The sequence below is a fragment of the Sneathiella sp. P13V-1 genome (assembly GCF_015143595.1).
GTDB lineage: Bacteria > Pseudomonadota > Alphaproteobacteria > Sneathiellales > Sneathiellaceae > Sneathiella.
Genome location: NZ_WYEU01000003.1, coordinates 1 through 461,373 on the forward strand (window position 1 = coordinate 1; position 461,373 = coordinate 461,373).

Here is a 461,373-nt window from a genome sequence, read left to right on the forward strand (position 1 = left end):
CCCTCCGAAACCCTCTCAGATCCTCGCTCGTAAGCGCTTCCAAGTGACCCCGTCCGGCGGTGTGGAGCGGTTTATAGGCCCATCATCCCAAACCGTCAAACCCTTTTTTGATCTTTTTTACATAATTCTGCAATTTTTCTGACACATCCATTTCGCATTCGCAAAAAAGGTCAGCAAAACTGCCATTTAACCAGTTCTGTTGACCTTTTGATAATGTGCAAATTAATTGGAAACTAGTAAGATCTAGGCAGTTCCAACTCATGTTCGGCAATAAAAGACAGGATCAAATTCGTTGAGATAGGTGCAATCTGGTAAAGACGAGTCTCTCTGAACTTTCTTTCCACATCATATTCCTCTGCGAAACCGAATCCGCCATGAGATTGCAAGCATGCCTCGCCTGCCGCCCATGAAGCTTCGGATGCCAACATCTTACACATGTTCGCTTCTGCACCACAGGCTTGCCCCTCGTCATATAGGCTATAGGCCTTCTCAACCATTAACTTGGCGGCTTGCATCTGAGCATATGATCGTGCGATTGGAAATTGCACCCCTTGATTCTGACCGATAGGACGGCCGAACACATTTCTATCACGCACATAGTTAGAGGCCGTTTCAATAAACCAGCGAGCGTCTCCAATACATTCAGAAGCAATCAGGATACGTTCAGCGTTCATACCGGTAAGAATATATTTAAAGCCTTTACCCTCTTCCCCGATTAAGCTGTCCGCAGGAATTCTGAGATTATCAAAGAAGACTTCTGTGGTTGCATGGTTAATCATGGTGCGTATGGGGCGGATCTCCATCCCATTACCAACAGCCTTTCTCATATCAACCAAAAACACAGACAGCCCTTCAGAGCGCTTTTTCACCTTATCTTTAGCGGTCGTCCGCGCAAGCAAGATCATCAGGTCAGAATATTCTGCACGAGACGTCCAGACTTTTTGCCCGTTAATGACATACTCATCCCCATCTCGAACCGCCATTGTAGATATACTGGAAGTATCTGTGCCAGCAGTAGGTTCAGTCACACCGAAAGCCTGAAGACGAAGTTCACCTGTCGCGATCTTGGGAAGATATTCTTTTCTCTGTTCTTCACTACCGTGACGCAGCAATGTTCCCATGGTGTACATTTGCGCATGACATGCTGCACCATTACAGCCCGCCGCATGTATTTCTTCCAAAATAGCGGAAGCCACAGAAAGAGGCAGACCCGCGCCGCCATATTCTTCCGGGATGAGCGAAGCAAGCAGTCCCGCCTCAGTCAGGGCATTTACAAATTCAGTTGGATACGCCCGCTCCCTGTCTTTTTCCTGCCAGTAATTTCCCGGAAACTTTTCACATAGCTGCCGAACTGTCTGGCTTATTTGATCAATGACTTCTTTGTCCATTTTCTAGATCCATTTGTTACTTTATTCGTTAGTCGGAGAAACCATGGAATTCTACGAATTCCTCAAGGTAAGCTCTTTCGCTTTGAAGATTATTAATTATGGCCTCTTCATCCATATATCCAAGCGCCATACCGCAAAACACCATCTCATCATCGGGGACATTCAGGAATTCAGCTGTTGTTTTCGGCCACTGAGCCCACGCTTCCTGAGGACAGGTATGAAGCCCCTTCTCCCTCGCCATAAGCATGATATTTTGCACAAAGATGCCAAGATCGACATATTGGCCAATTTCCATTTGCCGGTCCATCACAAAGAATAAGCCGACCGGTGCTCCGAAAAATTCAAAATTTTTGGCCAACTGGCGAAATTTTCCCGGGGTATCCTCTCTTGGGACACCGATGAGATCATATAAAGCCTGTCCCACAACACGCCGACGTGTCCGGTACGGATCCTTTAGCTCTGGTGGGTAGACATTATATTCTGGACTTTCCATCTGCCCCTTTGCCAGCTTACCTTGAACATTCCGAACTAGGTCAGACAAAGGCTCGCCCGTAAGCACCTTCACCTTCCAAGGTTGCAGATTACCACCTGATGCGGCCCACTTTGCAATTTCAAGAATATCTCGGACGGTTTGCCCATCGACGGGCTTAGATGAAAATTGACGTACTGATTTGCGGCTTCTAATGGCCTCTTCAACCTGCACAGGCTTACTCCTTTACTGTAGAAGGAAGGAGGCAGGCGAACCTGCCTCCCGTAATTTACTCTACAATAGCACGCCCATTGTTAAGAACAACAACATCGCGTTCTTTGACCTTTGCCCTAAACGAGATTTCGGAACCATCTTTCCACATTTCGGTTACGATTGTCTCACCCGGATATACAGGAGAGGTAAATCGTAGCTTAAGTGATTTAAAACGAGATGGATCGTAATCACATGTTTCTTTTAAGAGAGCGTGACCCGCTACACCTAGTGTTGCCAAGCCATGCAATATCGGTTTTTCAAAACCGGCAGCAGTTGCCACCCTTGGATCAGCATGCAGTGGATTGAAATCCCCACTCAAGCGATAGATCAATGCCGCTTGAGGCAGTGTTGGCATTTCCACTGAAGTATCCGGTGCGCGATCTGGCAAAGTGTGTGGTTTTGGCGCTTCTACCGCCGGCCCACCAAACCCTCCGTCACCACGAGCAAATGTCGTGGACGTCAATGTAGCCAGTAAGTCACCGGTCGACTTCTCATAGACTTTACGTTCTGAGAAAAGAAGCGCTCCCCGCCCTTCACCTTTATCAATGATTTCGGTGAAGCGATTCTCGCCAATTACCTTTGCTGCGGCGGGGAGCTGTTTGTGAATCTCAATCCCCTGTTCCCCATGCAACACTTTCACCCAATCCACACCGAACTGCGGGTCTTTCAGGAAAAAGCCCGGATAGGCGAGAACCACCGCCATGGTCGGTAATGCCAGCTGATCTTCTTCATAAGTAAACCGAAGCTGATCCATATCTAAAGGGTCGGCGGAAAGGCCCACTCCAAGAGCATATAGAATACTGTCTTTTGACGTATATTCACTTTCAACTGAATCAAACTTCCAGTTCATTAATTTATCATAGTCAATCGCCATGCTGCCGTTCCTTATACTGGATCCCAGCAGAATACATCACCGGAGCGCTCGAGCGGCACCAGGGATGATTCAACGGCAGGGCCAAAGCGCGCGGCAACTGTTTCCGGTGTCCAACCTTCTGATGTCTGAATGTTGCGAATTGGGCGGGGCTGGCTCATCAGGCAAATTTCATTGTTACGCACAACAAAGATCTGGCCCGTAATTGCAGAAGCCTGATCGCTTAAAAGGTAAACCGTCAGGGGAGCAATTTTTTCAGGTGTCATTTGTTGAATTTTCTTCACACGTTCACGCTCTGCATCTGTGCCTTGAGGGATGGTGCCGATCAGGCGGGACCACGCAAATGGAGAAACGCAGTTTGAACGCACGTTGAAACGAGACATATCCAGCGCGATAGAGCGAGACAGACCGGCAATACCCAATTTAGCCGCAGCATAGTTTGCCTGACCAAAGTTACCGATCAATCCAGATGTTGATGTCATATGAACCATAGAACCGCTTTGCTGCTCTTTCAAATAAGGCGCAGCGGCACGAGCGACATTAAAGCTGCCTTTCAAGTGAACATCGATGACAAGATCAAATTCTTCTTCGCTCATTTTATGGAAGATACGATCCCGCAAAATACCCGCATTATTAACAATGCAGTCAATACGACCGAAGTTCTTACGGGCATCTTCAATCATTTCACCCGCAGCATCCGGATCGGCGACACTGCCAAAGTTGGCGATGGCTTCACCACCAGCATCTTCGATAGATTTTACAACTTCCAATGCAGGAATCTGATCAGCGCCTTCGCCCTGCTCTGTACCGCCCAAGTCATTGACCACAACCTTCGCACCCTGCGATGCAGCCATCATGGCAATGCCACGACCAATACCCCGACCCGCGCCAGTTACGACAACAACCTTACCTTCCAACATATTGCCCTGGGACATCTTTCGCCTCTTTCTTTCTTATTTCTTATTGGGACCACCATGATTGGTGAATGTGGTCATATAATCATATAAAGACAGGCCTTGCAAAAATTTAATGAGCTTGCGTATCAAATTCGCCGTGATGGGGATTTAAACAAAAAGCCCACCACATTTCTGGGGCGGGCTTTTGTACAAAGATGCATATTGAGTTCAGTATCCACTGCTTCTATCAACTGCTCCTGGGACCTCCCCTGTTTTTCTATAGGAGGCGATATTATCAGCCACGATAGAGCTTGCAGAATTGATGTCTGACGGAGCCGAAATATGCGGAAGCACAGTCACCGACGGATGAGACCAATAGGGATCCGTTTCGGGCAACGGCTCAACTGCGAATACATCAAGCACTGCGTGAGCGATATGCCCTGTATCAAGTAGCATTATGAGATCTTCATCAACAATAATCGGTCCGCGCGCAAAATTGATGAGGTTAGCCCCTGATTTCAATTGAGAAAGGCGTTCCTTACTTAAAAGTCCACGTGTCTGCGCAGTAAGGGGCAATAGAGAGACCAAAATATCGGTTTTCCCCAATACCTCTGTTAGGCCATCAGTTCCACAATGGCAGGATATGCCGTCTATTTCTTTCAGGTTTCGAGACCATCCGTTAACTTGAAAGCCTGCTTCTTTAAGACGTCTCGCGGCCTCCATCCCCAATGCACCAAGCCCAAGTAAGGTGACATTTACCTCCCAAGGATATTTATAGGCATGCTGTATCCACGCTTTATTCTTCTGTCCGTCTCTGTATTTGGGCATGTCGCGCTGCAGATAATAAGTCCACGCCAGCACCGCTTCCCCCATAACCCGGGAAAGCTCTGGGTCTACAAGGCGGACGATCGGGACATCAAGATGAGATAGTTCTGCCATCATACGTTCCACCCCTGCCCAGACGCTATGTATCCATTTCAAGTTGGGCAACGCTTCCAGTTTCGCAGGCTCTGGGTTGGCAACGACAGCAATCTCTATTTCATGCTTGTCGGCTTCGCTTAGATCTTCAAAAGCGCGGATGGTCTCTCCGGGGAGCAAGTCAGAAAGTCTTTTGATCCAATCATCACGTTCATCTTCCGGGACTTGCCCCACAAAGGAAATTGCCATGTATCAGTTATCCTTAGCCAAACTCAGAATAGACGAAGACGCAACGACCTGACGGTCATTGATATAGGCTTCGTGATTTCTCTCAATATCTTTCAGGCTATAGTAATAATTCACCAATAGACCTGCTGACTGCTTCATACCATTTTCTGAAATATCACCAAGCCAGTTTATGCGCTCCAGCCGCGCTCCATTCCCAAGGTGGAAACGGGACACAGGATCCAGTGGTCGATTTCGCGACTTTTCGTTCACGAGATAATGGGCGACAAGTTGCTCCAACGGCTCTTTGATCTTGGAAGATACTTCTTCTTTGTTGAACCAGTCTTTATCAAGCATTTCTTTTTTTACGTTGTCGATTTCGTCCTTCGATAGGCGGCCGGTCCGGCCTTCAAATTCGGCAAACCACTTCATAAAGCCAGGGATCGGCGAAAGGGTGGAGAAATGCTTCAAATTTGGAAGCTCCGCGGAAAGTTCTGACACTACCTGCTTAATCAGGAAGTTACCGAAACTAATCCCTTTCAAACCTTCCTGGCAGTTGCTGATCGAATAGAAAATTGCTGTGTCTGCCTTAGTAGGATCCAACCTTTCCCCTTCGAGATCCAGCAACGGCTGCACCGCCGCAGCCAGCCCCTTTACCAGAGCCACTTCAACAAAAATTAGAGGCTCTTCTGGCAGGGCAGGATGGAAAAAGGCGAAGCAGCGACGATCCTGATCCAAGCGGCGGCGCAGGTCGTCCCAACCCGTAATTTCATGCACCGCCTCATATTTGATCAGTTTTTCCAGAACAACAGCGGGTGTTTTCCAGTTTATTTCTTCAATTTCCAGAAAGCCTCTATTGAACCAGCTTACAAGCAAATGCTGCATATCGGCATCAACTGCTCTTAACTCCGGCTTTTTGCGAAGATAAGAGACAAGAAACTTACGCATATCAACAATGGCGGCGGTCCCACCTGGCGCAAAATTGATACGGCGCATCAATTCCTGACGCGGAGCCTCTAGCGCGGCGGCTAGCGCTCTTCTGTTTTCAAATGATTTGTCACTTTCATACGCCTTAACAGCCTCATCCACTTTTTCGGAATCGAGGCTGACCTCTTTCAACAGAAATTCCATAAAAGCCAGCCGCTGATCATCTTCAGCTTTATGCCACAGGCCAACAACTTCCCGTGCCAGTGCCATACCGGACGCTTCACCCTTTTGTGTCATCAGGTCCCGGCAGACACCTTCAATAGTGTGACTGCGTGATTTTCCTGCGCCGCGGTCAAGCAACTCACGCCCCGCATCAGCAATAGAATTAAAAAACTGGCCGACAAGTGTCTGTTTCATTTTGCGCACCTTTTGTTAAACACCCTACTACCGGACATAATAATTTTCTGGTCCAGTTTAAGCATCCTTCACAAAATTTATATGACAGTCAAAATTTTTGTATACAAGAATTGATTTTACGCACACAAAAGTGCATTTTTCTTTCAAACTTATAGTCAAGAAACCTCAGGCGGCTCTATAGTTGCCTGAAAATCAAATTCCGCCACGGACAATACAAAATGAGCAAAAACAACCTGTACCACTTGTTTGAACAGCAATTCACTGGACACTCCGGTAAAACAGCCTTCTCTACACCGGCCGGGAATGAGTTCACTTACCAACAGGTGATGGATATTAGCAGCCGGATCGCAAACTTGCTTGTGTCGAAAGGTGGAAAACCCGGAGACAGGGTTGCGGTTCAGGTTGATAAGACAGTTGAAGCTGTTCTTTTGTATCTTGGATGCCTCAAAGCGGGACTTGTCTACCTTCCTCTCAACACCGCATACAAATCGTCTGAAGTTGACTATTTCCTCTCTGATGCCACCCCTATCTTTCTGGTTTGCGCACCAGAGAAGCACACAGATCTTGCGGACATTGCAACTGCTGCCGGTGTAAAAGAGATATTTACACTGGATAGTAAAGGATGCGGTTCACTGATGGATGCTTCCAGCAGCCAAAGTGAAGAATTTCAGACAATACCGCGTAAAAGCGACGATCTTGCTGCCATTCTTTATACTTCAGGGACAACCGGACGCTCTAAAGGTGCCATGTTGACCCACGAAAATCTGGCAAGCAATGCGCAAACCCTTGTAAAATACTGGGCCTTTGAAGAAAATGACGTCCTTCTTCACGCCCTACCGATCTTCCATGTTCATGGTCTTTTCGTGGCCCTTCACTGCGCTTTCCTGAAAGCTAATAAAGTCATCTTCCTGGACAAGTTCGACCCAGCAGCTGTAATGGAAAACCTGCCTGAAGCAACAGTGTTTATGGGCGTTCCTACTTTCTATGTCAGACTGTTAGACAATCACGAATTTGGCAAAGAGCATTGCCAAAACATGCGCCTATTTACCGCGGGCTCAGCTCCGCTTTTGGAAGAAACGTTTAATCAATTCACGGATCTGACAGGCCACGTCATTTTGGAACGTTACGGCATGTCCGAAGCAGGCATGATCACATCCAACCCCTATGACGGGAAACGGATCGCAGGGTCTGTAGGCTTTCCACTGGATAATGAAGTCAGGATCGCAGACGAAGACGGCAACATCCTGACCGATGGGGAAATCGGCATTCTGGAAATCAAGGGTCCGAATGTCTTCAAAGGCTACTGGAAAATGCCGGAAAAAACTGCGTCAGAATTTCGGCCTGATGGCTTTTTCATCACAGGAGATATGACCGTCAAAGGTGAAGATGGATACTATCGCATTGTCGGTCGATCCAAAGACCTGATCATTTCCGGTGGCTACAATGTCTATCCAAAAGAAATTGAAAGTTATCTGGATGAAATGGAAGGCGTCCTTGAAAGTGCCGTAGTCGGTCGCCCTGACCCTGACTTTGGAGAAGCCGTTGTCGCCTTTATCGTAAAAGATGGCAGCACTGATCTTGGTGATGTTGATGTCATCAGATTTGCAAAAGACAAACTCGCCAATTTCAAGGCTCCTAAGGAAGTTCATTTCCTCGACGAACTTCCCAGAAACACCATGGGCAAAGTTCAAAAAAATGAACTTCGAAATATCGCAGCCAAATAGTTTAAAAGCCGCCTCAAAGGGCGGCTTTTTTTAAGCTTCTTTTCGCTTCAGATAGGCGTTTACCTTAGCGCGATTTCCACATGTCGACATGGAGCACCAACGCCTGCGACCATTCCTGGACTGGTTTACAAAAAACAGCTCGCAGGTATCACTAGCACAGACACGCGCTTTTTCGACCTGATCAGACGCTAGAAACACAGCCATATCTTTTAAAATTGGATAAAGTAACTGCTCTGGCCCTTCCTCAACCAAGCTGTTTTTCACTTCATACCCACTGTCGGAGGGAACAAGTTCAATTTTTGTCTTGTAGGTAGCCAGCAAATCGTTGAGGTCTGCAACGAAATTGGGGTCAATCGGCCAGCCTTCCGAAGCTTGTTTCAGATTTTCTGAAAAGCGTATTCTCATGTCATGAAGCTTATCCATGACCTGCTGGCACCTCTCCGGGTTTTGGAAGATATACATGTGAAAAGCAGAGGCTTCATCTTCATGCAGCAATTCCTGCGATTTTAGGAAAGTCAGCAGATCCTCAAGTGAGGCAAGCCCTTCACCGTCACGATCAAATCTTTGAGCGGAATTAGCAAAATCAATGGCTGTGCGACCACCAACAACATAATACCCTTCGTTATTCACGACCCCGGCTTTCACCAGAGCTTTGAGCTTCGCCAAAGCTACTCTCCTACTGCGTAAAATTCTGTAACAAATTATTCATATCGGGCAAAATGCACTATTTTAAGGCAAGCGCAAGCCAAATCACTACACAAATTCCTATTAAAACACGATAACCGGTAAAATAAAATAATACCAGTTACAACTTATCTTATCAAAGGCTTTACCAAGGGGATATTAACCCCTTGTTTCAGCACATATTTCAATAAAAAAGCCTCCGACTTCATCGAAGGCTTTTCCTGAAATAATTCAAGTTCAAGAATTATTTTGGCTCCCAAAAACTCATGGATTCCATTTTCATAGCGCGTTTCTCTTCACCGGATGCTTTCCAGTTATACCCAAAAGATGCTCCCTCCCAAGATCCGTACATTGGATTTGGAATGGTGATCCATTTTGTGCTCCAGTTCGCAGCATATTTGTTCAGGATCTCATTCCGTTCTTCAAGGTTCGCTTTTTTGGCATCAACGAAGTCGCCCAGATTATCCCCCAACAACATGACGATGCGATAGTCTTGAGCAATATGTGCGCGACGCGTCCCTTTTTCAGATCCCCAGTTCTCACGCTCATTGCGGAGTAATACGGTGTCAATTTTTTCGTTCACAGGATAACCAAGAGCTTTCAGGTTCTTACGCGTACCTGCCTCACCTGGCGCTTTACGGTTTGAAACGTAGAAAATCTCTACACCTTTGGAGGCAGCGTATTTGATAAATTCCTTTGAGCCTGGAATTGCCTTGGAAATTGCTTCGTCAACATATGGCCCCCAAGTTTTGGAGCTGTAGTTCTTGCCTGCTTTGATCAACCAGGCTTCATACTCTGAATTGTCTAAAACTGTTTCATCGACATCCAGAATTACAGCAGGTGGCTTATTTTGATAATTGTCTCCCTGCTCTAGTGCTGCAGTCCAGTCTTTGTTCTCCAAAGCGCGATCCAGCATAATTTCAGCCAGTTTAAAGGCCGCAATGGCATTTGCTTTAAACTCAACAGAAGTTTGAGTCCACAAGGTCGCGTTCATCAAGTCATTTGGCTTCGATCCATGGCCATCAGCAAATGCAGTACCGACTGCAGTTGTTCCCATCATCAGACCAGCTACGAGTGCCAGAGATTTAGTACCCAGTTTCATTTACGTATCTCCCCGTTTTGAGATTCAATTCCTGATAATTGAACGGTAACTATTCGCTAATTACAAGCAAATTCAACAGTGAATTTGACTAAACGGTCAAAAACAAGCAACCAGCAGAAAGATAAAGAGTGCAATAAAGATTGTCTCAGACACAACAAGGATGACGACTGGCCAGCCAACTTTCGTAATTTCCTTCAATGACGTCTTCATACCTAGTCCCGCAATCGCAGTAACCAGACACATTCTGGAAAGATCGGTCATATGTTCAATTGCCATGGAAGGCAGATAGCTCATGCTGTTAAGAAAGACAAAGATCACAAAACCGATCAGAAAAGCGGGAGGCAATATCCCCAAGCTGCTTTCTTCACCTTTTTTCTTTCGGCTGGCACTAAAGATGAAGCTAAAAACGAGAACCACAGGCACCAATAGAGTAACACGTAAAAGCTTGACGACAGTACTGACATCACCGGCTTCTTCCGACACACTATACCCTGCACCAACAACTTGAGCCACATCATGGATGGTTCCGCCAAGGAACACGCCTGCCTCCACATGATCCATCGCGAAATATTCAGTAATCAACGGATACACGACCATAGCAACGGTGCTTAATGTGGTTACAGCAACAACAGTTACGATGGTATTTCGTTCGGTATATGGCGTTTTTGGCATGACTGCAGATAAGGCCAAAGCCGCCGAGGCGCCACAGATAGCTACGGCACCACCTGACAACAAACCCAGAGAAGGCTTTAACTTAAGAACTTGAGCAAGTATCCAGCCAAACAAAATTGTTAACACAAGGCCTGCTGCAACCCCGGCAATTGTAAGCCCACCAAGATCTGCGATCTGATCAAAAGTGATCCTGACACCGAGCAAAGCGACACCTATACGCAAGATCGTGCGCGCTGCAAATTCAATACCAGCTTTGCAGGCCCCCTCTTCAGACAAGAAATGAAAAGCCATTCCTAATAAGAGGGCAAAGAGCATTACCGGACCGCCATAGTGGTCACTTAAAAAACCAGAAGCCATTGCAATTGTTAGGCAAACCAACAATCCTGGGAAGATTGTTTTTGTCTCCCGCGCCATTTGTTCTGCTTGCCTCTTGAGCATTTTGCGTTTCCCCGCCACAACAATGTTTGAAATACAACAAAGGATTACCTACCATAAATCGAAAGGCTCTCGCAAAGTAATTCCTCTGAATTATACTGTAGAATTAGTCTGCTGCGTTAATTGGTTTTTATTGATTTTTCACTAGCTTTCAGTAAGGTGCATGTATTGGGGAGGCGTCTAAGAACTAATACGTGTTGACCAGCGCCTTATATACCATTTGGGTTAATCGTATGACAGCAGCCAAAAGGCTTATTATATCAATTATAGGGTTTAGTTTTCTGATTACTCTCGTCAGTACATCAGTGCAGCTATACATTGATTATAGAGCTGAACTTACGACGATTAATGACCGGTTCCAGGAAATTATCAGTACACGGCTACCAAACCTGACCCATAACGTTTGGGTGCTTGATGACGAACAGATAACACTCCACCTGATCAGTTTGGTAAATAGCCCTTATATTGAATATGCTGCCATCAGTACTGAAGGAAATGTGCGCTGGCTTCATGGTGACATTCAGTCCAAACAGACGCTGGAAAGATCCTATCCGTTGAATTTATCCAATGGGAAACAAACCTTTGATCTTGGAACGTTAAGGGTTGTGGCTGGTCTTAATCCAGTTTTCAGAAGCCTGAGTGAAAGAGCCTTGATTATCCTCGCGAGCAATGCTGTTGTGATATTCTTTATTGCCGGCTTCTTCCTGATTTTGTTCCAAATTCAGATTTCACGACACCTCATCACGCTTTCGCACTATGCACGATCATTGAAGTTAGATGGCATGACACCGGCACTTACACTGCAGCGCAAGCAACCTTCGGGAAATCCCGACGAGTTGGATGATGTGGTCTCCGCATTGAATTTCATGAAGAACAACATTGAAACCTCCTATCACGCGTTGCGCGAGAGTGAGCGTTATAACAGGATGTTGTTTGAACAGTCTCCTATTGGTCTGGCTTTATGCAAACCTGACGGCAAATTTACAGATATTAACCCGGCTTTCGCCTCGATCATCGGTCACCCTTCAACTGATCCCGAAGGCTTGGACCTTTGGCAAATTATCCCAACAGAAGAACTTGAACTTGAGCGTGAGCGCTTGAAAGACTTACGCCTTCATTCCCCAAGTCTACATATGGAAAAATCGGTAATAGACCTCAATGGCAATATTATTCCCGTGGATGTTTCCTATCACTTGCTTGATCGCGCTGGTGACACCTATATCGGGCTTAGTATTCAGGATATTTCAGAACGCAAAGCGTCTGAACTTGCGCTTGCAAAAAGTGAAGAGCAGCTTAGACAGTCAGAAAAAATGCGCGCGGTTGGTGAACTTACCGGCGGTGTTGCTCATGACTTTAACAACTTGCTTGCCGTCGTGATGGGCAACGCCGAAATCGTCAATGAAAGCCTGCCCGAAGAGAGTGATCAGCGGAAAAGAATGGAAATTCTTATCGCCGCCTGCTTACGAGGCGCTGATCTTACACAACAGCTTCTGGCTTATTCCAGAAAACAGGTCCTTAAACCCGTCTATACCGATATGTCCCATCTGGTAGACAAAACAGTGTCTATGTTGACACGTGTGATCGGAGAAGAGATCGAATTTCAATCAATCGTGGAGGATGAAATCTGGACCTGCCACGTGGATCAGAGCCTGTTCGAAAATGCGTTGCTCAACCTGATTATCAACGCAAGGGATGCCATTCTCGCATCCAGTAATCGTCCTGGAAAAATAATCCTGAATGTCAGCAATGCTTCTGTCGACAGGTCCATGGCAGAACTTCCAACTGACGCGTCGGAAGGGGATTACATCGTCGTTTCCATTCAGGATAATGGCACAGGGATGCCAAAAGAAATCCAGGACAAAATCTTTGAACCCTTCTTTACAACCAAGCCGGTTGGTGAAGGAACTGGGTTGGGTTTGAGTATGGCGTATGGGTTTGTTAAACAATCAGGTGGATTTGTGGTAGTATTCAGTAAAGAAAATTATGGTACTAATGTAAAACTTTATATACCAAGGCATAGTGGCTCCGCAGTCGGGAAAGAAGACAAAATGGTTGATCAGAAGCTGAAAACCGGGAATGAAAAAATTCTTGTTCTGGAAGATGATCCAGATGTACGAGAGCTGACAGTACTGCAACTAAAGAGCTTGGGTTATTCTGTTCTACAGGCGCATGACGGCAATTCCGCACTTGATGTTCTGGAAAAGGAAGGTCCTGTGGACCTTCTCCTATCAGATGTTGTCTTACCTGGAGGAATGCGCGGCCCTGAAGTGGCATTAAAAGCCAAGAAAGATCAACCGAACCTGAAAGTTCTATTTATGTCTGGGTATACCCAAAATGCGCTAGAGACGCATTCAGAGCTTGGCGAGACGGCGATGCTCCTCAATAAACCGTTTCGAAAAAAAGACCTTTCGGAGAAAATTCGCGAAGCTATTGAGCTGAACTGACAATCACCAGCTTTCTGACACCAACGGTTGGAGGCATTTTGCTTTAAGCAAAATCTCCTCTAGTGCGCCTCTCTCCTGAACTGCAGTAAACTTTTGCTTCAGCACATTCAACGAACGGGCGGAATATTTCATCGTATCCTGCTTGAAATCCCGCCCTTTTAAACAAACCGTAAACTCCGCTTTTTCTTGCTTTAAGGCATGCGCATTTTCAAGTGCCCAAGGAAAATAAAGTTCTGCGATTTGATTTGTAAGAATGGGCAACAAAGTCAACTCGAGCGTCCCCCATTCCTCCCATTCACCATTGCTCTCAGGCCTCAGCATCTGTTCGATCCACACTAATATTTCAGGGTATTCTTTTAGAATAGCGCGGGTTGTTGGTTGCTGTGTGCAGCCATATAGCTGGCCAAACAATCCAAAATCAGCAAGCGATGGTTTTCCCCCAAAAATAAACCGTCTCTTTGTCAGATGCTTTTCCAACAAATGAAGTAGATCATCCAAGGAGCGCTCGATGGTTTCCTTATTTTGTTCGTTAGATCCAACAAAGCTAAGTCTCGGCACCATTCTGGTCCTCAATTGCTCCGCAAACAGAGACTGCTCGTCAGGTGAGGCATTAGGGGCAATCGTAGAGGCCAACCCCTCCGAGACTTCAATCTGATCGGCCTCTCGCCACCAACGATAGTGGAACATTGGCTTGTTACCCCATTCATCTGCATATTCCTCAATCATCTGGGAGAGAAATTGCAGCTCCTGCGACACAGGATTTATGGAGTTTTCGGGAAACAACTGCTCCATTTTTTCAAGGATAGGGGTGCTGTCTTGGAGAACGTCTCCATTCGGACAGATAACAAGGGGGACAAGCGGCAGTTTGGCGTGCTTTTGGAAATCCTCTATATTCTCTTTTGTCCGAGGTCTCCATTCGTGAGGAATGTTTTTATACCTAAAATAGGATCTCACCTTCACCGAAAATGGTGAAAATTCAGATCCATAAATTATATAATGTTCATTTCCCATCGCCGCGCTCTTTCTTCTTCTTGGTGTCGAGCTTTATGTCACTTTCTTCAAGTATGTAAAAAAAATCCCACAACAGCAACTGTTTGAGATACAACAAGAGAGGACAAAGGGAGTCGCATAATGAATGTTATTGATAATTTTTCAGCTACCTATTTAGAAGCTCGAAACAAATTTCTAGACGCCTGTAAAGAAAGAGGAATTGTTGTAGAAAGCAACCTCAATGACAGAGCGAAAGGCGCACAAGGTGAAGACCTATATATGGATGTCGCGCGTATCGGACCAGAAGGCGCAAAGAAAGTCCTGATCATCAGCTCCGGCACCCATGGCGGGGAAGGCTTTTGCGGATCAGGCATCCAGATTAATCTTCTCCGCGGTGGTTTCTTTAAGGAACTTCCTGCCGATACGGCCGTTGTTCTCATCCACGCCATCAATCCATATGGCTTCTCTCACGTTCGCCGTGTGAACGAAGATAATATCGACCTCAACCGTAATTTCCGTGACTATTCACAACCACTTCCTGAAAACGAACCTTATCGTGAAGTACACGATATGATTGTTCCAATGGATTGGGATGGTGACGCCCGTGCAAAAGCGGAAGAAGAAATTGCTGCCTATATTGAAAAGAACGGCATGGCTCAGTTCCAAGCTGCGGTAACCGGCGGCCAGCACATTAAGGAAAACGGTATCTTCTTTGGCGGCAAGGAAGCCTCTTGGACAAATGACACGCTCCGTGCTGTTTCAAAGAAACACGCAGGTGACGCAGAACATCTTGCCTTCCTGGACATTCATACCGGCCTCGGCCCTTACGGATTTGGGGAACTTATCTACGTTGGTGATCTGGGAGGCCTATCACGCGCCAATGATTGGTATGACAATGAATGTACATCGCCAGAAGATGGCTCTTCAACCTCGGCACCAGTGACAGGTACAATAAACCTTGGTGTCTGTGAGATGGCGCCGAATGCCACAAACACTTGTGTAGCCATCGAATATGGCACCCTACCAATCATGGAAGTTCTTAACGCTTTGCGTGCTGATAACTGGTTATACGCATACGGTGATGTGAACAGCGAGCTTGGACGGAAAATTAAAAAAGATGTTCGCGACGCTTTTTACTGTGATGCAGATGACTGGAAAGAAATGGTCTGGGAACGTGGTCATTCTGTTGTAACCAAGGCGCTAGCTGGACTAGACAAGTCCTAGAACCCAAATAGACCAAAATAAAAGGGGCCTCAAAAGGCCCCTTTTATTTTGTCGGAAAAAGCGAAAACCTATCCTTCGACTTCCAATCCACGATGGGACAGCTTGTCCAATTTCGGCATCAGCGACAGAAGTTCCTGCGTATAAGGTGCTTGAGGGTCCTTAAACACATCTTCTGTTGCAGCAACTTCCACCAATTGCCCCATCTTCATCACACCGACACGATCGCACATTTGGCGGATCACTGGAAGGTCATGACTGATGAACAACATTGTCAGTCCCAGCTCTTCCTGAAGATCTTTCAGCAAGTTAAGGATCTGCGCCTGAATAGACACATCGAGCGCGGAAGTCGGCTCATCACAGATCAGAAAGCGCGGACGTGTTGCAAGCGCACGCGCAATGGAAATACGCTGACGCTGACCACCTGAGAACTCATGCGGGTAACGAAGCGCCGCCTGGCGGCCCAGTCCCACATGTTCCAGAAGATCTGTCACAATAGTTTCCGTCTCGTGGTTGCTGTTGGTCAGTTTATGGAACCGAATTGGCTCAGCCACGATATCCATTACCCGCATGCGTCCGTTCAATGATGAGAAAGGATCCTGGAAGATCATCTGCATCTGTTTACGGTAATAATCCATTTCTTTCTGTGATTTGATCTTTGTCAGATCATCGCCACCAAAGAAAATTGACCCGCTTGCAGGTGTGTAGAGGCCGGAAATCATACGGGCCACCGTTGACTTCCCTGAGCCACTTTCACCCACCAGACCGAATACTTCACCCTGTTTAATGTCGAAAGAAACATTATCTACAGCTGTGAACATCTTCCGGTTCTTCTTCAGGATTGCCGACTTTGCAATAAACTGCATAACCAGATTTTCGACAGCAACCAATGGTCCATCAACCGCGTCGAAGTCACGCGCCTGTCCTAACCAGTGAGTAGAGATATCGAAGTCCTGCTTACGGTCTTCTTCTTTCTCAATATAGTTCACCATAGGGAAACGTTTCAGACGCACATCTGGACGTGGCACAGCGCTGATCAGGCTCTTCGTATATGGATGATCAGGATCGCCAAGAATTTTCTCGGTCGTCCCCTCTTCCACCAAATCACCACGATACATCACCGCAACGCGATCGGTAATGTCAGCGATTACACCCATATCATGGGTAATAATCAACATACCAACTTGTTTTTCGCGGCAAAGTTTGCGCATCAAATCCAGGATTTGCGCCTGAATTGAAACGTCCAGAGCCGTTGTTGGCTCGTCCGCGATGATAACTTCGGGTTCCGCACACAGAGCGAGTGCAATAACCACGCGCTGACGCATACCACCAGAGAACTGGTGAGGGTAATGCTTGATCCGCTCTTCCGGGTTTGGAATACCAACCTGATCCAAAAGATCAATAGCACGTTCCAACGATTTCTTTTCACCAAGTTTCAGATGCAGATCAATTGTTTCAACAAGCTGTTGTTCAATTGTCTGAAGAGGATCCAATGATGTCAAAGGATCCTGGAAAATCATACCGATGCGACGGCCGCGAATTTTCCGCTTCTCTTCTGATGACAGCTCATCAATCTGCTCACCTTTCAGGTAAACTTTACCACCCGACACACGCCCTGGAGGTTCAAGCAACCCAATGACGGCATTACCAATTGTTGATTTACCTGCACCAGACTCACCGACAACACCCAGAACTTCGCCTGGTTGCACCGTCAAAGTAACATCCTTCACCGCTTTTACAGTACCACGGCGACTTGGGAACTCGATCTCGAGATTATTAATATTCAACAAATCCATCTCAGATCTCCTTAGCGCAGTTTCGGGTTCATGGCGTCACGTAGCCAGTCACCAAGTAAGTTCACTGCAAGCACCAGAATAACCAGTGCAGCGCCTGGGAAGATAGTAATCCACCATTCACCAGAGAAGAGATACTCATTGCCAATACGGATCAAAGTACCAAGAGATGGCGTGGTTGGCGGAACACCCACACCGAGGAAGGAAAGGGTCGCCTCAGTAATAACCGCAATCGCCAAGTGAATGGTTGCGATAACCATTACCGGCCCCATGACGTTTGGAAGAACGTGACGGCGCAAGATTGTACCCGGACGAATACCAATGACCTGAGCAGCCTGAACATATTCCTTGCCCTTCTCAACGAGAGTAGAGCCACGAACTGTACGGGCATATTGGACCCAACCGGAAATGCCAATGGCGAAGATCAGAACGTAGATCGCCAGCTCTTCATGCAATTCTTTTGGTACAAGACCACGGGCAACACCATCAACCAACAGGGCAATCAAAATCGCGGGGAATGAGAGCTGAATGTCAGCGACACGCATGATAAACGCATCCACACGACCACCAGCATAACCGCTGATCAAACCAAGTGTAATCCCAACTACCATCGAGAAAATAACTGAGGCGAAACCAACCAATAGGGAAATTCGCGCACCATATATAATGGTTGAGAAAATATCACGTCCCTGATCATCCGTTCCGAGAAGGAAGCGAGTTTCACCATCCTCCATCCACGCAGGTGGAAGGCTGGAATCCATCAGGTCAATTGAAGCGAGATCAAAAGGATTGTGCGGGGAAACCAACGGAGCAAAAACTGCTGCCAATAGGAAAATCACCGTAACTATGAACGCGATAATCGCAACGGGGCTCTTTTTGAAGCTGTGCCAGACATCGCCATCCAAGAAACGCTCAAGGCGCGTTGTTTCAACTGTTTTATCCATTTTCATCACCCGTCGCTAGAGCGTAGTCGTGGATCAACAGCGTAGTACAAAATATCCACAATCATATTGATCAAAACAAAAAAGAAAGCAATTAGAACAAGATAGGCCGCCATAATAGGAATATCCACGTCAGCAACCGCTTGAATAAAGAGAAGGCCCATACCAGGCCACTGGAACACACTTTCTGTAATGATCGCAAAAGCAATCAAAGAACCAAGCTGCAAACCAGTAATGGTAATAACAGGCACCAATGTATTTTTAAGGGCGTGTTTAAAATGAACAGAACGATCAGGCAGGCCGCGTGCGCGTGCAAATTTCACAAAATCTGTCCGAAGTACCTCAAGCATTTCAGCCCGAACGAGGCGCATAATCAAGGTCAACTGGAACAACGCCAATGTAAAAGATGGCAGGATCAGAGATTTCAGGCCGGAAGCGGTTAAGAAACCCGTGGTCCATGTTCCGATTTCAATGACGTCACCGCGACCAAATGTTGGCAGCCAACGAAGGACCACGCCAAACAGCAAAATCAGCAAAATACCTGTCAGGAAGGTCGGTAATGACACACCTACCAAAGAGGTCGTCATAATAAACTTGGAAATAATGCCGTTACGCTTCAACGCCGTATACACCCCAAGCGGGATACCCAACACCAGCGCTAAGATCGCTGAAACAAAAGCCAACTCCAGGGTAGCAGGCATACGCTCAAAAATGAGATCGCTTACAGGTGTTTTGTATTTGTAGGAAATTCCAAAATCCCCTTGGGCAGCGTTTAACGCAAACCGACCAAACTGGACGATAAATGGATCATTGAGACCCAAATTCTCGCGCAATTGTTCGCGCTCTTCCTGGGTCGTATCCTGACCCACCATGTTGTTAATCGGATCACCGACAAACTGGAACATGGCGAAGGCGATGAGAGCCACTGTAAACATCACAACGACGGATTGCAGCAGTCTCTTTAGCAAAAATGAAACCATGGCATATATTATAAAAAGAGAATAAAAAAAAATCAGGGCCCGCACATGCAGGCCCTGAGGAAAAGTCGTATTACTTGTTTACGACTACATAGCGGAAGTCCAGGCTGTTGTCTGGACGTTGAACAACAGACACACGGTCGCTCGCACCCCAAGACAGTGGCTGCTGGTGGATAGGCAAGTAACCAACTTCTTCCTGAACTGTCTTGAACACTTCAGCAATCATAGCGTTACGTTTTGCCTGATCTGTTTCAGAGCCAATTTTCGCGGAAAGTTCGTCAACTTTAGGGTTACAGTAGTTACCCAGATTGAACATACCTTTCTTTGTTTCTTTGTTCTGACACATCAGCAGTGAAGAAAGAACGTTTTCCGTGTCCATAGTACCTGGTGTCCAGCCGAGGAGGTAGAAGCTAGTGTCGTAGCCACCTGTCGCCAGAACTTTACCGAAGTATTTGGATTTTGGCTGTGCCAGCAGATCAACTTTAACACCTACTTTAGCCAGCATGGATACAACAGCCTGACAGATTTTCTCGTCATTTACATAACGGTTGTTCGGGCAGTCCATAGTAACTTCGAAACCATCAGCGTAGCCAGCAGCTGCCAGCAACTCTTTGGATTTTGCCGGATCGTAAGCGTATGGAGTGTTCAGCTCTTTGGACCAGCCATTAATCTGAGGCGCAACCATCAGACCTGATGGAGTTGCAGCGTTACGCATAACTTTCTTCTTGATCGCATCCAGATTCAAAGCGTGAGCAAATGCCTGACGAACACGAACATCTTTGAAAGGGTTTTTGCCTTTGATGTTGGAGTGCAGCAATTCATCACGGCCTTGGTCCATACCAAGGAAAATTGTACGTGCTTCTGGACCAGCAAGTGGCTTAACGCCTTGAGCTTCTTCCAGACGTTTCCAGTCTTGAACAGGAACTGGGTATACCAGATCAAGCTCACCGGAGATCAGAGCAGCAACACGTGTCGCAGCTTCTTTAATTGGAGTAAATTCAACGCGTGTAACGTTGGATTTCATGTTGCCCCAATAGTTGCCGTTACGCTCGTAAACAGTTTTAACGTCAGGCTTATGTTCTTTCACGATGAAAGGGCCAGTGCCGTTGGCGTTCAGGTTCGCGTAGTTAGCTGAGTTTGCATCTGACGCGCTTGTTGCTGTCACAGTTTTGTTCTTCTCGGACCATGTTTTGTCCATGATGAAGATGTAAACCAGATCAGATGTCAGAATTGGGTTTGGAGCTGGTGTTTCAACGATGATCGTGTGGTCATCAACAATTTCGATGCCTTTGATCTTTGAAGCACGTGCAATCTGGTCAGAACCTTCTGCCAGTGCGCGCTGCCAAGAGAAGACTACGTCTTCAGCAGTAAAGTCGCTGCCGTCATGGAATTTTACGCCTTTACGAAGGTTAAATTTCCATTTTGTTGGCTCAACTGTTTCCCAGGATTCAGCAAGACCAGGTGACGCAGCAAGGTTTTCATCATAAATGACGAGACCTTCATATACGTTATTCAAAGAACCAAGCAGGAATGTTTCGTTCAATGAATGCGGGTCCAAGGAACTGAGGTTACCCTGGAACGCAAATTTAAAAGTTTCGGCTTGAGCCAGCGGAGATACTGCCAAAGTGGCAGCCGCTGCTGCAGCCATAAGTCCATGACGCAATTTCATTTTATAGAATCTCCCTATGTTCATGGTTACTAATATCAAGTGGCAATCTAATTAAATAAACCGCCATTTTTGCCCTTACCTCTCCCAGTATCAGGGCAATCTACTAAAGACACTAAACAATAGTTATACATCTGTCTATGCCATCTGTACTGGCATATGAGTTAAGACAGTTCCTTAATAAGTTTCTTAAAGAAATCAACTGACTGATTTACTTGATCCAATTCAATATATTCATTTGGCTGATGCGCGATTCCAATTGAGCCAGGCCCACAGATGACGGTGGACATGCCTGCTTCCTGAAACTGCCCAGCTTCAGCAGCGTATGACACAAAAGTCGTACTATTTTTACCTGTCAGCGATTTACACAGCATTTCTGCTTCACCATTTTCTTCTGGTTGAAGCGCAGGTGTACCAGAGCGTAATGTTGTTTCGATGTTACAAACTGGTGAGACGGCTTTCATCGCCGGAAGAAGTTCTTCCTGACAATATTTTTCAAAGCGATCAATGTAATCTTGAGGATCTTCTCCCGCCACATACCGGATATCCCATACAAACTCACATTCGCGGGAAATAATATTCATGGCTGTGCCGCCATTTATCACCCCAACATGCAGTGTTGTGTAGTTTGGTGATGGAAGATACAGGCTATTAGGGTCAGCTTTTGCCTTATTTTCCGCCATCATGTCGCCAATGAAGTTCACCAGCTTCGCGGCAGTCATTACCGCACTCACCCCATCTTCAACAAGGCTGGAATGCGCTTCAAGGCCTGTGACTTTTGTCATCAATCCGACAATGCCTTTATGGGCGGTCACGATTTCCATCATTGTCGGCTCACCAACCACAACAGCACGTGGCTTTGGGTGTTTTTCGACAATCTGGTCAATCATACGAGGAGAGCCGAGGCAGCCGATTTCCTCGTCATAAGACAGTGCAAAATGCATCGGTTTCTTCAATCCGGCTTCCAACATTTCTGGAACCAGAGACAAACCGATGGCTGAGAAACTCTTCATATCCGCAGTTCCGCGGCCATAAAGTTTACCGTCTTTTTCTACAACAGTGAAAGGATCTGTATCCCAAGGCTGGCCGTCAACAGGCACAACATCTGTGTGCCCAGAGAGGACAATACCGCCTTCTACATTCGGTCCAACGGTTGCAAAGAGATTGGCTTTCGTTCCATCGTCGTTATAGATTTTCTCAGACGGGATGTCATATTCAGCCAGATAGTCAGCTACGAAGTCGATCAATTCCAAGTTAGAATTTCTTGAAACAGTGTCAAAGGACACCAATTTTTCGATCATTTCCACCGGGGTATATCGGGAAGCCAACAGTCTCTCCATTTGTTTGAACTCAACGTGGTTGCAAACATTAACAGCCTAAGTTGCCGAGTAAAGACAATTTGACGCACCCCACCCAAAAAGTGACCAGATTCTTACAACACTATGAAATTATTGCGTCAGAAGGGCAGAACAAGAAATAGTATTCCAACAGCGATCAACATGACCCCGGCGAACTCCACCAGAGTCGTTCTTTCCTTGAAGACGAAATAGGAGATGGCGAAGGTGAAAATCAATTCGATCTGTCCAACAGCACGAACATAGGCTGCATTTTGTAGTGTCATGGCCGTAAACCAACCAATAGAGCCCAGCAAGCTAAAAACACCTACCCAAATCGCAACGCGCCATGCTTTCAGCGATGCCATGAACTGTGCTCGTTCCACAATCAGGATATATGCTGTCATGATCAGTGATTGAAAGGACAAAACCCAGACAATCGAAGTTGCCGCCTGCATGATGGCCCCTTCACCACCAAGCGACAATCCAGCGCCACGGTAACAAACTGCGCACACGCCAAACAAGCCACCTGACAACAACCCGTATAATGCTGGCTTTCCTGTCCAACCGAGCATCACTTCTTTTAATGTGAGCTTCCCGCCCGAGACGGAGATCAGCATTATCCCAACAAAACTAACTGCAATGGCAATGATCGCTGGGATACTGAGGCTGTCCCCCAACAGCACCAGTCCGATAAATGCCGCCTGCACAGTTTCTGTCTTTGAATAAGTAGTTCCTACAGCAAAATTCCGAAGGCTGAATAATTTTACAAGAAAGGCGGTGGCCAGAATTTGGGTCGTTCCACCAATTATGACATAGGTAAAAAACTCCAGATTTGGCGTGTAAAACGGGAAGTTCCCAACTTCATGAAGACCGAAAATATAGATAAACGCAAAAGGAACACCGTATAGAAAGCGAATATAGGTAGCCCCGCCTGTCGTCAGGTTCTTGGCCAAATGCTTTTGAAGTGCGGTTCTGACATTTTGGAAAAATGCGGCCGCAATAGTGATCGGTATCCAGAGTTCCATATGACTTTCTTTATTTTTCTACGGGCCGCCAGTAGGGCGTCACATGGAAAATTAGTCAAATGCTGCTTTGGAATACCCCTTATGCATTCTACTGGATTTTAGTGTGATTTAGATATCAAGGCCGTAATGATAGATGTGAAACTCATCATCCATCACACCCCTCTGCAATGCCGCTCCATCTTCACTAATGAGATAGGTCGCTTCAGATCCATTAAGGTTCGTTGACAAAGAAACCGGATGACGCCAGAGACTGTAGAGATGTTCTAGGGTTTTTTCGGCATAATTCGCTTCCAGTTCCCGACCGTCATACTCATGCTCTAAATATAATGTGTTTGTTGAGCTCGTATTCATATCCGTAATAAATATACGTGGAATTGACCCCAGCCCTACAGAGTTCGCCAGCAAACCTCTTATTTCTTTCCACTCGTCATCACGGGCAATCTTTGTCACGATCCAATCGCTATCTTGGGGTTCGGCTACAAACAGATCCAACTTCTCCAGCGTTTCCCGATCCATAAAGCGCCTGATAAATGAAGCGTCTCGATCAACCTCACGAATTTCAAAGAGTTTTTCACGGACTTCAGGCGAGATAGGTTCTTCCGCGTGACGCCTTGCATAGCCCAGCTCTTTTTCTTCGATCCGGTCCCAAAGCGTCAGTCCAATATTATACGGGTTCAGGTCTCCCGGAATTGGCCTAACCACCTGATTATGTCTTACAAGAAATTCCAGATAAATTTCATCTGGCAAATCCAGACTGTTTAGAATTTCACGATGCCAAAAGCAGGCCCAGCCTTCATTGATGATCTTTGTTTCCATTTGCGGCTGGAAATATAGCGCTTCTTCATGGACGATTGTCAGGATGTCTTTTTCCCACTCCAACAATGCAGAGTTGTTGTCACGAATAAACATAAGGATGTTTTCGTCAGGCTCGACAACCAACTGCTCGTGCAACCTTCCAAGATCCTCATCTGTCAAAAGGCTGCTTTTGATTTTACGTTCTTTTTGCTCCTGCAATCCTAAACGCTTGATCTGTTGGTTCCGATTGCACTGAAAAGACAGAGCATGCGCTGCATCCAATATACGCTCCACCCCGGAAGCACCTATGGATGGATCCTCTACATATGACCTGATCCGATCCGCATGCGCTTTGAAACGGGCCACGACATGTTCCGCTTGGGTATGTGCAAATGTAATGTTGTTTTTGAAGAAATCGTTATGCCCATAGACATGGGCCATGGTCAAAATTTGCAGTGCAAGGGAGTTGTCACGCATCAAGCCTGCGATACAAGGATTACTATTTATAACCATTTCATATGGAATACCCTGCACCCCGTAATCATAAAGTGTTCTGGTTTTCTCAAACGATTTTCCAAAAGACCAGTGCGGGTAATGGGCTGGCATCCCGTGATATGTCATCATCCCGAGCATTTGAACGTGGTCACAGATTTCAAACTCCTGCGGATAACAATCCAGCTCGAACTCCGCCACCTGTTCAGAAACAAGCGCTTCCCACCTCTCAAGGTCTTTCAGGTCATAATGTATCGCCATCCTTACCCCTCCTCTAACTCAAGCGGTTCTCTTTCTTTTGATAAGAACGCTTTGAATTTGGGCCAGATATCGGATTTAGAGGTAATCTGTAACGTCACAAAATTGTCGGATGTCAGCTTTTCAAAGTTCTTGGACATGGAAACACCCCAGGATGTCACACCTCCGGGCTTTATTTCCCCATATCCAAAGAGGTTGGACTTCTTACACAGCTCTTCTGCCAATTTTAAAGTGAGCGGCACGTCTTCTGAGAAATTATCTCCATCAGAACAATGAAACGCGTAGATGTTCCAAAGAGTTGGATGGAACCTCTCTTCAATAATTTCGAGCGCCTTCTTGTATCCGGACGAGATTTTAGTCCCGCCAGCTTCCCCTTTGTGGAAGAAGCTGTCTTCATCAACCTCTTTAGCGATTGTATCGTGGGCCACAAAAACGATTTCTGTCTGGCGATATTTCAAGCGGACAAATTGGTAGAGAAGAAAGAAAAAGGATCTGGCCAGATACTTCTTCATCACCGTCATGGACCCAGACGTATCCATAATACAAAGCACAACGGCGTTTGACTGATATTTGATATCGGGTTTTCTGCGGTGGTATCTGAAGTCCCGTTTATCAAAAGAAAAGCTCTCCTCTTCCCCAGGATCGATTGGTGTTTCCTGCTGCCTATCCCGAATGAGTTTCCTGCGAAGCCTGTTCTTTGCGGTTTTCTTTTTATCAAGGTGCGCTCTCACCCCCGCTCTTTTGGTGCCTGCTCTTTTCCGTGCGCCTAATGTTTCCAAGACACGCAACGGCTTTTTCTCCAGATCTGGCAATTCTAAATCTTCAAACATGATCTCGACCAGCTCTTCTAAAGTCACATCAGTTTCGAAGTAATCTTCGCCAGGTTGATCACCCACAGGCCCTTCTTCTCCTTGTCCCTCTTTTTTGATCTTACCGACTTGATCGCCCGGTTCAGTATCACCATTGCCTTGTGCGACGCGTGGTTGGTTCTGACCATAAACAAACCGGTATTCTTTTATGCCTCGGATCGGGACTTTGACAATGCTGTCCGGGCCGCGACCAATGATGGACTGTTCGGAAATTACATCAGCGATATTTTCCTTTAAGGCCTCCCGCAGCTTTTCACGATGCCGCTGTCGATCACCGGAGGAGCGATCTGATTGCTGGCTATCTGACGGGGAATAAGGTCGGAAAATGGCACTCATTTCCCTCTCCTTTAATCCTTCCACAGATGGTTTGCTGCGTATTTAAGAACAACATCCGCGGAATACTCATTATATCCACGGTCCAGCATGTTGCTCACCAGATCCCCAAATTTTTGCCGCTGATCCTCATCACGGGTACGGGCTTTTGTAATGATGCGGCTGATATCCCGAACGGATTCCATCAGTTTCTTTTCAATAGCTTCGCGAAGTGGATCATAGCTTTTGTAATTCACTTTTTTCCCGCGGCGACCTATGGCCCAAAGATAAGAGATAACCTCCTGACGGAAGCCATCCACAGACGATCCAATAATCGCGATCTGCTCCTCGATATTTTTAAGGAAATCCTCATCGGGCTCCATGTCTTCGCTGCTATCGCGGTCTTTCAAAGTCGTTTTATTGACATAGGCTTCAGCGTGATCAAGGTAGTTATGGAACAGTGTTTCAGCCTGTTCTTCATAGGCATACACAAAGGCCTTGGTGATTTCTTTCTCCAAAATCTCCAGATATGCTTTATGAATCGTATCTTGCAGAAGTTCCAAATAGTATTTGCGAATATCATCCGCAAAATCCATTTCCTTCACCATACGGATCATCACATCACGAATATGGATAGGGGTAATGCCTTCCTGACTGTCCGTCAGAGCACTATCAATGGCTTTCATGATAAAGCGTGGTGAAATTCCACTCATACCTTCGAACGGCGCATCTTCTTTGAGCTCCATAAGGTCGATTTTCTTGGTGCGACCTTTCTCAACGACATCCTCACCGTTATAAAGTCGCATCTTGGTGATCACATCGCATTTAGGCGATTTATGCAGCCTGCTCATCACAGCAAACATGGCGGCGACCTTGAGGGTATGAGGCGCAATATGAGACTTAAACCCAGAGCGCCCTAGCATTTTCTCATAAATCTGGATTTCTTCATCAAGACGAAGATTATATGGCACCTTAACGGTGACAATACGGTCCAGAATGGCCTCATTTGTATGATCAGCCCTGAACCTTCGCCATTCCGCTTCATTTGAATGGGCCAGGATGACAGCATCCACATATATTGTCCCATGACGACCGGGGGCTGGGACAAATTTCTCCTGTGTTGCCGTGATAATGGAATGCAGATATTCCGTTTCGTTCTTGAACACCTCAATGAACTCAACAATACCGCGGTTACCAACATTGAAGGCACCGTTCAGGTCAAGAACCCTTGGATCCCCTTCGGAATATTTATCCAGTTTCGAAATATCTTCCGATCCAATCAGGACGGACGTATCCTGATTATTGGGATCAACTGGCGGGACCACCGCAATACCTCGGCGATGCACTCTTGAAAAAGTGCTGGTGGTTACCGGGAATTTCTCGTATTTCCCCTCAAATTCATGTTCTAACCGATGGCGGCAAACCGGACAAAGCTCTCCTTCGATTTGGACTTCCAACATTTCATTGAATTTCTCGCGAAGAGATCGCGGAACCAAATGCAATGGTTCTTCGCGGATAGGGCACCCGTCAATCACAAAAATTGGATCGGCTTCTGTTAGCTTGCGTTTTAGATGTTCGGAAATGGAACTTTTACCTGCCCCAACCGGACCCATGAGGTAGAGGACTTGGCGGCTCTCCTCTCCTTTCATGGCGGCGGCATGGAAGTAGCGGACGATTTTTTCCAATGCCGGCTCTATTCCAAAGAACTCCCCTTTGAAGAAATTGTAAACTCTAGGCGGTGTATCCCCCCAGAGCTTCAAGGATCTCGCTGAGTTATCCTTTTCCTCCTCAGGAATTTCTCCTGCTTGGCTGATTACTTCATACATGTGACGATGCGCCAATGCGAAAGTTTCCGGCTTTTCCCGGACAAGCTCCAGATAATCCAGAAACGTTCCGCTCCACACTTTACTCTGCTGTTCAGCCTGATCCTTCTCTATAATTTTTCGAAAATCATCATTTATTCTACTCATAAGCGAAGTCTCCATCTTGAATGCCGCCTTTCAAGCATCCGGAGTGAAAGGCCCTCTTATTCAAATTGGTCTTCTTCGCCCATACATCAAGAAAAAATAATATATATTTACACGTATAAATAAATAATAATCTATTGAATATAATAGCTTATTATTATTTCAAGAATATATGATTTTCTTAAAAGGGGCTGATCTGATATTCTATTTTCTAGCTATTGCCTGAACATCCTCTGGTAGTGTTTTGATGATCGATGCCAGAGTGTCCGCAGCTTGTTTCAGGTCCTCCTCATTATGCAGGTAAGAGACCTGGAATCTGACACGAGCCTCACCCTCTGGCACCACGGGGAAACCAAACCCCGTTACAAAGATCCCTTTCTCCAGCATCTTGCTGGCAACTTCGATCGCCGTGGCCGTTTGCCCTAAGATCACAGGAACAATCGCACTCTCACCAACGAGAGGCTTTAAGCCTAAATCCTGAAGGTAACTTCTGAACCAATTTGCTTTTTTCTGCAACACAGCGACTCTTTGTGGATCATCTTGCAATAATTGAATGGAAGTTGATCCAGCCGCCGCAACACTTGGTGGCAACGCATTCGAAAACAGGTGTGGTCTGGATTTTTGAATAAGTGTTTCACGTACAGATGAAGGACAGGCAACAAAACCACCTGTTCCGGCCCCAAGCGCCTTACCCAAGGTACCTGTGAAAATGTCAATCTGATCCAATACTCCGTAATGTTCAGCGACACCCAATCCGTGTTGACCCATTACCCCAAGACCATGAGAGTCATCCAAAACAATCAACGCATCATACTTGTCTGCAAGCTCAACGATCTGATCAAGTGGCGCAATATCACCTTCCATAGAGAAAACGCCATCAGTTACGATAATGCGCGCAGGTGCCAATATCGCCGCTTCAAGTTTTTCTTCCAGATCCGCCATGTCTGAATGTTTATAGACTTGCTTTTGAACACCTTTACCAGCCACACGAATGCCATCAATCAGGCTTGCGTGATTAAGTTCATCAGAAAGGATCACATCCCCTTCCCCGCATATAGCGGAAAAAAGACCCGTATTTGCAGCCCAGCACGAAGAATAGGTAAGCGCAGCCTCTGTCCCATGAAGACTTGCCAGATCTTTCTCCAGCTTTTCATGAACTGTTTGGGTACCGCAGATGAAGCGAACAGACGCCGTACTCGCACCGAAGTGATCCAGCGCCTGTTTTGCGGCGCTTACCACAATGGGATCATTTGCAAATCCTAAATAGTCGTTGGAACAAAAAAGAGTAACTTGCCCTTGTCCTTCCAGCTCAACACGGGCACCAATGGCGCTTTCTAACGATCGCAGGTGCTTATAGGTTCCGTTCTCTTCGGCTTTCTGCAACTGGCCAGCCAAACGCTCTAATAGCTTCTTGCTCATGCAACTTCTCCCAACGCACCGTGACCAAATTCCAAAACAACCTTCCCGCAGGCGCCTTCATCCATTAGATGAAACCCTTTTTCAAACTGCCGCGCGGGCAGACGGTGTGTGATCACCTTTTCTATGAGATCTGGGTTTTTCAGCATAAACGCCTCAACCTGAAACCAGGTTTCATACATACGGCGGCCTGTTACCCCGAGAAGCCGGATCCCTTTCATGACAACTTTACCGCCAAGATCCAATTCAACAGGTCCTCCCGGAATACCGAGGAGAGCAACAGTTGCGCCTGGCGCGGCAATATCCAACGCTGCATTTAGCGCTGCACCGTTACCGCTTACTTCGAGAACAGCATCTGGCCCCCGTCCATCCGTCAGATCCAGTATATCGGATTTACTGTTTTCATGACGCGGATTAACAACCAGATCCAAATCCAACTCAGACGCAATGGCTGCACGCGCCTGGTTAGGTTCCTGCAAGGTGACCGTGCGCGCGCCATGAGATTTCGCAATGGCCGCCGCAAACAACCCAATTGGGCCACCGCCAACAATCAAAACATTCTTTGCACGTACATCTGCGCTTGCAACCATGTGCATGGCATTGCCAACAGGGTCAAAGACAGCTGCATGGTGATCAGGAATGGCGTCAGGGACTTTCCAAAGGTTACTTGCCGGAATGATCGCTTTTTCGGCAAAAATGCCAGGACGATCTACACCGATAATTTCTGTTTTCTCACAAATATGGGCGTTACCGCTTCGGCAGAGGGCACAAGTTCCGCAGGCAATATGGCATTCGGCGGAGACACGCTCCCCGATCTCATAGCCCTCAACCCCATCACCGATCGCCGAAATCACGCCAACAAATTCATGACCGATCACCATAGGTGTTTTAATTCGCCCTGAAGACCACTGATCCCAACTGTAAATATGATAATCAGTTCCGCAGATCCCGGCCGCAATAACATCTACCATCACCATACCAGGCTCAGGCTTTTGTAGTTCTGGTTCGTCAACGGACCACACCCCCCGCTCAGCTTTTGATTTAGCAATGGCAAACATGTGTATTTCCTCTATCAATTGGAAAAAAGTTCGATATAATGGATCAATGTCGCGTACAATATATTGGATTTAATTCCTGTCAACTGAAAATATGAATAAGATCGCTTTGAAAACTCCGACCGTTGGAAAGACCGTAAATCGACTTCGCAAACAGAAACAACTGACGTTGGATCAGTTGGCGAACCAGTGCGGCATGTCAAAATCCATGTTATCTCAGATAGAGCGGAACGAGACCAACCCAACTCTCGCCATCGTATGGCGCCTTGCTGAGGCATTAGGGCAGAGTATTGATGATCTGGTGAGGGGGGAGGAAAACCCCGGCAGCCTTCAGGTGGTCCCCGCCAATTCCATCCCTGTGCTTCATGATCCGGACGGCAATTATACCTTAAAAATTTTGGGACCGGCCGATCTGGTCAATCAGATTGAATGGTATGAGCTAACCATTAATCCGGGCGCGTCTTTGGTTTCCGAACCTCATGAAAGAAGAACGATGGAGCACCTCACCATTTTGGAAGGGGAAGTAGAAATCGAAGCTGGTGACGAACATAACACCGCCAAAGCGGGTGAAACCGTTCGTTATGGGTCCGATCGTCCACACGCAATCCATAACCGCACCGGTAAAGAAGCACGGCTGATTATGGTCATGCTATTGGGCGGAGGTTAATTACAAGATCAGGATCGCCCTGAAATCATTAACATTTGTTCTTGTGGGGCCCGTTTTTACAAGATCCCCCAGCGCATCAAAGAAACTATAGGCATCATGTCGCGCCAGATATTCGGCTGCACTGATGCCTTTTTTATGGGCACGTGCGATTGTATCCGGTCGCATGATGGCACCCGCGTTATCTTCGGTCCCGTCAATTCCATCTGTATCCGCGGCAATGGCATAAACCCCTTCCATCCCATCCAACTCTTTGGTCAATGACAGCAGAAATTCTGCATTTCGTCCGCCACGCCCAGTCTCTCCAGCATCAGATTTGACGGTCACGGTTGTCTCCCCGCCTGAGATAATCAAACATGGTTTGGCCACAGGCAGATCACGTTCCTTCACATAGCGGGTAATTCCAGCCATTACACGGGCGACCTCTGCAGCCTCCCCTTCGATGCTATCCCCCAATGACACGACGGATAACCCTGCTTCTTCTGCTTTTTTAGTCACCGCAACAAGGGATTGATGAGGAGTGGCAATCATATGCACCGCCCCTGCCTTAAAAGCTGGATGGTCCACGTCAGGTGTTTCCGCAGCTGCCGTTTCAAGGAAAGTGCTTACATCTTCAGGCGGTGTGATCCCATATTTCAACAACACAGCTTTCGCATCAGCAGAGGTCGTCTCATCAGGAACGGTAGGCCCCGATGCAATCACCGACTGATCATCCCCCGGAACATCTGAAATAAGATATGTCATCATTTTAGCGGGCCATGCTGCGACGGCAAGACGACCACCTTTGACCGCAGACAGCTTTTTTCGAACCGTGTTAATCTCAGAAATGCTCGCCCCAGACTTTAGAAGCGATTTATTCACCGTCTGCTTGGATGATAGGGACACACCGTCTGCTGGTAAGGACAAAAGGGCGGATCCCCCGCCTGAAATCAAGCAAATAACTTGATCATCTTCTCCAAGAGAAGAAACCAGTTTTAAAATCTCCTCTGCGGCTTCTTTACCTGCGCTGTCAGGAACCGGATGTCCGGCTTCGATGACACGAATTTTCTTTAAATTCAGGCCGTGCTGATAACGGGTGATAACAATCCCACCAAGGTCTCCACCTTGCCAATTGTCTTCAACAACCTTCGCCATTGCAGCCGCGCCTTTTCCAGCACCAATGACAATAGTTTTCCCTTTGGCTGGCTCAGGAAGCGGCATGGCATCAATTGAAGGCATTGCTGCGGCAACAGCAACATCGAACAGGGAGGCAAGAAACTCAGATGGGTTATCTAACATGAAGATCTATTCTGAAATAAAGGACGATACGGCATTATCACAAAAATAAAGGGGCCTGACTAGATCAAGTCCACTCTATTTCGCGATATGAAAGACAGTTATTTTTTGCCAACATTGCCGCCGATTTCTTCAATATCGTCTTGGTCAACCAGATTCCAGCCGACACTTTTCTGCCTAAAGATACGTTTCTTCAGTCGGGTGTAATCCGCTATGTCATGCTCGTTGCGCTCCCCCACAACGATACAACGGAAAAGCACATCGCCAGTATTCTTTAAAGAATGGGATAAACCACCTTTGCGGTAGCCAATAAAATCTCCGGGACCTATTTCAAAGTTCTCCTCTCCCACATAGGCGGTAGCAGTCCCTTCCAGTACATAGACGCACTCATCTTCGTGATAATGCACGTGATGCTCCGTTGTCTCATCACCGGGTTGAACTTCAACAATATGAAATCCAAACCCGGTAAGGCCTGTCAAATCACCAAGCGATTTGTTGACCCTGATGGCTTTATCGTTCAGGAAATGAACTTTCTTCACGCCTTCAAATTCTGAAATCTGCTTCGCGGTAACGAGGTATTTATCTACGGACATTCGGCATCCTTTGCTTAATTGACACCCTCCACTTCTACACGCGCATCATTATAGCACGCTCCTTCACACAAGTCGGCTTTTGTCGTCGGAGCCAGAGCAGATACCGTCTGATCGTTATCTGTTGTCTTAAACCAGAAGCCTTTTGGTGAACAAAGAACGCCTGGGCGCACAGCTTCCGTCACCTCAAGTTCAAGGAATACTTCGCCTAGTTCGTTATGCACCCGTACCTTGTCACCAGACGACAATTCACGCGCCTTTGCATCCAACGGGTGCATTTCCAAGGTTGGCGCTGCATCATTTTGCTTCAATCCACCAAAAGTAGATGTAATGAGCTTATTTGAGGATGGGGAAATTAATGTCAGCGGATATTCACTCTTGAGAGGGTTATAGCTGATTTTTCTCTGCCCAAACTTCTCCCCCAATTCGTCGGACAGAAGTTCAATCTTGCCCGAAGGTGTTTTTGGAAAAACGTTTTTGAACAAAATCACTTCGCCCAATTCCTTTTCCATACTAATTGCAGTGCCCACCGGAATTTGGCTTGGGCGCACGCCCTCAAACCTTGGATCAGCGCCATCCAGCGCCTCATCCATCAACTCTTCATCTGTTGCTTTGAACGGCGCTTCGTTAAAGCCAAAACGATCCGCGAGACGCCTGAAAATCTCTGTGTTGGGCAACGATTGTCCAACAGGAGAAATCACGGCATCGGCCCGTTGCACATAGGGCTGCCCATAAGCGCAAAAGATATCATCATGTTCAAAATGCGTGGAAGCTGGCAGCACAATATCAGCGTAACGCATGCTGTCTGTCATCACCACGTCAGATCCAACGATAAACAGATCTTCCCGTGACAAAGCCCGTTTCATTTGGTTCTGGTCAGGCGCAACAATCACCGGATTGTGGTTATAGATAAACACCCCTTTGAGCGGAGTATCCAAATCATCTTCATCCAGATGCCGCCCCACGTCCAAGATATTGAGCGTGCGAGTTTCTTTCGGTAGGAGGTCAGGTCGGGTGAGCTTTTCAGATGTTTTAGGGAACAGATTTCCTGCCCCGCCAATAACACCACCGCCGCGCACACCAAACTTGCCCGCGATAGCAGGAAGCCCGAGAATGGCCCTGACCCCGTTTCCGCCATTTTGGTTCCGCTCCAACCCGTTGCCCATTGCAATAACGGCGGGATTGGTTGATGCATAAAGCTCAGCAACTGATTGAATATCTTGGACCGAAATTCCGCAAATGTCAGACGCTTCCTCTATAGTTAGCTCACGAGCTGCTGACAGATACTCATCCGCTCCTTTCACATGTTCAGCCATAAACGCTTCATCCAGCGCGCCTATCCGTTCAAGCTCCGCTGCAATCGCAAAGGCCAAAACAACGTCAGTGCCCGGTTTTACCGGAAGATACATATCGGCCTGATCCGCGATTTTGATCTTCTTTGGGTCCACGACGATCAGTTTGGCACCCTTTTTCTTTGCTTCCTTGATGAGGGGCGCAAGATGAAGGTTGGAAAAGGTGACGTTATTCCCCCAAACAATGATCAATTTTGAATGGACGATCTGCTCCGGCTGCATCGCCCCGACAGGTCCAAGCGTTGCCTTAAATGCTGTACTTTTAATCCCGCCGCACATGGCACTTCTATGAAGACGGCTCGCCCCCAACCTGTGGAAAAACCGCATATCCATGGACCCACCGGCCAACATGCCATGGGGTCCTGCGTAGTTAAGCGGTAATATGGCTTCGGAACCAAATTCATCGATGATATCGGTAAACCGTTCCCTCACTGCATCCAGCGCTTCATCCCACGTAATTTCGACAAATTCGCCTTTCCCGCGGGGACCAACACGCTTTAGAGGCGTCAGGATGCGGCCATCGCCATGAACAAATTCAGGATAAGAACGAGATACCTTATTACAAATGACACCACGCGTAATCGGGTTCGCAGTGGATCCGCGAACCTTAACAACCTTGTTATCTTCAACAGTTACGTCGAAGCTGCACGTATCTGGACAATCCAACGGGCAAACACTTGGAACGATAGTCATTTCTCTCTCCACTTTTAAAGTGGACTTATTTGAAACTCTGAATGAAAAAAGTAAAAGAACCAATTCCAAATTTACTATGGCATCAATTTACCAGTTAAACATTTTTTTAGACTTTCCGTACTTTAATAGATCAATGTATAGCGTATTTTGGGTGCCCCAGTGAATTACCTCCGAATCTTGTCCACAGTATTGGTACTTCTTTTGCCAGCTACTGTAGCGGCTGACTGCCTTAAGGTGCGAATATCTGGCCCCCCGCTTTGGCCCCCGTTTATCAATCAAGTAGATAAGGCAGGTCGTGAAGGTCCTGCATTTGATTTTTTGATTGATTTTATTCAATCAGAAGGGCTGCAAGCAGTTGTTGAGGATACAAAACCCTGGCCAAGGGTTTTAAGAGATCTCGAGATCGGGGAACTTGATTTCGTCGTTGCAATTCTGAAGACCGAAGAACGCGAACGAAAATATATTTATACAGACCGGTGGAATGTCGATAGATATGGTGTTGTGACACTGAAAGACAGTCAATTCGAGTTTTCGGATCTAAATAACCTGAGTGACAAAACCGGCGCTTTTTTTAGAGGAGTAGCCTTTCCGCCTCCCTACGCGGCTTTTATTAAATCGAACAAAAAGCTCACAGGGACCAGTAATGTTGCCTCTTTATACAGTCTCTTGAACAAAAAACGCGTTAATTACCTTCTCGTGTCTGTTGACTCGTTTTTAGCCCTTTTACCAAAAAAGCAGCGTGAGACCGATTATGCGATCATTGAAAGCTCTGTTGTGAATGTTCCCGTGTACATGGCCGCATCGAAACTGTCAGAATGCAAATATCTAGTTCCTAAATTAAACACCTACATTCAATCGCAACTCTATTCAAAATAATAGAATTTCAAAATCTATTTGCACGGTATGGCCACATTTCACGGCTGCCCATTTCGTCGTTCAGCATTTCTTTTACAAGGCGCGCTGTTGTAGGGCCAAGGGTCATTCCCAAATGCTGATGGCCAAACGCAAATATCACACGATTTGATTCTGGAGACGGCCCGATAATTGGCAGGGAATCCGGCAGCGACGGGCGATACCCTAACCACACATCCTGCTCGTCTGTTTTCAAGGATGGGAGCATTTTCTGTGCGTAAGGCAGTAATTTACGCACCCGCCGGAAATCTGGGCCTCGTTCCAAGCCAGCAAACTCCACCTGACTGGTGAGCCGGATGCCCCGCTCCATCGGCGCGAGAACAAAGGACTTCTCCCCATAAACAATCGGTCGCCCAATGCCTTTTTCTTCTACAGCAGGCATCATCAAATGATACCCGCGCTCAGTATCCAGCGGAATGTCAGCACCCAATTGTCTGGCTAACTTCTTGGACCACGCTCCAGTACACAGAACCAGTTTATCTGCACTTACATTGCCATGACTGCCTATGGCTGTAACGGCATTCTCTTCTGCTCTCAGTGTATGAATATCAGAAATGACAATATCGCCGCCTTCTTGCTTGAAAGCGTCGGCAATTCCGTGAACCACTTTCTCAGGGTTCAGCAAAAACCTTGATTTATTGTGATAAATTCCATGTTTGAAGATATGGCTAAGATTGGGTTCCAGATCCCTTAGATCGCCAATGCCAAGCACTTCAAATGGGCTGCCATGTCGCAACATAAGATCACGCATAGCATGTGTCTCTTGAAATCCTTCCTCACTATCATAAACCTTCAACCACCCCTCATCGCGGATGAGATGCTGGAGGCCCGTATTTTCCATCATCACCTGCCAATCAGATGACGCTGACGAGGTCAGTGCTCCCAAATACTTTGCATTATGCTCAACCCGCTCAGCGCGTGTTTCTTGCACGAAACGCAGTAGCCAAGGTGTTATTTTATGCAAATACGACCAGCGAATGGTGAGCGGGCCTGTTGGATCCAGCAACATGGATGGCACAGATTTTAAGATGCCCGGCAAGGCGTTGGGCACACAGCTATCTACAATGGCCCCGGCATTCCCATAGGAACTTCCAGCGCATGGCCCAATACGGTCGATCAAAGTAACCCGGTAACCTGCTTTTTGCAGCGTATATGCGGTACTTGTTCCAACAATACCTGCACCAACAACCAATACTGTTTGATCTGTATTTCCTGTCACATGTGCCTCCTCAATTATTAATTGGAGTGTGGGTATGAATGTCGGAAAAATCAATCCTGTTACACATAAAAAAGCCGCCTTTTCCAAGGCGGCTTCTAAATATACAGTAACGCTGAATTTAGTCTTGGAGTTGATCCCAAACTTCGCGGTCGCGCTCATCCGTCCAGATGCGCGGCCAATCAATGCCTTCAAACTCATCCCAGAGGCGCTGAACGTCAAATGGCAGACAATGTTCAAAAATTGGCCACATGCCAAATTTTGGCTCAAGATGTTCATGTGTTGCTTCAAACGCTTCTTTCAATGTTCCGCCGCGCTTGTGCACTTCACCCACTTTTTCGATCATGCCATTGAGGAAACCACGTGTCTGCTCAATCGCGGCATCCACTTCATCGCGGCCGCGTGCAACTGCACCGCGCCCCCCGATAAGAATTTCAGCGTTATAGGATTTCACTTTATCCAGCGTTTCAGACGCCCAATCGAAATGGAACGCATCGCCTGTGTAAAGGGCTGCCGCAGCTTCCACAAGATCACCTGCAAACAGGATCTTGTGCTTTGGCAACCATGCGATGATATCACCGGCGGTATGACCACGACCGCAATATTCAAGAACCAGATCGCCACGATCACCGCCGAGTGGAATTGTCAGGCGGTCATTGAAAGTAATGTCTGGATGGGTTAGACCCGGAATACCTTCCGGTTCACGGAACAGGCGCGGCATACGCCCATATTCGCTGTCCCAGTCCTGCTTGCCACGCTCTTCAATCAGAAACTTGGTTTTTTCATGTGTGATAATGCTTTCCGCATTGAAGGCACTGGCACCCAACACACGAACCGCATGGTAATGAGACAGGATCAGATATTTGACTGGCTTGTCAGTATGTTCCCGCAGTTTTTCGAGCCAGTCGTTGGCTGCTTTTGGTGTCGCGCGCGCTTCAAACGCAATGATGTAATCTTCCGCTTCGATCGCACCGACGTTCGGGTCACCTTCTGCTGTAAGGGCAAAAACGCCATCTGCCAGCACCTCTAAGGTTTCAAGTTTTTCTTCAGTGTCTGCAGAAGACGCAAAAGGTTTTTTCGCCATATTCATCACCTGTTTAATTAATACTTCACCCATTGGGTGGTCACCATATACCGGAATAGATAACACAACTAGTTTCAAAAGTAACTATTTATGTTGCGTTTTCAAGTCCGGGCAGGTAAGTTAATTTCATATGTAACTATCTACTGTCTGCGGCCTGCATGTTGCAACAGCTATCTGGTCAATAAGGGTAACTGGCGATGCTAAAAACATACACCAACCCGGAATATGATTATATTCCGTCCTCTGATCTCACCGCAAATAATCCGGTTCATCATCCTGTGATTATCATTGGCGCTGGCCCTTGTGGTTTGGCCGCAGCCCTTGACCTTGCTGTACAGGGTATCAAATCCGTTGTGCTGGACGACAACAACACGGTAAGTGTTGGATCACGCGCCATTTGTTTTTCAAAACGGACATTGGAAATTCTGGATCGTTATGGCTGCGCGGCACCGATGATTGAGAAAGGTGTCACCTGGAAGAAAGGTAAAGTCTTCTTCAAGGAAAAGCAGATCTATGATTTTGATTTGCTGGCAGAAGATGGTCATAAGTTGCCCGCCTTTATCAATCTGCAACAATACTATTTCGAAGAATATATGGTCGATCGTGCCATGGAGTTTTCCGAAATTGACCTTCGCTGGAAAAGTAAGGTGACTTCTGTAGAAACCAATGCAGATGTCACGATGATTGAGGTGGAAACACCCGACGGCAGCTATACTTTAACCTGCGACTACCTGCTGGTTGCAGATGGCGCCAACAGCAGTATTCGCACGATGCTGGGTCTGGAAAGCAAGGGACAGGAATTCCACGACCGCTTCCTCATTGCCGATGTAGTGATGAAGGCGGACTTCCCAACAGAACGTTGGTTCTGGTTCGACCCTCCTTTCCACCCAAATCAATCTGTTCTTCTGCACAAACAAGCCGATAATGTATGGCGCATTGACTTCCAGCTAGGCTGGGACGCGGATCCGGAAGAAGAGAAAAAAGAAGAGAATATCCGCCCACGCATTCAACAGATGCTGGGGGAAGATGTCGAGTTTGAACTGGAATGGGCCAGCGTCTACACCTTCAAATGCCGCCGAATGGATAACTTTATTCAAGATCGCGTGATCTTTATGGGTGACGCAGCTCATCAGGTATCCCCGTTTGGTGCCCGAGGTGCAAATGGCGGTATTCAGGCTGTAGAAAACCTCGCCTGGAAACTTGCGAGGGTTCTGAAAGACGAAGCTCCAGCTTCATTGCTTGAAACCTACAATACGGAACGTGTTCATGGCGCGGCTGAAAACATTCTGAACTCAACCCGTGCCACTGATTTCATCACGCCAAAGAACGATATTAGCCGGACTTTCCGCGATGAAACACTTCGCCTTGCGGAGAAATATCCATTTGCCCGTAGTTTGGTAAATAGTGGACGCTTAAGCCTGCCTTGCGATTACCTGACATCTGACCTGATCATTCATGCAGAAACAGATGGGGCTGCGCCGGGATTTGTCGCACCAGACGCCCCTGTTAAAGTGGATGGTAACGATACCTGGCTTATGGATATCTTGGGCAACCGCTTTGTGGCCCTTATCAATCCAGAAGGAATGACTGACGCACAAATCGACGCCTACAAGAACCTGTCCTCTGACATGGATGTTCTTGAGGTTCGAGGCAGTGCCACCGGCGATAACATCATCAATGATGAAAAAGGCTTTATGACCGATCGGTATGACCTGAAACCGGGTGCTGTTTATCTCATCCGCCCAGACCAATATATCGCCGCCTATTTTGTAAACCCTGAAGTATCAGAGCTTGAAGGTGCCCTCAAACATTCACTGGGTATTCAGTAGGAGAATAAGTCATGAGCACAGAATTTCTGAATACAGAACCAAATTTCGAAGATGCGGATGCTTTTTATGCGGCTCTGACCGAAGCCCACAGAACGCTGAATACGCAAGACAGTGAGCGGTTAAACGCACGGCTTGTTTTGCTATTGGCAAATCATATCGGTGACGGAAAAACCTTGTCGGAAGCCATCGAAATTGCTTCCGACCTGGAGAAACTCTAGATCAGTATCAAATAACCAACGAGTATCAAGGTGATGGATAATACTCTGGAATATATGAACGGTTTCGACAATGAGCACGAAACCGAGGCTTTGCCGGGCGCCCTTCCTGTAGGGCAGTTCAGCCCGCAAAAAGTGGCCTATGGATTATATGCTGAACAGTTCAGCAGCACCGCCTTTACGGCGCCAAGGGCCAAAAACCGGCGGACATGGATGTACCGGATCCGTCCTTCTGTCTCGCAAGGGGCGTATCAGCTTTACAATGGCAATGCCTCCATCCGGACGGCACCAATTACGGAGGCTGTTACTCCGCCAGATATGATGCGGTGGGATGCGCAAGATCTTCCCGAAGGGGATGTGGATTTTGTGGATGGTCTGGTTACCATTGCTGCAAATGGCAGCGCCGATGGGCAATCAGGTCTCGGTATTCATATCTATCGCGCCACTGCAAGCATGGGCAACCGACACTTCACGACAGCGGACGGAGAGCTTCTCATCATCCCGGAAATGGGATCCCTTGCTGTTAAGACCGAGTGCGGTCAGTTAAATATTCAATCTGGCGAAATCTGTGTCATTCCGCGCGGCATGAAATTCCGCGTTGATCTGCTTGATGGCCCTGCGCGTGGTTATGTTGCTGAGAATTACGGTGCACTGCTTGAGCTGCCAGAGCGTGGACCCGTTGGTGCAAATGGTTATGCAAATGATCGGGATTTCCAGTATCCGGTTGCAGCCTATGAAGATGCAGAAGGTGAGTATGAACTGATCACCAAGTTTGGTGGCAATCTATACAGTTGCGAACTGGATCATTCACCACTGGATGTAGTGGCGTGGGTGGGGAACTCCGCCCCTTACAAATATGATCTTTCCCGCTTCAATGTGATGAACACGGTGAGCTACGATCATCCGGATCCTTCAATCTTCACAGTGCTAACCTCTCCTTCAGGTGAGATTGGTGTTGCTAATCTGGATTTCGTGATCTTCCCACCGCGCTGGATGGTGGCTGAAGATACTTTCCGCCCACCTTATTACCATCGCAACGTGATGAGCGAATTCATGGGCCTCATTGAAGGCACATATGATGCGAAAGAAGAAGGTTTCGTCCCAGGTGGATGTAGTCTACACAATGCCATGTCCCCACACGGTCCTGAGGCAGCTGTTTTTGAAAAAGCAAGCAACGCAGAATTGGGCCCTGAGCGGTACAAGGACACCATGGCCTTTATGCTGGAATCCCGTTACGCCTATAAACTTTCTGAATATGCGCTTAATTCTGACACTCGCCAGCTTGGATATTCATCCTGTTGGGACGGCCTCAAAAAACACTTCAAACCATAGAAGATACCCAAAATGACACAAAGCACACTTAATGAAACTCACAACCCTTCATTAAAAAGTTGGGTACAATCTGCAAATGATGGAAAGACTGACTTTCCTATTCAAAACCTGCCTTTTGCCAGCTTCAACGAAACAACAGGTGGTAAAGGTTTCCGTGGCGGCGTCGCCATTGGTGATCAAATCGTTGACCTGAAAGCTGTCTCAGAAGCCGGCTTGTTTGACGGTTTGGCGAAAGACGCTGTTGATGCCGCTGCAAATGAAAAACTAAACACCTTCATGGCAATGGGTAAAGAAGCGTGGTCAGCCCTTCGCGCGGCATTGTCTGGCGCCTTGGCTGAAGGTTCGGAACAGCAAACCGCTATGGAAGCCTGTCTGGTGGCGCAAAGTGATGTTGAATATGGAAATCCGTGTCACATCCCTGACTACACAGATTTCTATGCGTCTGTTCACCACGCGACAAATATCGGCGCGCTATTCCGCCCGGACAATCCACTTCTTCCAAACTACAAATGGATCCCAATTGGATATCATGGTCGGTCGTCTTCCATTGGTGTATCCGGTCAATCATTCCCGCGTCCAAAAGGACAGACCAAAGCACCAGATGCTGCGGAACCGTCTTTTGGGCCATGTAAGCGCCTTGATTTCGAATTGGAAATGGGAGCTTTCGTCGGTAAAGGCAATGATATTGGTGAAAGTGTCAGCATTGAAGACGCAGAAGACCATGTATTCGGCATGTGCCTTTTCAATGACTGGTCCGCTCGCGACATCCAAGGTTGGGAATATCAGCCACTTGGACCGTTTCTTGCCAAAAACTTCGCCTCAACCATCTCACCTTGGATTGTGACAATGGAAGCGCTGGCACCCTATCGTGTTGCCTTCTCTCATCCTGCAGATGACCCACAACCATTGCCTTATCTGACATCAGATGAGAATTCTGCAAAAGGTGGCCTGGATATCGAGCTGGAAGTTCTTCTTCAAACCGAGAAAATGAGAAATGCAGGAGAAGCTGCGGTCTCTCTTGCCACCTCCAACATGAAATACAGCTACTGGACTATTGCGCAGATGATGACACACCACACAGTTGGTGGCTGCAACATGCAGGCGGGTGACTTGATGGCAACAGGTACAATGTCTGGCCCAGATGCAAGTGAAGCCTGCGCTATGATTGAACTTACAAGCGGCGGTAAAAACCCGATCACATTACCAAATGGCGAAACTCGCACTTTCCTCGAAGACGGTGACACGGTTGTTGTGAAGGGTTTCTGTAAATCTGATCAACCGGTTCGTATTGGCTTTGGTGAATGTGCAGGCACGGTTCTACCAGCGAAATAAATAACAAGGGTGCCTTTCGGGGCACCCTATTGATAAATGGGGATATTAATGGAACTTTTCACTTATTTTCGATCTTCCGCGGCTTATCGCGTCCGTATTGCACTGAACTTAAAAGAAATTCCCCATAAGCTGACAACAGTTAATCTGCTGAAGGCAGAGCATAAAAGTGATGCATACCTGAAGCTAAATCCCCAAGGATTGGTTCCTTCCCTAAAACTGGATGATGGACGGGTTATTAATCAATCTACTGCCATGCTGGAATATCTGGAAGCAACCAGTGACAGCTATCCGCTTCTCCCCTCTAATCCATATGATGCTGCAACCGTGCGTGAATGGTGCAATATCATTGGAAATGACATCCACCCTGTAGATAACCTCCGTATCTTGAAATATCTAACGGGTACTTTGGGCGTATCAGAAGACGAAAAGATGACATGGTATCATCATTGGATTCATGAAGGCTTTAAAGCTTTGGAATCGCAGGTAAAGGCCACCCCGTATTGTTTTGGCAACCAAATCACGCTTGCTGATTTATATCTGGTGCCGCAAGTTTATAATGCGCTGCGGTTTGATTTGGATATGGCTAACTACCCAAAGATCAGAAGCATATATGACGCCTGCAACAAGCTCGAAGCCTTCATAAATGCAGCCCCTGAAAATCAACCGCAAGAATAGCAATTAAAACTAATATATTTTTGACCGACGGTCATTTTTTACTTTCTAAGGTAGAAAGCTTTGGTTACCCTTTTTGTAACCGGTAGTGATTACCTGCAGAAATTAAAATAAGAACTGCGTCCAGTAATGCTCCCGGACCAATACTTGTATTGGAAAATAAGGGAGGAACATCATGTACGATTATATTGTCGTAGGGGGCGGATCTGGCGGATCCGTGGTAGCTAGTCGTCTATCGGAAAATCCAGACCACACCGTTTGTCTGCTTGAAGCGGGCGGACCTGACAAAAGCATTCTGATCCACGTCCCGTTGGGAATGGCAGCCATGCTTCCGAGAAAAATCAATAACTGGGCGTTTGAAACAGTCCCACAAAAAGGCCTAAACGGTCGCAAAGGATATCAACCCAGAGGGAAAACCCTAGGGGGGTCTAGTTCTATCAACGCCATGCTATATGTCCGTGGACATAAGTGGGATTATGATCATTGGGCCTCTCTTGGCAATGAAGGCTGGTCCTATGATGACGTCCTGCCTTTGTTCAAAAAGGCCGAAAATAACGAGCGCGGTGGGGATGATTTTCATGGATCAGGCGGCCCTTTGAATGTTGCAGACCTGCGATCACCTATGGGGATCAACAACACCTTTCTGGAAGCTGCGCGCCAGTTACAATTGCCCATGAACGATGATTTCAATGGTGCTACTCAGGAAGGCGTTGGATATTATCAAACGACGCAAAAAAATGGTGAAAGGTGGAGTGCCGCGAAAGGCTATCTAACTCCGAACCTTGATCGTCAAAACCTTGATGTCATTACCAAAGCACCTGCAACCAAAATCATTATAGAAGGCAAGCGAGCCGTTGGCATTCAATTCAAACATAATGGCAAAATAAAAGAGATCCGCGCACGTAAGGAAATCATTCTGGCGGGCGGTGCTTTTGCGACACCGCAACTCCTATTGCTCTCAGGTATCGGCGCAGCGAAAGACATCCAACCTCATGGCATTGAAGTTGTGCATGAACTGCCCGGTGTTGGGGAGAACTTGCAGGATCATATCGACTATGTATCTGCTTATCGCTCCCCTTCCAAAGAGACGATGGGGATTTCCCTCGGTGGTGCTGTCGACATATTCAAGGCAATCGGCCAATGGCGTAAAGAACGCACGGGTATGCTTACCTCAACCGCAGCGGAGACAGGGGCTTTTTTGAAATCTGACCCCAATCTGGAAATTCCAGACTATCAACTTCACTTTGTAATCGGCATGCTGGACGACCATGCGCGCAAAACCAATCTTGGATATGGCTTTAGCTGCCATGCTTGCGTACTTCGCCCAAAAAGCCGTGGTACGGTAAAACTCAATTCAGCCAATCCTTCGGATGCGCCGCGTATTGATCCAAATTTTCTGGATCATGAGGATGATGTTCAAGTTCTGCTAAAAGGCGTTAAAGAAATGGAACGCATTTTACGCGCCCCTGCTTTCGAAGGCATTCGTGGTAAAGCACTGTATGAGATGGATCTGGACTCAGATGAGGCCATTATCGAAATGCTCAGAAACCGTGCGGATACGGTATACCACCCGGTTGGCAGCTGTAAGATGGGAACTGATGAGATGGCCGTCGTCGATCCACAACTTAAGGTGCGGGGATTGGAAGGGCTTCGTATTGCAGACGCCTCCATTATGCCAACGCTTATTGGCGGCAATACAAACGCCCCAACTATTATGATCGGCGAAAAAGCCGCAGAAATGATTTCCACTGACGCGCAGCAACAACTTGAAATGGCTTAAAAAACAACGTGCCGGAAGGTTGACCTTCCGGCATTTTACCTATCTTATCAATGTAGAATAACCATCAAAGGCGCTTCTACATGCTCGTTCAACTCATTGCTGGAACTGCGATAATTATTCTGTGCGTAATTAATCACGCATTGTGTCTCGAGCTATTGCTTCGACGGTTAAAACAAAGCGGCCCCAGATGGGACCTCAAGTTCCCTAAGGTGGGACATGTTTTTATCATGATTGTTGTTGTGCTGGGTCTTTTTATGGCGCACACAATTGAAGCATGGATCTGGGCAATGTTCTTCTATCTGGCAGGTGAACATACTGAGTTTTCAGAAGCTGTTTATTTCTCTACAGTGACTTTTACAACCCTTGGCTATGGCGATGTTACCTTATCGGAAAAGTGGCGCCTAACTGCCGCCCTGCAAGCCGTGAGCGGCATTATGCTATTTGGCTGGAGCACAGCCTTCCTTGTTAATGTACGAGCGTTCTTCTGGCGCAAACATGGCATCATCCATACGCCCCCCCATTTTGACGAAGAGCATCAACCATAAAAAAAGGCCTCCATTGGGAGGCCTTTTCGTTCACTAAAACTGCAATTAGTCTTTGACCATTTGCACATGTGGATAAGGGATGCTGATCTTCTCTTTGTCGAACTCTTCCTTGAAGGCTTTCGTCAAATCGAACTTCACTCCCCAATAGTCGCCTGACTTACACCAAACGCGCACAGTGATGTTCACCGAACTGTCTCCCAACTCTGACACAACAACCACAGGAGCCGGGTCTTTAAGGCTACGCTCATCAGCTTCAACGAGACGGCGCAAAACCTCCATGGCTTTGTTGATGTCGTCGTTGTAGGAAATCCCCATCAGGAAATCTACGCGGCGTGTATCATGGAAGCTGAAGTTCTTGATCGCGCTTCCCCACACTGTGGCATTTGGAAGAATGATCTGAATATTATCGCCAGTGGCCATTTCAGTTGTGAACAGGTTGACGGCTTTTACAGTTCCCGCATGCCCCGCAACCTCCACGAAATCTCCTACGCGGATCGGACGGAAGAACAATAACATCACACCGCCCGCAACATTGGACAAAGTGCCCTGCAATGCCAAACCAATTGCCAAGCCCGCGGCACCAAGAACCGCAATCAAACTTGCTGTTTGAACACCGAACTGTGCAAGTACCAAAAGCAGCGTGATAATTAGAATTGTCATCTTGGTCAGAGATCCAAGGAAATTGACAACAGTTACGTCAACACCGCGTTTGTTGAGCATTTTAGTCAATGAATTCGGAATGATCTTGGAAATGATATTACCGATAATCAGGATGATGATGGCACCGACCACATCAAGACCATAGGTCGTCAGTACCGTCATCAGTTGTTGAGCAAGTTCCTCAACATTCAGGTTTTCCATAAAACCCATTTAAAGTCTCCCCAATAGCTGAGTGCGCATTTATGCATATGAATACTTGCCTAATATTTCAGGAACAACTTTGTTTGTCCATAAATTAGGCAAGTAAATATTATTTACTTCTCGTAGTCTGCTGCCACGCCGTAACGCGGGTCTTCAAGTACAGAGATCTCGACCATATTCCGCGCTTTATGCAATAGATCACGGCAATCTTTACTTAAGTGGCGAATATGAAGCTGCTTACCTGCATTGCTATATTTCTCAGCGAGACTGTCAATTGCCTGAAGGCCTGAATGATCCACAACACGAGAGTTTTGGAAGTCGATAATAATATCGTCCGGATCGTTTCGAAGATCAAAAATCTCCTGAAAGCTGGTGACCGATCCAAAGAATAACGGGCCTTCAATGTTGTAAACCTTAGAGCCCGTTTGGGTAATTTCAGTGCGCGCATGTATTTTCTTCGCACTTTCCCATGCGAAAACCAATGCGGACACAATAACACCCACAATAACAGCAATCGCCAAGTCACTAATAACCGTAACGCCAGATACAAGGATCAATACAAACGCGTCAGTCCGTGGGATTTTATTGAGGATACGTAAGCTGGACCAAGCAAAGGTTGCGATCACCACCATAAACATCACACCGACAAGCGCCGCAAGCGGGATCTGCTCAATAAGTGGAGCTCCAAACAGAATGAAAACCAGAAGGAACAGGGCTGCAGAAATACCAGAAAGGCGCTCGCGGCCACCAGAAGTCACGTTAATCATGCTTTGACCAATCATGGCGCAACCGCCCATACCACCAAAGAAACCGGTCACAGTATTGGCGACACCTTGCGCCACGCATTCTTTACTCGCACCGCCGCTTGTGTCAGTCATTTCACAAACAAGGTTCAGTGTCAGCAGGCTTTCAATCAAACCAATCGCCGCCAAGATCACGGCATAAGGCAAAATGATCCAAAGTGTTTCAAGATTTACAGGAACTGAAGGAATATGAAACTCCGGAAGGCCACCAGCGATCGAAGCCATATCTCCAACGGTTCTTGCATCAAGTCCCAGCCAGATCACTAATATGGAGACGACACCGATGCCCACCAACGGAGCTGGAATCGCTTTAGTTATTTTTGGAGTAATAAAAATGATGGCCATGGTAAGCGCAATCAAACCAAGCATCATATAAAGGCTGCTTCCCTGCATCCATTCCAGCGCACCATCTGTGCCCTGCACTTTAAACTGTCCGATTTGAGCAAGGAAAATAACGATCGCCAGACCGTTCACAAAGCCAAGCATCACAGGGTGTGGAACCATTCTGATAAACTTACCCAGTTTGAAAACGCCCGCCAGAATCTGCAAAATGCCCATCAAAACTACAGTAGCAAACAGATATTCAACACCATGAACAGCCACAAGGCTTACCATCACAACTGCAAGAGCACCTGTCGCACCTGAAATCATGCCTGGCCTACCACCAATTAACGCTGTGATTAAACCGACCAAAAAGGCGGCATATAGACCAACTAGAGGGTGAACACCTGCAACAAACGCAAATGCAACTGCTTCAGGGACCAGAGCTAGCGCTACTGTCAATCCTGACAACAGCTCGGTTTTTAGCCGCGTAGGTGTAAAACGATCTGCGACGGAACTGAGTGAGTTTGAATTTGCCTTCAAAAGTTTACCCTACCTACTTCAATGAAACACTTATTGTGCAATGCACCAATTTGGCTACTTACATGAATTTGACCAAATATTCCAGTTTTATTCATGGGAAGCAGCCCCGCGCCTAACGCATAGTTGCATAAGGTGGTTTTTATATTTTAATTTCAGCAAGTTAAAATATGCGCAACAAACAAGAAAAAACAAAACAGATTTCTCTATAAGGCCCGTGTTGCATCATGCTGCAATTGCGAATTCCGTTTACCACGAGAATTGCCAATTGAAACGAGTGCCAAAGCACGTCATCATTTCCTAATGACAAGAAGGTGAAATCGACATGGACAGTGATATCTCAGCCGTATTTGGAAAAATGCCGGAATTTGCAGCAAATAATCTGCTTAAAATCCGAGATTTGATCTTGCAAATCTCCGATGAGCAACCCTCAGTTGGAAAAATCACTGAATGCCTGAAATGGGGAGAGCCAAGTTATGTTACTCACTCCCCGAGAACCGGAACAACCGTCCGCCTTGCCTGGAAAGAAAAAGACCAGAAATATGGGATTTATGTTCCATGCCAAACCACACTCATTGAAGACTTTAAGGTCGCTCACGAAACTGACCTAACCTTTGACAAAAATAGAGGTATTCTTTTCAAAAAAGGCGAGAGTATTCCAATGGATCTAATTTCTTCTTTTCTATTTCACGCACTCACCTATCACGTTAAGAAGTAGTCCTACTATCTGAGCGACCCCAATTGGCGCCGCAATATGGAGCGCGCTTGCTGGACACGCTTTCTTGCATTGTCATTACTGATATTGAGCCTTTCTGCGATTACTTTGTAATCGTCCCCCTCTATTAATCTCATAACCAAGGGGGCTTGTAGGTTAGCAGGTAGCTTATCAATTGCGAGCAATATGGCTTTGCCAAGCTCGGTATTCATCAACTCCCCTTCCGGGGAAAGCTCCACATTCTCCAAGGGGCTGTTATCAATCTCAACAACCTCCTTCACTTTCTCCTTTAGCCGAAATCTACGCTTGTTGGATCGGTGCAAATCAATACAGATATTGTGAAGAAGCCTCGCAAACCAGGCACGCTCATTCTTTATGTTTTCAGCATGTTCTGCGTATTTCTCATGGGCTCGCAATGTTGCCAGACTTAAGGCATCCTCGGCATCCATATGACTTACATTCATCCACATCAGGCTTAACCGCCTCAAATAATCCCGATGCTCATTCCAAGCTGCCCAGAAAGCACGGCTTTGTTCTTTTTCAGATACAATCGCACGAATAGGAGCATTTTCATTTTCCGAAATAAACACATCTTGAGTTACAGATGTCTCCCGCTTAACGTTCCGCAATGTGCACCCTCCCGCAAACACCATATTGGCGTAATTAAAAATTCTATGTGTTATTTAGGTTGCATATTTCCCCTTTAAAGTGTTTTTTTATATTTTTCTTCTCTTAGTAGGATATATAAATCTCACTAGGAAGATTTCTAAATCTCATTTCCGTTACTTGGGCTCACTATCATAGTCGGATCGCCAGAACGTCCTTTATCTGTATTTTTTACAGGAATGAAGGACATCAAAATGCCTGATAAAAGCACAACTAAGTACACGGACCCGATTACGGAATCTGTTGTAAATGTAAATCAAATTGTTCTAGGAAGCGCTGCGGCGACGGCTATGGCCGCCATGTATGTCACTCTGGCCCAAGCTGCTGGCGTGGGTGCACAAAACTCTGTCACCTCGCAAAACCACCTCAATATACTGGGGAACGCCGCGATCGGTGCAGGCACAGGTAATCTGTTGTGGGAAGGCCTCAACAGGCAAGTTGAAAATCTCACGATGAATGACCGGTTAAAATACTGGGAACAGATGATGGCAATCAGCAAGGGGCAGCCTACGGAACAAACACCTGCTGCCGACACCACATCCCAGAATACATCTACTGACACACCGTCGGCTTAAAGATTGGATAGTGTATGAGCGATAAAAAAACACCAGACGCTGCACAAAACATGAAAGCTGCGATGGGAAATGTAGAAGAATCCCCTTCCTTTGCAATGGGCCTTTTATACCAGTTTGCTGCCCATTCTTCTGGACTCGCCTTAAACAACGCGACAGTAAATTCCAACGTTCTCAACAGCGTTAACAGCGCAAATGGAACTGTTCTCACAGCCCTCAAAAACGCTGAAGCAGCTGTCTTAAGCGCCCAGAAAACTACGATAGGCGAGAGTTACAACGCCCAAACAGCGACTATTACTGAAGCGTTAAACTCTCAGACAACCGCAGCGGTTACTGGTCTCAACTCTGTCACCAATGCCGGAGCGACTGCCCTCACCGCGCAAACCAGCCAGGAAATCGCCGGTATTACAGCAGATGCAATTGCTGCCACCGCTGTTGCCATGGACAGTATCGTGAAAAAAATGGGGGGTTAACCCAGTTCAAGTAACGATGATGGGCGCGCCTTTGGTGATGATCAACGTGTGCTCATATTGAGCAGACGGGGACCCATCCCAAGTCAGCAAAGTCCACCCATCATCGCTTTCTTTGTAGCGCCCAACCCCTTTGGTCAGAAATGGCTCAATGGTTATCACCAGTCCTTCTACCAAAGGAGAGCGCAGGTTGGGCATAAAACGATTATGAACATCTGGCGGCTCATGAATATTGCTGCCAACACCATGACCTACCAGCCCGTCAATAATCCGATAGCCCCGTTTGGTCGCTAGGCCCTCTACTGCCCGGCCAATCATGTTAAGAGCATTCCCAGCACGGGCTGCATTAATGCCTGCATCCAGTGCCTTCTTCGTCGCGTCACATAGATCTGTTAAGTGACTCGCAACACGCCCTACAGGCATGGATCGGCCGGAATCAGCCCAATACCCGCCTTTTTCAGCTGACACATCAATATTGACCAACTGTCCTTCTTCAAGAACGCGATCCCCGGGAATACCATGGGCGGCTTCATTGTGGACACTGATGCAGGTGTATCCCGGAAAGTCATAAGCAAGTTTCGGTGCGGACGTAGCCCCAAGATCAGAAAACATACGGCCGGCAATTTCGTCTAAATCGCGAGTTGTAATACCAGGACGAACAGCTTGTTCCATCTCGTCAAGGACCTGACGAATAATCCCACCGATTTCTTTCAAGCCTTCAATATCTTCGTCTGTTTTCGCAATCATCTCTTCTCACCCTGCACCGATTGAAGCCAACTGTATGTTTTTTATATGTTTTTTGTCAAATTTGTTCTGCGAAAAATGAGATGTTTCGCAAGACATAGATGGGATTCCCATCATTTTTTTTCACACAGTCTCAAAGGCTTCCGTCTTTCCGCTGTCGAATTGAACACATGATGATGTTCACTTTCATGAAAAGACGGAGGACCCCTATGGCAAAAGATACGCCGGTGAACAGTCAAATTACAGATGCGGTTACGCAATCCAATATGGCTGTGCTGGGCAATGCACCAGCCCAATCCATGGCAACGGCTTATCAGTTGCTGGCTCAATCAGTTGGTGTTTCCATGCAAAATGCTGTGGCCAATCAGCAGAACATGAACACGATCGATAGCGCCATTCTTTCCCAAGGGATCAGCCTTCTTTTTAATCTGGATGCGGCAGCTGATGCCAGTTCTGTGAAGGATATGCTCGTGGATGAGAGCAACAACGAAGTTCTTTCGACACTACAGGCGATTGTCAGTGAATTGAAATCGTCACAAGCAGAAGACAAGGATGATTAACCATCCTTCCCTAGCCCATAACGCTTATTAAGGAGTTACATTATGCCAGGCGATACCCCGGTAAATTCACAGATTACAGATTCAATCACACAAGCCAACGTCAGTAACCTGGCCGAGGCCCCTGCCGTTTCCATGGCCAATACCTATCAGGTATTTGGTCAGGTTGTCGGTGCCAGCATGCAAAATGCTGTTTCTAACCAGCAAAGTGCTGCCACCATTGATCTGGCAGTAGCTACACAAGGTACAAGTGTACTTTATAACCTGTCTGCATCAACAGCAGCGAAAGCCACATCGGAAGTTCTTTCTGGCAATCCGGTTGCTGAGTCCTTAAGCGCGCTGCAGGCAGCGGCAAACGGTTTTTAATCTAACAGCCTAACAGCACATTCTTCATTACATAAAGGAGGGCCATTATGGCTGAAAATACTTGGATGAACAGTCAGATCACTGACAGTGTGACACAATCAAACGTAAAAGTACTGGGTGATGCACCCGCAGAATCCATGGGTATGCTCTATCAGATGCTGGCACAAAGCACAGGTATGAGTATGCAGAATATGGTTGCTAACCAGCAGCATAAAAACTCAATCGACAGCGCGGTAGTCACAGGTGCTGTAACTGTACTTTACACATTGGATACTGCAACAACAGGAAAAGCGACACAGGAAATCCTGAGCGGTAATCCGATCGCAGAATCCATGGCCTCCCTAAAAGGTGTTATGGCAGCGTTCAACCGTGAAAATCCAAACACACCGCGCTTCGGCGGCTAAACCAAATATCCCCTGATTTGCCCGTCAGATCAGGGATACGCCTGAACCTCACACTTCCCCTGGGTAGCCCGTCTTTACCTGTGAGGTTCAGGTATTCAACCATTTCAAACGGAGTTAGAAATGACCAAAGACGACAGCAATAGTTATAAACAGGTGAAATCTGTTAACAGCCAAATCACGGATGCGGTTACGCAGTCAAATATGGTACTCACCGGTCTTGCACCTGCCCACTCCATGGGAACTTTGTATCAGACCATGGCGCACACGGTCGGTACCTCCTGGCAAAATGCTGTTTCTAACCAACAGAATGTCAACACCGTCAATCTGGCGGCTCTTGCCCAGAATTTGCAGCTCATTTTACAACCACAGCAGAGGCGCCGCGAAATCCAGCTACCACCAATAATTGTACAGCCGACAGTTGTCAAAACCGCAAGTCAGAACAGGGAAAGTGATGACGACACTTCGTCACGTCGTTCAAAAAGCAAATAACCAACTCGTTCCCACATCCATCTAAATGAGTCAGGAGCAACGGCATGTCCGAAGAATCCTATGTAAACAGCCAAATCACAGATGCCATAGCGCAGACCAGCATGAAGGTTATAGGCGAAGCCCCTGCGGAAGCTGTTGGCATCCTATACCAGCAAATGGCCCACAGCATAGGTCTGGCTCTGCAAAATGTGATTGCTCAACAGCAACACAGTTACACCATACATAACGCAGTTACTCTCGCGGCATCAAGACAGTTACTCACCACGGACCCAGCCGCAGCGGCTAAAGCCTCACAAGAGCTTATTGCGGGAAGTTCAATCACAGATAATTTAGTAGCATTGCAATCTGTTGTCTCCGAAATGGGAAAGAAGCCTGATAATCAATCTTAATGAACCGAGTAGTTGAGCACAAAGTGATATGGAAAAACGACACCACTCCAACGAAGAAATTGAAGAGATCCTTCAAGAACTGGAAAATGGGCTCACCATTGACGAAATTACCTTTGAATACGGGATTTCGCGTGCAACTCTTTACAGGTGGCGAAAGCGCGCCCGCAATTCCTTCGACCGGGATATCAACCGCCTTCGGCAAGCGGATGAAGAAAATGCGAGACTGAGAAACCTTCTGGCGGATGCAGTGTTGGAAATTCACGCTTTGAAGGAAAAACTGGAACAAATTGAAAAATAGAGTCTGCACGATTGCGGGATCAATAAGAACCGCTATAACTACGGTATGAGTGACACACCAAGACAAGTTCTTCAATCCATCTTTGGATACCCCGATTTCCGTGGCCATCAGGAAGATATTATAAACCACAGCCTAAGTGGTAGAGATGCCCTTGTCTTAATGCCAACTGGGGGTGGTAAATCCCTGTGCTATCAGATCCCTGCTTTGTGTATGGAGGGGACAACTGTTGTTATCTCCCCCCTTATTGCCTTGATGCAAAATCAGGTAGACGCTCTTCAAGCATTGGAGATCCCATCAGCAGCCCTAAATTCCAACTGCCCACCAGAAGAACAGGCCCAAATTTTCTCAGCGCTGAAAGAAGGACGCATCAAACTTCTATATATCGCCCCTGAACGTTTATCAGCCCCGGGTTTTATCGACTTTTTGACCACCCTGAATATAAGCCTGTTCGCGATTGATGAGGCCCATTGCGTATCACATTGGGGGCATGATTTCAGACCTGAATATCTTAAACTGGAACAGTTGAAAGAGAGATTTCCACGTGTTCCCCGCCTGGCGCTAACCGCCACAGCCGATGAGCGCACAGAAAAAGACATCATCCAGAGACTAGGGCTTCAATATGGTGCTGTGTTCAGGTCCAGTTTTGACCGCCCCAACATAGCTTACTATGTAAGCAGCAAATCCAATCCGATGACCCAATTGGTAGGTTTCATCAAAAGCAAACATAGCGGTGAAGCGGGAATTGTTTATTGCATGTCCCGAAAGCGGGTCGAGACGATTACCGCAAAACTCTGTGAGTTGGGTTTTGACGCCCTCCCCTATCACGCCGGGCTAACCTCTACAGAACGATCCAGAAACCAATCCCATTTCCTCAAAGAAGAAGGGGTGATTATGGTCGCCACTATTGCGTTCGGGATGGGCATTGATAAACCCAATGTGCGCTTTGTCGCCCATCTGGACCTTCCTAAAAATATGGAAGCCTATTATCAGGAAACAGGACGTGCAGGACGTGACGGCCTCCCGGCAAATGTCTGGATGATTTATGGGCAGCAGGATATTGTCCGCACAAGGATGTTGCTGAGCGAAAACCCCTCTTATGAGCAACGCATTCAAGATCTTCAGAAATTTGACGCCTTGCTCGGCTACTGCGAAGAACTCACATGCCGCCGACAGATATTGCTGTCTTATTTTAATGAACATTCTGAACCTTGCGGCAACTGCGATAACTGCCTAACCCCTCCCGATATTCAGGACGTCACAACGGATGTACAGCTCGCTCTATCAGGGATCTATAGAACCGGACAACGTTTTGGCGCCGGTCACATCATCAATGTTCTTATCGGAAACGAAAGCGATAAGGTCGTAGAATGTGGTCACGACCAATTGCCACTTTTTTCGAAAGGAAAACACCGCAGCCGTTCTGAATGGCAGCTCATCATTCGAAGCCTGCTTGCCAGAAACCTGATCCATCAGGATTTAGAAGGATATGGCGCGCTTTCGCTTAAAGAAGAATGCCGCCCTTACTTAAAAGGGGAGGTCAAATTCTCTATACGGATTGAAGATAAAAAGAGCGGGAAAGCACGCGTTTCACCTAAAATTCTTGAGAATGGAGATGATCAGAAGCTCTTTGATGAATTGAAGCGCGTCCGACTAGAACTGGCACGCGAGGCGGATGTTCCGCCCTACATTATCTTCTTTGATCGCACATTATTAGAAATGGTCCACAAGAAGCCTGATACAGTGTCAGCTCTTTCCAACATTTCAGGGATCGGCGCTACCAAACAAGAAAAATATGGCCCCCAGTTTTTAGAGGCCATTGGAAATTTCATCGCAAAACAAACAGTGGACTAACCGCTAAAAGCATCAATTGCACGAAGGACGGCAGGTCCAATCAACACGATAAATAGCGCTGGCAGGATAAAAACAATCATTGGCACTGTCATAATTGCAGGCAATCGCGCTGCTTTTTCTTCTGCTCTCATCAGACGCTCATCCCGCATTTCTGCAGATAAGACGCGAAGGGCAACAGCCAATGGCGTACCATATTTCTCTGTTTGAAGAAGCGTATTTACAAGGGTGTTCATCGCTTGAAAATCAACACGAGCTGACAAGTTCATCAAGGCTTCTTTACGATCTGCCAGAAAGCCCAACTCAATGGAAGTGAGACCAAACTCATCTGCAAGTTCAGGCGATGAATTTGAAATTTCACGGCAAACACGGTCCAATCCACTATCCAGATTGAGGCCAGCTTCGGTACAAATCACCAAAAGATCCAGTGCATCGGGCAGTGATTTCTGCATCTCTTTATATCGTTTGGAAATCTGATTTTTCACCAGAACTCCCGGAAGGGCATAGCCAACCACTGCCATACCAATAGCCCCGGCGATGCCACCTGCAAGAGGCCATTCAAACGGGTTTTGAACGATGAAATAGATAACACCGAACGTTCCCAGAAACAGCGGAAGTGAAATACGGGCAAAAAGGTAGGTCACCAAAGCATCTTTTGACCGCCACCCGGCCTGCGCCAAATGAGCGGAAATCTGCCGGGCTCCTTCACCCTTCATCAATCGCAGTTTCTTGACGATGCGGTGCATCAGTGTTTCATTGGCGATCAGAGCGCTTCGCTGCCGCTTCTCATTAACGATATCGTCTTTGAGTTTTGTACGGCGCTTTTCAAGGCTCTTAATGCGATCTGGTAAATTGTCTTTCACCAGCAATGCATTCCAAATCATCAAGAAGGACACCATGGCCGCGACACCAGCCACCATCGCCATAATATCTTCCGATTTCATCCAGTCGGGGAGAAGTGTTGTAATATCCATACCTCTTCTCCTTAAATCTCGAACCGGACCATCTTGAACATGACGGCTACCCCCGTCCCGATCATGAAGAGGCCTGCGCCAATCATATAGATACCGCGCGGATCATCGATGAGCATGGAGATATATTCATCATTAGCCAGCCAGAGAAGGAAGAACATGATGAACGGCAGGGATCCGATAATCCAGGCACTCGCGCGCGCCTCAGATGACATCGCCTTAATCTTCAACTTGATCTGACGGCGTTTACGCAACGTATTTGCAAGTCCCGCCAGTGTCTCAGCCAAATTACCACCTGTTTCTCGCTGAATGGAAATGGCGATAATCAGGAATTTAAAATCAGGCGGATCAATCCGCTTTGCAACATCCCAAAGCCCTTCTTCCACACCTTTACCAATGCGAATGGCATCAGCGACACCGCGAAACTCTGTTGCAATCGGCTCAGGCGCATCTTTTCCGATGGTGACAATGGCTTCACTGATCGGCAGACCCGCCCTGAGGCCGCGAACCAAAAGCTCAATGGCTTCCGGAAAATGCTTCATAAATTTATTAACGCGCCACTTGCCCATAAACCCAACTGTCCAATGGGGCAGCCACAACCCGGCAACGAGCCCCACAGAGATGGTCAACATCCAACCAAAGCCAAATGTGAAACGCATGACAACCCAGGCAAATGCGACAACTACCAGACACATTAGGGAATATTCACCAATGGTGATTTTCCGACCTGTCTTTTCAAGACGACTTCTCAGTTCAGCTGGCTTTGGAACCAGTTTGCGGACCAATGTATCTACTATTTTAATGCCGCTGGCATCATCCTGCCGACGGGCAGTATTTCGCTGAGTGGGTTTCGGGCCAACAGGACCGTGGCCACTACCAACTTCAGCAAGGCGTCTTTTGGTACTGGCAGTATTACTATCGCCGCCCACTAGCGCAAATCCGAGGATAAGTGTCACAAGAAGGGTTGCCCCTCCTACAACGAGTGCCAGAAGTAATTGATCGTCCATTACATCGCTCCCAATAACATCTTATCCAAACCAAAATAAGCAGCCCGCGGTGTAAAGTGCGGCCGTAATCCGGAAGACTTGAAGTCACCCAACAGGCGCCCCCCTTTGTCTTCCCCTTTATATTCGTACCAGAAGAGATCCTGCATGGTGATCACCTCTTCTTCCATGCCAACCACTTCGGAAATATAGGTAATTCGCCGCACACCATCGCGCATACGACTGACCTGAATAATCAGGTCAATAGCTGATGAAATCTGTTGGCGTACCGCTTTTGCAGGCAAATTCACACCGGACATACCCACCATATTTTCAAGCCTTGTCAACGCTTCACGGGGTCTGTTGGCGTGAATTGTAGACAAAGAACCATCGTGACCCGTGTTCATCGCCTGAAGCATATCAATGGCTTCTCCGCCACGGATCTCACCCAGAATAATACGATCAGGGCGCATACGTAGGGAGTTCTTCAACAAATCCCTCATGGTTATCTCACCGCCGCCTTCAAGATTGGCCGACCTGGTTTCAAGACGCACAACATGAGGCTGCTGCATCTGCAGTTCCGCCGCATCCTCAATGGTGACAATACGCTCGCCTGGATCAATCAATTGAGAGATCGCGTTCAGCATTGTCGTTTTACCAGAGCCCGTACCACCTGAAATCAGGATATTAAGTCGGCAACGGCCTGCAACCCTGAGAACGGTTGCCGCAGAAGGAGACAGGTTGCCTTGTCTTTCCATCACATCAAGGGTGATTTTCTGTTTGGCAAACTTACGAATTGAGATGCTTGGTCCGTCAATAGCAAGCGGTGGAATAATAATATTCACACGACTACCGTCCGCGAGGCGTGCATCCACCAACGGATTGGACTCGTCCACACGTCGGCCCACATGACTTACAATCCGGCTCGCAATGCTCATCACATGAGCGTCATCCCTGAACTGACATTCAGAAAGAACCAACTTACCTTTTTTCTCAACATAAACCTGCTTCGCACCATTGACCATGATATCGGTTACGGCTTCGTCCGCGAGCAAAGGCTCAAGTGGACCAAGGCCGAGCATATCATGCATAAGTCGCTCAATAAGCTCACGCTGCTCCCGTTGATTGAGCTGAATACGCTCTTCCATCAGGATGTCGCCTACGATATCCGAGATATCGCGGGCCAGATCCAAGCGATCCATGGACACGGCTGCGCTAATGTCAATCCGTTCAAGGAGGAGCGGCTGAACTTTTTCTTTGGTAACCTCAATCTGTGTCGCTGCGCGTGGCGTGTAACCTTCCGTTACAGGCTCCAGTTTGAACGCGTTGCTATTCTCTTCTGGCTCTGGTTCCGGTTTTTGTTCAGCGGCTTCCAGGCTATCGCTTGCAAGTGGGACAACAGGTTCTTCAAGAAATTCATCTTCTTCGGAAATCGTGGTTTCCTGAAGCGGAATACTCTCGGGAATTTCAAATTGCGCTTTCACCTCAACAGGAGCTTCAGCATCCATTCCAAAGACAGTCACGCCTTCCTCAATAATCTGAGTAACGCTTGGTGTCGTGGTTTCAGGAGGGAGATCAGTCGCATTTTGATGCACCGGTACATCTGGTGGTACATCCTGCAGCAGAAGTTCTATTTCGTTCCAAATGCGCGAGGCAACAGCTGTCGTCAGGTTACGCTGGTCCAGAACATTAAGATTAATCCGGTCTTCGCCAAGTTTTTCCCGAACAAATAACTTAACAGTTGTCAGAACATCAGAACGCCTGGCATCCCGATCAATCTCAGCCATAAGACGTTCTTTTGCCAGCGTAAAATAGCGCTCCTCCAGTTCCGAACTACCCTGCTGACCTGCAGCGTGAGAGGGATTGGTACTGTCAGAACGGCGATTTTTATCAGCACTTGATGAAGAACGCCACAAACTCACTCTCTACTATCCTTTCGACGCTTTCTTGGATCCCAGAACCAGCCCGAAAAGCCCCTTCTTCTTAGGAGGGTGATAATCCGACAAATCCGCAGCCATAGTCCGCAGAATTTTGGTCAGATTGCCTTTTTCTGATACGCTTGGAATTGATTTTCCGGCATTGGCGCAAACAGTCAGAGTTTTTGCATCTTCCGGCACAAAATAATCAACCGGCTCTTCCATTGCTTTTTGGAAGTCCGCTTTTGAAACCTGAGCCGCTCTTTCACCGCCGACACGGCTAACAACCCTTACAATACGCCCTTTTGTGGAAAGAGACGTCATGGCCTGCGTAATCCTATTGACGTCGCGAATACCTGCAAGCGTCTGATCTGAAACAAGAATAACCGTATCAGCCGCCGCAAGCAGGGCTCCTTGTGTTGGAAGTAAATGCCGTGGAAGATCGACCACGATTTGACTGTAATCCTGACTGATTTCTCCGATAAGGGCATCAATTGAATCAGGGTTTACGTCTACAAACTCTTCAATCGGCTCTTCAGTCCCCAGAATGACGAGCTTATCGCCAGCGCGGGTCATTGCACTATCAAGAAACAGTTTATCCAGACGATGCGGGTTCTCCAGTGCTTCGCGGAAACCACCCCCGCTTTCCACATCGAGCGACAAGGTTGAAGTTCCAAAATGTAGATCCAGATCCAGCAACGCCGTAGACAGATTCTCCTCATTCGCCATAATCCAGGCAAGGTTGGTCGCCAATGTAGATGCGCCTACGCCCCCACGAACACCGACGAGCACTGTTAATCGGCCTAATTGATTGGCACCTGCCGACTCAGATTGTTTATCCAATCCCGACAACGCATCGTCAAACAATTCAGGTGTTAAAGGTTTTACGAGATAGTCACTTGCTCCCAAGGAGACCATGCGCCGGTAAACACTCACATCATTTGAAGTTCCAAGTACAATAAGGGAATTAGAAGGACCCATTTTGCGAACCAAGCGTGTGATATCCCCTTCAGGGTCCAGACTATGGCTGATATCCGCAAGCACCACTTTCGGGCTGTGGCCTGTATCTATGCGCTGTAACGCCTGCGTGATACCGCCATCCTGCACTGCTTCTTGCGGCAAGCTGCGATCTGCGACCACCTCACGTGCCGCGGCGAGTGTTTGCTCATCGTCCACGAAAGCCATGAGTTCTTCACAGACTTGGGTGCCAAACAATGTACTCAGGTTTGATGCTGCATTTGCCATATCTTTAAACCCTATTACTCAAACGGAAATTAGTTTCCTTCGCTGGAAGAACCACCTGTAGAAGTCGTTCCCCGCTTGCGGTAGTTAGAGATGGAAAGCGCCGCGCGCTCACCGTCGGTACCGCGAATACCCTCGGGTTCAACCAAATCCTTCGGTTTCACCACCATACGTGCCAAAGCTGAGGCGGTTGCACATCCCATATGAGGAAGAGGCAGGTTTTCGAACCGATTTCCATCCGGCTCAGTCCAGTTTCCATTACAGGATGGATCAACCGTCGCCACATATTTAATGTGATAAACACGCAGGGAATTCTGAAGGCCGTCTTTCACCACTTTCGGTGTTACGACAAAACCCAGATCCTCCAGGAAAGCGCCGATAGCCCCATAGCGGGCTTCATTGACACGTTCCGGATCATCAAATTCAGGAAGCTCAACCTGCATTTCGGATCCATAAGGCGCTTTCTGGGCATCCATAAATCCCAGAATACGGCCTTTTTCCATATCGCTCAACTCACCCTGAGCCTGTTTGAAATTCACCACCAGAACGGGCGTCAAACGATCCACATGAATTTTTTTGGACATTTGGGAGTTATATGGGTTTGCCCGAAGACGTTCTTCACCAGTCTCTGGGTCAATCGCTCCACAACCGCTCAACGCCATTGCCGATGCAACAAGACCAATGCCTGCAAGATTTTGAGTATTTTTCCATAACTTCATCATGTCACTACTCCATAATAAATCCGGCAGGGCCAATCAGTTTAACCGCCTGATCTGGGGCTGGTTTTGCTGTATCTGTCGGCGCTGGCGTATTTTGCTGTCCGGTGGTTTCTTCTGTTGGACGGAAGGTATCACCGCTACCAAACAAATTTCTGTCGTTAGGTGGAACATAGCCGTCTGTTGGAAGGGCGATTTCAGAATTCACCGGCTTCACCAGATACGGCGTCACAATGATGATCAATTCCGTTTCGTTACGTTGGAACGCTGTTGAGCGGAACAAAGCACCAATAATCGGAAGTTCAGCCAAAAGTGGGGTGCGGGAAACGTTATTATCTGAATCGCTGTTCAGAAGGCCGCCAAGAACAAAACTCTGACCACTGGCTAGCTCAACCGTTGTATCCGCACGGCGTGTCAGCAAGGATTGAATAAAAATGCCGCCCACATTAATTGCAGAAGCAGATGAAAGCTGACTAACTTCTGGCCGTACTTTCAAGTTAATGCGGTTGTTGCCAACAAGTGTTGGTGTAAAATCAAGCGAAACACCAAATTCCTTATATTCAATACTGATGGCACCGTCTTCTTGTGGCACAGGAATTGGAAATTCACCACCAGCCAGGAAACTGGCGCTTTCTCCTGATAAGGCTGTCAAGTTTGGCTCAGCTAATACAGTAATCAGGCCATCGTCTTCTAACGCCTGAACCATACCATTAATACCGACATTGCCATCATTAAAGCCAAAGAACAGGCTCTTGACCGCACTATTGAAAAGAATGTTTCCGTCATCTGAGATGGTTTCTGGTCCGGCAAAGTTACCAACCGTAAACTTACCGAAATTTGAAATATTTTCCCAGTTCACACCAAGCTGTTTGGTAACCGAACGGGAAACCTCTGCGACACGTACGCGCAAATTAACCTGCTGCGCTCCCTCTACGACCATCCGATTGATGATGTTAGTTGCTGGTGCATATAACTCTGCGAGGCGGCGCGCGTCCTCAGCCATATTTGACGTGGGCACGCGCCCTGTCAGAATAATACCCTCTTTCATGGAGATGGCTTTAATTGTCCGTTTAGGATCAATATCCTGAAGGGCCTGCTGTAAAGACGCGATGTCATGCCGGATTGTTACCGGCGAATTTAACAACACCTGCCCATTTTTATCCAATGCAAACAGGTTTGTTTTGCCAGGTTTTTTGGCAAAAACATAGATCACTGTTGGGCTTTGAACCTGAACATCTGCAAGTTCAGGGTTACCCACAAACACTGAGTTTGCTGCGTCATCCAACCGGATCAACTTGCCTGAATTCAACGTAATGTCGATCGGATCACCAATATCATTAATGACCGTGGCCGCGCTAACAATGCCTGAGAACAGGAGACTGAAGCAAAGTCCAATACTTAAGATTATCTTTTTCATTTCAAACCCCTACTTGAACTCTTTACTCTGAGAGTCACCGCCGCGGATCACCATAACCTTATCCGCAGCTTTCCCGCTTGCTGCTGGTTTTGCGATCAACGAACTTGCATCACTGTCCCACGTAAACCCTCCGGTCTCGCCGCTATCTCCGCTCGTTGCGATACTGCGAAGAGACAGCGACAAACGTCCAAGTGCACGGGACACTGAAATTTTTTCGACTTGTTTTGGAGTAACTTCCAATGTTGCAATTCGACGAACAACAACCTGTTGCTCCTGATCGTCAGTGCTCTGATCCATTGCAACAACACGCACATTGCTCAGGATGGTCTCACTTGCGTGGCGCGGGCGGGAGCTTTCGGTATTTTCCTGAATGATCTCAAGCGTCAAGATCACATCCACGCGGTCACCTGGAAAAATAAATCCCGCAACGCCAGTTGTTTCATCAACTTGTATGGAAACAGCTCTTTTGCCAGGCTTCAACACAGCGGCAAGAAAACCCTGCTGACCCGGCTTCACCATACGACTATCTGTGATAGGTTCTCCTGCAGAAAGTCCGCTACGAACAACAGTACCATAGAACTCATCTACTGGTCGGGAGTTTTCAACCACATATTGCTCTTCCAGACCGTCAGTTTCAGGCCATTCCTGCCATTTCACATGATTTTCCCGAACCAGAGTACCGGCGGGAAGGTTTTGCGCAGCGACAAGGATTTTCTTAATTTCCCGTTTTTGGACGACCTGAGGCGCTTCCGCAGGTTGTTGCACAGCAACGTTACCTTGATTACCGGCCCAGTTTCTGACAAACCAGACAGTGGAACCTGCAATCAGCAGTGCGAATATGATCAATAGAAGCTTGCGTGCCATTGTAACTATCCAAATTTACGAATGATTCTTGTTTTAATACAGGGCGGATTAATTTGACGTTAATCTTATAAATTAACTAAAACTCTCGCTAAATTCTGCGTATCTATAGAAGATCACCAAACTTCCCAAAGCGATCGCTACACCGTATGGAACTGGTGTCTTCGCGCGAAGGGAGGCTTTCACTCTGGCGCGTACCGAAAGTTCTTTATCACCACGAATAACTTCCCGGATCAGAACAACAATCACCAAGCCGCCGCCAGCCAAAACCATGGCGACCATAAAAGGGACAATAAACTGACTTCCCGCCCATAAACTTAACGCGACAATAAGCTTCACATCCCCCCCGCCAAAACCACCAATGGCAAAGAGTATAAAGCCCACAACAAATGTCACACCCGCGACAATAAGCGAGTCGATCCATGAAATTTCAACGGGAGACAGCCAGAAAACGACAGGAAACAAAGCTATGAGAGCCAGACTGATATAGTTTGGAATTTTGTAGGATTTCCAGTCAGAGTATGCCGCCAACATAGTTAATAAGAAGGCCGCAAGAACAACCGCAAGGTACAAGTACTTTTCCCAGATCATATTTCGGGTAATCCTGCGTGTTCTAACTCTAGAAAGTACAGCTACCGCTGCCTGAAGTTGTCAGAGTAAAGCTACCGCCAACTGCGGTACAAAAATCTTCAGTAATATCTGCGAATGTCGCTGATATTGAATCGCCACTGGCCGTAAAAGCAATGATGCCCGCAAGAGCCACCAGCGCAGCGATCAGGCAATATTCCATCGCGGTTGCGCCATTTGTGTCTGATTTCAATTTATTTAGAACAAACAACAACATAACCACCTCCCGGAATACCCCTAAACGTGAAAGGGCCGCACCAGATGTGCGGCCCTCAATTTTCATACTACATTATGAGAATACACAAGAACCTGTGCCTGTAGTCGTAAGTGTGTAAGTACCGCCAGCGCCTTCACAGAGGGCTTCAGCGACTTCACTGAAGGATGATGAAATTGTGTCACCCAGAGCCGTAAAGGCAACAACACCAACCAGTGCGATCAAAGCTGCAATCAGACCGTACTCAATAGCTGTTGCACCAGATTCGTCTTTAACAAAAGCGCGGAACATTTTAATCATCTCAAATCTCCTAATCTCAAAGCGAAGGGCTGTCGCCCTTGGCATATGCTCTCAACCCCGAAAGCTTTTCTAAATGTGAACTCCTCACTCACAAGTTTAGAGAAGCTCTTAATCGATGAAGCTGCCAAAGTTTTACTTTCGCCTTGCTTCTGAGGATTAAATTGCCAGATAAAAATTAATCAATAGTTAAAAACACAACTTTTTTCCTGAATTAAAATATTGATAAATATATAAAATTTTATGTTTCCTATTTATATGGTTAACAAATCAATAATGATAAAATTTTTACTTTTTTTATTGTTTATTTTTACAATTCAATTTTGTTTATTTATTTAATAAGAGTGAAAACACCTAAGTATTCGCAAATATATTTTCAGTAACTTTAAATCAAATTGAATCTCCTTTTTTAGGTGATTTTAACGTTTGAATTTTAAATTAAAGGCAATGTTGAAATATTATTCTTATGAGGTGTGATATGTATTCACATACTCCATTGCACATTATTATTGGCAAATTTAAAGAACTGGCAGAAGACACCCGCGGAATTTCGGCGATTGTCCTCACTTTGCTGGCTATTCCTATTTTTGGTGCCATAGGCCTATCGATAGATCTGGCACGCGCTTATGTCTTGAAATCACAGCTTTCAACGGCACTGGACGCAGCTGGACTTGCGGCCGGTCGCGTTGTTTTCTCTGAAGAGGCAAAAGTGAAGGCAGATGCTCAGATGTTCTTTGATGCAAACATGCCTGCGGGATACATGGACGCCAATGTTTCTGCTTTGGATATTTCTTGGGATACATCACGCGAAAATATTGAACTGAAAGTTCACGCGGATTTTAAAACTACCTTTATGAATGTCCTTGGCAAGGACAAGATGACCGTAGGTGCCCGCACCGTCATTAATCGCGTTAATCGTGGCCTGGAATTGGTGATGGTACTGGATAACACCGGCTCCATGGCACGTGATGCAGATAACAACAGCTACAATCAAGGTGACAGCAACATGCGCATTGTTGCCTTGAAGGAAGCCGCGCACGATCTTGTCGATATTCTTTATGGTGAAAAAGAAACTCAGAAAAACCTTTGGGTCAGTATTGTGCCATACGTTACCCAGGTAAATGTAGGGTATAACAATATTGGTTTTCTTAAGACATCGCATCGCAACAATATCATTACCGGCAGTGGCGGCGGTCGCAGCAAATATTATGACGATACAGATTACAGAAAAAGCCTAGGCTTTGATGTTAATGGTGATTTAGCAACAGACACCAATTACGGTTGGAAAGGCTGTGTTGAAATGCGGGATCATCTTGACGGTGGCACCATTGATTTGACAGATAACCCGCCAAACAGTGATTTTGTTCCCTACCTTTATTACAACGGTCACCACGACTTCAGCAGTGATTACCGTGATGAAGACAACCGCTGGATCGGTAATAATGCTGGCTCTATCTATCATGTAGATGAGGCAGACGTTACTGACTGGAGGAGTTTCTACAACTCTGTTGGTCGTGGCCCAAATGCCGGGTGCCCTTCAGCCATCCTCCCTCTGACCAAAGAGAAAACCACCATCAAGGCGAAAATTGATGAACTTCGTCCTTGGTTCAGCGGTGGCACCATGGGTAACGTCGGTATGGTTTGGGGCTGGCGCGCTATTTCACCGCGTTGGCGTGGTTTGTGGGCAGGCATGGATCCAACTCTGCCAAAAGATTATGATGAACCACTGATCGACAAAGCGGTCATTATGATGACAGACGGTGAAAACACAATCTTCAGCCATGGCGGCAATCGATATTATTTCGATTACAACTCCTACTCCCGCCAGGAGAAAAGTAATTACTCAATTACCGGTGGCTCTAATAGCTGGGATTCTTATACCAACGCCGATGGCCGTTTGCGCTACACATCCACCAGTTATTACCGTGATCGCATTGATAGCAAGTTTTCGCAGGTTTGCTCAGCGATGAAGGCCAAAGGCATTATCGTTTATACGATTAAGTTTAAGGACGGTAATGAGAATCTCTATCGGAACTGCGCGACATCACCGAACCACTTCTTTAATTCACCGACAAAAGAAGCGCTCAAAGAAGCCTTCCGCACTATCGGCCAGGAGCTCAGTAACCTGCGCATTAAAGAATAAGAAGAAATCACTTCCAAATGATAAAGCCCACCATCCGGTGGGCTTTATTTTTGCCTCTCGTCATATCAATTCATCCATAAGACTTCAGCGTAGTAAAAAGCCCGCGGATAGCGGGCTATGCTCTTCTACAGGAATAGATGAGCTTTAGTTAAAGGTTGTCTGCTCTGACAGACGTGGACGGAAGAAGGCACGGCGATAAATGATCATATCCCCCAGAAACCCATCCAACAACCCGGAGCCGAGCGTCAGATATGGCTCATAGTCATAAAACACTTCTGCAACGATGAGACCTTCCCCATCTTGAAGCACTTGATCATTCGCATCCTTAAACACATCAGGAAGGGTAGCTGTACCGCCATTTGTCCCAATGACGCTTTCCACGTCCGGAATAGAACCACGGCTGCGCTGTCCAATGATCAAAGGTGCCTGATTTGCCCGGCCAACAATGGAGGAAATAACCACCATGCCACCAGTAGCAAAATCAAATGGCTGTGCGAGATGGTCTGTAGAATTAAAAAGGTTATCAACCTCATCCGCACTAAGCGCCTCTGCGCGCGCAGTAAGGTCCGCCATCGTCGCCGACACGCGATCCAACTTTTGTGTCAACAGCGCATAACGCGCTACTTCAAAGCTGCCCAGTGTCAAAACTGTCAACATCGGCAGGATCATGGCAAATTCAACCATTGCCACCGCCGAGCTGTCTTTTAACAGACTGGAAAATTGTTTTTTTGCCTTCTTAAGGCGATCAAGAACAAGTAGCTTCTTCATTTTACTAACCCCCTGCCCTTAGAATGGCTCGTTGCGAACAACCATAGAGGCGCTCAAGGGGATAATCCCCTTCAGAACGGGAACCAATTCTCCGCTCAGGAAATTCCAGTTATAGCGGATTGTGTAAAGAACGATCTCACCTGGGCCGCCAAGGCCCGCGACACCCATATCGTTATCCCAACCACCATTTCCGTTGATGTCATCAAAATCTTCGCCGGCGGTATATTCCCCGTCCCCGTTTTCATCTGTATAGGGCTCCGGCATCCCGATATCTCCAAAACTCGGATATACTTTTGAAGAAATGTCGGTCAGTTTCAGATCGACCAAACCAAGAGAGGCGTCATTCACAATATTGACAATTGTCTGCTCTCGGCTGATCCCATCCGTTTCAAGTCCGGTAAGACCAACCCGGGAAGCGTCACGCAAACCGCCTTCAATTACCGTGTTCACGAACATGGCAATGCTCATCTCAATAAGACCGAAAAGAATAACGATCAAAACAGGGGCGATTAACGCCACCTCAACGGCGGTCGTTCCATCCTGTTCTTTCCGCAAACGGCGGAATATCTTTAATGAAAGTCTACGCTTTGCCATACTCTGCACCTTCCGATTTGGTGCAAAGTTAGCAAAAAAGCCTTAAATCGCAGTTAAGTAATAGGCAGAATTTTTCACAAAATTCCGCCCAAACTTACTCTTTTCCGCCAAATTTCTCTTCCCATTCAGCGACCTGATCATCACTGATTTTACTGAAAAGAACGTCCGGAATTTCGAACGCGTGTCCTGCCTTCAATGTGGATAGTTCAGCAACCATGTCATCGCTGAGCCATGACCGCTCATTCAGATCAAGACCCAAGGCGTCGGATAGTGTTTTCGCCGCAGACGGGATTACAGGTGCGCTCAAAATCGCAAACACACGGATCAGATTAATGGCTGCGCGCAATGATACAGCCGCCGCAACAGGATCCGTCTTAAACGCCGTCCAAGGGGCTGCCTCTGTCAGGTATTCATTCCCCATCACCCAGATAGCCCGCAGCTCCTGCATGGCTTTACGGATCTGCAGTTCATCCATATGCGTATTGTAAGCCGCAACGCGTTTCGCCAGATCCTCTGCGAGTTTGGCTTCTGCCTCTCCATATTCGCCGCCTTCAGGCAAAGCGAGGCCAAATTTGGAGTTACAGAACTTCAAGGTACGGTTTACAAAGTTACCCAGCGTGTCCGCCAAGTCTTTATTCACAGTGCCGGAGAAACCATCCCAAGTGAAGCTGCTATCTGAGCTTTCTGGCGCATTGGCTAGCAGATAATAACGCCAATAATCCGCAGGCAGCATCTCAATCGCGTCGGACATAAAGATACCGCGCTGCTGACTGGTGGAGAATTTACCACCATAATAATTTAACCAGTTAAATCCCTTAATGAAGTCAACCATCTTCCATGGTTCACGACTACCAAGTTGGGTCCCCGGGAAAGTCACTGTATGGAAAGGGATATTATCCTTCGCCATAAATTCTGTATATCGGACATCTTCTGCTTCGTACCACCAGGACTTCCAATCACGGTTGTCAGGATCTTCATCCGCCCATTCCTTGGTAGCGCCGATATATTCAATAGGGGCATCAAACCAGACATAGTAGACTTTGTCTTCCATGCCTTCGCGCCCCACAGGAACACCCCATTTCAGATCACGGGTAATACCACGGTCATGCAGGCCTTCATCCAGCCATTTAAGCGCAATGGAGGACACCAGATTTGGCCAGTCTTTATGTTTGTTCACCCACTCGCGAATTTCATCTGCCAATTTGGATTGCAGCAGAAAGAGATGTTTGCTTTCACGCACCTCCAGATTGCTACTGCCAGAGATGGCAGAGCGCGGATCAACAAGATCTGTAGGGTCCAAAAGACGCGTACAGTTTTCACACTGATCACCACGTGCCTTGTCATATCCACAATGCGGACAGGTTCCTTCCACATACCGGTCCGGCAAGAAACGATCATCATCGATGGAGAAAACCTGCTTTGTCACACGTTCTTCGATAAACCCGTTTTCCAACAGCTTATTCCCAAAATGCTGGGTCAGCTCATGGTTCTGCTGAGATGAAGAACGGCCGAAATAGTCAAAAGACAAAGCGAAGGCGTCACCTAGACCTTTTTGAACCTCATGCTGTTCCGCACAGAAATCTTCAACCGCCTGGCCAGCGGCACGCGCTGCGAGCTCTGCCGGGGTGCCATGCTCATCTGTCGCGCAGATCAGAAGAACCTCTTCCCCACGTGCACGCAAATATCTTGCGTAGAGGTCGGACGGCAACATGGATCCCACCAGATTTCCCAAATGCTTGACGCCATTAATATATGGGAGGGCAGAAGTAATAAGATGTCTTGTCATCCGAAAATCTCTCTAGACGGCTTAATTATTGAAGTTGGCTGTACTTTTACAGGAATAACCTGACAGGATCAAAATAATCTTTAAGCCAACTTGACCCTAGAATTTATTGCGGCAACCAGCGTTGCGCCGGTGCTCTTCGCGCCAAATACTCTCCCACCCTTTATTGTGGGACGCATTGGGAACCATTCGAATAAAAGCGCAGTTCTCAGCGCCTTGTTTTGCAACAAAACTCTCAGCAATAACTGGCGGGACATTATCGTCTTTACCGCCCACCAGATGACGCTGGGGCATATGGCGAAGGTCGCGGACGTAATCAGCTGGGTTGAGCGAGCCATGGAGCTGCTTAACTTTGTGCAAATTGGAATGTTGAACAATATCCAGATTTCCTGCAACGGTTTTGAGGCTCAGGATATCATCGCGTTTTGCCGCCAAAAGGGTCGCAATTGCGCCGCCGCCGGAAAACCCTACCAGGTGATATCCTCCTACCCCTGCTTGTCTTTTTAAGTTATCCAAAACCGTCTCATAGGCTTCAACAATCTCTTTTGAATATCGATGAGAGGTCCAGTACTTACTTTGGCAGTTACCTTCCTTCTTTAAGTCTACATACTGACACGGACGCCCAAGGTAAATGACATCCGCGCTTTGATCGACCGCGGCCAACCGCAAGGCAACAGGATTTCGTGGTGTTGGGTTAAATGACGGCCGTCCGCTCACAAAAGCGAGCCCATCCCCTTCTATATAAACTGTGGGATATTCAGGCTGCGCCTGTAATCTCCAAAAGCCCTGCAACATAAATGATCTGGTTGCGACAACCAGAGGAGCTAGATTTCCCTCAGCAGCTATTTTGGATGCTTTTGCTCTTCGCTCATCAACAGAGAAAGACGAGCAACCCGTCAGGACCATCAATAGAGCAAAAACAGCTACGACATTTCGGAACATCATCTAATTCTCAATCAACAAACTATTTCTTAAGAAGAAGCCAAATTGAGCATCCAAATATGTCTTTAAAATGGTATCGATTTCCGGGCTATCAGCGGCCACGACATCCCCGTTTTTGTTCAAATTCAACTCACCGCTTGCAATGTGCTTTAAGAGTTCCTTCCGAATTCTCTCTGCATCATTTTTACCATCCAGATATTGAAGCAATATCCGTTGATCCACTTTCAGCTTTATCTGATCATGCTTTAAATTTGTCACCACATCCTGTTTTTCAGCTTGAAGGCGGGCATAAGAAAAAACCTCTGGTTTCTCATTAACTTCACTCGCGATCGGGGCGGCGTCTGCCCGCGCAGCGAGCAATCCGGAAAACAGAAAACGAACAACAAGATTGGACAAATCCCGTTCAATTTCTTCGCTGGATTTATCCAACTTCTTTTCAAGTCTGGAGAAAACCTGATCAAAAGACAGCATCTTGGGAAAGGCGTTTATTATCTCTTTGTAAGCCCCGACTGCGACCTCCCCAGAAATAGTCGCAATCAGCTCAGGCTCTTTCAAACGCTTAATGCGAAGCTCCTGATCATTTGGTTGATCGGGTGTTATACCGAACAATGGTATCAAGCAGAGTTTCTTCACAACTTCGCTGGAAATGGAGCGCTTAATTTCATGCCCTTTTCGGGTAAGCACCGTCATTCTGAAACGGCGGTTGGAGATAAAGTCCAGATACTGTTCCTGCTCTATCACGTTGGTCATGGGAGCGAGCGTTTTCTTCACCTTATCACTATGGTTCCCAAGGTACATGGACGGCAGCTCACTATCCCCTACATATGAAAGGCCCGCTTCATTGGCACGGCTCATAAACTCATGGAAATAACAAGGCTCGTTAATTGCTTCCAAATGATCGTGCAGCAGATAATTGTCATCTGCATTCTGAAGCGTTTTAACCTCTTGTTCTAAAAGTGTTTTATACGCTCCTGAAGAAGACCCAAGGTTATCAGCTACAAATTTCAGCATTTGCCGAGCTTCACGAACTTTTTTGGCAGGATCGGAAAACCTTTGTCCATGGTACAGCATCATATCCCGAACTGTTTTCACGGCATTCCAGCCGGGCAGAGTATTGTAACTGAGATAAGCAAGTCCATTATCGCTCAACCGCTCCCCGCATATTTTCAAGATCGCATCCTGAACAAATGACGGCACCCATGAAAAAACACCATGCGCCATGATGTAATCGTAAGTCTCGTGAGGAAATTCCACTTCATCAATCGAACCCGCGATAAAGGTGACGTTCGTGAGGTTCAATTTTGCAACCAGCGCATTCGCTTGAGCGATTTGATTTTCTGATAGGTCAACGCCAACAAATGTCGCATCTGGATATTGGACGGCCAGTGGAATGATATTCCCACCAGATGCACATCCTATCTCCAATACCGTTGCCTTCTCAATACCCGCTGGAGATAAACTAAATACCTGCCCGATTGCCGACATGGCAGAGGGTGTTGCCTGAGGGTATCCATAACTGGGATATGGGATGTCGTCATAGGTCGTCATATCATTATACCTTCTATAAAAAACCCCGGCACAAGACCGGGGTTTTTATCGAAAATCACTTATCGATTTAGAAATCGACGCGGGCCTCAAATCTTGCGGAATGACCGATGGATCCAGACTTCAATTCGGCATCGTAATTGAAGCCAACACGGAAGCCATCCATTTCATACCCCAAGCCAAACCCAAGGTTACCTGCAAACTGCTCCACATCCGCCCCATCGACCTTAAAGGCCGCGCCACCACCGGTGTAAGTGGCCGTTGCACTCGCTGTATCCCCAATAAGGTCATAGCTCACGCCACCCGTGATCGATGGCACCAGATAGGCTTCTTCCATCCGGATTTTGGAATGCAATTTAACATTTGCAGACGTGATAAAGACATTAATCGCATCTGGATCAACTGTCTGGCTAAACCCGCCGCCGCCATTTTCAGTATATTCTTCACCTTCAACATGGGTGTAGTTAAACCCAACAGACGGCGTAAAATAAGCCGTGCCGCGGAGATGAAGCGGAATACCAGCATTACCCGCAATCATGAACTGATGAGACACATAGTCGCCAGTTACGTCACGATCGAGACCACCAAAATTGATCACGCGCCGCGTTTCATTACTGTTATATGCATAACCCGCCATCAGATCCGCATAATACGCCTTCCCGGTAAAATCGGTATAGACCGTGAACTGATAACTATTGATATCGATATTGGATTTACCGGCACCATCACCTTCAACCTCTGTTTGGGAAACGGACAGAGACGCACCAATACGATACTGACGTTCCTTATCCATGAAGGTATCCACACCGCCTGAGAGGCCGTAAGTGGTTGCATCATATCCATCAACACCGCCGCTAGCATCCTGCGATAACCAGTTACCAAATGGCTGCAACCACATGCCGATCCCTTTGGAATCATAATCACCGGTGGCAAGGCCCTCATAAACAGTTTGACCATATTGCGCGCCAAAACGAAGGCTCGCCAAGCGGTTTGAGGCGACACTAAAGACTTGTGTTGAGGTTGCGATATTTGATGTTGTAACACCACCCAAGGCATCCGCCTGCACTGCAACCTGTTCTGCGGCAAGCGTCGCATCAGCTCCACCCGTGTTTAATGCTTCATTCAATGCAGCGGCACCGGTCGCATCAGCGGCATCCGCAGAAGCTACCGCTTGCGGCAACGCTGTGGCTACATCGACTGTAGATCCAAGTTCTGATGCTGTCTCCGCCGCAGTTCTTGCTGTTGCCGTAATTTCCACATCATTACCGTTTGCAGAAAGCGCGTATGTAATAAGGGCATTATCTGTAACAGAAAGATTTGCAATTTCCCCACTAACATCAACAGCACCATCAAACAGTACAATTTTTCCTGAATTAAAGGTAGCCGGTAGATTGACAGTAGTGGTGCCTGCTGAGGTTACCCCACCCACAATGAATGCGGTTTCTGTATCCTCAATTCCGTTTCCAAGCGTAATCACTGCACCGTCAGCTAAATCAAGATTTGTATCAACAGTGATCGTCTCTTCCACCCGGATTTCACCATCCAAATCAATGTTCTCGACTTTCGCAGTTTTTAGGAAAGCGCCTTTGAATGTGGCTCCAATAACGACATCACCAGCAAAATCGGTAATCGTTTCAGCAAAAATCACTTCAGCTTTGCTGTTTTCAACAAGAATGGCATCACCCGCCATACCTTCAATATCCAATGCGATATTTTGCTCGGTTGTACCGCTAAACTTAATATCACCGCCATTGGTATCAACTCCACCTGTCCCAGATGTCACGTCACCAGAAATATTCAGTGTTTTACCTGCGGCTAGCTGAATTCCATTTGCTTCAGTAATTGTGACATCGTGAACATTGATATCCCCCCCAAGATTCACAGTGCCACTTTTTGTATCTGCAATAAGTGCTTTGATTTCTTCGGTAGCGCCAATGTCACCCGACACGCTACCGGCATCGGCAATGTTCAATGTACCCACGACATCTGAATCATGCGTGTTATCTACGTCTTCCAGACTTTTACCCGCAGCCACAGTAACCGTACCATCTTGCGTGAAATTCACAGTACCTGTTACATCATCAGAAAAAGAAACGGTGCCTGTTCCATTGATGTTAATGTCTTGCGCATTCACGGTACCGGCAAATGTTGCAACTTTTCCTGCGCCTGGAATAACGGCTACAGACTTCAATTGCGCAACGCCAGAACCAATATCTCCAGTAACAAGAGTGATGTCATCAGTATTCGCGGTAAAGCCTACCTGACCCTGACCATCTGTGTCCGTTGTAATATCACCGTCCAATACCACGTCTGGGTTAAAAGTAACGGCCGCGTCTTCATCAAATAAAATACCTGTCCCGTTTGACGTATCTACATTGCCTGCAAATTGTACACCTCCATCACCTCGAACAACAATTTGATCAGCATTTACAGTATCGCCAAACAAGCCAATTGTTTTATCACCAGTTGTGATATCTATAGTTTTAAGAGAGTGAGTTTCACCAACTTTCCCGTTAATAAAAGTCGAAACAAGCGTTGTGTCTCCCATTTCATCCGCTTTGGAGAAGGTCAGCGTGCCAACACCATCACCACCGCTTTTGTTGTCCACAGTTCCTGTAATACGCTTATCTTCAGCGATCACAAGGGTTGCATCTGTGGAAAATTCAACAGCCCCTGTCACATTGCCAGCGACTTCAACCGTTTCTGTACCGCTAATTTCGATGGTTTTCGCTGATACGTTGCCGCCGAACTTAGCTGTACCGCCAGCATTTCCTGTATCCACTGTGATTTTATTCAAGGCGTTGAGGCCGCCCACCGCTCCAGATACAACGGTAACGTTCGCACCACCAATATCTTGAATATTTAGCGTACCTTGATCTGCAGCCGTTGTACTTATTGCGCCAGTGATCGATTTACCACCGACGAGATTAACAGTTCCATCAGCGGAGAAAGTAAGTGATGTAACAGTCACATCATCTTCGAACGTTACCGATTTTGTACTAAAGACTGCAATGTTGCCTGCATCAACAGTACCTTCAAACACTGCTGTTACAGGTCCACCTATGGAAATGGAATCAATTGCTTCGACAGAACCAATATTGCCAGCAAAGGTTATGACATTGTCATTTATGTTATCCGCATTGGCAAGCGCTAGAGTAACACTATCATCCTCACTTGCCGCATCAATATCCGCAGTGATGATTATATTTTCATTGTTGACGGTATTCACCTGCATCGTGGCTGTGGCTTTTGCAGTGTTACCGAGCGTAATGGCAACATTATCTGATCCATCAGGTTCTATGCTGCCTTGGAAAATCACGTTACCGCTGGTGACATTAATTTTCAAAGTATCGTTATTATCGTCCCCGTCATCAGCAACTAAAACGTCATCAGCGAATGTAACTGAAGTTGAATTCGTTGATGTGATCGTTACGGTCAGGTCTGCTTGACCTGCAGGGTTATCCACCGTTAAAGATGGTGTTGCATCAGCACCTATCGTGAAAGACCCGCCCGATGCGTCCAGAGTCACTCCAACAGCACCGGCTTCATTAGTCTCTGTCAAACCAGCAGCATCATCCGCTATAATTGTAGCGCCATCCACGATCTCGGCAGCCAACGAATATCCACTTACAGCCAACATGGATGTGAAGGCCATGATTGACATGCCTCCCATCAACGCTTTTTTAAACGAGCAATTTTTCTGTGCGACCAACATTCGCATACCCCTGCTATTGTCCAAGGTCTTAACCTGATAGATTTATTTGCACCAAAAGTAGCACTCAACCCATCCTTTTTTCCACCCAATATTTGGAAAATTGAAGATTGATTTCTCTATTTTTTATCCAAGAGCTGAGAAGGCCTTGGTAAAGCCAATAAGCGTGAGCTTCACAACCGTGACCTGCTGAGCGCCCCAACCGCGAAATCCGACGAGCATCTCGTTGCCCCCCAGCATTGCTTCCAAAAGCTGATCATCCACCTGAAAGGCAGCATCGCAGCCAGATTTAGTACATCTAAGGAAAGATCTTTTTTGCTGTTCCCCATCATCAATCCGGTAAATGAGACCAGGCCTCAAATCCACTCCCAGTGGCAATTGAAGACTGAGATGTGGGTGCCGCTCTCCTGTTTTTTTATCGGCCAGATAAATAATGGTGGCGCTCAAAATCTTGCCAGTTACCGTTTTGCCGTCTTTAGTTTTCTGCTGAACGTAGTGATTCTGCGTCATTCGGCAGCTTTGTGGATTGCTGTCATCCTGACAGATCACATTCCATTTTGGCGTTTCCTGCGCCGCAGGCGTTCCTGCCAAAAACATAAATGCAAATGCGGCTAACATTAACGATGGTAGATATCTCATAGCGCCCCTTTTCTGTTACGCGCAACAGTACAAAGTAAACCGCTCAATGGAAAGTACCCAGATATACTAGACTGCGGCGGCCAGATAACTTGCCTGTCCAATGGCACGTTTTGCATCCAGTTCCATCGCTTCAAAAGCCCCGCCAACCAAGGTGGCCTTTATCCCTTTTGCCAGCAATTGATCATACAGATCTCTCTTTGGCTCCTGCCCCGCACAGATAATAATCGTATCCACATCAAGACATTCAGGTTTGCCCGAGATTGTTAGATGAAGGCCTTCGTCGTCAATGCGGTGATATTCACACCCGTTTATCATTTTTACACCTCGGCGGTTCAGGGCAATGCGGTGCGTCCAGCCGGTGGTTTTTCCAAGTCCTCTTCCTACTGGCGTTGATTTGCGCTGTATCAGGTATATTTCACGCCCGGAAGTCTCCACTTTTGGCTCAACCCCGGTCACACCGCCGCGCGGATGATTTTCAAAATCAACACCCCACTCACGTGCAAAAATATCCTTATCCAAAGACGCAGATTTCCCTTTATGTGAAATCAGTTCGGCAACATCAAACCCGATACCTCCTGCGCCCATAATGGCCACCTTTTGCCCAACCGGAACTTTCCCCTTAATCACATCAATATAGCGGACGACTTTCTTGTGATCGATGCCGGGAATGTCTGGCGTTCTTGGCTCAATCCCTGTCGCAACAATAACTTCGTCAAAGCCCTCCTTCTCCAGCAATTCCTGGGTGACATAAGTGGACAGCTTCAATTTGATCCCTCGAACTTCAATCATGCGTTTGAAGTAACGTAACGTCTCATAAAACTCTTCTTTTCCGGGAATACGTTTTGCGAGATTGAACTGCCCGCCAATTTCATCCGCCGCATCATACAGCGTAACGTCATGACCTCGTTTTGATGCAATTTCTGCGTAAGCAAGGCCTGCGGGTCCCGCCCCAACAACGGCTATTTTCTTTACCGAGGAAGCCACTTCGTAATTCAGCAGCGTTTCATGGCAAGCCCTTGGGTTCACAAGGCAGCTTACCTCTTGTCCTGTGAAGGTATGATCCAGGCAGGCCTGATTACAGGCGATGCAAGTGTTAATCTCGTCCTCACGGCCTTCAATTGTTTTCTTCACAAGGTCGGGGTCCGCCAACATCGGGCGGGCCATCGAGACAATATCTGCCTCTCCCCTTGCCAAAACCGCCTCAGCAACATCGGGCATATTGATCCGGTTGCTGGTAATGGTCGGGATAGACAACTCCTTCCTCAATCGGCCGGTAACTCCTGTAAAGGCGGCTCTTGGAACCATTGTAGCGATTGTCGGGACGGTGGCCTCATGCCATGTAAAGTGTGTGCTGATTATATTCGCGCCGGCTTTTTCGATTGCCTTACCCAAAGTCACAACTTCGTCCCACGACATTCCGCCTTGAAGCATATCCATGGCGGCGATCCTGAAAATGACGAGGAACTCTGTGCCAACAGCTTCTCTAATTCGGCGAATACATTCTACCGGAAACCGCATTCTGTTTTCAAAAGAGCCACCCCATTTATCACTTCGCTGATTTGTTTTCTCCACTAGAAATGTGCTGAGCAAATACCCAGCAGAGCCGATGACTTCTACCCCGTCATATCCAGCAAGTTTCGCCATCTCGGCACAGTTGACCATATCGGAAAGCTGCTTCTCCACCCCCAACTCATCCAGTTCATTGGGCATATATCTGGCAATCCGAGACTTCACTGCAGATGGAGCGACCGCTTTTTCTGTATGCGCCAATGGACCCATGTGCAGGATCTGCATACAGATTTTTACCTCTTTATCTGCTGCGTGAACGGCATCTGTGATCAACTTGTGGCTCTTCGCTTCTTCTGGAGTAGATAACTTCGCTCCAAGTCCCCCTTCTTCATTTGGGGAAATACCGCCTGTGATAATCATACCCACACCGCCGGCCGCCCGCTCAGCAAAATAAGCTGCCATGCGTTCAAAGCCATCATCAGCTTCTTCAAGCCCTGTATGCATGGATCCCATCAGAACTCTGTTCTTCAGTTGGGTAAATCCAAGATCAAGCGGCGCGAATAAATTCGGGTATTTTTCTGAAGCTGACATTTCCCTGTCCCCTTTATTTTTTATTGAATGCTATCGGCGGTGTAAGAAAAACTCAACAAGGATGCTTGAATTGATATGAATAACTTTCAAAATTAATCTTTAGTTCAGCAATTTTTTCTAATATTTTAAGGATCTGGCAATTTGTTGGTCTACAGCGAATTGTCTCTTGGGTAATAGCAGTGTGTACTTAGTATAATGGCGGTCGTTTTGGGCATTCAAAACCGGAAGATCAAAGAGGCATCTGACATTGCGTCATTGATCCGTGATTTCTCTCACTGGGCAACTTCATGGCCACGGCCGGTTGAAGAAGGTGCCCGTATTGTTTCAAAAGTTATAGGCACTGATCAGTTGTGCATCGACATCAAGCCGGTCGATGACTTGCCTCAAACCTTTCACTACTGCCAAATTCCGGAAGCGCCTGCGATCAAAGGCAATGAAGATGAAGGCTTCCGAGATAGAATCTTAAATGACATTATCAATAGCGGTCATAATCTTGATATTAGACCGGTCGGATCCGGTTACTTGCTGTCGACATCCATCAACCTTCAAATGCCAAAAGGGTATTTCGTCCTTTCAGCAATGTTTGAAACAGAACCTCATTTAACGATCGAACAATCGACTTTCTTTCAGGTTGCTGCCCCCCAGCTTGCCCATGAAATCTCTCGGGATTACAGAAAAGTAACCGCAGTGGAACTTGCGGAAGAAGCAATTGAAGCGATTGAGGAAAGCATCATCATCTATGACAAAGACGATCGAGTGATGATCCACAACAGACAATACCGGGATCTGTTCCCATCGATCGCAAAAATGCTCCGACAAGGGGTTACTTATGAAGAATTGCTGAGAGAGCAGGCAAAACACAATCCTATATACCAAAAACATGGAACTCTTGAAGAGTGGATCAGTTACAGAAGGAAACAGCTCCATACACAAGGCCATCAGGAAGAACAAAGCTTCAAGACAGGTCAGACGCTACGACTTACAAACTACCAATTGAAATCTGGTGGTACAATTTCGATCCGAAATAACATCACTGAACTTGCGGAAGCTCGGAAACAAGCAGAAGAAAATGAAAAACTCTTCCGCACACTGCTTGAAAGTGCGCCAGTTGCACTCGCGATTACGGCTGGAGAACGGGTTCTGTTTGCCAATCAAATTCTACATGACCTGGTGAAAGCAGGTGAGGGAGAATTAATTGGAATTCATACAAGAGAATTCTTCTTCGACCAGGAGGAACATGACACAATTTCTCAAATATTAATCAAAAACGGAAAACTGCGTGATCATCTAATCAAGATAAAAGATGTTGATGGAAACCTGATAAAGGCCTCTCTTACGGGCACACCTATCATCTACAAAAACAAACCCGCTCTTTTTTACGCTGTCCTTGACGTGACTGAAAACCTCGCAAATCGTGAGGCACTGCAAAAAAGTGAACATCAGAACCGTTCAATACTGGAACTGATACCCGATGCTATTACAGTCCAATCAAAAGGCAAACTTGTCTACACGAACCCGAGCTTTCTGGAGATTTTTGGTACTAAAGATGCACAGAATATTCTCGGGACTAATAGCATTGATCTTATTGTAGAAGACCATAGAGAAGCAGTTTTGGCGCACCGCAACCGAGTACTCGAGACACACCAGGCTGCGTACATGCAGACACAACATCAACGTCAGAATGGGGAACGTTTTCACTCTGAGCTTTATACCTGCGCCATCAATTGGGACGGTATTCCTAGCACCCTCAACATCATCAAAGATGTGTCTCGTCGCCATCAGTATGAAGAACAGCTCAAACGAAATGAGCAGGAAATGACATTGGCGCAACATATCGGAAATTTTGGTCATTGGCGTCATAACCTAAAAGATGACACTGTTGTTTGGTCCAGAACTTTATATGACCTACACGGAATAGATCCAGCAACCGAAATTACGCCCGGCTTCTTTAAGGATATGATTTCAAGCGAAGATTTTGTTCAAATGAACAAAGCAGCGGAACACGCTATCGAAACGGGCGAAGTTACACCTTATGAAATTGTTGTTCATCACCCTGACAATTCTCAAATAACTATCTCAGGATCTCTTCTGGCCGAGTATGGTAACGATGGAAACGTTGTTTCGTTTTTTGGTGTATCGGAAGATGTTACTGAACGCCGGGAACTGGAACAAAAATTTAGACAGTCACAAAAAATGGAGGCCGTTGGCCAACTAACTGGTGGCGTTGCCCACGACTTCAACAACCTGTTGGCGATCATTCTTGGCAACAGTGAACTTCTGGAAGAAAATCTAAATAGCGATCAGAAAACGGAACATGCTTTCATCAACAACATAATTCGGGCTGCCACCCGAGGTGCCGATCTTGTTAACAGCATGCTGGCTTTCTCAAGAACGCAGGAGCTAAGACCTACCTACGCCTACCTGAAAGAGCCTGTAACCAATATCGCCGATGTTTTAAAACGGACCATCGAGGAGAACGTAAATATCAGTGTATCGGTCGCGGAAGATATTTGGCCCTGTACTGTTGATGTTGGGCAGGTAGAGAACGCTCTGTTGAATTTGTCTTTAAATGCCCGCGACGCCATGCCTGAAGGTGGAAGCCTCAGCATTGATCTTTCCAATGTCACTTTGGAAGCTGGTGAAGATACAATGGGTGAAGAATTTAAATCAGGCGACTATGTGAAACTATGCGTGTGTGACAGTGGCACAGGTATCCCACAAGATAAGATCCAACAAGTTTTTGATCCTTTCTACACGACCAAAGAAGTTGGAAAAGGAACAGGACTTGGACTATCGATGGTTTACGGATTTATCAAGCAGTCCAAAGGGCATGTGATCATTCACTCGACAATGGGCCTGGGCACGAAAGTCGAGCTCTATCTACCTAGAAGTATGTAAGGCCACGCTATATCGGCTTAAGCGGCTTCGTTTAAAGCCGCATCCAATTGGGACAGATAGTCCTCCACCGAGATGGCGGCTTCAGAAGTAATTTCAAGTTCTCTGTCTTCAAATACATCCCTGTCGGGATGCGCCATTTGCCATTTCTCTATTGCTTCATCTCGCTCTTTCAGCAATTGAATGATAAGAGGCTTGAACAAGATAAACATGGATGTGAGCCAAATATTCACGGGCCATGACGGCGGAACAAGGTCAATTTCGAAGCTATCCAGCATCTTTATCACATCATCCGCTGAATACCAGTTCTCTGCCGTTACCCATCTATTTGTAGTGAACAGGGATGTTGGAAATCCCTTGTTATCCATAGAAATTGCTATCAAATGAGAGAGTTTGTCTTCTCGTTCATCCATATAACTTTCGTGGCTCTGCTCCTCAATGGGGGTCATGTCCGCGGCCATTCCCGCTTCTCTCAGGAAGGTATGGAAATGCCCATGCTCTTCAGGCCCACGATGTGCATGATAGTAATACTGGCTGTGGCTCTCATTGTCGTAAATGTCCCCTTCCGGGTAGTGGTCCATCTCATAGAAAGTCTCCACACCTCGCAAGATCTCCCCAACGATATTATCGCCAGTTTTTCCCAGCACCCGATAACAGTTGAGAACTTGCTGCCCCGCCTCTGACATCTCTTGAAGTTCAGACTTGGAAAGTGCCTTCCAGTTAATCATATCGGCCCCTTAAGAACAGAAATCACGCGGCACAAGGAGCCGCGTGATTATTATATAATCAGTTAATTTCTATTCTCTAGAATTAGCTGGCTTTACAAGGGTTTTTCTTGGCAGCACATGGGTTGCATGGGTTTTTAGCCGCGCAAGGGTTGCAAGGGTTTTTCTTTGCTGCACATGGGTTTTTAGCGGCACAAGGGTTACATGGGTTTTTCTTTGCCGCACATGGATTACATGCGTTTGCAACGATAATCTGACCTTCTTTTTCAACAGCCTGTACAGCAGGAGTTGCAGCGATGGCTGCTACAGACAGCGCAGACAGACCCAGTGCAGTTGCTTTGATAGATTTTTTCAACATTTGATTTTCCCTTAAATTAAGTTGAGGAGAGATGAGATGGCTGGGCTTTTTTAAAAAGAGCCCAGCCGTTAATTTCACAAGCAGAGTTACCTGCGAACTTCTTCTGGGAGGAGGAGCAGGAAGTCCTGATCCTCGCCCACTGATGCATGACATTCTTTACAGAACACCATTCCTTCAGAATTCTTTCCATTTGTCTGGCCAAACACACTGCCGTTTGGCATGACCATCGTGTACTTCCAATCACCTCCATCAGGATCGAAACCAGCGGACATTTTCTCCATCAGGAACATAGGTCCTGGCGATACTTGCCCTTTGCCATTTACCTGAAAACTATCTTTGGCGATTACTGATCCAACGGGCATGGTGCCCAATTCTTCGTATTTCAGGTATCGGGCCTTTGCGATATCATTCGCCCAGTTGTTGACATATCGACCACCGTGGGTAGCCGCGTTATAGGGGCTGGTAGCCACGTTGGTCCAACTGGTGTAATCCTCCATTTCTGAAAGGTTAGCTTTCGCATAACCAGCTTTCAGCTTATCTTGAACACAATTGTAAGCAGCAAGTGCTTCCGCAGATGTCAATTCAGGTGTCTCTGCCGCTGCGCATGGATTACAAGGGTTACATGGGTTAGACGCTGCGCAGGGGTTCTTTGCTGCACAAGGGTTGCATGGATTTTTCGCAGCACATGGATTACACGGATTCTTTGCAGTGCACGGATTGCAAGGGTTTTTAGCCGCGCAAGGGTTACAAGGATTTGCGGACGCTATGCGTGGAATTTCACATCCCGCCACATATGCAGTTTTTCCACCAGCAGCACAAGGGTTACAGGGATTGCAAGGATTTGACGCTGCACAAGGATTACATGGGTTTTTAGCCGCGCAAGGGTTACATGGGTTCTTAGGCGCACATGGACTGCATGGATTTTTCTTCGCGGCGCAAGGGTTCTTCTTAGCGGCACACGGATTTTTAGCTGCGCATGGATTACATGCACTTGCAACCGCCAAATTCTCAGCTTTAGTTACAGCTGGCCTTGCCACTGCAGCTGGATTGGTTTTCGCCGCAGCAACTATTATCGTTGGCGCGGCAGCTGAAATGGTTACTCCACCCAAAGTAACAATTCCTGCACCAAACAATGCTGGCAGTATCGTTGAACAAAATAGGCGATGACGTAGCGTATTCATGGTCTGGACTCCCGTTAGTGATTTCTCTTGAATACTTGCCCTTTAACGAAATATGACAAATTAACGGGAAGCTCACTAATAACGTCCTTTCACATAATTGTGACGCTTCGAGAGTTTTTGAGAACACGCAAAATAAAAGGCGTGAGAAATACTCACACCTTTAAATGATCGATTAACTGAATACTTAAATTCACCCTTTTTCTACAATCAAATTGTAGTCCAACGTTGTATTCAAAGGGCAGGAGAACAGATATTCACCTTCTTTCAAAGTGACCTTATATTCTTTCACCTGCCCCTCATGAAGGCCACCTCCCGACACACTGATTTTGTTCAGTTTATGAAGTGGATTAGCCCAGTTGTAATCTTTTTCACGCAACCAAAATCCAAGCTCATAGGGTACGTTTTCGTTCTTAACACGGAAAATATATTCACCTGGTTTAAGCTTCATGGTTTTGGATTTTGCCAGTCGATCTGCCCCTGAAGTTTCATTAATGGCTTCACAATCTGCTTTCTTGGTGGACGTATATCCATGGTCCTTTTCAACATCCAAGAATTGACATGGCACCTGAGTAAGTTCAATGACCTGCGGTTCCGCATTCGCTTGTGATAGTGCTGCCAAAGAAACAGCACCAGCTGCTAATGCAACCAAACTTGATTTTCTAAGCAAATGTTGAGGTTTCATGATCGTCTCCTTTTGAAATAGCTTAGGCCTTTTGAAGGCCTCAGTTTTTAAGGTGAAAATATTTCCTGAGATGCATTCCAAGCCAGTTTCCTGGCAAGGCACATGCAATCCAGACCCATCCATGCAAACTTGTTGACGCTGCACCGCTCACGAAAGCACCTATGTTGCATCCATAAGCGAGACGAGCACCATACCCAAGCATCAGCCCGCCAAGGCAGGCGGCGGCTATGTGGCGTAAACTGATTGATTGTCGCTTTACTTTGCGGGTACAGGCCAGCATCGCAGTAAATGCACCAGCCATGATCCCGATATTCATTACAGAAGTGAGGTCTTCCCAGAACGGCGCTTGAAGGGCCTGATACTGAAATCCACTTGCCCAAAAACTGCTGCTGAGTTCATTCCATCCCAACAGATTGGCAACTTTAGCTCCCCACAGGGTAAACCCCCAGGTAATGGTCCAAGGGTGCCCAGCATTCACTAAGGTCGCGACGTTCAAAAGTGCGAGGATAAGTGCAGCAACACCCAGCTTCCACGGACCACGTAATATTCGCTGTACAATTGGAATATGCACAGTGCGTTCAACATCATCTGTCGCGCGGTCAATTAATTTCAGGAACAGATATATCAGGGCAAGAATTCCGAGCTGCAATGTAATTGCTGAACCCCAACCAAGTGTGTCCGCAAAGGTAATTACCCCTAGTGAGGGAAGTTCCTGCCACCACACCAAATCCAGACTGCCCCAGAAAGCCCCAGCGCAGAAGAAAATCAGGACAAGGATCATTCGAGGGTTGCCTGACCCCGCAGTATAAAGACTGCCCGACGCGCAAGCGCCTCCAAGTTGCATACCAATCCCGAACACAAAAGCGCCAAACACCAAACTTAAACCTACTGGCGCGACCGCTCCCGAAACAGAACCTATTCCTGAAACAGCTCCTGACAATAAAGGCGCAAACAGTAAAGTTGTTAAGCCCAAGAGGAGAATATGGCTTTGCACCCCGCTTGTCTCCCGGGTGCTAAAAAGCTTGCGGTAAGCCGCGCTAAAGCTGAATGAAGAATGATATAAGGTCACCCCCATAAGAAGCGCGATGAAAAATAGCAAAGCCATTTTTTGATCATGCAATTGTACAAGCGCAACACAAAGAAGTAGTGCTACAACTGACAATGCCAATCGCGGCTCTCTTACCACAGGTGTTCTTAAGTCTAGCGCCTTCATACCCTCATCCTCATCGGACTTAACAAGGTGAATGTAGAAGGTCTTCTGCTCACTTGCAGTTCAAATTGACGCGATAATTACGTGAGCAACAAAGGCGCCTCAGTATTTTCTGGGTGAGATATAAACATCGCGGTGAATATAAACACTGATGATCAGGCCAAAGCTGATGAGAAGGGTTAGCATGGAGGTTCCACCATAAGAAATCAGTGGAAGCGGAACACCAACAACAGGAACCAGACCCATGACCATCGCAATGTTAATAAAGAAATAGAGGAAAAAGACCCCTGTAAGGCCTATTGCCAACAATCTGCCAAACTGGTTACGAGAACGAATGGCGATGGCAAACCCATAAGCTATCAACATAAAATAAAGGGTGAATAAGGCCAGTCCACCGACCATACCAAATTCTTCAGCCAACATACTGAAAATAAAATCTGTCCGCATTTCGGGAAGATAGTTCAAATGGCTTTGCGTTCCCTGCACAAACCCTTTACCAAAAATCCCACCTGAGCCTAGTGCGATCTTGGACTGCATAATGTGATACCCGGAACCAAGTGGATCGGATTCAGGATTTAGGAAAATCAGAATTCGTTTCTTCTGGTAGTCATGCAGGAATTGGTATGCAAAAAATCCAGCCGGTATAGCGGCACCAATTACCAACGCAAATTTCCACAACCGAACACCAGCGGCAAAGAATACAATACCAGCACCCGCCACAAGCAACAATGTAGTGCCCAAATCGGGTTGGCGCAGAACCAGCCCTGCAGGCATGGCGATCAATATTAGAGGTGGAATAAGCCAGGGGATACGCCGGACTTCGTTCATATCCAGCCCATGAAAATACCGGGCCAGCGCCATGATCAGAGTAATTTTCATTACTTCCGAAGGCTGAACTTGAATAGGCCCAAGTTCCACCCAGCGCCGCGCGCCCATACCAATGACGCCCATCACTTCAACTGAACCAAGCATCAACAAAGCAATGGCATAAAAAGGGTAAGCGAGACGCAACCAAATCCGAATATCTGTCAGCGCCACAACAAACAGAATAAACATCCCCGCGGCGAAACGGATCATTTGCCGCGATGCCCACGGGTTAATATCACCGTTTGCGGCTGAATAGAGCATCAAAAAACCGACAGAGGCCGTTAAGCAGATGAGAAGAACCAGACCCCAGTTGAGATCCAATATTTTCTTTGTCAAAGTGAGATTAACTTCACGCGATCCAAGTTCTTTAAGCATCACGCCCCCTCACCGCAGAACTGTCTTTTTCTGCATCATTTTCGCGAGTTTGGGCGATCGGATCCAGTTTCATGGCTTCCATCAGTAGATCCCGGGCCATAGGAGCAGCCACTTTCGAAGCGCTTCCGCCATGTTCAACAATGACAGAAACAGCGTATTTTGGATTATCATAGGGGGCATATGCCACGAATAAGGCGTGATCCCGCTCCTCCCAAGGCCGCTCTTCTGCTTTCAAGACACCTGTCAGGCGCTCTTTTTTACTAATGCGCCGCACTTGAGCGGTTCCAGACTTACCCGCCATTTCACGTCCGTCTTCGTCAATACGGGCGCCAAACGCAGTTCCTTTCTTATCATTCACAACCTCGAACATACCTCTTAGAACATGTTGAAGCGCAGATTTACTCAGTCCTATTTCTTCGGCTTCTTGGACGGCTACAGCCTTTTCTCCATCATTCTGTATAGGGGCCTGATGACGTACAAGTCGGGGGAGCACTTTCTTCCCACCATTGGCAAGACGCGCCGTCATAACCGCAAGCTGCAACGGCGTTGTCAGGACATACCCCTGCCCGATACCCGCGTTGAAGGTATCCCCTACCTGCCAACGCTCACCGCGTACAGCCTGTTTCCATGAAGTCGTTGGGATAAGTCCCCGTTTTTCGCCATAAAGATCAAGGTCAAGTTTTTCACCCAGTCCGAAATGATTTGCCATTTCGGCAATTTTATCGATGCCCACTTTCCGCGCGATATCATAAAAATAAACGTCGCAGGATTGTGCGATGGACTCGGCCAAATTGAGTTTTCCGTGTCCTCCGCGTTTCCAGCAATGAAACTTATGCTTTCCAAGCATCGTATGCCCCCCGCAAAACACTTTGTAATCAGGGGAAATCACACCTGCTTCCAGTGCAGCCAACGCCACCACCATTTTAAAGGTGGATCCTGGTGGATATTGGCCGGTTATTGCTTTGTTAGATAAGGGGTTCTTGGGATTGGAACGCAATCCTTCCCATTCTTTGACGCTGATACCTGTTGTAAAGCTATTTGGATTAAAACTTGGAACAGACACCATGGACAGAATATCACCAGAATGGATATCAAGGACTACGGCTGCTGCACTCTCCTCTCCCATTCTTTCCACTGCGTAATCCTGTAAACGCACGTCAATGGTCAGCTCCAGATCCTCACCGGGCTCACCTTCCTGACGGCTAAGCTCCCGAATGACGCGACCATAAGCATTTGCTTCAACGCGGCTCGTCCCTGCGGTGCCGCGAAGTTTCATGTCATAGAATTTTTCGATCCCGCTTTTACCAATACGGAATCCTGGCAATTCAAGTAAGGGATCCGGCTCCAGGTTCCGGAGGTCACGTTCTGACACTGCTCCCACATACCCTACTGTATGTGAAAAGAGATGATTGTAGGGGTAGTGTCGCTTCTCTCCGACCTCTAGGTGAATGCCTGGAAGTTCCGGGCTGTGCACGTTAATTCTGGAGAACTCCTCCCAGGTCAGGTTCTCCATCACCGGTATCGGAACAAAGCCGCGCTTGCGCCGTGTCTCCTTCAGAACCTTCAAGCGGTCATCTTCCGACACTTCAACCAAGTCAGACAAACGGTCCAATGTCTTCTCAACATTTTCGGTCTGCTCTCTTACCAGAACCACTCGGAAGTTTTGTCTGTTACTAGCAATTTCCTGGCCTGTACGATCGAGAATACGCCCACGCAAAGGCGCCAAAAGCCGGATATTCATCCGATTTTCGTCTGCCATCATGGTGTATTCGTCCGATTGCATCACCTGCAGATAATAAAGCCGACCAGCAAGCACTGACATTAACGCAGCCTGCCCACTCCCAAGAAGCAATGCTCTTCGGTTAAATAGTCTGGATTTTTCTTTATCGCGCGTATTCGACATATCAGATGTGCTTGATCAAGCTACTTTGAACGAGGGCGAACACCCATGCGAGTAGCGGGAACATTAAAATAGTTAAACCCGACTGTACCATAACTGGTAAGACCGGGATAAGAGCCAATGAATAAATACAAGCGACCAACCAGGTCAGCAAAGAAATCCCCACATTCACGAGCATAAACCCCCACCATAACTGGATAAAGGGTTTCCCTACAAAAACCTGTCTTTGCGTCAAGGATATGGCATAGATGACCAGCATCATGAGCGAGGTGAGGCCAAACGGCACCCCGGTAATCATATCCTGCACAAGTCCCAGCAAGAACACCGCGATCGCTGGCATCAAGTAAGGGCGATGAATTGTCCAGTAGAAAACGGAAATCGCAAGAAAGGAAGGGGTTACAACATCAAATCCCGGCAACCGAAAGGGAATAACACTGACAAACACAAGGAGCAACGACAGGAAAAAGGGGATACTTCCCCTCAGAAACTGATTAACCTGATAAGAAAATGTAGGTGTCAAAAGACCCGTCCTTGATTAATTTCCGAGACGGCTTTCGCTCAGATCACCTGGATTGGTTTGCTGATCTGTAAGTCCTGGTAGATCGTACCGAAGCACACTGACATATTCCAGGCGCGCCCAATCAGCGTAAGCCTGTACATTAATCTGGCCATCCGTTACCGAACTGACAACCCCAACAGGCCAACCAGTAGGCAACATTCCACCATCACCCGAAGTTACCACCCGATCACCCGGCGACACTTTTGCATTATTCGGCAAATATTCGAGTTTCGGCGTACTTGAGTTATCACCGACCAAAATGCCTTTCTGGCGAGAGTTTTCGATAATAACTGGAATACGGGAGTTCAAATCCGTTAGCAGCAATATTCTGGCGGACTGATGTCCAACCTGAACCACGCGGCCAATCACACCATTAGGGCCCACCGCCGCCTGACCAGCACGCACGCCATCCAACCGACCGGCGTTTAACAGAAGCGTGCGAACGAATGGCCCGCCAGAGTCCCCGATAACTCGGGCGGTAATTGGTAACACCAATGGATCAGACAGAGCATTCAGAAGCTGACGGTAATAGTCATTTTCCTTCACCAATGCACGTGAGGCTGCTTGCCACTTTATCAATCGTTCATTCTCAAGTCGCAGGCGTTCATTTTCTTCAACGAGGCTTGCAAGCTCCTGAACGCGCTCAATGCCTTTGTTGATCGCATTCACTGGTTGAGAGAGTGTTCCAAGAACTGGTGAGAGGGCATCGGTGCTAATTGTTCTGGCGCGTTCCAGCAATACAAGGTCCGCTTTTCCCAGAACAAGAAGGGCAATGGAGAGACAAATCAGGGACAGGAAGGCAAATCGCTGAAAAAAAACTTTCAGCGGTATTGCTAATCTCCAGGCTGAACCCTGATCGAAAGCCATGTCAAATTACCCCTTCAACCCGGCGCGTTTACTCTTCGCCAGACAAAACGCCACGAAGCGCCTTAATTTCTTCCAGCGCGCGGCCAGTACCAATAGCCACACAGGAAAGCGGCTCGTCCGCGATAGAAACAGGAAGTCCAGTTGCGTGACGCAGAACATGGTCAAAGTTACCAAGCAATCCGCCGCCACCTGTCAGCACAATGCCCTTATCAACAATATCCGCAGCCAGTTCCGGCGCGGTGTGCTCAAGCGCTACTTTTACAGCTTCAACAATGGCCCCAACAGGCTCCGCGAGGCTTTCCGCAATTTGACGCTGGCTAATAACCAGTTCTTTAGGCACACCGTTCATCAAGTCACGGCCTTTAACCTCAATAGTTTCGCCATTTCCATCTTCAGGTGAACACGCTGAACCAATTGTCTTCTTGATGCGCTCAGCGGAACTTTCACCAATAAGAAGGTTATGATTGCGACGGATATAGGCGATAATCGCTTCATCCATTTTATCGCCGCCGACACGAACACTTTTCGAATAAACGATACCGCCCAAGGACAGAACCGCAACCTCAGTAGTACCGCCGCCAATATCAACCACCATGGAACCAGTAGGCTCTGTCACTGGAAGGCCTGCACCGATAGCGGCAGCCATTGGCTCTTCAATCAAGAAAACCTCACGTGCTCCCGCCGCCATAGCGGAGTCTCTAATCGCCTTACGCTCAACAGCAGTGGAGCCTGATGGCACACAGATAATGATCAATGGCCGCGCAAAGCTGCTGCGATTGTGCACTTTATGGATGAAGTGCTTGATCATTTCTTCGGCAATTTCAAAATCGGCGATCACGCCATCACGAAGCGGACGAATGGCTTCGATATTTCCTGGTGTACGGCCCAGCATCATTTTGGCTTCGTCACCAACGGCGAGGACTTGTTTCTTACCTTGGCGGTGAATAATGGCCACAACGGATGGCTCATTCAGGACGATCCCTCTCCCCTTGACATAGACCAGTGTATTCGCCGTACCAAGGTCGATGGCCATGTCTGCTGATAGCATCCCGAGCATTTTGGAAAACATTAAATTGCCTCACTCATTCCAATCAAGGGCAGCTCCTGCCCTTTGAAATCATTTCCCCAACCGTTTTACTTGACTGAGCAGTTAGTGGTTCCCCCATGGCCTGCCCTGCCTTTTCAGACTCGTAAATCAGATCAAGAAATATCTTAAAAAATCTGCATTTACCAGCATTTCATAAGAGTTATTAGAAGATGGTTAATTTTTCTGAATAACCCCATAACTCTAATACGCTGTTACAGTATAGGGAGCAATAGAATTGTGGCGGATTTAGGGGGGATCACCTTCTCGTCTTTGGGGGAAAACTTAGGACCTTAAGTAAGCAGCCCCTCCTCAGATATATTTCCTTCAAATCCGAGCAACCAATATCTGACTAGCTTTCTTTTTCTCAACCGATGTTTAATTCTTTGTAAAAGTTTTTCTAATATAAAATTGAGCATAATAGACAAATATTTAGATTTTACTCAGAGGCCCCCATGCTCGGAAGTATTAAAATTGGAGTTAAACTCCTTATTATCGCCATTGCGTCTTTAATAGGTATTGCTTTGATTGGTACGGTTGGCTCAATGTCAATCAGCACGACCTTATATCAAGATCGTGAGGAAACTCTCAGAAATATTATTGAAAGCAATTTGAGTATTGTAGCCCATTACCACAAGCTGGCGAGCTCTGGCGCATTAACAGAAGAGGATGCAAAAACAAGAGCACTTTCAAGCATTGAAGCAGTTAGATACAATGAAACTGATTACCTTTGGATCAATGATCTTGATGGCAAGATGTTGATGCATCCTATTGCAAAAAAATTGGTTGATACTATTGCTCTTGATCTGAAAGACACCAACGGAAAATTCATTTTTAAAGAAATTGTCCGCGTTGCGAAAGAAAGTGGCTCTGGGACCATAGACTATTACTGGCCAAAACCGGGTTCAGAAGAACCTGTGGAAAAGCTCTCTTATGTTCAGCTTTTCAAGCCTTGGGGTTGGGTACTTGGCACTGGTGTTTATATTGACGATCTAACAGAAGCCCGCAATGCCCATATTGTTCAAACAGTTATTACCGCAGGTGTGTTACTTGCAGTAATAGCCATTGTTTCACTGTTGTTCGCCCGGGATATCACAGCACCGTTAAACCGTATTACCGCGAACATAAAGAAACTAACTGATGGGGAGAGAGATTTCGCCGACAGTGACACAGATAGAAGTGATGAGCTTGGTGTTCTGGCAAACGCAGTATCTCAATTCCGTGAGAATGCCAAAAAAATGGATGCAATGGCGGAAGAGCAAGCTCAAATGAAATTGCGCCAGGCCGAGGAAGCCCAACGTCAAGCCGAAGAAAAAGAAAAAGCCAAACGGCGAGAAATTGAAAAAGAAGAAGAAGCACGAAGAGAAGCAGAAGCCGAACGCAAACAGGCAATGCTGGAGCTTGCAAATACTTTTGAAATCAACGTCCTTGGTATTGTTGACTCAGTTTCCACCTCATCCACTACGATGTGCAGTACAGCGGAAACCATGACTGGCAATGCAGATGACGCCAGCAACCGCTCCAATGTTGTTGCAAATGCTGCTGCTGGCGCCTCTACGAATGTTCAAGCTGTGGCTTCTGCAACAGAAGAACTCTCCAGCTCAATCGCAGAGATTTCTTCTCAAGTTAGCCGGTCGGCTAACATCTCAACACGTGCTGTTGAACAAGCAAACAAAACTGGTGACGCCATGTCCTCCCTTCAAGGGTCAACAGGTCGCATTGGTGAGGTTATTACCTTGATCAATGATATTGCCGGTCAAACCAACCTTCTGGCGCTCAACGCAACAATTGAAGCCGCCCGAGCAGGCGATGCAGGTAAAGGATTTGCAGTGGTTGCCAGTGAAGTAAAATCACTTGCCAATCAAACTGCAAAAGCAACTGAAGAGATTTCAAACCAGATTTCCAGTCTTCAGAGCGAAACTGAAAGCATGTCATCAGCAATTACGGAGATTTCTGAAACCATTCGGGAGATCAACGAAATCGGCACAGCGATCGCTTCCGCGGTGGAAGAGCAAGGCGCCGCAACAGCAGAAATCAGCAGAAACGCACAATCTGCCGCCCAATCCAGCAACGAAGTAACTCAAAACATCACTGTAGTTAAGCAATCATCCAGTGAAACTGGATCAGCGGCAAATGAGGTATTAACAGCCGCACAATTGCTCTCACAGCAATCGAACGAGCTTAGAGAACAAGTGTCGGCATTCCTGTCGAACATCAAGACCGGTTAAGTATCAGGGGGAGGCAACTCCTCCCCTAATTTTCAAGAAGCTTTGAAGCAGTCTCTTTAGCCAGCATTGCAGGTTCACTGCTTTTTGTGATGTGAGCGACCGCGGTTGCTCCTTCATGGAGCAAATTCATCTCTTCCGCAACATCAACAGGATTTTCACACCCATCAAGGCGCGCCATTTCTTCCAGAAAGGCAATGACCAATCGTTTATGTAACGTCGCCTCTTGCATGATCGCACAAGGCTCGGATCCGTATTCTCCAGCTGCACTGATAAAGGGACAACCAAAGAAAGAACTATCCTCAAACCACTTTTCAAGAAAGTCAAAGCTTAGAAGAAGTCTACTCTGGTCTCCGCTCGCGCGCCCTTCAACAAATTCACGCATTTCGTCACGATACTTCATGTCCAGTTTTTTCAAAACAGCGACGATCAGATCTTCTTTTGAAGGAAAGTGGCGATAGAGAGTGGTTTTCGCAATACCGGATTCCTCAATTACCCTATCAATACCAGCCGCGTGATATCCGTATTTATTGAACAGCTCGGAAGCCACCTCAATCAACTGTTCTCTTTTTGCGCTTCTGCTCATGATTCACAAAACCATACTAAACTGTTTCATTTTTGCGTCGATCTTTCGTGAAGTCAGGGTACTCACCCCCTCATCACATCAATATAAATAATTATTTATCAGCAGTTTATCAAATATCCAAAGAAAAATTTGACAAACGCTACAGATCTGTCTACTTACAGTACCGATCTGTAGCGTTAAGTAATTCACTTTCCCAAATTCCTGTCATTATTCTTGGAGATTTATGATGCGTAGATTTAAGTACCTAAAGTCAGTTCTCGTCTCAGGTGTTGTTTTAACAGCCGCCTGCTCCCCAACATCGGCACAGATGATGAAAGAGGAAGGGCGAGCGACATTCAACGCACAAGGGGAGACGACAATTCCGGAGGGTTTCCGCCTATGGCCATTTATTGGCGCCCCCCTCACGCCCAATGGTCTAAATGGTGGTGAAGCCGGTTTCCCTGAGTTTCATCACGTCTACATTGATCCAAAATCATTTGCTGAATATCGCAAAACAGGCAAATTCCCCGAAGGCACGACCATCGTTAAGGAATTGGTTTTATTGCAAAAAGGCGATTATGAAGATGGCTCCAAAGATGCGCCATCTGGTCGCGGCTTCTTTGCCTTTTCCTTTAATGGCATCGACATGATGGTCAAAGACACCAAACGCTTCTCCGAAACTCAAGGATGGGGCTTCTTTAACTTCGGTCACCACGCCCCTCCATATGCAAAAAAAGCGGCGGCGGCCCCAGCTGATGCCTGCGCAGCCTGTCACGAAGCCAATGCTGATGAAGATATGGTTTTCAAAAGTATGTACCCAATCCTCAACCAAAAGAAATAACTGACATTCAGTTTTTCTAGTTAGATGAAAGACAAAGACATGAAGAAGATTTTTAAAACTCTCGCAGTACTAATCTGTACACCTACAATCGCATTCTCTGCAAATGCAGCAGACAAAATGAATGACCTTGAAATTGCCCATGCCGCCTACACAGCGGGCGAATTGGATATCCGTTATGCCCATCTGGCTTTGGCTATTTCTGAAAATCCAGACGTTCATAATTTTGCAAAAACAATGCTGCGTGACCATGCCGCGGTAAACAGGCAAGCCGTAGCCTTAATCAAAGAACTCAACGTCACACCGGAAGACAATAACCTCAGTCGCGCCCTTGTCAAAGGGGCGGCCGATAAACGGGCTGAACTGATGAAGCTTAGCGGTAAGTCTTTTGACTGCGCTTACGCGACAAATGAATTTGGGTACCATCAGGTGGTCAACCAAACCGTAGAAGGGAAATTCATTCCGTCCGTGACAGTCCCACAGCTCAAAGATCTGTTGAGCGAAGCCTTGGTGACCTTCAAAGTTCACGAAGGTCATGCAGGGATGATGGTCAAGAAACTTCAATGCAGCTAAATCTGATTGTCAGAAAACGTGAGCTTGGAGGCCTGCTGGTGGCAGCAGCCTCCAGCCTTCTCTTTCCCAGCGCGAACAGTATCGCATCACCAAACGGTCAAGTGCATCAGGTGATGATCAAGAAATTCAAATTTGATCCGGCAACACTAGAAATCAAAGCTGGGGATACTGTCGAATGGATCAACCTGGATCTCGCCCCCCATACAGCAACGGATACCGATGATCGATGGGATTCTGACGATTTGAATAAAGGCATGTCTGCCCGCATCAAATTTGAAAAACAGGGAGACTTTTCCTACCTCTGCCGCTTCCACCCTTCCATGCGCGGCAAGGTAAAGGTTCTGCCGCACCGTTAGGCGGCAGAACCTTATCCAACAAAAAAAGCCGGCGAATAATCGCCGGCTTTTCTTTTGTTCGTTATAAACGAATTAGTTTTTGGATTTGTCCACGAGAGCTTTTTCACCGATCCAGGACATCATGCCACGAAGTTTTGCACCAACTTCTTCAATTTCGTGCGCATCGTTGAGCGCGCGTGTTGCTTTCAGGAATGGCTGGCGAACTTTGTTTTCCAGCATGAAGTCACGTGTAAACTTACCTGTCTGAATGTCTTCCAGAACGCGTTTCATTTCTGCTTTTGTTTCTGCAGTAATGATGCGTGGGCCTGTTACATACTCACCATATTCCGCTGTGTTTGAGATGGAGTAGTTCATGTTGGCGATACCGCCTTCGAACATCAGGTCAACGATCAGCTTCACTTCGTGCAAGCATTCAAAGTAAGCCATTTCTGGTGCGTAACCAGCTTCAACCAGTGTTTCAAAACCAGCGCGAACCAGCTCAACCAGACCACCACAAAGAACAGCCTGCTCACCGAACAGGTCAGTTTCACATTCTTCTTTAAATGTTGTCTCAATGATACCTGCACGGCCACCACCGTTTGCAGACGCGTATGACAGGGCAAGATCAAGCGCGTTACCTGTTGCGTCCTGATAAACAGCAACCAGAGTTGGAACACCGCCACCACGCAGATATTCAGAACGCACTGTGTGGCCTGGGCCTTTTGGTGCAACCATGAACACGTCCATGTCGGCACGTGGCTCAATCAGGTTAAAGTGAACGTTCAGGCCGTGAGCGAAAACAAGGGCAGAGCCTTCTTTCATGTTTGGCTCTAGATCGTTTTCATAAACGTCAGCCTGCAGTTCATCCGGTGTCAGGATCATGATCACGTCACCCCAAGCTGCAGCTTCTGCTGGTGACATAACTTTCAGGCCTGCGCCTTCGGCTTTTTTAACGGAAGCACTTGTTGGGCGAAGGGCCACAGCAATTTCTTTAACACCTGAGTCTTTCAGGTTGTTTGCGTGGGCGTGGCCCTGGCTACCGTAACCGACGATAACAACCTTCTTACCTTTGATCAGATTTACATCAGCATCGCTATCGTAATAAACGCGCATCTCTCATTTCCTTCTAGATAAATAATGCTTTGATATTCTATTTGGCGATCACCGTTAAATGGTGTCTTTGCCACGTTTCACTGCCACAACACCTGTGCGGCAAACTTCTGTCCGTCCGAGGGTTTCATACTGCGCAATAAACGCTTTTACTTTCCCACGGGCACCTGTCACTTCAAAAATCAGGCTATCTTCGGAGACGTCCACAGTGCGAGCGCGAAAAATATCCGCAACACGCATTGCTTCAACTCTCTTGTCACCCTTGCATTCAACCTTCACCAACGCCATTTCACGTTCAACGCTAGGACCTTCAACCGTCAGGTCCGCAATTTTGTGAACGGGCACAAGCCGCTCAAGCTGTGCTTTAATCTGAGCGATCACCATCTGGGTTCCCGTTGTCACGATTGTAATACGGGAGAGGTTCTCGTTGTCATCCACCTTCGCAACTGTCAGGCTTTCGATATTGTACCCACGGCCTGCGAACAAGCCGATTACACGGGCAAGCACACCGGATTCGTTGTCAACAAGAACTGCAATCGTATGACGATGAATTTCTGTCTGTTCCATCATTGTCCAAGCAACTTTCAATTCACCCTATTCTCTAGGGCATCAAATTCCGTTTCAGTTTCGAGCTTTGCCCGCCTTATACCAAAGTCATGCCCTGTGTCGTGACTTGCGGTCCATCACCTTCTTTGTCATCAGCCAGCAGCATTTCGTTATGCGCGGCCCCGGAAGGCACCATCGGGAACACATTTTCCTGCTTATCGACAATCATATCGACAACTACAGGGCCTTTGATATCAATCATTTCCTTGATTGTATCATCAACCTTGTCAGCTTCGGTACAGCGAAGGCCGGTAGATCCAAAGGCTTCGGCAACCTTCACGAAATCTGGCAAGCTTTCCATATAACTTTCAGAATAGCGGCCACCATGCAGAAGCTCCTGCCACTGACGGACCATGCCCATATATTCGTTATTCAGGATGAAAACCTTAACCGGCAAGCGATATTGCAGGATCGTTGAAAGCTCCTGAATATTCATCATCAAAGACGCTTCACCGGAAACGTCAACAACCAGGCTATCAGGGTGCGCAATCTGAACACCCATCGCAGCCGGAAGACCATATCCCATTGTACCCAGACCACCTGATGTCATCCAACGGTTTGGCTCATCAAATTCCAGATACTGGGCAGCCCACATCTGGTGCTGTCCAACCTCGGTTGTAAAGTAACGGTCCATACCCTTTGTCAGTTCATTCAAACGGCTAAGGGCATATTGTGGTTTAATCACCTGACCATTTTGCTGGAATTTCAGGCAATCGCGGTCGCGCCAGCCATCAATTTCTTTCCACCATTTGGTTAAGGCTTTTGCATCCGGTTTACAAACCTCAGATTTCCAGACCTTGACCATGTCTTCCAGAACATGTCCCACATCACCCACAATCGGCAGATCAACCTTGATATTCTTGTTGATAGAAGAAGGATCAATGTCGATATGGATTTTCTTGGAGTTGGGGGAGAAGGCATCCAGACGGCCTGTAATACGATCGTCAAAGCGGGCACCAACACAAACCATAACATCACAGTCGTGCATGGCATTATTGGCTTCGTATGTTCCGTGCATGCCCAGCATCCCAAGGAACTGCTTGTCCGATGCCGGATAAGCGCCAAGCCCCATCAACGTGCTTGTAATTGGATAGCCAGTCATCTGAACAAATTGCGTCAAAAGCTGTGATGCTTTTGGGCCGGAATTAATAACACCACCGCCACTATAGAAAATTGGCTTCTTGGCCCCGGCGATCATTTTCACCGCTTCTTTAATAGCGCGAAGATCGCCTTTCACCTGTGGTTTATAGCTTTTGTGCTGAACCATGGATGGCGGGATATATTGCCCTGGATTGAACTGGACATCTTTTGGCAGATCAATCACTACAGGGCCTGGGCGGCCTGTTGTTGCCACATGGAAGGCTTCATGCATTGTACGGGCAAGCGTGTTTGTATCTTTCACAAGATAGTTATGCTTCGTCACAGGGCGCGTAATACCGACGGTATCCGCTTCCTGGAAGGCATCATTGCCGATCAAGGCTGTTGCCACCTGCCCGGTCAGGCAGATCAGTGGAATACTGTCCATCATTGCATCTGCAAGTCCTGTCACAGCATTAGTTGCGCCCGGACCTGAAGTCACAAGCACCACACCGGGTTTTCCGGTGGAGCGCGCGTACCCTTCTGCCGCATGGACAGCGCCACCTTCCTGACGAACCAGGATGTGACGGATGCTGTTCTGTTTGAACAGTTCATCATAAATAGGGAGCACAGCACCACCAGGATACCCAAAAATCACCTCGACGCCTTGATCAATCAGCGCCTTGATAACGATTTCTGCACCTGTCATTTCCTGGTTTGCCATAAGGTTTCCCTAGTCTCTCTTCTAGAATTTGGCGAAATAAATTGTCTCTTACGAAAAAACCGCCCGGATTTAGGTCCGAGCGATACATCGGCTAGCACAGCATTTATAGTTAAAAATGACATTTGTGCCAACGGTTGGAAACTAGCCATTCATTTACCGTGGGTCAACAAAAATCGGCGAATAAATGGAAAGAATTCAGCTTCAAAACTTTCCAAATCTTGCGCGGATGACGTAATTGCGGCATTCATCTTATTCCGAACCCATGTCATTTGGCGCTTTGCATAGCGTCTGGTCATCATCTTGATTCTCTCTAGCATGGCTTCTTTGCTAAGGTTTCCGGCCAGATAATCAGCAATTTCCGGTACCCCAAGCGCTTTCATTGCCGGAAGGGCCGGATCCAGATCCCGCTTCAATATGTCGCGTACCTCCTCAATGGCACCACCTTCTTCAATCATCCAATCAAGACGACGATTACATCTGTCATATAGCCATTCTCGATCAGGCGTGAGCGCCAGATGTAAATAGGGTGTCTCCAATACAAGGCCTTCTGGGCTTTTCCGATGCCATTCCCCCAATGGCACGCCGGTCTGCTCCACAACTTCCAACGCACGAAGCAACCTTTGGGTATCTCCTAAATTTAATTTCTCAGCACTTTCAGGATCTTTCTCCTGTAAACGTTTGTAGATAACTTCGTTACCTTCGCGCTTCTGCAGGTCTCTCAGAAAACCACGCACCTCGTCAGTGATTTCAGGCACCTCTGCAATGCCTTTGGTCAGGATTTCAAAATAAAGCCCTGTTCCTCCCACCACAATGGGTAGCGTTCCTTCTTCGTGGCATTTATGGATTTCTGCGAGCGCCATATCGCGCCATCTGGCAGCACTACAAAAATCAGACGGGTCCAACACCCCATATAACCGATGGGGACATTGGGCCTCTTCCTCTTCGCTTGGCCTCGCAGTAATGACACGCAGACCGTCATAAACCTGCATTGAATCTCCGTTAATCACAACACCATTGAACTCTTTTGCAATACTGATCGCCAAAGCGGATTTGCCGCTGGCGGTTGGTCCTGCTAAAAGAATGCAAGCCTGCCCGTTTTGGGGTGTATGTTGATCAGGAGCCATGGCTTCAAATACCGGTAATCAAAATGAATTCAGTTTTAACACTTGTCGCAAACCCCGAAGATCTGCCTTCACTTTCTAGCACATTATCCACGGCAGAAGCCAGATTGCAGGAACTGGGTGCAACAGATATCACACGGACCTGGTTGAAGGATGGGTTTGCTGTAGACCTTGCGTTCACCGCTGAGCTCAATTCAATAGATATTGCAGCTGATTTGGAAGCTGTGGATTGGTGCCTGCAACCAGTAACAAACAGAAAGAAAAAGCTGTTACTTGCGGATATGGATAGCACCATTATCACTGTCGAGTGCATTGATGAGCTTGCCGATTTTGCAGGGTTAAAAGAGCAGGTTTCTGAAATCACTGAAAAAGCCATGCGGGGCGAACTTGAATTTGATGACGCCTTCAAATCCCGTGTCGCCATGCTAACCGGCCTAAAAGAAGAAGTCCTCGATAAGACCTTTGATGAGCGTGTGAAACTCACAGCCGGCGCGCGCACCCTTATTCAAACACTGAAGAAAGACGGCTGTTACAGCGCGTTGGTCTCCGGCGGTTTCACTTATTTCACCGGCCGGGTTCGGGATCTGGTTGGCTTTGATATGGATGACGCTAACGAGCTTTTATTTGAGAATGGCGCCCTCACAGGTAAAGCAGCGGAACCGATCCTCAATTCCTCGGCCAAGCTGGCGAACCTTAACCGCCTGTTGGAAGAAAAAGGCTTGGACCGCTCTCAAAGTGTTGCGATCGGTGACGGGGCAAACGATATCCCAATGATCGAAGCAGCAGGCCTAGGGGTTGCCTTCCACGCAAAACCGAAAGCGCAAGATGCGGCGGATGCCAGTATCCGATATGGCGATCTTACCACGCTCCTTTATTATCAGGGGTATAAAAGCATTGAATTTGTGGAGGATTAATCCGCTACACAGATTTCCTCATGGTGAAACTGGTAGGACGGTCATATCCTTCATGAGCGTCTTCACCCGTTTTAACAAAACCCATTTTCTTAAAAGCGGTTTGATTTTCAGTGAGCTCCACTCTTACCTGTAATTCGAGCGTGTCAAACCCCAATGCCTTTGCCCGAGCGGTTGCAAGCTCAATCAATTCTCTGGCAAGGCCTTGTCCTCTAACAGCTTCATCCACGGCAAGTTTCCCCACATATAGGCAGTCACTCTTAACGGTAAAAAAAATGCAGGCGACAGGCGGCTCCCCGATACACCAGACCTCTTCTTTTCTGCAATGATCGGAAATACTCTCCGGTGACAGTCGACGCATCGAAGAAGGAGGATCGATCCGCCCTTCCATAAATGCAAAAGACTTTTGAATAAGATTTAGAACAGCGGGAATGTGCTCTGACAAAGGATCCAGTTTATAGGTTACTAGGTTAGACATCAGATGCTCCTGTTTCACACAGATTCAAAAAGCCCCGCAAAATGCGGGGCTTTCGCTTACGCAAGAGGTATCTCCCCTCATTCTTTATCAAGGGCTAAAGCTACAAAGCGAGAGTTCGGTCCGCGGCGCACCAGCATCAGAACAGATTTTCTGTCGGTTTCGCGAATTTCACTTAGGGTCTTTTTCACTTCGCCAACCGTTTTTACTGGCTTGAGTTGAACCTCAAGAATGATATCACCCGGACGGATCTCTTTTTCAGCAGCTTCACTGTCGCGATCCACATCAACGACAACCACACCTTCTGCTTCATCGCTCAACTTTAAGCGTTGGCGAATTTCAGACGTAATGGTCGCAAGTTCCATTCCCATAACATTGCTGGTTTTTTCAGCTTCCGGCTCACTGTTACCGTTCAACTTGTCTTCCGCTTTTTCAAGCTGACCAAGTTTCACAGTTTTCGTGACCTTCTCACCATTGCGCCACAACTCAACCTGAACATTGGCGCCCACATCGGATTCCGCAACGGCCCGGGACAGTTCGCGAGTTTCACGTACTTTCTGACCATTGAATTTCAGAACCACATCACCTGCCTTGATTCCGGCTTTATAGGCCGGACCATCTTCAGGAACACCTGCGATCAATACACCTTCGGTATTATCAAGCCCAAGGCCATCAGCAAGTTCTTCTGTTACGTTCTGAATGACAACACCCAACCATCCACGACGTGTTTTACCGTATTTAACAAGCTGCCCTACAACACGTTTGGCAAGTTCAGAAGGAACAGCAAAGCCGATACCAACGCTGCCACCGGATTGAGAGAAGATCGCTGTGTTAATCCCGATAACCTGACCCTTCATGTTAAAGAGCGGGCCGCCGGAATTACCTTTGTTAATAGACGCATCCGTCTGGATATAGTCATCATAAGGACCAGAGCGAATATCACGACCGCGGGCGGAAATGATACCTGCGGTTACAGTGCCACCAAGGCCAAATGGGTTACCGATTGCCATAACCCAATCGCCAACACGGGCCTTATTACTGTTACCCCAATTCACTGCGGCCAGCTTTTTCTTTGTTGGATCAATCTTCAAAACTGCCACATCGATCTTTGGATCCGTTCCCACCAATTCAGCGGGAATTTTTTCACCATCCTGGAAGATCACGAAAATCTCGTCTGCGCCATCAATTACGTGGTTATTGGTGACAACCAGACCGTCTGCATCAATCACAAAGCCGGATCCAAGGGACGTTGCTTTGCGTTGTTTCTGCTCTTTGTCACCACGACCACCGAAATCTTTGAAGAAATCCTCAAAAGGGTGGCCTGGCGGGAACTGAGGGAAACCACCACCACGATTGTTATTTTTTACAATCTGCGTAGTGGAAATATTCACAACCGCGGGGGAGAGTTTCTCCGCTAGGTCAGCGAAGCTATCCGGTGCGCCTTTCGCAAAACTGTTCAGCGAGAAAAATACCACCAGAAGGAATGCAGTAACGCCCCAGACAACAGGCATTGCCATATCTTGGTTACGTGCACGGCTTCTGCTTATTTGTCTTGTTTGACGGACAGGCGCCGCCTTTTCTGAATTTTGATAAGGTGTATACAAGGTTATTTTCCTTCTATTTCCTGTAACGCCCTCTTTTCACATAGGACAAGAGTGGCAACATTCTACTTGGGTTTCAAGTGACCAACGGTTATTTGATCAAATCTCGAACATCCGTTCCAATGATAGGTGGCGGCTAATTATGGCATAATTGTGCAATTTGAATATTTGCAAAAATTTCTTTTAAAAAACTTTACAAATCGCGCTCAAATAACCACTAGCTGCGCAATAGCCAGGCAAAAAACACCCCAAGAATTGCCAAAACCAATCCTGAAGTGCGCAAATGCGCTGTTGGGGTCGCCAGAATAGCGATCATCATCTTCTTCATGCCATTCGGAAACAATGTATAGAGCGCGCCTTCGATAAAAAGCACCAAAGCCCCCGCTAAAAGCAAATCATCCAGCACAGCCAATTCCTTTGAAGAGAAACAAAAAGGCCTGCAAGGAACACCTTGCAGGCCTGATTTAAAGACCAGAAACCTTAGTTTCCAGCTTTACCTTGTGATCCGAAATACCGGAAGAAATCTGAGTCCGGTGACAAGATCATGGTTGTGTCATCATCAGAGATCGCTTCACGGTAGGCCTGCATAGAACGGTAGAATGCGAAGAAATCTGGATCTTGTCCAAATGCTGCGGCAAAAATACGGTTCTTTTCCGCATCACCTGTACCACGAAGAATTTCAGCATCCTTCTTTGCGTTCGCAATCAGAACAGTCCGTTCACGTTCAGCATTCGCGCGGATACGCTGAGCAATTTCGGCACCTTCCGCACGAAGCTGTTTGGCTTCCTGCTCACGTTCGGTCCGCATGCGGTCAAAAACTTTCTGACTGTTTTCGTTAGGTAGGTCAGCACGTACGATACGAACATCCACCACCTGAAGACCGCGGCGTTCGACTTCAACATTTACCTGATTCTTAATTTCATCCATCAGCCGTGAGCGTTCGCCAGACACGATATCCGTCAAGATCTGTGTTGCCAACACCTGACGCACACGGGAGCTTAGCAAAGTACCGATACGGGATGAAGCAACGCGCAAGTCACCGAATGATTGATAGAACAACAACGGATCAGAAATACGGAATCTGGAAAAAGCGTCGACAAGAAGACGTTTCTGATCTTTTGTCACCACTTCGCTACGTGATGCATTCACGGCCAAAACACGCTTTTCAACAAAAATCACATTTTGTACAAATGGAATTTTATACTGAAGCCCAGGTTCCGTAATAATCTTATCAACTTTACCAAAGCGCATTACCATCGCCTGTTGGCGTTCGTCGACAGTGAACAGAGAACTGGCACCGACAATACCAAGAGCCACAACGATGATGGCGAGAATAATGCTAATAGTCTTACCCATTATTTCGCTCCCTTATTTTGCAACTCGTTTAAAGGCAGGTACGGGACAACGCCTTGACCACCACCCGTTTGGCTATCGATAATGACTTTATTTTTACCTTTCAGAACCTCTTGAAGAGTTTCCAGATAAATACGTTGACGTGTCACTTCTGGGGCTTTGCGATATTCTTCATAGATAGAAATAAAGCGGGCGGCATCACCTTCTGCTTCCGCGATCACCTGTTGACGGTAACCTTCAGCTTCCTGACGCATTTTTTCAGCTTCACCACGGGCACGTGGAACAATGTCATTGGCATAAGCCAACGCTTCGTTCTGTGCACGCTCTTTGTCGGCCACAGCCGCCTGAACATCACGGAACGCGTCGATAACTTGTGGTGGTGGATCAGAATCTTCTAGTTTCACTTCTGAAATCTCGACACCCAAACCATAGACATCAACAATCTTCTGCAGTTTTTCCTGAACTTCAAGTTCGATAGCGGAACGACCATCAGTAATCGCATATCTAAGATCAGCACGGCCAATAACTTCACGCATGGCACTTTCTGCAACTGCTTTGATGGTCAATTCCTGTTGTGCAACATTAAACAGGAACTCACTAGCATCGCTGATGACCCAAAGAACCGTGAAGCCGATATTGATGATATTTTCATCACCTGTCAGCATCAGGCTTTCTGATGTTACAGTGCTGCTTCCGCTCGCGTTCTTGCGGAAACCAATTTCGATCTTGTTCACCTTCGTTACGTTCGGTGTCAAAACCGTTTCGATCGGGTATGGCAAGTGATAGTTCAAACCAGGTTTGGTAAGAGCCACTTTTTCGCCAAAGCGAAGAACAACACCTTGCTGGTTTGCTTCAACAGTATAGAATCCACTCGCGAGCCAGCCTGCAATTACAAGAAACAGGATAACAAGGATACCAAAGGCTCCACCGCCACCTCCTGGCAACGTGTCCCTTAATTTGTCCTGACCTTTCTTGATAATGTCTTCAAGGTTGGGAGGCTGCTGACCACTTGGTCCCTGCCCCCAAGGCCCGCGGTTCCCACCGCCTCCACCTTGCCAACCTCCACCATTACCACCTTGATTATTCCAAGGCATGGGATAACCTCTCCTCTGTTTTTCGCAGCACAATTGCTAACTCGTGTTACAAGGGTTATATGACACCCAGATAAATTGTGCAATGTAGGCACATTGCATTCTGTACCCATTTGATGATGAATACTGGAGTTTTCAAGTATGGCCGGCCTTTCGGAGCAAACAATCCTCGAACTTCTGTCCAAAATTCAGGATAAAAAGCGGGGTAAGGACATCGTCTCCCTTGGAATGGTCCAAGGATTGATCATAAAAGATGGCAATGTTGCTTTTGCACTGGCCATTGATCCTGCTGAAGCGGGTGAAATGGAAGTCCTTCGAAAAGAAACAGAACAGGCTGTGTTTGGAATGGATGGTGTTAAGTCGGTCAGTGTTGTTCTCACCGCCGAAAAACAAGGTGCTCAAACGACTGCACCACATGCTCCGCAACAACCGCAGCAAAAACCTGAAGTTCCTGGTGTGGCTTCCATCGTCGCAGTCGCCTCAGGCAAAGGCGGCGTGGGTAAGTCAACATGCTCTGTCAATCTGGCGCTCGGACTTGCTGCGCAAGGTCTTAATGTAGGGATTCTGGACGCTGATATTTATGGACCTTCCCTGCCTCGTATGCTGGGACTTTCCGGCAAACCCGACACCAAAGATGGCAAGAAACTCATCCCAATGGAAAAATGGGGTCTTAAAGTTATGTCCATGGGTTTCCTTGTAGAAGAAGACACACCCATGATTTGGCGTGGTCCGATGGTTATGAGCGCCTTACAACAAATGATCTTTGATGTAGAATGGGGGCAACTGGATGTTCTGGTCGTTGACATGCCGCCGGGCACTGGTGATGCGCAACTTACCATGGCACAACGGGTTCCTCTTACGGGATCTGTGATTGTCTCTACTCCTCAGGACATAGCTCTACTTGATGCCCGCAAAGGTCTCAATATGTTCCGTAAAACAGAAGTCCCTGTTTTCGGCATCATCGAAAATATGAGTTATTTCCTCTGCCCATCCTGCGGGGAGCGAAGCGATATTTTTGGTCATGGTGGCGCTGAAGAAACTGCCAAAGAGCTCGGCATTGATTTCCTCGGTGCGGTTCCCCTTCATATGGAAATCCGAGAAACTTCTGATGCAGGCACTCCAATCACCGCGACAAAACCGGATGGAGAGCATGCAAGTATCTACAAACAGCTTGCGGAGAAAATTCAGGATAAAATTGAAGCTGAGCTTGCCCAATCGGGCCCTGCCTTTGTGATTGAATAAACCGATAAGATCAGGGCGCCCCGTTTCTAATTTTCAAACGGGGCGTCTTTATAATGCGTTTTCATCACATCTTCGCGGAGCAGATATTTCCCGTCAAACATCCCTGCATCAGCAAGGTTTTTGAAAGCATGATTGAATTTTTCTAGAAGATCAGCCCTCGAATTATTGACCCAAAGAACAATTGGCTTGGTCACAAGCGGGGTGAAGGACAGTTTTCTATTGTTTCCCATGCGGTCCATGTACCACCTGAAATCATCAGATCCCCAAAGATTTGGCACACGACCTTTCAAAAACATGGAAACTGCCGTTTTGATATCTTTCGCCTTCGACAGGCGAATTTTATTTTCTTTAGCATTCTGATCCAGATTAGGCATAAAGAGATAAGGGGATTTCATACCGTTTACGACCAAGAGATGCTGATCGAACATATCTTCTTCTTTGCTTGGGGACTCCCGATAAGGGACGTAACTATAGACGCCGGCAGACCAGGGGGAGAACCATTTACTCGCCGTACAGCAATCCTTTAATTGTCCAAAGTCCAAAGTAATAAGTGCATCCGCCACCCCTTTCCTCACCATCTGATAGGCTCTGGACAACGGGACAACCTGCACCTCACACATGATCTCAGCATTTTCGCAGATAGCCAACACCGTTTCTCCAACTGTGCCAGAAAAACTCCCATCTTCTGCTATATGTAAAAGAGGTGGAATTGAGAAAGACGCCACCTTCAAAACTGGCCAGGTGGATGTATCTTTGGCCTGAGATACGGGTATGCCGAGGAAAAAAGCGAATGCGATAAACAATATTGAACAGGTTCGAGTTATGTATTTTATTGACAGTATGGGCATAACTAAAACTCTCTACAAAATGAGCAAACCCCCTATCCTCAAAGTTTATATACAAATTTACTAATTTTATTTTAAAGAAAAAAAAGGCCGGCATAAATACCGGCCTCTCCTTTAATTAGCCAAATGTTTTACGCCTCTGAAACACGGGTCATACCGAGGGCTGCCTGAGCAGCCGCAAGACGTGCAATCGGCACACGGTACGGAGAACAGGACACGTAATCCAGCCCAATTGTTTCACAGAAATCGATACTGGATGGGTCGCCGCCATGCTCACCGCAGATACCAAGTTTGATATCTTCACGTGTCACACGGCCACGTTCCGCAGCCAGTTTTACGAGCTCACCAACACCGTCTCGGTCCAAGGAGACAAACGGATCAGTGTCGTAAATACCTTGTGTAATATAGTCTTCAAGGAAAGACCCTGAATCGTCACGGCTGATACCGTAGGTTGTCTGAGTCAGGTCATTCGTCCCAAATGAGAAGAATTCAGCCTGATTGGCAATCTGCCCTGCCTGCAAGGCTGCACGTGGAAGCTCAATCATTGTACCAATAAGGTATTCCACAGAGGCACCGCTCTCTTCTTCGATTGTAGCTGCAACCGCCTCAATCTTCCCTTTCAGAATTTCCAGTTCTTTCTCTGTTGCAACAAGCGGGATCATGATCTCCGGGATCACAGTCTCTCCAAGCTCTTTACTCACTTCTGCGGCGGCTTCCAAAATGGCACGTGCCTGCATTTCATATATTTCCGGATAAGAAATACCTAATCGACAACCACGGTGTCCCAACATCGGATTAAACTCATGCAGTTGAAGTGCACGGTGACGAAGTTTTTTAGCATCCGCACCCAAGGCTTTAGCCAGGTCGTCAATTTCTTCATCAGTTTTTGGCAGGAATTCATGAAGTGGTGGATCCAGTAGACGAACTGTTACTGGCAGACCAGACATAATACGGAACAGCTCCACAAAATCTGCTTTCTGCACTGGCAGAAGTTTCGCTAAAGCCTCTTCCCGCTCATCCAGTGTATCTGCGAGGATCATCTGGCGAACAGCAACGATGCGGTCTGCGTCAAAAAACATGTGTTCTGTCCGGCAAAGACCAATGCCTTCCGCACCAAATTTACGGGCTGTTTCTGCATCAAGTGGTGTTTCCGCATTTGTACGGACACGAAGACGGCGAATTTCGTCCGCCCATGCCATCAAAGTACCGAATGTACCTGAAAGCTCTGGCAGGATCATATCAACAGATCCCAGCATGACTTCACCAGTACCGCCGTCAATTGTAATAATGTCACCCTTATTGAAGGTCTGACCAAGAACGGACATGGTCTCTTCGCGGTAATCAATGTTGATGGAACCAGCACCGGACACACAGGCACGGCCCATGCCACGGGCAACCACAGCAGCGTGTGAAGTCATACCACCACGGCTGGTTAGAATACCTTTTGCGGCGTGCATGCCATGAATATCTTCAGGACTGGTTTCAATCCGAACCAAAATAACTGATTTGCCTTCCGCAGCCAGTTTCTCGGCTTCATCACTGTTGAAAACAATTTCACCTGATGCAGCACCCGGGGATGCTGGCAAACCACGCGCGATAATGTTTCTTTCAGCATCTGGATCAAGTGTAGGGTGTAATAGCTGGTCCAGTGAAGAAGGCTCAATACGCTCAATTGCTTCTTCGCGGGTAATCATCCCCTCTTCCACCATGTCCACTGCGATCTTCAAGGCCGCTTTCGCTGTACGTTTACCTGAACGGGTTTGAAGCATCCAGAGCTTGCCCTGCTGGACAGTAAATTCAATGTCCTGCATATCGCGGTAGTGATCTTCCAGTTTGTGGTAAACCTCAACAAGCTGTGTAAAGACGGATGGGAACAACTCTTCCATGGAAGGTGCATCATCGCCTGCTTCTTCGCGCGCTTCCTTCGTCAGGTTCTGTGGGGTACGGATACCGGCCACAACATCTTCACCCTGCGCGTTTACAAGGAATTCACCGTAGAAGCGTTTTTCGCCAGTCGATGGGTTACGGGTAAAGGCAACACCAGTTGCACTATCATCGCCCATATTGCCAAACACCATGGCCTGAACATTAACGGCTGTACCCCATTCAGCAGGAATATCATGTAGACGGCGATATTTAATCGCACGTTGGTTCATCCAGGAACCAAACACAGCGGTAATAGCACCCCAAAGCTGATCATTTACATCTTGCGGGAACGGACGGCCCAGCTCTTCCTGAACTTTGGCTTTATACTGACCCACCAGATTTTCCCAATCATCTGCGGAAAGGTCCGTATCCAGAATGTAGCCATTTTCTTCTTTCAGAATTTCCAGCAATTCTTCAAAGTGGTGATGTTCAACACCCAACACAACATCTGAATACATCTGGATAAAACGACGGTAGCTGTCGTATGCAAAGCGTTTATCGCCAGATTGTACAGCAAGTCCAGCGACTGTGTCGTCGTTCAGACCAAGGTTCAAAACCGTGTCCATCATCCCCGGCATTGAAGCGCGAGCACCGGAACGAACAGAAACAAGAAGAGGTTGCTCTTTGTCACCAAAACGACCACCAACTGAATCTTCGATTTTATCTACCGCCGCTGATACTTGATCCGCCAGATCTTCTGGATACTTCTCATCATTATCGTAATAGGCAGTACAAACTTCCGTTGAAATGGTAAAGCCCGAAGGAACCGGCAAGCCCAGATTACTCATCTCGGCGAGGTTGGCACCTTTACCGCCGAGCAGGTTTCTCATATCAGCCTGTCCGTCTGCGGTTCCATCTCCAAAGGAATAAACCCACTTCGTCATCGTTCCGTTCACTTTCACTTGCTAGTAATTATTAGCCTTCGATTTTCGAAAGGTCCGCCAATTGGTCGAGCGCATTACGAATGCTCGACAACAGGCGAAGTCTGTTCACGCGGACGTTCGCATCATCCGCGTTCACAATCACATCATCAAAGAAGTCATCAACTGGTTTACGCAAAGTTGCCGCTGCTTTAAACGCAACATCAAATTCGTCATTCCCAAGTGCAGCGCCAAGCATAGGCAGTACTTCTTCAATACGATTAAATAGGGCAGTTTCCTGACTTTCCGCCATTAACGCGGCATCAGGCTGCTGATCATATGAGGCGTCATCCTTCTTCTCTTCGATTCGAAGAATGTTCGCCGCACGGCGATACGCCACCAAAAGGTTCGCACCATCATCTGAGTCCAAAAATGATGAAAGCGCATCCACCTGTGCCATCAGACGGACTAGATCGCTGGTTCCACCAAGTGCAAAGATTGCCGCCACATAATCGTGACGTACATTTTTTTCTTTCAGGTGAACCTTCAGGCGATCTGCAAAGAAATCAAGAAGCTCTTCAGCATTCAATTTCTCATCAATGATCTGCAATTCATCTGCTGTTTTGAAAATCTTTACAAGCGGCAGGCGCAATCCATTCTCAAGAACCAGACGGATAACACCCAACGCCGCACGGCGAAGCGCGTATGGATCCTTTGAACCTGTTGGTTTCTCATCCATTGCGAAGAAACCAACAAGCGTGTCGATCTTATCCGCCAAGGCAACCACAACACTTACTGGATCGGATGGGCACGTATCACTTGGCCCAAGCGGGGAGTAATGTTCCTGCAATGCTTTTGCGACGGATGGTTTTTCACCATCATGTTCCGCATAATAGCGGCCCATCAAACCCTGAAGGTCAGCAAACTCACCAACCATTTCCGTGGTCAGGTCAGCCTTACACAGCAGCGCTGCGCGTTTGCAATCCTCTACATCCGCACCGGCTACAAATGGCGCAATTGCTTCACTCAAAGCCACAATACGAGAGATCTTTTCCCGAACCGTTCCAAGGCGTGCGTGGAACACCACTTTATCAAGTGGGTCAAGACGATCTTCAAGGCGACCTTTACGGTCCTGATCCCAGAAAAATTTCGCATCGGATAAACGCGCGCTTAACACACGCTCATTACCGGCAGTGATTTTCTTGCCACCATCTTCAGCCCGCAAGTTAGCAACCGTAATAAAATACGGCGCCATTTTCCCGCTATCATCTGAAAGAGAGAAATACTTCTGATGACTACGCATCGCTGAAATAAGAGCTTCTTGTGGTACATCCATGAATTGCGGATCTACGCGCCCGATCAGACTTTCCGGCCATTCAACAAGACCGGCCACCTCTGCAAGCAGTCCCTGATCTTCGATGAGTTTAACGTCTTCAGACGCGGCAAGGCGTTCTGCATCTTTGGCGATGATGGATTTTCGCTCATCATGCTCAAGCACCACAAAGGCACTACGAAGTTTTGCTTTGTAATCGTCAAATCCTGTAACCGTGATGGCATCAGGTGCCATAAAGCGGTGACCAAATGTCTGATTGGAAGAGGTTAAGTGCTCCCAACTAAATGGCAGTGTCTCTCCGTCAAACAGGCACAGAATGGAATGCAAAGGCCGCACCCAACGTGCTGTATGGTCTGACCATTTCATTGGCTTTGGCCAAGGCAGGTTAGAGAGCGCCGCTGGCAGGATTTCAGCCAACACATCAGCCGTCTTTCCGCCTTTTGTTTCAATCACTGCGTAATAGAACGCGCCTTTTGGTGTTTCACGTTCTTCTAGTTGTTCTTGAGTGAGACCAGTGGAGCGCAGAAAACCTTCCAGCGCCTTTTCTGGTGCCCCAACACGTGGACCGCGGCGTTCTTCAGATTTATCAGGTTGCGCAACGGAAAGGTCATTGATCACCAGTGTCAAACGGCGCGGTGTGGAATGAGACGCTACTGCTCCAAATTCCAGACCTTTATCTTTCAGCGCTGATGTCACAAGACGTGCCAGATCATCAGCGGCTTTCACCTGCATCCGCGCAGGGATCTCTTCAGAGAAAAGCTCAAGCAGAAATTCAGCCATTATGCTTCCTCCTCATTCAGATGTCCGCGATTGCGCAACCACTGTTCGGCACAACCTTTGGCAAGCGCACGCACACGGCCAATATAGGCCGCACGTTCTGTCACACTGATAACGCCCCGCGCATCAAGCAAGTTGAATACATGGCTTGCTTTCATGCATTGGTCATAGGCTGGCAATGCCAAGCCAGCTTCCAAAACTTGTTGGCACTGTTTTTCGGCATCTGCAAAATGGCGGAACAGAATTTCCGGATCAGAATGCTCAAAGTTGTAGGCGGACATTTCCTGCTCGTTTTGCAAGAACACATCCCCGTAAGTCACACCCTCATTGTTCCACTTGAGGTCATACATACGATCCACACCTTGCACATACATGGCAAGACGCTCCAGTCCATATGTCAGCTCGCCAGATACGGGAGAGCAGTCAAAACCACCAACTTGCTGGAAGTAAGTGAACTGGCTGACTTCCATGCCGTCACACCAGACTTCCCAACCAAGACCCCACGCCCCCAGTGTTGGGCTTTCCCAGTCATCTTCCACAAAGCGGATATCATGGTTCTTTGGGTCGATACCCAGCGCATAAAGGCTTTGAAGATACAAATCCTGAATATTATCAGGTGACGGCTTCATAATGACCTGAAACTGGTAATAGTGCTGACCACGGTTCGGGTTTTCACCATAGCGACCATCGGTTGGACGGCGGGAAGGCTGCACATAGGCCGCATTCCATGGCTCAGGACCTAACGCACGTAAAGTTGTCGCAGGGTGAAATGTACCCGCGCCGACTTCCATGTCATAAGGCTGAAGAATAACGCATCCCTGATCTGCCCAGAAATGCTGCAAAGTCAGGATCAAGTCCTGAAAGGAGTTAGATGCCACCGGGGCCGAACTAGTCGACATTGAAGCTGACCATATGTTTTTTGTTAAAGCTAGTGCGCTGCAACATAATGGTCACGAAACGGTGGGTCAACAAAGCAAAGGCTGCTTTTCTAAATCATTTCTCACAAACATGATCTTCAATCGCGGCAACATAGGTCCCGCAGTCAGGGCATTTTTGCAGTTCTGTCGTCTGATCGGTCGTTTTTTCCTGCTTATTCGCGGAGATTTCACCGCTTTCGTCTTTTTTGCGAAATTGGCGGGCGATAATAAATACCGCTCCGACAACAACTGCCAATAATATGATTTTCAAAGGTGAGAGCATTTTACCCGCCTAGTCTTGCTATCAGAACGAATCAGAGGCCAAATCGTTGCCAACTTGCTTCTTCGCGAATCCCACCAATAGCCGCACCAACCGCAACACCTGGAAGAGATTGACTACCAAGGCCAAGAGTTTTCTGGATCCAACTCTTGCGGCCTTCATGAAGTTCAAGCTTCACGTCTTCACCGTATTTTTCGCGCATGAAAGATCTCATATCCGCAATACCATCAATCAGACCAAGCTCTTCCGCTTTCTTGCCTGTCCAAACGTCCCCTGAGAAGAGCTCTTTATCTTTGCGTTTTTTGAGGCGCTCACCACGGCGCTCTTTCACGTAACCCTTGAAGTTTTCATGAATTTCGGTTTGAACTTTCTTCAACCACTCAATGTCATCTTCTTTTTCCGGACTAAATGGATCAAGTTTGGATTTATTGTCGCCTGCCGCATAAATGCGCCGCTCCACCCCAAGCTTCTCCATCGCACCTGTAAAGCCAAAACCCGCTGAGATCACACCGATAGAGCCAACAATTGAGTTCTGATCTGCGTAGATCTCATCGGCACAAAGGCCGAGCCAATACCCACCGGACGCCATCACATCTTCGGCAAAAGCGTATACGGGAACTTCCTTCTCATCCGCCAACTGACGAATACGCTTCGCAATTAAGGCTGACTGAACCGGTGATCCGCCAGGTGAGTTGATTGACAAGGCAATCGCAGAAAGGTTCTTTGTTTCGAACGCCTCCTTAATAATCCCGGCAACTCCCATCAGGTTCAGATGTTCGCCGCGCAACTTCCCTCCCCCAGGTGCAATCACACCGTGAAGAGCAATAACAGCAACCACTGGATCTTTTTTCATCCAGCGCTTTAAAGGTGTTTTTTCAAGAAGAGATTTTATTTTCATGTATCTAAAAGTAATCGCTGATTTTAAAGGCGCAAGCCTTATTTGTAGATGTCTTCCAAACCGATACCTTCACGAAGTATTCGCTCACTTATTTCAGTGGGCTGCCCGTTCTTTTCATGGAGCACAAGGCCAGGAAGAATAATGTTTCCACTCTTATCTTCTTTGACGCCCTGGACGATAACCCGTTTGGCAGGTGTTTCCTTATTTGGCCACAACGGAATAACCGTCAACCTGCCGCACTGGCTTTCCAAGGTTTTCAATATATCTGTTAGGCGGTCGGTTCTATGGATAACTGAAATTTGCCCTCTGGGCTTTAACCGGGCGACACAGAATTTAAGCCAACTCTCAAGGTCAACCGCCCCTTCCACATGGGCTGTCGCTTTAATTTGATCAGGAGAAGATTGCGCTTTTCCATCCGCATAAAAGGGAGGGTTCGTTACAACATGATCAAAAACATCGTTCAAGAAAGGGCGATCATTTGGTCCTTCCATGCCATTGAATGCTGTACGATCTCCAATATCCACATTCAGAATATGAAAATCCTCGGCACAGTTATTTGCACGGGCATTTTCCAACGCCTGATCTGCCAGCACCTTCTGACATTCGATTCCATAAATACTGGCTTTTGGCATTCGATGTTTAATACAGATGCCAACAGTCCCAACACCTGTCCCCACATCCAATACCGAGACCTTAGCACTTCGGTTGACAGACGCGGCTAATAGGACAGCGTCTGATCCAGCACGAAACCCTTTTTTGGGTTGCCTAATTTGAATTTTGCCATCCAAAAACTTATCGTTGGTCCACTCCATAGGGTTATTCTTTTACCTCACCCGGCGCTAAATCCTCTACAATCACTTTTGCGCGCTCAAGATCTTCTTCTGCGACAACGACCCGACGCTGGATGGCACCAATACTGCCCTCCAGTATGGATGTATGCTCATCCAGAATAACGGCATCGATTCCCTCATCCTTCAGAACAGCTACCAGATAGGAAATCAAAACCGGATCATTTGCACGAATTAGCTCTTTCAAGGCTTAAACCCCCGTTGAATTTGCGTGAATTAAATTATAATTCAGGGTAAAGCTCAAGGATTAGTACTGTAGCTTGACCCTGCGGCATGTTCAGCTATGCTCTCGGCGGTTTTGCCTTAAGGCGTTTTAGGAAGTGTGAGGCGGTTTTGGAACTTTCACCAAATCTGGACAAAAACAGTAACAAATCCCAATTGAATGCGTCCTTGACGCCTTTGATGGACATTGTTGCCGATGATCTGAAAGATACGAACCAGATCATTCTGGATCGAATGCACAGCGACGTGGAACTGATCCCAGTTCTTGCCCGCCATTTGATTGCTGCAGGTGGCAAACGTCTACGCCCTGTTCTCACTCTTGGAGCTGCAAAACTCTGTGGTTATGAAGGTGATCGCGCGAAGAAGCTCGCGGCCTGCGTTGAATTTATTCATACCGCCACCCTTCTTCATGATGATGTTGTCGATGAAAGTGATCTTCGCCGCGGTAACGAAACTGCAAATGCCGTTTGGGGGAACCAGGCCAGCGTTCTGGTTGGGGACTTCCTTTTTAGCCGCTCCTTCCAATTGATGGTCGAAGATGGTTCACTGGAAGTTCTCCGTGTTCTGTCCAACGCATCAGCTGTCATTGCAGAGGGTGAAGTTCTGCAATTGATGAATGTCGGTGATATCAATGTTACCGAAGAAAGCTATTTCGAGGTTATCGCAGCCAAAACCGCTGCGCTTTTTGCTGCAGCAACTCGTGTTGGCGCCGTTGTCGCAAACCGGCCTGAAAATGAGGTTGATGCTTTGGAAGAGTTTGGCATGAACCTTGGCATCGCGTTTCAGCTTATCGATGATGCACTTGATTATTCTGCTGAACAGCAATCCTTGGGAAAAACCATTGGAGATGACTTCCGTGAAGGCAAAGTCACTATGCCTGTTCTTCTGGCCTACCGTGCCGGCGATGAAGAAGAAAAAGCGTTCTGGACCCGCGTGATTGAACAAGAACAAAATGACGGTGACTTGGATGAAGCAATGCGCCTCATAGAAAAACACCAAACCATCCGAGGTACTTTTGACACCGCACTGAAATATGGTGACATGGCGAAAGCGAACTTGGGATTGTTTGCTGATGGACCTGAAAAAGCGGCTCTTATCAGCGCTGTCGATTTTGCAATTGAGCGAGCTTACTAAAATTGTCGAGCATGTGACATTCATCTGGCTCTCATGTAATTTTTTCGCCCGACTACCGTTATAATTCTGGATGTTTCCCCTTCAAGCGTTAGGTAGATATAATACCTCTATCTGTGTTTTGGTATTCAAGGGCGATATCCATGATTAAGTCAGGCTGTTTGAGGATCGGTATTCTCGGGATCTTATTTTGCTTCGCCTCGCCAGCCTTCACCCAAGAATCAACACCTGTTCTCCAGACGATTGGGCAAGAGCCATATAGCTATCTAGTCGATGACAATAGATATGAAGGCTATCACTATGAAATCGCCAACAGCATTTTGAAACAGGCCGGGTACAAGGTTACCGCAGAACCACCCCCCCTTAAACGCCTCATTCATAATCTTAAAGAAGGTCATTCTGATTGCATTCTGGCTGCCAACTCGCCTTTTGCAAGAAAGCACTTCATAGCTGTCGAAGAGATTGGGCACAATTTGCAGGTCGGCATTTTGCCGCGTGAAGGGATAAACCCTTCAGAATATGAAGACTTGCAGGGGCTGGCAATTGCGGTTCCACAAGGCATGACCATCGGAGAGCCGTTTGACAGCGACACGTCGCTCATTAAAGTTTCCACTCCCGACTATAATCAAAGCTCTTTAATGCTAAAGCACAATAGGATTGACGCAATTATGGGGGCACTGGAAAGCATCCGCTTCAGCGCCTATAAAGTTCTTCCAAACGAACAACCGAGATATGGCACTCCATTGATAATACAATCCCTTCCTGTCGCGCTGATATGCAACAAGGACAAAATAGACACTGAGATTGTCAAACGGCTGAAGACCGCCACTCAGGAACTCAAAGCCAATGGCACAATTGAAAAGATTATTTCAAACTTCTTTGCCAATTTATTTGCTAGCTAACCGAGCATATGAGCTTTGGCAGCACCACCCAGAAGTAACACGCCGCCTAATTTAGTTAACTTTCATGTTACTTTTTGTCATTATACTAACAAGTTATAGTCAAGACTGACTTTGAATAGTCAGATATTTGTATTGGATAACAGCAATGTTTCGCTGCTTTGCCATGTTAATCTTACTATCAATTACCATGCCACTGCAGGCTTTTGCTGCGCCAGTGTGCAGCAGCATGAAGATTGCCTATTCCGAAAATTGGTATCCCCTTTCCTATGACACGCAGTCCTCAAAAGCGCTGGGAATTGCCCTTGATATTCACCGAAGCATTTTGAAAAAACTCAAAATTCAAGCTGAATTTCTGAGCGAGATACCTTGGAAACGACAATTATCAATGGTGCAAGATGGTGCGATTGATGCAATAGCGACCCTCAATTACAACGAAGACCGAGCAAGGACATACATTCTAACGGCTCCCATTCATCAGTTTAAGGTCCGCGCCTTCGCGAAAAAAGGAAAGGGCACAACTTTTGAAAATGTCAGTGATTTAAAAAATTTCCGCATCGCCTATTCAAGAGGCTCAAGTTATGGGAGGGTATTTAACGAACTCGCCGCTAACAGCCCCCTAATTCAACCCATAAACGGTACCAAAAAAATTATTGAACTATTGATTGCTGATCGCGTTGACTTCATTGTTCTTCCCCATCACTTGGGCGAGAAACTTATCGTGGACGCCGGGTATCAGAATGCGATTGAAGCAACGGGACCTGTGATATTTTATCAAAATGTCCACATGGCAATTTCCAAGAAATCACAGTGCTCAGATATCGTTGACAGTTATAACGAGGCATTAAAGGAAATAAGACAGCAGAAGGATATTTCTGGCTGATTAATAAATACTGTGCCCGAGGTACTTATCCTTGATCTTCCAGAGCAAGTCTCGATTTTGAGGTTTGGCAAATTCACCATCTAGCAACGCCAGAAACTCAGCCCCCCAAGAGACATTTGGATTCACCGCCAGAAAGAATGGTTTAGGACTCTGGCACCCGTTAATTCGGTAGCGAGCAGCGATATCAGTTCCTTTTTGATTATTTTGCTCAAGTTCCAAATACCATTTCACAATATTGATATCTTCCACAAGTGTATCAATGCGCCCCGCATTAAGAAGCTTCATTAAACGAACCAACCCTTCACTACCGGCCACACTTATCAAATGGCTTTTATTCTCAGGCTGGGAAATATACGTATCAGTGGGCTCTCCATAACCATAATTTGCAACATAGCCTAACTTGCCATTGAACGATCTCAAAGAGGAAGGACCGTCGTAATTCCAATTGTTCTGCGACAAAGAAATATAACATACCTGATATGTATCAATTGGAATTTTTGTCATTCTAAAATCAGGCGCTTCGGAGTAAACAGCGGTTAGAAGGCCGCTTATGTCATTATCATTTCGCGCCACTTCGATCGCCCTACTCCAAGGGTAAGAGCTTACGACCAGTTCAATACCATGTTTCCCTAATATAGTTTCAAGATATTCATGGACTATGCCTTTTACGCCGCCCTCATCACAGGCATACGGACACCAGTCTGTTGTTGCAAGTGCTACAGTCTTAGGGATATCGGCATTAACTGGCCGGGCCAAAAGAAGGCCAAATCCTAATAAACCAAGCATCTTTAAATACATAAAAATATGCGCCCTATTAAGTTATAATTTATTAATATATATCGATAAAACAATTTTGGAAATGTATCTTCTTTTGCAGCTTGTTAACCATATCTCTGATATGACAAAGAGAAGAACGAAAAACTTCGGCAGGCGCTAAAATATGAGATTATTACTTGTTGATCTTCACAGCAATGCATGTATGGCAAAGCTGCCTTCAAGACTGAAGTTCCTGGATGTCGAGTGTTTTGCTTTTGGCGAAAATGAAACCCTTTTGATGAAAAGCGGTTTGATTAAGCAAAAATATGGTGCGAAAAGGACCAACGGCAAAATGACTGAAAGAAGTTTTATGTCATCTTTGATTTTTGCCATCGACCATTGCAATCCTGATTTTATGGTGACCAATGACGAATTTATCATTCATTCACTCATGAAAATGAGCGCGAATTACAAATCCTCTGAAAAGGCACATCCTGATCCAATAAAAAAATTTATAAAACTTATTGATCGATCTTTTTTCGAAGATGTGAACGATGCTTTGCGGCCAAATTCCCTGGAAAAAGCAGAAGCCGCAGGTTTTCCAGTCCCACAGTTCGAGACAATTCAGAGCTCAGAAGCTTTGAATACCAGCCTCCAAACGACCCCTCGTCCCTTTTTTCTGAAAGAAAGCCTCTCAATCGGAAGGCAAGGCGTTTTGTATATTGAGGAAAGCACAAAGGATCTCTGGGTACGAAGCGCACTTGAGGCGGCAACTGCGCCTTCTCCGTCTCACCCATATGTGGCCCAGCAACCTGCGGATGGCACTGAAATGACGATTTCTTTCGCAGCCTATCAGGGACGATTGCTCGGCTACACCGTCGCCAAACCCCTAAAAACAATATTTAAAGGCGGACCGAGCACAGTGATCGAAGGCCAATATCGCCCTCAATGGCAGAAGGTAATTTCCAATTTTGTAACATTAACCGGTTATAATGGATTTGGCGGATTTGACGTAATCGATAGAGGAAAAGGTCTTCCTCAAGTCATCGAAGCAAATATGCGGCTCACCCATACGGTTCCATGTGCCCATAAACTTGGATCAAACCTTTTGGAATTATTCGTTAGTGCGGCAAAGGGAGAGATGCCTGAAGACGCTGAAGCTGTCCACAAAAAACATAAGCAGGCCTTTGCACTTTACCCTGAAGAACTTATGCGAGACATGGATAGCCCCCTGTTAGATGAACTCCCCCTGGACGGGCCTTGGTCTGACCCCAGGATTATTCGGCATATGACCCAATATATTCGAAATGATGTTCGCTATCCGTCAAATGACCTCGAAAGCAGATTTAACCAAAAACTGAGAAAGTAGAAAGATGCTCTTCAACAGTTTCCTGAACATAGGCCGAATTGCCACCACTGAAGACGGCAAATTTATTAAAGCCACAGAACTGCTCAACCGTATTCAAGACCGAAAAGGGCAGTTTGAAAAGGTTATGAAAGCCGGTGACATTGTTATGATATGTCACGGGGGTAGTGCTGAATTTGTGGTTGATTTACTGGCAAGCTGGTCGCTGGGGGCTGCGGCAGCTTGTGTAAATCCCGCTGCAACCGAAAATGAAATCAATAATCTGGTAGATTTTATCGAGCCCAGCCTGCTCATTCGGGATAGTGAAAACACTCCGGAGATATTGAAAGAAAGTAACGTAGCCTATCCTGCGTCTTTCAACCTCGACAACCCCGCTTTGTATCTATTTACGTCAGGAACTACAGGAACCCCAAAGGGGGTAGAGCATTCGTTTAGATCCCTACTCGCGCGATTTACGCTTAACCAAACTTATATTGGAAAAGAAAACTTTGAGCGCACGCTTTGTGCCCTTCCAACCCATTTTGGTCATGGATTAATTGGCAATCTATTAACCCCTCTTCTTGTGGGAGGCGATGTCGTCCTGCTCAGCGACAAATCTCCAATGGGATTGTCAAAACTGGGACAAATAATTGACGACTTTGACATCAATTTCCTGAGTTCCGTTCCTTCATTTTGGAAAATGGCGCTTCGCCTCTCCAAGCCTCCCCAAAAGGGCACCCTAAAAAGACTTCATGTCGGCTCTGCTCCTTTGTCCCTGGAACTCTGGCAAGAAATTGCTACCTGGGCCGGGACCGATAACGTCTACAACATGTATGGGATTACAGAAACCGCAAACTGGATTGGCGGCACATCGCTTCAAGAAGGCGCGGATGCTGATGGTCTTATTGGATCAGTGTGGGGTGGCAGCGCTTTGGTAAAAAATACTGAAAATGGCGAAATTTCAAAATCAGGTACCGGTGAACTCCTGATACAGAGTCCCTCCTTGATGAACGGTTATTTTAAACAACCTGAGTTAACCGCAGACGTCCTGAAAGAAGGATGGTTTCACACAGGTGATATTGGACAAATTGAAGAGGATGGGAGCATCAGGATTACCGGCCGCCAAAAATCCGAGATCAATAAAGCGGGCATGAAAATTCTTCCTGAGGAAATTGATCTGCTGCTTGAAAAGCACGAAAACATTCAGGAGGTGTGCACTTTTGGCCTGCCCGACCCAATAAGTGGCGAGCGTGTTGCCGCTGCAGTTGTAACCGATGGCTCTGAACTGAACGGCGCGACCTTATCAAAATGGATGACCCCCCTCATTCGCAAAGATGCCATCCCGGAAAAATGGTTTTTTGTCACCGAAATTCCAAAAACAGACCGGGGTAAAATCAACAGAGACAATGTGAGAAATGTCTGCCTTGAACAGGACACTAGCAAATGAACAAAACAAAAGGGCCTGACATAAATCTGGAGACGAAGAATTATGTTCTGCGATCCGTCAAGGACGGACACATTACCGACGCTGTCGTTTCTTGGTACTCCGATAAGGAAGTCATGCGCTTCATGAATGACAGAATGGATCTGTCACGTGAAAACCTGTGCAAGATGTTTAACCGATACGACAATAGGGATAATTACGCCGTTTTCATTCAGGACAAAGAAAATGGTAATCCTGTTGGCATCTTTCGCATCTATATAGACAGACGGCACAATCAGGCAACAACCAGTATCATGATCGGCAATAAGGAATATTGGGGGAAAAATGTTGTTCTTGAGGTTCGAAATATTTTCCTCGATACTCTGTTCAAGAAGGTGAAATTGCGTAAAGTCTGTGGATTTGTACGAGGGCGCAATTTCCCAGCTCATTTAAACTATATGAAGCAGGGTTTTACAAAAGAAGGTGTTCGCCGGCAGCATTTCCTAAATCGAGATAAAGAATATGAAGACATTGTAGAGTTTGGCCTGTTAAGCGAAGAATGGTTCGCGCGTGAAGATATACAAAAAGAAGGGCAAGGAAACTGAAATGTCGTCAATAGATGCTGCTAAATCTGTTTTGGCTGAAATCCTGGAGATCGAAACGTCGGAACTTACGGACGAAGATACTATCGAAAGTGTTGAAAGGTGGGACAGCCTCAATCACATGCGTATGATCATGCTGCTTGAAGAGAAACACAAAACCACTGTTGCCACCGATGATGCGATGGAGATGTTCACACTGCAGGCCATTGCTTCCTGGATAGAAAAGCAAACATAAAAAACACCCCTGATTACTTAGGGGCGTTTTTTTTGTTCTTACTTAGGCGCGCACTCGAGCAAGGAAGTTATTCACTTCCGCCTCAAGTTCCGTGACCTCCTTAGAGAGAGATGCAGAGACCAGTTTGACTTCACCGGCGGTTGCGCCTGTTGTCTGTGCTGCCTGATTTACCCCTTCAATATTGCGAGATACTTCCTGAGTACTTTGGGCCGCTTGCTGGACAGATCTGCTAATCTCGCCTGTCGCCGCGCCCTGCTCTTCCACTGCAGATGCAATGCTTGTCGCAATCTCGTTGATCTGTCCAATCGTGGAAGTAATACTTCCAATTGCTCCTACCGCACTGGATGTCTCATCCTGCACGGCTTTGATCTGGCTGGAGATTTCCTCTGTAGCCTTGGCTGTCTGACTTGCAAGGTTCTTAACCTCACTAGCCACAACTGCGAAGCCTTTACCTGCATCCCCCGCACGTGCGGCTTCAATGGTTGCGTTCAATGCCAGCAAGTTTGTTTGCCCTGCAATATCATTAATCAAACCAACGACGTCGCCAATTCGAGACGCCGCTTCGTTCAGGCTGGTCACCATCTGATTGGTACGCTCAGCTTCCGTTACAGCGCCATTTGCTATATTAGCAGCCTGACCAACCTGACGGCTGATTTCATTAATGGAAGAGGTGAGCTCCTCGGTCGCGGCTGCAACGCTATCCACACTTGCGCTGGCAACATCAGAGGCGGCAGAAACCGACCCGGAACGTTGTTCCGTGTCACTGGCAGCATTACTCATCACATCAGAACTTGCTTCCATTTGAGTGGTCGCTGAAGCGAAACTTTCAACCAGGTGCTTAACGCTGCCTTCAAAGTCATCAGCAAGTTTAGTAAGCTCGGCCTTACGTTGTACTTCGGCTTCCTGCTCAAGGCGTTCTTTTTCAGCACGGGCGCGTTCTTCAGCTTCACGCGCTTCCTGTTCCGCCTTATGTTCAGCCTCTTCGCGCTCTCGACGTTGTCGTTCACTTTCGACACGCATCTGCTCAGCTTCACGTGCATTATCACGGAAACCAACCAGAGCCGTTGCCATAGCTGTAATTTCATCACTTCCTGCAACAGCAACTTCTGTGTTCAAATCTCCGCCGGCAATTTGCGTCATGTCACGAACAAGGGCATTCAGGCGTTTCATCAAATTGCGACCAACATATAGCCACGCGATCAACACTGCAAAAACAAGACTTGCTATAGAAATTGTAGCTAGTATGACTTTTCCTTGCGTGATCTGCTCATCAGCTGCTTTGATTGCAGCTGCAGTGCCTGCTTTAATTTCTTCTGAGATTTTACCGACAACTTCAGACATAGCTTCTACGCCTTGCTTTAACCCAAAGCTGATCTGTTGAACCTCACCCAGAGTTTTAATATAAGCACGCCGGTTTTCGAGAATACCGCCTTCACGTCCGGCTGAGTCAGCGAGTTTCACCGCGAGGTCTGATAACTTGGCCTTCCCTTCAAAATCGGGAAGCAAAAGAGAAATTTTCAACCGAGTACTGTAAACCGTAAATTCGTCTTCAAGCTCTTTCAAAGTTGTGAGATCAGTTGCAACATTCATTCTGTTGAGAAGAGCTGCGCTCATATTCAGGTTGCTCATAAGATTTATGGCACGGCCATAAATTTCCACATCCTGTTCAATCAGCTTCACGACACCTTCTTGAACTTTCTCAAGATTATCTTCAAACGACAGATCCGTTGTTTCCGCTGACATGTTTTGACGCAGAATTTCGACATATGGTTCGATAATCGCGGTAATCTCTTTATGGCGCATCGTTGTGATTTCTGTAAAATCACGGGCTGCTGCCCCTTGATCCAAAAGTTTTTCGACACTTGACTTCAGATCATTGATGCCTGTCTCCAGTTCCGCAGCTTTTTCCTGAATTTGGCCAACCAGTTCGAAATCTATATCCTCACCATTCAGCGCAACAACATTTTCATCAAGAGCCGCAAGATGAGTGTTCGCAATTTCTGTTTGCACATCCAAATCTTTTCGGGAATCAGCTTTCAATATATTCGGCACTACTGATACCGCCGCTTCCGCGCTTTGGGAGAGTTTGTAGGCGAGCTCAATTGAGTTCGCAGACTTATTCGTTGTATCCTGAAGCGCTTGTCCCAAGTTATTGAACTGCGTCCAACCGACCAGTCCAGCAACCAGTGTTAAAAGAGCAATCGCCCCAAATGCTGCGTATAAACGCATCCGAATGCCTGATTTTGCCCCCGCACTATCGGCATTTTTTTTGCGCCCTAATTTGACCTTACGGAATTTTTCCGCGACGAAACTCATAACCTAGCCCCCTTAAAGCTTTGATTTGAGATAAAACAATCCAGTGGAGCTCTAAGGTAGTCAGGAATAGTTACTAATTGGTCAACGCAACGAGTAAGTCATAATAAAAAACGCCCGATAGGCTTATATCCTACCGGGCGTCTTAAAATACCTAAGTACTAATTTTTTAGTAGCTAATGCGCGATACTGATTTCCAACGTTGTCCGCTCACTTGGAACAATGTTGCGCTGTTACGTGGATCTGGACCTAAGTGATCTTCGGCTGAAAAACCAACTGTTGGTCCACCAAATGGTGATTCAAAGGATTTGATGGATTCCAGTGTTTCAGCAACTTTTTCAGCAGTAAGATCTCGACCCGCTTTTTTGAGTGCTTCACCAAAAAGACGCATCGCTTCATAGCCTGCAATTGACTGTAAAACGGCATCTTTGTTGAACATCTTCTTATAACGATCCATCCAATCTTTTACATGATCAGAAGCCTCATCATAATAGGGGATTGGGGTTTGACTTACACCATACATACCTTCGGTCGCACCTTTGGCCAGCATGATGTTCTCCGGAACGTAGCCTGCGGAACTCACCACAAATTTTGCATCGTAACCAACTTTGCGCGCTGTACCGACACTACCCAAAGTTTCCGCAATAATAGTACCCAGACAAATCAGATCCACATCTGCAGATTTCAGTTTTGCAATCTGTGATGAGAAATCTTTAGAGCCGCGCTTGAAGTTTGTTGCAACGACTTCCGGCAGGCCCATTTCTTTTGCTTGATCGGCACAACCACGCAGGACATTCTTACCAAAGTCATCATCCTGATACAGAACACCAACTTTTTTCGCGCCGCCATTTTCGACCAGGTACTTCACTGCCGCACGCATCTGATCATAATAAGGGGTTAAGTTGGAGAATTTGAGCTTATGAAGCGGCTCATACATTTCGCTCGCGGCTGTCAGTGGGAATACGTTTAGAACCCCTTGTTTAAGAGCACGTGGCATTGTCACCATATTCATCGGCGTGCCAAGCGCACCAACAAGCGCGAAAACTTTATCGCGTTTCAACAGCTTATCACCCGCTTGAGCGGCTTTATTTTGCTGATAGGCTGTATCTTCAACGATCAACTCAAGTTTACGGCCATTGATACCGCCAGCTGCGTTATATTCTTCCACCGCCATACGGATACCATTGGTCACCGGCACCCCCCACAGTGCAACTGGACCGGAAAGTGGCTGGTGAGAGCCCAACACAATCTTGTCGTCATGAACACCTTGCGTTGCTTGGGCAGTCCCTGTGAAAGTAGCCGCGGCTGCAAGCGCGGTCACCATCGTCAGGCCCAAACGGACAAAACTTCTTCTTTTCATTTTCTTCCTCCCATAGTTATATCTATTAAATATGCCCGCCTTAAGCGAAAACTCAAATAGATACCGCACCAATCAATACATGGTATCGATCAATTCCTTGTATTTCTTATTCACGAAAGACCGCTTCAATTTCATTGTCGGGGTCAGCTCATCATCTTCAGCCGTCAAAATCTCGTCGATGAGGCGGAATTTCTTGATTGTTTCCACCTGAGCGAAGTTCTTATTCACCTTTTCGACTTCCGACCAAATCAGTTCCTCAACCTCTTTTGCCTTACACAGGCTTTGGAAGTTGGTAAAAGGAACGTCTCTATCCTGCGCAAACTTTTCGACATTTTCCTGATCTATCATCACCAGACAGGTCAAATATTTACGCTTGTCACCAATCACAACGGCATCGGATACATAAGGGCTAAATTTAAGTTGGTTTTCAATCTCCGACGGGGTGATGTTTTTCCCGCCTGCCGTAATGATAATATCTTTCATACGATCAGTGATTTTGACAAATCCCTGATTATCGATATATCCAACATCCCCTGTGTGCAGCCAACCATCGACGATGGTTTCTGCTGTCTTCTCAGGTTTGTTGAGATACCCCATAAAGACATGCGGGCCTCTTAAAAGTATCTCTCCCTGCTCGGAGATGGAAACCTCTGTATTAGGGGCCGCCGCACCTACGGTTCCGATTTTGAACCGATCCGGCAGGTTGGAAGTTGCGAGGCCAACATTTTCGGTCTGCCCATAGACTTCATACATATCCAGCCCAAGGGAAAGATACCATTTAATCAGATCCGGAGAAATTGGAGCCGCGCCGGTTCCTAGGTAATGTGCCCGGTCTAGCCCTAAGAACCGTTTGAGGTTCTTCAAAACCAGATGATCCCCAATCCAGAATTTGATCCTGTCCACCGCACCTGGAGTTTTACCCTCCAGTTTGCAATCCGCAATTCGACCGCCGGCATCAATGGCCATTTTATAAGCCATTTTCTGCAATGTGGTTGCATCACTTAGTTGCAGCATAATTGCGGAATAGAATTTTTCCCAGATACGCGGTACTGCAAAGAAAATTGTCGGAGATACTTCGCGAATATTCTCCGGCACTGTGTCCAATCCCTCTACAAAATTCACAACCGATCCTGAAAACAGAGGCAGGAAAATTGTGAAGGCACGCTCGGCAATATGGCAAAGCGGCAAGAAAGACAACTGTTCATCATCAGGACCAAAGCCAACCAAAGGTGTCTGATTGGAAATCTGGAACATTAGATTACGATGCGCAATCATCGCGCCTTTTGGCGGCCCGGTTGTCCCTGACGTATAAATCAGAATAGCAAGATCAGAAGCCTGAGATTTCGCAATCTCCTCTTCCCAGAAGGAAGGTTGCTCCTTGTGATAGGCTTCACCCAACGCGTACAGGTCATCAACGCTGATCACCATATCGTCGGAAAAATCCCGAAGACCATCCATATCAAGAACAATTATTTTCCGAAGATCTGGCAAGTTGCCTCGAACCTCCAGGATTTTATCCAATTGTTCTTCATTTTCGGCCACAAAGTATTTTGTACTGCTATCAATACACAGATACTCAACCTGCTTGGCACTGTCGGTAGTGTAAACACCGTTGCTAACACCCCCAACACCCAGAATTCCCATATCGAAATAGAGCCATTCCGGATTATTTTCGCTGAGGATCGAGACCACTTCGCCTCGCTTCAAGCCAAGTGAAACCAATCCCAAGCCAACGGAGCGTGCCTTTCTGCCATACTCCGCCCAGGTAATGCTCCGCCAGATGCCAAGATCTTTCTCACGCATGGCAATTTTCTGGTCAAACTTCTGCACCCGATCCCAGAACAACTTGATGGTCGTATCATAACCGTCAATCAAGGTCGGTGGATAACTATGTGCGTTCATTTCTTCTCTCCCAACCTCTTAAATTAACGCCACGTTTTCCGCTTCTTCCAGCGACGTTTGCCTCGGACACCATGGTCCTGCATCCCAAGGTAAAACTCCTTGATATCGTCTTTTTCCAGAAGATTTGCGGTTGTGTCTTCCATTACGATACGTCCAACTTCCAACACATATCCGAAGTCGGCTGTGTGCAGGGCAATGTTGGCATTTTGCTCAACCAACAGCATGGTCATGCCCTGTTCAACATTGAGACGTTTAATGATACCGAAGATCTCTTTTACGAGGCGCGGGCTTAGGCCAAGACTTGGCTCATCCAGCAGCATGACTTTCGGTCGCGCCATTAACGCGCGACTGATCGCCAACATTTGTTGCTCACCACCGGAAAGTTGACCGGCGGGTTGCTCAGCACGTTCCTTCAGGATCGGGAAATAGTTGTGAACCAGTTCCATATCCTGTGCGATCTCGTCTTTGTTGCTGCGGGTATAAGCCCCCATCATCAGATTGTCATGAACACTCAGGAACGGAAACACTTCCCGCCCCTCAGGGACATGGCTCAACCCCTGACGCATAATCCAGTCAGGATCATTTTTTTGAATTTCCTGACCATCAAAGACAACGCTGCCTTTTTGGGGATCCATAACACCACTGATGGTTTTCAAAATCGTGGTCTTGCCGGCGCCATTGGCGCCAAGAACGGTTACGATCGTGCCTTCCTTTACATCCAGAGAAACGCCGCGGATCGCCATAATGGGACCGTAATAAGTTTCAATGTTCCGCACTTTCAAGATTGCTTCACTCATGTCATCCCCCCAGATACGCTTTGATCACTTCAGGATCATTTTGCACTTCCTGAGGCGTGCCATATGCCAGCATACGCCCATAGTTCAGAACCAGAACCCGATCAGAAACTTCCGAAACAAGTCCCATATCGTGCTCAACCATCAACACAGTGATGCCCAGATCTTTTTTGATGTCATCAATCCAGAAGGACATATCTTGCGTCTCTTCCACATTAAGACCCGAAGAAGGTTCGTCCAGCAGGATCAGTTTAGGTTCTGTACACAAAGCACGACCAAGTTCGACAACTTTGCGAACACCGTAAGGTAAGTTCATAATCAGGCTGTCACGGTAGTGTTGAAGATCAAGAAAATCGATAACCTCCTCAACCTTTTCACGATGAGCAAGCTCAGCCTTGCGCACAGAAGGGAAGAAGAGACCTTCTTTCCAAACAGAACGCTTGGTATGACAATGACGCCCCACGAGCAGGTTCTGCAGCACCGAAGCGTGCTCAAACAATTCAATATTCTGAAATGTCCGCGCAATCCCACGTCCCGCAATTTCGTGAGGAGGAACGGTTGTAATATCCTCCCCATCAAAAACCATCCGGCCTTCTGAGGCATCATAGATACGACTGATCAAGTTAAAGATCGTTGTCTTTCCTGCACCATTTGGCCCGATAATTGTGAAACATTCACCTTTTTCAATTTCAAAATTTACGCCATCCACGGCCTTCACGCCGCCAAAGTTGATGGCCAGATTTTCTGCAGTAAACAGGGTCATCTCAACCTCTCAGACTTCATGTAGGATTTCTGACGCTTGAACGTCGCTTTTTTGTAGAGCGGGAACATTTGGAAGTAGAGCTTGACCTTCAGCCAACGCCCATAAATTCCAAGCGGTTCAAACACCACAAAGAAGATCAAAATCAAACCAAAGATAAGAGGCTCAAAGCCCGGTTGTTCGGCAATGGAATGAGGCAGGTAGTCTTTCATAATGGCCAACGCTTGCGGCAATGCCAATACGAACATTGCCCCGAACACAGCTCCATGCAACGAGCCTAGCCCCCCCACAACAACAAGAACCAGCAGTTCAAGCGATTGCAGGACAGTGAAACTCTCTGGTGAAAGGAACCCGAGTTTGTGAGCAAAAAGCGCACCAGCCAAACCTGTGATACCCGCGCTTAACGCAAAGGCCAATGTTTTGGTTTGCGCAAGATTTACACCCATGCTTTGAGCAGAAATCTCACTATCACGAACCGCCATCATAGCCCGACCAGTTGCCGATCTCAGTAAGTTCAGGGAAAACAGGATCACTGCAACCAAGACCCCGAGACAGAGATAGTAGAATGGGGTTCCATCGGTGAGATCCAAATCTCCCACATAGATAGATTCCACCAGCAGTCCTGTATAACCGTTGGTCACACTTTCCCAGCGGGAGAGAACTTCCTCAATGATGATCGCAAAAGCAAAAGTTGCAATTGCAAGATAGATCCCCGTAAGGCGAAGCGCCGGAATACCAATCGCGATACCGGCGATCGCCGCCAGCACACCTGACATTGGGAAGGCAACAAAGAAGGAGAACACCAATGGTTCATCCATGAAGGGAAGTTGCAATCCATTGCCGGTTAAAACGGCTTCTGTATAGGCACCAATACCAAAGAAAGCAGCATGTCCCAGACTGATCAGCCCAGTATATCCTGACAACAGCATCAAACCGACACCCGCAATCGCCATGATGTAAAGCTGCGTCATCTGCCCGACATAGTAATCTTCCATAAAATGCGGGACTGCCAGCACCATTAAAAGAAGTGCCCCATAGGACCAGTAATAGCCAGAGTGTTTGGCAATATTGATGTCCTGCTCATAGCTTGTTTTGAACAAAAATCGCATGACTTACACCCTCTTCCCTGTTTTCTCGCCAAACAGACCTTGCGGGCGAACGACCAACACGACTAACAGCACCACATAGGCCGCAACGTTTTTAAAGCCAGGAGGAAGATAAAAGCCGGACAGAGTTTCAATGATCCCAATAAGGATACCACCGACAACAGCCCCCGGGATGGATCCAAACCCACCCAAAACAGCAGCCGGGAAGGCCTTCAAACCAATGAAGCCCATATTGCTGTCGATCAGGGTTGTTGGCGCCAGCAAAATACCGGCGGCGGCGGCCACGGCGGCACTGATCCCCCAAATCATCGAGAAGACAGACTTAACCGGGATACCCATATAATAAGACGCAAGCTGGTTCTGAGAAGACGCCTGCATTGCGACACCCAGTTTTGTATAGGTGAAGAAGAAATACAGGACGATACAAAACAGGATGGTTGCGACAATCACTGAAAGGTCAGTCTGAGCAATTACCAATGCCCCCATACTTTCAGGAATTATCTGCATTCCCTGCCCGGAAAATGGGGTATCAATGGCGTATGTCTCAGTACCCCAGCCTGGCATCATACCTGCGACACTGCGCGCCACATAGCCAAATCCGATGGTCACCATCACGATGGCAAACTGTGGCTGTCCCAACACGGGCCTAAGAACAACCCTATCAACCATGTTACCAACAAAAAACATACATACGATCGCGGCTGCGGCCCCGACCCAGTAATTCCAACCAAAGATTGAAATAAATGTATAAGCTAAAAATGCCCCGAGCATGAGAAGCTCACCCTGGGCAAAGTTTACGACTTCGGTCGCTTTATAGATCAACACAAAACCGAGTGCCACCAGCGCATAAATACAACCGATTGACACCCCGCCGATGACCAACTGCAAAAATTCTAACAGAACGGCCTCCCCTAATTGTCCGATACTTATTGTTTCTTTATGAGGGGCCGCATACTAATTCGGACAGATGCGACCCTTTATCAAAAACTATAGTGGGGACTATATTTTTTCGTCAACAGCATATCTTTACTTTTAAACAAATATTGAAGTCTTATTTTTAATAGAAAATTTTTTATTATTTATTCCAGAAGATATTTTTCTTTAAATTTTATTTTTTATTTTAATTTTTACTACTGTATAGCAAATATATATCGTTTTGCAATGCAGCAATTCATAATATTTACCAAACTTTCATACAAATTTAATACTAGTTATTTCGTGAATTACTGACGCCATATATGATTTTTTCATAAAATGTACTCCGCATCATAGTCTGCACGCTTGCCGTTATTAACATTTTACTGAAATAAATATTCCATCACTCCAAAATCTCTTCATGAAACAAATGTTGCATCTTGTTCCATCTCCACCCCTTCCAAAAATTTTCAAACATCTCTCGTAAAGAATCGTAACAACGGTTAATCTTTGGGGAAAAGTCCAAACCAAGATTCTGAAGGAACGAATATGGCCGCCTCCATCCCCTTTTCACGAGAGCTGGAATTTGAATATGGGAAAAGCAGCGAACTTAGCCCCCTGATACGTCGAGTGATCGCCCAAAACCCAAGCGCTTTTACATTCTACGGCACGGGTACTTACATTATCGGACGCGGCAACATCGCCGTCATTGATCCTGGCCCAGCCGATCCGGATCATATTGACGCCATTTTGGAAGCCACAAAAGGCGAAACCATTACCCATATCCTTATTACACATACCCACCACGATCATTCTCCAGGCGCCGCACTTCTGAAGCAGAAGATTAACGCTCCCACCTATGGTTTTGGGCCTCATGGTGGAGGCAAAGATGCCTGGAAAGCGGAAGAAGGCGGGGATATGGATTTTGTTCCAGATGTGAAAATCAATGACGGAGACCTTATTGATGGCAACGGCTGGACCATGCGCGCCATTCACACACCGGGGCACCTTTCCAATCATATCTGTTTTGAGTTGGTAGAGGAAAAGACCCTCTTCTCAGGTGATCACGTTATGGGCTGGTCGACAAGTGTTGTCTCCCCTCCCGATGGGAATATGACCCAATATCTAGCCAGTCTGGAAAAACTCCTGGATCATGATCATGAAAAATACTGGCCGACACATGGCCCATCCATCGACGATCCGCACCCTTTCGTGAAGGGACTTATTGAACATCGACATGATCGTATGAACCAAATCAGGGATTGCTTGGGCACTGGCCCTATGAAAATTGCTGAAATGGTGAAGAAGATGTATGCGGATGTACCTGAAAACCTGCACCCTGCGGCAGCCAGGTCCGTTTATTCCCACATCATCATGATGGTGGAAACCGGTGAGGTTACCTGTAATGGCGACTTGGAAGCCACCGACACATATAGCCTGAGCAGCTCATAAAAAAAGGGAGGCGATGCCTCCCTTAAATTTAGTCGCGGAAGTTTACATACTGAAGGGGCAACCCCACATCCAGCCCCTTACAAAAAGCAATGACTTCCTGAAGCTCATCCCTTTTCTTACCTGTCACACGAAGCTCATCCCCTTGGATAGCAACTTGCACTTTGATCTTGCTGCCCTTGATTTGCTTCACAAGTTTCTTCGCAAGTTCTTTGTCGATGCCTTCGCGGACGATCACCTGCTGACGCACACTTTGACCCGCTGCATTCACCGGTTCCTTATAGTCCAGAACACCTGCATCCACTTTGCGGCGCGTCAGGTGCCCTTGAAGCAGTTCATGCATTTGGCGCAACTTCAAATCATCATCCGCGTGAATGGTGAGAACACTTTCCGCACGTTCAATACTGCAATTACTGCCTTTAAAATCATAACGGGTTTCGATTTCCCGTGAGACATTGTTCAGCGCATTGTCGACTTCATTCAGATCCGTCTTGGACACAATATCAAATGATGGCATCTTGCAATCCCCCTTAAGTCAGTTGTTCTTTGGTTTTGTTGAACACAACCCCCGGCCAGTCTTTTTCTGCACGCTCCAGATGCCATGAATTACGGGCCATAAAGACGGGCGCTTCATCATGATCATCTGCAAGCGATGCCTGATTGGCATCCAGGAATTTCTTCAACTCATTATGGTCTTCATGCTCCACCCACCGGGCAGTATATAGCTCTGTTGCTTCAAAATTGACGGGGATATCATACTCCGTCCGAATTCGGTCTGCCAGCACTTCAAACTGCAGCGCACCAACAACCCCGACAACCCAGTCCGAGCCTAGCCGGGTTTTAAAGGCACGCGCTGCCCCTTCTTCTGCAATCTGAATAAGGGCGCGCCCAAGATGTTTGGCGCGCATGGGGTCAACCGGGCGCACTTTTTGAAGAAGTTCTGGCGCAAAGCTTGGAATACCGGTGAACTTAATATCTTCGCCTTCCGTCAGGGCATCCCCAATACGAAGATTTCCATGGTTTGGAATACCAATAATATCACCAGGCCACGCCTCTTCCGCCAGCTCCCGATCCTGCGCAAGGAACAGAACCGGATTATGGATCGCCATGGTTTTGCCAGAGCGGACATGTTTCAGCTTAGCGCCCCGCTTAAAATGGCCAGAGACAAGACGCATAAAGGCGATACGGTCACGGTGTTTTGGATCCATATTTGCCTGAATTTTAAAGATAAATCCGCTGACTTTCTTTTCAGTTGGCTCGACCTCACGTACCGCGGATGGTGCAGAACGGGGTGACGGTGCCATTTCCGCCATTCCGTTGAGCAGCATTTCAACACCAAAATTGTTGATGGCGCTACCGAAGTAAACAGGCGTCATTGTGCCATCGAGAAAGGCTTGCTTGTCAAAGGCTGGACATAATTCACGCACCATTTCAACATCTTCACGCAGTTTTTCAACGTAAGATTCCGGTAGCAGATCATCAATTTGCGGATCATCAACACCATTGCAGACAATCCCCTCATCCAAATGGTTGTCTTTATCCTTACTCACCAAAACAAGGCGGTCATTGAACAGATCATATACACCAAGGAAATTACGTCCCATGCCAATTGGCCAACTGGCAGGCACAACATCGAGTGCGAGCGTTTTCTCGATATCATCTAGAAGTTCAAACGGATCAAGCGCCTCACGGTCAAATTTGTTGATAAAGGTGGCAATCGGCATATCCCGAAGGCGACACACCTCAAACAATTTGCGGGTCTGACTTTCGATACCTTTCGCACCATCCAGAACCATGACGGCACTATCAACCGCGGTCAGCGTTCGGTATGTATCTTCACTGAAGTCTTCGTGGCCCGGTGTATCAAGCAAATTGAAGGTCTTGCCTTCGTAATCAAAAGTCATCACCGAGGAGGCAACAGAAATCCCGCGTTCACGCTCCACCTTCATCCAGTCAGAACGCGCGCGTCGTTGCTCACCACGTGATTTCACGGCACCGGCCAACTGAATAGCACCACCAAACAAAAGTAGTTTTTCGGTCAGCGTTGTCTTACCAGCATCTGGGTGAGCGATAATGGCAAATGTGCGCCGATTGGCCACACGATCTTCAAGTGTCGTCATAACAATCCCGGACTTGTTGCCTTGCCTGCAATTAGCAGCAACCAATAAAATAGCCAGCGCGACAAAACGAAGTCAGGTCTCGCTGGCTAAGGAATGGGATCTATTTATCTACAAAACTGCTGATTTTCAACAGTTTTGCAAAAATTGACATTTTAATCTTCTGAAACTTTCAGGACCAACTTACCAAAGTTTTCACCCGTAAAGAGCTTGAGGAAAGTGGACGGGAAGTTTTCGATACCTTCGTCAATATGCTCTTTCAGCTTCAACTTACCTTCGCTGTACCATTTGCCAAGCTGCATGCTGCCTTCGCCATATTGCTTAACGTAATCAAAGACAACAAAGCCTTCCATACGGGCGTGTTGCACAAGAAGATTCAGGTAATTAACCGGTCCCTGAACAGGTGTAGTGTTGTTGTACTGAGAAATAGCACCACAGATTACAACACGTGCATGACGGTTAAGACGTGCGAGGGCGATATCCAGAATATCACCACCTACATTGTCAAAATAAACGTCTACGCCAGACTTTAAAGGTTCTTTCAAATCGCTAAGGAAATTTGGTGATTTGTAGTCAATACAAGCATCGAAGCCGAGCTCTTCCACAACGTATTTGCACTTATCTGCACCACCTGCAAGACCTACAGCGCGTGCGCCTTTGATTTTTGCGATCTGCCCAACCATGGATCCAACTGCACCGGCGGCACCGGATACCAGAACCGTGTCCCCTTCTTTCACGGCACCAACATCGGTAAGGCCGAAATAAGCGGTAAGGCCTGGCATTCCCAAACCACCAATGTAGCTTTGCAAAGGTGCGAGGTTTGGATCCACTTTCACCAAATCTTTGCCGTCAGACTTACCGTATTGTTGCACCCCGTGATACCCCGTCACGCAGTCCCCTACACTAAATGCCGGATTATTACTTTCGATCACTTCACCCACAGTGCCTGCGCGCATAACTTCACCGAGGCCAACGGGAGGGATGTAGGATTTGGCATCATTCATCCATCCACGCATAGCGGGATCCAGAGAAACATAATGGACCTTAACCACCACTTCTCCGTCGCCTGCTGTTGGAATGTCTGAACTTGTAAATTCCCAGTCGGAGTCTTTGGGTGTACCAACTGGACGTGCTGCGAGTTTATATTGTTTGTTCTTTCCGCTCATCAGAATACCTTTTCTATAATGAATATCCCATAGAAACGGCTTTCACAGAAAAATTCAAGACTGATCGTTCAAAATAAAATACGAACAACAAAAAAGGCCAGCATTAGCTGGCCTTTCTTCGGTCTTTTAAAATGCAAACTACGCAGTTGGCAGTTTGTAGTCTTTATATTCTTCGCGAAGTTTGGTCTTCAGAAGTTTACCAGTTGCAGTGTGTGGAAGTTCGTCAACGAACACCACATCATCAGGCAACTGCCATTTCGCCAAAGAATTTTCCAAGTGATGAACCAGATCCTCTTTGGTAACCGCGTGACCTTTTTCTTTCACGGCGATCACAAGCGGGCGTTCATCCCATTTTGGATGAGGGACAGCGATCACGGCCGCTTCAACGATACCTGGGCAACCGACGGCTTCATTTTCAACATCGATAGATGAAATCCACTCACCACCAGATTTAATCACGTCTTTGGAGCGGTCGGTGATCTGCATATATCCATCCGGATCCAGTGTTGCCACGTCACCAGTATCGAACCAGCCATCTGCATCCACAACATCGCCGCCTTCGGCTTTGAAGTAGCCGCTGGTGATCCATGGACCACGAACCATCAAACGACCAAATGCGACACCATCGCGCGGTTGCTCGACACCTTCGTCATCCACAATCTTGAGCTCTACACCATAGACGATACGACCCTGCTTCTGACGAATATTGTATTTCTCTTCTTCAGAGAGATTTTCGTGCTTCTTAAGAAGGTTACCGGTTGTACCAAGTGGGCTCATCTCAGTCATGCCCCAGGCATGGCAAACTTCAACGCCATATTCACCCACGAAAGTCTCAATCATGGAGCGCGGCGCCGCGGAACCGCCAATAACTGTACGGTTCATGGAAGAGAAGCGAAGGTTGTTTTCTTTCACATAACCCAGCAGCATCAGCCAGACAGTCGGAACACCAGCAGACAAGGTCACCTGTTCCTGCTCCATCAATTCGTAAATGGATTTACCATCCATTTCAGAACCTGGCATGACCATTTTGGCACCAGCCATCGCAGCCGCATAAGGGATACCCCAAGCATTTGCGTGGAACATCGGCACCACTGGCAAAATGCTGTCACGGTTTCCAACACCGAGGCCATCAGCTGTACATACACAGAAGCTGTGAAGAACAGTAGAACGGTGCGCGTACAGAACACCTTTAGGGTTGCCTGTCGTACCAGAAGTGTAACAAAGGCTGGACGCTGTGTTCTCATCAAACACTGGCCATTCATAATTGCCATCTTCACCGTCGATCAATATCTCGTAACAATGGACATTTTTAAGGGAAGTTTCAGGCATATGAGCCTCATCCGTCATGATGATGAAACCTTTAACGCCTTCCAGATGATCTTGAACAGCTTCAAGCAAAGGAACAAATGTCAGGTCAACAAAGATGAACTGATCTTCGGCGTGGTTTGCAATGTAAGTGATCTGTTCAGGGAACAGACGAGGGTTGATTGTGTGACACACGCAACCCATGCTGGAGATACCAAAGTAAACTTCCAGATGGCGGTACCCGTTCCAAGCCAGTGTACCAATACGATCACCAAACTCTGCGCCGAGTTTGAAAAGAGCCTGCGCCATTTTCTTGGCACGCAAATTAACTTCTCGGTAGTTTGTCCGATGAATAGGACCTTCCACAGAACGAGACACAATTTCCACGTCGCCGTGGTTCAAGGCCGCATATTCAATGAGAGATGAAATGAGGAGGGGACGATCTTGAACGAGACCTAACATTATTTTCTTCCCTGATTTTTCTTTTTAACATTTGTGCGCGCAGGATACGAAAACTGTTCTGTTTCGTAAAGAAGGAAACGTGGGGCCTTGACATGCCAACTAAATTATTTTTCCTCACTCCCTATTGCACAACATAGGTTCGCAAGCTTGAATTTTATTTTGTCTTGTGCACAGTGGCGCGCATTAACTTTGAGATTTGTAACATCTCCACCAAAAAGCGTTAATTGATCAGCATATTCATCGCATCATTGACGCGCGCGAGCAGATCAGCATTTTTCTTATGCACCAAATGATAAAGGTGGCTACTAAACAGAGGAGCTTCAGACCGTCTGACATGCGTATGAAGTGTCAATTGTTTCACACCTTCACTCAATCCGACGACAACTTGAACCCGCCTAAGGTTTAACAATTCGAATAACTTGATGTAGTTTTCTGCGTAAAAGGTTTTTCGGGCTTTCACATTGCGTTCGGCATATAACTCACCACGCACGATGGCCACATCCATGTGCATCAAATCATCCCAACTTTCAACATTCACTTCTTTTCGCAAGCTATAAGCATACGCTTTAATGGTAATTATGGGTTTGTCCGTTTTGTTTAAAGTTGGGTATTTTGCAGGCGCTGAGGGTATACGCCCAACTTCTCCATCACAATGTCCAGCAGCAGCCAATTGCAGTGCTCGGCGGTTAGGGAAATCTTTGAACACAACTTTATATCCCAGCTGAGTATAGATTTTTTCAACTGTTTTACTGGCTTCTTTATGCACAAAATGATTTTCCGCACGGCAAATCACTTTTTGCTCCCCAGCTATTACCTGAGGTGAAAACAAAACCCCGATTAACGATACAATTCCGTAGATTAATTTCGGCATAGTTGATTTCCCCATATCCCTCCCACACAATTTCTAAGATATCGCACTCCCTGCCATATTCAACACATATATTAGTTTTTTCTTTTTTAATGATACCACAAACAAATTCGGAGGTATTTGTAGAACTGACGCTAAACAAATGAATACGTTACGTTATTTATTTTCTCGATAGTTAGTTCATCAATTTACTTGGAAATTGGATCCAGTTGACCTTAGTATTTCGAGATCACACTTAGACAATGGGGCTGGAAATACGTGGTTATTCCTCTGGAAATTCTAATACCTTCCGCGCTTGTGGCAGTCATTTTTCTGATAGCCTTTATACGCCTTCTTACAGGCCCAAAGTCGGCTACGCTCACAACAGAGATTTGCAAAGAGCACTTAACTGCTGAGGATCCAGAGTTTGGAAATTACACTCTAACTTTTGATACCGATCAGAAATACGCCTTGGCAACAGATACTGAAGGTAAACACAGATACCTACTTAGGGGGTTTGGAGATAGATTGGTGGTACAGAACCTTTCAGAACAGGATGTTTCCAAAAGTGATAAATCCGTCACCGTAAGACGACAGGACATCGCCCATTCAGCAGTGAAATTTACTTTGGAAACGGAAGGTGCGAGCTGATGACCCTGCCTGATCCAGTTACTTTTGCCATTCCCGTCTTCGTCATTCTCATAGTTATTGAGGCGTTTGCTGGAAAATTCAATCCGAAAAAGGCGGATTATGAAGCGAAAGATACGGCAACGTCCCTGTTTATGGGACTTGGGAATTTTACATTTGGTTTGATCAATTTCGGCATCGTCGCAAGTATTTCTGCATGGGTTTACGAATATCGATTATTTGAAATCGGATATGCTTGGTACGCATTTGTTCTTGTCTTCTTTGCAGAGGATTTCTGCTATTATTGGTTCCATCGCTGGAGCCACGAACATAGAATTTGGTGGGCTGCCCATATCAATCACCACTCCTCTCAGTATTACAACTTGTCAACAGCCCTCAGGCAGAGTTGGACAAGCGACATTGCCGGCACGTGGGCTCCCTGGCTACTACTATCGCTCATAGGTATTCCAACACCCCTGATTGTCTTCCAAAAAGGCATTAGCCTTGTTTATCAATTCTGGATCCATACAGAGGCGATTAACAAGATGTGGGCGCCGGTTGAGTGGTTTTTCAACACACCATCGCATCACCGGGTCCACCACGCAACGAACCCCAAATATCTGGATTCCAACTATGCGGGTATTCTGATTATTTGGGATCGGATGTTCGGATCCTTTGTTCCTGAAGATGAAGCTGAACCTTGCCGATACGGTATCGTCAAACAACTGGCGAGCTTCAATCCGCTAGTTGTCGCCTTTCACGAATGGATTGCCATTTTCAAGGACGTCTTTAGCGCGAAAAGCCTGAAGGGTGTTTTCTTTTATATCTTCGGACCTCCGGGCTGGAGTGAAGATGGCTCCCGCATGACGTCCAAAATGTTGAAAGAGCGGGAGCGCAGACTGCTGGAGAAATCAGCTATTAGCGATCACGTCCTCGACCCAGCCGAGTAGATCTGTCATAACTTCATCCCGGTTGGTCTCATTTAACAACTCATGACGACCATCCGGGTAGTATTTGAGCGTTACTTTGCCAAAGCCACGTTTCTTGTAGGCCTTAATCAGACGCTCTACCCCTTTTGTCTTTTCCCCGACAGGATCATCTGTGCCTGAGAACACATAAATGGGGAGTTCCTTATTCATTTTTGCAAGGGCGTCATCTGAAGCAATACGGGTCAGGGCATCCAGCAATCCAATCCATGTTGCAATGGAGCAGTCATAACCGCAGAGGGGGTCGTTCACATATTTGTCGACTTCCGCTTCGTCACGGCTTAACCAATCAAACTCTGTACGGTTTGGCGCAAACGCTTTGTTAAAAGCCTTAAAGGACATATTGGCAAGCAATGTGCTATGCCCCTCGTTTCCATTCCTGAGCTTCTCGATACGCGATACCAATTGAGCAAGTTTTCCCAGCGTACCGGGAGGGCCATTGGTCGCTGACAAAGCGGCACCAGCAAGTGTGTCACTGTATCTTGCCAAATAATCCTGTGTCATGAACGATCCCATGGAATGCCCCATCAGCATTATGGGTGTTTCTGGATGACGGGCGGCTATTTCCCGATTGATCAGGTGCAAGTCTTCAACCGCCTTTTCCCACCCCTTTTCATCCGCCATGTGACCAGGAATATTTCCCTCCGGGATCGTTTTTCCATGCCCGCGGTGATCATTGGCATAGACCGCAATCCCCGCTTCATTAAGAAACAGCGCCAAACGCTCGTATCGTGCGGCGTGTTCCGCCATCCCGTGGGCAATTTGCACCACCGCTTTTGGCGATCCATTTGGCAACCATTCATAGATATGAAGCGCCAACCCATCATTTGCTGTTAGTTTAAACGATCCCATAATCCCCCCGTTTTTCCTTTTCTTTATCTTAGGCAGAAAAATGTTTTCACCACAACAATCATCAGTGTTTGACGCGCAGACTTTCGGAAGCTAGCCTCACAGAAAACCATCAATAACTCATCCCCATTTCGGAGAGGTACTCATGAGCAGCCCAGATTTACGGCAAGGTAATTCCCTTGCCAGTCGCGATGTTAAAAACCTGATCCATTCTTACACAAATCTGTCCGTACATGAAAAAACCGGCCCCCTGATCATCGAAAAAGGTAAGGGCATTTATGTCTATGACGACAATGGGAAAGAGTATATTGAAGGCTTAGCAGGCCTGTGGTGCACTTCGTTTGGGTTTGGTGAACAGGAACTGATTGATGCGGCCACCAAACAGATGCAGAAACTGCCTTACTACCATTCCTTTGCCAGCAAATCGACCGAACCTGGTATTCTGTTGGCCGAAAAACTGATCGAGATTGCTCCCGCCGATTTTTCAAAGGTGTTTTTCGTCAACTCAGGTTCCGAGGCAAATGATACCGTTGTCAAACTGATCTGGTATTACAACAACGCTTTAGGACGCCGCCAGAAGAAGAAAATCATCAGCCGGCAAAAAGCCTACCACGGGGTTACTGTTGCGGCAGCTTCCCTGACAGGTCTGCCACCGCTTCACAATGATTTTGATCTGCCTATTGAAAACATTCTTCACACAAGCTGTCCTCATTATTACCGCTTTGGCAAAGACGGAGAGAGCGAAGAAGAATTCGCGACCCGCATGGCCGTTGAGCTGGAAGAGCTGATCTTGAAAGAAGGTCCTGACACCGTTGCGGCCTTTATCGCAGAGCCTGTCATGGGCGCAGGCGGGGTTATCGTTCCGCCAAAAGGATATTTCGAGAAAATTCAGGCTGTCCTCAAGAAGTATGATGTTCTGATGGTCGCAGATGAAGTAATCTGTGGCTTCGGTCGTACAGGCAATATGTGGGGAACAGAAACCTACGGTATAAAACCTGATATCTTAAGCTGTGCCAAGGCCCTTTCCAGCGCCTACCTTCCAATTGCTGCGGTTATGGTATCAGAAGAGATTTTCCGCGGCATGGTCAAGCAAAGCGAGACCCATGGTGCTTTCGCCCATGGCTATACCTATTCTGGCCACCCTGTGCCAGCAGCTGTGGCCTTGCGTACTCTTGAATTGATGGAAGAGCGAAATATGATCGCTCATGTTCAAAAAGTTGCGCCTGTTTTTGAAAAACGTTTTAAAGCGCTCGCAGATCATGAGTTGGTCGGAGAGGTTCGTGTCTCTGGTCTTGTGGGAGCGATTGAACTTGTTGCCGACAAAGAGACAAAACGCTCTTTTGCCCCTTCATGCGCCGTAGGTCCAACTGGGTATGGCTATATTCAAGAAGAAGGCGTCATCAGCCGTGCTGTGGCGGGTGATAATCTTGCACTTTGCCCGCCCCTCATCATTACGGAAGAACAGATCAATGAGATGTTTGACCGATTTGAGAGAGGCCTTGAGCGTCTCGCTCAGGACGTGAATGGCAATAACTGGCGGGATGCGAAATAAAACATAAAAAAAGGCCCCATTAATTGGGGCCTTTTTTGTTCGGATCCATTTAATCATCCAGCCTTAACGTTCGCGACAAAATCAGACACCTGACGTCTTAGATGTTCGGCTTGTTGAGAAAGTTCACTTGATGCTGACAGCACATCTTGTGAGGCTTGATCTGACTGCCTTGCCCCTTCTGTCACATTAACGATGGAAGAAGAAACTTCCTGTGTCCCGCTTGCCGCTTTTTGAACGCTGGAGGAAATCTCCTGAGTTGCTGCCCCCTGCTCCTCAATTGCGGAAGCAATAGCAGCTGCAATACCATCAACTTTCGTAATTGTATCAGAAATCCCTTGTATAGCACCGACAGCGTCACCTGTTGCGCTCTGGACTTTTGAAATCTGCTCTGAGATTTGTTCGGTTGCTTTCGCGGTTTGCGAGGCCAGATTTTTCACTTCTGACGCCACAACGGCAAAACCTTTACCAGCATCTCCTGCACGGGCAGCTTCAATAGTGGCATTAAGCGCCAACAAATTAGTCTGCTCCGCGATATCAGAGATCAAAGAGACAACTTCACCAATATTCTGTGCGCCTTCATCCAATCCCTGTATGAGTACATCAGCCTTACCTGCCTCTTCCACCGCTTGACTGGTCACCACAGAAGATTGCGCCACTTGTTGGCTGATTTCACGAATGGACGCAGACAACTGCTCTGCCGCCGAAGCAACAGCTTGCACACTGCTTGTCGCGCTTTCAGCCGCCATGGAAACAGAGTTGGCCTGAGTATTAGTCACTTCAGAGATATGGGTCATATTTTGGGCAGTTGACTGCATTTCAGTAGCCGCCGAGGCGACACCTTCCACGACACTGCCGACCGAGTGTTCAAACGATGCAACCATCGTAATAAGGGCTTGTTTTTTCTCTTGCTCGGCTTGCTGTTTCGCGGCTTCTTCCTTCTGAAGGTTTTCTGCACGCTCTTTTTCAACTTTGTCTCTTTGGCGGTCTGCCTCAGCTCTGGCTTGCTCCTGCTTCACCTGAAGCTGCTTATTCTGTAAGGCAGATTCTTTAAACACCTGAACAGCTTTCGCCATTCGCCCAATTTCGTCATCACGGTCAAGATGCGCAATTTCTATGTCCAGATTACCTTCAACAAGTTGCCCCATTTCGCCCGCCATGAGCTCTAGAGGAACCGTTAGTTTTCTGAATGACACAACGACAACAGAGGAGATTACCGCAACGACAACCAATGTCGCGAGAATGGCAGCCACGATTACAGAGAGGAGCTCACTACTTATCTGTGCATTCGACAGGTAAAGAACCAGAGTTCCCACTTTCTCGCTCTCTCCATCTTCAACGTGAACAATGTCTTTTTCCGCACTGGTAACGTCGAGACCTTGGGCAATCTCTCCTTGTGAGAATAATTGATCACCATTAGGTCCTTTGATTTCTGCGAACTGGAAGTCACGATCCTGTTCCAGATCCTTTAACAATTTTTGGGTTGTTTCATCATTGAGATCCCACATTGGGCCGACAAGTGCAGCGGCCTGAAGGTCTGCAATAATATTTGCCCTATTTTGCATCCGGGAATGTTGGTTTTGTTCATACACAACAAGTCCAACAGTGACGGCAACACCCAAAATTAATATGGTCAGCCCAATAACGGCTGCCAGAATTTTGGCTTGCAGTGACATATTCATCCCTTTGGATTTCGTGACGACTTCGGTCATGACAGTTCCAGTTCTGATATCAAATACTTAAGAAGATGGATTAATCGGAAACGTATTTCGCAATGATTTTGTCATATTCACCACTGGCCTTAATCTCTTTGAGGCCAGCGTTAAAATCATCACGTACCGCGGCATCTTTGAAAGCAACATGGTAGACAGTCGGACTGAAGATTTCGTGGTAGGTAACGTCTTTTAACTTCACTTGGGACGCGATTTGCTTGTTGTAGTATTTGAAGATACGGATATCGCCAACAACGGCATCTGTACGCCCCGTCATAAGCAACTTGTTCTGGGTACTTTGATCTCCAACTTCACGATAGTTCTTGTTTGCTTTTGCCATCTTAGCAAACTCATCTCCGAGATAGACATCAGCCTTTACAAAGGCAACGACCTTATAATTTCCAAGATCAGTGATAGAGCCAATTTTCTGCCCTTTCTCTTTCAAGGTAGTCGCAACATTCTGATAGGAAATATGGCTATCAGAATACTCCGCCTTAACTCCAGAACCCGGAGTGAGAGGCGTAGCCGCTGTTACCTTTCCGCCTTCAAACTCTTTACCCATCCGACCAAAAGGTACAAACCGGACGGAGAGCGTATGGCCTTTTTTAGCAAGGGCTGCCTTGATAATATCGACTTCAATACCAGAGTTGCTTTCCTTTATCCCATATGGAGGAAGGATGCCCTGTGCGAGTTTAACTTCCGCAGCATTTGCAGACGAAAACGCAACAGTGGCTAGCGTAGAAGCAAGAATGACGGGAGAGAGATTTTTGAGAACAGATACTTTCATTGCACCACCTATTACTAACAATTGTGACCTGATCATTAGTGTATTAGTGAAACAATTAATTTTAGTTAAATACCGATGATAAATTGTTGATCATCAAACTAGTCAACATAACAAATGCCTCAGTTTATTTGCGGACCAGTCGTATAATTTGAAATAATTATTTGATATTCTCCTGATGCGCGAATTTCTTGCAGCCCCATATTAAAGTCGTCTTTCAACTTCTCATCCTTGAATGCAACATGATAGGGGGTCGGGTCAAAGATATGATGAAACTCAACCTGCTTGAGAGATTGCTCTTTTGCCAATTGCTTATCGTAGTACTGAAAAATCCGAAAATCACCAATTGTGACATCAACTCTTTTTCTACGCAGTAAGCGGTTTTGGTTTATCTGATTTCCAACTTCACGATATCCGGTATTACCCACCGCCATTGCAGCAAATTCCGACCCAAGAAAAATCTTCGCATCCATAAATGCGGCTATTCTATATTTACTCAATGATTTGATATTTTCGATTTTTAAGCGGTTTTCGCGAAGGCTGACAGCTACATTCTCATAAACTAAATGACTGTCAGAATACTCCGCTATGATTCCGGATCTGGGATTCAGAGGGGAGCCTGCATCAGATTCACTCCGAGAAAAGTCAAGCGCCACCCTGCCAAAGGGAACATATCGTATATCTACGCTATGGTTTCTCTTCGCCAATGCTGCCCGAATAATATCAACTTCAATGCCTGAGTCACTTTCAGGCATAGCATATGGCGGGAGAATACCCTGAACCAATTGGATTTCGTCAGCAAAACCATCGAGAGAGGCCGCGAAAAAGAACATCAGGGAAATAGCAAAAAAATGAAACAAGCGACGCACAGATTATCTCACAATTAATCCGATCAACGGAATGAGTATCTGTATCAGAGGTATTAGACAAAAATTAATTTATGCTAAACAATCCTTACTTAGCGTATTCCATTTCCGGCAAAACTTATACGTGTTGCCCGCCATTTATGTGCACCTCTGCCCCTGTGACATAAGAAGAAGGCGCGTCGCACAGGAAATAAATGGTGGATGCCACTTCTTCCGGACGGCCAAGACGACGAAGAGGAATTTCTGTGATTAATTCCTCTGTCCCCGGCGACAAGATCGAGGTATCAATCTCCCCTGGGGCAATCGCGTTTACGCGGACACCATGGGGGCCAAAATCAGCAGCCATTTCTCTGGTCAATGCAGCAAGCGCCGCCTTGGAGGTACCGTAAGCCGATCCCGCAAACGGATGAACACGGCTGCCTGCAATAGACGTTACATTAACAATGGCACCTTTTGCCTCCACCAACTGGTCGAACAAGCCTTGGGCCAGCATCATAGGTGCAAAAAGATTGACATTGTACACATGCAGCCAGTCAGAATAGCTGGAATTTAGCGTATTGAAACGAGATCCATCTGGCCCTTTAGGGGAAATGCCCGCATTATTGACGAGCGCATGTAAAGGCTCGCCCCCGAGTTTTTCTTCAATTAAAGCAATGCTTTCTGGCAACTGTTCAACATCGGCAAGATCTAACTGAATGTGGTTTTCTTCACCACCTTCCCATGGGCAATATTCGGAAAATGCCTGACGCGAGACAGTCATAACACGCCAACCGGCGGCGCTAAATCTTTTTACGGTTGCATGTCCGATCCCTCGGCTTGCCCCAGTTAACAAAAGATTTTTCCTTGAATTGCTCATGACATACCCTGCCCATATTTACCGAAAATTAAGCTAATCTATCAGAAGATGTAAGTAATCCCCGCTGAGTATCTGTTTTACCATTAATTGTACGTCTGGGGCAGATTATTTTTTTGCTGAGGAACTAGGATATGAAGTCTGACCGAAAGGGTGAAGATAATCGACAATATCCACGGAATGATGTGCAACGCGTTATTGTCGTTATCAACAACAAACCTTATCTGGCGAAAGACTGGTCACCTGACGGTTTTGCCATCAAGTGTGATGACCAAAAACTACACCTAAATGAGATCGTCACCGGTGTCATTGATGTCTTCGATGTAGAAGACAAAGGTGAATTCAAAGCAAAAGTTGTAAGATTGGCGGCTGATAATCTGGTGGCATTCCAGTTTGCCGAAATCAGTGCGCACATTTTCATGAATTTATGTATCACCGTAAATCTGAATGAAAGCGGTGAAATTAAAGAAGGTGAGTTGGTAGAGCCCAACGTCTAGCGGTGATTTTTTAAGGGTAAAATTACGCGACATTTGGTCCCAATACCCAAATGACTTTCAATTTCAAACTCCCCCCCCTGCAGTTCGGTTAAAGATTTCACCAGCGGCAATCCAAGTCCCGTCCCTGCATATTTTCGGTTGAATGCATTTTCCACCTGACCAAACGGTTGCATAGCAAGCTCAATAGAGCCTTGATCCATGCCGATACCATCATCAATGACTTCGATAAAATACTTATCGTCTCCCAAAGTTCCACAACGGGCAATAACTTCACCGCCAGCGGGCGTAAATTTGATGGCATTTGAGATAAGGTTTAGCCCGATTTGACGTAGTGCATTTTCATCGGCTTCAATCGAAATTTCTGGATTTTGAATATCAAAAACCAAATCCACACGGGCGTCTTGAGCTTGATGTTCAAAGAAAGATCTCATTCCTTCTACCAAATCAGATGGAGAAAGTTTCTGAATGAAAAGCTGAAATTTACCGGCCTCTACTTTGGAGAGGTCGAGAAGATTGTTGATAAGCCGCAACAAATGAGAGCCACTTTCGTGAATATGTTCAGCATATTCACTGTAGTGTTCATTCTGCAAGGAGCCAAACACCTCCTTGGTCATCATTTCGGAAAAACCGATAATGGCATTCAGCGGTGTTCTCAGTTCATGGCTTACATTTGCAAGGAAATTGGTCTTACTAGCGCTTGCTTTCTCTGCCAGTTCTTTCGCCTGAAACAGTTCAGTTTCCCGTTTTTTCCGACCAGTAATATCGGTCAGGGTCAGGACAAACCCGCCTGTATCCAAATAGTTACCCACAAAATGGATGATCTTTCCATCATGACAGAAATGATCGTAGCTGAAATTCTCCGAGATTTCGGTCCAAGGGCAACCCATTCCTTCGAGGTTGGTCAAATCCCCTCTATGATACATCGCTTCGTACAGGTCGGAGATACTCTCAAATGAGCTAAAATTCTCTTCTGGAATACCTGTGATCTTCGAATTATTCCTATTGTATTGAACAATATTGCCCCGACGATCGAGCAACATGATGCCTTCATTCATATTTTCAAAGGTAAGTTGAAGGCTCTCAAGCGCTTTTGCGGATTTCTCCTGGGCGTATAGAGCACGAATGGTTTCGTGAGAATATGCCGCCAGGATCAGGACCAAATCCCTGTCTTCTCTTGAAAAATCATCACCGACTTTACCGTGAAGAGAAAAAACACCGATCAAGGATCCATCGCGTTCTCGCAAGGGATAAACCAGGACACTATCGCCCCTGTATCCATCCCAACCGCTGAGTTTACATTGGTTGATACTCTGCTGATCCATGAGGAGTAATGGTTCACCAGATTTTGAGACCTGTTCAAAAATACTTCCTTCTTCCAAGGGAAGGGTAATTGTTGCAGGTGCATGCCCAGGGTCAAGTGAGTGCACCTGTCGCAACTCATTTCCCTTTACAAGGTATAAGCTACCCCCGGTGGCCCCCAGTGCATCCCCGAGAGTTCTAAGGAGTCCACCGCATAATTCTTCAAGGCTTCGGCAAGTGGTCAAAAAAGTTGCTGCTTGAACGACTTTACGAATTTTGTTGTGAAGAACTTTGAGCCCCTTGCCCGCAGCTCGTCCGCTATCGGCATCAAAATCAGGGATATCAAACAGTGTATTAAGGCAGGTTTGTTCAATTTTGGTTACCAACTCAGATAAGTACTCTGTATGCAGTTCTGTATAATCACTGCACCCTGATTTCATGGCCTCAACTGCACGCGCAGTGGTCGGATACGGATCAAGTACTAAAATGGTAACTGAATTCTTCTGCTTCACCAGAAAATTAAGTTGTTGAAGAAAGTCGCGATACCCCTTTTCAGGAGCCACCGCTGAGATCACATCAAATTCGCGAAGTGCAAGAAGCGGGAGTTTATTGTTGCGAAATGTATGAAAAGTAGGTGTGACGACCGGATCACCCAGCAACGCCTCAATACGGCCTTCCATAACCGGATCATTTGACAAAACTGCCAGATTCACGGACGCCAGATTTCTTTGGGGTACTGCTACCATGACCATCCCTGCGACGCCAAAATTTCGCCGCCATCTACTCAGTCGACCCCCAACAAAAACCTTCTAATAACGGAACTCATCAACGCCGACGCAACAAGAATTTAATGGCTAACCCTAGAAGAAATAGTATTAAAACTAAGTTAAAAAACTTGTAAAAATTGCACTAAATACCCGTAAATACCCCTTTTTGAGTTGAACAAAATTCAATTTTACTAGTACGCTTTATCCAGCTCTTCCAATTCGCGAGAGATCTCTCCCGAGCGTTTGGTAAATCTTGCCAAAAGCAGATAAAACACAGGCACCACCCCAAGCGACAAAATAGTTGAAAACAACACGCCGCCCATGATCACAACCCCAATGGTCTCGCGGCTTTCTGCCCCTGCGCCGGTTGCCATTGCAAGTGGGACGGCCCCGAGTGCCGTAGAGATTGTAGTCATGAGCACAGGGCGAAGGCGCGTAACTGACGCTTCTATAATTGCTTCAAAGATTTCCATCCCCTCATCGCGGAGCTGATTAGCAAATTCAACGATCAAAATCGCGTTCTTAGCCGTCAAACCAATAAGCATGATCACACCGATCTGGCTATAGACGTTAAGGGTTACCCCCTGCATTAACATCGCCCCCAAAGCGCCTGTAACAGCCAATGGTACAGACGTCATAATCACAATTGGGTGAATAAAACTTTCAAATTGAGCTGCCAGCACTAGAAACACCACAAGAAACGCGGTGACAAATGTAAACAAAAGCGCCGCGTTGCTATCCTTAAAGGACCGGCTTAAGCCGCCGTATGATACGCGCGCCTGGTCGCCTGCCACTTCTTGCGCCAGACCTTCCAAATAGGTAAGGGCTTCAGCCATAGTATAATCTGGCCCAAGCGAAGCGGTTACCCGTACGGCGCGGAGCCGGTCCGTTCTTTTGAGTTCCGCGGCGCCAGCGGTTTCAGTAAGGGTAATAAAACTGGAAATCGGGATAAACTTACCGGAAGTTTCTGATCGAACATAAACCTTGTTCAAATCATTGCGTGTTTGCCGATCCTCTGCTTCCGCCCTCATGATCACATCATATTGCTTGCCACCTTTTTCAAACCGTCCAATGGTACGGCTTCCCATCAGCGACTCCAATGTACGCCCAATGGTTTCAATGGAAACACCCAGATCTGAGGCACGGTTTCTATCAATGGATACCCGAATTTGCGGCTGTTTCTCAGAATAGTCCTTATCAACATTCAGAAGTTTTGGGTTCTCACCAGCACGTTCGACAATCTCATCTGCCCACTTGTTAAGCACTTCATATGACGGTCCGCCCAGGATCAACTGGACCGGTGCTCCCCACCCCCGCTGACCAAGGCTAGCGGGATTGATTGCAAAGGCACGCACACCCGGCACAGACAGAAGCCCCGGAAAGATTGAGCGGACAATCTGTTGCTGTGATCTTTCTCGTTCTTCCCACGGCACCAACCGTGAAAACATAAAGGCTGTATTGACCGGACCTGGACGAGAGAAGCTCCCGACCAAGGCAAAGACGCTTTCCGCCTCTCCCTTTTCAACCAGCGGGTTCAGGATCTTTTCGATCTTACCAACACTGCGGTTGGTATATTCCATACTGGCCCCTTCAACAGCTTTCACAGGAATAAAGAAAATACCGCGATCTTCTGTCGGCGCGAACTCCTTTGGCAATGCCTGATAGAAGAAATATCCGACCGCGGAAATTCCAATTGCCATGGCGACAATAAGAATGGGAATGCGAAACGCGAACAGCAGACCCCAACGATAGATATTGGCAAGTCCTACAAAGATGGCCTCTGTTGACTTATAGAACCACCCCTCGCGCTTTTGCTCCACCAGCATTTTCGAACACAACATGGGAGTTAGACTGAGCGCCACGAAGCTGGAGAACATCACCGCCGCAGCAACCGCGATGCCAAATTCCCGAAATAGTCTGCCGGTTGTACCTTCAAGGAAGGAAATCGGTAGAAACACAGCAACCAGAACCAGAGTTGTCGCAATCACAGCGAACGCGACCTGTTTTGCCCCGCGGTTAGCTGCCAAAAGCGGTGGCTCTCCCATTTCAATACGCCGGTGAATATTCTCAAGCACCACAATCGCGTCATCCACCACCAATCCAATCGCAAGCACCAGTGCCAAAAGCGTCAGCACATTTACTGAATAATCCAGTGCCGCAAGCACCATGAGGGTTGCAATAATTGAAACCGGAATGGCTACTGCGGGGATAAATGTTGCGGGGACGGAACGGAGAAACAGGAAAATCACAGCAACGACCAATCCCATCGCAATCCCCAAGGCGATAAACACCTCCTTGATAGATTGACTGATAAATACGGATTGGTCATAGGAAACTTTAAGCTGCACCCCTTCAGGCAGTGTGTCCTGAATATTACGAACGACCTTTTTAACGCCCTCCGCAACCTGCAAAACATTCGCGCCGGATTGCCGTACGACTCCCAGCCCGACCGACACCTTACCATTCACTCTGAGGGCGGTGCGCTCGTTCTCAGCCCCGAGTTCAACACGTGCAACATCTGCAAGACGCACTATGCCGCTGTCATCATGACGAAGGATGATACGTCTGAATTCATCTGCAGTTTCCAAATTGGATCTTGTGCGAATATTAAATTCCCGCTCCGCTGATTCAACACGCCCGGACGGTAACTGGACATTTTGTGAGCGAATTGCCCGCTCAATGTCCTGAGCTGTCAGATTGTGAGCTGCCAGAGCATCGGTATCCGCCCAAACCCGCATCGCGTATCGACGCGCACCGCCAACACGAACATTTGCCACCCCATTGACGGTAGAAAGCAAATCTACAAGATTGCGTTCCGCAAAATCGGTGAGCTCCAAAGGTCCCATTCGCTCACTTCGAAGGGAAAGCCACATAATTGGACGAGCATCGCTTTCAGTTTTGGAAATACGGGGACTATCAGCTTCGTCAGGTAGGACCGAAAGGATACGCGATATCCGTGCCCTGACGTCATTGGTTGCAGCTTCGATATCCCGCTGCAGACTAAACTCAACATTAACGGAAGAACTTTCCTCACGACTTGTCGAATTGATACGCTCCACACCGGCAATACCCGCAACGGCATCCTCAACGATCTGAGTTATCTGGCTTTCAATAATATCGGCGGACGCCCCGCGATAAGTGGTGTTGATGGAAACATTCGGCTTATCAACGTTTGGATACTCCCGCACACTCAGCGCCTGATATGAAAACAAACCAAACAGTACCAGAACCAGCGAGAAGACGATCGCAAGAACAGGACGTTTGATTGAGATTTCAGATAATCTCACTGCCCCACTCCATTTTCTGCGTTGGCTTCTCTGTATTCAAGCTCTTCTATTGTTACCTTTAGCTTACTGCCATTTCGAATCTTCTGAAGTCCTTCAACAACCACCTTGTCACCGATGGAGATACCATCAACGACTTGCACCCAACCTCTTCTTCTTTGGCCAAGTATGATCTCCTGCATTTTTGCCGTACCGTCCTCAGTTGCAACAAACAAACTGCTGCCGGCCGGAGATACTATGATGGCGTGTTCCGGAACCATAAGGGCGGCTTTTTCAAAGCCTGTCTCCAACGAAACAGAGAGATACATACCGGGGCGAAGCGCACCGTCTGGATTTGAGAGGGTTCCTCGAATTTTTACAATTCGGGTAACCGGGTCTACGCGGCTCGCGATCGCCTGAACTTTCCCTTCAAACACACGCCCCTTATAGGCAACGCTCGTCGCTAAAAAGGACTGGCCCGGCTTCACTGTGGCGAGAAACGCCTCGGGCAGACCAAAATCCAGTTTAAGCGTATTCACATCATCCAGTGTCGTAATCATGTCACCAGGGCGAACCAATGAGCCAACACTCACTTCATGGAAGCCAACAGCACCATCAAATGGCGCTCGAATTTCATATTCATTAAGCCGTGCCTGATCTGCCTGAACCTTGGCTTCGGCCACCTTCATCTCAGACAGTTGCAAATCCACACGCGCCTTAGGGGCGTTCCCGCTTTTATATAGCTTGAGAGTACGTTCATACAATTTCCGGCTATTTTCCAATTCTGCCTGACTTTCGGCCATTTCAGCACGAACTTCCGTCGCATCAAGGGCCACAAGCAACTGTCCTTTTGAGACCTTCGCACCTTCTTTAAAAGCGAGGTTTTTGATAATCGCGGATATTTTACTCGTGAGGTTTACGGACTGATTAGCCTCCAGTGTTCCAACAGCCGTGATGGTGGATTTCAGATCCGCCGTCCCAACAGGTACAGCAATCACGGCCACAGGTCGACCTCCCCGTTTGCCACCTTTGCTATTGTCCGCAGCCTCTTCTGACAAAAAGGGAATTTGATCCTGATATTTCCAGCCAGCAAATGCCGCCGCGCCTATGGCGATCAGAATAATTAGTTGTGTTGTTATTTTCATATCTGGCTTTCCATCCGCGAAGACAAGGATGATAGTGACGGACAAAAATTGAAATCAACCTAAAAATCTGACAAAACGGGATCGTGATCTTAATTCCTGTTCTAGCATATACGGATATTTCTCATGACAGTTCATCTCTTTACACATCGTGATTGCCTTTTTCACGACAATGGAAAAGACCATCCAGAGAAAGCTGATCGTTTGAGAATGGTCTGGCATTACCTGGAAGAGGAAGGGTTTGAAGACATTATCAAACATGAGGCCTCTCTCGCGGAAGAGGATCTTCTAAAGCTCGCACATACACCTGACTACGTTCAGTATATTAAAAGTCATCGCCCCTCTTCCGGTATTGTGCAATTGGATCCAGATACTTTTATGTCTCCGGGCAGCTATGAGGCGGCCTTACGGGCTGTTGGCGCGGTGCGGGACGCCGTGGATTTTGTTATGGCGGGAAAAGGTAAGATCGCCTTTTGTGCCGCCCGCCCCCCGGGTCATCACGCCGAACAGAACAAGGCCATGGGTTTTTGTCTGTTTAATCAGGTAGCCATCGGGTCCATTTACGCACACCAGAAATATGACATTCCCAAAGTCGCGGTTATGGATTTTGACGTTCATCATGGAAATGGTACCCAAGCGATTTTTGAGCCGCACCCTCACCTATTCTATGCCTCAACCCATCAGGAAGCGCCTTTTTACCCCGGCACGGGGCATGCTCATGAGACGGGTTGTGGCAATATTGTAAACGCCCCCCTCCCCGAAGGAAGTAACGGCACCCTGTTCAGAAGTAAAATGGAGGAGATGATTCTTCCTGCACTCGATAAATTTGCGCCGGATCTTCTGTTTATCTCTGCCGGTTTTGATGCCCATCACGCTGACCCGTGTGCAGGCCTCAACTGGACTGAAGAAGATTATCAGTGGGCAACGGAAAAACTGCTCGAAATTGCAAAAAAACACTCACATGGCAGGATCATTTCCGTGATGGAAGGTGGTTATGATCTTGTAGGACTTGCACAAAGTGCGCAAATACATGTGAAGACGTTGCTTGACGCTTAATCCCGGAGTATAAGGAGCAAAAGGAGAGAGCATGTCCGAAGAAAACGAAATTCCAGCAGATATTCAGGAAATGTCCTTTGAATCTGCCATGCAGGAACTGGAGGCCATTGTTGAAAAACTGGATTCCGGAAATGTGGATCTAGATCAATCTATCGACATTTACACACGCGGCTCTCAACTGAAATCGCATTGCGAGCAAAAGCTTCGTGCTGCGCAGGAACGCGTGGATAAAATTGTTAATCAGAACGGCACTCTGAGCACCCAGCCTGCCAATGTAGAATAACCGAGATCGCGTTGCCGATCCGTTTCAATTGAGACCGTATATGAACGACGATTTTTCAACAGCACTCCGTCAAACCGCCGAACTTATGGATCGGGAATTGTCCGAGTTTCTTCCTGAATCTGACAATCCCGAGAAACAACTGCACAGTGCAATGCGCTATGCTGCATTATCTGGCGGCAAACGTCTTCGCGCGTTTCTGGTGATCCAGAGTGCGGATCTGTTCAATGTGTCGCGAGACTATTCAGTGCGTGTTGCTGCGGCACTGGAAATCATGCACACCTATTCTCTGGTTCATGATGATCTCCCATGCATGGACGATGACGATTTGCGCCGAGGTGTTCCAACCGTTCACAAGAAGTTTGACGAAACGATCGCTGTTCTCGCAGGTGACGCCCTACAGGCGATGGCTTTCGAAATCCTTGCAGACCCTTTGACACACCCTTCTGGAGATGTCCGTGCGTCTCTGGTTCGCAAGCTCGCGATGGCCGCAGGTGGACATGGAATGGTCGGCGGGCAAACCATGGATATCTATACAGAGCAGGATGATCTTTCTGTTGCAACCATTACCCGTCTGCAACAGATGAAAACGGGGGCGCTGATCACGTTTGCCTGTGAAGCGGGTGCTATTTTGGGGCATGCTGATCCTGCTAAACGCACCGCCCTTCGCGCCTATGCCCATGACCTTGGGCTGGCTTTCCAGATTACGGACGACATATTGGATGTTGAAGGCACAAGTGAAGAAATGGGCAAAGCAACGCGCAAAGATGTGGATGCTGGAAAAGCCACGTTTGTTTCATTACTAGGTCTGGAAAAAGCCAAAATTCACGCTGATATGTTGTCTGAACAAGCAATCAGCCATCTGGACGTATTTAATAGCAAGGCAGATCTTTTGCGGGACGCAGCTGAGTTTACTGTCAAACGCAATAAGTAGAATCGAGTATTATTGTGAGCACAAGACCACATACCCCGTTGCTGGATAAGGTAAAAGAACCCAAAGATATGCGGAATTTTACCATCGATCAGCTCAAACAATTGGCTGACGAGCTTCGTCAGGAAACCATTGATGCTGTTTCCGTAACGGGCGGCCACTTGGGTGCCGGGCTTGGTGTGGTTGAGCTAACGGTTGCTATACACCACGTGTTCAATACCCCCGAAGATCGCCTAATCTGGGATGTGGGGCATCAATGTTACCCGCATAAAATCCTGACAGGACGCCGTGATCGCATTCGGACACTTCGCCAAGCTGGCGGTTTGTCAGGCTTCACGAAACGATCTGAAAGTGAATATGACCCTTTCGGTGCAGCACATTCTTCCACATCAATTTCCGCGGGGCTTGGTATGGCTGTTGGTCGTGACCTTAAAGGCCGAACCAACAATGTTGTCTCTGTGATCGGCGATGGTTCCATGAGTGCCGGCATGGCATATGAAGCCATGAACAATGCCGGCGCTATGGACAGCCGGCAAATCGTCATTTTGAATGACAACGATATGTCCATCGCCCCTCCCGTTGGAGCCATGAGTGCTTATCTGTCAAGGCTTCTATCCGGACCTTCATATCGCAATATCCGTGAATTGATGAAGCAGATTGCATCGCGCCTTCCCGACCCACTGGAGCGGACAGCCAAACGTGCCGAAGAATTTGCCCGAGGCATGGTCACAGGTGGCACTTTATTTGAAGAACTTGGCTTCTATTATATTGGTCCGATTGACGGGCATAATATGGAACATCTGATCCCGGTCCTCAAAAATGCAAGGGATTCAGAAACCGGGCCTATCCTTATCCACTGCGTGACACAGAAGGGCAAGGGTTATGCTCCTGCCGAGGCCGCTGCTGATAAATATCATGGTGTTGCCAAGTTTGATGTTGTGACAGGTGCTCAGGACAAAGGCATCCCAAATGCCCCCTCCTACACCAAGGTGTTTGCGGATGCTTTGATGAAGGAAGCCATAAAAGACGAAAATATTGTTGCTGTCACTGCTGCAATGCCAGATGGCACAGGTCTTTCCAATTTTGCTAAAGAATTTCCAGACCGCTGCTTTGATGTAGGTATTGCTGAACAACATGCTGTAACTTTCGCAGCGGGGTTGGCGACCGAAGGCATCAAACCCTTTGTTGCTATCTATTCTACATTCCTACAGCGCGGTTATGATCAGGTTGTTCATGACGTGGATCTGCAAAATCTACCCGTAAGATTTGCCATCGACCGGGCAGGTCTTGTTGGCGCGGATGGTGCCACACATGCAGGTTCCTTTGACACGACTTATCTTGCTTGCCTCCCCAATATGGTTGTGATGGCTGCCGCTGACGAGGCGGAGCTTACCCATATGGTGGCCACTGCTGCGGCCTATGATGATGGCCCTATTTCATTCCGTTATCCACGCGGCGAGGGCGTTGGCGTTGACCTTCCTGAGGAAGGTGAAATTCTCGCAATCGGTAAAGGCCGTATCGTCAAAGAAGGAAGCAAAGTCGCCATTTTGTCTTTTGGCACCCGTCTGGAAGAAGCCATCAAAGCGGCTGAGGCTCTCGATAGCCTTGGTCTTTCTACGACTGTTGCCGATGCACGCTTCTGCAAACCACTGGATGAAGACCTCATTCGCAAACTGGTCGCAGAGCATAGTCTTCTTCTAACCGTCGAAGAAGGATCTGTAGGTGGTTTTGGAAGTCACGTCATGCAGTTCCTCGCCATGAATGGTCTTCTTGATGGGGACATTAAAGTCCGCCCTATGTGCATGAACGATACATATGTGGATCACGGAAAACCTGAAAAAATGTATGACGAAGCTGGCCTGAATGCTGCGCAGATGATCTCCGTTGCACTGGAGGCGCTCGACATTGAGTCAGACAGCTCCAAAAACATTTCCTCTCTCTAGGTAATGGTTTCCCAACGACTGGATATGGCGCTTGTATCGCAAGGACTTGCGCCAACCCGCGCCCGTGCGCAAAGTCTTATCCAGGAAGGGCTTGTTGAGATTGATGGAGAGCCAGCAAGAAAGCCCAGCCAGAAAGTGAGTGATAGTGCGCTGCTAACCTTGTCGTCAGATGAAAAACAATGGGTTGGTCGCGGTGCTTTGAAATTGATCAAGGCCCTCGATCACTTCCATATCGACCCCAAAGGAAAAGTGGCCGCGGATATTGGCGCATCAACCGGCGGATTTTGTGAAGTTCTGCTGGAACGGGATGTTCAGAAAATCTACGCTGTTGATGTGGGACATGATCAACTGCATCCCACGATTATGTCAGACCCGCGTGTGATTAATATGGAAGGGGTGAATGCTAAAACCCTCTCCGCTGACGTCATACCGGAACCACTGGATCTGATTGTCAGTGATGTCAGTTTTATTTCTTTGGAAAAAGCCTTGCCCGCTGCACTTTCTCTCTGTAAATCAGGCGCCTATCTTGCCGCTTTGATTAAACCGCAGTTTGAGGTTGGCCGTGAGAATATTGCGAAAGGTGGCATTGTAAAGAACCCGGAAATCGCCGCCGCCGCCGCAAAGCGAATTGAAGACTGGATTAATGGCCTGGAAGGCTGGTCAAGCCTTGGCGTAACACCCAGCCCCATTAAAGGGGGGGACGGCAATACTGAATTCCTGATAGGAGCCCGATATGAGCGATAAAGTTGAGATTGAATATATCGGGGTAGCCGGTGACGGTGTCGGTACATTGAACGGTAAAAGCTATTACGTGCCTTACACTGCGCCGGGCGATGTGGTGTCTATCCAAAACTCAGAACAACGCGGCCAGGGCAATGCGGCTGAAGTAGATGAGTTCCTGAAAAAATCAGAATTACACGTCCCTGCAGAGTGCAAACATTACGGCATTTGCGGGGGGTGTAATGTACAACATCTGACAAATGAGTTTGTTGAAAACTGGAAAAGCGAACTCATCACGTCAGCACTGGAAACAAAAGAGCTACCTTTACCAGAAATTAAACCGATTGAAACCAGCCCAATACACAGCCGCAGGCGGGTTGAGTTTGTCGCCGCGAAACGCAAAAAAGGGGTAATGATCGGGTATCACAGACCCAAATCTCATCAAATATTTGATGTAGGCGAATGCCCTTTGCTGGTTCCAGAATTGCTCGCCTTGGTGAAACCGCTTCGCATCCTGCTTCCTGAATTGATGGCGCGAAATAGTCAGGCCCGCCTTACCCTGACTATGACAAATAACGGGATTGATCTTGTTATTGCCACGGCACACAGTCTGGATTTGGAAGGCCGTGAAAAACTGGCGCGGTTTGCTCAAGATCACAAACTATGCCGCCTGACTTGGAATGATGATGTTGAGAAACTTCAGGATCAGATCGCTGCTGTCAGGCCCGCTGTCATTACTGTTGGCGATGTAGAGACCCAACTTCCTGCGGGAGGGTTTTTGCAAGCTACTGAACATGGTCAGGAAACACTTATCCGCCTTGTTTGCGCTGAACTTGGGTCAAAAGAAAAAGTCGTCGATTTGTTTGCAGGCTGCGGCACCTTTTCACTTCCTGCCGCCAAGCACGCCCGCGAAGTTTTAGCTGTAGAAGGCAACCCTTACCATACAGATAATATGAAAATTGCGGCGAACAGGCAGATGCTGCCTCTCCAAACGGAAACACGGGATCTGTTCAGACGCCCTCTCCTTGCGGATGAGTTCAAGCCATTTGATACGGTGATCATCGACCCACCGCGTGCTGGTGCCAAGGCGCAGGTAGAAGAAATTGCGCGATCAAAAATCACCAAAGTTTTGGCTATTTCCTGCAACCCGAAGAGCTTTGCAAGAGATGCTGAAGTACTTATTGATTACGGGTTTAAGATGGGCCCCATAACACCAGTGGATCAGTTCAGATGGTCAAATCATGTGGAGTTGTTCACCACATTCACCCGCTAGCCGATGCGTGATTTTCGCCCTAACGAAAAGGGCGATACAGGGGTTTCCTGAACTCGGCCGATAACGTCACCGCTTAAATAGTCTACGTTTATTTCAAACGCACGGCGTGCGATGTCATCACTTTCAACCCCCCGCCAAAAGGTCCTAAAGCCATGACTCTTGGCCCGTTCAATAAGAGGCTCAATCCATAACAGATCTTCTTCGTAATCCCCAAAGAAACTAATTCCGAAAACAGGAAGATCACTCACAGTGTCAAATTCATTCCAGTCAGGCCCCACCTCAAAAACAAACCCAAGAACAAGTGGGTTTAACGTAGTCAGAATTTGCCGAATACGACTGTTCAAAATACCATCAGGAATATTGGTAATGTTTATGACGAGATGCTTCAAAGTGTACGCAGGTAACTGTTTGATAATCCCTGCATATTCGTATCGCCGATAGGAGTTGGCCAAAGTATCGTAATCAACCGTGGCAAATACCAACGGCTTGTTTCCCAAGTTACCCAGTGACCTCATGGCAGCCTTGCTTTCATGAAGAAGGCTGTAATCAATTCCTGCTCTTTCCCGCTGACCATGCAAGGCGGCAAGTTCCGAATTTTCGATACGTTCTTTTCTTCCATCAACCAGTCTGCAAGGCAGCAGTTCAGTCATGGAAACCAGATTTTTCTGGCAATTAACAACAGAACGAAAGAGGACAGAATTTATTTCCTTCGCTTTGGAAGAGCCATTTTCCTGTTTTTCCTCTTCAACATCAGAAACAGCAAAATTCAGGTACTCAACCAGTTCGTCTGGTGAGTTAAATTCACTAATATGTTCGATCAGATTGACATCCAAAACTACTGTTTCGATAGAAACCACTTCCTGATCAGGTAGTTCCCCAAATAAGAGTTGCAGTAGCTCTTTAGCCAATTGATTGGCTTTTTTAAGGCCTTCCTCGTAAGTCGTATCAGCAAAAAGAAGAGCGAAACGGCTTTCCGCCATTTTCACAAACATGTCCTTTTTGCCGAGCTTTTTAGTGAAAAAAGCTTCCACCGCTTGATCAACACGCTTCTCCAGCTTCTCCCATTGCTGGGCATATTTCTCTTTGACCTGATCCAAGCCGACAATCTGAAGGCTACTGGCTAGAAGAGATTTGGTAGCCTGTTCCTTGCTACCGCCAAAATTGCGAAGAAACTGCCCGACTTGCCCGATTTCATGATGCTGCACGACCTTACTCCCCTTCGCATTGGAAGGAGGGGCCGAAGATTGAGCTCCACTTTTTGTAGTATCTTGCATCATTAGCATTCGAACAAAGTATTTACAGTTACCGAATCAGTCTCTGATTTTACCATTGGCAAATCGGCTTAATATCCCCAAAACTTGGTAAAAAATGGTTAACCTCAATCATCAAACCATTATTTTGTTTAGCCTTTTCTCATCAATTAAATTTGAATGCTTATTTAAACCTCCTGTTAACGCCACAGAGTCATCGTATTTCTGACAAAAGCCAAACCCATGATGGCGTTTAACTTTTAAAGAGGAGAGCAGGATGGTTGATCTGGATAATCTTGAAATTGGCGTTCCGATCGCAGCGACCAATCTGATCTACCCTCGATCTCTAGAACCTTTTCACGTTTCAACGGTGAAGCAACAATTTCAAAAACTGTCAGGAGCTGCCCATTGGTGCGGATACGCTTTCTTAAATTCCATACCCGCACAGCTCCGCCGAAATATTATGTGTCATACCGAAACTGAAAATGTCGGGGTGGTTATGTTTAGCGAAACGCCCAGTCAGAACAGGTTCATCATCCGTGACATTCACGATAATTTCAGACTTCTAAACCCAGACGGTCACACAATATTTATGGCAGAGCAGCTGGATGATGTGCTGGACAAGTTTTTGAAACGCGCCCTCAGCTGATTGCTTGATCCCCACTCGTTTGTGGCTATAGTTCCCTCAAGTATCACTGAAGGAATTGATTGTGCAGGAACACTCTCTTGACACCACAGGGTTAAGCTGTCCATTGCCGGTTTTAAAAGCAAAAAAACTGGCAAAAACACTTGAGATTGGGGACCTCCTGACAGTAACTGCGACAGATCCGGCCTCAAAGATTGACTTTGGCCATTTCTGCCATACAGACGGCCACACCCTTCTTTCTCAAGAAGAAAAAGAGGGTGTGTTCACCTATCATATTCAGATTGGCGTAAAGCCCGAGTAGTTCAGCCTTCGCCTTCATTTCCATGAGGTTGATTAGTTGAGACCTGAGTGCTTTTTCCAACTCCCTCGCTCGGTGGGACAAACGCTTCCGGAATATCGGCCCCTTCTTTTCCTCGATATATTGTCATGGACGGGAAGGCGAACCCGGTTCCCGCACCTTCTACGATCTGCTTGATGTTGTATGCAAAATCCTGCTTGATCGAGAGCCATTCACCCCAATTAGTCGTTTTGGTAAAGCAGTAGATCATGATGTCAATACTGCTCGCATTAAAGCTATCAGTGACGACAAATAAAGTAGCTTCCTCTGGTTGAGCGAAATCGGGGTTCCCAATCAGATAATCCTTTATTTGCTCCGTAATGGCCTGAAGCTGTTGAACTGATGTGGAATACTCAACACCAATTTTCCAGTAAATCCGGCGATAGGTCATTTCTGAAAAATTAGTGACAGCCTTATCAGCAAATACCGCATTTGGAACAATGGTCGGTGCCTTATCAAAACGGCGGATCATTGTGGAGCGGAACCCGATTTTCTCAACAGTTCCTTCAACAATGCCTTCAACAAGCACCCAGTCCCCCACATGGAAGCGTTTCTCTGCAAGAATAAGAAAACCACTGATCAGGTTTTTAAATAGATCCTGAGCACCCAAGGCAACGGCAACACCAACGAGTCCAAAACCCGCAATAATCGGACCTACTTGAATGCCCCATAATTCCAAAATAGTCGCAGCACCAAGGCAAACAACCAGTCCTTTCAGTACCTTGATCGTGAAAGAGACCATCTCTTCTGAAAATATCTGCTCCAGCTTGCTCATTAAAAAGCGAAGTGGATCTACAAGACAAAATAATCCCCAGAAAAGGTTAAATACGATGAGAGAACGGACGATATGATCAGACATGCCGTTCAAAACTTCTTTGTCTGCGAAACCGCTGATTTCAATAGCAGCATAAGCGCCGATGACAATAGGAACGAAGCGAATTGGCCCTTCCAGTGCATCAACAATCTGATCGTCAAAGCTGTTACGGGTGCGGCGGGTCAGACCTATAAGCCGGTTGACAACAAATCTTGTGAAGACCCCTCTGAGTGTCAGGGCAACGAGTAAAATAGCAAGCGCGGGAATTATGGCGTTAAATTCAATACCCATATATCCATCATTCCAGACATCCTTCAGGATCTCCCAGAATTTGACGATTGATGCTTCCAAAATATTCCCTCTTTAATAATTCCGCTCACGAGTATCTGAGTGAAGGTTGACTTAACCGCTGATTTTGACAACTTCAAGAAAACGATCTACTTCGCATTCTGTAGTATTCCACGACGTTACAAGTCTCACATTTCCTTCGCTCCGCTTCCCCATCACGTAGAAAAGAAAACCATCTTCTTCAAGATTTGTGATCATTTTTTCAGAAAGGGTTACAAAAAGAATATTCGCATCCACACTATGATCGATCACAATCGGATTTTCATTATTGGAAGCAAGTCCTGTCGCCAGACGGGTCGCCATCTGGTTGGCATGATCCGCCATTTCAAGCCAAAGACCGTCCTCCACATAGCGTTTCAGCTGCGCTGACAGGTATCTGGATTTTGAGAACAGGTGAGCCCCCCGCTTACGTCTAAACTCAAATTCCTTGGCTTTTTCCTGATTGAAAAAGACAACCGCTTCAACAGCCATGGCTCCGTTCTTTGTCGCTCCGAAAGAAAGGATATCAACGCCCCCTTTCCAGGTAATTTCCGAAGGATGACATCCAAGAGAGGCAACTGCATTGGCAAATCTCGCACCATCCATATGCAAGCCGAGATTATAGTCTTTTGCCACCTGACCGACAGCAGCCACCTCATCAGGTGTGTAAACAGTCCCACATTCAGTTGTCTGAGTAATGCTGATGGCCTTTGGCGGGACGTGATGCACATTTTCCGGATCAGTCCTGGATAAGGCGTCTTCCAAAACTTGAGGGTCAAGTTTCCCTGCATCTCCATCCAGCAAAACGAGTTTGGCCCCACCAGTGTAGAACTCTGGCGCCCCGCATTCATCCCCTTCAATATGGGCAAGTTTGTGACAATAAACCGAGCCGTAGGAAGGTGTCAGCACAGACAGAGAGAGTACATTTGCCGCTGTTCCTGTTGCCACGGGAAACGCACGCAAGTCGCAGCCGAACAAATCCTGAAGCTGTTTTTCCATCTGAATTGTTGTCTGGTCATTACCATAGCCCATTGCCGGCCCTTGATTTTCCTGCAGCAATGCATCCATCAACTCCGGGCAAACGGGAGCTGCGTTATCACTGGCAAAATTCTTGCGCGTAATGGCTGACATTAGCTCTATTTTCCTTCTATCTTCAATTCAGCTTTTTCAAACCCATCATCGGAAGATGGGTGAAAAGCAGCGATTTCAATTTTATTTGCATTATCAACAGAAGCGATCAGCCAAAAAAGATCTGGCTCGTAGATCATCTTCTCATCCGTCTTTGACGGTCTGGCATCCCCATCTGGGTGCGAGTGGAAGACACCTATAACCGCGCGACCGTCTTCACGGCACTGTTTTTCCGCCTTAATCCGAACCGTGGGATCAATTTCAAAAAACCGCTTTGGCTCACTGGCAATATTTTCTGACACAATAACCTGAGACACACATGCATCATTTCCGATGAGCAAAGCACAGGCTTCCTCAGGATAGCAACGTCTCCCCAAGTCCTTTAATTGTTTCATATGCTCAGATGTAATGCACAACTGCATGTCTGGCTCAAGGGTTCAGCAAAAGACGGCCAATCTCTTTTCCGGTTGCCGGACTAAACACCAGAATGAGTTCAGGTTTTTCAAATCGTTCATATGTAATCAACAGTAAGCCTTGATCCGCTTTAACAGATCCCACACTTAAGCCAGCGGGAACGTTGATGTTAACTTCGCCAAAACTTGAAATACTGCTGGTGACGATACCTGTTGGTAGCGGAATTTCCTGCACTGTTTCGGTTTCTGTCGTCTTCGTTGCGCGCTTATAAATCGTCACACCGATCAGGGATGCCACACCAATAATTAAAATTCCGAGAATAATCACAACGGATTTCAGAAAAGTGGTGTTTGGAACTTCTTCTTCTGTCATAAGATCTGCCAGTATAGTTTCTTTACGGATATCCACATATGCCATCACCTGAAGGTACACATCAAGTTGAAGTTTCGGCCGAAGACGTTGGAGAACGTCTGGACAGGTTTCTTGCGGAAAAATTAGGGGGCCTTTCCCGAAATCGTGTAAAACCTTTGGTTAAAGATGGCAAGGCAAGCCTTGCTGGTGAAGTTATCACGGATCCTTCACGCCGCGTTCGTGAAGGCGAAATTTATGAGATCACAATTCCGGAAGCCCGCGATCCCGATCCGATACCACAAGACATCCCCCTCGATATTGTATTTGAGGATGAACATCTGATTGTGGTCAACAAGCCCGCCCGTATGGTCGTTCACCCTGCGGCAGGAAATTGGAGCGGCACCCTTGTCAACGCATTGCTTTTTCACTGCGGCGATAGCCTTTCTGGGATTGGAGGGGTAAAACGCCCTGGCATTGTCCACCGTATTGACAAAGAAACCAGTGGTCTGATGGTAGTTGCAAAAACGGACGCTGCTCATCAGGGCCTGGCCACGCTATTTGAAAATCATGACATCGAAAGAACCTACCGCGCCATTGTCTGGGGCCGCGTTTATCCTCTATCCGGTACGATTGAGGGCAACATCGGGCGCGACCCCCATAATCGAAAGCGTATGGCAATCGTGACAAACGGCGGGAAAGAAGCGATTACCCATTATGAAGTTGAAGAAAACTTCGAAGACATCGCCTGTCTGGTAAAATGCAATTTAGAAACAGGTAGAACCCACCAGATCAGGGTGCATATGGCTAAAGAAGGTCATCCTTTAGTGGGCGATCCTGTCTATACGCGGCCCAAACTCAGCCGTACAAAATCACTTCCCGAAGCCCGGCAAAATGTCATACGCAAATTTCCAAGGCAGGCTTTACATGCACAAACCCTTGGTTTTGTGCACCCCATCACAAACAAACCCTTGAAATTTGAGGTAGAATTCCCATCTGACATGAAGAAACTGCTTCATGCATTTCGGGGGTAGGAGTGCGCTGATCGCGTAACGACAGTAAACCAATATCCCTTATACTACGTAGAAGTTTCATAAAAGCTGGCTAAGATAGCAGTGATCCGGAACTTGCTACATCAACAAGGAGAGGGTTTAAAACCAAATGAGCAATTCGTCTCTGCCAACCATCACACCTGAAGGTGGGTTGACGCGCTACCTTCAGGAAATTCGCAAATTCCCAATGCTGGATCCAGACGAGGAATACATGCTGGCAAAAGCCTGGAAGGAACGTGAGGATTCGGAAGCCGCTCACAAAATGGTGACGAGCCATCTACGTCTTGTGGCCAAGATTGCCATGGGTTACCGCGGATATGGCCTCCCCGTTGGAGAATTGATCGCCGAAGGCAATGTCGGCATGATGCAAGCCGTTAAACGATTTGAACCTGAAAAAGGGTTTCGACTGTCCACATATGCAATGTGGTGGATCAGGGCTGCCATTCAGGAATACATTCTTCGCACATGGTCCCTTGTGAAAATGGGGACAACGGCGGCGCAGAAGAAACTCTTCTTTAACCTCCGCAAAGTCAAAGGCCAAATACAAGCCATTGATGATGGCGACATGACACCAGAACAGGTGGAGACCATTTCCACAAAACTAGGCGTGTCCGAGGAAGAAGTTGTCAACATGAACCGCCGCCTTACTGCGCCGGATCATAGCCTGAACTCGCCAATGCGTGCTGATAGCGAAGGAGAGTGGATGGACTGGCTCGAAGATGACAGTCCAAATCAGGAAACCGTATATGCGGAAAGTGAAGAGCTGAAACGCCGTAAAGCAATGCTGGAAAGCGCAATGGATTGCCTGAACGACCGCGAGAAGCATATTCTCACTCATCGCCGCCTACGCGAAGACCCTTTGACACTTGAAGATCTGAGCCAGGAGTTCGGCATCAGCCGCGAACGGGTTCGTCAGATTGAAGTTCGCGCCTTCGAAAAGCTACAGAAGGCAGTAAAAGCCAAAGCGTTTGAAGAGCGTTTGAACTAAATGACCTTTTCAATATGAAAAAGCCGCTGTGGAGCGGCTTTTTTTGTGCGCATCTTCATTATGTTGCACTTGCGAGAAAAGCGACTATGATTGCTCGATAACCTATCAATCAGAAACAACCCACCCAACCAACAGGGGGCACGATATGAAACGTACCATTACGCTATCCGCAGCACTTATTGCCCTTGGCAGCACACCAGCTCTGGCCCACACCGGTCATGATGCAGGCGGCCTTATCTCTGGCCTTTCCCACCCACTTCTTGGACTGGATCACATCTTGGCAATGGTCGCTGTCGGCCTATTCGCAGTTCAAAGCGGCGGCAAAAGCAAATATACACTACCAGCACTTTTCGTCGTAGCTATGCTGGCAGGCGGTGCACTTGGCTTGACTGCCCTTAACGTTCCATTTGTTGAAGCCGGTATCGTTGGATCCGTTGTTCTGTTGGGTGCAGCAATTGCCTTTGGACGTAAAATCCCAACGGTCGTTTCCGCAACCATGATTGCAGTATTTGCCATGTTCCACGGTGTCGCACACGGTGCTGAAATTCCAGCGACAGCTTCAGTACTGACATTTGCGGCTGGCATGACTGTTTCAACAGCTGCCTTACATGTACTCGGCTTAGGGATCGGAACTGTTGCCCCTGCTGTACTGCGTATCGCTGGAGCAGCTATTGCTCTTAGTGGTCTTGCCCTGACAGCGATGTAAAAAAGCAGTCATTAAAAAACAAAAGGGCCCTCTCGGGCCCTTTTTTATTAGCGAGAGAAACCCGCCGCCGATTTCATAGGAACATATCCCATAGGCTTCATCGCCTTTTGAACCCGTTCATCCGGATCACCATATAAAGTACATGCTGTAGGTTTAAGTACACCCATAAACCGGCCTGCAAACTTGCTTCCAAAATTACCCATATGGACCATAGTTGCGTCAGAATCTGTGTAACGTTCAAAGATATGACAGACTTTTTCATCTTCGCTGAGAGACCACTCATAGTTTAGTGCACCAGGCTCATCGGCCTTGGTCGCTTCTGACATCTCTACCATCAGGCTTTTAAGTTCGTCCAGCTTGCCGTCTTTTACATCGGCTTCGATAATCCAATAGACATGGTTTGACATGGTTGTCCCCGTTTTGTTTGTTGCGTTACAGGAACTATATCAAAGCATTACACATTCATGTAGATTTTTTATTCTTTTGTATCGGATTCTTTCTTTTGGCTTTTGGCTGACCCAGGCACGCCTGTTTTGGAATCTTCAACAATCCGACCGCCCCACTCTTCGATCATCTTCATCCGTCTTTTTTCGAGCTTTCCAACTAAGTGCCTAGCTTGGACTTCATAAACGCCCTGCACAACAATGGGGACCCCCCAAAGGAGGAAAGCTGCTATCCCGGCGCCACCAAACATCAACAGCCACATGAACACATCCGTAAGTAACCGCATAGCCTGATCGATCGTGTGCCCTCTCTCCCACAGGAAACCAATAACAGGGACGACACCTGCCAGATTTAGTGCAGTCATCGCGGCGATACTACCTTTGACACGACTTGGATTTACAAAAGTCGCAACGATACTTGGGATCATGCCAACCGTCAGAACTATAATAGTCGGAGGTGCAACGACAGCCCCCACTCCTAAAAAAATGAGCAGTGGCAAGACACCTTTTGTCGCCTCTTTTGCTTGATCTGCACTCACTTTTTTACCTCAAAAAATACATGTAGGAGAGCCCCATACTCGTCATCAGAGCTGCGATTGAAATAATGGATGCTAGCCAATGGCCGTATTTCTGCGCTGCCAATTTGCGCGCCTCAGTACCGGCTTCCAACGCTCGCATCCCCTCAACAATTTTTATGAACACCTGTAGCGCCTGACGGTATTCACGGCCATCCCGGTTCATATTGTTCTGCAAATCAATGTCTTTTAAGATCCGATCGATATTTCCAGTTTCGACCGCTTTTGCAAGTTTTCTCAGTATGGTTTCCCGTCTGATATCCGAATTTATTGACTTGATGAAGGGTTTCAAAATTTTTGCGGCCCAAGCTGCCAAACCGGGTTTTGGAGAGGGGCTGATAAGCGTCTGCAACCTGGCGAACAAGGCCACCAAATGCAACGTATATTCGATGCCACCGGGTTGCATGCTGCTGAATTTCTGAAAATGCTTTGCCAGAGATTTATTTCTGGCAGCCAAAAAGGCGGCGATATGTCTGTCAAAAGGTTTGATATTGCCATCCGCTTTCAGCGCCCGTGCTTCCAAAACGTCCACTAATGTTTCAACGTCTTTCACAAAAGCCCCTTCAAACACTGACCCTAAACATGGCAACTGTGGATTTAGTTCATATAAACAGCGTTCTAAGCCAAAGCCGATAACGTCTCGCTTCTCCATATATTCAAAACACTCTGTCGCCAGATTAATTTTGAGCCAACTTTCCTTCTTCTTACCAGGTACAAGCCCTGTGGCCGCTGGCTTTGTTGAGACGTCAGAATAGATAACATCAAGCAAGGTCCCATTTTCCAGCAATTCGGCCATGGAGTTTTTTAACGCGCCTGCAACTCGAAAGGCACAGGCAAGTAAACTTGGAAATCCGCCTCTTGAAAAAGACACTTCGCGATACCAAAAAGCCCCGTCTCCATCCAGAATTGCACAGGCTTTTGAAACACTCTGGGTATCTCCCTGGCGCCCCCGTCCGCTGGCAATCCCCTTCAATGAGATTTCAGCCATGCGCGTTGCCGCATCTTTATCGCCCAAAGAATTGCGAACCCAGCTTTCCAGCTTGCCATTTTCCATCAATGTGAACGCTTGTGCGGGGCGTTGGGTCATTGCAAGAGATAACAAGCGAGGAGACACATATTCCTGTTCTTCAAAAACAATTGGACCTGGGGCCTGTCTGTCTCCAAAACCTGGTCTGGGTCTTTCATAAACGCCATCACGCCAGCGTTTTAAAACTTCAACATTCCACCTGCGTGTCGGATCATCATTGAGAAGGCCCGCAAGCAGAAATCCAACACGTGTTGATGCAGGAATTTTGGGTACCAGAACCGCGTAACTGCCGTGCTGTAGTTTGGCAGCGTACAATTCTTCTCGGCTTCGTCCTTCGCCCGGAAGAACACCGCCCAACATATGCACAATCGTGACACCCAAAGCGTAGATATCATACATGATATCACCGCGGCCCCGCCCTTCGGCAAGTGCGTTTGCACTTTCAACAGGCTCATACACAGCGGGTTGTAGCGAGCCGGCTGGTGTAGAAACACAATCACCCAGAACAACGCCTGACTCGCCAGGTTCCATATAAAACAGGTTATCAGCGCGGATCCCGCGGTGCGACAATTTCCGGTTGGAAAAATCGATCAGAAGATCAACAAGACGCGGGACAATTTTCCCAAGAAGAACATTTTCGCTGATTGCACCTCGGCCCTCAGCATAAACCGCCCCCCCCAATGGCTGTTCAAAAACGAAAACATACCGATAGTCCGTATCATCGAATTTCACAACACCATGGCTTTGTAGCGAGATCAGTCCTGGCGGGCTTTTCTTCATGAGATCTTGGACGAGTTCGTCTCGATACACCACGCCAGAATTCAGGATAATCGCAAAAAGATGACTTGTGCTGTCGCGCGTGTCCTCTACCTTACAAGCGCGGTTTTCGCCACTATCAAGATGTGATAGCGGTTGCGACATCTGAATACGATATCGCCCATGAAGCAGTCCAAGATTTTCATCCATCGTCATTTATTTTGCCTAAGGCCGAGCACAGAATGCTCAGCGAACCTACAACTTGCCCCAAAATGACGGAGTAGCGTTAAAATGACGTTAAGCTAAAAACTAAATCTAAAACAGAAAAGGCGGCTAAAAAGCCGCCTTTTTGCATATTAATACATTCGTAAATTACTCAGTAAAAGGATCTTTTACCAAAATTGTGTCATCCCGCTCAGGACTTGTAGACACAAGAGCAATGGGTGCCTCGATAAGCTCTTCGATGCGGCGGATGTATTTTACTGCCGTCGCGGGCAAGTCATCCCAACTACGCGCCCCAAAGGTGCTGTCCGACCATCCTTCAAGCGTTTCGTATATCGGCTTGACCGCTGCCTGATCTGCCATGTTGGATGGGAAGTAATCATATTCCTTGTCCCCAATACGATATCCAACACAGACTTTCAGTTCATCCATACCGTCCAGAACATCCAGCTTCGTCAGGGCAATACCTGTGATACCGCCTGTTTTAACAGCCTGGCGTACCATAACCGCATCAAACCAGCCACACCGGCGCTTACGCCCTGTGACAACACCAAATTCGTGACCGCGTTCACCAAGACCTTGTCCAACTTCATCAAACAGCTCTGTCGGGAAAGGTCCTTCTCCGACACGCGTTGTATAGGCTTTGGTGATGCCCAGTACATAATTAACAGAACCAGGTCCTACACCACTACCTACCGCTGCCTGACCAGCCAGAGTATTTGAAGAGGTGACAAATGGGTATGTACCATGGTCGTTATCCAGCATTGTTCCTTGTGCCCCTTCGAAAAGCACAAGTTTGCGGGCTTTACGGGCTTCATCCAGACGGCGCCAAACCACATCTGCAAATTCCAGGATCTTTGGTGCGATTTCCAGAAGCAGTTTAAGCAGATCCTCGCCATCAACAGCGTCAGCACCCAATCCCTTGCGAAGGGCATTGTGGTGCATCAGCAGGGTCGCGATTTTACTGCGCAGCAGGTCTTCATCCGCCAAATCGGAAACGCGGATCGCACGGCGGGCAACCTTGTCTTCATAGGCTGGACCAATGCCGCGGCGGGTCGTTCCAATCTTGACGGCAGATGTCGCATCCTCCCGGAGTGCATCCAACTCACCATGAAGTGGAAGGATCAGCGTTGCGTTTTCCGCGATTTTGAGATTGTCGGAATTGATCTCCACATCTTGACCGCGCAGTGTGTCGATTTCCTTCAAGAGCGCCCATGGATCAACCACAACGCCATTACCAATAATGGATTGCTTTCCACCACGAACAATACCTGACGGCAGGAGGCTCAGTTTATAAACTTTACCATCAATAACCAGCGTATGGCCCGCATTGTGGCCACCCTGAAAACGCACGACCACGTCGGCACGCTCTGACAGCCAGTCCACAATCTTGCCTTTGCCTTCATCCCCCCACTGGGAACCGATGACAGCTACATTTGCCATAACTTTAAGTCCTTAATTTACGAAACGTCAGGCGATTTCTTTTACGTCGCCGCTTATAAATACATGGGTACAGCCAAATTTCTTCGCCGCCCGTTCTTCATCTTCCACATCTTCAAGACCAACAATCGTGATCCATCCGCTTTCGCGAAGCTCCAATGCCTGTTGTCGCGATGTACCCTTTGGAAGAAAAACCTTAATTTCTGCCTTTTTGCGTGGGACTGCCCGCAGGAGACTATCCAGAAACAACGTAAAACCTGTCGCGCATTCTCCATCCAGAAGATGATATCGTCCGCCGCGCCCTAGCTCACCGCGCACATTCTTGGCAAAAAGCGTAAAGCTGATACCTGTTTGATATTCGAACCCGCGATATTCACCTGGATCAATGGTCAATATCAGCGAAGGCATTGCCGCCTGCAACAAAGTGACCAGTTCGCGCAATTGAGACACTTGCTCGGCCGCATTTGAAGGCAGCGTCAGTGCCTCCAGCCGATCCAAAGCACGGTCAGCAGGCCCAGCAGCTTCTAAAAGCGCTCCCAAAACAGGAGAAAGAGTCTCTCCAAAGGTGGAAAGAACAGCGGCATCTTTCTGATCCAGCGCATCCCGCGCCGCATCCGCCTGCTCTTTTTCAATCCCCATTTCCTCACAAATAGTAGGAAGAAGTGTGGGGAGTGTCAGATCAATTGAGAAACCTTTGATCCCAAGAGTATCCAACGCTTCAGCAGCCAACAGAATAAGTTCGGCGTCGGCAGAAATCTCCGACGATCCGATCAGCTCCACACCCGCCTGAGTAAACTGACGTTCGGGCCGTAACTGCCCCCCGTAAACACGTAGTACCTGACCTGAATAGGAAAGCCTGAGAGGGCGCGCGTCTTGCTTTAAGCGTGTTGTCGCGATCCGAGACACCTGCGGCGTAATATCTGTTCTGATCCCCATCATACGATGGGATACAGGATCCATCACACGGAACATCTTTGCAGCGAGCGCTTCGCCTGCACCTTCAAGCAAATGTTCTTCGAATTCAATGAGAGGCGGTTTAACACGACGGTAGCCGTTTAATTTGAAAACCCGCATAAGGTTTTCACTAACTTCGGCTTCTGCGGCGGCGGCGGGCGGTAGCATATCGGCCAATCCAGCCGGCAGCAGCCCTTTTTCAGAATAACTGTTCATCACATGCGCCTATAAAGCACATTTCGGCAATGAGTGCCAACAAGAAGAATAAAAAAGCGGCACTTTTTAGGTACCGCTTTCATTATTTCCAGAGTCTCAGCAGAGAAACTTAGAATTTTAGGTTTTTCACCTGCTCAACATGCGGCAGATTGCGAACTTTTTCGATGGTATCCGCGTCCAGTTCCGAATCTACTTCGACCAAGGCAATCGCCTCACCATCAGCTTCCTGACGCCCCAGGTGGAAGGTTGCGATATTTACCCCTTTTTCGCCGAGTAGGCTACCAAGTGCACCAATGAAACCTGGTTTATCCTGGTTCGTCACATAAAGCATGTGAGGACCAAGTTCTGCTTCCATGTTGATGCCTTTGATACTGACGATACGCGGGCGATTATCACCATAAAGTGTTCCGGCAATATCACGGCTGCGTTTTTCAGTGGTTACAGTGACGCGGATCAAAGTCTGATAATCCTCAGCACGCTCATTGATGCTTTCAGTAACGTCAATGCCACGCTCTTTTGCGACAACTGGTGCGTTCACCATATTCACACTATCCAGAAGTGGGCCAAGTAGACCTTGCAGGATAATGGATGTCAGCGGCTTGATGTTCAGGCTCGCTGCCTGTCCTTCATATTCCACAAGAACACGTTTAAGACCCGTTTCTGTAACCTGACCTGCAAAACCACCAAGCTGTTTCGCAAGATCCATATATGGTTTCAGTTTTGGTGCTTCTTCTGCTGTAACTGAAGGCATGTTGAGGGCATTAGTGACAGAACCAACCAGCAGGTAATCCGCCATTTGTTCTGCGACCTGAATGGCCACATTTACCTGCGCCTCGTTGGTTGAAGCCCCAAGGTGAGGAGTACAAACAACATTTTTCATACCGAAAAGAACATTTTCTGTAGCCGGTTCCTGCACGAACACATCAAGAGCGGCACCCGCAACATGGCCAGATTCCAGCGCTGCTTTCAGATCCTCTTCTACGACCAGACCACCACGGGCACAGTTGATGATGCGGACCCCTTCTTTCATCTTTGCAATATTGTCAGCGTTGATGATATTCCGGGTTCCATCCGTAATTGGCGTGTGCAGCGAAATGTAATCGGCGCGGGCCAGAAGGTCTTCCAGCTCCACCTTTTCAACGCCAATTTCGATAGCGCGCTCAGGAGACAGAAACGGATCATATGCGACAACCTTCATTTTGAGGCCAATTGCACGATCCGCAACGATAGATCCAATGTTACCGCACCCGATAATGCCGAGAACCTTGCCGTAGAGTTCTACACCCATGAAGGCAGACTTTTCCCATTTACCGGCATGTGTACTTTCAGAGGCTGCTGGAATGTGACGGGAAAGTGAGAACATCATCGCAACAGCATGTTCTGCAGTTGTGATTGCGTTACCAAAAGGTGTGTTCATGACGCAGATACCAGCCGCTGTTGCCGCAGGGATATCAACATTATCCACACCGATACCTGCGCGACCAATAACTTTAAGGTTGTCAGCTGCTTCAATAATTTCAGCAGTTGCTTTTGTCGCAGAGCGAACAGCAAGACCGTCATATTGACCGATACATGCTTTCAGCTCTTCAGGTGTCATACCTGTAATTTCGTCTACTTCGATGCCACGTTCGCGGAAAATTTCAGCCGCTTTCGGGCTCATCTTGTCAGAGATAAGGACTTTAACCATTTGAATGTTCCTTTGATCCAAGGAGAATTATTTGAAAGTGTTCTTCAGTTCGGCATATCCCCAGTCAAGCCAGGGCATCAAAGCAGCCAGATCGTCAGCTTCAACCGTAGATCCTGCCCAGATCCGAAGACCTGCGGGCGCATCACGATAAGCACCGATATCCAATGCGGCTTCTTCTTTTGCCAAAATGGAAACAAGTGATTTTGCAGCTTTCGCCTGATCTTCATCAGACAGATCCGTGAACCATTTATCTGTAATTTTTAAGCATACAGAAGTGGTGCTTCGGATTGCGGCATCGTCGGCCAAGAAATCCAGCCAGTCAGATGCTTCCACAAAATCAGAGATCACTTTCGTGTTGGCGTTGGCACGGTTTATTGTGCCTTCCAGTCCACCGATGCTTTTCACCCATTCAAGGGCGTCCAGAACATCTTCTACCGCCAACATAGACGGGGTGTTAATTGTCTCGCCGCGGAAAATGCCTTCGATCAGCTTACCGCCCTTCGTCATGCGGAAAACTTTTGGCATTGGCCAAGGTGGCGTGTAACTCTCAAGGCGTTCAACAGCACGCGGGCTTAGGACCAACATCCCGTGGGCAGCCTCACCACCCAGAACTTTCTGCCATGACCATGTCACAACATCCAGTTTTTCCCATGGGAGGTCCATGGCGAAAACGGCAGAAGTGGCATCACAAATGGCAAGACCTTCACGGTCGTCGGCAATCCAGTCACCGTTTGGAACACGAACACCAGATGTTGTCCCGTTCCATGTGAAAACCGTATCGCGCTTCCAATCCACGGAATTCAGGTCTGGCAGTTCGCCGTAACCCGCTGTCACAACTTCTGCATCATCCAGTTTCAGTTGCTTGACAACATCAGTTGCCCAACCTGAGCCGAAACTTTCCCATGCGAGAATTGTTGAGGGGCGCGCACCTAAAAGTGACCAAAGCGCCATTTCAACAGCACCTGTATCAGATCCCGGCACGATACCGATTTTATAATCTTCAGGGATACCCAGAATTGCCCGATGCTCGTCAATGACGGATTTCAGACGCGCTTTACCTTCCGCTGCACGGTGCGAGCGACCAAGGAATGCATTATTCAAGGTTTCAGGAGACCATCCGGGGCGCTTGGCGCATGGGCCGGATGAAAATAAAGGAGAGTTAGGGCGTCTCTCCGGACGCATTAAGTCTGTCATGTTATACTAAACCTTCCAGTCTAGAGCATCCCGGTGGGGGGATGTGGCCCACAGACGAAAATATGGAGAGATGCCGGTTTGTCAACGGACTTTTTTGCACTGCGACAAAAACGCCCAATTCAAACAGCAGATACACGTTTGCCAGCAAACAAATATTTATTTGCACGCTTACAGATCGAGGCCGCAGCCAAACATTTGCCTATCCCAAGGAACACAATGGGTTGAATTGATTTAGTTGCGCATTAATGGGATCAATGTTGAATTACTCTGTCATAACTTTGCAATACATATCTTTTTCTTTTCCTGGCTACCCATTTCCGGAGAGATCTGAGATGTGGCACCTCCCTGTTGTACGAATCCCGTTCAGTGAATTGTCTTTAAGACAATTATAGGCTGGCGAACAATCTTCCTTTTCAATAAGGTTTTTGGCATGCAAAATAGAGACAGATTATGATCGAATGCCAACGCCATTTATTTGATATTCCTGAGGAAGTTTCTTACTTCAATTGCGGGTATATGTCGCCGCTTTTGAAAGCCTCTACGGAGGCTGGGCAAAAAGCCTTACTTCGAAAATCAAATCCTTGGGAACTGACACCGAAGGACTTTTTCACCGATTCAGATCGGTTTCGGGAACTGGCTGCCGAACTCATCAACTCTGCACCGCAGGACATAGCGATCATACCGTCAGCCTCTTATGGACTTGCAATTGCCGCCGCCAATATACCGTTGACAAGAGGTGATGAAATTCTGGTTCTGGAAGATCAGTTTCCAAGCAACATCTACTGCTGGCAAAGGGCGGCGAAAGAAAGTGGCGCAACCATCATTACTGTTGCCCGGCCAGAGGACCGAAACTGGACGCAAGCCGTTCAGAAACATATCACCCCACGAACCGCCGTTGCCGCCCTTCCTCACAATCATTGGGCGGATGGAGGCCTAATCAATCTGATACAAGTCAGGCAACAACTTGATCAGTCAGATGCAAAACTGGTTCTGGACGTTACTCAGTCACTGGGAGCAATGCCGCTGGATGTACAGAAAGTACGTCCGGATTTCATGGCCGTCGCAGCCTATAAATGGCTGTTAGGTCCCTATAGCGTCGGCTTCATGTATGCGGCACCTGATTTCCAAAATGGTATCCCGCTGGAAGAAAACTGGTTAAATAGAGCTGGTTCAGAAGATTTCGCGGGTCTTGTGAACTATCAGGAAGATTATCAGCCGGGCGCTGTTAGATATGATATGGGAGAAAGAGCCAATTTTGCTCAACTTCCAATTATGATTGCAGCATTGGAACAATTGCTGGATTGGGGAACCGACAACATTCAAGCCACTCTCAGAGCCCGTAATCAAGCATTAGCCAATGAATTGATTGATATCGATCTTACTTCCGTTCCCACCGAATACCGTGCAGGTCATTTTCTTGGCCTTGAAAAAGAGGGCGGGTTTCCTGCGGATATTTTAAGCCGGCTAGCAGATGAAAAGATCTTCTTGTCACAGCGCGGAGATAGCTTACGTATAACCCCCCACCTGTTTAATTCCGATCAGGATTTTGACCGCCTGATTAGTTCTTTAAAACAACATCTTAAATGAGAGTGACATGACTTTGGACATTAAAAAATTACGTCAGGAAACACCAGGTACTCAGCATTCTATACATCTAAACAATGCTGGCTCCTCTCTCATGCCAAAACCGGTTTACGATGCTGTTGTTGAGCATCTGGATCTTGAAATGCAGATAGGTGGGTATGAAGCACATGCGCGCGCCATGCCAGCGTTTGAGCGCACCTATGATGCGGTCGCGCAAATGATCAATGCGGATAGAAGTGAAATTGCGCTTGTAGAAAATGCCACTTATGCCTGGCTAATGGCTTTCCACGGTCTCAATTGGCAGAAAGGTGACCGTATCCTGACAGCCGAAGCTGAATATGCCAGTAACGTGATTTCCTATCTGCAAATGGCAAAAAACAAAGGGGTTGTTATTGATGTTGTTCCCTCAGACGAGCACGGTCAGATTGATGTCGTCGCCCTTGAAGAGAAAATAGGACCGGATGTTAAACTCATTTCCATCAGTCATATCCCAACTAACGGCGGGTTGATTAATCCTGCAAAAGAGGTTGGAGCGGTCGCCAAGAAATACAATATCCCTTATCTTTTGGATGCCTGCCAGTCAGTTGGTCAGGTTCCTATTGATGTGGAAGAAATTGGCTGTGACATGTTGTCGGCAACTGGCCGTAAATACCTGCGCGGTCCACGGGGAACAGGATTTCTCTATGTGCGCAAAGGTTTCCTAGACAAGTTGGAACCTCCTTTTCTTGATCTGCATAGTGCAGAATGGGTCACCAAAGACAGCTACAAAATGCGCGAAGATGCTCGCCGCTTTGAGAACTGGGAAAACAGTGTTGCAAATCTGATCGGAATGGGAGTTGCTGCCGATTATTACATGGAAGTCGGAATGGCCGAAGCCTCCGATAGGCTATGCTCTCTTGCAGCAACTGCGCGTCAATCTCTCTCCCAAATTCCGGGTGTATCTGTTCACGATCTGGGACTTCATAAAGGGGGTATGGTCACCTTCGCCCATGAGAAAAGGGATGCTGTGGATATCAAGGCCGAGCTTTTCAAAGAGCATGTGAATGTCTCCACATCAACAACTAGTTCCACCCGTTATGATATGGAAAGGCGAGCACTGCCGACACTCGTGCGCGCCTCTTTTCATTACTACAATGACGAAAACGAGTTGGATAAATTGGTGGAACTGATCAAGAGAATGTGATTGAAATCCGCTGATTTCCTTGTATCTTACGCAAAATTTAATACATCCTTAATAATTAGAATGTAAAGATATTCATGTGTGCCAGAAGGCATACAAACGGCATAGAAATTCCGAAAGGCTTAATTATGTTTCCTGCATCCGTTGGTTTTGGTGGCGCGGCTGTTGCTCAGCACACCCCTGTCCACAAACCGGAAATTCCGGAACAACATTTCGACGCAGTTCAACAAGACGCTCCAGAGGCGCCAGCACCTGCCAATTCAGAAACTGCTGCAGCAGTTCCAGCGACAAACGGCGCGCCGATCTCTGTAGAAGCGGTAACGGCCCTACAGCAAGTTCAGGAAGAACAAGCAACAACTGCCCGAAATGAAGTGACTGCAAATACCAATGAACAGGCTGTTGTCGGTGCGATCACTGAAGATCAAGCAGAAGGCACTGCAAATGTTCAGAATGCTGAAGTTCAACGGCAAGAGAATGACGCTGAGCAAGCACGCGTTGACGCACGCGGTGAAGTTCCCGACGGCGAACAAACCGATACAGCTGGTCGCTCTCAGCGTAATCCGCTAGATCTGCAAATTTAACGAAAACCCTCTCAGGATTTTCGGATGCTCGCTTCGGTATCACTTGCACATAGCCCTGCAGTTATTTCAGCCAGTAACGTGGTCGGTAACCTGTCAGGGCTTTCTGCGTCTGAGGCCCCGCATCAAAACTCTCCGACAACTGAGGCAAGCCCGTCCGCTGCCAATCATGGTTACAATGCTGCACAGCTTTCCAAAGATGCTGTAACCGCTCTTCAAGAAGCTGGTAAGAGCGAAAACCAACTAGGCCTCACCGAGGAAGAGCAGGCGATTGTACAGCAGCTTAAAGCGCGGGACCGGGAAGTTCGAAATCATGAGCAAGCTCACGCTGCTGTTGGCGGGCAATATGCCGGATCTCCAACCTATACCTATCAAAGTGGCCCTGATAATCAGCGGTATGCTGTCGGCGGCGAAGTGAAAATTGACGCAAGCCCAGTTGCTGGTGATCCAGAAGCAACCATTCAGAAGATGGACACCGTCATTCGGGCTGCCCTCGCTCCGGCTGAGCCGTCAGCCCAAGACAGAAAAGTAGCTGCAACCGCTTCTGCACGCAAACTGGATGCACAGATTGAGTTAAATTCAATTCGGGACGCGGAGCGGCGCGGCGAAAACCCTGAAACAGGCGAAGTAATTGGATCAGATACCGGAGATCAACCGACAGGTCCCAGTCAGCCTAGTGGCGCAACACCTGATCCCTCAGCGATTATAAACCTGTTCGCTTAAAACGGGGCTATATTGTGACCGTGATCCAAGGGACCATGCCCTTTGCCCAGACCTGGCGCATTTTCAATAGCAAGCTCTACATAACGCAATGCCCTATCCACAGCACTTGGCATATCCAGCCCTTGACCCAAGCCTGTCGCAATGGAAGAGGATAATGTGCAGCCAGTGCCGTGGGTGTGAGGCGTTTCAACGCGGGGATGGTCATAGAGAATGTAGTCACCTGGAGTGACAAGAGTATCCACAACGACAGCCCCGTCCATATGCCCACCTTTCATCAAGACTGCATCCGGCCCCATTCCAAGCAATATTTCCGCCGCTTGTTTTACATCTTCCATATCATTGATCTTATGACCTGACAGTCTTTCTGCTTCCGGGACATTAGGTGTCAGAAGTGTTGTATGCGGACGGACAAGCCTTTCGATCATGGCTTCTTGGGCATCATCCTGAATTAACGCGGCACCGCCTTTTGCAATCATAACCGGATCCAAAACAATGGGTGGAAGCGATCCGCAACTATCGAAATAATCCGCAATTGCATTGACCACCTCAACACGATGAAGCATGCCAATTTTTATGGCGTCGAGGCCAATATCTTCATGAACAACCTTGATCTGGGCCACCACAAAATCTGGATCCACAGCCGCAATTGCTGAGACCCCTAAAGTGTTCTGTGCAGTAAGAGCCGTTAGAGCGGAGGCGGCATATCCCCCAAGGGCAGTAATTGCTTTTATGTCTGCTTGAATTCCTGCTCCGCCCCCTGAGTCTGATCCTGCTATCGTAAGAATTCTGCTTTTCATTTGATTGGTCTCGCTTTTATCCTGCTGCTTTTTGAACTTCTGCAACAATGTCATCCACAACTTGCTCAACAAGTTTTGGATCCTCCCCTTCTCCCATTACGCGGATGAGAGGCTCTGTTCCGGATTTACGAATAAGCAACCGTCCGCTTGAGGCAAGTTTCTCTTCACCTGCGCTGATCGCGGATTTTACGTTTTCGTCCTCCAGCGGCTGACCCGCTGAATAACGAACATTCTTCAAGATCTGTGGGTACGGCTCAAAGCATTTACAAATCTCACTAACGGGTCTTTCCTCTTTCACAATAACGGAAAGAACCTGCAAGGCGGCGATCAGGCCATCGCCTGTCGTTCCAAAATCACTCATGACCATGTGACCGGATTGCTCCCCGCCAAGGTTATAGCCTTGAGAGCGCATATGCTCGACCACATATCTATCCCCCACAGCGGTGCGAATGAGGGAAAGGCCATGGCCTTCCAAGTATTTCTCTAGACCCATGTTGGACATTACAGTCGCCACAAGACCGCCGCCATTCAGCAATCCGCGATCCGCCCAGCTTCTGGCGATCAACGCCATCAATTGATCGCCATCCACGATATTGCCTTTTTCATCACACATGATGAGACGGTCGGCATCACCATCGAGAGCAATACCTAGATCCGCCCCCTCTTCGACAACGCGGCGACACATGGCTTCCGTAGATGTAGAACCACAATCTTTATTGATATTAAAGCCATCGGGTTTATCCCCGATAGCAATGACCTCTGCCTCCAATTCCCAAAGAACCGTTGGCGCGACCTTGTAAGCCGCACCGTTGGCACAGTCGACCACAATCTTCAATTTGTTAAGAAGCTGATCCCTTGGGAAACTTCCTTTTGCAAACTCAATATACCGACCGCGCGCATCGTCCAAACGCGTTGCCCGTCCGAGCTTGTCAGGTGCCGCAAGGATGAGGTTTTCGGAATTGTCGATATCCGCTTCAATGGCCAACTCAACTTCATCGGAGAGTTTATACCCATCAGGTCCAAACAGCTTGATACCGTTATCCTGAAACGCATTGTGAGAAGCGGAAATCATCACACCAAGATCTGCCCGCAAAGATCGGGTGAGCATGGCAATCGCTGGCGTTGGCAGAGGACCAACAAGGATCACATCCATTCCAACGGAGATAAAACCTGCCGTAAGCGCTGGCTCAATCATATAGCCAGACAGACGTGTATCTTTACCAATAACGACCCGGTGCCGGTAATCACCGCGATTGGCAAATCTCACTCCTGCGGCTTTCCCCAGTTTAAGCGCAATTTCAGCGGTCATGGGATCTTTGTTTGCTGTCCCACGAATGCCGTCCGTTCCAAAATATTTGCGCGCCATAGTCCCCTCGGCTTTAGTCTAATTAAATGTGATTATTAAACGTTCAGAGACTGTTTAGCAATTCCTTGCCAAACAGCGATTGCCTGACGGCTTTCTGCAACGTCATGTACGCGGTACATCTGAACCCCTGCTTTAAGGCCATATAGAAGCCCAGCTAAAGATCCTGCCACACGTTCCTCCGCCGGGCCAATCCGATCCAGCTTTCCGATGAAGGCTTTGCGTGACAATCCAAGGAGAATATCACATCCAAGACCGTGGAAAAACCGCAAGCCTTTTAACAGGGTGAGATTATGCTCAACGGTTTTCCCAAATCCGATGCCAGGATCGAGAATAATATTTTCCGTCCTTATACCAACCTGAAGGCAGGCTTCTTTCCGATCTCGCAGATAATCTATCACATCAAATAGAACGTGATCGTAAGTTGGATTGTCCTGCATCACCTTTGGATCTGCGGAGCTGTGCATCAGGCAAACGGGCAGGTTTGATTTCAAGGCAACATTGATACTGCCCTCATCATATTCAAGCGCTGTCACGTCATTTATTAAATTGGCCCCGGCTTCTATGGCAGACGCCATAACAGCAGACTTACGCGTATCTATCGAGATGACTTTGCCAAGTCCCTGACATCCCTGAATAACAGGGACAACCCGATTTATTTCTTCATCGACTTCGACCCTATCCGCCCCGGGGCGGGTGCTTTCGCCGCCGATATCAAGGATATCTGCCCCGTCAGAGATAAGCTGTTTTGCGTGTGAAATAGCATGGGTTGGATCAAAAAATTTGCCGCCGTCAGAAAAACTGTCTGGCGTGACATTTACAATGCCCATGATGCGCGGGCAATAGTCGTCTTGCTTTTGCTGCTTCCAGAAACGCTCCAGAGCTTCTAATTGTTCAGCAATTCTGGCTGCATTCAGGTCCCCGCCGTCAATCCATTTTTGAAGACCACTGGAGGAAGTCCGGTAAAACCGCACAGTTCCTTGTTCGGAACGTACAGCGATATCCACGGCACCTTTTGTAAGCTCCTCTGAGGGGGCAAGGTAAAGGCGGTCAGATAAGGAAAGGCCCCGCAAAAATGCGGAGCCTTCTGTGTATTCAATCATTTCTGAGACCATTAGTTACCGGGTTGTGGCTCTGGCTCCATCCCGCCTTCTGGACCCGTATTTTTGGGACCGCTTGTCGTTGGAACAGATGAACTTGGGCCATGATCCACAGGATCTTCATCCTCTGGACGATTAAGATCCCCACCTTCCATCAAGATTTTGATCTCATCACCGTTCAGTGTTTCATACTCTAACAGGCCATTTGCAATACGATGCAGTTGATCTTCGTGATCTTCGAGAATCTTCCGAGCGGTTGCTTCACCTTCTTCAACAAAACGGCGAACCTCTTGATCAATAAGTTGTGCAGTTGCATCAGAGACATTCTTCTGCTGTGCCACAGAATGACCAAGAAAAACCTCTTCCTGGTTAGCGCTATACATCAGTGGTCCCAACTTCTCTGAGAGCCCCCATTCGGTAACCATTCGACGCGCCATATCTGTCGCCATTTTAATGTCACCGGATGCGCCAGTTGTTACCGCATCATGTCCAAAAATCATTTCTTCAGCGATACGGCCGCCCATTGCAACAGCGAGGTTTGCATAACACTGATCGCGACGCAGTGAATAACTGTCTTTCTCAGGAAGACGCATCACCATACCAAGAGCACGCCCACGTGGGATAATAGTGGCTTTATGGACTGGATCAGATGCTTTCATATGCATACCGACCAAAGCGTGGCCACCTTCGTGATAAGCGGTAAGTTTTTTCTCGTCTTCAGACATAACCATGGATCGACGTTCCGCGCCCATCATGACTTTGTCTTTCGCTTCTTCAAATTCCTGCTGCGTGACAAGTCGGCGGGATTTACGTGCTGCCAGCAAGGCTGCTTCGTTCACAAGGTTCGCAAGATCCGCACCTGAGAAACCTGGTGTACCACGGGCAATAGTCCGCGCATTTACATCGTTGGCCAAAGGCACTTTACGCATGTGAACTTTCAGGATCTTTTCACGACCGATGATGTCAGGATTTGGAACTACCACCTGACGGTCAAAACGACCCGGGCGCAGCAAAGCCGGATCCAGAACATCCGGACGGTTGGTTGCTGCAAGTAGGATCACGCCTTCGTTCGCTTCAAAACCATCCATTTCAACCAGCATCTGGTTGAGTGTCTGTTCGCGCTCATCATTACCACCACCAAGGCCGGCACCACGATGGCGACCAACGGCATCGATCTCATCAATAAAGATAATACAGGGGGCGTTTTTCTTACCTTGCTCAAACATGTCACGGACACGGCTTGCACCAACGCCGACAAACATTTCGACAAAGTCAGAACCCGAAATAGTGAAGAAAGGCACATTTGCTTCACCTGCAACAGAACGTGCCAGCAGTGTTTTACCAGTGCCCGGAGGACCCACAAGAAGAGCGCCTTTTGGAATTTTACCACCAAGACGTTGGTATTTCTGTGGGTTTTTCAGAAAATCAACGATCTCTTCCAGCTCTTCTTTTGCTTCTTCAATGCCTGCCACATCTTCAAAAGTCACACGCCCCTGACGTTCTGTCAGCAATTTGGCTTTTGATTTACCAAAGCCCATTGCTTTTCCGCCGCCGCCTTGCATCTGACGCATGAAGAAAATCCAGACGCCGATCAATAGAAGCATCGGGAACCAGGACAACAATGTGGCCATCAACAGGCTGCCTTCTTCTTCAGGCGCTGCGGTGATCTGAACGCCACGAGAATTCAGGCGTTCCACCAGCGTGTTGTCGTTCGGTGCATAAGTTGAGTATTTTTGACCATCGGCATTCCCGGTAATGTTCTGCCCCTGGATCGTCACACTTGTGATCTCACCACTGTCAACTTTTTCCAAAAATGTGGAATAAGCAAGGTTGGAACCAGCATTGCGAGGGGATGTGTCATTAAATACATTAAACAGGATGAGGGCCAATAAGCCGATTAACACCCAAAGCACTACATTCTTGCCAAAGAGATTCACGAAAGATCTTCCCATAAATGGATCTGGCGACTTGAACCAGATCCGATAAACCCACCCCTATCATCGGGGAAACATGTTAAATATAAGTCAATATAGACAAGTTCCAAGGGCAACCTGTCCACTAACTTCAATTTAGAACGATTTCAGAGTTGAATAGCATCTCAACCTGACCTTTTGCAATGCCTGAGCCTTTTATTTCAGGGCAAATCAGCGGGGCAGCAACAATTTCCCCCTCTTTACGGAGAACTGGCAGATTATATTTAATCACCGCGGGAAAGTTTTTAATCTCTTTGGGAATCACTTCACCGATTTCCTTAAAGCCTTCCAGCCCTATGGCCTCCACTAACAAACCTGCTGCATCGTTCTTGTTAGAGATCATTTTTACGTGAAATCGGTTATCCCAGATCACTTCACCATTTTCGGGGAATGGTGTAGACGGCAGACCCTTGCGTCCTGCCTCCCGACAAATAATCAGTTTATCTTTCTGGTTTAAAATCTGGCATCCAGCAAGTGTAGCCCCATTTTCGTTGATCAGAAGACCGTCGACTAATCTTTCTACTTCGGACAGTCTTTCAATATTTGAAAGGCCACTAACGGCACAAAGTCCTTTTTCCATTACCCGAATAAGAACTTCTGTACTGCCTTTGAGAAAAGACACTTTATCTATTTCACAAAATCCAAGAGGAGAGAGACAAACGCTCTGCTTTAAAAAGCCATTCACTTGTTCTTGCACGGCGTTCTCGGCGCGCATAAGTCTTACAATTGAACGACTGAGAGAAGATTGCCCACTCCCAGGGAGGTTTGAAATTTCTGCCCTGATTTTTCCGAGGGCCGTCCTTGTATATTGAGGATCTTCATTACTTGGGTCTTCAATCCAGTCAATTGAACGCTCAAGCAGGTAGTCCCTAATCTCTCGCCTCGGGATTGAAAGCATTGGTCGGTGCAGTGTGAGCTGACCGCGTATAGAGACAGGCCGCATGGCAGCCAAACCGGACAAACCGCTTCCCTTGGAAAAACGCATCAGGAAGGTTTCAATCTGGTCTTCTTCCTGATGTCCCAAAAACAGATCAGAAATACCATCAGCCAAGCAAGCCTCTTCCAGTAAGCCGTATCTTAAATCTCTAGCATACGCCTGAACACCATGTAGAGGTGGTGTGGTTTCTTTTCTAAGAATCTGGTGGGAAATCCCAATCTCCTTACACCACCGGGCGACCAGCTTTGCTTCATCGGTAGCTTCCACCCGAAGTCCATGATCCACTGTGAAGGCATTCAACACATACCCATGTTTTTCACACCATGTTTTCAGCAAGTAACAAAGCCCGACACTGTCTGACCCACCGGAGATGGCGATAGCAATGCGTCTGTTACTGTTTAGCCTGGATGCACACTCTTCCATGCCCCGCTCGAATTTTTCAAGCAAGGTATCAGTCATGGATAGAGAACCCAGTTAGTTGCATTCAAATTTGGTTTTCTCACGACCTGCGATGCGCTTTAGTCTTGCTGGCAGATTACTAAACTGTTTATCCAGTTGTTCAAACGTCGCGCAAGCCTCAACCTTTTGTTCCATCCGGCCAAGTGTCATGGCCAATTTCAAAAGATTATCAGCTGCTTTCCCGCTTTTCGGATAGTTTTGGTAGCCGCCTAGAAACGCGGATGCCGCATTCGGATAATCTCCCCGGACATAGTAGCTTTCACCTAGCCAGTACTGTGCGTTACCAGCCAGTGGATGTTCTGAATTTGCCTCCAAAAAGGTCCTGAATGCAACTTCAGCTCCGGCATAATCATCTTTGCGGATCATTGAAATCGCTTCGTTATACTGATCGGCGGGAGAGAGAGATGAGGTTACTGCTGCAACCGAAGAAGTATCATTTGCCGCTGATGTTGCAGGAGCGGTCGTGCCACTATTTACAATCGGATTACCTTGCTGATCAACTTTTAACGTCCCCAAAACCTTGCTACCTTTGGGAAGTGTAGGGTCAGTTTGCGTAGTTTGTGGTGCTGCAAGCGCCGTATCATTGGCTGTTCCCGCATCAGGTGCAGAAAACTGGTTGCTCACCGCAGGGTTTTGCTGCGCGCTACCGACAACCGGTTGACCGCCACCGCCGTTCAGGCGTGTTTCAATCTCAGTCAGGCGGTAATCTATATCAAGAACCAGTTTATCGAGTCGGGTTTTAATCTGTTCAATACGGAAATTGATCTCTTCATAACTTCCGGTAATGCGCCGTTGTTCTTCCTCCAACGCGTCAAGTCGGGATGAGAGCACGACAGCAGCTTCTGAACTTCCTGAAATATTGCCACCACCAGAAGCAGAAACATTTGGTGCTGGAACAGAAGCGCCCTGAAAGACCTTCCGCTGAACATTTGTAAGGTCTGCTTCCAGCCTATTCAAACGGTCAACCAATGTTTGAACATCACTTGACTGTGCCGTGGCAACACTAGACAAGCTGCCAAAAACGACGCATGAAACCAATGCTACTTTGATCAGAGATCGCTCAAACCGTCTCATCTTGATACCCTCAATTACCTGCCGGTCAGTTAACCTACTGACTGATCCAAGATATTTTACACTGCAAATTTAGTTTTTTAATGTGACCAAACAGGGGCAGTGTTTTGCAAATAAAAAGGCCCGCCACCATATCCAGTTTTCTGGTCAGGTAGCGGGCCTTTTAAGAGTTCATGTCACTTAGTTGACAGTCATTACACCACGACGGTTTTGTGACCATGCTTCTTCATTGTGACCAAGTGCAACTGGACGCTCTTTACCGTAAGAGATCGTTGCAACGCGGGAAGAAGAAACACCCAGTGTGACCAGGTAGTTTTTCACTGCAGTCGCACGGCGTTCACCGAGTGCCAAGTTGTATTCGCGCGTACCGCGTTCGTCAGCGTGACCTTCAATTGTCACAGTCACTGTTGGGTTCGCTTTCAACCATGCTGCCTGACGCTGTGCAGTTGAACGAGCTTCGGCTGTCAGATTGTATTTATCAAAACCGAAGAATACACGATCACCAACGTTCAGAACGAGGTCTTCCTGACTACCAGGCTGTACGCTTGTGGCTGTGCCGCCAGAAGTCGCGGAGCTACCGGAACCAGATGTGCTTGCTGATGTGGAAGCGCCCCCACCAGAGCTGTCACCGGAATCCTGCGGTGCCGTTTCACAGGCTGCGACCAATGTCAGTGCAGCAATCATACTCAAGAATTTAAGGCCAAGATTGAGCCGCATTTAATTAACTCCCATCCTCTGGAGATTATATTTATGGGTATCCCAAGTAAAACGTCGCTTTTATTTATTCGCGATGCCTGACACTGAAATATAGACCCCTTAACAGACTTACACTTTTAACTATACTTATCTACCATCCGGAATCAAGGGCGACCATGCAGGGTCAGACCCATCCCGCGGAGAAATAATTTCTCTTTCGTTATAACCCGTGAGATCAATAGACCACAAGCGAACTTTATCGGGATCTTTTTCGTTTTTGCCGGGTATTTGCCTGAAAAACACAAGAACACGGCCATTTGGCGCCCAGGACGGGCCCTCATTATGGAAACCTTCAGTTAGAATTCGTTCCTGAGAGCCGTTCGTACGCATGACACCAATGGAAAATTTTCCGCCCGTCAGTTTTGTAAAGGCGATCAAATCTCCGCGAGGTGACCATACCGGTGTGCCATAATTGCCGCGCCCAAAGCTGATACGTTTCTGATTACTGCCATCCACATTCATCACATAAAGCTGCTGGCGGCCACCACGATCAGATTCAAAAGTGATCTGCGAGCCATCTGGTGAGAAAGAAGGCGCGGTATCAATGCCCGGGTGTTTCGTCAGTCTTTTCACGGCTCTCGTACGCAAATCCATAATATAGATATCTGAATTACCATTATCAGCCATACTCATGACGACTTGATTACCAGAAGGTGAAAAGCGCGGGGCAAATGTCATGCCCGGGAATTCGCCAAGAACTTCCTGCTGCCCGGTATCAATATCCAGCAAATAAACCCGAGGGCGGTTATTAAAGTAGGAAAGATACGTAATGACTTGCTGACTCGGCGAGAACCGCGGCGTCAGCACCAGATTGCTGCCATCGGTCAGGAACTGATGGCGCGCACCATCCTGATCCATAATCGCCAGACGTTTTACACGACGATTGGCAGGTCCACTTTCAGAAACATAAACAACACGTGTATCGAAATAGCCGCTTTCCCCTGTCAGTCGCTCGTATATGTAATCAGCGACTTTGTGCCCGAGACGGCGCCAGTTGGTTGGTTGAGTGGAAAGCTTATGTCCAACCAGATATTGTTCTGAAACCACATCCCAAAGGCGGAATTGGATTTCCAGTCGCCCATCTGGCAAAGATGTCACGATACCATTGGTCAGGGCCTGCGCACTGATTTTTCTCCAGTTTGAGAATACTGGGATCGCCTGAATATCACTGATTTGTTGAAGAAACGCGTTTTTACTAATGATCTTGAAAAGACCAGACCGTTCCAGGTCAGCCCTGACAACATCTGCAATCCGCTGACCAATAATATTGGTTGTTTCAGATTGACCGGCAAAATCGGAAATCGCAATTGGAAGGGGTTTAACGTTGCCTTGCGTAATGTCGATAACCAACTCTGCCCGTGCCAGCGACGTCATCGCAAAGACCATTAAGATAATTGCGCCTATTTTCTTCGAAAGTGCGCTTAATCCCAATCCACCACTCATTGTCCAAACATCTCCCTTGGATCAAATTTCAACACAGTATCGCGCCAGCGTTCAAATTTGGCAATCGGCAGCTTATAAGGCTGACATTGCAATACTGCTCTCACGGCACTCTCAGCCGCAATTTTCTCAAACCTGTTTCCGTAAGATCCACTTCTTACGATTTCAGGGCGACCTTTCACGGTACCATCCTTGTTCAGTGAAATCTTCACTGTCACAATCAGGTCCTCCGCTTTCACGCTACCCGTAGGTGGATTCCAGCACTTTTCCACCTGACGACGGAACGCGTCTTTCTCACTAATACTAAGTGGAAGAGATCGATCTGCCCCCTTGCTCGAACTGCTCGTCACCTTTTCAGCAGATTGCGACTTTTTTGTGTCGCTTTCTTCTGTTTTCTGTGACGCTTTTTCCCGTTTCTTCTTATCAAGCAAAGCTGAAATCTGACTTAGATCAAATTTCTTTTCAGGTTTTTTCTCTTCTTTCTTCGTCTCAGCTTTTACCGTTTCAGGCTTTGGACGAACCCGTGGCTTTGGAACAGGAAGCGCTTGCTTCTCTTCCGGCTTCACCTCTTCTTTTGGCTCAGGTTTTGGTTCAGGCTTCGGAGTTGGCACAGGCTCAGGTTCCGGCTCGGGCGCGGGTTCAGGCTCCGGGACTGGTTCTGGTTTCGGTTCCGGTTTGGGTGGTTCAGGCTTCGGAGGCTCCGGCTTCGGCGCAGGTTTAGGAGGCTCTGGTTTTGGCTCTGGCTTCGGAGGCTCAGGCTTTGGGTCCGGTTTTTTCTCTGGTTTGGGTTCTGGCTTTGGCAAGTTGGTAATATCTGCAATCTCAACCAGATCTACCTCAATCACGCGTGGCTGCTCAAGGACTTCCGGGTCCTGGAACAGCGGCAACCCTGTATACATCACAATTAGAATGATCAGATGCAGGGCAGCGGATATGAGCGCCGATACTTTCATGCCAAAAACAACACCTAGCGCTTTTCAGTCTCGGTTTTTTCTTTAGATGGTCCTGCGGAAACCATGGCCACACGCGTAAATCCAGCGTCATGAATTTCGCCCATGACCTGAAGAACACGCCCATAATTTACGTCACGGTCGCCGCGCACAAAAATACGTTGATCCGCCTTTTCACCGGTTACAGCACGAAGTTTCTCAACGAGATTTTCGAGGCCAATTTCCAGATCTTCCAAGAAGACCCGCCCTTCACGATCAACGCTGATAACCAATGGCTCATCATTACCCTGGACTGTGGTAGACTTAGTCTCCGGCAGATCAAGCGGCACTCCAACTGTGAGCAACGGGGCAGTCACCATAAAGACAATCAGCAAAACCAACATCACATCCACAAAAGGCGTGACGTTAATTTCTGACATTGCCCGATGGCGACCCTTTCGTCCCTTTCCAGAGAAGGCGTCATATTGTCCACCGCCCATGCCCATCAGTTTTGCTCCAACTGACGAGAGAGGATCGCGGAAAACTCGCCTGCGAACCCTTCGAGGCGGGTGATGATTTTCTGAAGATCATTTGTAAATTTGTTGTAGGCCACAACAGCCGGGATCGCCGCAACCAGACCAAGAGCCGTCGCAAACAATGCTTCTGCAATACCCGGGGCTACAACAGCCAATGATGTATCTTTGGTCGCCGCGATGGCCTGGAAGCTGTTCATAATTCCCCATACGGTACCGAACAAGCCAATAAATGTGGCAGTTGAGCCAACGGTCGCAAGGAAACCCATGTATTTTTCAAGCCGTTCCACTTCACGATCAATGGCAACGCGCATCACCTGATGGATACGGGCCTGAAGTCCCGTGTGAACGTGAACATCAATACCTTTTTCGGTGGAACGCAGCCATTCGCGCATAGCTGTTGAGAACAGCATAGCAAGCGGACTGTCCGGATTGGAACCTACACGACGGTAAAGATCTTCTAGGTTTCCACCTGACCAGAAATCCTGCTCAAAATCATCAGATTGTTGGGTGACTTTTCTAAACCGCAAAACCTTGTCGATAATGATTGCCCAGCACCAGAAGGATGCTAGGATCAGAACGATCATCACAATTTTAACAACAATGTCCGCCTGTAAAAACAGATCAAACATGGACAGGTTGTGCGCTACACCACCTAATTCCTGCACCATTGTGGCTGCTTCATTTTCCATTACTTTTTCACGGCTCCCGACGGCTGATCATTAACGCGAACTTATCTTTGATTTGAGGCAAAAAACGGGCAGGCTTTCCAGTTTCTCCCAGACATGCCACACGCACCTCGCTTTTGATTAATAATTCTTCAGCGCAATAGATATTCTGATACATGCGCAATGTGGCCCCTTTAAGGTCACCCAACTGGGTTTTGACCATCAACAAATCGTCAAGTTTCGCCGATTTAAGATAATCGATGTGACATTCCCGAACGACGAAGTTCAGTCCGTCCTTTTCCAACATTTCCTGTTGATGAATGCCCAACAAGCGCAGCAAGTCTGTGCGGGCGCGTTCTGTAAATTTCAGGTAATTGGCGTAATAAACAATACCGCCAGCGTCCGTATCTTCCCAATACACAGGCAGCTCAAAATGATGTTCCTGACGACCGTCATCAAGATCGACAATACGCCCAAGCGCGGGTGCGTTACTCATCCCCGCCCTCACGGTCCATCAAATTCAGTTGTCTGGATATTTCTTTTGGGAAGCCAAGGCCCAAATGATCAAACGCCGCTTCTGTCAGTAAACGACCTCGCGGAGTTCTCTGAAGCAATCCCTGCTGAATAAGATACGGCTCAATAATGTCTTCAATAGCATCGCGGGGTTCAGACAACGCCGCAGACAAAGTCTCAACGCCGACAGGCCCCCCACCGAAATCTTCAGCAATCCGTCTTAGATAGCGCCGATCCATTGCGTCCAGTCCGCGTTTATCCACCTCAAGGCGTGATAGCGCCGCGTCCGCCACATCAGCCGTAACAACTTTATCCCCCGCAACTGCAGCAAAATCACGGACACGTCTTAAAAGGCGGCCCGCAACACGTGGTGTTCCCCGGCTTCGTTTGGCAATTTCTTCTGCGCCATCATCGCTGAGTTCAAATCCAAGAACCCGGGCCCCGCGCGAGACAATAAGCTGCAGCTCATCCGGTTCATAGAAATTCATTCGAAGCGGAATACCAAATCGTTCGCGAAGTGGAGTTGTAATCAAACCGGAACGTGTCGTTGCGCCCACCAACGTAAAGGGCGGCAAATCAATCCGAACGGACCTTGCAGCTGGACCTTCGCCAATGATGAGATCTAAATGAAAATCCTCCATGGCAGGATAAAGGATTTCTTCAACTGCGGGAGATAAGCGATGGATTTCGTCGATAAACAATACATCATTTTCTTCAAGATTTGTAAGCAGCGCCGCCAAATCTCCGGCCTTTGTGATCACAGGTCCCGCTGTCGCGCGGAAATTCACCCCTAGTTCACGCGCAACAATTTGGGAAAGTGTCGTTTTTCCAAGACCTGGAGGTCCAAAGAACATGACATGATCCAGCGCTTCACCACGGGAGCGGGCGGCTTGTATAAAGATGCTCAAATTTTCGCGAACCTGTTTTTGGCCAATAAAATCATCCAGGACCTGCGGCCTTAAATGACGTTCATTTTCATCCAAATCCAGTTTTCCGGAACTTACAAGACGATCATCGCTCATACAGCCAGCTCCTTAAGTCCCGCAGTTATCAACTGCTCAACCGTGGCATCTGGCCCCAGTTGCCGTCCTGCAGTTGCGACCGCGCCAAAAGCATCGCCTCGCGCATATCCGAGATTAACAAGCGCAGATACAGCATCACCAGCAGCCACAGGACCACCCGCGCCGCTGTCGACTGTCTTACTGGCTTTTTTATCGGTAGCTGCAGTTTGGAAAGCCGCCGCCCCCAAATCCATCTTTGCAACTTTGTCTTTCAGTTCCGAAGTGATGCGCCCGGCCACCTTTGGACCGATACCGCTTACACGCGTAAGAGCAGTTTTATCGGCTGCCGCAACAATTTGAGTAAGTTCATCCCCCCCAAATGTCGCCAAAATAGCTAACGCCACCTTCGCGCCCACACCCTGCACAGTTTGCAAGAGAGTGAACCACTGCTTTTCAGCCTGAGTTTGGAAACCATACAGGTGAATATGATCTTCGCGTACATGGGTTTCGATGAGCAGAGTTACATCCCCACCTTCGGTCGGCAGGTTGCGTAAAGTTCGGGCAGAACAAAAAGCCAAATAACCCACACCGTTCACATTAACGATGACCCAGTCTTCCCCAAAACTGTCGACTTTGCCGATCAATTTTGCAATCACGGCTTACCTCCTGCCATTTGTGTCGCCCGTTTCAGACTTTTTTTTGTGCCAGCATAATGAGCGTGACAGATCGCAACTGCCAGCGCATCAGCAGAGTGCTCATTTTGAATTTTACACCCGGGAAGAAGCATATTTACCATTGCGTGGATCTGTTCTTTCCCGGCATGACCAGCACCCACAACCGACTTCTTGATTTTATTGGGCGCGTATTCAGTTACCGGAACATTATGCAGTGCTGGCACCAGCAAAGAAATCCCCCTCGCCTGCCCCAGCTTCAAAGTAGACACCGGGTTCTTATTGACGAATGTCTCCTCAACGGCGGCTTCATCCGGCTGCCAATCACCGATCACTTTTTCAATACCGTCATATAATTGGACCAGGCGTCCTGCGAGATCCAAAGAACTGTCGGAGGAAATAGACCCATTCCCAAGATGGCGGAGCGAATTTCCCTCCGCCTCAATAATACCCCAGCCAGTATGCTGCAAACCCGGATCCAACCCAAGAAGGCGCATGGTCAAATCCCCCGTTAGTATTAACCGCCGAGCTTTTCCATGATCTCGTCAGGAATATCAAAGTTGGCGAAAACGTTCTGGACGTCATCATTGTCTTCCAGAACATCAATCAACTTCATGATGGAATTTGCTTTCTCCTCAGTCTCCAAAGGAGTGGAGTTATTTGGCTTCCAGATGATGCCGGCTTCTTGCGGCGTGCCAAATTTTTCTTCAAGAGCGCTTTGCACATCGTTGAAGTCTTCACGGGCGCACGTAATTTCATGGGCGTCGTCAGAGCTTTCAACATTTTCAGCACCGGCTTCCAGCGCGATTTCGAAAATTTCATCCGCGTCAATGCCTTCTGCCGCATATGTGATCTGCCCCACTTGATCAAACATAAACGAAACGGCACCAGTTTCACCGAGGGATCCACCGGATTTTGAGAAAGCCGCACGAACCTCTGCCGCTGTACGGTTACGGTTATCTGTCAAAGTTTCAACGATGACAGCTACGCCACCGGGACCATATCCCTCATACCGCATTTCTTCGTAATTATCGCCATCGGCGCCTTCAGAAGCACGTTTGATGGCACGATCAATATTGTCTTTCGGCATATTGTCCGCACGGGCCGCGGCGATAGCGGTACGTAGGCGTGGGTTCATTTCCGGATCTGGAAGCCCAGTTTTCGCAGCAACAGTCAGCTCACGAATATGTTTAGCAAAAATCTTTGCGCGTTTTTTATCCTGCGCACCTTTACGGTGCATGATGTTCTTAAACTTGGAATGTCCTGCCATAAATCTTCTCTTAAACTCGGGGGCGCTTCCCCATTTATCGCGTTTTAAGCCCTGAAAACGGTCTCTAATTGTCAAAAGACCACTATCAACCAGCATGCATGCTGTTTTTTTACCTCATGCAAGGCATGGACCCAAGCCCAGAATGAAAAAAAAGGAAATTTATTGAGACCAAGAATACTCGGACACTCAGGATTTCAGATCCATTCGGGTGTCTTCAAGCAATTTATAGAATTGTTGAAGCCGCGATTTCTCAACGGCCCCGCCTTTGGCGTGTTGCTGAATATGCATCAAAAACTTTTCTGCCATAATGGTTTTACGAGTGAACAGCTTGAACTCTGTCATGGTTTTGGGGCGTGGCATTTCCCCTTTAAATACGGTGCCCAACAACGCCATCCCGGCCATCAGCATATTTTCTGACTGCTCTACCATTTTTTCCATGATTTTTGTTTCCATCATGCCTTCATAGGCAAGATCATCCAAATCACTCAAAATACGCCTTTGAAAGAAATCAGGAAATCCTGTTTTACGGGTCTTACGTTGCAACGCGGACAAGCGACGAAGCGTTGCAAAACCTTTATCTATATCTTCTATAACGATGCCACGGTTATGGGCACTTTCCAATATGGGAACAATATAGTTTGCCAACGATCGTAAATTGACGGCCCCAACAAACCCGGCGGATGCATCCAACAGCCTTTCCACACGATCAAGCGGATGGTCCAACCCTTCCAGCAGGTTGCCAATCGTTGTACTTCCCGTCAGCTTTTCACATCTGTTTTTAAGGGCATCATAGGTTTCACTTTCACCGATATATTTCTCTCCGCCGAGGTGAAGCGCCTGGGCAATTTTTCGGTGATAAAGGATATTCTGAAGCAGACTTGTAGTATCAAATGACGCATTACCCGTCAGGCCGGTCGTCAGTTTGTGAACCAGCGTCTTCCGGCTAATTGACATTTTATTGTCAGCATACAGGCTATTTAGCTTATCGATGATGTAATGGCGATCCGCCCGCGGCCGCAATTGCCCGCGGATCAAATCAATCAAAGCCAACAACCCCTCGCCAAGATTTTCTTCTTCGCCAAGCAGTACCTTGACATTGGCGCTCCAAAGTAGATGATCCGCCAAATAGTGATCCAGGATATCCAGAATTTCCTCATCATCATACTTCTCAATAAATTCAAGCGTTTTTTCAAACTTGTCTGACAAGTTTGGCAAGCGATTGAAGTAATGACTTAGGGCAACAAAGAAATCTTTTCTTGGATCTTCATTGTCCGCTAAATGCTGCTTTAGCTTCTCAAGATCTTCATTCTGATCAATCCCAAGGTCACTTTTCTGGCGATGGGTTTTCAAATCCTGCAGGATCTCGTTGGTGAAGTTGTACAACTCCAACACACGTTCATTGACTTTTTGCCCTGTCTTTTGAATTTGGGCGATCGCAACCTTCTGCACAGCACCTTGCAAAATTTGACCGGTATCATTCAAGCGCTGAACATGCTCAGCGCAATAAAGCAGTTCAACAGGTGTTATTTTCCAACCTTCCAGAGGTTTTCTGAGAACGTTGAATATCTCTCTGCGCGAATTGGATAGGTACAGATCGCTTGCAGATTTACAGATAGGAAGTATTGGGGGAACGTCGCTGTGCTTTGACGCGACGGCTTTTTCCCCTGCAAAATAGACCTCTTTTTCGATGTAATTTTGCGCAGAAGTATCATAGGTAATTTTCATTACCTTCGCAGCGTCGAGTTTTAGCTCGCTGTGAAATTGCCGTGCATAATCAACAGCAGCCTTTTCACCATCGCAAACCTTCTGCAATGACCAACTACCGCTTCTTTGCCCCAAGACTTCAAAATGGGTTTCGCTGTTCTGCAAATTCGCCTCCAGCGCAGTACTTTATACTACAAATGTGCTTTAATACTGCAGGAGATATCAGAACATTATTAAGAAAACGGAAAAATAATTAAGCCTTAAGTCTGAATAAGGTGGCCGCCGATCCGAATAGGGCGAATGCTCTTTGCAAGACCTGTTGCATCATCACTTTCGATCAGAACCGCACATAAAGTTGCCTCACCGAGTGCAGGTGAAAAACGTCCTCCCGGGATTTTTTTGGTAAATCTCCGTAGAGGCTCTTCCTTCTCCATTCCAATCACTGAATGATAATCCCCACACATACCAGCATCTGTCTGATATCCAGTACCTTGAGGCAAGATCATCGCATCTGCCGTTGGAGTATGTTGATGGGTTCCAACAACTGCAGTAACACGCCCATCACAATGAAACCCCATAGCCATTTTTTCTGACGTTGCTTCTGCGTGGATATCAACAAAAATGAAATCATACTTTGACCCGAGCCGGCCCGTTTGAAGGATTTTATCCACAGCATGAAACGGGTTATCCAGCGGATCCATAAAGACCGTGCCCATTGCCTGCAGAACCAGAATGCTCTTCCCTTTTTTGGTTTTGAAGGCCGCCGCCCCGCGCCCCGGTGTTCCTTCGGGGTAGTTTAAGGGGCGGATCAGGCGAACATCGTTTGCCATGTATCCCATAATGTCTTTCTGGTCGAATGCGTGGTTCCCAAGAACAATGGAATCCACACCAGCGTCATAAAAAGACTGGCAGATTTTCTCAGTGATACCAAAGCCTGAGGCCGCATTTTCACCGTTCACCACAACAAAATCCAGATCCAGCTCTTTTCGAAGCTCAGGGACTTTTTCAATGACAATGTCACGCCCTGCACGACCCACCACATCACCGCAATAAAGTACTTTCAACGGAATTTCCTTACATATTTATCTGTGACCATCCAGTCCAGCGGCTGATCATGGGTGTCTGTGATCAGATGATCCACTTCCTGTTCAGCATAGGCATAGCCGACAGCGATCACATCTTTTTCTTTTCTCATTTTCTCGAGGGTTCTGTCATAAAACCCGCCGCCGTAACCAAGCCGCCCGCCTTTACCATCGAAAGCAAGCATCGGGACCAGCAGCAAATCCGGCTCAACAATGCTCTGCTCTTCTGTGGGAGTCGGAATGCCGTAAGCACCGGCATAAGTTACGTCGCCTGATTGCCACTTCCTGAATATTAACGGAGATGCTTTTGCATGAACAACAGGTAAGCTCGTCATGATACCTAGATCTGTCAGCTTTTCTATCAAAGGCAAGCAATTCAGCTCACTTCCATAAGGATAATAGCCGCCAACTCTTTTATCACGGTCTAAAGAAATCTCGGATAAAAACAGGTCTGCGGCACGCTGACCCGCCTTAGGATCATTTATCTGATCCCGCATAAGTTTCGCCTTTTCCCGCAGGCGTTTTTTTTCAACTTCACGGGACATCTTGAGGCCTGATCCAGAGTGCACGCACAAAATATGTGCCGCACCACCATAGCCGTCGATTGTATGAAATCTCTGTGGCCTGACAAGTCAGGTGGGAGCCGATTTAACAGGACCACGATCCAATCAGGGATTAGCCCCCCAGATTTCGTTATTGGCCCCAGGATTACTATAATCTGACGCACAAGGCAGTGCAGCAGGCGTTACTTAAGCCTTTTCAAGTCGTTCTGCAACCATCTCTAAACGGTTTGCCCAATTTTCCAGATCAACTTGTTGTGCGCTTCCCTCTTTTTCACCAGTGCTTTTCTGTTTCAGTTCGTCGATCGTTTCATAGGCCTGAGAGAGATCATCAGCAATCAATAAAGTTGCCATTAGAAGAAGTTGAGATTCAGTGGCACTGGCCGCCATATTGCTGAGATCACGGACTTTCTTATCAACATATTCAGATAAATAGACCAGATGATCCTCTTCCCCATCGCCGCAGATAATGGGATAGGAACGGCCATTCACTTTAACTGTTACACTCGCCATCTTAATGCTCCAGCAATTCGCTCACTTTTTCGATTGTATCATCTAACTTACCTGAAACATTTGTCGCCGCCTGTTTCAAGCCGTTATACGCTGCGGTAAGTTCCAACAGCTCTTGCCGAAGCAACTGGTTTTCAGAACGGAGTGTCTCAAGTTCATCTTTGATAGCTGGATCATCGCCCATTATAAAAGATGCCTGCTGGGGCATCTCTTGTGGTTTTTCGCTGAATCTCTCAATCCGCTCAATAGCGGCAATAATTCGCGATTCGATCTCTTCTTGATTCCCCATGACTTGCGGCCCTATCTTGCCCCTCAACCGGAGTATGGTACGACTACCGAACAATATGTCCAGCATCTTATACCCGTCAACTGAAATACATTTATCACTTTTTGTTGGGTTAAAACGAGTTGTGACAAACTAAGCTGTTGACGTTGAGGCCATTGAACGGCATCTTCCCCACGATTCCGAGACTGGTTGGTCCGGTGCGTATTTTCGCGTGCTTTAAATTTTTTGCCACCTAGGCATAGATCAGCCGGTTATAACATTGTTCAGTCCCGAAACGGGCACCTGCAGTTGTTGGAATTTGACCCGACCGAGTGTCGCTTCATGCAACGGGCCAAAAGAACCAACCAGTACAAAACCGCGGGTGGATAGCAAAGAGTCGAAAATGAACACAAACGGCGCCGATACTTCGCCTGCAAACTCCAAGCACAATGATATGGCTAACGCAATCCGTGCACTTTCCATGGATGCCGTGCAACAAGCCAATTCTGGACATCCCGGTATGCCAATGGGTATGGCCGATGTCGCAACAGTGCTTTTTTCCAAGTTTCTGAAATTTGATCCGGCGAAGCCGAACTGGCCTGATCGCGATCGCTTTGTCCTGTCCGCCGGCCACGGCTCCATGCTGCTTTACTCCCTGCTGTATCTCACAGGGTATAAAGATATGACACTGGACGAGATTAAAAATTTCCGCCAGCTAGGCGCAAAAACGGCAGGCCACCCTGAGTTTGGCCACGCAAGCGGCATCGAAACCACAACCGGTCCTCTAGGGCAGGGTCTTGCAACCGCCGTTGGTATGGCGCTTGGTGAAAAAATGATGGCTGCACGTTATCGCAATGTAGTTGATCACCACACATATGTCATTGCCGGTGACGGCTGCCTGATGGAAGGGATCAGCCACGAAGCTGCTTCATTTGCTGGTCATTTGGGACTTGGCAAACTGATCGTGCTTTGGGATGACAACGAAATCAGCATCGACGGCAAGACCGACATTGCCGTTGGCGACGACCAGCGTAAGCGTTTCGAAGCACTGGGTTGGGACACATTTTCTTGTGATGGTCACAATCCAGAAGACATTGAAAAAGCGATTGCAGCTGCACGGGAAACAAACAAACCATCCCTGATCGCGTGCAAAACGACCATTGGTTATGGCTCCCCTAACAAACAGGGCACATCTGGTGTTCACGGCGCACCTCTTGGTGAAGAAGAAATCGCGCTGACCCGTGCCGCTCTTGGTTGGGAACATGGCCCATTTCAAATTCCAGGAAAAATACTGGATCGCTGGCGCGCTGTAGGCACCAAAGGTGCCCGTCATTCTTGCGAGTGGAAAAAAACAGTAGACGAAATGCCTGCTGATGAAAAAGCGGCATTTGAATTTGCTCTCTCCGGTGAATTGCCAGCCGACTTCGATGAAGTTATGGCCAATTACAAACGCCAGCTCAGTGAAGAACAACCAGGTTGGGCGAGCCGTAAAGCAAGTCAGGAAGCTCTCAACATTATCAACGGTAATGTTCAAAACACCGTTGGTGGTTCTGCTGACCTCACAGGATCCAACCTGACAAAAACAGAACACACTGTTCCTGTAACACCAGAGGATTTCTCCGGTCGCTACGTCTATTATGGTGTGCGTGAGTTTGGCATGTCCGCCATTATGAACGGTCTGGCACTGCATCGCGGATTTATTCCATACGGCGGCACTTTTATGGTCTTCACTGACTATGCCCGCGCTGCCATTCGCTTGTCCGCTTTGATGGAACAGCGCGTTGTCTATGTTATGACGCACGACTCCATCGGTCTTGGCGAAGACGGCCCAACCCACCAGCCTGTTGAACATCTGGCATCGCTTCGCGCCATGCCTAATGTCAACGTTTTCCGCCCTGCGGATGCTGTTGAGACTGCTGAATGCTGGGAACTTTCACTGAAAGCAAAGAAAACACCTTCCGTTCTATCTCTTAGCCGTCAAGGCTTGCCAACAGTTCGCAAAGATTACTCTTCTGAAAATCTTTCAGCGCGCGGTGCCTATGAGCTATCTTCCGCATCTGAAGAGGCGAAAGTCACACTCTTTGCAACAGGATCAGAAGTGACCATTGCTCTGGATGCACAGAAAGCACTGGAAGCTGATGGCGTGAGCACACGTGTTGTCTCCGTCCCTTGTTGGGAACTATTTGCTCAACAAGATGCGGACTACCAGAAGGAAGTTTTGGGTGAAGGCACCGCTAAAGTGGCCATTGAAGCCGCATGTTCCTTCGGTTGGCAGAAATTTATCGGCAATGACGGTGTTTTTGTAGGTCTTGACAGCTTTGGTGCCTCCGCACCTGCTGATGCACTATACGAGCATTTTGGAATTACGAGTGAAGCCGTTGTAGCAGCGGCAAAAGGGCAGCTCTAACGAGCACTTAGGAAATGGGCGGCGGGCGTCGCCAAAGTCAGTCATAGGAGTTAAAAATGACAGTTCGCGTAGCGATTAACGGATTTGGTCGTATCGGCCGTAATGTTCTTCGGGCTATTTACGAGTCCGGTCGTACAGATGTTGAAGTTGTTGGCATCAACGACCTGGGTTCCGTTGCGGCAAATGCACACCTGCTGAAATATGACAGCGTTCACGGTCCTTTCCCGTTCAACATTGAAGTTAAAGACAACAGCATCTTTATCGAAGGTCGTGAAATCAAAGTAACTGCAGAACGCAACCCTGCAGATCTGCCATGGGGCGAATTGAACGTGGATATCGCTTACGAGTGTACAGGTATCTTCACTCATGCAGACAAAGCGAAAGCTCATATCGAAGCCGGCGCCAAGAAAGTTCTGATTTCTGCACCTGGTACAGAAGTTGACAAAACTGTTGTTTACGGTGTGAACCACGATCAGCTGACAGCAGATGACAAGATCGTGTCAAATGCTTCTTGTACAACAAACTGCCTTGCACCAGTTGCTCAGGTTCTGAACGAAACTGTTGGCCTGTCTCATGGTTTCATGACAACTGTTCACGCTTACACAGGTGACCAGCCAGTTCTGGATACACTTCACGGCGATCTTCGCCGCGCACGTGCAGCAGCAACATCCATGATCCCAACGTCTACTGGTGCTGCTAAAGCGGTTGGTCTGGTTCTACCTGAACTGGCAGGTAAGCTGGATGGTACTTCTGTTCGTGTTCCAACACCAAATGTGTCCATGATTGATCTGACATTTGTTGCCGGCCGCGCAACAACTCCAGAAGAAATCAACGACGCTATTCGCACCGCTTCCGAAGGTCGTCTGAAAGGTGTTCTGGGTGTATGTGATGAGCCACTGGTTTCCATTGACTTCAACCACAACCCAGCCAGCTCCACATTTGATGTCACTCAGACACAGGTTATCGAAGGCACTTTCGTTCGCGTCCTTAGCTGGTACGATAACGAATGGGGCTTCTCTAACCGCATGAATGACACAGCTGTTGTAATGGCTAACCTCGGCTAATCACCGATCAGGGAGAGTAATGGGCTATGGCCGCGTACAAGACATTGGATGGCATTGATGCCAAAGGAAAAACTGCTCTGGTCCGCGTTGACCTGAACGTCCCTATGCAGGACGGAAAAGTCAGCGACTACACACGCATTGAACGGGTTGCTCCGACAGTACGTGAATTAGCGGAAAAGGGTGCAAAAGTTGTGCTTCTTAGCCACTTTGGCCGCCCTAAAGGGCAAGTGGTTCCTGAAATGTCTCTCGCGGCTGTGGCAAATGTGATGGCTGATCATCTGAACTTGAACATTGCGTTTGGTTCAGACTGCATCGGTGATACGGCAGCGTCCGTTGTAAATGATATGACGGATGGTGATATCTCTCTCCTTGAAAATGTCCGCTTCCATGCGGGCGAAGAAAAAAATGACCCCGGCTTTGCAAGCGAACTGGCAAAGCTGGGTGACTTTTACGTCAATGATGCTTTCTCCTGCTCCCACCGTGCTCATGCGTCAACCGAAGCACTGGCTCGCGAGCTACCTGCCTATGCCGGTCGCAATATGGAAGCAGAACTCAAAGCTCTGTCCGCTGCACTGGAAGCGCCAAAACGACCTGTCATGGCAATTGTTGGCGGCGCGAAAATTTCAACCAAGCTGGACCTGCTATTCAATCTGATCGAGAAGGTGGATCACCTAGTGATTGGCGGCGGTATGGCGAACACATTCCTGAACGCCCAAGGTGTTGATGTTGGTGCCTCTCTTTGCGAGCACGACCTTGCAGAAACCGCATCCGAAATTCTGGCAAAAGCTGACAAAGTCGGCTGCAATGTTTTCCTGCAATCTGACGCTGCTCTCGCGCGCGAATTTAAGGCAAATGCCGAGAACCGCAACGCCTCTGTAAATGACGTGGCATCTGATGAAATGATGCTGGATATGGGCACAGGATCGACCGAAGAACTTAAGAAAGTTCTGGCTGACTGTAATACTCTTATCTGGAATGGCCCGCTTGGTGCATTTGAGATTGAACCATTTGACCGCGCGACATTCTCGGTGGCTGAGACAGCCGCTGCCCTTACCAAACAAGGAAAACTGGTTTCTGTCGCAGGTGGTGGTGATACGGTTTCCGCCCTTGGCAAAGCAGGAGTAAGTGATGATTTCACATATATCTCAACTGCTGGCGGTGCGTTCCTTGAATGGATGGAAGGTAAAGAATTGCCAGGAGTTAAAGCTCTCGGCGTATAAATAAAAAGGAAATACCAATGGCAAGTGTTTTGATGGAAGATATCGCAGCGATGCTTGTCGCTGACAAGAAAGGTATTCTTGCAGCCGATGAAAGCACAGGGACAATAGCAAAACGCCTTGCCTCAATTAGTGTCGAGTCAACCGAAGAAAATCGCCGTAAATACAGGGAATTACTTTTCACAACGGAAGGTCTTTCAGATTATATAAGCGGCGTCATCCTTTATGATGAAACCATCCGCCAATCCACATCTGATGGTCAGCCTTTCGCAGAATATCTGATGGATGAGGGGATTATTCCCGGCATCAAAGTGGATAAAGGTACCTCACTTCTTCCTTTCTCCGAAGGGGAGATGATCACAGAAGGTCTTGACGGTCTTCGAGAACGGCTCAATGAATATGTTGAACTTGGTGCAAAGTTTGCCAAATGGCGCGCTGTCATCCGAATTGGGCACGGTGCTCCAAGCCAATATGGCCTTGATACAAACGCTCATACTCTTGCCCGTTATGCCGCTCTGTGTCAGGAAGCTGGCCTTGTCCCTATTGTAGAACCCGAAGTGTTGATGGACGGTGAACATGACATAGATGAATGCTATGCAGTGACGGAAACTGTTTTGAAAACAGTTTTTGACGAACTGTACAAGCAACGTGTCGTTCTCGAGCAAATGTTGCTGAAGCCAAACATGGTTATCTCCGGTCTGGAATGCCCTGAACAGGCTGACGCTTACGAAGTTTCCACAAAAACCCTGTATTGTTTTGAGCAAACCGTGCCAGCTGCGGTGCAAGGCATCGTATTTTTATCTGGCGGTCAGGATGAACCGACGGCCTGTGCGAACCTGAACGCCATCAATGGCGGTGAAAAGAAAGCACCGTGGGAGCTCAGCTATTCATATGGTCGTGCACTGCAAGGGTCCGCGCTTGCCACATGGCAGGGAAAAGATGAGAACGTAACAACAGCTCAGGAAGCCTTGATTCGCCGGGCACGATTGGTAAGTGCAGCCCGCCAAGGTATTTACTCTGCCAACATGGAAAACTAAAGACGACACAAGTCAATCGGAGCTGGTCCCATAGAAGATTATCGCACAAGAATTTACCTGATTTCGCCTCCTGCTTTTGAGCTGGAAATTTTCGGTGAGCTAGCAAAAGGTGCTCTTGCAGGTGGAGATGTTGCCTGCTTTCAGTTGCGCCTGAAAGACCAACCAAAAGATCAGATACGCCGCGCGGCAGAATATCTAATTCCTGTTTTTCAGGACCACGGTGTTGCCTTTCTATTAAACGATGATCCTGTTCTAGCAAAGGAAATAGGCGCTGATGGTGTTCATGTGGGACAGGATGACACGCCTTACAAACAGGCCCGCGAAATTATCGGCGATGATGGCATCGTGGGTGTGACTTGCCACAACTCCCGCCATTTGGCCATGACGGCTGCAGAGCACGGCGCGGATTATGTGGCCTTTGGTGCCTTCCACCCCTCTTCCACCAAGGACGCAAAATTCAAAGCTGAACCCGAAATTCTGGAGTGGTGGTCAAGCCTTGCAGAAACACCATGTGTAGCGATAGGTGGGATAACAGTTGACAATGCTGCTCCACTAATTAAAAGCGGTGCTGACTTTCTGGCAATTTCAGGAGGCGTCTGGAGTAATCCAGAAGGCCCCGAAGCTGCTATACGCGAACTGAACAGGATGATTGATAACATATCTGCTTCCTGATAGGTTCCGCCAACAATATTCTGAAAATCAAATAGAAGATGGTTCGCCATGAAAATTAACGGCAATGCAATTCGTCCTGGCAACGTAATTGAGCATAAAGGTGGCCTTTGGGTCGCAGTTAAAATTCAACATACCCAGCCTGGTAAAGGCGGCGCGTACCTGCAGGTAGAGCTTAAAAACCTGCGCGATGGCACAAAACTGAATGAACGTTTCCGTTCTTCTGAAACTGTTGAACGTGCGCGTCTGGAACAAAAAGACCACCAATTCCTGTTTGCGGATGATGATTTCTTCACATTCATGAATGTTGAGGATTATGAACAGGTTACAATTGCTGCAGACCTTGTTGGTGATAAAGCTCAGTTCCTGCAAGATGGGATGCAGGTTGAAATCGAATTCTACGAAGATGAAGCCTTGAACGTTCTTCTTCCGGAAAATGTCACACTGGAAATCTCTGAAACTGAACCTACAGTAAAAGGTCAGACAGCAGCATCTTCCTACAAGCCTGCTATTTTGGAAAATGGCATGCGCATTATGGTTCCGCCTTTCTGTAACACAGGCGAGAAAATCGTCGTTAACACAGAAACAGCTGAATATTCTAAACGGGCGGACTAACCGCCCCTTTTCCCTCCCCCTTAAATTGTAAATCAGGTACCCAAAATGGCTCGTAAAACACCACTCATAACCGTAATGGAAAATGCCGCGCGCAAAGCCGCACGCAAACTACTCCGCGACTTCAACGAGGTGGAGAACCTGCAGGTATCTCGAAAGGGTCCAGCTGACTTTGTCAGTAACGCCGACGTTGGCGCGGAAAAACTCATTCGCGAAGAACTGGAATATGCACGTCCGGATTTCGGATTTAAGCTGGAAGAAGGGGGAGAAATTCCAGCTAAAGACGGAAAAAGCTATTGGGTTATTGATCCACTGGACGGAACAACCAACTTCCTGCATGGCATGCCACACTTCGCCATTTCCATCGCACTGATGGAAGGTAAAGAAATTCTGGCTGGTCTTATTCTGGATCCAGTGAAAGATGAACTTTTTTGGGCAGCAAAAGGTGAAGGCGCCTTTGTTAACAACCAGCGCCTTCGTGTATCCGGTCGCAACCGTATGGCCGATTGCGTTTTTGCAACAGGTATCCCTTTCCTCGGCAAACCGGGCCACGAAACATTTTTGCGAGAAGCTCATGAAATCATGGCTGTCTCTGCAGGTATTCGTCGCTTCGGTGCCGCTTCCCTTGATCTTGCCTATGTGGCAGCGGGTCGTTTCGATGGCTACTGGGAGCGCGGGCTTTCAGCATGGGACCTTGCCGCCGGTATCATCATCGTGCGTGAAGCTGGTGGGTTCGTCACCCAGATCGATGGCGGTGAAAGAATGTTGGAAAAAGGCGATATTCTTGCCTCCAACAGCGAGATTAATTCTCAAATGAGCGAAGCTCTTCGCCGCGCTCGCAAAAAGTAAGCAATATTAGCTGCGCGGGACAACCTCACTTAAAAGTTGTCCCGTGCGCACCGCTAAGTTATTGTTTCCCTCAGCATTCACGAGTGCCCTCAACTTGTCATAATCATAAAGTAGACAAGGGCACTTCATCGGAGCACGTGTTCGCGGCCATATGGTAGCGCGCGCAAGTAATTGTTCAGGGGGTGCCAGAAATGGCAAGCGGTAACAAAACTGCATTGGGAAAATTCAAGGCCACGTTGGTAATCACGACCGTTGCGGCCGCTTCCAGTTTATCTTTTTCAACATCAGTAAATGCGCAAACCGTCATTATTGGCGGCGGAAATGATCGTCCGGTGGTGGTCAACTACCCCCCGGCACCAGCTTCTCCTTATGGACAACCCGTCTATCCGTCTTCAGGAACTGCGACTGCGGGATCGGACTATTCAAAGGGCGCGCGCATTATATCAGGCGACGAGGTGATTGTTCTCACACCGCCAAGCGAGCAGAAAAAGAAAGCGAAGCGCGTCAAAAAGATCGCAAAAACAACTACACCTGAAAAAGTCACAGAACCTAAGAAAAAAGTAGCCGCTGCAAAACCGGCTCCAAAGAAAGTCACAGAACCGAAACAGAGCCCCCCGGTTCCGGCGCCAAAAGTCGCTGAAGTCAAGAAACCTGCGCCTACGCCAGTACCTGAACCGAAAAAAGTAGAAGCCACTGCCGCTAAAAAACTGGTGGAACCCTCTGAACCAGCAAAAAAAGAGATGGCGGAGGTAAAACCGGCAAAACCGAAGATAGAGACTAAACCAGAAGCGATAGCAGAAAAGCCCAAAGAGGTTGCCAAGGCACCTAAAACACCAGAGCCGGCAAAACCAGTTGAAGCCAAGCCCACCCCGAAAAAAATCGTACCTGTTCCTAAGTCTGAAGAAACACAGGTGGCCTCACTTGAAAAAGAAAGTGAAGTCAGCGCGAAAACGTCAAAGATTCCGGAGATTAAGCCTGAGGTAGACAAAGCTGCACACCAACTCATCTTTGAAGAAGGCAAAACCGATCTTCCAAGCAACGCGAATTCTCTTTTGAAGGAACTATCTTCAACTGTTGGTGGGACACAGGATCGTATTCAGCTGGTCGCCTATGCAAAGGCAAGCAGTATTGGTCGGGCACGCCGCATTTCGCTTGGTCGTGCTCTCGCCATTCGTGAAAAGCTGATGAATATGGGTATTCCAAATAATCGAATTGAAGTTCGCGCCCTTGGCGCACCAGAGGGCGATACACCGCCTGACAGGGTAGATCTTAAAATTATAACGAGATAGCGTATGAGCACATTATCCAGCTTTGGCTCAGCCCAGCAGACGGCGGCCCCGAAACTTAATCGTCCTCGGCGGCATCTGATCCGAATGGGTGTCTTCTTGGCAATTGTTATTGGCATTTCAGTTTTGCTTTTTGCCCCAGCAGCCGAAGCGTTTAATGCAAATCCTTACCTGAACGGTGTGATCCTTCTCACCTTGCTGTTTGGTATCGCTTACATGTTCCGTCAGGTCCTAATCTTGAACGGTGAAGTAACCTGGACAGAAGATCTTGCCCGGCTTGAAGGGGGCGGCATTTCTTTACAAAGCTCACCGACACTCTTGTCTCCTCTAGCCACAATTATCGGGGATAGCAATGGGCCGCTGCGAATGACGGCGGTTACCATGAATACCATTTTGGACAGTGTCAGCGCCCGTCTGGATGAAGGCCGTGATATTTCACGCTACCTGATTAATGTGCTTATCTTTCTTGGTCTGCTGGGAACTTTCTGGGGCCTTCTGGAAACTGTTGGATCCGTTGGAGATGCTATCTCAACCTTAAATGTCGGAGGGCAGGATTTCTCCAAGGTATTTGACGAACTTAAAATCGGCCTGGAGAAGCCATTGGCCGGAATGGCCATTGCCTTTTCATCTTCCTTATTCGGTCTCTCTGGGTCGCTAATCCTTGGCTTTCTGGATATGCAGGCAGGACAAGCCCAGAACCGCTTCTACATGGATCTGGAAGAGTGGCTGACAACAGTCACAAAATTTGCGCCTTCTGGTCCTGTAGGCCTATCTGAGGTCGCAGATCAGAGCGTTCCGGCTTATGTCAGTGCGTTGCTGGAGCAAACTGCTGAAAGCCTTGACGGGCTGCAACGCACTCTGGCACGTGGAGAAGACAAAAGAAGCCATGGAGATGCTGCCATGATCACGGTGAGTGAACGCCTTGCCGCCCTTACCGATCAGATGCGCGCAGAGCAAGACTTGATGGTCAAACTTGTGGAAGGACAGATGGAATTGAAGCCTGTCCTGCAGCGTATGGCTCAAGTTCAGGAACAGGGCGGCCTTGATCAGGCCAGCCGTAACCACCTTCGAAACCTGGATGTCTATATGGCGCGCCTCTTGGAAGAAATGGCTGATGGACGTAACCAGCTAAGCCAGGAAGTCAGAAGTGAAATCAAACTGCTCACACGGACCATCGCGGCTATCGCCGAAGAAGATCGTCGCAGCTAACGGCCGGGAGATAGGGCAGCATGGCGCGTAGGAAAAACGGACAAAGGGCCAATTATGAGATATGGCCGGGTTTTGTGGATGCTCTTACTACATTACTGCTTGTCATCATCTTCCTGCTGGTCGTTTTCGTTCTGGCACAATTTTTCCTGTCTCAAGCCCTATCTGGCAGGGATGCTGCACTTGAAAAGCTCAATCAGCAGGTTGCTGAACTTGCCGACCTTCTCGCCCTTGAAAAAGAGACAAATGTCTCCTTGAAGCAGGAAATTGCGGCCCTCAACATTACCCTGACCCAATCCAATCAGGATCGGGACAACGCCATCATCCAATTGGATACCATTACAGCGCGCGCGTTGGCGGCGGAGGAAGAGCGAGATGAACTGACCTTGCTTCTGCAAAAGCAGGAACAGAAAACGGCTGATACAGAGGCCGCTCTCAAAGAAGCGGAAGAGCGAATTAAACTTCGTGAAGATGAGATTGCCGCGAATCTGAAAGACATTGAAAGCCTGAAACGAGACATTTCTTCTCTTGAGGAACTTCGCAAGAAACTTGAAAGCGAAGTCGGTGCATTGGCTGCGAGGATCAAAGAAAAAGATACAGAAATTGGCGAAGTCCGCGATCGCAGTAAGGAACTGGAAGCAAAACTAGCAGATGAGCAAGAACGCACACTTCTGGCACAAAAAGATATTGAAGATCGCGAAACCAAGCTCGCTGAGTTACAGACTCTGTATCTGCAAACCCAAGACAACCTGACCGCGGAAGAGAAGATTTCTTCTGAAGCCCAAGCCCAGGTACAGCTGCTCAACGTGCAATTGTCTGCTTTGCGTGAACAATTGGCCCGCATTGAAAGCGCACTGGAAATTGCTGAGCAAAAAGACATAGAGCAAAAAGCGCAAATTGCGGATCTTGGCCGTCGCCTCAATCAGGCGCTCGCCCAAAAAGTTCAAGAATTACAACAGTACCGATCAGATTTCTTTGGTCGCTTAAGAGAAGTATTGAAGAACCGTCCAGGCGTTAGCGTCGTTGGTGATCGTTTTGTCTTCCAGTCCGAAGTTCTGTTCGGCCTGGGTGAGGCAGAATTGGGGGAGCAAGGCCGTCAAAGTATGCGCGCCTTTGCACAAACCCTGCTGGAGATTTCCTCCACCATTCCTGATGATATTGATTGGGTGTTGCGTGTCGACGGCCACACGGACAAACAACCCATCAGCACGGTGCGTTTCCCATCCAACTGGGAGCTTTCCATGGCCCGTGCGTTGTCTGTCACCAAGTACCTGGTAGCAAGGGGTGTCCCCCCTACCCGACTGGCCCCTACGGGCTTTGGACCTTATCAGCCGCTTGATCCACGAGATGATGAAATCGCGTTTTTGAGAAATCGCAGAATTGAATTGAAGCTGACGGAACGCTGATCTGCGTGTTCACGCGTCCAGCGCTTCCCGTCCTGTATCAAACTGAAGACGCGCTAGCTTGGCATATAAACCGCCTTCTTTCATCAACTGCTCATGTGTCCCCTGCGTCACTACATGCCCCTTATCCAGGACGATGATACGGTCCGCATTGAGAACAGTCGCCAACCTGTGGGCAATTACAAGTGTGGTACGCCCCTTCATCAAGTTCTCAAGAGCGCCTTGAACGAGGCTCTCACTTTCAGCATCCAACGCGCTTGTCGCTTCATCCAGCAATAGTATTGCCGGATCACGCAAAATCGCACGGGCAATGGCGATACGCTGTTTCTGACCACCAGAGATCTTGATACCTTTTTCACCAAATTCAGTATCAAACCCGTTCGGCATTTGCATGATGAAATCATAGGCTTCTGCGGCTTTCGCGGCGGCAATCATTTCTTCTTCCGTCGCGTCCGGGCGGCCATACATGATGTTGCTGCGGGCACTGCTTGCGAAGATCGCCGGCTCCTGCGGCACAAGTCCAGTAAGTGCACGCACCTCTCTTGGATCCGCATCCTTGATATCAATGCCGTTTACGCGGATCGCTCCTACTTCTGGATCATAGAAGCGCAGCAGCATCTGGAATACGGTTGTCTTACCGGCACCGCTTGGACCCACGATTGCAACTGTTTCGCCTTGTTTGATTTCGAGATTGAAATCATTAAGAGCTGCCATATTTTTGCGGGTCGGATAATGGAATGTCACGTGATCAAATACCACACCATGGGTCAGGTCGGCTGGAATAGGTGTTGGGTTTTCGGGGCTTTTGATCTCTGGTTCTTCCTGTAGAAGATCCATCAAACGCTCAGATGCGCCCGCGGCGCGCTGCAATTCCCCCCAGATCTCGCTGAGGGATCCCATGGATCCGGCAACGACAATCGCATAGAACACGAAGGAACCGAGCGTTCCCGCAGACATAACACCATTTACAACATCTGTTGCACCGCTCCACAACACAAAATCAATCGCACCAAAGACAAGTAAAATAACTAAAGCCGTCAGCCAGGCGCGGGCGCGGATACGTGCGACCGCTATTTTGAAGCTATCCTCGACCGCTCCACTAAATGTCAGTCGATCCAAATCTTCATGTGTATAGGCTTGGGATGTCTGAATGGCCTGCAGACTTTCATCTGCCTGAACACTGATGGTCGCAATGCTTTCCTGATTTTCACGGCTCAGCTTGCGGACTTTACGGCCAAATACAATAATTGGTACGACAATACATGGGACAACCAACAAAACCATGCCGGCAAGTTTCGGACTTGTGTAAATAAGCAGTGCCAGACCACCCACGAATGAAAGTACATTGCGAAGCGCCACGGAAATGGACGATCCAATAACTGTTTGAATAAGTGTGGTATCCGTAGTGAGACGTGAAAGAACTTCGCCGGTACGCGTAACTTCAAAGAAAGCGGGGCTGAGTTTCAGGATGTGACTGAAAACTGCGTTCCTGATATCTGCAACGACACGTTCTCCGATCCATGAGACCAGAAAGTATCTGGCGAAAGACGCAACGGCCAGACCGACAACAACAATCATTAATCCCAGGAAATACTGGCCAAGATCTTCTGAGCCCGCCGAGAAGCCATAGTCTAGCAGAAACTTGACTGCCTGACCAATCAGCAAGAGGGCCGCGGAGGCAAACACAAGCGCAACCAAAGCACCTGTAACCTGCCATTTATAGGGCTTTACGAATCGAATGAGATTCCGAAGTTGCGACACTGGGGCTTTACTCGTTTTCCCCTCGCTATCCGGGTCGGTTTGTACACTACTGCTATCAGTCACAATTTCTCTTTCCGAACTTGGTTTTCTGCCATCGGTTTTAAAGAATATCGTCGCTTCTACAAGAAAATTCGCAAAATAAATATATCTTTGCTTGCCATCCACGATAACCTTTTATATAAGGCCCGCTTAGTGAATTCCAGCATCCCCTTAAGGGTAGAGGCGATATGAAAGCAGATACACATCCAGATTACCACACCATTACTGTCGAAATGACTGATGGCACTACATTCGAAACCCGTTCTACATGGGGTAAAGAAGGCGATGTTATGAAACTGGACATCGACGTTAAATCTCACCCAGCATGGACTGGTGGACAGCAGCGTGTACGTGAAGACGGCCGTGTTGCTAAGTTCAACAAGCGTTTCTCTGGTTTCGGCCTGAAATAAAGCCAGCCAATCTAAAGAATGTAGATCAGGCGCCTGATTGCAGGCGCCTTTTTTGCGTTATACCTTGCTGTTCAAGCCGTTTTGTAGGCTTCCATAGCCTGCTGGTCCAATCGATCAATACGCCGGTAAAGTGATTCACTCCGCGCGAGGAGAGAAACCAGCCCATCAGGCAATTTCTGCATTAATTCATCATCAATTTCGGCAAGGCAGGTTTCCTGATATTGAAGATGACATTCTTCGGCCTGCGCCTCGTCTGGTGTGATCTCACCTTCAGACAAGGCTCTTTGAAACATCAGCCACGACATGCTTTCTGTAAGGCGTGTTGTAAGGCGAAGTGATTCTGTTGCGTAATGAAAACTTACATTACTAGGCATCTCTCGAACGGCCATCTTTCCCGGGCCCAGTAGATACTCACGCGCCTCAATCACAAGAGCCAACGCTTCATCATAGGTCCGGGTAAAAAAAATCGCGCCCGATATTGGTGATAATTCTCCGCCGCTCATATTGTCCCTTTGTTTTCTTTGGCGCAGTGTACACCCAAAATCATTAATATTCTCTCATCCGTCTTGAAAGCCTCAACCTATTTCATACATATGTTTTACGGACGCCGCTCAAGCGGGTTCGTGTGCGGCACGCCCTTTATGGGGTGCTCATATCATTATATTGCTCTGGAAGAGGATATTAACATGCGCAATTTAGATTTTTCGCCCTTAATGCGTTCAACAGTTGGTTATGACCGTATTAGTCAGCTTTTTGAAGGCATGGAACGTGCCACAAACGGTGACAAATACCCCCCTTACAATATCATTAAAAACGATCAGGACAGTTATTCTATCGTGATGGCCGTTGCCGGATTTTCCGAAGGTGATATCCGCATCACTGCAACGCATAACTCGCTAGAGGTTTCCGGTGAAACGAAGGACGAGCAAGAAGATGTAGAGTATCTACATCGCGGCATTGCCGGACGTGCGTTTACACAGACGTTTGAACTCGCAGATACAATAAAGGTTGTTGGCGCGGAAATGGAAAATGGCCTGCTAAAAATTGCCCTCCAAAGAGAGATCCCCGAGGCAATGAAACCCCGTACCATCAGCATCACTAAAGCGGATGATATCGCCGCTTAAGCCTGAAAGAATGTAGCTCCTATGAAGCAGCTGGAAATTGGCCTCCAGCTGCTTTTTTATTGGATAATTCCCGTCCCTTCAAAGCCAACCAGCAGATCCCGGATTTCATCTCCAACCCGTTCTGTCTTGTGGGTGGTCTGATTTGTATTCACCCAGATGATCTCGCCAGAAGCATATCTCTCGCTTTGGTCTTTATCAAAAATCTCCAACACAAAAACGATAGAGCTGTTTCCGATTTTCTGAGTACGGCATCCAACCTGAAACTCTGTATCAAACAAAAGGGGCCGCTCATAATTCACGAGAGACTTTACCAGATGAAAGTCCGCACCCGTTTTCTCCGGATATTGAGAGTAATCAAAATTCAAATCCCGAAAATATTCGGTAATTGCTACATCAAAATAGGTTAGATAGTGCGCATTAAAGACAACACCCTGACCATCAATCTCTGAGTAACGCACCCTGAAATCATGGAAAAACTTAAAATCTTCACGGGCCATTTTCTTATCCTTCTTGTTTTAGGGCCGCCTTCCAATCCGGCTGATCTATGCCAAAGATATTCTTGATCTTCGAACAATCCAACACAGAATTTGCAGGACGCTTCGCGGGGGTGGGATAGCCAGATGTTGGTATTGGCTTCACTGTAACGTCTGTTTTGCTCTTTAGGATTTCGGATGCGAATTGATACCAACTAACGCGTGGCTTGCCGCAATAGTGGTAAACCCCCCAATCGGAAAAATTTTCTTCCGTCACTATTTTCGCAATCTTCAGGAGGCTTTCTGCGATCGCTTTTGCTGGGGTGGGGCCACCAAACTGATCCTCCACAACGGATAGTTCAGTTCTATCTTCCGCAAGACGTTTCATGGTTTTTACAAAACTCATCGGGCCACCGAACACCCATGCGGTTCTCAGGATAATATGCTTTGCGTGGCTCGCACTAATTCTCTGCTCACCTTCCAGCTTACTCTTTCCGTATATGCTTAAGGGCCCAGTTGCATCTGTTTCCAGATAGGCCCCCGCCTTGCCCCCATCAAAAACGAAGTCAGTGGAAATATGAAGAAGGGGGCAGTCCATCTCGTCTGCTATTTTGGCCAAGTTCTCCGACCCATCCCGGTTAATAGCATATGCCAGCTCGATTTCTTCTTCTGCACGATCGACCGCCGTGTAAGCTGCTGCATTGATAATCACATCCGGGATGACAGACTTCACGCATTCTGATACGGATTTGTAATCCGTAATATCCAGTTGCTCACGGGAAGCAAGATACGCGTCCAGCCCTTCCTCCTGGATTAGAGTCGCTAGCGCTTGCCCAACCTGACCATTGGCGCCGGTTACCAGAATTTTCATGGTCAAGAACCCAAACCTCGGCGATCTTTCTCAGCGCCTTCACCAACAGCACGCACCCAATCCAGATTGTCTAAATACCAATCAACAGTCTTTGCCAGCCCCTCTTCCAGAGTGACTGTCTGAGACCAGCCAAGTTCTTTTTCAATTTTGCTGCAATCGACGGCATAGCGGGCATCATGTCCGGGACGGTCCGTAACATATTTAATCAAATTTTCATGGGGAGCTTTGTCAGGGAACTTTCTATCCATTGCAGAACAGATCGCTTTCACCATGTCAATATTGGTGCGCTCTGCCCGACCACCGATCATATATGTCTCGCCAACGCTACCACGCTCCACCACCAACCTAAGAGCAGCGGTATGGTCATGCACGTAAAGCCAATCTCGAATATTCAGTCCGTTACCGTAAACAGGTAGATCCCGCCCCTCCAGTGCATTAAGAATAATCACCGGCAATAGTTTTTCAGGGAACTGATAAGGCCCATAATTGTTGGAGCAGTTCGTTACAAGAACTGGCAATCCGTAGGTCCGCTGCCAGGCACGCGCCAAATGATCCGAGCCTGCCTTACTGGAAGAATAAGGAGAATTTGGCTCATATGGGCTGGCTTCGCTAAAGAGGCCTTCAGGGCCAAGTTCACCATAAACCTCATCTGTGGAGATATGAAGAAACCGGAAACTCGCCTGTTCTGAATCACCTAATTCACGCCAATATTCAAGTGCGGCTTGCAACATGGTAAATGTGCCGACCAAATTCGTCTGAATAAAAGCCGCAGGTCCATCAATGGATCTGTCCACATGGCTTTCGGCGGCCAAGTGATAAACTGTGGTTGGTTTATATTTATCGAACAAGGATTTAATCGCAGCCATGTCGCATATATCAACCTGCTCAAAGCTGTGATTATCTGCCCCTTCAATTTCTCTCAGGTTTTCAAGACTACCCGCATAGGTCAACTTATCGACTGTCACCACATGAGAAGCCCCGTCCTTCACCAGATCTCTGACCAGCGCCGAGCCGATAAAGCCTGCACCACCTGTAACCAAAATTGTCATGCGATCTCTCCGTATTCGAACAGTTTGTTCTGATCCTTCAATCTTGGAAGGATTTTGTCTTTATCTGATAAATGAACGCTTGATGGATCAACCTTCCAGTCAATTGCAAGATCCGGATCATTCCAGATAATTCCTGCCTCATCTTCAGGGCTGTATTTCCCGCTTACTTTATAAAGAAATTCAACATTTTCAGTCAGGGTACAATAGCCATGAGCAAAGCCTTTCGGAACCCAAAGCTGTTTCCAGTTGTCAGCCGATAATTCAACGGCAACATGTTGCCCAAAAGTTGGAGAGCCTTTCCGAATATCAGCGGCCACATCCAACACTGCTCCTCTTGTCACACGGACAAGTTTTCCCTGTGCATTTGGTGACAGCTGATAGTGAAGGCCCCGTATCGTGCCTTTCTCTGCACTAAAAGCGTGATTATCCTGAACAAACTGATCAGTAATTCCTGCACTCTGAAGGTTTACTTCATTCCAAACTTCAGAAAAGAACCCCCTGCTGTCGCCAAATCTACGTGGTGTGACAACAATCACATCTTTGATTGCCGTTGTTTCTATGTCCAATGTGCCTAACCCCTAGAAAAGCAGTGTTTTCATCTACTTAACGACCAATAGTTGATACGCTGTTAATTTGCTGAATTGAAAATTTGTTAAGGAATAGAATTTAAAATTAGAATAATATCCGTTTGCCAATTCGTACTGATTTAAGTGAACAATGTGTAGTGTATGTGTCAAAGTCATATCAGACCCTGATATGCTATCAGAAAGTAATCTTGAAAGTTACCGTGAAGTTGATAAGCGGTCACTTGTTGTTGCGTTCCTTCTGCTCCCCTTTATCCTGATCATTGCGCTCCTTCCCTGGATCCTGTTTCCAAAAGAGCCTCCTATCTGGCTCCTTGGCTTCTGTCTGATTTGGTGTAGCATCCTCGCCCTATTTCCCTATCACGCGCTCAGAAAATACGTCATCAGCAAAAAACAAAATTCCTGGATTTTAAAATGGTCCGAAAGCGGCATCTGGTGTCGCTTTAAAAAACAAGGCGGATGGTTCGATCACAATATCTCCCATAATATTGCAAAAATCCCTGCGGGAAATATTGACTGGATACGAATACTGGATCATTCAAGAGTTTCGGCATCTGAGGTAAGCGTTCACTACACAAAAAAGCACTCAAAGTTTCTTGAAATTGGCCTCAACAAACTGGATCTCTCGACGCTCAGGGAAGCCCTTAAAACCGAGGCAATCAGAAGGAATAACCAGCTGGGTTTTCATGAAACACCGTTGATGCTATCTGATGAAGGAACATTGCTGATCAGCCTTCAAAATCCAAATAATGTCATCACCAATCTTCAAAAACATTTTCGTGTTTTGGAGGCAAAAGTCACAAAACGAAAAAATCTAGCGGAAATGTCGAACGAGGAAAAACTGGGCCACATCAAAGGCCTTATCCAAAAAGGCGATAAAGTTGCGGCAGTACGCGCAACAAGCGAAGGCTTTAAATGTACGTTGACGGAAGCCAACCGCTTTGTGGATGAGTTAGGGGCTGGCAAGGCGAATATCAGTTATCCCGCCGGGTCACTCAAGTAAAGGAAAAGCCCGCCTATTGGCGGGCTTAATTGATTAACGACTAATTGGTTTGTATTTAATGCGGTGTGGTTCGACCGCCTGCGCCCCCAGACGACGCTTCTTATCCTCTTCATAGGCTTCGAAGTTACCTTCAAACCACTCAACGTGACTGTCACCTTCATAGGCCAGAATATGCGTTGCAATACGATCGAGGAACCAGCGATCGTGGCTGATGACCACAGCACAACCAGCAAAGTCCAACAAAGCTTCTTCCAGCGCGCGAAGTGTATCAACGTCAAGGTCGTTGGTTGGTTCGTCGAGCATGAGGAAGTTCGCGCCGGATTTCAGCATCTTGGCAAGGTTTACACGGTTTCTCTCACCGCCTGAAAGCTGCCCAACTTTTTTCTGCTGATCTGAACCCTTGAAGTTAAACCCGGAGACATAGGCGCGGCTGTTAATCTCGCGCTTGCCAAGATAGATAACTTCATTCCCTTCCGAGATTTCTTCCCAGACAGTTTTATTTGGATCCAGCGTATCACGGTCCTGATCCACGTAACCCAATTGTACTGTTGGACCAACACGGAAATCACCATTATCGGGCTTCTCAGCACCAGTAAGCATTTTAAAGAGTGTTGTTTTACCCGCGCCGTTAGGCCCGATAACACCAACAATCGCCCCTGGTGGCAGCTTGAAGTTCAAATCATCAATAAGTAGGCGGTCTTCAAAGCCTTTACTCACATGCTCGGCTTCTACGACAAGATCACCCAAACGTGGCCCAGGAGGGATGGTGATCTGCATTTCATCCACTTTCTTGGCCGTATCCTGGTTCAGCATATCTTCGTATGCTTGCAAGCGGGCCTTGGATTTGGATTGGCGGCCCTTCGCGCCTTGACGAACCCATTCAAGTTCATTTTTTAAGGTCTTGCGGCGGGCATCTTCAGCTTTGCCTTCCTGTTCAAGACGTTTTTCCTTCTGATCAAGCCAGCTGGAATAATTACCTTCCCAAGGAATACCGTGACCACGATCCAATTCAAGAATCCAACCTGCAACATTATCAAGGAAGTAACGATCGTGGGTTACTGCCACAACAGTGCCAGTATATTCGTGCAAGAAACGTTCAAGCCACGCGACACTTTCCGCGTCAAGATGGTTTGTTGGCTCGTCGAGGAGCAACATATCTGGCTTGGATAACAGCAAACGGCAAAGTGCAACACGGCGACGTTCGCCTCCAGACAGCTTTGTGACATCCGCATTGGAAGGCGGGCAACGCAGCGCGTCCATGGCGATTTCAACTTCGCGCTCCAGATCCCAAAGGTTCTGCGCGTCGATCTGCTCCTGCAGTTCCCCCTGCTCAGCAATAAGATCATTCATTTCATCATCGGTCAGATCTTCACCAAAACGGGCAGAAACTTCATTAAATTTATCAAGAAGTGCTTTCTTTTCACCAACGCCATCCATGACATTTCCAAGCACATCCTTCTCTGGGTCCAACTCTGGCTCCTGCGCAAGATAGCCAACTTTCACGCCGTCAGCCGCCCAGGCTTCGCCAGTGAACTCGGTTTCAATACCAGCCATGATTTTCAACAGTGTTGATTTACCGGCACCGTTGAGGCCAAGCACACCGATCTTTGCACCTGGGAAAAAGCTCAAGCGGATGTCACGAAGGACTTGTTTGCCGCCAGGATAGGTCTTGGATAGACCGTTCATCACATAAATATATTGGTAAGACGCCATTTTCCGTCATGTCTCCAGATATAGGTTCATTGCACCCTTTTTATCGCCTCAAAGCGCCGGGCGCAACGCAAGACCGTTACCCCTATGGGAATAAATCAGGTGGCAACATGCCTGTCGTGACAGCGTATAGAAGCCCACTAACGGTTACGATGGACGATACAGTCGAAATCAGAATGGTTGCTGAGGCGCGCTCAATCCAAACCCCATATTGCTGAGCAAGGACATATACATTTGTTGCCGTTGGAAGCGCCGCCAAAAGGACTGCAGTATAGAGCCAAATCGGATCAAAATTCCCAACCCAGCTCAAAACCACATACATCAGCAAAGGATGGATCACCAAATTCGCAGGAACGATGTATCCAAGCTCCGGAGGCACTCTTTTCAAGGGGCGGAGCGCGAGGCTCACCCCCATCGCAAATAGCGCGCAGGGAGCTGCGGCTTGCGCCAAGTACTGAATGAGTGCAGCAATTGGTTTGGGCGGCGAGAATTCGATAAAAGCAGCCCCAACCCCTATAATTGTTGCAATAATAAAGGGATGGAAAAACACCCTTTTCGCAATCTCCTTAATCAAATCACTGATCTTACGTTTTTCTTCACCCGAGATCGCCATACAAGTTGGGGCGATGACGAAATGCATCACATTTTCAAAACAGAAAATCAGTGCAACAGGTACCGCTGCCTTTTCACCGAACGCGAGGATTGCAATCGCAGGTCCCATATAACCGATATTACCATAGGCTGCGGCAAGACCTTGTATTGTTGCGGGGGGGATTTTTTCCCGCAGAACCAAAAGTCCGGTAAAAAAAACAAGAAGGAAAATGACGAAAGTCACTGACAAATTTGACAGGATGAAATCCCAACTTGCCAATTTTTCAACGGGTGTTGTTGACAGTAACTTGAAGAAAAGTGCCGGCAAGGCCGCATAAATAATAAAGGTGTTCAACCACCCCATTGCCTGTTCAGGCTGCTTTGTAATTCGGGCAATTAGATACCCAAGAAAAATAAGCCCAAAGAGAGGGAGAACAAGCGCAGCAATGTCTGACATAGATTAACCTGATTGGAGACGTTGGATACCAATTGGTAAAAGCAATCCCTAATCAGGTCAATCCCTATCAAATTTACCTTAGGCGTTTGAGTTCCCACCTGGGTCAAATGTAATCACAACCAAGATGACAATCATCATGGGGGCAACCACAAGAAGCGGCAAGATGATCGCGGGGTAACCGAATACATAAATGCACAAGACCCAGGTCATCACCACATTCAGTAGAAAATTGATTTTTGTTGAATCCGGGCCATCAATGGCCTCTTTCACGAACCATCCCAGAACTGGGACATAGCGTAAAACAGTTATAATCTTATCCATAATCCATCCATCACACATAAATACTCTGGCATGGATATAGAAAAACAAACGCCCCGGATCAACGGATCTCAGGGCGTCATATCGTCGCATGATTTTCGCAGTTTAGGCTGATTTTCTTTTTCGCCAACCAAAGAAGCCAAGTACAGCCAGCCCAACTGCATATAGAGGAAGAGCCGCAGGCAAAGGCACTGCTGTCAAACTATCTGGAGAATAATAAAGAGACATGTGAGACAAGTCCTTCCCTTTCCCTTGTCTATTGACGATCACACCCTCTGTTGTCCAAGTTCCTGATAGATTGGTTATATCAAGCAAATACGCTACAAAAGCGTTGCCTGCTTTCATTGTCAGCATCACACTTGAATACCCGTTGAAGCTATCTACTGACCAAGTTCCGCTGGTCACGTCATTTACAACGTCCTTCAAGATAATTTTGTGGTCACCGTCTGGACCGTCTGACTTATCGGCAAGTGTCCAATCTGTAATACCAAACGGGTCAACGCTCGAAATAAATGCCGTCGTGTCATTTGCACCGTCAAACACTTCGCACGCGGTTGACACTGTTACATCACTGAGCGAACACGTTGGGACAATAGGCATAGGTGCAGCGCTCACCGAAGCAGCAGAAAGAACCACAGCAACGATTACTCCACTCAATGCAGAAATAAATTTTCCAAGCCCAAGCATATAAACGCCTCCGAATTCATCAATCCATGAAAGATATCAGATTTTCTCTAAAAGAAACAATTTTACTGTTTTTGTAGGTAGTTTTAAACTCATAAAACCCCAAATAGATGTAATATAAATTATTATTTCTACTTTATGATGAAATTAACCAATATTGTTAATCTTATTTAGAATCAAAATGTTAAGGCGATATCATAATCAACATCGCCTTAACCTAAGGATTAACGCCCCTTAAACACAGGTGCTTTTTTCTCGACAAAGGCTTTGGCAGCACCTTTGTGATCTTCTGTGTCAAAGCAACTCATCATATGAACCGCTTCCCAATCAAGAACCTGCTCCAGATCATCAAAGAGGGCCTTGTTCAGGTTCTTTTTCATAAAACCAAGTGCAATTGTTGGCATGGAAGCAATCTGTGTCGCCATTTCCTTAACGGCCGCTTCATACTGATCCGCAGGCACAGCCTTGTTCACAATGCCTAGCTCTTCCGCTTCGGTTGCGGTCAGAACCTTACCTGTGAAATACAGCTCGCGTGCCTTCGCTGTTCCGACCAGTTTTGTCAGGAAGTAAGAACCACCAAAGTCCCCTGACAACCCAACCTTTGCAAAGGCTGTTGTCAGTTTTGCTGTATCAACCGCAATGCGCATGTCCGCAGCGAGAGCAATTGAAAGACCCGCACCTGCCGCTGGACCTGGAATAGCCGCAATCACAGGTTTAGGTGACTTGTGGATCAGTTCAGCAACCTGCATTCTAAAGCGCAAGCCATCCACTTTCTGATTAAAATCGTAGCCTGCTGGCCCGTCTCCATCTGCCGCAGCTGCGAAATTCTTTACATCACCGCCCGCACAAAACGCACCGCCTGCACCGGTGATGACAATCACCCGAACATCAGGGTCTGCACCAAGGCGCGGCAATGCTTCCATCAACACAGGGTACATTTCCTGTGTCAGAGCGTTGCGAGCTTCCGGACGGTTAAAGGTGAGTGTTGCAATACCGTTTTCAACGGATTCCAAAAGATCAGTCGTCATGTTTCCCTCTTTTTCTTATTATTTTTTACTGATGTGATTGTATCTAGCTTGCGCGAAATCACCAATTGAAATTTCGCGCAAGGTAACTGATTACTGAGCTGCTTGCCTGTCAGTGTCGCCTCTTCTGAACTTGGCAAAAAGGCTATCCCATTCCGCTTCGGCAGATTGCAGATGACGTTCTTTCACATGCCCATATCCACGGATATGTTCCGGAATTTCGGCAATCTCAATGGCAAGAGTTAGGTTGTCGGCGCTCAAGCCCTCAACCAATTCCTGAACGGTATCTTCGTAGCGCTTGATTAAGGCTTTCTCTTTCAGACGCTCTTCAGTTTTTCCAAATGGATCTAATGCTGTTCCGCGTAAGAAGCGCATTTTTGCCATCAAGCCAAACAGTTTGAACATCCATGGTCCAAATTCCCGTTTCTTTAAATGTCCTGTTTCCGGATCTTTCTTCGCAAGTAACGGCGGGGCCATATGGAATTTGAGCTTGAAGTCCCCTTCGAACTGTTGCTTCAACTTCTCTTCAAAGGCACCACTTGTATAAAGACGTGCAACTTCAAACTCATCTTTATAAGCCATGAGTTTGTAGAAATAGCGTGCTACTGCACTTGTAAGCGGTAAATCAGAACCTCCAAGCGCTGTTTCAGCGGCACGGACCTTATCGACAAGATTGAGGTAGCGTTTTGCATATCGTTTGCTTTGATAGCTGGTCAGCTCATCCTGACGGTTTGCAATCATTTCATCTAATGCCAGCGGTTTTTGAATGATCTCTGCACTTGTTGCGGGTCTGGCAATGGCTTCAACCGCCTCCAGATCACTCGCCGCCTTACGGCCCCACGCAAAACTACGCTTGTTCGCGTCGATCGCGACGCCGTTAAGTTCAATCGCCTGCTCGATGGAGGCTAGTGAAAGAGGGATAGTGCCCTTCTGGAAGGCATACCCAAGCAGGAAGAGGTTTGCTGCGATACTGTCACCCATGATCGCCGTGGCCAGTGTTGTACTATCAATGAAATCAGATTTTTCTCGGCCAATACTTTCGGCGACAAGTTCCGTCAACGTATCGCGGTCCATTGCCAGATCCGGTGCCAGTGTAAAGGCTGCAACCGGCACAACATGGTCATTGATAATGGCGCGTGTGCGGCCAAGGCCGTAGCTCGCCAACGCATCTGCACCCGCTGCCACAACAAGGTCACAGCCAACAACGAGATCTGTCTGACGATTTGGAATACGTGTCCCGGACAAATCACTGGCTTCCTTGGTGATACGCACGTGGCTCATCACCGCGCCATTTTTCTGAGCAAGGCCGGTTTGATCAAGGATCGTTGCACCCTTCCCTTCCAAATGAGCTGCCATTCCAAGTAAGGCACCAACAGTTACAACACCTGTACCACCAATACCGGTGACCAGAATGTTGTAGCTGTCATTAATAGTCGCTGGGGTTGGTTCGGAAAGGCCCGCAGCGGGGTTCTGAATATCAATATCACCAGAGCTGATTTCCGGTTTTTCTGGTTTACGGAGAGCGCCGCCTTCAACGGTTACAAAACTTGGGCAAAAGCCCTTAACGCAGGAGAAGTCTTTGTTGCAGCTTGATTGGTCGATGACGCGTTTACGGCCAAATTCGGTTTCAAGCGGTTTGACGGACACACAGTTGGACGCAACACCACAATCACCGCATCCTTCACATACAAGATCATTGATAAAGGCACGTTTATCCGGGTCCGGGAACGTTCCCCGTTTCCGGCGGCGACGTTTTTCAGCGGCGCAAGTTTGATCATAGATCAGTACTGTCACACCTTCAATTTCGCGCAGTTCGCGTTGAACAGCATCCAGTTCGTCGCGATGACGGATGGTGACCCCCGGTGCCCAATCTGCGCGCGCATCGTACTTTTCAGGCTCATCCGTTACGACGATGATTTTCTTTACGCCTTCAGAATGAACCTGATGGCTGATCTGCCAAGGGGATAATGGCCCATCAAACGGCTGGCCACCGGTCATGGCAACCGCATCATTAAACAGGATTTTGTAGGTAATGTTCACGTCCGCAGCGGCGGCGGCCCTAATGGCCATCAAGCCTGAATGATAATAGGTTCCATCACCCAAATTCTGGAAAATGTGTTTTTCGTTCGTGAACGGTGCCTGACCGATCCAGTTGGATCCTTCAGCGCCCATATGGGTGTAGGTCTGTGTTCGGCGGTTCGGCATATAAACAGCCATGGTATGACAACCAATACCCGCCATGGCCCGGCTACCCTCTGGCACATTGGTAGAGGAGTTATGTGGGCAACCTGAGCAAAACCAAGGGCTGCGAGTTACTGATGCGGGTGGACGGGCATTACCACTATCATTGGCCTCCGCAACTGCGATAGATTCTTTGATACCATTAGGCAGATCGCGAAGTTTAAGGCGCGCGGAAATCGCTTCTGCCACTTGTTTTGGGGTCAATTCACCGCTGGAAGAGAGCAGTTTCCGCCCCTGGTCATCTTTCTTACCAACAATTCGTGGACGATTAGGAAGGTCGTAGAGTATCCGCGCTGCCTGCTCTTCAATCAGGCTACGTTTTTCTTCCACAACCAGGATCTCATCCAGGCCTTCGGCGAATTTTCGTATACCTGTTGGCTCCAGTGGCCAAGTACAGCCAACCTTATATACGGTCAGACCAATTTGTTCGGCATATTCCCTGGAAATCCCCAAATCCGTAAGCGCTTGTTGCACATCCAGCCAGGATTTACCTGTGGTCACGATCCCAAATTTACGGGTTGAACTATCCTGCGTGATTTTATCCAGTTTATTGGCACGAACATAAGCCTCCACCATCGGGAGTTTGTGGCTTAAAATGCGCTCTTCCTGCCCAACAGCCGGATCAGGCCAGCGGAGGTGAACTCCCCCTGCAGGTGCCTCAATATCATCTGGTATTTTAATTTGAACACGGTCTGGTCCCACATGAACTGTTGCAGAACTTTCAACAGTGTCTGTCAGACACTTCATTGCCACCCAACAACCGCTATAGCGGCTCATAGCAATAGCGTGAAGACCGTAATCCAGATACTCCTGCACTGTAGCCGGATTAAATACGGGGATCATAGCCGCCGCCATCGCCTGCTCACTTTGATGGGCAACAGTAGATGATTTTGCCGTATGGTCATCTCCCATCAGAACAAGGACACCCCCATGTTCAGACGTGCCGGCCATATTGGCGTGCTTAAACACGTCACCAGAACGGTCCACACCCGGGCCCTTGCCATACCAAATGCCAAAGACACCATCATAATCAGATTGACCTGAAAGATGCAGCTGCTGTGTTCCCCAGATGCTGGTTGCAGCCAGATCCTCGTTCACACCCGGTTGGAAATGAATATCGTTATTCTTCAGAAACGGCTTTGCTTTCCAGAGGCTTTGGTCATAAAGCCCAAGCGGAGAGCCACGATATCCGGAAATGAAAGCACCCGTCTTCAATCCGGCCGCAGCGTCTCTTTGGCGTTGCATAATCGGCAGGCGAACCAACGCTTGCGTTCCCGTGATGAAGACTTGACCTTCCTCTAGGTCATATTTGTCATCCAACGTGACTTGCTTATTTTCCATCTCTAGCTCACCCGTTACTGATTATTGATTTATTACAAACAATAAGGGCGATGACAGCCCTTTGACAAGCCCGTCATCGCCCCACACAAGTCTAATGATAATGGTTAGACCTCGAGCCACTCCTTGCGGATCTGCTCGTTGGCCTTAAGTTCATCAGGCGTTCCCTCATACACCATGTGACCATGCCCCATTACATAGAGCCTGTGAGAAATCTTAAGCGCAATAGCAAGTTTCTGCTCAACGAGCAAAATTGAAACACCGCGCTTGGCAATTTCGGACAAAAGATCGCCAACCTGTTCAACAATTTTCGGAGCAAGCCCCTCGGTTGGTTCATCAATCATAATCAAATCCGGATCCCCCATAAGTGTCCGGCACATGGTCAACATTTGCTGCTCACCACCGGACAGAACACCCGCATTTACATCGGCACGACGCCCCAGATTTGGAAACATTTCAAACATGTCTTCCATTTTCCAGCGGCCCTGCTTTTTCATATCCTTGATGCCCAACAGAAGATTCTGACGGACCGTCAAGGTTGGAAACACATCCCTGTTTTCAGGAACATATCCCAAACCGCTATTGGCAATCTCATGCTCTTTAAGGCCAGCAATCTGCCGCCCTTTATACATGACGGAACCTTGTGGCTCCACTTCGCCCATAATGGCTTTGATAGTTGTAGATCGGCCCACGCCGTTCCTGCCCAGCAAGGAGACAATTTCGCCTTCATTTACTTTGAAGGTCACGCCTTGCAGGATATGACTTTTACCGTAGTAGGCATGCAAATCATTTACTTCAAGCATCTTCTGCCTCCGCCCCTAGATACGCTTCCTGCACCGCTTTGTTATTGCGGATATTCTCTGGTGTATCTGTGGCAATAATTTCACCGTAAACCAGTACGGAAATTCGATCCGCTAGATCAAAAACCACGCCCATGTCATGTTCCACCATTACAAGGGTTTTGCCTTCGGTAATGTTACGGATCAATTCAATGGCTTGATCCGTTTCAGAATGACTCATACCTGCGGTTGGCTCATCCAGCATAATCACATCAGCACCACCAGCCGAGGCGATCCCGATTTCCAAAGCCCGCTGTTCTGCATATGTCAAAACACCGGCAGGCACATGCTGACGACCAGTCAGACCAATTTCGGCGAGCACTTCCTGTGCGCGCTGATTGAGATCATCCTGTTTATCTACGATATGCCAGAAAGAATACTTGAACCCTTTTGACCACATTAGACCGCAACGAACATTTTCAAAAACGCTCATCATCGGGAAGATATTGGTCACCTGGAAACTACGGGACAGGCCTTTGCGGTAGATCTCGTAAGGAGGAAGGTTGCTAATCTCTTCTCCGTTAAGGCCAACAGATCCACTAGACAGGTTGTACCGGCCACTGATCAAGTGGAACAGGGTGGATTTACCGGCACCATTTGGGCCAATAATCGCATGGCGTTCCCCTTTTTCAATCTCCAGATTCACACCACGGATAATTTCAGTTGGTCCGAAACTTTTCCTGACATCCTGAAGGGAAATAGCGCTACTCATTATACTGACCCTCCTTCAGAATTCGACGGTGCATGGGCTTCCTCCCACGCTTCTTTTAATTGTGGTGCTTGAGATTTGGCGAAGTAGCCACCCACAAGAATCAAGGCACCAACAACAATCCATGGAATGAAAGTGTGCGTATCGAACTCAATGCCGATCAGGCTCATCATTGTCTGGTCAGCAGGTGCCGCCCGAAGATGGTGGACCATTTCCAAAGCTGACATCAAGCCGCCAACCAGCATAATGGTTGGAATACCCATGCGGATATATGGCACAACCAAACTGCTCATGCGCTTCATCCGGATAATCGGTAAGTGCATAGCCAGAATACCCGTCAACCCTTGCGGCGCATACATCACCGTTAAGACGAACAGGATGCCCACGTAAAGTTGCCAAATTTCTGTGTAGTTACTGAGAAGTGTCTGCAACAAGGTAAAGACAACAGCACCGATGATTGGCCCGATAAAGAAACCGACACCACCGATATATGCCATCAACAGGACAACACCGGATGTCAACGCATTGAGGTTTTCTTCTGTTACAATTTCAAAATTAATTGCGAACAGGCCACCTGCAATACCCGCAAAGAAACCGGAGGCGCAGAATGAGATGAAGCGAACTTTCCTCATGCTGTAACCGACAAATTCAGCGCGTTCTTCATTGTCCCTCACCGCATTTGCCATTCGGCCCATTGGCGTACGGGAGAACAGGTACATCAGCGCAATAGTAATAAACGCCCAAGCTGCGATCAGATAGTAAACCTCGATATCTTGTGCGAAATCAAAACCAAGAATATTTGGTCCCATTGTCCGGTCACCACTTACCCCTTCTTCACCACCAAAAAAGGCAACGAAGATCAGAGAAGAGGCTGCAATCAACTCACCAATACCCAGTGAAATCATCGCGAACACTGTCCCTGCACGGCGAGTAGAAAAACTACCCACAATAATTGCGAAGATCAGTCCGATAATACCGCCAAAAATGGGGACCAGGAACATCGGCAAGACGAACACTTCGTATTCGATATAGTTCATGAAGTGAACGGACATAAAACCGCCGAGGCCAAAATACACGGCATGACCAAAGGAGAGCATTCCCCCCTGCCCCAGCAACATATTATAGCTGAGCGCAAAGATGATGAAGATGCCCATCAGGTTCATTGTATAGACGGAAATTCCGCTACTGAAGATGAACGGCAGAACAATAAAAAGGACTGCCAGGAAAATCCACGCCCCAAACCTTTTAACAAAGGACGGGCTGGATGCGCTTGATTGTGTAGTAGACATTTCACTCATGATTCACGCTTCCCGAACAGACCCGTTGGACGGAAAATAAGGATCAGGACCAGCAACAGATATGGCAGGATCGGAGCGATTTGCGGCAAGGACAACGTCCATAGGTCGCGAAGAGCGCTTTCTGCATCTGTTGTGATGTTAAAGACCATCAGAAGATCGTTGACGGAATAATCCAGCGCGATCGCAAAGGTTTGCAACAGACCAATGATCAAAGAGGCGACAAACGCGCCCACCAGCGACCCGAGGCCACCAACAACAACAATCACAAATACAATGGACCCCAGGACAACCGCCATTCCCGGAAAAGTACCGAGTGCCGGACCTGCGATCACACCAGCCAGCCCCGCCAATGCAGAACCAACACCAAATACACCCATGAAAACAAGTGGCACATTGTGGCCAAGCATCGCCGTCATATTTGGATGAGTAATCGCCGCCTGAATTATCAGACCCACACGTGATTTCGTCAGGATCAGCAACAGAACAATGAAAATTGAAATCGAAACGACCAGCATAAAGGCCTTATAGGCCGGGAAATCCTGCCCAAAGAAATTAAACAGAGCAAATTGTAGGATTTCTGGTTCGTGATAAGCTTTCGTATCTTTACCCCAGATGAACTGAACGACCTCTTCGATGAGGAAGGCAAGGCCGAAGGTAAAGATCAACTCGGCAACATGTCCCCAGCGGTGAACATGACGAAGGCCATATCGTTCAACAAACGCACCGAACAAGCCAACAAGGATCGGAGCAATTATCAAACCCGGCCAGAAACCGATATAAGAGCTAATGGTATAGGCGAAATATGCACCCAGCATGTAGAAGCTGGCATGTGCAAAGTTCAAAACGCCCATCATGGAGAAGATAAGTGTCAGACCACTTGCCAGCATAAACAGCAAAAGGCCTGTCACCACTCCGTTGAGAAGGGAGAAAAATAGCAATTCAAACATTGGTTGAATCTCTTACGCACAGGATTTTAAAGAACGCAGATCTATTGCCTGCTTTGAAAAAAATGGACTGTCCGCAAAGCGGACAGTCCTTGAGACTGTAATAGAGATTATTTAGGGCGTCTCATCTTACATGTTGTTGGCAGTGCTGTGTCAGCAGCGGCAACAGACATCTCAGTTTTCAGGCCAAAGCCAGAGTTATCTGAGTCAAATGTAATACCCTCGTCTGTGTGAACAGAAATGTGGATCGGCTGGATCAACTGGTGGTCGTCTGGACGCATGACCAGTTTTTCACCATGCAGAGAAGTGAATTCCATGCCTTCAAGTTTTGCCGCAACATCAATCGGTTTCGCGCTCTTTGCTGCTTCCATCGCTGTTGCCAGCATCTGGATTGTGTTCGCAATACGGAACTGAGAGATGTCTTTTTCAGGGAACTTCGCTTTAAATGCTTTGTGGTAAGAAGTGTAAGCATCTGTGCTTGGTGGGTTCAAAGGACCCTCGTGAACCAGACGAATCTTATCTTTACCTGACGCACCAATGGTCTTGGTAATACCATCGTTCGCTGCGTAGTAAGTGTAGATCGGAACATCAAGACCGGTTTCACCGATGGCCTTACCAAGACCAACCATGTCTGCACCCCAGTTACCTGTGATCACAGCATCGGCACCAGAGGCACGAATTTTCGTTGCGTATGGTGTGAAGTCTTTCACTTTTCCGATTGGGTGCAGTTCATTACCCACGATCATGATGTCTGGGCGCTTCTGCTTAAGGAATTTAACCGCAGCAGACGCCACAGCCTTACCGAAGGAATAGTCCTGACCGATCAGATAAACTTTTTTGATATTGTCACGAACTTTAATAACCTCTGTCAACGCATTCATTTTGATGTCGGCATTGGCATCGAAACGGAAGTGCCAGTAGTTACATTTCTCATTAGTCAGTGCAGGGTCAACCGCAGAATAGTTCAGGAACAGAACACGGTTATCTGGGTTACGTTTGTTGTGTTTATTAATCGCGTCTGTCAGCGCGTTCGCAACGCCAGAGCTGTTACCTTGAACAATGTACTGCACCCCTTCACCGATAGCGCGTTTCAACTGAACAAGGCTTTCCTTGGGGCTGATTTTGTTATCGTAAGGTACAATTTCGAAATTCTTTCCGCCAAGAACGCCGCCTTTCTGGTTGACCAGTTGATCAACAGCGAACTGGAACTGAGCAAGACCATTTGTACCTGTTGAGGCAAATGGGCCTGAGAGGGGATCAATAAAGCCGATTTTAATAGTATCAGCGGCCTGCACAGAGAAGGCAGACATGGTGGCAAAAACTGCACCTGCGACAAATGTGGATTTAACTTTCAATTTTTCCTCCCATTGGGATTGTTTTCCAACACACTAGGCCTGGTTCTTTTTATTATTTTTCCGGAAATTCCAACCCGACCCAGAAATGATTGCCGTCACCTCTGAGTATGATTTTTATTTAGATTATACTTGTCTCCCCGGCTTTAGCTCCAAGCTATTATTAGTATAATTTTCAATCCAAAATAAATTCAAGCCCAAAATATAGAAAATTAATTCCGGCAAAAGCTCACCAAACGATCGTTTTGTCAATATAACTCAATTAGTTACTTACTAAATAGGCCTATTTGACAGTTGGTAATTTTTGTTGGGTGCCAAATTATTAGGCATTTCCTATCCCACTAATTCATTACATCGAATAGATTGCTCTTCGCTTGGAAGCTGACCAGAGATTTGCGAATGCGCGCTAAGATGATATTTCCATTGAACCGAGAGTGCCAAGACCATAGATTGATGGGGAAACAATAACCTCTGGGCCTACAAAGGCCGAATTTGCTGGAATCTTATGCGAAAACACACGAAGAAGATTGCGCTGTTGGCAACCGGCTGGTTTTTTGTTTTGCTGGGCGCTGTAGGCGTTGTTTTACCTGTTCTCCCCACAACTCCTTTCCTGCTTATTGCGCTTTGGGCCTTTTCCCAGTCATCTGAGAGATTCCATAGCTGGCTTTATCATCATAGGTATTTCGGCCCGCCCTTACAGGAATGGGAAAAATATGGAATTATCCCAAAACGGGCCAAAATAATTGCACTGACAACAATGGCAATCAGCGCAACATTGGTCATCCTTCTGACTGACACCCCTTGGTATGGGCTGGCAGGAATGCTGTCGCTCATGATGATTGGGGCGGTTTTTATCTTAACCCGCCCCAGCAAACGGCCAAAATTACAACCTGAAGCCGAGATCTAATAACTTCCCAGGCGCTCAAAAAGTAATTCAAAGAACCTGTCGTGGTCCAGGTCATCAAAAATGAGGGCATTTGGCTCTTTTTCCATGATATCCCACCAATCGGCGACTGTTTGTCCCATAGTCAGTTCGGAATGTGTTTCGATTTCCAAATGCACATGACGCCCTGAGAAAATCTCTGGCTCAATCAAATATGCAATGACACATGGGTCGTGCAAAGGTCCACCTTCAAAGCCGTAGCGGCTCATATCAAAGCGATTGAAGTAATCGAGCATTCCTCCGCAAATATCCCCGACCTTGGAATCGAAATCCTTAAATCGTTGCAAACGTTCTGGGGTTACAAGCGCTTTATGGGTCACATCAAGCGGCATCATGACAAAAGGTCGACCTGTATCCAGCACCACTTTTGCGGCTTGCGGATCCACATAGATGTTAAATTCCGCCGCAGGTGTTGTATTACCCATCTCCCGAACAGCACCGCCCATACAGACAATTTCTTTGATCTTGGGGATAATATCCGGCTCTTTCATGATGGCAAGCGCCACGTTAGTCATCGGACCAATTGGGCAAATGGTAATGCTGTCGTCTTCCGCCGCAAGACATGTCTCAACGATAAAATCGACAGCATGTAAAGCCTGTAATGGCATTTCTGGGTTGGGCAGGTCAGCACCGTCAATACCTGATTTGCCATGGATCCATTCCGCGGTAACCAGCTTTCTGAAAAGGGGGCCTTTTGCACCGGCAAAAACCTTAACATCGGACCGTCCTGCTGCCTCACAGATCTTCCGTGCATTCAACTCCGTCAAGCTGAGCGGGACATTCCCGGCAACGGTTGTGATACCGAGAAGGTCAATTTCTTTCTCTGACGCCAATGCGAGCAGAATGGCAACAGCATCATCCTGACCCGGATCGCAATCCAGAATAACTTTTCTTTGTTCCATGGAGGTAATCTCGAGCCAAGTCTGCTTTGTGTCAAGCCGCGTTCAACACTAGCTAATCAATTCACCTTCTGTCGCTTCTTCTAGAATTTCTTTGACAACATTTAGCGCCTGATAGAGCCGTTCCTCATCAGGTACTCCCATCAAACAAATCCGTACGAAATGATCATCTTGTTGACGATTAACCGCAAAACGGTCCCCACCAATAAGGATCACATCCCGCTCCCGCGCTCTTTCAACCATTTCTGTCAAAGCTAATTCCTGCGGTACAGGCACCCACAAGTGTGACAGGAAAGGTTTATTGTCGAGTTGGATATCCGGCAGCCAGGGTTTCAATATCTCACACGCCTTGGCATATCTGCGCTTTCCAGATTTGATGAGGTCTGCCTGATGTCTGGCAATGGTCCCATCACGCACCAACATATTCGCAAGGTCCAGCAATATTGGAGACGTCATCCAGCTCATTGCTGTCATTTGATCAGCAAGTCTTCGCATATATTTGGAAGACGCCGCAATATACCCAACACGAAGACTGGGATTAAAAACCTTTGAAAAACTGGTCAGATAGATCGCTTGTTCTGGATCCAACTCTCTATAGGTAGGTTCCTTCCCCTCATGGAACGGAGAATAAACGCCATCTTCTATCACTGGCAGATCATGACGTTTTGCCAGATCCAGAATGAGATGGCGGCGCAAAGCCGGGACTGTCACTCCAGTTGGGTTCTGGTTCGTTGGCACTGTGACAATTGCTGTGATATGTGACCGGGAAATGGCCTGATCCAGCGCCGTCGGGCACATGCCATCTTTATCCATCGCAATCGGAATGACTTTCAGCTTTAAAGCATGTGCCGCAGCTTTGATTCCCGGATAACCCAGACACTCAGTGGCAATAGCATCCCCCGGTTTAGTGAGCGCCCCCAAGGTAACAAAGAGTGCCGACTGAGCTCCCTGGGTCACCATGACCTCTTCCATCGAAACGGGTCCCGTCAGCTTAGTTAGCCATTCTGCACCGACAATTCGATCCTCGTCTCTGCCTTTACTGTCGATATAGGATTGATACCCAAATTGCGGCACTTTCAAAGAAAGGGAAGACAGCGCTTTTTGAATAATCCGCTGGGCTCCTGAGTGATAAAACCGGTTTACGGCCAAATCAATTTCAGGACTTTCCGCCTCCAACTGCAAAGTTGGAAGGATAAGATGCGCTGCCTCACTATTAGATTGTGGATCAAAAGGCGCTACATATGTACCCCTTCCCACCTGCCCAACAGTAATCCCGCGCCTTTCAAGTTCTGCATACCCACGACTGACCGTACCAATGCTGCATTTCAGATCCCAAGCAAGATCACGATGAGTTGGTAAGCGATCACCAGCTTTCAACGCCCCTTCACTGATTTGTTTCCGAATATGCTCAACAACATCTTCTGCCTTCATTTGATTATATTGTACTAGATACAATACTCCCTTTGACCGATACAATTTAGATACATATATCATTGTTCACACATTGTATCAAAGAAAGATATTCCCCCATGGAAACCATCCTCCTGCTCTTTTTATTTGCTGTCTCTATGGTTGGGTCACCCGGTCCGGCTAATATGCTGCTTATGGCCGCGGGAGCGCGTTTTGGTTACCGCAGAAGTTTTCCGTTACTGATAGGAACAATGACTGGCTTTTTCTTTGTCGGCATTGCCGTAGCAAGTGGCCTTGGCGCGTTGTTTAGCCTTTTCCCAGTATTGCGCTATACCTTCCTGGCGTTGTCAGCGGTTTACTTGCTCTATCTCGCTTATCGGATTGCTTTTGCGGCCCCAAACCTGCATCGCGCGGATGTCAAAACCGGTTTTCTGGCAGGTGTTCCCGTTCATCCCCTTAACCCAAAAGCCTGGGCGATGCTCATCGCAGCCTATTCCCAGTTCAAAAATCCGGGCTGGTCACCACTTGAGCAGTTTATCACCCTCCAAAGCGTATTCTTTGCCGTAGGAATTGTCACCAACTCAATGTGGTGCTGGGGTGGGGATCTTTTGACCAGACTTGTCCAAAATCCGAGAACGTTGGTGCTGATCAACCGAACACTTGCTGCAACGATGCTGGTAATTGTTGGAATTTCTGTATGGCAATCAGGGTTGCTATCCCTGACTTAGCTTGCTTTACGATTGTTGGCCCCAATGCGGTTGGCGGGGAAAGTCACAATACAGGTTGTCCCAACATCCACAACGCTTTGCAAATCAAACGTACCCTGGTGCATGGATACGATTAATTGCACCAAGGTAAGACCTATTCCAGTTCCTTCGTTGGACCGGGCATATGTGGACTGGACCTGACCGAAACGGGACAAGACCGTTGGAATATCTTTCTCTGCAATCCCGACCCCTGTATCGACAATTTTGATCTGCAAATCACCAACTGGGGTAATATTATATTTCACGGTCACTTTACCGCCGGGTCGTGTAAATTTAACGGCGTTAGAGATCAGATTGACAAATATCTGCTTCAATCTTGTCTCATCGCCATAAAGGCAAGGCATATCTTCCGGCAATTCGGAAAGCAGTTTAATTTCACCTTCATCCGCCCGAACGGACAGCATTCTGAAACAGCTATGCACGATATCATAAAGGCTGACTTCACGCTCATATAGCTGCAACTGACCGGCTTCAATCTTGGCCACATCCAGAATGTCATTAATCACCTTCAGAAGATGCTCACCAGCTGAGTGAATATCGTTGGCATAATCCTGATAATTATCATGCCCCAGAGGCCCGAACGCCTCAGTTTTCAGAATTTCTGAAAAGCCGATAACAGCGTTCAGCGGCGTTCGCAATTCATGGCTCATATTCGCCAAAAATTCGGATTTGGCACGATTTGCAAACTCAGCCTCTTCCTTGGCACGCCGCAGATTAATTTCCGCTTTCACGCGTTCATCTTCATTCGTAAAAGATCCCTCATAGAAAAGGATGTTTTTCTTATGATCATACACAGGATGGGCATTAATCTCCCCCCATATCAACTCACCATTCTTGCGCCGCCACCGATGAATTTCGCCAAGTAGCACCTGACCTTTTTCCAGAAGCGATAGATGCGTCTCCGCAACCCGCGAGTCTTCGTAAAGCTCTGCACTGAAAGTCTGACAATTGGTGATCATTTCCTCAGGGGTGTCATATCTCAACAATTGCGCCAAGGCAGGATTACAATTCATGAAGCACCCATCCTTGTCCAACTGGAAAATACCTTCCGTTGCATTTTCAAACAGGCGGCGGTAATTCAACTCACTTTTTTTGAGAGCCTTCAAATCCTGTTGCCGACGAAAAGCCACATACAAAAAGGCGAGGGAAGAAACCAGCGCAAAAACAAGCACAATCATCATGTGATTGTAAAAGCGGTCCAACCGGGTGATCTGGACTTTCACATCTGCGATGGAGACGTGATGATTATGTTCTCTCTCCAGACGGATTTTCTGTGCGATAAAGGTCATTTTGCGGGTAAGGCGCTCAACTAAAGCCTCTCGCTGTTGATGATATGCCTGCGCTTCAATATTTCGGATGAACTGAAGATCTTCTTCAATAAATTCCTTAATGGAAGCAAAGTCTTCCAGATGCACAATCGCATCGCCATCTTTTATTTCTGCAGCCTGAATTTCCTCAATTTCCATCCAGATATGAAGATAATCGTTTGCAATCTCTTGCACCAGATCACTCAGCTGCGCATCCGTCATTGGATGACTGCCTTCAAGCAGCAAAACATTTTCATTCAATTTATGGGTAGATTGTTCGAGAAATGCAGTGACACGCACTTCGGGCTCAGGGAGCGCCTTTTGGATTTCATCGGATGTTGTCTGCGCATAATAGTAGAGCCCCGCTACACAGAGCACCATAAAGACACCCAAACCCCAGAAAATTGCCAAACTGTGATCAATTTCTCTGTGTCGAATGGTGGTCGTTTCTCCATTTCTTGGCGCCATACACGCTACTCATCAATAAAATTGCCTACATAGACAATTTAACATCACCCCCACACATACTTAACCATGAGCAACATTTACTAATATTTTGTAAAAGATAGTATTTAAAGGCCAACCTTCTATAATATCTGAACAAGGTCCAATTGCTTCACACATACTAAACGGATGGTCTAGAAGTTGAAGTTACTCTTACTTCCCGGTTTAGATGGAACTGGCCATCTGTTCTCCGCCTTATTAGGTAATCTCTCAGTTTTCCAAAGAGAAACGATCGCTTTGCCCGCATCAGGGCCTCAAGACTATCCTCATCAACTTCAATATTTGGAAGAACAGTTGCCCGAAGAAGATTTCGTCTTACTGGCTGAATCTTTCTCAGGACCAACAGCGGCACTTCTCGCAGCAAAGCATCCAGCAAACTTGAAAGGGATTATCTTTGTCGCCACTTTCCTTCGTGCGCCTAACCCCATCATGGCGAAATTGGCCAGCTTAATCCCCGTTCCCAAACTGTTAAACGTGCCGGGTGCAAGAACACTTTTAAAGCACCAGTTTTTAAACTCACCCGAAGCGGGGATATCTGACACTCTTCTGCACGATACACTGCGTGGGCTGGATCATAAGATCATCGAGGCACGCTTGAAGGCGCTTGAGAATATCCCAGAATTTGAGTTTAAAAGCGAAATTCCGGCCATTTATCTACAAGCAGAAAAAGACACGATTGTCCCCGCGTCCTGTGCAGAAGATTTCAAAGCTGTTTTCTCAAACTTCGAGATTAAGCGTTTTCCCGCTTCGCACCTATTGTTGCAGTCCTATCCGGAAAGCACAGCGAAGATCATGGCAGACTTCCTATCTTCGCTGCAATAAAGCTAGTCCCTACTCAATGTCATTTCGAATGCTGGTATCCCATGGATAAAGCCTTGGAATAATGATGTTCAGAACCGTTGCAAATCCCACCGCCAGAACTGTGGCAACGGTGAAATAAACCCAGTCATCAGGCCTCAGTACCGCCAAAGACACAATCACAAACAAAATCGGCAAATCAAGAAAATGGGTAAACGACGCCAGTTGCTCTCCCCTCGCCTTCACAAGATCATCCGTCCACTTTCCCTCTACCATAGCTTCACTACTAAGGCGCCTGAGGCGGACAAAGAAAATGCGTGTAATTGTATTCCCTTCGATAAATTCAAACAGGAAAAGCCCAACCATACCAACAAGCCAAGGTTCTTCCAGAAAGGCCCAACCATCGTAATATTCCACGATCAACCACGTCCCACTTCCAAGTAACAGGAGCGCACCCGGAACCACAATCCCGTCATAGAACATGGAGATCATCAACACGAGTTGATTGAACAGTTTCAAGTCAGTGGTTTTGCGGGATCGCATATCACAAGCGAAGACGCCAATCAGTCCGCTTCCCATCAATGTTAGTCCAATGAAGTGGACAAATCTTAGAATTGAAAACTCATCCATGTTGTGCCCTCCTCACTTTCTTCCAAAGGGAGGGTTTGGCCACTGACAGGATAATGACACATATAATCAGTGCCAGATTAATGGGTCCGAAAATTGCCTCTTGTGCTTTTAAGCCCAAGAATTCCGGTGGCAAACTGCCTGCCTCTGCCGCCTGAGCGGCCAGAACACTCATGTCCTTGGCAATCGGAATAAGGTTCTTCACTGCATTGATCACAATCCCGGCAACCAATACCAGTTTTAAACGTAACCAAGGCGTTTTAAGCATGGCTCGATGTCGCAAGACAATCAGCCCACCAGAGATCACGGACATGGCAAGTCCTGCCGCTGTCAGGCCATATGTCAAAACGGCTTTCGTCTTATAAATAGCGACAAAACTCTCGCCTAGCGGCATCACTTGCGCGATCTCCCCCAGAATAATGTGGGAAGGAATGCTTCCGACAAAAACGCAGATTGCGACGATATGAAAGACTTTGAGAATTTTGAAAATCATAATTACTTCCTTTCAAGACTTTCTCGCAGATTGCGTATGGTTTGAAGGGTTGCTTCCAGTGATGGGAGTTCCTGGCCACCTGCAATATCGTTAGCCCAGACAGCCTGAATTTTATGAATTTCGGAGAAGCGTTTGCGCCCTTCTTCGGTAAGGGAGGCAAGTTTCGAAGATTTATGACGGGGATTGTCGATAAGATCGACCAACCCTTCTTTTACAAGGATATTGATCGTTTTCTGAACCCCCTGACGGGTTAATCCCATTTCTTTCGCGATATGAGGGACCGCGAGGGGTTCATCCGCAATCGCCCCCATCACCTGCCAACGAGAGCTGCTCAACCCAAGGTCCTCAGAAAGACGATCACCTTCGGCAAGTAAAATGCCATTAATTCGGAATATTTCCAGTACCAGTTCCGTAAAGGCGGCACCTTTAAGTGTATGCATCCTCAATCTCCAATTTGACAACTTGTTACCTTTTTGGAAACTAGTTGTCAAATGGGAAACTCTGGAGGAAATTCAAGAGCTTTATAAAATCAGGCTAGATATTCTCAAAATCCCCATGACGCCCTGCCCCATCGGCAAAGCGAGCAGCGCCATGCACACCTTCATTAACAATGGCAGTGACACCATTTGCCCATTCATGACGCAAGGCATCGCGAACCGACATTCCCCGTGTTTCAATGATGGAGGCGCGATCCGCGCGCACGGCTTCCTGTGGAAAACGCGCAATTTCATGGGCCATGGCTTCGGCCGCAGCGCGCGTCTCCCCTTCACCCACAACTTTCTCGCAAAGGCCAATCTGATAGCATTCTTCGGCCGGCACCTTGCGGCCTGTCATGGCAATTTCAAGTGCCTTCCCTTGCCCCACAAGGCGCGGCAAACGAACGGTTCCACCGTCCATCAACGTGATGCCCCAGCGGCGACAATACACACCTAAATAGGCTGTCTCCGCCATGACGCGAACGTCACACCACATGGCAAGCTCCATCCCGCCCGCGACCGCAGGCCCTTCAATGGCACCGATTACAGGCTTGGTCAGCTCCAACCGGGATGGGCCTAAAGGGCCGCGCGGAGCCGGGTTTGCCCCCATTGGGAAGGCCAGATCCTGCACGATTTCCTTTTGCATTTTTTCAGGATCACGCAACGTGGCCGCATATTTCAGATCCCATCCCGCGCAGAAGGCACCGCCTTCTCCCCAGAAAACAGCCACATAGGCATTCGGATCATTTTCAAATTCCATAAAGGCATCCACCAGATCCTGGGCGGATTGCGGGTCCATTCCGTTTCGCGCTTCGGGACGGGAATGGATGATTGTCCAGACATGGCCGTCTTTTTCTATTCTCACTGACATGGCTATAACTCCCTGTTGGTATCGTTGTTACTATAAATAACATTGTTATTTTAAGAGTCAAAAATTTTTTAGGAGAGGCGCCTAATCAATCCATTCAGATGCGTTTGCATAATCTTTTCCGGGGTGGTGCCAATAGACTCTGCCCGCCCCGTATGGGCCAATGATAACGCCCCCATCAGGCAGGAGAAAATCGCGTCCCTCTCCGCCAGCACCTCATCAGCGCTTAAAGTTTTCGCAAACTCACTTATGGTACGGGCAAAGATATCCAGTGTTTCAATAAGCGCCGCATTTAATCGCTCATCCCGATCCCGACCAAGGCTTCCGTGATTAAAACCAGAAAAAGAATGCATCCCAAGCTGCACTTCGAAAAGCCGGTCGATATAGTAATCAAAAAACGCCATGATAGAGGCACGGACCGCTTCTTCCGGGCTCTCTGCGGCCTCAGTTTTCTCTGCCACATATCTGTTCAGGCGCGATAAGGACTCATGCAGCAAGGCCGCATAGATATCCTCTTTCCCGTCGAACATAGTGTAGATGGCACCTGTGGTCATGCCCGCCGCCGCCGCGATTGCCCGCATGGACGCCTTGTCTGCACCTTTTTCCGCAAACTCCGCCGCCGCCGCATCCAAAATGGCCCGCCGCTTGAAATTGGCAAATTTCTCGTTCTTAAACCGCCCCACAGGAACTCCGAGTAAATAACACTGTTATGAGAGGTTTAGCATGTATGGAAAATGAATTCGACGGAATTAAATATGTGAAAAGGAACACATACATAGATTTAGACGGCGATTCTCACTGTCCACTCATGAAATAAACAAGTAGCAAACAAATTTTTGATGGATTAGCATACCCACACCATATAATTGCATCCCAACTCTACTGAGTATTGGCACAAATAATTTAGGATTTACTAAAGCGAATGAATTCCAAAAAACGTGAGTTTAGTGACTGTCTCAACATAGCTAGGTCGTTAATCAAATCTATGGACAAAAGTGTTGAAGAAAGCTCAACATCAGATATCTGGAGATACGCCGGATATAGAACGTATGCAAAAGAATATAATAAAATTGCCCACCACGTTAGTGCAATTTCAACTGACGCAGATATCGATTTATTTAACTTAGATAAACTCCCAGATTTTGGTGACACAATCCCAATCCAGCAGAAAGCGTATTATGATTCCGTTCACCTAAAAACCTCCGTTCTGATAGCATACCTAGAAAACAACATCGGCTACGCACAGGACCAAATTCTACAGCTTAGAGACTTCATCCAAGCAAATCTAAGACGTGCAACTCTAGAAACTCCAAAAATTGAAAAAGAAGTTCAAGACAATATCGAGAGAATTCTAATTGGTAGAGGATTACATAAAGGAAGTGACTATGATCGAGAGGTAGGTAGAGTGAAGATTGCTCATAAAGAGACCATACCAGACTTCATCTTCCCCCCTCTTAACTTAGCCATGGAAGTAAAACTTTCAAAAAACGAGACAAAAAGTAAAGTCATTGTTGATGAGATTAACGCTGATATTCAGGCCTATTCAAAGGGCTACGATTTCATATTATTTGTTATATATGACTTAGGAAGTATCAGGGACGTAGATGAGTTTTCGAGTGACATCCAACAAAACAAGGGTATCTTCGTCGAAATCATAAAGCACTAGAATAAATGGTGGGCCCGGCAGGACTCGAACCTGCGACCAGACCGTTATGAGCGGTCGGCTCTAACCAACTGAGCTACAGGCCCACTGAGACGAAAAGCGTGTCCAATAAGACGCCTTCGCGATGTGTATGTGACTTATTACCCTGTCCCGATCAAAGAAGCAATTCCCTTAAAAGCGGAAATTTATTTTTTGTCTTTTCTGTCCCCGTTCTGCTTATAGTAGAGGAAAATAAACAAGAAAAGGGGAAGCCATATGTCCGATGTCGACTTCAAACGTAAAACCGATGGTCATCCATATGCTGAAATAATCGAGAAATATTATGAGGCCTGTAATACCGGGAATGCAGACCTGTTTCTGGAAACCCTGCACCCCGACATGGTTCATTATTATGTGGATGCCAAGCCCACCGTGGGGCGCGACACTTTGATGTCACGCTGGCAGAAAAGTCATGATCTTCTAAAGGCCCACTGGACCATGGATCATATTCTCGTTCAGGGGAATGAAGCCGTGATCGAATGGAGCATGGTCTGGACGCCGCCAGATACCAAGAAAGAAGAAATTTTGCGGGGAACCGAGTGGTATATCTTCGAAGGAAATTTGATCCGGGAAATCCGGTCTTTCCACAACAACCACCGCCGCGCGAACCCTGCAAACCGGGAGTTGCAAGGCTATGATTACGAGGGGCGCGGCTATAAAATGTAGTTAAGCCCGTGGCCAGACGGAGGGGAATAAGGGATCTGAAAAACGATCCCCTTCCTTCATGTCAAATCCAGGCAGGATTTTCATAACCTTGGTATTTTCAATGAAAGTTCCGGGGCGGCTATCGAAAAGAGCATCATCACCTAAATACCGAAGGGCAAGCCCTCTCCGCCGTCCGGTTTTAGAAGCATTACCAGATGCATAATGCAAAGTGAGCGGATGATGTATCAGCACATCACCGGGGTCCAGCTCCCATGTCAGGATTTCATAGTCATCCCGATTGCCTTCAATATCGGGGAGAGGTTTTAGCCCCGCCTTCGCATAGATATCTCCAAAACCTGAGTCTTTCGCAAAAGTGGCCGGGGCATACATATCCCCCCATTTGTGGGAGCCTTTGACATAAACCACCACTCCGCTTTCTTCCGTCGCTTTGTCAAATGGGACCCAGATAGACAAAATATCCTGCCCCTTCACGGGCCAGTAGGATAAATCCTGATGCCAGGGTGTTGGCTCTGCCGTGTTAGGCTCTTTCACCAAAAGCTGGTCATAAAAGAAATTAAGGGCCTTACTTCCCATTACCTCCGCCGCCAGCTGTGGCATCGGACTGTCTTTCATAAAGCGTTCAAAATCATCACTTTGCCGCCAAAGGAAGAAATCCCCATAATAGCGGCCCGTTTTCCCCTCTGGAGTGTATTCCACTGACGCATCCCCGGGGGATTGGAGGATGGCTTCAATGGCGTCCCGCATAAAGTCGACCCACCCCATAGGCAGCACATCGCGGATAACAGCGGCGCCGTCTTCTTCGTACCGCTTAATTTCTTCCGTTGTGATATGGCGTTTCAATGTGCTGGGCAGGGTCATATCAAGATCCTTTCGCGTTGTCATGTCAACACGATGCAGATAATGAGTTGTCATGTCAACTCATTTCTTTTGCGCAGCCCTCCCCTATCGGCTATAACTTTTGTATGGATAAACGTTATTTTCTCGCCCCACCCACAGAGGGTGCTGATGGGCATTCCACATTGGACTTTGATAAAAGTCCAACGGTGCAGCTTGTTTTCGCCGCCAATAGATTCACCCGAAACTCTGCCCGCCTCTATCAGGAAAGCTTCGGTATTGGTGCCATGGATTGGCGCATGCTGGTCATGCTCACCAAAGAGCCGGAAAGCTCCGTCGCGAGATGCAGTGTGGTTATCGGGATTGATAAAGCGGCGGTTAGCCGCTCCCTCACCCGTCTTGAAAAAGAAGGGTTGGTGACCTCAACTGCCCCGCATTCTGATCCCCGCCGGAAAGTCTGGCGTCTCACACAAAGGGGACAAGATTTACACGGAGAAATTCTGGAAACATCCTTGAATGAACAGATGAAACTTCTGAAGGGTTTTTCCATGGAGGAAGTTAAGATGCTGACCACCCTCCTTGCCCGCCTGCAGGAAAATATGGAAAGCAGCGCAAAAAAATAAGGCGGCCCGAAGACCGCCTTACGTATCAAAACAAATTCAGTTTTATGTATCCAGGAAGCTACGCAGTTTCCGAGAGCGGCTTGGATGCTTCAATTTACGAAGCGCTTTCGCCTCAATCTGACGGATACGTTCACGTGTCACGGAGAATTGCTGACCAACCTCTTCCAGAGTGTGATCCGTATTCATGCCGATACCAAAGCGCATCCGCAGAACACGTTCCTCACGTGGTGTCAGAGACGCCAGAACGCGGGTTGTTGTTTCACGCAAGTTGGACTGGATCGCCGCATCAAGTGGCTGAACCGCATTTTCATCCTGAATGAAGTCGCCCAAGTGGCTGTCTTCCTCGTCACCGATCGGTGTTTCAAGACTGATCGGCTCTTTTGCGATCTTCATAACTTTACGCACTTTTTCAAGTGGCATACCCAGCTTGACCGCCAGTTCTTCCGGTGTTGGCTCACGGCCAATTTCGTGAAGCATCTGACGGGATGTCCGGACCAGTTTGTTGATCGTCTCAATCATATGCACTGGAATACGGATAGTACGGGCCTGATCCGCGATGGAGCGGGTAATGGCCTGACGGATCCACCATGTGGCGTAAGTTGAGAATTTATAACCGCGGCGATATTCGAATTTGTCCACTGCCTTCATCAGGCCGATGTTACCTTCCTGAATAAGATCCAGGAACTGAAGACCACGGTTTGTATATTTCTTCGCGATGGAAATCACGAGACGCAAGTTGGCCTCTACCATTTCCTTTTTCGCGCGGCTTGCTTCACGCTCGCCGGTTTGAACAGTGCTGACGATCCGGCGGAATTCAGTCATTGGCATCCCGAATTCGGAGGAGATCTTGATGATCTCTGTGCGCGTTTCGTCAATGTTTTCAATTTCTAGTTTGGTAAAGTCGGCCCAGCCTTTTGCTTTCAGCTTGGACACTTTTTCAACCCAGCCCGGGTCCAGCTCGGAACCGAAATAGTTCTCAAGGAAGCTGGCACGGGAGACTTTATGACGCTCCGCAAGGCGAAGAAGTTTACCTTCAAGACTCATCAAGCGACGATTAATACCGTAAAGCTGGTCGACCAAAGCCTCAATGCGGTTGTTGGTCAGGTGGACATCATCCATCAATTTAACCAATTCGCCTTTCAGCTTTTCGTATTTCTTTTCCTGCGCCTTAGGAATGACTTCATTTTCAAGGGCAGCCGTCAGACGGGCTTCCTGAAGTTTATGAAGTTTCTTGTATGTTTTTGCAATTTCATCGAAACGCTCAAACACTTGTGGCTTCAGTGTTTCTTCCAGCGCAGCGAGAGACATGGTGTTTTCTTCAATATCATCACCATCGTCATCATCGTCACGATTTACAGGATTGCCTTCTTCGTCATATTCCTGTTCTTCTTCGCTATCGTCATCACCGTCATCATCATCATCAAGCCCGGCAGCTGGTAGATCATCATCGCTTTCTTCATCGAAGCCTTCTTCCAGTGCTTTCTCGGCAGCCGCACCGGCACCATAAGTAGCATCCAGATCAATCACATCACGCAACAAGAGTTGTTCTTGCAGCATCAATTCACGCCAGTTCAGGATTGCACGGATGGTCAACGGGCTTTCGCAAATTGCGCCGATCATCTTGCCACGACCAGCCTCGATGCGTTTCGCGATCGCAATCTCGCCCTCACGGGAAAGAAGCTCCACAGTACCCATTTCACGAAGATACATGCGAACAGGATCGTCTGTACGATCGCCGGTTGTCGTTGCTTTTTCCGGCGTTTTCTCTGGCGCGCTTTCGTCTTCGTCGTCAGCATCATCTTCAGAACTGCTGGCGTCTTCGCCTGCTTCATCGTTCTCCACAACATTAATGCCCATTTCAGACAGCAAAGACATCGTGTCTTCAATCTGTTCTGATGACATCTGGTCTTGAGGCAGAACATCGTTCAGTTCATCAAATGTGACGAAACCTTTTTCCTTCGCCTTGGCCAGCATTTTCTTAACTGCTGCCTGTGAGGCATCAATCAGTGGGCTATCTGGAGCATCCTCTCCTTGATCGGGTGCTTCTGCAGCCTCTGCGCCTTTCATTGCCATATGGATATAATACTCCTAGGTTTTTTTCGCCTTCGCCTTCCCCGCGGAGGAAGGTGGGGTGAATTTCTAACTCAAAAACCGGTACTCCGGCCCGATGCAACACCAAAACCATCAAGATCCGCCTCATTGCCCTCCGCCTCAGCCAGGGCTTTCTGTGCTATTTTTAAGCGTTCGAGGTTTTCAGGTGTCAAATCTTCTCCTAATAACGTTTCTGCAATCTTGACTTCATCTTGCAACATTTTCCGTTTAAGACGGGCGACAAGATGCTTCCATCCGCTACGAGCATCGTCGAATGCCGCCTCTTTATCAGCGAACCAATCCAGATCTCCCTGCGCTGATTTTTCCAACCTATCTATTTGCTGTGCAAATCCCCGCTTAGATAAGTGGTGCTTCAACCCTTCTTCGTCAAGATCTGATTCGGAAGAAGCAATTTCTATGATTGCACTATGCAGCCTGTCAAGCATTGCAGAGGAAAGCTGAAGCGCGGCAAACTCATCAAAGTCAGATTCGAGGATTTTCGGGTGATTGAGCACTGTCAAAAGCAGTAATTCGCCGCCACGCCCCATCCCTGCATTCGGAACATTAGTCACTTGTAGACGTGTATTCTGTCCAGATTTGCGTTGATTCGCGAATCGTCCGAATCGTTTATCGCCAGCCCTTCCCTTATCAAAAGACTTTTTGCCACCACCTGAACTCCGCCCAAGCTCCCATAAACGGTTGCGAAAATGCTTTTGGTAATACCCTCGGACCGTCTGATCCTGAATCTGCTGCGTGACCTCTTCCAGCGCCGCTTCAAAGGCTGCTTTTTGCTCTGGCGTCTCCATCGACCGGCCGGCCAGCGTATTCTCCCAAAGCAGAGTAGATAATGGCTTCGCAGCTGCCAGAAGTTCCTGCATTGCCGCAGCCCCCCTCTGTTTAATCAGATCATCGGGATCAAGCCCTTCTGGCAACATGGCAAACTTTAAAGAATAGCCAGGCTTCAAAAGCGGGAGTACGCGCTCTGCGGCACGAACGGCAGCCCGAACACCCGCACTATCACCATCCAAACATAATGTTGGCTCAGGCGCCATTTTCCACAAGATACGTATCTGATCTTCCGTCACCGCTGTCCCGAGCGGTGCAACAGCATGTTCAAAACCTGCTTCGGCCAGAGCGATCACATCCATATACCCCTCGGCCACCAGAACTTCCCCCACATTGAATGCCTGGCTTCGCGCCTTCGCCATATTGTAAAGCACATGCCCTTTATGAAAGAGCGGCGTATCAGGAGAGTTCAGATATTTCGCAGGCGCATCGCCCAGGGCCCTTCCGCCGAAAGCGATCACGCGCCCCCGCGCATCAGTTATAGGAAACATCAAACGATCACGAAAACGGTCATAACTATCACGGCCATTATCCGGCTTAATGACAAGCCCCGCCTCAATCAGCAAATTCTCCGGAATTTTCCGCGCCAGCATGGCTTCTTTCATGGCTGTACGGCTATCTGGCGCGAATCCAATACGGAAAAGCTGTTGCGCAAGAGGGCTTACTTGACGTCTTTCCAAATATTCCCGAGCGATCAGTCCAGACTGTGTCGACATCTGGGCGGTGAACCATTGGGCAGCAACTTCCATTACATCGTGCAAGGTTGCCGACTTTTCACGCCTTACCCGCTCCTGCGGCCGTTCAACAGGCATCTGCATACCTGCCATATCTGCAAGACGCTCAATGGTTTCACGAAAGTTCAGACCCTCCGTTTGTTTAACAAACTCCACCTGATCACCGTGGGCACCACAGCCAAAACAGTGATAGAAGCCTTTTTCTTCATTTACCGTGAAAGAAGGGGTTTTTTCGTTATGAAACGGACATAGGCCTGAATACTCCCGTCCCTTTTTGACAAGTTTGGTCCGACGGCCAATGAGCTCGCTTAAGCTGACCCGGTTTCTAATCTCATCCAGAAATTGTGGCGGGAAAGCCATCATCACCCCTTATTGCTCGAGGCGGTTACCCGCCACCGAAAATGACAAATCAGCCGTTCAGCGCCGCTTTCACCATGCCACTTGCTTTGGCAAAGTCCATACGCCCTGTATATTTTTCTTTTAGTGCGCCCATGGTTTTTCCCATATCTTTCAAGCCTTCGGCACCAATATCAGTAATGGTCTCCTCAATTGCTTGCTTCATTTCAACTTCGTCAAACTGCTTTGGCAAAAACTCGGAGATGATTTCAATCTCTTCCTGCTCAGACGCGGCGAGATCATCCCGACCACCGTTCTTGTATGCAGCGATAGAATCTCTGCGCTGCCTTACCATCGTCGTCAACATCTGAAGAAGCTCGGAATCGCTGATTCCTTCATCAGACCCACCTTCTCGAGATGCAATATCACGGTCATGAAGGGTCGCAAGAATCAATCTCAAAGTGGAAATTTTCCGCTTATCCTTTGATTTCATTGCTTCTTTTAATGTGTCCTTTAGGCGGGTGCGTAGCATAGTCACTTTAATTCGTTGTGAAACAAAGGAGCCATACTAACTGAACGGGGGCCCGAAAGCAACGAAAATAAATTACGTAAGTCATTGATTTTAAAGGAAAATTTTTGAAACCAAACTCTTGACGCTTTGGCTTATATACCCTATTGTCGCGCCCCAACATTTAAATGGCGGAAGGAATGCGGCCCAGCGATTATCGCAAGGGGCCCCAATTGGCATGTCTAAATCAAACTTAGTATCACATATTCATGAACCAAGAACAGCCACCGCTGTATTGGTTTTAGCCGATGGATCTGTCTTTCACGGATTTGGTGTTGGACAGGAAGGCGAAACTGTCGGTGAGGTTTGCTTCAACACCTCCATGACTGGTTATCAGGAAAGCCTGACTGACCCCTCATTCGCAGGGCAGATGATCACCTTTACATTCCCTCATATCGGGAATGTTGGCTTTAACGATGAAGATATCGAAACCAGCGGCATTGCAGCCAACGGCCTTATTATTAAGGCGGATATCACTGATCAGGCAAACTGGCGCGCAGCCGGCCACCTTGATGAGTGGCTGAAGGAACGCGAACTGGTGGGAATTTCTGGAATCGACACCCGACGCTTGACACATGTCATCCGTGAGAGCGGTGCCCCTAACGGGATCATCGCCCACAATAAAGACGGCAAGTTTGATCTGGAAGATCTCAAAAAGAAGGCGGCTGAATGGCCGGGCCTTGAAGGAATGGATCTTGCGATCAAGGTTACCTGTAAAGAGCCTTACAAATGGTCCGAAACGAGCTGGAATATTAAAGAAGGCTTTGGGGAACAGACCGAACCTAAACGTCACATCGTTGCCGTAGATTACGGCGTAAAACGTAACATCCTTCGCTGCCTTGCTGATCATGGCTGTGATATCACGGTAGTGCCTGCAAATAGCAGCTTCGACGACATCATGTCTCACAATCCAGATGGTATTTTCCTGGCGAATGGCCCGGGCGATCCTGCGGCAACTGGTGAATATGCTGTACCAGTGATTAAGCAGTGCATTGAAAGTGGAGTTCCAACTTTCGGCATTTGCCTTGGTCATCAGATGCTGGCCCTCGCGGTTGGTGCTGAAACCATGAAAATGCAACAGGGTCACCGCGGTGCAAACCAACCTGTGAAAGACCTAACCACAGGCAGGGTTGAGATCACTTCACAGAACCATGGTTTTGTGGTGAAACGCGAAAGCCTGCCAGACGGTGTAACCGAAACACATAAATCCCTGTTTGATGGTGTAGTCGAAGGGATCGCACTGGACGGCAAACCGGTTTTCTCTGTTCAATATCACCCTGAGGCCAACCCTGGGCCTCAAGACAGTTACTATTTGTTCAAGCGCTTTGTAGATATGGTGGACGCAAATGCCTAAACGTACCGATATTCAGTCCATTATGATCATTGGTGCTGGCCCGATAATCATCGGCCAGGCCTGCGAATTTGACTATTCCGGAACTCAAGCCTGTAAAGCCCTAAAAGAAGAAGGCTACCGAGTTATTCTGGTAAACTCCAACCCAGCGACGATTATGACAGATCCGGAATTGGCCGATGCGACTTATATCGAGCCGATCACACCGGATGTTGTCGAGAGAATTCTTGAAAAAGAACGTCCCGATGCAGTTCTGCCAACAATGGGGGGCCAGACAGCGCTTAACACCGCATTGGCTCTGGCTGAGCGTGGTGCACTCGATCGTCTAGGCGTTCAGCTCATCGGTGCTAAAGAAGAAGCGATTGAAAAGGCAGAAGATCGCGACAAATTCCGCACAGCCATGCAGAAAATTGGCCTCGACATGCCGATCAGTGACGTGGCCCACACGATGGAAGAAGCCTGGAAGGTTCTGGAAACTGTTGGCCTACCTTGTATTATTCGCCCATCCTTCACATTGGGCGGAACCGGTGGTGGCCTTGCCTACAACCGAGAAGAATTTGAAGACATTGTGACTGGCGGTCTTGATGCTTCCCCAACAACAGAAGTGTTGATCGAGGAAAGCATCGTTGGCTGGAAAGAATATGAAATGGAAGTTGTTCGTGACAAAGCGGACAATTGCATCATTATCTGTTCTATCGAAAATGTGGACCCAATGGGCGTTCATACAGGTGATTCCATCACAGTGGCCCCTGCCCTTACATTGACGGATAAAGAATACCAGATCATGCGGAACGCTTCGATTGCAGTTCTCCGTGAAATTGGTGTTGAAACGGGCGGATCAAACGTTCAGTTTGCTGTAAATCCTGAAACGGGCCGTCTGATCGTCATCGAGATGAACCCGCGTGTGTCCCGCTCAAGTGCACTCGCCTCCAAAGCAACTGGTTTCCCAATTGCAAAAATCGCGGCAAAGCTGGCGGTCGGTTACACGTTGGATGAATTGGACAATGACATCACGGGCGTAACACCAGCCTCGTTCGAGCCAACAATTGACTATGTTGTCACGAAGATCCCTCGCTTCACGTTCGAAAAATTCCCAGGCGCAGAGCCTATGCTCGGCACAGCGATGAAATCTGTTGGCGAAGCAATGGCCGTTGGTCGTACATTTGCGGAATCCCTGCAAAAAGCACTTCGCTCTTTGGAAACAGGCCTAACCGGTCTCAACGAAACCAACATCGGTGATGACAAGCAAGGCATTCTAAGCACGCTGACAAAAAGCACACCGGATCGCCTTCTCAACATTGCACAAGCCTTCCGCGCAGGTCTGGAATTTGAAGAAATCCGCGCCGCAAGTAAGTTTGAGCCATGGTTCCTTCAACAGATCCAAGCGCTTGTTGCAGCAGAAGAAGCCGTTCGTGAAAAAGGTCTACCAACCCATAAGGGTGGCCTACTTTCCCTGAAACGCATGGGCTTCTCTGATGCACGTTTGTCTGAACTGAGCGGTCAGTCCGAAGCAGATATTCTTCGTATCCGCAATCAGCTGGATATCCATCCGGTCTACAAACTGATCGATACTTGCGCAGGCGAATTTACATCACAAACACCATACCTTTATTCCACTTACGAAGGGAATGAATGGGATGCGCCTGTCTGTGAAGCAAACCCGAGTGATCGCAAAAAAGTAGCCATCCTTGGAGGCGGCCCAAACCGTATTGGTCAAGGTATCGAATTTGACTATTGCTGCGTTCACGCAGCTTACGCTTTGGCAGAAGTCGGTTATGAGACCATTATGGTCAACTGTAACCCGGAAACTGTATCTACCGACTATGACACTTCTGATCGCCTGTATTTCGAACCGCTCACGGTTGAAGATACTCTTGAAATCCTCAAGAAAGAACAGAGCAACGGAACACTTCATGGTGTGATCGTCCAGTTTGGCGGTCAAACACCGTTGAAACTGGCTGCCGGTCTGGAAGCTGCAGGTATCCCTATTCTGGGAACATCTCCAGACGCCATCGACCTTGCAGAAGATCGCGAACGTTTCCAGCAATTGCTGCACAAATTAGACTTGATCCAACCTAAGAACGGTATTGCCCGGACTGTGGAAGAAGCCTTCGACGCAGCCGAGCAGATCGGTTATCCGGTTGTTGTGCGCCCATCCTATGTTTTGGGTGGCCGTGCCATGGAAATCGTCCGTGACGGCGAAGCACTTGACCGCTACATGCGCGAAGCAGTGCAGGTATCAGGTGACAATCCGGTTCTGGTTGATGGTTACCTTCAGAACGCCATTGAGGTTGACGTTGACTGCCTTTGTGATGGCGAGGAAGTTTACGTCGCCGGCATTATGGAGCATATTGAAGAGGCAGGTATTCACTCCGGTGACAGCGCTTGTTCATTGCCACCATATTCTCTGAAAGACAGCGTGATTGAAGAAATCACACGTCAATCTAAAGCATTGGCGCTTGAGCTTAACGTAATCGGTTTGATGAATGTTCAGTTCGCAGTGAAAGACGATGTTGTCTACATTCTTGAAGTGAACCCACGGGCCAGCCGTACAGTTCCGTTCGTTGCCAAAAGCATCAACTACCCGATTGCCAAAATCGCATCTCGCCTGATGGCTGGTGAGAAACTGGCAAGTTTTGGCCTTGAGAAACGTGAACTCGACCATATTACAGTAAAAGAAGCTGTCTTCCCGTTCACTCGCTTCCCAGGTGTTGACGTGGTTCTGGGTCCGGAAATGCGCTCCACCGGTGAAGTTATGGGCATTGACCGTGACTTTGCGTCAGCATTCCTGAAGTCCCAGATGGCTGCTGGTGTCACCCTGCCAACTGAAGGAAAGGTCTTTGTCTCCGTTAAGGATCTGGACAAAGCACTCCTTTTGGAAACGGCTGCCAAGCTCATTGAACTTGGGTTCGAGATTGTTTCTACTTCCGGTACTGCCCAGTATCTTTTGGACCAGGGCCTGAAAGTTGAAAAGGTCAACAAAGTGATGGAAGGACGTCCGAACATTGTTGATCTGATGAAAAATGGTGAAATCGCTATGGTGATCAATACGACCGAAGGGGCGCAAGCCCTGAAGGATAGTTATGACATCCGCCGTACGGCACTGATGATGAAAACACCATACTCAACTACCGTTGCGGGTGCACGTGCAACGGCATTGGCGATTGAAAAAATTAAAACAGGAACTCTTGAAGTATATCCACTTCAATCCTATTCTTAATCTTTTGGTTACGCCGAATAAGATAAAACAGCTTGCTCCGGGCTTGCCCGGAGTAGAACAATTTACCCTGACAGGGAACAGACAGAGATTTTAAATGGATAGACTACCGATTACCGCAAACGGCTTTGCGATGCTGGAAGCCGAATTGAAAAATTTGAAAACCAACGCACGCCCGAACGTTATTCAGGCCATTGCCACAGCGCGTGAACATGGTGATCTATCTGAAAATGCTGAATATCATGCAGCCAAAGAACAACAATCCCTTATTGAAGGTCGCATTGCTGAACTTGAAGACAAGCTCGGTCGATGCGAAGTGATTGATGTCACGGCTATGTCAGGCCGAACCATCAAGTTCGGCGCAACGGTTCTTCTTGTGGATGAAGACACAGACGAAGAAACCACTTACCAAATTGTTGGTGAAGACGAGAGCAACATCGAAGAAGGAAGGATTTCCATCTCAGCCCCTCTTGCACGCGCCCTTATCAACAAAGAACAAGGCGACAGCATCGAGGTGACTACACCAGGTGGATCAAAAGCCTATGAAGTATTGGACGTGAAGTTCGTCTAAGGCAAAGTCTAATCATAAAAAAGCCCCGGAAATACTCCGGGGCTTTTTTATTGCTTATTTTTCGTGGGGGTAACCAACTGCTTTCAAATCAGCTGTTATCTCATCCAGAATGGCTGGATCATCAATCGTTGCAGGGAAACGATACTCCTCCCCATCAGCGATCTTTCTCATGATGGCACGCAGGATTTTACCTGAGCGTGTCTTTGGGAGCCGTTTTACAACAAGAACATGCTTAAAGGCCGCAACGGGGCCGATCATTTCACGTACGCGCGCTACAATTTCCTTAGAAATCTCGCTACTATCACGGTTCACACCTGCATTCAGCACTACAAAGCCAAATGGAATTTGACCTTTCAGTTCATCCTGCACGCCGATAACAGCGCATTCAGCAACATCCTTATGACCAGCAACGACCTCTTCCATCCCACCAGTGGAAAGGCGATGGCCTGCCACGTTAATAATGTCATCGGTACGTGCCATGATGAACAGATACCCGTCTTCATCCACATATCCAGCATCACCGGTTTTGTAATAACCCGGCACATCTTCCATATAGGATTTTTTGAAACCTTCATCATTCTGCCAAAGTGTTGGCAATGTACCGGGAGGCAATGGCAACTTCACAGCAATAACACCGATTTCGCCTTGTGGCATTTCACGGCTTGGATCTTCCTCATCCATGATGCGGATATCATATCCTGGAACTGGAAGTGTTGGACTACCCAGCTTAACGGGCTTAATGCCATATCCGGTGCAGTTGGCCCCCATCGGCCAACCCGTTTCCGTCTGCCACCAGTGATCCAGAACGGGCACTTTTAATGTATTCTGAGCCCAAATAATTGTATCTGGATCCGCACGTTCGCCCGCCAAAAACAGCGTTTCAAAATGCGACAGATCATAATCCGCAATCAGTTTCGCCTCTGGATCATGCTGTTTAATCGCACGGAACGCTGTCGGTGCTGTAAAGAGTGCACGAACTTTATGATCTTGAATAACCCGCCAGAATGTTCCGGCATCAGGTGTACCAATTGGCTTTCCTTCAAATAGGATAGATGTGTTTCCATGGAGCAAGGGCGCATACACAATGTAAGAGTGACCAACGACCCATCCCACATCTGATGCCGCCCAGAAAACATCTCCGGGATCCATTCCATAGACACCCTTCATAGACCAGTGAAGAGCCACGGCATGACCACCATTATCACGAACAACACCTTTTGGAACACCAGTCGTACCAGATGTATAAAGGACATATAACGGGTCGGTTGCCGCAACGGGCACCGGATCAATTGGGTCTGCGGCTGCCACTTCTGACCAATCAAAGTCGCGACCATCGGTCATTGCAGCCGCACATTCTGGACGCTGCAAAACAACACATGTGTGCGGCTTATGAGTGGAAATCTCAATCGCCTCATCCAGAAGCGGCTTATATTCTACGACCCTGCCAGGTTCCAATCCACAGGAAGCCGCTATAATCGCTACAGGTTTCGCATCATCAATGCGGGTTGCAAGCTCATTAGCAGCGAAACCACCGAAAACAACCGAATGAATGGCGCCAATTCGTGAACAGGCCAACATAGCGATAGCAGCTTCTGGCACCATTGGCATATAGATGATCACCCGATCACCTTTGCGGATACCCTTAGCGTGCAGACCACCTGCAAACCGGGCGACCAGATCTGTCAACTCAGCATATGAGAATTTCTGAACCTGACCCGTCATCGGGCTATCATAAATCAGTGCAGTTTGATCCCCACGCCCTGCTTCCACATGGCGATCCAGGCAATTATAACAGGTGTTCAGTTCCCCACCTGAGAACCATTTGTTAAACGGGTTATTGCTGGCATCCAGCACCTTGTCCCATTTCTTGTACCAAGTAATACCTTCTGCGGCTTCACCCCAGAAACCTTCTGGATCGTTCAACGAGCGCGCGTAATCTTCTTCATACGTCGCCATAATGTACTCCTCCCGTACAGCAAGCTGTTAATTTAGCAATGACACAGACTGCTTTACTGCAGACTTTTTATTGTGGCTGTGGAGATAAAAAAGCCGCGAACGGATCGCGGCTTTATGTCGAAAGAAATGCTAGACCCAACCGATTAATCGTTGGATTTAAACAATTCCTCGAAATTCTTAACCGCTTCGGCTTTCGCCTTGGAAGCGTCTTCTTTTTCAGAAGATTTACTGCTTCCAAATACGGCTTCGGCTTCAGCCATTGGATCGTATTCCTCTTCTTGCTGCATTTCCTGCTTCTTACGTTCATATGGCGTAAGTGGAACAGATGCGGCATCCGCAGCAACAGCAGCAGCTACTTCTTCCATAAGCTTGTCTGTATTATCTTCATCACGCAGGTGAGCAGATTTTTTCACAACTTCGTCAAGTTCCATCTGCGTGCAGATACCAAGACTAACTGGATCTCGTGGCTTAATTGCTTGTGTGTTCCAATGTGTTTTGTCACGAACAGCATTAATTGTTGTTTTCGTTGTTCCGACCAGCTTACCGATCTGCGCGTCCGAAAGCTCCGGATGGAACTTCAGCAACCATGAAATGGCATCAGGGCGATCCCCCCGGCGAGATACGGGTGTGTAACGACCACCGCTGCGGCGTGGTTGAGGTACATCCCCTACAGGCTTACTCAACTGCAAAAGTGCTGCCGGATCTTTCTCACAACGGTCAATTTCCTCTTGCGTGAGCTGACCCGTTGCAAGCGGGCTCTGCCCAACAATTCCCATAGCCACTTCGCCATCAGCAATGCCCTGTACTTCCAAGGCATGTAGACCGCAAAATTCACCGATCTGACGGAATGTCAGGCCTGTATTATCAACCAGCCAAACGGCCGTTGCTTTTGGCATCAATGGTGTTGCCATTTTAACTCCTTAAAAGAGGGACGGCCTTATACCGTCCGACTCACAATTCTCTAACTGCATATATGGCGGAAAAACGCCCTCAAGTCTAGCTTGTAAACTCAAATACAGGCTTCAAACATTAAACCTCTAGAACGATTTTACCGATATGACCTGAATCATCAATTCTCTCATGAGCTTTATTTGCCTGATCCAGCGGAAAGACACTATCGATAATCGGCTTTACAGTCCCCGCATTCAGCAATGGCCATACTTTTTCTTCCAGACTTTTACCAATGGCAGCTTTTGCTTCAATTGACTGGGGCCGCAAAGTTGACCCAGTTATGGTAAGGCGTTTCAACATAACCGGTGCGAAATTCACATCGGCCTTTGGTCCGCCCAAAAACGCGATATAAACAAGGCGCCCTTCAACAGCCAAGGCTGAAATGTTTCGTTGGATATAAGACCCGCCAACCATGTCCAAGATCAGGTTTACACCCTCGCCACCGGTAAGCTCTTTCACAACTTCAACATAATCTTCACTTTTGTAATTAATCCCTCGCTCAGCACCCAAGGCTTCAATTTCACGGCATTTCTCATCGGTGGACGCCGTTGCGAAAACACGAGCCCCGAAAGATTTAGCCAACTGAATCGCAGTTGTACCAATACCGCTGGCACCACCATGAACAAGGAAACTTTCCCCGCCTGTTAGGCGGCCACGGTCAAACACATTTGTCCATACGGTGAAATATGTTTCCGGAACGGCGGCTGCTTTCACCATGTCATAACCGTTAGGAACCGCCAGACATTGTGCTTCTGGCGCGACGCAATATTCTGCGTATCCACCGCCTGCAACAAGCGCACAGAGAGTATCCCCAACCTTGAAACGAGTCACTCCGTCTCCTACGGCAACAACTTCACCTGCAACTTCAAGTCCTGGAATATCAGAAGCGCCTGGAGGCGGTGCGTATCCCCCCATTCTTTGCAAGACGTCCGGACGATTCACGCCCGCAGCGGCAACTTTGATTAGCACCTCTCCAAGGGCAGGTTCCGGAACCGGGCGAATTGTAGGCACGAGATTTTCAGGCCCACCGAATTCTTTAATTTCAATCGCTGTCATCTGCGAGGGGATTGTACTCATGATTTTGCTCCTGGGTTTCGTTCTTCTTATGTAATATCAGGGTAACCAGTAATCGGGTTGCGCCGAAACCAATACTGCAAGTCTGGGTAATCCAGCGCTACAAACATATTAAGGATCTACAAAATGGCAAGTGACGAGGAAGAATTTCCCATTTTATCCAGTGAGGGGAAAAAATTTGATGAAATGTCCATCTATGAACTTGAAGAATATCTGGAAGAGCTAGCTCAGGAGATTCGGAAAGTCGAAAAACTTATTGAAACCAAGAAGAAAGCACAGAACGCCGCTGAGAGTTTCTTTAAAAACTAAAGACGAAATTCATACCGCCCAAGTAATCATTCCAATAAAGAAAATGTATATTTTGTGGATTTTTTTATATACGTTAATTGTAATTTAATAAAATCCCCCTAAATTCACATGTATCAACCCGCGTCGGGTTGTCGATTGGAACCTATCCAATCTATTTGACGCCTCCCTGTTGACTTGAGCCGCCTTTTGGCGGCTCTTTTTTTGTTTGCCCATTTGTCAAGAAAACTTTTTCACTATTTGTTACTGCATTATTACAAACTGATCTTGACTCATGCCCGTTTTCAGAGTTTTATGCTGCCAACAGGTCAAGTTTGACAGGTTGAGGTATCAAAATAGAAGGGGGCGCTGGTATCTGGCAGCCCCCTCATTTGTTTCTAGATCCCCTCTTCGGTAATCCCATAAAAGTCATGTGAATTAAGCTGGACCTGCCAAGCCTCACAAGGTAGCTTGCAGCCAACTAATTAATACGTGCTGTGGGAGTTGCTGAATGGCCGATCCAAACTTTCTGAAATTTGACACCCTTAGTCTTCATGCGGGACAACGCCCTGACCCGGTAACCGGTGCACGAGCGGTCCCTATTTATCAGACAACCTCCTATGTGTTCCGCGATGCCGATCACGCCGCCTCTCTTTTCAATCTGGAAAGTACAGGTCACATCTACAGCCGCCTGTCCAACCCAACGACAGCAGTATTGGAAGAACGCCTTGCCAGCCTTGAAGGTGGCGTTGGGGCGATTTGCACAGCATCTGGTCACGCCGCCATGCATCTTGCCATCGTCACGTTGATGAGTGCAGGCAACCATATCGTCTGCTCCCAATCTGTCTATGGCGGCACATACAACTTCCTGAAACACACAATGCCGCGCTTTGGCATTGAAACAACATTTGTGAACCCGCAGGACCCGGAAAACTTCAAAGCAGCGATCAAAGAAGAAACGCGTCTTGTGATCTCAGAAACGCTGGGCAATCCTGGTCTCGAAGTAACCGACATTCCAAAAGTTGCGGATATTGCACATGCTGCGGGCATTCCGCTTTTGATCGACAATACCTTTGCCACCCCATATCTGTGCCGCCCACTGGATCTCGGCGCGGATCTTGTGATGCATTCTGCCACCAAGTTTCTGGGTGGCCACGGGATCGCCATGGGCGGTGCGCTGATCGATGGTGGGCGTTTCGATTGGGCGAAAAGCGGCAAATTCCCGACATTGACCGAGCCATATGAAGGCTATCACGGCATTCAATATGAAGAAGAGTTTGGACCACTTGCCTTCCTGATGCGCGCCCGGACAGAAGGTCTTCGCGATTTTGGCGCCTGTATCAGCCCAACAAATGCGTTTCAAATCTTGCAGGGTGTGGAAACTCTTTCCGTACGCATGGAAAAGCATGTTGCAAATGCCCGGAAAGTCATTGAGTTCCTGAATGCAAACGATGCTGTGGAAAGTGTTTCATCACCTGAACTTGAAAGCCATCCAGACCATGCACTTGCGAAAGAGCTTCTGCCAAAGGGGTGCGGTTCTATCTTCAGTTTCACTGTAAAAGGCGGCCGCGAGGCAGGTAAGGCCTTTATCGGCCAGCTGCAGGTGTTCTCTCACCTTGCCAATGTAGGGGATGCGAAAAGCCTGGTTATTCACCCAGCGTCAACCACTCATCAGCAAATGGATAAGGAAGCCCTTGAAAACGCAGGTATCTCAGAAGGCATGATCCGATTGTCTGTGGGTATCGAAGATGTCGACGATCTTATCAAGGATCTGAAAGGTGGCCTGCGGGCGGCTGCAAAAGTTGCTGAAAAAGCAGCAGCACAATAAGGGGGCGAAAATGTTTGTCACAGTAAATAACACCGAGATTTTCGCAGCAACTGGTGGTCAGAAATTTGACCCTGCCAAGCCAAACCTTATTTTCCTGCATGGCGCCGCCATGGATCACACCGCATGGGCCTTGCAAAGCCGTTACTTTGCCCATCACGGATATAATGTATTTGCGTTGGATCTTCCGGGACATGGCAAAAGCGGCGGCGACATTCCTGCAAGCATTGATGACATGGCGGATTGGGTTGTTGCCTTTATGGATGCGGCGGGTCTTGAAAATGCAGCCCTCACAGGGCACAGCATGGGCTCTTTGACGGCATTGTCATTGGCTGGTCGCTATCCTGACCGTGTGACTAAATTGGTAATGATCGGCACAGCTTTCCCAATGGTGGTTGGGGAGTTCTTCCTGAACAAAGCCAAAGAAAATGATCCCGCGGCTTTCCAGATGATGATCGACTGGTCACACGCCCGCCCCTCCCACATGGGCGCTTCAGAGGTTCCGGGACTGTGGATGATCGGAAACGCGCTACGTACGGTGGAGAATTCAGGTGATGGCACCCTGTTTAAGGGTCTATCCATGTGCAACGATTATAAAGGTGGCTTCGAAGCAGCCGAAGCACTCACCTGTCCTGTTCTATTTATTCTCGGTGACAATGACATGATGACAATGCCACGGGCTGCACAAAAGCTTATCGCGGCGATAGAGGGATCAACAACCGTGATGTTAAATGATTGTGGTCACATGCAAATGATTGAAAAGGCGGATGAAGTCCGCGCTTCTATGAAATCATTCCTTTAAAATATAGGATCGCCGCGCTATACACCAATGCGCGGCGGCCCGCCTTTTGCGGTCTGGCTTGGACCGAACGCCTTATCAAGCACTTGCGTGCTGTCCTGCGCCAGCTTAATTGCGTCTGTCAGCGCGTTCAGTATCAGCATATTATTATTCAGCACATGCTGTGCTTCTGGACGTACATCGTCAGTGATTTTTGTGCAGCGGAGAACGACATCCGCGCGCACTTTCATAAGAACGTCTTCAAGACGTTGACCGTTCGGGTTTTCCTCTGTGACCAGAAAATGTGTCATTTAGCTTCCCTTTGTTTGGGCCGTAATGACAACAGTTTGGGTGACCTTTGGTTAAAATAAAGCTAATTTACAGGTTCTTGGCCCGCTCACGTAGTACGAATTTCTGTACCTTCCCTGTGGACGTCTTCGGCAAGTCTTCAAAAACAACCGTTTTTGGACACTTGAAATGGGCCATGTTATCCCGGCAAAACGCAATAATTTCCGCTTCGGTAGGGGTTGCGCCTTCCCTGAGCTCAATGAAAGCACATGGGGTTTCGCCCCATTTGTCATCAGGCCTTGCAACCACAGCGGCCTCCATGACAGCAGGATGCTTATAGAGAACCCCCTCCACTTCAATGGTCGAGATATTCTCCCCCCCGGAAATAATGATGTCTTTTGATCGATCCCTGAGCTCCAGATATCCATCTTCATGAACAACACCCAGATCACCAGTGTGGAACCACCCATCTTTCAACGACTTTTCAGTAGTCGCAGGATTCTTTAAATACCCTTTCATGACCATGTTGCCGCGCATCATGACCTCACCCATGGTGTTGCCGTCACTGGGAACAGGGGTCATGGTCTCAGGATCCATAACTTCAAGACCACCAAGGGCATGATACCGCACCCCTTGACGGGCTTTAAGTGCGGCACGATCTTCAACAGATTTCGCATCCCATTCAGCTTGCCAATCGCAATAGACAGATGGGCCATAACATTCCGTCAAACCATAGACATGGGTTACATCAAAGCCCATACGATCCATCTCAGCCAGAACTGGTGCTGGCGGCGGTGCAGCTGCAACCATCACCTTCAAACCAGACGCTGCTTTGGACTTGTTTTCATCAGTTGTGTTGATCAGCATGGAAAGAACAATGGGCGCACCGCACATGTGGTCCACGCCATATTTTTCCATCGCATCATAAATGGGGGTTGCTTCAACTTTACGAAGACAGACATGGGTTCCCCCTACTGCTGTAATGGTCCAAGGAAAGCACCAGCCGTTGCAGTGGAACATGGGCAACGTCCAAAGGTAGGTCGGGTGTTTCCCCATCTGCCACGACATTGTATTACCGGTCGCTGCCAGATAAGCACCCCTGTGATGATAAACCACGCCCTTTGGGTCACCTGTTGTGCCTGATGTGTAGTTCAGCGCAATGGCCTGCCACTCATCATCTGGACCACCCCACTCATAATTTACATCCCCGACTTGCAGGAAGGCCTCATAATCCATGTCACCGATCAAATCTCCGCCGCCTGCAAGCGGGTCATCAATATCGATAACAATCGGCTCTACGCTGGCAATCTTAAGGGCTTTGGAGATAACATCTGAATGTTCGCGATCTGTGAACAGAAGTTTGCATTCACCATGATCAAGAATAAAGGCAATGGTTTCCGCATCGAGTCGGGTATTGAGCGCATTAAGAACAGCCCCCGTCACCGGCACACCGAAATGAGCCTCCAGCAAAGCAGGAATATTGGGTGCCATTACAGAAACAGTGTCACCTTTACCAATGCCCCGCTTTTCCAACGCACTGGCCAGCCGCTTTGCCCGTTCATAAAATTCAGCGTAGGTGTAAGTCCAGTCACCATGACGCATCGCGACCTGGTTGGGATAGACCGCGGCGGATCTGGGCAGAAAAGAAAGAGGTGTTAGCGCCTCAAAGTTAGCCGGATTTGCTTCCAAACCAAGTTCGTACTTTTCCATGACACCCTCCGCCACGTCTTCAATATCTATAATGGGTGAGTTTTACCGTTCACCGCCGTCTTGACCTTCAAGTTCCACAGGAACACCAGGCAAGTGCTTGGACACGCGAATACCAAGAGAGGTTTTCACATGCTCCACATTCGGGGCTGCGGTCAGTTCATGCGTCAGGAACTGTTGATAAGAATCCCAGTCCTTGGCAACCACTTTCAAAATGAAATCGCTGTCGCCTGCCAACATGTAACATTCACGCACCATCGGCCACTCACGCACTTTTTCTTCAAAAGCGTTGAGATCGGGCTCTGCCTGGCTGTGAAGGCCTACCATGGCAAACACGGTAACTTTAAACCCCAAACTTTCGGAATTTAATTGCGCGTGATAGCCTTCAATGAAGCCAGATTCTTCCAAAGCCCGGACCCTTCTCAGGCACGGCGGTGCAGAAATCCCGGCATTTTTCGCCAGTTCTACATTGGTTGTCCGTCCATTTTCCTGCAAATCGTGCAGAATTCGTCGATCTATGTCATCGAGCTTAACGCGTTGCATACATTACCTCCAACAGTCTGTTGCGCGCAATATTATTACAACGCGCAGCCTAGGCCAAGTGCCAGTTCGCCATTTTTTGTAAAAAAATTACCTTGACCTTGCCTTTTTATGTCATTTAGTGCCAAAAAAAGCCCCATGACGACTTTATCCCCCAATGCAGTCCCTGCATTTGAGAAAGAAAATAACGCCTGTTGGGTGATCACGGATGGTAGCGCTGGAATGGAAAACCAGTGCGTAGGCCTAGCCGAGGCGATGGGGTGTATACCGATTGTCAAAAGAATACAAACGAAAAAGCCGTGGCGATGGTTACCCCCTCAGCTTTGGATCAATCCGTTGGGTCAATTGAAAAGCACAGGTGATCAACTGGAAGCCCCGTGGCCTGATCTTATCATCACATGCGGCAGACAAGCTATCCCCATGAGCATTGCCATTCGGCGCGCAAGTAAAGGCAAAACATTTACTGTTCACATTCAAAGCCCGAACGCAGATATTAGCAATTTTGATCTGGTAGTAGTTCCGGAGCATGATAAGTTGCGCGGTAATAATGTTCTTGTCAGTAAAGGTTCCCTGACCCGTATTAATGACGCCAAACTGCGCGATGAGAAATCTAAATTCCTATCAGAACTTGAGGGATTACAAGGCCCAATCTACACGGTTTTGGTGGGTGGTCCAAACCGTTGCTATGATGTAACCCCGGATACCATGAGGCTACTGTGTACGAGACTGGAAAATCTACACAAACAAACAAGCGGGCATTTTCTGGTAACCACTTCCAGACGGACTGGCGAAGACAACGAAGCCATATTGAAAGAAACTCTGACCAGACTGCCTCACACCTTGTGGGATGGGACAGGTGCGAACCCTTACTTTGCCTATCTGGCCGCAGCAGACGCCATTATTGTAACCGCCGATTCGGTCAATATGATTTGCGAAGCAGCAACAGCAGGGAAACCCGTGTTTGTCTTCGAACTTCCAGGTGGTAACAGAAAGTTCAACGCTTTCCATCAAGAAATGCAGAAAGCTGGATTTACAAAACCGTTTTCGGACAATCTTCTATTGTGGTCGCCCCCTAAATTAGATGAAACAAATCGCATCGCAACAGAAGTTCTTGCGTCGTTCAAAAAAAGGTAAAGAAGTCCTCATTTGACCCTGCCTATTGCACTTGGGCCTTCGCCATAATAAATACATTTGCACTTATTTTTTACCGCCACCGCGTTCAGGAGCAATCCATGGCTGAAACATTTACAACAAGCACCCTTATCATCGGTTCCGGTCCGGCTGGATGTACCGCGGCAATTTACGCGGCTCGTGCCTCCTTAAAACCGATCATGGTGCATGGAATTCAGCCAGGTGGTCAGCTTACCATCACCACAGAAGTCGAAAACTACCCGGGCTTCGCAGATCCTATTCAGGGTCCCTGGTTGATGGAGCAAATGGAAGCTCAGGCCAGAAATGTTGGCACAGAAATCCACAATGATGTGATTACCGATTTAGACACTTCAAAGCGCCCGTTCGTCGTAACCGCTGATTCCGGCAACACATACGTGGCTGATACGGTGATTATTTCAACAGGTGCCTCCGCAAAATGGTTGGGATTACCGTCCGAGCAGGAATTCATGGGCTTTGGTGTTTCTGCCTGCGCCACATGCGATGGATTCTTCTACCGCGGAAAAGAGGTCATGGTTGTGGGCGGTGGCAATACGGCCGTTGAGGAAGCGCTGTATCTCACAAACCACGCCGACAAGGTGACCATCATTCATCGCCGTGACAGCTTCCGTGCGGAAAAAATTCTGGTGAACCGTCTGATGAAGAATCCTAAAATCGAAGTGATTTGGGATACGGTTCTGGATGAGATTGTTGGTGAACATCCTGCAGGTGTGACCGCCGGGCGTGTCCGCAACGTCAAAACAGATGAAGTTCGTGACATTCCGGTTCACGGTGTTTTCATTGCAATCGGTCATTCCCCGAATACTGACCTGTTCAAGGGGAAAATCGATATGGACGACGAAAGCTATATCGTAACCGCACCTGATTCCACAGCCACCAATGTGGAAGGCGTGTTCGCATGCGGTGATGTTCAAGATAAAACTTACCGGCAGGCGGTAACCGCTGCAGGTACTGGCTGTATGGCGGCACTGGAGGCTGAACGCTTCATTGCGGAACAGGAAGATGCGGCATCTTCCGTCGCTGCGGAATAGCCCAAACAGAATAAATCCATTCCCGGTCTGGAAAATACTCTCACAAATGACTAACCTATCAAGTTATAGGGAGTGATAATAAATCGATCGAGGTTCCAAACCTCGATAACTTGAGGGAACCAGATCGGATGGATTGGGATAAGTTACGTATATTCCATGCGGTGGCTGAGGCTGGAAGCTTCACACACGCAGGCGAGACGCTGCACTTAAGTCAATCTGCGGTTAGCAGACAAATCAGTGCGTTAGAAGACAGTCTCAACCTTTCTCTATTTCACCGACACGCCCGCGGATTGCTCCTCACAGAGCAGGGCGAACTCCTCTACCGCACGGCCCATGAGATTTTCGCCAAGCTCGCCATGACGGAAGCAATACTTGCGGATAGTAAGGAAAAACCATCAGGTGAGATCAAGGTTACTTCCACTGTTGGTCTTGGATCAAATTGGCTCACCCCCCGTATTCGTGAGTTCATTGAACTTTACCCTGATATTCGGGTGAACCTGATTTTGGCTGACCGGGAATTGGATCTTGGAATGCGGGAAGCAGACGTTGCTATTCGTCTACGCTCCCCCGTTCAACCAGATCTGATCCAACGAAAATTGGCAACAGTTCGGCATCATCTCTACGCTTCCACCGAATATATCGAGAAATATGGCACCCCCAGATCATTGGAAGATTTGGCAAAAAGGAACATTCTCATTTATGGAGATGAAGCGCCTTCAAATATCTCCAATATTAATTGGATCATTGAAAAACTTCATCAAATGGACCCTTCGATCACCCCTGTATTCAAGGTGAATAATGTGTATGGTCTTTTGCTGGCCATCCAAAGCGGTCTGGGGATTGGCAGTCTACCCGATTACATTACAGAAGGTCAGAAAAACATCGTGCGTGTCATGCCAGAGCTCGAGGGACCTGAATTTGATACCTATTACGTTTACCCGGAGGAATTACGGAAATCCAAGCGTGTCACAATTTTCAGGGATTTCCTTATTCGAAAAGTAGCGGAGTCTAGTTTTTAGGCACTTGATATTTTTAGCTTTTCTCAAGCTATGCATCTGACGCATGTCGGCCTTGAAATTTTTAAACTACTCCTTAATGTCATTTTTATCTAAATAAGAATTGTGCAGAGCAATAAAGCACTTTTTTCCAACGATCTCCCTTTAAGTTGGTGAAATAAGCTATTTTGTTTCTCCCAGACAAAATAGCATTCATGTATGAACATGAACTCCCTGTTAGTAGGCCAGCCTTCCCCCCTCTAGGCTGGCCTTTACTATTTTCAGCCTATGCAATTCGATCACATCTGCTTTGTTTGCATAGTTGCGCCTTTTGCCATGCGTTTATCGCATAGGTGCACTGCAAAAAATATTCTGGAAAAATAAAAGGCATTTGCCTATATTCCAATCATCAACGCTGCACTGCAGCATTGATCGAATATCGACCCCCCTTATCGATATTCCCGTTACTTGTTTTCCTCCCAGATGCAAGTAACCATATCATCTCCTAGATGATATACCTCCCTGTTAGACTTGCCAGCCTCTTTACAGAGGCTGGTCTTTTTTTGCCATGATGGCAACGCATAGCAGCTATTCGCCATTAACAATTCAACTCAGGGAAACGCACCCCATATCCAAAATGTTCGGAACAACCTCCCTTAAGTTCTGGACTGCGGTCAGTTCCCTGTAGACCGCGCAGCCGATCTACTCGGCTAACCTCCCTGTTGAACTTGCCGGCCATTATTGGCCGGCTTTTTTTTACATAAAGAGACGTTCTCTCTTACCAAGTTCTTTGTAGAGGTGCGCAACCTCTTCGGCGTAGCCATTATACATCTGGGTCGGAATGCGCTCTTCCGTGCGAAGATCACGCTCTGTCGCTTGTGACCAGCGTGGATGGCGTACTTCCGGGTTCACATTTGCCCAGAAACCATATTCAGACGCGTTCAGTTTTTCCCAGAAACTGACCGGGCGTTCTTCAGTAAAACTGAAACGGACAATAGATTTGATATGTTTGAAACCATACTTCCAAGGAACGGCCAGCCTTAACGGCGCACCACTTTGCTTGGGGAGTGGCTTGCCATAAAGTCCGGTTACCATAAAGGCCAGATCATTGGTTGCCTCTTCAATTGTGAGGCCCTCAGTGTAAGGCCATGGATACCAGAACTGCTTTTGACCCGGCGCAACAGTTTTGTCTTCAAAGGTCTGCATAATCAGATATTTAGCTTTTGAGGTTGGCTTGGCAAACGCCACCAGATCTTTTAACGCAAAGCCACTCCAGGGAACGACCATGGACCAGGCTTCAACGCATCGATGACGGTAAATCCGCTCTTCCAGTTGCATCTTGGCCAACAGGTCATCGACGCCAATTTCCATTTCCTGCTCGACTTCGCCATCTATTTTGACCGTCCAAGGGCGGATTTTCAGCGCCTGCGCCGCTTCGGAAATGCTTTTGTGAGATCCAAATTCATAGAAATTGTTATAGGTGGTTGCAATTTTCTCAGGTGTTAGGGGGCGGCCTCCAACGTAAGATTCATTGCGTGGTACGGGATAAAGTGACGCAGAAGGATCCGCCTCAGCAGCTGCGAAGGCGCGACTTCCCATTGATGAAATCGTAGATGCCGCAATCCCGCCAAGACCTAACGCTTTTAGTATCTGTCGGCGGTTCGCATACGTCGTTTCTGACAGAACTTCAGATTCTTTCAGTTCCCAGCTTTTTTTAATCTTGATGAGCATTCTTTCACCTTAGTTGCTGCATTTACCCAATATTAGGATGACCGTTAATGAAGCTCCGCTCAAGTCAAGTCTATGTGAAGCTCATTCACCTTTTTGTTGTTGAACGATCTTATCAGCCTCCTGCCCGGTAAGTTCCTGAAGGTGGTCAAACTCGTAACTAAAGGTACCAACCCCTTGCGTGGCGGACCTAAGCTCAGTGATCATGTCGCGAATTTCACTCTCTGGCAGCAATACATTGAGCGTATCCCATCCGGGCCACCCTTCGCGACCTTCGAACCCGAGAATTTGACCTCTCCTCGCACTTACAAGACTGTTCACACGTGAGGTAAATTCGGACGGCATCACCACCTCCACTTTAACAATGGGCTCAAGCAAAACGGGCGAACAGTTCACCATCCCTTCGCTCATCGCAAGGCGAGCCGCCGATCTAAAGGCATTCTCCGAACTATCAACCGAATGATGCTGTCCATCTACCAGTGTCACACTTATATCCACCACTGGAAACCCTAATGGCCCTTTTACAAGATAATCCTTTACCCCATGCTCTACCGCTGGAATGAACTGCCGTGGCACAGATCCGCCAACGATTGTATCCTGAAATGCAAATCCCGATCCTCTGGGAAGGGGGGCGATTTCGATTTTCACATCTCCGAACTGACCATGGCCACCACTTTGCTTTTTATAGCGGGAATGCTGCGTTGTCCCTTTTCGGATTGCCTCGTGATAGGCAACTTTTGGAATTTCAGAATGAACCTTTAATCCATATTTGCTGTCTAATTTATCCAGCGCCACACGAAGATGAATAGCTCCTTGCCCTTTTAAAACAAGCTCTTGCGTTGTTTGTCGATGTTCTGCCACCAGGGATGGATCCTCTTCAGTGAGTTTGTTAAGCGCAGCCGTTAGCTTCACCTCTTCTTCCTGTTTATCCACATGTAATGACATGTCGAACACGGGTGTAAGCGGCTTATCCACACCATTTAATGTCACACCATTGTCTGTGAGATATTCTCCTGTATGGAGATCATCCAACCGTCCAAAAGCGACAATCTCCCCTGCCTTCGCAGATTTTAATTTTTCACTTTTGCCGCCCTGCAATCTGAAGATGCCACCTATTCTACCCTTCTGCAGATGGTCCCCATCATGAAATTCGCCAGACCAGACACGGCACAGTGACAATTTCCCTGCTTGCGGCGAAATATAGGTTTTTAGAACCTGCGCAATATTGGCATTCGCCGCCGCAGCTATTTTTCGTGCCTTGATGGTTTCGTCATTGTCCGGCACCTCATGCCGTAGCGCTTTCAGCAAGCGTCTGACGCCAAATCCATTTAAGGCAGATCCGACAAATACGGGGAGAACACTCCCATCCTTCAAGTCTTTTTGAAGGAGGTCGTAAATTTCCTCTTTTTCCGGACTAATGTCTTCTAGAAGCTCTTCCATTAAATGATCATCATAATCTGCAAGAGTTTCCAGCATTGTAAATCTGGAGGTCCCTTCCTGCTCCGCCATATCTGCAGGCATATCAATGATCTGGGAGGGGCGACCTTCTTTATAGACATAGGTTCTCTCTGACGCGAGGTCCACATATCCTGTCACTGTTCCGTCCGTCACGATCGGCATTTGCCGCAAAACAAGGTCCCGATGAGAGACTTCTTCCAGCGCTTGAAATAAATCGTAAACGGATCCCCGCGCCCGATCGATCTTGTTCACAAAAAAGAAAGTGGGGATATGGTGGTCTTCAAGAGTTTTAATAAAGGGAAGCAGTGTTATATTTCTTGTTGGATCCGGCTCACATACGAGAATCGCAGCATCTACACCGGATATCATACTTCTTGTTTCCTGCAGGAACTCGATCGATCCTGGACAATCCAGAACAGAAAACTCTTCATCCATAAATGAAAAATGAGCGGAGTTGACCTCAACGCTCATTTTTCGGCTTCTCGCTTCAGCGCTATGATCCCCAACAGAGGTCCCAGCTTCAACTGTTCCTTTGCGGTCAATTTCCCCGCAGATATGTAAAATGGATTCAAGTAGCGTGGTCTTACCGCTGGAATACGGCCCGATAAGCGCAATGTTGCGGGGCCCCTTCAATTGATGAGTAGACATCAGCACACCTCCTTCGCTTTTACATTATGTTTTCGCGATGAGACGTGAAGTTCAAGTATATTTAAGTTTTTTCTTAATTACTGCGCAGTTTTCAGAGCTCGGAAGCTGAAATTTAGTTCACATTTACTATCTAAAACAAAAAAAGCGGCCGAATCATCGACCGCTTTTCTTTAGAAAATTTCTACTTATTCAGTGAGGCTCGCACAGAATTTCTGAATACGTGTACAGGCTTCTGTCAGTGCTTCTGTTGATGTCGCATAAGATGCACGGAAGTTTGGTGAGAGACCAAATGCATCACCGTGAACGACGGCAACGCCTTCTGCTTCCAGAAGTTCGCTCACAAAATCCAGATCGTTCTCAATCACTTTCCCGGAAGGTGCTTTTTTACCAATGCAGCCATCAATAGATGGATAAACGTAAAATGCTCCGTCAGGCTTTGGACAGAAGATGCCTTCAGCAGCGTTCAGCATATCAACAACCATGTCGCGGCGTTCTTCAAAGACCTTTGCCCAGTCTGCCAGAAACTCCTGTGGACCGTTCAACGCTTCTACGGATGCCCATTGACTGATGGAACATGGGTTTGATGTGCTTTGAGATTGCACTTTCGCCATGGCTTTAATCAGCTCTTGCGGACCAGCTGCGTAACCGATACGCCAACCTGTCATCGCATAGGCTTTAGACACACCGTTCATAGTGAGTGTGCGATCATAAAGTTTAGGCTCTACTTCAGCCGGTGTTGCAAATTTGAAGTCATCATAGACAAGATGCTCATACATATCGTCTGTCATGATCCAAACATGCGGATGCTTCAACAATACATCTGTCAGAACTTTCAGCTCTTCCGCTGTGTAGCCCGCACCTGATGGGTTGGATGGGGAATTGAAGATCAACCATTTTGTTTTAGGTGTGATCGCCGCTTCCAGATCTTCGGCTTTCATTTTAAAGCCGTTCTCAGCAGTTGTTGGAACGAATACAGGCTCACCGCCAGCCAAAAGCACCATGTCCGGATAAGACACCCAGTAAGGTGTTGGGATCAGAACTTCGTCACCTGGGTTTACGGAGGCAACAAGTGCATTATAAATCACCTGCTTACCACCACCGGATACGGATACCTGCGAAGGTTCATAATCCAGATTATTGTCACGCTTGAATTTGGCGCAGATCGCTTTTTTCAGCTCAGGAATACCGTCCACTGCCGTGTACTTGGTTTTGCCCTCATCAATCGCCGTCTTCGCGGCTGCCTTAATGTTATCTGGAGTATCAAAATCAGGCTCACCTGCACCAAGACCAATAACGTCTCGGCCAGCTGCCCGCAACTCGGCTGCTTTTGTAGTCACAGCAATGGTCGGTGAAGGCTTAATTCGGCCCAAACTTTCCGCGATGATAGACATAACCATTTCTTCCATATTTGAATGAATTTCCGGGCCCATTTTGCCCGTGGGTCAAGCTACGCCTGTCTGACCTCTGTTTCAATAAAAACAGTCAAAAACAGGTGTTCTGAAGCGAAAAAGTTGGTCTTTAGTCACACAGACCCGTAAATCAGTCTGGTGTCGACATAAAACGGCCCGGATTTATCTGGGCTTCCTCAAACAACCATTCACGAAAAACCTGAATATTTGGATCATTTATCCGCTCTGGCGGGAAGATGATGTAATAGGCGTGATGCCCCTTCAATTCCATATCAAACAACTTCACCAACCTGCCTGCAGCCAAATCCTGCTCGGCAAGCGTGCTTCGGCCGAGCGCAACGCCCTGCCCCTCCATTGCCGCCATCAGCAACATGGAACTATCATTAAAGGTAAGCCCCTTCTTGGAATCGACGCCGCTTACATTCGCAGCCGCCAACCACATTTCCCAATCAACCCGCATATCATCATGAAGCAAAGTGTGGTGGACCAGGTCCTCAGGCTTTTCAAGCGGTCGCGCGCCCTTCAACAACGCAGGGCTACATACAGGAAACAAACTGTCTTCATTTAGAAGCAGTTCTGAATGCAAGTCAGGATAGTTTCCGTGACCATAGCGAATAACCAGATCCACATCCTCTCTGGCAAAATCCGTTAAATGATCTGATGCTGACAGACGAACATCCATATCCGGGTATTTTTCCCGAAACCGGCTGAGACGGGGTAACAACCAGCGTGCCGCAAATGAAGGCAAGGTCGAGACAGTTAGCGCGCCTCCCGCTTCACGATTAAGAATGCGCTCGGTCCCATCGGAAAGCGTCTCCAAACCATCTCTGACCGACTTTAGATATGTTTGCCCAACGTCCGTTAAAATAACTGATCTGTTTAGCCTTCTGAACAACTGAATTCCTAGCCATTCCTCCAACCCCTTGATCTGATGGCTCACCGCAGCCGGTGTCACATAAAGTTCTTCCGCAGCTTTTGAAAAACTCAAATGCCGAGCGGCGGCTTCAAACGCACGTAATGAATTAAGAGGAGGTAACTTCATGTTAATATTTCAGATTAGTTTTCCTAAACCATCATATTAGTTTTTATCGTTTGTAATCAACTTATTTTTCCATCATCTTCCTATCATCGAAAACGAGACTGTTTTATCCCCTCAAACAAACAGTTTTTTAGGAAAGGAGTTTTCAGATGGCTTACAAAACTTTGCATACAGGACATCACGGCATTTCCAACACAACTGTGCCTATGACGAAACGTGGCATCGTGAACACGCTTCTGAATACACTTCTTGTTTGGCAAGAGCGTTCAAACATGCGCCGTCACTTGGCAAACTTGGATGAGCGTAACTTAAACGATATTGGCATAACTTATGCCGAAATGTCTGCGGAAGCCTCCAAACCTTTTTGGCAAGCTTAAAAATCAGTTTCCCAAGCCATCTGAAGTTTTTATTGAGACCTTCCTGTCCCATAGGTTTACTTCAGATGGCACCCAAGAAGCCCGGCCCTCCTTCCCAAGGTTCCGGGCTTTATTTATTTTGGGGACACCCCATATGATCTGCTTGGCAAGGCCCTCAAAAAAACGTATAAGCAGCTATGACAAAAGAGAACAAAAACGCAACATCTGAGGAATTCATTCCTCATCGTCCTGTTCGCCCCGAAAAGACAGAGGGCGGCATCCCTTTTGAAGTTGTCTCAGAATTTGAACCCGCAGGAGATCAACCAGAAGCCATCAAGCAATTGGTGGATGGGATGATTGAAGGGGAAAAAGACCAGGTTCTCTTAGGCGTCACGGGTTCTGGTAAAACCTTCACCATGGCCAAAGTGATTGAAAAGCTCCAACGCCCTGCACTTATTCTGGCTCACAACAAAACACTCGCGGCCCAGCTTTATGGAGAAATGAAGAGTTTCTTCCCCAATAACGCCGTGGAGTATTTTGTTTCCTACTACGATTACTATCAGCCAGAAGCCTATGTGCCACGCACTGATACTTATATTGAAAAAGACGCGTCGATTAACGAGCAAATCGATCGACTGCGCCACTCTGCGACCCGCGCCCTGCTTGAACGGGATGACGTGATCATCGTCGCCTCCGTTTCCTGTATCTATGGTATTGGATCCGTTGAGACCTATAGCGAGATGACCCTTACCTTCAAAAAAGGGGATCGCATTGACAGGCAGACACTCCTCAAACAGCTCGTCGAAATTCAGTATCGCCGAAATGACGCCAGCTTCACCCGCGGCACCTTCCGGGTGCGCGGCGACACTGTTGAAATTTTCCCGGCTCACTATGAAGACCGAGCGTGGCGCTTGTCTCTTTTCGGCGACGAGTTGGAAGACATAACCGAATTTGATCCCCTAACCGGAGAGAAGAGCGGAAAACTCAATGAGATTCGTGTCTACGCCAACAGTCACTATGTCACACCGAAGCCCACCCTTCGCCAAGCACAGATTAAAATCAAGGAAGAGCTGAAAGATCGACTGGCTGAGTTTGAAACCCAGAATAAACTTCTTGAAGCACAGAGGCTGGAGCAGCGCACCACATTTGATCTGGAAATGATGGAAGCGACAGGAAGTTGCGCGGGTATTGAAAATTACTCCCGTTATTTGTCCGGTCGTAATCCTGGCGATCCACCGCCAACTTTGTTTGAATATCTGCCCGACAATGCGGTCATCATGGTGGATGAAAGTCACGTAACGGTCAGTCAACTTGGCGCCATGTATAAAGGGGACGCAAGCCGGAAATCAACGCTGTCAGATTTCGGCTTCCGTCTGCCGTCATGTCGTGACAACCGCCCCCTCAAATTTGAAGAGTGGGACGCCATGCGCCCGCAAAGCATCTTTGTATCCGCAACCCCTGGGCAGTGGGAATTGGAACATACCGGTGGCGTTTTCGCAGAACAGGTTATTCGCCCAACTGGTCTTGTGGACCCTCCTTGCCTTATTCGTCCGGTTGAAAGTCAGGTTGATGACCTGATGGCAGAGTGCCGCGAATGTGCCGAAAAAGGGCAGCGGGTTCTGGTCACCACGCTTACCAAGAAAATGGCGGAAGACCTTACAGAATACTTCCATGAAAATGGGATCAAGGTTCGATATCTGCATTCTGACATTGATACGTTGGAGCGGATCGAAATCATTCGCGACCTGCGTCTTGGCACCTTTGATGTGCTTGTTGGCATTAACTTACTTCGGGAAGGTTTGGATATTCCGGAATGTGCCCTTGTTGCCATTCTGGATGCGGATAAAGAAGGATTTTTGAGATCTGAAACATCCCTAATCCAGACCATTGGCCGCGCCGCCCGAAACGCGGAAGGCCGGGTTATTCTCTATGCGGATAAAATCACCGGCAGCATGGACCGCGCCCTTAAAGAAACGCAGCGCCGCCGCGACAAACAGGAAGCCTATAATAAAGAGCATGGGATCACCCCGGCATCTGTTCGCAAAAACATCGACGACATCATGGAAAGCGTTTACGAGCAGGATCATGTTACTGTCGACACGGGCGTTGAAGGCGCGAAAACTATGGTTGGCAACAACCTCGCCTCTCATATCGAAGCGCTTGAAAAACAGATGAAGGAAGCTGCTGCAGATCTTGAATTTGAAGAAGCCGCCCGCCTTCGCGATGAAATTCAAAAACTACAAAACAAAGAGCTTGGCATTGGAAACGCCGGCAAAGGTCAACCCCTTGGTCGTTCGAAAGCCGGTCGCGCCGGAAGCGGTAAAGCCCTCAGCAGCCGAGGCACCCGATAAAAAACACATTTTGTTTTCATAAATGTTTTCGCGCTATTGTGGTGCGAAACATTTGAACGGGGACATCATGCGACAAAAATTTGGACTTTGGCTTCCGGTATTTCTGATCACGATTTTCTTTATGCTGTCGGCGCAAGTCGCCCTCGCGAAGGAACCTGATGCTTGCCCGGATTTGGCCTATGGCAAGGGCCGCCTTTTTGAGGTTCGCAAAGACAACCTCCCCGCCTCTTATATATTTGGCACCATGCATACCAATGACCCGAGAGTTCTGCAGATGCCCGGTATTATTATGCAGGCTTTTCAGGTAAGCCGCGTCATTTCAGTAGAGGTTTCCATCCGCGACAAAAAAATGCGCGAAGCAATGTCTTTAATGTTTTTACCTCATGGCGACCAATTACAAAACATTATCGGAAAGCCAAAATTTGATCGCTTGGCTGTCATGGCCAGAGATTACGATATCCCGAAACAGAATTTGGACCGCATGAAGCCCTGGGCAGCGGCAACCATTTTTTCTCAGCCCCCTGAACGAGTTAGAGCCAATATCGTTCTTGATCAGGAAATAGAAAAAATGGGCTTCAACAGAGGCAAGAAAATTGTCCCGCTGGAGACGATGTTGGAGCAAATGGGCCTTTTCAATAGCCTAAGCCCTGAACAGCAAATTGAGTTTCTGGATAGCGCCATCAATAACTATTCCGGCCTGCAAGGGGAAATCAGTCGCATTACCGATATGTATCTGAAAGGTGATACCGGGCCTCTTCTTTGTCACATTCGCACGACCATGACTGAATATAGTGCTGACCTCAGATCTTTCACCCTCGACCTTCTGATAACGGCGCGTAATCATGTGATGAAAGACCGTATGCAACCCCTGTTTAAAGAGGGGGCTTTTATCGCAATTGGCGCAGCACACCTGCCGGGGCAAGAGGGCGTATTGAACCTGCTTCACCAAGAAGGCTATCGTGTTAAGAGGCTTTTTTGACCCATATGCCTCAAAAAACGGGCAAAATATGTGAAAAAAAATGGATTAGCCCTTTTACAACATTTACCCCATGTCTATATACACACAGATCTGTATTCGAGCTTGAGGACACAATTGTCAGTATGATGAACGGACAAGGTATATATACGGCATGATGTATCTACAAGTTGCCGCCGGCTTGGTCATCTTGCTGGTCTGTGGCGAATTACTGGTCAGGGGATCCGTGGCCCTTGCTGAACGATTTAATATTTCCAAACTTGTCATTGGCTTTACTATTGTTGCCTTTGGCACATCTGCACCCGAACTTGTCGTGTGTATTCAGGCTGCGCTTGATGGCGCCTCTGGAATTTCAATTGGTAACGTGGTTGGCAGCAACATCGCCAATATCCTTCTGGTTCTCGGCGCTCCTGCCCTCATTTATCCCCTTACATATGACGAGCGTTCCGCGTTTCGTGACAGCCTGATTGTTGCGGGAGGTGCAGCTCTGTTCACAGCCTTCGCCTGGCTTGGGGTCATCGCGTTTTGGCAGGGATTTATTCTGACTGCAACATTGGCACTTGTCATTTATGCCGCCTATCGCCGGGCAAGAACAGAAGGTGATGACGCGGCCGATGAAGCCCTTGAAGAGTATGAAGAGAACATGCCGAAAACAGTATGGGTAAGTACTCTCTTTATTATTATAGGCCTGCTGGGCCTTACGGCTGGTGCCCGCCTTCTGGTCCATGGCGCTGTCGATATCGCGACGGAAGCGGGTGTCCCGGAAGAAATTATCGGCCTTACACTTGTGGCACTGGGCACGTCGCTTCCAGAACTTGCAACTTCCCTTATTGCAGCGTTTCGCCATCATGGGGATGTGGCGATTGGTAACGTCCTTGGATCAAACCTGTTCAACATCACCGGCATCATTGGCATTACCGCGATGATCCAGCCCATGGAAGCACCAGCCCAAATACTCAACTTTGATCTGATGATCATGCTGGCGGCCTCTGTTTTGCTGATTTTTCTTTTCTATGTCAAACAACCTATTGGACGTGTGATGGGCGCGCTGTTCCTGGCAGCCTATGTTGGGTATATTGCCTCTCAGTTCTTGGGGATGTCAGGTGTTCACTCAATGGCGATGCTGGCCAGTTGATCCCGTAATTTCTTTCCGGAGATTTTTGAAATGTCTGGTGATACTAAAAACGCACTCATTACAGGAGCGGGAAAACGTATAGGCCGTGCTATTGCCCTGCGGCTCGCCAAAGACGGTTGGAATATTGCCATCCATTACCGCAACTCGCAAAACGAGGCTGATGCTCTTCGCAGCGAAGTTGAAGCCTTAGGATCAAAGGCCGTTGCTATTCAGGCCGATCTGGAAGATGCCTCTCAAACCCGACGGTTATTTGAGCAAGCCGTAACGCAGTTCAAAACCGTTCACTGCCTCATAAATAATGCGTCTCTTTTCGAACCTGACGCGATCAGCAACGTTACCGATGATAGCTTCCATCAGCATATTAATGCCAACCTTTACGCGCCCTTGATATTGACACGTGAAATGGCAAAGCAGCGGAATAAACAACCCGAGCTAAAAGGAAATATCGTCAATATAGTCGATCAGCGGGTCCTTAACCTGAGGCCCGATTTTGTTTCCTATACTCTAAGTAAATCTGCGCTTTGGACACTCACACAAACATCAGCCATGGATCTTGCGCCGCATATCCGTGTAAATGCCATTGGGCCGGGACCAACCCTCCCCAACAGTCGGCAAAGTCAGGAATTATTTGAAAAACAGCTGCAAGGGATTCCCCTTCAAAAAGGACCGTGCCCGGATGAAATTGCCGAAGGTGTCCTTTTTCTGATAAACAGCAATTCTATTACCGGTGAATTTATTGCGATGGATGGCGGACAACATCTTCCCACATCCACCGCAGTTGAGGAATTTTAAGATGACGACATCAGATATGACAAATGTAACCCCGCTTCCAGGAGCAGAAGAAGCTGTTGCTACGCATCTGATATTCATTACCGATCTCGTTATCGACATGTCCATCGGGGTCTATGATCATGAAAAGACCATTACCCAACCTGTCCGCTTTAATATTGAAGTGACGGCGAGAGACAATATTGGGCCGCTTGATGATAATTACGAAAATGTTCTTTGCTACGAAGCCATTGCAAATGCAATCAAATCACTCGCAATACAAGAACATATCAATCTTGTTGAAACCCTTGCGGAGAAAGTTGCCGATATTTGCCTGAAAGCTGATCAAGCAGTTCAGGCAATTGTGAAAGTTGAAAAACTTGCCGCCATCAAGGAAGCCGCCAGTGTTGGTGTACAAATAACGAGAACAAAAGGATAACGTCTGGAGTTTTCTCTTATTTATTAACTTTTTGCGACTCAGGCGCCTAGTTGTACACAGAACCCTAAAGCAACAAAAAAAAGTGCCTTATTTATAAAAAAAAGTCGCATTTTTTGTAAGAGCCCCTGTTGACATTTAGTTTTATCAATAAAATCAACATGTTGCTAAATTGCACATTTTTTGGGCAGTTAGTAGAAAGTCTAGGTTTTGCCCCACATCGGGCCATTACTCAACTACTTACACACAAAGTTATCCACAGGTTCGGTGGATATTGTCAAATTTCTGTAAAACTTCAAAATGGAGCTTGAACAGGATCTCTAATGTTGCTTACTTCTAAAGAGGTTAGGCTTGATTGTTGAAAATAATTCTTCATGATCACCTGCAAGTAACCCCTGTGAATCGATAGTCTCATGACAGAATCAACACAAGAAAAACAAGAATCACCGTTCCAACGCGGGGCTGGTGTCATTACAAAATTTCTGAAGACACTTCCGCCTGCCCCGGGAGTATATCGGATGATCGATGAGAACGAGCAGATTCTCTATGTGGGTAAAGCCAAGAACCTCCGCAACAGGGTCAGCAGTTACACAAAGCCAACTGGCCAGTCGACGCGCATCATGCGGATGGTGTCCCTCACCCACGCCATGGAGTTTGTCAGAACCCACACAGAAGTAGAGGCTCTTCTTCTTGAAGCCAACCTCATCAAGAAACTGAAACCGCGATACAATATCATCCTAAGGGACGATAAATCATTTCCTTACATCTTGATCACCAGTGACCATAAATGGCCTCAGATAACGAAACATCGTGGGAAACGGAACAAAAAGGGTGAATATTTTGGTCCATTTGCTTCTGCGGGGGCCGTCAATGAAACACTCGCCACCTTCCAGCGCCTCTTCCCCTTGCGCTCCTGCAGTGATTCTGATTTCGAAACACGCACCCGCCCTTGCCTTCAATATCAGATCAAACGGTGCTCTGCCCCTTGTGTGGATCGGATTACAGAAGATGATTATCAGGCGGTTGTGCAGGAAGCTCGTGATTTTCTGTCTGGAAAAAGCCATGTCATTCAACAGGCACTTGCGGACAAAATGCACAAAGCCAGTGATGAACTGGATTTTGAACAGGCTGCCATTTATCGCGATCGCCTTAAAGCTATGGCACATATCCAATCCAAACAGACCATTAACCTGACAGATACGGTTGAAGTGGATGTGATCGCCGCTCACCAGGAAGGTGGTCAGACATGTGTGCAGGTCTTTTTTATCCGCTCTGGCCAGAATTTGGGGAACAGGGCCCACTATCCGTCGCATAACAAGGACATGTCTCCGGATGAGGTGCTTTCCGCCTTCATTGGTCAGTTCTATGACAGCCGTCCCGCGCCAAAGCAGATTTGGGTCAGCCATATTCCTGAAGAAAGCGACTTGCTGTCAGAAGCCCTTTCGATTTCAGCCGGTCACAAAGTTCAGCTGATGAAGCCTCAGCGTGGTGACAAGAAAGAAATGCTGGATCACGCCATCATGAATGCCAAAGGCGCCCTGCAACGGAAGATGGCAGAAAACGCCTCACAGCTCAGACAGCTTAAAGCTGTTGGAGAGCTGTTTGAAATGGAGAAAATGCCGGAGCGCATTGAGGTCTACGATAATAGTCATATCTCAGGTACCCATCAGGTCGGCGCAATGATTGTTGCCACCAAAGAAGGGTTCGAGAAAAAAGGATATCGAAAATTCAACATCAAGGACAAAGACCTGGCCCCAGGGGATGACTATGGGATGATGCGTGAAGTTCTCACTCGACGTTTCAGCCGCCTTAAAAAAGAAGATCCCAATAAAATCGGTGAAGGATCCGGCTCGCGCGAACTATGGCCCGACCTTGTTCTCATTGACGGCGGTGCAGGGCAACTCTCCGCCGCGGTAGAAACCTTTCAGAAACTAGAGATTGATGATGTTACTCTGGTTGGGATTGCGAAAGGCCCTGACCGTAATGCGGGACGGGAGCGGTTCTTCCTGCCGGGCAAACCTGCCTTTTCCATGCCGGAGAAAGACCCAACGCTTTATTTCCTGCAGCGTCTTCGGGATGAAGTTCACCATTTCGCCATCACATCTCACAGAGCCCGAAGATCTCAAGCTATCGGCAAGTCGCCATTGGACGATATTGAGGGTATTGGCGGAAAAAGAAAGAAGGCCCTGCTCAACAGATTTGGCTCCGCCAAAGGGGTCGCCGGGGCGGCTCTTGCTGATCTGGAACAGGTGGAGGGGATCTCTGAACGTCTGGCCCGTGTGATCTTTGACCATTTTCATGAGGAAAGATGATATGAGCGCTTCCTCTTGTCGGGGTGTCTGAATATACTCACCGCAATAAATGCGTCTGAGCCACAGGATACCCGGCATGTTATTTCGTTTGCCAAATTTGCTTACCCTTTCGCGGATTGCTGTTATTCCGCTTTTACTTGCCTCTTTCTACTTGCCGGGGGACGCATCAAGCTGGGTGCCGCTTGGCCTGTTTATCGCCGCGGGTATAACCGACTTCTTTGATGGATATCTTGCCAGACGCAACAAACAAACATCTAACCTCGGTCGTTTTCTAGACCCGGTCGCAGACAAGCTTCTCGTTTCAGCTGCTATTTTGTTTTTGGTGGGCGTTGATCGTATTCAAGGTTGGTCCCTTATCCCTGCTGTTATCATCCTTTGCAGGGAGATCATGGTATCGGGCTTAAGAGAATATCTCGCTGAACTCCGTGTTGGAATGCCGGTGAGCCGCCTTGCCAAATGGAAAACGGCGGCGCAGATTTTTTCACTGTGCTTTTTGCTGGGAGGCCCGGCGGTTCAGGAGAGCTTCGATGCCATGCTAGTTGGTCATGTTTTGCTCTGGCTTGCAGGCATTCTGACCATGTGGACGGGGTACGACTATTTGCGATTGGGTCTGCAACATATGATGAAAGAGGACGGCTAGAATTATGAAGATCGTTGGTATTTCCGGGTGGAGTGGAAATGGCAAAACAACTTTACTTGTTCAGGTAATACCGGCGCTCATCGCGCGCGGATATACGGTCTCATCAGTTAAGCACGCCCATCACAATTTCGATGTGGACACTCCTGGGAAAGACAGTTATCGGCACCGAGAAGCTGGTGCCAAAGAGGTTATGGTTGCCTCAGCTGCCCGCTGGGCGCTTATGCACGAAAACAGAGAAGAAGATGAGCCAGGTATATATGATCTCATCAAGCATATGACACCTGTTGATATTCTGCTCGTTGAAGGTTTCAAACGTGAAGATTTCCCCAAAATTGAAGTTTGGCGAGATGAAGGGAGAGGTGAGCCGCTACACCGGAATGACAAAACAGTGGTAGCAGTTGCCACTAACGATAAAAACCTTCAAACAAGTCTTCCTGTTCTGGATTTAGAAGATGCGGAATCAATTGCCGACTTTATTGTGGAGATTTTCCTGAAAGAGGATGTCACCAGATGACGCGTTTCCCGAATGATTGTTTTTCCGCCCCAGATGAGATGATTACGGTCGAAGAAGCCCGGTCACTTATCCAAATCTCGATAAAAACAATCGTTGATGAAGAGACTATTTTGCTCCCCAACGCGTGTGGTCGGATTCTATCTTCTGATATCCAATCGCCCGTCACGTTACCCCCAAAAGATAATTCAGCGGTAGATGGGTATGCTTTCAATTTCTCTGATTATGAAAACGCCCCCGCTGCATCACTGAAAGTAATGGGCCGCAGTGCCGCGGGCGTCCCCTTCGATGGCGATTATGAAAAAGAAAGTTGCGTCAAAATCTTCACCGGCGCCCTGTTACCTGAGGGTTATGACAGTGTCGCCATGATCGAAGATGTGATCGAAACAGCACAAGGAGTTGTTTTGCCAAGCGGTTTGGCGCTGGGTTGCAACAGGCGACGTGCTGGTGAGGATGTTAAAACCGGGGACATGGTTCTGAAAGCTGGAACCCGTATCCGCCCTCAGGAAATTGCAAGGTTGGCGTCCCTTGGTTTCAATGAAATCCCGGTTTTTGCCAAGTTAAAAGTCGGCCTGTTCTCTAACGGGGATGAATTGAATGATCCTGGAGAAGATCTTCCCTTCGGTGGAATCTATGACAGCAACAGATATCTTCTGAAGGCTCTGTTTGAAAAATTTGGATGCGAAATCGTCGACTATGGAATCGTAAAGGATCAACTTCCTCTCATTCGTGGCGCCCTTCGAAAAGCGTCTGAAGAATGCGACATGGTCATTTCTTCCGCAGGTGTTTCCATGGGAGATGAAGACCATGTTAAACAGGCTGTTGAAGAATTGGGCACGCTTGATTTTTGGCGTGTGGCAATCAAGCCCGGTCGGCCTATAGCTCTTGGCACAATCAATAATACAGTTTTCTTGGGTCTGCCCGGCAACCCCGTTGCTGCCATGGTTTGCGCCATGCAGTTTGGAACAGCTATCGCAGCCCATCTATCGGGACATAAGAGTTTTAATGGTCTTACACCGCTTCTCGTACCTGCAGCTTTTTCAATGAAGAAAAAACCCGGTCGCCGTGAATGGCTCCGCGGTAAATATACCTTGGATAAACAAACAGGTCCAAGGGTGGAGAAATATTATTCTACAGGATCAGGGCTCATTTCATCGCTTTCTTGGTCTAATGGTCTTATTGAAATCTGCGAAGATGTTACCGAAATTAAAGAAGGTGATTTGATACGCTTTCTACCTTACGGAGGTCTGTTTGAATGAAAATTCTATATTTTGCGTGGCTTAGATCTTCGCTTGGCAAATCAGAAGAAACAATCACACTTCCCGAAGAAGTGACCCACTTAAACGATCTGGTTGATTGGCTAAAAAAACGCGGACCGGAGTTTGAAAAAGCGTTTTCCGATATGAGCACTGTGAGAATAGCGCTCAACCAGGAATATGTTACAGACAATCCTGTCTTAAATGGTGATGAAGAAATTGCCTTCTTCCCTCCAGTAACAGGAGGTTAGCCTATGATTATTGTTCAGGAGGCGCCCTTTGATACAGGGGAGCAAATCCGGAATATATCCGAAGGAAAAACAGACATCGGCGCGATTGTCAGTTTCACAGGTCTGGTGCGTGATTTTAACGAAGGCAAAGGTGTCGGTGCACTGACACTAGAACATTACCCAGGTATGACAGAAAAGCAGCTTGAGAAAATTGAAGCGGAAGCGCGCTCCCGTTGGGAATTAAACGACTGCCTTGTCATCCATCGTTATGGTCGGATGGAAGTAAGTGAGCCGATCGTCCTTGTCATCACAACATCCGCGCATCGCAAAGATGCGTTTGCAGCCGCAGAATTTTTAATGGACTGGCTGAAAACACAAGCACCCTTCTGGAAACTTGAAGAAGGTGACGATGGAAATTCATCCTGGGTGGAAGAGCGGCAAAGCGATGTGGATGCCGCTCAAAAGTGGGATCAGGCAGATTAATTCCTTGCCTGACGTTTCATAATCCATTCTGCCGCTTGACGATTTGCTTCGGCAATCTGAGCCTGCGTCATGTTTTTCGTCAAAATAGCATTCATGCCACGTGCGCTAGCCTTCCCGCGCGCCGCCGAAATAAGAGACCACTTCAGAGCTGAAATCTCAGTATTCGCCTGTGCGATCTCCGCTTTTGCCGCCGCATTATCCAAAGGCACAGAGTTTGCAGTAGAGATAATCTCTTTGACCACCTTTGCATCCATACCTCTTGAAATAACCGGCATACGCGTCTTTGGAGCTTCAACTGCTTTTGCAACAGTCTTAGGCTCAGCCACCGGTTTAGGGGTAGAAGCTGCAGGTTGGAGCTGCTGCGAGGTCGCTGATGGTTGCGCAACAGTTTTAGGCGGCGTCGCTGGTTGAGGTACTGGTTGGGCCGCAGGCGCAACAGATGCTACCGGTTTTGTTACGGCAGTCGTGGCCGCTGGCGCTGTGGTTTCAACAGGTGTCGCTGTCACTGGGGCAAGAGATGTCGACGCAATGGACGGACCTCCGCTAGCTTGCTGTTTACTTTTCAGTTGCTGCAGACGCAGCTTTGCCGCCGCCAATTTAAGCTGACGCTCCCGCTCTGCCTGTTCATTTGCAAGGCGCTCTTTCTCAGCGCGCGCGGCGTCATCGGCAACCCGTTGCTGTTTTGCCTGCTCCGCCGCACGTTGAGCGGCCAAAATCGCGGCTTGCCTACTTTGTTCTTTCACACGTTCTTCGCGTTTCGCGGCAGCATCACGCTGTGCAAGGAGCGCGCGTTGTTGATTAGCCCGGGCTTTTGCAGCTTGCTCCTCTGCTTTTTTACGTGCCTCTATCTGCTGTTCCCGTTGCGCCAGAATCTGCTTATACCGGACATCATCAAGGCCAATATTGGTTCGATACCATTTACCGAGAAGTTCAATTGCACGCTTGTTGCCTTCTTCAAGTTGAACTGAAGTCATAAGCGGTTTGATGCGACTGAGTGCCTGTTCTGCTGCCACGACATTCTGGGAGGCCGCAAGCCGGAACCAGGCAAAGGCTTCCGGCAGATCTTTCTTTACGCCAGGCACACCTTTTTCAAAAATAACACCAAGATTATATTGTGCATCCAGATGGCCTTCCGCACCTTCTTTGGACCAAAGAGAAACAGCCGTTCCGAAATCTTCTTGCTGGTATGCGGCAAGCCCTTTTTCAAAACTTGCATGGGCGGTATTCCCCATAAGTACCAGTGCCCCTAACATCAACCCGAAACGCTTCATCTTGCCTGCCAATTCCCAGAATTCTTCTCAAAGGTGCCTTTGAACACCAATCCGCCCAATTCATTCATCAATAGCGATTTTAACGGCCTTTATAAAGAAAAAATAAGGCAGAAATGCAGACAGCCGCCTAAAAAGGCGGCTGTTCAACAAACCCTGTTCCAGCAGTGCTTAAGCAGCGGCTCTGCGATGAACAATATTCTCATAGTCAGCAATCAAAGTCTGACACACCGCCCCTGGAGTAAATGTGTAATCATCAATGCACTGTACAGGTGTTACCTCTGCGGCTGTGCCGGTCAGGAAACACTCATCGAAATCAGCCATTTCCTCTGGTTTGATTGCACGTTCCACAACTTCATACCCACGCGCTTTTGCCAGATCAATAACAGTGCGGCGCGTAATACCGTCCAGGAAGCAGTCTGGTGTTGGCGTATAAAGAGTCGTCCCTTTTGCGAAGAAGATATTCGCACCTGTTGCTTCGGCAACCAACCCACGATAATCCAGCATTACCGCATCATCATAACCTTCTCTTTCCGCAGCATGTTTGCTGAGCGTGCAGATCATATAAAGGCCAGCAGCTTTTGATTCCGTTGGAATGGTTTCAGGGGAAGGACGTTTCCACTTTGAAAGTTGCAGATGAATACCTTTCATGCGGGCTTCTGGATCGAAGTAGCTTGGCCAAACCCAGGCAGCAACCGCAAAGTTGATTTTATTCTGCTGAGCTGACACACCCATCATTTCGCTGCCGCGCCACGCAACTGGACGCAGATAACCATTTACGATCTGGTTTGCCGCAACGGTTTCAATACAGGCTTTATTGATTTCCTCAACAGTCATCCCGATATCAAATCCCAGGATTTCCGCGGAACGAACAAGGCGCTCACTATGCTCAGTCAGCTTGAAAATTTCACCATCATAGACACGCACCCCCTCAAACACGCTGCTGGCATAATGAAGGCCATGCGTCAGAACATGTACATTGGCATCTCGCCAATCAACCAGTTTTCCATTAAACCATATATAGCCGTCTCGGTCGGCGAAGGACGTGGTATCCATTTTAATACACCTTGAGTTATAATATGTCGTATTTTTGCACACAGAGTTCGTTTCTTTCGAATCGACGAGATAATTGGTAACATTATGAGAAAAATAAGTCAACATGACTGACATAAAATCTGCAACAAATCCGCTTTTCCTGCGTGAAGAGGAGCTTAGACAGTGCATAGAGCTGCTGTTTTTTGCTTACAGGGACTTCACCGCAGGCCCAGATCAGATCTTAAAAGACTACGGATTCGGGCGTGCCCACCACCGTGTTATCCATTTTGTTGGGCGAAATCCCGGGATAACCGTGTCTGAGCTTCTCGATATTCTGCGGATCACCAAACAAAGCCTGAGCCGCGTCCTTAACGCGCTCGTTGAACGTGGCTTTGTCGAGCAAAAACCGGGCGCCACAGACAGACGCCAGCGTCTTTTATACCTGACAGCCGATGGTAAAAAGCTCGAACACAAAATCAGTCGTGTGCAACAGGAACAGGTCGCGCAAGCCTTTCGGGATGCGGGCGGTGATGCGGTTGCTGGGTACCGGAAAGTTCTGGAAGGGCTGATTAACGAAGATGATCGGGACATTGCTTTAAAGCGCATTATGGGACAATAGCTTATGCTGGATAACGCGCCGCACATTTTGGTTGTTGACGATGATACGCGTCTTGCTTCCCTATTAAAGCAGTATCTGTCTGAAAATAAGTATCGAGTTTCCGTAGCTGGAAACGCAGATGATGCGCGCCAAAAGATGTCAGGGCTGTCTTTCGATCTGCTGGTTCTTGATAGAATGATGCCCGGTGAGGATGGACTTTCTCTTGCAAAAGCCATCCGAAGCGAAGGTGGCCTTAACAAGTCCGTCGCCATTCTGATGCTCACCGCCATGGCAGAAACCGATGATCGAATCGACGGACTTGAGGCCGGTGTAGATGATTATCTGACAAAACCTTTTGAACCAAGGGAACTTCTCTTGCGCATTGATGCAATATTGCGCCGCGCCCGTCAGGAAACAATGTCTCAGATCAGCTTCGGTGGATTTGAGTTTGATATTACAAAAGGGGAACTATTAAAAGACGGAGCAATCATCAATCTTACCTCAAGTGAGCAGTTACTGTTAAAAACACTTGCCTCCTCACCCGGTGTCTCCGTAACGCGAGACGAATTAAGCGTAACGAGTGGCGCGCAAGGGAGAGCGGTAGATGTGCAAATCACCCGTCTTCGCCGGAAAATTGAGGAAGACCCCAAACTCCCCAGATATCTGCAAACAGTCCGTGGCGAGGGATATGTTTTGTGGGTAGACTGAATTAACAACACGCAAGCAACGGTTATCGGATGAAAATAGCTCTTCCAATTGCGGGATCCATGAAACGCTTTATGCCACGGACGCTTTTCGCCCGCTCGCTGCTGATTGTGTTGTTGCCGACTATTTTGCTGCAGATTCTAGCCACATACATTTTCTATGAACGGCACTGGAACAATGTAGCCAGACGATTGGCCCAGGGTGTGTCTGGTGAAGTGGCTGCTGTCATTTCCTTGACGGACCGTTTCCCTGGAGAAGAGGCCAAGGCGAGTGTTACTAAAATCGCACGTGATCAGATGCGCCTTACGGTATCCTTTCTGGATGAAGCACTGGGAACTCCCCCTGAAATAGCCGCCCATGATTACGGATTTCTGGAAAGTCACCTGGCAAATGAACTAAGAAACAGTCTTCCGGGTAGAGAATTTATTGTTCGCACCGCCCCTAAACTGGAGACGGTTATCATCCGTGTGCAACTACCGGACGAGATTCTTCAGGTCATTGTCCGAGACAAACGCCTTTTCTCCAGCACGACCTATATCTTTATTATGTGGATGGTGGGCATCTCACTTGCCTTGCTTGGCATTGCCATTGTGTTTCTGAGAAACCAGATGCGGCCGATCAGGCAACTCGCCAAGGCCGCCGATGAATTCGGTAAGGGGCATGAAATTCCTGATTTTAAACCCTCTGGTGCACAGGAAATTCGGCTTGCTTCCAATGCGTTTCATGAAATGAAGCATCGTATCAAACGGCAAATCACACAACGCACAGAAATGCTGGCTGGCGTAAGTCATGACCTTCGCACCCCCCTTACTCGCATGACATTGCAGCTTGCCATGATGCCGGAGGGAGAGGCCAAATCGAACCTCACTGGTGATGTAGAAGACATGCGGCACATGGTGGAAGGCTACCTTGCCTTTGCGAAAGGTCAGGAAGCAGAAGCCGTTCAAGAGATTGATCTGGTAACAATCGTTCGGGATGTTGTTGAAAATGCCCGCAGGCAAGGGGCAAATATCGATCTTATTGTTCCGGCACAAATCGTAACCAAATTGCGCGCCAACAGCATCAAACGCGGCCTTACCAATCTGGTAGAAAACGCAAGACGCCATGCCAGCGAAATCCGGGTAACAGTTGGTCACCGAGAAAATCAAATCCTTGTTCTTATTGATGATGATGGCCCTGGCATTCCCGCAGATCAACGCGATGATGTGTTCAGACCCTTCCATCGCCTTGATAGCTCACGAAATTCAGAAACAGGGGGCAGCGGCCTAGGAATGACTATTACCCGCGACATTATAATGGGTCACGGCGGCCATATTGTTCTGGCGGATTCCCCATTTGGCGGCTTGCGGGTTGAAATAACGCTCCCTGCATAACGTCATTTCTTGAAGGGGGCGAAAGCTGCTTCAATTTTCGCGTTTACTGCCTGCTCTGTGATCGGCGATTGCGCAAATGCGGTATTAGCTGCCATCAAAACAGGGGGAACGGCAGCAAGAGCCGTTGGCGGCGTGGTAACACCTTTCGCAATTGTGAAAACCGTCATCAGTTCTTTTTGATAGGTATCCGTCAGTTTTCCGATCAATTCATCCCTTTCAGCAAACACAGAAAATGCGGCTTTGACTTTTGCCTGCGCGTCTTTTAAGGTTTTTGATTGCTCTTCGAAAAGCGACGTCAAATCTGGCGGAGAAGGCATATCATCCTGTAAATCTGAACTCATACCAGTACCTTATTCGTGATGGTCAACAAGAACGCCCCTGGGCACTGTTCTGTGAAATCAAATCACTGCTTTCGGAAAACACTTATCGAATTCTTGCGTACCGTTGTTCGAGAAAATAACCAACCGTGTCCCGGTGTCGCGGCGCGCCCAACCCAGCTCGAAAAACCGATCCAGAAGAGAGGTTCCCAAAGACCCTGCCAAATGACTTCGTCTCACACTCCAATCAAGGCAGGGCTTGCACAAAGCACGGCGCTGTTTTGTCAAGGCTTCGATATCTATTCCCAGACCGCGTACGAATGTCTCTCCGCCATCTGTCAGTGAAAGTGCGTCATCATGGACCTTAATAAACTGACGCGCCACCATGCTGTCATACATCTGCACACCCATGGTGCCCGCGAGATGATTATAGCAAACCCGGCTGTGTTTAAGGGCCGGGTCCTTTGGCCCCGTTCTTAGTCTTGTGTGCCCCTTGCTTTCTGCAAGGCCCGCAAGGCTTTCCAGAACACTGGCGACTTCATCATCCGCAAGACAGTAATAACGATGCCGTCCTTGCTTCCTTTGAGTTAGCAAGCCACCCTCTTCAAGCTTTTTGAGATGAGAGCTCGCAGTTTGAGCCGTAATACCAGCCACTCCAGCAAGTTCGGTCGCAGTCAACGCCATGCCGTTCATCATAGCACTTAACATATTTGCTCTGGTAGGTTCCCCGATAAGGGAAGCGATTAATGCGATATCAGGCCCTTCTTTCATACTTCGACATTAATCGAAACATGAAAGCAGTGCAATCACCTATACCTTCACACCTCTCAATCAAGTGGAAAGAAAACTCAAGATGATTACATGCTTTATCCGATACCAAATTGATCCAACAAAGAAAGAACAATTCATTCAGTACGCCCAAAACTGGGGGCAAGCCATCCCACGCTGCGGCGCTGATCTGATCGGTTATTACGCCCCGCATGAAGGATCCAGCACGTTGGCTTACGGTGTGTATTCGATTGAAAATCTAGCTGCCTATGAAGCATATCGAGCACGCCTGTCCCAAGATCCATTGGGTCGGGAAAATTACGAATTTGCGCAAAAGGAAAAATTCTTACTTCGTGAGGACCGAACCTTCCTGAAGCTAGCCTCTGCACCTCATGGCATCAAGGTGACGCCATGATCGCGGTTATTTTTGAAGTAGAACCCTACCCTGAACATAAGAATGCCTATCTGGACATCGCGTCACAACTCCGCAATCAATTGGAAAAAATTGAAGGATTTATCTCAGTGGAACGATTTCAAAGCCTGACGAATGCTGACAAAATCCTCTCCCTCTCCTTCTTTGAAAATGAAGAATCTGTCCAACGTTGGCGTAATCTGGAAGCACACCGTAAAGCTCAAGAAGCTGGGCGAAACGAGTTATTCAAAGCATACAGATTAAGAATTGCCTCGGTCGTTCGAGACTATGGAAAAGAGAAACGTAACGAAGCCCCCCTCGACAGTCTTGATTTCCATGACTGATGTTATCACTTTTAGTGCAGACGCTGCCCCGGCGCGACATCATGATCAGGTGAGATCAATGAAATCGCACCGTCAGCATCACTAAACCCAAGCACCAAAACCTCAGACATCAAAGGGCCTATTTGCCGCGGCGGAAAATTAACGACCGCGGCAATCATTTTACCAACCAGTTCTTCGGGAGTGTAATGAACCGTAATTTGCGCAGAGCTCTTCTTCTCCCCAATTTCAGGGCCGAAATCGATCCACAATTTATAAGCAGGTTTGCGCGCTTCTTTAAAAACCTCGGCTTTAACAATCCGCCCGGTCCGAATATCAACTTTCATGAAGTCATCAAAGGTGATTTCCTCTGACATATCTTTCCCCATCTATCCACCAGAGAATTTCTTGGCGGTTTCTTCTATTTTTGCCATTGAAGCCGTCACCGACTGGCTCAGTTTTTCATAAGACAGATTTGTTGTTTCCGTCATCTTATTCGCCGTCTCAGAGAAATGGCTAACGATTTCCTCGATATTCTGCAAATTCACAATAGGTGGTGCGAAACCGGCAATCGAAGCATTTTGCTTTATCGAAGCCTGCAACCCTTCCAGACTTTTCGCAAACACGTCCTGCTGGCTTGCAATGATATGCTGCAAAGCTGCCGCAGCCTCCTGCGACACCTCACCCATCACTTGCACATTCTGCATCTGACCTGCTTCGGCAGCAGACATATCTGGAATAAGAACCTTGCCGGCCAAATGTGGAGGCTTGGATCCTCCGGCTTGCTCTTCTGACATTAAACTTTCCTTTCAGTGGAATTGCACTGAAAGAAATGACGCCGGTTATCCAAAAAAGGTGATTTACCCTAATTCCTTAGAGCGCACAATTGCTGCTGCCACAGTTTTCTCCATCAGGGGAGCCAGCCCATCTTCCGCCATCAACACCTGAAGACCCGCAGCTGTCGTCCCGCCTGGGCTTGTTACATTTTCACGCAGCTTCGAGACATCCTCTGTTGAATGAATGGCCAATTGCCCTGCCCCTGCGACAGTTGTTTTGGCTAGCAACGTGGAAAGCTCCTCACTTAGCCCTGCCGCAACACCTGCTTTAATCATGCTTTCGATCATGTAAAATACATACGCAGGTCCGGAGCCAGAGAGGCCGGTCACCCGATCAATGTCATCTTCGTCTTCCACCCACGCGGTCTCACCGATTGCTTCCATCAAAATATCACAGAGCTTTTTATGCTCTTCAGTGACATGTTCATTTCCGCAAGAAACCATCATGCCCTGACGAATAGCTGCAGGTGTATTTGGCATGGTTCGGATAATTGCGGCATCTTGCCCAAGCTGTTCCTGGAATTTCTGGATTTTTGTTCCAGCTGCAATGGAAATAATCAGTGCCCCTTCACGTGCAAATTCCTTGTAGCTTTCCATCACATCACCAATCACTTGCGGCTTTACCGCAAAGATAATGACGTCCGGCACATATCCTTCTTCAATCAATAAAGGAGATGAAAAACTCCGGCAGCCCAATTTCTGGGCTTTCTCCAGATTATCCGGGGAAGGGTCTACAACAACAATATTGTTTGGTTTGATATTTTGCTCAATCCAGCCACCAAGCATGGCGCCGCCCATATTGCCGCAACCAACCAATAAAACAGACATACTCATTTTCAGGCTTCACCCATCGTTTCTAGCATCGCAGCATCCAACGCTTCTTCTGGGGTTTTACCGCCCCATAAGCAGAACTGAACCGCCGGATAGAATTTTTCTAGTTCTTTCATTCCACATTCTACAAGTGAAATGATCTGCTCCTTTTCCACATCCCCTCTTTTGTTAAGTAAAAGAGCATGTCTAAAAAGAAGCATTCCTTCTTCACGCCAGGCATCAAAGTGACCAACAAACAGCCTCTCGTTCATGCGCGCGAGAAGTTCGTATATGACATCAAATCTTTTCTCCGGGACTTTTACATCGTAAGCACATGAAAAATGCACCGCACGAATATCCGGTCTCCAAGAAAACCATAAGTGATATTGACACCAGCTTCCTTCAACGCCAACCGTCAGCTCATCAAGGCCTTGCCGCTCAAAGCTCCAGTCATTTGCATCGATAATATTCTCCACAATATCCAGTGGATTGGAGGCTTCCATTTCATCGAGAGAAATCTGCGTGGTCGTCATGGCCGGTCTCCTTTTAGGAGGGCTTCGCCAGCCAACTAGAGAGCCGCGAACGCCCTATACTCAGTCCACATATGGTGTGAGACACCCCTCTCACCCAATATATGTAGCGTAGCCAGCAAAAACAACGCGCGCAACAATAATCCACTCAGGCACGTAAGTTTCTTGTGGATAATTCGCTCATCTTTACGAAAAAATGAAGGTGGAATGACGACCCAGTTATAATCTATCGATTATTCGGCTTTTTTTGTCGTTGCGGCTTTTTTACGAGGTGCGGCTTTTGGTTTTTGAGCAGCTTCCAGCGCAGCGATTTTCACTTCTTGCGCTTCTACTGTATCTACCAATTTTACGACCATGGCTCTTAAAGCGTCATATTCCTCACGCGGAACCAAGTCCATATCGAAAACCATCTTTTCGATTTTCTGACGCACCAGATTATCCCACTCTCCTTTCACACCTTGGGCCGTACCAAGAGCGCCAGAGGCCAAACGGGCGAGATCATCAAAAACTTTTGAATTGGTTTGCATCAGAAATTCCTTTCCAGTCTTCCTGCAATATGGCGCGCGAACAATATGAATGCAACCGCTTTCCCGACTTTTGAAACGCCATTTATTGAATTGTTCCGCTTGCGCAAATTCGCTCAAATCTTATATAGATTGCCTATGGAAACAATTACCCAATTTGCCGCACTGGCCTATCCCGAAATTGATCCGATCCTGTTCAGCATCGGACCATTTGCTATTCGCTGGTATGCGCTCGCCTACATTGCTGGGTTGATTATTGGCTGGCGCCTCATGATCCATTTCGCCAAAGCGCCGGGAAGTGCCATCACGCCAGAACAGGTTGATGACTTTCTGGTATGGGCAACATTAGGGGTCGTGCTTGGTGGTCGGCTTGGGTATGTGATTTTCTACAAGCCTTCATTCTACCTTGCAAATCCTGGTGAGATTTTCATGGTTTGGCAAGGTGGCATGTCTTTCCACGGTGGCTTTTTGGGCGTCGTTGTCGCAGCGCTTTTATTTGCCAAACGCAGGAACCTGCCTGTTTTTTCACTCGCGGATTTATTGGCGATTGTGGCTCCAGTCGGATTGTTCTTTGGACGCGTGGCGAATTTCATCAATGGCGAGCTTTATGGCCGTGTGACTGATGTAGGCTGGGGAATGGTTTTTCCGGGCGGCGGGCCCGAACCGCGTCATCCAAGCCAGCTTTATGAAGCTATATTGGAAGGGGCGCTTTTGTTTATCGTGCAAATGGTCCTACGAAACACTGAGTTTGGGAAAAAACCAGGCGTTGCAACCGGTGTGTTCCTCATTGGCTATGCACTGGCGAGAGGCTTTGTAGAACTCTTCCGTCAACCTGATGCCCATCTGGGTTTTCTGATTGGCGGCAGCACAATGGGACAGCTGCTATCCATTCCAATGATTCTGGTTGGTGCTTATTTGATCCTGCGCCGGGAACCTAGCTGATGCCGACATTGGAAGATCTGATAACATCAGAGATCATCGCCAATGGCCCCATGCGTCTAGATACTTATATGGAGCGGGCCCTGCTCCATCCGGAATTTGGATATTATCAAAAACAAATCCCGTTTGGTTCAAAAGGGGACTTTGTCACTTCCCCTGAAATCAGTCAGATGTTTGGTGAATTGATCGGACTTTGGTGTGTGGACACATGGGCCAAACTTGGCGCGCCCTCGAAATTTGCTTTTGTAGAAATGGGACCCGGACGGGGCATTCTGATGCAAGATGCATTGCGCAGTGCCAAACTGGTCCCTGAATTTCTTGAGGCTGCTGAAATTCATCTTGTTGAAGCAAGTGATCAACTCATAAAGGTCCAACAAGAAAGGCTTAAAGATCATCCTATTCAGTGGCATTCAGCGTTTCCCGATATCCCAGACGGGATGCCGGTTATTTGCATCGGCAATGAATTTCTGGATGCCCTGCCAATTAGGCAATTCCAACTGGTGGACGGTGGGTGGCAAGAAAAGAAGGTGACGGTAACAGATGACGGCCTCACCTTTGTGACCCCACCATCTGATGAAGCGGATCTCGCAGATCAACTACCTTCCATTTCAGAATGTTCAGACGGTGACATTGCTGAAATCAGCACTCCGGCGCGTGAGTTCATTTCCTTCCTCGCAAAGAAGATAAAATCAAATCGCGGGGCAGCACTCTTTATTGATTATGGGCCCGCTGAAAACGCTCTTGGTGACAGTTTTCAAGCCGTTCAACGACATGAATATTCTAACCCCCTTGAAAATCCCGGCGGCAAGGACCTGACAGCACATGTGCATTTTTCCCCTCTTCGGGAAGTTGCCCTTTCGGCAGGCTGCGCCGCCCCCGCCATAGAAGGGCAAGGCCGGTTTTTGGAACGCCTTGGGATTGAGGCGCGGGTGATGCAGCTTTCCAAGAACGCAACAGAAAAGCAGCACAAAGATATTGTCGCTGCCCATAAACGATTGGTAAGCGAGCAAGAAATGGGAACTCTATTTAAGGCGTTTTCTTTCTCATCAGGCCTCGCGGCCCCTGCTGCCGGTTTTGGAGATGCAGAATGATTACCGCTGATATTCTGGATAACCCTACGATCGCCCATGGTTTCATGACACGCCAAGGGGGCGTCTCAGAAGGCATATACGAAGGGCTTAATTGCGGGGCCGGGTCAGATGATGATCCCCAAAAGGTGATTGAAAACAAGTCCAGAGCCATGGGATTGCTGGACCTCCCCGCTTCTGCCCTCAGGACCCTATATCAAATTCACAGCGCTGAAGTGGTTACTGTTGATGAACAAACCGATTTTTCATCACCAATCCAGGCTGACGCCATGGTCACTAAAACACCGGGGCTTGCGCTTGGCATCTTAACGGCTGACTGCGTGCCTATTCTCTTTGCGGATACTGAAGCTGGTGTTATTGGCGCGGCGCATTCCGGATGGAAAGGCAGCCTTGGGAATATCGCAAGGCATGTCTTGGCAGCTATGGAAAAGCTCGGCGCAACTAAAGAAAATATTCAGGTCGCCATTGGCCCTTCTATCCAGCAACCTTCCTATGAGGTAGGGCCAGATTTTCCAGCGCCATTTCTGTTTCAAGATAGAGAACTGGGCTGTTTCTTTATTCCGTCGAAGAATGAAGGACATTGGATGTTTGATTTGACCGGCTTTGTACAGCATCGCATTGCCCGGGAAGGCGTCACACAAATCGAACGCTTAGGCCACGATACATATAAAGATCCGCGGCAGTTTTACAGCTATAGACGCATGTGTCATCAAGGCGAAGCAGATTATGGTAGACAGCTTTCCGCCATTGCATTACGCAAGTGATCAAAAGCTGTTGGAAGTTAAATTAATATTTCTTGAATCGGGCCCACTATGCCTCATTTGATTATATTCCTGTTCATCTGCTTACTAGGGATGCTTGCGACCTGTGCCTTATAAAAAGCCACTGCTTCTTATCAATGCGATCCTCAGTGCCGCACTGTTACTGACAGGTTGCCAACCGCTAGAGCGTCCGTTTCAACCGGAACACAAGGCAAGTGTCAGATCTGCGCCCGGCCCAAGGGCAGCCCTTTATATTGCGCCCGTAAAAGATGGCCCTTCCAAACTGGATGAATTGGTTGTGAAGCAGCTACAGGGTTTAGGAATTGCAGCCTATTTTGGCGAAAAAATCCCCTACCGCTATAGTGTCTCCAGCAAGGTAGAGATCAAGGAGGGTGCCAGTTTCGTTACTTGGAAAATTCACGACCCTTCAGGCAAAGACCTTAATCTCTCATCCTCCTTGAAAATGGGAGATCTCATTGCAGGGCCATCTATCGAAGGCGTTGACCTCAACACCATCAGCCTGAAAAGCGCGAGTGATATAGATATTCTATTAGGCGGCACAGGTATAAATTATGCCAAGCTCACGAAGCCCGTTCTATATGTTCCAATCGTTCAAGGTGCACCTGGTGACGGGGCGGAATCGCTTTCTGCGGCGCTGCAGGATAACCTGTCCAAAATGGGACTGGATGTTTTGACAGAACAATGGAAAGCGACTTATGTCGTAAAAGGCACGGTAAGTCTGACACCCCCGCGCGCCGGGACACAGGTTATCTCACTTCTTTGGCAACTGGAACGTCGCAATGGTGAGTATGTCGGTAAGATCGAACAGAAAAACAGAATCAGGGCTGGATCGCTGAACGGTCCATGGGGTCCAGTAGCCGAAGCTGCCGCCAGCGGTGCCGCCAGAGGGCTTATCAAACTGCTGAGAGAAGCTGAACCGGACTATTTCCGTTCCAATTAACCATAGCACAGTCGAAAGCTGTCATTTTTCGGTTATAAACCATTTACAGAAATGTTTGCCCTTGGTAAGTTCCGCCCCGCTGAAAAGGTGCCCCTCGCAACTTGACAGGCGTTTGTTATTTTATGAAGCCGAGCCCTATAGGCTAGAGGACTGTTCATATGAAAATTCTTGCGGGAAACAGTAATCGCCCACTGGCTGAAGATGTTGCAAAATATCTCGACACCCCCCTAACTGAAGCGGCAGTTCGCCGGTTCTCCGACAAAGAAATTTTTGTCGAAATTCATGAAAATGTGCGTGGCGAGGATCTGTTTATCCTGCAGTCCACTTCTTACCCCACAAATGACCATTTGATGGAACTGCTGGTTTGTATTGATGCCCTGAAACGCGCATCAGCAAAACGAATCACTGCAGTGTTGCCTTACTTTGGTTATGCCCGTCAGGACAGAAAGCCGGGACCAAGAACCCCGATTTCTGCGAAACTGGTCGCAAACCTGATTACAACCGCTGGCGCGGATCGTGTTTTGACAATGGATCTGCACGCCGGTCAGATCCAGGGTTTCTTTGATATTCCAACAGATAACCTGTTCTCTGCGCCGGTTATTGTTCCGGACATCGAGAAAAATTATGGTCGCGGCGGAGATATTACGATTGTCTCCCCTGACGTTGGCGGTGTAGTTCGCGCCCGTGCTTTCGCCAAAAGACTTGACGCAAACCTTGTAATCGTTGATAAGCGCCGTGAAAAAGCTGGTGTTTCAGAGGTGATGAATATCATCGGTGATGTGAAAGGCCAGACCTGTATTCTCGTGGATGATATTGTTGACAGTGCGGGTACTCTTTGCAATGCCGCTGGTGCATTGATGGAAAATGGTGCCAAGCGTGTTGTCGGCTATGTCACACATGGTGTTCTCTCAGGCGGGGCTATTGCACGTATCAATTCCTCTGCCCTGGAAGAAATGGTAACAACCGACAGCATTATTGCGACAGAAGCCTTCAAGGTTTCCAGCAAGATGCGCCAGATTTCAGTTGCCCCCCTTATCGGTGAGGCGATGAAACGAATTTCACAGGAAACTTCGGTTTCCAGCCTGTTCGACTAATACCGATCAGGTTTTCCCGCGTGGGCACCCCTGGAGGCACACGCATTAAAGTCCGGGCTATATGTCCGGACTGCTCGTTAATAGGAGTTTTAAAATGAGCGATAATATTTTGATTGCAGAAGAGCGCGATCGGGTAGGAAAGGGGACCTCCCGTGCATTGCGTCGTGAAGGCCGCACCCCAGCCGTAATTTATGGTGACAAGAAAGAAGCTATTTCAGTTTCCGTTGAAACAAAAGAGCTGATTAAAGTTATCAACAAAGGTGGCTTCCTCTCAAACACAATGACTGTCCAGGTTGGCAAAACGAAACACAATGTTCTGCCACGCGACATTCAGTTGCACCCTGTTAAAGACAGCCCGGTTCACGTTGACTTCCTGCGCGTTTCTGCGAAATCCAAAATCGCAGTTAACGTTCCAGTTGTCTTCCTGAACGAAGGTAAATGTAAAGGCCTGGTACGCGGTGGCGTTCTGAACGTTGTTCGTCACGAAGTTGAACTGATGGTTCCTGCAGCTGCGATCCCTGAAAATATCGAAATCGATCTGTCTGATTTCGATATCGGTGACAGCCTGCACATCTCCAGCTTCAAGCTGCCAGAAGATGTTGAGCCAACTATTACTGACCGTGACTTCACAGTTGCAACAATCGCGGCTCCAAGCGGTGGCGTTGGCGACTCTTCTTCTGACGAAGAAGGTGAAGAAGGCGCTGAAGGCGAAGAATAAGGTAGACCTTAATGTTATTGCTGGTTGGACTTGGCAACCCGGGTAAAGGGTATGCAAATAATCGGCATAATCTTGGTTTCATGGCGGTGGATGAGATCATCCGCCGCCATTCCTTTTCTGCTGAACGCATTCGTTTTCTGGGCATAACATGTGATGCTACTATCGCTGGCGAAAAAGTCCTTGCCCTAAAGCCAAACACTTATATGAACGAATCCGGCCGTTCCGTGGGAGAAGCCATGCGCTTTTTCAAGATCCCGCCGGAAAATGTCATTGTTCTTCATGACGAACTGGATTTACCCACTGCTAAGGTTCGGGTGAAAATTGGTGGTGGTCATGGAGGCAACAATGGTCTCCGCTCCATCGATGCACATATCGGTAAAAACTACCGCCGTGTTCGTATGGGTATTGGGCATCCTGGTGACAAAAACCTTGTCTCAGGATATGTGCTCCACGATTTTTCCAAATCAGAACTTCCCGCGATTGAAAAAACTATTGATGCAGTTGCACGGCATGTTGCGCTGCTGATTGCTGGGGATGACGCTGGTTTTATGAACAAGGTGGCCCTTGATACGGCGCCGCCTAAACCTCAAAAACAGAAACAAGATAAATAGGATCCGGTGCTATGGGTTTTAAGTGCGGTATTGTTGGACTGCCAAATGTTGGTAAATCCACCCTGTTCAACGCCTTGACACAAACCGCAGATGCGGCTGCGGCAAACTTCCCCTTTTGCACGATCGAGCCGAACTCAGGTCAGGTTCCTGTTCCCGATCCGCGGATGAATAAGCTCGCGGAACTTGCAAATTCAAAAGAACTGATCCCCACCCGCCTTGAATTTGTGGATATCGCGGGACTTGTACGCGGTGCCGCGAGCGGTGAGGGCCTCGGCAACAAGTTCCTCTCCCACATCCGTGAAGTGGATGCCATCGTTCATGTGGTGCGCTGCTTTGAAGATGGCGACATTACCCATGTGGATGGGCGCGTTGACCCAATTTCAGATGCCGACACCATCGAAACCGAATTGATGCTTGCAGACCTTGAAAGCCTTGAGAAACGCGCTGAAAATCTGGTTAAGAAAATTCGCGGTGGCGACAAGGAAGCCATTCAACAATCAGAATTGATTGAGCGCGCCCTCGCCGTCCTTCGCGATGGCAAGCCGGCCCGCACGGTTGAGCTGAGCGACGATGAACAGAAGCCGTTCCGCATGCTGCAGCTTTTAACATCCAAGCCAATTCTCTATGTGTGCAATGTAGATGAAGACAGCGCGGCGACAGGCAATGAACTGTCCGAGAAAGTTGCAGAAATGGCGGCCGCTCAAGGGGCTGTCAGCGTGGTTATTTCTGCAGCCATTGAAGCCGAAGTTGCCTTGCTTGAAGATGATGAACGCGCAGAATTTCTGGCAGACCTAGGTTTAGAGGAAACGGGCTTAAGCCGCATCATCCGTGCCGGATATGACCTCCTACACCTGATCACTTATTTCACAGTGGGTCCAAAGGAATGCCGCGCCTGGACAATTCAAAAAGGAACACTGGCCCCGCAAGCTGCGGGCGTGATCCACACTGATTTTGAGAAAGGCTTTATTCGCGCGGAAACCACGTCTTATGATGCCTATGTTGAACATGGCGGCGAGGCTGGCGCAAAAGCGGCAGGTCTGATGCGCCTAGAAGGTAAAGAATATGAAGTAAAAGACGGAGATGTCCTACATTTCCGCTTTGCAAACTAATTCCTCCCTGTAGATGTTGAGCGTAAATAAAGAAAGATAACAATGCGCTACTTTGAAGATTTTACTGTTGGCCTGACCGAAGAGTTTGGCCAATATTCCATGACAGAAACTGAGATTATCGAATTCGCAACCGAATTCGACCCTCAGTTTTTCCATACAGATCCTGAAGCCGCCAAGGGCCATTTTTTTGGCGGCTTGATCGCTTCCGGTTGGCATACAGCCTCCGCAATGATGCGGATGATTGCCGACCATCAGTATAAAGATGCGCCCTCTATGGGATCTTCAGGTCTGGATGAGCTTCGTTGGATATCGCCTGTTCGACCTGGTGAAGTATTATCGGTAAAAAGTGTCGTGTTGGAGGCAACCCCTCATCCGCGCAAAAACGACCGCGGGTTTGTCAAATTCAAGCACACAGTTGTTAATGAAAAAGATGAAGTGAAACTGACAATGGTTTCCAACGTCCTGTTTGGTACAAATCCTGACAAGCGGGAGGGGTAAGCCATGAGCACTGATTATCTTGAAGATATCGTTATCGGGACTGTACTTGAATTTGGCGAAAAAACCATAACCCGCGAAGAGATCATCAACTTCGCAAAAAAATATGACCCGCAACCGTTTCATATCGATGAAGAAGCCGCGAAGAAAAGCATCTACGGAGATGTCATCGCGTCTGGTTGGCATACGGGCAGTGTCACCATGCGCATGATGGTAGATCATATGGTCAACGAAAGGGCTGCGCTTGGATCACCTGGATTTAATAACCTCAAATTTCGTCGTCCCGTCAGACCCGGAGACACACTTCGTGTTCGCTCCACTGTGAAAGATGTCAAACGGTCCAAATCCCGTCCGGATATGGGCACAATCTATGGTCTTGTGGAAGTTTTAAATCAGAATGACGAAGTGGTCATGTCGTTCGACAGCCTTGGTATGATCAAGGCAAGAACAACCGGCGGACAATAGAATCAATTTTCAATTCTCGTAGTCATTTCATTAACTTGTGATATGATACCCCCGACTGACTACTTTTATTTCGGGGGGTACGAGATGGATTTGTTATCCGGTTTTGCAGTACTGGTTATTTTTCTGGTGATTTTGGCCGTTGTGGTCATCTTCATGGGGGTTACCGTTGTCCCCCAAGGTTATCAATTCACTATTGAACGATTTGGTCGTTACACAAAATCCATGACTCCAGGCCTTGGCTTCCTTGTTCCTTTCATCGACCGTGTTGGTGAGAAGGTCAACATGATGGAACAGGTCCTGGATATTCCTACACAAGAAGTCATCTCCCGCGATAACGCAATGGTTGCAGTGGATGGCGTGTTGTTTTTCCAGGTGCTGGATGCCGCCAAATCAGCCTATGAAGTTCGGGATCTATTCCGCGCAATCCAAAATCTTGCGCAAACCAATCTCAGGACGGTACTTGGCTCGATGGACCTGGATGAGGCGCTCAGCCAACGCGATGATATTAATTCAAGGCTGCTTGCAGTCATTGACCAGGCCTCCACTCCTTGGGGTATCAAGGTAACACGCGTGGAGATTAAAGACATTACACCACCTACAGATCTGGTTGATGCAATGGCACGTCAGATGAAAGCTGAACGTGAAAAACGTGCTGTCGTCCTTGAAGCAGAGGGTATTCGACAGGCAGAAATCTTACGTGCTGAAGGTGAGAAAAAATCCGCCATTCTGGAAGCAGAAGGCCGAAAAGAAGCCGCCTTCCGTGATGCGGAAGCACGTGAACGTTCTGCCCAAGCAGAGGCTAAAGCGACACAAGACGTATCTGAGGCGATTGCCGCTGGTGACATTCAATCTATCAACTACTTCATTGCGCAGAAATATGTGGAAGCCATGAAAGAAATTGGCTCGGCCCGCAACTCAAAAGTTGTTCTGATGCCAATGGAGGCAAGCGCCCTGGTTGGTAGTTTGGGAGGCATTGGCCAAATCGCTAAGGAAGTTTTCGGCAATGGCGGAGAAGGAACGAGCCGGACGAGAGTTGTGCGCCCAAATACTGGCAGCGTCCCGGAAAGCGACTAAGCCATGGAACAGCTAGTAACCTGGTTTCAGGAATACGGGCACTGGGCTTGGTGGAGCTTCGCCGTCCTTCTGGTAATTCTGGAAATCTTTGCGCCAACCTTCTTTATGCTCTGGCTTGGCATTTCAGCAGGGGTTGTGGGCTTTGCCGTTCTTTTGTTTCCGGGCATTGGCTGGGAATATCAATGGACCCTATTTGCGGTTCTCTCAGTCGTAAGCCTTGTCCTTGCAAGAAACTTCTTAAAGCGCAACCCCGGCGTTGAAGATAACCAGCTCCTTAACCAGCGTGGTGCGCAATATGTCGGACGCGTATTTACCCTCACCGAAGCCATCGAAAATGGCCGTGGCAAAATCCATGTGGATGATACCATGTGGGGGGTTAGCGGCCCGGATTTGGACGCCGGCAAAAAAGTAAAGGTGACGGGCACCGATGGTGTCCTGCTGGTGGTAGAAAATGCCGAAGAAGGGGAGGACGCCTGATGGGAGATTTTGTTAAACTTACAGCATCTGATGGGCACGAACTTGAGGCCTACGTCGCGAAGGCTTCCGGCGAGGTAAAAGGTGCAATTGTCGTCATTCAGGAAATCTTTGGCGTTAATACACATATCAGATCTGTATGCGACCGTTTCGCCGACGATGGATACACCGTAATTGCCCCTGCCCTTTTCGATCGATTAGAGCGCAATATCTATCTGGACTACGATCAAGCTGGTATGGAAAAGGGTATTTCCTTCATGAACCAGATTGCCCCTGATGTCGCGTTAAAAGACATCGAAGCAGCTTTCGAGCATGTCAAAGACGCTGGTCATGTTTCCGTTATGGGTTTTTGCTGGGGTGGTGCACTTACGTTCATCTCAGCGGCCTCCCCCATCAACTTCTATAAGGCGATCGGATACTATGGGGGTGGTATTCCAAAATATATCGGCCTCAAGCCGCAAATCCCGACCTTGCTCCATTTCGGAAAAGAAGACCACGCGATCCCGCTTGATCAGGTCGAAGAGTTAAAACAGGCCCATCCTGAAATGCAAATTCACCTTTATGATGCGGGGCATGGCTTCAACTGCGATGCAAGAGGAAGTTATGATAAAGCATCCGCCGACCTTGCAAGGTCACGCAGTCTGGACTTCATCGAAGGGGCGTAACCGCCCCTTTATTTTTGCGCCTGTACAAATTCCAGAACAACACCGGATGCGTCAGATGGCTGAACCCTCACCGCTCCATTTGGGACATCCTGAACCTGAATACCTGCACCTTCCAAATAAGTTTTTGTCTTAGCCCTATCGGATACCGCGATGGACATGGACAAAATGTGAGGAAACTCTGGCATATCCGCGCTAATGAACAAACCGGGGAACAACAAATCCATATCGCTTTCAGTCACAAAAATAAGATTGAGCTTCCCAATTCGCACCGTCATCGTCTGATCGGTTCTGGTAACATTAATCGCCCCACAAAGTGCCGTATAATGCGCCAGGTAGGCATCGGGATCATCAACAAGCACGACAACAGACTGAACGTATTGAGCACCATTAGCATGCAATTGCCATTCTGGTGTGCGGATGAGTTCAGGTGTCAAATGATGGCAAATAAACAACCCACCAAGCGGCATCCCTTGGTAAGGGTAGCGGATCAATTTGAACTCAGGGATCACATCCCCTTCCGCAAGCTCCAGCTTACGCTTCAGATCATGTAATCTCGCAGGTCCAAGGCCAGCTTCATCCAGTGATGTGACGGTCGCTTCTGGGGCATCTGTGGAAAGGGCGATCCCCAACATACCGGGTCCACGCTCTTCCAGTTTTTTATCAAGCCCATTTGTCTCTTTGGTTGGGTCTACAATGCCCAACAATTCGATATAGTCGTCAGGAAACATGATGCAGTAGTTGGCTGTTCCCCAGCCAATATGTGACCCACGCGGTGTCAGCGTAAATCCAAGTTTCTCATATGTTTCACGTGCTTTTTCTAGATCCTCAACACCAACAAGTGTGTGATCCAATCCAACAATATTGTGGGGCATTGTTATTTTCCTTCTTAGTCACCCTCATATTCACAGAGTGTTCTGACATTTACGCCCATTTGTTCGATCCGTTTGCGTCCACCAATATCCGGCAGATCAATCACAAAGGCAGCCCCGATAACAGTACCGCCGCTTCTGCGGATCAACTTGATCGCGGCTTCGGCGGTACCTCCAGTTGCGATCAAATCATCTACAATCAGAATATTTTCGCCCTGTTTTATGGCATCTGTATGAATCTCCACGGTGTCTGTGCCGTATTCGAGCTCATATTCTTCACCAATCGTATCCGCAGGTAGCTTGCCCTTTTTGCGAACAGGCACAAAACCGACACTTAACTGGTGGGCAATGGCACCGCCAAGAACAAAACCACGCGCCTCGATGCCCGCCACTTTATCGATCCGCACTCCGGCGTAGGGCCACACCAGTTGATCAATGGCTGTGCGCAACCCTGCGGCGTCCTGCCAAAGGGTCGTAATATCCCGGAACATCACCCCTTCTTTTGGGTAGTTAGGCAGGGTACGAATGTACTTTTTGATATCCACGATTTATTCCTCGTCTTAATTCAATAGGCGTCCAGCAACAGCGTCCAGCTTCGCCAGCAATTCAGGATCCCGCGCTTCTGGTGCGGTAATAAGGGCGTTATCCAAAGCGTTATGGCATCCGCATTCGCAGGCATCTTTTCGATTAGCGAGTTCGGGGGCTACATCAGATACCAACCCCCTTGCTTTGTCTGCATTACCCGTGAGAACGGCAATTACCGCGGCCACATCCACGTTGTCATGATCAGGATGCCAACAGTCATAATCCGTGACCATCGCAACGGTGGCGTAACATATTTCGGCTTCACGGGCCAATTTCGCTTCCGGCATATTGGTCATACCAATAACCTGACAGCCCCAGTTACGATAAAGTTCTGATTCCGCTCTGGAAGAAAACTGCGGGCCTTCCATCGCAAGATATGTTCCCCCGCGTATCACATCGATACCTTGTCGCTTGGCAGACTGTTCTATGACATCCCCAAGACGACGGCAGACCGGATCCGCCATGCTGACATGAGCGACCATTCCAGAGGTAAAGAAACTTTTATCCCGCGCAAAAGTGCGATCAATAAATTGATCAACAATAACAAAAGTACCGGGTGCCAGTTTTTCTTCAAAAGACCCGCAAGCACTTACTGAGATGATCTCGGTCACCCCTGCCCGCTTCATTGCATCAATGTTGGCGCGGTAGTTGATCTCAGATGGCGATAAGCGATGACCGCGGCCGTGGCGTGGCAGGAAAACCATCTGCACACCATCCAGTTCGCCAAACAGTAACTCATCGGACGGTTCCCCAAATGGAGAAGTTACTTGTTCCCATCGGGTATTTTGCAGATTATCAAGATCATAAACGCCACTTCCACCAATGACGCCGATTACTGGTTTTTTAGTCACCGCAAGCCTCCTTATTGAGCTTGATAATAACCTGTTTCAGCACGGCGGAGCCACAAAAAAACCCCGCTCAGTAGCGGGGTTTTTCAATCTGTGGAAGTTCCCTTCCAGCAAAATTCTTAGTGAACGTCAGCCCAAACTTTACGTTTTGCAGCATAGAACAGCGCGCTGAGAACGATCAGGAACAGGATCACTTTCAGACCCATATTCTTACGCTCTTCCAGCTTAGGCTCAGCAGCCCACGCAAGGAAAACCGTTACGTCTTTAGCTTGCTGATCAATCGTTGCTTTGGTTCCGTCTGAATATTCAACACCATCTTCCGCAAGAGGGGCTGGCATCGCAATATTATGGCCGGCGAAGTACGCGTTGTAGTTCATGCCTTCTGGAACTTCAAAGTCAGCAGGTGCATCTGTGTAACCAGTCATTAGAGAGTACATGTAGTTCTCAAATCCTGGACGCGCTTTCACCATCAGAGACAGGTCTGGTGGATATGCGCCACCATTTGATGCACGAGCCGCTTTCTCGTTTGCAAATGGATCTGGGAATTTGTCGAATGTTTTTCCCGGACGCGTGAACATCTCACCTTCATCATCCGGACCATCAACAAATTCATACTCTGCCGCAATCGCTTTCACTTCTGCTTCAGAGAAGCCAAGGTCCTGCAACGTGCGGAAAGCAACTTGATTCAGACCATGACAACCGGCACAAACTTCGCGGTAAACCTGAAGGCCACGCTGTGCAGCTTCACGATCATAAGTTCCAAAGATACCTGTGTGCTTCCAATCGACTGATTTGTAATCGATGGCGGCACCGGCGGCTTGTGCGCCGGTGAACGTCATGACTGACAGAAGAGCAGCGGCGCTAAGTGATTTAATCAATTTAAGCATTGCTTGCTCCCTCAGCAGAAGGTTTCTTATCCAATACAGCTTCTGAAATGCTTGCCGGAAGCGGTTTGTGTTTTTCAAACAGACCAACCAGTGGCAGCAAGAACAGGATATGTACGAAATAGTAGACAGTCGCGATACGTCCGATCAGGATGTATGGCTCTTCCGCTGGTTTACCACCAACATATGTCAGAACGATACAGTCAATCACGAAGATCCAGAACAGCTGCTTGTAAATCGGACGGAAGCGCGCAGATTTAACACGACTTTTGTCCAGCCAAGGCAGCGCGAACAGAACAGCGATCGCACCAAACATCAGAAGAACGCCACCAAGTTTATCAGGAACAGCACGCAGGATCGCGTAGAATGGCAGGAAGTACCACTCAGGAACGATGTGTGCAGGTGTTACCAGTGGGTTAGCCGGAATGTAGTTGTCCGGGTGACCCAAATAGTTTGGTGCGTAGAACAGGAAGGCACAGAAGAAGATCAGGAAGATCCCCAGTCCGAACAGATCCTTGATTGTGTAATAAGGATGGAACGGAATGCTGTCCTGTTTGTCTTTGATTTCGATACCTGTTGGGTTGTTTGAACCGTGGGTATGAAGCGCCCAGATGTGCAGGATAACCACACCAGCGATTACGAACGGCAGCAGATAGTGCAGGCTGAAGAAACGGTTCAATGTTGGGTTATCGACAGAGAAACCACCCCAGAGCCATGTTACAATCGGATCACCAACAACCGGCAATGCGCCGAACAGGTTGGTAATAACTGTCGCACCCCAGAAGCTCATTTGGCCCCAAGGAAGAACGTAACCCATAAAGGCTGTTGCCATCATCAGCAGGAAGATCACAAGACCTAACCACCACAACAGTTCACGAGGCGCCTTGTAGGAGCCGTAGTACAACCCGCGGAAAATGTGAAGATACACAACGATAAAGAACATGGACGCGCCGTTTGCGTGCATGTAACGCAGCAGCCAGCCATAGTTCACGTCACGCATGATATGTTCAACAGAGTTAAACGCCATATCAACATGCGCTGTGTAGTGCATGGAAAGCACGATACCAGTGACGATCTGTACAACCAGCATAAAGCCTGCCAGGGAGCCGAATGTCCACCAGTAGCTTAGGTTCTTTGGTGTTGGATATTCATAAAGAGCGTGATGCAGCATGCCGAAAATCGGCAGGCGGTGATCCACCCATTTAATAACCGGATTTTTTGGTTCAAATGACATATTGGATCCCCTTAGCCGATTTTTACAACGTTGCCGTCGTCGATAAAGGCATATGGTGGCACCTCAAGGTTGAGAGGCGCAGGACCTTTACGAATACGACCTGATGTATCGTAGTGAGAGCCATGGCATGGACAGAACCAACCATCGAAGTCACCTGCTTCTTTAAGCGGCACACAGCCAAGGTGAGTACAGATGCCCAGCATGACAAGCCATTCTGGATTCTGAACACGATCTTCGTCAGCCTGAGGATCAGGCAATGTGGCCACGTCAACGTCCTGTGCGGCTTTAATTTCTTCAGCCGTTCTATGACGTATGAAAACAGGCTTACCCTGCCACACGGCGGTAATTTCTGACCCTGCTTCAATAGCAGACAGATTAACTTCAGTCGTAGAAAGAGCAAGAACATCTGCAGATGGATTCATCTGGTCGATAAACGGCCAAATTGCCATCGCTGTTCCCACTGCCCCTACGCCACCGGCAGCAATATATAGAAAATCACGACGTACGACGCCGTCTTCCTCTACAGGGGTGGTAGTAGTCATTAAACTTCCCCGGAATTTTGCAAAATAAATCTCTAGCGACCGCTTTTTGTCACCATATTTCCAGAATGTCTAGCCCCAACATGGAAAATATGACAAACAGTCGCAGATTAGCTCTATAAATGTCACACCTTAATAAATAGGCAAACCAAGGATGGAAATCGCTTTATACCAGCCGGATATCGCCCCAAATGTCGGGACAATTATACGTCTTGGTGCCTGTATGGGGGCGCCCGTACATATTATTGAGCCATGCGGCTTTCCGTTCGGAACGAAAGATTTACGCCGATCTGTCATGGATTATAAAGATATCGCCGAAGTTCACAGGCATAACAGCTGGGAAGATTTTGTAGAATCAACCAAAGGACAGCGAAAAGTCCTCCTGACCACACGTGCATCCAAGCCCTATACAGATTTCGCTTTTAGTAATAACGATATCCTGTTGCTAGGACGTGAAAGCGCCGGCGTTCCTGAAGACGTGCACGAAATTGTGGATGGACGCGTGTTGATTCCCATGCAACAAGGAGCGAGATCCATCAACGTTGCCCTTTCCGCCTCCATGGTTCTGGGAGAGGCGTTGCGGCAAACAGATGGCTTCAAGTAAACAAGCGTCAGCGGGTTAGATAAATGTCAGAGATGATCGAAAAGCAAAAAGAGACTGCAGCAAACTGGTTTCGGCAATTGCGGGATGAAATTCGGGATGCTTTTGAAAAACTGGAAGACGAGCTTGTCGGTACGCATTCTGAACTTCCGCCAGGCCGGTTTGAAGTTTCAGAGTGGGACCGGCCTGGGGGCGGCGGTGGCCAAATGTCCGTTATGCGAGGCCGGGTCTTTGAAAAAGTTGGCGTGAACATCTCCACCGTTCATGGAGAGTTTTCAGAAGAGTTCCGTAAAAACATCCCCGGAACTGAACAATCGGGTTCCTTCTGGGCAAGCGGCATTTCTCTTGTTGCCCACATGCGCTCTCCTCTGGTTCCAGCAGTTCACATGAATACCCGCCATATCGTCACTGGCAAATCTTGGTTCGGCGGAGGGGCTGATCTTACTCCGATGTATGTGGATGATCAGGATACGGCCACTTTCCACAACACCCTGAAAGAAGCCTGCGACAAACATAACCCCGCCTATTACCCAGAATATAAGAAATGGTGCGATGAGTATTTCTTCCTACCACACAGAAACGAACCACGCGGTGTGGGAGGGATCTTTTACGACAAGCTGGAAGGGGATTGGGACGCCAACTTCGCCTTTACTCAGGATGTAGGACGCGCGTTTCGCGATGTATATCCTGAAATCGTTCGCCGCCACATGAATAAAAGCTGGACGGCAGAACAGCGCGACCATCAACTGATCAAACGTGGCCGATATGTAGAGTTTAACCTGCTTCATGACCGCGGCACGACATTTGGCCTCAAAACCGGTGGCAACACAGAAGCCATTCTGATGTCCATGCCGCCAGAGGTTAAATGGCCCTAATCTACATTTGAACGCTCCTAAGATACATTATGTGACGACCCTCACACAAATTGACCTTGGGTTCTGTCCCTTGGCCTCCTAAATGAAGATGCGTTGTTAGTTCAACGCCAGAGCATATCAGGTCTGGAGGCCTCTTCGCCTCCCCCTCTCTCAAGCGGTGCATATGAGTGCTGCATCGCTGAAGGGCCATCTGGACCACAATGATATAGTCTCTGTCCCTCTAACTCAGTGGATTGGCAGATCTGCTTGAGGGAACCACCTCCTGTAAAGGCCCCGCCCCAATCGGGGCCTTTCTTTTTCCTAAAATTCAAAAATGGTGATGACGGACACAAGGTACGACCTGCATTTCGTGATGCCCGGCACAGTCGACAGCTGATTGATCGAGTAATGTAAGTTTCAGCAGTGCAGTTCAGCATTGGAGGACAAACAAATGATCAGGTTCAGATACAATTATTTTTCCGTCGCGTTGCAAGTCTTTTGCAAGCTGGTTGCCAAGCCGCAGATGGGTGGAATGACGTTGAAGGCCTGCCAACAATGTAGCTGCCCGCAATAGTTAGCCAACACAATTCTTGGTCATCACTGTCTCCCGATGGCCAGAAATTAAAGCCCCTAATCCTAACGGATAGGGGCTTTTTCTTTGGATAGATATGTTCAGAAAATTAGAGTGTTCCGTAAAGACGATCGCCTGCATCGCCAAGACCTGGAACGATGTAAGCCTTCTTATTCAGCTTTTCATCAAGTCCGGCTACATAAACTTTGATCTCAGGGTGGGCATCCAGCATAACTTGCACGCCTTCTGGTGCCGCAACCAGTGCCATAAAGCTGATATTTTCTTTCTTCACACCATGATCGAGCAAAACATCGACACCCGCTTCTGCCGTGTAGCCGGTCGCCAGCATTGGATCAACAAGAATGTAGAGGCGATCTGCAGCAGTCGGGAGTTTACGCAAATATTCGACAGGGCGTTTTGTTTCCGGATCCCGATACATGCCGATATGACCAACACGCGCGGCTGGCATCAATTCTAACAAACCATCAGCCATACCAAGGCCTGCCCGCAAAATGGGGACAATAGCTGCTTTTTTGTTGGCAAGAACGGGCTGAGTTGTTGAACAAATTGGAGTTTCAATCTGCTCATCGGTCATTTTAAGATTACGAGTAATCTCATATCCCATCAACAGGGCGATCTCTTTCAACAATTGGCGGAATGTTTTCGTGGACGTGTCTTTCATCCGCATATGGCTCAGTTTGTGAACAATCAGCGGGTGGTCGAGAATGTGAAGATTTGGGAATCGTGGATCAAAAGCCATCAATAAATACCTGTCAGTTTCATTTGCTTGCAGAATATAGTCCCCTAAAGAAGGCGGCAAGGTCTCTTTTCCCACAATAATTTTCTGGCTCCCTCCCCCCATATTGTTTTACGGTAAACAGAAAAAGGAGACGGGGGAAAATGACTATTCAATTATTGGATCTTGAAGGCACGGCCTACCAGCGCGGACAGAAACACGGACAAGAACTGGCGAAAAATGTCCAATCCAATATCAAAACCTATCGTGATCGCTTCATGATGGGTGGCGCCAGCCAAGAGCGGATTGATGAAGAAGCTACCGCATGGGCCGATCGACTACAATCCCACGACGCTGAGTATTTTGAAGAAATGCAGGGGATCGCTGATGGATCTAACACGGACATTAAGGACATTGCGCTTTTAAATGCCCGCTACGAAATCTCCTACAGCCTATACACGCAGGAAGCTGCCGCCGCTAATGATATGCCCATGCATGAACCAGACGGTTGTACGGCCTTTGGCATCCTGCCGGAATATTCGGCCAACGGGCATACTTTACTTGGACAAAACTGGGATTGGCTAAACGGCTTGCTCGGCAACCTCTGTCTTCTTCGCCAACGCTCTGACGAGCACCCTGATCATATTCTTCTCACCCAGGCGGGTATCGTGTCTGGGATGATAGGTTTTAACGAACATGGTATCGGCCTGTGTGTAAATGGCTTGTCGTCAAAGGCCGATGGCAAGGAGCTGCATCATCGCCCCTTTCACATGCGGGTGCGGGACATTATGCGAAGCAAGACCTATTTCGACGCCTTAAAAGTCATTTTTGGAACGGACAGAGTTTGCTCCACCAATTGGCTTATCGGTCAAAAAGGTGGGGAGATTCTGGATATCGAAAGCTCCCCTAACGTCGCCCACACCCTTTATCCTGAAAATGGCCTGATCACGCATGGGAATCACTTTATCAACAGGGATGGTATCGAAACTGAATATGAACGTATCGCCCCTTGCAGCTTATATCGCACGCCGCGCCTTGACCGTCTCATTCGTCAAAACAGTCAGAAATGGGACATTGAGCATCTGAAAGGGTGTCTGAAAGATCGGTTTGGGGATCCAAAGGCGATTTGCCGTTATCCCAACCCTGAAGATCCTAATGCAGCGAAGACTGTTACCGTCACTGGCTTGATTATGGATTTGGACGAATTGACCATTGAGCTGACCGATGGTCCACCAGATCAAAACGAGTTTGTGAAATATTCACTGCGCGGGTGAAGATTTCCGTTCACTTAAGCGTTCCGCCAGAATGCGGCCCAGTCCTTCAGCAATCGAATTAGTATTACGCTGAAGCAATCTGATGACGCATCGCCTGTCACATTCAGGCGGTGCGGTATAATTTTCTGGCAGTTTCAAATCAAACTTCGCAAGTAAGGTGCCATCTTCTGCCTCCAGCAAGCGCCCCTTGATCGCAAGGCGTATGCGGGTCCCAACATTCAAAAGGCTCATATCTGCGAACAAGCTGAGGACTGCCACATAAGTAACTTTCCGGCCTTCTTGGCCTTCCAGGCCTCCTTCACGGGCACGCCGTAGGAGTGCCTCATCCTCATCTTTATCAGAAACACTCAGTCGTTCTGTTGCCTGAATCGCACTAAATCCGGCTTTTTCAACTTGCTCGGAGATTCTCGAAACCACGTCTCTGTATAGAGAATCTCCAATTGGCGAATGCCCCTCTCCCTCACCAACGATCAGCACAGTCCGATCTTCAGCCTGAGCGTCAGAAAAACCAACACCTGCCATCATTATAACGGCGATCATTAACAAGAAGGTGGAAGTGAGAGAAAACTTAGCCATTAAATATATTTTATAGGTGTGTTAGGAATTTTTCTTACGAGGGTCATTTGCAGCACGGGCCATCTTGCTGGCAAGTTTCCCTTCCAGCTCCAGCAGATAGGCTTCATACCCCAATTTCCGCAGTTTCTTTGAATTCCCGTACCCTTGAGTACCGTTGATTTTCTTTTCCGCAAGATCGCGGACCTTGATGATTCTGCTGTCGCTATCAGTCATTTACTTTACCATTTTCGATTACCGGTTCGATTTCGTCCCAAACTTGCACAAATCCAGCCATTTGTGGAATATTTTTTTATTCAATTCGCTATGTATTTCAGAAATCGCATTTTATAGTTAGAAGTGATACGCAAAGACTTGACCAAATGGTCAAACTTGGTGTTAGTTCATTTTTTCCAATGAGAAGCATGACAGAATTCGAATTGCGAACAGGGAGACTAGATAATGATTAAACGGTTTAAGCTGGTAGCGGCCGCAGCTGCATTGCTTGCAGCAACAGGTATCGCCAAAGCTGAGGACTTCAAACCAGCCATCGTGTTTGACATGGGTGGCAAGTTTGACAAATCCTTCAATGAAGCAGCCTATAACGGCGCTGAAGAGTTCAAAAAAGAATCCGGCGTTGATTACATGGAATTTGAGGTCACTCAGGTTTCTCAGCGCGAACAGGCAATGAAACGTATGGCACGCAAAGAAGCGTCCATTATCGTTGCCATGGGTTTTGCACAGGCGTCAGCTGTTGAAAAAGCTGCCAAAGCAAATCCAGATACAAAATTCACCATCATTGACATGGTCGTTGATCTGCCAAATGTGCAGTCCATCGTCTTTAAAGAACATGAAGGTTCTTTCCTCGTTGGTATGGCGGCTGCCATGACAAGTAAAACAGGCAAAGTTGGCTTCATCGGTGGTATGGACATTCCTCTGATCCGTAAATTCGCTCTGGGTTACGAAGAAGGCGCGAAATACGCGAACTCCAACGTTGAAGTGTTCCAGAACATGACCGGAACTACGCCGGCTGCATGGAATGATCCAACAAAAGGTGGCGAGCTTGCAAAAAGTCAGTTTGACCGTGGTGCAGACGTTGTGTTTGCTGCTGCTGGTGGTACTGGCACTGGTGTTTATCAGGCTGCGAAAGACAATGGCAAATTTGCGATCGGTGTTGACAGCAACCAGAACTACCTGCACCCAGGCACCATGCTGACATCCATGACAAAACGTGTTGACGTTGCTGTTAAAGAAGCGTTTATGTCTGCGAAAAACGGTACATGGAAAGCTGGTATCAAGGTTCTTGGCCTGAAAGAAGAAGGCGTTGGTTATGCTGTTGACCAGTATAACAAAGATCTCCTGAGCGCAGATATGCTGGCAAAGCTTGAAAAAGCACGTGCTGACATCATCGCTGGCAACATCAAAGTTACTGACTACATGTCCAAATAAGTAAGATTTGAACTCATGACGACTTCTAGCCCGGCGCTTGAACTGCGCCGCGTGAATAAGTGGTTTGGACCGGTCCACGCCAACAAGGACATTTCCTTGAGCGTGGACCGCGGAACCATCCACGGCATTATCGGCGAAAACGGCGCCGGAAAATCCACCCTGATGAGCATCGTTTACGGCTTTTATCAAGCCGATGAAGGCGAGATTTATGTAAACGGGTCCAAGTGCGACATTGATAACCCGCAAGCATCCATTGCCGCAGGTATCGGAATGGTGCATCAGCATTTCATGTTGGTGGATACTTTTACCGTTTTGGAAAATATCATTCTTGGCGTTGAAGGTAGCCCTCTTTTGAAGGAAGGTCTGGATCACGCTAGAAAAGAACTCTCACGCCTAGAAAAAGAATATAGTCTAGAGGTTGATGTGGACGCCGTTGTTGGCGACCTGCCCGTTGGACTGCGTCAACGCGTTGAAATTCTAAAAGCGCTCTATCGCGGGGCGGAAATTCTTATTCTGGATGAACCTACAGGGGTTCTGACACCGCAAGAAGCAGATCATCTTTTCCGGATTTTAAATACTCTGCGTGAACAGGGCAAAACCGTTATTCTGATTACCCACAAACTACGGGAAATCATGGCCATTACAGATAACGTATCTGTTATGCGCCGCGGCGAAATGGTGGCTCACGTGGCGACCAAAGACACGAATCGTGAACAACTCGCCGAATTGATGGTTGGACGTTCCGTCCTGCTTCGGGTGGAGAAGAGCCCTGCTGTTCCAGGCGAAACTGTCATGAAACTGGACAATGTGCGGTATCTGGATCGAGATGGTATTGCTCGCCTTAAAGACATCAACTTGGAAATTAAAGCGGGTGAAATTCTGGGGATTGCGGGCGTATCCGGTAACGGCCAGTCGGAGCTTTTGGAAATTCTTGGCGGGACTTTGCGCCCTGAACAAGGTGCTGTGATCTACAAAGGTGAAGATATCACCAATCAGAGTAAATATAACGCGCGGGATCTTCGTAAAATCGGCCTTGGGCATGTCCCTGAAGATCGTCATAGATCCGGCCTTGTCCTGTCTTTCACGGCAAACGAAAACACCATTCTTGGCTACCATGACAGTGATGACTACAACAACGGCACCACACTGGATCGTAAAGCAATGGTTCAACATTGCGAAGATCACATCGAGAAATTTGATGTTCGCCCAACCAACCCGCATCTAAAAGCATCAGGCTTCTCTGGCGGTAATCAGCAGAAACTAGTGCTCGCCCGGGAAATGGAACAGGACCCCGATGTTCTTCTGGTGGGTCAGCCAACCCGCGGCGTTGATATCGGCGCCATTGAATTTATCCACAAACAACTCATCAAAATGCGTGATGAGGGGAAAGCCATCCTGGTTGTTTCTGTAGAAATTGATGAGGTGATGTCACTTGCTGATCGGATTGCGGTCATGTTTGACGGTGCCATCGTCGGTGAGATTGACGCGCGTGAAGCAACCGAGACAAAACTAGGTCTGATGATGGCGGGTGTCCGTGATGATCAAACGCCGGAGCAAAAAGAAGAGGCAGCGGTTTAATGTCAGAAAATTCTTCGAAATTCGGCTCGCCTGCCAAAGTACCTGCTTGGGTTAATCTGGCACTTATTCCGCTGGTTAATCTAACCGCTGCTTTTATTCTGTCAGGCATCGTCATCCTTATTGTCGGAGACAATCCAATCACCGCACTGGAAGTTCTGGTTTATGGTGCGTTTGGTTATGCGGATGCTATTGGCTACACGCTCTATTACACCACCAACTTTATTTTCACCGGCCTTGCCGTTGCCATCGCTTTCCACTGTGGTCTTTTTAATATCGGCGCAGAAGGTCAGGCGATGATTGGTGGTCTTGGTGTTGGATTGGTGGCGCTATACTTTGATGCCCTTCCTTTCTGGGCAGTTATTCCAATCGCAATTATGGCCGCGGCCATTTTTGGCGGGTTCTGGGCTGCTGTGCCTGCGTATCTTCAGGCAAAACGCGGAAGTCATATTGTGATCACCACGATCATGTTCAACTTCATCGCGGCGTCCATCATGACCTATCTACTGGTTGAGGTTTTAATCGCACCGGGTGGACAATCTCCTGAAAGCCGGGAGTTTGTGGAAAGCACCTGGTTGCCGTTTTTCCATGACTTCCTTCCGATGCCAGAAACTCCCTTGAACGTTTCCTTTCTCTTTGCCTTGGTATTAAGCGCCGCCTTCTATTACTTCCTATGGCATACTCGCTGGGGATATGAAGTTCGGGTGGTGGGAGAAAATGAAACCGCCGCCAAATATGCCGGAATTTCTCCAGCCCGGAACATCATTCTCGCCATGATTATTTCTGGAGCTCTTGCCGGTTTTGTTGGCGTGAACGAAATCCTTGGTGTGCATCATCGATTGATCCTTGAATTTACAGGCGGCTTTGGTTTTGTGGGTATCGCCGTTGCCTTGATGGGCCGCAATCACCCTGTGGGCATCTTCCTGGCTGCGCTTCTTTTTGGTGCACTTTATCAAGGTGGGTCAGAGCTTGCGTTTGAAATGAAATCTATCAACCGCGAGATGGTAATTGTGATCCAAGGTCTGATTATTCTGTTCTCAGGCGCCCTTGAGCATATGTTCCGACCTACCATTGAGAATTTCTTCAAGAAACGTGCCGGCTCTGCCGCGGTGGAGGCGTAAATCATGGAAATTTTTGAGATCTTCATTCTATTGATGGACGCTACTTTCCGTGTAGCCACCCCATTGGTTCTGGCCGCGATGGCGGGAATGTTTTCCGAACGCTCTGGCATTGTGGATATCGGCCTTGAGGGTAAAATGCTGGGCGCTGCTTTTGCAGCCGCGGCAACTGCCTACACCACCGGATCCGTCTGGCTTGGACTGATGGCGGGTATTGTGACCTCCATGGCCCTTTCCATGCTTCATGCCTACGCTTGCGTAACCCATAAAGGTAATCAGGTTGTCTCCGGCATGGCCATTAACATTATGGTGGCTGGCCTGACGCCCACCCTAGCTTTTGCGTGGTTCCAGCGTGGTGGACAAACACCGGCGCTTACCGGTGACGATCGTTTCCATTCCATCACCCTGCCATTTGCAGAAGCGGTTCGGGATATTCCAGTAATAGGTTACACCTACGCTGAGCTGATTTCCGGTCATAACATTCTGGTTTATGTGGCCGCAGCCTCTGTTCCTATTTGTGCATATGTCCTTTACCGCACACGTTTTGGCCTTCGGGTGCGTGCGGTAGGTGAAAACCCACATGCAGTAGATACCGCTGGTATCGTGGTGAACAAACTTCGTTATCAGGCATTGATGGTCACGGGTCTTCTCTGTGGTATCGGTGGGTCCTATCTTTCCACTGCTCACGGTGCAGCCTTTATTCGCGATATGACAGCGGGTAAAGGGTATCTTGCCCTTGCCGCCCTTATCTTTGGTAAGTGGAAACCGGTTCCCACATTATTTGCCTGTCTTTTATTTGCCTTCACGGATGCCTTGCAAGCACGCTTGCAAGGGGTGGATCTGCCAATCGTTGGCGTGATCCCGGTTCAATTCATTCAGGCACTTCCATATGTCCTGACAGTTCTGCTATTGGCAGGCTTTGTCGGCAAAGCCATTCCGCCAAAAGCCATCGGACAACCCTATATCAAGGAAAGATAGACTATGTCTCTTGATCCCCATGTTGCCGCCGATTTTGTAAAATCAAAGGCGGAAGGTTTCGCACCCAGAGTTGGTATCATTCTGGGATCCGGCCTTGGTGGCCTCGCTGATAAAATCGAGGCGGTTGCCAGCATCGACTTTAAAGACATCCCGGATTTTCCCCAGTCCACTGTGGAAGGTCATGCCGGCCGCCTGATCCTTGGGCGACTTGGCGGCATGCCTGTGGTTTGTATGCAGGGCCGTATTCACCTTTACGAAGGTGTCGATCCGCAAGATCTGGCGGTTCCAGTTCGTGTCTTGAAACTTCTTGGCATAGACATCCTTCTGGTGACCAATGCTGCCGGAAGTTTCCATGAAGATATGGGCCCTGGATCTTTGATGCTTCTAAATGATCATATCAATCTTACTGGCCGCAACCCGTTAGTTGGTGAGAATGACGATCGATTTGGTCCCCGCTTTTTCTCCATGGAAGATGCGTATGATCCTATTTTGCGGGAACATCTGAAAGCCGTTGCCAAAGAGTTGGACATCAAACTCCATGAAGGGGTTTACCTTCACTATCTTGGCCCTAACTTTGAAACACCGGCAGAGATCAGAGCCTTTAAAACATTAGGTGCAGATGCGGTTGGAATGTCCACAACACCAGAAGTTCTGGTTGCCCGTCATATGGGGCTCCGTGTTGCAGCCATATCCAACATTACCAATCTGGCCGCAGGCATGAACAAAGAAACCCTCAGCCACGAACAAACGCTGGAATGCGCGAAACTGGCGGCAGAGGACCTTGAAAATCTTGTGATTATTTTCCTCGGCACCCTAAAGCGGGAATTGCTGAAGGCACATATGAAAGAAGAAAATGATGGCGACACTCAGTAAGCTATCCCCGACATCTCACGTCATTGACCGTAACCCAGGTCTTCCTTTTGATGCGGAAGCTATCGACGGCATTCAGGTTAATTTAAGTGCGGTTGAACGCCGGACTTCCTCCTTGGGCGGACGTCGGACTGTCAAAAAAGAACATCAAGCAGCGTGGCTACTAAAAGCCATCTCCTGCATCGACTTGACGACACTCAGCGGTGATGACACACCACGCCGGGTTAAACGCCTGTGTGCAAAAGCAAGACAACCTGTTCGTCAGGATTTGCTGGATGCCATGGGTATGGGTGATAGAGGCCTGACTACGGGAGCCGTTTGCGTCTATCACACTATGGTCGATACAGCGGTCACAGCACTGGAGGGATCCGGTATCCCTGTGGCCGCCGTATCCACCGGCTTCCCTGCGGGATTGAGCCCCATGAAAACGCGGCTTGAAGAAATTCGTGAATCTGTCGCAGCAGGGGCGTCTGAAATCGACATCGTAATTACCCGCGGCCATGTGCTTACAGGCAACTGGAAAGCGCTTTATGATGAAATCAAAGCCTTTCGCGAAGCCTGCGGAGATGCACATCTTAAAGCCATTTTAGGAACTGGTGAACTTGTTACACTTCGTAACGTCGCCAAAGCCAGCATGATTGCCATGATGGCAGGTGCAGATTTCATTAAAACATCCACAGGCAAGGAAAGTGTCAATGCCACCTTGCCAGTAAGCCTTGTGATGATCCGCGCCATTCGTGCGTATGAAGAAATGACTGGTTTCCAGATCGGATACAAACCTGCAGGCGGCATCAGTGCCGCGAAAGATATTCTGGGCTATCAGATTCTGATGAAAGAAGAATTGGGTCACGATTGGTTGCAGCCTGATCTATTCCGCATCGGGGCTTCCAGTCTTCTTGGCGATATTGAACGCCAGCTTGAACATCATGTAACCGGCCGTTATTCCGCCGATTTCCGCCATCCTATGGCTTAAGGACATATTATGAGCATCGCAGAGATCTTTGATACAATGGAATATGGCGCCGCCCCTGAAAGCGATAGCGAGGCCCGAGCCTGGCTTGCCCGTCACAACAGCCAGTTTGGCCTGTTCATTAATGGAAGCTGGACAGCACCTTCAAATAACAGCTTCAAAGCCTTTAATCCCGCTGACAACAGTGACCTTGCAAATTTGAGCATGGCAACATCCGATGACGTCAACGACGCCGTAAATGCTGCTCGAAAAGCGCAGAAGAAATGGGAAAAACTGGGAGGTCCTGCACGTGCAAGACATATGTATGCCCTTGCCCGTGCAATCCAGCGCCATTCACGCCTGTTGGCTGTTCTGGAAAGTCTTGATAACGGTAAATCCGTTCGCGAAACCCGCGACATTGATATCCCGCTTGTCGCCCGCCATTTCTATCATCATGCTGGTTGGGCACAACTGCAGGAAACAACGTTCGCAGATTATGAAGCCATGGGTGTGATCGGCCAGATCATCCCATGGAACTTCCCGCTTTTGATGTTGGCCTGGAAAATTGCCCCGGCCATTGCCGCTGGTAATACTGTGGTTCTAAAGCCTGCTGAACACACGTCTCTCACCGCCCTTTGTTTTGCGGAAATCTGTAAAAATGCAGGATTGCCGGATGGGGTGATCAACATTGTCACGGGTGATGGTACGGTAGGCGACATGATCGTCAATCACGGCGATATCGACAAAATTGCCTTCACCGGCTCAACGGGCGTTGGTCGTCAGATCCGTGAAAAAACGGCTGGTAGCGGAAAACACCTGACCCTTGAACTTGGTGGCAAGTCGCCGTTCATCGTTTTTGAAGATGCAGATATCGACAGCGCCATTGAAGGTGTTGTGGACGCCATCTGGTTTAATCAGGGCCAGGTTTGCTGCGCAGGATCACGTCTGCTCTTGCAGGAAGGCATCTACGATAAATTTATCCAGCGCCTGAAAAACCGCATGGAAAAACTACGTCTTGGTGATCCCCTTGATAAGTGCATCGATATGGGGGCCATCGTTGCCCCTGTTCAAAAGGATCGCATTGAGAAACTGGTCAAGACAGGCTGTGCAGAAGGGGCGGAAATGTGGCAACCTGATATCGAGATGCCACAGGACGGTAGCTTCTTCCCACCCACCTTGTTTACCGAGGTGGAGCCCGCCTGCACAATTGCACAGGAAGAGATTTTTGGTCCTGTTGTGGTGACGCTTTCTTTCCGCACACCTGACGAAGCGGTGAAGATTGCCAATAACACCCGATACGGACTTGCCGCCTCTATCTGGAGCGAGAACATCAATCTCGCACTGGATATCGCGCCAAAACTGGATTGTGGTGTCGCGTGGATTAACAGCACCAATCAATTTGATGCAGCTTGCGGCTTTGGTGGCAACCGCGAAAGTGGTTATGGCCGTGAAGGCGGTATTGAAGGCATGTATGAAGTACTCCGTCCTCGCTTTGAAGCTGGCCTTCCACTTTACAAACCCGCAAAAGAAGTTACGGCAAGTGGTCAATCGGCAAACGCCCCGACCAAATCCGTTGATCGGACACCGAAACTCTATATAGGCGGAAAACAGGCGCGTCCTGACAGCGGCTATTCCCTGCCTGTTCGCAATAACAAAGGCGATCTGATCGGCGAAGTTGGTTTCGGTAACCGCAAAGACATTAGAAATGCGGTTGAGGCTGCCGCCAAAAACGCTGGCTGGTCAAAAGCATCAGCCCATAATCGTGCACAGGTTCTTTTCTATCTGGGTGAAAATCTGGATATCCGGAAAGACGAGTTTGTCGCGCGCATTGTGGAAACAACCGGTGCCACCATCGCCAATGCGAAGAAAGAAGTGGAAGCCTCAATTCAGCGGCTCTTCACTTACGCCGCTTGGGCCGACAAATATGAAAGCCGTGTACACACTCCGCCAATGCGTGGCGTGACGCTCGCCATGAAAGAAACCATTGGTACTATTGGCATTCTCTGCCCTGATGAAAATCCGCTCCTTGCAATGATTTCTCTGGCAGGTCCGGCCCTCGCCATGGGCAATCGCATCGTCCTTGTGCCATCCGAAGCCGCACCGTTAATTGCCACTGACTTTTATCAGATTCTGGAAACTTCTGATGTTCCAGCGGGTTGCTTTAACATTGTTACGGGTAAGCGGGATGAGTTGGCGAAAACGCTGGCGGATCATGACAATGTGAAATCCGTTTGGTATTTCGGCCCTGAAGGTGGCAGCCAACTGGTCGAAGCCTCATCCGCCGGAAACATGAAACGCACATGGTGTAATCACGGTCGTCGCCGTGACTGGTTTGATGCCCGGCAGGCCGAAGGGGAAGAGTTCCTTCGCCATGCTGTTCAAATTAAAAACATCTGGATCCCTTACGGTGAATAGGACCCATAAATGAGTGCAGAATTTTTCCCGCAGGAAATCATCCGTAAAAAACGTGATGGCCTACCGCTGAGTGAAGCGGAGATCCAGTTTATTGTGCGTGGGATAACAGACAATTCAATTTCTGAAGGGCAAATCGCCGCCTTCGCCATGGCTGTCTTCTTTCAGGATATGTCCATGGAGGAACGTGTATGGCTGACCCGTGCTATGGTCAATTCTGGCGATGTAATGGATTGGTCCAACGCCGACCTTGGTCGCCCTGTCGTGGACAAACACTCTACAGGCGGTGTTGGCGATAAGGTCAGCCTGATGTTGGCCGCCATTGTTGCGGCTTGCGGCGGGGCCGTTCCCATGATCTCCGGCCGTGGTCTTGGTCATACCGGCGGCACACTGGATAAACTGGATAGTGTGCCAGGTTACAACACTGCGCCTGATCCTGATCTTTTGAAGAAGGTCGTGAAAAATGTGGGCTGCGCCATTATTGGCCAGACATCAGATTTAGCCACTGCGGATCGGCGTTTTTATGCCACACGAGATGTCACTGCGACCGTTGAAAGTATCGCTCTGATCACCGCATCAATTCTGTCCAAGAAACTGGCGGCGGGTCTTGACGCGCTTGTGATGGATGTGAAATTTGGATCTGGTGCTTTCAAGGAAAAATACGAAGATGCTGAAGCACTGGCAAAAAGCATCGTCACTGTTGCCAATGGTGCAGGCATGCCGACAACAGCCATCCTCACCGATATGAACCAGGTTCTGGGGCATACGGCAGGTAATGCGATTGAAGTGCGGGAGACCATTGATTTCCTTATGGGCAAGAATGTTGACAAACGCCTTTTGGAAGTTGTCTCAGTCCTATGTTCAGAGATGCTGGTCATCGCAGGAATTGCGGACGAAACAACGGCACCAATGGCCGTACATGGGGCGCTTAACAGTGGCAGCGCCGCTGAACGTTTTGCCCAGATGATTGCCGCATTGGGCGGACCAACCGACTTGATGACAAATCCGGACAAACACCTTCCCCTTGCCCCGATCAGTCGGGATGTTATTGCGCCGCGTCGCGGCTATATCGCAAAGATGGATACCCGCGCGATGGGTGTTGCCGTGATGGATCTTGGCGGTGGTCGCCATAAGGCAAGCGACAGTATTGATTATGGTGTTGGTCTGTCCAATATTCAGGGAATTGGCGCAAAACTTGGCCCCCGCAACCCGGTGGCAACCATCTTTGCCCGCAACGAAGCACAAGCGGATCAGGCAGAAAAACGTATCTTGGGCGCCATCACCATTGCCGAAGAAGCACCAGCACCAACATCCGCCATAGGCCGCAAAATTACAAAGGAAGATTTATGAGCCGCGCAATCCTAATGGTTCTCGACAGCTTTGGATTAGGGGCGACCCCTGATGCGGATCAGTTCGGCGATCAAGGCGCGGACACATTTGGTCATATTATTAAGGCCGCACATGATGGACGGGCAAATAACGACAATCGAAACGGTCCTTTGCAAATTCCGAACATGGAAAAACTAGGGCTTGTGGCCGCCCATCAGAACTATCATCAAACGCAGAGCGCCTCTGATGATCTGATCGGTTTGTATGGAGTAGCAAAAGAACTGAGCCGAGGGAAAGATACTCCATCTGGTCATTGGGAAATGGCGGGTCTTCCTGTTCAGTTTGATTGGGGGTATTTTCCAACGACAGTTCCCTGCTTCCCGGAAGAGCTGATTAGTCACCTTATCGAAGAATGTGACCTACCGGGCATTTTGGGAAATTGTCATGCGTCAGGAACCGAAATCATCGCCCGCCTTGGCGATGAGCACGTGGCAAGCGGAAAACCCATTTTCTACACCTCTGCAGATAGCGTCCTGCAAATCGCTGCCCATGAAGAGGTTTTTGGGCTAGACCGTCTATATGCCCTTTGTGAAGCCGCCCGTGTAGCCGTAGATGACTTAAACATCGGGCGCGTGATTGCCCGTCCGTTCTTAGGGTCTAATGGGGACTATGCCCGCACGGCAAACCGGCGGGACCTAGCCGTACCACCTCATGCGCCCACGCTGCTGGATATTCTCGAAAAAGAAAATCGATCCGTTATTTCAGTTGGAAAGATCGGGGATATTTTCGCTCATAGCGGCACGGGTAAAGTCGTGAAAGCCGATGGTAATATGGCGCTTGTCGATGCGACACTCTCCGCTATGGATGACTGTCCGGACGGCGGACTCATCTTCACCAATCTGGTAGATTTCGATCAATCCTATGGACACCGGAGGGATGTTGCGGGCTATGCGAATGCCTTGGAAGAGTTCGACAAACGCCTTCCGGAAATCATGAACGCTATGAATGATGACGATCTGTTGATCCTTACCGCTGATCATGGCTGCGATCCCACATGGGAAGGCACAGATCATACAAGAGAGGTTGTGCCAGTTATCGGATACTCCTCTTCCTTGCAGCCCCGCGCGCTTGGCACCCGAGAGACGTTTGCTGACATTGGTCAAACTATCGCTGATTACTTAAACATCCCTGCCCTGAATGCTGGCAGTTCATTTCTGGAAAATTAAATGATCAAAAAAGCGGAACTGCATGTTCACCTTGAGGGCACTGCGACCCCTCTTCTTGTAAAGCAGATGGCAGAAAGAAACGGGGCGGAGCTGGACCCCACAACTTTTGCATCGGATGGTGAGTATCGTTGGTCAGACTTTTGGGAATTCCTGAAATGTTATGATAAAGCAGCAGCAGCGATACGAAGCCGGGATGACTACAAGACTGTCACCTACGATTATCTAAAACGTGCAGCGGCGGAAGGGACCATATATGTGGAAACCTTCTCCTCCCCAGATCATGCGGCCTCCGTTGGCATCTCCTACGAAGATCATCTGATGGGGATCGCAGATGGGATTGATGCAGCCCGCGAAGAATTTGGGATTGAGTGCCGGATCATTGTGACCTGTGTTCGCCATTTAGGACCAGAGAAAGCTCTAGAGGTTGCCAAGAAGGTTGTGAGCACCCCTCACCCTTATGTTGTTGGTTTTGGAATGGGGGGAGATGAGGCCCAGTTCCACCCAAAGGATTTTGCGCCTGCGTTTGATTTGATCCATGAAGCTGGTCTTCCCACAACGAACCATGCCGGAGAGTTTGGCGGCCCTCAGAGTATCCGTGATACGCTGACCCACTTGCCCGTTACCCGAATTGGGCATGGTGTCCGTTCCATTGAAGATCCTGATCTGGTAAGAGAACTGGCAGAGAGGAAAATCGTGCTGGAGGTATGTCCTGGAAGCAATGTCTCAACTGGTTTGTATCCTTCAGTGAAAGACCATCCCATTGACGCCCTTAAGAAAGCTGGGTGTATTGTGACAATCAGTTCTGATGATCCGCCATTTTTCCACACCAGCATTGGTCAGGAATATGATCGCACACAAGAGGCATTTGGCTACAGTGATGACGAGATGCGGACCATTACCCGCAACAGCATTCAGGCCGCCTTCTGCGAAGACAGCCTGAAAGAAAAATTGCTCGCGAAAATCTAGGCTAACCCAGGCTATTCGATCTTCGCATCAGAAGCATCAAAACGTTTTAGTACTTCGTCGCTGATATCCATACCGTCATCGAAGAACAGAACATTTGAGCGATCAACGCCGATGTTGAGTTTTCGCTCCTGCGCGACCACGGCGGCAGTTTTAATGATCAATTCGCTCAGCTTACCCCGTAGCTCTGCCAACACTTCGTTGAGCTTGCGGTTTGCTTTTTGAAGTTCGATTTGAAGGTTACGTTGCTTTTGCTGAAGCGCTGCCACTTTCTGCTGAAACACTTCCGGCGCCAAAATAGCTTGCTGACGCTTCAGTTCATCCGCTTCAGTTTTCAAAACGGCGCGATCAGCTTCCACTTGTGAGCGAACGGCACCCACCTGCCCTTCAATTTTTGCTTTTGCCTCTTTCCAGACACGTGATTTGGCCATCACCCCCGCAACATTGACAATTGCCACTTTGGCTTCAGGGATCTGTTGGGCAGAAGCAGAAGACATCTGACCAGACAGTCCGCCGTTCAGCAGAATACCAACAGAAAGAGAAGCGACCAAAAAGAGGTTACCAGCAAGTTTGCGCACGAAAGGCTCCAGTTCTCAAAATTAATTTGTTGAGGTTGCCCAAGAACATATCAAAAGCACCCCCAATACCGCAACTTATACAATCGCCTAAATTTGGCAAAATTCAGACGCTTTTCCATTCCTGTATATGGTCAGACATCTCAAATTCGGGAATGGGTGGATGGCTTTTGGGTGTACCCAGATACAGAAAGCCAATAATTTCATCCAGACCTGTTGCACCGAGACGCGTTTTTACCGTTTCATCAAAGCAAATGTCACCGCTTCGCCAAATGCCTCCGAATCCCAGAGCATGGGACGCCAGCATAATATTTTGGGCCGCCGCTCCAGCAGATAGCAACTGTTCAGATTGCGGAATTTTAGGATGATCCTGGATCTTGGCGATAACCGCAATCACCAAAGGGGCTCGTAGCGGTTTCTTCAGTTCTTTTTCAAGGGCAGCATCAGACGCGTCAACATCCTTCTTCTTTAGGGCTTCTGCATATATCTGACCCAACTCGTGCCGTGCATCGTCCTTAAAGAGAATTATCCGCCATGGACGAAGACAGGCATGGTCTGGTGCGCGCAAAGCCGCTTTTAATATCTTTTCAAGATCATCCCCAGCTGGCGCTGGCGCCTCCAGCAATGCTGTTGATTTTCTGGTCAATAAAGCTTCGATCGCATCCATTAACGCTGCCTCTCCCAATTCTCTGATTTTTCCACCTATTTCTGTAACTTAATCCTATTTCAAAAAGACACAACCATCCAACTTTACATTAGGAATTAAAAAAAAGGATTGTCCAATTGCGTCAGATCAATTCATGATTGTTATCTGTGTCCTACACTCTCTTCACAGACCATAAATCGAATGCGAGGCGATGAAATGTCTATAAAAACGATAATCTTACATCTGACTAACGACGACAAACTTGATGGAAGAATTGAGGTGGCCCTTGGTTTGGCAACTCAGAACGGTGCGCATGTGACCGGTATCTATACCGTGACGCCTGCAACACCGCCAACCTCTTTCATGGGTTACATCCCACCAGAATTCATTGAACGCACACGCGCACAAGAAGCTGAAAATGCCGAAGCAGCGGCAGGTAAGCTGAAAGAAGCTGCTGCACGCGTTGATGTCTCTGTCAGCACCTTTAAAGAAGAAGGCTATGCGCTGGACATCTTGAACAAATATGCGATTGCTGCTGATCTGGTGATTATTGGTCAGGTAGATCCTGATGATGACAAATCTGCTCAGTATCAATATCTAGCGGATGAACTGGTTGTTAGCTGCCCAGCTGCTGTTCTGGCAGTTCCTTATGCGGGCACCTATCATAACTTTGGTGAGCGTATTTTGGTTGGCTGGAACGGAACACGCGAAGCTGCAAATGCTATTCAGGCAGCAATGCCATTCCTGCAAAAAGCAGATACGGTAACACTTCTCAGCATCAACCCTGACAGCGATCAATCTCAAGAAAATGAAGCTATTGAGGCTCACCTGAAACGTCATGGTGTGAATGCGACAGTTAAAACAACTCACTTTAAAGACGTGGGTGTCGGCAATGCATTGCTCGACTCCCTCGTGGATTATAACGCTGACATGCTGGTCATGGGCGCTTACGGTCACAGCCGTATCCGCGAAATGATCCTAGGCGGCGCAACACAGGAAATTCTGGAGCATATGACGGCACCAATCCTGTTTAAACACTAAACCGGGGCTTCGGTCCCTGTTTCGAAGGGGGCATCTTACACTCTCCACTCCATCCATCACCTTGGTAAGATGTCCCCTTTTGAAACCTCCCTCCATTCACCGGACGGGAGCTTTTTCAATTCCAGCTTTCCGATGGATTTTCTAATCAGCCTCAAAGTTGGACATCCAACCGCAGCCGTCATTCGGCGTACTTGCCTGTTCTTTCCCTCGGTGAGTTCTATCTCAATCCAGGTATCCGGAATGTTTTTTCGAACTCTTATGGGCGGTATCCTGTCCGGCACCTCTGGTTGCGGGTCCAATACGCGAACCTTGCAAGGTTTTGGCTTGTAACCTTTAAATTCCGGTCCAGCAGCCAATGCAGATAGCTGTTCTTTTGATGGACTACCTTCCACCTGCACCCAATAAGATCTCGGGTGGGCAAAACTCGGATCCAGCAGCTTTTTTATGAACTTTCCATCATTAGTCAGCAATAGAAGCCCTTCACTATCCCGGTCCAAACGGCCCGCCGCATAAATTCCTTTTGGCAAGTTAAAACCATCAAGGGCCGGATGGCCGCCTTCGCTTGTAAACTGACTTAAGACACCATAGGGCTTATTAAAGGCTATATATCTGAATTTACTTTGCAAATTGATGCTTCCTTTCACCTCATATGGCGAATACGACACATAAATTTTATTTCTCTTCAACCGATGTGAAAAAGAAACGATTTTATTAACTTTGTTGCCTTATTTTGAGGACCACTCAGTAATTTGTACAGGCACCATTGCCGAAATTCAGATCGTTGTAAATCTGACAAAACAAACAAAAGTACCTGCACCCTGGGATGGGTGCCGGGCTAACTGCGGAGTAGTACGGGCGAAATGAGTGAGTTACCACCCTTGAAAATTCTGTTTGTGGGAAACAGAGAGGGGGATGCGCAACAATTTTCTTGGTTGATTTCAAATATCAAGAAACCGGTTATGGAAATCATGTCCGTACCCGATGCTGATGCGCTACTCAACCAACGCAGTAATGCGGGGGCCGACGCTATTCTTCTGGATTTGGATTCGACAGGTGATTCCGATTTCGAAACATTAAAGGCGTTAAGGGCAACTTTCTCCACAACTCCGGTTGTTGTTCTCACTGAATCCGAAGACGAAGACGGTCAACTGGCCATTCGCAACGGGGCACAGGATTTCATAGGGCGCGGTCAACTCACAGCTGCAAGCCTGGCGAGAAGTCTGGTCAGTTCTATTGAACGTCAAAAAGGCCAACAATCCACTCAGGAAAACAGCCCTCTTTTAGAATCGGCAACGGCAGTTCTAAATCGCCTGCCTATGGGGGTTATTCTAGTAACGGCGACTTCGCAAGTCCTGTTTATGAACGGTAAAGCAAAAAACTACCTTGATCAGGGGGATGGCCTCAAGGTTGATCAGAACAGAATCTGCCGGGCGGCCCTATCAAGTGAAAACAAGCAGCTCTCCAATTTGCTTCAAAGCGTCTTAAACCAAGAAAGCGAAGAAGCTACTGACGGTGAATTTGCCATGTCGGTAACGAGAGAGCAAAAGGATACTCCTCTAACAGTTATGGTAGCGCCCATTGGAACAGGTATCGCGGGTAAAGGCGCAGTTCTTTTTGTGTCAGACCCCAGCGAACCTGTCGAATTATCGATTGATGCCATTTGCGGTCTATATGGCCTCACACCTGCAGAAGGCAGATTGGCATTGGGGTTGACCAATGGCTATAAATTGGATGACCTTGCTGAAGAATGGAACGTCAGCATGCATACTGTCCGTTCCCAACTCCGTCAGATTTTCAGGAAAACTGACACAAGCCGGCAAAGTGAGTTGGTCAAACTTATTCTGACCGGACCCGCTGCTCTAAAGGCGACACCAATTCTGTAAATTGCTATCGCCTTTAGATTACACTTCAGCTTTCTTCAATGTTCTCTGGTGGATTGGAAAAATGAGCCCAGTCTTCTCTTCCGCCCTTATTTTCCACATAATTGATCAGTGCACTCACCGGACGACGGTCATATTTTTTATCCGTCCCCTCCATCAGAATGGAAAGCGCTCTATTTATTGATAGTGCCGGACGATAAGCCCGCGCACTTACCATTCCCACATAATCATTTGCCACCAACAGAATACGGGCTGGCAAACTGATTGCCTCTTCTTTCAAGCCCCGCGGCTGACCGCTACCATCCCAATGTTCCTGCAACTGACGCAATGCTTCAGCAACAGGCAAGTCAAAACGCACCCCTTCCAGAAGATCTGCACTTGCAAACATGCTATCTCGAATGATCGCTTTCTCTTCATCCGTCAGATTTTCAGTTTTGGTCAGCAACTCAGGTGGGACAAGGATTTTACCCAAATTCATCAAATTGCCGGCGATATCTACGGTACGGCGGATACGATCTTCCGCACCGAGTTCCTCTGAAATAGCGATGGCGACTTCCGCAACCCGGGCAGACTGGTTTGCAGAATAGGGATCACGTCGGTCCAAAAATGCCACCAAAGTGCGCACCAGGCTTCGAAGGACTTTCTCGCGCTGTTCGCGTTCTGCGACGACTTCCGTAATATCCTGAAATACACCAAGCATTTCGGAGCCATGTTCATCCCCTTTACCCAATGGGACAAATTCTGACATCCACACTCGATCGCCTTCTTCTGTCTGCACATGAACCAGTTCACTTTGAATTTCTTTTTCTCGGCGTCCACGATCCAGGATTTCTTTAAGCTGATTTCCCACGTCTTTGTTAAAAGCTGTCAAAAGTGAACGCCCAATAATCTCCGTTTGATTCATTTGCGCATCATCAGCCGCCATCTTGTTGGCAAAGGTGTAGTGGTCATCTTTGTCAAACACAGCAATGGCATTCGGTTGCTGGTCCGTTACAATCTTGAGAAATTCAGTGCGTTCAGAAAGATTATCGGCTGTTTCTTTATATTTGGCAGCCAACTCAGCGGCACGCAATGAAGTACCATGACGCCATACCGCAATAACCGTACCTGTGACACCGATAATCAGCAGGAGAAACACCCCAAGCATTGTGTTAAGACGCTGCTTCGATTCCGCAAGTGCTTCTATTGTTGTTATACTCCGAACGAGATACCAAGGCGCACCTGAAATAGCACGGCCTGTTACCAGTACTTCATCGCCAAGATAGTTGCTGCGAGCGGCAAAACTCCCTGGGTTTTCTACAACGAAAGCCGCCGCTAATTTGGCGTCTGCCGTGAGTTTTCGTTTCAATGCGTCTGTACCATCTCCTAGTGGAGAGATATAGTCGATCAGCTTGTCACTTTTGCGAACAAGATAGGTATCCGTTGTCTCTAACGTGTCACCTGGTTGGTGCAGGGTTGGGAAGAGTGACTTCCTGACCGTTCTCAATCCAACAATAAAGCCAATGATATCGTCTTTCGACCCTTCATTTTGGATAGAGTAAACGGGTTGAACAAAGCCCATTGTAGGCTCGCCATCCAATCCTTCGTATATGTCTATGATCGCAGCAACACCATTTGCAGCTTCTGCCATCCCTGCACGGATTGCCGGGTTCATCGGCGGCATACTTCCACTGGATACGAGAAGCTGACCTGTTGCGTCAGTCAATGCAATACCGGCTCTACCCGGGCGCGCCACATTGGCCCTTATTTCCGGTTCCTCTGGCTCCCAAAAACCGCTTATCACTGCCTGATTATTTAGCAGGTTAATCAAATAGCCGGCCTCAGGAACATCAGTGATCTTGCTTCCATTGTCCCCTGTCTCAATCACCAACTGCGTCAAATAGATTTGCAGCGATTCATTTTCGGCGAGCGAAAGAACAGCCGCTTTTTGCTCCGTAATCCACCGTTGTACATCCGCAGCACGACTGTCTGCGACGATGCCAAGCTGAACTTCCCAGTTTTGGATATCTCTTTCTCTCTGACTATTTACAAAAGAAAGAGTTCCCCATACTCCCGCGATGACGACTGACGCCAATGCAATCGCACCAACTGACAGAATTTTATAGGTGCGCTTGCGCGTACTGGTTTCTTCAATAATGTCCGACATATTTTTTTCCGCTAGGGTATCAGTGTTTTTTACCTTGAGATCCAATGCAACAGATTGAACAACAAGCATTATTTAGTAGCCCAAAACTATTTCACGATAAAATGAACTAACGATTAACAGTTATTAACCATTTTTGCCCGATACTCTAGATAATTGCATAAATTCTACTTAATGAATGTAAGCACAGGAAATGAAAAAGCGACTTTCAGTCAGTAAACAACTTCTGTTGGCATCTTTGTTGTCGATGGGCCTGGCAACCACCGGGATGGCGGAGCCTGCTGAAGCAAAAACTGTATTTGGCTTCAAGGGATACAGCCACAACACCTTGAAACCATTTCCAAAATGGCGACGTGTTCTTGATGAATACAAAGAACGCCCTGGAGATTGTAATAGCGGTCAACTAAACGCCTGTGCATTCAAGAAGTGGAACGAGTTGATCGAAGAGCTCAAAGACAAGCCGAAGAAATTCCAGTTGGGCAAAGTAAACAGCTACATGAATCTTTATCGCTACATGCTGGATCCAATTAACTGGGGGGTGAAGGACTACTGGGAAATTCCAAAGGAGTTTTTTGCTAAATTCGGTGACTGTGAAGACTATGCAATTGTCAAATACTTCACCCTGCGTGCGCTAGGTTGGGAAGCCGATGATTTACAGATCGTCGTCCTGCAGGATCTGAATTTGCGAATTGCCCATGCCATTCTCACCGTCAATCTGGATGGCAAAAAAATGGTACTGGATAATCAGATCAGTCTGGTTGTAGATGCAAAACGCATTCGTCACTACCGGCCTATCTATTCGGTAAACGAAAAGGGTTGGTGGCGTTATAAACCTTCATGAACTCACAAATTTCAACAAAAAAGCCCCGGAAAAATCCGGGGCTTTTTTTTTGAGATTGATCTCTTAGCTATTGTCGTTTGGCAACGCTTCTTCCGGGAGAGTGACACCCAGAGTGCTGTTCAAGCGACCCATAGTTGCAAGCAGACGATACTTGGCAAACAGAACTGCATATTCAACAGTTGTCAAAGCAGTACGAGAGTTGAACAACTCGTTGTCTGCGTCCAGCATATCGAGAAGATCACGCTGACCGATCTGGAATTCCTGACGGTAAGTCGCAGCCACCTGACCGTTCGCAACCACCTGATCACCAAGTGAAACGGAACGAGCCTGTGAGCGCATCAGTATGCTCCAGCTTTGGCGAATTTCTTCTTCAACCAAACGCTCAAAACGCATTTTACGCTGTTTGCTTTCGGAGCTGCGCTCCATAGCTTCCTGCTGGCGACCGACATCGATACCGCCACGATACAGGTTGTAACGCATACGAACCATTGCAGTGAAGTCGTCGCTGTGACCTTCAACACCGTCTAGATCATTGTTGGCAGAAGCACCAAGCTCAAGGTTGACCGTTGGATAGAAGTTAGCTTCCGCAGCTCTGATTTCAGCTTCAGAAGTTACAACATCTGCATTTGCGAAGCGAATGTCAGGGTTGCTTTCGAGGCCGATTGAAACCACGTCTTCCAGTGTGTCTGGAATAATATCATCCTTGAAGGACGGCAGTTCCAGATTTACAGGAGCCTCACCAACCAAGCGGCGGTATGCAATTTCTGATTCATCCAGCTGACGGAGAGTTTCTGTCAGAGCAGCTTCAGCGGCAGCGACACGAGATTCAGTCTGCTGTACATCACCAACACCACTTTGACCTGCGTCTGCACGATCACGGATTTCTTTCAGTGTACGCTTGTGGATTTCCAGATTTTCCGTCGCAAGGTTTACAACTTCGAGATTACGAAGAACGTCTAGGTATGCCTGAACAGTATCGAGACCGATTGCTTCAGAACGTTCACGAACGCGGTATGCTGCACCATCAATGCGGCTTTCCTGACGATCGACCTCTGCCGCACGGAAACCACCGTCAATCAGTGTCTGTGTCAGAGTAATGCTACCCTCAGTACGTGTCAGCCACTCATCATCAATTGTGTTGGTGTCTGTCCACTCTTTACCAGCGCCAATCGCAAGATCAACTGATGGATAGTATAAACCTTCAGCTTGCTCCAGCTCCTGACCGATCGCGCGACGGTTAGCAGCAGCTTCCGCAATTTCAGGATAGTTTGTGACGGTTGCCTGAACCGCATCTTTCAATGACGCGGCCTGAACCGGTGCCGCCATCAGAGCGCCTCCGAACACAGCTGCCACTACACCCGCTGAAATCACGTTGCGAGCGCTGATTGAGCTAATTTTGGACTTCATGCCCCTCTCCCAAAAAAGAATTTCTGTCTTACAGGATACTAAACTTCAATACCTGGTCAATACTTCCATACTCATCATTTAATGAGATGGAGTAGTATTTATCACCTTGAGTGTCAACCACTTGTCCGCAAGGTGTGTCAATTCTGCTCACTGTTTTACAGTAATTCGCCCATGCCTTAACAGTACAAATACAGTGCCTCAGAAAAAAATCACATAGAGGCGTCAGATTGTGGCTAATATGCAACTTATGCCATACTTAAATTTATGAAGTGGTCAAGTTGGCCGTCCGCCGCCCCACAAACACCCAATATCCACACCCGCATTTTGAGTATTTTTTCCAAAATCACAAAACTTCCACAACAATACTACATAAGATTCGTATGATTCGTGGTTAACAACCCTCACACAGAAATTCCATTTCTTTGAATTTCTGTGTTATTTCAATGAAATTTATGGTTAACATTTAGACATCTCACAGCAGATCGCCGTTTAACACCAGTGCAAAATGGGCGATTCTCAGATCACACTGACCAAAAATTTGGAAATGAACAAATTTGAGGCGTTTTTTAGGGGATTAGAGACTTATTAACATGTTTTTCATCAAATGGTTTCTTAATCACCGCGTTGGCTCATCAGCCACGCTTTTCTGGGTACCAAGTAACTGACATTGGACACGCATATTTAAAGGGGGAGTTCTACCGACTTACCAAGCCGCTCACTTTATAGCTTGGTAAAGCAAGTAGTTCTTGAATTTTCAGGGGACGGTGCCTCGCATATCCGCCCCGATACGGAAAATTGAAACATGACAGATCAAACCAGTAGTGCAGGTAAACGCCCAAATTTGGGCGGGGAAAGTTTCGACCAAAAGGCGGCTGAGAGCTTAAAGCACGCGGATCCGCATATGGCACATCGAGATGCCGAAGAGATGAAAGAGAGTGCGGCTGCCGCCAGCAATCCTGAAGCTGAAGGCTGGGAAATCAACCTATCTGAAGTCTCCAGAACGGATCACGACAGCCTGCTTGGCTGCCTTGTCGCGATGACAAAAATCTTTGATGATCCAAGAACATCTGACGCCTTAATTTATGGTCTTCCTTTAGAAGATAATAAACTGACACCTGGCCTATTTGTACGCGCAGCTGAGAGAATCGGCGTTAGCGCGAGAGTTACAAACAGGAAAATTAGCAAAATCCCAGACATCGTTCTGCCTACAGTATTGCTGCTTAAAGATCGTCGGGCTTGCGTCCTTTTGAAAAGAAGCGGTCAGCAAGCTGAAGTCATTTTCCCCGAGACTGGAGAGGGAACTCAAACAGTTCCCTTGAAAGAACTAGAGGATCTATATGCAGGTTATGCAATTTTTATGCGACCTAACTTTAAATTCAGGGTTGCAAAGGATGATCGTCTGGAAGAACGCACAGGCTCCTGGTTCTGGGGAACCATCTGGAAGTTCTGGCCAACTTACGCTCAGGTGGTTGTAGCCGCATTTCTTATCAATAGCTTCGCGATCGCGAGCCCCCTATTCATTATGAATGTCTACGACCGTGTTGTACCGAATAAGGCATTGGAAACGCTATGGGTTTTGGCTTTCGGTGTCATAACAGTTGTGGGATTTGATCTTGTCCTGAAGACCTTGCGATCTTACTTTGTTGATAATGCAGGCAAGCGTGCAGATGTACTCCTCTCAAGCCGGATTTTCGAGCAGGTATTGAACATTCAGGTAAAAGCCCGCCCCCAATCCTCGGGCGCTTTTGCCAATCACCTGAGAGAGTTTGAAACGCTCCGTGATTTCTTCACTTCTGCGACCGTAACAGCTCTGGTTGACCTGCCGTTCCTTGGCGTTTTCCTGTTTATTATTTTCCTGATCGGCGGTCCAATTGCCATTGTTCCTGCGATCGCTGTTCCCGTGGTGATCATCCTCGGTCTGTTACTACAACTTCCTATGCGAAGGGCAGTTGCCAAAAACACAGAAGAGAACTCGCAAAAGCATGGTGTGATCATTGAAACTATTTCCGCCCTCGACACAGTTAAAAGTCTGGGCGTGGAAGGTCACATGCAGAAAGAGTGGGAGCGCTTTGTCGGACAAACAGCCAAAACCAGTGTAACGTCCCGCTTTTTCGCTGGCCTAGGGATCAATTTGTCCGCAGCGGCCATGCAGCTCGTTACCGTATTTGTTGTGATCTATGGTGTGACATTGATGTCAGATCCCGATTCTACAATGACAATTGGCGCTTTGATCGCTTCTACAATTCTAACGGGCCGGACAATGGCACCGCTTAGCCAGATCGCGGCACTTCTAACACGTCTTAATCAGGCGATGGTCGCCCTGAAAGGGTTAAACCAGATCATGGATCTGCCTGTGGAGCGGGATGCACAGAAGCGTCAGCTGAGCCGCCCGAACATTAAGGGTGAAGTGGAGTTCAAAGATGTCACATTCAAATATCCTGGAACTGATCTTCCTGCGCTTTCAAATGTGTCGTTCAAAATACGCCCCGGTGAAAAAGTGGCGATCATTGGTCCGGTGGGATCAGGGAAGACCACGATTTCAAGATTGCTGATTAATCTGTATGAGCCGGATGAGGGGGCTGTCCTTGTGGACGGGACTGATATTCGTCAGATTGATCCATCGGACATTCGTCGCTCGGTCGGCAGTGTGATGCAGGATGTCACCCTGTTCCACGGCACTGTGCGTCATAATATTACCATGGGCCACCCTCAAGCCGACGATGAAATGATCCTCCGCGCCTCCAAACTTGCCGGGGTTCATGATTTCGTCAGCCGTCATCCACATGGATACGACCTTCTTGTTGGCGAAAAAGGGGCGACACTTTCTGGTGGTCAACGTCAGGCACTTGGTATTGCCAGATCACTTCTGCCAAACCCACCGGTTTTGATGTTTGATGAGCCGACCAGCTCCATGGATTTGAACTCGGAGAAACGTTTCATCTCCCGTCTTCAAAGCTACGCTCAAAACAAGACACTTATTCTGGTGACACACAGAACATCCCTGTTCTCCATCGTCGATCGGATCATTGTTCTTGGGAACGGTAAAATCGTTGCCGATGGCCCGCGCGACGAGGTCCTGAAAATTGGACAACGTCAGAACAAAAAGAAATCTGCATAACCGTCCGGAAGAATTTAGAGAGATATAGGCTAAGAATATGTCCAAAAAGAATAACTGGAATGACGCAGATTTTGCTTCTGATGTGGCGGCTGCGGAAATACAAGGGCCAAGCCCAAAATCACTGCTTTTACTATTTGGTGTTATTGCCTTCTTTGTGGCTGCCTATATTTGGGCGGACAACGCGATTCTGGATGAGGTAACTCGCGGTGACGGTAAAGTTATCCCTTCATCACAAGTTCAGGTCATTCAAAACCTTGAAGGTGGCATCCTGAAAGAACTTCTGGTGCGCGAGGGTGAGATCGTTGAGAAAGGTCAAATTCTTCTTCGTATTGACGATACGGGTTTTGCAGCCAGATTTGGTGAAATTGAATCTCAATACATGAATCTGCTTGGCAAGATCGCCAGGCTGGAGGCAGAAGCTGAAGGCAAGGGAGTAAACTTCCCTCCAGAACTCCTGGCGGAAGCGCCTACCATTAGTCAGCGTGAACAAAGTTTGTTCAATGCACGTCAGGCTGAACTGCAATCTCAGATTTCCATTTTGCGTCAGCAGTCTCAGCAAAGAAAACAGGAAATTGCTGAAATTAACGGTAAGCTGGATCAACTCACTGCTAGTCTGGCACTGGTAACTGAGGAGCTATCCATTACAGAACCACTCGCGGAAAAAGGTATTGTTCCGAAAGTTCAACTGCTTCAATTAAAACGCGAAGTGAATGAGCTTCGTGGTCAGATCTCAGCTTCAAGACTTGCCCTTCCTCGCGCTCAAGGTGCGTTAAGGGAAGCTAACCAGCGTATTGAGGAAAAAATCCTGAATTTCAGAAGTCTCGCCTCTCAGGAACTCAGTGTTTCCCGTGCTGAATATGAAGTGGTTCGCCAATCAATTCTGGCGGCTAAAGACCGGGTTACCCGTACAGATGTACGCTCGCCGCTTAAAGGTGAAGTGAAAGCGCTTCACATCCAAACACTAGGCGGTGTTGTCCGCCCAGGTCAGGATATTGTGGAGATTGTTCCGATTGAGGATTCCCTACTAGTGGAAGCAAAAATCCGACCATCGGATATTGCCTTCCTGCGCCCAGGACAACAAGCCACGGTGAAAATCTCGGCCTATGACTATTCCATTTATGGCGGTTTACCTGCCAAGCTGGAAAGGATCAGTCCGGATACCATTACTGATGAACAAACAGGTGAAACCTTCTATCAGATTATTGTTCGGACAGAAGAGAACTCTCTAAAACGTGGCGAAGAAATATTCCCGATTAAACCTGGTATGATCGCTACAGTTGATACCCTTACCGGCCATAAGTCGGTGCTGGACTACATTTTAAAACCAATTCTGAAAACCAAGAACAACGCTTTGAGAGAACGCTAATGATTGCAAAATCACTTATTCTCGCCGCGTTAGGTATGGGTTTGATGAATGCACCTTCAAACGTTTCGGCGACTGAAAACGGTCTATTTGGAACTACGGAGATACCATCTCGAAATCTGGATGCCTTGCCACAATGGAAGCGTGTTATCTCAAGTTTTCCAGAACTGGAAAAAGCGGCCGCGGAATGTGACCGTGATATCCTGCGCTGTGGATCGCAGCAAATGACGCTGTGGCGCACAAAAATTCAGGAGTTGGAACACGCAAGCCTCAATCAAAAGGTGCGTGAAGTGAACCGTTTTATCAACAAGTGGCAAATTGCCAAAGATCAGGATCTGTATAAACAGGCTGATCATTGGGCAGCACCTCTTGATTTCCTACCGAACGGTGGGGATTCTGAAGATTTTGCGATTATGAAATATGTCAGCCTGAAAGAGTTGGGGGTTAAGCCGGAAAACATGCGGCTCGTGGTGACAAATGATGTCCTGCGCGGACAGACCCACACGATCTTAGGCCTCACGGCAGCAGGTAAGACATATATCCTGGACTCGCAAAATGACAGCGTCCTTGAGGAGGGACTCGTGAAATACTACGTCCCTTTTTATTCAGCAAACGAAACCACCCGCTGGGCACATATCCCCGGCCACTTAGCACGTCAGGGGAATGTTGGGGGGAATAAATAATGACTGAAACAATGGCAAATATGGAATTAAACAAGTTTATGGCCAATGATCTGCCGGATGAGGCGGATGGTGGTAACAAAAAACCCCTCCTTATTGGCGGTATCCTAGCCTTGGCTTTGGCAATTGGTTGCGTTTTTGTTTCCAATTCCTTTATCAGCGGAAAGCAGACAGCTCTTCTCGAAGAGTTGCAAACCCGGCAAGAAATCGCGGTTGAAGGCCGTGCCAATCTATTGGCGGCCTGGTTAGATGAAACTGCGCAACGGGCGAAGCCGATTACGGCCAGTCCGCTGTTCCAATTGTTTGCAACGGAAATTGGTATTTCAGGTGGTGGAAATCTTCCGCAAGCCCTTCAAAACCAGTTGCCTTACATGCAGAATGCAATCACTAGCTTTGTTCAAGAGAACCAGTTGGTTGGCGCCTATCTTATTGGACCTGATGGCCGAGCTTATCTGGCCTCTGCGGGCGCACCGGGTTTGAGCGATGAACAACGTGAAAAAGCGGTTAGCCAATATGACCGATCTGAAATCACTGTATCACCACTGCGTGATGCAAGTGACGACCTGCTCATTGATTATATGATCCCGATCTTTGCACCGCAAGCAACCGCTGGTGAAGAAAAAGGCAAAGTGACAGGCGTGTTGGTCATGGTGCTAAGTGCCTCCGATGCAATTAACACAGCCCTCAAGCCATCAAAACTTGATGCAGAGGGGCAGGTTCTTCACCTTTATCAGAAGCAGGGCGATAACTACGCGTTGGTTTCCCCGTCAAAAACCCCGAAAATTGCGAAAAGCAATACATCAGACATGGGCCAAGACTTTGGCTTACGCCCACTAAACTCTAACGGTACGTTCTATTTCACATCTGGCAACCAGGTGACAGGTACTGATTGGATGGTCTTGCAAGGACTACCTCAAAGCACTGCATTATCGGAGTTGGAGACCTACAAGTTTTCAATCTATGGCCTATCCGGCAGCTTTTTCCTGGTTGTGATCAGTATTGTCAGCGGCATCTGGTTTAGTCTGAAAAGCCAAAATGCCAAAGATATGGCTGACCAATACAAAACGCTTGCACAGCAAATCAATGCACAGCGCCGTCTACTTGGCAGCATCAATGGAAGTATCGAGGACCTTATTGGTCTGACGGATGCGCAAGGATTTTACGTTTATGCCAACCCTGCCCTCGCCCGTTTTACAGATTTCCCGGAAGCCTCAATTGCCGGTAAATCCGACCGAGATCTGTTTGGCGACGTCGCGGCAAGAAAACTGGATGAGATGAACCAGAAAGTCATGGTCAGCGGTCAGCCGACAAATGACATTTTTGAAATGGATACCGCCAATGGGGTCCGGATTGTTCGCGTCGAAAAATCCAAACTGTCTGATGACAGCGATTCCTTTATGGGTATTGTGACCGTTATCGGTGATATCACCGAATATATCACCTTCCAGCGCCAGAAAGAGGAACAGGGTCGCAAGACAATCTCAATCCTTGTGCGCATGATGGAAGAAAATGATCCATATCTCGCCGGTCATTCACAGCGGATGGGAGAACTTTCCAACAATGTTGCCAAGATTTTGGATATCCCACGTGAGGAACGCCAAAATATTGCAACCTCTGCGAACCTTTCACAGATTGGTAAAATCTCGATTCCACCGGAAATCCGGACAAAAGAAGGCCGTTTGACCGACGAAGAAATGAACATCATGAAAGGTCATGTGGACCGCGCGGGTGAATTGCTCGGAGAGATGGATATCGATGAAGATGTGATTACAGCCGTAACACAGATGTATGAGCGTCAAGATGGATCCGGCTATCCGAAACAACTTTCTGGGGATGAGATTAACGTCTCCGCCCGTATTCTGGGCATGGCTGATATTCTGGTCGCGCGTGTATCACCGCGCTCCTACCGTCAGGCAATTACCGTGGAAGAAGCCATGGAAGTATTCCGCACAAATCCGGAGAAATATGATCCGAAGGTCGTGACGGCGTTCGATGAATTCTTAAAAACAACTGACGGAAAGACGCTAGTCGATAGTCTTGAAGGTGGAATTGGATAATAAAAAAGGGCCGCTTTTAGCGGCCCTTTTTATTCGGTTGAACCTCGATTAGGATTCGTCCGAGATGATCTTATCAGCCAGGGCTTCGCTTGCGTGGCTTTCTAATTCTTCTAAAGATGCGCTATGTAACAGTTCGGCATTAACGGTCAGAACGCCATGATGGTCCGCATCTTCTGAATAAGTTGCTACCTCTACACCTTCGCTCGCTGCGACATTGAGCGCATCAAACAAGGCATCCAGATCGACCAGTTCATTTTGGTCATCAATCATTACGTTCGCACCTTCCACATTCGAACTTTCGGTCTTCGGATTTGCTACATCACCAACAGAAGCCGCCATCAGGCTTTCCAACCGCTTATCCGCAGTTGTTTCGTCTTCAATTTCGATAATAACTTTACCGTTTTCGTCTCTTATTTCAGACATTGACCTTTTTCCTAAGCCGCAACGTTTCACTTCGTTTGACGACTTCTAAGAAATGTTCACATCACCATTGATTAAAAAACTAGCGCGCTAGACAAGTAAATACATCCCTCATTTGAGTTAATATCTCCAATTTAATAAGAAATTTCCTAAAATTTTATGCAAATTTTGTCGACTAAATGACTGATGCCGTCAGAAAATTATGGTTAACGTCTAATATTAGAAAATAATGAACTTGGTATCCCGATCCCGTATACTTTTCCATCATCTAAAGTTCTCGTAGCTGAATGCAGCCCGATAATCTGGTACTCGCCATCAGTTTTCGTAAAAATGGGAGATCCAGAATCCCCTTTTGTCGCATCGCAGTCATGCGCATAGAGGGGAACTGTCCCATCGTTCAACTTCGCTATTCTAACCACTTTACAATTCCGATGCATGGTCAAGACATGTGGATAATCCTTGCTATAGCCAGATTGCATCACAGAGGCATTTCGCTTCTTTAGGGACGTTGACAATACAGGGATCCACCCGAACTGATCACCAAGCGGCTTGTCGATTTTTAAAATAGCCCAGTCATCTTTTCGTTCTGCGTTAGGGTAACTACCTGCTTTCTTCATATCGGTGGAAAGTGAATAGCTAACGCCTTTTGCGTGTCCTGCAAAGCGTCCCTTTTCATATCCTGGCAGGAAATGGAAATATTTGGCGTCTGACCAGCGTCTGGTTCGCTTGTTCCAAAAACAATGGGCCGCAGTCAGAACTGTATCTGGGCCGATCAACACCCCTGTACAGAAACTGCCGTCTTTGTTAATTCGGCCAATACTGCGCCATGGTGTCTTCGTGACATCCGGAAACTCCCTGTTATCTTCTCCCTTAATTCCGCGCAACTGAAGTTTTTTTGCAGCATGGACATTTCCTTCCGTAAATGAAAGGCAAAGGGGGATCAGCAGTAAGGAGAAAAACTTGTTCATCTAGCTACATATCATACGCATGGCGAGATTACCCACCATTGAAAAACAAACAGGTCCGTCTGAAGTGTTATATTTCCAGAGTTTTAACGCACCATCATTTGTAATATCCGCAGGCTTTCCAAGAGCCGCTTCTATTTCAGCAGGCGTAGATTTACCTTCCACTTTGGCAAGCAATTCTGCTTTACTGATATCCTCACAGGCGGCAGCTATAAACAATATGGAGGCCAGAACGCTGAGTTTTAGGGACATTTTTAACATTCAAAATTCCGATTTCTGTAGATTGCAGATCACTGGACGCACTCCAATCTAATCGAATAAGATTGCGAGGCTATTAACAGAGCGATCAAGGGAGTGTGATGTGACAGATATAAACAGGGTACTGGATTTCTGGTTTTTGCCAGACACCCATCCGGAATTTGGCGAACATCGCGAAGCCTGGTGGCAAAAAGACGCCACGTTCGATGCAGAAATCCGACAAAATTTTGAAGAACTTGTTCTCAAGGCTGAGAATGGTGATCTGCTCTCTTGGACGGAAAGCGCCAAAGGATGCATGGCTCTCATAATCCTGCTCGATCAATTTCCACGAAACATATACCGGGATACAGCGCGCGCCTTTTCCTTTGACGGTAAAGCAAGAGAAATTGCACGCCATACAATGGATCGGGGTTATTTCGACCAGCTACCTGAAATCATGCAATTTTTTGCGCTACTCCCGTTTGAACATAGCGAGTCTCTTGAGGATCAGAAATTCTCGGTTGAGTCCTACAAAAAGCTGGGAAATGAAAATGGTCTGGACTTTGCCATTCGACATCTAGAGATTATAGAGAGATTTGGAAGGTTCCCTCATCGAAATGAAATACTGGGGCGCACCAGTACTGCAGAGGAAATTGAATTTCTTCAGCAGCCTAATTCTTCATTCTAGGTATGAATTAAAAGGAAGATTAAATGTCTGACCTAAAAGACAAAGTTGTTGTTGTTACAGGTGCTAGCCGCGGTATCGGTGCCGCAGCGGCCGTGGAGCTGGCCGCAAGAGGGGCGCGGGTTGTAGCGGCGGCTAGAAATGCAAGTGCTTGCAGTGACGTACTGGAACAAATCGGAAATAATGGCGGCGAAGCCTTCGCTGTAAGCTGTGATGTCTCCGATTATAGTGCCGTTGAGAAAATGATCTCCGACACGCTGGAACGTTTTGGCAAAATTGATGTGCTCGTCAACAATGCGGGTATTGTTGACCCAATTGGCATGATTGAAGATACAGACCCAGAAGCCTGGGCGCGTAATATCTCTGTCAATCTGGTGGGTGTGTATAATGGCATCCGTGCCGTTCTTGGTAAATTCTATGATCAGGGGCACGGCACCATCATTAATATCAGTTCAGGTGCCGCCCATAATCCACTGGAAGGCTGGAGTGCATACTGTTCCGGCAAAGCTGGTGTTTATATGATGACACGCGCAACAGCCCATGAAGCTGGTGAAAAAGGCGTTCGGGTATTTGGTTTCGCACCAGGGGTCGTTGATACAGATATGCAGGTCAACATTCGCGCCTCCGGCATCAACCGTGTAAGCCAACTACCCCGCGAAAACTTGTCAGCCGCGAAGGATCCAGCTCAAGCCATCGCCTGGCTTTGTTCTGAAGCCGCTGATGAATTTGCTGGTCAGGAACTGGACATTCGCAATCCAGAGTTCCGTGAAAAATCTGGCCTGCCTGCACTTGAAGGCTAATCTGTAAAGATATCCTCTAAAGTGAGCTTAAAATCACGGGAGAGAACAAGTAGCCATTCCAGTTCTCTCTCGTAACTATCCTGATGGGAAAAAGCTCCAATCAGTTCCTTATCGCTCATCCGGGTAATGTATCTGATATACGCAACTGTCCTGCTTTTCTGAGCCGCTCTCCCCTGATCCGCGTTAAACCTCATTGTCGCCGTGAATCGATCTGCCCTAGCAACAAGTTCATGAGCCGGATAAAGAAGAGGTGCTGATCGAATGAACCACTTGCTCCATTTGGCTTTCGGGGCGCTTGCATCAAGCAGTTTCAGGTCCATATAACGCGCCAAAATCTTTCGGCGTGCCCCCAGCATCTGACGCGGCATTAATTTGACGATCTGATAAAAGGACGGCAGATAAAGCTCCATCTGGATCGGAGACATGATGTTCTTGAAAAACTTTCCATCCGCTGCCCAGGAATGAAAAGGCTTTACATTCATCAGCTTGAGTTTTGTTTCCACGCTTTGGAAACAATGCCTCCAATAATCTTCCTCTATCTCCTCAAGGGAGTGTTCGTAAGCGAAATTAGCGCCACTTAGGACATGGAGCTTTCTGTCCCATAAGGTCACAACACCTCCATGCCAACCAGATATCTGCCGCGGCTCAAGCAAATCTGCCAAATCATTATGTGAGGTGTAAAAATCCAACCTAACCTCCCTTAAGTGATGGAGGTCAGTAGACGCTTACATACATATGTTCGTGAGGTTAAAAGGCCAGGGACGAGACGGGCATCTTAATCGGACCGTCCTTCTTCTTGTGCCAGAACTGATAAACATATGGATTATCAGTGTCTTCAATTTCATCAGAACTGCCTTGCCACATGGCATGACCTTCATGAAGCATAACAATCTGGTCTGAAATCCGGGACGCGGTTACCAAATTGCTGGTTACGACGATGGCCGTACTGCCCATTTCACGCACATTTTTAACTATCAGATCATTGATGACGTTGCTCATGATCGGATCAAGGCCCGCGGTTGGTTCATCCAAGAACAAAATGGGCGGGTTCCCAGCCAAAGCCCGTGCTATACCCACACGTTTCTGCATGCCGCCAGAAAGCTCCGACGGATAAAGATCAACGGCATCAGCAGAAAGTCCAACGGACCTTAGTTTGTCTTTTGCCTGCTCACGGACATCTTTGCGGGTCGCCCCAGGCTGTTGAAGAAGTCGAAAGCCGATATTTTCCCATACCGGTAACCCATCAAACAAACCGGAGCGTTGAAACAGGATACCAAACTGTTTCAAAAACTCGTCATAGTCCTGACCGCGCAGAGTATCTGTGCGTTTTCCATCAATTTCGATTGTGCCGCTGTCAGGACGCTCCAACCCAACAATGCTTTTTAAGGCAAGGCTTTTCCCAGAACCTGAAGGTCCAATAAGGGTGAGGATCTGCCCTGCCCCTACGGACAGGCTTAGATCATTTAGCGCGTGATTGGCGCCAAAATGTTTGTTTAGCCCTTTGATTGTGATTTTTTCAGGCTGTGCAGACACGAATATTCCTTCCCCTATTTACCTCTTCAAATTACAGAAACTGGCAATGATTTCAATCTGCTTTATAACTAAGTCGAATAGAATTAATTTCGGGTTCGGTATTCATGGGTATTTCGTCAAACAGCTATAATCGGCCTGTCTTTCATGGCGGTGACATCGATGCCGCGAGGTGTGCGTATGGCGGCAATGCTTCTGATTGGCTGGATTTAAGTACAGGCATCAATCCAAACGCCTACTCTGTCCCTGAGATATCCACCCAGTTTTGGACATCTCTCCCTGGAACAGAACAGGAAGAAAAGCTGCTTTCCTCGGCAAGATCTTACTTTGGCCTTCCAGAAAGTTATTCAATTACCGCCGCCCCCGGCACCCAAAGCATCTTGCAAATCCTGCCCCTTATCGCGGGCGGCCCTCAAAAGGTTGCCATTCAATCTCCGACCTATGCCGAGCATTCCAATTGCTGGAAATTAGGCGGTCATGAAGTTTACGGTTCTGCAAAGGCACCTGCTGAGCCAGCCGATATTGCCGTGCTTGTGAACCCGAACAATCCTACAGGCACCTTATTTAATTCTGATGAAATCAATTTATGGCGAACAAACTGGTTGAAACCAGATGGCCTTCTGATCATTGACGAAGCCTTTATGGATGTGACACCGGATAAAAGTGCGGCGGCCTCCAACGACCCCGAGAACACACTTATCTTAAAATCATTCGGGAAATTCTTTGGGCTCGCAGGGGTTCGCCTTGGATTTGTTTGCGGAGATCCAACATGGGTCTCGAAAATAAGATCCTCTCTTGGCCCATGGGCGGTAAGCGGGGTTGCCGCAGAGGTTGGTTCTGTCGCCTATGCAGATACTCATTGGCATTGCTCCACTCGGACACAAATCGCAAACATGTCTGAAAAAGTGGCGGTGCTTCTATCGCAGTCCGGCGGTAAGGTTATGGGAAATGCGGGGCTGTTTTTGTTAGCCGAATTTGACGAAGCCAATGCGATATTTGAACATTTGTGCCAAAATCATATTTTGACACGCCCCTTCGAATATAACTCCAAATGGCTGCGGTTTGGGCTTCCCAAAGACGAAGAAGCCCTGAACCGTTTATCTAAAGCGCTTAAGTCTCTAAGTTAGCCGGCATCGAACAAGCTATCCATATCTTTGAAAGTCTTGAACTCCATCGCATTACCTGCGGGGTCTTTGATAAAGAAAATCCCCTGCTCGCCTGGCTGACCTTCAAAACGGATGCGCGGTTCAATGATAAATTCAACACCCGCCGCTTTAACACGCTCCAGCAGAGATTCCCATTCTGACCACTCCAATACGGCACCGAAATGGCGAACCGGCACCTGATCCCCGTCCACACCATTTGTTTGCGCGCCTGTACATTCTTCAGGTTTCACATGAGCAGAAATCTGATGACCAAAGAAATCAAAATCAATCCATTTCTCAGCTTCACGCCCGACCTTGCAGCCTAGAACATCAACAAAAAACTGGCGTGTATCTTCTATATCCAGAACAGGGAACGCAAGGTGAAACGGGGGCATTAATTTTCTCCAGACAAGTCTTCTAACCAGCCGGGACGGTAATCTCTTTTGTGCCTCCTGTCACTTATTGAATTGACACCAACCCGTTATCCCCTTAGCGTCCGGCAACGATGGTTCCTGAAGTTTTTTGGGATTAAAAAGGGAACGCGGTGCGATTAAGATCAATTCCGCGGCTGTCCCCGCAACTGTAGGCGATTAGCCGAACAACAAACCACTGCTACGGCGGGAAGGTGTTCGGTGTCATTCGTAAGCCAGGAGACCTGCCATCAAATGAGGTTCTAAAACATGACGGAGGATCATGACGTGCCGAGAATGAGTTTTATTCGGCCTCTTACATCGCTGATTACCTGCGCCCGTTCTGGTTTGCCAGCGCGCCATATCCCCATGTCTTCATTTCAGGAAAAACCATGACCGCATACGAGAAAATTCCAGCAACTGTTGTAACCGGCTTTTTGGGTGCTGGTAAGACCAGCCTCATCCGCAATCTAATTGAGAACGCAAATGGCAAACGCCTTGCGTTGATTATCAATGAATTTGGTGATCTAGGGGTCGACGGTGAAGTCTTGAAAGGCTGCGGTAATGAAAATTGCAGTGAAGAAGACATTGTCGAGCTCGCCAATGGATGTATCTGCTGTACGGTTGCAGATGACTTCCTGCCAACCATTCAGGCGCTGCTGGATCGTGAAGAACGTCCTGATCATATTATAGTTGAAACATCCGGCCTTGCCCTGCCAAAACCTTTGGTTCGTGCCTTTGGATGGCCAGAGGTGCGTACTCAGGTGACAGTGGATGGTGTTGTCACTGTAATCGACAGCCCTGCCTATCGTGACGGGTTGTTTGCCTCTAACCCGGATGCCGTACAAGCGCAGCGCGAAGCAGATGAAAATCTGGATCATGATAGTCCATTAGAGGAACTGTTCGAAGACCAGCTCAATTGCGCAGATATGATCTTGCTGAACAAAGCAGATATGCTGGAAGATGCTGATCTTGTAAAAGCAGAAACAGAACTTCGGGATCGTGTACGCCCATCGGTGAAATTGGTTCGCACTTCCCATGGGAACATCAGCGCCGCGGTTCTTTTGGGAATGGGGGCCGCCGCAGAAGATGATCTGGAAGGGCGCAAATCCCACCATGATGATCATGACGATCACGAACATGATGATTTCGACAGCTTTGTTGTGGCCCTTGATAACCCTGACGATCCGGAAACACTGGTTGCTCGTTTGAAATCCGCCATCGAAAATCATGGCATCCTTCGGGCAAAAGGTTTCATTGCCGTGAATGGTAAGGATATGCGCCTTGTGGTTCAGGCCGTTGGAAATCGCATTCAGCATTATTTTGATCGCGAATGGAATGACAGTGACGAACGTGTCAGCCGTCTTGTCATAATTGGCGAGCATGGCCTTGATGAAGGTGCTATTACTTCCGCGCTAAAGGGTTAATTCATGCATCTGTTGGCAGCGACACCTGGCGGCATTTCAGACGGATCAGAAGCCGTAGATCTGGGGCAAACCCCCGGTGACATTGTTGTTCTTTCCGCCGCGGATACGGAACTTTCTTCCCTCGCCCTCGTGAACGAGGAGCGAGAAGAGAACGCGCCTTCCTTACGCCTTGCCAACAATATGCAACTTTCCCACAACCTCAGCGTCGATATTTATGTTGAGGAGATTATCTCTGAAGCCAAGTTGGTCGTTGTTCGCCTATTGGGTGGTGTGAGCTATTGGTCTTATGGTGTGGAACAAATTACCGAATGTTGTCGCCGCAACAACATTCCGTTGGCGCTTTTGCCTGGTGATGACAAGGAAGACCCAGAGCTTTTGGGGCTCAATACACTGCCTGCAGATCAAGTACACCGGTTATGGCAGTATCTGGTTCAAGGCGGCGCCATCAACTATCGCGCTTTTCTGGAATATTGCGATTTTATTCTGGATGGTCAATCGGATTGGCAAGAGCCGTATCTACTGCCTAAGGCGGGTTTATACTGTCCAAATACAGATCATCCTGACCTCAATATCCTTCGTAATAAATGGATCGAAGGACAACCGGTTGTCGCCATTACTTTCTATCGCGCCTTATTTCAGGCAAATAATCTGGCACCCGTTGATGCACTGATTGAGGCGTTAAAGGATCAAGGCATGAATGCCCTGCCTTTATTCATTTCATCCCTGAAAGATCCGGTGTCATCAGAGATTATCGAAACCGTATTTGAAGACACAAATCCAAGCGTGATCCTAAACGCCACAGGGTTCGCTGTTTCAAGTCCCGGTGGGGCGCGACATGAAACCCCCTTTGACGGTGCCAACTGTCCGATTTTGCAAGTGATATTCTCTGGCGGCAACGAGGAAGGATGGCGTGACGGGCTTGCAGGTCTTTCCGCCCGCGATATCGCCATGAATGTTGCCTTGCCAGAAGTAGACGGCCGAATTTTAAGCCGTGCTGTGTCCTTTAAGGCGGATGCCGGGTTCGATAAACGGACTGAAACCAATATTGTTACCTACAAGCCTGTTCTTGACAGGATTGATTTTGTCGCAAAATTGGCTGCTAAATGGGCTATTCTGCAAAAAACAGACCCTATAGATCGCAAAATTGCACTTATTCTTGCGAACTACCCTAATCGCAACGGACGCATCGGTAACGGTGTAGGCCTTGATACCCCGGCTGGTGTTATTGAAGTATTGAACGCCCTTCATAAGGAAAGATATGCGGTTTCCGGCATTCCAGAAGATGGAAATGCGCTCATTGATGCTCTGCTTTCCGGCCCGACTAACGACCGCCAAACTGACGGTGTTTATCGCTTAAGCGAATGCCATTTGTCTGTATCAGATTATCAAAAGATGTTCGAAAGCCTGCCTGAGAAAGTTCGATCTGAAGTTACTAAACGTTGGGGCAGTCCATCGGATGATCCATTTGTGGAAGATGGTGAGTTTCATTTATCGGTGAAACGCTATGGGAATATCCTGATCGGCATTCAGCCAGCCCGTGGATACAATATTAACCCAACCGAAAGTTATCATGATCCGGATTTGGTACCGCCTCATGGGTATCTTGCGTTTTACATGTGGCTTCGTGAAGTAGAGGGCATTCATGCAGCGGTTCATATGGGCAAACATGGCAACATGGAATGGCTTCCCGGTAAATCCTTGGCCTTATCAGAAGAATGCTATCCCGAAACTGTGTTTGGCGCCCTTCCCCACATCTATCCGTTTATTGTGAACGATCCCGGCGAAGGAACCCAAGCCAAGCGCCGATCTTCCGCGGTTATCATCGACCATCTCACCCCGCCCATGACACGGGCGGAAAGTTATGGCCCGCTTGCGGATCTGGAACGACTGGTGGATGAGTACTACGAAGCCGCCGGGGTTGATCCCCGACGTTTGGAATTGCTGAAAAAGCAAATCCTTGAAATGACGCAGCTGTCTGGAGTTGATAGTGATTGCGGAATTACAGAAGGTGAAAGCGAAGAAGAACAGCTTTCGAAACTGGATAATTATCTGTGTGAATTGAAAGAGCTGCAGATCAGGGATGGTTTGCATATTTTCGGCAAATCACCTGATGGGCGACAGCTTGAAGATCTTCTGGTTGCCTTGGTACGTATTCCGCGTGGGGATGGCAAAGGTAGAGATGCATCTCTCATCCGCGCACTTGCCCGTGATCTGGATATTGATGATGAGTTTGATCCGCTCGACTGTGAAATGGGGGCCAGTTGGACGGGGCCACGTCCCGCGGCACTTGATCGTGACATCAAATGGCGCAGCAACGGAGACACAGTCGAGCGCCTTGAATTACTTGCCAGTGATCTTATCAGCGGGCGCACAGCGCCTGAAGAAAACTGGGTGCAGACAAAAGCTGCTCTGGCCTATGTGGAAGAGACCTTAAAGCCAACCGTTCTTTCATCCGGAAATGACGAACTAAAAGGTCTGCTAAAAGGCTTAAATGGTGATTTTGTACCAGCAGGGCCATCAGGCGCACCGACCCGTGGCCGGAATGATGTTCTGCCAACGGGCCGAAATTTCTATTCCGTGGATAGCCGATCTGTGCCCACTCCTACGGCATGGCTTTTAGGCTGGAAATCAGCAGAACGTTTGATTGCCCATTACCGCCAAAGCCACGGCAGCTGGCCCAAATCCATGATTTTAAGCGCGTGGGGCACATCCAACATGCGCACCGGTGGTGATGATATCGCCCAAGCTTTGGCATTGATGGGGGTTCGCCCCACATGGGATAAGGCATCCAACCGGGTAACAGGGTTTGAAATTCTACCTGAGAGTATTCTGGACAGGCCACGTGTGGATGTGACCCTTCGTATTTCGGGCTTCTTCCGAGATGCCTTCCCGCAGCAAATGGCCCTGTTTGACAGTGCAAGCCGCGCTGTTGCCAAACTGGATGAAGATGAAAAGACCAACCCCCTCGCCCATAAAGTACGCAGGGAAACCGAGGAGCTCATTGCCAAAGGCGTTGAGGCGACGCAAGCCGCCCATCAGGCTGGCTTCCGCCTGTTCGGATCAAAACCCGGCGCTTACGGCGCAGGATTGCAGGCCCTCATCGATGAAAAAGGCTGGGATGATGAAGGAGATCTGGCCCGTGCCTATGTGGCGTGGGGCGGATATGCCTACGGATCCAAGGATGATGGCGAGGCGGCTCACTCCCAATTTGAAGACCGCCTTAAAAACATTGATGCCGTTGTCCACAATCAGGATAACCGCGAACACGACCTTTTGGATAGCGACGATTATTACCAATTTGAAGGTGGTGTAACTGCTGCAGTTCGCCATCTAAAAGGCGCGCAGCCGACCATTTATCACAATGATCATTCGCGCCCTGAAAGTCCAAAAATCCAGACTTTGGAAGAGGAAATCGGGCGTATTGTCCGGGCGCGCGCTGCCAATCCCAAATGGATCGAAAGTGCCATGCGCCACGGGTACAAAGGTGCCTTCGAAATGGCAGCGACCGTGGATTATCTTTTTGCCTTTGCCGCCACAGCAAAGGCGGTCAAAGATCATCACTTCGACATCCTGTTTGATGCCTATATAAATGATGATCGGGTACATGACTTTCTAAAAGACAATAACCCGGATGCTTTGCAGGAAATGCTGGACCGCTTTAACGAAGCGTTGGAACGAAACATGTGGACACCGCGACGGAACAGTACCGCCGCTAACATCGCGGAAATGAAAAGGGAGATGGGATCATGACAGGAAAACAACTGACACCTGAAGAGCTGGAACGCGCCAACGAAAAGGCCCGCAAAAAGAAAGCCGCCCGCGACAAAATGCTGGCAACCAAAACCATCGAAAAGGGACTGCTGATTGTCCACACAGGTAAAGGGAAAGGCAAATCCACTGCCGCCTTTGGTCTTGCCGCCCGTGCCATTGGCAACGACATGAAAGTTGGTGTTGTCCAATATGTAAAAGGCAAATGGGAAACCGGAGAGCGTAAAGTTCTGGAAGCCTTCCCTGATCAGATTGAAATTCACACCATGGGTGAAGGATTTACGTGGGAGACGCAGGATCGTGAACGGGATATTCGCGCGGCTGAAAAAGCATGGGCAAAGTCCAAGGAAATGATCGAAGCCTGTCGCGGTGAAAATCCTGAATATGACATGATCATTCTGGATGAGCTTAACATCGTCCTTCGTTATGACAGCCTTGATCTCAACGAAGTGGTCGAGTTTTTGAAAAACAAGCCGGAAAACCTGCATGTGGTTGTCACCGGCCGCAATGCAAAAGACGAACTGATTGATGCGGCGGATCTGGTCACTGAAATGACGCAGATCAAGCACCCCTTCCGCAGCGGTGTAAAAGCACAGGTCGGGATCGAATTTTAATGACCAACGCCCTGATGATACAAGGTACGGGATCCGATGTCGGCAAGTCACTGCTTGTCGCAGGCATTGCCCGTGCTTTGACCAATCGGGGCATGAAGGTCAAGCCATTCAAACCGCAAAACATGTCCAATAATGCGGCCGTCACTGTTGAGGGCGGCGAAATTGGGCGCGCACAAGCCTTGCAAGCGCGTGCCGCCCGCGCACCGCTTTTGAACGATATGAACCCGGTTCTTCTGAAACCTCAAAGTATGGTCGGGGCACAAGTGATCCTGCAGGGAAAAATCTGGGGCAACGCAAACGCACGGGAGTTTCAGAAAGTTAAACCTGAATTCCTGTCAAAGGCTGTAGAGAGCTTCCGCCGCCTTGGTGAAGATGCGGATATCGTCATCGTGGAAGGCGCGGGCAGCCCGGCAGAAGTAAATCTTCGGAAAAATGATATCGCCAATATGGGATTTGCCGAGGCCGCAGATATTCCCGTTCTGTTGGCTGGCGACATCGATCGGGGCGGCGTCATCGCCCAAATCGCGGGCACACATCTTCTGTTGTCTGACAGCGAAAAACAGCGCACTAAAGGGTTTATTGTCAACAAATTCCGCGGTGATCCGACGCTGTTTGATGATGGCATGTCGATTTTGGAAGAGAAAACAGGATGGGAAAATTTTGGATTGGTTCCGTTTTTTCAAGATGCCCATAAATTGCCGCCAGAAGACGCATTTTCTATACAAAGCACACAAAAAAACACCACTGATAAGATTAGAATTGTTGTGCCGGTCCTGCCACGTATTTCCAATTTTGATGATCTGGACCCCTTGCATGCAGAACCGGATGTTTCTGTTGAAATGATCAAACCCGGCACCCCCCTTCCCATAGGTGCGGATTTGATCCTGCTTCCGGGATCAAAAGCAACTATCGCCGACATGAAGGCGATAGAAGACTGTGGATGGGATCTGGATATCAAAGTACACCTTCGCCAAGGCGGAAGCATCTTTGGCATTTGCGGCGGCCTTCAAATGTTAGGACAGAAAATCACCGATCCTAAAGGCATCGAAGGGGATATTCCCTCCATTGATGGGCTAGGGTTTTTGGAATTTGAAACGGAACTTTCAGGGGATAAAAAACTTCTGGAAGAGGCAGGCGAAGATCTCCTGACGGGCAACAGGATCTCAGGCTATCATATGCATGTAGGGGAATGCCGAGGAGAAGCCATCCAACGCCCGTTCGCCCAACTGGCGTCCGGGTCCGACGGTGTGATGTCGAAAGACGGACGTGTGATGGGCACCTACCTTCACGGCGTTTTCGCCAACGATCATTTCCGGCAGAAATTCCTGTCGCGCTTTAGGGACGGAACAATAGCACTACTGGCATTTGAAGAACAGGTTGAGAAGGCGTTGGATGACCTTTCAGATCATCTTGAAACCCATATGAAACTGGATCGATTGGTGGAGGTTGCAAATGCCGCTAACTAATCTGAAGCCATGCAATAACAGCCAGTACACCGACCAACAACAAAACGGACAGACGATAAAGGCTGAGGGCACGCCCCAAATGGGCGGCGCCCACATCTTTCACGCCAGCCTCGTTCATCCAAATATCGTTGGTGAGCTTGCCACCGTAAATACGTGGTCCAGCGAGAGAAATCCCAAGGGCACCAGCAACCGCCGCTTCCTGCCAACCGGCGTTGACACTTTTATGACCGCTGGCATCAGTCACCAAACAGCTGAACGCGCGTCTGCTGGATGCACCCGGCAAGAGAACAGCCGCCACAGCAATCAGCAACCCGGTCAATCGCGCGGGAATGTAATTGGCGGCATCATCAAGGCGCGCCGCGAATTTACCGAAATATTCATATCGATCGTTGCGGTGACCGATCATGCTATCAAGGGTGTTAATCGCCTTGTATCCAATCAGCCCCGGCAATCCGAAAAGTGCGAACCAGAATATGGGTGCCACGGTCCCGTCCGAAAAATTCTCAGCGAGGCTTTCAATGGCGGCACGGGTAACGCCGCTTTCATCAAGGCTTTCGGGATCACGGCCAACAATCTGGCTAACCGCGGCGCGTCCTTTGTCCAAAGAAACATCCAGTCCTTTTTGAACGGCGCGCACCGCATCATAAAGGCCGCGGCAAGCGATCAGGCTGCTGGCGAGCAGGATTTCCAAAACGAACCCGAATGGAATCCGTTCAATCAGCGCCATGATCATGACACCCGCAATGACAGATATCAGGATTACCGACAGGGTTGTCAGGCTGCCTGTCATGAAGCGAAGAATATTTCCGCCCCGGTTCAACAGCTTTTCGAAGAAACTGATGAGATTGCCGATAATCACAACCGGATGAGAAATGCGCGCGTATACAAAAGCTGGATCGCCGATCAACAGATCCACCAACAATACACACCCTGCAAGCGTCGCGGGGTCCCTCAAAATCTGAGCTATCTGATGGAGTGTCTCTGGCATGGCGCAAAGATGATCTGCCAGACCCGATCCGTCAACCTAGAAACTGGAGTTAAGAAATGACCGAAAAAATTGGTGTTATGGTTTGTGGCCATGGAAGCCGCGATGAAGGTGCGGTTACACAATTTGCCTCTGTCGCCAAAGGCATTGCAGAACGCCTGCCGCAATATGAAGTCGACTCCGGTTTTCTGGAATTTGCCACACCGATTATCCGCACTGGATTGGATAACCTTCGTGAAAGTGGCCACAATCATATTCTCGCCATACCCGGTATGCTATTCGCGGCAGGTCATGCAAAAAACGATATCCCATCCGTTCTGAACACCTATGCGGCGCAACATGAAGGGCTTAAAATCTCTTACGGGCGGGAACTTGGCATTGATCTGAAAATGATCCGGGCCGCTGGTGATCGTATTCGTGAAGCGTTGGAAGCCGCTGAAGATGACGTTCCTTTGCATGAAACCATGCTGGTGGTTGTGGGGCGTGGCGCATCTGATCCTGATGCCAATTCAAATGTTTCAAAAGTCATGCGGATGCTTTGGGAAGGCATGGGATTTGGCTGGGGGGAAACGGTCTATTCTGGCGTCACTTTCCCATTGGTGGAGCCGGGCCTAGACCACGCGGCACGCCTTGGATACAAGCGCATCGTTGTGTTCCCCTACTTCCTGTTTACAGGCATTCTGGTGGATCGTATTTACGACTACACCGACAAAGTTGCAGCCAAATATCCTGATATTAAATTTATCAAAGCATCTTACTTAAACGATCATCCGCTCGTGCTGGATTGTTTTGCTGATCGGGTTCAGGAAATTCTGGACGGCACGAATAATATGAACTGTGGTCTTTGTAAGTATCGTGAGCAGGCCCTCGGCTTTGAGGATGAAGTGGGCATGGTTCAGGAAAGCCATCATCACCACGTGGAAGGTATCGGCACTGGGCATTCTCACGACCACAACCATGATCACAGTCATGACCATGGACACCATCATCACCACGACCATGATCACGATCATGGACATAGTCATGATCATGGACATCATCACCACCCTTACCCACATGCGGACCATCCGCTGGGGCCGGTTACCATGAAAAAGGATGATAAATAATCCATGACGGAACACCGTTTCACATATGATTACATCCGCGATCCTGCTGCCATCTATGAAAAGTCATTTTCAACGGTGGCAAGTGAAGTAGATTTCGGTGGCATCCCTAAAGATCTGGCGCGCATGATTACGCGGATCATTCATGCCTGCGGAATGACAGAGATTTTTAACGAACTGGCCTACAGCGAAGACGTGGTTGTCTCCGCGACCAAAGCACTGAATTCTGGGGGTACGGTTTTTTGTGATTGTGAAATGGTCCGCCGCGGTATCATTAGCCGCTTTTTGCCAGACGATGTGGACGTCATTTGCACATTAAATGATGAAACGGTTCCAAATCTTGCGAAAGAAATTGGGACGACAAGATCAGCCGCTGCAATAGAGCTTTGGCGGCCTCATCTTGAAAACAGTGTTGTTGTGATCGGCAATGCGCCCACTGCCCTTTTTCACCTTCTGGAAATGGTCGAACAGGGAGCCCCCAAACCAGCGGCTATTATTGGCTTCCCGGTCGGATTTGTAGGGGCCGCAGAATCCAAGCAAGCGCTGCATGAAGCACAAATTGGTGTGCCATATGTCACCTTACTTGGCCGAAAAGGCGGAAGCGCTATGGCGGCGGGCGCCTTGAATGGGATCTCCATTGGATTAAAGGATAAATCATGAGCGATCCTTGGCTATATATCATTGGTGTCGGCGATGATGGGCTGGAGCGGTTATCACCCAAGGCAAAGTCCGCGCTAACAAGCGCCACTTTAATCATTGGCGGCGATCGTCATCTGGCAATGCTTCCGGAAAATGACACACGCCCCCGCCTTTCCTGGCCATCCCCGCTAATGAAGCTCGTTAACGACGTGATGGATCGTCGGGGGGAACCCACAGCCATTCTGGCAACGGGCGACCCACAGCATTTCGGGATTGGTGTCACTTTCGCCAAAAGGTTGCCTGCCGAAGAAATTAGCATTTTTCCAGCAAGTTCCGCTTTTTCATTGGCCGCGGCAGCGCTCTGCTGGGACCTTACACGTGTTCACCAGATTACCCTGCACGGCAGACCTCTAGATTTAATCCGCAGCTCTCTTTATCCCGGGGCGAAACTAATTGCCCTATCGGATACAGGAAAGACCCCAGCCGATGTTGCTACTCTGTTGTCAGACGCGGGCTATGGTCAAAGCGCAATGACGGTGCTGGAGCATATGGGCGGCGAGACAGAAGTGATCCGCACAAAGATGGCTTCTGAATGGATAGGCGCGACAGATATTCAAGATCTCAACTGCATTGCCATTGAGTGCGTTGCAGATGACACAGCCAAACCGTTACCTGTTATTCCCGGACTGCCGGATGATGTCTTTCTTCATGATGGACAACTCACCAAACGGGAAATCAGAAGCGCGACTTTATCTGCCCTTGCGCCCTTTCCAGGAATGCATCTTTGGGATATTGGCGGCGGTTCCGGTTCCATTGCGATCGAATGGATGCGATGTCATCCTTTGAATACAGCAATATGCGTGGAGACGCGCAATGACCGTGTGCAGCATATTCTTCAAAATAAAGTCAGGCTCGGCACCCCTTTATTGAAGGTCATCGAAGGGCGAGCACCGGATGCTTTGAAAGAACAGGCGCCCCCTGATCGGGTATTTATCGGCGGCGGCCTCACCAGTGGCGTTTTTGATTATTGCTGGGAACAGCTAAAACCCGGCGGCATTTTGGCCGCTAATACAGTTACCGTCGAAGGGGAAGCGCTGGCTTTTAAGCTCAATGAGCTTTATGACGGTGAATTAACAAGATTAAACTTTGCCCGCGCGCAGAAAATTGGCGGCTTTACCAGCTGGAAACCGTCGCGTCAGGTAACACAACTCGTACTGAAAAAGAAATGACCGGTAAATTATTTGGCCTTGGTATTGGCCCGGGCGACCCTGAGCTGATCACACTCAAAGCCCATCGCATTTTACAATCCTCACCTGTCGTGGCTTATCCTGCGCTTGAAGATGGCGAAAGCCTCGCCCGCGCGATTGTAGCCCCGCACTTAAGAGGTGATCAGGAAGAATATGCGATCCGTATCCCCATGTCAGTGGAGCGCGAACCCGCGCAACTGGCCTATGATGCCGCGGCAAAGGATATCGCAGGATATCTGTCGGACGGAAAGGATGTTGCCGTCCTTTGCGAAGGGGATCCCTTTTTCTACGGATCCTTCATGTATCTATTTGGGCGGTTGGCTGAAGATCATACGGTTGAAGTTATCCCGGGTGTCTCCTCACTCACCGCCTGTTCCACAGCCCTTCAAAAACCCCTGTCTGCGCGCAACGATATTCTGACAGTACTGCCAGCTCCGCTTAAAGATGATGTGTTGAAATCAAAAATCGAAGCTGCTGACAGTGTCGCCGTAATGAAGGTAGGTCGCCACTTTGATCGTATTCGTGCACTGATCAATGATATGGGGCTCTCCGATCAAGCAAGCTATATCGAGCGGGCCAGTATGGAAAACCAGAAAATCATGCCGCTCAACGATGTTCCGGCCGATGCGGCACCATATTTTTCCATGGTCCTTATTCATAAACGGGGGGACGCATGGAAATGAGTATGCCACGCGCCATTATCCTTCTAAATGACAGCGGATGGGAAACCGCTAAGAAGCTGCAGAACCTGTATCCGGATGCGCTTGTTCATGGCCTGTCAGGGCGGGTAAATAATGCTGATATCAGTTTTCAGCAAACCGCCCGTCACCTTCAGGAACTCTATGTCGCGAACACCCAGATTTTTGGCATCTGTGCCAGCGCCATTTTGGTGCGCTGCCTTGCCCCGGCGCTCGACAACAAGCATGTAGAACCCCCTGTTATCGCCATCTCTGACACCGGCAATAACGTTGTGCCGCTTCTGGGCGGGCATCACGGGGCTAATGCTATGGCCGTGAGTATAGCTGAACATCTGGACGGTCATCCCGCCATTACCACAGCCAGCGATTTGCGCTTTAACATCGCTTTGGATGAGCCACCGCTGGATCTCGCTGCTGGTAATCCAGAAGATATGAAAGTCTTTGCGGGTAAACTTCTGGGCGGTAAGACCATTAAACTCAATGGTTCGCACCCTTGGCTTGAAAATTCTGATCTGCCCTTTTCAGAGGACGGATCTCTTCAGATCACCATTTCTGATCAGATAATCGAAGGGAATGAAAGTCATCTTGTTTTCCATCCAAAGTCCCATTTTGTCGGGGTCGGATGTGAACGGCACGCAGATGCAGATGAACTGATCAACTCCATCAAATCGGCCCTTACTGACAACAATATCAGTCCGTTTTCAGTTGCAGGTGTTTATTCCATTGATTTGAAATCTGACGAGAGAGCCGTTCATGCAGCCGCTCGTCATTTTGGAATGACACCCCGTTTCTTTGATGCGGCCACTTTAGAAGCCGAAACCCCTCAACTTGTAAACCCATCGGACATCGTATTTCAGGAAGTTGGATGCCATGGCGTTAGTGAAGGGGCCGCACTTGCCGCCGCGGGGCCTGATGCCGAACTGGTGGTTCCAAAGGTAAAAACCAAACGTACGACAGTAGCCGTGGCGAAGGGTAAGCCAGTACAACCATCCACCGAAATCGGTAAACCACAAGGCAAATTGTCTGTGATCGGTATAGGCCCAGGACAAGCCCCATGGCGCACACCAGAAGCCAGCCAATTGATTGACGACGTCACAGATATCGTTGCTTATGGCCTATACACAGACCTTCTGGGCCCTGCTGCCTTTGGTAAAAACCGTCATGATTTTGCATTGGGTGAGGAAGAAGCGCGCGTTCGTTTCGCCCTTGATCTCGCCGCGGAAGGTAAAAATGTCGCCCTTATTTCATCGGGTGATATTGGTATTTATGCCATGGCGACGTTGGTGTTTGAGCTGATCCAGGAAGATCCGCATGATGCGTGGGATCGCCTCGACATTCAAGTGACACCGGGCATATCGGCCTTGCAAGCTGCCGCGGCCAGGGCCGGTGCCCCCCTTGGGCATGACTTCTGCACCATATCTTTGTCCGATCTCTTAACTCCATGGGAAGCCATCGAAAAACGCTTGAAAGCTGCGGCCCAAGGGGATTTCGTGGTTGCATTTTATAACCCGGTATCCATCAAGCGGCGCACACAATTGCATGCCGCCAAAGCGATTTTAAGTGAACATCGCCCTGATGACACACCCGTGATTGTGGCGCGTAATCTTGGGCGGGAGACGGAAAATGTGCAGATCATGCCGCTTAAAGAACTGGATCCTGAAAAGGTCGATATGCTGACCCTTGTCATGGTCGGTTCCAGCGAGAGCAAAACCACCTGGACCAACTCAAAATTGAAAAAATGGGCCTACACCCCGCGCGGATATGCGGGGAAGATGCAGGTTAAAAAGAAAGAACAAAACTGATGAAAGTACATTTTATTGGCGCAGGCCCAGGTGCCGCGGACCTCATCACCCTTCGCGGTCGTGACCTGATTGCAGCCTCCCCTGTATGCCTTTACGCAGGATCACTGGTGCCAGAAGAAATCCTGTCTCACGCACCGGAGGGCGCGAAGGTTATTGATACAGCGCCGTTGCATCTGGATGAAATCATCGCGGAAATGGTGGAAGCCCAAAAAGAAGGCAAAGACGTTGCTCGCGTTCATTCAGGAGACCCAAGCCTTTACGGAGCCATTGCGGAACAGATGCGCCGCCTTGATGAACTTGGTATTGAATATACTATCACGCCTGGCGTTCCAGCATTTGCCGCCGCTGCCGCGACTTTGGGAACAGAGCTCACCCTTCCGAATGTCAGTCAGACCATTATCCTAACCCGCACGGCGATGCAGGCAACGGCAATGCCAAATAACGAAGATCTGGTTACACTTGGTAAATCCGGTGGGACGCTCGCCATTCATTTGAGCGTTCGCAACCTTCGTAAAGTAACGGCTGACCTAATTCCTCATTACGGTGAAGATTGTCCGGTGGCGGTTGTTTACCGCGCAAGCTGGCCGGATGAGCAGATTATCAAAGGCACACTCGCTGATATTCAGGAAAAGGTCCGTGCCTCAAAAATCACTCGCACGGCGCTGATTATTGTAGGTCGTGTATTGGAAGCAAAAGACTATCCGGACAGCGCACTATACCATGCGGATCATGTGCATGTATTGCGCCCTAAACGCAAAGAGACGGATGGTTAAATAAATCCTCAATGGATGAAAATACCTGACCGTCTGGTCCTGCCGGACGGTCAACCATGATAACAGGAACTCCCAATTCCCGCGCGGCCCCAATTTTGGCATAGGTTGCCATTCCGCCACTATTTTTGCTAACCACTACGTCAATCTCATGATTGGTTAGCAATGCCATCTCATCATCCAATAAAAACGGCCCGCGCTCCTGAATATACTCAACAGTTCCCCTCACCGGCTGAAAGGACACCGGTTCGATGGAGCGAAGGAGAAAGTGTTTTCCCTCCAGCGCCTCAAACGCACCTACCTCCTGCCGCCCGATGGTTAGGAAAATCCGCTGATAATTTTCACACGCTTCTGCCGCACGCTTTAAATAAGGGACTTCAATCCAGTTATCTTCTGATTGTTTACGCCATGCGGGTCTGTCAAAACGAAGATAATCGATCCCGTGCTGGTTACATATTTCCGCGGCTTTATGACTGATCTGTGCTGCAAAAGGATGGGTCGCATCGATAACAACATTCACCCCATGCGCCTGGATAAAATCTGACATGCCGCCAAACTCATCAAAACCGTGCGGCAACACTTCTCCCAGAAGGCGCGATGGATTAAGTGTTCGCCCTGCAAGGCTCGTCCAAAAGGGAACCCCCAAGTCATCCAAACGCTCATTAATCTGCGCGCCCTCGTTTGTTCCTGCTAGCAAAAGCACACTTAGATCTTGTTTCATGCGCGGCCCACCAACTCGCCTTTGCGATCAAAGATCAGAATTTCCACTTGAAGATCCCCACCTGAAACAACCTTAGCCGTTTCTATCGCTTTTCTAGTAACTTCCTCAGCAATAGGAATACTATTCGCGGTACAGATCTGCAGGACTTCCATTGCGGTATTCGCATTTACTATTTCCGCTCTCAGCCTTTCATCTGCGCCAAGGTTGTTCGCCATATCTGCAAGAAACGCAAAATTGACTTTGCTGCGCCCGGAATGTAAATCCATGTGTCCTTCCGCCAGTTTGGAGATTTTTGCAAATCCCCCGGCAAGCGTCAGTTTTCGCACCGGCTTTTTCTTCAGATATTTAAGGACGCCCCCTGCAAAATCCCCCATATCCAACAAAGCATAATCGGGAAGATCATAAATCGCGTTTGCCGCCTTTTCGGATGTAGAGCCGGTGGAGGCGATCATATGGTCTGCCCCCGCTGCCCTCGCCACATCGATACCCCGATGCAAGGATGCGATCCACGCTGCGCAAGAATAAGGAACCACGATCCCTGTTGTTCCCAATACAGACAAGCCGCCGACAATGCCCAAGCGACCATTCATCGTATATTTGGCAAGCTCTTCCCCATTTTCGATCCCGATAGTAACATCGACATCTGGGGATACCCCTGCCTCAAGGCAAAGCTCTTCAATAACACCCTGAATCATTTGGCGCGGCACCGGGTTGATCGCGGGCTCGCCCACTTCCAAGGGCAGACCTTCCTTGGTGACAGTGCCGACACCACTGCCAGCATAAAACCGGATCCCTTTTCCGGCCTCTGACAGTTTGACGGTGGAGATAATGCGCGCGTGGTGGGTAACGTCCGGATCATCCCCCGCGTCTTTGATGATGGAGGCTGTCGCGGTGTCGTCCCTCAACTCTTCGGTAGCTAGTGCAAAGGCAGGGGTTTGTCCCTTTGGCAAGGTAATAGTTACTGGATCAAGGAAGCCTTTCCCAAGCAATGCAGACAATGCGGATTTGGTTGCCGCAGTGGCACATGCCCCCGTGGTCCAGCCATATCGCAATTCCTTCTTTTCATCACCCTTATCCATCCCATATGTATAAGCGTCTCGCTAACAGTTGGCTAGGCGAGAGGCAAAAACCTGTGTAAAAGAGTTCCATGGAAAATATCTTGAGCAAAATTCCTGCCTTTGAGGCAGGCAGCGTTTGGTTGGTTGGCGCAGGACCTGGCGATCCAGGCTTGCTAACGCTTTACGCCGTTGAAGGGTTACGTCAGGCCGATATACTGGTGTATGACGCCCTCGTCAGTAAAGAAATCCTGTCCCTGACAAGCCCCAATTGTATATTGGAATATGCAGGTAAGCGTGGCGGAAAACCGTCTCATAAACAAAAAGATATTACAGAACGTCTGGTCACGTTGGCACGTGAGGGGAAAAAAGTCCTGCGCCTAAAAGGGGGGGATCCCTATATATTTGGGCGCGGCGGGGAAGAAGCCTTGCGCCTGAAAGCCGAGGACATCCCGTTCCGCGTAATCCCGGGAATTTCATCTGGTGTTGGTGGCCTCGCCTATACCGGTATCCCACTCACCCATCGCACCAAAAACTCAGCGGCGACTTTTGTCACCGGCCATGATGCAAGCGGTGAGGTTCCCAGCGTCAACTGGGAGCATATCGCCAAAGGATCACCCGTGATTGTGATCTATATGGGCATGAAACATATTCGCACGATCACAGAAAAACTGATCAGCTATGGAAGGCCTGAGGACGAATCTGTAGCCATTGTCTCCAATGCAACCCTCCCAAATCAGCGTGTCTTGACAACAACTCTGTCTACCGCTGCAGATGATGTGATTGCTAATAACTTCGAACCCCCGGCTCTAATTGTAGTGGGTGGTGTAGTGGATCTGCATTCGGAGCTGGGTTGGTATATGAAAGAACTGGAGCCGAAACAAAGCGAGGCAGGCACTTAACGTGACCCAATCCCCGGCGTTCATAATTGCCGCCCCTTCATCCGGCAGCGGTAAAACTCTGATCACGCTGGGGCTTCTTCGTGCCTTTCATAATCGGGGCATAAGGATTGCTTCTTTCAAAACCGGCCCTGACTATATCGACCCGCAGTTTCATGAGCTGGCAAGCGGACGTGCTTGTTTTAACCTTGATCCTTGGGCAATGACATCCACCTCCCTCTCCAATTCCTATTCAGCCACCGCCGAGGGGGTTGATCTTGTGATTGGCGAAGGTGTAATGGGGCTTTTCGACGGGGCGCAGGATGGCACTGGCTCAACGGCTGATCTGGCTGATAAACTTCAGCTTCCCATTATCTTGGTTATTGATGCGAAAGGCCAATCTGCTAGCGTTGCGGCAATCCTGCACGGCTTTAACAGTTATCGACCACAGACAAAAATCGCAGGGGTAATCTTTAACCGCGTGGGCAGCCAAATCCATGCAGATATGCTGAAAACCGCCGCGGATAAGGTGGACATCCCCACATTGGGCTTTATTCCCCATGCGACAACACTTCATATGCCATCCCGTCACCTTGGATTGGTTCAAGCATCAGAAAATAAGGATATTGAGGCTTTCATTGAACAGGCCGCAGCCCTGATCACAGAGAATGTAGATCTGGGCCATCTGGCGAAAACCGCCAAGGCACCGGTTCTGGCAAGCCAAAAACATAAAACAACGCCTCCCGGCCGACATATTGCCGTCGCAAAAGACATTGCTTTTGCGTTTTCATATCCTCACCTCCTGAAACGGTGGGAAGAAAATGGGGCGAGACTCAGCTTCTTTTCTCCTCTCGCCAATGAAGCACCTTCCCTTGATGCTGATTTCATTTACTTGCCAGGCGGTTATCCCGAATTGCATGCAGATGCTCTGTCAAAAGCAGGCAACTTCAAAGCGGGTATGAAAGATGCTGCGGACCGCGGTGCCTCCATTTATGGAGAATGCGGGGGATATATGACGCTTGGACGCACGTTGACCGACAAAGAAGGTAATTGCCATCCCATGCTTGGGCTATTGCCGATTGATACCTCTTTCGCTGAACCCAAAAGGCATCTTGGATATCGCAAAGTCAGTCAACTTATAGACACTCCATTTGGCAACGCTGGATCACGCCATATGGCCCATGAATTTCACTATGCGTCAGAAATGCAGAACGACAGTGCCACACCCTTGTTTGAAATAGAGAACGCGCGCGGTAACAATCTTGGTAAAGTCGGTGCAGTTAGTGGTAATGTGTGCGGATCATTTATTCATCTAATTGATCAGGTTTCATGAGCAATAAAATCACATTGGTTCTTGGAGGCGCACGATCCGGGAAAAGCCGTTTTGCAGAAAAGCAGGCGCACGTATCCGGAAAAGAACGTCTTTATCTTGCCACCAGTCAGATTTTTGATGAGGAAATGAAAAACCGTGTCGATAAGCACAAATCGGATCGCGGTTCCGGTTGGATCACCATTGAAGAGCCTCTTGATATCTCTGATGTCCTAAAGAAAGAAGCCGCGCCGGACCGGGTCATCCTTCTAGATTGTCTGACATTATGGGTGACCAACCTGATGATGGCGGAGCAGGATTTTAAGCTCGCATTCAACGAACTTGTTCAAACCCTGCCGACTTTAAACGGGGAAGTGATACTCGTCTCCAACGAGGTGGGGCAAGGAATTATTCCAGATAACAAAATGGCCCGGGAATTTCGTGATCTTGCGGGATGGCTTCATCAGGATATCGCGGCTATTGCAACTGAAGTCTATTTTGTCACCGCTGGATTGCCACAAAGATTGAAATGATATGAGTGACGAAGCCCCCCCAACAATGAAGGAATATAAACCCAGTTGGATCAATGATCTTCTGGTCGCGTTGTTATTTCTGACCCGGATCCCCCTTAAGATAAATATGAACTTCTCCATGGCCGCCGTGGGATCTTCAGCTCGCTGTTTTCCGTTAGTAGGTTTGGTCGTAGGCGGGATATCAGGTGGGGCGTTTTTCGCACTGAATTTGCTTGGGTTGCCCGTTTTTGTGTGCGCAACAATTGCCGTTGGGCTTCAAATTCTGATCACAGGTGCCCTGCATGAAGATGCCATTGGGGATGTGGCGGATGGTTTTGGTGGCGGCGCTACCAAAGACAAAAAACTTGAAATTATGCGGGACAGCCGGGTCGGTACCTATGCCGTTGTCACCCTGATCATTGCAATTGTCCTTAAGATCACCTCCATAGGCTCCATGTATCCCGAAGTTATGGCTCTGCCAGCCATTATTTCCGCCGCAGTTGCAAGTCGTGGGGTGGTCGCATGGGGTATGTATCTCATGCCATCTGCACGCAAAGATGGACTTGGGGCAAGTGCGGGTAAACCGCCCCTTATGTCAGTCGTAGCGGCCCTGATTTTCACTCTTGTTATCCCCGTTGCGCTTATGGGGCCATTCGCAGCTTCCGCGGCATTGTTGGGGTCGTTTGTCTCTGCCGGTTTGATGGGATGGATTGCCCACCGTCAGATTGGCGGGCAAACAGGTGACGTCTTGGGTAGTCTGCAACAAGTCTCAGAGATTACATTTCTTGTAATAGCTGCGGGTCTATTTTCCGCGGGGTTTAGCGCGTGAGGTAGGTTCTGCCTGCAGGGGATCATCCGGCCAGTAATGCCTTGGATACTGCCCTTTCAGGTCCTTTTTCACATCTTTGTAGCTGTTCTTCCAAAACCCGGCTAAATCCTTGGTGATCTGGGCGGGACGCCGCGCCGGACTTAGCAAATGAGCGGTAAGCGGCACTTTACCATTGGCCAATTTTGGTAAATCCGCCATGCCGAAAATTTCCTGCATACGCACGGCCAACACCGGGGCTTCCGGGTCGGAATAATCAAGACGGATTTTTGATCCTGTCGGCACTTCCAACTTGGCTGGCGCCAACTGATCCAGTTCCTGCTGCAAGTCCCAATCAATAAGGGACAGCAGGATTTCTTCCAATTTCAGATCCTGCACCGCATCCAGAGTATTCTTGCCAAGAAGGTAAGGCTTTAACCAATCCTGTACCGTTTCTTTCAAAACCTCCTTAGTAACATTTGGCCAACCTTTATCCGGATCATGAAGGCGCACAAAAGCCAAGCGGTCCAATACTGCTTCACTTGCCCCATCCCAGGGAAGGGGCCTTAGATCCTTTGACGCAATCACATCGGCCAACGCGGTTGCGATTTGATCCGCGTCCGGAGATTTGATCCGCCTGCTTTCCAAAACCAGCGCTCCAATCCTCCGCTCTTCATCGGCGATAATTCTCTCACGCTCCGCATCCCATTGGACATTGAGGTGTGTATTTATCTGGTCTTCAAAATAGTCCTGCAACTGATGATAGGTCACGGCAGCCCCAAGATATATGCGGGCCTCTCTTCCCTTCCCATCAAGGTCCGCCACAACCATATAAGGCTCCCCCGCCATGGGATCCCCTTCATCCAGCTGAACACCACGCCCGCCAGACAACCGATAGCTGGTCTTCTTTCCTTTTCGAAGTTCCCCAATACGATCGGGATAGGCGAAGGCAAGGATAACACCGGCAAGGGATGGATCAGATTTCCCCTTTCCAAGAGAAAACCTTCGGCGCAGATCATCCGCATTTCGAAGAACCTGTTTTACGGCGGGGTTGTTACTGCCGCTATCCCGCGCTTTATTCAACAGATTAAGGCGCAACCTGATGTCTGCACTCCGCGCGCCTTCATTGGGTTTCAATATATCTCGCTCTGACAATAACGCGGCCAGATCACAGGCCAAATCCGCTTGATCAATCTCTTTGGCTTTGAGGATCATATGGGCGAGACGCGGATGAAGCGGCAGGCGAACCATTTCTTCGCCCAAAGGCGTAATGGCCCCACCGCCACCTAATCCATCCAGTGTTTTCAGCAAATCCTGAGCTTGCGCCAAAAGACCTGAGGGCGGCGGTGTCATCCAATCCAGCTCATCCGGCTCCGCCCCCCATTTGGCAAGCTCCAGCGCCAGTGAACAAAGATCGGCGTTCGCAATCTCAGGATCACTATGGGGAATAAGACCTCGATCTTCTGCGCGCGGCCAAAAGCGATAACTCACCCCCGGCCCTTGTCGCCCTGCGCGCCCCGTTCGCTGATCCGCAGACGCGCGAGAAATGCGTTTTGTCTCCAACCGGCTCATCCCGCTGTTGGGATCAAAACGAGGTTTGCGGGAGAGGCCACTATCCACAACAACTCTCACCCCTTCAATGGTCAGACTTGTTTCCGCGATATCGGTGGAGAGGACAATTTTTCGCCGACCTTCTTTATCTGGCAACAAGGCGCGATCCTGATCTTTTTGCGAAAGGTTACCAAACAGTGGCAGGATCGAGATATTCCGCTTTCGTCCCATTTCGGCCAAGGCAGATTGAAGCCTGTTAATTTCCCCTGCCCCGGGAAGAAAAACAAGAATGTCCCCTTCTGTCTCCGGGATGATGTCTTCCTCTATCCATTTGGCGAGGGGACCATCCATACGCCCTTTGATGCGCTCCTCGTAGAACCGGGTTTCCACAGGATATTGCCGCCCTTCGCTTGTCACAATCGGGGCATCATCCAATAGCTTTGCCACACCCTCTGCATCCAACGTTGCGGACATCACCAGTATTTTAAGGTCGTCTCGCAGAATTTCTTGCGATTGGCGGCACAGCGCCAGCCCTAGATCCGTGTTCAAATTCCGTTCGTGAAATTCGTCAAAAATGACAACAGCCACATCAGAAAGTTCCGGATCCTGCTGCAATTTTCGGGTGAGGATCCCCTCGGTTACCACTTCAATTTTAGTTTTCTGGCTGACTTTTACGTCCAGCCTGACACGATATCCAACGGTCTCTCCAACCTCTTCCCCAAGCAAATCCGCCATACGACATGCTGCGGCACGCGCCGCCAAACGACGCGGCTCCAGCATTAGTATTTTTCGATCTCCATTGTCTTTCAAATTCATCAACCACAGGGGAACGGTTGTTGTCTTACCTGCCCCGGGCGGCGCTTGTAGAACAGCCGTGTTCCGCCCCTCCATCACCTGCATGAGGATTGGCAGGATGGCTTCAACGGGAAGATCAGTTTTTGGAAGCGAGATAGACATCTTAATTTGTAATGCCTTCTGATTTCTGTGTTCTGGAAAGCAACGCAGGGAATAGAATTAAACTGACCAGCGCCGCAATAAAAGCCCCCATCATCAGAATAAATCCAAAACGGATTGTCGGCGGAAATTCGGATAAGAATAAAACGCTGAAACCGCAAAAAATGACCACGCTCGCCCCAAGGATACCCTTTCCCTGTTCAGCCAAGGCAACTTTAATGGGTTCAGCCGCCTGCCCTTTAATGGCACGCCGATAAGCAAGCCCCAAATGAAGAAGCGCATCCACCGCAATGCCAAAGGCGACACTGAAAGCCGGGGCGGAAATGATGTCGAGCGGCATATGAAGATAGCCACTGGTTCCAATTGAAATCAGCGGGATCAAACTTGCTGCTACCCCCATAATCAGCGCCACACGCACAGATCGCATGATAATCGCGGCCAGCACCGCAAAACTACACAGAAGGAAAATAACCCCTTCAATCAAACTTTGCAGAACCAAACCCGCCAGATATCCTTGCAGATAATAAACACCACCAGTTAGCTGAACCCTGAAACCCTGGTCATTTGCAATTTCTTGTAGCTCACTTACAATTTCTCGGCGCGGCTGATCCCGACCCTGTTCATACATACGAAGAAGGAAAAGGCTCTGCTTTCGATCTTCATCAAGGAAACTGTCCGCGACTGACTGGTTGACATCCAGTTGTAACAAAGTGACCATCTGCTGCCAGGGAACAAGAAACGCAAGAGGATGGTTGTTCGCTTCGGCAAGCAGCGCAGGTAAAGACAAAACCGTCCCGACACTTTCATGAGCCTCCAATGCTTGATGAAGAGACCAGAGTTTCTCATAAGCGCGCCCTGTATCCAGCGTCTCCCCTGTTTTCAAGCTCACCACAAGCTGAAGGGGGCTGCTGCCACCATTTTCATCGATGGTGACAAGACCTGACTTTATATCGCTTTCGTCTTCAAAATATGAAAACAGGCTCGGATCCCATTTCAGTTGCGCAGCACCATAGACAGAGGCCATCGCCGCGACTGACAACGCAACCATAAACACTGGTTTTAACACTGACCTTCCGCCTGTTTTCCGCACCTTTGCCGGTCCCCCGTTTCTCTGAACCGTCACCTTTGATAAGACCACCGGATACAGCAAAAAAGAACTTACAAAAGAAGAAACCACCCCAATACTGCCACCAACTCCCAATTGACGAAGGGGTTCTGCGCTTACCAGCAATAATGATAGGAAACCGAGCATTGTCGTTAGCGCACATAAAAAGGCTGCAGGAAGGGTAACTCGATAGGTAGCAATAAGCCGACTGGCGAAAGAACTGCCCGACGCGGTTAAAAAATTATTGGTCAAATAAATGGCCTGAGACTGCACAAGCACAAAAACAATGATAGCCAAATTGGCGGTTAGAATGCCGAAAGGTTGTCCAACCAATTGCAGAAGCAACATGGTCAACATGACCGCTGCAAATCCGCTCACAATTGATGAGATCGGGATCACAACTGATCGAAACAGAAATCCTATCAGGAGTGCGAAAACAAGCACCGCAATCACACTGAACAGGGAAACATCTTTCAAGATGCTTTGCTGGATCTGATAGGTGATATAGGGCATTCCCGAAATGTAGATCCCCTCAACGCCGGGGGCAGTCTTATAGTCCTCCGCGATTTCAATCGTTACTGCTGTCAGCTGCTCATTTCCATGGCGCGGCAGGAAGGCAATGATCAGGGATGACTTGCCATCCTCCCCAATTAACAAGGGTCGCCAGAAGGGACTTTTCAACGCAGCCTCAACATCCTCAGGTCCACTGCTTAACGACAAGAGACGATTGAAACCCGCAAGTGTATCCAGTCTGTTGGTCATATCCCTGATGGATCTCAAATATTCGGGAGAGCGGATATTGTCTGTTGAAACTTGCAGGATTAGAAACTCTTCTGCAGGGAAAAGGTCATTTATCCTTTTAGCTTCGGCAAGCTCCGCATCATCGCTACCAAAGAAGAAATCAGGCGACACGACCGGTTTCACATCAAGCCAAGTAGCGGACAGAAACAGAAGGGCGGACAAAATCCCCGCCGCAACCAAGAGCCATAATCTGTAGATTGATTTTTCTGTCATTTGCTGCATCTTGGCAGAGTTGATTTATCTGTCCAGTGCAAAGCTGATTTGAGATCCCGCCATGTCTAACCTGACCAAAAAAATTGAGCTTCATTCCCAACTTTCTACGCCGCCGCTTGAGGAAGTAAGTCTTGATGGTTGGCGCTTACGTTTCACAGGCGGCCGTACCCGGCGCTTTAACTCAGTAAACTTCACAGGATCGAAAGTTGGATCCCTGCAACTGCGGGAGCGCCTGCAAAAGGTTGAGGAGTTTTACAAGGAACGGGACCTTCAGCCCATGTTTCGCATGACCCCGCTTTGCGAAACACCTGACTTGATGCAAATTCTAATCCAGCGTGGCTATACACTTGAAGATAAAACCAATGTAAACATTCGAAATATCACACGTGATGAAATCCCATCTCCATCTGAGGAAATAGAGATTTCGACGACTGTTAATGATCAGTGGCTCGATGCACTTGCAAGGCTGACATCACGCGACAAAACCGCTTTTGAAGAAATGGTAAAGCGCCTGAAAATTGACCATGTGTTTGCAAGTTTTAAAGTGGATGGAAAAATCACATCGACCGGGCTTGCGACAATTGACGGTGGCGTGATGGGTCTTTTTGAATTTGCAACTGATCCAGATTATCGGCGTCAAGGACAGGCAGAGCAGGTAGTCAATGCACTTCTAGCCCACGCTAAAAAACTAGGTGTCAGTGATGTCTACCTTCAGGTAACCGCAAGCAATGTAGCAGGACAGGGCTTCTGGTCCCATATGGGATTTGGTGAAACCCTGTATTCATACGAATATCTAACCCGCTATTAAGTTATGGCTTGTTGAGGATAATTTCGGTGCCGTCTTCAAAGAAGACTTCGTCGCAATTATCCCCCTCACCGCCGCGATCAACCACAAGAAAATCGCTCACCTCTTCCAATGCAAGTACTGGATGATGCCAGGTTCCTGCATGGTAATTCACCCCTTGATCGGCGCGCGCAACAAAGGCTTCCAACTGATCAGGTGTTGGGTTTTCACCCGCAGGAGCAACCACCACCAGATAAGGACGGCCGCTCAACGGCATGAAAGCCTGACTTCCTTTTGGATGCCGTTCCACCAATTTTATATTCAGCGGATAGTCCAAAGGCTGGGCTTCAAAGATATTGATTAGGGTGTGCCCACCTTCCAACGTCTGAACGGATGCCAGATCGTGAAAACGCCGAGTAGAGCCTTCATTAATCATGAAATGATCACTTTCCGCCTTAGAGATAACATCTCCATAAGGGGCGAAGGCTTCCTTCGTCAGTTCTTTCAGTTTCAGTTCCATGGGATTATTTTTCAACCTTACCAAACAAACGAAGTCTGCTGACACCGCCATCAGGGAAGATGTTCAGACGCACATGCGTTACTGGCCCAATATCTTCGATTTCTTTCTCGAACCTGTGGATGTTGTCCATGCTGAGTTTCTGCGGTGGCATCAGTGTCTTCCAGAACATGCTTTGTGTCACCAAGGAGTCATCTGTCCCGCCCGTCATATAGGCCGCCTGAATGGAGCAGCTATCCGGGAAGTTCCCTTTAAAATGTGCGGTATCCACTTCGATGGCTGAAATAGTTCCGGGTGCACCTAGCTGAATAAGCGCCCAGTCATTACCAGGCTCACGGCGGCGGCGGGTTTCCCAACCGTCACCCATATTCACCCCACGGCCTGGCGCCAACAGGTTAGCCGGAGATCCGAAATGTTCGTTATTGGCGGTAACAGCACGTGCACCGTTCAGCATCGCAGCCAGATCAACTACCTCATCTTTATCGCGGGCATCCCAGTTGCAGTTAAACCAGCCATAAACACGAAGGCGCGCCACACCGCCATCCGGGAAAATATTCAGGCGCAGATGGGTCCATGCTGCGTCGCTTGCCACACGAAGCAGATGATGGGCATCCGGACCAAGTGAAATCGCCGGTACGATCTCCTGCCATTCGGTCTTATCGTCTGGCTCCCCATCCACCACATTGCAGGCATCGATAGAAGCCGCCGGTGGATAGTTGCCGGTGAAATGACTGGTGTCGATGTCCACCCCTTCGATAACTCCGGGCAGGCCAAGTTTCAGGATACAATGATCATATCCTTCCCCGCGCTTGCGGCGACTTTCCCAACCATCCATCCATTTCCCGTTTTCATCATATTTACCCGGGATAAAAACCGCATCCGCCGGATCAATCAGGCGGGATTTGTCGGCAAAGAAGTCATCGGTTGCAAAGGTGACTTCGGCCCCAAGGCGTGGCTGTGCCAGATTTACGCACCCTTTAACAAAATCAGCTTCTTCAAAGGTCAACAATGTCATTATTCTCTCCAATAGGGGCGTTCTTAAAGATCTTGCAGGCGAAATGCCGCGATCTTGTCAATTTCTGCTAAAGCGGTTTCAAATTCGGTCGCCTGATCATTCTCCAGACGGTTTTCAAAACCTTTCAAGATTTCAAAACGATTGCTGTTTCGAACGGCTTTGATGAACGGAAAACCAAACTTGTCTTTATAGGCTGCGTTGTAAGTCTGAAATTTCTCAAACTCTTCGTGAGAGCATTCATTAAGTCCCGCCCGCGCCTGCTCCGACGTAGATGACGCGGTAAGCTCACCGCGTACCGCTGCTTTGCCGGCAAGGTCAGGGTGGGCATTTATCAAATCCAGCTTCGTCTGCTCGTCTTGCAGTGCGACAACCTTGGCCATTGCAGCTGCCAAAACATCTGCATCGTTAAAGCTCTCATCAAGGCCTGCATCAAAAACCTGTTCGGCCACCCATGGGGAATGTTCATACACCCCGCCGAAAAGAGAAACAAAATCGTCGCGGCTAAGAGTGTTGGGTTTATTTTTCAATTCAGCCATTTATCAATCTTCCAATGGGTGATGTTCATGCCAGTGACGGGCAATATCGATGCGCCGCGCGAACCAGACACCTGAATGAGAGGACGCATATTCCAGAAAACGTTTTAAAGCTGCGATACGGCCGGGGCGGCCTACAAGACGACAATGCAGGCCAACGGACATCATTTTTGGCGCGTCTTCCCCTTCTTCATACAAGGTGTCAAACGTGTCTTTCAGATAGGCAAAATACTGATCGCCACTATTGAAGCCTTGCAAAGCCGCGAAACGCATGTCGTTTACGTCCAGCGTGTAAGGCACCACAAGCTGGCTTTTGCCATTTTCTTTGTACCAATATGGCAAATCATCATCGTAACTGTCCGCATCATAGAGGAACCCCCCTTCCTCCATTACCAGTCTGCGAGTGTTTGGACTGGTTCTACCAGTGTACCAGCCCAATGGACGCTCCCCCGTCATGCGTTTGATGATCTCGATAGCTTTTTGCATATGCTCCCGCTCCACTTCTTCGGGAACATATTGATAGTTGATCCAACGATAACCGTGACTACAGATCTCGTGACCTGCTTCCATAAAGGCATCCACAACTTCTGGATTCCGCTCCATCGCCATGGCGACCCCAAAGATGGTGAGCGGAATATCGTATTTCTTGAAAAGTCGTAAGAGCCGCCAAACACCCGCGCGGCTTCCATATTCATATATGGATTCCATGCTGATATGGCGAACGCCTTGTAACATGTCCGCGCCGATGATTTCAGACAGAAAAGCTTCTGATGCGTCATCTCCATGAAGAATGCAATTTTCACCACCTTCTTCGTAATTGAGCACGAATTGTACGGCGATCTTTGCTTTATTTGGCCATTTGGGATCAGGCGTGTTCGCCCCATAACCGATCATATCCCGTGGATAACTGTTATCCATACTTATCAACCCTCTCCCGACGTGCGCGAGGCACCACTTCCGGTATCCCTAGAAAAAATCCGATACAGATCCTCATCCCCCTTCTCTTCAGAAAGGTGCAATGATTGTTCAATGGCCTGCAAATGCATCCCCATGAGATCTACAGCCAGATCCACATCCTTTGCTTCCATCGCTTTTAAGATATCCTGATGTTCATCACAGGAGCAGCTCTGCGCCGCAATTTTATTTGACTGATATTGCACATGGATCAAAGAAGTGCGCGAGACAAGTTCCCGCAGAAATTCTTCCAATGTGTGATTGTTTGCAATTCGGGCAAGTTCAAGGTGGAACTCACCTGACAAGGCAACCCACTTACTATGCTCTCCCTTTTCGATGGCTTTTTCTTCGCGCCCGATCATGTTTTTTAGGCGTTTAATATCAGCAGGGGTCGCTTTCTGCGCGGCGGACTTCATGACACTCGCCTCAATAACTCGGCGGGCCTCCAGAACATCCATAGCCTCTTCGGGAGTGGGTTCTGCAACAAACGCCCCTCGGTTCGGCTGGATTTCAACAACCTTTTCATGAGCTAATCGTTGCAGCACTTTTCGGATGGTGGTGCGACTTACGTTGAAAATCTCACACAAAGCATCTTCAGACAACTTCGTCCCCGGCACCAGACGTTGCTCCAAAATGGCGCCAAACATCTCCTGATAGATATCACTATCCAGTTGTCCCGATTTCTTTTTTTCCGCGCTGCTGTCTTTCACGGGAATTCAATCCGCTTTCAAAATTAGAAAACAATATTTTCAATTATTGTATACAACTTGATGGAAAATGATAGCCCTATTTTTTGCGTAAACATAAGGCAAATGAGGAAATTTTAGCCACAAAATTGCCGAAATGCCCAAAGCCCGCTGAATTTGAGAAGAGCATTCGCTCATGACTTTATACAATATATATAAAAAATGTGGACAATATGACGCAACTGTAGCATCCTCAAAAGCTGAGCAGGTGGTCAGTTATCTTTTCAACAACAAACGACCGCCAGAAGGGGAGTATTTCCAATGGGAAAATTGACAACTCATATTTTGGATACGCGGGATGGGAAGCCCGGAAAGAACATTCTGATCCAATTGTATGTTTTGCAAAATGAAAGCTGGGAACTCTTGAAAGAGGTTCGCTCTAACGATGATGGAAGATGCGACGGACCGCTTCTGGAAGGTGATGATCTGAAAACAGGTCAGTACGAACTTGTATTTCACGCAGGCCAGTATTTTGATGATCAGGGCGTTGACTTACCTGAGCCGAAATTCCTGGATGAGATTGTATTGCGGTTTGGCATTCCTGATGCGTCAGAGCATTACCACGTCCCTCTCTTGGTATCCCCGTTCAGCTATTCCACCTACCGGGGAAGTTGATCCTGTAAATCTGTCGCTTCGAAAATAAAGCGGGGCGATTTTGTTATTTTATGTTTTATATATCTAATATAGATATTTGTTGGCGGCGAAAGAATGCGAGACACCATCAAGTTTGTCAGAAACGGGAAAATTCAGGAGTTGGAGAATGTTGATCCAACCCACACCCTGCTGAATTACTTGAGATATGATGCGGGAGACACCGGCACCAAAGAAGGATGCGCGGAAGGTGACTGTGGTGCCTGTACCGTTCTGGTTGGTGAACTTGTCGGGGATGAAATTCTCTACAGCGCGGTCAATTCCTGCATTCAGTTCTTACCGATGCTAGATGGCAAAGAGATTGTCACCGTTGAAGATATCGCAAACGATCCTTCCAAACCGCATCCGGTTCAATCCGCCATGGTGGAGGCGAACGCAACGCAGTGCGGTTTCTGCACACCAGGATTTGTCATGTCGCTTGTTGCAGAACGTCACGGCGCCAACCGTGCGGACGTTTCTGGCCTCAACGATGTTTTGGCGGGCAACCTCTGCCGCTGCACAGGTTACGGCACCATTCTGGACGCAGCCCAAAAAGCGGCCGCCAATGAGGAAGCAGATATTCTCGACGCCAGAGAAGACCAAACAGTTGATCTTCTTAAAAGTCTGGTCGCTGAAGATATGCTCGCGGTGGATACTGAAGGATATAAATTCTACGCGCCAACCACCGAGGCGGAACTGGAAGATCTTCTCTCCCAACACCCAACTGCAACCATCCTTGCGGGCGCGACAGATGTCGGGCTTTGGGTCACCAAACAACATCGTGACCTGCCAATCATCATTTACCTTGGCAAGATTGAAAGCCTGCAGGAACTTAGCGTCTCTGATGACAGCCTAACCATCGGCGCAGGTGTCACCTACAGCGATGCACACAGCACGCTCACAGAATATGATGCAGACCTTGGGGAATTGGTGCGCCGCATTGCGTCCACCCAGATCAGAAATTCAGGTACCATTGGTGGCAACATCGCAAATGGCTCCCCCATCGGGGATATGCCGCCCGCACTCATTGCCCTTGGTGCAACATTGGTACTGGGATCAAGGGAAGGGGAGCGAAGCCTGCCCCTTGAGGATTTCTTCATTGAATATGGAAAGCAGGACCGCCGCCCCGACGAATATGTAAAACGCATCATCCTGCCTTCGAAAGAAGCGGACCAGTCTTTCGCCACATACAAAATCTCAAAACGGTTTGATCAGGATATTTCCGCTGTTTGCGCGGCTTTCAGTGTCATTATCGAAGATGGCACCGTCCAAAATGCACGCATTTGCTATGGCGGCATGGCGGGGACGCCAGCGCGGGCTGGCGGCGCCGAAAAAACACTCATTGGTCAGGAATGGACATTGCAAACTGTTGGGGAAGCAATGGCCGAGATGGCGAACGATTACACGCCCCTAACCGACATGCGGGCAAGCGATGATTACCGAATGCAGGTGGCACAAAACCTTCTGATGAAATTCTTCATTGAAAGCACAGATGCCAAAGCCAAAACCCGCATCCTTGGGGAGGAAGCTGCCAATGCGTAATCCGATCCCAAGCAGAACAGAAATCCGCGGTAAAGTTCACAAAAACCACACTCACGACAGCGCCATGAAACAGGTGATGGGCGGCGCGCAGTATATTGATGATCTGCCAGAGGCCAAAGATCTACTGCATATGTATGTGGCGCAAAGCACCGAAGCCCATGCCCGCATCACAAAAATGGATCTATCTGCTGTTAAAGCTGCCTCGGATGTCGTCGCTGTTTATGCTGCTGAGGATGTGCCGGGTATCAATGACGCCTCCCCTGTTGCGGGTGATGATCCTGTTTTTGCGGAAGGTCTTGTTGAATATGTGGGACAGCCACTCTTTGCAGTTGCCGCAGAAAGCCTGGAAGCCGCACGAAAAGCGGCCTCCTTTGCCGTTATTGAGTACGACACCTTACCAGCGCTCATAACAGTTGATGACGCGATGGCAGCGAAATCTTTCGTGATGCCCAGCCGCACGTTGGAGCGCGGAGACCTAGACACCGCCATTAAAAGCGCAGCCCATCAGATCAAGGGGCGTATGGAAATTGGCGGTCAGGATCATTTCTATCTGGAAGGTCATGTGGCTCTTGCCACCCCTCGCGAAGATGGGGATGTTCACGTCTACAGCTCTACCCAGCACCCAACAGAAGTTCAACATAACGTTGCCAAATTCCTCGATGTGCCAGACCATTCGGTCACCGTCGAAGTTCGCCGCATGGGCGGTGGTTTTGGTGGCAAGGAAACGCAAGGGGCGTGGTTTGCTGCAATGACAGCGCTGGCGGCAACGCAAACAGGACGTCCCGCCAAACTGCGTCTCGATCGTGATGACGATATGGTTATGACGGGCAAGCGCCATGATTTCGTTGTGGATTACCGCGCGGGCTTTGACGATGACGGACGACTCAGCGGTGTTGAATATACATTTGCGTCCCGTTGTGGTCGTAGCGCGGATTTGTCTGCAGCGATTAACGATCGCACCATTTTCCACGCGGATAACGCCTACTTCATGGAAAATATCCGTGTCATCTCCCACCGCTGCAAAACCCATACGGTTTCCAACACAGCCTTTCGAGGTTTTGGCGGACCGCAAGGGATGGTGGCCGCAGAACGTCTTATGGATAAAATCGCCCATAAGCTTGGCAAGGATCCACTAGAGGTTCGAAAAGCCAATCTTTATGGCAAGGAAGACCGCAATGTCACGCCGTACCATATGACGGTGGAAGACAATATTGCCCCGGAATTAATGGCGGAATTGGAAGCATCGTCCGACTACCAAAAACGCCGTGCCGATATCCGTGCCTTCAATGCAGCAAACCCGTATCTTAAAAAAGGTATTTCCCTCACCCCTGTGAAGTTTGGGATCTCCTTTACAACTACTTTCCTTAATCAGGCGGGTGCCCTGCTCCATGTGTATACCGATGGCAGTGTCATGTTGAACCATGGCGGCACCGAGATGGGGCAAGGCCTGTTTATCAAAGTGGCGCAGGTTGTGGCGGAAACTCTGCAAATTGATATTGAGCGGGTTAAAATCACATCGACCTCTACGGATAAAGTGCCAAATACATCTGCAACTGCAGCCTCTTCCGGATCAGATATGAACGGTAAAGCCGCAGAAGCGGCGGCACTCAAAATCAAAGAACGTCTGATCAAATTTGCCATGTCTCATTTTGAGGTGGCGCGTGAAGATATTTCATTCCTGCCGAACCGGGTCAAAATTGGCGAGCAAGAAATGAGTTTCGCGGAATTTGTGCGTCTGGCTTATCTCAACCGAATTTCCTTATCCGCCACTGGCTTCTACAAAACGCCCAAAATCCACTATGATGCTGAAAACTATTCAGGGCGGCCCTTCTACTACTTCGCTTACGGTGCCGCGGTTTCAGAAGCCCTCATTGATACGCTGACAGGCGAAAGTAAAATTACCCGCGTGGATATCCTCCACGACACAGGCAAAAGCCTAAACCCGGCCATTGACCTTGGGCAGATTGAAGGCGGCTATATTCAAGGCATGGGATGGCTGACCACAGAAGAGCTTGTATTTGATGACAGCGGTAACCTCCGCACCCATGCGCCATCCACCTACAAGATCCCGACATGCAGTGACCGCCCGGCTATCTTCAATATGTCCCTTTATGAAAAAGGCGAAAATGTAGAAGACAGCATCCACAAATCCAAAGCGGTGGGGGAACCCCCCTTTATGTTGGCAATTTCGGCGTTTAATGCCATTGCGGATGCCGTCAGCAGCGTGTCAGATTATGAGACTTACCCCGATTTGAACGCCCCTGCGACGCCAGAAAATATCTTGCGGGCCATTTCAGATCTCAACGGGAAAGAATAAACACGTGAATGATTGGCACGACATAAAAACAAAGCTGGAAGAGTGGGATTGCCCCGCTCTCTTAGTAACTGTTTTACGTGCCGACGGGTCTACGCCTCGGGAAGCCGGGACCCATATGCTGGTTAGTGCCACCCAATTGGCAGGTACTATTGGGGGCGGCCGGTTGGAGCAATTGGCCATCGAACGGTGCAGAGAGTTACTGAAAAGCGGCACCGCCCATTCAGAGAAACTGTCTCTCCCCTTAGGTCCAGAACTGGCACAATGTTGCGGTGGGTATGTGGAACTGGCCATTTACACCATTTCATCACAAGCAATTATTCCGTCAGAAAAAGTGGTCCTAACCTGGCAAAATGAGGATCTGAGCATTCAGTTTTTATCTGAGCAGGAATTATCAGAGTTGGATACAAAACAAACTCAGAACTCCCTCGAGCAAGATTACCGTCGATACGACTTTACCCTTGCCCTTTATGGAGCCGGACATGTGGGTAAGGCGATCGTCAACATTCTTGCTCCGCTTCCTTGTAAAATCATTTGGGTTGATACCCGATCAGAAGAATTTCCTGCTGAAACAGCCGATAATGTTGAGAAAATAATCTGCCGGGATCCAGCAGCCGTTGCTACTGACATTGAGCAAGGTGCATTGCACCTGATCATGACACATAGTCATCGGCAGGATTACGACATTGTTCGCAATCTACTGGAAAAAAGTACTTTTCAGTATGCAGGGCTGATCGGATCAAAAACCAAATGGGCGCGATTCAGAAAAAGATTGCTGCGCGAGGGGGTTTCCGAAAACGAGATCAACAGGATTACCAGTCCTATCGGACAACCTGCACTGAAGGGGAAACATCCAACAGAAATCGCGATTTCCGTAGCTGCAGACATACTTATTCGCATATCTGAAAGAAATCATGTCGCAAACAATGACAACATGACAGACAATCAGGTCGAAAAAAGCCTATCTCTGCAAGCGGATAAAGAGGTAGGAAAACAAAAAGCCGGTGCTATAACAGCATCAAAACAGGGATAGTAATGGTGTTTGGATTGGGAGAGGGTCTCGATGGATAATGTTGGGGGAGTGACGCCCAGATTGTCACTGGCGGGGATCACAAAAGCATATCCCGGCGTTCTGGCAAATGATGATATTCATCTGAATATTCTACCGGGTGAAATTCATGCTTTGCTTGGGGAAAATGGCGCCGGTAAAAGTACGCTTGTAAAAATCATTTACGGTGTCCTTAAAGCCGATAGCGGGACAATTGCCTGGGAAGGCAAACAGATGGAAATTGCCAGCCCGCAAGCTGCCCGCAAACTCGGGATCGGCATGATTTTCCAGCATTTTTCCCTGTTCGAAGCCATGACGGTCACAGAGAATATTGCCCTTGGTATGCCTGGCAGACAAAATATGGCGGCACTGGCAAAACGAATTGTCGAAGTGTCCGAAAAATATGGATTGCCCCTGCAACCAGACCGCCATGTACACACTCTGTCGGTGGGTGAAAAACAGCGTATTGAAATCGTTCGCTGCCTTTTGCAGGATCCCAAACTTCTGATCATGGATGAACCCACATCGGTTCTGACACCGCAAGAAGCGGAAACCATGTTCAAAACTCTCCGTAGGCTTGCAGAAGAAGGTGTGTCTATTCTCTACATCAGTCACAAACTGGATGAGATCAAAGCGCTCTGCCATAAGGCGACAATCCTTCGGGGTGGCCGATATATTGCGGAATGTGATCCAACACAGGAAACCGCGAAAAGCCTGGCCGAGATGATGATCGGCACCAACCTGACACCACCGCGTCATACGGACAATGACAAACGCGGCGCAATTAAACTCAAAGCCCATAACATGTCATTGGACACGGATGATCAGTTCGGCGTCGATCTGAACCTGATTAATTTTGAATTGCGCCGCGGCGAAATCCTGGGGATCGCCGGTGTTGCGGGTAACGGCCAAGTGGAACTTCTGCAGGCTTTGAGCGGCGAACGCACGCTCCCCAACGGGGATGAACTGTTACTGGATGGTCAGGCAATTGGCCATTTGGGACCGGTGGACCGCCGCAACAAAAAAATCTCTTTCGTTCCAGAAGATCGCTTAGGGCATGGCTCTGTTCCTGATATGTCATTGGTAGACAACGCTTTTTTGAGCGCATATCGCACCAAAGGGCTTCTCTCCAGCGGTTTGATTAACACACCAAAGACCACAAGATTTGCCGAAGATATTGTAAAAGCATTTGATGTGCGCACGGCTGGTGTCGATCACACCGCAGGAAGCCTCTCAGGAGGTAACCTGCAAAAATTTATCGTTGGCCGTGAAATGATGCAGGATCCTGAACTTATCATCATTGCTCATCCGACGTGGGGTGTTGATGCAGGCGCTGCGGCTGCCATTCATCAGGCCATCATTGATCTTGCAGATAACGGGGCCGCGGTTCTTGTGGTCAGTCAGGATCTGGATGAGCTATTTGCCATCAGCAATCGCATCGCCGTCATTGCGGAAGGGCGTCTTTCTGCAAGTCGCGATATTGATGAAATTACCATTGAAGAAATAGGCCTTCTCATGGGCGGAACAACGTCAACCGACGCATCGGCACAGGAGGGCGCAACAGTTGCTTAAAATTGAAAAAAGACCCGAACCGTCGAAATCAATGGTCTATATGACCCCGGTTTACGCCCTGCTTTTGACGATTGCGTCCAGCACCGTTCTCTTTAGCGCATTGGGCGTCAGCCCACTGGAAGCGCTGAACAACTTTTTCATTCTTCCAGTAGGGGACACCTACGGAATTACAGAACTGCTTGTGAAGGCAACGCCACTTATTTTATGTGCCATTGGCCTTTCCATTGGTTTTCGCGCCAATGTGTGGAATATCGGCGCTGAGGGGCAACTCACCATGGGGGCTATCTTTGGCGGTGGTGTTTTTATCTACCTCTATGATGTAGACAGCTTCCTCCTTCTGCCTGCCATGATCATAATGGGGGCTGTCGGCGGCGCTTTGTGGGCTGCCATCCCCGCTTTTTTCAAAACACGGTTTAACGCCAACGAAATTCTTACCAGTTTGATGCTGGTGTATGTCGCGGTTCTGGTTCTCAGCCTCTTAGTCCACGGACCTTGGAGGGACCCGGACGGATTTAACTTCCCGGAATCCCGTATTTTCAGTGAAGCGGCGACAATGCCCGTTCTATGGGAAGGGACACGCCTTCATTTCGGAACAGTCCTTGCGCTTGTTGCCGTTCTCGGTGCGTGGTTAATGCTGGCAAAAACTCTGGTGGGTTTTCAAGTCAAGGTTATCGGCGCTGCGCCTCTTGCAGGCTCTTACGCTGGATTTAGCCAAAAGAAAATCGTCTGGTTCAGCCTTCTGGTGGGGGGCGGCCTTGCCGGTGTTGCTGGCGTATCAGAAGTCTCTGGCCCCATTGGGCAACTTCTCCCATCCATTTCACCGGGCTATGGCTTTACCGCTATCATTGTTGCTTTTCTGGGTCGTTTGCATCCTGTCGGGATTGTCTTCGCGGGTCTGTTGATGGCTCTTACCTATCTTGGCGGCGAAACAGCACAGATCAATCTGGGCCTGCCCGTTGCTGTCACAGGTGTTTTTCAAGGCATGGTCCTGTTCTTCCTGCTTGCCTGTGATGTTCTTGTAAATTATCGGTTCCGCTTCAAGTCATATGGAAAGGCAGCGTCATGAGTGGTTTTGAATGGGTCGTCCCCGTTATCCTGACGATTATCACCGCTGCAACACCGCTTGTCTTTGCGGCCATCGGTGAATTGGTAACAGAGAAATCTGGCGTCCTAAACCTTGGCGTTGAAGGCATGATGCTGGTGGGTGCCGTAGCGGCATTTGCGACCGCTACCGTTACCGGCAGTTATCTTCTTGCCATTGCGGCGGCGGCGCTTGCTGGAGCGGCCCTCGCCTTTGTTTTTGGTATTCTCACCTTGTCCCTGATGGCAAATCAGGTGGCCACAGGCCTTGCCCTGACTTTATTTGGTGTTGGCCTCAGTGCCCTTGCCGGTCAGGGGTTTGTGGGAGAGCCGGTCAAAGCGCTTGAGAAGCTCAACATCTCAGGTCTGACTGATTTACCGTTTGTGGGCCCTATCTTGTTTGGACAGGATCCTTTGGTGTACCTGTCCTTTATCATGGTCGCCCTGGTAAGCTGGTTCCTATACAAAACCAAAGGGGGACTGATCCTGCGTGCCGTAGGTGACTCCCACGATGCGGCCCATTCCATTGGATATTCGGTTATTGGCATTCGGTATCTGGCTGTTTTGTTTGGCGGCGCTATGTCTGGCATTGGCGGGGCATACCTGTCGCTCGCCTACACACCAATGTGGGCAGAAAACATGACCGCGGGCCGCGGCTGGATTGCCCTTGCTCTTATTGTTTTTGCCACCTGGAAGCCAGGTCTTGTTTTGATAGGCGCTTATATGTTCGGCGGCATTACCATTCTTCAATTACATGCTCAGGCGGCGGGTCTGGATCTACCTTCACAGGTTTTATCCATGCTCCCTTATCTGGCGACTGTAATTGTGCTAGTACTGATTTCAAAAGACGAATCTCGAATTCGCAAACACGCGCCTGCCTGTATCGGAAAGATATTCCATCCAGCGGCATAATATTTGCTTTATCAAAGTTTTTTCGACAGAGGAGAAAAACATGAAAGTTTCAAAATTTGCAGGCCTGCTTGGCGCAGCCCTCGTTGCAGGTGGCATGCTTGCAAGTGGCGGTGCAGCAGCTCAAGACAAAATCGGCTTTGTCTATGTTGGTCCAATTGGTGACCATGGCTGGACTTACCGCCATGACATTGGTCGCTTGGCCATCGAGAAAGAGCTTGGCGATAAAGTAAAAACAACATTTGTTGAAAGCGTCAAAGAAGGCCCAGACAGTGAACGTGTGATCCGCAAAATGGCGGCTGATGGTCACAAGCTGATTTTCACAACTTCTTTTGGCTTCATGAACCCAACTGTTAAAGTCGCCAAAGCCTTCCCTAACGTCAAATTTGAGCATGCAACAGGCTACAAACAGGCGAAAAACGTCAGCACATATTCTGCACGTTTCTACGAAGGTCGTTATGTGATCGGTAAAATTGCCGGTAAAATGACTAAATCCAACGTCATCGGTTACGTTGGCTCCTTCCCAATTCCAGAAGTTGTTCGCGGCATCAACGCAACAGCACTTGCTGCACGCAGTGTAAACCCTGACGTTCAGATCAAAGTAGCTTGGGTGAACACTTGGTATGATCCAGGTAAAGAAGGCGATGCCGCTAAAGCCCTGATCGACCAAGGCGCTGACATTATTCTGCAGCACACAGACAGCCCAGCTCCTCTGCAGGTTGCTGAATCCCGCGGTGTATGGGCAGTTGGTCAGGCATCTGACATGAACAAATTTGCGCCAAAAGCCCAACTTACAGCCATTATCGACAACTGGGACAAATACTATGTAGAGCGCGCAAAAGCGGCCCTCGACGGCACATGGGAGTCTCAGGACGTTTGGATCGGCCTGAAAGGCAAAATGGTTGAAATCGCACCATACAACAAAGCAATCCCAGCTGATGTTGTTGCCCTTGCTGAAGAAACACGCAAAGGCATTATGGATGGTTCTATCAAGCCATTTGCAGGTCCATTTAACAAACAAGACGGATCTTCCGCAGTGAAAGCCGGTGAAGAACTGGATGACGGCGTCCTTCTTGGCATGGACTGGTATGTTGAAGGCGTTCAAGGCAAACTGCCTAAGAACTAATTCAATCGTCATCTGAAAACAGAACCCCTGCCGGACTTGAACCCTTCGGCAGGGGTTTTATTTTAAGTAAAGGGAGGAATGCACATGACTGATCTCACAGCATTTATTGAAGGCTTACCAAAAGTTGAACTGCATCTTCACATTGAAGGCAGCCTTGAGCCTGAACTCATGTTTGATCTGGCCAAACGCAACAATATTGATCTTCCCTTCAAATCCGTTGAAGAAGTTCGCGCCGCCTACGAGTTTACTGAGTTACAGGATTTTCTGGATATCTACTATCAAGGCATGGGCGTTCTGCAAACCGAGCAGGATTTCTACGATTTGACAGATGCGTATCTTAAAAAAATACACAGCCAGAATGTCATACACACCGAGATTTTCTTCGACCCGCAAGGGCATACCGAGCGTGGCGTTGCTTTTGAAACAGTCATTAACGGCATAACCCGCGCGCTTGATGATGGCTGCAAAAACTATGGCATTAGCAGTGAAGTCATCATGTGCTTTCTGCGGCACCTAAGTGAAGAGGACGCTCTTAAAACTCTTGAAGAGGCCCTCCCCTTTAAAGACCGGATTTTGGGTGTTGGCCTCGACTCCAGCGAACTTGGACACCCCCCTTCAAAATTCCAGCGTGTCTTCGCCAAAGCAAAAGCAGAAGGCTTGAAACTGGTTGCTCACGCAGGTGAAGAAGGCCCACCTGAATATGTGACAGAAGCCCTGGATCTCTTGAAGATTGATCGACTGGATCATGGCAATCGCAGTCTGGAGAATGAGGTGCTGACCAAGCGCCTCGCAGATATGGGCATTGCCCTGACGGTATGTCCGCTTTCCAATTATAAGCTGGCGGGGGTGACGGATATGACCAAACACCCACTCAAAACCATGCTGGACAAGAACCTGAACGCGACCATTAATTCAGATGATCCGGCCTATTTTGGGGGCTATATGACTGAAAATTATTTGGCCGTTTATGAGGCCCTTGACCTTAGCCGAGAAGAACTTGAAACTCTCGCCGAAAACGGAATTAACGCCAGCTTCTGTAGTGAGGCTCGTAAAACTGAGATGCGCAAACAGCTCAACTCATATGTGAGTCAATGACGCAGTATTCCGCTGACAATCCCCTGTTTCTGGATCACATGTCCACAACCCCTGTTGCACCTCAAGTGCAACAGGTTATGGCGGACTGTCTGAACAAACCTCATGCGCCCCCTAAATCAAAGCGCCTGATTACCCAGGCGCAAAGCTCAGTTGCGGATCTGATCGGCGCCAAATCCGACGAGATTATTTTCACCTCAGGGGCGACAGAAGCAAATAACCTGGCGATCTTGGGTAGCTGCTCCGGACAAACGCCAAAAACAATCCTGACCACAGCTATTGAGCACAGTTCAGTCCTTGCCCCTATAAGGCAGCTAGAGAAATCCGGTTTCAATATTGAATTCCTGAGATTGAACTCAAACGGCACGGTCGACCTAGACGCATTGGCAACAAAGTTGAAGCAACCGAATGTGGCTCTCATATCCATTCAAGGGGCTAATAACGAACTTCCCATCAGGCAACCGATTGAACACATCGCCCAGATGACCAAAAAAGCAGGTTCCCTTTTTCACGTGGATGCCTCCCAATCCATAATTGGCCAGCATTTAGACGTCAGTCAATTTCCTGTTGATATGGTCAGCTTGTCTTCACAGAAGATCTATGGCCCACAAGGTATTGGCGCGCTGTTTGTAAGACGAAATGTAAATCTTCGTCCTTTGATGTTCGGCGGGGAACAACAATATGGATTGCGCCCGGGAACAATGCCTTTGTTTCTGATATTGGGGTTTGCAAAGGCTTGTGAGCTCGCAAAAGAAAACGCGCTGTCCGACAAAGCCCATCTCAATATGTTGAAAGAAGAGTTTGTCACAATTTTGAGTAAGACAACAAATCGCTTCGCACTACATTCCGGTAGTCCCAACTCCGGGAACCCCTCCTTAATCAGCATTCATATGGATGGCGTTCAAGCAGAAGAGATATTGGATCGCCTGCCGGAGCTTACCATATCTACAGGCGCCGCGTGTGAACGTGAACAGGGACGCCCCTCTCACGTTCTTAACGCTCTCGGCTACGATGCAATCATCGCCGCAGAGACACTCCGCATCGGCATGGGGCGTTATGTCACAAGGCAGGACGCCCATTACGCTGCTAATATGATTGCCAGCTTATTGAAGTGATGGATGGAAAGTAATGTATCCCCGTGACCCAGAAACCGGGCGTTTGATCCGCCCGATCAGAATTCCCAATGACCAAATTGTCACCATGGTAGATCGGTTCTATGAGAAGGTGCGGGCGCATTCCGAACTTGGCCCCATTTTCAATAACACCATTGGGGACAAATGGGACCATCATTTGCCTAAGATGTATAGCTTCTGGTCCTCTGTGCTAAATAGCAGCGGTACTTACTCGGGCAATCCAATGGCAGCCCATATTACTTTGAAAGAAAAGGTCGTCCCCCCGAACTTCGGGCAATGGCTGACCCTCTTCAAAGAAACATTGGATGAATTGTTCGTCCCTGAGGATGTAGAGTTCATCTATGGCAAGGCATCAAATATCGCCCAAAGCCTCTCCCTTGGCATGTTCTACAATCCCGCCAGCCCGCATCATATTCCACCGGAAGCTTCCTGAAAAATCGGATCATTCTGAAAATGTTTTTTCAGATGATCCAGTGTCACTCGAACCTTCGGCGGCGTAATATGACCTTGTGGATAGAGTGCTGAGATGGCCACATTCTTTGGATGTAACTCTGGCAACACATGGACAAGTTTTCCTGATCTCAGCTCGCTCTGAATCTCCCAGACTGACTTTAGGGCAATTCCCTGTCCCTCCAGCGCCCATTGCCTAAGCACGTCTCCATTATTGCTATCCAGACTGCCTTTGACACTAAACTTTTGGACCTTTTCTTCACCTTCAAAGATCCATTGGAATTGAGTTGAGCCAGGAAAGCGCAAGAGCAAGCAACTATGCTCAAGCAAATCTTCCGATTTCTGAGGCGTGCCATATTGTTTTAGATATTCAGGAGACGCACATAAAATCCTTGGGCAGTTGGCTAGATGAATGGATTTTAACGAGCTATCTTTGAGCGGGGCGATCCGAACGGCGATATCAACACCTTCGCCGACGATATCTACAATCTCATCTGTCAGCGACAAGCGTATTTCCAATTCTGGATATAGCGCCTGAAGTGCGGGCAAGATTGGCGCAACATGACGGCGCCCCAACACGGTTGGAGCCGTAATCTTGACAGAACCAGAAGGATTTAATCTCCGGGACGATAGGTGCGTTTCCGCCGCCTCCACCTGACGAAGAATGCTTTTGCACTCCTCATAATACTGAAGTGCTTCATCTGTTGGCGTAACTTGACGCGTGGTGCGATTAAGAAGGCGCACACCCAGATGCTTTTCCAAATTTGCAACTCGGGCGCTCACAACAGCTGTGGTAAGTCGCAGTTCCCTGCCCGCTTTTGAAAACCCGTTATGTTCAACAACAGCTACAAAAGCTGTCATATCTTTGAAACTTGCCATTTTATTATCAAAATATTTTTGAAAGTGTGTTCTTTTTATATATCTTTTTCACAAGAATAAAATCCCGTAAACTGCGAAATTCCAATTTTGGGAGAGTGAGAGGTTAAGGAGCGGGGAAGATGGGCTTTGATTTTATGGAATGGCTTCAGCTGGGAATACGTTGGATCCATATCATTACAGGCATCGCATGGATTGGTGCGTCTTTTTACTTTATTTGGCTGGATATGAATCTGGTGCCACCGAAACAAGGTGGTCAGAAAGATAAAGACGGTGTGGGTGGTGAACTTTGGGCCATCCATGGTGGCGGTTTTTATGAAGTTCAAAAATATCGCGTTGCCCCTCCCGCTTTCCCCGATCATCTGCATTGGTTCAAATACGAGGCCTATTTCACCTGGATCAGCGGCTTTGCGCTGCTTGCCGTTCTCTATTATTTTGGGGCGGAAATTTACCTGATCGATAAATCCGTTGCAGATATTTCAACGGATACTGCAATCCTGATCGGCATTGGCTCGCTTGTTGGTGGCTGGGTGGTCTATGACCTCCTCTGCAGAACCCCATTGATCAAGCACCAAGGGGTATTTGGCCTTGTTCTGTTCGTGTTGCTGACTTTGGCGGCATGGGGATTGTCTCACGTCTTCAGCGGACGAGGCGCCTATATTCATGTCGGTGCCATTATTGGCACGATTATGGCCGCCAATGTGTTGATGATTATTATGCCGGGCCAACGTGCTTTGGTGTCCGCTGTTGAAAAAGGGGAGCAGCCAGATCCGGCACCGGGCATTAAGGCCAAGCAGCGCTCTTTGCATAATAACTACTTCACTCTTCCTGTTCTGTTTATCATGATCAGCAACCACTATCCTGGCACCTTTGGTCATGAGTACGGATGGCTGGTATTAGCGGGCCTTGCCCTTGTCGGCATTCTGGTCCGTCACTTCTTCAATATGAAAAACCAAGGCCGTGCGAAACAAGGGTTTGTGCTTCTCCCCATCTCTTTTGTCCTGTTCTTCGTCATCGCCTATATGGCAAGTCCAAACAAGGAAGTTGACACATCAGGACCAAAAGTTGGCTTCAATCAAGTCTTTCAAATCATGCAGGATAGATGTGTAAGTTGTCATTCAGCCAATCCCAGCAATGAAGATTTCCGCCCTGCCCCTAAAGGGGTGAAACTGGATACGGCTGAGGAAATCTTGAGAGAGGTAAGACGTATTAGGCAGCAGGTTGTGGATACCGATGCCATGCCACTTGGCAATATTACCGAGATGACCGAAGAAGAAAGAAAACTTCTAGGTCAATGGATCGCTCAAGGCGCTGGTAAAGACTAACATCAAATCAAGGGCCGCTATACAACCAGCGGCCCTTGTTCTATAAGCCTGATATGGAAAATGATTTAAAATTAATGCAGGCGATAGGCGGGGCGGGGCATGGCGGCGCTGAGAACTTCTTTGTAAATCTCACTCTCGCCTTTGAACGCAATCAACTTAGCCAGAAAGTAGTGACACGCCCTAACGAGGTCCGAGATAGGTTGCTAGCAGAGGGCAACGTAGATGTTCACCACGCCAAATTTGGCGGGATGCTTGATTTTAGCACAAAAAGAACGCTTCAAAAAATCGCCGATGATTATCAGCCTGACATTTTCCTGAGCTGGATGAGCCGTGCAGCCTCCCTCACTCCAAAAGGCCCTTTTCCCAAGGTCGCGCGGATGGGGGGATATTACAAGCTCAAGTATTTTCAAAAATGCGACCATATGGTGGGGATAACTCAGCATCTATGCGATTATATGGTCGAGCAGGGCTGGCCCGCAGATAAAGTTCATTATATCCCCAATTTTATCAACTGGTCTCCTTCCCCTGCGATCAGCCGCGCCGAATTTGATACTCCAAACGATGTTCCGCTTCTCTTATGCCTTGGCAGACTTCATCAGGTAAAGGGTCTGGACACTGCCATTCGTGCCCTTGCAAAGGTTCCGGACGCCCACCTCTGGATAGCAGGTGATGGCCCTTTAAAAGAGGAACTCAAGAAGCTCTCAGAAGATCTATCCCTTACTAATCGTATTCGCTTCCTTGGGTGGCGCACTGATAAAGAAGCATTACTTGCAACTGCTGACATTGTGGTTTTCCCGTCCCGGCAGGAAGGGTTTGGGAACGTCATCCTGGAAGCCTGGGCTTCGAAAACACCAATGGTTGCAACCGCTGCCCAAGGGCCCGCGGCTTACATCAAACAAGGCGAAACCGGTATGATCGGTGAAATTGATAACGTGAAGGAACTGGCGACAAACCTGACTGCTGTCATCGAGTCACCGGCTCTTCGTCAGCGGATCATTGAAAATGGTCACGCATCCTATTTACAGGATTTCACTGAATCCGCGGCACTTAGAAACTGGAAGGATTTTTTTCTCTCAATTTTATAAAAAATTCCAAATAAATTAATTAACTTATATGAAAGCAAATTAATGTTAGATGGTACTTTCAGAACGTATTGAAGTCGTGAAACAAGTACCTTATGAAGAAAACCTTCGGTAAAAGCATCGCTTTTAAACAAGCAAAAACCGCCGCAATTGCTGCCGTTCTGGTGGGGTTTATTTTCAGCGCAGCGCAGCTTGCCTACGACTATGCCACTGAAAAAGAAGACAATCGTAAAACAGCTAATCACATCCTGAATACCATGCGTGGCCCTGCAAGTGAAGCAGCCTACAATCTTAGCAGCGAACTCGCTGAAAAAGTTCTGGATGGAATGATGGAAAATCCCCAGGTGCAGTCTGCGGCTATTTACGCCAAATTCGGCTTTAACACGCAGGAAACCCTCGCAACCAGAACCCGAGATCAATCCAACGAAGCAATTTCTGCGCTCGCCAGCCTTGTCGCTCCTCAGGAAGAAAACTACCATATCGAATTAGTAGAAACATCCACTAATCAACTTATTGGCTCCATGCAGTTAAAAATGGATCCAAACGTTCTCGCTGCTACATTTCTTGACCGGGCAACAGTGGTTTTTCTGGCGGGTTTCTTAAGAAACATCTTCCTGACTTTTGTGCTGGTTTTTGTCTTTTATCGAACACTTACGAAACCCATATCTACAATTGCCAAAAAGATTGAAAGAATTAATGCGAACGCGCCGGACCTCAGCAAACTTGAAATACTGGGAGCCCATAAAGATGACGAACTCGGGCTTTTAGTGGAAGGGTTCAATCGCGCCCTTGAACTTCTCGGAGACAACCTCAAACGCAGGAGAGCTGCAGAATCTGAAATAAGGGATAACATGTATCTTTTTAGAGCGTTGGCACGGAGTAGCTCTGATATTTTCTGGAGTACGGACGCCGGTCTCAAAGTCAGTCTCTTGTCTCTTGAAGCAGAAACTCAGTCCCTCAACAAAGATCTCGGCATCCAAGGCCGGCATCTATTTGATTTTCTTACAGAGTTTTCGGCAGATGATAATTTGTCTACCCTGAAGAAAATCGCAACGGATCGTCAGGATTTCAGGGGAATTCAAATAAAGCTCGATATAGACGGAGAGCCTGCATACTTCTCCTTTCATGGCAGCGTGAAATTGGGGCCAAACAACGAATTTCAAGGATACTTGGGGACTGCAATTGATATAACCGAAGCAATCCACAAAGACCAAGAAATCGCTGCCGCACTTGAGCAACTTCGTCAAGCTCAGAAGATGGAGGCTGTGGGTCAGCTTACCGGAGGCGTTGCGCATGATTTCAACAACCTCCTTGCGGTTATCATCGGAAATCTGGAAATCGTCAGCGATAGCTTGGAAGATCAACCCGAACTAAAAATGATGCTTGAGAAAGCCATCATGTCCGGTGAAAAAGGAGCCCAACTAACACAACAGTTACTCGCCTTTTCCAGAAAGCAGGAATTGAAGCCCAGGGACGTCTTTATCAATGAGCATGTGAGCAATGTTGCTGACATGCTCGAGCGAATTCTGACAAGTGAAATTGTATTTACACTGGATTTGGATGATCATCTTTCAAAATGCTATATTGATGCAGCACAGTTTGAAAATGCCCTGCTCAACCTTTCGATCAATGCCCGTGACGCGATGCCCGGTGGTGGAGAACTTACCATTAGAACGCGCGCGCACAATCAAAACACACCAGTTACTCTGGGCACTAGTGAACTGCAGGAGGGCGAGTATATCAAAGTCAGTGTCATTGACAGAGGCGAAGGTATGACTGAAGACGTCCGCAGCAAAGCGATGGAGCCGTTCTTTACAACCAAGGATGTTGGAAAAGGAAGCGGGATGGGGCTTGCTATGGTATATGGTTTTATTGGACAATCGAAAGGTGCCATGAACATAATCAGCCAGATCGGCGAAGGTACGAGAATTGATTTATACCTTCCGTGCAGTTTGGAAAAGTCAAGTGAGGGACAAAAGCAGAAGTCTCTTCAAGAGAGTTGAGTTGAATGCCTAAGGCAACATGTTACTCGGAAGTAGATTCCGGTTTAACTGAATTGAATTTTGTCAAAAGGATATTGCAAATATCCCAGGATCCGGCGATCGCGTTATCTCCGGAGGGCAAGGTCATAGGCATTAATGCGCATTGGTCTTCTTATAATCTCAAGTTCAACCATGAGGCGATTGAGAACTTAACAGACCTTTTCACAAAAAAAACAGTTTCCGAAATCTTGAAAGCCGCCAGCGGCGCCAAGGAAACGGCTTCCCTTAATAACATTTCGCTTCTTTCAAGGTTGGTTAAAAATAGAAAGTTTGACGCTTCCCTGGTCAATTTCGGAGACTTTTTCACTTTAACCCTAACAGCAAAGGAAGCTGCAGAAATAAACGAAACCGGGCTTCATAGTCTTCAGGATCTCACGACCGCCCTGGAAGCCATCCCGGCACCGGTTTTCTTTAAAGATGCAAACTATATCTACAGGGCCGTAAATCAGGCTTTTCTAGATCATATTGGATACACACGAGAAGAAGTAATCGGTAAAGGGGTTTACGAAGTCTCCCCCAAAGAACAAGCAGATATATTTTACAAGGCAGATGTTGACCTTGTGAACAGTGGCAAACTGCAAACCTATGAAACAAATATTGTGGAAAAAAGTGGTTTCAAAGGCACTGCAATTTTCCACAAAAATATTGTCAGAAATAAAGAAGGTGAGCATCTGGGAATTATCGGCATTATTCTGGACATCACCAAAAGAAAAGAGGCCGAACGGGAAGCACAAGAAAACGCCTCAGTCCTGAACGCCATTATGAAAAACAGCTCAGCGCATATTTTTGTAAAGGATCCTGAAGGCCGATACACCCACGCCAGTGAAACCTTTACCAAAGAGTATGGCTGGCCGCCAGGGTATATGTTGGGAAAAACCGATCATCAACTTTTCCCAAAACCGATAGCTGACAGAATGGTTGAGTGGGATCAACAAGTTGTTGAACGCGGACAGATTCAGATAGAACGTGACGAACTTCCGATAAAAAACGGCACAAAATATTATCTAACCACAGTTTTTTCTTTAAAAGATAAGGATGGGAAACTGATTGGAACCTCGTTGATTGCGGGGGATATTACAGACCAAATCAAGGCTCAAAAAAGGCTGGAGCAAGCCTCAGAACGCCTGGAACATGAAGTAGAAAAACGAACGCGCGCCCTTTCCGTGGAAGTTGCAACGAGGAAGCAGGCAGAAGGTGAACTTCGCAAAATGCTTCAATCCAGCCCAATAGCCGTTGGTATATCTGAGATTGATAGTGGAAGGTTATCTTTTGCCAACGCAAGTTTGTGTAAATTGCTTGGTCGAACTGAAGAACAACTGATTACTGATTCCACATTGCAGTTCTGGCCGGACCTTTCCGTTAGAGCCCACCTTGTGGAGGAGCTTCGTAAAAATGGCAAAACTGTTCCCATAGAAACTCAAGTATATGGGAAAAACAATTCCCTTATCTGGGTTTTGCTGAGCTGGACCAGAGTCTTTATCAATGGCGAGCCCAAAATTGTCTCCTGGCTTCACGAAATTGAGAAAATAAAACATGCGGAAGCTGTTCTGCAGCGGTCCAAAGATGATCTCGAAGAATTGGTTGCCGAACGCACCCAAGAGCTGGAAATAGAAATTGAAGAAAAACAAAAAGTAGAAGAAGCGCTGAGAGACAGGGAACAGCTTCTTGAATCGTATGCCAACGCTAGTTCCGACTGGTTCTGGGGAATGGATAAAGACCTGAAATACAGCACTGTGTCTGATCGGTTTCAAGAACGCACAGGTTTGGACCCATCGGAAATTATTGGCAAACACCGATGGGACTATCTAGACAAATCTGATGGTGCAGATGACCCTTGGACAAGTCATAAACGGACATTGGAGAACCAGGAGCCCTTTCGTGATTTTCCAATTGCACTTAAGCGAAAAGACGGCACAATTTTACATGCTTTGACAAGCGGCGTGCCTACTTTTGATGAGAAAGGCGAATTCACAGGCTACGTTGGGGTTGGTAAGGACGTAAGTGAAGAAGTAACGGCCAGAGAGCACGCTAAAAATGTTGAGCAACAACTGCAACAAGCCCAAAAAATGGAAGCGATAGGTCAGCTCACTGGCGGTATTGCCCATGATTTCAATAATATTCTCGCCATCATCATGGGAAACGCGGAACTGCTGCAAGAAATGGTTCCAGAGGACGACCCTTTACAGAAATTCCTGGAATCCATCGATCGATCTGCAACCCGCGGCGCGCAACTTACCCAACGTTTGCTGGCCTATTCTCGCAAACAGGAATTACGCCCTGTGGAGTTAAGCCTGAATGAACTGATCGCAGGTATTGGTGATATGGTGGAACGGCTGATCGGTGAAACTATCAGGGTACGTTACCAATTCAATACATCCACATCACACGTTCTGGCAGACTCAGGTCAACTTGAAAATGCATTCGTAAATTTATGTATTAACGCCCGCGATGCCATGCCGGACGGTGGCGACCTCGTGATTAAAACAAATAATCTGGTGATTGATGCGAATAATCAGTCCACATATCCTGAACTTGAACCTGGTAATTACAGCTACCTGTGTGTCACAGATACTGGCTCCGGGATGGATGAAGAGACCTTGGCTCATGTATTTGAGCCCTTTTTCACAACAAAGAAGGTTGGCAAGGGTACCGGCTTGGGTCTTAGTATGATTTACGGCTTTGCCAAGCAATCTGGCGGCGCTGCCAAACTGTTCAGCGAGCCCGGAAAAGGAACCCGCGCCCGCATCATCTTGCCTAGTCTGTCAGATGACTAGACCTCTCAATCGATAATCGCCTGATAGACTAACGCTCTCAATTCCTTACGAATTGGATAATAACTGGATGGCAAAAGCTGGGTCGCAAAAATCACGATAAGATCTTCAACCGGATCAACCCAGAAGACGGTGCTTGCCATCCCGCCCCATCCAAAATCACCGGTTGACCCCATCATTTGGGCCTTCGTTGGCTCCAGCATCACCCAGCCGGCGAGGCCAAACCCAACACCCGCGAAAGACACCTCGGAAAACACGGGCTGTCCCATAGAGGCCAAATCACCGGGAAGCTGGTTCTGTATAATAAATTCAACGGTACGGGGGCCTAATATCCGTCCCGCGTCACATTCGCCGCGCATCCGGATCATATCTGCATATTTCAGATAATCCGGAACGGTACTCAATAATCCACCGCCACCAGAGAAACAGGTTACTGTTCCCTGCTCATAAATGCTTTTTTCAGGATCATCTACAAGCGTCAGGAGGCCTTTGTCAGTCGGCGTATAACTCGCTGCCAATCGATCCGCATTGACATTTTCGATAGCGAATGAGGTATCCGACATTCCGAGAGGATCAATGATCATCTCTTGAAGATACAGGTCCAGAGGCTTACCACTGATCACTTCAACCAATCGCCCAATCACGTCAGTTGAAACGCTGTAATTCCATCTTGCACCTGGTTGGAATTTTAAGGGGAGCGTTGCAAGATGATTGATTTTCTCTTCCAGGGTTCCCCCTCGCGGCCCGAAATTAATTTTTTGATCCGCGTATTCTGTCTCCAGAACTCCCAGATTAAAATCGTATGTCAAACCTGAACAATGGGTAAGAAGATGATGAATTGTCGGCTTCACCTCGCAAGGAACCGTATCATCAATAGATTGCGCGTTTTCGCGCAACACTCTCATATCTTTAAAAGCTGGAATGAAATCTTCTATTGGGTCATCCAGATGGAACAACCCTTTTTCATAAAGCGTCATTAAAGCGAAGGAAGAAATGGGCTTTGTCATGGAATAAAAGCGGGCAATGGTGTCCCCTTCCCACATTTTATTCCGCTCAACATCACGCAAACCAGTCCAATTGGAGTAGACCACCTCTCCGCGGCGGCTAACCAAAGCCTGTGCACCTGGAAGTTTTCCTGCCTCGACATACCGCTCCATCCAAGATGTGATATTTTCGAGGCGCTCCGTAGACATGCCCATAAGTTCTGGTCGTTGCGTGATTTTCATTTCTTCCCCCGCTTTTTATTTTCTTTAAGGGCGCGCCTCGATTGTCATTTGCGACTGACGACCAAGCCCTTCAACTTCCATTTCAATTTTCTGACCAACTTTCAAGTAAACCGGTTCTGGCTTTATGCCCATACCTACTCCTGGAGGTGTTCCAGTTGAGATCACATCGCCTGGCATCAGAGTCATAAACTGGCTGAGATATGACACTATTGTCGTCACATCAAAGATCATGGTCTGTGTCGTACCATTCTGATAACGTTTTCCATCAACATCAAGCCACATAGAAAGGTTCTGTGGATCCGCGATCTCGTCTTTTGTCACCATCCACGGTCCCATTGGCGCAAATGTGTCATGGCTCTTACCTTTGATCCATTGACCAGAACGCTCTGTCTGAAATGCGCGTTCTGACACGTCGTTGACCGCACAATATCCGGCCACATAATCCAAAGCCTCGTCCTTGGAGACATACTTGGCGCGCTTGCCAATCACAACACCAAGTTCAACTTCCCAGTCGGTTTTCACAGAGCCACGTGGGATTTCGATATCATCGTTTGGCCCACAGATGGAAGTGGTTGCTTTTGCAAACACGATAGGCTCTTCTGGGATCGGGTTGCCGGTCTCTTCAGCATGATCAGAATAATTCAGACCAATACAGATAAGTTTACCCACATTCCCAACACAGGCTCCAATACGAACACCTTCATCGACAAGTGGTAAGGATGTTGGGTCAATTGCTTTCAGTTCTTCAAGCGCCTCATCCCCCAGAATGCTGCTATCAATATCCGCAACTTTTCCTTCAAGGCTTCTAATCCGCCCCTCTTGATCCAAAACGCCTGGTTTTTCTGCGCCGGCTTCGCCAAATCTGATCAATTTCATGACTTTTCCTCTTAGATACTGTTTTCCCTGTTGTAGCACAGCCTATACCATCACCGATAGATGAGCTTATCCCACCTGATGAAAAGATTGACCTTTGAATTAACTTTCCCGACTGGTGGAATTATCGCACAATAGGTCAAAATAGATGTCTCACAGAAACAAGCTCCTTCCAAAATGCTCGCTGATCTTATCAATGCAATAAATCCGTTTCATCTTGCCGTAATCTGTGCAGCTTTTTTTTGCGGCGGCTTAGTTAAGGGGACATCTTCTTTCGGGCTTCCTACTGTTTCCGTTCCAATACTTATCACTGTACTCCCACTTCCCACAGCTCTCGCCGTGCTCGCTGTTCCCTTGGTGCTGAGCAATGTCTTCCAGATGATTGTTTCGGGCGGAATTAAGGCCGCTATTAAACGACATTGGCCACTTTATCTTGCCATCCTTCTCACACTGCCGATCGGGGTATATTTCCTCGCCATCGCAGATATATCGCTCCTCACGATTATTCTGGGCGTAGCGTTGGTGATTGTGACCTCTCTTGAGCTATTCGGCATTCCACTAACCTTCCTGAAAAAACATGAAAATATCTACGGCCCTATCATAGGTGTGGTCTCTGGCATCATAGGGGGGATGACATCTCTTTTTGCCATATTACCGATTTTTTTCATGGTGGCATTAGGGTTGGAAAAAGAGAAATTTGTCTCAGCCGTCAGCGTCATGCTGTGCTCTGGCAGTGTACTTCTCGCCATTTGCCTTCAGCGTACCGATAACCTCGGGTCATTAGAATTACTATATGGCGTCATTGGCATGATCCCCATCATTATCGGGATATGGCTTGGCACGAAACTCCGCGACCGAGTTGATCAGGTGAAATTTCGCAAGTTCGTATTGGGGCTTATTTTTGTGATTGGCCTGTCGATGATCTACCGAGCTGTTTAGAATTATTCACCTGCAATTGCAGTAGTATTCTGTTCTGGGATAGGAACAGTAAACATAAAGCGCGCACCGCCTTTTGACATGTTTTCGACCCAGATTTCACCACCTAAATAGGTGACAATCTGACGACAGATAGCAAGCCCAAGCCCTGACCCTTGTGGCTTCGCCCCACTAATACCAACACTTTGATGAAAGCGTTCAAAAATTTTCTCTTTAAGCGGAGCAGGAACTCCCAGACCGTTATCTTCCACGGAAACAAGCACGCTACCTTGATCACTTCTAACCTTCAGCCAGATTTTTCCTCCAGATGGATCACAGAATTTAACCGCATTGGAAATCAAGTTGATTACGACTTGAATTAATTGATCTCTATCCGCGTGAACAGTTGGCAGAAAATCCGGTATATCAAGGAACAACTCAATCTTATGCTCTGTCACCAGGCCCTGCAGCGCTTTCACACCATCTTTAATGGCATCCGCCACATCGACTTCTTCCAGTGACCAATCCATTCGCCCTGCTTCCATTTTGGCCAAGTCCAGCAATTGATCAATAAGTCGGGTAAGGCGGTCACTTTCCGTGATTATCACACCCAAGAATTGATCCCGCTCTTCGCTACTGACCCCAGGGTTATCCTGTAGAATCTCACCAAACGCCTTCAAACTTGTTAGAGGAGTACGCAGTTCATGGCTCACCATGGATAAGAAATCATCTTTCAGGCTGTCCAGTTCCTGAAGGCGGGTGTTTGCCATTTGAAGTTGATCTGTAGCAGCTTGAAGTGCCGCAGATTTCTGCTCAAGTTCATGGCTATATTCGATGACCTGACTGGTCTCATCCAAAATACGATACACCTCGTCAAGACTAACGATTTCACCCTTAACGATGGATCCAATCAGAACGCGTGCCGTCGCAGAACCAATCGAGCCGGCAAGCAACCGTTCCGCATATTCCAATAGCGCTGAATCCACACTCTGCCCTTTTCGAAGTACGAGATCATTTTCAGATGCGTATTTTTCAAAAGCCTCTTCAACACGCCGCACACCAACAAACCGGCCAACAAGCGCCTGTAGCTCTCCAACTGTTGCGGTGCCGCGCCAATAACTGCTGTCACTTCCCCGTTCGGTCAGACGGAAGACATCAACAAACAATTTGGCTTGAATGCGTTCAATGGCTGCCTGTTGAGTGAGCAACGACACCACCCAGTAGCTACCGATATTGGCGACCATGCTCCAGAACAAAGCATGGGTTAAGCGATCAAATCCTTCCATCCCAAATAGAGAGTAAGGCTTGAGCCACTCTATTCCAAAAGGACCGTGACTGATAAAGCTAAAGGGTAGCCAACCGGATTGCGCAAGCGATGGTAGGAACAAAGTATACATCCACACCGCAAACCCCATCAAAAGCCCTACCAAAGCCCCTTTAAAAGTCGCATTCTGCCAGAAAATACCGCCGATAATAGCTGGCGCGAACTGAGCAGCACCGGCAAATGATACTAGACCAATGGTTACAAGCGAGTAGCTTTCACTTGCGAAACGGTAGTATCCATATCCCAAGATCAAAATAAGGAAAATACTGGTTCGGCGGATCGCCAGCAGAAGACCGGTGAGGTCTTCTTGCTGCCTTACCTGAAACCAGCGGGATCTAAGAACAAGTGGCATGATCAAATCATTGCAGACCATTGTCGCCAGAGCGATCGCAGCCACAATCACCATGGAAGTTGCCGCGGATAACCCTCCGATAAAGGCAATCAATGATATCATCCCATGGTCATAGTAAAGCGGTAGTGTCAGTACAAACATGTCAGCGTCGACCGGTGTGCTGGCAAAAGCCAAACGTCCTCCAAGTGCAATTGGAAGGACGAAGATATTAATGATCAGCAGATAGGCCGGGAACAACCATGCGGCCTTACGAAGATACTCTTCTTCCGCGTTCTCGACTGCGGTAATGTAGAACTGCCGCGGCAAACAGACAATCGCCGCCATTGAGAGCAACGTCATGGTCACCCACAAACTATACCCCTCACCATCACTGATGGTGAAAAGCGATTGAAGTGCCGGATCGACAAAGGCACGTTCAAAAATATCCCCAAATCCATCAAAAATACCATAGGTAACAAAGATACCAACGGTTAAGAACGCCACCAGCTTCACAAGACTTTCAAAGGCAATGGCTGCGACAAGGCCTTCATGATGCTCACTTGCATCGATATGCCGGGTTCCAAAAAGGATCGAAAACAACGCAAGGGCAATCGCGACAATCAATGTGGTATCCATAAAGAAAATAGGGTCCGCAGGAATTTCAGGCACCCTGCCCCCGCCAGATGACGTCACCAAAATACGGAAACTTGTCGCAATGGACTTAAGCTGAAGTGAAATATACGGCATCGTACCAATCACCGCGATGATGGTGACCAAACCGCCAATAGACGCTCGTTTGCCATAACGGGAAGAGACGAAGTCTGCGATTGAAGTGATGCGATGCTGTTTGCAGATCCGAATAATTTTAATCCAGATGAAAGGCCAGAAGACAAAAACGAGGGTTGGCCCTAAATAAATCGGCAGGAAATCAAGGCCGGTGGTCGCGGCCCGCCCCACACTTCCATAAAACGTCCAGGACGTACAAAAAACAGCAATGGATAAGGTATAAACATAAGGATTACGGGACATGAGACGCCTGATGCCCGCGCGATTATCCACATAATGGGCAATGGCAAACAAGAGGCCCAAATAAAGAAAAGAGACGGTGAGAACAACACTACTTGGCATTGCCTAATCCGTCTTATCCAATGGTGGAATTTTCATCCCGCGCCTTGCGCCAACCGCGATGAACAGGATCATCAAAGCCCAAAAGCCATACAAATATATGAAGGCGAGAGGGAAATCGAAAACCAGTTCCGGTTTATCGAAAACATACAGAAGCGGCGGTGATACCCCAATCAGGAACAGGCAGAATACCAGAATTGTCCATTCTTTCTTTCGACCTGTCCGTTGCATCGCAGTTACCCTACTTGACCTTCCATCCCGACCAGACGCTTCACGGCCTCTCCAAGATTTCTCGTGGAGAACGGTTTTGTCATGAACTCATCTGCCCCCAAAGCAATAGCTTTCTCTCTATCCGCATCCCGACTTTTCGCCGAAAGCATGATAATCTTTAAATTCTGACAAGCCGGGTTTCGCCGGATTTGTTCACATACCGAAAATCCATCCTGTTTCGGCAACATGATATCCAGCAGAACAATATCTGGAACATAATCCTCGATAGCTCTCAGTGCCTGCTCTCCGTCAGAGGCAACCCGGACCGCAAAGCCCAACTGCCTCATAATAAACTGAAGCGACAGCACGATGTTTGGCTCATCTTCTACAACAAGTGCAGTATATGACATTCGGCCGCGACCCTCCCACCTGGCACGACGATGACGGCTTGCCTCCCCAATTTGTTTTCTCTTTGGAAAATAAGGCAAAACAGCCAACACACAACATCAGTCAAGTCTAACGCACTTTAGACCCTCTTGTCATGTAACAAAACGGGGCGGTTAGACCGCCCCGTATGTTACACGTTAATCGACTTACATTTATCGGTTCATCCGGTTTTCGATAAGCTCATCAACGACCGCAGGTTCCGCTAACGTGGATGTATCACCAAGGCTGCCATAATCATTTTCGGCAATTTTGCGAAGAATTCGTCGCATGATCTTTCCAGACCGTGTTTTTGGAAGACCTGGCGCCCATTGAATAAGATCAGGTGAGGCAATCGGACCAATTTCGTGACGGACCCATTTCACCAGGTCTTTGCGAAGATCATCTGAAGGTTCGACACCTGCATTCAAAGTGACATAAGCGTAAATGCCCTGCCCCTTAATGTCATGAGGATAGCCCACAACAGCAGCTTCTGACACATTTTCATGCGCCACAAGCGCGCTTTCGACTTCAGCCGTCCCCATTCTGTGACCGGAGACATTGATCACATCATCGACACGACCGGTGATCCAGTAATACCCATCGGCATCACGGCGCGCGCCATCACCTGAGAAATAACGTCCCTTGAAGTTAGAGAAGTAAGTCTGGATAAACCGTTCATGGTCGCCATAAACGGTCCGCATCTGACCTGGCCAGCTATCCTTGATGCAAAGAACGCCTTCACATTCACCTTCCAGGACATTGCCATCATTATCCACCATCAAAGGCTCGACACCAAAGAAGGGGCGTGTTGCGGATCCTGGTTTCAGGTCGGTAGCGCCGGGAAGCGGTGTGATCAGAATACCGCCAGTTTCCGTCTGCCACCATGTATCCACAATCTGGCAACGACCGTCACCCACAACATCATGATACCAGCGCCAGGCTTCCGGATTGATCGGCTCCCCAACAGACCCCAGAAGGCGCAAAGACTTACGTGAAGTGGACTTAACAGGATCATCCCCCGCTTGCATCAACGCACGGATCGCCGTTGGCGCCGTATAGAAGATGTTTACATTGTGCTTGTCACACACATCCCAGAAACGGGACATGGTTGGATAGTTCGGCACCCCTTCAAACATCAGGGTTGTCGCACCATTTGCAAGCGGTCCATACAGAATATAGCTGTGGCCGGTCACCCAACCCACATCAGCGGTACACCAGTAGATATCACCGTCATGATAATCAAACACATACTGATGGGTCATGGACGCATAAACGATATAACCACCACATGTATGCATCACACCTTTTGGCTGACCAGTGGAGCCGGAAGTATAGAGAATAAACAGTGGATCTTCGGCGTTCATTTCTTCCGGAGCGCAATCTTCAGAAGCTTCGGCCATCGCTTCGTGATACCACACATCACGACCTTCAACCCAGTTGATGTCATTACCGGTATGCTTCACCACAATACATTTCACATCTTTCCCGCTGTGGTCGATGCCTTCATCCGTATTGGCTTTAAGTGGGATCAGACGGCCACCGCGGATACCTTCATCTGCCGTAATCACACAGTTACTGTCACAGTCAGAAATACGCCCCGCCAAAGCCTCAGGCGAGAAACCACCAAACACAACGGAGTGAACCGCACCAATCCGCGCACAAGCCAGCATGGCAACAGCCGCTTCTACGATCATCGGCAGATAAATGGTGACACGGTCGCCTTTTTTAACGCCTTGCGCCTTCAAAACATTGGAGAATTTACAAACCAGCTTATGGAGCTCTCTATAAGTGAGCTTCATATCCTGATCAGGTTCATCCCCTTCCCAGATAATCGCTGTTTGATCACCGCGTGTTTCCAAATGGCGGTCGATACAGTTGGCACTGACGTTCAACGTACCGTCATAGAACCATTTAATGTGAAGATCTTCAGCATCGAAAGAAACATCTTTGACCTTTGTGTAAGGTTTTATCCAGTCAACGCGCTTACCATGTTCTCCCCAGAACGCTTCTGGATCCTTGATGGAGGCGTCATACATTTCCTGATATTTCGCATTATCCACCCACGCGGATTTCGCCAGCTCTTCCGGTACCGGATAGACTTCTCTGTCAGACATTTCCTTAGTTCCCTTAAATCACACCGACCTGTTTTTCTGAGGGTGTCAGTGCTCCCTTTGGGTGCATTCGACCCAAATAACCAATAATTGTCAATCGCCTGATGCGGAAAAACTCCCCACAGATTTTAATAATATAAAACTGCGGGGAGCTTTCCTCGATTAATCAGATTGCCAGGTATTCGTGACGCAATTCCTGATCTTCCAGAACTTCTTTTGCAGTTCCGCGGAAGGCAATCTTACCCATATCCAAAATCAGCGCCTTGTCAGCAAGCTGCAAGGCCGCCACAGCGTTTTGCTCCACAATAACCGTCGTGATGCCGAGCTTTTTAACTTCCATCAGAATACGCTCAATCTCTTCAACGATAACTGGCGCCAGACCCTCATATGGCTCATCCAAGAACAGAATCTTGATGTCCCGGGCCAAGGCACGCGCCACTGCAAGCATCTGCTGTTCACCACCAGACATAGTGGTCGCTTCCTGATTCCGACGTTCGCCCAAACGTGGAAAGTGATCATAAATTTTCTCAAGGGACCAACCGATTGGCTCTGCCACCTGTGACAGGATCAGATTTTCTTCCACGGTGAGGCCGCCAATGATACGGCGATCTTCCGGCACAAGCTGAATACCCGCTTGCGCCGCTTCGTGGGATTTCATCTCGTGGACTGCTTGGCCATTAAGATAGATTTCCCCTTGGGTGAGCATTGGCTCATCTACGCGGGCCAACGCTCTAAGTGTCGAAGTCTTACCCGCTCCGTTACGTCCAAGAAGGGCAACAATCTCGCCTTCTTCAACGTCGAAAGAAACGCCTTGTACAATGTAGGATTCGCCATAATAAGCGTGAATATCACGAACACTGAAAAATGAACTATCACCGGACATCAGTGTGCTCCTCCCAAATATGCTTCTTTCACCTTCTGGTCCTCACGAACCTCTTCAGGTTTACCACTTGTAATAATTCGCCCGCGCGCGAGCACACTCACTTTATCCGCCAAACTGAACACCACATGCATGTCGTGCTCAATAATGACTTTCGTCATACCCCGGCTTTTGATCTTCTTCAAAAGGTCAATGGTACGGTTCGTATCATGACGAGACATACCAGCTGTCGGTTCATCCAGAAGAAGAAGTCTTGGGCGCAGGATCAGACACATGCCAAGCTCAAGACGACGCTTATCACCACGTGACAGGCTCCCCGCTTCTTGCATCATCAGATCCTGCAACCCAACATCCTCAAGAATGTGTTCTGCTTCATCACGGATCTCGCCTTGCTTAGACAGCAGTCGATGAGCGTTCATCGCGAAGGCACCATCCCGCCGGGAGAAGGCAGGTAGCATAACATTTTCAAGCAGTGACATTTCCGGAAAGATCTCCGGTGTCTGGAAAACCCGGGCCACACCGATCTGTGCGATCTCATGTGGTTTGCGCCCCGTCAATTCCTGCCCATCAAAAGTTACATGCCCCGCATCTGGCTTCAAACGACCAATACACACATTCAACAGAGTAGATTTACCAGCACCGTTTGGACCAATAATCGCGTGTGTCGTCCCTTCTTCAACATGAAGGTTCACATCAGACAACGCACTCAATCCACCGAAGCTCTTCTGAATATTATCCAGGTGAAGAACCAAATCATTCATCTTAACACTCCTTATTCACCTGGTTGATCTTGTGGGGAGACAGACCCACCAATATCTTTGTCTTCTTCTTTACGTTTCAGCAGATTACCGAGACGCGACATACCTTCAACGATACCGCCCGGTAGGAAGATCACGATCACAACAAACAGAAGACCCAATGTCAGATGCCAACCACTACCTACGAACAGGCCAATTATTGGAACAATGACATCAGCTACCGCATCTGGAAGGAATGAGAAAATCTCTGCCAGTGTCTGATTATTGAAGGCTGAGAAGATATTTTCAAAATATTTGATCAGACCTGCACCCAACATAGGACCAGCAAGTGTTCCAACACCGCCAAGGATTGTCATCAGAACAACCTCACCAGATGCCGTCCACTGCATGCGTTCCGCACCTGCAAGCGGATCAGTAACAGCAAGAAGAGATCCTGCAAGACCCGCATACATGCCTGAGATCACAAAAGCTGTGAGCATGTAAGGGCGCGTATTAAGGCCCGTATACATCATACGGTTCTGATTGGATTTGATACCACGAAGCATCAAACCGAACGGAGATCTAAAGATCCGCATGGAAATATAGAAACAAATGATCAAAACAACAGCACAGAAATAGAAACCTTCGAAACCACTCATCTTAATACCGAACAGATTTGTGGAAGGCAGACCCGCGCCGGCTTCAATGAACAGGCTATCGATGATCCGTGGGTCCTGCTGAGACAACTGCAGCCCAGTTTCACCATTTGTAACAGGTGTCAGCACTGAGTAGGCCAAGTTATAGGACATCTGCGCAAACGCGAGTGTCAGGATAGAGAAGTAAATACCACTCCTGCGAAGAGACAGGAAGCCAATGATAAAAGCCAGCAGTCCAGCAAATAGAACACCGAAGAAAATGGCAGGTAGCGCATTCATGGTGAAAAGTTTGAAGGACCAAACCGCTGCGTATGAACCCACACCCAAAAATGCGGCATGTCCAAATGACAGGTATCCTGTCAGGCCAAAGAGAATATTAAATCCAATTGCAAAAATACCGTAGATAGCGAATTTTTGCAGAAGGTCAGGATAGCTACCGCCCAATGGAATCATCCAAAGAGGCATCAACAGAATGACAGCGGCAAAAATCAAAAACCGATGAGTGTCGTTTAAATTAGCGAAATTCATATCAGTCATCCATCACGCCTGCACGGCCCATCAGACCACGAGGCAACACAAGTAGAATAATTACAGCAACCAGATAGATAATGACCTGGTCAATACCTGGTATGATGGCTTTCACCTCTGTCATGGACGCGAAGGATTGCACGATACCCAGAAGGAAGCCGGCAAGTACCGCCCCGCCGAGAGAGCCCATCCCCCCCACAACAACAACAACGAAGGAAAGCACGAGGAAGTCCATACCCATATGATAATCAGGTGGAAGAATTGGAGTGTACATCACACCAGCAAGACCCGCGACCACTGTCGCCATGGCAAATACAATGGTGAAACGACGCTGAATATTAATTCCTAAAAGACCAACGGTTTCACGATCCCGCATCCCTGCACGAACAACCATGCCATAGGTGGTGAATTGCAGGAACGAAAATACTGCGAAAATAACCAACCCAGAGAACAGTAGGTAAATAATACGCCACCAAGGGTAGACAACACTTTCACCAAGCCCAAGCCAGGCACCGACATTGGCACTACCTGACACAATGTCAGGGGCACTTTGCGGGATTGGGTTCGCACCAAACACTGCCTTGATAATTTCTTGAATCACAATCGCCAGACCAAATGTCACAAGAATCTGTTCCGCATGTGGGCGCTTGTAGAAATACTTGATAAGTCCACGCTCCATGGCATAGCCCAGCAAAATCATCACAGGTATTGCCATGAGAATGGAAATTGGAACGGCATAATCCAGAATGACCGGCCCCGCATCAGGGAACCAGATTTCAAGATAAGGCTGTTCTTTATAGGCCTTGAACAAAGTAACGCTTGTATCTTCCACTTTGGTGGAGAGCATCAGTAACTTGTTGAAGGAAACGGCACAAAACGCCCCTAACATAAACAGGGCGCCATGCGCGAAGTTCACAATACCAAGGGTACCAAAAACAAGTGTCAGCCCAAGCGCGATCAACGCATAGGCGGCTCCCTTGTCCAGACCGTTCAGTATTTGCAGAAAGATTGCATCCATATCACTAAAACCTTGAGGGATCGGCTACCAAAAATTGGCTCCGGTGCATCTGAAAAATAAAACTTAAGAAAAAGGACGGGCGGGAACTCCGCAGCGCTCACCGCCCGTCAATAAACGACTGTTAGACTTTGTAAGGGCCGAGTTCCCCGCCAAAGATTTTCCAGTCGTACTCCACTTGCGCCCGAGGAGTCTGCTCTACCACTTTCAAGAGGTCGAACTGACTTGTTGGGTTGTCGTTACCGCGCACAACCAGAACATCTTTGAAGCACTGGTGATCTTCTGCACGATAGAGGGTAGGACCGTTGCCCATACCGTCGAACTCAAACCCTTCAAGGGACTTAATAACTTCTGGCGGATAGAATGTACCTGCCATTTCACAGGCATTTGCATAAAGCAGTGTCTGTACGTAACAAGTGTGGGCAGCCATTGAAGGTGGTGCACCATATTCCGCACCAAATGACTTAACAAAAGCCTGGGAGCCTGCATCCTGCAAGGACCAGTTCCAGTTTGTTGTACCAAGGATACCTTTAATCGCTTCACCAGCACCCTGCGCCATAAGACGAGAGAACAGCGGTACAACGATTTCAAAGTTTTTGCCATTGACCTGCTTCTCACGTAGACCGAACTGAACAGCCTGGCTGAGAGAGTTGATCATGTCTTTACCGTAGTGGTTCAGGATCAGGACATCAGCACCGGAGTTCAGAACTGGCGTGATATACTGAGAGAAGTCACCGGCACCAACTGGTGTACGAACTGTGGAAACTGTTTCCCAGCCCAGCTCTTCAGTGGTGTTTTTAATGGATTCTTCCTGTGTCCAACCCCAGTTATAGTCGGCTGTGAGGTGGTAAGCACGGCGTTCCTTGCCATATTCTTTTTCAAGCACAGGGCCCAGGGCACGACCGGACATGTAGGCATTGAAGAAGTGACGGAAGCCATAACGGCGTTTGTCTTTACCTGTAGTATCGTTGGAGTGCGTCAGACCCGCCATAAAGATAACACCTTCTTCTTGGCAGAGAGACTGAACGGCCACAGCCACACCGGAGGAAGAACCGCCGGAGATCATCAATACATTTTCTTTTTCAATCAAACGCTTCGCAGAAGAACGTGCGGCATCTGATTTGGTCTGTGTGTCACCTGTTGCATAAGTGACTTTCTTACCCAGAACACCATTGCCTTTCAGCATTGAAGGCTTGAAAGTGTTGAGCATTCCGCCGTCACCTTCACCGTTCAGGTGCTTCACGGCCAGTTTAAAGGCACGCAACTCATCTTTACCCTCTTCAGAGTAAGGACCTGTTTGCGGCACGTTAAAGCCGAATTTGATTTCTGAAGCATTTCCTGGATTGTTCCGGAACTCTTCAGCCCATGCATTTCTCATGAAGAATGCTGGGGATGACGCCACTAAACCTGTCGCCGCTCCTGCTTTGAGCAGACCCCGGCGTGAAAAGTCGAACTTGCTGTCTTTAGTCATAGTTTCCTCCCACTTGTTATTCCGTAGGCCATCGCTGTTTGCAGAAGGCACGGCCCATACACCCTGATGTATTGGGACTGTAAAATTTTCACATTATCTTTTTCTTTACCATTGAAAGGTTGAATTTCAGCCACTTTTCATGTTAATTTTGAAAATATATATATGTAAACTTGTAAAAGATTGTAAAAAATGGCCAGAACACCGTTTATGGGATCCCGGTTGAGGCGGTTACGCAAAGACAAGCAATTAACCCAGACAGATCTGGCCGGAATGCTGGGCATATCCACCAGCTACCTCAATTTAATTGAGCATGACAGACGTGATTTGACTGTCCCCATTCTATTGAAACTCAGTCAGATTCTTAACGTAGATCCCATGTCTTTTGCATCGAATCAGGACGGGCAACTTCTGGCGGAAGTCACCGAAGCCTTGCATGATCCTCTTTTCGCCGAAGACGAATATGCGGAAGATTCACTCTCCAATTTCACATCTGACCAACCCGAATTTGCCCGCCTGCTTGTAAAACTGTATCAATCTTACAAACTGGCGACGGGTGATCTGCAAATGCTTCGCGAGAGGCTTTCTCAGGATTCTTTGCTGGCGGAATCCTCTTTCCGCCTAAGAACCCTCGTGACGTCCATATTCTCTTTAACGGAAATTATGCACGATAACGCTGACCTTGATGAAGCGGAACGCCAACGGTTCTTGGATATCGTTTTAAAAGACAGCACATCTCTGACTGACACGGTCAATGAAATGCTCGGCTTTGTTGGGGGGGATCATTTGTCGGGAAAAGAACTAACCCCCTCCCCTTTTGAGGCTGTCACTGATTTTGTTCAGGCCAACAACAACTATTTTGAAGACATTGAACGCGCCGCTGAAGAAATACGTCATGAAATAGGTGAAGACAGCCCAAACCTGATGGAGCTCAGCAACTATCTTCAAAACTGCCTTGATGTTGCAATCGAATATGCTCCGCAAGAACATAGCGATCATGAAATCACACTCTATGATGACAAAAGACGCAAGCTCACTTTGTCAAAAGCCCTCCCCCCCTCAACAGTGAAATTCCATATGGCCCTGCTTATTGGTCAACTAAAATTCACCTCTCTTTTTGACGACCTAATTAAAGGCAGACAAGAACTTGTAACAGATCAGGCGCAAACCAAAGCTCGGGATGCGTTGACCAACTATTTTGCCGGAGCGTGCCTGTTCCCTTATGACCTTTTCCATGAAGCGGCAGAACGTGTCCGCTATGACATTGAAGTTCTGCAACAGCAGTTTGGTGCAAGTTATGAGCAAATATGCCACCGCCTAACCACACTTCAAAAACCGGAAAAAAGTGGGATCCCTTTCCACCTCATCAGAAGCGATGTGGCAGGAAATATCTCCAAGAGATTTAGCGCATCGGGCCTTCGCATTCCACGCTATGGTACTGCCTGCCCAAGATGGGTTGTCCATGCAGCACTGATGACCCCAAATTCGATTTGCACGCAGATCTCCGAGTTACCTGACGGATCACAGTTTTTTGCGATTGCCAAAACCGTCACTAAACCCAGCATGGGGTACAACCAACCGAAACGACACTACGCCATCAGCCTTGGCTGTGCGCTAAATCAGGCCCACAGGTTGGTTTACGCGGACAACATAAATCTGACCAACCCGAAAAGCGTGATGCCTGTTGGCATAACATGCCGATTATGTGATCGGGAAAACTGTGGTCATCGCGCGGCTCCGACCCCTTCCCAGAACAGAAGCCAGAACAAGGGACCACGGAACATCTCTCCGGGGATTGGAGATTGGTAAGTTAATTACTGGTTTTAATCAGCGTTCCGCCAGCAGTGCGCCGAAGGTTACCGTCACGAATGGCCTTAAAATCAAGTTTCATGTTAAGGCCCGTCAGTGTCCGCTTATAGACCAGCATGTCATAGCCACCCTTTTTGCGGACAGCCATAGAATAAATAGTAAGCGCTTGACCATCCAGAGACGCCCACGACAGTGCCCCGCCTGCAAAAGGATCTCCGCCACCAACTTCACGCCAGATGGAACCATCAGCTTCTTTCTGATATGTGCGAGTGGTTTCTTTCACCTCAGTTTTGGGCTGATTTGGATCCCCTTTTTGGCGTTGCAGAGTCCGCCAGGTAATCACGAAACGTGTGTCACTTTCAGGCTTTATATGGACATCCAGATCCCGGCTGGTAATCGGGAAGTTCACGCTGGTATTGCTTTGAGAAACGGCATTTCCCTCCCAAAGACCAGAAAAGGCCTTAATGGACAGATCTTTGGCAGCCACCTGTGTAGCAGCCATCATTGAAATCAGAAGAGTAGCCAAAAGTCCTGTGATGCGCATTCTATTGCCCCTGCTCGCCTATTTTCTGCGATCATATGGCAGCAATCGCCTTGCTGCCAGCGAAAAGTGACGCACATCACAAGATGCAAAACACCTATGCCGACACCTGCATTTCGACCGCGCTCGCACCTTCCAGAAAATGCTTCTGATAGCGGTCTGTGATATTGCTGGTTTCCACCAACAGGCAGACATCTACCGTATTGAAATCCGCATCAATCACGGCACCATCTCCAATAACACCACCCACCCGAAGATACCCCTTTATCAAGGCTGGCATCTCGCGCATGGCCTGGCGCATATCAACACGATCTTCTTCCAGCAAGTGCATATCAACATAACGCTCGGCTTGCGCCTTTGGCTGCCAGTCGGACGGCGCCTTGTGATAGAGACTGAGGTAAGAGAGTGCCGATGCCATTTGATCCATATCTGTTCCGGGGAAACTGGCACACCCAAACATCAAGGAGATATCATGCTCCATAATGTAATCCGCAATACCCCGCCACAGAAGCTGCATGATAGCCTTTCCGCGATATTCCGGGTCCACACAGGATCGCCCAAGTTCAACATGCTCGCCGCTGTATTCTTTTAGGCGGCTCAGGTCAAACTCATCTGCTGAATAGTAGCCCTGATGCCGTTCGGCCACTGATTTTCTAAGAAGGCGGTATGTCCCCACAACACAAATACCATTTTCGTCACCGCGCGATTGATCAATCACCAACAGATGATCACAGTAATCATCAAACGCATCAAAATCGCGTTTAAGAAGTTGGACGGAAGGGGATGGTTTTGCTCCCATTCCTTCATAGAACACTTGATACCGAAGTTCCTGTGCCTTGATCACCTCTGCCTTGCTACGTGCCAATCTGATCACAAGATCGGTTGAACGAGAAATACCCATAACGCTTCTCCATCCTAGAGATATAACTTTGGATCGTTGAGAACCTATGGACCGCAAAGGGCAGTTTCTTGGCATTTGAATGAATATTTGGTGACAGTAATTCGTCGACTTTATGACAAATTACCAGTGTATTCTCTGGCTCTTAGAACGTCATGTAAATTAAACAATCTCTTTCTACTTTGCCCGTTAGACAACCTGCTAGGTTGTAGAGAGCAATGGGGAAATTACCAATGTCTGAGCATAATAATTTTATTCAAACTCGTGCCTATCTGATGGAAGCCTCCGAAGATCAGGCCAGCAATTCTTCTGCAAATCCAACCATGGGTGACGTTATCAATGCCCGCATGGGTCGTCGCGACGCCTTGAAAGGCATGCTGGCTGTAACAGCGCTTGGCAGCGTCTCCGGTATCGCCGGATCTGTGCTGACTGCAATTGATGCAGAAGCGGCGCACCATGCTAAAGCAACCTTCAAATTTACAGAAATCTCCCATGGCGTTGATGAAAAACATCATGTGGCTCCGGGTCATGACGCGGATATTCTTCTACGTTGGGGCGATGCCCTTTTTGAAGATAGCCCAGCCTTTGATCCTGCAAACCAGAGCAAAACATCTCAGGAAAAGCAGTTTGGCTATAACAATGACTTCGTTGGTTTTATCCCATTAAATGAAGCTGCGGATCACGGCCTCCTGTGCGTGAACCACGAATATACAAATGAAGAACTGATGTTCCCGGGTCTTGGGCGTCAGGATCGCGACAAGAAATTCGCCAACATGACCAAAGACATCGTTGATGTTGAAATGGCGGCACATGGCGGTACGGTTGTAGAAATCAAAAGATCCGGCGGCAAATGGGCTCCGGTTCTTTCCTCCAAATATAACCGCCGTATCACAGCGACAACTGAAATGGCAATAAGCGGCCCGGTTGCAGGCAATGCATTGGTGAAAACAAATGCAGATGCATCTGGCACAAAAGTCCTTGGCACCATCAACAACTGTGCCGGTGGTATCACACCATGGGGCACGTACCTGATGGCAGAAGAAAACTTCAACGGTTATTTCTGGAACAAGGAAGCCGCAATGTCGCACCCAAATGCGGATATGTTGAAGCGTTACGGCGCACCGGGTCAGTGGTACAACTGGGGCGCATATTATGATCGTTTCGATGTGGCGAAAGAGCCAAATGAAGTGCATCGCTTCGGTTGGATCGTTGAAGTGGACCCAATGGATCCGACATCGACACCTAAGAAACGCACAGCCCTTGGTCGCTTCAAACATGAGGGCGCGGAAACCATTATCAACAAAGATGGTCGCATCGTTGTCTACACTGGCGATGATGAGCGCGGTGACTATCTGTACAAGTTTGTCTCCAAAGGCAAATATGATCCAAATAACCGTGCCGCCAATATGGACCTTCTGGATGAAGGTACACTTTACGTAGCGCGCTTCAATGCAGATGGCTCCCTTGACTGGTTGCCACTTACACACGGTGAAAATGGCCTGACGACGGCAAATGGTTTTGCGGATCAAGCGGCTGTTCTGGTTTTCGCCCGTAAAGCATCCGATGTTCTCGGTGCTACGAAAATGGACCGTCCTGAAGATGTTCAGCCAAATCCAAAAACCAACAAAGTCTATGTTTGCCTGACAAACAACAAATACCGCGGTGAACGTCATCCACTGGATGCAGCCAACCCCCGCGCAAAGAACCCATTTGGTCATATCGTAGAGATTACGCCAGCAGGTGATGACCACGGCGCCATGAAATCAACGTGGGATATTCTGGTTCAGGGTGGCAACCCGGCGAAACCAGAACAAGGTGCTGTATTTAACAAAGCCACAAGTGAAAATGGCTGGTTCGGATCCCCGGACAATGCGGCTGTTGACGGGCAGGGTCGTCTTTGGATCACAACAGACCAAGGCAGCGCCTGGCCGAAGACGGGAACGGCTGATGGTGTTTGGGCCATGGAAACCGAAGGGGAACTTCGTGGAACCGGCAAAATGTTCTTCCGTGTTCCTGTGGGCGCAGAAATGTGCGGCCCTTGCTTTAACCCAGACGACACAGCTTTTTTCGTTGCGGTTCAGCATCCGGCATCAGACGGCGCGAAAGCCTTCCCTGGATTTGAACGGAATTCAACATTTGAAGATCCGGCAACCCGTTGGCCAGACTTCAAACCGGGCATCCCACCACGCCCATCTGTTGTGGTGATCAGCAAAAAAGGCGGCGGAGTAGTAGGTTTCTAAATCTTTAAAGCTAAACCTTGGACGAACGGCGCCTCTTTCGGGGCGCCGTTTTTCATGGCTTAAAAATCTTCCGTAAACACTGTGCTCTGTGCAACGTCGTTATAGCGGCCACCCACAACAGTGTTCTGATTAATCAGCTTATCCAAACACAGCATGACATCATCAGAAATCACCACATCATGTGCAGCGGCATTTTCTTTCATATGTTCTATGGATGTGGTCCCGGGAATCGGCAGGATATGATCACCTTTATGCAGCAACCAGGCGAGGGCAAGTTGCGCCATGCTGCATCCCGTTTCCGCCGCTAGATTTGCATATTCTTCCAACAGCTCCAGATTCTTCTCGTAGTTTTCTTTCGAAAAGCGCGGCATGGTCACCCGAAGATCGTCTGGATGAAAATGGTCCACATCCTGAAGTGTCCCTGTCAGGAATTTACGGCCAACAGGACTAAACGCCACCAAAGCAATGCCAAGTTCTTCACATGTGTCCGCAACTGCAATCTCGCAGTTTCTTGTCCACAGGGAATATTCGTTTTGAACGGCGGCTATTGGATGCACAGCATGCGCCCTGCGAATGATCTCACCCGAAATCTCAGACAATCCAATGTTACGAATTTTGCCCTCTGCCTTCAGATCAGCGAGCGCCCCAACGCTTTCCTCAATGGGAACATTTGGGTCCATGCGGTGCAGGTAATAGAGGTCGATCACCTCCATACCCAAACGAGACAATGCCTGTTCGCAGGTTTCTTTGATCACTTCGGGACGACCGTTAATTTCACGAACACCTTCGTTATTGCGGCGCATACCACATTTACTTGCTAAGAAATATTCATCCCGGCGGTGGCCGATGGCTTTGCCCACAAGTTTTTCATTTTCACCAAAGCCGTAAACAGCGGCGGTATCCATAAACGTGTAGCCTTCGTCCAGTGCTTCGTTCAATAGCCGGATGCTGTAGGCTTCATCTGGCCCTGGCCCATAACCGGATGACAAATTCATGCAGCCCAAACCGATTTGAGACACCTCATTATTTGCTATTTGTCTTGTCCGCATTTTCACCACTCCTGTCTTTTCTTTTATTAGACTGCTGCGCCCCAGAATTCGCAACCAGATTATTTTCTTATTTGTTGCGCTTTGCTTGCATTTCATCTGTCTATATAGATAATTGAAAGATAACGGTTAGAGCGCCAGAGAACAATCGGGATAAGCAGGGAGCCTCACTTCATGGAAGTCATTAGCCCGCGCCAAACAGACATTATGAATATGCTGCGCCAGGATGGCCGCGTTGGTGTCGAAGAATTGGCTGCAAAATTTGATGTCTCCCCGCAAACCATTCGAAAGGATTTGAATGAGCTTGGGGAACAGGACCTATTGCAGCGCGTTCACGGTGGTGCCGTTCTATCCTCAGGTGTTAAAAACTTCGAATATGAGGCAAGGCGTCTCCTCGCCGTTGAAGAAAAACGACATATCGGTGTTCTTGCCGCATCTCTTATCCCTGACAACTGCACACTTCTGATTAACATCGGCACCACAACTGAACAGGTTGCCATGGCCCTTCGCGGCAAAGAAGGAATGATGGCAATCACTAACAACATCAATGTCGTCAACATTTTATCCGGCACACCCGGATTTGAGGTGATTGTTGCAGGGGGTGTCGTCCGGCCAACTGATGGCGGTGTCATCGGTGAAGCCACGGTTGATTTCATCAAGCAATTCAAGGTGGATTACGCGGTGATCGGCGCGTCCGCTTTGGATGAAGACGGATCACTACTGGATTATGATTATCGTGAAGTGAAGGTCGCCCAAGCCATTATCGAAAACGCCAGAAAAACCATTCTCGTTGTCGACAGTATGAAATTGGAACGTTCTGCACCTGTGCGCATCGGACATCTGAGCCAAATGGATTTTATCGTCACCGACAAACCATTGCCTAAAAAGCTGAAGGAAGTTTGTGCAGAGAATGATGTGACGATCAAGATAACCGCCAATGAGAGTATTTCATTGCCAGAGAGTTGATCACGCTCCGGTTTCATTTACTTTCATTTCGCGTCTTTTTCTTTTAAAAAATGAAGAACAAGAAAATTAACGGGGAGGACGCCGCAATGGACAAATTCATTCTGGCCATTGACCAAGGAACTACATCCACACGGGCCATACTTTTTGATAAAGATATGAAAGCTGCGGCTGTGGGGCAGCAGGAGTTTACCCAACATTTCCCTGCCTCCGGGTGGGTGGAGCACGATGCGGAAGAAATCTGGCAGTCCACCCTGAACACCATTAATGAGGCCATGGATAAAGTGAGCGCTTCGGCCTCCGATATCAAGGCGATAGGGATCACCAATCAGCGAGAAACAACTGTAATCTGGGACAGGAAAACAGGCGCGCCGATCCACAATGCCATCGTCTGGCAGGATCGCCGCACTGCGGACTATTGCCAATCCTTAAAAGACAAAGGGCTGGAGGGCAATTTTACAGCCAAAACCGGCCTGTTACTCGACCCATATTTTTCAGGAACAAAGGTTCGCTGGCTCCTTGAAAATGTGGAAGGCGCGCGTGCAAGGGCAGAGAATGGCGAACTCGCCTTTGGCACCATCGACACTTACCTGCTGTGGAAACTGACAGATGGCAAGGCTCACGCGACCGATGCCACCAACGCAAGCCGCACCCTGATGTATGATATCATCAAAGGAAAATGGTCGTCTGAGCTCACAGATATCTTGGAAATACCGGAAGCGATCCTGCCTGAGGTAAAAGACAGTGCCGCCGACTTTGGCACAACTGACCTGTTTGGCGCGCCTATTCCCATTACGGGCATAGCCGGGGATCAGCAGGCTGCAACTGTTGGGCAGGCGTGCTTCAAACCTGGTATGATGAAATCCACCTACGGCACAGGCTGCTTTGCAATCCTCAACACAGGTGACACGCCTGTCATGTCAGAAAATCGGCTCCTGACAACGATCGCTTACCAACTTGATGGCAAAACAACATACGCCTTGGAAGGCTCCATTTTTGTGGCAGGTTCAGCCGTTCAATGGCTCCGTGATGGGTTACAAATCATTGATGAGGCTGCACAATCAGGCGAACATGCTGAAAAAGCTGATCCAGAACAGGAAGTTATTATGGTGCCTGCTTTTGTTGGGCTTGGCGCCCCCTATTGGGATGCGGAATGTCGCGGTGCCATGTATGGCCTCACACGCGGAACCGGTGCCGCTGAGATCTGCAAGGCCGCCCTCGAAAGTGTGTGTTATCAAACCCGGGACCTATTGGAGGCTATGCAAGCGGACATGGGCGGCACAGGGGATACTGTCCTTCGGGTTGATGGGGGGATGGTCGCATCGGACTGGACCATGCAATGCCTGTCAGATTTCTTGAACGCCCCCGTTGATCGCCCTGAAATTCTGGAAACAACAGCCATTGGTGCGGCTTATCTGGCGGGCCTAAAGGTTGGTTTTTATCCTGAACCAGGTGAATTTGCCAAAAGCTGGAAATGCGAAACCAGGTTCGCGCCAAAAATGGCGGAAGACACACGCAATAGCAAATATGCTAATTGGAAAGATGCAATTGGGCGCACCCTTTCAAATTATAAGGAAACCTGATGGAAATTGAGTATTTTTACGCTTCCTACTCAGCCTATGCCTATATCGGCGCGGCTGAGTTATATCGCATTGCCAAGAAACATGGTGCCAAAATCATCCATAAACCAATGGATCTGAGACAGGTTATGCCGGCATCCGGCTCTCAATCTTTTGCCGAACGCAGTGACGCCCACAAAAAATACTTCTTTAACCGGGAGATTATCCGCTGGGCGGAATACCGCGGCATTACGATAATGGAAAAGATCCCAACCCATCATAACAACAGCATCAAATTGTCTAACTGCATGCTCATTGCAGCTGACAATGCTGGGCTGGATGTTGCGGCACTTGCCGAAGAAATGATGCGGGCTCATTGGGTGGATGACGCGGATCTGGATAACAGATCAGATCTTCAGAAAATGTGCGAAGCTGTCGGAATGAAAGCAGATGATCTGTTTGCAGCCGCAGAAACCGATGCGGTTGTTGGTCAGTATGACGCGAACACTCAAGAAGCCATCGACAGAGATGTTTTTGGATCCCCAACCTATTTCGTAGGCGGCGATATGTTCTATGGACAGGACCATTTGGAACTGGTCGAACGTGCCCTGCTGAAACCGTTTAAAGGTAGCTGGCCTTTATAAGGCCAGCCACACTCAAATCAGATTAAAACTCGATCCGGCGTTCAGTTTCCGGATCGAACAGGTGGATATGATCGCGGGTAATGGTAATTGGCAGAACATCTCCTGCTTTCACCAAATGCGTGCCTGACTGACGCAATGTCAGATCTGTTTTATCATTTCCAAAATGACCATGAAGAAGCGTGTCTGCACCCAGATGCTCAACAAGGGTCACAGTGAGCGGGACAGATTTGTCATTGTCGCCTGACATTTCAAGATGCTCAGGGCGGATACCCAGTTTCACTGCTTTGTTTTCATATCCTTTAACGCCACCATTTCCGACAGGAATTGCGGTGCCATCTGCCAAGGTTACCTGACCACCGTCAGCCGAAATATTGGCATCCAGAATATTCATGGCAGGTGATCCGATAAATCCGGCAACAAACAAGGACGCAGGCTTATCATAGAGCTCAAGCGGTGTGCCAAGCTGTTCGACATTACCCGCATTTAGAACCATCAAACGGTGACCAAGCGTCATCGCTTCCACCTGATCGTGCGTCACATATACGCTGGTGATGCCCAGGCTTTCCTGAAGCTGTTTGATCTCAACGCGCATCTGCACGCGCAGCTTCGCATCAAGATTGGAGAGCGGTTCATCAAACAAAAAGACGCTTGGTTTGCGAACAATCGCACGGCCCATAGCCACGCGCTGACGCTGACCACCTGAAAGCTGACGCGGTTTACGTGTCAGCTGTTCTTCAGTTAGTTCAAGGATAGACGCCGCGTTTTTCACACGCTGATCAATCTCTTCCTTGCTGAGGCCCATAATTTTCAGGCCATATGCCATGTTGTTATAGACCGTCATATGCGGATACAGCGCATAATTTTGGAAAACCATGGCGATATCACGCTTTGATGGTTCCAGATTGTTGACTTCGTTGCCACCAATTTTCAAGGAGCCTTCGGTGATGGTTTCAAGACCAGCGATCATTCGAAGCAATGTGGATTTACCACAGCCTGAAGGACCAACAAGAACCAGAAACTCACCGTCTTTGATATCCACATCCACACCGTGGATTGCCTTAAACCCGTTTGGATAGGTTTTCTGGATATTTTCAAGTGTTACGCTTGCCATTTTAATACCTTCAATCCTTACTTCTCAGTCTCTGTCAGACCTTGAACAAACAGTTTCTGCATTCCAACCACGACCAGCACCGGCGGGATAATGGCAAGCAGAGTAATCAACATAATCAAATGCCATTGCGGCACTTCTTCACCGGCTTCCAACATATTACCGATCTGCATCACGATGGTGTACATGCTCTGATCTGTTGTCACCAAAAGCGGCCACAGATACTGGTTCCAACCGAAGATAAACAGGATCACAAACAATGCCGCGATATTTGTGCGAGACATTGGGATCAGAATATCTTTAAAGAAACGCAACGGACCCGCGCCATCAATTCGGGCGGCTTCAAGCAGTTCATCTGGAATGGTCAGGAAGACCTGACGGAACATGAAGGTTGCCGTTGCAGAAGCAATCAGCGGAACCGTCAGTCCCCAATATGTATCCAGCATTCCAAGGTTCGCGATCACTTCAAAGGTTGGCAGGATACGTACCTCAACCGGCAACATCAGGGTGATAAAAATCATCCAGAAGAAGAACATGCGGAAACGGAAGCGGAAGTAAACAATCGCAAAGGCGGACAATAGCGAGATTACGATCTTACCGATCGCAATCATCAGCGCCATCACGGTGCTGTTGAGCAACATGTATCCCATGCCAGAGGCATCACCGCCATAAAGACCGACAAACAGAACCGTCTCCAGATTTTCAAAAAAATGAGAACCCGGCAACAACGGTAAAGGAAGTTCTGTCATCCGTGTCGCATCATGGGTGGAGGCCACAAAGGTTACCCAAATCGGAAAGGCAACAAGAATGACACCCAAGATCAGGACAACATGGGAGAAGATTTTCAGAAGGGGTCTATTTTCAATCATTAGTACTCGACCTTCTTCTCAACAAAGCGGAATTGGAACACGGTAAGGGCGACCACGATCAACATCAGCACCGCCGACTGTGCAGCTGACCCACCAAGGTCCAACCCGACAAAACCGTCGCTGTATACTTTATACACAAGAATTTGCGTGGAGTTGGCAGGTCCACCAGATGTCATCGCATCAACGATACCGAAGGTTTCGAAGAACGCGTACACCACGTTCACAACCAACAGGAAAAACGTTGTTGGAGAGAGAAGCGGGAACACGATCGTCCAGAAACGACGTCCCGGGCCTGCCCCATCAATTGCCGCAGCTTCAATCAAGGATTTTGGAATGGATTGAAGCCCCGCAAGGAAGAATAAGAAGTTATAGGCAATCTGCTTCCAGGCAGCCGCAAAGATAATCAGCGCCATGGCTTCATTGCCATTGAGTTTGTGGTTCCACTCATATCCAAAGAACTGCAAGGCATAAGGGATAAAGCCAAGTGATGGATTAAAGAGGAAGAAAAACAGGGCGCCAGCTGCTGCAGGAGCCACCGCATAAGGCCAAATCAAAAGTGTTCGATATAGTCCTGAACCCTTAATGACCCGATCTGCCATAATCGCCAACAGAAGGGCGATTGACATGGAAAGACCTGCAACCAGGAACGAGAAAATAAATGTTCTTTTAAAGGAGCCCCAGTAATGCGGGTCGGCAAACAGTTCTTCGAAATTTTGGAACCACACAAATTGTGTAGAAAGTCCGAACGCATCTTCAACCAATAAGGATTGGTAAAGTGCCTGACTGGCGGGCCAGATAAAAAAGATGATCGTCACAAGGATCTGCGGTGCAACCAGCAGATACGGCAATATGGACGGCTCAAAATGCACACGTTTCAGCATTTTTGGGGAATACCTGTAATAGATAATAGCCCGCCACGAAGCCGAAGCTCCGTAGCGGGCACTCTCGGATCAGAGATTACTTGTTGGCTTTTTCAAACTTACGAAGAAGCGCATTGCCGCGTTCAACCGCAGTGTCCAGACCTTCATCAGCAGATTTTTCGCCGGCCCAGATAGCTTCCATTTCTTCATTGATCACGTCACGGATCTGAACGAAGTTACCAAAGCGGATACCGCGAGATGCTGGTGTAGGTGTGTTCAGGCTCAGCTGTTTAATCGCTGTGTCTGTACCTGGGTTGCTGTCATAGAAACCTTGTTTCTTGGACAGTTCGTATGCAGCTGTTGTGATCGGCACATAACCTGTACCCTGGTGCCACCATGCCTGTACTTCTGGTGAAGACATGTAGTTCATGAACTTCGCAACACCTTTATAGTCACCTTTGTCCTGACCACGCAGAACCCAAAGAGTTGCACCGCCGATGATGGAGTTTTGTGGCTTGGCTGTTACATCTTCATAGTAAGGCAGCATGGACTGACCGAACTCAAATTTAGCCTGAGCTTTAATGGAACCGTAGTAAGCGGAAGAGTTCATCCACATACCACATTCCTGGTTGATGAACATTGGCAAGCTGTCGCCGCGACGTCCACCGTATGCGAATGTGCCGTCTTTTGTCCATGCAGACAGGTTATTGAAGTGTTTCTTAACAGCGTCGTTGTTAAATGTGAACTTTGTGTCGATGCCAGCAAAGCCGTTTTCTTTTGTTCCCATTGGAACGTTGTGCCATGCGCCGAAGTTTTCAACCATGACCCAGGACTGCCAACCGAAAGAGAAGCCACATTTCATGCCGGAAGCACGCAGTTTGTCAGAAGCTTCTTTCATTTCAGCCCAAGTCGCAGGAACTTTGTCGATGCCAGCTTTTTTGAACGCGTCTTTGTTGTACCACAGAACAGGTGTAGAGCTGTTAAATGGCATGGATAGCAGTTCACCTTTTGGTGTCTGGTAGTAAGAAATAACCGCTGGCAAATAGTCATCACGATTGAATTTCTCACCTGCGTCAGCCATTACTTGCTCAACAGGGTATACGGCGCCTTTGGCAGCCATCATTGTTGCGGTACCAACTTCAAACACCTGAACGATGTGAGGCTGTTTTTTCGCGCGGAATGCTGCAATGGCAGCAGTCATTGTTTCTGTGTAGTTGCCTTTAAATGTTGGGACAACTTTGTATTCGGACTGTGATTTATTGAAATCGTCAGCGATTTTGTTCACTCGCTCACCGTTTGCACCACCCATGGCGTGCCACCAGTTGATTTCAGTTACGGCAGAAGCCATAGATGTGCTTCCTACCAGTGCTGCCAGTGTTGCAGGTGCAACAAGTTTTTTCATAATTGACATTGCTCTTCCCTATCGGTTGATGCCACTTGTTTGCCGGTTAATCCAGCGCGTGTATAATCAATCTGTGAACGGAGGCATCATTCCTCCCTCCGCTACATTAGTAGGAATTATTCCGGCATCAATGACCGTTTAATGACAATTGCGATAAGTTGCGGTTTCACCTTCATTTTTTTTCGTTATTGATAACCCTGATGAATGATGTCATAACATGGTGTTATAGATCGGGTATAAAACAGGTTTCATTTTAAATGATTCGTCTCCGCCAATTGGAAGCTTTGCGCGCCGTTATGTCCACCGGCAGCGTAACAGCAGCTGCTGATGTTCTTGGCATCTCTCAACCGGCTGTAAGCCGCTTAATTGCAAGCCTTGAGAAATCCATGGCTATGCCATTGTTTGAACGTCACAGAGGCCGCCTGCATCCCACCCATGAAGCAAAATTCCTATCGGAAGAGGTTGAAAGGGCAATTTCGAATCTCGAACATATTTCCCGCCTTTCCGAAGATATTCGAAACCAAAAAGCAGGACATCTGCGCATTGCCTGCCTTCCAGGATTTGCCACTTCCCTCATGCCAAAGGTTATTGCGGAGTTTTTGAAAGAACGTGAAGACGTCACGATTTCCATACAAACCCGCTCATCTGTGCGGGTTCGCGAATGGATCGCAGCCCAGCAATATGACATCGGGGTAGCAGATGAATTTGAAGGTCATACCGCCATTCAACATGAAACGGTTAACATCCGAACAGAATGCGTTCTATCGCCCCTGCACCCTTTAGCTGCCCAGAAAGTGATCCGACCAGAAGATCTGCACAACATGCCCATGATCATTCAGGATCAGGAAAATCGGTTTCATCATCGCCTGAAAAGAACATTCGAAGCAGCAGGTGCCGAGCTCAATGCCCGGGTCGAGGTCCGGCAATTTGCAACAGCCTGTCTTCTAGCCATGAATGATGTGGGCGCGGCGGTGGTCAGCTCAATTGATGCGGCTGAATATGCAGGGCGCGGCCTCATCGTCAGACAGTTCAAGCCTGAGCTTCCTTTCACTCTGGATCTCCTTTACCCAAAATATCACCCCAGATCATTGCTTCTGCAGGACTTCATATCCCACTTCAAAGAACGGCTCTCCCCGTTCATCATGTAAGCCTCACCGCCTCGTGAAACAATCGTGATCCGTCGTGCATTTAAATCCGATGGATCACACTCTAATTTCATAATCAGTACCGAGTACCTCTCCTGTTGGAACAGGCGACTATGTCGGTCCTGGTGATTGTCGCCCCAATCCTTTACCAGGTATCGACAAATGTCCGCTTCCTGCCTCGCCGTGGGGCAGGAAGCGCGACCGCCTTGAGCCCTTGGATAATCCGGTCACGGGTTGTCGCCGGATCAATCACATCGTCAATTTCCATAAAAGCGGCAGCATTCACGGCCTTGCCACGGACATAGGCTGCATCCACCATCTTCTGGAAGGCTTTTTCGCGTTCCTGAAGATCTTCAATCGCGGCAAGTTCTTTCTTAAACCCAAGCCGTACAGCCCCTTCCAATCCCATTGGCCCCATTTCGCCAGTGGGCCACGACAGGGTAAGGAAAGGGGCGTGCATACTGCCCCCGCCCATGGCCTGTGCGCCAAGACCATACCCTTTACGCAGGATCACAGTGAATATTGGAACTGTCAGGCTACCTGCGGCGGCAAACAAACGGGCTGTTTTGCGAACCAATGCTGTTTTCTCGGCGTCTGGGCCCACCATAAAACCGGGGGTATCGCAAAGGGTGAGCACCGGAATATCAAAAGCATCACAAAGCTGCAGATGACGCGCTGCTTTTTCGGATCCATCCGCGTCAATGGCGCCGCCCAGATGTTTTGGGTTATTGGCAATCAATCCCATTGGGCGACCACCAATACGCACAAATGCGGTAATCATCCCCTTTGCATAATCAGGCCGGATTTCCTGAACAGATCCTGTATCGGCGAGTAACTCAATAACTTGCCGAATATCATAAACCCGAAGCCTGTTTTCAGGGATGACGGACTTGAGCAGCCTCTGATCCGCACAATCAAAATCGCTCACCGCCCCTTGGAAATATGACAACAGCTTTCGCGCAACCTCAGTTGCTTCAGTTTCATCTTCGGTAATGACGTCGATAACACCATTTGGGCCTTGATCAGAAACGGGTCCCACTTCCTCTGGTGTGAAAACACCAAGTCCGCCTCCCTCAATCATTGCAGGGCCGCCCATCCCAAGGGATGTGTCTTTTGTCGCGATCAACAGATCGCTCACCCCCATCAAGGCCGCGTTCCCCGCAAAACAGCGTCCAGACGCCACACCAATGCGCGGAACAAGCCCTGAAAGTCGGGCATATGTCTGGAATGTTGGAACATCCAACGTTGAGGCTGCACTCACATCCACATCACCGGGGCGACCACCGCCGCCCTCACCATAAAAAATAATCGGCAATTGTCTGGCTTCAGCAAGATGCAACATGCGATCCGTCTTTTTATGGTTCATCATGCCTTGCGTCCCTGCAAAGACCGTGTAGTCATAGCCTAGAACCACGCATGCTGCGCGATCCTCTGCAAACAGATCACCATTTACGCTGGCTGTTCCGGCGACCATACCGTCTGCCGGACTGATTTTCTCCAACGTCTCCACATCAAACCGGGACCTTTGCGCCGCCAGATTAAGCCCGCCATACTCTGACAGGCTGCCTTCATCGACCAGAAGCGCCAGATTTTCCCGAACGGTGTTCTTGCCTTTTGCATGACGTTTGGCAACAGCCTCTCCGCGCGCCTCATCCAGAATGGCATCCCGCTTTGCCAGCAACTCCGCCAAATCTGGGCGAATATAATCAGGATCAATGTCGGTCTCTTCGGCCCCGTCCCTTTTGGCAACATCTTGAGGGAGTAGATGCAACAAACTCTGACCTTCATTGATCGTGTCACCCGGCGCCGCAACAAGAGCGGTTACCTCACCACTAACGGCGGCTTCGATCTGATGCTCCATTTTCATGGCTTCCAAAATCGCAACGATCTGACCTTTGTGGATTTTCTCCCCTTCCTGTACGAGCATCTCCACAACAGTACCTGTTAAACTGGTTGGAATTGTTACATGTCCTTCCGGCACATGTTCCGCGGCGACAGTTGCCTCTTCAGCGGCCATAACACTTTCCACTTGCTCAAGAACTGGCATTGCCTTCAACAGCTCGGCCATGTTGTCGTCCACATAACGCGTGTGAGTTTGACCGGTTCTAGCGCCTTCACTTTCCAGCACTGCCTGCAAAAACGGTATATTGGTGCCTATGCCACCCACCCGGCAATCGGCCAATGCGCGGATGGCTTGATCTGCTAGACGTGCAGTATTATTATTTCCCACATGAACGATTAACTTCGCCAGAAGTGTGTCGTAGCGCGGATTGGCCTTCCATCCGATATAGGCACTTCCATCGATCCGCATACCGCGCCCGCCAGGTGTCTCAAAACTGGTGATCTGTCCTGCAGGTATTTTCAGACTGCCATCGTCTGCAAACTCTTCCGCGTTGATGCGCAACTGCATGGCAGCCCCTTGCGGAGAAAGCTCCTCAAATTCCACGCCCAAGTCATTTAGGCTTTCACCCCCACACACTCGGATCTGCATCTCCACCAAATCCAGACCCAGAATTTCTTCTGTTACCGTATGCTCTACCTGAATGCGGGGATTGGCCTCCAGGAACGCAAAATTATCCTGCCCGGCTTCCACCAGAAACTCAAACGTACCAAGCCCACGATACCCAACGGCTTCGGCCATCTTGATCGACGCTTTGAACAGGTTTTCCCGCAACTCAGGAGAAAGACCTGATGCGGGGGCAATTTCGATGATTTTCTGGTTCCGCCGCTGCAAGGAGCAATCCCGGTCAAATAAGTGAACAGATTTCTTCCCATCACCCAGCACTTGAACTTCGATATGCCGTGCATTTGGCATAAAACGCTCTACATATACCCGGCCATCACCGAACGAGGCGTCAGCTTCACGGCCTGCAGAACTATAGGCCTCTTCTATCTCCCCAACGCTTGAGACAAGACGCATCCCTCTACCGCCGCCGCCGGCAACCGCCTTGATGAACATTCGGCTCCCCTCTTCCAGTTCCTGAAAGAAATGGGTTGCCTCTTCAAGGGATGTTTCCTCATTGCGGCCGGCCAGAACCGGCACCCCGCACTGAATTGCCAATGCCCGCGCCTGACTTTTATCTGCCATAGTGGCAAGCACCTCAGAAGACGGGCCAATAAAGGTAATATCCTGCTCTACACACGCTTTTGCAAAAACCGGGTTTTCACTCAAAAATCCGTATCCGGGATGGATCGCAGAAGCCCCCGCCTCTTTTGCCGCTTTGATGACTTCGCTGATATTTAGATATGCCTTTGGACCAGCGCCGGGGAGGAGGATGTGATTATCCAAGCGCCTTACATGTAAACTGTTTGCGTCATCCTCAGGGGAGATGGCAACAGTTTGCCATCCCATACTCCGTGCTGTTTGAGCAATGCGAATGGCAATCTCGCCGCGATTGGCGATAAGAAGGGTAGGTTTTGACATGATCCTCCGGGCGGCTTTACCGCTTATTTTCTTTGTTTCGGATCATGCTACACCGGCCCTGATCAAAATCAAGGCCAGATCATCAGATTAGGATTTGTTTCGTGTCGCCGCAGCCATCACATGCTTCACCATCGAATGCAACCCATTGCTCCGCGATGGAGACAAATGCTTTTGTAACCCAAGCTCATCCAGAAACGCTGGATCCGTTGCCAGAATCTCTTCAGGCGTTCTGTTGTCATAGACTTTCAGTATCAAGGCGATCAAGCCACTAACGATCATAGCATCGCTTGCGGCTTTAAAACGCAACTTGTCGCCTTCCATGTGTGAAACCAGCCACACCTGGGACTGACACCCCTGCATCAGATTTTCGTCCACCTGCAACTCCGGTGGAAATTCTGGGAGTTTCTTTCCAAGGTCAATCAGATACCCATAGCGATCCGTCCACTCTTCCAGAAAGAGAAAGGCGTCTTTTAGCTCTTCGATTGTTTCTGCTGCAGTCATGTCAGACATACGTGGTACCTGCTGAATAATTACGGTGCAGCTGAATTAACAATCTTTCACCGCAACTTCAATGGGCAATTGGCTTTAGGCCACGACAGCACCTGTTTTCATCCAGTTATCCAGCTCTGCTATTTCGTCAGTGCTCATCACAAGGCCAAGTTTACTTCTGCGCCATACTATATCAGCCGCTTCAAATGCCCATTCATGCTCGATCAAATAACGCACTTCACGTTCGGTGAGGTCTGCACCGAAAACACGCCCAAGATCTGAAGGCTCTTTTGCATTACCGAGCATCTGGAAGGTTAGCTTTCCATACATCCGTACGTAACGTGCGACACTTTCATGGGACAGAAACGGGTATTTCTCAAGTATCTGAAGCGCCAACCGATGAACCCCATCAGTGTCGAAATCACCGCCGGGTAGATGTGATCCCGCTGTCCACGCCGCTTTTTTCTTACCCAAATGCTTTTCTACTTTTTCCATCACGCTTTCAGCAAGACGGCGGTATGTTGTTATTTTGCCCCCAAAAATATTGATAAGCGGCGCTTCACCGTCGCCACCTTCGTCTTTCAGGACATAATCCCGCGTGGCTTCCTGCGCTTTACTGGCGCCATCATCGTAAAGGGGCCGAACGCCAGAATAACTCCAAACAACGTCAGACTCTTTAATAGGTTTCAGAAAATATTCGCTTGCACATTCACAAAGATAACGGGTTTCCTCTTCGGAAATACCAAAATCTTCCAAGTCACCCTTAAAGTCCTGATCGGTTGTCCCGATGAGCGTGAAATCACTCTCGTAAGGGATCGCGAAAATGATGCGATCATCTTCGTTTTGGAAAATGTAACATCTATCATGCTCAAACATCTTAGGGACGACGATATGGCTTCCCTGTACCAAGCGAACATTTTGTTTGCTTAAGCTCTGGTCTGAGGTAAGTGCGCCATTGATCACTTTGTCGACCCAAGGCCCGCCCGCATTCACCAGCAATTTCGCTGTAAAACTCCTAACTTCACCTGTAGCTGCGTTTTTGGTTTCAATGTTCCAGATTCCATTTTCGCGGACGGCTTTTGTGCACTCTGTACGGGGGAAAATATCCGCCCCTTTATCTTGTGCATCCTTGGCATTGAGGATCACGAGCCTCGCATCATCCACCCAACAATCAGAATACTCGAACCCTTTAACGAACTCATCGCGAATTGGCTCCCCCACTTTGTTTTCGCGAAGGTTCAGCGTCTTTGTGCCAGGTAATTTTTTACGGCCACCAATGTGGTCGTATAAAAACAAACCCAAACGAAGTAACCAGCTGGGACGTAGTTTTTTGTGGTGTGGCAGGACAAATCTCAGCGGCCAAATAATGTGCGGGGCCATTTCCCACAATATTTCACGTTCACTGAGAGCTTCTCTTACCAATCGAAATTCATAATGCTCAAGATATCGAAGACCGCCATGCACCAATTTTGTGGATCCTGACGAAGTCCCGCTTGCGAAATCTCGCATTTCACACAGCCCAACGGAAAATCCGCGCCCCACTGCATCACGGGCTATGCCGCACCCGTTGATACCACCGCCGATGATGAAGAGATCGTAATCCGTTGACATGTACCCAGCCGCCTAATGTTCGTTTTTCTTGCGTTTGACCAATAACGAAACAAAATGAAGAAATAATGAAAACATATCAAGAGTCAAATGAAATACAATAGCAAGTTTCGCACCGCAGATATGCAGATTACGAAACCAAGCAGTAAATTTCAGAGATTTGGTGATTGCAGCGCTCACGCGCGTGGTAAGTACAGGCTTACTTCTGTTCCAACATCAACTTCCGATTTGATGTCGAAATACCCCTTTGACTGCATCGCAAAGCCGTACACCATGCTGAGCCCAAGGCCGGTTCCTTTTCCAACTTCTTTCGTTGTGAAAAAAGGCTCAGTAATATGAGGGATATCCTCTTCCTTGATACCTGTGCCGGTATCCTCAATGGACATTTTTACATAATCGCCCGGCTCATAATTTCCGTCGAAACTATCGTTATCCAGAGTTGTATTCTCAAGCTTGATGGTCAGCTTGCCGCCCTTCACCATGGCATCACGCGAATTGATGCACATATTTAGAAACGCGTTCTCAAGTTTGCCGGCATCCGCAATACAGGGCCACAAACCGGCTTCAAACTGAGTATCGATCTCAATATTCTCGCCGAGTGTCCGCCCGACAATACCGAGCATGGAATTGATGCGCTCATCTAACATGAATGAAGTGGGACGAAGGTCCTGCTTTCTGGAAAAAGCCAACATACTTTGCGTCAGTTCAGCACCGCGATCCGCCGCTCTCAAGATGGCATGTATATGTTTGGCGAGCTCTGGCTTCTCCTCGACGATCACATCTTCCAGAAACTCGCTGTTTCCTTGAATAACCGCAAGTAGATTATTAAAATCATGGGCCACTCCGCCGGTCAGCTGCCCGATCGCTTCCATTTTTTGAGATTGTTGGAGATGTTCCTCCAGAGAGACTTTTTCCGTGATGTCGGTTGTGGCCCCGCGATACCCCCGGTATTCACCGTCTTTATCATAAAAAGGCTGCCCACTGACCTGAAGCCAAACGGATTCGCCCGTCAATGGATGAACCCGTTTCATGATAATGTCTCGGAAACTCTCTCGAGCGGTGAATTTCCGGTTCACTTCTTGGGCACCCGGGTCGCTACTATCGTTGTAGATCTCTTCCATTGTGTGGCCAATATATTCACTACTGGTCAACCCAAGGGAACTGGTTACCTTACTTGAAAGATAGGTAAATCTGCGATTTTCGTCCTGCTCCCAATACCAATCTGTACTCGCACCCGTAAATCCGGCCAATCGTTCATTACTTTCACTAAGCGCAATTTCCGCTTCCCGGATTTCGGTAGTGTCTTGCCCGGACAAGAACAAGCACATCTGACCGTCTACTTCCATCACTTTACTATTGAGAATGATAGAGCAAATAGTGCCATCTTTTCTTTTGATCTGTGTTTTAAAGCCGACCAGTTTTTTCCGTTCTTTAAATTCTTTGACCAGCTTTTCGCGGTTATACTCGTTACCCCAAATATTCAGGTCATTGGCAGTGTTTCCAATCGCATCTTCTCTGGAATAGCCCGAAATCTCACACCAGGAGTCATTTACGTCCAGAAACTTACCACTATCCAATACAGTGATAGAGCAGAAACTTCCATTTGCATTGAAGCCGGCTTCAAAAAGCTCTTTACTCCTAAGATTTTCTTTTTCGAGGCGGATACGCTCTGTTACGTCTCTTTGGACGCTGACAATCCCGCCTGTTGATGTGCGGCGATCATGGATGCGGACTATTCTGCCATCTTCCAATTCGGCGTCGAAATGACCTTCTTTGCCCTTCATATATTCAAAGCGGTTCTGGATATATTTATCGAGATCCTGATAATCAGCATTTACCGGCAAAACGCGCTTATCAATATCAATCTGGATCAATTCGCGCATCAACACGCCGGGGGCTGCTTCTTCTTCTGTATACCCGTACAGATCCCTGAACTGCGAATTGCACACCACCAATCTCCCATCCACATCGTAAAGCACAAAGGCTTCCGACAAACTCTCTAAAGCATCAGAAAGTTGATGCTCTAATTCGGTGGAAAGGTTTTTATTCACGGGATTACGTCACATTACTAGAGGCATTCGGCATTTCATTTATATATTATTATCTAACCTATTAAGATTGCCTTCACAACCCACACCGGCAAAAGAATAAGGCCGCAAAAACAAAATTGCGGCCCCGTTTAGATATCAGATTTCGATTTTTTCTACCCCGTCAAAGGTGAGCACAGCATCTCCGCCCAAATCAATGACACCCGCAGCATCTTCTGAGAGGAATATTTCGCCGTCCTGAACGCTTTCAACATGGCCGCTGGTAAGTGACAACCAGTCTCCGACTTCACCCGCCGGTAAGCCATCCGATAGAACAATTGTGTCTGACCAACCGCCGCCGTCACCGCCATGGAAAGTATCCATTCCGTCTCCGGCTCCAAAGTGGAACATATCGGATCCAGCATCACCATAAACAACATCGGCCCCCGCACCACCGGAAAGACTATCGTCTCCCGCACCGCCGTAAATGGTATCGTCTCCTTCGCCGCCGTCAACGCTGTCATGACCACCATCGGCGTGAATTTCGTCAGCTCCGCTGCCACCTTCAATGCTATCATTGCCTGCACCAGCCGAGATTTCATCAGCACCGGCCCCGCCGTTCAGGGTGTCGTCACCGTAGGCACCTGTCAGTGTATCATTGGCGTCAGTACCAGTAATAGCCTGATCTTCGCCAACTGTAATCGTCGTTGAAACAAGATTTGTTTCCTCGCCGTTACCATCCACACCCGTGACTGTTACATCACGAACACCTGAAATATCGACACCCTGGTCGGGGTTGTAGAAGTTTAAACTTTGAACAACAGACTCATATAAATCTGCTGTTCCCTCACCTGTGATGGTAACTGTAATGGTCCCACCTTCATCTACGATGCTGGCTTCAAGGCCAAGCGCCGTACCATCAACAAGCTGAAGGTTGCCGTTCACAATTTCATAACCACCACTGAAGTTAATCTGATCACCATCCAGACAATTGGTCAGCGTGACGACAACCTCGGACATATCACCGTCACCAGAAATCTGGAAAGTGGACTGTCCTTCGCTGTCTTCTGCGAAGAGTGAATTTGGCACCTGAACAAGATCTCGCACATCGATTTCAACACTGAACATACCATCGTTGAAGTCATGGTCACCACCGGCATAGAGATCTTCAAATCCCATATGCAGAAGGCCGTTCTCAGCATCAACGCCCGCAACGAAATGATCCCGATCCTCGACATTTGTTTCCGGGTTGAGTTGCTCCTGATGAGTGGAGTGATAAACACGCTCACTGTTTTCCAATCCGTGAACGTCACCATTTTCATCAACATAGATCAGACGCGGAGAGCCACTATCTTCGTTGATGTTGTAGACATGATCAGCAGGGTTATCGGTTGCGGCATTAAAATCGCTGGAGACGAACATCCAGGTGCCACCTTCGGCCATAATATTACCATCGCCTTCAAACGAACAATCCGGGATCTTGCTGTAACCATTCGGCACAACAAAGAAACCAAGTTGGTTCCCCTGATCGATATCAGTATAGGTGGCTGTTGATTGATCTGGTGTCAGTTTATCATTTGAAGCGTCCCCCCAAAGCAACTGAACACCCGTAATATTACCTTCGGAATCAATCTGATACCCACCAATTGAGTTTCTATACCCTGCATACTCACCATGGAATGTAATGGTCGCGTCAGATTGATAATTGATGAAGACATCGTTTGCATCAGCAACTAGTTCTTTAAATGTCTCTGTCCCAATTCGGGCTTCCAAATCACCGGGCGAATGCAAATCCGGGAAGACATCCATATGGTCCAGATCAACCGCTTCGCCGACATTCTGGTAATCAACAGTATTACCGCGACCCTCCATTTCAGGTGGCGCAACATCGCCCACGTCAATGGTGAAGGTTTGACTAACCGTATTTACGCCGTCAAAGACATCAACCACCAGATCATGGCTCGTTGCAGTTTCATAATCGATATCACCGGCAACAGAAATTTCACCAGTTACCGGGTCAATAGCAAACAAGCCATCTGCATCATCACTTAAGCTGTAAGTAAGATTGTCTCCATCAACATCTGTCGCAGTGACTTGACCGACGACCGCTCCAATGTCCGAATGCTCATCGATGGAAGCATTATCCAGACTTAAGTTCTCTGGCGCTTCGTTCTCATCACCCACATTGATGGTGAAGGTCTGGGTCGTCGTGTGCTCCCCGTCTGAGACCTCAACTGTTATCTCATGACTTGTTGCGGTTTCGTAATCCAAACCGCCAGCGACTATGATCTCGCCTGTATTGGCATCGATCGTAAAGCGGCCACCCGCATCATCTGACAATGCGTATGTCAGACTGTCATTTTCCGGATCCGTAGCCGTTACAGTTCCAACCACCTCCCCAACAGCCGCATTTTCGATAATATTATTATCATCCAGCGCAAGGGCCTCAGGTGCTTCGTTTTCATCACCTACATTGATAACAAACGGCTGGGTAACAACATTCGTCCCATCAGTCACCTCAACGATCAGCTCGTGACTGGATGCCGTTTCATAATCAAGATCTCCGGCCACACGGATTTCACCTGTTTCAGGATCAATCGAAAACCGACCACCCGCATCATTGACGAGAGAATAGGTGAGCGGTCCACCCTCTGCATCAAAAGTGGAGACCGTGCCGACAAGTTCACCTATCGCAGCATTCTCCATGATGCTGCCGCCATCCATCTCCATTGGATCGGGAACTTGGTCCACAATATTGTCATCGTCACCTTCAGCAACAACGGATGTGTTCAGTTCTGTATTACTCTGTGATTGAAGTCCTGGTGCCGTCTCATAATTCTGCTCAGGAAGAACGCTATCTCTCTCACCGAAAGAGGCACCAGTATTTGACGAAGCATTATCGTCACGAAGATCGCTTGTCTGGAATGAGACAGGTTCACCCTCAATCGCTGCGTCTGCAATACTTGCGTTTTCCTCTGCCGTGCTAAGGGGTGTTTCAACGGTTGAGTCTGTTTGTGGATTGGTCTGAAAATCCAGATCCGCACGGGTACCGGCACCATCATCCCGGCCGGTATAACTCTCATCATGCAGGTCTTTGTCACCGGTGTGGATATTCGCCAATGAGCGATCCGCCTGATCTGGGCTCAATTCGCCAGAAGTTGCCCCACCTTCCGAGAAGGGAGCTGTCTCTGATTGTGCTCGACCATATGCCAGATTCTGTAAATCCTGATCTACTTTATCAGTTGCATCATCTTTACGATCACTCATGACCTAATCCTTTCGCTGGGGTCTCCAGCCCTCAAACTTGAGGCAAAACTCTACGCGTACTTTTTACGGCTTATTTATTTAAGCATTTCTTAAATTTGCCTAAAAAACCGGGAAAATAAAGCAGAATTTTTTAAATATTAACAAAAGGTTAGCACATATAATTCGGTGAAATTTAGTGGAAAAATTACGTAAATTTTTACCAAAATTAAATCTTTGCGACGGACTATGGTTAACAAACAGAAGGGGTCTGTTGATTTTATAGCAACCTAAATGGTTAACAGATTAGTTGCGGACGGGTGTAACTTGGCAAAATATCAACTGAAAGATGACAAACCGATGCTGCGGCAGGCGGAATTGCCCGACATTTCCCGCAGTCGCCTGGATATCATCCTGTCTTCATCGGCGCTCAATTTACTCGCTCTGGCACTCCCAGTGATGATTCTTCAGGTATATGATCGAATCATCCCCAACAACGCAACAGACACTTTAACGCTTCTCGTAACCGGTGTCGGGATCGCCTTGTTGTTTGAAGCTTTCTTCAGATTAGCACGTTCCTACATCACCGCCTTCAATGGTGCCAAGTTTGAACATATCGCTGGATGCCGCGCGATGTACCGAACATTGGGGGCGAAGATTTCCCGCTATGAAGAGGAAGCAACCGGTGTCCATCTTCACCGTTTTAATGCCATCGACAGTCTCCGCGAATTTATGTCCGGTAGTAACATCCTCGTCTTCATAGATCTTCCCTTCGCTGTCATTTTTATTGCAATGGTCGGCTATATTGGCGGCTCTCTTGTTTGGGCACCCATTATTCTGCTCGCCTTCTTTGGTCTCGTTACCTTTCTAGTCGGTAGCGGCTTACGCAAAGCCTTGACCGATAAATCTGTTTGGGAAGACCGACGCTACAACTTCCTTATCGAAGTTCTGACAGGCATTCACACGGTCAAGGGTCTGTCGCTTGAGGCACAAATGATCCGGCGGTATGAGCGCCTTCAGGAAACCACCGCAGGAACCATGAGGGACGTTGCCTTCAAAAATAGCGTCGCGCAAAATCTGGGGGCCATATTCTCTCAGGTCACCCTGCTTTCTGTTGCTGCCATTGGATCGGTCCTCGTAATTGACGGTCAACTTTCCATTGGTGGGCTGGCAGCTTGCACTCTGCTGTCTGGGCGCGCGCTCCAGCCACTGATGCGCGCGATGGGGGTATGGACCCATTATCAAAATATCAAAATTGCCCGGGATCGGGTGACAACGCTTCTAAATCTTCCTCAAAGCCCTAATCCGGCTGAAGATGATGAGCTGACAGCAACAGCCCTTGGATTGGGCAACCCCAACGGCATTGACCTCACATTCGAGGATGTGAATTTTAAGCTGTCAGAAGATGGCCCACCGATTTTTGAACACGTAAATGCTCATTTCCCTGCCGGCACCACAAGTGCACTGGTTGGCGCCAATAGTACAGGTAAAACAACTCTATTGTGGTTAGCACTGGGAATGCATCGCCCAACAAGCGGCCGCATCCTGTTGGGCGGTAAAGATCTCTCAGAAATTCCGCGTGCAGTAGTTCATGAACTGGTCGCCTACTTGCCGACAAATGGAAACATTTTTCATGGCACCATTCTTGAGAACCTGACCACCTTCCGCAAAGGGCGTTACATCGATGAAGCGATGGCTCTGTCAGAGGAGTTGGGTCTTGATGAGGTTATCAAACGCCTTCCCTTCGGATATGACACGGTTGTTGGTGACGGTGCCGCGGACGGGCTTCCAGGTGGCATTCGCCAGCGTATTTCCATTGCACGCGCGCTTGTCAGCAAGCCAAAACTCATTCTGTTTGATGAGGCCAACACCTCCTTGGATGCCCATGGTGACGAAATCCTGAAAAAGGCGATGCAAAACCAACAGGGCAAAGCAACCATTCTTCTTGTAAGTCACCGCCCATCACTGCTGAAAATTTCCAATCAGGGTTTCCGAATTGAAAACAGCCAATTAACTCCGGCTTCTGTTGAGGATTTGACCAGCTTTGGCACTCCTCAAAAGAAACAAACCCCAAACATAAAGGTTGTTTAAGCAATGGCGTATCTTGAAGCACATAAAGGATCGCCCAGCGCAAATAACTGGGGTGTAAACAGCCAATATGCCGCATGCCTCTCCCCGCTGCTGGAGGCATTGGGGTGGCGCGGGGAAGATGAGCAGGTGATTGAAGCCATGCCTCACTTCAAGAACACCATGGACCTGCTTGATTTTCGCAGCATCATGGCGAACCTGCACTATGAAAGCCATCAGGAAAAAACGTCACTGGGTAAAATTGACAGCCGCCTGTTCCCGTGTCTTTTTGATCCGAAAAAAGGATCGGTGAAGCTGTTAATCTCTGAAGATGAAAACGGCATTCTGGCTTATGACGCTGCGCTACAGGATTACGTAAGAATTACCAAACGCCTGGAGATCTGGTCTCAAGGAAACGCATATTTCTTCAGGCCCATCCCCAAGGAAACAATCGGTCAGTGGAATTCGAGCAAGAACTGGTTCCGCGCGATCATGAGCAGGTTCAAACCCCTGATCAAACAAATCTTGGTGATGACTTTCCTGTTAAACGTTCTCGCCCTGGCAACGCCTCTTTTTGTAATGGCGGTCTATGACATGGTTATTGGCTCGCAGTCCGTTGATACCCTCAAATTTCTTCTTATCGGTATTGGCATCGCCTTGCTTTGCGATATGTTTTTGCGAACGACACGCGGAAGGATGTTGGCCCATATTGGGGCGCGACTGGACTATATTGTTGGCAGCACGGTTCTTCAAAAGATCTTGTCACTGCCCATCTCCCAAACAGAACGCAGCTCACTGGGATCCAAACTGGCGCGGTTCCGCGAATTTGACATGATCCGGGAATTCTTTATTGGCCCCATGTCCATGGCATTGCTGGAACTGCCCTTTGTTTTCGTTTTCCTCATTGCCGTTGGGTTCATCGGCGGACCGCTTGTCATTATTCCGATTTTGATGCTGGTAATCTATTTCCTGACCGCCTTGATTGTCCTGCCTATCATACAAAAACGGACAACCGAAGATCTTGGCTACACAGCCTCAAAAGGAGCGTTTGTCGTTGAGTGCTTTAATAACATGCGATCCATCAAACAGCTGGGCGCGGAAGAGATCTGGCTAGAGCGATACAGAGACATCTCAGCGGGCAATGCAATCTCCGGTATTCGCAATAACATGATTGGTGCAACGACCCAGACTTTTGCCCATGTGGTTATGATCATGTCTGGTGTCCTGACCCTTACCTTTGGGATTGACCGTGTGTTCAATCAGGACATGTCTGTGGGCGCACTTGTTGCGACAATGGCCCTCGTTTGGCGAATGATGGCCCCGGCCCAAACTGTCTTTCTGGCTATGACAAGGTTGAACCAGATCGGGATCAGCATCACTAGGCTGAACCAGTTGTTTACGCTGAAAAGTGAAAGCAACCCCTATGCGGCCTCTCGCCTGAAAAAGTTCAAAGGCCTGATTACATTCTCCCGCGTCAGCTTCCGTTATACGGCCGAACAGGACCCCGCAGTTATGGGGCTGGACCTTCAGATTGCCCCCGGCGAGGTGGTTGCCTTTGCAGGTTCAAACAGTTCCGGCAAATCAACGGTGATCAAACTGCTGGCAGGATTGTATCAACCCCAAGTCGGCCGCATTGCAATCGACGGCATTGATATTCGGCAAATCGATCCGATTGAGCTTCGTAAATCCATTGGCTACATGCCTCAGTATGCGGAATTTTTCCACGGTACCGTCCGCCAAAACCTGCTTCTGGCTCAAAGCAACGCCAGTGAAGCGCAAATTCATGAAGCCCTTGAAATGGCGAACCTGACCGAGGATGTCGCAAAACTTCCAGAACAGCTGGACACACGTATCGGCGACCAGACCTTGCATCAACTGCCCGCAGGTTTTTTGCAACGCTTGAGCCTGGCACGTGCAATTCTGACGGATTCCAAGATCATGATCTTCGATGAACCCGGAAATATGCTGGACGAAGAAGGGGATCGTGCTTTCCTCGATGCCGTAGAGAAAATGCGCGGCAAGGCCACCATCATTATCATCACTCATCGTCCAAGCCACATGCGCGTGGCGGACAGAGTTGTACTCATGAACAGAGGTATGGTTCAGACAATCGGACCTGCTTCCACAGTTATTCCACTGATTTTCGAGGGCGCGTAATGGCTGACTCATTAAAATTTATCGCCATAGATCAGGAAAAAGTTGCTGCGGAAACCCCGGCACTTGAAAAATCCAAACCGCAAAGCATGCGTCTTGGACAATCCATTATGCTGGAAGAATCCGGCCCTAGCTCCTTCTTGCGCATCTCTGTGATGTTTGGCTTTATCGCCCTGATGGGATTTATTCTTTGGGCGCAAATCACTGAAATTGACGAGGTGGCAGTTGCCTCCGGCGAAGTCATCCCGTCAGGAACAGTTCAGACAATCCAACATATTGACGGTGGCACGATCAACAGCATCTCCATCAGCGAAGGAGACATTGTCGAACAGGGGCAGGTTCTCCTGACACTGGATCCCACAGATATTGAAGATGACATTAACAAGCTGACAACTCAGCATTTGATCTGGGAACTCACGGCGGCACGGCTGAAGGCATTTACTTCCGGTCAACAGACAATGGTTTCCAGCACCTCTCAAAAATATGCTGGTTTCTTGGAAGAACAGCAAAACCTGCTGCGCATCCAACGCCTCGATCTGGAAAGTCAGCAAAATGTCATCAAATCACAGATTGATCAAAGAACAGCAGAACTTACCGTCCTGCAGGACCAGATCAGAACCCTGGAAAACCAGTTGGCGCCTTTGCGTGAACAAATGGAAATCAGGGAAGGTCTGCTTAAAAACAACACGGTCAGCCGCTTTGATTTTCTTGAATCCCGCCGCCAGCTGTTAAAGGAAGAAGGTCAGCTGGAGGAACTCGTCTCAAAACAGAACACAACCGAGCAGGCAATTATAGAAGCAAAAAGCCGTCTGGAAGAATTAAACAGTCGCATTATGCGCGAAGCGTTGGCTGAAATGTCCAACGCCAATGCAGAAGCTTTAAAACTTGAAGAGGAACTCTCCCGCCTTGAAGCTGCAAGGCTTCGCTTGACAGTGCGTTCTCCCGTTGACGGTATCGTCCAGGGTCTGGATGTGAATTCTGTTGGTACGGTCGTCAAACCCGGCAACCCAATTCTCTCAGTTGTTCCTGTAAAGCAGGAACTGATCGTCGAAGCCCGTATTCGCCCGGAAGACATCGGCTTTATGGAAATCGGACAACAGGCCGTTGTTAAGTTCACCACCTACAACTATGCGCGTTATGGATCTGTAGAGGGCAAGCTCAGCCATATTTCTGCGACCACGTTTGAAGATGATCAGGGCGAGAGTTTTTACAAAGGGAAAATCCTTCTCGACAAAAACTTCGTTGGGGAGGTGTCAGGGCAAAATATGATCCTGCCCGGCATGACCGCGCTTGCTGATATTCACTCGGGGCAGAAAACGCTAATGGATTATCTACTGAAACCGATCCACACAACCCTTTCCCAGTCCTTCAGGGAACGATAGAAAGAAAGCCGCCACTCGGCGGCTTTTTTTATGGCTCATTTAGGAGTATGTTGAAGTCAATTAAACAAAATGAAGCTGTAAAAAGAAAAACAATGATTGAAGGCGTCAATTTTAAAGACACGTATGTTCCGGGCCTGATGGGCGAGGTTGTCTCATGGCATGGCCGTTACTATTCGAAACATTGGGGATTTGGGCCAGAATTCGAAGCCATCGTCGCGTCTGGCATTTCTGAATTTTCCAGTAGAATGGATACCCCAAAATGCCGGATCTTTTCAGCCTGGCAAAATGACATCTTCCTTGGAAGTGTAAGTGTGGATAATGATGGAGATCCGGATCAGGCCCTTGGTCATATTCGCTGGTTCATTATGTCAGATGACGCCCGCGGCAGAAAAATTGGACGTCCGCTTTTTACCAACGCCATAAATTTCATAAGGCAGTCAGGATATGAAGGTTCTTACCTGACGACTTTCAAGGGACTTGAAGCGGCCACCAAACTCTATGTGGATGCGGGCTATACGCTGACCCATGAAGCAGAAGGCAATACATGGGGCACGAAGGTTGTTGAACAGCGTTTTGATCTGATGTTCTAAACGTCCTGATATTTTTCACAAATATCAACGATGTCGTCCAGATTTTCCAGAAGGATATCCACGATACGCGGCTCGAAATGACGCCCGCGTTCTTCTTTGATAAGGTTGACCACTTTATCCAAAGGCCAGGCCTTTTTATAACAACGGTCATTTCCCAGCGCATCAAAGACATCTGCTAACGCCGTAATGCGCCCGTAAATGTGAATATCTTCACCCGATTTGCTAAACGGATACCCGCTTCCATCCCATTTTTCATGATGCTCAGCTGCGATCACAGCGCCTGCCTTCAAAATCCGTTTTTTGGAACTTTTCAGCATTTCGCTGCCCAGCATGGCGTGGGTTTTCATTATCTCCCACTCCGCCGCATCCAGCTTGCCCGGCTTGTTCAGAATGGCATCTGGAATACCGATTTTCCCCACATCATGAAGTGGGGAAGCAAGGCGTAGAACTTCAGCTTCCTCTTCACTCATCCCATACTGCAAAGCGATATATTTGCTGATTTCGGCAACCCGTTTAACATGGTTCCCTGTTTCTTTTGAGCGCGTTTCCACAGCCTCGCCCAACATATATACGATCTCTCTTTGCGTCTCTTCTATTTCCTTGTGAAGAGCTATATTCTCGTAGGCAATCCCAATATTGCGGGCGAACACTTCGATCAAATTTCGATCAAGGTCGCTCATATTCCTCAAGCCAGTCAGATACAGAACATTGTCCTGACCATAGGAAGAAGAAAAATACCCTGCAAATCGATCCCCTTCATAGAAGTTGGATTTACTTTCCATTGCGCGCTGGATGTCTTGAATAGCGCTTTCAGGCAAAGAGGTTTTTGCATCTTTGCCTTCCAGATCTTTGAATTCTCCGACCCCTACAAGGACAGGCATTTCCTCTCCTCTTGGACACACGGCAAGCCCACTTGTCTGCATGTAAGCAGCACTACTTCCAATGTGGATAAGAGAAGTGAGCTGCTGCAAAACACCTTCTGTAAAGTGGTCAATGTTGCTCAGCCCAAAAATATCAGCTGTGCTATCAATAATATGCTCAAGACCCAGTTTGTTTTTCTCAAGCGCGATAATGTCACGGTAGGATCTTAAGGATGCGTACATCAAGGTTGTAAACTTCTGCGATGTCAGTTCCGTCTTTTCTTTGTAATCATTGATGTCGTATTTCTGAATAACTTCCGCTTCTGGGGCTTGCCCAGGCTGTCCAGTACGTAGAATGATCCGCACATTGTGGTTCTTTAGCTCACCTCGGATTTCTTGAACAACCTCCAGGCCCGCGTGATCACTTTCCATCACAACATCCAATAGCATCACAGCGATCTCAGGATTTTCACGAACAGCTTCTACAGCCTCACTACCAGAATAGGCATCAATAAATTCCAGTGTGCGTCCGTCAAACTCGAAATCCTCCAGCGCAAGTCGGGTTACCTGATGGACAGCTTCTTCATCATCAACCACGAGGATTTTCCATGTATCCTGTTCACTGACATCAACCTTAACCGGCGTCTCTTCATCCGCAAAGAGAAACTCTTCTTCATCGGTGATACTTGCTTGCAGGTCACTATTTACCATCTTCATTTCCTCGCGTTGCAGGGAAGGAGAATTCAAATGTCGCTCCTTGCCCAAGTGCGCTAGTACATTTCACTGTTCCGCCTAAAGACTGGGTTATCAGATTAAATACGATGTGCATTCCCAACCCACTCCCACCAAATCCCCGTTTCGTGGTGAAGAAAGGCTCAAAAACCTTTGCGGCAACGTCTTCAGGCATTCCTTTGCCATCATCATGATAGATAAGTGTAACTATTCCCTTATCTTCCAAGACACTAATATTGATTTTTCCCTCACCACCTTCTTCATAGGCATGAATGAGAGAGTTCATCACAAGATTTGTAATGATCTGGGCAACCGGGCCCGGAAAACTGAATATCTCGAAATCTTCATCACCTTCGACGGTGATGTCTATTTTTGTCCGTTTCAGCTGAGGACGCAGGCTGAACAAAACCTCTTTGATGTAACTCACCAATGAGAACTGCCGTGCTTCTTCACTTGATCTGTCGACAGCAACTTTCTTAAAGCTTCGGATATGATCTGAAGCCAGATGCAGGTTACTTAAAATGATGGAAGTTGTTTGCCCAACGGTGTCCAGGAATTTGGTCAGGTCCGTTTTCTTGACTTTGCCTTCGTCAACCAACTTCTGGAATTTTTTATATCTGTCTTCCAAAGTGCTGACCGCAGTCACTCCGACACCAATCGGCGTATTGATCTCATGCGCCACGCCAGCAACGAGCCCGCCTAAAGAGGCCATTTTTTCAGCTTCCACCAATTCATTTTGGGTTGCTTGCAACGTCTCCAACGTTTCACGAAGTCTTCGATCCGCCTCTTTACGCTCCGTTACATCTCGAACAATACCCGTGAAGAAATGCTTGTCTCGATCTTTGTATTCGCTGATCGCAAGCTCCAGATCAAATTCCTCTCCATTTTTGCGACGGCCCTTTACTTCTCTGATTTGATTTTCATCACTGTTTTTGTCCTCTTTCTGCAAAAAGGCTTGGATATGTTTGTCGTGATGAGCGTGATACACTACAGGCATCAGAATTGTGAGATTTTGGCCAATGACTTCTTCCGCAGAATAACCAAAGATAACTTCTGCTCCCGGATTGTATGACTGGATGATACCAGAAGAATCTGACGTAATAATTCCTTCCGCCGCACTCTCCAGAATAAGCGAAACCTGTTCTTCAGCAACTTGGCGTTCCCTAACCTCTTTGACAAGATCGCGGGTACGTTCCAGAACGATTTCTTCAAGCAGTTCACGCTGCTCAAACAGCTCTTTTTCACGCGCATGGAACTGTTCCGCAAGGATATTGAAACTGTTCGCCAGCTTGGCAAATTCATCGTCACCTGTCGTATCGAGAGGACGTTCATAGTTACCTTCTCGAAATTCTTGGGCTCCAAGAACAAGCTTCCGTAATTTTCGGCTCATCCCCGTTGTGATGAGGTAGGTCGAAACAATGCCCGCCACGACGAATACGCTAACAAGCAGCCCGAGCTTAAAGTGTCCGTCCGGACCATCAGCTGTATCTCGCCACTTATCCGCATGAATATGGATCCAGGCGACAATCTTGTCATTTTCAGTAACAGGAACAACCACATCAAGTGTTGTTTCCTTATCAGTGAAGCTAAAAGACTGACCTTCACTAAAATCAATGCCACTTTTCCGAACGTCGTTTTGCTTTTGCCCTAAAGTTAATTCGCCGCTAGAAGAAAGCGTTTCCAAGCCACTCCCACTCAAAAGGGACATATAGAGGAAGTGGTTTCGAGTGACAGTACCCTCCACCAATTGGTCTAACTCAGGTGAGGGCCCACGCTTAATAGCGCTGAGATTTTTCTCACCAATATCCAATGCAATACTGATAAGTTCAATGGGATCAGTCGGCGCTTTTTGGTCCTCATGCACACCTTCCCACTGCGCAGCAATAACAAGGATAAGCGTTGCTTGAGACAGGACAACAACAATGAGTAGTTGTCGCCGAATAGACGCTTTCCAGAAACTTGTGAAATTTCCAACTACTGCAAACATTAAGACCGATCAATTGTTGTTTTCCCATTCAATCGGACGGCTCATATTAACTTGCCGATCCAGATCTGGGAATCAAACCAACAATAAATTAGCCATTCTTAATTTTGAGTAAAATTAGGCGTGGATTTCAACCAAAAGCCCACCCCTCAATATCAGTTTTTAATCAGATATCTGATCGCGATTTCTTTCATTTGGTCAACATACTGTTCTTGTCGCCAGTTGTTTTCTCGCACCAATAATTCCCAGTTTCCGACGGATAATTGCACCCATAACAAATCAGTCGCTTCCTTCACCGAAAGGTCAGTTCGCAATTTTCTGTCGTCCTTCAATGCATATACGGCGGCTTCACACCCTTCTCTGACAGCCTGCCAACGATCCTCCCAGGCTTCTTTGGCTTCTGCATCCGTTTCTTTCATCGCCCAGACGGCTTTGATCACACCATAGATTTCCGGGATATAATTTCCCCACGCCTCAATAAAAGCTTCAAGACGCTCTACGCCATTTTGGGCGTTTCGGCTTTTCTCAAGCCGCTTGTCCACATCCTTCACGTCATCAATATATCGGGTCACGGCCTTCAACAATTCGGCCCTTTTTGGGAAGTGTAGATAAACCGCTTGGCGGCTGATCCCTGCCTCTTTTGCAATATCCGCCATCCGAACACCTTTTTCAGGTGCTGTCTCCAACAACGTCCATGCAGCATTCAGAATGCGATTTCTTGTTTCAATATTTTTTCTTGACATGGTGTCAACATAACATTAATTGACATGATGTCAACTTTACATGGTGTCAAGTAAACTGAAAATGGAGATAAAGATGAAAGTTATTGTTTTTGGTGCAACAGGCACCATCGGTCGGATCGTCGTCAGAGATTGTTTGAAGGATGGCCATAAAGTGGTCGCCTATTCCCGCCACCCTGAGAAGATTGGCATTTCCAATCCCAATCTGCAATTGGCATCCGGAGACGCAACAGACCCTATCGCTGTATGTAAAGCGATGGAGGGCGCCGACGCGGTGATCATTACATTAGGTGCCGGCAATTCCAGAAGCAGCACCATTCGCTCAAGAGGTACATTGACCGTTATTGAGGCCATGCATAAACAAGGGATCAAACGCCTCATCTGCCAATCAACATTGGGAACTCATGAAAGTTGGGAAAATCTCAACTTCTTCTGGAAGCGGATCATGTTTGGTGCCCTTCTGCGTCCTGTATTTCTTGATCATCAAGTTCAGGAAGATTTGGTGCGTGCGAGTGGCCTAGACTGGACGATCGTCCGCCCCAGCGCCTTCACAGATGAACAACCAGGTAAAAAATATAAAGAGCATTTTGGCCCAAGTGAGCCCGGCCTTTCCTTGAAGATTTCAAGAGGCGATGTGGCTGATTTTCTCACACGTCAAATCCGCGACCATCGTTACATGCACGCGGCCGTTGGTATTTCCAATTAGGGTTGTCATAGAATAAAGCGCCCTTAAATTTTGGCGCGATTATCATATTATACATGCATCGTTTATGGCATTTCCTGATGTGTAAGAACTCAGAAGGTGCTTGAACGATGCTTGTAATAAATGGACAAATCATAGACGTACCAGAACCACTCCTTACCGTTCGGTTGGTTGATTTCCTTCGTGATTTCCTGAATTTAAGAGGAACAAAATTCGGCTGTGGCCAGGGGCTGTGCGGTGCCTGTACAATCCATGTGAACGGTCAAAGTGCAAGGTCATGCCAGCTTCAAGTTCAAGATGTTCTTGATAGCAAACTCACCACCATTGAAGGCCTTGCATCTAACGAAAGTGACCTACATCCAGTGCAAAAAGCCTGGATCGAAAGCGCCGTTCCCCAATGTGGATATTGTCAACCGGGTCAAATCATGTCTGCAAGCGCCCTCCTTGCCGAAAACCCCTCTCCATCCGATCAAGAGATCGACACTCACATGTCAGGGAACTTATGCCGTTGCGGCACCTATCCCAGAATAAAACAAGCGATCAAAACCGCATCGCGGGAGAGTTAAGATGACTGTAACTCTATCTCGCCGCTCATTCCTCATTAAATCGGGTTGGATATTCGCAGGCCTTACTAGTGTTACCGCGTGCAGCCCTCTGATCCCGCCGCTCCCGACAACATCAGAACCTGAAGCTTATAACAACATGTGGGTTCAGATGCTGCCTAACGGACGGGCACGCTTTTTCTGCCCACGTATGGAGATGGGACAGGGCGCATCTGTTGGCTTGTCTCAAATTGTCGCGACAGAATTAAATCTCGATCAATCGTCTATTGAGTGCATCACGCCCACCACGGATGATATTCCTCCTTTTAAACTCACCGTTGGCAGTGAAAGTATTGAACTCTTCTCAAAGCCTGTGGCAATCACCGCCGCCAATCTAAGGGAAACACTTAAAGAGCGAGCGGCCCAATATCTGAACGTATCTGAAAACAGCCTGAAATCTGTTCCTTACGGTTTTAAGTCTTCTGATCAATCAGTTACCTACGCCAAGCTGATTAAGGATGAAGACGACATCCTCTTCATAAGTCACGAGCGGGATCTAGACACGCTGCCGCTTTACAGTTTTGATGGGGACAATCCAGTAAGCGCGGTTGGCAAATCCTGGACGGATCCACATCTTCTGGGCATCGTCACAGGCAAGATGTTTTATAGTCGGGATGCAGCAATAGAGACTATGCTTTACGCCGAAACTCTTCCAAGGCCCAGCGCACAAGCCCAGCTCAAGAAAGTTAATTGGGGAAATGCGGCCTCCCTTCCCGGTATAATGAAAACGGTTTCTTTGCCTGAGGAAAACCTTGTCGCAATCATCGCGGACACACCTTTCAGCCTGCCTTCTGCTGTAGAAGAAGTAAGCGTTGAATGGGAAACAAAGAACACCGAAAAACCCGATTTCGTTCAGTTACTCAAAACTCAGTCCGCGGAAAATGATTTTGAACATGTTCTTCTTGAACAAGGGGAGAAATCCAAGAACTCCGATCGGTCCTTCAACGCAACCTTCTCCACTCCTTTTGCGACACATGCGATGATGGAACCGCGCGCGGCTGTTGCCAATGTGAGAACAGACAAAATTGACGTCTGGTGCGGCACGCAGGATCCCTACTGGATGAAAAAGCGGATCGCGGAACTTCTCTCCAGATCTGAAGATGAAGTCACAATCCACCCCATGCGTATGGGCGGTAGTTTTGGCGGACGGGTTTATTGCCGCGCCGCCGAAGAAGCTGCGCTCCTCTCCAACATTATGGGCAAACCTGTGCGGGTACAATGGAGCCGGAAACAGGAATTTCAATCCAACTATTTCCAACCCGCCTTCGCGCATCAGATATCAGCGGACGTCTCGGAGACCGGGAAAATTACAACCTGGAAGCATGATTTTGTATCTTCCCCCATCATTACCGGACCTGTTCAGCCCCCCCTTTCAGATCTCATCGATCTGTTTGCTGCGGATAAAGGGACCGCGCGGGGGGCTATCTCTCCTTACGATTTTGATCATCAGATCATTCGATATTCTGACATCAGAACCGACATTCCCGTGGGGGCGTGGCGCGGCCTTGGGGCGGCTCCTAACTGCTTTGCCATCGAAAGCATGATGGATCTACTGGCAGAGAAGGCCGGAATTGACCCTCTTGAGTTTCGCTTGGACCACCTGCTCATAAATGATCAACGGATGCGCGCTGTTTTGCAGGAGGTCGGTAATCTTTCAAACTGGTCGGAAGACGTGCCCAATGGGATGGGTAGGGGAATTGCCCTCTCCTACTACAAGAACAAGACCAGAGCGGCTGTTGTTGCGGAAGTGCGCGCCTCAACTGACGGCAAGGCTTTCAAAATTGAAAACATTTATTGCGTTCAGGATTGTGGTCTCGTGATTAACCCCGATCAGGTGAAACATCAGATATGCGGTAACATTATTTGGGGCTGCAGTATGGCCTTGAAAGAAGAGCTTCATTTCGAAGAAGGACGGCTTATGGATGAGAATTTCGACACTTACATGCCACTTACCATGGAAGAGGCCCCCAATATTAAGGTGAAATTACTCGCCCAAGATATTGCTCCTCCCTTACCCGTGGGTGAATCCGCTCTGCCCCCCGTTGCCCCCGCCATTGCAAATGCTGTCTTCAGGGCCACAGGGCAAAGAATTACGGATCTCCCCTTGAAGCTCGCTTAAAGCATCCGCATAATTTCTGATAAATCAGGAGGGTAGCACCATTAAAGAATTCGCCCGGAGCAGCCTTGTAAATCTCATCTCCGCCAAACTTCAGAAGGATGGCCAAGGAACCTTCACGCAAATTAATGCTCCCGGCACGAGTTTGAGAGAGGCGCAATCCTCACCTACTTTAAAAAAGGAACTGTTATTCCAACTTTGGCAAAAAGGCGGTGATCAAGCCATTCTGGAAATCGGTCAATCTGTAACACAGGTAGACTATGACCCCATATGGCGGATCGCTCTGAACGCGCCAAGCGTCTCCCGCCTTATTGAAGGATGGTCTCGATTTGAAGCCTATGCTCATTCTAGTAACCGAGTCTCCTTTGACCGTTGTGGGCCTACTTCACTTTCATGTGTAAGATATTCTCAGTCTGATCAACCTCCCAATCAGGTGGAGAATTTGCTTATTTGCGGCCTTCTGATAGCACTGCTGCAAGGTGCTGGATGCCGCAACCTTGTCTGTTCCGCTCGTCAAATTGACGGTGAATTGGTTTCCATATGGAAGAACGGAAACTTCCTGAAGATAACCGAAGGTAACTCCATCCTCGCCGATCAGTTTACTTTCACCTGGACGGATTTTGAGGGATCCGGCAAAAGTCCGTTCGCGGATCCCGAACATATGGCTCCCATAAAGATGAAGAACCCGTTCTTCGCCTCCCCTTTGGTTTCAAAAATTTGTGAGCATCTTTATCACGATATCAGTCGCCCTTGGAAACTTGCGGATTTGGCTGCTTTGATGAATATCTCAAACCGCTCTCTTCAACGTCGATTAACAGAGAATAATCTATCTTTCTCAACCATTGTCCGGGCGGCACGTATCAATATGGCCTGCCAGTTCCTTGAAAGCCCGATGATGGATATAACGGCAGTGGGCTATTGCACCGGTTTTACAGACAGTGCTCATTTCAGCCGTGATTTCAAAGCCTCCATGGGAATGACCCCCAGCGAATTTCGAAAGGCACTGCCAAGTCACAGACCTTGACGTTGTTAGCAGGATGGGTTTTGTTTGTTTTTCAAACTGTCACTTGAAACAGGTCAAACTCTCGCCCGTCTGGGTGAATTCGCAAACAGGTCCAATTTATGTCCTTAATGGCAAAACAGATTTATTGTTTTCTATTCAGCTTGGTGATCATTGGAGGGCCCGCTTTTTCTGCAAAAGCGGAAACAACAACCGTTTCCGTCGCTTCAAACTTCATTACGACAGCAGAGAAACTTGTTGTGATGTTTGAAGAGCAATTTGACCATAAAGTAAAACTAGCGAGTGGATCGTCCGGGAAAATTGTCACCCAAATCCTTCATGGTGCCCCATTTGACTTGTTCTTGGCGGCTGATTTCTCCCATCCAATAAAACTGATTGAAAACGGCATGGCCCGCAGGGAAGACCTATTTACCTACGCTGTTGGGAGATTAGCCTTGTTTTCAAGCCAGATTGACAAGGAATTAGAGCAAGGCACTGCGCCCCTCAGTTCGTCCAACATCAAACGTATTGCTGTGGCAAATCCTCGACTTGCCCCTTACGGTCAGGCCGCCTTTGAGTATATGCAGGCAACAAACGTCTTGGCCGCAACAAAAGATAAATTGGTATATGGAAACAACGTTGCGCAAACCTATCAATTTATCGCAACCGGCAACGCGAATATCGGCTTTGTTGCCCTCTCACAGGTTTTGAACGTACAAAAGGGTAGCTATTGGCTTGTTCCCCAGAAGTATCACGCTCCGCTAAAACAAGCCGCTATCCTGACCTTAAAGGGGACACGCAATCAAGCGGCACGAGATTTTTATGCTTTTTTGAAATCAGAAGTAGCCCGTGCGCTTATTCGCCAACAAGGCTACGACATAAGTGAGGAAGGCTAAATGCTCGACGCAGTTCTTCTCACACTGAAACTCGCCGCAACAACGACCTTTATCCTGCTGCTCATCGGCACGCTGATTGCCTGGTGGCTTGCGCGCACATCCTCCGCGTTTAAGGAGGTCGTGGGCAGCATTGTCGCGCTCCCTCTGGTTCTTCCCCCAACTGTCCTTGGCTTTTATCTGCTGATTAGCTTAAGCCCCACAAGCCCTTTGGGGGCTTTTCTAACTGATCTTTTCGGGCAAAGCCTCCCCTTCACTTTTGAGGGACTGGTTGTGGGTTCCGTGATTTACTCCCTGCCCTTTGTTGTGCAGCCTGTTCGAAATGCATTTGAAAGTATCGGGAACAGGCCATTTGAAGTCGCGGCAACGCTTGGGGCCTCCCCCCTCAATCGGTTTTTGACCGTTGCGATCCCGCTTGCCCTCCCCGGCCTGCTGACAGGTGCGGTCCTCTCTTTTGCCCATACTATGGGGGAATTCGGCGTCATTCTGATGATTGGCGGAAACATCCCCGGGGAGACACGCGTTCTATCCGTTGCCATTTATGACTATGTAGAAACCCTGCAATGGGAGAAGGCGCATATTCTGTCGGCTGGAATGTTAATCTTTTCATTCCTCGTCATCCTGACAATGACGCTTCTTGAAAAGCGAATTAGGCGGCGCAAATCATGACAGACATAAAAGCACGCCTAAACGGAGTTCTTGGCTCCTTCCCCTTCGATGTGGACATTTCCATTCCTGCGAAAGGGGTTACGGCCGTTTTTGGACCTTCCGGCTGCGGGAAAACAACACTCTTGCGCTGTTTTGCCGGGTTAGAGCCTGCCATTAAAGGATCGCTAAAAGTTGGGGATCAGGAATGGCAAAATGAAACAACGTTCATACCCTCCCACAAACGCAGAGTTGGCTATGTTTTTCAGGAACCCAGCCTGTTTGATCATCTGGATGTTCAGGGGAATCTTGAATATGGTTTGAAGCGCCGAAACTCAAAAATGGAGGAATCCCGCCAAGAAGCGATTATCGACCTTCTTGGCATTCGGCAGTTATTAGACAGAAAAACAGACAAACTCTCCGGTGGTGAAAAACAGCGTATTTCAATTGCACGTGCCCTTTTGTCCGGCCCGGAAATTCTGCTGATGGACGAGCCATTAAGCGCACTTGATAAAAGCAGCAAGTCTGAGATCATTCCCTTCTTTCACAAACTTCAAAGCACTCTGGATATCCCGATCCTCTATGTGAGCCACGATCTTGCGGAACTCGAACAGTTTGCAGATCATATCGTGTTGATGGAAAACGGCAGGGTGGCGGGCTCCGGACCAATTCTGGAAGTCCTCTCCGGAAGCGACTCCCCCTTGTCGCAAGGACCGGAAGCGGCGGTTCTACTGGACGGGACCATCACCTCTTATGATGCTGAATATGATCTGACGTGTCTGCAAAGCGGCGATTGCGTTTTCCACCTCCCCGGCAATATCGGAGAGATCGGCACCAACAAACGCCTTCACATCAACGCCTCTGATGTGGGGATCGCCTTAAACCCCAAAAGTGCTGACTTAAGTTATCTGAATTTGATCGAAGGGATTATCACTGACATTCAGCCTCTCACCCATGGAAAGGTAAATGTTTGTATCTCTCCCTCGCGTGATGGCGCAGCACCCATGATCATCTCCTCCATCACCCGCAAATCACTGGATAGCCTTAGTCTTCAAAAAGGCCAAACAGTGACCGCCATGATCAAGAGTATTGCGCTAATGGATCCCGTGGCTTAGCTGGCTTTGATCATATCTGCTGCTTTTTCCGCGATCATAATAACGGGAGAGGCGGTATTTCCTGAGACGATATTGGGCATAATGGACGCATCCACAACCCTCAGACCGGAGAGGCCTTTCACCCTTAACTGCTCATCCACCACGGCCTGATCATCCTGTCCCATACGGCAGGTCCCAATGGGGTGGAAAATCGTGGTGGCGATATTCCCGGCTTCCTTCACCAGTTCCTCTTCTTCACGGACAGAAGGCCCGGGCAGGATTTCTTCAGGGCTATATTTGGCGACCGCTTTCGCTTCCATAATCCTTCGTGTCATGCGAATGCTTTGGACGGCGATGTCCTGATCTTTTGCCGCAGATAAATAATTTGGTTTGATCAATGGCGCGTCGTCGCCTTTAGCGGAACGGATATGAATACTGCCCCGGCTTTCCGGGCGCAGGTTACAAACAGATGCCGTGATAGCAGGGAAATCATGTAACGGATCCCCAAGTTTGTCCGTGCTCAAAGGCTGAATATGATATTCCAGATCCGGTGTTTCCACCTGGTCAGAGCTTTTAACAAAAACGCCCATTTGGCTTGGCGCCATGGAGAGAGGGCCGGACCTGAACAACGCATATTGCAGACCGATTTTCATCTTACCCAAAAGGCTATTGGCATCTTTGTTTAAGGTCTTCGCGTTTTGGACTTTGTAAACGGTGCGAATTTGCAGATGATCCTGCAGATTTTCGCCCACGGCTGCCATTTCATGCTGCACATCGATGCCGTGCTGAGACAAAATCTCCCCGCCGCCAATACCGCTCAATTCCAGAGTTTTTGGGGAATTCACAGCACCTGCAGATAACAGAACCTCTTTCCCGGCATGGGCAATCGCAGGCTGACCTTTCAGTGTAAATTCAACCCCTGTTACCTTCTTACCTTCAAGGACAATGCGATCCGTTTGCGCATGGGTCAGCACCCGCAGATTTGGTCGCTTCATTGCAGGGCGCAAAAAGCCCTTTGTGGTGTTCCAGCGCACCCCTTTTCGTTGGTTTACCTGAAAGTAGCCCGCGCCCTCATTGGTTCCCGTATTGAAGTCATCTGTTTTTCCGACCCCGATTTCAGAAACCGCGTCCCGGAACGCATCCAGTATTTCCCATGACAAACGCTGTTTTTCAACGCGCCACTCCCCGCCGGCTTTATGAAACTCTGAATTACCTTCAAAATGATCTTCCGATTTCAGGAAATAAGGCAACACATCGTCCCAGGCCCAACCCGTATTGCCCAATTGGCGCCACCCGTCATAATCACGGGCTTGTCCCCGCATGTAGATCATGCCGTTAATGGAGGAACAGCCGCCCAGAACCTTACCCCGGGGATAGTTGATACTGCGCCCGTTAAGACCCGGATCCCCTTCGATTTTCATCATCCAGTCTGTACGTGGATTGGCAATACAGAAAAGATATCCAACCGGAATATGCACCCAGTGATAATTGTCATTCCCGCCGGCTTCCAGAAGCAGGACACGTTTAGAAGGATCTTCTGTCAGTCGGTTCGCAAGCACACAGCCTGCGGTACCACCCCCGATAATGATGTAATCATATTGCCCTTCGTCGCGACGCATATACTATCCTCCCACGTCTCTTTTCGAGATCATGTTATATATTTAACGTGCTGCACCTGTTTTGACACCTTAAATTCGATTGACGCCCATCAATCTTCAATGTTTGCTTTTTCTGAAATGGAACCAAGGTATGAATTTCGACTTCTTAATCGAGCTACATAAAGATGGTGAACGCCAAGGCCCGGGGAGTGAAGGCGCAACCCAGCTGGCACTTGAGCTATCTGGTCTCAAAAACCGGCCCTCCTCACTTCAGATCGCGGATATCGGCTGCGGAACAGGCGCCTCCACCATGGTTCTCGCCAATG

Annotated in this window: 423 protein-coding genes, 1 tRNA gene, 1 other RNA gene, 1 pseudogene and 1 riboswitch (1 of these 427 only partly in view); of the genes and pseudogenes, 188 read left to right on the forward strand and 238 right to left on the reverse strand. The window is 48.0% G+C overall.

Annotated elements, in window-relative coordinates:
• Window positions 1-233 precede the first annotated feature (233 nt).
• From GUA87_RS13145 to GUA87_RS13170, 6 genes are all read right to left on the reverse strand, one after another.
• Window positions 234-1,388 carry an acyl-CoA dehydrogenase family protein gene (locus GUA87_RS13145; RefSeq protein WP_193717066.1) on the reverse strand — a complete coding sequence of 385 codons (1,155 nt, stop codon included), beginning with the start codon at window positions 1,386-1,388 and terminating at the stop codon, window positions 234-236.
• Between the two features lie 28 nt (window positions 1,389-1,416).
• Window positions 1,417-2,091, reverse strand: coding sequence for a nitroreductase (locus tag GUA87_RS13150; RefSeq protein WP_193717067.1), 675 nt, complete (start codon window positions 2,089-2,091; stop codon window positions 1,417-1,419).
• A gap of 55 nt (window positions 2,092-2,146) precedes the next feature.
• Window positions 2,147-3,004 (reverse strand): MaoC/PaaZ C-terminal domain-containing protein, encoded by an 858-nt coding sequence (locus GUA87_RS13155; RefSeq protein ID WP_193717068.1) that lies wholly within the window; start codon window positions 3,002-3,004, stop codon window positions 2,147-2,149.
• A gap of 11 nt (window positions 3,005-3,015) precedes the next feature.
• Window positions 3,016-3,921 (reverse strand): SDR family oxidoreductase, encoded by a 906-nt coding sequence (locus tag GUA87_RS13160; RefSeq protein WP_415774799.1) that lies wholly within the window; start codon window positions 3,919-3,921, stop codon window positions 3,016-3,018.
• A 204-nt stretch (window positions 3,922-4,125) separates the two neighbouring features.
• Window positions 4,126-5,064, reverse strand: coding sequence for a 2-hydroxyacid dehydrogenase (locus GUA87_RS13165; protein ID WP_193717070.1), 939 nt, complete (start codon window positions 5,062-5,064; stop codon window positions 4,126-4,128).
• 3 nt (window positions 5,065-5,067) lie between these two features.
• Window positions 5,068-6,384: a malonyl-CoA decarboxylase gene (locus tag GUA87_RS13170; protein WP_193717071.1), complete on the reverse strand. Its 1,317-nt coding sequence runs from the start codon at window positions 6,382-6,384 to the stop codon at window positions 5,068-5,070.
• A 218-nt stretch (window positions 6,385-6,602) separates the two neighbouring features.
• Here GUA87_RS13170 and GUA87_RS13175 point away from each other — a divergent pair, with 218 nt between their 5' ends.
• Complete coding sequence (locus GUA87_RS13175) at window positions 6,603-8,108, forward strand: malonate--CoA ligase (protein WP_193717072.1); 1,506 nt, start codon at window positions 6,603-6,605, stop codon at window positions 8,106-8,108.
• Window positions 8,109-8,138: 30 nt separating this feature from the next.
• Here GUA87_RS13175 and GUA87_RS13180 read toward each other — a convergent pair whose 3' ends face one another.
• The 3 genes from GUA87_RS13180 to GUA87_RS13190 form a co-directional block, all read right to left on the reverse strand.
• A complete protein-coding gene (locus GUA87_RS13180) occupies window positions 8,139-8,774 on the reverse strand; it encodes a CGNR zinc finger domain-containing protein (protein ID WP_193717073.1) in 636 nt (211 codons plus the stop codon).
• 262 nt (window positions 8,775-9,036) lie between these two features.
• Window positions 9,037-9,894: a 5'-nucleotidase, lipoprotein e(P4) family gene (locus tag GUA87_RS13185; protein WP_193717074.1), complete on the reverse strand. Its 858-nt coding sequence runs from the start codon at window positions 9,892-9,894 to the stop codon at window positions 9,037-9,039.
• A 96-nt stretch (window positions 9,895-9,990) separates the two neighbouring features.
• Window positions 9,991-11,004 (reverse strand): YeiH family protein, encoded by a 1,014-nt coding sequence (locus GUA87_RS13190; protein WP_193717075.1) that lies wholly within the window; start codon window positions 11,002-11,004, stop codon window positions 9,991-9,993.
• Window positions 11,005-11,234: 230 nt separating this feature from the next.
• Between GUA87_RS13190 and GUA87_RS13195 the strand changes: the two genes are divergently transcribed.
• Window positions 11,235-13,445, forward strand: coding sequence for an ATP-binding protein (locus GUA87_RS13195; protein WP_193717076.1), 2,211 nt, complete (start codon window positions 11,235-11,237; stop codon window positions 13,443-13,445).
• 3 nt (window positions 13,446-13,448) lie between these two features.
• Here GUA87_RS13195 and GUA87_RS13200 read toward each other — a convergent pair whose 3' ends face one another.
• A complete protein-coding gene (locus tag GUA87_RS13200) occupies window positions 13,449-14,456 on the reverse strand; it encodes a glutathione S-transferase family protein (RefSeq protein WP_193717077.1) in 1,008 nt (335 codons plus the stop codon).
• 120 nt (window positions 14,457-14,576) lie between these two features.
• Between GUA87_RS13200 and GUA87_RS13205 the strand changes: the two genes are divergently transcribed.
• Complete coding sequence (locus tag GUA87_RS13205) at window positions 14,577-15,659, forward strand: M14 family metallopeptidase (RefSeq protein WP_193717078.1); 1,083 nt, start codon at window positions 14,577-14,579, stop codon at window positions 15,657-15,659.
• A gap of 68 nt (window positions 15,660-15,727) precedes the next feature.
• Here GUA87_RS13205 and GUA87_RS13210 read toward each other — a convergent pair whose 3' ends face one another.
• From GUA87_RS13210 to tdh, 11 genes are all read right to left on the reverse strand, one after another.
• A complete protein-coding gene (locus tag GUA87_RS13210; protein WP_193717079.1) occupies window positions 15,728-17,452 on the reverse strand; it encodes an ABC transporter ATP-binding protein in 1,725 nt (574 codons plus the stop codon).
• Window positions 17,453-17,463: 11 nt separating this feature from the next.
• Window positions 17,464-18,393 carry an ABC transporter permease gene (locus tag GUA87_RS13215; RefSeq protein ID WP_193717080.1) on the reverse strand — a complete coding sequence of 310 codons (930 nt, stop codon included), beginning with the start codon at window positions 18,391-18,393 and terminating at the stop codon, window positions 17,464-17,466.
• 5 nt (window positions 18,394-18,398) lie between these two features.
• Window positions 18,399-19,370 (reverse strand): ABC transporter permease, encoded by a 972-nt coding sequence (locus tag GUA87_RS13220; protein ID WP_193717081.1) that lies wholly within the window; start codon window positions 19,368-19,370, stop codon window positions 18,399-18,401.
• Between the two features lie 70 nt (window positions 19,371-19,440).
• Window positions 19,441-21,036: an ABC transporter substrate-binding protein gene (locus tag GUA87_RS13225; RefSeq protein WP_193717082.1), complete on the reverse strand. Its 1,596-nt coding sequence runs from the start codon at window positions 21,034-21,036 to the stop codon at window positions 19,441-19,443.
• A gap of 161 nt (window positions 21,037-21,197) precedes the next feature.
• Window positions 21,198-22,361: an acetylornithine deacetylase gene (gene argE, locus GUA87_RS13230; protein ID WP_227711993.1), complete on the reverse strand. Its 1,164-nt coding sequence runs from the start codon at window positions 22,359-22,361 to the stop codon at window positions 21,198-21,200.
• A 128-nt stretch (window positions 22,362-22,489) separates the two neighbouring features.
• Entirely contained in the window at window positions 22,490-23,395 is a 906-nt protein-coding gene (locus GUA87_RS13235; protein WP_193717084.1) for a DMT family transporter, read from the reverse strand.
• Between the two features lie 108 nt (window positions 23,396-23,503).
• Complete coding sequence (locus GUA87_RS13240) at window positions 23,504-24,943, reverse strand: SpoVR family protein (protein WP_227711994.1); 1,440 nt, start codon at window positions 24,941-24,943, stop codon at window positions 23,504-23,506.
• Between the two features lie 2 nt (window positions 24,944-24,945).
• Window positions 24,946-26,145 carry a YeaH/YhbH family protein gene (locus tag GUA87_RS13245; RefSeq protein ID WP_193717085.1) on the reverse strand — a complete coding sequence of 400 codons (1,200 nt, stop codon included), beginning with the start codon at window positions 26,143-26,145 and terminating at the stop codon, window positions 24,946-24,948.
• A gap of 11 nt (window positions 26,146-26,156) precedes the next feature.
• Window positions 26,157-28,091 carry a serine protein kinase gene (locus GUA87_RS13250; RefSeq protein ID WP_193717086.1) on the reverse strand — a complete coding sequence of 645 codons (1,935 nt, stop codon included), beginning with the start codon at window positions 28,089-28,091 and terminating at the stop codon, window positions 26,157-26,159.
• A gap of 201 nt (window positions 28,092-28,292) precedes the next feature.
• The gene (locus GUA87_RS13255; RefSeq protein ID WP_193717087.1) at window positions 28,293-29,507 is read right to left on the reverse strand and encodes a glycine C-acetyltransferase; all 1,215 of its coding nucleotides are present in this window, start codon (window positions 29,505-29,507) and stop codon (window positions 28,293-28,295) included.
• A complete protein-coding gene (gene tdh / locus GUA87_RS13260; RefSeq protein ID WP_193717088.1) occupies window positions 29,504-30,562 on the reverse strand; it encodes an L-threonine 3-dehydrogenase in 1,059 nt (352 codons plus the stop codon). The genes GUA87_RS13255 and tdh overlap by 4 nt, the downstream gene beginning before the upstream one ends.
• A gap of 91 nt (window positions 30,563-30,653) precedes the next feature.
• Here tdh and GUA87_RS13265 point away from each other — a divergent pair, with 91 nt between their 5' ends.
• Window positions 30,654-31,226, forward strand: a complete 573-nt coding sequence (locus GUA87_RS13265; RefSeq protein ID WP_193717089.1) for an XRE family transcriptional regulator — start codon at window positions 30,654-30,656, stop codon at window positions 31,224-31,226.
• Here the strand turns inward: GUA87_RS13265 and GUA87_RS13270 are convergent, their stop codons facing one another.
• From GUA87_RS13270 to GUA87_RS13280, 3 genes are all read right to left on the reverse strand, one after another.
• Window positions 31,227-32,501, reverse strand: coding sequence for a glycerate kinase (locus GUA87_RS13270; protein ID WP_193717090.1), 1,275 nt, complete (start codon window positions 32,499-32,501; stop codon window positions 31,227-31,229). It lies immediately after the preceding gene.
• A 98-nt stretch (window positions 32,502-32,599) separates the two neighbouring features.
• The gene (locus tag GUA87_RS13275; protein ID WP_193717091.1) at window positions 32,600-33,091 is read right to left on the reverse strand and encodes a cupin domain-containing protein; all 492 of its coding nucleotides are present in this window, start codon (window positions 33,089-33,091) and stop codon (window positions 32,600-32,602) included.
• A gap of 14 nt (window positions 33,092-33,105) precedes the next feature.
• Window positions 33,106-35,133 carry a molybdopterin-dependent oxidoreductase gene (locus GUA87_RS13280; RefSeq protein ID WP_193717092.1) on the reverse strand — a complete coding sequence of 676 codons (2,028 nt, stop codon included), beginning with the start codon at window positions 35,131-35,133 and terminating at the stop codon, window positions 33,106-33,108.
• A 159-nt stretch (window positions 35,134-35,292) separates the two neighbouring features.
• On the opposite strand from GUA87_RS13280, the gene GUA87_RS13285 reads away from it, so the two are divergent.
• Window positions 35,293-36,009: a substrate-binding periplasmic protein gene (locus tag GUA87_RS13285; protein ID WP_193717093.1), complete on the forward strand. Its 717-nt coding sequence runs from the start codon at window positions 35,293-35,295 to the stop codon at window positions 36,007-36,009.
• Window positions 36,010-36,016: 7 nt separating this feature from the next.
• Here GUA87_RS13285 and GUA87_RS13290 read toward each other — a convergent pair whose 3' ends face one another.
• Window positions 36,017-37,264, reverse strand: a complete 1,248-nt coding sequence (locus GUA87_RS13290; protein WP_193717094.1) for an NAD(P)/FAD-dependent oxidoreductase — start codon at window positions 37,262-37,264, stop codon at window positions 36,017-36,019.
• Between the two features lie 118 nt (window positions 37,265-37,382).
• Window positions 37,383-38,345 carry an MBL fold metallo-hydrolase gene (locus tag GUA87_RS13295; protein WP_193717491.1) on the reverse strand — a complete coding sequence of 321 codons (963 nt, stop codon included), beginning with the start codon at window positions 38,343-38,345 and terminating at the stop codon, window positions 37,383-37,385.
• 197 nt (window positions 38,346-38,542) lie between these two features.
• Here GUA87_RS13295 and GUA87_RS13300 point away from each other — a divergent pair, with 197 nt between their 5' ends.
• From GUA87_RS13300 to GUA87_RS13330, 7 genes are all read left to right on the forward strand, one after another.
• Window positions 38,543-40,174 carry an FAD-dependent oxidoreductase gene (locus GUA87_RS13300; RefSeq protein ID WP_193717095.1) on the forward strand — a complete coding sequence of 544 codons (1,632 nt, stop codon included), beginning with the start codon at window positions 38,543-38,545 and terminating at the stop codon, window positions 40,172-40,174.
• Between the two features lie 11 nt (window positions 40,175-40,185).
• Window positions 40,186-40,392 carry a DUF2783 domain-containing protein gene (locus GUA87_RS13305; protein ID WP_193717096.1) on the forward strand — a complete coding sequence of 69 codons (207 nt, stop codon included), beginning with the start codon at window positions 40,186-40,188 and terminating at the stop codon, window positions 40,390-40,392.
• A gap of 33 nt (window positions 40,393-40,425) precedes the next feature.
• Window positions 40,426-41,721, forward strand: a complete 1,296-nt coding sequence (gene hmgA, locus GUA87_RS13310; protein ID WP_193717492.1) for a homogentisate 1,2-dioxygenase — start codon at window positions 40,426-40,428, stop codon at window positions 41,719-41,721.
• A 12-nt stretch (window positions 41,722-41,733) separates the two neighbouring features.
• A complete protein-coding gene (gene fahA, locus GUA87_RS13315) occupies window positions 41,734-43,053 on the forward strand; it encodes a fumarylacetoacetase (RefSeq protein ID WP_193717097.1) in 1,320 nt (439 codons plus the stop codon).
• Between the two features lie 48 nt (window positions 43,054-43,101).
• Window positions 43,102-43,728, forward strand: a complete 627-nt coding sequence (maiA, locus tag GUA87_RS13320) for a maleylacetoacetate isomerase (protein ID WP_193717098.1) — start codon at window positions 43,102-43,104, stop codon at window positions 43,726-43,728.
• Between the two features lie 172 nt (window positions 43,729-43,900).
• Window positions 43,901-45,505: a GMC family oxidoreductase gene (locus GUA87_RS13325; protein WP_193717099.1), complete on the forward strand. Its 1,605-nt coding sequence runs from the start codon at window positions 43,901-43,903 to the stop codon at window positions 45,503-45,505.
• A 227-nt stretch (window positions 45,506-45,732) separates the two neighbouring features.
• On the forward strand, window positions 45,733-46,050 hold the full coding sequence (locus GUA87_RS13330) for a potassium channel family protein (protein WP_227711996.1): 318 nt from the start codon (window positions 45,733-45,735) through the stop codon (window positions 46,048-46,050).
• Between the two features lie 45 nt (window positions 46,051-46,095).
• Here GUA87_RS13330 and GUA87_RS13335 read toward each other — a convergent pair whose 3' ends face one another.
• A complete protein-coding gene (locus tag GUA87_RS13335) occupies window positions 46,096-46,920 on the reverse strand; it encodes a mechanosensitive ion channel family protein (protein WP_227711998.1) in 825 nt (274 codons plus the stop codon).
• 104 nt (window positions 46,921-47,024) lie between these two features.
• On the reverse strand, window positions 47,025-48,509 hold the full coding sequence (locus tag GUA87_RS13340; protein ID WP_193717494.1) for a SulP family inorganic anion transporter: 1,485 nt from the start codon (window positions 48,507-48,509) through the stop codon (window positions 47,025-47,027).
• Between the two features lie 391 nt (window positions 48,510-48,900).
• Here GUA87_RS13340 and GUA87_RS13345 point away from each other — a divergent pair, with 391 nt between their 5' ends.
• The gene (locus GUA87_RS13345; protein WP_193717101.1) at window positions 48,901-49,293 is read left to right on the forward strand and encodes a DUF1801 domain-containing protein; all 393 of its coding nucleotides are present in this window, start codon (window positions 48,901-48,903) and stop codon (window positions 49,291-49,293) included.
• A 5-nt stretch (window positions 49,294-49,298) separates the two neighbouring features.
• On the opposite strand, the gene GUA87_RS13350 is transcribed toward GUA87_RS13345, so the two are convergent.
• Window positions 49,299-49,919 carry an RNA polymerase sigma factor gene (locus tag GUA87_RS13350; protein WP_193717102.1) on the reverse strand — a complete coding sequence of 207 codons (621 nt, stop codon included), beginning with the start codon at window positions 49,917-49,919 and terminating at the stop codon, window positions 49,299-49,301.
• 231 nt (window positions 49,920-50,150) lie between these two features.
• Between GUA87_RS13350 and GUA87_RS13355 the strand changes: the two genes are divergently transcribed.
• Together GUA87_RS13355 and GUA87_RS13360 are read left to right on the forward strand one after the other, a co-directional pair.
• Entirely contained in the window at window positions 50,151-50,531 is a 381-nt protein-coding gene (locus tag GUA87_RS13355; protein WP_193717103.1) for a RebB family R body protein, read from the forward strand.
• Between the two features lie 14 nt (window positions 50,532-50,545).
• The gene (locus GUA87_RS13360) at window positions 50,546-51,001 is read left to right on the forward strand and encodes a RebB family R body protein (protein WP_193717104.1); all 456 of its coding nucleotides are present in this window, start codon (window positions 50,546-50,548) and stop codon (window positions 50,999-51,001) included.
• A 6-nt stretch (window positions 51,002-51,007) separates the two neighbouring features.
• Here GUA87_RS13360 and map read toward each other — a convergent pair whose 3' ends face one another.
• Window positions 51,008-51,745 (reverse strand): type I methionyl aminopeptidase, encoded by a 738-nt coding sequence (map, locus tag GUA87_RS13365; protein ID WP_193717105.1) that lies wholly within the window; start codon window positions 51,743-51,745, stop codon window positions 51,008-51,010.
• A 206-nt stretch (window positions 51,746-51,951) separates the two neighbouring features.
• Between map and GUA87_RS13370 the strand changes: the two genes are divergently transcribed.
• The 7 genes from GUA87_RS13370 to recQ all read left to right on the forward strand — a co-directional run bounded on the left by GUA87_RS13370 (window position 51,952) and on the right by recQ (window position 56,096).
• A complete protein-coding gene (locus GUA87_RS13370; RefSeq protein ID WP_193717106.1) occupies window positions 51,952-52,302 on the forward strand; it encodes a RebB family R body protein in 351 nt (116 codons plus the stop codon).
• A 42-nt stretch (window positions 52,303-52,344) separates the two neighbouring features.
• Window positions 52,345-52,665 carry a RebB family R body protein gene (locus tag GUA87_RS13375; protein WP_193717107.1) on the forward strand — a complete coding sequence of 107 codons (321 nt, stop codon included), beginning with the start codon at window positions 52,345-52,347 and terminating at the stop codon, window positions 52,663-52,665.
• Window positions 52,666-52,712: 47 nt separating this feature from the next.
• The gene (locus GUA87_RS13380) at window positions 52,713-53,069 is read left to right on the forward strand and encodes a RebB family R body protein (protein ID WP_193717108.1); all 357 of its coding nucleotides are present in this window, start codon (window positions 52,713-52,715) and stop codon (window positions 53,067-53,069) included.
• 120 nt (window positions 53,070-53,189) lie between these two features.
• Window positions 53,190-53,558, forward strand: coding sequence for a RebB family R body protein (locus tag GUA87_RS13385; RefSeq protein WP_193717109.1), 369 nt, complete (start codon window positions 53,190-53,192; stop codon window positions 53,556-53,558).
• Between the two features lie 44 nt (window positions 53,559-53,602).
• The gene (locus tag GUA87_RS13390) at window positions 53,603-53,947 is read left to right on the forward strand and encodes a RebB family R body protein (protein ID WP_193717110.1); all 345 of its coding nucleotides are present in this window, start codon (window positions 53,603-53,605) and stop codon (window positions 53,945-53,947) included.
• A gap of 28 nt (window positions 53,948-53,975) precedes the next feature.
• Window positions 53,976-54,245 carry a transposase gene (locus GUA87_RS13395; RefSeq protein WP_193717111.1) on the forward strand — a complete coding sequence of 90 codons (270 nt, stop codon included), beginning with the start codon at window positions 53,976-53,978 and terminating at the stop codon, window positions 54,243-54,245.
• Between the two features lie 45 nt (window positions 54,246-54,290).
• Window positions 54,291-56,096 (forward strand): DNA helicase RecQ, encoded by a 1,806-nt coding sequence (recQ, locus tag GUA87_RS13400; RefSeq protein WP_193717112.1) that lies wholly within the window; start codon window positions 54,291-54,293, stop codon window positions 56,094-56,096.
• Here the strand turns inward: recQ and GUA87_RS13405 are convergent.
• The 10 genes from GUA87_RS13405 to GUA87_RS13450 form a co-directional block, all read right to left on the reverse strand.
• Window positions 56,093-57,067: a type II secretion system F family protein gene (locus GUA87_RS13405; RefSeq protein ID WP_193717113.1), complete on the reverse strand. Its 975-nt coding sequence runs from the start codon at window positions 57,065-57,067 to the stop codon at window positions 56,093-56,095. The genes recQ and GUA87_RS13405 overlap by 4 nt on opposite strands.
• A gap of 11 nt (window positions 57,068-57,078) precedes the next feature.
• The gene (locus tag GUA87_RS13410) at window positions 57,079-58,071 is read right to left on the reverse strand and encodes a type II secretion system F family protein (protein WP_193717114.1); all 993 of its coding nucleotides are present in this window, start codon (window positions 58,069-58,071) and stop codon (window positions 57,079-57,081) included.
• Window positions 58,071-59,570 carry a CpaF family protein gene (locus GUA87_RS13415; protein ID WP_415774800.1) on the reverse strand — a complete coding sequence of 500 codons (1,500 nt, stop codon included), beginning with the start codon at window positions 59,568-59,570 and terminating at the stop codon, window positions 58,071-58,073. Before GUA87_RS13415 ends, GUA87_RS13410 begins: the two co-directional genes overlap by 1 nt.
• A gap of 405 nt (window positions 59,571-59,975) precedes the next feature.
• Window positions 59,976-61,208: a cellulose synthase operon protein YhjQ/BcsQ gene (locus GUA87_RS13420; RefSeq protein ID WP_193717115.1), complete on the reverse strand. Its 1,233-nt coding sequence runs from the start codon at window positions 61,206-61,208 to the stop codon at window positions 59,976-59,978.
• Between the two features lie 29 nt (window positions 61,209-61,237).
• A complete protein-coding gene (locus GUA87_RS13425; protein ID WP_193717116.1) occupies window positions 61,238-61,927 on the reverse strand; it encodes a CpaD family pilus assembly lipoprotein in 690 nt (229 codons plus the stop codon).
• 4 nt (window positions 61,928-61,931) lie between these two features.
• Window positions 61,932-63,338 carry a type II and III secretion system protein family protein gene (locus GUA87_RS13430; protein ID WP_193717117.1) on the reverse strand — a complete coding sequence of 469 codons (1,407 nt, stop codon included), beginning with the start codon at window positions 63,336-63,338 and terminating at the stop codon, window positions 61,932-61,934.
• Between the two features lie 9 nt (window positions 63,339-63,347).
• Window positions 63,348-64,202 carry a Flp pilus assembly protein CpaB gene (cpaB, locus tag GUA87_RS13435; RefSeq protein WP_193717118.1) on the reverse strand — a complete coding sequence of 285 codons (855 nt, stop codon included), beginning with the start codon at window positions 64,200-64,202 and terminating at the stop codon, window positions 63,348-63,350.
• Window positions 64,203-64,274: 72 nt separating this feature from the next.
• Window positions 64,275-64,790, reverse strand: a complete 516-nt coding sequence (locus tag GUA87_RS13440; RefSeq protein WP_193717119.1) for a prepilin peptidase — start codon at window positions 64,788-64,790, stop codon at window positions 64,275-64,277.
• A 28-nt stretch (window positions 64,791-64,818) separates the two neighbouring features.
• On the reverse strand, window positions 64,819-65,043 hold the full coding sequence (locus tag GUA87_RS13445) for a Flp family type IVb pilin (RefSeq protein WP_193717120.1): 225 nt from the start codon (window positions 65,041-65,043) through the stop codon (window positions 64,819-64,821).
• A gap of 72 nt (window positions 65,044-65,115) precedes the next feature.
• Window positions 65,116-65,340, reverse strand: coding sequence for a Flp family type IVb pilin (locus GUA87_RS13450; RefSeq protein ID WP_193717121.1), 225 nt, complete (start codon window positions 65,338-65,340; stop codon window positions 65,116-65,118).
• A gap of 475 nt (window positions 65,341-65,815) precedes the next feature.
• Here GUA87_RS13450 and GUA87_RS13455 point away from each other — a divergent pair, with 475 nt between their 5' ends.
• Window positions 65,816-67,480: a TadE/TadG family type IV pilus assembly protein gene (locus GUA87_RS13455; protein ID WP_193717122.1), complete on the forward strand. Its 1,665-nt coding sequence runs from the start codon at window positions 65,816-65,818 to the stop codon at window positions 67,478-67,480.
• Window positions 67,481-67,624: 144 nt separating this feature from the next.
• Here GUA87_RS13455 and GUA87_RS13460 read toward each other — a convergent pair whose 3' ends face one another.
• The 8 genes from GUA87_RS13460 to GUA87_RS13495 form a co-directional block, all read right to left on the reverse strand.
• Window positions 67,625-68,248, reverse strand: a complete 624-nt coding sequence (locus GUA87_RS13460) for a TadE/TadG family type IV pilus assembly protein (RefSeq protein WP_193717123.1) — start codon at window positions 68,246-68,248, stop codon at window positions 67,625-67,627.
• Between the two features lie 18 nt (window positions 68,249-68,266).
• Window positions 68,267-68,842, reverse strand: a complete 576-nt coding sequence (locus GUA87_RS13465) for a TadE/TadG family type IV pilus assembly protein (RefSeq protein WP_193717124.1) — start codon at window positions 68,840-68,842, stop codon at window positions 68,267-68,269.
• Between the two features lie 94 nt (window positions 68,843-68,936).
• Window positions 68,937-70,628, reverse strand: coding sequence for a methionine--tRNA ligase (gene metG / locus GUA87_RS13470; protein ID WP_193717125.1), 1,692 nt, complete (start codon window positions 70,626-70,628; stop codon window positions 68,937-68,939).
• A gap of 96 nt (window positions 70,629-70,724) precedes the next feature.
• Complete coding sequence (locus GUA87_RS13475) at window positions 70,725-71,570, reverse strand: alpha/beta fold hydrolase (RefSeq protein ID WP_193717126.1); 846 nt, start codon at window positions 71,568-71,570, stop codon at window positions 70,725-70,727.
• Window positions 71,571-73,115: a class I SAM-dependent methyltransferase gene (locus GUA87_RS13480; RefSeq protein ID WP_193717127.1), complete on the reverse strand. Its 1,545-nt coding sequence runs from the start codon at window positions 73,113-73,115 to the stop codon at window positions 71,571-71,573. It abuts the gene before it with no gap.
• 67 nt (window positions 73,116-73,182) lie between these two features.
• The gene (locus GUA87_RS13485; protein ID WP_193717128.1) at window positions 73,183-76,827 is read right to left on the reverse strand and encodes an autotransporter outer membrane beta-barrel domain-containing protein; all 3,645 of its coding nucleotides are present in this window, start codon (window positions 76,825-76,827) and stop codon (window positions 73,183-73,185) included.
• A 123-nt stretch (window positions 76,828-76,950) separates the two neighbouring features.
• On the reverse strand, window positions 76,951-77,463 hold the full coding sequence (locus GUA87_RS13490; protein WP_193717129.1) for an invasion associated locus B family protein: 513 nt from the start codon (window positions 77,461-77,463) through the stop codon (window positions 76,951-76,953).
• A gap of 66 nt (window positions 77,464-77,529) precedes the next feature.
• On the reverse strand, window positions 77,530-79,563 hold the full coding sequence (locus GUA87_RS13495) for an NADPH-dependent 2,4-dienoyl-CoA reductase (RefSeq protein ID WP_193717130.1): 2,034 nt from the start codon (window positions 79,561-79,563) through the stop codon (window positions 77,530-77,532).
• 195 nt (window positions 79,564-79,758) lie between these two features.
• On the opposite strand from GUA87_RS13495, the gene GUA87_RS13500 reads away from it, so the two are divergent.
• A complete protein-coding gene (locus tag GUA87_RS13500; RefSeq protein WP_193717131.1) occupies window positions 79,759-82,461 on the forward strand; it encodes a PAS domain S-box protein in 2,703 nt (900 codons plus the stop codon).
• A gap of 17 nt (window positions 82,462-82,478) precedes the next feature.
• Here GUA87_RS13500 and GUA87_RS13505 read toward each other — a convergent pair whose 3' ends face one another.
• The 3 genes from GUA87_RS13505 to GUA87_RS13515 form a co-directional block, all read right to left on the reverse strand.
• Window positions 82,479-83,186: a DUF6969 family protein gene (locus GUA87_RS13505; protein ID WP_193717132.1), complete on the reverse strand. Its 708-nt coding sequence runs from the start codon at window positions 83,184-83,186 to the stop codon at window positions 82,479-82,481.
• An 82-nt stretch (window positions 83,187-83,268) separates the two neighbouring features.
• Window positions 83,269-83,541: a hypothetical protein gene (locus tag GUA87_RS13510; protein WP_193717133.1), complete on the reverse strand. Its 273-nt coding sequence runs from the start codon at window positions 83,539-83,541 to the stop codon at window positions 83,269-83,271.
• Window positions 83,542-83,627: 86 nt separating this feature from the next.
• Window positions 83,628-84,122: a cytochrome P460 family protein gene (locus GUA87_RS13515; protein ID WP_193717134.1), complete on the reverse strand. Its 495-nt coding sequence runs from the start codon at window positions 84,120-84,122 to the stop codon at window positions 83,628-83,630.
• A 184-nt stretch (window positions 84,123-84,306) separates the two neighbouring features.
• Here GUA87_RS13515 and GUA87_RS13520 point away from each other — a divergent pair, with 184 nt between their 5' ends.
• Window positions 84,307-84,708 (forward strand): hypothetical protein, encoded by a 402-nt coding sequence (locus GUA87_RS13520; protein WP_193717135.1) that lies wholly within the window; start codon window positions 84,307-84,309, stop codon window positions 84,706-84,708.
• Window positions 84,709-84,912: 204 nt separating this feature from the next.
• Here GUA87_RS13520 and GUA87_RS13525 read toward each other — a convergent pair whose 3' ends face one another.
• The 7 genes from GUA87_RS13525 to GUA87_RS13555 form a co-directional block, all read right to left on the reverse strand.
• Window positions 84,913-85,404: a hypothetical protein gene (locus GUA87_RS13525; protein WP_227712002.1), complete on the reverse strand. Its 492-nt coding sequence runs from the start codon at window positions 85,402-85,404 to the stop codon at window positions 84,913-84,915.
• Window positions 85,405-85,444: 40 nt separating this feature from the next.
• Window positions 85,445-86,572, reverse strand: a complete 1,128-nt coding sequence (locus GUA87_RS13530; protein ID WP_193717136.1) for a YeeE/YedE family protein — start codon at window positions 86,570-86,572, stop codon at window positions 85,445-85,447.
• Between the two features lie 144 nt (window positions 86,573-86,716).
• Complete coding sequence (gene rodA / locus GUA87_RS13535; protein WP_193717137.1) at window positions 86,717-87,856, reverse strand: rod shape-determining protein RodA; 1,140 nt, start codon at window positions 87,854-87,856, stop codon at window positions 86,717-86,719.
• Window positions 87,849-89,759 carry a penicillin-binding protein 2 gene (gene mrdA, locus GUA87_RS13540; RefSeq protein WP_193717138.1) on the reverse strand — a complete coding sequence of 637 codons (1,911 nt, stop codon included), beginning with the start codon at window positions 89,757-89,759 and terminating at the stop codon, window positions 87,849-87,851. The genes rodA and mrdA overlap by 8 nt, the downstream gene beginning before the upstream one ends.
• Before the next feature lies 1 nt (window position 89,760).
• On the reverse strand, window positions 89,761-90,276 hold the full coding sequence (gene mreD, locus GUA87_RS13545) for a rod shape-determining protein MreD (RefSeq protein ID WP_193717139.1): 516 nt from the start codon (window positions 90,274-90,276) through the stop codon (window positions 89,761-89,763).
• Window positions 90,277-90,291: 15 nt separating this feature from the next.
• Window positions 90,292-91,182, reverse strand: a complete 891-nt coding sequence (gene mreC, locus GUA87_RS13550) for a rod shape-determining protein MreC (protein WP_193717140.1) — start codon at window positions 91,180-91,182, stop codon at window positions 90,292-90,294.
• Between the two features lie 28 nt (window positions 91,183-91,210).
• Complete coding sequence (locus tag GUA87_RS13555; RefSeq protein WP_193717141.1) at window positions 91,211-92,251, reverse strand: rod shape-determining protein; 1,041 nt, start codon at window positions 92,249-92,251, stop codon at window positions 91,211-91,213.
• Window positions 92,252-92,721: 470 nt separating this feature from the next.
• Between GUA87_RS13555 and GUA87_RS13560 the strand changes: the two genes are divergently transcribed.
• The gene (locus GUA87_RS13560) at window positions 92,722-94,494 is read left to right on the forward strand and encodes a methyl-accepting chemotaxis protein (RefSeq protein WP_193717142.1); all 1,773 of its coding nucleotides are present in this window, start codon (window positions 92,722-92,724) and stop codon (window positions 94,492-94,494) included.
• Window positions 94,495-94,519: 25 nt separating this feature from the next.
• Here the strand turns inward: GUA87_RS13560 and GUA87_RS13565 are convergent, their stop codons facing one another.
• Complete coding sequence (locus GUA87_RS13565; protein WP_193717143.1) at window positions 94,520-95,077, reverse strand: TetR/AcrR family transcriptional regulator; 558 nt, start codon at window positions 95,075-95,077, stop codon at window positions 94,520-94,522.
• A gap of 223 nt (window positions 95,078-95,300) precedes the next feature.
• On the opposite strand from GUA87_RS13565, the gene GUA87_RS13570 reads away from it, so the two are divergent.
• From GUA87_RS13570 to GUA87_RS13580, 3 genes are read left to right on the forward strand one after another with little or no spacing between them, the layout of a single operon-like run.
• The gene (locus GUA87_RS13570) at window positions 95,301-95,897 is read left to right on the forward strand and encodes a cytochrome P460 family protein (protein WP_193717144.1); all 597 of its coding nucleotides are present in this window, start codon (window positions 95,301-95,303) and stop codon (window positions 95,895-95,897) included.
• A 39-nt stretch (window positions 95,898-95,936) separates the two neighbouring features.
• Window positions 95,937-96,467, forward strand: a complete 531-nt coding sequence (locus GUA87_RS13575) for a DUF4142 domain-containing protein (RefSeq protein ID WP_193717145.1) — start codon at window positions 95,937-95,939, stop codon at window positions 96,465-96,467.
• Window positions 96,458-96,823, forward strand: coding sequence for a cupredoxin family copper-binding protein (locus GUA87_RS13580; protein ID WP_193717146.1), 366 nt, complete (start codon window positions 96,458-96,460; stop codon window positions 96,821-96,823). The genes GUA87_RS13575 and GUA87_RS13580 overlap by 10 nt, the downstream gene beginning before the upstream one ends.
• A gap of 72 nt (window positions 96,824-96,895) precedes the next feature.
• On the opposite strand, the gene ilvC is transcribed toward GUA87_RS13580, so the two are convergent.
• The 4 genes from ilvC to miaA all read right to left on the reverse strand — a co-directional run bounded on the left by ilvC (window position 96,896) and on the right by miaA (window position 101,443).
• On the reverse strand, window positions 96,896-97,915 hold the full coding sequence (gene ilvC, locus GUA87_RS13585) for a ketol-acid reductoisomerase (RefSeq protein ID WP_193717147.1): 1,020 nt from the start codon (window positions 97,913-97,915) through the stop codon (window positions 96,896-96,898).
• 54 nt (window positions 97,916-97,969) lie between these two features.
• On the reverse strand, window positions 97,970-98,479 hold the full coding sequence (gene ilvN / locus GUA87_RS13590) for an acetolactate synthase small subunit (protein WP_193717497.1): 510 nt from the start codon (window positions 98,477-98,479) through the stop codon (window positions 97,970-97,972).
• Window positions 98,480-98,555: 76 nt separating this feature from the next.
• A complete protein-coding gene (locus GUA87_RS13595; protein ID WP_193717148.1) occupies window positions 98,556-100,319 on the reverse strand; it encodes an acetolactate synthase 3 large subunit in 1,764 nt (587 codons plus the stop codon).
• A 149-nt stretch (window positions 100,320-100,468) separates the two neighbouring features.
• Window positions 100,469-101,443, reverse strand: a complete 975-nt coding sequence (gene miaA, locus GUA87_RS13600) for a tRNA (adenosine(37)-N6)-dimethylallyltransferase MiaA (protein WP_193717149.1) — start codon at window positions 101,441-101,443, stop codon at window positions 100,469-100,471.
• Between the two features lie 23 nt (window positions 101,444-101,466).
• Between miaA and serB the strand changes: the two genes are divergently transcribed.
• Window positions 101,467-102,354 (forward strand): phosphoserine phosphatase SerB, encoded by an 888-nt coding sequence (gene serB, locus GUA87_RS13605; RefSeq protein ID WP_193717150.1) that lies wholly within the window; start codon window positions 101,467-101,469, stop codon window positions 102,352-102,354.
• A 4-nt stretch (window positions 102,355-102,358) separates the two neighbouring features.
• On the opposite strand, the gene GUA87_RS13610 is transcribed toward serB, so the two are convergent.
• From GUA87_RS13610 to hflK, 5 genes are all read right to left on the reverse strand, one after another.
• On the reverse strand, window positions 102,359-102,829 hold the full coding sequence (locus GUA87_RS13610; RefSeq protein ID WP_193717151.1) for a GNAT family N-acetyltransferase: 471 nt from the start codon (window positions 102,827-102,829) through the stop codon (window positions 102,359-102,361).
• 77 nt (window positions 102,830-102,906) lie between these two features.
• Window positions 102,907-104,343, reverse strand: a complete 1,437-nt coding sequence (locus GUA87_RS13615) for a DegQ family serine endoprotease (protein WP_415774801.1) — start codon at window positions 104,341-104,343, stop codon at window positions 102,907-102,909.
• A 301-nt stretch (window positions 104,344-104,644) separates the two neighbouring features.
• Window positions 104,645-104,833, reverse strand: coding sequence for a DUF2065 domain-containing protein (locus tag GUA87_RS13620; RefSeq protein ID WP_321575917.1), 189 nt, complete (start codon window positions 104,831-104,833; stop codon window positions 104,645-104,647).
• A 74-nt stretch (window positions 104,834-104,907) separates the two neighbouring features.
• Window positions 104,908-105,783 carry a protease modulator HflC gene (gene hflC, locus GUA87_RS13625; RefSeq protein ID WP_193717153.1) on the reverse strand — a complete coding sequence of 292 codons (876 nt, stop codon included), beginning with the start codon at window positions 105,781-105,783 and terminating at the stop codon, window positions 104,908-104,910.
• Window positions 105,783-106,874, reverse strand: coding sequence for an FtsH protease activity modulator HflK (gene hflK / locus GUA87_RS13630; protein ID WP_193717154.1), 1,092 nt, complete (start codon window positions 106,872-106,874; stop codon window positions 105,783-105,785). Before hflK ends, hflC begins: the two co-directional genes overlap by 1 nt.
• A gap of 138 nt (window positions 106,875-107,012) precedes the next feature.
• Between hflK and apbC the strand changes: the two genes are divergently transcribed.
• On the forward strand, window positions 107,013-108,113 hold the full coding sequence (gene apbC / locus GUA87_RS13635) for an iron-sulfur cluster carrier protein ApbC (protein ID WP_193717155.1): 1,101 nt from the start codon (window positions 107,013-107,015) through the stop codon (window positions 108,111-108,113).
• 26 nt (window positions 108,114-108,139) lie between these two features.
• Here apbC and GUA87_RS13640 read toward each other — a convergent pair whose 3' ends face one another.
• The 8 genes from GUA87_RS13640 to GUA87_RS13675 form a co-directional block, all read right to left on the reverse strand.
• Window positions 108,140-108,760: a hypothetical protein gene (locus tag GUA87_RS13640; RefSeq protein ID WP_193717156.1), complete on the reverse strand. Its 621-nt coding sequence runs from the start codon at window positions 108,758-108,760 to the stop codon at window positions 108,140-108,142.
• A 329-nt stretch (window positions 108,761-109,089) separates the two neighbouring features.
• Entirely contained in the window at window positions 109,090-111,768 is a 2,679-nt protein-coding gene (ppdK, locus tag GUA87_RS13645; protein ID WP_193717157.1) for a pyruvate, phosphate dikinase, read from the reverse strand.
• A 31-nt stretch (window positions 111,769-111,799) separates the two neighbouring features.
• Window positions 111,800-113,857 carry a glycine--tRNA ligase subunit beta gene (gene glyS, locus GUA87_RS13650; protein WP_193717158.1) on the reverse strand — a complete coding sequence of 686 codons (2,058 nt, stop codon included), beginning with the start codon at window positions 113,855-113,857 and terminating at the stop codon, window positions 111,800-111,802.
• Window positions 113,857-114,753 (reverse strand): glycine--tRNA ligase subunit alpha, encoded by an 897-nt coding sequence (locus GUA87_RS13655; protein WP_193717159.1) that lies wholly within the window; start codon window positions 114,751-114,753, stop codon window positions 113,857-113,859. Before GUA87_RS13655 ends, glyS begins: the two co-directional genes overlap by 1 nt.
• 94 nt (window positions 114,754-114,847) lie before the next feature.
• Window positions 114,848-115,054, reverse strand: a complete 207-nt coding sequence (locus tag GUA87_RS13660; RefSeq protein ID WP_193717160.1) for a hypothetical protein — start codon at window positions 115,052-115,054, stop codon at window positions 114,848-114,850.
• Between the two features lie 31 nt (window positions 115,055-115,085).
• Window positions 115,086-115,904: a S49 family peptidase gene (locus GUA87_RS13665; protein WP_227712005.1), complete on the reverse strand. Its 819-nt coding sequence runs from the start codon at window positions 115,902-115,904 to the stop codon at window positions 115,086-115,088.
• Between the two features lie 83 nt (window positions 115,905-115,987).
• Complete coding sequence (locus GUA87_RS13670) at window positions 115,988-116,761, reverse strand: tRNA1(Val) (adenine(37)-N6)-methyltransferase (RefSeq protein ID WP_193717162.1); 774 nt, start codon at window positions 116,759-116,761, stop codon at window positions 115,988-115,990.
• Window positions 116,762-116,765: 4 nt separating this feature from the next.
• Window positions 116,766-116,984 carry a DUF2007 domain-containing protein gene (locus GUA87_RS13675; protein WP_193717163.1) on the reverse strand — a complete coding sequence of 73 codons (219 nt, stop codon included), beginning with the start codon at window positions 116,982-116,984 and terminating at the stop codon, window positions 116,766-116,768.
• An 86-nt stretch (window positions 116,985-117,070) separates the two neighbouring features.
• Here GUA87_RS13675 and GUA87_RS13680 point away from each other — a divergent pair, with 86 nt between their 5' ends.
• The 3 genes from GUA87_RS13680 (at window position 117,071) to GUA87_RS13690 (ending at window position 119,932) form a co-directional block, all read left to right on the forward strand.
• On the forward strand, window positions 117,071-118,153 hold the full coding sequence (locus GUA87_RS13680; protein ID WP_193717164.1) for a polyprenyl synthetase family protein: 1,083 nt from the start codon (window positions 117,071-117,073) through the stop codon (window positions 118,151-118,153).
• Window positions 118,154-118,293: 140 nt separating this feature from the next.
• Window positions 118,294-119,052, forward strand: a complete 759-nt coding sequence (locus tag GUA87_RS13685) for a substrate-binding periplasmic protein (RefSeq protein ID WP_193717165.1) — start codon at window positions 118,294-118,296, stop codon at window positions 119,050-119,052.
• A gap of 145 nt (window positions 119,053-119,197) precedes the next feature.
• A complete protein-coding gene (locus GUA87_RS13690) occupies window positions 119,198-119,932 on the forward strand; it encodes a substrate-binding periplasmic protein (RefSeq protein WP_193717166.1) in 735 nt (244 codons plus the stop codon).
• Here GUA87_RS13690 and GUA87_RS13695 read toward each other — a convergent pair whose 3' ends face one another.
• On the reverse strand, window positions 119,933-120,730 hold the full coding sequence (locus GUA87_RS13695; RefSeq protein ID WP_193717167.1) for a hypothetical protein: 798 nt from the start codon (window positions 120,728-120,730) through the stop codon (window positions 119,933-119,935). It lies immediately after the preceding gene.
• 142 nt (window positions 120,731-120,872) lie between these two features.
• Between GUA87_RS13695 and GUA87_RS13700 the strand changes: the two genes are divergently transcribed.
• Genes GUA87_RS13700 through GUA87_RS13715 form a run of 4 tightly spaced genes read left to right on the forward strand, consistent with a single transcriptional unit; the run spans window position 120,873 to window position 124,293 of the window.
• A complete protein-coding gene (locus GUA87_RS13700; RefSeq protein WP_193717168.1) occupies window positions 120,873-122,057 on the forward strand; it encodes a hypothetical protein in 1,185 nt (394 codons plus the stop codon).
• A gap of 4 nt (window positions 122,058-122,061) precedes the next feature.
• Window positions 122,062-123,480 carry a class I adenylate-forming enzyme family protein gene (locus GUA87_RS13705; RefSeq protein WP_193717169.1) on the forward strand — a complete coding sequence of 473 codons (1,419 nt, stop codon included), beginning with the start codon at window positions 122,062-122,064 and terminating at the stop codon, window positions 123,478-123,480.
• Window positions 123,477-124,061: a GNAT family N-acetyltransferase gene (locus GUA87_RS13710; protein WP_193717170.1), complete on the forward strand. Its 585-nt coding sequence runs from the start codon at window positions 123,477-123,479 to the stop codon at window positions 124,059-124,061. Before GUA87_RS13705 ends, GUA87_RS13710 begins: the two co-directional genes overlap by 4 nt.
• Window position 124,062: 1 nt before the next feature.
• Window positions 124,063-124,293: an acyl carrier protein gene (locus tag GUA87_RS13715; protein ID WP_193717171.1), complete on the forward strand. Its 231-nt coding sequence runs from the start codon at window positions 124,063-124,065 to the stop codon at window positions 124,291-124,293.
• Window positions 124,294-124,335: 42 nt separating this feature from the next.
• On the opposite strand, the gene GUA87_RS13720 is transcribed toward GUA87_RS13715, so the two are convergent.
• From GUA87_RS13720 to GUA87_RS13750, 7 genes are all read right to left on the reverse strand, one after another.
• On the reverse strand, window positions 124,336-126,609 hold the full coding sequence (locus tag GUA87_RS13720; protein ID WP_193717172.1) for a methyl-accepting chemotaxis protein: 2,274 nt from the start codon (window positions 126,607-126,609) through the stop codon (window positions 124,336-124,338).
• Between the two features lie 166 nt (window positions 126,610-126,775).
• Window positions 126,776-127,966: an ABC transporter substrate-binding protein gene (locus tag GUA87_RS13725; RefSeq protein ID WP_193717173.1), complete on the reverse strand. Its 1,191-nt coding sequence runs from the start codon at window positions 127,964-127,966 to the stop codon at window positions 126,776-126,778.
• 72 nt (window positions 127,967-128,038) lie between these two features.
• A complete protein-coding gene (locus tag GUA87_RS13730) occupies window positions 128,039-129,868 on the reverse strand; it encodes an AMP-dependent synthetase/ligase (RefSeq protein ID WP_193717174.1) in 1,830 nt (609 codons plus the stop codon).
• A gap of 23 nt (window positions 129,869-129,891) precedes the next feature.
• Window positions 129,892-130,665, reverse strand: coding sequence for an ABC transporter ATP-binding protein (locus GUA87_RS13735; RefSeq protein WP_193717175.1), 774 nt, complete (start codon window positions 130,663-130,665; stop codon window positions 129,892-129,894).
• Window position 130,666: 1 nt separating this feature from the next.
• On the reverse strand, window positions 130,667-131,425 hold the full coding sequence (locus tag GUA87_RS13740) for an ABC transporter ATP-binding protein (RefSeq protein ID WP_193717176.1): 759 nt from the start codon (window positions 131,423-131,425) through the stop codon (window positions 130,667-130,669).
• On the reverse strand, window positions 131,422-132,531 hold the full coding sequence (locus GUA87_RS13745) for a branched-chain amino acid ABC transporter permease (protein WP_193717177.1): 1,110 nt from the start codon (window positions 132,529-132,531) through the stop codon (window positions 131,422-131,424). Before GUA87_RS13745 ends, GUA87_RS13740 begins: the two co-directional genes overlap by 4 nt.
• 3 nt (window positions 132,532-132,534) lie before the next feature.
• The gene (locus GUA87_RS13750; protein WP_193717499.1) at window positions 132,535-133,428 is read right to left on the reverse strand and encodes a branched-chain amino acid ABC transporter permease; all 894 of its coding nucleotides are present in this window, start codon (window positions 133,426-133,428) and stop codon (window positions 132,535-132,537) included.
• Window positions 133,429-133,992: 564 nt separating this feature from the next.
• On the opposite strand from GUA87_RS13750, the gene GUA87_RS13755 reads away from it, so the two are divergent.
• Window positions 133,993-134,895, forward strand: a complete 903-nt coding sequence (locus GUA87_RS13755; protein ID WP_193717178.1) for an MBL fold metallo-hydrolase — start codon at window positions 133,993-133,995, stop codon at window positions 134,893-134,895.
• 28 nt (window positions 134,896-134,923) lie between these two features.
• Here GUA87_RS13755 and GUA87_RS13760 read toward each other — a convergent pair whose 3' ends face one another.
• The 5 genes from GUA87_RS13760 to GUA87_RS13780 all read right to left on the reverse strand — a co-directional run bounded on the left by GUA87_RS13760 (window position 134,924) and on the right by GUA87_RS13780 (window position 140,813).
• On the reverse strand, window positions 134,924-135,409 hold the full coding sequence (locus GUA87_RS13760; protein ID WP_193717179.1) for a YajQ family cyclic di-GMP-binding protein: 486 nt from the start codon (window positions 135,407-135,409) through the stop codon (window positions 134,924-134,926).
• A gap of 13 nt (window positions 135,410-135,422) precedes the next feature.
• Window positions 135,423-137,012: a peptide chain release factor 3 gene (locus GUA87_RS13765; protein WP_193717180.1), complete on the reverse strand. Its 1,590-nt coding sequence runs from the start codon at window positions 137,010-137,012 to the stop codon at window positions 135,423-135,425.
• A 152-nt stretch (window positions 137,013-137,164) separates the two neighbouring features.
• The gene (locus GUA87_RS13770; RefSeq protein WP_193717181.1) at window positions 137,165-138,175 is read right to left on the reverse strand and encodes an NADP-dependent oxidoreductase; all 1,011 of its coding nucleotides are present in this window, start codon (window positions 138,173-138,175) and stop codon (window positions 137,165-137,167) included.
• A 138-nt stretch (window positions 138,176-138,313) separates the two neighbouring features.
• A complete protein-coding gene (locus GUA87_RS13775) occupies window positions 138,314-139,942 on the reverse strand; it encodes a 3-(methylthio)propionyl-CoA ligase (RefSeq protein WP_193717182.1) in 1,629 nt (542 codons plus the stop codon).
• Between the two features lie 220 nt (window positions 139,943-140,162).
• Complete coding sequence (locus GUA87_RS13780) at window positions 140,163-140,813, reverse strand: substrate-binding periplasmic protein (RefSeq protein ID WP_193717183.1); 651 nt, start codon at window positions 140,811-140,813, stop codon at window positions 140,163-140,165.
• A gap of 255 nt (window positions 140,814-141,068) precedes the next feature.
• Between GUA87_RS13780 and GUA87_RS13785 the strand changes: the two genes are divergently transcribed.
• Both GUA87_RS13785 and GUA87_RS13790 read left to right on the forward strand, forming a co-directional pair.
• Window positions 141,069-141,440, forward strand: coding sequence for a hypothetical protein (locus GUA87_RS13785; protein ID WP_193717184.1), 372 nt, complete (start codon window positions 141,069-141,071; stop codon window positions 141,438-141,440).
• Window positions 141,440-142,366: a sterol desaturase family protein gene (locus tag GUA87_RS13790; protein ID WP_227712007.1), complete on the forward strand. Its 927-nt coding sequence runs from the start codon at window positions 141,440-141,442 to the stop codon at window positions 142,364-142,366. Before GUA87_RS13785 ends, GUA87_RS13790 begins: the two co-directional genes overlap by 1 nt.
• Here the strand turns inward: GUA87_RS13790 and GUA87_RS13795 are convergent.
• A complete protein-coding gene (locus GUA87_RS13795; RefSeq protein ID WP_193717185.1) occupies window positions 142,328-143,254 on the reverse strand; it encodes an alpha/beta hydrolase in 927 nt (308 codons plus the stop codon). The two genes, GUA87_RS13790 and GUA87_RS13795, sit on opposite strands and share 39 nt — an antisense overlap.
• A gap of 142 nt (window positions 143,255-143,396) precedes the next feature.
• Between GUA87_RS13795 and GUA87_RS13800 the strand changes: the two genes are divergently transcribed.
• Window positions 143,397-144,803: an aspartate aminotransferase family protein gene (locus GUA87_RS13800; RefSeq protein ID WP_193717186.1), complete on the forward strand. Its 1,407-nt coding sequence runs from the start codon at window positions 143,397-143,399 to the stop codon at window positions 144,801-144,803.
• A 53-nt stretch (window positions 144,804-144,856) separates the two neighbouring features.
• Here GUA87_RS13800 and GUA87_RS13805 read toward each other — a convergent pair whose 3' ends face one another.
• From GUA87_RS13805 to GUA87_RS13820, 4 genes are all read right to left on the reverse strand, one after another.
• The gene (locus GUA87_RS13805; protein WP_193717187.1) at window positions 144,857-146,512 is read right to left on the reverse strand and encodes a methyl-accepting chemotaxis protein; all 1,656 of its coding nucleotides are present in this window, start codon (window positions 146,510-146,512) and stop codon (window positions 144,857-144,859) included.
• A gap of 40 nt (window positions 146,513-146,552) precedes the next feature.
• The gene (locus tag GUA87_RS13810) at window positions 146,553-147,299 is read right to left on the reverse strand and encodes a substrate-binding periplasmic protein (protein WP_193717188.1); all 747 of its coding nucleotides are present in this window, start codon (window positions 147,297-147,299) and stop codon (window positions 146,553-146,555) included.
• A gap of 119 nt (window positions 147,300-147,418) precedes the next feature.
• Window positions 147,419-148,165 (reverse strand): substrate-binding periplasmic protein, encoded by a 747-nt coding sequence (locus GUA87_RS13815; protein WP_193717189.1) that lies wholly within the window; start codon window positions 148,163-148,165, stop codon window positions 147,419-147,421.
• Between the two features lie 115 nt (window positions 148,166-148,280).
• The gene (locus tag GUA87_RS13820) at window positions 148,281-149,018 is read right to left on the reverse strand and encodes an SDR family oxidoreductase (RefSeq protein ID WP_193717190.1); all 738 of its coding nucleotides are present in this window, start codon (window positions 149,016-149,018) and stop codon (window positions 148,281-148,283) included.
• A gap of 131 nt (window positions 149,019-149,149) precedes the next feature.
• Between GUA87_RS13820 and GUA87_RS13825 the strand changes: the two genes are divergently transcribed.
• Window positions 149,150-149,512 (forward strand): PilZ domain-containing protein, encoded by a 363-nt coding sequence (locus GUA87_RS13825; RefSeq protein ID WP_193717191.1) that lies wholly within the window; start codon window positions 149,150-149,152, stop codon window positions 149,510-149,512.
• Here GUA87_RS13825 and GUA87_RS13830 read toward each other — a convergent pair.
• The 3 genes from GUA87_RS13830 to GUA87_RS13840 all read right to left on the reverse strand — a co-directional run bounded on the left by GUA87_RS13830 (window position 149,509) and on the right by GUA87_RS13840 (window position 155,986).
• A complete protein-coding gene (locus GUA87_RS13830; RefSeq protein WP_193717192.1) occupies window positions 149,509-151,557 on the reverse strand; it encodes an ATP-binding protein in 2,049 nt (682 codons plus the stop codon). The genes GUA87_RS13825 and GUA87_RS13830 overlap by 4 nt on opposite strands.
• A gap of 212 nt (window positions 151,558-151,769) precedes the next feature.
• Window positions 151,770-154,865, reverse strand: a complete 3,096-nt coding sequence (locus tag GUA87_RS13835; RefSeq protein ID WP_193717193.1) for an efflux RND transporter permease subunit — start codon at window positions 154,863-154,865, stop codon at window positions 151,770-151,772.
• Window positions 154,862-155,986 carry an efflux RND transporter periplasmic adaptor subunit gene (locus GUA87_RS13840; RefSeq protein WP_193717194.1) on the reverse strand — a complete coding sequence of 375 codons (1,125 nt, stop codon included), beginning with the start codon at window positions 155,984-155,986 and terminating at the stop codon, window positions 154,862-154,864. The genes GUA87_RS13835 and GUA87_RS13840 overlap by 4 nt, the downstream gene beginning before the upstream one ends.
• Window positions 155,987-156,109: 123 nt before the next feature.
• Here GUA87_RS13840 and GUA87_RS13845 point away from each other — a divergent pair, with 123 nt between their 5' ends.
• From GUA87_RS13845 to rlmD, 6 genes are read left to right on the forward strand one after another with little or no spacing between them, the layout of a single operon-like run.
• Window positions 156,110-157,039 carry a histone deacetylase family protein gene (locus GUA87_RS13845; protein WP_193717195.1) on the forward strand — a complete coding sequence of 310 codons (930 nt, stop codon included), beginning with the start codon at window positions 156,110-156,112 and terminating at the stop codon, window positions 157,037-157,039.
• Between the two features lie 31 nt (window positions 157,040-157,070).
• Entirely contained in the window at window positions 157,071-157,322 is a 252-nt protein-coding gene (locus GUA87_RS13850; protein WP_193717196.1) for an exodeoxyribonuclease VII small subunit, read from the forward strand.
• A 40-nt stretch (window positions 157,323-157,362) separates the two neighbouring features.
• Window positions 157,363-158,253 carry a polyprenyl synthetase family protein gene (locus tag GUA87_RS13855; protein WP_193717197.1) on the forward strand — a complete coding sequence of 297 codons (891 nt, stop codon included), beginning with the start codon at window positions 157,363-157,365 and terminating at the stop codon, window positions 158,251-158,253.
• A gap of 14 nt (window positions 158,254-158,267) precedes the next feature.
• Window positions 158,268-160,193, forward strand: coding sequence for a 1-deoxy-D-xylulose-5-phosphate synthase (dxs, locus tag GUA87_RS13860; RefSeq protein WP_193717198.1), 1,926 nt, complete (start codon window positions 158,268-158,270; stop codon window positions 160,191-160,193).
• 3 nt (window positions 160,194-160,196) lie between these two features.
• Window positions 160,197-160,937: a TlyA family RNA methyltransferase gene (locus GUA87_RS13865; RefSeq protein ID WP_193717199.1), complete on the forward strand. Its 741-nt coding sequence runs from the start codon at window positions 160,197-160,199 to the stop codon at window positions 160,935-160,937.
• A complete protein-coding gene (gene rlmD, locus GUA87_RS13870; RefSeq protein WP_193717200.1) occupies window positions 160,927-162,186 on the forward strand; it encodes a 23S rRNA (uracil(1939)-C(5))-methyltransferase RlmD in 1,260 nt (419 codons plus the stop codon). The genes GUA87_RS13865 and rlmD overlap by 11 nt, the downstream gene beginning before the upstream one ends.
• On the opposite strand, the gene GUA87_RS13875 is transcribed toward rlmD, so the two are convergent.
• On the reverse strand, window positions 162,183-163,391 hold the full coding sequence (locus GUA87_RS13875; RefSeq protein ID WP_193717201.1) for a hypothetical protein: 1,209 nt from the start codon (window positions 163,389-163,391) through the stop codon (window positions 162,183-162,185). The two genes, rlmD and GUA87_RS13875, sit on opposite strands and share 4 nt — an antisense overlap.
• A 322-nt stretch (window positions 163,392-163,713) precedes the next feature.
• Here GUA87_RS13875 and GUA87_RS13880 point away from each other — a divergent pair, with 322 nt between their 5' ends.
• On the forward strand, window positions 163,714-164,085 hold the full coding sequence (locus GUA87_RS13880) for a hypothetical protein (protein WP_193717202.1): 372 nt from the start codon (window positions 163,714-163,716) through the stop codon (window positions 164,083-164,085).
• A gap of 61 nt (window positions 164,086-164,146) precedes the next feature.
• Complete coding sequence (locus GUA87_RS13885) at window positions 164,147-164,383, forward strand: sulfurtransferase TusA family protein (RefSeq protein ID WP_321575918.1); 237 nt, start codon at window positions 164,147-164,149, stop codon at window positions 164,381-164,383.
• Window position 164,384: 1 nt separating this feature from the next.
• Here GUA87_RS13885 and GUA87_RS13890 read toward each other — a convergent pair whose 3' ends face one another.
• Genes GUA87_RS13890 through GUA87_RS13905 form a run of 4 tightly spaced genes read right to left on the reverse strand, consistent with a single transcriptional unit; the run spans window position 164,385 to window position 167,510 of the window.
• A complete protein-coding gene (locus GUA87_RS13890; RefSeq protein ID WP_227712009.1) occupies window positions 164,385-165,584 on the reverse strand; it encodes a mechanosensitive ion channel family protein in 1,200 nt (399 codons plus the stop codon).
• 51 nt (window positions 165,585-165,635) lie between these two features.
• A complete protein-coding gene (locus tag GUA87_RS13895; RefSeq protein WP_193717204.1) occupies window positions 165,636-166,691 on the reverse strand; it encodes a threonine aldolase family protein in 1,056 nt (351 codons plus the stop codon).
• A gap of 5 nt (window positions 166,692-166,696) precedes the next feature.
• Window positions 166,697-167,110: a M67 family metallopeptidase gene (locus GUA87_RS13900; RefSeq protein ID WP_227712011.1), complete on the reverse strand. Its 414-nt coding sequence runs from the start codon at window positions 167,108-167,110 to the stop codon at window positions 166,697-166,699.
• A 7-nt stretch (window positions 167,111-167,117) separates the two neighbouring features.
• Window positions 167,118-167,510 carry a hypothetical protein gene (locus GUA87_RS13905; RefSeq protein WP_193717206.1) on the reverse strand — a complete coding sequence of 131 codons (393 nt, stop codon included), beginning with the start codon at window positions 167,508-167,510 and terminating at the stop codon, window positions 167,118-167,120.
• A 2-nt stretch (window positions 167,511-167,512) separates the two neighbouring features.
• Between GUA87_RS13905 and GUA87_RS13910 the strand changes: the two genes are divergently transcribed.
• From GUA87_RS13910 to GUA87_RS13920, 3 genes are all read left to right on the forward strand, one after another.
• Entirely contained in the window at window positions 167,513-168,484 is a 972-nt protein-coding gene (locus GUA87_RS13910; RefSeq protein WP_193717207.1) for an RluA family pseudouridine synthase, read from the forward strand.
• 127 nt (window positions 168,485-168,611) lie between these two features.
• Window positions 168,612-169,490 carry an RNA polymerase sigma factor RpoH gene (gene rpoH / locus GUA87_RS13915; protein WP_193717208.1) on the forward strand — a complete coding sequence of 293 codons (879 nt, stop codon included), beginning with the start codon at window positions 168,612-168,614 and terminating at the stop codon, window positions 169,488-169,490.
• Window positions 169,491-169,635: 145 nt separating this feature from the next.
• Window positions 169,636-170,196, forward strand: a complete 561-nt coding sequence (locus tag GUA87_RS13920; RefSeq protein ID WP_193717209.1) for a HupE/UreJ family protein — start codon at window positions 169,636-169,638, stop codon at window positions 170,194-170,196.
• Between the two features lie 47 nt (window positions 170,197-170,243).
• Here the strand turns inward: GUA87_RS13920 and GUA87_RS13925 are convergent, their stop codons facing one another.
• The 7 genes from GUA87_RS13925 to GUA87_RS13955 all read right to left on the reverse strand — a co-directional run bounded on the left by GUA87_RS13925 (window position 170,244) and on the right by GUA87_RS13955 (window position 178,710).
• Window positions 170,244-170,603, reverse strand: coding sequence for a putative quinol monooxygenase (locus GUA87_RS13925; protein ID WP_193717210.1), 360 nt, complete (start codon window positions 170,601-170,603; stop codon window positions 170,244-170,246).
• A gap of 68 nt (window positions 170,604-170,671) precedes the next feature.
• Window positions 170,672-171,178 (reverse strand): hypothetical protein, encoded by a 507-nt coding sequence (locus GUA87_RS13930; protein ID WP_193717211.1) that lies wholly within the window; start codon window positions 171,176-171,178, stop codon window positions 170,672-170,674.
• A 4-nt stretch (window positions 171,179-171,182) separates the two neighbouring features.
• Entirely contained in the window at window positions 171,183-173,213 is a 2,031-nt protein-coding gene (locus GUA87_RS13935; RefSeq protein ID WP_193717212.1) for a hypothetical protein, read from the reverse strand.
• Window positions 173,214-173,369: 156 nt separating this feature from the next.
• The gene (locus GUA87_RS13940) at window positions 173,370-174,662 is read right to left on the reverse strand and encodes an adenylosuccinate synthase (RefSeq protein ID WP_193717213.1); all 1,293 of its coding nucleotides are present in this window, start codon (window positions 174,660-174,662) and stop codon (window positions 173,370-173,372) included.
• A 27-nt stretch (window positions 174,663-174,689) separates the two neighbouring features.
• The gene (locus GUA87_RS13945) at window positions 174,690-175,829 is read right to left on the reverse strand and encodes an ATP phosphoribosyltransferase regulatory subunit (RefSeq protein WP_193717214.1); all 1,140 of its coding nucleotides are present in this window, start codon (window positions 175,827-175,829) and stop codon (window positions 174,690-174,692) included.
• Window positions 175,830-175,938: 109 nt separating this feature from the next.
• Window positions 175,939-177,516, reverse strand: a complete 1,578-nt coding sequence (serA, locus tag GUA87_RS13950) for a phosphoglycerate dehydrogenase (RefSeq protein ID WP_193717215.1) — start codon at window positions 177,514-177,516, stop codon at window positions 175,939-175,941.
• 27 nt (window positions 177,517-177,543) lie between these two features.
• Window positions 177,544-178,710: a phosphoserine transaminase gene (locus tag GUA87_RS13955; RefSeq protein WP_193717216.1), complete on the reverse strand. Its 1,167-nt coding sequence runs from the start codon at window positions 178,708-178,710 to the stop codon at window positions 177,544-177,546.
• A 450-nt stretch (window positions 178,711-179,160) separates the two neighbouring features.
• Between GUA87_RS13955 and GUA87_RS13960 the strand changes: the two genes are divergently transcribed.
• The 4 genes from GUA87_RS13960 (at window position 179,161) to GUA87_RS13975 (ending at window position 182,775) form a co-directional block, all read left to right on the forward strand.
• Complete coding sequence (locus tag GUA87_RS13960; protein WP_193717217.1) at window positions 179,161-180,297, forward strand: aminotransferase class V-fold PLP-dependent enzyme; 1,137 nt, start codon at window positions 179,161-179,163, stop codon at window positions 180,295-180,297.
• A 7-nt stretch (window positions 180,298-180,304) separates the two neighbouring features.
• Window positions 180,305-181,477 (forward strand): aminotransferase class V-fold PLP-dependent enzyme, encoded by a 1,173-nt coding sequence (locus tag GUA87_RS13965; RefSeq protein WP_193717218.1) that lies wholly within the window; start codon window positions 180,305-180,307, stop codon window positions 181,475-181,477.
• 125 nt (window positions 181,478-181,602) lie between these two features.
• Window positions 181,603-182,055 (forward strand): hypothetical protein, encoded by a 453-nt coding sequence (locus GUA87_RS13970; protein WP_193717219.1) that lies wholly within the window; start codon window positions 181,603-181,605, stop codon window positions 182,053-182,055.
• 24 nt (window positions 182,056-182,079) lie between these two features.
• Complete coding sequence (locus GUA87_RS13975; protein WP_193717220.1) at window positions 182,080-182,775, forward strand: putative metalloprotease CJM1_0395 family protein; 696 nt, start codon at window positions 182,080-182,082, stop codon at window positions 182,773-182,775.
• On the opposite strand, the gene thiD is transcribed toward GUA87_RS13975, so the two are convergent.
• From thiD to GUA87_RS14085, 22 genes are all read right to left on the reverse strand, one after another.
• On the reverse strand, window positions 182,772-183,572 hold the full coding sequence (gene thiD, locus GUA87_RS13980) for a bifunctional hydroxymethylpyrimidine kinase/phosphomethylpyrimidine kinase (protein ID WP_193717221.1): 801 nt from the start codon (window positions 183,570-183,572) through the stop codon (window positions 182,772-182,774). The genes GUA87_RS13975 and thiD overlap by 4 nt on opposite strands.
• A 16-nt stretch (window positions 183,573-183,588) precedes the next feature.
• Window positions 183,589-184,938, reverse strand: coding sequence for a phosphoglucosamine mutase (gene glmM, locus GUA87_RS13985; protein WP_193717222.1), 1,350 nt, complete (start codon window positions 184,936-184,938; stop codon window positions 183,589-183,591).
• Between the two features lie 35 nt (window positions 184,939-184,973).
• Window positions 184,974-186,038, reverse strand: coding sequence for a dihydropteroate synthase (gene folP / locus GUA87_RS13990; protein ID WP_193717223.1), 1,065 nt, complete (start codon window positions 186,036-186,038; stop codon window positions 184,974-184,976).
• A gap of 11 nt (window positions 186,039-186,049) precedes the next feature.
• Window positions 186,050-187,972 (reverse strand): ATP-dependent zinc metalloprotease FtsH, encoded by a 1,923-nt coding sequence (gene ftsH / locus GUA87_RS13995; RefSeq protein ID WP_321575919.1) that lies wholly within the window; start codon window positions 187,970-187,972, stop codon window positions 186,050-186,052.
• Between the two features lie 127 nt (window positions 187,973-188,099).
• The gene (gene tilS, locus GUA87_RS14000) at window positions 188,100-189,404 is read right to left on the reverse strand and encodes a tRNA lysidine(34) synthetase TilS (RefSeq protein ID WP_193717225.1); all 1,305 of its coding nucleotides are present in this window, start codon (window positions 189,402-189,404) and stop codon (window positions 188,100-188,102) included.
• 15 nt (window positions 189,405-189,419) lie between these two features.
• On the reverse strand, window positions 189,420-190,478 hold the full coding sequence (ybgF, locus tag GUA87_RS14005; RefSeq protein ID WP_193717226.1) for a tol-pal system protein YbgF: 1,059 nt from the start codon (window positions 190,476-190,478) through the stop codon (window positions 189,420-189,422).
• Window positions 190,479-190,655: 177 nt separating this feature from the next.
• Window positions 190,656-191,192 carry a peptidoglycan-associated lipoprotein Pal gene (pal, locus tag GUA87_RS14010; RefSeq protein WP_193717227.1) on the reverse strand — a complete coding sequence of 179 codons (537 nt, stop codon included), beginning with the start codon at window positions 191,190-191,192 and terminating at the stop codon, window positions 190,656-190,658.
• 126 nt (window positions 191,193-191,318) lie between these two features.
• A complete protein-coding gene (gene tolB / locus GUA87_RS14015) occupies window positions 191,319-192,674 on the reverse strand; it encodes a Tol-Pal system beta propeller repeat protein TolB (protein WP_193717228.1) in 1,356 nt (451 codons plus the stop codon).
• Entirely contained in the window at window positions 192,671-193,624 is a 954-nt protein-coding gene (locus GUA87_RS14020) for an energy transducer TonB (protein ID WP_193717229.1), read from the reverse strand. The genes tolB and GUA87_RS14020 overlap by 4 nt, the downstream gene beginning before the upstream one ends.
• Before the next feature lie 14 nt (window positions 193,625-193,638).
• Window positions 193,639-194,100: a protein TolR gene (gene tolR / locus GUA87_RS14025; RefSeq protein ID WP_415774802.1), complete on the reverse strand. Its 462-nt coding sequence runs from the start codon at window positions 194,098-194,100 to the stop codon at window positions 193,639-193,641.
• Between the two features lie 5 nt (window positions 194,101-194,105).
• Window positions 194,106-194,825: a protein TolQ gene (tolQ, locus tag GUA87_RS14030; protein WP_193717231.1), complete on the reverse strand. Its 720-nt coding sequence runs from the start codon at window positions 194,823-194,825 to the stop codon at window positions 194,106-194,108.
• Between the two features lie 7 nt (window positions 194,826-194,832).
• On the reverse strand, window positions 194,833-195,297 hold the full coding sequence (ybgC, locus tag GUA87_RS14035; protein ID WP_193717232.1) for a tol-pal system-associated acyl-CoA thioesterase: 465 nt from the start codon (window positions 195,295-195,297) through the stop codon (window positions 194,833-194,835).
• On the reverse strand, window positions 195,290-196,336 hold the full coding sequence (gene ruvB, locus GUA87_RS14040) for a Holliday junction branch migration DNA helicase RuvB (RefSeq protein ID WP_193717233.1): 1,047 nt from the start codon (window positions 196,334-196,336) through the stop codon (window positions 195,290-195,292). Before ruvB ends, ybgC begins: the two co-directional genes overlap by 8 nt.
• Window positions 196,333-196,971 carry a Holliday junction branch migration protein RuvA gene (gene ruvA / locus GUA87_RS14045; protein WP_193717234.1) on the reverse strand — a complete coding sequence of 213 codons (639 nt, stop codon included), beginning with the start codon at window positions 196,969-196,971 and terminating at the stop codon, window positions 196,333-196,335. The genes ruvB and ruvA overlap by 4 nt, the downstream gene beginning before the upstream one ends.
• On the reverse strand, window positions 196,968-197,483 hold the full coding sequence (gene ruvC / locus GUA87_RS14050; RefSeq protein WP_193717235.1) for a crossover junction endodeoxyribonuclease RuvC: 516 nt from the start codon (window positions 197,481-197,483) through the stop codon (window positions 196,968-196,970). The genes ruvA and ruvC overlap by 4 nt, the downstream gene beginning before the upstream one ends.
• Window positions 197,484-197,503: 20 nt before the next feature.
• Window positions 197,504-198,256 (reverse strand): YebC/PmpR family DNA-binding transcriptional regulator, encoded by a 753-nt coding sequence (locus tag GUA87_RS14055; protein WP_193717236.1) that lies wholly within the window; start codon window positions 198,254-198,256, stop codon window positions 197,504-197,506.
• 186 nt (window positions 198,257-198,442) lie between these two features.
• The gene (locus GUA87_RS14060) at window positions 198,443-200,125 is read right to left on the reverse strand and encodes a hypothetical protein (protein ID WP_193717237.1); all 1,683 of its coding nucleotides are present in this window, start codon (window positions 200,123-200,125) and stop codon (window positions 198,443-198,445) included.
• A gap of 95 nt (window positions 200,126-200,220) precedes the next feature.
• Window positions 200,221-201,024 (reverse strand): TIGR00282 family metallophosphoesterase, encoded by an 804-nt coding sequence (locus GUA87_RS14065; protein WP_193717238.1) that lies wholly within the window; start codon window positions 201,022-201,024, stop codon window positions 200,221-200,223.
• On the reverse strand, window positions 201,021-201,587 hold the full coding sequence (locus tag GUA87_RS14070; protein WP_193717239.1) for a 5-formyltetrahydrofolate cyclo-ligase: 567 nt from the start codon (window positions 201,585-201,587) through the stop codon (window positions 201,021-201,023). The genes GUA87_RS14065 and GUA87_RS14070 overlap by 4 nt, the downstream gene beginning before the upstream one ends.
• A 36-nt stretch (window positions 201,588-201,623) precedes the next feature.
• Window positions 201,624-201,782, reverse strand: a non-coding RNA gene (gene ssrS, locus GUA87_RS14075) — 6S RNA.
• 9 nt (window positions 201,783-201,791) lie between these two features.
• Entirely contained in the window at window positions 201,792-202,115 is a 324-nt protein-coding gene (locus tag GUA87_RS14080; protein ID WP_193717240.1) for a cell division protein ZapA, read from the reverse strand.
• Between the two features lies 1 nt (window position 202,116).
• The gene (locus GUA87_RS14085) at window positions 202,117-202,401 is read right to left on the reverse strand and encodes a DUF4164 family protein (protein ID WP_193717241.1); all 285 of its coding nucleotides are present in this window, start codon (window positions 202,399-202,401) and stop codon (window positions 202,117-202,119) included.
• A gap of 379 nt (window positions 202,402-202,780) precedes the next feature.
• On the opposite strand from GUA87_RS14085, the gene tkt reads away from it, so the two are divergent.
• From tkt to GUA87_RS14135, 10 genes are all read left to right on the forward strand, one after another.
• A complete protein-coding gene (gene tkt, locus GUA87_RS14090; protein WP_193717242.1) occupies window positions 202,781-204,784 on the forward strand; it encodes a transketolase in 2,004 nt (667 codons plus the stop codon).
• A gap of 56 nt (window positions 204,785-204,840) precedes the next feature.
• Window positions 204,841-205,848 (forward strand): type I glyceraldehyde-3-phosphate dehydrogenase, encoded by a 1,008-nt coding sequence (gap, locus tag GUA87_RS14095; RefSeq protein WP_193717243.1) that lies wholly within the window; start codon window positions 204,841-204,843, stop codon window positions 205,846-205,848.
• Between the two features lie 26 nt (window positions 205,849-205,874).
• Window positions 205,875-207,068 carry a phosphoglycerate kinase gene (locus GUA87_RS14100; RefSeq protein WP_193717244.1) on the forward strand — a complete coding sequence of 398 codons (1,194 nt, stop codon included), beginning with the start codon at window positions 205,875-205,877 and terminating at the stop codon, window positions 207,066-207,068.
• A gap of 17 nt (window positions 207,069-207,085) precedes the next feature.
• Window positions 207,086-208,102: a class I fructose-bisphosphate aldolase gene (locus GUA87_RS14105; RefSeq protein WP_193717245.1), complete on the forward strand. Its 1,017-nt coding sequence runs from the start codon at window positions 207,086-207,088 to the stop codon at window positions 208,100-208,102.
• Between the two features lie 60 nt (window positions 208,103-208,162).
• Window positions 208,163-208,774 (forward strand): thiamine phosphate synthase, encoded by a 612-nt coding sequence (thiE, locus tag GUA87_RS14110; protein ID WP_321575923.1) that lies wholly within the window; start codon window positions 208,163-208,165, stop codon window positions 208,772-208,774.
• 48 nt (window positions 208,775-208,822) lie between these two features.
• Window positions 208,823-209,386: an elongation factor P gene (efp, locus tag GUA87_RS14115; RefSeq protein WP_193717246.1), complete on the forward strand. Its 564-nt coding sequence runs from the start codon at window positions 208,823-208,825 to the stop codon at window positions 209,384-209,386.
• Window positions 209,387-209,431: 45 nt separating this feature from the next.
• On the forward strand, window positions 209,432-210,232 hold the full coding sequence (locus tag GUA87_RS14120; RefSeq protein WP_193717247.1) for an inositol monophosphatase family protein: 801 nt from the start codon (window positions 209,432-209,434) through the stop codon (window positions 210,230-210,232).
• Between the two features lie 191 nt (window positions 210,233-210,423).
• Window positions 210,424-211,521, forward strand: a complete 1,098-nt coding sequence (locus GUA87_RS14125) for an OmpA family protein (RefSeq protein WP_193717248.1) — start codon at window positions 210,424-210,426, stop codon at window positions 211,519-211,521.
• A 3-nt stretch (window positions 211,522-211,524) separates the two neighbouring features.
• On the forward strand, window positions 211,525-212,727 hold the full coding sequence (locus GUA87_RS14130) for a flagellar motor protein MotA (RefSeq protein ID WP_193717249.1): 1,203 nt from the start codon (window positions 211,525-211,527) through the stop codon (window positions 212,725-212,727).
• A gap of 20 nt (window positions 212,728-212,747) precedes the next feature.
• Window positions 212,748-214,130, forward strand: a complete 1,383-nt coding sequence (locus GUA87_RS14135) for a peptidoglycan -binding protein (RefSeq protein WP_193717250.1) — start codon at window positions 212,748-212,750, stop codon at window positions 214,128-214,130.
• Window positions 214,131-214,139: 9 nt separating this feature from the next.
• Here GUA87_RS14135 and GUA87_RS14140 read toward each other — a convergent pair whose 3' ends face one another.
• Window positions 214,140-215,951: an ABC transporter transmembrane domain-containing protein gene (locus GUA87_RS14140; RefSeq protein ID WP_193717251.1), complete on the reverse strand. Its 1,812-nt coding sequence runs from the start codon at window positions 215,949-215,951 to the stop codon at window positions 214,140-214,142.
• A 164-nt stretch (window positions 215,952-216,115) separates the two neighbouring features.
• On the opposite strand from GUA87_RS14140, the gene rpmE reads away from it, so the two are divergent.
• Window positions 216,116-216,337, forward strand: a complete 222-nt coding sequence (gene rpmE, locus GUA87_RS14145) for a 50S ribosomal protein L31 (RefSeq protein WP_193717252.1) — start codon at window positions 216,116-216,118, stop codon at window positions 216,335-216,337.
• A gap of 71 nt (window positions 216,338-216,408) precedes the next feature.
• Here the strand turns inward: rpmE and GUA87_RS14150 are convergent, their stop codons facing one another.
• Window positions 216,409-216,840, reverse strand: coding sequence for a DUF1465 family protein (locus tag GUA87_RS14150; RefSeq protein WP_193717253.1), 432 nt, complete (start codon window positions 216,838-216,840; stop codon window positions 216,409-216,411).
• Between the two features lie 183 nt (window positions 216,841-217,023).
• On the opposite strand from GUA87_RS14150, the gene GUA87_RS14155 reads away from it, so the two are divergent.
• A complete protein-coding gene (locus GUA87_RS14155; RefSeq protein ID WP_193717254.1) occupies window positions 217,024-217,461 on the forward strand; it encodes an Hsp20 family protein in 438 nt (145 codons plus the stop codon).
• A gap of 56 nt (window positions 217,462-217,517) precedes the next feature.
• Here GUA87_RS14155 and GUA87_RS14160 read toward each other — a convergent pair whose 3' ends face one another.
• The 4 genes from GUA87_RS14160 to rfbC are packed head-to-tail and all read right to left on the reverse strand — an operon-like array spanning window position 217,518 to window position 220,420.
• A complete protein-coding gene (locus GUA87_RS14160; protein WP_193717255.1) occupies window positions 217,518-217,958 on the reverse strand; it encodes an acyl-CoA thioesterase in 441 nt (146 codons plus the stop codon).
• A gap of 4 nt (window positions 217,959-217,962) precedes the next feature.
• Window positions 217,963-218,805, reverse strand: a complete 843-nt coding sequence (rfbD, locus tag GUA87_RS14165; protein ID WP_193717256.1) for a dTDP-4-dehydrorhamnose reductase — start codon at window positions 218,803-218,805, stop codon at window positions 217,963-217,965.
• A 2-nt stretch (window positions 218,806-218,807) separates the two neighbouring features.
• Window positions 218,808-219,854: a dTDP-glucose 4,6-dehydratase gene (gene rfbB / locus GUA87_RS14170; protein WP_193717257.1), complete on the reverse strand. Its 1,047-nt coding sequence runs from the start codon at window positions 219,852-219,854 to the stop codon at window positions 218,808-218,810.
• Complete coding sequence (rfbC, locus tag GUA87_RS14175; protein WP_193717258.1) at window positions 219,851-220,420, reverse strand: dTDP-4-dehydrorhamnose 3,5-epimerase; 570 nt, start codon at window positions 220,418-220,420, stop codon at window positions 219,851-219,853. Before rfbC ends, rfbB begins: the two co-directional genes overlap by 4 nt.
• 190 nt (window positions 220,421-220,610) lie before the next feature.
• Here rfbC and GUA87_RS14180 point away from each other — a divergent pair, with 190 nt between their 5' ends.
• Window positions 220,611-221,441, forward strand: coding sequence for a hypothetical protein (locus GUA87_RS14180; RefSeq protein ID WP_193717259.1), 831 nt, complete (start codon window positions 220,611-220,613; stop codon window positions 221,439-221,441).
• A gap of 33 nt (window positions 221,442-221,474) precedes the next feature.
• On the opposite strand, the gene ettA is transcribed toward GUA87_RS14180, so the two are convergent.
• The 11 genes from ettA to GUA87_RS14235 all read right to left on the reverse strand — a co-directional run bounded on the left by ettA (window position 221,475) and on the right by GUA87_RS14235 (window position 234,905).
• Window positions 221,475-223,154 carry an energy-dependent translational throttle protein EttA gene (gene ettA / locus GUA87_RS14185; protein WP_193717260.1) on the reverse strand — a complete coding sequence of 560 codons (1,680 nt, stop codon included), beginning with the start codon at window positions 223,152-223,154 and terminating at the stop codon, window positions 221,475-221,477.
• An 82-nt stretch (window positions 223,155-223,236) separates the two neighbouring features.
• Window positions 223,237-224,199 carry an AEC family transporter gene (locus tag GUA87_RS14190; RefSeq protein ID WP_193717261.1) on the reverse strand — a complete coding sequence of 321 codons (963 nt, stop codon included), beginning with the start codon at window positions 224,197-224,199 and terminating at the stop codon, window positions 223,237-223,239.
• Window positions 224,200-224,277: 78 nt separating this feature from the next.
• Complete coding sequence (locus GUA87_RS14195) at window positions 224,278-224,610, reverse strand: hypothetical protein (RefSeq protein ID WP_227712013.1); 333 nt, start codon at window positions 224,608-224,610, stop codon at window positions 224,278-224,280.
• Between the two features lie 12 nt (window positions 224,611-224,622).
• Window positions 224,623-225,174, reverse strand: a complete 552-nt coding sequence (locus GUA87_RS14200; protein WP_193717262.1) for a VPLPA-CTERM sorting domain-containing protein — start codon at window positions 225,172-225,174, stop codon at window positions 224,623-224,625.
• 251 nt (window positions 225,175-225,425) lie between these two features.
• Window positions 225,426-226,229, reverse strand: coding sequence for an enoyl-CoA hydratase-related protein (locus tag GUA87_RS14205; RefSeq protein WP_193717263.1), 804 nt, complete (start codon window positions 226,227-226,229; stop codon window positions 225,426-225,428).
• Between the two features lie 90 nt (window positions 226,230-226,319).
• Window positions 226,320-229,808: an indolepyruvate ferredoxin oxidoreductase family protein gene (locus GUA87_RS14210; protein WP_193717264.1), complete on the reverse strand. Its 3,489-nt coding sequence runs from the start codon at window positions 229,806-229,808 to the stop codon at window positions 226,320-226,322.
• A 104-nt stretch (window positions 229,809-229,912) separates the two neighbouring features.
• Window positions 229,913-230,608 (reverse strand): ABC transporter ATP-binding protein, encoded by a 696-nt coding sequence (locus GUA87_RS14215; RefSeq protein WP_193717265.1) that lies wholly within the window; start codon window positions 230,606-230,608, stop codon window positions 229,913-229,915.
• Window positions 230,601-231,356, reverse strand: coding sequence for an ABC transporter ATP-binding protein (locus GUA87_RS14220; RefSeq protein WP_193717266.1), 756 nt, complete (start codon window positions 231,354-231,356; stop codon window positions 230,601-230,603). Before GUA87_RS14220 ends, GUA87_RS14215 begins: the two co-directional genes overlap by 8 nt.
• Window positions 231,356-232,651, reverse strand: a complete 1,296-nt coding sequence (locus tag GUA87_RS14225; protein WP_227712015.1) for a branched-chain amino acid ABC transporter permease — start codon at window positions 232,649-232,651, stop codon at window positions 231,356-231,358. Before GUA87_RS14225 ends, GUA87_RS14220 begins: the two co-directional genes overlap by 1 nt.
• Entirely contained in the window at window positions 232,648-233,598 is a 951-nt protein-coding gene (locus GUA87_RS14230) for a branched-chain amino acid ABC transporter permease (RefSeq protein ID WP_193717267.1), read from the reverse strand. The genes GUA87_RS14225 and GUA87_RS14230 overlap by 4 nt, the downstream gene beginning before the upstream one ends.
• 107 nt (window positions 233,599-233,705) lie before the next feature.
• On the reverse strand, window positions 233,706-234,905 hold the full coding sequence (locus GUA87_RS14235) for a branched-chain amino acid ABC transporter substrate-binding protein (RefSeq protein ID WP_193717505.1): 1,200 nt from the start codon (window positions 234,903-234,905) through the stop codon (window positions 233,706-233,708).
• Between the two features lie 547 nt (window positions 234,906-235,452).
• Here GUA87_RS14235 and GUA87_RS14240 point away from each other — a divergent pair.
• Entirely contained in the window at window positions 235,453-235,854 is a 402-nt protein-coding gene (locus tag GUA87_RS14240; RefSeq protein WP_193717268.1) for a YbaN family protein, read from the forward strand.
• Here the strand turns inward: GUA87_RS14240 and GUA87_RS14245 are convergent.
• On the reverse strand, window positions 235,851-236,792 hold the full coding sequence (locus GUA87_RS14245; protein WP_193717269.1) for a nucleoside hydrolase: 942 nt from the start codon (window positions 236,790-236,792) through the stop codon (window positions 235,851-235,853). The genes GUA87_RS14240 and GUA87_RS14245 overlap by 4 nt on opposite strands.
• Before the next feature lie 48 nt (window positions 236,793-236,840).
• Window positions 236,841-238,220, reverse strand: a complete 1,380-nt coding sequence (locus tag GUA87_RS14250) for a PLP-dependent aminotransferase family protein (protein ID WP_193717270.1) — start codon at window positions 238,218-238,220, stop codon at window positions 236,841-236,843.
• Window positions 238,221-238,318: 98 nt separating this feature from the next.
• On the opposite strand from GUA87_RS14250, the gene GUA87_RS14255 reads away from it, so the two are divergent.
• Window positions 238,319-238,927 carry a LysE family translocator gene (locus GUA87_RS14255; RefSeq protein WP_193717271.1) on the forward strand — a complete coding sequence of 203 codons (609 nt, stop codon included), beginning with the start codon at window positions 238,319-238,321 and terminating at the stop codon, window positions 238,925-238,927.
• On the opposite strand, the gene GUA87_RS14260 is transcribed toward GUA87_RS14255, so the two are convergent.
• Window positions 238,924-240,741: a PAS domain-containing hybrid sensor histidine kinase/response regulator gene (locus GUA87_RS14260; RefSeq protein WP_193717272.1), complete on the reverse strand. Its 1,818-nt coding sequence runs from the start codon at window positions 240,739-240,741 to the stop codon at window positions 238,924-238,926. The two genes, GUA87_RS14255 and GUA87_RS14260, sit on opposite strands and share 4 nt — an antisense overlap.
• Before the next feature lie 273 nt (window positions 240,742-241,014).
• Here GUA87_RS14260 and GUA87_RS14265 point away from each other — a divergent pair, with 273 nt between their 5' ends.
• On the forward strand, window positions 241,015-241,599 hold the full coding sequence (locus GUA87_RS14265; RefSeq protein WP_193717273.1) for an alpha/beta fold hydrolase: 585 nt from the start codon (window positions 241,015-241,017) through the stop codon (window positions 241,597-241,599).
• 9 nt (window positions 241,600-241,608) lie between these two features.
• Here GUA87_RS14265 and GUA87_RS14270 read toward each other — a convergent pair whose 3' ends face one another.
• From GUA87_RS14270 to GUA87_RS14290, 5 genes are all read right to left on the reverse strand, one after another.
• On the reverse strand, window positions 241,609-242,205 hold the full coding sequence (locus tag GUA87_RS14270; RefSeq protein ID WP_193717274.1) for a DUF2269 family protein: 597 nt from the start codon (window positions 242,203-242,205) through the stop codon (window positions 241,609-241,611).
• The gene (locus tag GUA87_RS14275) at window positions 242,198-242,695 is read right to left on the reverse strand and encodes a DUF2269 family protein (protein ID WP_193717275.1); all 498 of its coding nucleotides are present in this window, start codon (window positions 242,693-242,695) and stop codon (window positions 242,198-242,200) included. Before GUA87_RS14275 ends, GUA87_RS14270 begins: the two co-directional genes overlap by 8 nt.
• 2 nt (window positions 242,696-242,697) lie before the next feature.
• Window positions 242,698-243,135 carry a MarR family winged helix-turn-helix transcriptional regulator gene (locus tag GUA87_RS14280; protein WP_193717276.1) on the reverse strand — a complete coding sequence of 146 codons (438 nt, stop codon included), beginning with the start codon at window positions 243,133-243,135 and terminating at the stop codon, window positions 242,698-242,700.
• Between the two features lie 94 nt (window positions 243,136-243,229).
• Entirely contained in the window at window positions 243,230-244,042 is an 813-nt protein-coding gene (locus GUA87_RS14285) for a crotonase/enoyl-CoA hydratase family protein (RefSeq protein WP_193717277.1), read from the reverse strand.
• A gap of 68 nt (window positions 244,043-244,110) precedes the next feature.
• Window positions 244,111-244,722, reverse strand: coding sequence for a TetR/AcrR family transcriptional regulator (locus tag GUA87_RS14290; RefSeq protein WP_193717278.1), 612 nt, complete (start codon window positions 244,720-244,722; stop codon window positions 244,111-244,113).
• A gap of 239 nt (window positions 244,723-244,961) precedes the next feature.
• On the opposite strand from GUA87_RS14290, the gene GUA87_RS14295 reads away from it, so the two are divergent.
• Entirely contained in the window at window positions 244,962-245,705 is a 744-nt protein-coding gene (locus GUA87_RS14295; protein ID WP_193717279.1) for a hypothetical protein, read from the forward strand.
• Between the two features lie 6 nt (window positions 245,706-245,711).
• Here GUA87_RS14295 and GUA87_RS14300 read toward each other — a convergent pair.
• Window positions 245,712-245,788, reverse strand: a tRNA-Ile gene (locus GUA87_RS14300).
• A gap of 169 nt (window positions 245,789-245,957) precedes the next feature.
• On the opposite strand from GUA87_RS14300, the gene GUA87_RS14305 reads away from it, so the two are divergent.
• Window positions 245,958-246,407: a nuclear transport factor 2 family protein gene (locus GUA87_RS14305; RefSeq protein WP_193717280.1), complete on the forward strand. Its 450-nt coding sequence runs from the start codon at window positions 245,958-245,960 to the stop codon at window positions 246,405-246,407.
• On the opposite strand, the gene GUA87_RS14310 is transcribed toward GUA87_RS14305, so the two are convergent.
• Window positions 246,408-247,319 (reverse strand): phytanoyl-CoA dioxygenase family protein, encoded by a 912-nt coding sequence (locus GUA87_RS14310; protein ID WP_193717281.1) that lies wholly within the window; start codon window positions 247,317-247,319, stop codon window positions 246,408-246,410. It lies immediately after the preceding gene.
• Window positions 247,320-247,369: 50 nt separating this feature from the next.
• On the opposite strand from GUA87_RS14310, the gene GUA87_RS14315 reads away from it, so the two are divergent.
• A complete protein-coding gene (locus GUA87_RS14315; RefSeq protein ID WP_193717282.1) occupies window positions 247,370-247,864 on the forward strand; it encodes a MarR family winged helix-turn-helix transcriptional regulator in 495 nt (164 codons plus the stop codon).
• A 42-nt stretch (window positions 247,865-247,906) separates the two neighbouring features.
• Here GUA87_RS14315 and rpoD read toward each other — a convergent pair whose 3' ends face one another.
• The 3 genes from rpoD to GUA87_RS14330 all read right to left on the reverse strand — a co-directional run bounded on the left by rpoD (window position 247,907) and on the right by GUA87_RS14330 (window position 252,403).
• Window positions 247,907-249,937, reverse strand: a complete 2,031-nt coding sequence (rpoD, locus tag GUA87_RS14320; protein ID WP_193717283.1) for an RNA polymerase sigma factor RpoD — start codon at window positions 249,935-249,937, stop codon at window positions 247,907-247,909.
• 71 nt (window positions 249,938-250,008) lie between these two features.
• Window positions 250,009-251,898: a DNA primase gene (gene dnaG / locus GUA87_RS14325; RefSeq protein WP_193717284.1), complete on the reverse strand. Its 1,890-nt coding sequence runs from the start codon at window positions 251,896-251,898 to the stop codon at window positions 250,009-250,011.
• Between the two features lie 46 nt (window positions 251,899-251,944).
• On the reverse strand, window positions 251,945-252,403 hold the full coding sequence (locus GUA87_RS14330) for a GatB/YqeY domain-containing protein (protein ID WP_193717285.1): 459 nt from the start codon (window positions 252,401-252,403) through the stop codon (window positions 251,945-251,947).
• A 214-nt stretch (window positions 252,404-252,617) separates the two neighbouring features.
• On the opposite strand from GUA87_RS14330, the gene carA reads away from it, so the two are divergent.
• From carA to greA, 3 genes are all read left to right on the forward strand, one after another.
• A complete protein-coding gene (gene carA / locus GUA87_RS14335) occupies window positions 252,618-253,793 on the forward strand; it encodes a glutamine-hydrolyzing carbamoyl-phosphate synthase small subunit (RefSeq protein ID WP_193717286.1) in 1,176 nt (391 codons plus the stop codon).
• Window positions 253,786-257,010 carry a carbamoyl-phosphate synthase large subunit gene (gene carB / locus GUA87_RS14340; protein ID WP_193717287.1) on the forward strand — a complete coding sequence of 1,075 codons (3,225 nt, stop codon included), beginning with the start codon at window positions 253,786-253,788 and terminating at the stop codon, window positions 257,008-257,010. The genes carA and carB overlap by 8 nt, the downstream gene beginning before the upstream one ends.
• 94 nt (window positions 257,011-257,104) lie before the next feature.
• On the forward strand, window positions 257,105-257,578 hold the full coding sequence (greA, locus tag GUA87_RS14345) for a transcription elongation factor GreA (protein ID WP_193717288.1): 474 nt from the start codon (window positions 257,105-257,107) through the stop codon (window positions 257,576-257,578).
• A 54-nt stretch (window positions 257,579-257,632) separates the two neighbouring features.
• Here greA and GUA87_RS14350 read toward each other — a convergent pair whose 3' ends face one another.
• The 3 genes from GUA87_RS14350 to GUA87_RS14360 all read right to left on the reverse strand — a co-directional run bounded on the left by GUA87_RS14350 (window position 257,633) and on the right by GUA87_RS14360 (window position 261,562).
• Window positions 257,633-259,534 (reverse strand): propionyl-CoA synthetase, encoded by a 1,902-nt coding sequence (locus GUA87_RS14350; RefSeq protein WP_193717289.1) that lies wholly within the window; start codon window positions 259,532-259,534, stop codon window positions 257,633-257,635.
• 143 nt (window positions 259,535-259,677) lie between these two features.
• Window positions 259,678-260,445 carry a DUF1013 domain-containing protein gene (locus GUA87_RS14355; protein WP_193717290.1) on the reverse strand — a complete coding sequence of 256 codons (768 nt, stop codon included), beginning with the start codon at window positions 260,443-260,445 and terminating at the stop codon, window positions 259,678-259,680.
• A 118-nt stretch (window positions 260,446-260,563) separates the two neighbouring features.
• Window positions 260,564-261,562 (reverse strand): NAD(P)H-quinone oxidoreductase, encoded by a 999-nt coding sequence (locus GUA87_RS14360; protein ID WP_193717291.1) that lies wholly within the window; start codon window positions 261,560-261,562, stop codon window positions 260,564-260,566.
• A 123-nt stretch (window positions 261,563-261,685) separates the two neighbouring features.
• Here GUA87_RS14360 and GUA87_RS14365 point away from each other — a divergent pair, with 123 nt between their 5' ends.
• The 3 genes from GUA87_RS14365 (at window position 261,686) to GUA87_RS14375 (ending at window position 264,471) form a co-directional block, all read left to right on the forward strand.
• Entirely contained in the window at window positions 261,686-261,868 is a 183-nt protein-coding gene (locus tag GUA87_RS14365; RefSeq protein ID WP_193717292.1) for a DUF1192 family protein, read from the forward strand.
• Window positions 261,869-262,355: 487 nt separating this feature from the next.
• The gene (locus GUA87_RS14370) at window positions 262,356-263,672 is read left to right on the forward strand and encodes an O-acetylhomoserine aminocarboxypropyltransferase (protein ID WP_193717293.1); all 1,317 of its coding nucleotides are present in this window, start codon (window positions 262,356-262,358) and stop codon (window positions 263,670-263,672) included.
• Between the two features lie 10 nt (window positions 263,673-263,682).
• Entirely contained in the window at window positions 263,683-264,471 is a 789-nt protein-coding gene (locus GUA87_RS14375) for an alpha/beta fold hydrolase (protein WP_193717294.1), read from the forward strand.
• 17 nt (window positions 264,472-264,488) lie between these two features.
• On the opposite strand, the gene GUA87_RS14380 is transcribed toward GUA87_RS14375, so the two are convergent.
• From GUA87_RS14380 to GUA87_RS14390, 3 genes are all read right to left on the reverse strand, one after another.
• A complete protein-coding gene (locus GUA87_RS14380) occupies window positions 264,489-264,758 on the reverse strand; it encodes a histidine kinase (protein WP_193717295.1) in 270 nt (89 codons plus the stop codon).
• 67 nt (window positions 264,759-264,825) lie between these two features.
• Window positions 264,826-266,445: an acyl-CoA synthetase gene (locus tag GUA87_RS14385; protein WP_193717296.1), complete on the reverse strand. Its 1,620-nt coding sequence runs from the start codon at window positions 266,443-266,445 to the stop codon at window positions 264,826-264,828.
• Between the two features lie 42 nt (window positions 266,446-266,487).
• Window positions 266,488-266,985, reverse strand: coding sequence for an Lrp/AsnC family transcriptional regulator (locus tag GUA87_RS14390; RefSeq protein ID WP_193717297.1), 498 nt, complete (start codon window positions 266,983-266,985; stop codon window positions 266,488-266,490).
• Between the two features lie 135 nt (window positions 266,986-267,120).
• On the opposite strand from GUA87_RS14390, the gene GUA87_RS14395 reads away from it, so the two are divergent.
• The 3 genes from GUA87_RS14395 (at window position 267,121) to GUA87_RS14405 (ending at window position 270,202) form a co-directional block, all read left to right on the forward strand.
• Window positions 267,121-268,116 (forward strand): mitochondrial fission ELM1 family protein, encoded by a 996-nt coding sequence (locus GUA87_RS14395; RefSeq protein ID WP_193717298.1) that lies wholly within the window; start codon window positions 267,121-267,123, stop codon window positions 268,114-268,116.
• 98 nt (window positions 268,117-268,214) lie between these two features.
• Window positions 268,215-269,183 (forward strand): thioredoxin-disulfide reductase, encoded by a 969-nt coding sequence (trxB, locus tag GUA87_RS14400; protein ID WP_193717299.1) that lies wholly within the window; start codon window positions 268,215-268,217, stop codon window positions 269,181-269,183.
• 128 nt (window positions 269,184-269,311) lie between these two features.
• Window positions 269,312-270,202 (forward strand): LysR family transcriptional regulator, encoded by an 891-nt coding sequence (locus GUA87_RS14405; RefSeq protein WP_193717300.1) that lies wholly within the window; start codon window positions 269,312-269,314, stop codon window positions 270,200-270,202.
• A 732-nt stretch (window positions 270,203-270,934) separates the two neighbouring features.
• Here GUA87_RS14405 and msrP read toward each other — a convergent pair.
• The 4 genes from msrP to GUA87_RS14425 all read right to left on the reverse strand — a co-directional run bounded on the left by msrP (window position 270,935) and on the right by GUA87_RS14425 (window position 276,463).
• On the reverse strand, window positions 270,935-271,909 hold the full coding sequence (gene msrP, locus GUA87_RS14410) for a protein-methionine-sulfoxide reductase catalytic subunit MsrP (RefSeq protein WP_193717301.1): 975 nt from the start codon (window positions 271,907-271,909) through the stop codon (window positions 270,935-270,937).
• 81 nt (window positions 271,910-271,990) lie between these two features.
• The gene (locus GUA87_RS14415; protein WP_193717302.1) at window positions 271,991-274,012 is read right to left on the reverse strand and encodes an elongation factor G; all 2,022 of its coding nucleotides are present in this window, start codon (window positions 274,010-274,012) and stop codon (window positions 271,991-271,993) included.
• 185 nt (window positions 274,013-274,197) lie between these two features.
• Window positions 274,198-275,403 (reverse strand): pyridoxal phosphate-dependent aminotransferase, encoded by a 1,206-nt coding sequence (locus tag GUA87_RS14420; RefSeq protein WP_193717506.1) that lies wholly within the window; start codon window positions 275,401-275,403, stop codon window positions 274,198-274,200.
• 148 nt (window positions 275,404-275,551) lie between these two features.
• Window positions 275,552-276,463, reverse strand: a complete 912-nt coding sequence (locus tag GUA87_RS14425) for a transcriptional regulator GcvA (protein WP_227712020.1) — start codon at window positions 276,461-276,463, stop codon at window positions 275,552-275,554.
• A gap of 146 nt (window positions 276,464-276,609) precedes the next feature.
• Between GUA87_RS14425 and GUA87_RS14430 the strand changes: the two genes are divergently transcribed.
• The 12 genes and pseudogenes from GUA87_RS14430 to GUA87_RS14485 all read left to right on the forward strand — a co-directional run bounded on the left by GUA87_RS14430 (window position 276,610) and on the right by GUA87_RS14485 (window position 287,914).
• Window positions 276,610-276,837 (forward strand): DUF1127 domain-containing protein, encoded by a 228-nt coding sequence (locus GUA87_RS14430; protein WP_227712021.1) that lies wholly within the window; start codon window positions 276,610-276,612, stop codon window positions 276,835-276,837.
• A gap of 206 nt (window positions 276,838-277,043) precedes the next feature.
• Window positions 277,044-279,116: pseudogene (gene uvrB / locus GUA87_RS14435) on the forward strand (excinuclease ABC subunit UvrB); the annotation flags it as partial.
• A 118-nt stretch (window positions 279,117-279,234) separates the two neighbouring features.
• The gene (locus GUA87_RS14440; protein ID WP_193717304.1) at window positions 279,235-280,146 is read left to right on the forward strand and encodes a TraB/GumN family protein; all 912 of its coding nucleotides are present in this window, start codon (window positions 279,235-279,237) and stop codon (window positions 280,144-280,146) included.
• 151 nt (window positions 280,147-280,297) lie between these two features.
• Entirely contained in the window at window positions 280,298-281,278 is a 981-nt protein-coding gene (locus GUA87_RS14445; protein ID WP_193717305.1) for a calcium/sodium antiporter, read from the forward strand.
• 30 nt (window positions 281,279-281,308) lie between these two features.
• Window positions 281,309-282,070: an SDR family oxidoreductase gene (locus tag GUA87_RS14450; RefSeq protein ID WP_193717306.1), complete on the forward strand. Its 762-nt coding sequence runs from the start codon at window positions 281,309-281,311 to the stop codon at window positions 282,068-282,070.
• Between the two features lies 1 nt (window position 282,071).
• Entirely contained in the window at window positions 282,072-282,485 is a 414-nt protein-coding gene (locus tag GUA87_RS14455; protein WP_193717307.1) for a dihydroneopterin aldolase, read from the forward strand.
• Window positions 282,486-282,895: 410 nt separating this feature from the next.
• Window positions 282,896-284,794: an excinuclease ABC subunit UvrC gene (gene uvrC, locus GUA87_RS14460; protein WP_193717308.1), complete on the forward strand. Its 1,899-nt coding sequence runs from the start codon at window positions 282,896-282,898 to the stop codon at window positions 284,792-284,794.
• 76 nt (window positions 284,795-284,870) lie between these two features.
• Window positions 284,871-285,434 (forward strand): CDP-diacylglycerol--glycerol-3-phosphate 3-phosphatidyltransferase, encoded by a 564-nt coding sequence (gene pgsA / locus GUA87_RS14465; RefSeq protein WP_193717309.1) that lies wholly within the window; start codon window positions 284,871-284,873, stop codon window positions 285,432-285,434.
• A 4-nt stretch (window positions 285,435-285,438) separates the two neighbouring features.
• Window positions 285,439-285,948: a molybdopterin-guanine dinucleotide biosynthesis protein B gene (gene mobB / locus GUA87_RS14470; RefSeq protein WP_193717310.1), complete on the forward strand. Its 510-nt coding sequence runs from the start codon at window positions 285,439-285,441 to the stop codon at window positions 285,946-285,948.
• On the forward strand, window positions 285,945-287,204 hold the full coding sequence (gene glp / locus GUA87_RS14475; protein ID WP_193717311.1) for a gephyrin-like molybdotransferase Glp: 1,260 nt from the start codon (window positions 285,945-285,947) through the stop codon (window positions 287,202-287,204). The genes mobB and glp overlap by 4 nt, the downstream gene beginning before the upstream one ends.
• Window positions 287,201-287,452, forward strand: coding sequence for a molybdopterin converting factor subunit 1 (moaD, locus tag GUA87_RS14480; protein WP_193717312.1), 252 nt, complete (start codon window positions 287,201-287,203; stop codon window positions 287,450-287,452). The genes glp and moaD overlap by 4 nt, the downstream gene beginning before the upstream one ends.
• Window positions 287,453-287,455: 3 nt before the next feature.
• The gene (locus GUA87_RS14485; RefSeq protein ID WP_193717313.1) at window positions 287,456-287,914 is read left to right on the forward strand and encodes a molybdenum cofactor biosynthesis protein MoaE; all 459 of its coding nucleotides are present in this window, start codon (window positions 287,456-287,458) and stop codon (window positions 287,912-287,914) included.
• On the opposite strand, the gene GUA87_RS14490 is transcribed toward GUA87_RS14485, so the two are convergent.
• Complete coding sequence (locus GUA87_RS14490; RefSeq protein WP_193717314.1) at window positions 287,911-289,185, reverse strand: SEL1-like repeat protein; 1,275 nt, start codon at window positions 289,183-289,185, stop codon at window positions 287,911-287,913. The genes GUA87_RS14485 and GUA87_RS14490 overlap by 4 nt on opposite strands.
• 168 nt (window positions 289,186-289,353) lie before the next feature.
• The gene (locus GUA87_RS14495) at window positions 289,354-290,238 is read right to left on the reverse strand and encodes a branched-chain amino acid aminotransferase (RefSeq protein ID WP_193717315.1); all 885 of its coding nucleotides are present in this window, start codon (window positions 290,236-290,238) and stop codon (window positions 289,354-289,356) included.
• Window positions 290,239-290,341: 103 nt separating this feature from the next.
• On the opposite strand from GUA87_RS14495, the gene GUA87_RS14500 reads away from it, so the two are divergent.
• From GUA87_RS14500 to GUA87_RS14510, 3 genes are read left to right on the forward strand one after another with little or no spacing between them, the layout of a single operon-like run.
• Complete coding sequence (locus GUA87_RS14500) at window positions 290,342-290,836, forward strand: MarR family winged helix-turn-helix transcriptional regulator (RefSeq protein ID WP_193717316.1); 495 nt, start codon at window positions 290,342-290,344, stop codon at window positions 290,834-290,836.
• A 3-nt stretch (window positions 290,837-290,839) separates the two neighbouring features.
• Window positions 290,840-291,523 carry a response regulator gene (locus GUA87_RS14505; protein ID WP_193717317.1) on the forward strand — a complete coding sequence of 228 codons (684 nt, stop codon included), beginning with the start codon at window positions 290,840-290,842 and terminating at the stop codon, window positions 291,521-291,523.
• A gap of 29 nt (window positions 291,524-291,552) precedes the next feature.
• On the forward strand, window positions 291,553-292,893 hold the full coding sequence (locus GUA87_RS14510) for an ATP-binding protein (protein ID WP_193717318.1): 1,341 nt from the start codon (window positions 291,553-291,555) through the stop codon (window positions 292,891-292,893).
• A gap of 2 nt (window positions 292,894-292,895) precedes the next feature.
• On the opposite strand, the gene GUA87_RS14515 is transcribed toward GUA87_RS14510, so the two are convergent.
• The gene (locus tag GUA87_RS14515; RefSeq protein ID WP_193717319.1) at window positions 292,896-293,234 is read right to left on the reverse strand and encodes a hypothetical protein; all 339 of its coding nucleotides are present in this window, start codon (window positions 293,232-293,234) and stop codon (window positions 292,896-292,898) included.
• 57 nt (window positions 293,235-293,291) lie between these two features.
• Window positions 293,292-293,981 carry an ArsR/SmtB family transcription factor gene (locus tag GUA87_RS14520; protein WP_193717320.1) on the reverse strand — a complete coding sequence of 230 codons (690 nt, stop codon included), beginning with the start codon at window positions 293,979-293,981 and terminating at the stop codon, window positions 293,292-293,294.
• An 82-nt stretch (window positions 293,982-294,063) separates the two neighbouring features.
• On the opposite strand from GUA87_RS14520, the gene GUA87_RS14525 reads away from it, so the two are divergent.
• On the forward strand, window positions 294,064-294,393 hold the full coding sequence (locus tag GUA87_RS14525) for an NIPSNAP family protein (protein WP_193717321.1): 330 nt from the start codon (window positions 294,064-294,066) through the stop codon (window positions 294,391-294,393).
• Entirely contained in the window at window positions 294,390-294,734 is a 345-nt protein-coding gene (locus GUA87_RS14530) for an antibiotic biosynthesis monooxygenase family protein (RefSeq protein ID WP_193717322.1), read from the forward strand. The genes GUA87_RS14525 and GUA87_RS14530 overlap by 4 nt, the downstream gene beginning before the upstream one ends.
• 11 nt (window positions 294,735-294,745) lie before the next feature.
• Here the strand turns inward: GUA87_RS14530 and GUA87_RS14535 are convergent, their stop codons facing one another.
• From GUA87_RS14535 to GUA87_RS14555, 5 genes are all read right to left on the reverse strand, one after another.
• Window positions 294,746-295,087: a tRNA-binding protein gene (locus tag GUA87_RS14535; RefSeq protein WP_193717323.1), complete on the reverse strand. Its 342-nt coding sequence runs from the start codon at window positions 295,085-295,087 to the stop codon at window positions 294,746-294,748.
• Window positions 295,088-295,099: 12 nt separating this feature from the next.
• The gene (locus tag GUA87_RS14540; RefSeq protein WP_193717324.1) at window positions 295,100-295,507 is read right to left on the reverse strand and encodes a hypothetical protein; all 408 of its coding nucleotides are present in this window, start codon (window positions 295,505-295,507) and stop codon (window positions 295,100-295,102) included.
• A 63-nt stretch (window positions 295,508-295,570) separates the two neighbouring features.
• A complete protein-coding gene (proC, locus tag GUA87_RS14545) occupies window positions 295,571-296,380 on the reverse strand; it encodes a pyrroline-5-carboxylate reductase (protein WP_193717325.1) in 810 nt (269 codons plus the stop codon).
• A 2-nt stretch (window positions 296,381-296,382) separates the two neighbouring features.
• Complete coding sequence (locus GUA87_RS14550; protein WP_227712023.1) at window positions 296,383-296,889, reverse strand: YbjN domain-containing protein; 507 nt, start codon at window positions 296,887-296,889, stop codon at window positions 296,383-296,385.
• 230 nt (window positions 296,890-297,119) lie between these two features.
• The gene (locus GUA87_RS14555) at window positions 297,120-297,413 is read right to left on the reverse strand and encodes an accessory factor UbiK family protein (RefSeq protein WP_227712026.1); all 294 of its coding nucleotides are present in this window, start codon (window positions 297,411-297,413) and stop codon (window positions 297,120-297,122) included.
• A gap of 135 nt (window positions 297,414-297,548) precedes the next feature.
• Between GUA87_RS14555 and lgt the strand changes: the two genes are divergently transcribed.
• The 13 genes from lgt (at window position 297,549) to GUA87_RS14620 (ending at window position 307,864) form a co-directional block, all read left to right on the forward strand.
• Window positions 297,549-298,352 (forward strand): prolipoprotein diacylglyceryl transferase, encoded by an 804-nt coding sequence (gene lgt, locus GUA87_RS14560; protein ID WP_193717326.1) that lies wholly within the window; start codon window positions 297,549-297,551, stop codon window positions 298,350-298,352.
• Complete coding sequence (locus tag GUA87_RS14565) at window positions 298,352-299,440, forward strand: class I SAM-dependent methyltransferase (protein WP_193717327.1); 1,089 nt, start codon at window positions 298,352-298,354, stop codon at window positions 299,438-299,440. Before lgt ends, GUA87_RS14565 begins: the two co-directional genes overlap by 1 nt.
• Window positions 299,437-300,201: a peptidoglycan editing factor PgeF gene (pgeF, locus tag GUA87_RS14570; protein ID WP_193717328.1), complete on the forward strand. Its 765-nt coding sequence runs from the start codon at window positions 299,437-299,439 to the stop codon at window positions 300,199-300,201. Before GUA87_RS14565 ends, pgeF begins: the two co-directional genes overlap by 4 nt.
• Window positions 300,202-300,304: 103 nt before the next feature.
• Window positions 300,305-301,159: a hypothetical protein gene (locus GUA87_RS14575; RefSeq protein ID WP_193717329.1), complete on the forward strand. Its 855-nt coding sequence runs from the start codon at window positions 300,305-300,307 to the stop codon at window positions 301,157-301,159.
• A gap of 158 nt (window positions 301,160-301,317) precedes the next feature.
• Window positions 301,318-302,253 carry a ribose-phosphate pyrophosphokinase gene (locus GUA87_RS14580; RefSeq protein WP_193717330.1) on the forward strand — a complete coding sequence of 312 codons (936 nt, stop codon included), beginning with the start codon at window positions 301,318-301,320 and terminating at the stop codon, window positions 302,251-302,253.
• Window positions 302,254-302,347: 94 nt separating this feature from the next.
• The gene (locus GUA87_RS14585) at window positions 302,348-302,971 is read left to right on the forward strand and encodes a 50S ribosomal protein L25/general stress protein Ctc (protein ID WP_193717331.1); all 624 of its coding nucleotides are present in this window, start codon (window positions 302,348-302,350) and stop codon (window positions 302,969-302,971) included.
• An 11-nt stretch (window positions 302,972-302,982) separates the two neighbouring features.
• Window positions 302,983-303,582, forward strand: a complete 600-nt coding sequence (gene pth / locus GUA87_RS14590; protein ID WP_193717332.1) for an aminoacyl-tRNA hydrolase — start codon at window positions 302,983-302,985, stop codon at window positions 303,580-303,582.
• A gap of 11 nt (window positions 303,583-303,593) precedes the next feature.
• A complete protein-coding gene (gene ychF, locus GUA87_RS14595; RefSeq protein ID WP_193717333.1) occupies window positions 303,594-304,691 on the forward strand; it encodes a redox-regulated ATPase YchF in 1,098 nt (365 codons plus the stop codon).
• A gap of 42 nt (window positions 304,692-304,733) precedes the next feature.
• Window positions 304,734-305,189 (forward strand): MaoC family dehydratase, encoded by a 456-nt coding sequence (locus GUA87_RS14600; protein WP_193717334.1) that lies wholly within the window; start codon window positions 304,734-304,736, stop codon window positions 305,187-305,189.
• Between the two features lie 3 nt (window positions 305,190-305,192).
• Window positions 305,193-305,651 carry a MaoC family dehydratase gene (locus tag GUA87_RS14605; protein WP_193717335.1) on the forward strand — a complete coding sequence of 153 codons (459 nt, stop codon included), beginning with the start codon at window positions 305,193-305,195 and terminating at the stop codon, window positions 305,649-305,651.
• Window positions 305,652-305,804: 153 nt separating this feature from the next.
• Window positions 305,805-306,725 carry an SPFH domain-containing protein gene (locus tag GUA87_RS14610; RefSeq protein WP_415774803.1) on the forward strand — a complete coding sequence of 307 codons (921 nt, stop codon included), beginning with the start codon at window positions 305,805-305,807 and terminating at the stop codon, window positions 306,723-306,725.
• Window positions 306,726-306,728: 3 nt separating this feature from the next.
• On the forward strand, window positions 306,729-307,202 hold the full coding sequence (locus GUA87_RS14615; RefSeq protein ID WP_193717337.1) for an NfeD family protein: 474 nt from the start codon (window positions 306,729-306,731) through the stop codon (window positions 307,200-307,202).
• The gene (locus GUA87_RS14620) at window positions 307,202-307,864 is read left to right on the forward strand and encodes a dienelactone hydrolase family protein (protein ID WP_193717338.1); all 663 of its coding nucleotides are present in this window, start codon (window positions 307,202-307,204) and stop codon (window positions 307,862-307,864) included. The genes GUA87_RS14615 and GUA87_RS14620 overlap by 1 nt, the downstream gene beginning before the upstream one ends.
• Window positions 307,865-307,872: 8 nt before the next feature.
• Here the strand turns inward: GUA87_RS14620 and GUA87_RS14625 are convergent, their stop codons facing one another.
• From GUA87_RS14625 to petA, 6 genes are all read right to left on the reverse strand, one after another.
• On the reverse strand, window positions 307,873-308,736 hold the full coding sequence (locus GUA87_RS14625) for a VOC family protein (RefSeq protein WP_193717339.1): 864 nt from the start codon (window positions 308,734-308,736) through the stop codon (window positions 307,873-307,875).
• A 14-nt stretch (window positions 308,737-308,750) separates the two neighbouring features.
• Window positions 308,751-309,281, reverse strand: a complete 531-nt coding sequence (locus GUA87_RS14630; RefSeq protein WP_193717511.1) for an adenine phosphoribosyltransferase — start codon at window positions 309,279-309,281, stop codon at window positions 308,751-308,753.
• A gap of 12 nt (window positions 309,282-309,293) precedes the next feature.
• Window positions 309,294-310,169: an S-methyl-5'-thioadenosine phosphorylase gene (locus GUA87_RS14635; protein WP_193717340.1), complete on the reverse strand. Its 876-nt coding sequence runs from the start codon at window positions 310,167-310,169 to the stop codon at window positions 309,294-309,296.
• A gap of 116 nt (window positions 310,170-310,285) precedes the next feature.
• Window positions 310,286-311,053, reverse strand: a complete 768-nt coding sequence (locus GUA87_RS14640; RefSeq protein ID WP_193717341.1) for a cytochrome c1 — start codon at window positions 311,051-311,053, stop codon at window positions 310,286-310,288.
• Complete coding sequence (locus GUA87_RS14645) at window positions 311,046-312,284, reverse strand: cytochrome b (protein WP_193717342.1); 1,239 nt, start codon at window positions 312,282-312,284, stop codon at window positions 311,046-311,048. Before GUA87_RS14645 ends, GUA87_RS14640 begins: the two co-directional genes overlap by 8 nt.
• Window positions 312,285-312,295: 11 nt before the next feature.
• Window positions 312,296-312,826, reverse strand: a complete 531-nt coding sequence (gene petA, locus GUA87_RS14650; RefSeq protein WP_193717343.1) for a ubiquinol-cytochrome c reductase iron-sulfur subunit — start codon at window positions 312,824-312,826, stop codon at window positions 312,296-312,298.
• A 151-nt stretch (window positions 312,827-312,977) separates the two neighbouring features.
• On the opposite strand from petA, the gene GUA87_RS14655 reads away from it, so the two are divergent.
• Window positions 312,978-313,427, forward strand: coding sequence for a tRNA (cytidine(34)-2'-O)-methyltransferase (locus GUA87_RS14655; RefSeq protein ID WP_193717344.1), 450 nt, complete (start codon window positions 312,978-312,980; stop codon window positions 313,425-313,427).
• A gap of 23 nt (window positions 313,428-313,450) precedes the next feature.
• Window positions 313,451-314,299, forward strand: coding sequence for an oxygen-dependent coproporphyrinogen oxidase (gene hemF, locus GUA87_RS14660; RefSeq protein WP_193717345.1), 849 nt, complete (start codon window positions 313,451-313,453; stop codon window positions 314,297-314,299).
• 659 nt (window positions 314,300-314,958) lie between these two features.
• On the opposite strand, the gene upp is transcribed toward hemF, so the two are convergent.
• A complete protein-coding gene (upp, locus tag GUA87_RS14665) occupies window positions 314,959-315,609 on the reverse strand; it encodes a uracil phosphoribosyltransferase (RefSeq protein WP_193717346.1) in 651 nt (216 codons plus the stop codon).
• A 140-nt stretch (window positions 315,610-315,749) separates the two neighbouring features.
• Here upp and GUA87_RS14670 point away from each other — a divergent pair, with 140 nt between their 5' ends.
• Window positions 315,750-316,859 (forward strand): C45 family autoproteolytic acyltransferase/hydolase, encoded by a 1,110-nt coding sequence (locus tag GUA87_RS14670; RefSeq protein WP_193717347.1) that lies wholly within the window; start codon window positions 315,750-315,752, stop codon window positions 316,857-316,859.
• Here GUA87_RS14670 and GUA87_RS14675 read toward each other — a convergent pair.
• Entirely contained in the window at window positions 316,845-317,435 is a 591-nt protein-coding gene (locus GUA87_RS14675) for a hypothetical protein (RefSeq protein ID WP_193717348.1), read from the reverse strand. The genes GUA87_RS14670 and GUA87_RS14675 overlap by 15 nt on opposite strands.
• Before the next feature lie 21 nt (window positions 317,436-317,456).
• The gene (locus tag GUA87_RS14680; protein WP_193717349.1) at window positions 317,457-317,648 is read right to left on the reverse strand and encodes a hypothetical protein; all 192 of its coding nucleotides are present in this window, start codon (window positions 317,646-317,648) and stop codon (window positions 317,457-317,459) included.
• A gap of 225 nt (window positions 317,649-317,873) precedes the next feature.
• Here GUA87_RS14680 and GUA87_RS14685 point away from each other — a divergent pair, with 225 nt between their 5' ends.
• The 10 genes from GUA87_RS14685 to GUA87_RS14730 are packed head-to-tail and all read left to right on the forward strand — an operon-like array spanning window position 317,874 to window position 330,283.
• The gene (locus GUA87_RS14685) at window positions 317,874-318,860 is read left to right on the forward strand and encodes a BMP family lipoprotein (RefSeq protein WP_193717350.1); all 987 of its coding nucleotides are present in this window, start codon (window positions 317,874-317,876) and stop codon (window positions 318,858-318,860) included.
• 15 nt (window positions 318,861-318,875) lie between these two features.
• A complete protein-coding gene (locus GUA87_RS14690; RefSeq protein ID WP_193717351.1) occupies window positions 318,876-320,438 on the forward strand; it encodes an ABC transporter ATP-binding protein in 1,563 nt (520 codons plus the stop codon).
• Window positions 320,438-321,556, forward strand: coding sequence for an ABC transporter permease (locus GUA87_RS14695; RefSeq protein ID WP_193717352.1), 1,119 nt, complete (start codon window positions 320,438-320,440; stop codon window positions 321,554-321,556). The genes GUA87_RS14690 and GUA87_RS14695 overlap by 1 nt, the downstream gene beginning before the upstream one ends.
• Window positions 321,557-321,565: 9 nt before the next feature.
• A complete protein-coding gene (locus tag GUA87_RS14700; RefSeq protein ID WP_193717512.1) occupies window positions 321,566-322,531 on the forward strand; it encodes an ABC transporter permease in 966 nt (321 codons plus the stop codon).
• A 3-nt stretch (window positions 322,532-322,534) separates the two neighbouring features.
• Window positions 322,535-323,404 carry a purine-nucleoside phosphorylase gene (locus GUA87_RS14705; RefSeq protein ID WP_193717353.1) on the forward strand — a complete coding sequence of 290 codons (870 nt, stop codon included), beginning with the start codon at window positions 322,535-322,537 and terminating at the stop codon, window positions 323,402-323,404.
• A complete protein-coding gene (gene deoC / locus GUA87_RS14710; RefSeq protein ID WP_193717354.1) occupies window positions 323,385-324,374 on the forward strand; it encodes a deoxyribose-phosphate aldolase in 990 nt (329 codons plus the stop codon). The genes GUA87_RS14705 and deoC overlap by 20 nt, the downstream gene beginning before the upstream one ends.
• 9 nt (window positions 324,375-324,383) lie before the next feature.
• The gene (locus GUA87_RS14715) at window positions 324,384-326,765 is read left to right on the forward strand and encodes an aldehyde dehydrogenase family protein (protein ID WP_193717355.1); all 2,382 of its coding nucleotides are present in this window, start codon (window positions 324,384-324,386) and stop codon (window positions 326,763-326,765) included.
• Window positions 326,766-326,774: 9 nt separating this feature from the next.
• Entirely contained in the window at window positions 326,775-328,112 is a 1,338-nt protein-coding gene (gene deoA, locus GUA87_RS14720; RefSeq protein ID WP_193717356.1) for a thymidine phosphorylase, read from the forward strand.
• On the forward strand, window positions 328,109-329,317 hold the full coding sequence (locus tag GUA87_RS14725; protein ID WP_193717357.1) for a phosphopentomutase: 1,209 nt from the start codon (window positions 328,109-328,111) through the stop codon (window positions 329,315-329,317). Before deoA ends, GUA87_RS14725 begins: the two co-directional genes overlap by 4 nt.
• A complete protein-coding gene (locus GUA87_RS14730; protein ID WP_193717358.1) occupies window positions 329,318-330,283 on the forward strand; it encodes an adenosine deaminase in 966 nt (321 codons plus the stop codon).
• Between the two features lie 11 nt (window positions 330,284-330,294).
• On the opposite strand, the gene GUA87_RS14735 is transcribed toward GUA87_RS14730, so the two are convergent.
• Complete coding sequence (locus tag GUA87_RS14735) at window positions 330,295-330,858, reverse strand: OmpH family outer membrane protein (RefSeq protein ID WP_193717359.1); 564 nt, start codon at window positions 330,856-330,858, stop codon at window positions 330,295-330,297.
• Window positions 330,859-330,961: 103 nt separating this feature from the next.
• Window positions 330,962-331,522: a nitroreductase family protein gene (locus GUA87_RS14740; protein WP_193717360.1), complete on the reverse strand. Its 561-nt coding sequence runs from the start codon at window positions 331,520-331,522 to the stop codon at window positions 330,962-330,964.
• 195 nt (window positions 331,523-331,717) lie between these two features.
• Here GUA87_RS14740 and GUA87_RS14745 point away from each other — a divergent pair, with 195 nt between their 5' ends.
• Window positions 331,718-332,542 (forward strand): universal stress protein, encoded by an 825-nt coding sequence (locus GUA87_RS14745; protein WP_193717361.1) that lies wholly within the window; start codon window positions 331,718-331,720, stop codon window positions 332,540-332,542.
• Between the two features lie 56 nt (window positions 332,543-332,598).
• On the opposite strand, the gene GUA87_RS14750 is transcribed toward GUA87_RS14745, so the two are convergent.
• Complete coding sequence (locus GUA87_RS14750) at window positions 332,599-333,168, reverse strand: pseudouridine synthase (RefSeq protein ID WP_193717362.1); 570 nt, start codon at window positions 333,166-333,168, stop codon at window positions 332,599-332,601.
• Between the two features lie 234 nt (window positions 333,169-333,402).
• On the opposite strand from GUA87_RS14750, the gene GUA87_RS14755 reads away from it, so the two are divergent.
• Window positions 333,403-334,425, forward strand: a complete 1,023-nt coding sequence (locus GUA87_RS14755) for a DNA-binding response regulator (RefSeq protein WP_193717363.1) — start codon at window positions 333,403-333,405, stop codon at window positions 334,423-334,425.
• Between the two features lie 25 nt (window positions 334,426-334,450).
• Here the strand turns inward: GUA87_RS14755 and GUA87_RS14760 are convergent, their stop codons facing one another.
• The gene (locus tag GUA87_RS14760) at window positions 334,451-336,568 is read right to left on the reverse strand and encodes an HD domain-containing phosphohydrolase (protein WP_193717364.1); all 2,118 of its coding nucleotides are present in this window, start codon (window positions 336,566-336,568) and stop codon (window positions 334,451-334,453) included.
• A gap of 190 nt (window positions 336,569-336,758) precedes the next feature.
• Here GUA87_RS14760 and GUA87_RS14765 point away from each other — a divergent pair, with 190 nt between their 5' ends.
• A complete protein-coding gene (locus GUA87_RS14765; protein ID WP_193717365.1) occupies window positions 336,759-337,406 on the forward strand; it encodes a transglutaminase-like cysteine peptidase in 648 nt (215 codons plus the stop codon).
• Between the two features lie 63 nt (window positions 337,407-337,469).
• Here the strand turns inward: GUA87_RS14765 and GUA87_RS14770 are convergent, their stop codons facing one another.
• Window positions 337,470-338,813, reverse strand: a complete 1,344-nt coding sequence (locus tag GUA87_RS14770) for a TolC family outer membrane protein (RefSeq protein ID WP_193717366.1) — start codon at window positions 338,811-338,813, stop codon at window positions 337,470-337,472.
• An 802-nt stretch (window positions 338,814-339,615) separates the two neighbouring features.
• Between GUA87_RS14770 and GUA87_RS14775 the strand changes: the two genes are divergently transcribed.
• The 4 genes from GUA87_RS14775 to GUA87_RS14790 are packed head-to-tail and all read left to right on the forward strand — an operon-like array spanning window position 339,616 to window position 346,031.
• Window positions 339,616-341,931, forward strand: coding sequence for a type I secretion system permease/ATPase (locus GUA87_RS14775; protein ID WP_227712032.1), 2,316 nt, complete (start codon window positions 339,616-339,618; stop codon window positions 341,929-341,931).
• A 37-nt stretch (window positions 341,932-341,968) separates the two neighbouring features.
• The gene (locus GUA87_RS14780) at window positions 341,969-343,297 is read left to right on the forward strand and encodes an HlyD family type I secretion periplasmic adaptor subunit (RefSeq protein ID WP_193717367.1); all 1,329 of its coding nucleotides are present in this window, start codon (window positions 341,969-341,971) and stop codon (window positions 343,295-343,297) included.
• On the forward strand, window positions 343,297-343,977 hold the full coding sequence (locus tag GUA87_RS14785; RefSeq protein WP_193717368.1) for a transglutaminase-like cysteine peptidase: 681 nt from the start codon (window positions 343,297-343,299) through the stop codon (window positions 343,975-343,977). Before GUA87_RS14780 ends, GUA87_RS14785 begins: the two co-directional genes overlap by 1 nt.
• A complete protein-coding gene (locus GUA87_RS14790; protein WP_193717369.1) occupies window positions 343,977-346,031 on the forward strand; it encodes an HD domain-containing phosphohydrolase in 2,055 nt (684 codons plus the stop codon). Before GUA87_RS14785 ends, GUA87_RS14790 begins: the two co-directional genes overlap by 1 nt.
• A 48-nt stretch (window positions 346,032-346,079) precedes the next feature.
• On the opposite strand, the gene GUA87_RS14795 is transcribed toward GUA87_RS14790, so the two are convergent.
• The 3 genes from GUA87_RS14795 to GUA87_RS14805 all read right to left on the reverse strand — a co-directional run bounded on the left by GUA87_RS14795 (window position 346,080) and on the right by GUA87_RS14805 (window position 347,677).
• Window positions 346,080-346,454 (reverse strand): hypothetical protein, encoded by a 375-nt coding sequence (locus GUA87_RS14795; protein WP_193717370.1) that lies wholly within the window; start codon window positions 346,452-346,454, stop codon window positions 346,080-346,082.
• A gap of 203 nt (window positions 346,455-346,657) precedes the next feature.
• On the reverse strand, window positions 346,658-347,419 hold the full coding sequence (locus GUA87_RS14800; RefSeq protein WP_193717371.1) for a trypsin-like serine peptidase: 762 nt from the start codon (window positions 347,417-347,419) through the stop codon (window positions 346,658-346,660).
• On the reverse strand, window positions 347,420-347,677 hold the full coding sequence (locus tag GUA87_RS14805) for a hypothetical protein (RefSeq protein ID WP_193717372.1): 258 nt from the start codon (window positions 347,675-347,677) through the stop codon (window positions 347,420-347,422). It abuts the gene before it with no gap.
• A 100-nt stretch (window positions 347,678-347,777) separates the two neighbouring features.
• On the opposite strand from GUA87_RS14805, the gene GUA87_RS14810 reads away from it, so the two are divergent.
• Window positions 347,778-348,341 (forward strand): DUF924 family protein, encoded by a 564-nt coding sequence (locus GUA87_RS14810; RefSeq protein ID WP_321575921.1) that lies wholly within the window; start codon window positions 347,778-347,780, stop codon window positions 348,339-348,341.
• Between the two features lie 23 nt (window positions 348,342-348,364).
• Window positions 348,365-349,138 (forward strand): SDR family NAD(P)-dependent oxidoreductase, encoded by a 774-nt coding sequence (locus GUA87_RS14815; RefSeq protein WP_193717373.1) that lies wholly within the window; start codon window positions 348,365-348,367, stop codon window positions 349,136-349,138.
• On the opposite strand, the gene GUA87_RS14820 is transcribed toward GUA87_RS14815, so the two are convergent.
• The gene (locus GUA87_RS14820; RefSeq protein ID WP_193717374.1) at window positions 349,135-349,827 is read right to left on the reverse strand and encodes a hypothetical protein; all 693 of its coding nucleotides are present in this window, start codon (window positions 349,825-349,827) and stop codon (window positions 349,135-349,137) included. The two genes, GUA87_RS14815 and GUA87_RS14820, sit on opposite strands and share 4 nt — an antisense overlap.
• A 58-nt stretch (window positions 349,828-349,885) precedes the next feature.
• Window positions 349,886-350,671 (reverse strand): ABC transporter ATP-binding protein, encoded by a 786-nt coding sequence (locus GUA87_RS14825; RefSeq protein ID WP_193717375.1) that lies wholly within the window; start codon window positions 350,669-350,671, stop codon window positions 349,886-349,888.
• A 104-nt stretch (window positions 350,672-350,775) separates the two neighbouring features.
• Here GUA87_RS14825 and cobD point away from each other — a divergent pair, with 104 nt between their 5' ends.
• The gene (cobD, locus tag GUA87_RS14830; RefSeq protein WP_193717376.1) at window positions 350,776-351,795 is read left to right on the forward strand and encodes a threonine-phosphate decarboxylase CobD; all 1,020 of its coding nucleotides are present in this window, start codon (window positions 350,776-350,778) and stop codon (window positions 351,793-351,795) included.
• On the opposite strand, the gene GUA87_RS14835 is transcribed toward cobD, so the two are convergent.
• Window positions 351,792-352,208: a VOC family protein gene (locus tag GUA87_RS14835; protein WP_193717377.1), complete on the reverse strand. Its 417-nt coding sequence runs from the start codon at window positions 352,206-352,208 to the stop codon at window positions 351,792-351,794. The genes cobD and GUA87_RS14835 overlap by 4 nt on opposite strands.
• A 94-nt stretch (window positions 352,209-352,302) precedes the next feature.
• A riboswitch (cobalamin riboswitch) is annotated at window positions 352,303-352,491 on the forward strand.
• Window positions 352,492-352,615: 124 nt separating this feature from the next.
• Between GUA87_RS14835 and cobW the strand changes: the two genes are divergently transcribed.
• Genes cobW through GUA87_RS14855 form a run of 4 tightly spaced genes read left to right on the forward strand, consistent with a single transcriptional unit; the run spans window position 352,616 to window position 359,498 of the window.
• On the forward strand, window positions 352,616-353,650 hold the full coding sequence (gene cobW / locus GUA87_RS14840) for a cobalamin biosynthesis protein CobW (RefSeq protein WP_193717378.1): 1,035 nt from the start codon (window positions 352,616-352,618) through the stop codon (window positions 353,648-353,650).
• A gap of 3 nt (window positions 353,651-353,653) precedes the next feature.
• Window positions 353,654-357,400: a cobaltochelatase subunit CobN gene (gene cobN / locus GUA87_RS14845; RefSeq protein WP_193717379.1), complete on the forward strand. Its 3,747-nt coding sequence runs from the start codon at window positions 353,654-353,656 to the stop codon at window positions 357,398-357,400.
• A complete protein-coding gene (gene cobO, locus GUA87_RS14850) occupies window positions 357,397-358,032 on the forward strand; it encodes a cob(I)yrinic acid a,c-diamide adenosyltransferase (RefSeq protein WP_193717380.1) in 636 nt (211 codons plus the stop codon). The genes cobN and cobO overlap by 4 nt, the downstream gene beginning before the upstream one ends.
• A complete protein-coding gene (locus GUA87_RS14855) occupies window positions 358,032-359,498 on the forward strand; it encodes a cobyric acid synthase (protein WP_193717381.1) in 1,467 nt (488 codons plus the stop codon). The genes cobO and GUA87_RS14855 overlap by 1 nt, the downstream gene beginning before the upstream one ends.
• Here GUA87_RS14855 and cbiB read toward each other — a convergent pair.
• Window positions 359,491-360,486: an adenosylcobinamide-phosphate synthase CbiB gene (gene cbiB / locus GUA87_RS14860; RefSeq protein ID WP_193717382.1), complete on the reverse strand. Its 996-nt coding sequence runs from the start codon at window positions 360,484-360,486 to the stop codon at window positions 359,491-359,493. The genes GUA87_RS14855 and cbiB overlap by 8 nt on opposite strands.
• 56 nt (window positions 360,487-360,542) lie before the next feature.
• On the opposite strand from cbiB, the gene GUA87_RS14865 reads away from it, so the two are divergent.
• From GUA87_RS14865 to cobM, 6 genes are read left to right on the forward strand one after another with little or no spacing between them, the layout of a single operon-like run.
• Complete coding sequence (locus GUA87_RS14865) at window positions 360,543-361,589, forward strand: sirohydrochlorin chelatase (protein ID WP_193717383.1); 1,047 nt, start codon at window positions 360,543-360,545, stop codon at window positions 361,587-361,589.
• A gap of 3 nt (window positions 361,590-361,592) precedes the next feature.
• Window positions 361,593-362,246: a precorrin-8X methylmutase gene (locus GUA87_RS14870; protein WP_193717384.1), complete on the forward strand. Its 654-nt coding sequence runs from the start codon at window positions 361,593-361,595 to the stop codon at window positions 362,244-362,246.
• Window positions 362,243-363,454: a precorrin-6y C5,15-methyltransferase (decarboxylating) subunit CbiE gene (gene cbiE, locus GUA87_RS14875; RefSeq protein ID WP_193717385.1), complete on the forward strand. Its 1,212-nt coding sequence runs from the start codon at window positions 362,243-362,245 to the stop codon at window positions 363,452-363,454. Before GUA87_RS14870 ends, cbiE begins: the two co-directional genes overlap by 4 nt.
• Window positions 363,451-364,155 carry a precorrin-2 C(20)-methyltransferase gene (gene cobI / locus GUA87_RS14880; protein ID WP_193717386.1) on the forward strand — a complete coding sequence of 235 codons (705 nt, stop codon included), beginning with the start codon at window positions 363,451-363,453 and terminating at the stop codon, window positions 364,153-364,155. Before cbiE ends, cobI begins: the two co-directional genes overlap by 4 nt.
• Entirely contained in the window at window positions 364,146-365,972 is a 1,827-nt protein-coding gene (gene cobJ / locus GUA87_RS14885) for a precorrin-3B C(17)-methyltransferase (RefSeq protein ID WP_227712034.1), read from the forward strand. The genes cobI and cobJ overlap by 10 nt, the downstream gene beginning before the upstream one ends.
• Window positions 365,972-366,745, forward strand: a complete 774-nt coding sequence (gene cobM, locus GUA87_RS14890; RefSeq protein WP_193717387.1) for a precorrin-4 C(11)-methyltransferase — start codon at window positions 365,972-365,974, stop codon at window positions 366,743-366,745. Before cobJ ends, cobM begins: the two co-directional genes overlap by 1 nt.
• Here the strand turns inward: cobM and GUA87_RS14895 are convergent.
• Window positions 366,720-367,463 carry a cobalt-precorrin-6A reductase gene (locus tag GUA87_RS14895; protein ID WP_193717388.1) on the reverse strand — a complete coding sequence of 248 codons (744 nt, stop codon included), beginning with the start codon at window positions 367,461-367,463 and terminating at the stop codon, window positions 366,720-366,722. The two genes, cobM and GUA87_RS14895, sit on opposite strands and share 26 nt — an antisense overlap.
• Window positions 367,460-368,542, reverse strand: coding sequence for a cobalt-precorrin-5B (C(1))-methyltransferase (locus GUA87_RS14900; protein WP_193717389.1), 1,083 nt, complete (start codon window positions 368,540-368,542; stop codon window positions 367,460-367,462). Before GUA87_RS14900 ends, GUA87_RS14895 begins: the two co-directional genes overlap by 4 nt.
• A 68-nt stretch (window positions 368,543-368,610) precedes the next feature.
• Here GUA87_RS14900 and cobA point away from each other — a divergent pair, with 68 nt between their 5' ends.
• The 4 genes from cobA to cobS are packed head-to-tail and all read left to right on the forward strand — an operon-like array spanning window position 368,611 to window position 372,046.
• A complete protein-coding gene (cobA, locus tag GUA87_RS14905) occupies window positions 368,611-369,420 on the forward strand; it encodes a uroporphyrinogen-III C-methyltransferase (RefSeq protein ID WP_193717390.1) in 810 nt (269 codons plus the stop codon).
• Window position 369,421: 1 nt separating this feature from the next.
• Complete coding sequence (locus tag GUA87_RS14910) at window positions 369,422-370,729, forward strand: cobyrinate a,c-diamide synthase (RefSeq protein ID WP_193717391.1); 1,308 nt, start codon at window positions 369,422-369,424, stop codon at window positions 370,727-370,729.
• On the forward strand, window positions 370,726-371,238 hold the full coding sequence (cobU, locus tag GUA87_RS14915) for a bifunctional adenosylcobinamide kinase/adenosylcobinamide-phosphate guanylyltransferase (protein ID WP_193717392.1): 513 nt from the start codon (window positions 370,726-370,728) through the stop codon (window positions 371,236-371,238). Before GUA87_RS14910 ends, cobU begins: the two co-directional genes overlap by 4 nt.
• A 1-nt stretch (window position 371,239) precedes the next feature.
• The gene (gene cobS, locus GUA87_RS14920) at window positions 371,240-372,046 is read left to right on the forward strand and encodes an adenosylcobinamide-GDP ribazoletransferase (RefSeq protein WP_193717393.1); all 807 of its coding nucleotides are present in this window, start codon (window positions 371,240-371,242) and stop codon (window positions 372,044-372,046) included.
• Here the strand turns inward: cobS and hrpB are convergent.
• Both hrpB and GUA87_RS14930 read right to left on the reverse strand, forming a co-directional pair.
• Entirely contained in the window at window positions 372,020-374,530 is a 2,511-nt protein-coding gene (gene hrpB / locus GUA87_RS14925; protein ID WP_193717394.1) for an ATP-dependent helicase HrpB, read from the reverse strand. The two genes, cobS and hrpB, sit on opposite strands and share 27 nt — an antisense overlap.
• Window position 374,531: 1 nt before the next feature.
• Complete coding sequence (locus GUA87_RS14930) at window positions 374,532-376,646, reverse strand: efflux RND transporter permease subunit (RefSeq protein ID WP_193717395.1); 2,115 nt, start codon at window positions 376,644-376,646, stop codon at window positions 374,532-374,534.
• A 61-nt stretch (window positions 376,647-376,707) separates the two neighbouring features.
• Here GUA87_RS14930 and GUA87_RS14935 point away from each other — a divergent pair, with 61 nt between their 5' ends.
• Complete coding sequence (locus tag GUA87_RS14935; RefSeq protein ID WP_193717396.1) at window positions 376,708-377,454, forward strand: GNAT family N-acetyltransferase; 747 nt, start codon at window positions 376,708-376,710, stop codon at window positions 377,452-377,454.
• Window position 377,455: 1 nt separating this feature from the next.
• Here GUA87_RS14935 and GUA87_RS14940 read toward each other — a convergent pair whose 3' ends face one another.
• The 5 genes from GUA87_RS14940 to GUA87_RS14960 are packed head-to-tail and all read right to left on the reverse strand — an operon-like array spanning window position 377,456 to window position 381,159.
• The gene (locus GUA87_RS14940) at window positions 377,456-377,950 is read right to left on the reverse strand and encodes an ureidoglycolate lyase (protein ID WP_193717397.1); all 495 of its coding nucleotides are present in this window, start codon (window positions 377,948-377,950) and stop codon (window positions 377,456-377,458) included.
• Between the two features lie 4 nt (window positions 377,951-377,954).
• Window positions 377,955-378,962: an allantoicase gene (gene alc / locus GUA87_RS14945; protein ID WP_193717398.1), complete on the reverse strand. Its 1,008-nt coding sequence runs from the start codon at window positions 378,960-378,962 to the stop codon at window positions 377,955-377,957.
• A gap of 23 nt (window positions 378,963-378,985) precedes the next feature.
• The gene (gene uraD, locus GUA87_RS14950) at window positions 378,986-379,498 is read right to left on the reverse strand and encodes a 2-oxo-4-hydroxy-4-carboxy-5-ureidoimidazoline decarboxylase (protein WP_193717399.1); all 513 of its coding nucleotides are present in this window, start codon (window positions 379,496-379,498) and stop codon (window positions 378,986-378,988) included.
• 3 nt (window positions 379,499-379,501) lie between these two features.
• Window positions 379,502-380,413, reverse strand: coding sequence for an allantoinase PuuE (gene puuE / locus GUA87_RS14955; protein ID WP_193717400.1), 912 nt, complete (start codon window positions 380,411-380,413; stop codon window positions 379,502-379,504).
• Window positions 380,414-380,418: 5 nt separating this feature from the next.
• Window positions 380,419-381,159, reverse strand: coding sequence for a GntR family transcriptional regulator (locus GUA87_RS14960; RefSeq protein WP_321575922.1), 741 nt, complete (start codon window positions 381,157-381,159; stop codon window positions 380,419-380,421).
• A gap of 297 nt (window positions 381,160-381,456) precedes the next feature.
• Here GUA87_RS14960 and uraH point away from each other — a divergent pair, with 297 nt between their 5' ends.
• From uraH to GUA87_RS15015, 11 genes are all read left to right on the forward strand, one after another.
• Entirely contained in the window at window positions 381,457-381,810 is a 354-nt protein-coding gene (uraH, locus tag GUA87_RS14965) for a hydroxyisourate hydrolase (RefSeq protein WP_193717401.1), read from the forward strand.
• Window positions 381,811-381,903: 93 nt separating this feature from the next.
• Window positions 381,904-383,367, forward strand: coding sequence for a xanthine dehydrogenase small subunit (xdhA, locus tag GUA87_RS14970; RefSeq protein ID WP_193717402.1), 1,464 nt, complete (start codon window positions 381,904-381,906; stop codon window positions 383,365-383,367).
• The gene (gene xdhB / locus GUA87_RS14975; protein WP_193717403.1) at window positions 383,360-385,684 is read left to right on the forward strand and encodes a xanthine dehydrogenase molybdopterin binding subunit; all 2,325 of its coding nucleotides are present in this window, start codon (window positions 383,360-383,362) and stop codon (window positions 385,682-385,684) included. The genes xdhA and xdhB overlap by 8 nt, the downstream gene beginning before the upstream one ends.
• Before the next feature lie 4 nt (window positions 385,685-385,688).
• Window positions 385,689-386,714, forward strand: coding sequence for a xanthine dehydrogenase accessory protein XdhC (xdhC, locus tag GUA87_RS14980; protein ID WP_193717404.1), 1,026 nt, complete (start codon window positions 385,689-385,691; stop codon window positions 386,712-386,714).
• A gap of 30 nt (window positions 386,715-386,744) precedes the next feature.
• On the forward strand, window positions 386,745-388,301 hold the full coding sequence (locus tag GUA87_RS14985) for an ABC transporter ATP-binding protein (protein WP_193717405.1): 1,557 nt from the start codon (window positions 386,745-386,747) through the stop codon (window positions 388,299-388,301).
• A 31-nt stretch (window positions 388,302-388,332) separates the two neighbouring features.
• The gene (locus GUA87_RS14990; RefSeq protein WP_193717517.1) at window positions 388,333-389,367 is read left to right on the forward strand and encodes an ABC transporter permease; all 1,035 of its coding nucleotides are present in this window, start codon (window positions 388,333-388,335) and stop codon (window positions 389,365-389,367) included.
• On the forward strand, window positions 389,364-390,293 hold the full coding sequence (locus GUA87_RS14995; RefSeq protein WP_193717406.1) for an ABC transporter permease: 930 nt from the start codon (window positions 389,364-389,366) through the stop codon (window positions 390,291-390,293). Before GUA87_RS14990 ends, GUA87_RS14995 begins: the two co-directional genes overlap by 4 nt.
• 40 nt (window positions 390,294-390,333) lie before the next feature.
• Window positions 390,334-391,416, forward strand: coding sequence for a BMP family ABC transporter substrate-binding protein (locus tag GUA87_RS15000; protein WP_193717407.1), 1,083 nt, complete (start codon window positions 390,334-390,336; stop codon window positions 391,414-391,416).
• An 84-nt stretch (window positions 391,417-391,500) separates the two neighbouring features.
• Complete coding sequence (locus GUA87_RS15005) at window positions 391,501-392,511, forward strand: adenosine deaminase (RefSeq protein WP_193717408.1); 1,011 nt, start codon at window positions 391,501-391,503, stop codon at window positions 392,509-392,511.
• A complete protein-coding gene (locus GUA87_RS15010; protein ID WP_193717409.1) occupies window positions 392,508-393,623 on the forward strand; it encodes a cysteine desulfurase family protein in 1,116 nt (371 codons plus the stop codon). The genes GUA87_RS15005 and GUA87_RS15010 overlap by 4 nt, the downstream gene beginning before the upstream one ends.
• Before the next feature lie 13 nt (window positions 393,624-393,636).
• Window positions 393,637-394,074: a group III truncated hemoglobin gene (locus tag GUA87_RS15015; RefSeq protein WP_193717410.1), complete on the forward strand. Its 438-nt coding sequence runs from the start codon at window positions 393,637-393,639 to the stop codon at window positions 394,072-394,074.
• Here GUA87_RS15015 and GUA87_RS15020 read toward each other — a convergent pair.
• On the reverse strand, window positions 394,050-394,970 hold the full coding sequence (locus GUA87_RS15020) for a LysR family transcriptional regulator (protein WP_193717411.1): 921 nt from the start codon (window positions 394,968-394,970) through the stop codon (window positions 394,050-394,052). The genes GUA87_RS15015 and GUA87_RS15020 overlap by 25 nt on opposite strands.
• Before the next feature lie 119 nt (window positions 394,971-395,089).
• Here GUA87_RS15020 and GUA87_RS15025 point away from each other — a divergent pair, with 119 nt between their 5' ends.
• The 4 genes from GUA87_RS15025 (at window position 395,090) to GUA87_RS15040 (ending at window position 402,190) form a co-directional block, all read left to right on the forward strand.
• Window positions 395,090-396,292 carry a urate hydroxylase PuuD gene (locus GUA87_RS15025; protein ID WP_193717412.1) on the forward strand — a complete coding sequence of 401 codons (1,203 nt, stop codon included), beginning with the start codon at window positions 395,090-395,092 and terminating at the stop codon, window positions 396,290-396,292.
• A 53-nt stretch (window positions 396,293-396,345) separates the two neighbouring features.
• Window positions 396,346-397,377: a glycosyltransferase gene (locus GUA87_RS15030; RefSeq protein WP_193717413.1), complete on the forward strand. Its 1,032-nt coding sequence runs from the start codon at window positions 396,346-396,348 to the stop codon at window positions 397,375-397,377.
• Between the two features lie 92 nt (window positions 397,378-397,469).
• Entirely contained in the window at window positions 397,470-399,377 is a 1,908-nt protein-coding gene (locus tag GUA87_RS15035) for an ATP-binding protein (RefSeq protein WP_193717414.1), read from the forward strand.
• A 5-nt stretch (window positions 399,378-399,382) separates the two neighbouring features.
• Complete coding sequence (locus GUA87_RS15040) at window positions 399,383-402,190, forward strand: PAS domain-containing sensor histidine kinase (protein ID WP_193717415.1); 2,808 nt, start codon at window positions 399,383-399,385, stop codon at window positions 402,188-402,190.
• 5 nt (window positions 402,191-402,195) lie between these two features.
• Here GUA87_RS15040 and GUA87_RS15045 read toward each other — a convergent pair whose 3' ends face one another.
• Both GUA87_RS15045 and GUA87_RS15050 read right to left on the reverse strand, forming a co-directional pair.
• Window positions 402,196-403,413, reverse strand: coding sequence for a serine hydrolase domain-containing protein (locus GUA87_RS15045; RefSeq protein WP_227712039.1), 1,218 nt, complete (start codon window positions 403,411-403,413; stop codon window positions 402,196-402,198).
• A gap of 24 nt (window positions 403,414-403,437) precedes the next feature.
• Window positions 403,438-404,289, reverse strand: coding sequence for a fumarylacetoacetate hydrolase family protein (locus GUA87_RS15050; protein ID WP_193717416.1), 852 nt, complete (start codon window positions 404,287-404,289; stop codon window positions 403,438-403,440).
• A gap of 174 nt (window positions 404,290-404,463) precedes the next feature.
• Here GUA87_RS15050 and GUA87_RS15055 point away from each other — a divergent pair, with 174 nt between their 5' ends.
• Entirely contained in the window at window positions 404,464-405,225 is a 762-nt protein-coding gene (locus GUA87_RS15055) for a sulfite exporter TauE/SafE family protein (protein ID WP_193717417.1), read from the forward strand.
• A 2-nt stretch (window positions 405,226-405,227) separates the two neighbouring features.
• On the opposite strand, the gene GUA87_RS15060 is transcribed toward GUA87_RS15055, so the two are convergent.
• From GUA87_RS15060 to GUA87_RS15100, 9 genes are all read right to left on the reverse strand, one after another.
• Window positions 405,228-407,984, reverse strand: coding sequence for a sensor histidine kinase (locus tag GUA87_RS15060; RefSeq protein WP_193717418.1), 2,757 nt, complete (start codon window positions 407,982-407,984; stop codon window positions 405,228-405,230).
• 3 nt (window positions 407,985-407,987) lie between these two features.
• Window positions 407,988-408,212 carry a hypothetical protein gene (locus GUA87_RS15065; protein WP_193717419.1) on the reverse strand — a complete coding sequence of 75 codons (225 nt, stop codon included), beginning with the start codon at window positions 408,210-408,212 and terminating at the stop codon, window positions 407,988-407,990.
• A 5-nt stretch (window positions 408,213-408,217) separates the two neighbouring features.
• Window positions 408,218-408,601, reverse strand: coding sequence for a response regulator transcription factor (locus GUA87_RS15070; protein ID WP_193717420.1), 384 nt, complete (start codon window positions 408,599-408,601; stop codon window positions 408,218-408,220).
• 189 nt (window positions 408,602-408,790) lie between these two features.
• Complete coding sequence (gene acs / locus GUA87_RS15075) at window positions 408,791-410,731, reverse strand: acetate--CoA ligase (protein ID WP_193717421.1); 1,941 nt, start codon at window positions 410,729-410,731, stop codon at window positions 408,791-408,793.
• 163 nt (window positions 410,732-410,894) lie between these two features.
• Window positions 410,895-411,611, reverse strand: a complete 717-nt coding sequence (locus GUA87_RS15080; protein ID WP_193717422.1) for an ABC transporter ATP-binding protein — start codon at window positions 411,609-411,611, stop codon at window positions 410,895-410,897.
• Window positions 411,611-412,369: an ABC transporter ATP-binding protein gene (locus GUA87_RS15085; RefSeq protein WP_193717423.1), complete on the reverse strand. Its 759-nt coding sequence runs from the start codon at window positions 412,367-412,369 to the stop codon at window positions 411,611-411,613. The genes GUA87_RS15080 and GUA87_RS15085 overlap by 1 nt, the downstream gene beginning before the upstream one ends.
• 11 nt (window positions 412,370-412,380) lie before the next feature.
• Window positions 412,381-413,538 carry a branched-chain amino acid ABC transporter permease gene (locus tag GUA87_RS15090; RefSeq protein WP_227712041.1) on the reverse strand — a complete coding sequence of 386 codons (1,158 nt, stop codon included), beginning with the start codon at window positions 413,536-413,538 and terminating at the stop codon, window positions 412,381-412,383.
• The gene (locus GUA87_RS15095; RefSeq protein ID WP_193717424.1) at window positions 413,531-414,547 is read right to left on the reverse strand and encodes a branched-chain amino acid ABC transporter permease; all 1,017 of its coding nucleotides are present in this window, start codon (window positions 414,545-414,547) and stop codon (window positions 413,531-413,533) included. Before GUA87_RS15095 ends, GUA87_RS15090 begins: the two co-directional genes overlap by 8 nt.
• Before the next feature lie 121 nt (window positions 414,548-414,668).
• On the reverse strand, window positions 414,669-416,015 hold the full coding sequence (locus tag GUA87_RS15100) for a substrate-binding protein (protein ID WP_193717425.1): 1,347 nt from the start codon (window positions 416,013-416,015) through the stop codon (window positions 414,669-414,671).
• A 189-nt stretch (window positions 416,016-416,204) separates the two neighbouring features.
• Here GUA87_RS15100 and GUA87_RS15105 point away from each other — a divergent pair, with 189 nt between their 5' ends.
• On the forward strand, window positions 416,205-417,821 hold the full coding sequence (locus tag GUA87_RS15105) for a helix-turn-helix domain-containing protein (RefSeq protein ID WP_193717426.1): 1,617 nt from the start codon (window positions 416,205-416,207) through the stop codon (window positions 417,819-417,821).
• Between the two features lies 1 nt (window position 417,822).
• Here GUA87_RS15105 and GUA87_RS15110 read toward each other — a convergent pair whose 3' ends face one another.
• Together GUA87_RS15110 and GUA87_RS15115 are read right to left on the reverse strand one after the other, a co-directional pair.
• A complete protein-coding gene (locus GUA87_RS15110) occupies window positions 417,823-418,365 on the reverse strand; it encodes a hypothetical protein (protein WP_193717427.1) in 543 nt (180 codons plus the stop codon).
• 94 nt (window positions 418,366-418,459) lie between these two features.
• The gene (locus GUA87_RS15115) at window positions 418,460-419,263 is read right to left on the reverse strand and encodes a GNAT family N-acetyltransferase (protein WP_193717428.1); all 804 of its coding nucleotides are present in this window, start codon (window positions 419,261-419,263) and stop codon (window positions 418,460-418,462) included.
• Between the two features lie 230 nt (window positions 419,264-419,493).
• Here GUA87_RS15115 and GUA87_RS15120 point away from each other — a divergent pair, with 230 nt between their 5' ends.
• Window positions 419,494-421,500: a PhoX family protein gene (locus GUA87_RS15120; protein ID WP_193717429.1), complete on the forward strand. Its 2,007-nt coding sequence runs from the start codon at window positions 419,494-419,496 to the stop codon at window positions 421,498-421,500.
• 59 nt (window positions 421,501-421,559) lie between these two features.
• Here GUA87_RS15120 and GUA87_RS15125 read toward each other — a convergent pair whose 3' ends face one another.
• Window positions 421,560-422,549, reverse strand: a complete 990-nt coding sequence (locus GUA87_RS15125) for an aldo/keto reductase (protein ID WP_193717430.1) — start codon at window positions 422,547-422,549, stop codon at window positions 421,560-421,562.
• Window positions 422,550-422,720: 171 nt separating this feature from the next.
• On the opposite strand from GUA87_RS15125, the gene GUA87_RS15130 reads away from it, so the two are divergent.
• The 3 genes from GUA87_RS15130 to GUA87_RS15140 all read left to right on the forward strand — a co-directional run bounded on the left by GUA87_RS15130 (window position 422,721) and on the right by GUA87_RS15140 (window position 425,712).
• Window positions 422,721-423,512, forward strand: a complete 792-nt coding sequence (locus GUA87_RS15130; RefSeq protein ID WP_193717431.1) for a DeoR/GlpR family DNA-binding transcription regulator — start codon at window positions 422,721-422,723, stop codon at window positions 423,510-423,512.
• Between the two features lie 86 nt (window positions 423,513-423,598).
• A complete protein-coding gene (gene glpK / locus GUA87_RS15135; RefSeq protein ID WP_193717432.1) occupies window positions 423,599-425,092 on the forward strand; it encodes a glycerol kinase GlpK in 1,494 nt (497 codons plus the stop codon).
• The gene (locus GUA87_RS15140) at window positions 425,092-425,712 is read left to right on the forward strand and encodes a 2-hydroxychromene-2-carboxylate isomerase (protein WP_193717433.1); all 621 of its coding nucleotides are present in this window, start codon (window positions 425,092-425,094) and stop codon (window positions 425,710-425,712) included. The genes glpK and GUA87_RS15140 overlap by 1 nt, the downstream gene beginning before the upstream one ends.
• Window positions 425,713-425,734: 22 nt before the next feature.
• Here GUA87_RS15140 and GUA87_RS15145 read toward each other — a convergent pair whose 3' ends face one another.
• From GUA87_RS15145 to ugpB, 4 genes are all read right to left on the reverse strand, one after another.
• The gene (locus GUA87_RS15145; protein WP_193717434.1) at window positions 425,735-426,823 is read right to left on the reverse strand and encodes a sn-glycerol-3-phosphate import ATP-binding protein UgpC; all 1,089 of its coding nucleotides are present in this window, start codon (window positions 426,821-426,823) and stop codon (window positions 425,735-425,737) included.
• 17 nt (window positions 426,824-426,840) lie between these two features.
• Window positions 426,841-427,689, reverse strand: coding sequence for a sn-glycerol-3-phosphate ABC transporter permease UgpE (ugpE, locus tag GUA87_RS15150; RefSeq protein WP_193717435.1), 849 nt, complete (start codon window positions 427,687-427,689; stop codon window positions 426,841-426,843).
• Window positions 427,689-428,570, reverse strand: coding sequence for a sn-glycerol-3-phosphate ABC transporter permease UgpA (gene ugpA, locus GUA87_RS15155; protein ID WP_193717436.1), 882 nt, complete (start codon window positions 428,568-428,570; stop codon window positions 427,689-427,691). Before ugpA ends, ugpE begins: the two co-directional genes overlap by 1 nt.
• A gap of 76 nt (window positions 428,571-428,646) precedes the next feature.
• Window positions 428,647-429,960, reverse strand: coding sequence for a sn-glycerol-3-phosphate ABC transporter substrate-binding protein UgpB (gene ugpB / locus GUA87_RS15160; RefSeq protein ID WP_193717437.1), 1,314 nt, complete (start codon window positions 429,958-429,960; stop codon window positions 428,647-428,649).
• A gap of 248 nt (window positions 429,961-430,208) precedes the next feature.
• Here ugpB and GUA87_RS15165 point away from each other — a divergent pair, with 248 nt between their 5' ends.
• The gene (locus GUA87_RS15165) at window positions 430,209-431,099 is read left to right on the forward strand and encodes a LysR substrate-binding domain-containing protein (protein ID WP_193717438.1); all 891 of its coding nucleotides are present in this window, start codon (window positions 430,209-430,211) and stop codon (window positions 431,097-431,099) included.
• A 142-nt stretch (window positions 431,100-431,241) separates the two neighbouring features.
• Here the strand turns inward: GUA87_RS15165 and GUA87_RS15170 are convergent, their stop codons facing one another.
• The 5 genes from GUA87_RS15170 to GUA87_RS15190 all read right to left on the reverse strand — a co-directional run bounded on the left by GUA87_RS15170 (window position 431,242) and on the right by GUA87_RS15190 (window position 441,911).
• A complete protein-coding gene (locus tag GUA87_RS15170; RefSeq protein ID WP_193717439.1) occupies window positions 431,242-434,520 on the reverse strand; it encodes a carboxyl transferase domain-containing protein in 3,279 nt (1,092 codons plus the stop codon).
• 87 nt (window positions 434,521-434,607) lie between these two features.
• Window positions 434,608-435,030, reverse strand: coding sequence for a SufE family protein (locus GUA87_RS15175; protein ID WP_193717440.1), 423 nt, complete (start codon window positions 435,028-435,030; stop codon window positions 434,608-434,610).
• 75 nt (window positions 435,031-435,105) lie between these two features.
• Window positions 435,106-436,620, reverse strand: coding sequence for a glycerol-3-phosphate dehydrogenase (gene glpD / locus GUA87_RS15180; RefSeq protein ID WP_193717441.1), 1,515 nt, complete (start codon window positions 436,618-436,620; stop codon window positions 435,106-435,108).
• Between the two features lie 173 nt (window positions 436,621-436,793).
• Window positions 436,794-438,668 (reverse strand): PAS domain S-box protein, encoded by a 1,875-nt coding sequence (locus GUA87_RS18250; RefSeq protein ID WP_193717442.1) that lies wholly within the window; start codon window positions 438,666-438,668, stop codon window positions 436,794-436,796.
• Window positions 438,669-438,803: 135 nt separating this feature from the next.
• Entirely contained in the window at window positions 438,804-441,911 is a 3,108-nt protein-coding gene (locus GUA87_RS15190; protein WP_193717443.1) for a cadherin domain-containing protein, read from the reverse strand.
• 270 nt (window positions 441,912-442,181) lie between these two features.
• Here GUA87_RS15190 and GUA87_RS15195 point away from each other — a divergent pair, with 270 nt between their 5' ends.
• Genes GUA87_RS15195 through GUA87_RS15210 form a run of 4 tightly spaced genes read left to right on the forward strand, consistent with a single transcriptional unit; the run spans window position 442,182 to window position 448,080 of the window.
• Window positions 442,182-443,978 carry a peptidase domain-containing ABC transporter gene (locus GUA87_RS15195; RefSeq protein ID WP_193717444.1) on the forward strand — a complete coding sequence of 599 codons (1,797 nt, stop codon included), beginning with the start codon at window positions 442,182-442,184 and terminating at the stop codon, window positions 443,976-443,978.
• 3 nt (window positions 443,979-443,981) lie between these two features.
• The gene (locus tag GUA87_RS15200) at window positions 443,982-446,111 is read left to right on the forward strand and encodes a peptidase domain-containing ABC transporter (RefSeq protein ID WP_193717445.1); all 2,130 of its coding nucleotides are present in this window, start codon (window positions 443,982-443,984) and stop codon (window positions 446,109-446,111) included.
• Window positions 446,111-447,490 carry an HlyD family type I secretion periplasmic adaptor subunit gene (locus tag GUA87_RS15205; protein ID WP_193717446.1) on the forward strand — a complete coding sequence of 460 codons (1,380 nt, stop codon included), beginning with the start codon at window positions 446,111-446,113 and terminating at the stop codon, window positions 447,488-447,490. Before GUA87_RS15200 ends, GUA87_RS15205 begins: the two co-directional genes overlap by 1 nt.
• Before the next feature lie 47 nt (window positions 447,491-447,537).
• Window positions 447,538-448,080, forward strand: coding sequence for a GNAT family N-acetyltransferase (locus tag GUA87_RS15210; RefSeq protein WP_193717447.1), 543 nt, complete (start codon window positions 447,538-447,540; stop codon window positions 448,078-448,080).
• On the opposite strand, the gene GUA87_RS15215 is transcribed toward GUA87_RS15210, so the two are convergent.
• The 3 genes from GUA87_RS15215 to GUA87_RS15225 form a co-directional block, all read right to left on the reverse strand.
• Complete coding sequence (locus GUA87_RS15215; protein ID WP_193717448.1) at window positions 448,077-449,651, reverse strand: DUF3369 domain-containing protein; 1,575 nt, start codon at window positions 449,649-449,651, stop codon at window positions 448,077-448,079. The two genes, GUA87_RS15210 and GUA87_RS15215, sit on opposite strands and share 4 nt — an antisense overlap.
• Entirely contained in the window at window positions 449,641-451,659 is a 2,019-nt protein-coding gene (locus GUA87_RS15220) for a HAMP domain-containing sensor histidine kinase (RefSeq protein WP_193717449.1), read from the reverse strand. The genes GUA87_RS15215 and GUA87_RS15220 overlap by 11 nt, the downstream gene beginning before the upstream one ends.
• A 152-nt stretch (window positions 451,660-451,811) precedes the next feature.
• Entirely contained in the window at window positions 451,812-452,399 is a 588-nt protein-coding gene (locus GUA87_RS15225) for a TetR/AcrR family transcriptional regulator (RefSeq protein WP_193717450.1), read from the reverse strand.
• Between the two features lie 73 nt (window positions 452,400-452,472).
• Here GUA87_RS15225 and GUA87_RS15230 point away from each other — a divergent pair, with 73 nt between their 5' ends.
• From GUA87_RS15230 to modC, 7 genes are all read left to right on the forward strand, one after another.
• A complete protein-coding gene (locus GUA87_RS15230) occupies window positions 452,473-453,102 on the forward strand; it encodes an NAD(P)-dependent oxidoreductase (protein ID WP_193717451.1) in 630 nt (209 codons plus the stop codon).
• A 107-nt stretch (window positions 453,103-453,209) separates the two neighbouring features.
• The gene (locus tag GUA87_RS15235) at window positions 453,210-453,665 is read left to right on the forward strand and encodes a (2Fe-2S)-binding protein (RefSeq protein WP_193717452.1); all 456 of its coding nucleotides are present in this window, start codon (window positions 453,210-453,212) and stop codon (window positions 453,663-453,665) included.
• A 1-nt stretch (window position 453,666) separates the two neighbouring features.
• On the forward strand, window positions 453,667-455,820 hold the full coding sequence (locus GUA87_RS15240; protein ID WP_193717453.1) for a xanthine dehydrogenase family protein molybdopterin-binding subunit: 2,154 nt from the start codon (window positions 453,667-453,669) through the stop codon (window positions 455,818-455,820).
• Between the two features lie 142 nt (window positions 455,821-455,962).
• Window positions 455,963-456,841: a helix-turn-helix transcriptional regulator gene (locus GUA87_RS15245; protein ID WP_193717454.1), complete on the forward strand. Its 879-nt coding sequence runs from the start codon at window positions 455,963-455,965 to the stop codon at window positions 456,839-456,841.
• 98 nt (window positions 456,842-456,939) lie between these two features.
• Window positions 456,940-457,713: a molybdate ABC transporter substrate-binding protein gene (gene modA / locus GUA87_RS15250; RefSeq protein ID WP_193717455.1), complete on the forward strand. Its 774-nt coding sequence runs from the start codon at window positions 456,940-456,942 to the stop codon at window positions 457,711-457,713.
• A complete protein-coding gene (gene modB, locus GUA87_RS15255; RefSeq protein ID WP_193717456.1) occupies window positions 457,714-458,379 on the forward strand; it encodes a molybdate ABC transporter permease subunit in 666 nt (221 codons plus the stop codon).
• Window positions 458,376-459,470 carry a molybdenum ABC transporter ATP-binding protein gene (gene modC, locus GUA87_RS15260; RefSeq protein WP_193717457.1) on the forward strand — a complete coding sequence of 365 codons (1,095 nt, stop codon included), beginning with the start codon at window positions 458,376-458,378 and terminating at the stop codon, window positions 459,468-459,470. The genes modB and modC overlap by 4 nt, the downstream gene beginning before the upstream one ends.
• Here modC and GUA87_RS15265 read toward each other — a convergent pair.
• Window positions 459,467-461,068: a GMC family oxidoreductase gene (locus GUA87_RS15265; RefSeq protein WP_193717458.1), complete on the reverse strand. Its 1,602-nt coding sequence runs from the start codon at window positions 461,066-461,068 to the stop codon at window positions 459,467-459,469. The two genes, modC and GUA87_RS15265, sit on opposite strands and share 4 nt — an antisense overlap.
• 130 nt (window positions 461,069-461,198) lie before the next feature.
• On the opposite strand from GUA87_RS15265, the gene GUA87_RS15270 reads away from it, so the two are divergent.
• On the forward strand, window positions 461,199-461,373 hold the start of the coding sequence (locus GUA87_RS15270; protein WP_193717459.1) for a class I SAM-dependent methyltransferase. 575 nt of this gene lie beyond the right edge of the window; only the first 175 of its 750 coding nucleotides appear in the window; its start codon is at window positions 461,199-461,201; its stop codon lies off the right edge, out of view.

Bases quoted from the DNA above. Each gene is read 5' to 3' on its own strand.
- GUA87_RS13145 (WP_193717066.1), bottom strand. From the start codon at position 1,388: ATGGACAAAGAAGTCATTGATCAAATAAGCCAGACAGTTCGGCAGCTA.
- GUA87_RS13155 (WP_193717068.1), bottom strand. From the start codon at position 3,004: ATGGCGATTGACTATGATAAATTAATGAACTGGAAGTTTGATTCAGTT.
- GUA87_RS13160 (WP_415774799.1), bottom strand. From the start codon at position 3,921: ATGTTGGAAGGTAAGGTTGTTGTCGTAACTGGCGCGGGTCGGGGTATT.
- GUA87_RS13165 (WP_193717070.1), bottom strand. From the start codon at position 5,064: ATGGCAATTTCCTTTGTGGGGCAAGTCCCGGAAGATGAACGTGATGAT.
- GUA87_RS13170 (WP_193717071.1), bottom strand. From the start codon at position 6,384: ATGAAACAGACACTTGTCGGCCAGTTTTTTAATTCTATTGCTGATGCG.
- GUA87_RS13175 (WP_193717072.1), top strand. From the start codon at position 6,603: ATGAGCAAAAACAACCTGTACCACTTGTTTGAACAGCAATTCACTGGA.
- GUA87_RS13185 (WP_193717074.1), bottom strand. From the start codon at position 9,894: ATGAAACTGGGTACTAAATCTCTGGCACTCGTAGCTGGTCTGATGATG.
- GUA87_RS13190 (WP_193717075.1), bottom strand. From the start codon at position 11,004: ATGCTCAAGAGGCAAGCAGAACAAATGGCGCGGGAGACAAAAACAATC.
- GUA87_RS13195 (WP_193717076.1), top strand. From the start codon at position 11,235: ATGACAGCAGCCAAAAGGCTTATTATATCAATTATAGGGTTTAGTTTT.
- GUA87_RS13200 (WP_193717077.1), bottom strand. From the start codon at position 14,456: ATGGGAAATGAACATTATATAATTTATGGATCTGAATTTTCACCATTT.
- GUA87_RS13205 (WP_193717078.1), top strand. From the start codon at position 14,577: ATGAATGTTATTGATAATTTTTCAGCTACCTATTTAGAAGCTCGAAAC.
- GUA87_RS13210 (WP_193717079.1), bottom strand. From the start codon at position 17,452: ATGGATTTGTTGAATATTAATAATCTCGAGATCGAGTTCCCAAGTCGC.
- GUA87_RS13215 (WP_193717080.1), bottom strand. From the start codon at position 18,393: ATGGATAAAACAGTTGAAACAACGCGCCTTGAGCGTTTCTTGGATGGC.
- GUA87_RS13220 (WP_193717081.1), bottom strand. From the start codon at position 19,370: ATGGTTTCATTTTTGCTAAAGAGACTGCTGCAATCCGTCGTTGTGATG.
- GUA87_RS13225 (WP_193717082.1), bottom strand. From the start codon at position 21,036: ATGAAATTGCGTCATGGACTTATGGCTGCAGCAGCGGCTGCCACTTTG.
- GUA87_RS13235 (WP_193717084.1), bottom strand. From the start codon at position 23,395: ATGGAACTCTGGATACCGATCACTATTGCGGCCGCATTTTTCCAAAAT.
- GUA87_RS13240 (WP_227711994.1), bottom strand. From the start codon at position 24,943: ATGGCGATACATTATGACCTGAAAGACCTTGAGAGGTGGGAAGCGCTT.
- GUA87_RS13245 (WP_193717085.1), bottom strand. From the start codon at position 26,145: ATGAGTGCCATTTTCCGACCTTATTCCCCGTCAGATAGCCAGCAATCA.
- GUA87_RS13250 (WP_193717086.1), bottom strand. From the start codon at position 28,091: ATGAGTAGAATAAATGATGATTTTCGAAAAATTATAGAGAAGGATCAG.
- GUA87_RS13255 (WP_193717087.1), bottom strand. From the start codon at position 29,507: ATGAGCAAGAAGCTATTAGAGCGTTTGGCTGGCCAGTTGCAGAAAGCC.
- tdh (WP_193717088.1), bottom strand. From the start codon at position 30,562: ATGTTTGCCATTGCTAAATCAAAAGCTGAGCGGGGGGTGTGGTCCGTT.
- GUA87_RS13265 (WP_193717089.1), top strand. From the start codon at position 30,654: ATGAATAAGATCGCTTTGAAAACTCCGACCGTTGGAAAGACCGTAAAT.
- GUA87_RS13270 (WP_193717090.1), bottom strand. From the start codon at position 32,501: ATGTTAGATAACCCATCTGAGTTTCTTGCCTCCCTGTTCGATGTTGCT.
- GUA87_RS13275 (WP_193717091.1), bottom strand. From the start codon at position 33,091: ATGTCCGTAGATAAATACCTCGTTACCGCGAAGCAGATTTCAGAATTT.
- GUA87_RS13280 (WP_193717092.1), bottom strand. From the start codon at position 35,133: ATGACTATCGTTCCAAGTGTTTGCCCGTTGGATTGTCCAGATACGTGC.
- GUA87_RS13295 (WP_193717491.1), bottom strand. From the start codon at position 38,345: ATGGCGAAAAAACCTTTTGCGTCTTCTGCAGACACTGAAGAAAAACTT.
- GUA87_RS13300 (WP_193717095.1), top strand. From the start codon at position 38,543: ATGCTAAAAACATACACCAACCCGGAATATGATTATATTCCGTCCTCT.
- GUA87_RS13305 (WP_193717096.1), top strand. From the start codon at position 40,186: ATGAGCACAGAATTTCTGAATACAGAACCAAATTTCGAAGATGCGGAT.
- hmgA (WP_193717492.1), top strand. From the start codon at position 40,426: ATGGATAATACTCTGGAATATATGAACGGTTTCGACAATGAGCACGAA.
- fahA (WP_193717097.1), top strand. From the start codon at position 41,734: ATGACACAAAGCACACTTAATGAAACTCACAACCCTTCATTAAAAAGT.
- maiA (WP_193717098.1), top strand. From the start codon at position 43,102: ATGGAACTTTTCACTTATTTTCGATCTTCCGCGGCTTATCGCGTCCGT.
- GUA87_RS13325 (WP_193717099.1), top strand. From the start codon at position 43,901: ATGTACGATTATATTGTCGTAGGGGGCGGATCTGGCGGATCCGTGGTA.
- GUA87_RS13330 (WP_227711996.1), top strand. From the start codon at position 45,733: ATGATTGTTGTTGTGCTGGGTCTTTTTATGGCGCACACAATTGAAGCA.
- GUA87_RS13335 (WP_227711998.1), bottom strand. From the start codon at position 46,920: ATGGGTTTTATGGAAAACCTGAATGTTGAGGAACTTGCTCAACAACTG.
- GUA87_RS13345 (WP_193717101.1), top strand. From the start codon at position 48,901: ATGGACAGTGATATCTCAGCCGTATTTGGAAAAATGCCGGAATTTGCA.
- GUA87_RS13355 (WP_193717103.1), top strand. From the start codon at position 50,151: ATGCCTGATAAAAGCACAACTAAGTACACGGACCCGATTACGGAATCT.
- GUA87_RS13360 (WP_193717104.1), top strand. From the start codon at position 50,546: ATGAGCGATAAAAAAACACCAGACGCTGCACAAAACATGAAAGCTGCG.
- map (WP_193717105.1), bottom strand. From the start codon at position 51,745: ATGATTGCGAAAACAGACGAAGATATTGAAGGCTTGAAAGAAATCGGT.
- GUA87_RS13370 (WP_193717106.1), top strand. From the start codon at position 51,952: ATGGCAAAAGATACGCCGGTGAACAGTCAAATTACAGATGCGGTTACG.
- GUA87_RS13375 (WP_193717107.1), top strand. From the start codon at position 52,345: ATGCCAGGCGATACCCCGGTAAATTCACAGATTACAGATTCAATCACA.
- GUA87_RS13380 (WP_193717108.1), top strand. From the start codon at position 52,713: ATGGCTGAAAATACTTGGATGAACAGTCAGATCACTGACAGTGTGACA.
- GUA87_RS13385 (WP_193717109.1), top strand. From the start codon at position 53,190: ATGACCAAAGACGACAGCAATAGTTATAAACAGGTGAAATCTGTTAAC.
- GUA87_RS13390 (WP_193717110.1), top strand. From the start codon at position 53,603: ATGTCCGAAGAATCCTATGTAAACAGCCAAATCACAGATGCCATAGCG.
- GUA87_RS13395 (WP_193717111.1), top strand. From the start codon at position 53,976: ATGGAAAAACGACACCACTCCAACGAAGAAATTGAAGAGATCCTTCAA.
- recQ (WP_193717112.1), top strand. From the start codon at position 54,291: ATGAGTGACACACCAAGACAAGTTCTTCAATCCATCTTTGGATACCCC.
- GUA87_RS13405 (WP_193717113.1), bottom strand. From the start codon at position 57,067: ATGGATATTACAACACTTCTCCCCGACTGGATGAAATCGGAAGATATT.
- GUA87_RS13410 (WP_193717114.1), bottom strand. From the start codon at position 58,071: ATGGACGATCAATTACTTCTGGCACTCGTTGTAGGAGGGGCAACCCTT.
- GUA87_RS13420 (WP_193717115.1), bottom strand. From the start codon at position 61,208: ATGGCAAATGCAGCATCAAACCTGAGTACATTGTTTGGCACCCAAGTC.
- GUA87_RS13425 (WP_193717116.1), bottom strand. From the start codon at position 61,927: ATGATGAAGTTATGGAAAAATACTCAAAATCTTGCAGGCATTGGTCTT.
- GUA87_RS13430 (WP_193717117.1), bottom strand. From the start codon at position 63,338: ATGAAAAAGATAATCTTAAGTATTGGACTTTGCTTCAGTCTCCTGTTC.
- cpaB (WP_193717118.1), bottom strand. From the start codon at position 64,202: ATGGCACGCAAGCTTCTATTGATCATATTCGCACTGCTGATTGCAGGT.
- GUA87_RS13440 (WP_193717119.1), bottom strand. From the start codon at position 64,790: ATGATCTGGGAAAAGTACTTGTACCTTGCGGTTGTTCTTGCGGCCTTC.
- GUA87_RS13445 (WP_193717120.1), bottom strand. From the start codon at position 65,043: ATGTTGTTGTTTGTTCTAAATAAATTGAAATCAGACACAAATGGCGCA.
- GUA87_RS13450 (WP_193717121.1), bottom strand. From the start codon at position 65,340: ATGATTAAAATGTTCCGCGCTTTTGTTAAAGACGAATCTGGTGCAACA.
- GUA87_RS13455 (WP_193717122.1), top strand. From the start codon at position 65,816: ATGTATTCACATACTCCATTGCACATTATTATTGGCAAATTTAAAGAA.
- GUA87_RS13460 (WP_193717123.1), bottom strand. From the start codon at position 68,248: ATGAAGAAGCTACTTGTTCTTGATCGCCTTAAGAAGGCAAAAAAACAA.
- GUA87_RS13465 (WP_193717124.1), bottom strand. From the start codon at position 68,842: ATGGCAAAGCGTAGACTTTCATTAAAGATATTCCGCCGTTTGCGGAAA.
- metG (WP_193717125.1), bottom strand. From the start codon at position 70,628: ATGACAAGACATCTTATTACTTCTGCCCTCCCATATATTAATGGCGTC.
- GUA87_RS13475 (WP_193717126.1), bottom strand. From the start codon at position 71,570: ATGATGTTCCGAAATGTCGTAGCTGTTTTTGCTCTATTGATGGTCCTG.
- GUA87_RS13480 (WP_193717127.1), bottom strand. From the start codon at position 73,115: ATGACGACCTATGACGACATCCCATATCCCAGTTATGGATACCCTCAG.
- GUA87_RS13485 (WP_193717128.1), bottom strand. From the start codon at position 76,827: ATGTTGGTCGCACAGAAAAATTGCTCGTTTAAAAAAGCGTTGATGGGA.
- GUA87_RS13490 (WP_193717129.1), bottom strand. From the start codon at position 77,463: ATGAGATATCTACCATCGTTAATGTTAGCCGCATTTGCATTTATGTTT.
- GUA87_RS13495 (WP_193717130.1), bottom strand. From the start codon at position 79,563: ATGTCAGCTTCAGAAAAATACCCGAATTTATTCGCGCCGCTTGATCTT.
- GUA87_RS13500 (WP_193717131.1), top strand. From the start codon at position 79,759: ATGGCGGTCGTTTTGGGCATTCAAAACCGGAAGATCAAAGAGGCATCT.
- GUA87_RS13505 (WP_193717132.1), bottom strand. From the start codon at position 83,186: ATGATTAACTGGAAGGCACTTTCCAAGTCTGAACTTCAAGAGATGTCA.
- GUA87_RS13510 (WP_193717133.1), bottom strand. From the start codon at position 83,541: ATGTTGAAAAAATCTATCAAAGCAACTGCACTGGGTCTGTCTGCGCTG.
- GUA87_RS13520 (WP_193717135.1), top strand. From the start codon at position 84,307: ATGCGTGGAATTTCACATCCCGCCACATATGCAGTTTTTCCACCAGCA.
- GUA87_RS13525 (WP_227712002.1), bottom strand. From the start codon at position 85,404: ATGAAACCTCAACATTTGCTTAGAAAATCAAGTTTGGTTGCATTAGCA.
- rodA (WP_193717137.1), bottom strand. From the start codon at position 87,856: ATGCTTAAAGAACTTGGATCGCGTGAAGTTAATCTCACTTTGACAAAG.
- mrdA (WP_193717138.1), bottom strand. From the start codon at position 89,759: ATGTCGAATACGCGCGATAAAGAAAAATCCAGACTATTTAACCGAAGA.
- mreC (WP_193717140.1), bottom strand. From the start codon at position 91,182: ATGGCTTTCGATCAGGGTTCAGCCTGGAGATTAGCAATACCGCTGAAA.
- GUA87_RS13555 (WP_193717141.1), bottom strand. From the start codon at position 92,251: ATGTTTTCCAAAATGCTCGGGATGCTATCAGCAGACATGGCCATCGAC.
- GUA87_RS13560 (WP_193717142.1), top strand. From the start codon at position 92,722: ATGCTCGGAAGTATTAAAATTGGAGTTAAACTCCTTATTATCGCCATT.
- GUA87_RS13565 (WP_193717143.1), bottom strand. From the start codon at position 95,077: ATGAGCAGAAGCGCAAAAAGAGAACAGTTGATTGAGGTGGCTTCCGAG.
- GUA87_RS13570 (WP_193717144.1), top strand. From the start codon at position 95,301: ATGATGCGTAGATTTAAGTACCTAAAGTCAGTTCTCGTCTCAGGTGTT.
- GUA87_RS13575 (WP_193717145.1), top strand. From the start codon at position 95,937: ATGAAGAAGATTTTTAAAACTCTCGCAGTACTAATCTGTACACCTACA.
- GUA87_RS13580 (WP_193717146.1), top strand. From the start codon at position 96,458: ATGCAGCTAAATCTGATTGTCAGAAAACGTGAGCTTGGAGGCCTGCTG.
- ilvC (WP_193717147.1), bottom strand. From the start codon at position 97,915: ATGCGCGTTTATTACGATAGCGATGCTGATGTAAATCTGATCAAAGGT.
- ilvN (WP_193717497.1), bottom strand. From the start codon at position 98,479: ATGGAACAGACAGAAATTCATCGTCATACGATTGCAGTTCTTGTTGAC.
- GUA87_RS13595 (WP_193717148.1), bottom strand. From the start codon at position 100,319: ATGGCAAACCAGGAAATGACAGGTGCAGAAATCGTTATCAAGGCGCTG.
- miaA (WP_193717149.1), bottom strand. From the start codon at position 101,443: ATGGCTCCTGATCAACATACACCCCAAAACGGGCAGGCTTGCATTCTT.
- serB (WP_193717150.1), top strand. From the start codon at position 101,467: ATGAATTCAGTTTTAACACTTGTCGCAAACCCCGAAGATCTGCCTTCA.
- GUA87_RS13610 (WP_193717151.1), bottom strand. From the start codon at position 102,829: ATGTCTAACCTAGTAACCTATAAACTGGATCCTTTGTCAGAGCACATT.
- GUA87_RS13615 (WP_415774801.1), bottom strand. From the start codon at position 104,343: ATGGCAATGCCTGTTGTCTGGGGCGTTACTGCATTCCTTCTGGTGGTA.
- hflC (WP_193717153.1), bottom strand. From the start codon at position 105,783: ATGGGTAAGACTATTAGCATTATTCTCGCCATCATCGTTGTGGCTCTT.
- hflK (WP_193717154.1), bottom strand. From the start codon at position 106,874: ATGCCTTGGAATAATCAAGGTGGTAATGGTGGAGGTTGGCAAGGTGGA.
- apbC (WP_193717155.1), top strand. From the start codon at position 107,013: ATGGCCGGCCTTTCGGAGCAAACAATCCTCGAACTTCTGTCCAAAATT.
- ppdK (WP_193717157.1), bottom strand. From the start codon at position 111,768: ATGACGAAGTGGGTTTATTCCTTTGGAGATGGAACCGCAGACGGACAG.
- glyS (WP_193717158.1), bottom strand. From the start codon at position 113,857: ATGGCTGAATTTCTGCTTGAGCTTTTCTCTGAAGAGATCCCTGCGCGG.
- GUA87_RS13655 (WP_193717159.1), bottom strand. From the start codon at position 114,753: ATGTCGACTAGTTCGGCCCCGGTGGCATCTAACTCCTTTCAGGACTTG.
- GUA87_RS13660 (WP_193717160.1), bottom strand. From the start codon at position 115,054: ATGCTCTCACCTTTGAAAATCATATTATTGGCAGTTGTTGTCGGAGCG.
- GUA87_RS13665 (WP_227712005.1), bottom strand. From the start codon at position 115,904: ATGAAAAAAGATCCAGTGGTTGCTGTTATTGCTCTTCACGGTGTGATT.
- GUA87_RS13670 (WP_193717162.1), bottom strand. From the start codon at position 116,761: ATGGAGTGGACCAACGATAAGTTTTTGGATGGCAAAATTCAAATTAGG.
- GUA87_RS13680 (WP_193717164.1), top strand. From the start codon at position 117,071: ATGTTCAGCTATGCTCTCGGCGGTTTTGCCTTAAGGCGTTTTAGGAAG.
- GUA87_RS13685 (WP_193717165.1), top strand. From the start codon at position 118,294: ATGATTAAGTCAGGCTGTTTGAGGATCGGTATTCTCGGGATCTTATTT.
- GUA87_RS13690 (WP_193717166.1), top strand. From the start codon at position 119,198: ATGTTTCGCTGCTTTGCCATGTTAATCTTACTATCAATTACCATGCCA.
- GUA87_RS13695 (WP_193717167.1), bottom strand. From the start codon at position 120,730: ATGTATTTAAAGATGCTTGGTTTATTAGGATTTGGCCTTCTTTTGGCC.
- GUA87_RS13700 (WP_193717168.1), top strand. From the start codon at position 120,873: ATGAGATTATTACTTGTTGATCTTCACAGCAATGCATGTATGGCAAAG.
- GUA87_RS13705 (WP_193717169.1), top strand. From the start codon at position 122,062: ATGCTCTTCAACAGTTTCCTGAACATAGGCCGAATTGCCACCACTGAA.
- GUA87_RS13710 (WP_193717170.1), top strand. From the start codon at position 123,477: ATGAACAAAACAAAAGGGCCTGACATAAATCTGGAGACGAAGAATTAT.
- GUA87_RS13715 (WP_193717171.1), top strand. From the start codon at position 124,063: ATGTCGTCAATAGATGCTGCTAAATCTGTTTTGGCTGAAATCCTGGAG.
- GUA87_RS13720 (WP_193717172.1), bottom strand. From the start codon at position 126,609: ATGAGTTTCGTCGCGGAAAAATTCCGTAAGGTCAAATTAGGGCGCAAA.
- GUA87_RS13725 (WP_193717173.1), bottom strand. From the start codon at position 127,966: ATGAAAAGAAGAAGTTTTGTCCGTTTGGGCCTGACGATGGTGACCGCG.
- GUA87_RS13730 (WP_193717174.1), bottom strand. From the start codon at position 129,868: ATGAACGCACATAGTTATCCACCGACCTTGATTGACGGTTATGATACG.
- GUA87_RS13735 (WP_193717175.1), bottom strand. From the start codon at position 130,665: ATGAGTGAAGCAATCTTGAAAGTGCGGAACATTGAAACTTATTACGGT.
- GUA87_RS13740 (WP_193717176.1), bottom strand. From the start codon at position 131,425: ATGACCCTGTTTACTGCAGAAAATCTGGCCATCAACTTTGGCGGCGTG.
- GUA87_RS13745 (WP_193717177.1), bottom strand. From the start codon at position 132,531: ATGCGATTTTTGTTCAAAACAAGCTATGAGCAGGACATCAATATTGCC.
- GUA87_RS13755 (WP_193717178.1), top strand. From the start codon at position 133,993: ATGGCCGCCTCCATCCCCTTTTCACGAGAGCTGGAATTTGAATATGGG.
- GUA87_RS13760 (WP_193717179.1), bottom strand. From the start codon at position 135,409: ATGCCATCATTTGATATTGTGTCCAAGACGGATCTGAATGAAGTCGAC.
- GUA87_RS13765 (WP_193717180.1), bottom strand. From the start codon at position 137,012: ATGACGACACTTGAAGATCGTGTGGCCAATCGGCGCACATTTGCCATT.
- GUA87_RS13770 (WP_193717181.1), bottom strand. From the start codon at position 138,175: ATGAGCGGAAAGAACAAACAATATAAACTCGCAGCACGTCCAGTTGGT.
- GUA87_RS13775 (WP_193717182.1), bottom strand. From the start codon at position 139,942: ATGTTAGGTCTCGTTCAAGATCGTCCCCTCCTCATTTCATCTCTCATT.
- GUA87_RS13780 (WP_193717183.1), bottom strand. From the start codon at position 140,813: ATGCCGAAATTAATCTACGGAATTGTATCGTTAATCGGGGTTTTGTTT.
- GUA87_RS13790 (WP_227712007.1), top strand. From the start codon at position 141,440: ATGACCCTGCCTGATCCAGTTACTTTTGCCATTCCCGTCTTCGTCATT.
- GUA87_RS13795 (WP_193717185.1), bottom strand. From the start codon at position 143,254: ATGGGATCGTTTAAACTAACAGCAAATGATGGGTTGGCGCTTCATATC.
- GUA87_RS13800 (WP_193717186.1), top strand. From the start codon at position 143,397: ATGAGCAGCCCAGATTTACGGCAAGGTAATTCCCTTGCCAGTCGCGAT.
- GUA87_RS13805 (WP_193717187.1), bottom strand. From the start codon at position 146,512: ATGACCGAAGTCGTCACGAAATCCAAAGGGATGAATATGTCACTGCAA.
- GUA87_RS13810 (WP_193717188.1), bottom strand. From the start codon at position 147,299: ATGAAAGTATCTGTTCTCAAAAATCTCTCTCCCGTCATTCTTGCTTCT.
- GUA87_RS13820 (WP_193717190.1), bottom strand. From the start codon at position 149,018: ATGAGCAATTCAAGGAAAAATCTTTTGTTAACTGGGGCAAGCCGAGGG.
- GUA87_RS13825 (WP_193717191.1), top strand. From the start codon at position 149,150: ATGAAGTCTGACCGAAAGGGTGAAGATAATCGACAATATCCACGGAAT.
- GUA87_RS13830 (WP_193717192.1), bottom strand. From the start codon at position 151,557: ATGGTAGCAGTACCCCAAAGAAATCTGGCGTCCGTGAATCTGGCAGTT.
- GUA87_RS13840 (WP_193717194.1), bottom strand. From the start codon at position 155,986: ATGAAAATAACAACACAACTAATTATTCTGATCGCCATAGGCGCGGCG.
- GUA87_RS13845 (WP_193717195.1), top strand. From the start codon at position 156,110: ATGACAGTTCATCTCTTTACACATCGTGATTGCCTTTTTCACGACAAT.
- GUA87_RS13850 (WP_193717196.1), top strand. From the start codon at position 157,071: ATGTCCGAAGAAAACGAAATTCCAGCAGATATTCAGGAAATGTCCTTT.
- GUA87_RS13855 (WP_193717197.1), top strand. From the start codon at position 157,363: ATGAACGACGATTTTTCAACAGCACTCCGTCAAACCGCCGAACTTATG.
- GUA87_RS13865 (WP_193717199.1), top strand. From the start codon at position 160,197: ATGGTTTCCCAACGACTGGATATGGCGCTTGTATCGCAAGGACTTGCG.
- rlmD (WP_193717200.1), top strand. From the start codon at position 160,927: ATGAGCGATAAAGTTGAGATTGAATATATCGGGGTAGCCGGTGACGGT.
- GUA87_RS13880 (WP_193717202.1), top strand. From the start codon at position 163,714: ATGGTTGATCTGGATAATCTTGAAATTGGCGTTCCGATCGCAGCGACC.
- GUA87_RS13895 (WP_193717204.1), bottom strand. From the start codon at position 166,691: ATGTCAGCCATTACGCGCAAGAATTTTGCCAGTGATAACGCAGCTCCC.
- GUA87_RS13900 (WP_227712011.1), bottom strand. From the start codon at position 167,110: ATGCAGTTGTGCATTACATCTGAGCATATGAAACAATTAAAGGACTTG.
- GUA87_RS13910 (WP_193717207.1), top strand. From the start codon at position 167,513: ATGCCATCACCTGAAGGTACACATCAAGTTGAAGTTTCGGCCGAAGAC.
- rpoH (WP_193717208.1), top strand. From the start codon at position 168,612: ATGAGCAATTCGTCTCTGCCAACCATCACACCTGAAGGTGGGTTGACG.
- GUA87_RS13920 (WP_193717209.1), top strand. From the start codon at position 169,636: ATGAAACGTACCATTACGCTATCCGCAGCACTTATTGCCCTTGGCAGC.
- GUA87_RS13925 (WP_193717210.1), bottom strand. From the start codon at position 170,603: ATGTCAAACCATGTCTATTGGATTATCGAAGCCGATGTAAAAGACGGC.
- GUA87_RS13935 (WP_193717212.1), bottom strand. From the start codon at position 173,213: ATGACGATGGATGAAAATCTTGGACTGCTTCATGGGCGATATCGTATT.
- GUA87_RS13940 (WP_193717213.1), bottom strand. From the start codon at position 174,662: ATGGCAAATGTAGCTGTCATCGGTTCCCAGTGGGGGGATGAAGGCAAA.
- GUA87_RS13945 (WP_193717214.1), bottom strand. From the start codon at position 175,829: ATGAACAGTTATTCTGAAAAAGGGCTGCTGCCGGCTGGATTGGCCGAT.
- serA (WP_193717215.1), bottom strand. From the start codon at position 177,516: ATGGTTAAAGTCCTTATCTCTGACAAGATGAGCCCGAAAGCGGCTGAA.
- GUA87_RS13955 (WP_193717216.1), bottom strand. From the start codon at position 178,710: ATGACAGACTTAATGCGTCCGGAGAGACGCCCTAACTCTCCTTTATTT.
- GUA87_RS13960 (WP_193717217.1), top strand. From the start codon at position 179,161: ATGATCGAATGCCAACGCCATTTATTTGATATTCCTGAGGAAGTTTCT.
- GUA87_RS13965 (WP_193717218.1), top strand. From the start codon at position 180,305: ATGACTTTGGACATTAAAAAATTACGTCAGGAAACACCAGGTACTCAG.
- GUA87_RS13970 (WP_193717219.1), top strand. From the start codon at position 181,603: ATGTTTCCTGCATCCGTTGGTTTTGGTGGCGCGGCTGTTGCTCAGCAC.
- GUA87_RS13975 (WP_193717220.1), top strand. From the start codon at position 182,080: ATGCTCGCTTCGGTATCACTTGCACATAGCCCTGCAGTTATTTCAGCC.
- thiD (WP_193717221.1), bottom strand. From the start codon at position 183,572: ATGAAAAGCAGAATTCTTACGATAGCAGGATCAGACTCAGGGGGCGGA.
- glmM (WP_193717222.1), bottom strand. From the start codon at position 184,938: ATGGCGCGCAAATATTTTGGAACGGACGGCATTCGTGGGACAGCAAAC.
- folP (WP_193717223.1), bottom strand. From the start codon at position 186,038: ATGATTGAATACACAGAAGGCTCCGCATTTTTGCGGGGCCTTTCCTTA.
- tilS (WP_193717225.1), bottom strand. From the start codon at position 189,404: ATGACTGATACCTTGCTTGAAAAATTCGAGCGGGGCATGGAAGAGTGT.
- ybgF (WP_193717226.1), bottom strand. From the start codon at position 190,478: ATGAGACGGTTTGAGCGATCTCTGATCAAAGTAGCATTGGTTTCATGC.
- pal (WP_193717227.1), bottom strand. From the start codon at position 191,192: ATGCGGCTCAATCTTGGCCTTAAATTCTTGAGTATGATTGCTGCACTG.
- tolB (WP_193717228.1), bottom strand. From the start codon at position 192,674: ATGAGTGGTGGATTGGGATTAAGCGCACTTTCGAAGAAAATAGGCGCA.
- GUA87_RS14020 (WP_193717229.1), bottom strand. From the start codon at position 193,624: ATGAAAGTATCGGCGCTCATATCCGCTGCCCTGCATCTGATCATTCTA.
- tolR (WP_415774802.1), bottom strand. From the start codon at position 194,100: ATGGGCGGTGGACAATATGACGCCTTCTCTGGAAAGGGACGAAAGGGT.
- tolQ (WP_193717231.1), bottom strand. From the start codon at position 194,825: ATGGAAAATGAAGCAGCCACAATGGTGCAGGAATTAGGTGGTGTAGCG.
- ybgC (WP_193717232.1), bottom strand. From the start codon at position 195,297: ATGAGTAACGCACCCGCGCTTGGGCGTATTGTCGATCTTGATGACGGT.
- ruvB (WP_193717233.1), bottom strand. From the start codon at position 196,336: ATGAGCGATGATCGTCTTGTAAGTTCCGGAAAACTGGATTTGGATGAA.
- ruvC (WP_193717235.1), bottom strand. From the start codon at position 197,483: ATGCGCCTTCTTGGGTTGGATCCGGGTTTGCAGCATACTGGCTGGGGT.
- GUA87_RS14055 (WP_193717236.1), bottom strand. From the start codon at position 198,256: ATGGCAGGACATTCCAAGTTTAAGAACATCATGCACCGTAAAGGTGCG.
- GUA87_RS14070 (WP_193717239.1), bottom strand. From the start codon at position 201,587: ATGTCCCGTGAAGTTGAAAAAAAACGCCTGCGGGAAAAGGCGAAACTT.
- GUA87_RS14080 (WP_193717240.1), bottom strand. From the start codon at position 202,115: ATGGCGAGTGTAACAGTTAAAGTGAATGGCCGTTCCTATCCCATTATC.
- GUA87_RS14085 (WP_193717241.1), bottom strand. From the start codon at position 202,401: ATGGGGAATCAAGAAGAGATCGAATCGCGAATTATTGCCGCTATTGAG.
- tkt (WP_193717242.1), top strand. From the start codon at position 202,781: ATGAACACAAACGGCGCCGATACTTCGCCTGCAAACTCCAAGCACAAT.
- gap (WP_193717243.1), top strand. From the start codon at position 204,841: ATGACAGTTCGCGTAGCGATTAACGGATTTGGTCGTATCGGCCGTAAT.
- GUA87_RS14100 (WP_193717244.1), top strand. From the start codon at position 205,875: ATGGCCGCGTACAAGACATTGGATGGCATTGATGCCAAAGGAAAAACT.
- GUA87_RS14105 (WP_193717245.1), top strand. From the start codon at position 207,086: ATGGCAAGTGTTTTGATGGAAGATATCGCAGCGATGCTTGTCGCTGAC.
- efp (WP_193717246.1), top strand. From the start codon at position 208,823: ATGAAAATTAACGGCAATGCAATTCGTCCTGGCAACGTAATTGAGCAT.
- GUA87_RS14120 (WP_193717247.1), top strand. From the start codon at position 209,432: ATGGCTCGTAAAACACCACTCATAACCGTAATGGAAAATGCCGCGCGC.
- GUA87_RS14125 (WP_193717248.1), top strand. From the start codon at position 210,424: ATGGCAAGCGGTAACAAAACTGCATTGGGAAAATTCAAGGCCACGTTG.
- GUA87_RS14130 (WP_193717249.1), top strand. From the start codon at position 211,525: ATGAGCACATTATCCAGCTTTGGCTCAGCCCAGCAGACGGCGGCCCCG.
- GUA87_RS14135 (WP_193717250.1), top strand. From the start codon at position 212,748: ATGGCGCGTAGGAAAAACGGACAAAGGGCCAATTATGAGATATGGCCG.
- rpmE (WP_193717252.1), top strand. From the start codon at position 216,116: ATGAAAGCAGATACACATCCAGATTACCACACCATTACTGTCGAAATG.
- GUA87_RS14150 (WP_193717253.1), bottom strand. From the start codon at position 216,840: ATGAGCGGCGGAGAATTATCACCAATATCGGGCGCGATTTTTTTTACC.
- GUA87_RS14155 (WP_193717254.1), top strand. From the start codon at position 217,024: ATGCGCAATTTAGATTTTTCGCCCTTAATGCGTTCAACAGTTGGTTAT.
- GUA87_RS14160 (WP_193717255.1), bottom strand. From the start codon at position 217,958: ATGGCCCGTGAAGATTTTAAGTTTTTCCATGATTTCAGGGTGCGTTAC.
- rfbD (WP_193717256.1), bottom strand. From the start codon at position 218,805: ATGAAAATTCTGGTAACCGGCGCCAATGGTCAGGTTGGGCAAGCGCTA.
- rfbB (WP_193717257.1), bottom strand. From the start codon at position 219,854: ATGACAATTTTGGTTACAGGTGGTGCAGGCTTTATCGGCTCGGCGCTG.
- GUA87_RS14180 (WP_193717259.1), top strand. From the start codon at position 220,611: ATGCTATCAGAAAGTAATCTTGAAAGTTACCGTGAAGTTGATAAGCGG.
- ettA (WP_193717260.1), bottom strand. From the start codon at position 223,154: ATGGCGTCTTACCAATATATTTATGTGATGAACGGTCTATCCAAGACC.
- GUA87_RS14190 (WP_193717261.1), bottom strand. From the start codon at position 224,199: ATGTCAGACATTGCTGCGCTTGTTCTCCCTCTCTTTGGGCTTATTTTT.
- GUA87_RS14195 (WP_227712013.1), bottom strand. From the start codon at position 224,610: ATGCGACGATATGACGCCCTGAGATCCGTTGATCCGGGGCGTTTGTTT.
- GUA87_RS14205 (WP_193717263.1), bottom strand. From the start codon at position 226,229: ATGACGACTGATCTTTTGGAATCCGTTGAAAACGGTATTGCAACACTC.
- GUA87_RS14210 (WP_193717264.1), bottom strand. From the start codon at position 229,808: ATGGAAAATAAGCAAGTCACGTTGGATGACAAATATGACCTAGAGGAA.
- GUA87_RS14215 (WP_193717265.1), bottom strand. From the start codon at position 230,608: ATGCTTGAAGTAAATGATTTGCATGCCTACTACGGTAAAAGTCATATC.
- GUA87_RS14220 (WP_193717266.1), bottom strand. From the start codon at position 231,356: ATGAGTAGCGCTATTTCCCTTCAGGATGTCAGGAAAAGTTTCGGACCA.
- GUA87_RS14225 (WP_227712015.1), bottom strand. From the start codon at position 232,651: ATGAGTGAAATGTCTACTACACAATCAAGCGCATCCAGCCCGTCCTTT.
- GUA87_RS14230 (WP_193717267.1), bottom strand. From the start codon at position 233,598: ATGTTTGAATTGCTATTTTTCTCCCTTCTCAACGGAGTGGTGACAGGC.
- GUA87_RS14235 (WP_193717505.1), bottom strand. From the start codon at position 234,905: ATGTCTGCCTTCTCTGTGCAGGCCGCTGATACTATTAAAATCGGCTTT.
- GUA87_RS14240 (WP_193717268.1), top strand. From the start codon at position 235,453: ATGCGAAAACACACGAAGAAGATTGCGCTGTTGGCAACCGGCTGGTTT.
- GUA87_RS14245 (WP_193717269.1), bottom strand. From the start codon at position 236,792: ATGGAACAAAGAAAAGTTATTCTGGATTGCGATCCGGGTCAGGATGAT.
- GUA87_RS14250 (WP_193717270.1), bottom strand. From the start codon at position 238,220: ATGAAGGCAGAAGATGTTGTTGAGCATATTCGGAAACAAATCAGTGAA.
- GUA87_RS14255 (WP_193717271.1), top strand. From the start codon at position 238,319: ATGGAAACCATCCTCCTGCTCTTTTTATTTGCTGTCTCTATGGTTGGG.
- GUA87_RS14260 (WP_193717272.1), bottom strand. From the start codon at position 240,741: ATGGCGCCAAGAAATGGAGAAACGACCACCATTCGACACAGAGAAATT.
- GUA87_RS14270 (WP_193717274.1), bottom strand. From the start codon at position 242,205: ATGGATGAGTTTTCAATTCTAAGATTTGTCCACTTCATTGGACTAACA.
- GUA87_RS14275 (WP_193717275.1), bottom strand. From the start codon at position 242,695: ATGATTTTCAAAATTCTCAAAGTCTTTCATATCGTCGCAATCTGCGTT.
- GUA87_RS14280 (WP_193717276.1), bottom strand. From the start codon at position 243,135: ATGCATACACTTAAAGGTGCCGCCTTTACGGAACTGGTACTGGAAATA.
- GUA87_RS14285 (WP_193717277.1), bottom strand. From the start codon at position 244,042: ATGTCAGTGAGAATAGAAAAAGACGGCCATGTCTGGACAATCATCCAT.
- GUA87_RS14295 (WP_193717279.1), top strand. From the start codon at position 244,962: ATGAATTCCAAAAAACGTGAGTTTAGTGACTGTCTCAACATAGCTAGG.
- GUA87_RS14305 (WP_193717280.1), top strand. From the start codon at position 245,958: ATGTCCGATGTCGACTTCAAACGTAAAACCGATGGTCATCCATATGCT.
- GUA87_RS14310 (WP_193717281.1), bottom strand. From the start codon at position 247,319: ATGACAACTCATTATCTGCATCGTGTTGACATGACAACGCGAAAGGAT.
- GUA87_RS14315 (WP_193717282.1), top strand. From the start codon at position 247,370: ATGGATAAACGTTATTTTCTCGCCCCACCCACAGAGGGTGCTGATGGG.
- rpoD (WP_193717283.1), bottom strand. From the start codon at position 249,937: ATGGCAATGAAAGGCGCAGAGGCTGCAGAAGCACCCGATCAAGGAGAG.
- dnaG (WP_193717284.1), bottom strand. From the start codon at position 251,898: ATGATGGCTTTCCCGCCACAATTTCTGGATGAGATTAGAAACCGGGTC.
- GUA87_RS14330 (WP_193717285.1), bottom strand. From the start codon at position 252,403: ATGCTACGCACCCGCCTAAAGGACACATTAAAAGAAGCAATGAAATCA.
- carA (WP_193717286.1), top strand. From the start codon at position 252,618: ATGTCTAAATCAAACTTAGTATCACATATTCATGAACCAAGAACAGCC.
- carB (WP_193717287.1), top strand. From the start codon at position 253,786: ATGCCTAAACGTACCGATATTCAGTCCATTATGATCATTGGTGCTGGC.
- greA (WP_193717288.1), top strand. From the start codon at position 257,105: ATGGATAGACTACCGATTACCGCAAACGGCTTTGCGATGCTGGAAGCC.
- GUA87_RS14350 (WP_193717289.1), bottom strand. From the start codon at position 259,534: ATGGCGACGTATGAAGAAGATTACGCGCGCTCGTTGAACGATCCAGAA.
- GUA87_RS14355 (WP_193717290.1), bottom strand. From the start codon at position 260,445: ATGGCAACACCATTGATGCCAAAAGCAACGGCCGTTTGGCTGGTTGAT.
- GUA87_RS14360 (WP_193717291.1), bottom strand. From the start codon at position 261,562: ATGAGTACAATCCCCTCGCAGATGACAGCGATTGAAATTAAAGAATTC.
- GUA87_RS14365 (WP_193717292.1), top strand. From the start codon at position 261,686: ATGGCAAGTGACGAGGAAGAATTTCCCATTTTATCCAGTGAGGGGAAA.
- GUA87_RS14370 (WP_193717293.1), top strand. From the start codon at position 262,356: ATGGCCGATCCAAACTTTCTGAAATTTGACACCCTTAGTCTTCATGCG.
- GUA87_RS14375 (WP_193717294.1), top strand. From the start codon at position 263,683: ATGTTTGTCACAGTAAATAACACCGAGATTTTCGCAGCAACTGGTGGT.
- GUA87_RS14380 (WP_193717295.1), bottom strand. From the start codon at position 264,758: ATGACACATTTTCTGGTCACAGAGGAAAACCCGAACGGTCAACGTCTT.
- GUA87_RS14385 (WP_193717296.1), bottom strand. From the start codon at position 266,445: ATGGAAAAGTACGAACTTGGTTTGGAAGCAAATCCGGCTAACTTTGAG.
- GUA87_RS14390 (WP_193717297.1), bottom strand. From the start codon at position 266,985: ATGCAACGCGTTAAGCTCGATGACATAGATCGACGAATTCTGCACGAT.
- GUA87_RS14395 (WP_193717298.1), top strand. From the start codon at position 267,121: ATGACGACTTTATCCCCCAATGCAGTCCCTGCATTTGAGAAAGAAAAT.
- trxB (WP_193717299.1), top strand. From the start codon at position 268,215: ATGGCTGAAACATTTACAACAAGCACCCTTATCATCGGTTCCGGTCCG.
- GUA87_RS14405 (WP_193717300.1), top strand. From the start codon at position 269,312: ATGGATTGGGATAAGTTACGTATATTCCATGCGGTGGCTGAGGCTGGA.
- msrP (WP_193717301.1), bottom strand. From the start codon at position 271,909: ATGCTCATCAAGATTAAAAAAAGCTGGGAACTGAAAGAATCTGAAGTT.
- GUA87_RS14415 (WP_193717302.1), bottom strand. From the start codon at position 274,012: ATGTCTACTCATCAATTGAAGGGGCCCCGCAACATTGCGCTTATCGGG.
- GUA87_RS14420 (WP_193717506.1), bottom strand. From the start codon at position 275,403: ATGTCTATCATCGCGGAAAGTTTGGGCCGAATTAAGCCTTCACCGACC.
- GUA87_RS14425 (WP_227712020.1), bottom strand. From the start codon at position 276,463: ATGAAGTTACCTCCTCTTAATTCATTACGTGCGTTTGAAGCCGCCGCT.
- GUA87_RS14430 (WP_227712021.1), top strand. From the start codon at position 276,610: ATGGCTTACAAAACTTTGCATACAGGACATCACGGCATTTCCAACACA.
- GUA87_RS14440 (WP_193717304.1), top strand. From the start codon at position 279,235: ATGCGACAAAAATTTGGACTTTGGCTTCCGGTATTTCTGATCACGATT.
- GUA87_RS14445 (WP_193717305.1), top strand. From the start codon at position 280,298: ATGATGTATCTACAAGTTGCCGCCGGCTTGGTCATCTTGCTGGTCTGT.
- GUA87_RS14450 (WP_193717306.1), top strand. From the start codon at position 281,309: ATGTCTGGTGATACTAAAAACGCACTCATTACAGGAGCGGGAAAACGT.
- GUA87_RS14455 (WP_193717307.1), top strand. From the start codon at position 282,072: ATGACGACATCAGATATGACAAATGTAACCCCGCTTCCAGGAGCAGAA.
- uvrC (WP_193717308.1), top strand. From the start codon at position 282,896: ATGACAGAATCAACACAAGAAAAACAAGAATCACCGTTCCAACGCGGG.
- pgsA (WP_193717309.1), top strand. From the start codon at position 284,871: ATGTTATTTCGTTTGCCAAATTTGCTTACCCTTTCGCGGATTGCTGTT.
- mobB (WP_193717310.1), top strand. From the start codon at position 285,439: ATGAAGATCGTTGGTATTTCCGGGTGGAGTGGAAATGGCAAAACAACT.
- glp (WP_193717311.1), top strand. From the start codon at position 285,945: ATGACGCGTTTCCCGAATGATTGTTTTTCCGCCCCAGATGAGATGATT.
- moaD (WP_193717312.1), top strand. From the start codon at position 287,201: ATGAAAATTCTATATTTTGCGTGGCTTAGATCTTCGCTTGGCAAATCA.
- GUA87_RS14485 (WP_193717313.1), top strand. From the start codon at position 287,456: ATGATTATTGTTCAGGAGGCGCCCTTTGATACAGGGGAGCAAATCCGG.
- GUA87_RS14490 (WP_193717314.1), bottom strand. From the start codon at position 289,185: ATGAAGCGTTTCGGGTTGATGTTAGGGGCACTGGTACTTATGGGGAAT.
- GUA87_RS14495 (WP_193717315.1), bottom strand. From the start codon at position 290,238: ATGGATACCACGTCCTTCGCCGACCGAGACGGCTATATATGGTTTAAT.
- GUA87_RS14500 (WP_193717316.1), top strand. From the start codon at position 290,342: ATGACTGACATAAAATCTGCAACAAATCCGCTTTTCCTGCGTGAAGAG.
- GUA87_RS14505 (WP_193717317.1), top strand. From the start codon at position 290,840: ATGCTGGATAACGCGCCGCACATTTTGGTTGTTGACGATGATACGCGT.
- GUA87_RS14510 (WP_193717318.1), top strand. From the start codon at position 291,553: ATGAAAATAGCTCTTCCAATTGCGGGATCCATGAAACGCTTTATGCCA.
- GUA87_RS14515 (WP_193717319.1), bottom strand. From the start codon at position 293,234: ATGAGTTCAGATTTACAGGATGATATGCCTTCTCCGCCAGATTTGACG.
- GUA87_RS14520 (WP_193717320.1), bottom strand. From the start codon at position 293,981: ATGAAAGAAGGGCCTGATATCGCATTAATCGCTTCCCTTATCGGGGAA.
- GUA87_RS14525 (WP_193717321.1), top strand. From the start codon at position 294,064: ATGATTACATGCTTTATCCGATACCAAATTGATCCAACAAAGAAAGAA.
- GUA87_RS14530 (WP_193717322.1), top strand. From the start codon at position 294,390: ATGATCGCGGTTATTTTTGAAGTAGAACCCTACCCTGAACATAAGAAT.
- GUA87_RS14535 (WP_193717323.1), bottom strand. From the start codon at position 295,087: ATGTCAGAGGAAATCACCTTTGATGACTTCATGAAAGTTGATATTCGG.
- GUA87_RS14540 (WP_193717324.1), bottom strand. From the start codon at position 295,507: ATGTCAGAAGAGCAAGCCGGAGGATCCAAGCCTCCACATTTGGCCGGC.
- proC (WP_193717325.1), bottom strand. From the start codon at position 296,380: ATGAGTATGTCTGTTTTATTGGTTGGTTGCGGCAATATGGGCGGCGCC.
- GUA87_RS14550 (WP_227712023.1), bottom strand. From the start codon at position 296,889: ATGACGACCACGCAGATTTCTCTCGATGAAATGGAAGCCTCCAATCCA.
- GUA87_RS14555 (WP_227712026.1), bottom strand. From the start codon at position 297,413: ATGCAAACCAATTCAAAAGTTTTTGATGATCTCGCCCGTTTGGCCTCT.
- lgt (WP_193717326.1), top strand. From the start codon at position 297,549: ATGGAAACAATTACCCAATTTGCCGCACTGGCCTATCCCGAAATTGAT.
- GUA87_RS14565 (WP_193717327.1), top strand. From the start codon at position 298,352: ATGCCGACATTGGAAGATCTGATAACATCAGAGATCATCGCCAATGGC.
- pgeF (WP_193717328.1), top strand. From the start codon at position 299,437: ATGATTACCGCTGATATTCTGGATAACCCTACGATCGCCCATGGTTTC.
- GUA87_RS14580 (WP_193717330.1), top strand. From the start codon at position 301,318: ATGAAAATTCTTGCGGGAAACAGTAATCGCCCACTGGCTGAAGATGTT.
- GUA87_RS14585 (WP_193717331.1), top strand. From the start codon at position 302,348: ATGAGCGATAATATTTTGATTGCAGAAGAGCGCGATCGGGTAGGAAAG.
- pth (WP_193717332.1), top strand. From the start codon at position 302,983: ATGTTATTGCTGGTTGGACTTGGCAACCCGGGTAAAGGGTATGCAAAT.
- ychF (WP_193717333.1), top strand. From the start codon at position 303,594: ATGGGTTTTAAGTGCGGTATTGTTGGACTGCCAAATGTTGGTAAATCC.
- GUA87_RS14600 (WP_193717334.1), top strand. From the start codon at position 304,734: ATGCGCTACTTTGAAGATTTTACTGTTGGCCTGACCGAAGAGTTTGGC.
- GUA87_RS14605 (WP_193717335.1), top strand. From the start codon at position 305,193: ATGAGCACTGATTATCTTGAAGATATCGTTATCGGGACTGTACTTGAA.
- GUA87_RS14610 (WP_415774803.1), top strand. From the start codon at position 305,805: ATGGGGGTTACCGTTGTCCCCCAAGGTTATCAATTCACTATTGAACGA.
- GUA87_RS14615 (WP_193717337.1), top strand. From the start codon at position 306,729: ATGGAACAGCTAGTAACCTGGTTTCAGGAATACGGGCACTGGGCTTGG.
- GUA87_RS14620 (WP_193717338.1), top strand. From the start codon at position 307,202: ATGGGAGATTTTGTTAAACTTACAGCATCTGATGGGCACGAACTTGAG.
- GUA87_RS14625 (WP_193717339.1), bottom strand. From the start codon at position 308,736: ATGCCCCACAATATTGTTGGATTGGATCACACACTTGTTGGTGTTGAG.
- GUA87_RS14640 (WP_193717341.1), bottom strand. From the start codon at position 311,053: ATGCTTAAATTGATTAAATCACTTAGCGCCGCTGCTCTTCTGTCAGTC.
- GUA87_RS14645 (WP_193717342.1), bottom strand. From the start codon at position 312,284: ATGTCATTTGAACCAAAAAATCCGGTTATTAAATGGGTGGATCACCGC.
- petA (WP_193717343.1), bottom strand. From the start codon at position 312,826: ATGACTACTACCACCCCTGTAGAGGAAGACGGCGTCGTACGTCGTGAT.
- GUA87_RS14655 (WP_193717344.1), top strand. From the start codon at position 312,978: ATGGAAATCGCTTTATACCAGCCGGATATCGCCCCAAATGTCGGGACA.
- hemF (WP_193717345.1), top strand. From the start codon at position 313,451: ATGTCAGAGATGATCGAAAAGCAAAAAGAGACTGCAGCAAACTGGTTT.
- upp (WP_193717346.1), bottom strand. From the start codon at position 315,609: ATGGCTTTTGATCCACGATTCCCAAATCTTCACATTCTCGACCACCCG.
- GUA87_RS14670 (WP_193717347.1), top strand. From the start codon at position 315,750: ATGACTATTCAATTATTGGATCTTGAAGGCACGGCCTACCAGCGCGGA.
- GUA87_RS14675 (WP_193717348.1), bottom strand. From the start codon at position 317,435: ATGGCTAAGTTTTCTCTCACTTCCACCTTCTTGTTAATGATCGCCGTT.
- GUA87_RS14680 (WP_193717349.1), bottom strand. From the start codon at position 317,648: ATGACTGATAGCGACAGCAGAATCATCAAGGTCCGCGATCTTGCGGAA.
- GUA87_RS14685 (WP_193717350.1), top strand. From the start codon at position 317,874: ATGATTAAACGGTTTAAGCTGGTAGCGGCCGCAGCTGCATTGCTTGCA.
- GUA87_RS14690 (WP_193717351.1), top strand. From the start codon at position 318,876: ATGACGACTTCTAGCCCGGCGCTTGAACTGCGCCGCGTGAATAAGTGG.
- GUA87_RS14695 (WP_193717352.1), top strand. From the start codon at position 320,438: ATGTCAGAAAATTCTTCGAAATTCGGCTCGCCTGCCAAAGTACCTGCT.
- GUA87_RS14705 (WP_193717353.1), top strand. From the start codon at position 322,535: ATGTCTCTTGATCCCCATGTTGCCGCCGATTTTGTAAAATCAAAGGCG.
- deoC (WP_193717354.1), top strand. From the start codon at position 323,385: ATGATGGCGACACTCAGTAAGCTATCCCCGACATCTCACGTCATTGAC.
- GUA87_RS14715 (WP_193717355.1), top strand. From the start codon at position 324,384: ATGAGCATCGCAGAGATCTTTGATACAATGGAATATGGCGCCGCCCCT.
- deoA (WP_193717356.1), top strand. From the start codon at position 326,775: ATGAGTGCAGAATTTTTCCCGCAGGAAATCATCCGTAAAAAACGTGAT.
- GUA87_RS14725 (WP_193717357.1), top strand. From the start codon at position 328,109: ATGAGCCGCGCAATCCTAATGGTTCTCGACAGCTTTGGATTAGGGGCG.
- GUA87_RS14730 (WP_193717358.1), top strand. From the start codon at position 329,318: ATGATCAAAAAAGCGGAACTGCATGTTCACCTTGAGGGCACTGCGACC.
- GUA87_RS14740 (WP_193717360.1), bottom strand. From the start codon at position 331,522: ATGGATGCGATCGAAGCTTTATTGACCAGAAAATCAACAGCATTGCTG.
- GUA87_RS14745 (WP_193717361.1), top strand. From the start codon at position 331,718: ATGTCTATAAAAACGATAATCTTACATCTGACTAACGACGACAAACTT.
- GUA87_RS14755 (WP_193717363.1), top strand. From the start codon at position 333,403: ATGAGTGAGTTACCACCCTTGAAAATTCTGTTTGTGGGAAACAGAGAG.
- GUA87_RS14760 (WP_193717364.1), bottom strand. From the start codon at position 336,568: ATGTCGGACATTATTGAAGAAACCAGTACGCGCAAGCGCACCTATAAA.
- GUA87_RS14765 (WP_193717365.1), top strand. From the start codon at position 336,759: ATGAAAAAGCGACTTTCAGTCAGTAAACAACTTCTGTTGGCATCTTTG.
- GUA87_RS14770 (WP_193717366.1), bottom strand. From the start codon at position 338,813: ATGAAGTCCAAAATTAGCTCAATCAGCGCTCGCAACGTGATTTCAGCG.
- GUA87_RS14775 (WP_227712032.1), top strand. From the start codon at position 339,616: ATGACAGATCAAACCAGTAGTGCAGGTAAACGCCCAAATTTGGGCGGG.
- GUA87_RS14780 (WP_193717367.1), top strand. From the start codon at position 341,969: ATGTCCAAAAAGAATAACTGGAATGACGCAGATTTTGCTTCTGATGTG.
- GUA87_RS14785 (WP_193717368.1), top strand. From the start codon at position 343,297: ATGATTGCAAAATCACTTATTCTCGCCGCGTTAGGTATGGGTTTGATG.
- GUA87_RS14790 (WP_193717369.1), top strand. From the start codon at position 343,977: ATGACTGAAACAATGGCAAATATGGAATTAAACAAGTTTATGGCCAAT.
- GUA87_RS14795 (WP_193717370.1), bottom strand. From the start codon at position 346,454: ATGTCTGAAATAAGAGACGAAAACGGTAAAGTTATTATCGAAATTGAA.
- GUA87_RS14800 (WP_193717371.1), bottom strand. From the start codon at position 347,419: ATGAACAAGTTTTTCTCCTTACTGCTGATCCCCCTTTGCCTTTCATTT.
- GUA87_RS14805 (WP_193717372.1), bottom strand. From the start codon at position 347,677: ATGTTAAAAATGTCCCTAAAACTCAGCGTTCTGGCCTCCATATTGTTT.
- GUA87_RS14815 (WP_193717373.1), top strand. From the start codon at position 348,365: ATGTCTGACCTAAAAGACAAAGTTGTTGTTGTTACAGGTGCTAGCCGC.
- cobD (WP_193717376.1), top strand. From the start codon at position 350,776: ATGGGTATTTCGTCAAACAGCTATAATCGGCCTGTCTTTCATGGCGGT.
- GUA87_RS14835 (WP_193717377.1), bottom strand. From the start codon at position 352,208: ATGCCCCCGTTTCACCTTGCGTTCCCTGTTCTGGATATAGAAGATACA.
- cobW (WP_193717378.1), top strand. From the start codon at position 352,616: ATGACCGCATACGAGAAAATTCCAGCAACTGTTGTAACCGGCTTTTTG.
- cobN (WP_193717379.1), top strand. From the start codon at position 353,654: ATGCATCTGTTGGCAGCGACACCTGGCGGCATTTCAGACGGATCAGAA.
- cobO (WP_193717380.1), top strand. From the start codon at position 357,397: ATGACAGGAAAACAACTGACACCTGAAGAGCTGGAACGCGCCAACGAA.
- GUA87_RS14855 (WP_193717381.1), top strand. From the start codon at position 358,032: ATGACCAACGCCCTGATGATACAAGGTACGGGATCCGATGTCGGCAAG.
- cbiB (WP_193717382.1), bottom strand. From the start codon at position 360,486: ATGCCAGAGACACTCCATCAGATAGCTCAGATTTTGAGGGACCCCGCG.
- GUA87_RS14865 (WP_193717383.1), top strand. From the start codon at position 360,543: ATGACCGAAAAAATTGGTGTTATGGTTTGTGGCCATGGAAGCCGCGAT.
- GUA87_RS14870 (WP_193717384.1), top strand. From the start codon at position 361,593: ATGACGGAACACCGTTTCACATATGATTACATCCGCGATCCTGCTGCC.
- cbiE (WP_193717385.1), top strand. From the start codon at position 362,243: ATGAGCGATCCTTGGCTATATATCATTGGTGTCGGCGATGATGGGCTG.
- cobI (WP_193717386.1), top strand. From the start codon at position 363,451: ATGACCGGTAAATTATTTGGCCTTGGTATTGGCCCGGGCGACCCTGAG.
- cobJ (WP_227712034.1), top strand. From the start codon at position 364,146: ATGGAAATGAGTATGCCACGCGCCATTATCCTTCTAAATGACAGCGGA.
- cobM (WP_193717387.1), top strand. From the start codon at position 365,972: ATGAAAGTACATTTTATTGGCGCAGGCCCAGGTGCCGCGGACCTCATC.
- GUA87_RS14895 (WP_193717388.1), bottom strand. From the start codon at position 367,463: ATGAAACAAGATCTAAGTGTGCTTTTGCTAGCAGGAACAAACGAGGGC.
- GUA87_RS14900 (WP_193717389.1), bottom strand. From the start codon at position 368,542: ATGGATAAGGGTGATGAAAAGAAGGAATTGCGATATGGCTGGACCACG.
- cobA (WP_193717390.1), top strand. From the start codon at position 368,611: ATGGAAAATATCTTGAGCAAAATTCCTGCCTTTGAGGCAGGCAGCGTT.
- cobU (WP_193717392.1), top strand. From the start codon at position 370,726: ATGAGCAATAAAATCACATTGGTTCTTGGAGGCGCACGATCCGGGAAA.
- cobS (WP_193717393.1), top strand. From the start codon at position 371,240: ATGAGTGACGAAGCCCCCCCAACAATGAAGGAATATAAACCCAGTTGG.
- hrpB (WP_193717394.1), bottom strand. From the start codon at position 374,530: ATGTCTATCTCGCTTCCAAAAACTGATCTTCCCGTTGAAGCCATCCTG.
- GUA87_RS14930 (WP_193717395.1), bottom strand. From the start codon at position 376,646: ATGACAGAAAAATCAATCTACAGATTATGGCTCTTGGTTGCGGCGGGG.
- GUA87_RS14935 (WP_193717396.1), top strand. From the start codon at position 376,708: ATGTCTAACCTGACCAAAAAAATTGAGCTTCATTCCCAACTTTCTACG.
- GUA87_RS14940 (WP_193717397.1), bottom strand. From the start codon at position 377,950: ATGGAACTGAAACTGAAAGAACTGACGAAGGAAGCCTTCGCCCCTTAT.
- alc (WP_193717398.1), bottom strand. From the start codon at position 378,962: ATGACATTGTTGACCTTTGAAGAAGCTGATTTTGTTAAAGGGTGCGTA.
- uraD (WP_193717399.1), bottom strand. From the start codon at position 379,498: ATGGCTGAATTGAAAAATAAACCCAACACTCTTAGCCGCGACGATTTT.
- puuE (WP_193717400.1), bottom strand. From the start codon at position 380,413: ATGGATAACAGTTATCCACGGGATATGATCGGTTATGGGGCGAACACG.
- uraH (WP_193717401.1), top strand. From the start codon at position 381,457: ATGGGAAAATTGACAACTCATATTTTGGATACGCGGGATGGGAAGCCC.
- xdhA (WP_193717402.1), top strand. From the start codon at position 381,904: ATGCGAGACACCATCAAGTTTGTCAGAAACGGGAAAATTCAGGAGTTG.
- xdhB (WP_193717403.1), top strand. From the start codon at position 383,360: ATGCGTAATCCGATCCCAAGCAGAACAGAAATCCGCGGTAAAGTTCAC.
- GUA87_RS14985 (WP_193717405.1), top strand. From the start codon at position 386,745: ATGGATAATGTTGGGGGAGTGACGCCCAGATTGTCACTGGCGGGGATC.
- GUA87_RS14990 (WP_193717517.1), top strand. From the start codon at position 388,333: ATGGTCTATATGACCCCGGTTTACGCCCTGCTTTTGACGATTGCGTCC.
- GUA87_RS14995 (WP_193717406.1), top strand. From the start codon at position 389,364: ATGAGTGGTTTTGAATGGGTCGTCCCCGTTATCCTGACGATTATCACC.
- GUA87_RS15000 (WP_193717407.1), top strand. From the start codon at position 390,334: ATGAAAGTTTCAAAATTTGCAGGCCTGCTTGGCGCAGCCCTCGTTGCA.
- GUA87_RS15005 (WP_193717408.1), top strand. From the start codon at position 391,501: ATGACTGATCTCACAGCATTTATTGAAGGCTTACCAAAAGTTGAACTG.
- GUA87_RS15010 (WP_193717409.1), top strand. From the start codon at position 392,508: ATGACGCAGTATTCCGCTGACAATCCCCTGTTTCTGGATCACATGTCC.
- GUA87_RS15015 (WP_193717410.1), top strand. From the start codon at position 393,637: ATGTATCCCCGTGACCCAGAAACCGGGCGTTTGATCCGCCCGATCAGA.
- GUA87_RS15020 (WP_193717411.1), bottom strand. From the start codon at position 394,970: ATGGCAAGTTTCAAAGATATGACAGCTTTTGTAGCTGTTGTTGAACAT.
- GUA87_RS15025 (WP_193717412.1), top strand. From the start codon at position 395,090: ATGGGCTTTGATTTTATGGAATGGCTTCAGCTGGGAATACGTTGGATC.
- GUA87_RS15030 (WP_193717413.1), top strand. From the start codon at position 396,346: ATGGAAAATGATTTAAAATTAATGCAGGCGATAGGCGGGGCGGGGCAT.
- GUA87_RS15035 (WP_193717414.1), top strand. From the start codon at position 397,470: ATGAAGAAAACCTTCGGTAAAAGCATCGCTTTTAAACAAGCAAAAACC.
- GUA87_RS15040 (WP_193717415.1), top strand. From the start codon at position 399,383: ATGCCTAAGGCAACATGTTACTCGGAAGTAGATTCCGGTTTAACTGAA.
- GUA87_RS15045 (WP_227712039.1), bottom strand. From the start codon at position 403,413: ATGAAAATCACGCAACGACCAGAACTTATGGGCATGTCTACGGAGCGC.
- GUA87_RS15050 (WP_193717416.1), bottom strand. From the start codon at position 404,289: ATGAAATTGATCAGATTTGGCGAAGCCGGCGCAGAAAAACCAGGCGTT.
- GUA87_RS15055 (WP_193717417.1), top strand. From the start codon at position 404,464: ATGCTCGCTGATCTTATCAATGCAATAAATCCGTTTCATCTTGCCGTA.
- GUA87_RS15060 (WP_193717418.1), bottom strand. From the start codon at position 407,984: ATGCCAAGTAGTGTTGTTCTCACCGTCTCTTTTCTTTATTTGGGCCTC.
- GUA87_RS15065 (WP_193717419.1), bottom strand. From the start codon at position 408,212: ATGCAACGGACAGGTCGAAAGAAAGAATGGACAATTCTGGTATTCTGC.
- GUA87_RS15070 (WP_193717420.1), bottom strand. From the start codon at position 408,601: ATGTCATATACTGCACTTGTTGTAGAAGATGAGCCAAACATCGTGCTG.
- acs (WP_193717421.1), bottom strand. From the start codon at position 410,731: ATGTCTGACAGAGAAGTCTATCCGGTACCGGAAGAGCTGGCGAAATCC.
- GUA87_RS15080 (WP_193717422.1), bottom strand. From the start codon at position 411,611: ATGTCCGGTGATAGTTCATTTTTCAGTGTTCGTGATATTCACGCTTAT.
- GUA87_RS15085 (WP_193717423.1), bottom strand. From the start codon at position 412,369: ATGAATGATTTGGTTCTTCACCTGGATAATATTCAGAAGAGCTTCGGT.
- GUA87_RS15090 (WP_227712041.1), bottom strand. From the start codon at position 413,538: ATGACTGATATGAATTTCGCTAATTTAAACGACACTCATCGGTTTTTG.
- GUA87_RS15095 (WP_193717424.1), bottom strand. From the start codon at position 414,547: ATGGATGCAATCTTTCTGCAAATACTGAACGGTCTGGACAAGGGAGCC.
- GUA87_RS15100 (WP_193717425.1), bottom strand. From the start codon at position 416,015: ATGACTAAAGACAGCAAGTTCGACTTTTCACGCCGGGGTCTGCTCAAA.
- GUA87_RS15105 (WP_193717426.1), top strand. From the start codon at position 416,205: ATGGCCAGAACACCGTTTATGGGATCCCGGTTGAGGCGGTTACGCAAA.
- GUA87_RS15110 (WP_193717427.1), bottom strand. From the start codon at position 418,365: ATGCGCATCACAGGACTTTTGGCTACTCTTCTGATTTCAATGATGGCT.
- GUA87_RS15115 (WP_193717428.1), bottom strand. From the start codon at position 419,263: ATGGGTATTTCTCGTTCAACCGATCTTGTGATCAGATTGGCACGTAGC.
- GUA87_RS15120 (WP_193717429.1), top strand. From the start codon at position 419,494: ATGTCTGAGCATAATAATTTTATTCAAACTCGTGCCTATCTGATGGAA.
- GUA87_RS15125 (WP_193717430.1), bottom strand. From the start codon at position 422,549: ATGCGGACAAGACAAATAGCAAATAATGAGGTGTCTCAAATCGGTTTG.
- GUA87_RS15130 (WP_193717431.1), top strand. From the start codon at position 422,721: ATGGAAGTCATTAGCCCGCGCCAAACAGACATTATGAATATGCTGCGC.
- glpK (WP_193717432.1), top strand. From the start codon at position 423,599: ATGGACAAATTCATTCTGGCCATTGACCAAGGAACTACATCCACACGG.
- GUA87_RS15140 (WP_193717433.1), top strand. From the start codon at position 425,092: ATGGAAATTGAGTATTTTTACGCTTCCTACTCAGCCTATGCCTATATC.
- GUA87_RS15145 (WP_193717434.1), bottom strand. From the start codon at position 426,823: ATGGCAAGCGTAACACTTGAAAATATCCAGAAAACCTATCCAAACGGG.
- ugpE (WP_193717435.1), bottom strand. From the start codon at position 427,689: ATGATTGAAAATAGACCCCTTCTGAAAATCTTCTCCCATGTTGTCCTG.
- ugpA (WP_193717436.1), bottom strand. From the start codon at position 428,570: ATGCTGAAACGTGTGCATTTTGAGCCGTCCATATTGCCGTATCTGCTG.
- ugpB (WP_193717437.1), bottom strand. From the start codon at position 429,960: ATGTCAATTATGAAAAAACTTGTTGCACCTGCAACACTGGCAGCACTG.
- GUA87_RS15165 (WP_193717438.1), top strand. From the start codon at position 430,209: ATGATTCGTCTCCGCCAATTGGAAGCTTTGCGCGCCGTTATGTCCACC.
- GUA87_RS15170 (WP_193717439.1), bottom strand. From the start codon at position 434,520: ATGTCAAAACCTACCCTTCTTATCGCCAATCGCGGCGAGATTGCCATT.
- GUA87_RS15175 (WP_193717440.1), bottom strand. From the start codon at position 435,030: ATGTCTGACATGACTGCAGCAGAAACAATCGAAGAGCTAAAAGACGCC.
- glpD (WP_193717441.1), bottom strand. From the start codon at position 436,620: ATGTCAACGGATTACGATCTCTTCATCATCGGCGGTGGTATCAACGGG.
- GUA87_RS15190 (WP_193717443.1), bottom strand. From the start codon at position 441,911: ATGAGTGATCGTAAAGATGATGCAACTGATAAAGTAGATCAGGATTTA.
- GUA87_RS15195 (WP_193717444.1), top strand. From the start codon at position 442,182: ATGGTTAACAGATTAGTTGCGGACGGGTGTAACTTGGCAAAATATCAA.
- GUA87_RS15200 (WP_193717445.1), top strand. From the start codon at position 443,982: ATGGCGTATCTTGAAGCACATAAAGGATCGCCCAGCGCAAATAACTGG.
- GUA87_RS15205 (WP_193717446.1), top strand. From the start codon at position 446,111: ATGGCTGACTCATTAAAATTTATCGCCATAGATCAGGAAAAAGTTGCT.
- GUA87_RS15210 (WP_193717447.1), top strand. From the start codon at position 447,538: ATGTTGAAGTCAATTAAACAAAATGAAGCTGTAAAAAGAAAAACAATG.
- GUA87_RS15215 (WP_193717448.1), bottom strand. From the start codon at position 449,651: ATGGTAAATAGTGACCTGCAAGCAAGTATCACCGATGAAGAAGAGTTT.
- GUA87_RS15220 (WP_193717449.1), bottom strand. From the start codon at position 451,659: ATGTTTGCAGTAGTTGGAAATTTCACAAGTTTCTGGAAAGCGTCTATT.
- GUA87_RS15225 (WP_193717450.1), bottom strand. From the start codon at position 452,399: ATGTCAAGAAAAAATATTGAAACAAGAAATCGCATTCTGAATGCTGCA.
- GUA87_RS15230 (WP_193717451.1), top strand. From the start codon at position 452,473: ATGAAAGTTATTGTTTTTGGTGCAACAGGCACCATCGGTCGGATCGTC.
- GUA87_RS15235 (WP_193717452.1), top strand. From the start codon at position 453,210: ATGCTTGTAATAAATGGACAAATCATAGACGTACCAGAACCACTCCTT.
- GUA87_RS15240 (WP_193717453.1), top strand. From the start codon at position 453,667: ATGACTGTAACTCTATCTCGCCGCTCATTCCTCATTAAATCGGGTTGG.
- modA (WP_193717455.1), top strand. From the start codon at position 456,940: ATGTCCTTAATGGCAAAACAGATTTATTGTTTTCTATTCAGCTTGGTG.
- modB (WP_193717456.1), top strand. From the start codon at position 457,714: ATGCTCGACGCAGTTCTTCTCACACTGAAACTCGCCGCAACAACGACC.
- modC (WP_193717457.1), top strand. From the start codon at position 458,376: ATGACAGACATAAAAGCACGCCTAAACGGAGTTCTTGGCTCCTTCCCC.
- GUA87_RS15265 (WP_193717458.1), bottom strand. From the start codon at position 461,068: ATGCGTCGCGACGAAGGGCAATATGATTACATCATTATCGGGGGTGGT.